The organism is Pedococcus sp. P2_F6 (assembly GCF_056403675.1).
This window is the reverse complement of the sequence record NZ_JBFUEZ010000002.1, coordinates 56795-510575: the sequence shown is the minus strand read 5'-3', so window position 1 is coordinate 510575 and position 453781 is coordinate 56795. Positions and strand designations below refer to the sequence as shown.

Sequence of the window (453781 nt, the reverse complement as noted above, 5' to 3'; positions counted from 1 at the left end):
GCACGTCCTCGAAGGCAGGCGTCAGCCTGGCCCGGAACACCTCACCTGTCACCCCGTCGATCGCCGCCGCGACGACCGACCGTGCGTGCACATCCAGTCCCACACTCGTACGCTCAGAAAACACCGGGGCCTCCCACACATGTCGGATAGGCCGGGCAAGGGCACTTGTCCAGCAACCCACGAATCTGTGCGCGTGAGGCCCCGGCCCGCAACCACTCAGCCGCAAGCGGTCACGGCATACCGTCTAGCTCAGTCTCGGTCGAGGGCCAGGTCCTCGGGGGTGTGCAGCCGCACCATGGTGCGAGAGGTGTGCCGGGGGATGCGACCCGGAGTCGCGAGGGACACGACGACCGCGGTGGCGAAGGAGATCGGGATCGTCCAGGCTGCCGGCTGGCCGAGCAGCGCCCCGGTCCAGCCCGGGACCGGGCCGGCGAAGATCGTGATGGCCACCGCGACGGCAGCCAGGGTCCCGCCGACCACGAGGCCGGCTGCTGCTCCCACGGTGCTGAGGCCGCGCCACCAGGATCCCAGCACCAGGAGGGGGCAGAACGTGGACGCGGCCACCGCGAACGCCAGGCTCACCATGGTCGCGAGGCCGACCGGCTCGATCAGTCTCGACGCGGCATACGGGACGATGACCGACAGCACCGTCGCGAGCCGGAAGCCCTGTGCCACGGTGAAGTCGTCGCCGGTCATCCGACCGAGCCGCCTGCGCAGCAGGTCCTGGTCGATCACCCCGGCCACCGACATGGTCAGACCTGACGCCGTCGACAGGAACGCGGCGAAGGCGCCCCCTGCAAGCACCGCCGAGAGCACCTCACCGAGCCCGTCGGGGACGATCGCCCCGGGCAGCCGCAGGACGAGGGTGTCGGCGGCCGTGCCCACCGGCAGCTCGGGGATGTAGACGCGGCCGAGGATGCCGTAGAGGGGCGGGAAGAGGTAGAAGGCGCCGAGGAGGGCGACCACAGTCAGGGTGGTGCGTCGTGCAGCCTTGCCGTCGGGATTCGTGTAGAACCGCACCAGCACGTGCGGCAGACCCATGGTGCCGAGGGCGAGTGCCAGCAGCAGGCTGTAGGTCGCGTAGACCGGATGGCCTTGTCCTGCAAGGCCGTTCAGTGGCTCGGCCCAGGCGGTCTTCTCGGCGATGGCGGGGGAGGGCGCGCCATCGCCCAGCCATACACCGAGCAGGACGAAGGCCGGGACGGCGATGGCGGTCAGCTTGATCCAGTACTGGACGGCCTGCACGAGGGTGATCGACCGCATACCCCCTGCCGCCACGTTGGCCACCACGACGACGGCGACGACCAGGCCGCCGACCCAGGTGGGGGCACCGGTGACCGTCGCCAGGGCCAGCCCCGCGCCCTGGAGCTGGGGTAGGAGGTAGAGCCAGCCGATCGCCACGACGAGCACGGAGCAGAGCTTGCGGATCACGGTGCTCTCGAGCCGGGCCTCGGCGAAGTCGGGCAGCGTGTAGGCGCCCGAGCGGCGCAACGGTGCGGCGACGAGGACGAGGAGGACGACGTAGCCGACGGTGTATCCGACGGGGAACCACAGCATGTCCAGGCCATTGGTGTAGACCAACCCGGCGATGCCGAGAAAGCTTGCCGCGGAAAGGTATTCACCACCGATGGCACTGGCGTTGCGGTAGGGGGTCACGGTGCGTCCGGCGACGTAGAAGTCGCTCGTCGTTCTCGACAGGCGCAGACCGAACGCGCCGATCGCCAGCGTCACGGTGCAGATGAGGACGATGGCGACGACCCCGTAGGCCGGGTTCACGACGCCTCCTCTGCCCGGTGGTCGGCGTCCATCAGCGACGCCGGACGACGTGGGAGAACTCCGCCTCGATCCGTTCGGACGCCCGCACGTAGTAGCGCGCTACGATGATCGCCACCGGGTAGACGACGAACGCGAGGACCAACCAGGGCAGTGGGACGCGGCCCAGGGCCATCGTGCGGGTCGCCGGCACCAGCAGGAACACCAGGGGCAGGCCGCCGAGTCCGACGGCCCCGAACGCCAGCACCCTCAGGGCTAGGCGCAGCTGGGCGGACATCAGGCCGGCCATGTAGACCTCCCCCAGCGTGCTCTGTTCGTCGATGTCACGGGTGAGCGGTCGCAGGTCCCGCCGCGTCGGTGCGTCGCGACGGGTGCTGGTGACCCGGACCCGGACGGGCGCCGGACCGTGGGGCTGCGCCGGCGCGGCGTCCGGTCCCTGGTCGCCGGGTCCGGTCACGACGTGACGCGCGGGGTGGCCCTGAGCAGGCGGTCGCGCAGCTCGCGGGTGTGTCGTCGGCTGACCTGGAGCTCCGCGCCCTCGAGGACGACGCTGCAGCGACCGTGCTCCATCCGAACTTCCCTGATGTGGGCCAGCGACACGAGGGTGCTGCGGTGAATGCGCACGAATCCTGCTGCCGCCCAACGCTCTTCGAGCGTGCTGAGTGGGATGCGCACCAGGTGGGACCCGGCTTCGGTGTGCAGCCTGGCGTAGTCGCCCTGCGCCTGGGCGTAGCGGATCTGGCTCCTGGTGATGAACCTGGTGACCCCGCCGAGCTCGACGGCGATCGTCTCGTCCTCAGGGGCGGCCGCGGTAGCGGTCCCGGACCCGGGGTCGGCGGCCGCCACGACGCGACGCACTGCCTCCGCGAGGCGATCGGCCCGGACCGGCTTCATGACGTAGTCCGTCGCGTCGATGGCGAACGCGTCGACGGCGTGCTGGTCGTGGGCCGTGACGAAGACGACCTGGGGCCGCTCCACGAACCTCGCGATGACCCGCGCGAGCTCCATGCCGTCGAGCCCGGGCATGGAGATGTCGGAGAAGACGACGTCGATGTTGCCGCCGTCGAGCGAACGCAGCGCGTCGGCCCCGCTCGAGGCCGTCATGACCTCGGCGATGCGGTGGTCCTGGCGCAGCAGCCAGCTGAGCTCCTCGAGCGCAGGGGCTTCGTCGTCCACGACGAGCGCGCGCAGCGCTGCGCCCGCGGGGCCGACGGTGGCGTCCTGCGGGCGGCGGGGCTCCGGGTCGGCGGAGGGCGCGCCAGCCATGGGGGAGAGCCTACGACGTGGGATGGACCCCGGGGGCGTACTTGGGCACCCGGAATGTGACCTTCGTCCCGGCTCCGGGCGCGGTCTCGACCACGAGGCCGAAGTCGTCGCCGTAGACCTGCCGCAGGCGCGCATCGACGTTGCCCAGCCCGACGTTGTCGCCCTCCGCCCCGCCGTCGAGCACGCTCCTGATCGCCTGCGGGTCCGAGCCCACCCCGTCGTCCTCGATGGTGATGACGGCCTCGGCGCCCTCGTCGCTCGCGGAGATGCTGACGTGGCCACCGCCCTCCTTCGAGGCCAGCCCGTGCCGGACCGCGTTCTCGACGAGGGGCTGGATCGCCAGGTAGGGCACCGTCACGGGCAGCACCTCCGGGGCGATCAACAACGAGATCCGCAGCCGGTCGCCGAACCTCGCCTGCTCGAGCACGAGGTACCGCTCCACGTTGCGCAGCTCCTCGGCCAGCGTGGTGAACGCACCTCCCCGGCGCAGGGCGTACCGCGTGAAGTCGGCGAACTCGAGCAACAGCTCACGGGCGCGCTCGGGGTCGGTCCGTACGAAGGAGGCGATGGCCGCCAGTGAGTTGTAGATGAAGTGGGGGCTGATCTGGGCGCGCAGCGCGCGCAGCTCGGCCTCCATCGTGCGGGTGCGCTGGTGGCCGAGGTCGGCGAGCTCGGCTTGCGTGGCCATCCACCCCGCGACCTCCTCCGTCGCCCGGGCGAGACCGGCCGAGGCGTGCGGACCGTATGCCGCGATGGCGGCGACCACGCGTTCACCGGTGACCACGGGCGCGATCACGGCCGTCCTGGCGGGGCAGTCGGGGTCGGGGCACTGCACCTGGCCGGCCCGCAGGACGATGGTTCGCCCGGTGCGGAGCACCTCCTCCGCGTGTCCTGGTGCGTCGGCGGCGTGGTGCTCCGGCGCTCCGTCCCAGGCCAGCAGCCCGCTCGCATCGCAGACGGCCACCCCCGGGGACCCCAGGAGCTCGCGCAGGTGCTTGGCGGCCTTGGTCGTGCCCTCGGCCGTCAGGCCGTCCTGCAGGTGGCGGGCTGCCATCGAGGCGGTGTGGAGCGTGGCGTGCGTGGCGTGGTCGACCTCGGAGACGAAACCCCGGGCGGCGTTGCGGCCATGACGCACCAGCCGCACCAGGGCGTAGACCAGCACCATGGCGCCCGCGACAAAGATCGCGGTGGGGAGGTTGAAGCTGCCCGACACATCGCGCACTCTAGGCGGAGTCGTGGCCTCCGAGCCGGATCGCGGGCCTGAGCGCCATCGCGAGCGCAGGGCCTCATCACGAGCGCAGGGCCTGATCGCGGGCTCGGAGCGGATCGGCCAACGCCTAGGCTGCTCCCCGTGGTCGACGTCATCGCTTCGCTTCGCCCCCTCGCCGACCTGCCCGGGGTCCCGGAGAAGATCGCAGCCGCCCGCGAGGCGTGTGAGCGGCTGCGCTGGCACGAGGCGCTGCGACGCCGCATCCCCGAGGCTGCGGCCGAGTCGCGGGTGCGAGGTGCCCAGGCCAGCGCGGCGCTGGAGGGCGCGACGGTGCCGCTCGACCTGGTGCGTGACGTCATGCGCGGCGCAGCCCAGTGGCCGCTCGAGCCCGACCCTGTCGAACGCGTGGCCCGCGGAGCGGTGACCGCCACCGCCGAGAGCGAGCACGTGCGGAGCCTGGTCGCCAGCGCCCCCCTCCAGGCCCTTGCGAGGCTGCACGTCGCCGCAGCCTCGGGCCTCCTCCCGGACCACCAGCTGGGTCGGCCCCGGATCGAGGGGGAGTCCAGCGCGGAGCTCCTCGACCTCGGGGCGGCCCCGGGTGCGAGCGAGCTGCGTGACCGGCTCGAGCTCCTGGTCGGTGTGATGACGGCAGGTTCCGCAGTGCCGGCCCTGGTCGTCGCGGCGCTGGCCCACGCGGAGATCGCGACCCTGCGCCCCTTCGTTCGCGGCAACGGCGTCGTGGCGCGGGCCGTCGAGCGCGCCCTGGTGCAGGCCACCGGGCTCGACCCCACCGGGGTCGTCGTCACCGAAGCTGGGCACGCCACCCAAGGCGGGCCGGCCTATCTCGGCGCGCTCGCGGCATACGGAACCGGCAGTCCGGAGGGGCTGGGACTGTGGATCGGGCACTGCGCCGACGCCATCGTGGCGGGCGCGGCGCAAGGCGAACAGATCTGCGACGCGGTGCGTGCGGGGCGGCTCACCTGACCCGTTCGTGGGGACACGCGCGGCACCCACGGACAGGTGAGGCATTGGATTTCCTGCGTCGCCCGGACGTATTGGATTTCCTGCTTCGCCCGGACGTATTGGATTTCCTGCTTCGCCCGGAAGTCAAGGCTTTCCTTTGCCCCGGAGCGGGGGTACACATGGAGGCAAGTCGACGGTCGTGAGGCCGACGACCACCGTGACTCCATCGGGCACCCACGCGCGGGCAGTCCACTGGTGGACCGATCGTGACGGGCTTGTCCCGGTGCGACAACTACAGAATGCACGCCTGGTAACCCGTGGCGGATCACGGTGCGATGGCACCCCGCTGCGCGGGGTGCCATCCTTCGGTTCGTGGCGGTTTGCGCGCGATGGGCGTCTGTCGCTGCGACGCGACGCCAAAACTCGCCCCGAAACGCGCCGGATCGAGTTGCGGTTGAAGGGTAAATGGTCCACCATGAAGACGTCCGCTCCCCCTTGTGGGTAGAGCGGATCGGCGCACCGGCTCCTCCCCCCCGGAGCTTGGCGCGTCGACGGCCCCGGTTGTCCCCCCGACCGGGGCCGTCCCCTTTCCTCCTTCAATGCAGCCTCCTGCAATGAAGCCTGCTGCAAGGCAGCCTCTTCCAACCCTGCCTCGTGCAAGGCTTCTGAGGTGCGCCGGAACGGCGCCGTGGTGGCTGCGCTCGTCCACAGCGGCGACAGGCCTGGCGGATGGGTCCACAGGACGCCACGTGGTGGTGGCTCCGGTGAATGCGCAGGCCCAGGCTGACGGGCATGGACCACAGGGTGATGGGCGTGATCGGCGCGTCAGGCGGGCTGGGGGTGTCGACCCTGGCTGTCGCGCTCGCGGTGCGCGCCGGTCCGCGCGTGGGCGCCACGGTGGCCATCGACGGAGCGCCCGACGGCGGTGCCCTGGATGTGACGGCCTGCCTCGAGCACCTGCCCGGCCTGCGCTGGCCAGACCTGGCGGCAGCGCAGGGTGCACTCGACGGAGCAGCGCTGCTGCGGGCCCTGCCCAGTGAGGCGACGACCAGAGTCCTTTCCGGTGGTTACCCAGGGCTGAGCGATGACGTGGTGGGCGCCGCGGTGGCGGCCCTGGCGCGGGTCTGTGGTGTGGCCGTGGTCGACCTCGGCTGCTCCCTGTGGCTGGCGAACCGGTGCACGGAGCTGGTGGTTGTGGTGGGTACGTCCTCGCGCCACCTCGCGGACGCGATGACCTTGGCCGAGGTGGTCCACGAGCTCGGTCGTCCTGCGGTCCTCGTCGTGAGGACGGGTCGAGGCGACCCGGTCGGCCCCGAGGAGGTGGCGGTCCACCTCGACCTGCCCCTGGTGGGGACGCTTCGCGATGACTCGCGGATCGCGGCCGACGCGGACCGCGGTCGTACTCCGGGCAGTCGTTCCTCGGGGGTGCTGTCGGCCCTGGCCGACTCACTGTTGGGAGCCGGGGCGCCGGACGCCCGGTCCGAGCACCCGGTGGGCGCGTGAGGACGGTGGGCCGATGAGCCAGGAGGCTCTGATCGTGGACCGGATCCGCCGTGGCCAAGGACCAGACTCGGCTGCGGTGACCGATGTCGCCGCGGCCGACGTTGCCCGACTCGGCGACGGGGGCGTGGAGTCCGCGCGCAGCGTGCTGGCCTCCGAGGTCCTTGGACTCGGCCCCCTGGAGGCCTGTGTCGCCGACCCCGACGTCACGGACGTCCTCGTCAACGGTGACGGCTCGGTGTGGCTCGATCGGGGGAGGGGTGGCGTGCAACGGGCCGATGTCGACCTCGAACCGTCGGCAGCGCGACGGTTGGCCGTGCGGCTCGCGGGGCTTGCCGGGCGACGACTGGACGAGAGCCAGCCGTGGGTGGACGGCCTGTTGCCCAGCGGCATCCGGCTGCACGCGATCCTCCCGCCGCTGGTCGACGGCGGCCCCCACGTGAGCCTGCGGGTGCCTCGTGCTTCCGGGGTCGGGCTGGGGGCACTGCGGGCTCGGTGCATGTTCGATGGTGCGGTCGAGGAGCTGCTGCGCGGCCTGGTGCTCGGCCGCTGCTCCTTCGTCGTCAGCGGTGGGACCGGGTGCGGCAAGACCACCCTGCTCGCGGCCATGTTGGCCGAGGTGCCCGAGGCGGAGCGGATCGTCGTCGTGGAGGACGTCCGCGAGCTGGCCGTGGCCCATCCTCACGTCGTGCGGCTCCAGGGTCGTGGACCCAACATCGAGGGTCAGGGCGCGGTGGGGCTCGTCGACCTCGTCCGGCAGGCCCTTCGCATGCGACCCGACCGGCTCGTGGTGGGTGAGGTGCGCGGGGCTGAGGTGCGCGAGATGCTCGCGGCCCTCAACACCGGCCACGAGGGCGGCTGCGGCACCCTGCACGCGAACGCGCCTGCGGACGTGCCACGCCGCTTCGATGCACTCGGTGCGCTCGCGGCGATGCCGAGGGACGCCGTGCAGACCCAGCTCTCCAGCGCGGTGCAAGCGGTGGTCCACGTCGAACGCGGGGTGAGAGGGCGGCGGGTCGCCTCCCTGTCGGTGATCAGGTGGACCGGCGACGAGACGGTCTGCGACCTCGCGCTGGATGTCGCTTCCGGACGCCAGGGCCCCGGATGGGCCCGGCTGGCCACCCTGACCGGAGGACGGGTGTGAGGATCGCCCTGATGGCCGGACTGCTGGTCGCCGCCGCGACCTTGTGGCCCGTCTCCCGCAGTCATCTGCCCATGCGGGAGGGCGGCCAGGGAGGCGACGAGATCCGACCCGCCGGCGTCGCTCGCAGCCGCGGATGGCGCCGTGGGTCTCGTCGAGTGGCCTTCGACGCGGCTCTCGCCGAGCTCGTCGCGGCCGTCGCTGCCCCTCTGCGTGCCGGGGTCGTTCCAGCGGTTGCTCTGGCTGCGGCCGAGCCGAGCTGCGCCGACGACCCCGTGCTCGCCCGCCTGGTGCGAGACCTCGTCGAGGCGACGCGGGCGGGCGCGCCGGCGGCCGAGGTGTGGCTGCGTCACGCCCAATCCCAGGGCAGCGCCGATCTGCAGTTCGTGGGGCGAGCCTGGGCTCTCAGCGAACGGACCGGGGCGCCGCTGGCCGAGGCGCTCGACTCGTGTGAGGGAGTCCTGCGGGCGCGGGAGCGCGGACGACAGCGGCTCGCCAGCGCCGCCGCAGGCCCGCGAGCCTCGATGGCCGTGTTGTGCCTGCTCCCCGCGAGCGGTCCCCTCGTCGGTGCAGCGGTCGGGGTGGATCCTGGCGCACTCTATTTCTCGTCGCCCGCCGCGACAGGCAGTCTCGTGCTCGGGCTGTCCCTGGCCGCCGGGGCCTGGTGGTGGAGTCGCCGGATCCTCCGTCGGGCGACATGACGCTGCTCGCCCTGCTCCTGGTCGGGCTGGCCACGGCCTTGTGGCCGAGCCGGTCTGGGCAAGGAGGGCTTGGACGGCAAGGAGGGCTTGGACGGCAAGGAGGGCTTGGACCGCAAGGAGGGCCGGGAGGGGATCGGCACCATGCGTCGACGGGCATCGTGGCTTGGCCGACCGTCGCCTTCTTCCGCGACCGGAGACCCACCCGACGGCGCCACCTCGCGTCGTCGGACGAAGTGGCCGATGCGCTGGTCCTCATCAGCCTGGCCCTTCGCGCTGGCCTCCCGCTGGTCGAGGCCCTGCACCAGGTCCAGGCGGCGTCGACCGGTCGGGTGCGCGGCGAGCTGGCGGCGGTCGTCGCAGCACTGCGTTGGGGACGTCCTGCCCGCGAAGCGTGGTCCTACGCGGGACCGGGCTGGCGGCCGGCTGCGCTGGCGACCCACATGTCCGAACAGACGGGGGCGGCCCCGGCAGCACTCATCGACAGGGCGGCTGCACGGCTTCGCGAGGAGCGCGAACGCGAGCGCGAGCGGGCGGCGGCTCGCGCCGGAGTGCTGCTCGTGCTGCCCCTGGGGCTGGGTTTCCTGCCGGCCTTCGCCTGCACGGCAGTCGTCCCCGTCGTCCTGAACCTCGCCTCGGGTGTCCTGTCGGGAGCATCGTGATCCGCCATCGCCTCGGATACGGGGCCTGCGTGGCCGGGACTGTCCACAGGCGTACCCGCCCTGGCTTCGCGTGCACAGGCCTGAGATGCAGTGCTGGCGGGGGGTGCGCAGACGCGCTGAACTCGGCTGGAACAGGGCGCAGTGCCCGACCTACCACCAAGGAGTCAGCGTGAAATGCAAACTGGTTCAACGAGTTTCGACGCTTCGTCAGCACACCGAAGCAGGCATGACCACGGCGGAGTATGCCGTCGGCACGCTCGCCGCGTGCGCCTTTGCCGCCGTCCTGCTCGCCGTCGTGCGGTCGGGGGCCGTCAAGTCCGCCCTGGCGTCCGTGATCGCCACCGCGCTCGGGTCGGCGGGCTAGGACGCGAGGGCGGGATGGCGACGGCCGAGTTCGCCTGCGCCATCCCCGCCCTGGTCCTCGTGCTCGTCGTGGCCTTGTCGGCGATCACCACCGTGACCGACCAGGTGCGCTGTGTTGACGCCGCGCGCGCCACGGCGCGAGCCCTCGCTCGCGGAGACGATGATGCGGTAGCCCTCGAGGTGGGGCACCGGCTCGCGCCTCCGCGGGCCGCCTTCTCCGTGACGCGCTCCGACCGGGATGTCTGGGTCGTGGTTCGGGGAGCTCCGTCCCCAGGACTGCGGTGGCTGGGGTCAGGGGCGTCCCCGACGGGTCAGGCGGTGGCTGCGCGCGAGGACGTCGACTCCAGTGATGCCCTGCTCGGGTCGGAGGCCCTGCCATGAGCTGGCGTGGGTTCGGCCGAGGTGAGCTCGGCCGGCGTGGGTTCGGCCGGCACGGTCGCGGGGAGATCGGCGGGGTGACGGTGGTCATCGTGGCGGCCGTGGGGGTGGCCTTCGTCCTGATCGTGGGCGCGCTGGCCCTGTCGAGCGCGGTCGTCGCCACCCACCGTGCGCGGTCCGCCGCCGACCTCGGCGCCTTGGCGGCGGCGCAGGCGTTGCAGGCTGGGGCAGATCCACGGGCGGCCTGCGCCGCCGGGGCCTCGGTCACGGCGAGGAACGGCGCGCGGCCTCAGGGGTGCTTCGTGGCGGGGGACGGTTCGGTCACGGTGAGGGCCAGGGTGACAGCGGGCTTCTCGCTGCCGGGACTGGTGGCCGGGACCACGACGGCGACGGCCCGTGCTGGGCCGTCGCCGTGATGGTGCTCGCGGTCAGTCGCGGTCAGTCGCGGGGCGCGGGGTCGCGACCCATGATCTTGTCGGCCACCGTGCGGTGGCCCGGGTGCGCCGAGTCGTCCGCCGCGGCGGGCCTGTCGTTCGAGGTCTCGTCGTCCGCCCGCTCGGTCCGGTCGTCGGTCCGCTCGCCGGCCGTGTCGGGAGTGCCAGCGGTCTGGGCATCGGACACGTGCGCGTCGTGTGAGTCACCGGCAACCGTGTCGCCGCTGTCCCGCTCGAGCACCTGGGTGGAGTCGGCGGACCTGGTCCCGGTACTGGTCCCGGTGGCGGCCCCGGTCTCGGTCTCGGTCCCGGTATGGGACTGGGTCCGCCCGTCAGGAGTCACGCTGTCCGGCTCGGCATCGGACGAGTGGCGGCCAGTCGTGGCGTCGGTGTCGGTCGTCCCCGCGCCTGCGTAGGTCGCGGTGGGTGCAGCGTCCGCGTCGCGGGCACCGCGCGGCCCACCAGCCCCAGTGGCGGCGGCCCCGACACCAGCAGCTCCCGCCGCGCCCGCACCTGCAGCAGCCGTCCGCGAGGCGAACTCCTGCTCGACCTTGCGGCGCTCGTCTGCACGCACCCGCTCCTCGCTGGCCTTCTCGCGGGAGGCGAACTCCTCTTCACGCGAGGCCAGCTCGCTGTCGCGCTCGCGGTCATGGTCGGCCAGGCGGGTCTGGAACTCCTCGTCCCGGATGCGGTCCCGCTCGGCGAGGGCGCTCTGGTGGGTCTCCTCGGCGCGGGCCCGCTCGTCGGCGCGAATGCTTTCCTCGAGCTTGGCCTGACGCTCGGCGTCCTTGGCCTCACGGATTGGACGGCGCCTGCGCTTGATGCTTCCCCGGATCATCGCCAGGCCGAGGACGAGGAGGAGCATCGCCACGGCGCCGGTGGCGAGCATGGCCAGCGGGGTCATTCCCCAGTGGTAGCCGGAGAGCTCCATGTCCACCGGCGAGGTGAGCGAGTCGGTCGCCAGGAAGAGCACGACACCCGCGGCGAGGGCGAGCAGAACAAGGATCAGTCCGAACACGATCACGGGTCGAAACCTCCGACACATCAAGGGTGCGTGGTGCACCGTCCGAAGGGTGCGGGGGCACCCTTCGCTTCGACCCTAGCCGCTGGCCTGCGGGTTTGCCCCTTTCGTCACGTCCGTTCCTTGCCGAGGGCGGACGCGGCCGGCAGCTGGACCTGGCGTCGATCGGACCCCCGTGGCGCGTGGGCCAGCACCGCCCGCAACAGTGCCACGGCCCCGGCCTTGTCGAGCGGTTCGTTGCCGTTGCCACACTTCGGCGACTGCACGCAGGCGGGGCAGCCGCTCTCGCAGCGGCAAGAGCGGACCGTCTCGAGAGTCGAGTCGAGCCAGAGCTCGAAGGAGTCGAACGCGCGCTCGGCGAAGCCTGCACCCCCGGGGTGCCCGTCATAGACCATGATCGTCGGCAGCCCGGTATCAGGATGCAGGGCGGTGGACACGCCCCCGATGTCCCACCGGTCGCAGGTCGCCACCAGAGGCAGCATGCCGATCCCCGCGTGCTCGGCAGCATGGGCGGCACCAGGGATGTCAGGCTCACCCACGCCGGCCGCCTCGAGCCACTCGACCGGCATGGTCCACCACACCGCGCGGGTGCTGAGGGTGCGCTGCGGCAGGTCGAGGGGGTGGGTCCCGATCACCTCGCCGCTGGCCAGCCGCCGCAGGAAGGACGTCACCTGCGTGTGCACCTGCACCGTCCCGAACGACACCCGCACCGGCCCCCAGTCCACGCTGCGCTGCGCACTGACGATGTCGAACGCGCTCACCGACTGCGCGAACGTGCTCCAGCCGGGGTCGCCCCTCACGACGGTCGCCGTCCCGTGGTCGAGGTCGAGGTCGGTCACGACATAGCTGTCGCCCTGGTGCACGTGCACCGCCCCCGTGTGCACCTGCGTGTGCGCCGACGCCTCGTCGATGGTGCCCAGCACCCGGCCGGTGCGCTGGTCGACGATCCCCACGACCTCGCCGGCTCCCCGCAGCGACACGTGGTCGGAGGCCCGGTCGGTGCGTGCCCAGTACCAGCCGCTCGGTCGCCGACGGAGGATCCCGCGCGCCACCAGGGCGTCCACGAGCCCGCGTGCCTGGTCGCCGAACATCGCGAGGTCCGCCTCCCGCAAGGGCAGCTCGGCCGCCGCGGCGGCGAGGTGCGGCCCGAGGACGTGCGGGTTGTCGGGGTCGAGGACAGTGGCCTCCACCGGTTGTCCGAAGACCACGTCGGGATGGTGCACGACATAGGTGTCGAGCGGGTCGTCGGCTGCGACGTAGATCGCCAGCGACCGGGTCCCGGCCCTCCCGGCGCGCCCGGCCTGCTGCCACAACGACGCTCGCGTGCCGGGCCACCCGGCGAGCAGCACGGCGTCGAGTCCGCTGATGTCGATCCCCAGCTCCAACGCGTTGGTCGCCGCGAGTCCCACGATCGCCCCCGAGCGCAGCGATCGCTCGAGCGCGCGGCGCTCCTCCGGCAGATAACCGCCCCGGTATGCCGCGACGGCACCTCCCAGCGCGGGCTCCACCTCCATCAGCGTCCGGCGGGCGCTGGTCGCCAGGGCCTCCACCCCGGCGCGGGACTTGGCGAAGGCCACCGTCTGCACCCGCCCGGAGACCAGGCTCGCGAGCAGGTCGGCCGCCTCGGAGGTGGCCGACCGGCGACCCGCACCCTCTCCGAGGAGTCCCGGTTCCCACAGGGCGAAGGTCATCGCCTCACGAGGTGAGCCGTCCTCCGTGACGGGCGCGACCGGCATACCGACGAGGCGCGAGGCGTGGGCCGCCGGGTCGCGCACCGTCGCCGAGGCGAGCACGAAGGTGGGATAGGAGCCGTAGCGTGCGCACACACGGCGCAGACGACGCAGCAACGCCGCGAGATGGGAGCCGAAGACTCCCCGGTAGGTGTGGCACTCGTCGATGACGACGTAGCGCAGCGCCCGCAGGAACGGCGCCCACCGCTCGTGCAGGGGTAGCAGGGAGTGGTGCACGAGGTCGGGGTTGGTCAGCACGAAGTGGGCGTGGTCGCGGATCCAGCGACGCTCCTCGGTCGCGGTGTCACCGTCATAGGTCGCGGCCCGCACCCCTGGCACGGCCATCGCCTGCACCCGGGCGAGCTGGTCGGCCGCGAGGGCCTTGGTGGGGGACAGGTAGAGCGCTGTCGCTCCGCGACCCGACGGCGCCAGCGCCCCTTCCACCACGGCGGACAGCACGGGTAGGAGGTAGCCGAGACTCTTGCCCGACGCCGTGCCCGTCGCCATGACCACGTGCGACCCGTCGTGGGCCAGGTCGGCGGCCTCCCGCTGGTGGGACCAGAGGGAGGTGACCCCGGCGTCGGCGCACGCGGCATACACACTGGGGTCGACCCATGTGGGCCAGTCAGCGAGCGATGCGGCCCGCGCGGGCACCTCGTGCACGTGCAGCAGCCGCTCGGCTCGCACTCCCGACGCGAGGCCGGCCAGCACCGACTGGGGGTCGAACGGAGCACGGCTCGTCCCGGCGGAATCGGGTGCGGTGGGACCAGAGGTGGACATTGCCGCTACCGTAATCCCGAGGGCAGACGGTGCACCCGTCTGCTCACCAGTGATGGCACCAGCGATGGCAACAGAAGGGGTGAGCGTGGACCTGTCGGTCTCCAGCAGCGAACAGGGCGCCGTGACGATCGTCCACGTGGCGGGCGAGATCGACGTATACACCGCTCCGCTGCTCCGCGAAGTGCTCGACAAGCAGGTGGCTGCGGGTCGCACCGACCTCGTCGTCGACCTCGAGAAGGTCACCTTCATGGACTCCACGGGCCTCGGCGTGCTCGTCGGCAGGCTCAAGCTCGTGCGTGGTCAGAACGGCACCCTGCGCATCGTCAGTGCCCAGGAGCGGATCCTCAAGGTCTTCAAGATCACCGGTCTGGACAAGGTCTTCCACATCTACCCCACGGTCGACGAGGCCTCCGAGGCGTCGAACGTCTGACGAAGTCGGCGTGATGAATTCTCTGTGACCCTGCTCACGCGGCGTCACATACCCTGTGACGTGCATTACCCTCGCCTGCAACGTCCCCTCTGTGGTGCGCCGTCGTGGCGTGCCCTTGGGCGGTCCTGAATGATTCCCCATCGAGGAGGATGGAATGTCGCGCCTTGCGCCTGCCGCCACCGCTGCTGACCTGCAGCTTGACGGCACCAATCTCACCCTGGTCTTCGCCGTGCTCGCCATTGCGATCATCGCGCTGGTCATGGGTGTGTTCTTCCGCCAGCAGGTTCTGGCGGCCGACCCCGGCACCGAGAAGATGCAGGAAATCGGCGCTGCCGTGGAAGAAGGCGCCCAGGCGTACCTCGCCCGCCAGTTCAAGACCCTGAGCGTCTTCATCGTCCTGGTCTTCGGCCTGCTGCTCCTGCTTCCCGCCGACACCTCCGAGGTTCGATGGGGTCGGTCCGCGTTCTTCGTCGTCGGCGCACTGTTCTCCGCCGCCATCGGCTACCTCGGCATGAGCCTGGCCGTCAAGGCCAACGTCCGGGTCGCGTCCGCCGCCCGCGGCGGCGACCGCGACTCGGGTATGCGGATCGCCTTCCGTACCGGTGGCACCGTCGGCATGGCGACCGTGGGCCTCGGCCTGCTCGGCGCCTCCGTCGTGGTCCTGCTCTACCAGGGCGACGCCCCCAAGGTGCTCGAGGGCTTCGGCTTCGGCGCCGCCCTGCTCGCCATGTTCATGCGTGTCGGCGGTGGCATCTTCACCAAGGCCGCCGACGTCGGCGCCGACCTCGTCGGCAAGGTCGAGGCCGGCATCCCCGAGGACGACCCGCGCAACGCCGCGACGATCGCCGACAACGTGGGCGACAACGTCGGCGACTGCGCCGGCATGGCCGCCGACCTGTTCGAGTCGTATGCCGTGATGCTGGTGGCCGCGCTCATCCTGGGTTCCGCCGCCTTCGGCACCTACGGCCTGGTCTTCCCGCTGATCGTGCCCGCAATCGGTGCGGTCACCGCCCTCATCGGCGTCTTCATCACGCGGGTCAAGCCCGGCGAAAACGCCCTCTCGGCGATCAACCGCGGGTTCTACATCTCGGCCGTCATCGCCGCCGTGCTCTCCGGCGTGGCCGCCTACGTCTACCTGCCCGACACGTTCAAGGGGCTCGGCTCCGCCGACGAGACGATTGCCGCTCTCACCGGCGACCCGCGCCGCTCGGCGGTTCTCGCCGTGATCATCGGCATCGTGCTGGCCGCGGTCATCCTGTGGCTCACGGGCTACTTCACGGGCACCGACAAGCGCCCCACCAAGGACGTCGCCCGCACCTCCCTCACCGGCGCGGCCACGGTCGTCCTGTCGGGCATCGGCGTCGGCCTGGAGTCGGCCGTCTACACCGCGGTCATCATCGGCGCGGCCGTCTACGCAGCGTTCCTGCTCGGCGGTGGCTCGGTCGTCCTGTCGCTGTTCCTCATCGCGCTGGCCGGCTGTGGTCTGCTGACCACGGTGGGCGTCATCGTGGCGATGGACACCTTCGGACCGGTCTCCGACAACGCCCAGGGCATCGCCGAGATGTCCGGCGACGTCGACGGCGAGGGCGCGCAGATCCTCACGGACCTCGACGCAGTGGGCAACACCACCAAGGCGATCACCAAGGGCATCGCGATCGCGACCGCCGTGCTGGCGGCCACCGCGCTCTTCGGCTCCTACTCCGACGCCTGGAAGGCCAAGTTCGAGCCCATCTTCACGGCCCTTCAGCAGAAGACCCAGACCGACCTGATGGCCAAGGTCCAGAGTGGCGCCCTGACCCAGGAGGCCGCGCAGGCGCAGTTCTCCTCGACCCTCCAGAAGGCCGCCGCGCCGTTCGACCTGCAGATCGTCACCCCGAGCGTGCTGGTCGGGCTGCTGCTCGGCGCGGCCGTCGTGTTCCTGTTCTCCGGACTGGCCATCAACGCGGTGACCCGCGCCGCCGGCGCCATCGTCTTCGAGGTGCGCCGCCAGTTCCGCGAGCACCCCGGGATCATGGACTACACCGAGAAGCCCGAGTACGGCCGCGTGGTCGACATCTGCACCAAGGACTCGCTGCGTGAGCTCGCGACGCCGGGTCTGCTCGCCGCCCTCACCCCGGTCGCCGTCGGCTTCGGCCTCGGCATCGGGCCGCTGGCCGGCTTCCTCGCCGGTGCGATCGGCACCGGCTGCCTGATGGCCGTGTTCCTCGCCAACTCCGGTGGGTCGTGGGACAACGCGAAGAAGATCGTCGAGGACGGCACCCACGGTGGCAAGGGCAGCGACGCCCACGCGGCCACCGTCATCGGTGACACCGTCGGTGACCCGTTCAAGGACACCGCCGGTCCGGCCATCAACCCGCTGATCAAGGTCATGAACCTCGTCTCGGTGCTCATCGCCCCGGCGGTCGTCACCCTCTCGATCGGCGACGACAAGAACAACGTGGTCCGCTACGGCATCGCTGCCGCCGCGATCATCATCGTCATCGCCGCGGTCGCCGTGTCCAAGGCACGCGACCTGGCGATCGGTGGCGACGGAGACGGTGAGGCTGCCGCGAGGTTCGACGCAGCCGCGCCCGACTCGGGCGAGGCCGAGACCGCTCCCGGCAAGGCAGTCGACGACGCCACCGACGCTGCCGACGCTGCCGACTCGGTCGAGGAGCCGGCGAAGCGCTAGCTCCACGGCATACCCACGCCTGCTGGAACGGACGGGCCGGCTCACCCACCTGGGTGAGCCGGCCCTTTCCGTCACCCCGGAAAATCGGCCACTCGCCCGGAAGCAGCCGGGGTATGCCGCGTGCTCACGACCGCGCGTAGGGTCGCGCCATGGACCCGCAGCGCTCGTTCCACATCTCGCAGGTCACCACCGACGACCTGGTCGACCTGCTGCCCCTGATGCGGGCGTACTGCACGTTCTACGAGAGCAACCCGGCCGACGAGGACCTGCGCGCGATGGCCGCCGCCTTCCTCGACGAGGGTGCGGGCGGCACCCAGCTGATCGCTCGCGAGGGCTCGGGTCAGGCGCTCGGCCACGCCACGATGCTCTGGACCTGGGACACCACCCTCGCCCAGCCGCTGGCGGTGATGGAGGACCTGTTCGTCACGGAGCACGCCCGTGGTCGGGGAGTGGGTGCGGGGCTCATCGAGGCGTGTCGTCGGCTCGCAGCCGACCGCGGGGCGGGCTGGCTGGCGTGGGAGACCGCGCCGGACAACGAGACCGCCCAACGGCTCTACGACGGGCTGGGGGCCCAGCGCGACACCTGGTACGCCTATCGCCTGCCGACGGACCGGCCCGCATCCTAGGCTGGGGCCATGCAGAGTCCGCTCTTTGACCAGGCCAACCTCGAAGTCCAGGCGCAGCAGCGGTTCGCGCTGCAGAACCCCCAGATGCTGCGGGTCCACCTCGGTGGCGACGTCCTCGCCGTCAAGGGAGCGATGGTGTCCTACCAGGGGCAGATCCGCTTCGACCACGAGAAGGCAGGCAGCGTCGGCAAGCTCTTCAAGAAGGTCGTGACCGGCGAGGACGTCTCGCTGATGCGGGTCTCGGGGGAGGGCGACGTCTTCTTCGCGTCCGAGGCGGGCTTCGTCTTCCTCATCGACCTCACCGGCGACGCGTTGTCGGTCAACGCCCGCAACCTGCTGGCCTTCGACTCCACCATCGAGTGGGACATCAAGCGGGTGCAGGGTGCCGGGATGCTCAGCGGCGGGCTGTTCAACACCACCCTCCACGGCACCGGGACGGTCGCGATCCACACGGTCGGGCAACCGGTGATCCTCGACTGCAGCCAGCAGCCCACCTACGTCGACGTGCAGGCCTGTGTGGGTTGGTCGGCCAACCTGGTGCCTCAGGTGGTGTCGAGCATGAACGTGCGTTCGATGCTGCGCGGTGGTTCGGGCGAGGCCTTCCAGTACGCCTTCTCCGGGCCGGGCTTCGTCGTGGTCCAACCAAGCGAGTGGACGCCGCCCGCGGCCCAGGGCGGTGGCGGCGGAGGCGGGTTCAACCTCGGCGGCCTGCTCGACGGATGACCACCCCCACACCGCGCGCCGACGCCGAGCTGGTCGCCCGCCTGCGGGCCGACCTGGTCGCCGCGGCATACACGGTCGAGGCGGTCGGTGAACTGCTGGGACCACTCGCGGCAGCGGCCCTCGCCCGGGAGCAGGTGCTGCCCGCGCAGCGGGTCACCGTCGACGTCGGCACCCCGCTCGCGACCCTGGTGCGCCTCTTCGCGCTGGGAGACGCCGTCGACAGCGAGGAGGCGGCGGCCGCTCTCCCCACCCTGGGGTTGTCCGGTGCGACGGCGCTGCGCCTGGTGGCACCGCAGGGGCCGGGCGTCGTCTCGACGTGCGACCTGCGGCCCTACGGCGACGACGACCACGCGTGGTGGATCGCCTCCGACCTCACCGAGCTGCAGACCCGGGCGCCCCTGCGCGAAGACCACGTCCTCGGGATCGGCGGTGCATCGACGACGCTGGCGTCCTGGACGCCGCGGCCGGCTGTCGAGCGAGCCCTCGACCTCGGCACGGGATGCGGGGTCCAGGCCCTGCATCTCGGCGCACACGCCAAACAGGTCACGGTCACCGACATCTCCACGCGGGCGCTGGACTACGCCCGGTTCAACGCACTGCTCAACGAGTGCGAGTGGGAAGTCGTCGAGGGTTCGATGCTGGATCCCGTTGCAGGACAACGCTTTGGGCTCATCGTCAGCAACCCGCCGTTCGTCATCACGCCGCGGACTCCAGACGTCCCGCTGTTCGAGTACCGCGACGGCGGCCAGGCCGGCGATGCGGTCGTCGCCGACCTCGTGCGCTCCATCGGGGCCCATCTCGAACGCGGTGGGGTGGCGCAGTTCCTCGGCAACTGGGAGGTCGTCGGTGAGGCCGACTGGCGCGACCGGGTGCGCGGCTGGGTTGCCGGCACCGGACTCGATGCCTGGATCGTCCAGCGCGACGTGCAGGACCCGGCGCAGTACGCCGAGACCTGGTCCCGCGACGGGGGTCACCACAGCGCCACGACCGAGTTCGCGACGATGTATGCCGCGTGGCTCGACGACTTCGCGTCGCGCGGCGTGAGTGCGATCGGTTTCGGGGTGATCACCCTGCAGCGGCCACTGGAGGAGCGGAGTCCCTTCGTCGAGCTGACCGAGGCGACCGGTCCGGTGGCCGCACCCATGGGTCCGCACGTCCTCTCCGGACTGCGGGCCCGCACCTGGCTGGCCGAGCACACTGACGACGAGGTCCTGGCCGTCGCGTGGCGTTGCGCCGACGACGTGACCGAGGAGCGGCACGGCCGGCCCGGTGCCGAGGACCCGTCGGTGATCCTGCTGCGCCAGGGTGGCGGGCTGCGCCGGGCGGTCCGGCTCGACACGGTGGGGGCGGCGCTGGTCAGCGTGTGCGACGGGACGCTGCCTGCCGACGCTGCCGTGGCGGCGATCGCCGAGCTGCTCGGCTCCGACGTGGGCGAGGTGCGCGCCTCGGCGGTCCCGCTGCTGCGCGAGCTCGTCGCCGACGGCCTGCTCGTCTGACGACGGCCCGCTTCCGGGACTGGCGGGGGCTCGCGAGTGAGTGACCTCTGGGACATTCGTCATGGGCGGGGCCGTTTGTGCAGGTGGGAAACCCTGTTGTGAGTGAGTGCTCACTCACTCATACTGATCCTCATGTCACCACGCGCCCCCGCGATGGCCCCCGAGGACCGCCGGGCCTCGATCATCTCCGCCACGATCCCGCTGTTGCGGGACAAGGGCCGGGGGATCAGCACCCGCGAGATCGCCAAGGCCGCGGGGATCGCCGAGGGCACGATCTTCCGGGTGTTCGAGAGCAAGGACGAGATCATCCACGCGTGCGTCCACGAGGCGTTCGACACGGCCGCCGTGAAGGCCGAGCTGGCCGCCGTGGACCGCGACCTGCCCCTGCGCGAACGCCTCGCCGCCGCGGTCACCGTCATGCAGAAGCACCTGCAGGGCATCTTCGCCCTGATGAGCGTCCTGCAGTCGTCCGGCCAACCGCTGCACCGCCCGATGGACGCGAAGGCGCTGCGGCGCCGCCAGGAGGGGACCGCCGAGCTCGACGAGGCCTTCACCTCCCTCATCGGTGACGATGTCGCCCTGCTGCGCATCCCGGTCAAGAACTTCATCGGCTACCTGCGGATGCTGACGCTCTCCAGCGTCCACCCGATGCTCGATGGCCAGGACTCCACGGCGGCCGAGCTCGTCGACGTCGTCCTCGAGGGCGCTCTCGCCCGCCCGACCACCGCGACCACGTCGCCCACCTCCAGGGGGAAGAAGTAGTGCTGATCCGGATCATTCGTGACTACCTGAAGCCCTACCAGGGCCTGGTCGCCTTCCTCGTGGGGCTCCAGCTGGTCGGCACCATGGCCTCGCTCTACCTGCCCAGCCTCAACGGCCGGATCATCGACGAGGGCGTCGCCAAGGGCGACACCGGCTACATCGTCAGGACCGGCGGATGGATGCTCGCCGTCTCGTTGGTGCAGATCGTCGCCACCGTCGCCGCGACCTACCTGGGGGCGAGGTCCGCCGCGGGTCTCGGCCGCGACCTGCGCGCCGGGATCTTCGCGAGGGTGGGCGACTTCTCCGCCCAGGAGGTGTCGCGGTTCGGCGCCCCGACGCTCATCTCGCGCAACACCAACGATGTCACCCAGGTGCAGACGGTCGTCTTCATGGGTGCGGCGATGATGGTGTCGGCTCCCATCATGATGGTCGGCGGCATCATCATGGCGCTGCGCGAGGACGTCGGGCTGTCGTGGCTGGTCGCCGTCGCCGTGCCGGCCCTGGCGCTGTCCGTGGCGCTGGTGATCCGCAGGATGATCCCGAACTTCCGCCTCATGCAGGAGTCGGTCGACTGGGTGAACCGCGTCCTGCGCGAACAGATCACCGGGATCCGGGTGGTCCGGGCGTTCGTCCGCGAGGACCACGAGCGGGCCCGGTTCGCCGAGGCCAACACGCAGTACACGGGGACGGCGCTCGCGGTCGGTCGGCTGATGGCGCTGGTCTTCCCGATCGTGATGCTGATCTTCAACGCCTCGACCGTGGCTGTCCTGTGGTTCGGGTCGCACCGGGTCGAGAACGGCCAGATGCAGATCGGCGAGCTGACCGCCTTCATGAGCTATCTGATGCAGATCCTCATGTCGGTCATGATGGCGACGTTCATGTCGATGATGATCCCCCGCGCTGCGGTCTCGGCGGGACGCATCACGGAGGTGCTCCACACCGACTCGACCGTCGTCCAGCCCTCCAGGCCGATCGCGATCCCCCGCACGGGAACGAGTGTCGAGCTCCGCGACGTCGAGTTCTGCTACCCCGGCGCGGATGTGCCTGTCCTGCAAGGCGTCTCGTTGACCGCCGAACCAGGGCGGACGACCGCCATCATCGGCAGCACCGGCTCCGGCAAGTCGACCCTCCTGTCCCTGATCCCCAGGCTCTACGACGTCACCGGCGGGTCCGTCCGCCTCGGCGGGGTCGACGTCCGGGACGCGACGCTCGAGGACGTCTGGTCGCGGATCGGACTGGTGCCGCAGAAGCCCTATCTCTTCACCGGTACGGTCGCCTCCAACCTGCGCTACGGCGACTCCGACGCCACGGACGACGAGCTGTGGGAGGCGTTGCGCATCGCCCAGGCGGACGACTTCGTGCGGGCCATGCCCGAGGGCCTGAACGCGCAGATCGCCCAGGGCGGCACGAACGTCTCGGGTGGGCAGCGCCAGCGGCTGGCGATCGCGCGGGCGCTGGTCTCCCGGCCCGAGGTGTTCCTGTTCGACGACAGCTTCTCCGCCCTCGACCTGTCCACCGACGCCAGGCTGCGGTCGGCGCTCAAGCCGGTTACCCGGCACACGGCGGTGATCGTGGTGGCACAACGGGTCTCGACCATCATCGACGCCGACCACATCGTCGTCCTGGACGACGGCTTGGTGGTCGGCGCAGGCCGCCACGACGAACTGCTCGAGACGTGCCCGACGTATGTCGAGATCGTCGAGTCGCAGCGATCTGCAGAGGAGGTGGCGGCATGAGCTCGGAGGGTGTGAAGACCGAGGAGGAGAAGGCTGCGGAGGCGCGGCGCGGTCCGGTGGCGAACGCCGCCCAGCGGCGGGGGCCGATGTCGATCGGCCTGCCGTCGGAGAAGTCTCGCAACTTCGGCCCCTCGGCCAAGCGACTGCTGTCCCTGCTCCGCCCCGAGCGGGCAGCCCTGTATGCCGTGTTGGCGCTGGCCGTGTGCAGCGTCGCCCTGAACGCCGTGGGGCCCAAGATCCTCGGCAAGGCGACCGACCTGATCTTCGCGGGGGTGGTCGGGAAGTCGTTGCCGCCCACCGCTACTCGCAACCAGGTCGTCGAGGCGTTGCGCGCGCGCGGCGACGACACCTTTGCCGACATGGTCGCCAGGATGCCCCACCTCGTGCCCGGTTCGGGGATCGACTTCGGTGCGGTCGGTCGGGTCCTGCTGTTCGTGCTCGCGCTCTATGCCGTGGCCAGCGTGCTGTCGTGGGCGAGTGGCTGGATCCTCACCGGCGCCGTCAACCGCACGATCTTCATCCTGCGTCGCGACGTGGAGGACAAGCTCAACCGGCTGCCGTTGCAGTACTTCGACGCGCAGCCGCGCGGTGAGCTGCTCAGCCGCGTCACCAACGACATCGACAACGTGGCGCAGAGCCTGCAGCAGACGATGAGCCAGCTGCTGACGTCGCTTCTCACGGTGGTCGCGATGGTCGGGATGATGCTCTACATCTCGCCGCTGCTCGCCCTGATCGCGCTCGTCACCATTCCCGTCTCGATGTTCGTCACGGCCACGATCGGCAAGCGCTCACAGAAGCACTTCGTGCAGCAGTGGAAGAGCACCGGTGAGCTGAATGCGATCGTCGAGGAGACGTTCACGGGGCACCAGCTGGTCAAGGTCTTCGGCCGGCAGGACGAGGTGCGCGCCGCCTTCCGGACCAAGAACGACGACCTGTTCGACGCCGGCTTCGGCGCGCAGTTCATCAGCGGCATCATCATGCCGACGATGATGTTCATCGGGAACCTCAACTACGTCGTGATCGCGGTGGTCGGCGGGCTCCGCGTGGCGAGCGGGTCGATGAGCCTCGGTGACGTGCAGGCGTTCATCCAGTACTCGAGGCAGTTCACCCAGCCGCTGACCCAGGTGGCGTCGATGGCGAACCTGCTCCAGTCCGGGGTGGCTTCTGCCGAAAGGGTTTTCGACGTCCTGGACGCTCCCGAGCAGCGCCCCGACGCAGCGGAGCCGACGACTCTGGAGGACCCGCACGGACGGGTGCAGTTCGAGGACGTGTCGTTCTCCTACGACCCGGCCAACCCCCTCATCGAGCACCTCGACCTCACCGTCGAGCCCGGTCAGACGGTGGCCATCGTCGGGCCGACCGGGGCCGGCAAGACCACCTTGGTCAACCTCATCATGCGGTTCTACGAGCTGGACTCCGGCCGGATCACACTCGACGGGGTGGACATCACCGACCTGACGCGGCACAACCTGCGCAACGAGATCGGCATGGTCCTGCAGGACACCTGGCTGTTCGGCGGCACCATCCGCGAGAACATCGCCTACGGCCGGCCCGGCGCCAGCGAGGAAGAGGTGCTGGCCGCCGCCACGGCGACCTACGTCGACCGGTTCGTGCACTCCTTCCCCGACGGCTACGACACGGTGCTGGACGCCGAGGGCGGCAACATCAGCGCGGGCGAGAAGCAGCTCATCACCATCGCGCGGGCGTTCCTGTCCGACCCGGCGCTGCTCATCCTCGACGAGGCGACCAGCTCGGTCGACACGCGCACCGAGCTGCTCGTGCAGAAGGCGATGTCGGCCCTGCGGCACGACCGCACCAGCTTCGTGATCGCGCACCGGCTCTCCACCATCCGCGACGCCGACGTGATCCTCGTGATGCGCGACGGCCAGATCGTCGAACAGGGTTCACACGACGAGCTGCTCGCCCGGGGTGGCGCCTACGCGGAGCTGTATGCCGCGCAGTTCAGCGGTGCGGCCGTGGACGTCGACACGGGCGAGGCCCCCGCGCCGGACCTGGCGGGCGCCAAGGTCTGAGCCAGCCCTGGCTGGTGGCGGCGTGCGCCCGGGTGCCGATTCGCGGCATACGCCCTAGGTTGGGCTGACCTCCGTCGACGCACCGCCCAGGAGCCGCTGATGTCCTTCCTCGCCCCTCTCGCCGTCCCGGCTGCCGACACCCTCATCGACGCCAACTGGCTGGACTACTCGCTGGTCGCGATCTACTTCGCGTTCGTCCTGGGGATCGGCGTCATCGCCCGGCGCTCGGTGTCGGACTCCATCGACTTCTTCCTGTCGGGTCGCTCCCTGCCTGCGTGGGTCACCGGTCTGGCGTTCATCTCTGCCAACCTCGGCGCCGTCGAGATCATGGGGATGTCGGCCAACGGCGCCAAGTACGGTCTGCCGACGGTGCACTACTTCTGGGTCGGTGCCATCCCGGCCATGCTGTTCCTCGGCGTCGTGATGATGCCCTTCTACTACGGCTCCAAGGTGCGGTCGGTCCCCGAGTTCATGTTCCGGCGGTTCGGCACCGGGGCCCACCTGGTCAACGCCATCAGCTTCGCCGTCGCCCAGCTGCTCATCGCCGGGGTGAACCTGTTCCTGCTCGGCTCGATCGTGCACGCGCTGCTCGGCTGGCCGCTATGGGTCGCGTTGATCGTCGCGGCGCTGATCGTGCTCTCCTACATCACCCTCGGCGGTCTGTCGGCCGCGATCTACAACGAGGTCCTGCAGTTCTTCGTCATCGTGGCGTCGCTGCTGCCGCTGACGCTGATCGGGTTGCACCGCGTCGGCGGGTACGGCGGGCTCAAGGACAAGCTGACCGCCTTTGCGGAGGCTGCGCCCGCGTCGGCCAAGGTCCCGCCTGCCGCCCAGCAGCTCGAGTCCTGGCCGGGGCAGGCGTTGTCCGGCTTCGACTCGGGGTTCCTGTCCGTCATCGGGATCGTCTTCGGCCTCGGCTTCGTGCTGTCCTTCGGCTACTGGACGACGAACTTCGTCGAGGTCCAGCGCGCGATGGCCTCGAAGTCCATCTCGGCCGCTCGCAAGACGCCGATCATCGGCGCCTTCCCCAAGATGTTCGTGCCCTTCATCGTGATCCTCCCCGGCATGGTCGCGGCCGTGCTGGTGAAGGAGATCATGGACCTGAAGAACGGCGGCACCCCTGCCGGTGGGGCCAGTGGCGAGGGGGTGAAGTACAACGACGCGTTGCTGCTGCTGATGCGCGACGTCCTGCCGAACGGCCTGCTGGGACTGGCGATCGCGGGCCTGCTCGCGGCATTCATGGCCGGCATGGCAGCCAACATCTCGGCCTTCAACACCGTCTTCAGCTACGACCTGTGGCAGCGCTACATCCGCAAGGACCACAGCGACGACTACTACCTGCGGATCGGCCGGCTGGCCACCGTGGGGGCGACCGTCGTCGCGATCTTCACCGCGTCGATCGCCGGCAGCTTCTCCAACGTCATGGACTATCTGCAGACGCTCTTCGGCTTCTTCAACGCCCCGCTGTTCGCGACGTTCATCCTCGGCATGTTCTGGAAACGGATGACGGCCACCGCCGGTTGGGTCGGCCTCGTCAGCGGCACCCTGTCGGCCGTCGTGGTCGCCTTCCTCTCCGAGGACGCCTTCGGGTCGGCGAGCCTCGGCGTGATCCACCTGGCGGGTCAGGGAGCCAGCTTCGTCGCGGCCTCGGCTGCCTTCGTCGTCGACATCATCGTCAGCGTGCTCGTGACGATGGTGACGAAGTCGACCCCTGCGTCGGAGCTCAAGGGCCTGGTCTACTCGGAGACACCCCGGGAGGACCTCGTCGACCCCGAGGAGGCTTCGCTGCCCTGGTTCCAGCGGACCCTGCCCTTGGCCGGGATCGCCCTGGTCATGGTCCTCGTCCTCAACTTCGCCTTCTGAGAGGAGTAGTCATGACCGACAAGAAGTCCGACCCCACGGCCAAGGCATCGGGTGGCCACGCGGCTGGTGCCTTCGACATCCGCAACATCATCGGTGCACTGCTGGGCATCTACGGTGTGCTGCTCCTCCTGGCCGGGTTCTTCATGGACACGGCGGAGGCCAAGACCGGAGGGGTCAACGCCAACCTGTGGACCGGGCTCGCGCTCGCTGTCGCCTCAGCGGTGTTCCTCGTCTGGGCCCGCCTCAAGCCGATCATCGTGCCGGAGCACGTCGAACCGGTCGAGGACGACCCGACCCGTCCAGCTCCGCGACGCCGCCCCGGCGGCCACTGAGCCCCACCGCCCGACGGTGAGGGTATAACCGGTGCACACCACCCGGCATACCCGGCTGCATGTGTCGTGGATCAGTGGGTCTCGTGGACCGGTTGGCGACGCAGGGCCTGGCTGCCGGTGAAGGCGAGGACCGCCGCGGCGGCCACGCCCAGTGCGCCGCCGCTCACCCACATCAGTCGGGGGCTGAGCTCGAACAACGCCCCGGCAAGCGGTGGCGCGATGACCGTGCCGCCGATCGAGGCCGCGCCGTAGAGGCTCTGGTAGCGGCCGTGCATGCCGTCGGGCGCACGGTCCGACGCGTGGGCGGTGGCGGTCGGCTTGTAGAGCATCTCGCCGGCGGTCACCACGGCGACGGCGACGAGCACCACCGCGATGCCCGGTGAGGGCGCCACCACGACCCAGCCCACGCCGACCAGTAGGAACCCCAGCGCGATCAGTCGCTCCGGCGCGCGCTCGCGCAGGCGGTGCGCCAGCCACGGCTCGAACACCACGATGAGCGCGCAGTTGAGCGAGATGGTCGTGCCGTAGATCCACGGGGCCGCACCGAGCGCGTCGAGCTGCCAGGGGACGGCGGAGTAGGCGAACCGGTAGGCGGTGTCGGCGGCCACGACGGTCAGCAGGAGCAGGACGAAGCGCGGGTCCTGGCGCAGCGCGGAGAGCAGGCGGGTCGGCGTGCCCTCCGGCAGGGGGATGCGCGCGGCCGTCGGCACGACGAACAGCACGACGCCCAGCATCAGCAGGCTCGCCACGGCGTCGATGACGAAGATCGCGCCGAAGTGGTGCACGGCCAACAGCCCGCCGAGCGGTGGGCCGAGGACGGTGCCGGCGTTGTTGACCGCTCGCATCGACGCAGTGGCCTGGCGGCGGTGCTGGGTGGGCAGGGCGCTCGTGACGAGGGCGAACGACACGGGTCGGCCCACGCCTCCGAGCGCGCCCATGAGCGCCAGCACCACTGGCAGGGCAGCGGTGGGAGTCAGGGGGACGAGCAGGCAGCCGACGGCCGAGGCCAGCGATGCGAGGGCGAGAGTCCGGCGCAGCCCGAAGCGGTCGCCGACCGAGCCGCCGGCGAGGTTGCCGGCGATCATCCCCAGACCCCAGACGGCCGCGATCGACCCGGCGGCGCCCTCGCTCAGGCCGCGGTCGGACACCAGGTAGAGCGGGATGAAGACCCACGCCATCGAACCCAGTGCGTTGACGAAGCGGCCGACGAGGAGCCACTGGACCCAGCCCGGGAGCTCCTTCACGCAGGAGTCCCCACCGGGAGCACCCTCACCACATGGCCTCGAGGTCGGGGTGTCCGAGGGCGGGCGGGTCGTAGGTCGGCTGGTAGAGCGTCATCGTCCCGGCGCCGGGAACCTTGAGCTGGATGGTCGAGCCCCACTGCTGCTCGGTGACCTCGCCCTCGAACTCGGCGCCCCGCCCACGCAGCTCCGCCACGGTGGCGGCGAGGTCGTCGCAGATGAGCGAGAGGTCGAAGCGCTGGTCCGTGCCGCCGGACTGTCCGCCGTGCTCCCACGACGCCGGGTGAACCCCGAGCTCGCTCGGGCCGGAGGCGAAGATGAGCCATCCGCCGCCGGTGTCGGTTGCGGGGAACTGCAGGACGTCACGGAAGAACGCACGAGCCGCGTCGGGATCCTCGGCGTAGACGAGGGTGTGCAGTGCGGTGATCATGAGTCCACGGTAGAAGCCCGGCGGCGCTCCAGCCCGTCGAGGAGGACGTCGAGCCCGAACTCGAACTCGCTCTGGTCGTCGCACCAGCCCAGGGTCGAGCCAGGGTCGTCGTGCGCGACCTCGCCGAGCATCTCGACGAGGTGGGGGATCTGCACCGCCATGGCCGCGAGCAGCTCCTCCGACGCGCCGTCCGCGGCAGCGTCGCCGGGGTCGAACAGCTCCTGCGAGAACCCGATGACCCTGCTGCCGAGGGCGTGCAGGGAGTGGTGCGTCAGGTCGTTGCTGAACCCGCCGGCCCGCAGGATCGCCACGACGCCGTCGAAGTACCGGACGATGTCGAGGCTCATCGTCGTGCGCGTCTCCAGGACGCCGGGCGCCCAGCGGTGGCGCAGCATGACCTCGCGGGCGGCGAGGGCTCGCGCTCGCAGTGCGCCACGCCAGTCGGTCGCCGGGTCGGGGGAGTCGAGGGACGCCACGGCCGCCACGATCTCGGTGGCCACCTGCTCCACCATCGCGTCGAGCAGGGCCTCCTTGCCGGCGACGTGGTTGTAGAGCGACATGGCCTCGACGCCGAGCTCCTGCCCGATCCGGCGCATCGACACGGCCGCGATGCCCTCGGAGTCCGCCACGTCCACCGCGGCACGCATGACGCGCTCGCGGCTGAGCGGCGTGCGAGGGGCGTTCTTCGCAGCGTCGCGCGTGTCGCTCTCGACGGTGTCGGTCACGGGTCCTCCCGATCGGCGTGCTTCTCGTCACGAATGCTAGCCGTCAGCCATTGACAGACTTACGGCGTAGGGCTAACTTACACCGTATATTTACACCGTAAGTATCCATCACGAGGTGGGGAGCCACGATGAACGACCTCGACCACACCACCACCTCGGCGCGCGAGCAGGAGGCGACCGGGACGGCATACCGCGAGAGCTCCGGGCCGACGCCCACGACGATGCGAGCGGCTGTCCACGAGCGGTATGGACGGCCGGAGGACGTGGTCGCGGTGCGCACCGTGCCCGTTCCGTCGGTCGGTGCCGACGACGTGCTCGTGCGGGTCGGAGCGGCCTCGGTCAACGCGCTCGACTGGCACTACGTCACCGGGCTGCCGATGTTCGCCCGCCCCAGCCTCGGGCTGCGCCGGCCGAAGCGGCAGGTTCCCGGCGCCGACGTCGCCGGGGTGGTCGAGGCGGTGGGCGCGGCAGTCACGCGCTTCCAGCCGGGCGACCGGGTCTTCGGGGAGGTGTCCGGTGGCGGCTTTGCGGAGTTCGTGGTGGCGCCGGCGGACTGGCTGGTGCCGGTTCCCGACGGCGTCGGGATCGATCAGGCCGCCACCGTCGGCGTGGCCGCGGAGACCGCCCTGCAGGGCCTGCGCGACTGGGGCGGCCTCCGACCCGGCCAGCGGGTCCTGGTCAACGGTGCGTCCGGTGGGGTGGGCAGCTTCGCCGTCCAGCTGGCCAAGGCCCTGGGCGCCTCGCACGTGACGGCGGTGTGCAGCACCGGCAACGTCGAGGCGGCGCGTCGCGGCGGGGCCGACCGAGTCGTGGACTACACGAAGGAGGACGTGCGTTCGCTGGGGGAGACGTTCGACCTGTTCTTCGACAACGCGGGGAGCCTGACCCTGCGCGAGAGCCGGCGCCTGGTGTCACCGGGTGGCAGCTACGTGATGGTCACCTCGCCCAAGTCGAAGTGGGTGCGCCCCCTGCCGCGGATGCTCAGCGTGCCGGTCTACTTCGCCTTCGGCAGCCGGCGCGCCCCTGCCTTCAAGGTCGCCTCCCGCAACCGCGCCGACCTCGAGCTCCTCATCGACCTCGTGGCCCGCGGGCAGGTGAGTCCCGTGATGGACCGGCGGTGGGCGCTCGCGGACGCCGCCGAGGCCTTGCGCCTCCAGGGCGAGTTCCACTCGCGCGGCAAGTCCCTCGTGATCCCCTGACCGGGCCGAGCGGTCAGGCGAACTGCCAGGACCGCTTGCTCAGGCCGAACCAGAAGCCGTCGATGACGCTCTCGTTCTCGAGGCTGCCGGACTCGTATGCCGCGCCGAGACTCACGTACAAGGGCGCCCAGTGCTCGGTGCGCGGGTGGGCCTCACGGGCGGCAGGAGCCTTCTGCATGAAGTCGAGGATCGCGTCGACGTCCTGGCGCTCGAGCGCCTCGGCGGCCCAGTTGTCGAACTCGGCGGAGGCGGCCGGCGGGGTTCCGTCAGGGCCGGCAGCCGGGTTGAACCAGCGCAGGTTGTGGGTGGTGAACCCGGACCCGACGATCAGCGTGCCCTCGTCACGCAGTGGCGCGAGCTTGCGGCCCAGGTCGAACAACGCCCGGGGGTCCAGGGTCGGCATCGACATCTGCAGCACCGGGATGTCGGCCTCGGGATACATCTCCACGAGCGGGACGTAGGCGCCGTGGTCGAGGCCGCGGGTCTCGTCCCGGTGGACGGGGGTGTCGCCGGAGTGCATGAGCTTGGTGACGTCGGCCGCGAGCTGAGGTGCGCCGGGCGCGGCATACGTGACCTCGTAGTAGTGGCGCGGGAAGCCGTAGAAGTCGTAGACGAGGGGGACGTCGCCGGAGGTGGCGGACAGCGACAGCGGCGCTTCCTCCCAGTGGGCCGACACCATGAGGATGTTGGTCGGCTTGCTGAACCTCGTCGACCAGGTCGCGAGCTGGTCGGTCCACACCGGGTCGTCGGCCAATGGGGGCGCGCCGTGGCTGAGGTACAGCACGGGCTGGCGGCTGGCGGTCGCGGACTGGCTCATGGCTGCAGCATACAACGACTAAGGTTGAACATTCAACTAACTCTCCCCATCGTGAGTGAGCCCGCTCCACCGTGAGCGACGACGACCAGCCACGCCTCGCGAAATGCGGACGAGGCGTGGCGGATTTGACCCTCTCGGATACCGTCATCCGCGATGCCGTGTCCATGCAGCGACGAATCCGCTGCACACGGGTCAGGAACTGAGGTTGAACCATGAGTGAGGGGCGCAAGCTCGTCATCGTCGAGTCGCCGGCCAAGGCGAAGACGATCGGCGGCTACCTGGGCAAGGACTGGGACGTCGAGGCGTCGGTCGGCCACATCCGCGACATCCCGACCCCGTCGGAGATGCCCGCCGACATGAAGAAGGGCCCCTTCGGCCGGTTCGGCGTGGACGTCGACAACGGCTTCGAGGCCTACTACGTCGTCGACGCCGACAAGAAGAAGAAGGTTTCCGAGCTCAAGCGACTGCTCAAGGGCGCCGATGAGCTCTACCTCGCCACTGATGAGGACCGCGAGGGCGAGGCCATCGCGTGGCACCTGCTCGAGGTGCTCCAGCCCAAGGTCCCGGTCAAGCGCATGGTCTTCCACGAGATCACCAAGGAAGCCATCCAGCGCGCCGCCAACAGCACCCGCGACCTCGACGTCGCCATGGTCGACGCCCAGGAGACCCGGCGCATCCTCGACCGCCTCTACGGCTACGAGGTCAGCCCGGTCCTGTGGCGCAAGGTCAAGGCCGGCCTGTCCGCCGGCCGCGTCCAGTCGGTCGCCACCCGCATGGTGGTCGAGCGCGAGCGCGACCGGATGGCGTTCGTCCGTGCGTCCTACTGGGACGTCGAGGGGGACTTCACCCCGGACGGCACGTCCAACCAGTTCGGAGCCCGCCTCAGCGCGGTCGACGGTGCGCGCGTGGCCACGGGTCGCGACTTCGCCGACGACGGGTCCCTCAAGGCCAAGGGGGTCGTCCACCTCGATGAGGAGACCGCGAACTCCATTGCGCGACAGGTGATCTCGGCCCAGGTCAAGGTCACCAGCGTCCAGGAGAAGCCGTACACCCGGCGCCCCTCCGCACCCTTCACGACCAGCACCCTCCAGCAGGAGGCCTCGCGCAAGCTGCGCCTGTCCTCCAAGAACGCCATGCGCGTCGCCCAGCGGCTCTACGAGAACGGCTACATCACCTACATGCGCACCGACAGCACCACGCTGTCGGAGGCCGCCCTCACCGCGGCCCGCCAACAGGCGCGGGACCTGTATGGCGCCGAGTACGTCCCGGACGCCCCTCGCCGCTACGAGAAGAAGGTCAAGAACGCCCAGGAGGCGCACGAGGCCATCCGTCCCGCCGGTGACCGGTTCCGCACCCCGGCGCAGGTCGCCGGCGAGCTCCGCGGCGACGAGTTCGCCCTCTACGAGCTGATCTGGAAGCGCACCGTCGCCTCCCAGATGGCCGACGCCCGCGGGTCCACCGCGACGGTCAAGCTCGGGGGGACCCTCGAGGACGGCCACGTCGTGGAGTTCAGCGCCTCGGGCACGGTCATCACCTTCCGCGGGTTCCTCGCGGCCTACGAAGAGGGTCGTGACGAGGAGCAGATCAGCAGGGCTCAGGAGGCCGACGAGGAGCGTCGCCTGCCCAAGCTCAGCGAAGGCGTGGCGATCACCACGCTGCGCGCCGAGGCCGACGGGCACGAGACGTCCCCGCCCCCGCGCTACACCGAGGCAACGCTGGTGAAGGCCATGGAGGAGAAGGGGATCGGTCGACCCTCCACCTACGCCTCGACCGTGGGCACCATCCAGGACCGTGGCTACGTCAACACCCGCGGAAACGCCCTCATCCCGACCTGGCTGGCCTTCGCCGTGACCCGGTTGCTCGAGGAGCACTTCACCGAGCTGGTGGACTACGACTTCACCGCCTCGATGGAGGAGGACCTCGACCGCATCGCTGGTGGCGACGAGCAGCGCGCACGATGGCTGCACCGGTTCTACTTCGGTGGTGACGGCCTCGGTGTCCCGGCGGTCGGCGGCAGTGGCGGCGGCCTCGTCGGTGGTTCCGGGCAGGGCCTCAAGCACCTGGTCGAGGACCTCGGCGAGATCGACGCGCGTGCGATCTCCACCATCGAGATCGGCGAGGGCATCGTCGTGCGGGTCGGACGCTACGGGCCGTACGTCGAGGAGACCGTGCCCCAGGGCGTCGACCTGTCGACCGGTGAGATGAGCGACGATGCGGCGACCACCCCGCGCCGCGCCACCATCAACGACGACATCGCTCCCGACGAGATGACGCCGGCCAAGGCACGCGAGCTGCTCGAGCAGTCCGCCGACGACGGCAAGGTCCTGGGTCAGGACCCCACCAACGGCCGCGACATCGTCGCCAAGGCCGGTCGCTACGGTCCCTACGTCACCGAGGTGCTGGACGAGGAGACCGCAGCCCTCAAGGGCAAGGCCAAGGTCAAGCCGCGCACCGCCAGCCTGTTCAAGGACATGGACCTCGCGACCCTCGACCTCGACACCGCGCTCAAGCTGCTCAGCCTGCCCCGGGTCGTGGGGATCTCCAAGGAGGAGGACGGCACCGAGGTCGAGATCACGGCGCAGAACGGCCGCTACGGCCCCTACCTCAAGAAGGACACCGACTCCCGCTCGCTGGCCACCGAGCAGCAGCTCTTCGACATCACCCTCGAGGAGGCGCTGGCGATCTACGCCCAGCCCAAGCAGCGGGGTCGCGCGTCCACGGCTCCCCTCAAGGAGCTCGGCAGCGACCCGGTGTCGGGCAGGCTGATGGTGGTCAAGGATGGCCGCTTCGGGCCCTACGTCACCGACGGCGAGACCAACTCGACGCTGCGCAAGGGTGACGACCCCGAGTCGATCACCCCCGAGCGCGGTGCGGAGCTGCTGGCCGAGAAGCGCGCCAAGGGGCCGACCACCCGCAAGCGGGCCGCGAAGAAGACGACCAAGAAGGCTGCCACGAAGAAGACGGCTGCCAAGAAGTCGACCGCCACGAAGTCAGCGGCCAAGAAGGCCTAGGGCCCATGCCGATCGAGCAGACCACCGCCCGAAAGCTGGACCAGCGCCTGGCGCGCGAACAGTCCGACAGGCGGCTGCCGTCCGTGTGTGCTGGCCTGGTGCGCGGTGGCGAGCTGGCGTGGTCGGGCGCCGTGGGCACGCTGTCGGGTCGCGCCGACGGTGAGCCCGCCACCGCGGACACGCAGTACCGCATCGGCTCGATCACCAAGACGTTCGTCGGCGTCGAGGTGCTGCGCCTGCGTGACGAGGGACGGTTCGAGCTCAACGACGCGATCAGCGGCCACCTCGCCGAGACGGCCGACACCGCCTTCGGCGGCGTCACGATCGCCCAGCTGCTCTCGCACACGTCTGGCCTGCAGGCCGAGACCTCGGGACCGTGGTGGGAGCGGACGCCGGGTGGCAGCTGGTCCGACCTGGTGGCCAGCCGACCGGCCCTGCGGTTCCGTCCGGGTGCGCGGTTCCACTACTCCAACGTCGGGTATGCCGTGCTCGGCGAGCTCGTGGCGCGGCTCCGCGGCATGCCGTGGGGTGACGTCGTCCGCACGAATCTCCTTGACCCGCTTGGCATGTCTCGCACCTCCATGCGTCCCGTCGCACCCGCGGCGCCCGGCTGGGCGGTCCACCCGCTCGCCGACCTGCTGCACGTCGAGCCTGAGCACGACGCGGGCTCGATGGCCCCTGCCGGGCAGCTCTGGTCGACCGTGACGGACCTCAGTCGCTGGGCCACGTTCCTGGCCGGTGACACCGCCGGCCTCCTGAGCCCGCAGACCCTCGACGAGATGTGCCTGCCCATCGCCGTCAACGACAACCCGGGCCAGGCCTGGACGGGCGCGCACGGTCTGGGTTGGCAGGTCTGGAACCTCGACGGCGTCCGGTATGCCGGTCACGGCGGTTCGATGCCCGGCTTCCTGGCCGGCCTCCGCGTCAACCGCGACACCGGCGACGGCTGCGTGGTCTTCGCGAACGCCACGTCGGGGATGGCCCTCGGCAACGACCTGTTGGACCTGCTCGTCGACCACGAGCCCCTGCCGGTCAAGCCCTGGTCCGCCGACGCGGACCAGGCCTCCGGGCTGGAACTGGTCGGTGACTGGTACTGGGGCACCACGGCATACGACCTGCGCCTGTCGGCCGACGGGCACCTCGTCCTGGGGGAGCCGGGCGCCAACCGCGGCTCCCGGTTCCGGCCCACGGAGACCGGGTGGGTGGGCCTCGACGGCTACCACGAGGGTGAGCCGCTCGTGGTCGTCCGCGGCGCGGACGGCCGGCCCAGCCACCTCGACCTGGGGTCGTTCCGCTTCAGCCGGACGCCCTACGACCCGGCGGCCGACATCCCCGGCGACATCCACCCCGACCGCTGGCACTGACGTACCCAACCAGAGGAAAACGGGTGAAATCGTGACACGCGCCTGATGTGTGCGGAGGACATGTTCTGTCAGGGTTGTGTGGCGAACCCGGCCATATCAGGCGTCACGGCGCGCGCCTAGGGTTCTGCAGAACGCGACGGCTCCGCACCGTCGCACCGAGCCGCACGAGGAGGTGCCGGTGCCCCGCGACGCCACCACGGACACGGATGGAGCCCTGCTCCAGACCCGCGCCCTGACCAAGGAGTTCCGCGGTTTCCGCGCTGTCTCCGACGTGAGCCTCAGCGTCACCGAAGGCACTGTCCACGCCCTCGTCGGGCCCAACGGTGCGGGCAAGACCACGCTGTTCAACCTGCTCACCGGCTTCCTCGCGCCGACCTCGGGGCAGATCCTCTTCCGCGGCGACGACATCACCGGCCGCCAGCCCGAGCAGATCGCCCACCTCGGCATCGCGCGCTCGTTCCAGATCACCAGCCTGTTCGACCAGATGAGCGCCGTCGACCACGTCGAGCTCGCCCTCGCGTCGCCCACCGGGCTCGGCTACCGGTTCTGGCGGTCGTCCTCGCAGATGCGCCAGTTCCGCGACCGCGCCATGGACCTGCTCGGGCAGGTCGGCCTGGCCGACCGCTCCGGTGCCGCCGCGGGGTCACTGGCATACGGGCAGAAGCGGGCCCTCGAGCTCGCCCTGGCCCTGGCCCTGGATCCCCAGCTGCTGCTGCTCGACGAGCCGACAGCCGGGATGGGCCTCGAGGACGTCGATCGCACCATCGCCCTCGTCAAGCAGGTCGCCGAGGGACGGACCGTCGTCCTCGTCGACCACAACATGCACGTGGTGGGGTCGTTGGCCGACACGGTGACGGTGCTGCAGGCCGGGCAGGTGCTGGCCGAGGGCAGCTACGACCAGGTGCGCCACGACGAGCGCGTCATCACCGCCTACCTCGGACAGGCAGGGTGACCCCGATGGCTGGTGAGGTCCTCGAGATCGACGGGCTGTCGGCGTGGTACGGCGAGGCTCGCGTGCTCTCCGACGTCGACCTGCGCGTGGCCCCGGGAGAGGTCGTGACCCTCGTGGGCCGCAACGGCGCAGGGAAGACCACGTTGCTGCGCTCCGTGATGGGTCTGCACCGGCAGGTCGAGGGCACCGTCTCGTGGGCCGGCCAGGCGCTCGGCAGGTCCAGCGCCGACAAGCGGGCCAAGGCCGGCATCGGCTGGGTGCCCGACGACCGGGGCATCTATGCCACGTTGTCGGTGCAGGAGAACCTGCTGCTGCCGCCGATCACCAGCAAGGCAGACGCCTGGAGCCTCGAGCAGGTCTACGAGCAGTTCCCCGTGCTCCAGGAGCGGCGGGACTTCCCCGGCACCAAGCTGTCCGGTGGCGAGCAACAGATGCTGGCCATCGCCCGAGTGCTGCGCACCGGCTCCCGCCTGCTCCTGCTGGACGAGCCGTCCGAGGGCCTGGCGCCCGTGATCGTCCAGCAGATCGGCGACATCATCCGCCAGATCAAGGACCAGGGCGTCTCCGTGCTCCTCGTCGAGCAGAACGTCACGTTCGCCTCGACGGTCGCCGACCGCCACTACCTGCTGGCCCAGGGACGGGTCGTGGAGTCGCTCGACAACGACTCGTTCCAGTCCCGCACCTCCGAGCTGCTCGAGTACCTCGGCATGTGAGCTCCGCTCCCACCAACCGCACCGCCCCACCCGCTCCCACCACCCGCTCCCACCAGCAAGAGACAGACACCCGTACAAGGACCCCAGGAGGGGAACATGCAGCGCACCAAGACCAGACAGTCCATGGCCTTCATGGCCATCGCTGTCACCGGCAGCCTCGTTCTCGCCGCCTGTGGCGGGGCCGGCGGCCCCAGCTCCGCCGGCGGAAAGATCAGTGACGACAAGGTCGTCATCGGTCTGCTCAACGACCAGTCCGGCGTCTACAAGGACCTGTCCGGCCCCAACTCCAAGATCGCGATCCAGATGGCGGTCGACGACTACAAGGCCAAGTACGGCGACAAGGCGGTGGCCAAGAACATCGAGATCGTCGCGGCTGACCACCAGAACAAGCCCGACATCGCCAACACCAAGGCCCAGGAGATGTACGACCGCGACAAGGCCGACATCATCCTCGACGTGCCGACCTCGTCGGCGGCGCTCGCCGTCGCCACCCAGGCCAAGGCGAAGAAGAAGCTGTTCATCGACATCGGCGCCGGCAGCACTGCCCTGACTGGCAAGTCCTGCAACAAGTACACGTTCCACTGGGCCTACGACACGGCCATGCTGGCCCGCGGCACCGGCAGCGCGGTCGTCGAAGGTGGCGGCAAGAACTGGTCGATCGTCTACCCCGACTACGCCTTCGGCCAGGACATGACCAAGTCGTTCACTGCTTCCGTCAAGGGGGCGGGTGGGACCGTGCAGCAGTCGATCGCGACGCCGTTCCCGAACGAGAACTTCGCCACCTTCATCACCAAGGCGGCATCGTCCAAGCCCGATGTCGTCGGGATCATGGCCGCCGGTGGAGACCTGGTGAACTTCGTCAAGCAGTACAACCAAGCCGGCATGCAGGAGAAGGCGCAGCTGGCCGTCGGCCTGATGTTCATCACCGACATCCACTCCCTCGGTGTCGACGCGTTCAAGAACACGACGTTCACGGACGCCTGGTACTGGAACTTCGACGCCAAGAACAAGGCCTGGGCCGACAAGTTCAAGACCAAGACCAACACCCGTCCCTCGTTCGCGCACGCGGGCAACTACTCCGCGGCCCTCAACTACCTCGAGGCGATCCAGGCGGCGGGGACCGACAGCTCCGACGCCGTCGTGAAGCAGCTCGAGGGCAAGAAGATCGACGACCTGTTCCTGCGCAACGGCGAGGTCCGGGCCGCGGACCACAACGTGATCCACGACTCCTACCTCGTGAAGGTCAAGAGCAAGGACCAGGTCAAGGAGGACTGGGACTACGAGGAGGTCGTCAAGACCATCCCCGCGGCCGACGCCTACGGGCCCGCCTCCACCGAGTGCACGATGTGACCCTCGGTCACCACGACTGAGTCACCACAGCGGGAGGTATGCCGCCCGCTCGTCTCGAGCGGGCGGCATACCTCCTCCCCACCCCGACAACCACGGGAAGACGCGCATGAGTGCCTTCATCCAGTACACGCTCCAGGGCCTGGCCCTCGGCGGCTTCTACGCGCTGGCCGCGCTCGGACTGGCCGTGATCTTCGGTGTCCTCGGGGTGGTCAACTTCAGCCACGGCGCCTGCTACATGCTCGGCGCGGTGGGGGCCGCCGTCCTGCTCGACTCGACCGGTCTGGGCTTCTGGTGGGCACTGCCGATCATGACGATCGCGATGTTCCTGTTCGGCGTGCTCATGGAACGCCTGCTGGTCCAGTGGCTGCTGCGGCTCGACCCGCTCTACAACTTCCTGCTGACCTTCGGCCTGACCCTGCTGCTGGTCGACGTGGTCAAGAAGAAGTACGGCGTGTCGGGGCTGCCCTACCCGCTCCCTGCCGGCCTCGGGGGACGGATCACCATGGGTGCGGTCTCGCTGTCGACCTACCAGGTGTTCGCGGCGGTCTTCTCGATCGTCGTCTGCCTCGGCGTCTGGCTGGTCCTGACCAAGACCCGCGTGGGCATGATCGTGCGCGCCTCAACAGAGGATGCCGAGCGGTCGCGAGCCCTCGGCATCAACGTGAGTCGTTGGGTGACACCGGTATTCGGGTTCGGCATCGCCCTGGCGGGCCTCGCCGGTGTGCTGCGCGCCCCCACGGGCTCGGTGAATGCCGACATGGGCAGCTTCTTCATCATCATCCTGTTCGCAGTCGTCGTGATCGGCGGGCTCGGCTCGATCCTGGGCGCCGTCGTGGCCGGCTTCCTGGTGGGTCTCGTCGAGGCCTACGGCCAGGGGTATGCCGGCCGGTTCAGCCAGGTCTTCATCTTCATGCTCATGGCGGTGGTGGTGCTGGTCCGGCCCTCGGGCCTGTTCGGCCGCGAGGAGGCTGCGTCATGAGTGCCCAGCTCGAGAACAAGGTCGACGTCGAGCTGCCCGCCGGGCCGGTGGTGGCCGCTCAACGCCCCCTCGTGCGCTGGGTGATGCTGGGCGTCGGGCTGCTGGTGACGCTCGCCCTGCCGTGGTTCATCTACCCGCCCGTGGCGATGGACATCGCGGCCTGGGCGCTGTTCGCGATCTCGGTCGACCTGTTGCTGGGCTACACCGGCCTGCTGTCGTTCGGCCACGCCGCGTTCTGGGGCACGTCGGCATACACGACGGGCCTGATCGCCAGCCATGTCGGGTTGCCCTTCCCCGTTGCGATCCTGGGCGGCGCCGTCGTGGCGATGGTGCTGGCCGTGCCGATCGGCTATCTGTCGGTCAAGCGGACCGGCATCTACTTCGCGATGGTGACCCTGGCGTTCGCGCAGATGATCTACTTCATCGCCAACCAGTGGCGCTCGGTGACCGGTGGCGAGAACGGCCTGCAGGGGATCCCCAAGAACCTCGGCCCGCTGACCGACACCATCAACGCCGACTCGTTCTACTTCTACTACGCGGCGCTGCCGATCATCCTGCTCGGCGTCTTCATCGCCTGGCGCACGGTCAACAGCCCGTTCGGCCGGGTGCTCGTCGCGATCCGGGACAACCCGGCGCGGGCCAGGGCGCTGGGCTACGACGTGGAGCGCTACAAGATCATGGCGTTCGTGCTGTCGGCCGGGCTCGCGGGTCTGGCGGGCGGGGTGTTCTCGATCAGCCACGGGTTCGCCTCGCTCCAGGAGCTGATCTGGACCACGTCCGGCAAGGTCGTGCTCATCACCGTGCTCGGCGGGATCGGCACGCTGTGGGGCGCAGTGGTCGGCGCCGCCCTGGTCGTCACCCTCGAGGACCAGCTGGCGTCGTCGGGCTTCAACGGCATCGGGATCGTCACCGGCGCGATCTTCGTCATCATCGTGCTGGCGTTCCGCCACGGCATCTGGGGCACCGCTCGCAACGGCCTGAGCTCCTGGCTCCGCAAGCGCCGCCACGCCAGGGACTCCTGACCCCGCCCCCGCGCAGGGGGACTTGACCCTCACGCGGCGTGAGGCGTCACAGTGGTGCGCATGACCGATCGCACGACCAAGGCGCAGCCACTCACGGTGGGGCAGGTGGCCGAGCAGCTCGACGTGACGGTGCGCACGTTGCACCACTACGACGAGATCGGGCTCCTGCGGCCGAGCGAGCGATCGTCGGCGGGCTACCGGCTCTACACGGCTGACGACCTCACGCGCCTGCAGCACGTGGTGGTCTACCGCCGCCTGGGGTTCGCCCTCGAGGAGATCGCGCTCCTCCTGGACCACCCCGAGAGCGTCGAGCAGCACCTGCGTCGCCAACGCGCGGCGGTCCAGCAACGGCTCGACGAGATGAGCGACCTCGTCACGGCCATCGACCGAGCACTGGAGAGAGAGATGAACGACGAACACGCCACGGCAGAGGACCTGAAGGAGCTCTTCGGCGAAGGCTTCGAGGACGCCCAGGCCGAAGCGGAGCAACGTTGGGGCGACAGCGACGCGTGGCAGCAGTCGCAGCGGCGCACGAAGAGCTACACCAAGGCCGACTGGGAGGCGGTCAAGGCCGAGAGCGACGCCCTGCACAAGGGGTTCACCGACGCGATGGACGCGGGGGAGCCGCCAACGAGCGTGGCGGCGATGGACGCCGCCGAGGCCCACCGGCTCAACATCAACGAGCGCTTCTACGACTGCCCGCCGCAGTTCCACCGCAACCTGGCCGATATGTACACCAGCGACCCACGGTTCACGGCGACGTACGACGAGATCCGGCCGGGGATGGCGCACTACGTCCGTGACGCGATCTACGCCAACGCCGACCGGCAGGAGCAGCCCACCGCCTGAGCCGGTTGTTGGGGCGGGATTTCAGGTGCAGCAACGCCGACCCTGCTGGCTACCCTCGGACGATGAGCAGGTCGGCAGTGGACTTCAGCACCGTGCCCTGGCCGGTACGCACCCGCCGTGCCTCCCTGCGACCGGTCAGCGCTGATGACGTCGACGGGGTGCTCAGGCACCGGTCGCTTCCAGAGGTGGCCGAGTTCATCAGCCGTGGGCCGCTCGACCGCGCCGAGGTGGCCGAGCGCATCGCCGGCGACATGGCGCGGAGCCAGCCGGGCCACCCGGAGCCGCTCCTCGGCCTCGTCATCGAGGTGGAGGGCGCGGTGGTGGGCGACGCGATGATCCGGCTCGAACCCGACGACAACGGCATGTGGGTGGCGGTCCTCGGCTACACGGTCCACCCCGACTGGGCCGGGCGGGGGCTGGCGACCGAGGTCGCCGAGGCGCTGGTCCGCCTGTGCTTCGCCCACGTGGGGGTGGCGATGGTCCAGGCCGACGTGTTCGTCCCGCACCGCGCCTCGCAACGGGTGCTGGAGAAGGTCGGGCTGCGGCGCGTGGCCGAAAGGCGCGCGGGCAGTGACGGCGACGGGCGCCCCCGGATGGACGACTACGTGTATGCCGTGACCGCGGCAGAGTGGGCCGCGTCCAGCTCGTCGTCGCGGCCGGCAGCGGACGAGGACCGAGCGCGCCGATGAGGTACTACGACCATCGCCCAATACCGCGCGACCACGACGCGGCCGCACTGTGGATCCGTCACAATCCAGTACGGAAGGATCCGCCATGAAGCGCACGACCATCACCCTGGCCGCCCTGCTGGCCGCCCTCGTCCCTGCCGCGGTCGGGCTCTGGGGGAACGCGTCGTTCTCGCAGGCCGTGCCGGTGCGCGTCCCTGCGAGCGCACAGGTGGTCACGCCGACGACCGGGGCCACCACGGCTGACGACCGCGGTGGCGACACCCCGCGCGACCAGCGCACCGAGCCTGGCGACGACCGCGACGACCGCTCGGCCACCTCTACCGGGACCGCCACCTCGAGCGGGACGCGGACGACCGAGGCCGGCGACGACCGCGGTGGCGACATCCCGCGCGACCAGCGCACCGAGCCAGGCGACGACCGCGACTCCGGTTCGGGTGGGTCGGGTTCGGGCTCGAGCTCGGTCGACAACTCTGGTCCGGGGTCCGCCTCCAGCGGTTCCGGTTCCTCCGGTTCCTCCGGCTCCGGTTCCTCCGGCTCCGGTTCCTCCGGCAGCAGCGGTTCCGGCTCCGGCTCCAGCGGTTCGGGCCAGTCCGGCTCCGGCCCCTCCGGTTCCGACGACGGTGGTTCGGACGACCACGGCGGCCACGGAAGCGACGACTGAGTGGACCAACGCACCTCTTCGGTCGCCCCGACGCAGCCCCTGCGCGTCGAGGCGACCGATGCTGCTCCCTGGGTGACGGTCTCCCGCCGCAGCGACACCGCGGCGGCGCAGTCGCCGGTCAGCCCGCGCAGGGTCCTCACCCAGGTCGTGGGCGGCCTCGCGGTGGTGCTGTTGGTCGTCGGGCTCCTGGGGTCGTGGGCCGCCCAGCGACTCGCCGAGCGCGAGGCGGTCACCGACGCCGCCACCATTGCCGACGTCCTCGCCGAGGCCGTCATCACCCCCTCGCTGACCGACGCCCTGGCGGACGGCGACCCCGCCGCCGTGGCCGCCATGGACGCCGCCATCCGTGAGCGGGTGCTGGGTCCTCGCATCATGCGGGTGAAGCTCTGGTCTCCCGAGGGCAAGGTCCTCTATGCGGACGAGCCCCAGCTGGTGGGTCGCACCTTCGCGCTCAGCGAGGACCAACGGGTGGCCCTCTCGCAGCCGCAGACCAAGGCCGAGGTGTCGGAGCTGGACTCGACCGAGAACGAGTTCGAGACCGGCGGGCGCGCCCTGGAGGTCTACCGACCCGTATGGACTCCCAGTGGGCGTGAGCTCCTCTTCGAGACCTACTCGCCGTATGACTCCGTCAGGCAGCGCAGCAGCCAGCTCTGGCGCGGGTTCGCCGGGGTGACCGTCAGCAGCCTGCTGCTGCTCGTGGTCCTGACGGCTCCGATCCTCTGGCGGCTGCTGCGTCGCCTCAGTGAGGCGCAGCGCCACCGCGAGCGGTTGCTCGAACGCACTCTGGAGGCGTCCGACGCCGAACGTCGCCGGATCGCCGGCACCCTGCACGACGGCCCGGTCCAGGACCTCGTGGGATCGGCGTTCGTCGCCGCGGGTTCGGCTGCCAAGGCCGAGTCGTCCGGGCAGCCGCGGATGGCCGACGACCTCCGAGGCCTGGCCGCCTCGGTGCGTGGCAACATCCGGACGCTCCGGACGCTCCTGGTCGACATCTACCCGCCGAGCCTCGCCAGCGCCGGGCTGGCCACGGCACTGGTCGACCTGGCCCAGTCCGGCGCCGCCCGTGGCCTGACGGTGCACGTCGATGTCGAAGGGGCCGACGACCTCGGGCTGACCCAGGACCAGGAACGACTCGTCCACCGGGTTGCCCAGGAGTGCCTGCGCAACAGCGCCAAGCACGCAGCCCCGGGCACCGCGACGATCCGGCTCGGCCGTGAGGACGGCTCGGTCGTGCTCGACGTGCTCGACGACGGGCCCGGCTTCGAGACGTCCAGGCTCGAGGCCCCTGACCAGGGGCACTTCGGGCTGCGCGTGCTGGCCGACCTCGCGAGCGACGCCGGCGCGGTGCTCCAGGTGGCGTCGCGCCCCGGTGCCGGGACGCACTGGCGGCTCGTGGTGCAACCGGAGCAGACCCCGTGATCCGGGTCGTGGTGGTCGACGACCACGCGATGGTGCGCACTGGGCTCGCGGCTCTCCTCGAGGCCAGTGACGACCTCACGGTGGTGGGCCAGGCTGCCGACGGTCGCGCGGCCAGGGAAGTCGCCGTCGAGACGCTTCCGGACGTCGTGCTCATGGATCTGTCGATGCCCGTCATGGACGGTGTTGCCGCGACCCGGGAGGTGTTGGCGGCGGTCCCCGACGCGAAGGTCGTCGTCCTGACGTCGTTCTCCGACCGGCGACGGGTGAGTGAGGCGCTCGACGCGGGGGCGGTGGGCTACCAGCTGAAGGACTGCGAACCAGCCGATCTCCTCGCGGCGGTCCGTGCCGCCGCGGCCGGTCACGCCCCCCTGGACCCCCGGGTTGCCAAGGTCCTGCTACCGGCGCCGGGGGCGCGTCCGGCGGACGGGCTGAGCCGTCGCGAACAGCAGGTGCTCCGCCTGGTCGCCGACGGCCTCGCGAACAAGCAGGTCGCGCGAGCCCTGGGCATCACCGAGCGCACGGTGAAGGCCCACCTGGGACGCGTGTTCCGCCAGATCGGCGTGCTCGATCGCACGAGCGCCGCCCTCTGGGCGCGCGAGCACCTCGACGACGAGGGCTGACGGGGGGCCACCCATCCCGAGCACGAGGTATGCCGCGTGGTCACCCGGCCGCGCGGCATACCTCCGCGGGCGGGGTGTGTCCCCCCGCTGGCCTAGGCTCGGCCCGTGACCGACGGACTCTTCATCGCCTTCGAGGGCGGCGACGGCGCGGGCAAGTCCACCCAGGTGGCCCTGCTCCGCGAGGCCCTCGAGACCGCCGGGCGCACGGTGACGGTCACCCGCCAGCCCGGTGGCACCGACCTGGGCCGGGAGATCCGCGACCTGGTGCTGCACGGCGCCCATGTGGCGCCACGGGCCGAGGCGCTGCTGTTCGCGGCGGACAAGGCCCACCACGTCGACCAGCTCATCCGGCCGGCACTCGACCGTGGCGAGGTGGTGCTGACCGACCGCTACACCGACTCGGCCGTGGCCTACCAGGGCGCGGGGCGAGACCTCGGGGCGGAGGAGATCCACGACCTCAACATGTGGGCGGTCGACCACCTGGTGCCCGACCTGACCGTCGTCGTCGACGTGTCGGCCGAGGAGGGTCGCCGCCGCCGTGGCGACGTCCACGACCGGCTCGAGGCCGAGGCGGACGCCTTCCACCAGGCGATCCGCGCGCACTACCTGGCCATGGCACAGGGCAACCCCGAGCGCTACCTCGTCGTCGACGGGACGCTGGCCCCCGACGCGATCCATGCCCAGGTCGTGGAGCGGCTCCAGACGATGGGAGCACTGCCGTGACCGTGTGGCGCGACGTCATCGGGCAGGCCACGGCGGTCGCGACCCTGCAGCGGGCGGTCACCGACCCCAGCGCCATGACGCACGCCTGGCTGCTCACCGGGCCACCCGGGTCCGGGCGATCGGTGGCGGCCCGGGCGTTCGCCGCCGCGCTCGAGTGCCCCCAGCACGGCTGCGGCGAGTGCCGCGAGTGCCGCACAGCGGTCGACGGCACCCATGCCGACGTGGATGTCATTGCCACTGAAGGACTTTCGATCAAGGTGGAGCAGGCTCGCGAGCTCGCTGCGATGTCGGCGCTACGGCCGTCGGTCGGCCCGTGGCGGGTCATCATCGTCGAGGACGCCGACCGTCTGACCGAGCGCGCCGCCGACGCCCTGCTCAAGGCGATCGAGGAGCCAGTGGCCCGCACGGTGTGGATCCTGTGCGCTCCCTCGCTGGAGGACGTCGTCATCACCATCCGCTCGCGCTCGCGGCACGTCCGGTTGCGCACCCCGCCTGCCGAGGCGGTCGCCGAGCTGCTGCACCGCCGCGACGGCGTCGAGATGCCGATGGCGATGTATGCCGCGCGGGCGGCACAGAGCCACGTGGGGCTCGCCCGGCGGCTGGCCCGCGACGAGGGCGCGCGGATCAGGCGCCGCGACGTGATCAGCCTGGCGGGGCGGATCCACGGCGTCGGAGACGCGATCGGTGCTGCCGCCGACCTCGCCTCGATCGCCGACGAGGAGTCCAGCGCGGCTGCGGCGGAGCGCGACTCGGCGGAGCGGCAGCGGCTGATGGAGGTGCTGGGAGCGGACCCGTCGGCCCGCACGCAGCCACCCCACATCCGCAGCCAGCTCTCCGGCCTCGAGAAGGAGCAGAAGGCGCGGGCCACCCGGCACTCGCGCGACGTCCTCGACCGGTCGCTCGTCGACCTGTTGTCGGTCTATCGCGACGCCCTCATCCTGCACAGCGGAGCAGCCCTCGGGCTGGTCAACCAGGACAGCCTGCCCATCGTCCAGGGGGTGGCCCGCTCGATGAGCGCCGAGCAGCTGCTCCAGGCGATGGACGCCATCGGCACGGCCCGCGAGCGGATCGGCCTCAACGTTGCCCCGCTGCTGGCGCTGGAGGCCATGGCCATCTCGCTCCGGGTGCCGCGGTGAGTCGGCCCCAGCTGCTCGGGATACGGTCGACTGCATGAAGGTGAAGGCGCAGGTCCTGGTGGGTGCTGCTGCCGCGCTGGCCGTCGGCCTGTCCGGCTGCTCGGTGCTGGGCGGCGGTTCCAGCGAGGCGTCCACACCGGTGCCGAAGGCCGCGCGCACCGCCCCGCCCGGGTCGGAGGCGCTCGCGAAGTTCTACGGGCAGACACTGGCCTGGAAGAAGTGCGGTCCCGGGCAGTGCGCCGGGCTGACCGTTCCCCTGGACTACGCCCAGCCGGACGGCGAGACGATCACCATCCGGGTGCTGCGGGTGCGCGCCACCAAGAAGGGGCAACGGCTGGGGTCCCTGGTGGTCAACCCGGGCGGGCCCGGGGGGTCCGGTATCGACTACGCCGCCGCCGCGGACACCATCGTGGGCAAGCCGGTGCGCCAGCGGTTCGACATCGTGGGCTTCGACCCTCGCGGGGTCCAGCGGAGCAGCCCGGTGGACTGCCTGGGCGATGCCGAGATGGACGACTTCCTGGCACAGGACCCCACCCCCGACGACCCCGCCGAGGTGCAGACCTACCTCGCGTCGATGAAGGACCTCGGCGACAGCTGCCTCGCCCGGACCGGGCCGCTGCTCGGTCACATCTCCACGGTGGACACCGCCAAGGACATGGACATCCTGAGGTCGGCCCTCGGTGACGTGAAGCTCAACTACCTCGGCAAGTCCTACGGCACGCAGCTGGGCGCTGTGTACGCAGGGCTGTTCCCGTCGCTGGTCGGCCGGTTCGTCCTCGACGGTGTCCTCCCTCCCGACCTGACCTGGGAGGAGTCGGCCGTCGGTCAGGCGGAGGGCTTCGAGCGCGCGGCGCACGCCTGGGCGAGGTACTGCGTCGCCAAGGGCACCTGCCCCCTGGGCGACAGCGAGTCCGCGGTCATGACAGGTATGGGGGACCTGCTCGCCCGGCTCGACGCGTCACCGGTCCCCATGCGGGACGGACGTGAGTCCCAGCTCACCGAGGGGTGGGCCACCCTCGGCGTCGCCCAGGCGATGTACGACCCACGGTCGTGGAAGGCGCTCACCGAGGCGCTGCGCCAGGTCGTGGCCAAGGACGACGGCACCAAGCTGATGCTGATCTCCGACCAGTACGCGCGACGCACCGCCAAGGGCAGGTACGTCGAGAACCTGCTCGAGGCCTTCTACTCCATCAGCTGCCTCGACAACCCCGGCAGCCCCGACCCCGCGTACTACGAGGGCATCGTCGCGAAGGCGAGAGTCAAGGCCCCCGTCTTCGGCCCGGCCCTCGCCTGGGGCGCGGCGATCTGCACCCAGTGGCCGGTCAAGACGGGCCAGGTGCCCCACAAGATCAGCGCCGAGGGCAGCGGACCCATCGTCGTGATCGGCACGACCCGTGACCCGGCGACGCCGTACGAATGGGCTGTGCGCGAGCGCGACCAGCTCGCGAACGCGCGGCTGCTGACGTTCGACGGTGACGGGCACACCGCCTACACGCGGTCCAACAAGTGCATCGACAACGCGGTCAACAACTACTACACGAAGGGCAAGGTCCCGGCCGACAACACCAGGTGCTGACCCGGCATACCGACGGCAACTGTCAGCGGAAGGCGTAGACCACGGTGACGGTCACGCCGACCTTCTCACTGCCGACCTGGATCGGGACCGGCGACGACGAGTCCTTGGCGACCGCGGCGGAGCGCATGTCGTAGTTGACCGGGGGAGGGTCTGCCACGGTCTCGGTGATGCTCACGACGGCGCCGAGGCCGCGGCCGGAGGCCTTGGCGTACTGCTCGGCCTTGGTCTTCGCGTTCGCGACCGCCTGGTCGCGGGCGGCGGTGAGGAGCTTGCCGTTGTCCTCGAGGTCGAGGCTGATTCCGTTGACCTGCACCGCATTTCCCCCGGCGGTGACCGCTGCGGTGATGGCGTTGCCGGCCTTGCCGAGGTTCCGGAGGGTGGCGGTGACGCCTTCGCTGACGACGTAGCCCTTGATGACCGGGGTGCCGTTCACGGGGTAGGAGTACTCGGGCTGGACCTGCAGGTTGGACGTCTGGATATCCTTGCCGGCAACGCCGTTGCGGGTGAGCGAGGACTGGACGCGGGCGGTGAGGGAGTTGGCGGCGTCAAGCGCCTTGCCGACGGTGGCCCCACGGGTCTGGACACTGAGGTCGAGGCGCAGGGTGTCCGGCTTGCCGGCGACCTGGGCCGTGCCGGTGACGGTGATGCCGGGACTGCCGACAGCGGTGCCGGTGGTGCCGGGGCTGGTCGGGCTGGGGTAGGTGACGAGGGTCGCGGCGGAGGCTTCGCGACCGGAGTGGGAGCCGACCCAGAAGGCGCCTCCCAGCAACACCGCGGCCGCGACGGCGACCGCTCCACGGGACATCGGCTGGGTGCTCATGGCGATGGGACGGTATGCCGCGTGGCCGGGTTCCGCGCGCGGCTCGGGTGGGTTCGGCAGGCCGGTCGGCGATCACCCCAGGAGGCGCTGTCGGGCGGTCGTTCGGCCGGTTCGGAAATCTGCTGGGTCATCCGTATACTCATCGTCCGTGCCTTCGGGCACCCGCCTCCTTAGCTCAGTCGGCCAGAGCGATTCACTCGTAATGAATAGGTCATCGGTTCGATTCCGATAGGAGGCTCAGCGGCACCACCCAGAAGAAGGCCCCCGTGACTCCGGTCCCGGGGGTCTTTTCTGTTCGGTGAACGTCCGGTGAACAGGGCCACCATGCCCGTGACCACCTCCGCCGCATGGCGTTGTCGGGGCATGAGCATCACACGCAGACACCTCCTCGCGGGCGCGGGCGCCGCGTTGGGCGGGGCCGCACTCGGCCTGCCCGACAACGCATCCGCGGCTGCGGCCGCCACGGTCCTGCCCGACCCGAACCGCAGCGGCATCGAGCACGTGGTCGTCGTCATGATGGAGAACCGGTCGTTCGACCACTACCTCGGGTGGCTGCCGGGGGCGCGTGGCAAGCAGGCCGGACTGACCTTCACCGACCGCTACGGCGTGCCGCACAACACCCACCACCTGACCGACTACCAGGGGTGCGCGCACCCCGACCCCGACCACTCCTTCGAAGGTGGTCGCGTCGAGTACAACAACGGCCGCTGCGACGGCTGGCTCAAGGCGGGCGACAACGACACGTTCGCCATCGGCTACTACACCGACGCCGACCTCGCGTTCTACGGCCAGGCAGCACGCGACTGGACCGTGTGTGACAACTACTTCTCCGCCATCCTCGCCGAGACCTACCCGAACCGGTTCTACCAGCACGCCGCCCAGACCGATCGCATCCACAACTCGACCGACGTCGCGACGATGCCGACCATCTGGGACCGACTCGCCGAGGCCGGAGTGAAGGGCACGTACTACTTCTACGACACCCCGTTCACCGCCCTCTGGGGCAGCAAGTACCTCGACATCTCCAAGCCCTATCCGCAGTTCCTGGCCGATGCGGCAGCCGGGACCCTGCCGGCCGTGAGTTTCGTCGACCCGAAGTTCCTCGACGAGGGCACGGGTTCCAGCGCCGACGACCACCCCCACGCCGACATCCGCGCGGGCCAGCACTTCCTCGACCAGGTCTACGACGCGGTCACCTCCGGCCCCGGCTGGGACAAGACCGTGTTGGTCGTCAACTACGACGAGTGGGGCGGCTTCTACGACCATGTCGCCCCCACCAGCGCACCCGACGCGCACCCCGAATGGGGCATGCGCGGCTTCCGGGTGCCGTGCCTGGTCGTCTCCCCACGTGCCCGCCGCGGCCACGTCGCCAAGGACGTCTACGACCACACCTCTGTCCTGAAGATGATCGAGTGGCGATGGGGACTGCCTGCACTGACCCCGCGTGACGCTGCTGCCCGCAACCTCGCCGAGGTGCTCGACTTCACCAACGCCCCGAACACCGACGTCCCGCGATACGCCGTCCCCCCGTTCGTCGGCACGCCGTGCCCGCCGGCAGGAACGGCCGACTACGAGGACTGGCACGCGCTCAAGGACCTTGCCAACACCCATGGATGGAGCCTGTGATGACCCGCCCCCGCACCTTCGGCCACCGCCCGTCGCGGGCTATTCGTCCCCGAGCTGCTGGCACCCGCCTCGCCGCCGCCGTGACTGCCGTACTCGTCGGCATCGTTGCCACGACAGCGATCTCGCTGGGCGCGTCAGCCGCGCCCGCGCGCGCACCCAGGCCCGCGGCATACCTGCCTGCGGTCAAGCACGTCTTCGTCATCAACCTCGAGAACAAGGGGTATGACGAGACCTGGGGTCCCGGGTCGGCGGCGCCTTATCTGTCGCAGACGTTGCGGGCGCAGGGGAACCTGCTCACCCAGTACTACGGCACCGCGCACAACAGCCTGCCGAACTACATCGCGCAGGTCAGCGGGCAGGGGCCCAATCCGCAGACGCAGGGCGACTGCCAGGTGTTCAGCGACTTCGCCGGCGCGGGCACAGCGGCACCCGGTCAGTACATCGGGGACGGGTGCGTCTACCCCAGGACCGTGCCCACCCTGCAGGGCCAGCTCGACGCCGCCGGTCTGACCTGGCGCGGGTACATGGAGGACATGGGCACTCCTTGCCGACACCCCGCGGTGGGCGCCCCCGACGACACCCAGAAGGCGGAGGTCGGCGACCAGTACGCGGCGCGCCACAACCCGTTCGTGTACTTCCACTCCGTCATCGACGACCCGGCCTACTGCGCCGCCCACGTCGTCGACGCCGGAGCGCTCGACTCCGACCTTGCCGCGACGGCGACCACGCCGAACCTGACCTACATCACGCCCAACCTGTGTCACGACGGGCACGACACGCCCTGCGTCGACGGGCAGCCCGGCGGCTTGGCCTCAGCCGACGCGTGGCTAAAGGCGACCGTGCCGAGCATCCTCAACGCCCCCGCGTTCAAGACGGATGGCCTCCTGCTTATCACGTTCGACGAGTCCGACGGTCCCCAGAGCGATGCCACCGCGTGCTGTGGCGAGGGGCCCGGGCCGAACAGCCCGCTGCCCGGCATCACCGGGATGGGCGGCGGTCGCGTTGGCGCCCTCGCCCTGTCACCGTTCGTGCGCCCCGGCAGCCTCAGCAGCACGCCGTACAACCACTACTCGATGCTCGCGAGCATCGAGGACCTGTTCGGCCAGGCCCGCCTCGGCTATGCGGCACAGAGCGGCCTCAACCGGTTCGGGCTCGACGTCTACAACCGCTGACCGTTCGCCTTCATCGCCGAACGCGTTTGGGGGCAAGCAAGTACGCTCACGGGATGAGCCGGATCTTCTCCGTCAGTGTCTCCTCGGTGTACCCGCACTACGTGACCAAGGTGGAGAAGAAGGGCCGGACCAACGCCGAGCTGGATCAGGTGATCGAGTGGCTGACCGGCTTCGACGAGTCGGAGCTCAAGGGACGGCTGGCCGACGGGACGACGTTCGAGGAGTTCTTCGCCCAGGCACGGCTGAACCCGCGGGCCTCGTCGATCACCGGCGTGGTGTGTGGGGTGCGCGTCGAACAGATCGACGATCCGTTGATGCAGAAGATCCGCTACCTCGACAAGCTCGTGGACGAGCTCGCCAAGGGCAAGGCGATGGACAAGATCCTGCGGAGCTGAAGGGTGCCCTCAGGAAATCGTCCCTGAGCAGTGTCGGATCGGGGCCCACGCGTTCGTAGTAGGGGTGAGGAGGTGCCGTTCCGGTGAGCGTGGATGACGTAGCGCCGGCGATCACCCGGGCCCACCACGAGGAGTGGGCGCGGGTCGTCGCCTCGCTCACGAGGCGCTTCGGCGACCTCGACATCGCCGAGGAGGCGGCGGCCGAGGCGTTCGCCACGGCGGTCGAGCGGTGGCCGGCACACGGCATACCTCCCAATCCGGGCGCGTGGCTGACCACCACCGCGAACCACAAGGCCATCGACCGGATCCGGCGCGAGAACAAGCGGGACGGCAAGCAGAAGGAGGCCCAGTTGGTGTACGACGACGACCCGCCGGAGCCTCTCGGAGCCATCGACGACGATCGGCTGCGACTGCTCTTCACGTGCTGCCACCCGGCGCTCGCGATGGAGTCGCGCGTCGCGCTGACCCTGCGGATGGTCGGCGGCCTGACCGTGCCCGAGATCGCCCGGGCCTTCCTCGTGCAGGAGACCACCATGGGGCAGCGGATCACCCGCGCCAAGGCCAAGATCAAGGCGGCCCGCATCCCGTACCGGGTGCCGTCCGCGGACGACCTGCCCGCCCGGGTCTCAGGCGTCCTGGCCGTCCTGTTCCTCGTCTTCAACGAGGGCTACCTGGCGACCGGTCCTGACACCGATCCCCTCCGTCACGACCTGACCGCCGAGGCGATCCGGCTCACCCGCCTGATCCGGGCCCTGCTGCCGCAGGACGGTGAGGTGGCCGGGCTGCTGGCGCTGATGCTCCTCATCGAGGCCCGCCGCACCGCCCGCGTGTCCCCGACCGGCGAGCTGGTCACCCTCGACGAGCAGGACCGTGGGCGCTGGGACGCGGCGCTGGTCGCCGAGGGTCATCGGCTGGTGCGCGAGCGGCTGGCCACGGGCGTGGCTCCGGGGCGGTACCAGCTCCTCGCAGCGGTCAACGCCGTGCACACCTCCGCCCGCGACGTGCGCGACACCGACTGGTCCCAGGTCGTCGCACTCTACGACCAGCTCGTCCGCCTCGACCCCTCACCGGTCGTCGCCCTCAACCGCGCCATCGCGGTAGCCGAGCTCGACGGGCCGGACGTGGCGTTGGCCCTCGTCGACCGCCTGGAGGGAGCGTTGTCGGGCTACCACGCCTACCACGCGACGCGGGCCGACCTGCTGCGTCGGCTGGGCCGCAGCCAAGAGTCCCGCGCCGCCTACGACGCCGCGCTCGAGCTGGCCGGCAACACGGCCGAGACCGCCTACCTCACCCGCCGCCGCGACCAGCTCGCCTAGTGGCACTGGCGCGTATGCCGTGGGCGTGCTTTCCCAGTGGTGGCTTGGTTCCGCGCGTCCTACCATCGACCATGGTCCGAATCGGCCGCAGGCAGCAGGAACCGCGAGACGCCAACGACGAGGACCCCGTGGTCCGCCAGTACCGCTTCCTCTTGCGGGAAGCCTCGCCTGACGCGGTGGAGGTGGCGCACACCGAAGCGCTTTCCCGGCTCGGCGAGGACAACCGCCGGGTCATCCTGACGGCCGTCCAGCGTGGGCTGGTCGCGGGTCAGCGGCTCCAACCGGGCGACGCCGCCCAGATCGCGCACCTCATCGTGCTCGGGGAGCGGCGCTCGCCGAACGCCTTCCTGTCGTCCTGCGAGCCGGCAACCTTGCTGGCTCTCTCACAGGCCGTGATCCACACCGAGGCCTGCTTCGGGCTGTTCGGGAGGTATGCCGCCTGGGACGGCGCCGACCCGGAGCCCGAGGAGGAGGGGGCTTGGGCCGAGGCCGGCTTCAATCCCGACAGCGGCCGCTGGAACCTCGCGAGGCAGAACCACCTGAACGCCGACAATGGTGCCGGCATGGGCTTCGGCGGAGGCGGAGCCGGAGGAGGGGGCGATGGCGGCGGGGGAGGCTGACGGCCGGCCCGGGCCCGTCAGGCCGAGTCCTGGGCGTCCTCGGCTGCGCCGCTCTCGAGGCTGAGCAGGATGTCGAGCAGGCAGCGGACCGGCTCCTCGCGGGCGAAGGCGGGATCGGCCAGCCCGGCGATGATGTACTCCGCCACGCGCACCAGCTTGGTGTTGTGCTGGTTGGAGTAGGTGCGCAGCATCTCGAAGGCCGCGTCCTCCCCGATGCCGAAGCTGAGCATGAGGGCACCCTTGGCCTGCTCGATCGCGGCGCGGTGCTCGGTCGAGGCCAGCACTGCTTCCGCGGCTCCCTCACGGAGGGACTGGGTGATGTCGACGATGAACCCCGACAGTCGTTTGACCTCCCCGCCGGCATCCTCGCTCTGGCCCACCAGGACCAGGCGTCGGGTGCGGCCGGCCGGGTCGACGAGCCGGTACTCCAGGGAGAACGGGCGCGCGCGGGTCAGCACCTCATGGAACCGTTCCAGGACAACGGTTCGGTCCTGCTCGACGACGCGTTCGAGCATCAGGTCCGTTGTCGGGTCCTGCCCGAGCAGGATGCCGTACAGCTCCCGGAGATCGGTTGAGCAGGTCCACCGGTCTGCGGTGGCGTCGTACTCGAAGAACAGTGCAGGTTCGTCCGTCAGGGACGCGAGAAATGACATCAGACCCTCCATCGCCAGAGACCGCCGTGGGACAGCAACCACGAGTTCAGAGAGGCCACTTCTTGACCTTCGGCCAAATAATACGAATGGCCGCTCGCGCGTCAAGCCCATCTCGGCGGAAGTCTCGAGCGACACCTTCGCGGGGTGTCTAGGGCAGCCATAGCTCGATGTGATGACGCTCGAAAGGCGTACTCCGCACGCATGTGAATGACGTACGACCCCGGCGTCGGGTCGCCCTAGTGTCGGGAGATGGTCGACCGCCCCGACGACTCGGAGATGACGGACGCAGTGCTGCGCTCGGAGATCGAGCTCTTGGCTGACCTGATGGCGGCCGTCTGTGAGTTTCCCGGGCGGCTCACGGACACCCAGATCGATGCTGTCCTCGGTCTGACCCCTCCCGTTCGGCGGGCCGACGAGGACGCTGGCGGTACGCCACCAGCCCACATGGCGTCGTGAAGGTCGTCGACACCCCTACTCTGACCACGTGCCCTCCTTCGACCGCGTCGTCCTGATCTTCAACCCACACAGCACCGGAGAGGCCAAGGAGCTGGCCGAGGAACTGCGTGAGGACCTCGCCGAGCGCGTGCCGACGCTTGCCGTCGAGCTGCTTCCCACCCAGCACGCGGGCCACGCCGTCGAGCTGTCGCGGGAGGCCGCAGAGGTGGGGGCGCCACTGGTCGTGTCCGTCAGCGGTGACGGCGGCTACAACGAGGTCGTCAACGGCGTCATGCAAGCCGACAACGACCGTGCCTTCGCGGCGGTGCTGGCAGCAGGAAACGCCAACGACCACCGCCGCACGACCAAGGAGCGTCCGATCGCCGAGGCCATCGCCGATGGCTCCGTGAGCCGGATCGACCTCCTCCGCTTCACGGCGGGGGGCGCGGCCGACGAGGTGGTGCGCTACGCGCACTCGTACATCGGCCTGGGCCTGACACCCGTGGTTGCGGTCGACCTCGAAAAGGGAGGCAAGGGTTCGTTGCGCGAGATGGTCACCGTCGTGCGGACGTTCGCGAAGTTCCGCCCGTTCGAGATCGAGATCGAGGACGGCACCCGCCAACAGTTCGACAGCCTCGTCTTCGCCAACATCGCGCAGATGGCGAAGGTTGCCACGCTGGCCGAAGACGAGGGCAAGCCCGACGACGGACTGTTCGAGGTCATCACCCTCCGGCACACGTCGAAGCTGCGGATCCTCGCGATGGCCATCAAGGCGAGCACCATCGGCCTGGGCAAGCAGCCCAGCGTTCGCAGCTACTCGTTCACGACGGTGACCCCGCTACCGCTGCAGATCGACGGCGAGGTCGTCGACCTGCCGGCGGGAGCGACGGTGCAGGTGGACATCCTGACCAAGGTCCTGCAGACCGTCCTGTGAGCGAGGCCACGACCCAAGGGTCGAGCCCCATCGTGGTCTTCGTCCCCGGACTGGGTCTGGACCGCAGATCCTGGCAGCGGGTCCGCCACGAGCTGCGCGGGCAGAGCACCGTCGTCCTGCTGCCCTCCATGGGGCAACCCGTGCCGCGCGGCACCGGGGTTTCAGTCGAACTTCAGGCCGAGCGCCTTCTGCACAGACTGCCGAGAGGTGCGTCGACCATCCTGGTAGGTCACTCGGCCAGCTGCCCCGTCGTGGTCGAAGCGGCCCGCCACACTGACGACGTCGTGGGACTCGTCCTCGCGGGCGCGGTGACCGATCCCGCGGCCCACACCTGGCCGAGGATGCTGGCCCAATGGGGCCGCACCGCCATTCACGAACGCCCGGGTGAAGCCCGTGTGCTCGCCCCGCAGTACCGGCATACCGGGATCCTCAGCATGCTCCGGGGGATGGATTCGCTGCGACGCTTTCGCACGGACCACGCACTGAGCGGGCTGGATCTGCCGGTGGAGGTCGTGCGCGGGGACAAGGACCGAATCGCCTCGCACGAGTGGTCATCGGTTCTGCGGCGCGCGTCCAACGGAGGTCTGAGCACAATTCACGGCGCCGCTCACATGGTTCCCCTGACCCATCCCGCCGCCGTCGTGGCTGCCGTCGACCGAGTGCGCCTGGCCGCCGAGCGGCCGTCCGCCCGGCTTCCGTAGGCGTCGCCCGCCGAGCCGTGTTTGCCCGCGGCCCTGGGGGGGTAGGTGCTGAACAGACAGTCGTGGCCGAGCTTTCCGTCGCGAGCTGATTCGCCGCATCGCGAGAGGGAGTCATGTCGAAGAAGAACACGACGAAGCTTGGTTCGACCCGGGCCGGCGCGGGGAAGGCGAAGGCTTCTGCGGCGGGGCAGCCTGCCACGCAGCCCGCCGCGATCCTCGGTTCCGGGGGAGAGGTGCACCAGCCGGTCCAGGGCGGTCAGGTACTCACCACGGCCCAAGGCGCTCCGCTGTCCGACGACCAGAACAGCCTGCGTGCCGGCCAACGCGGACCGACCCTGTTGGAAGACTTCGCCATGCGGGAGAAGATCTTCCACTTCGATCACGAGCGCATCCCCGAGCGCGTCGTGCACGCCCGCGGCTACGGCGCTCACGGCACCTTCGAGACCACCGCCGACCTGTCAGAGCTCACCAGGGCAGCCATCTTCTCGACCGTCGGCAGGAAGACCGAGGCGTTTGTTCGCTTCTCGACAGTGGCCGGCGCCAAGGGATCCTTCGACCTCGCGCGCGACGTACGTGGGTTCGCGGTGAAGCTCTACACGACCGAGGGCAACTGGGACATCGTCGGCAACAACATCCCGGTGTTCTTCATCCAGGACGCCATCAAGTTCCCCGACCTCGTGCATGCGGTCAAGGAGTCCCCTGACCGGGCGTTCCCCCAGGCGCAGTCGGCTCACGACAGCTTCTGGGACTTCGTGTCCTTCACGCCCGAGGCGATCCACATGACCGTGTGGCAGATGTCGGACCGGGCGATCCCGCGGTCGTTCCGCTTCATGGAGGGGTTCGGGGTCCACACGTTCCGCTTCGTGAACGCCGACGGGGTGTCGACCTTCGTGAAGTTCCACTGGCGACCGCTCCAGGGCCTGCAGTCGGTCGTGTGGAACGAAGCGGTCAAGATCAACGGTGCCGACCCTGACTTCCACCGGCGTGACCTCTGGAACGCGATCACCAGCGGGGACCTGCCGCAGTGGGACCTTGCCGTGCAGGTGTTCGACGAGTCGTTCGCCGAGGAGTTCGACTTTGACGTGCTGGACGCGACCAAGCTGATCCCGGAGGAGCTGGTGCCGCTGCAGGTCGTCGGACGGCTGACGCTGGACCGGGTTGTGGACAACGACTTCGCCGAGACCGAGCAGGTCGCCTTCCACACGGGGAACGTCCCGCCGGGCATCGACTTCTCCAACGACCCGCTGCTCCAAGGGCGCAACTTCTCCTATCTCGACACCCAGCTCTCCCGCCTGGGCACGCCCAACTTCACGCAGCTGCCGATCAACGCACCTCGGTGCCCGGTGGCACACTTCCAGCGCGACGGCAAGATGCAGTACGAGGTGCCGACGGGCCGAGTCAACTACGAGCCCAACGGTTTCGGCGCCGCCGAGCGCGGACCTCGAGCGGACGCGGCAGCGGGCTTCCAGAGCCATGAGGAGCCGCTCGAGGGCACCAAGGTGCGGGTGCGTTCGGCCACCTTCTCCGACCACTACAGCCAGGCCCGACAGTTCTTCATCAGCCAGACGCCGGTCGAGCAGGACCACATCGTGAAGGCCTACACGTTCGAGCTGAGCAAGTGCGAGATCCCGCAGGTGCGGACGCGCATGCTGGCTCACCTGCTCAACGTGCACGAGGACTTGGCGACTGGCGTGGCAGGCGGCCTTGGTATGCCGTTGCCCGAGGCAGAGTACCGCCGATGGCTCGACCTCCCGCCTTCGGACGCGCTCAGCATCCTCAAGAGGGGTCCGGGCAGCTTCGCCGGCCGCAAGCTGGGAGTGCTCGTCACCGACGGCACCGATGCCGCGGTGCTCACGGCACTGGCGGACGCGTTCGCCGAGGCTGGCGCCGTCCTGGAGACGATCGCCCCCGTCGTGGGTGGGGTGACCCTCAGCGACGGCTCGGTGCTGCTGGCCGACCAGATGATCGACGGTGGACCCTCCGTGCTCTACGACGCGGTGGTGCTGCTGCCGGGCGCCAAGGCCGTCCCGGCGTTGGCCGTCCGCAGCACCGCCAAGGACTTCGTCTCGGACGCCTTCGCCCACCACAAGTTCGTCGGGTACAACGCCGCCTCACGCCCGCTCCTGGAGGCGGCCGGGGTGGCCGACCTGCTCGATGCCGGGTGTGTGAAGGTCACCAAGTCGACTGCGACCACGTTCGTGAAGAAGTGCGGCGCGCTGCGTTACTGGGAGCGCGATGTCCAGCCCTGACGGGCGCTGCTCACTGCCCGCTGACGCGTTCGCGGCGTTTGCCCTCGGCGATGTACGCCAGCCGGCGCAGGGCCTCGACATTGCGCGGGCCGATGGCGAGCTGCCGCAACGGGCGGGGCAGCAAGGTGCCGGGCCCTGACACGGCGTCCTCGGCCATGGCCACAGTGCACGACTCGTCGCTGCCGGGGATGATCGTGAGTACGACCTTCGCCTCACCCACGGGCCAACCGCGGGCCTTGAGGACGAGCTCGCTGGGCTCGCTGGAACTCAGGACGTGCGTCGTGTCACTCAGAACCGTGGGCCACACCCCGAAGGAGTGGTGGATGCGCGCGTCTTCGGCCGGCCATTCGGGGTCGACGCCCCTCACTCTTGACGCGCCGACGACCCAGGTGGCGTAGAACCAGCCGTCGGCGAGCACGTCCCAGACGGCTTGCGCAGGAGCATCGATGTCTCGGGTGACGGTGATGACGCCTGTGGTCGGGAGTTCCATGGTCAGCTCTTCCTCCAGTCGGGCGGGTGGACGCTGCAACGGCAACGGTAGCGCCGTCGGCGGCTGCGAGACGGGTGTGGGACGGGGCGGCGCGTATCTGGCGGCTGACGCCTTCGAGGGCCGGACATGACGCGAGTGTCAGTGGCTGGCCGGCTTCCCCACGCTGGGATGGTGGCGCGCAGCCGCCCCGCGAACCACAGATCCCGCGTCATGTGGCTGCCGACCGGAGTCTTCATCTGTGTGGACAGGAACCAGATGGACCTACAGGTCCACGCCTAGCCAAGGAAGAACAAGCCCCTACGGAGCTCCACCCGGGCTCCACCGAAGGAGCAAGTCATGTTGAAGACCAAACTTGTCGGAACCGGCACGGCCATTCTCTTGGCCGGGGCAGTTGGACTCGTCCCGGCTGCCGCCTCTGCGAGTGCGGCGCCCACAGCGAAGGCCGTGGCTCCCACCGCACAAGCCGCAGCCACGACCCTGCCCGTGACGGGCACCTTGCCCAACGGCACGGCGTTCACGGGTCAGCTGAGCAACCTGACGACCTCGGTCGTCAATGGTGTCGTCCAGCTCTCCGGGACCATCACCGGCACCGGACTGCCCGCGGGCGGGACGACCTTCACGGCACCGCTGCAGGACGTTGCGGTGACGCAGGGCTGCAGCATCCTGACCCTTGACCTCGGCCCGCTCCACCTCGACCTGCTGGGTCTGGTCATCGACCTCGCCCCGGTGTCGTTGGACGTCACGGCGGTCCCCGGTGCGGGCAACCTCCTGGGCAACCTGCTGTGCGCCGTTGCCGGCCTGCTGGACGGGCCGGGCAACGCTCTCGGTGGCATCGCAGCGCTGCTCAACCGTCTGCTGACAGGTCTCGGCCTCTGAGCCGCGTGAGCGACTGACGTGGCAGTGGCGTCCCTGCGCCGCCCCTCACCGCAGGGGCGCCGCTGCCACCCCCCAAAGCCCGGCGACAGCGCCCGACGCAATTGGAGCTCGTGATGACCGTGATCGCCTTCAGACCTCGTCCCCGGCGTGGTGCGCGTCCCCCGGACGGCGACGGCACGCCCATCAGTGGGACGTTCCGATCTCCGCGGGGACGTTCAGGGGCCATGACCGGGTCGCTGCGGCTCCAGCGACTGGTCATCGTGCCGCGCGGTGCCTTCATCACCGGGGTCTTCACGGGTCAGCTCCGTGAGCCGGACGGAACCCTGGTCGGAGTGGACAGCCGTCGCGCCACCGCCCCGGTCGACCTGGTGCGTGACGACAGCGGCCTACGACCCGTGGTCCGACCACTGCAGCTCGACCTGATGGGGATCACCGTCCACGTCGAGCGTTTCACGATCGAACCTTCGCTTGCCTTTCCTCGCGGGGAGAGCAGCACCGGAGGGAGGGCACGCACCACCCGCACGAGTCGGGCTCGCGTGGAACCGCTGTGAAGGCCGTCGCGCTGGCTGCGCCGGGTCTGGTGCTCGGGCTGCTGCACGTTCTCCAGAAGCTGGAGTCGTGGACCGTGGAGGACAGCGCGCCAGCTGTTTCCCGCAGACCGCCCCCGGCACCGTTTCCGCACCCAACGGCCCTCGAAACCAAGGACCACTGACCAGCGAGGGCGCTCCACCTGCTGATGGTGACGGGGCCAGCCGCGCGGCGCCGGGATGCGAGGTTCCTCTCCCGGCGCCACGCGGTGTCCACCCGCTCTCGGTCACGGCACGGGGCGTCCTGCCTGTCGCCGCTGGACGCCAACTGTGCAGGTCAGAGGGGTGGAAATGCTCGGTGCGGCGTAGTGTCGCACCCGTGAGCACGGCCGGGGCGGCCGACGAGCCGAGGGAGCCAACAGGGGCGGCAGATGTCGCGGCCCTGATCCCCATGCTGCGCCGGATCGTCGCAGCCCGGGTCGGCCAGCACCCCGCGGCGGAGGACCTGGTCCAGGAGACGCTGCTCCGGGTGCTGGCGGCCGAGAACCGGATCGAGCCCGGCATGATCGAGCCATACGCGATCGCCACGGTCCGCAACGTCATGGCCACCATGTGGCGCAACGACGACCGAGAAGTCCGCAACAGGCACCGGGTGCTCGACCCGAGCGAGCCGGAGGAGGCCGAAGAGGTCGTCGTCGCCTCGGAGGAACAGTCCGCCATCAACGAGGCGCTTCGCCGGCTGACCGACCGCGAACGAGAGGTCCTGCTGGCGCATGAGGTGAGTGGTCGCGCCACCCAGTCGCTGGCGGAGGAGACCGGAAGCACGGCCGGTGCTGTGGCCGCCCAGCTGAAGCGGACCCGAGCCCGGTTGCGGGTCGAGTACCTGCTCGCGCTGGAGCGGGCCGAGCCCCCCACAGACAGATGCAGGCCTGTGCTGCTGGCCCTCTCCAGCGCGGACCGACGACGACAGCGTGAGGTCGATGCTGCTCGACACCTGCTCGAGTGCGAGCTCTGCGCCCGGCTCAGCGAACCACTGCTCGGCAGGGGGCCGGTGCGGGACGACGAGGTGCACGTGCCAATCAGCGCGGACCCGGACATCGTCACGGTGCGTCAAGCCGCTCGCGAGCTGGCGGTGCGCGCCGGCTTCAGGGGCACAGACCTGACGCTGCTCGCCACGGCCGTGTCGGAGGTGGCCCGCAACATCGTCCGGTTCGCCTCACCCGGGGAGGTGACGATCGAGCTGCTCGAACGTCCACGTCCCGGCATCCGGGTCGTCGCCCGGGACACCGGACCCGGCATACCGGACGTCGAGAAGGCCATGGAAGACGGCTACAGCACCTACAGCGGACTCGGCCTCGGGCTTCCCGGAGCCAGACGGCTGATGGACGAGTTCACCATCGTCTCCGAGGCGGAGCACGGCACCACTGTGAGCATGACCAAATGGTTCGACAAGAAGGGATGAGCATGAACGCCCAGAACACGGAGGACCCGACGGAGCACGAGCCGTCCCTGTCCGGCAACCAGCTGCTTCCCCAGCTGGTGGCCCACCTGAGGGAACATCGCGCGAAGCTCCGCAACGAGTGGGCGTCCCGCATCCGCGATGCCCACCTGCTCGAGGCCATGACCCCGCAGGAGATGATCGCCGAGACCACGTCGGTCTATGACAACTACGTGGAGGTGCTCGAGACCGGCAGTGTGGAAGCGTTGCAGCACTATGCCCGCGACCTGTCGGAGCGGATCATCCCGCGGGGGGTCGAGACGCATGAGGTGGTCGGCATCGTGTTGCTGCTGAGGGATGTCCTGGCGCGGTCGCTCTTCGAGAAGTACCAGCGGGACTTCGCCCTACTCAACCAGATCCTCGACGCGTACGAACCGGCGGCGAACCGTATCGCCAACACCGTGGCCGTCAGCTTCGTCGACGAGCGTGAGCGCGTCATCCGCCAGCAGCAGGACGCCATCAAGGAGCTGTCGACCCCGGTGCTGCCCGTTCGGGAGAGGCTCCTCATCCTGCCGATCATCGGCGTTTTGGACAGCGAACGGGCCAGGCAGCTCACCGAGCAGCTGCTGAGCGGCATACGCACCCATCGCGCCAAGGTGGTCGTCATCGACATCACGGGGGCCCCGGACGTCGACGAGACCGTCGCGAACCACCTGGTGCAGACGGTAGACGCCTCGCGGCTGATGGGTGCCAGCGTCATCATCACCGGCCTGTCGCCCACGATTGCGCAAACCCTCGTCACGATCGGCGTGGACCTGAGCAAGATGAACACCATCGGCGACCTCCAGGGCGGCCTCGAGGAGGCCGAGCGGCTGCTCGGCTACGCGGTGACGCGCAAGGCGGTGACTGACGGCTCGTGAACTCCGGACCGGCCCTCGTCTCCATACTGCGTCAGGGTGACACCCTCGTCGCGTCGGTCCACACTGCCCTGGACGACTCGGAGATGGTCCGGTTCCAGGACGACCTCGTCCGCCAGATCGGTGAGCACCGCGCGCGTGGCGTCATCATCGACGTGGCAGCACTGGACGTGATCGACAGCTTCGGGTCGCGCACGCTGCAGTCGATCGCCGACATCGCCCGCCTGCGCGGCGCGGCCACCGTCATCGTCGGCATCCAGCCCGAGGTCGCGTACGCCATGGTGCGCCTGGGTATGGGGATGGGTGAGGTCCCGACGGCGCTGGATCTGGAGGAGGGCCTCGACTACCTCACGAGGATCCGTGGACAGGGGAACAGGCATGAGTGACGTCGAGGACCTGACCCTCGACTACCGTGCCGCGTTCCAGCGCTACCTGCCCCAGCGCAGTGAGGCGGCGCTGACGCTGGGCTACCAGCTGGGGCGCCAGGCGATCGTCCGGGGGGTGAGTCTTCTCGACCTGGTCCACGTCCACCACCTCGTCCTCGCCGAGGTCCTCGAAGACAGCCCGGAAAATGACGTGCGCGGGGTCACGGCTGCCGCCTCCGAGTTCCTGCTGGAGGTGCTCTCGACGTTCGACATGGCACACCGGAGCCTGAGCTCCGCGACATCGAAAGCCGTGCAGGGCAGGGGCAACGGATGACATCCCGCTACCGAATCATCATGGCCCTCACGTCCCTGGCCACAGTGTCGGGCTGCGCGGGCCAGGGGAACGTCGAGGCCGCCACCGTGAAGGCAGCGGCCAGCACGTTCGTCCGGTCCGTGAGCACCGCGCCCGCGACGGCCTGCGGGCTGCTGGCCCCCGAGACCCTTCGAGCCCTCGAGGAGTCCGACGGCCCTTGCGCGGAGGCCTTGCCGTCCTCCGCGGAGGAGAAGGGCTCCACCTCGGTGGAGTCCGTGCAGGTCTACGGCAAGGACGCTGTGGTGCACCTGTCGACGGACACGATCTTCCTCGCCCGGTTCAAGCAGGGATGGCGCGTGACCGCCGCGGGCTGCAGCCGGCAGCAAGACGGCCGGCCGTATGACTGCAAGGTCAAGGGAGCCTGACGTGCGTGCATGGTTCGCCGGGTACCTGCTGTTCATCGGACTGGGACTCACCTTCTGCTTCGCCATGGGGGTGACCCACCGATGAGGACGTGGCTTCGTGAGAACAGCCTCACCCTGGCCTTCTCGGTGCTACTCCTGGTTGCCCTCGTCGGTCAATCACTCACCGGGGAGGCCTCGTACAACGAGGCGGCGATGGACGCCGGGCTACCCACACTCACCTTGCGGGAGTACGTCACCTCGTCGCAGTTCGCGGTGGACGTTGCAGAGAACTGGCAGTCGGAGTACCTGCAGTTCCTGCTCTACATCCTCCTGACGGTGTGGCTCCTGCAGAAGGGGTCCCCGGAGTCCAAGCCCCTCGACCACGCCGGTCGTGGGTCGGACAAGGACCAGAAGGTCGGACGCTATGCGGACGTGGGGTCGCCCACGTGGGCCAAGGTCGGGGGTTGGCGGACCAGCCTGTACTCACGCTCCCTCGGACTGGCGATGGGGGCGGTCTTCCTCGGGTCGTGGACGGCGCAGCTGGTCGCCGGTCGCAGTGCCTACAACGCCGAGCAGCTGCAGGACCTCCAGGATCCGCTGACGTGGAATGGCTACCTGCACGCTCCGGACTTCTGGAATCGCACCTTCCAGAACTGGCAGTCGGAGTTCCTCGCCGTCGGCAGCATGGTGGTGTTCAGCATCTACCTGCGGGAGCGCGGGTCGCCGGAGTCCAAGCCGGTCGGGAGCGCCCACAGCAGCACGGGAGTCGAGGGCTAGGCGCCCTGCCCTCCGGAGCCGCGGCAGCTACGCGCCGGGCGAGGCTTCCGGTCGGGCACTCCGGAGGGCGTCGTGCAGTGCGGCGAGGTCGGGGAAGGTGAGCTCGGCTCCGGCGTCGTGCAGCTCGGGCGCACTGGTCCCCCCGGTCGCGACCCCCACCCCGGAGGCCCCGACGCGGGTCGCGGCCTCCATGTCCCAGACGGAGTCACCGACCACCATCAGGTCCTCGGGCTCGAGGTCCGCTCGCGTCATGACGGACTCGAGCAGGTCCTTGCTGGGCTTCGAGCTCGCCACGTCGTCGCCCGTGACGATCAGGTCGAAGTCGGGCTGGTCCAGGACCTCGAGCATCGCCCACAGGTCCCGTTCCCCGCCGGACGTGGCGAGCGCCACCGTCAGCCCGGCGTCCCGACACCACTGCAGGAGTGAACCGGCGCCCGGAAGCGGGTGCAGACGGTCGTGCCACGTGCCGAACAGTGCATCGTGGGCAGCCGTGATGGCGCTGTCCTGGCTCCGGTTCCGCCGGTCACCGAGCACGTGGTCGAGCAGGTTGTCGGCCCCCATCCCCACCGCGTGGTGCACCATCGCCATGGGCCGGTCGTGACCGAACTGCTGCATCGCCTCCCACCAGCTGATCGTGTGGACGTAAGTCGAGTCGACCAGGGTGCCGTCGAGGTCGAAGACGATCCCGCTGACGCGGGTGAGCACGTCAGACATGCTTCCTTCCCCGCATCGCCCGCCCTGCGAGGACCGTCCCGCCCGCGGCGCCGAGGGCGAGGACCGCCGTGACCTCCTTGGGGCGGTGGGAGAGCTCCTGCTGCCAACTGCGGCCCTTCGCCCGGTCGTCGAAGGAACCGTGGGCGCCGAAGTCCCGGCCGCCGGGACCGTCCGCCGCGTCCCACAGGTTGGCTGGGTCGGCTGGGTCCCGGGGTTCGTCGGTCTGCTGGGCGTTGTATGCCGTCCGAGCCAGGTAGCGATCGAGCAGGCCGGGCGCGACGGCGTTGGCGACCAGGGTGCCGACGGTGGAGGCGCCGACCCAGTACTCCCGCCGACGGGGGTGGTCGGCTGCGTAGACGACCGCACGCGCAGCGACCTCGGGCTGGTAGATCGGCGGGACGGGCTGGGCACGTCGAGGGAGCTTCGACAACACCCAGCCGAACTGAGGTGTGTTGAGGGCCGGCATCTGGACCATCGTGACGCGGACGTTGCTGCCATCGTGCAGCAGCTCGCAGCGGAGCGACTCGTGGAAACCCTGGACGGCGTGCCGTGCACCGCAGTACGCGGTCTGGAGCGGGATTCCCCGATAGGCCAGCGCTGACCCCACGTGGACGATCGTTCCGCGGTTGCGCGCCCGCATCCGGGGAAGGGCCGACATCGTGCAGTACACGTAGCCGAGGTAGCTCACCTCGGTGGCGCGGCGGAACTCGTCGGCGGTGACCTGGCTGAACGGCGCGAACACGGAGGTGAACGCCGCGTTGACCCACACGTCGATCGGACCGAGCTCGTCCTCGATCCGGGCCACGGCGCTCTCGACCGCCTCTGCGTCGGCGACATCCACGGGCACCGAGAGGGCCTTGACCCCAGCCTGCTGTGCCTCCCGGACGGCAGCCTCGAGCCCCGAGCTGCCTCTCGCGATGAGAGCGACGTCGTCGCCTCGCCGCGCGAACTCACGGACGCAGGCGCGTCCCACGCCTCCACTCGCACCCGTCACGACCACCACTCGTTTCATCGGACTGCTCCTCTCCTTCGTTGGTCCTTCCCGATGCGGTCAGGCGATCCGCTCGTCGCCTTCGCGAATAACCTGCAGCCACCTGCACCCGTAGCCGTCGAGGTCGACCTCGACCGTCGGAGCGCCCGAGCCGTCTCCGACCGGCTCGAGGCGGTAGTCCGCGAGCAGGTCGGTCAGGTGGACGATCGGCGGCAGGTCGTCGCCGGCGATCGTGGCCAGCGAGAGCGGCACGCGACAGGCCTCCGAGCCGAGGTTGTGGACCGCGATGGTGGCCCAGGGGTCTACGCGGGCGACGTGCGCCAGGACGGCGTCGAACGGCTGCTCGAGCGGGTGGAACCGACCCCATCCGAGCTCGGGCGACTGGCGGTAGCGGCGGATCAGCTGGGCCACGAAGGTCCACAGCGAGTCGGGGTCGTTGCGCTGGGAGGCCACGTTGACGTGGTCGGGTCCGTAGGCGCCCTCCGTGACGGGCCGCGGCAGCCGGCCCTTCGCCGCACGGGAGAAGCCGCCGTTCTTGGCCGCGCTCCACTGCATCGGCGTCCGCACGGCATACCGGCCCGGCACGTCGAGGTTCTCGCCCATGCCGATCTCTTCGCCGTAGAAGAGAACCGGGCTGCCGGGCAGCGAGAACATGAGGGAGTAGGCCAGCCGGATGCGGCGGGGGTCGCCGTCGAGCATCGTCGGCAGCCGGCGGCGCAGGCCGCGCCCGTAGAGCTGCATTGCGGGGTCGGGTCCGAAGGCGTCGAAGACCTCCTGGCGCTCCTCGTCGGTGAGCTTGTCGAGGGTGAGCTCGTCATGGTTGCGGAGGAAGTTCACCCACTGGCTCTCCTCGTCGGCCTCCGGCCTGCCCTGCAACGCCTTGCCCAACGGCCGTGCGTCGCCGCGCGCGAGGGACAGCCAGGTCGCCTGCATGCCGATGAAGTCGAACTGCATGGTGAGCTCGTCCCCGTCCGCTCCGCCGAAGAAGGCCGTCTGCTCTGCGCGCGGCACGTTGACCTCTCCGAGGAGGACGACGTCGCTACCCCGCCGCCCGCAGAACGCCTTGACGTGGCGCAGGGTCTCGTGGGGGTCCCACTCGAACTTCTGGTCCTTCTTGGGCACGGTGTCCCGCGCGAAGAGGAACGGCACCGCGTCGATGCGGAAACCCGAGACGCCCAGCTCGAGCCACAGACCCATGACTTTGACGATCTCGTCGCGGACCTTGGGATTGGCGGTGTTGAGGTCAGGCTGGGTCTTGTAGAAGTTGTGCAGGTACCACTCGTCGGTGCGGGGGTCCTTCTCCCAGATGCTGTCCTCCTTGTCGGGGAAGACGACCATCGCCGACGTGTCCGGTGGGGCCGTCGAGCGCCACACGTAGTAGTCCCTGTACGGGTTGTCGGTGCCCTTGCGGGCCTGCACGAACCACGGATGGTGGTCCGACGTGTGGTTCATGACGAAGTCGAGGATGACCCGGATGCCGCGCGACCGCGCGGTCCGGACCAGCTCGACGAAGTCACCCAGGTCGCCCAGCCGGGGGTCGACGCCCAGGAAGTCGGTGATGTCGTACCCGTCGTCCACGTCGCGCGTCGGGTAGAGCGGCATGAGCCACAGGCACGTGACGCCGAGGTCGGCCAGGTAGTCGATCCGGCGCGCCATGCCCGCCAGGTCGCCCTGCCCGTCCCCGTCGGCATCGAGGAAGGTCTGGACGTCGGCGCAGTAGAACACCGCGGTCTTCCACCACAGGTCGGCCGTCTTGGACATCTGCATGTGTCCTCACTACCACCGTTGGCCCGAGCCAGCCACCGCGAAAGCGCTGGTCAGGAGGCCGCGCCGATCTCCCGACCCCCAAAGATCGTCCGGCCGGGTTCTTGGCGATCCCGAGCCGCGGCAGGCGCTCGCTGTCATCATGTCGGCATGACACAGGGGTCTGGCATCGAGGCGCGGCTCGACTACCGCCTGACCGGACTTGCCCGCGTGACGGCCGAGCTCATCCGGGCGGCCAGCGCAGAGGACGTCACCAGGATCGTGGTCGAACACAGCTCCGAAGCCGTGGGAGCGACCATGGCCTCGCTCAGCCTGAAGGACGGGCCCGACACGATCCGGCTCATGGGGCTGCGGGGTGGGGACGAGGGAGATGCCGAGGCCTTCGCGACCTACCCCTTGTCGATGCCGAGCCCGGCGGCTGACGTCATCGTCTCGGGTCGTCGCATCCTGTTGTCCGGTCGTGAGGCGATCCTCGATGCCTATCCGGACACCCCGCGGATAGATCGCGGCGACCGCTCGGTGCTGGTCCTGCCGTTGAACACCGCGAACGACACCCTCGGGGCGATCGGGCTGTCCTTCCCCGGACGACGCAGGTTCGAGCCCACGGAGCTCGACTGCCTCGACATCCTGGCCGACACCTGCGCCCAGGCGTTGCAGCGCGTGCAGGCCGAGCAGGAGGCAGCCGACCGCCAGACCAAGCTGACCTTCCTCGCCGAGGCCTCGGCCGAGCTCGCGAGCAGCCTCGACTACGAGTCCACCCTGGCGCGGGTGGCCCAGCTCGCAGTGCCGACCTTCGCCGACTGGTGTGCGATCGACCTGGTCAAGGACAACCGGCTGCGCCGGCTCGCCGTGGCCCATGTCGACCCGGCCAAGGTGGCGTACGCGCACGAGCTCGCGGAGCGGTACCCCAGCGACCCGAACTCCGCCAGCGGTCCGTGGCAGGTGATGAGGACAGGGCGCAGCGAGCTCATCGCGGAGATCACCGACGAGATGCTCGTCGCCGGGGCCCGGGACGAGGAGCACCTCCGGATCGCGCGAGAGCTGGCGTTGTACAGCGCGGTGACCGTCCCCCTCGTCGCGCGCGGACGAACCCTCGGCGTCATCACGTGGGTGAGCGCGGAGTCCAAGCACCGCTACACGGAGGGCGACCTCGTGTTCGCCGAGGACATCGCGCGCAGGGCGGCCGTCTCGATCGACAACTCCGAGCTGCACAGCGAGACCCTGGCGGTCGCCACCCGGCTGCAGCACGCCGTCCTCCCGGTCGGGCTGCCGGTGATCGAGGGCTGCGATGTCGCGGCGCGCTACCTGCCGTCTGGCCGTACCGAGGTGGGGGGCGACTTCTACGACGTGGTCGCCCTCACGGACGGGCGGGTGGCGGTCTTCGTCGGAGACGTGATGGGGCGTGGGGTCGAGGCCGCCGCGTCGATGGCGCAGATGCGGGCATCGGTGCGCGCCTACATCGCCGCGGACCCGCTCCCGGACGTGGTGCTGACCAAGCTCGACCTGATGCTCGCTGCCTACGGTGACGAGCAGTTCGTCACGCTGGCCTACCTGCTGGTCGATCCGGGACGGAACGACCTGCTGGTCGCGAACGCCGGACATCCGGCGCCGATCCTCCTGCGAGCAGACAATTCCGTCGAGCAGTTTCCCAGTGCCGACGGTGGGCCCTTGGCCATCGGAGAGGGACGACGTCGTCGCCATCGGATGTGGTTCGGTCCCGGCGACACCGTCCTGCTCTTCACCGACGGGTTGATCGAGCGGCGCACCGAGGACATCGACGTCGGTCGAGAACGACTCACGGCTGCCCTCGCCGGCCTCACGGACCCGGACCTGTTCCGCGGCCTGTGCGGCACCATCGCCGCGGTCGCGGACGAGACGCATGACGACGACGTGGCTGCGGTCGCCCTGCGTCGGCACGCCGCGGTGCCGACGGCGCGAACCCTCGAGAACGCCGCCGCCGGCGCCGAGGACCTCGAGCCCGCGCCCTGACGACCGCGCGCCCTGACGACTTCCAGGCGCCCTGCGACTGTCAGGCGCCCTGCGACTGTCAGGCGCTCTTGCGACGCAGGTAGGCCCAGGCCAGGAGCGCGCAGGCCAGGCCGTTGGCCATTCCCACCAGGATGTCGGTCAGGTGGTGCATGCCTCGGTAGAGGCGGGCCCACGCCACCAGCACAGGGATGACGAGGCACACCGCCGTCACGGCCCGGCGCAGCACGGGTGACTCGATCCGCTGGGCCAGGAGCGCGAAGCTGACGTAGAGCGCGGTGGCCGCACCGACGTGACCGCTCGGGTAGCTCGAGGTCGGCGGAGCCGGGTCGAGGTGGGCCACGTGGGGCCGGGGCCGGCCCACGACGGCCGTGGCGATCACGAAGACGGTGGCCTGGAGGGAGATCGCGATGGCCGGTATGACGGCCACCCACCACTGCCGCGTGCCCCACCAGAGGAGGCCGACGGCGATCACGCACACCCCGATGACGATCTCGGTGTTGCCGATGTGGGACCACACCAGCGTCACGTCGTCCCACCGCGGGGTGCGCACGCCCTGGGCGTCCTTGCTGATGCCCTCCTCGGAGGGCAGGCCGCCGAGAGGTCCCTTGATCAACAGCCCGATGCCCACGATGGCAGCCCAGAGGGCAACTGCCGGGGCGACGGCGCGGACGAACGCGTCCCGGACCGCGGAGCCGACTGGAGGCGACGAGCGATCGTCGGTGTAGCGCGTCAAGAAGGCCATGGTGTCCTACTCCGGTGGGGGTGCACAGCTTGACGAGCCTAGCGCCCAAAGCCTCGGCCACGGGTCGCTGACCTGCGCAGATGCTGAGCCGGCAGGTGGGACACCGGAGTCGCGCTGCTCCGTCAGTCCCGAAGCCCAGCCAGGGCGCGGACCGCGGCGAGGCCTTCGGGGCTGCCCGGCCAGTGCCGCTCGAGCGCCTCCGCCCCTGCGCGCCGGGTGACCGAGCGCAGTACCAGGGCCACGAGGATGGCGTCGTCGGCATAGCCGATGACGGGGAGGAAGTCCGGCACGACGTCGACCGGGCTCGCGAGGTAGGCGAGCAGCAGCCACAGGCGCACTCGCGCGGCACGCGGCACCGTGGCGTCCACGGCCAGGCGTCGCAGCAGGCGAAGGAGGTCGGGCAGCAACCGCAACGCCTCCCGCAACCGCAGGTCGTCCGGACGGGCCCACCACAGTGCCACCACCAGGACGACCCAGAGCAGCACCAGGCCGCCACCGACGGTTGCGGCCAGCGACCACCACGCGGGCGCGCCGTCGGCCAGGTCGATCCGCGGGAGGGGCATCCCGTCAGTCTCGCCCATGCCCAGGCCGCGTATACCGGCGACACCGCAGGCACGCTGGTTCGCCCCTCCGGGGTGGTCTAGTCCGTTCGGTCAGAACTACGCAGGCCAAACGTGCCAACCGCCGTTGGATACCTATCCCTGCCCCCTGTGGGCGCACGTATGTTGCCGTTCGCCCAAGTTTTCGTCGTGAGGAAGGTGGCTCCGTGTCCAGACTGCAGTCGGCGGCTGGCCGTGTCCCCCAACGCTGGTCGTTCGGTCAGTGGCCCCTCCGTCGCAAACTGGCAGCCGCCATCGTTCTTCCCGTGCTGCTGGCCTTCGTCTTCGGTGGCCTCCGCGTCAAGAACGACTTCGACTCCTCTCGCAAGCTCTCGCGGGCCGCGGACACCGTCCTCGTCATCCGCCCCGTTGTCGAGTACAACCTCGCAGTCCAGCGGCTGGCTGCTGCCGAGAGCGTCGGCGGCGGCGGCGTCATCGCCGCCATCACGAAGTACGAGTCCGCGGCGGCGAACCTCCGCATCGCCATCAAGGTCCCCGGCGTCCCTGACTCGGTGAAGGAGAGCGCCACGACGGCGCTGTCGCTCGGGCAGGCAGTGCGTACGGCCAAGACGCAGAACGGCTTCTCCGACACCGTCATCGACAAGTCGGGCAACACCGCCACCCTGATGTCCTCGGCGGTCTCCGACCTCGGCCTCAGCGACGACTCGGCCTCCGCCAAGCTCGTCGTGGCCCTCCAGGACGCCATCGCCGCCCAGCGCGCCATGACCGGCGAACAGGTCAACCTCGCCAACACTGACGACGCAGCCGCCAACCTGCGCGCCGTCGGTCAGGTCGGCGCCGAGACCGCAGCCCTGACGCGACTCATGTCGGCCTCGACGGGCGAGCAGGTCGGACAGGTCCGCCAGCTCCTCAACGAGAACGGCCGCCGTGGCTACACCCTCCAGCAGGCGTCGCCCGACAAGGCCCAGATCCAGGGGCTCGGAACGGTCATCGAGTCCAGCAACGCCGGCTACACCAAGCTCATGGACGGGCAGCTGACCGCGCTCGAGACCAACCTCCGCCAGCGCGCGGCAGAGCACCGCACCGCAGCGATCCTCAACGCCATCATCGTGATCGCTGCGCTGACGGCCGCCCTGGCCCTGGTCGTGGCCCTCATCCGCTCGCTCCTCCTCCCGATCCGCGCCGTGCGCCAGGGCGCCCTGGAGGTTGCCAACAAGCGGCTGCCGGAAGCGGTCACCGCCATGCGTGACGGCACCGAGCTCCCCGCCTTCGAACCGATCCCGGTCCACACGACCGAGGAGATGGGTCAGCTCGCTCGCGCCGTGGACGACCTCCACACCCAGGCCCGCACCCTCGCCGGCGAGCAGGCCCGCCTGCGTGTTCAGGTCGGCCACATGTTCGAGACGCTGTCGCGCCGGAGCACGTCCCTCATCGACCAGCAGCTCAGCCTCATCGAGCGCCTCGAGAGCGACGAGGAAGACCCCAAGCGGCTGCAGAGCCTCTTCCGCCTCGACCACCTCGCCGCCCGTATGCGCCGCAACAGCGACTCGCTGCTGGTGCTCGCCGGCACGTCCACCCGTCGTGGCGTGTCCGGGTCGGTCTCGGTCTCCGACGCAGTCCGTGCGGCCGTGTCCGAGGTGGAGAACTACGAGCGCATCGACATCGGTGACACCTCGAACGACCACGTCCTGGGTGCGGTCGGCTCCGACCTCATCCACCTGGTCGCCGAGGTCGTGGACAACGCCCTCTCCTACTCGCCGCCCACCTCCCGTGTGGCGATCCGTGGTGCCCGCACGCCCGAAGGCGGCCTCCTCATCGAGGTCTCCGACCGTGGCCTCGGTATGCCGCCCAAGGAGCTTGCTGCCCTCAACGACCAGCTCGCGCACGGTGGCGACATCACCGCCGACACCGCCCGTCGCATGGGCCTGTTCGTGGTCGGAAGCCTCGCGAAGCGGCACGGCATCGCGGTGCGGCTGCGCCGCAACGGCGACGACAAGCAGGGCATCACGGTGTCCGTGCACCTGCCCGCGGCCCTGCTCGCCGACAGCAGCCGGGGCGAGCGCCCGGCGCGCCCGGCCGCTGCTCCAGCCGTTCCTGAGGCGCCGGCAGCCTCCTCCCTCGGAGCCCCGCCCGCGTCGGCTGTCGGCGGCACCACCAAGTCCGGCCTGCCCACCCGCGTGCGCGGCGCCAGCGGCGCCACGCCGAGCCCGGTGCCGGGTGCAGCCAAGAAGGTGCTGCCCACCCGCACGCCGGGGGCCCACGGCCCCTCGGCCGCGAACGGCATACAGACCCCCGCCAAGCCCGTCATCGACGGTGCCGACGCGGCGGTGGAGGAGAAGGCGCCCACCAACGGCCACGCCGCCCCGGAGAAGGGTGTCAACGGCTCGTCCGACAAGCCCGCCGTCAACGGCGCGACCGTCGCGCCGACGGACGACACCCCGGCCACGCAGGTTCCTGCCGAGGCTGCGACGGCCGCTGTCGCCGACCCCCAGGTCTCCGACCCCGAGGTCACCGAGGCCCCCACCCAGAGCCAGGACGCTCCGGCGGCAGAGGCAGCCACCGGGCCCCAGCTCTCGGCGTCCGGACTTCCGGTCCGCAAGCCACGGGCCACCGGGATCACCGAGTACCGCGAGTTCGAGGACGCCCCGTCCGCGCCCGAGGAGGAAGCACCGACCAAGCCCGGTGCCAAGTCGAGTGCCCCCGCCGCCAAGTCGGGCCGGCTCAGCTGGCTTCCCGGCCGCGCGAAGGCGGCCGCCGAAGCCGCCCGGATCGAGGCGGAGGTCGACGAGCCCCGTCAGATGCCCTCCAACCTGTCCGCCTGGCTCGAGCACCGCGCCAAGATCGTCGAGGCCGGCAAGGCCCGTGAGCTCGGGGCCGAGGACCCGGCAACCGACGGCGAGACCGCAGCGCACACCGACATCGCCGCCCAGGACAACTCGATCGACTCGATCGACTCGATCCACTCACCTGAGTCGAACGGCTCGTCGGTCAGCAGCGACTCGATGGACTCGCACGACTCGACCACCGAGATGCACGTGCCCGAGGAGTGGGTGGCCGAGGTCGCCCTTGTCGAGGCCGCCGATGCCGGGTCCGACCAGGTCCCGGAGCAGCACTCCGAGCAGGACTCTGACGACGCTCCCGTCGGAGAGGCCGGAGGCGAGCTGGTTGCTGACGGCGCACCCGAGGCCGTTGCCGACGCGCCGGCGGAGGCTTCCGCCGAGGTGTCGGCGCCGGTCGACAGCCTCGATGTCGTCCAGGCCCCTGTCACCGGGCCGGAAGGTGCCACGCCGCTGCCGACCCGCGTCCCGGGGGCGACGTCCGCGCTTGCCACCCAGGACCCCACGGCTGGCGCACCCAGCTCACGGCCGGCGATGCGGGCGCACAACACGTCCTTCTTCGGCGCCCGTCGGGCCCGCGACGCGGCCGTGGTGCCGGAGCGCGAGGAGACCGTCGTCAGCGCGGAGGCCGCGACCACCGAGTCCGTGCCCGAGGCCGTGACCGAGCCGGTCGCCGTTGTCGAGCAGGAGACCGAGGTCGTCGCGTTCCAGGAGCCGGTGGTCGAGGCAGTCGCCGACGTCGAGCAGGAGACCGAGGTCGTCGCGTTCCAGGAGCCGGTGGTCGAGGCAGTCGCCGACGCTCCCGAACAGCGCGTCGACGAGGGCGTCGAGACGGCAGCCGAGGAGACCACCGAGCTGGTTGCGGTGGCGCCCGAGGACGTCGAGGAGCCGGCGAGCGCGCCTCGCAGCGGGAACCTCAACGACACCCCCATCTTCCGAGCGATGATGTCGCGCTGGCTGACCGACGACTCGTCGGTGCCCGCATCGGCATCGTGGTCGACCAACGAGGCTGACCAGGCGTGGTCAGCCGCCGCACGGATCGAGGAGACCCAACCCCTGGAAGAGTCCGCAGCCGGCCTCCCCATGCGACGCCCGGGCAGCTACCTGATCCCCGGCGCCGTCGACGAGGCCGACGAGAAGCCCGCTGCCCCCGCAGCATCGCGACGCGATCCCGAATCGATCCGCCGCAACCTCAACCGCCACAAGAACGGCGTGAGCTCCGCTCGCACCGAGGCACAAGATGGAACACACCGAGAGGAAGCCGATGTACACCACTGACGCCATGGCCCAGCCCAAGGGCGAGTACGACTGGCTCGTGGCCAAGTTCACGACGGAGACCCCTGGCGTTTCACACGCCATCCTGGTGTCCGCCGACGGGCTTCCCATGGCCGCCAGCGAGCAGCTGCCCGTCGATCGCGCCGAGCAGATGGCAGCCGTGGCCTCGGGCATGGCCAGCCTCGCCTCGGGCGCGGCCCGCCTCTTCCAGGGCGGCACGGTCCTGCAGTCCGTCATCGAGATGGAGCTGGGCTACCTGCTCCTCATGAGCGTCGGGGACGGCTCGCACCTGGCAGCACTCACCAGCACCGACTCTGACATCGGTCAGGTCGGCTACGAGATGGCGGTCCTGGTCGACCGCGTCGGCAAGATGATCGACGCGTCTGCCCGGACCCCGATGTCGGGCTAGACCCATGGCGCCAGACGGACGCGAAGTGTCGGCAGGCCCTCGCCTGGTCCGGCCGTACGCACTGACGTCCGGACGCACCGAGTCCGTGGTCGACCTTCCCATCGAGGCCACGTTCGAGGTGCTTCCCTCCGGACGCACCACGACCTGGCCCGAGGGCGACCTCTCGGGGCGGATCATCGACCTGTGCGCAGCCAAGGAGTCGGTGGCCGAGGTCTCGGCAAAGCTGCACATCCCACTCGGCGTCGCCCGGGTGCTCCTGGGTGACCTGGTCACCGCCGGGCACCTCAAGACGCGAACGACCATCTCCGAAAACACGACATCCGACGAACGACGTGAACTGATTGAAAGGACACTCAGTGGACTACGCGCCCTCTAGCCGCAACAGCGCCTCGACGAAGATTGTCGTGGCCGGCGGGTTCGGCGTCGGCAAGACCACCTTCGTTGGTGCCGTCTCCGAGATCGATCCCCTGCGCACCGAGGCTCTTGTCACCAACGAGTCCGAAGGCCAGGACGACATCTCCAAGGTGCAGCAGAAGCACACCACCACCGTGGCGATGGACTTCGGTCGCATCACCTTGGCCGAGAACCTCGTTCTCTACCTGTTCGGCACTCCTGGCCAGCGCCGGTTCTGGTTCATGTGGGACGACCTGGTCAAGGGCGCCATCGGTGCCGTCGTTCTGGTCGACGTCCGTCGCCTCGACGACAGCTTCGCCGCCGTCGACTACTTCGAGGCCAAGGGCCTGCCGTTCATCGTCGCGCTCAACCAGTTCGACGGTTCGCAGGAGTTCGGTCCCGACGAGATCCGCGAGGCTCTCGCCATCCCGTCGCACATCCCCGTCATCGCGGTCGATGCCCGCGACCGCGAGTCCGCCAAGCGGGCCCTCGTTCGCATCACCGAGTTCGCGCTGACCCAGCTCACGGGTGTCTCCGCCTCGGCCTGACCCCGGCCCGTCACCGCACGGGCCTGCTGACCGCGACGCCGGGTGCCACTTCGACGAGGTGGCACCCGGCTCGGTCATGTCTAACGGCCGGTCAGGACTCCCGCGAGCCGCTCGACGTCCTCGGGGCCTTCGAGGTCGGGCAAGCCCACGAAGACGGTCCGGACGCCGCGTTGCGCCAACGTGAGGAGGCGCTCGTGGTGCAGGGCCGCTTCGCCCGCGTGGTGACGTGACGCGTAGGTCGTGGCCGGCGTGCGACCTCGCAGCCGCTCGACCCGGCGCCAGGTGTCCTCACGGTCGAGGCCGACGACAGGGAGGTCCAGCACGGTCACGGCCACCTCGTCGGCATCGCGCCCGACCCTGTCGCAGTGCCTGCGCAGGACGGCGAGCTTGCGTTCCAGCGTCGGCAGGTTGCTGGGGAGGTTGCAGGCGTCCGCGAGCTCCGCCGCGATGCGCAGCGTCCGCTGCTCGCCGCCGCCGCCCACGATGATCTGTGGTTGCCCCACAGGCCGCGGGTATGCCGTGGTCTCGGGCAACGTGACCCGTCTGCCCTGGTGTGCCTTGGTGCCCTTGCCCCACAGGGCGCGGATCGTCTCGATCGAGGCCTCGAGCTGGTCGAGCCGTTCTGCCGGCGGGGGAAAGGGCAGCCCGAACGCGAGGTGCTCGCGCTCCCACCAGCCGGCCCCGAGTCCGACGAAGGCGCGACCACCGGAGAGCACATCAAGCGTGGCAACGGTTTTCGCGATGATGCCGGGAGCGCGGAAGGTCACCGGCGAGACGAGGGTGCCGAGTCGCAGGTTCGTGTCCAGGCCGGCGAGCATGCCCAGCGTCACCCACGGCTCGGGGATCGGCTCCCAGGCCCGGTCCACCTGGGGGATCTGGATCAGGTGGTCCATGAGGGCGATCCCGCTGAAGCCGAAGTGGTCCGCCGCCAGGGCTACCGAACGCAGCCAGCCGGCCGGGTCCGCACCCCAGGGAAAACGTGACACCTGGATCACGACGTCGAGCCCGAGGTCACCCGCCCCGGTCGTCGACGCCGCGGTCACCTGTCCGGCGGACGCCGGCCGAGCGGCCGCCGCGTCCTCCGGCGTTGTGGTGGTCCCCGACATCCGGTCGGCCGCCGACGACGTCTCGCTGACGGTCCGGACCACGTCCCACCCCTCGTCGGCGAGGGCCTCGCGGACGCGCCCGAACGTCGCGAGCTGTCGGCCCAGTACGGCCGCGGGAACGGGTCGGTCGCGCTGGGAGTTGCGCGCGCGGCATACGGCGGGGGTTGTCTCGAAAAGCACTGCGACGCAAGGAAGTCCAGCCGCCCGGCCTTGCTCGCGCAGGCGGTCGCGGAGGTCCGGGTCCAGCCCGAGGGTGTCGACGACGACGGTCAGTCCGCGGCGAGCCCGCGCCGCCACGACCTGGTGCAGGACCGCGAACGCGTCGGCCGATGCGTCGAGGTCGTGCTCACCACTGCCGACCACCGCGCGCAGGGCGTCCGACGACACGACCTCCTGCTGCCGGTAGTGCTGCGCAGCCCAGGTCGACTTGCCCGCACCGCTCGGGCCGACGAGCACGACCAGCGCAGGGTCGGGCAGCGGGGGCGCTGTGGTCAGCCGTCTGCCCTCGGCGCGTGGCTGACCAGCCCGACGAGGTTGCCCTCGCTGTCGCGGATGAAGGCCATCCACTCGTCGCTGCCGGCGGGCCCGAGGGTGTCGTCGGTGTGGCTGAAGATGACGTGCGGCTCGGCCTCGACCACGACCCCGTCGGCGCGCAGCTCCTCGATGCGGGTGGGGACGTCGTCGACGGCGAGGTACAGCAGGGCCGAGCTCGCACCCTCCTCGAGGAGGAGCCGGGTGTCGCCGAGCCCGAAGAACAGCAGTCCGGGCGGGTCGAACCTGGCCAGTGGTGGCGACCCGAGCAGCCGTTCGTAGAAGGCGGCCGCTCGGTCGAGGTCCTCAGCGTGCTGGGCCACCTGTGCCAGTCCGGTGCCACCTGTCATCGCACCCACCTCCTGGGCGTGAATCTACTGCTGGAGCGTGCGTCGCCGCTCGAGGATGACCGCGGCGACCTCCTGCGGATGGGTCTCTGGCAGCCAGTGCCCGGCGTCGAGCTCGGTGAAGGTATAGTCGGCGGCCACGTGGCTCCGGGTGCGCTCGGCGGCCGCCCGGCCCAGCGCCGGGTCGTGCCGGCCCCAGACGTAGGCCGTGGGCGTCGAGATCCGGTGTGAGGTGGTCGCATCGTGAGGGGCGCTGCGGCGCAACGGAATTGCGCGATACCACGCCAACCCGCCACTGGCCATGCCCGGCCGACGGAACCGCGCGGCATACCTGTGAACGTGCTGCTCGGGCAGGCCGGAACGGCGCAGGGCGGCAGGCAGGCGACGACGCAGGACCAGCTCGGGCAGGGCGGGGAGCTGGAAGGCGGCCATGTACCAGCTGCGCCGGGCCTGGTCCGCGTGGCGCAGCGCCCAGGCGATGGCCCGGTGGTGCGGCGTGGAGACCGCGGTGAGGCTCAGCAGCCGTTCGGGGTGACGCTCGGCGAAGGCCCAGGCGACCGAGCCACCCCAGTCGTGGCCCACGAGGTGCACCCGGGTCTCGCCGAGCGCGTCGACGAGGGCCAGCACGTCGGACACGAGCTCGCTCATGCGATAGGCATCGCGACCCCGGGGGAGCGCGCCCGGCGAGTAGCCCCGCTGGTCGAACGTCACCACGCGCAGGCCGTCGGCGGCGAGCAGCGGGGCCACCTGCGACCACGTGTGCCGGTCCTGGGGCCAGCCGTGCAGCAGGACCACGACCTCGTCGCCGGCGCCGCTGTCCGCGACGTCGAACACCAGGCCGTCCCGGGTGAAACGCTCCATGGGGCGAACCTACCGGGGTGCCTGGCGAGGGCGGACGTGGTGGGCAGCGGCCCGGCGGGGGCGAGCATGATGAGTGGTGTGCCGACCTTCCACTTCCACCACCGGTGGCGCCTGCCCGCCGCTCCCGGGCGCGTCTTCGACGCACTCGCGGACGTGGAGCGGTACGCGCTGTGGTGGCCGCAGGTCCGCTCCGCCGAACGCATCGACGACCACTCCGGGCGCACCGACATCCGCAGCTTCCTGCCCTACACGCTGCACCTGGTGCTGCGACGGGAGGTCGAGGACCCGTCGACCGGTCACTTGCGGGTCGAGGTCAGCGGTGACCTCGAGGGCTGGTGCGAGTGGCGGGTCCGGGCTGGTGACGACGGCGCCACGATCGCCGACTTCGACCAGGAGGCCGTCGTCACCCCCGTGCTGCTGGCGCGGACCGCGCGCGTGACCGGGCCGTTGCTGCGCGCCAACCACGGCTGGATGATGAGGTCGGGGCGAGCCGGGCTGGCGGACTACCTGGCTTGACCCGCGGTGCCCGTGAAGTCGGGCTTGGGGGACACTGGGGCCGTGACCAGACCCGCCACCCAGTTCGCACTCGGCGGGCGGCGGGCGTGGATCGTGTATGCCGCGTCCGTGTCGGTCTACGTGCTGGCCGTCTTCCACCGCAGCTCGCTCGGGGTGGCGGGGCTGCTGGCCAGTGAGCGCTTCGACATCGCGGCCACGCAGCTGTCCGTGTTCACCATGGTGCAGCTGCTCGTCTATGCGGCCATGCAGATCCCCGTCGGCGCGCTGCTCGACCGGTTCGGGCCCAAGAGGCTGCTGCTCACGGGCGTGACGATGATGACCGTCGCGCAGCTGGGGTTCGCCTTCGCCGACTCCTTCGTGGTGGGCATCGCGGCCAGGGTGTTCGTCGGGATCGGCGACGCGATGATCTTCATCCCCCTGCTGCGCCTGGTGGCCCTGTGGTTCCCGCCGCTGCGCATCCCGATGGTCTCCCAGCTCACCGGGCTCCTCGGCCAGCTGGGGGCCCTCGTGGCGGCGACTCCCCTCGTCTACGCCCTCCACACCTGGGGCTGGACGCCGTCCTACGCGGGTGCCGCGCTCTTCGGCGTCGTCCTGGCGGCGATCGTCCTGGTGGTCGTGCGGGACTCGCCAAACCCCGACCACGAGCTCGACCAGATCAAGGTCCGGGCGCTGGCCCGCAGCGTGCGCGCCGCCTGGCGCACCCCCGGCACCCGGCTCGGCCTGTGGTCGCACTTCTCCGCCCAGTTCGGCGCGACGGTGTTCGCCCTCCTGTGGGGCTACCCGTTCCTCGTGGCCGGGCAGGGGCTCTCGCCGAAGGCGGCGGGCATCCTGCTCATGCTGATGACCGTGACGACAGTTGTCACCAGTCCCCTCATCGGTGGGTTCGTCACGAAGTACCCGTTCTCGCGCTCGACCCTGATCCTCGGGATCGTCTTCTCGATCATGACGGTCTGGGCGGTCGTGCTGCTGTGGCCCGGGCGGGCGCCGCTGCCCCTGCTGGTGCTGCTCGTCGTCATCACGGCGGTCGGTGGTCCCGGCTCGCTGGTCGGCTTCGACCTGGCCCGGACGTTCAACCCGCCCACGCGGCTCGGGAGTGCCACGGGGATCGTGAACGTCGGCGGCTTCCTCGCCTCGCTGTCGACCGTGACGCTGATCGGCATCATCCTCGACAGGGTGGCGCCCGGTGGGCCGAGCACCTACGACGTCGACACCTTCCGCGCCGCGATGTCGGTGCAGTACCTCGTCTGGGGTGCCGGTGTCGTGCAGATCCTCCGTTACCGCCGCAAGACCCGCCGGGCCCTGAAGGAAGGCGATCCCGAGGCCTACGCCGCCCTGCGAGCCGGCGAGGCCATCACGCCCTGATCTCGCCGACTTCTGGAGCGGGGCGAGATCGCCGCTCAGGGCCTCTCACCTGCGAAAATGCGGATTTCGTTACCGATTCGTGACCGTTGTCGGACAGGTGATCGAAGGAGCGTCGCTGCCTGCTGAAAGACATCCGTGTAACTCCCCGAACTACAGGGGTGTCATTCGCCGTACCGGCGCGTAAGGCGTGGGATTTGTGTGACTGGAGTGTTCCGAGTGAAAACCCGGCTCTAGTCTCGTGCGGCTGTCACAACCAGACCGGTCCCCCGACTCGAGAGGCATCCCCCGTGCCGAACGCCCGCCCCGCACGTCGCGCGCTGCGCTCCGGCGCGACCCTGTCGATCGTGGGGATCCTGGCCGTCAGCACGGGGCTGTCCGCCTCCGCCAACCCGGGCCCGGTCTACCCGTCCAAGTCCCAGGTCGACAAGGCGAAGTCGGCTGTCGCCAGCACCTCCGGCAAGGTCTCGAGCCTTGACGCGCAGTACGCGACGGCCAGCGCCCGGCTGAGCCAGGTGCAGGAGAGCGCGGCGGCAGCGGCCGAGGCCTACAACGGGGCCCGCTACCAGCTCGACAAGCGCACGGCCGAGACAGCGGCAGCCAAGAAGCGTGCAGCCCAGGCCCAGGAGATCGCCGACGCCGCGGGACTGCAGGTGCGTCGCTACGCGGCCAGTGTCTACCAGCAGGGCGGCAACCTCGGTGAGCTCGACGCCTACCTGTCGAGCACCGGACCGCAGGACCTGCTGGACCGCGCCACCGCCCTCGAGGCCGTCAGCGACGCCCGGACGCGCACCCTGCAGCGGGCAGCCGCCTCCTCGATCGTCGCCGACACCATGCGCCAGCAGGCCGCCAGCGCCGAAGCGGCGCAGGCCAAGGCGGCAGCGGCCGCCCAGGCGGCTCGCAACGCTGCGCAGGCCCAGGCCGACCAGGCCCAGGCCGCAGCAGCCCAGATCCAGCACCAGCAGCAGGCGCTCACCGTGCAGCTGGCCAGCCTCCGCAAGACCTCGGTGACCCTCGAGAAGCAGCGCCAGGACGGTCTGGCCGCGGCAGCCGTCGCCCGCGCCGCCGCGGCCGAGGCGGCCAGGCAGGCTCGCCTTGCCGCCGAGCGGGCCAAGGCCGCCCGCACTGCTGCCGCACGGAAGGCGCCCCAGCAGGCAGCGGCCCGTGCCGCGGCCGAAGCGGCTCGCCAGAAGGCCGCTGCCGAAGCCGCCGAGCAGGCTGCTCGCGACGCCGCCCAGCACAACCAGCCGAAGCCCAGGCAGCAGCCCGACAACCCGCCCCCGCCGCCGCCGTCCACCAACGGTGGGGTCTCCGCGGTCATCGCGTACGCGCGCGCGCAGATCGGCAAGCCCTACGAGTGGGGTGGCGACGGCCCGAACACGTTCGACTGCTCCGGTCTCACGATGCGCGCCTGGCAGCGAGCCGGGGTCGGCCTCTCGCACTACACCGGTGCGCAGTGGGAGGAGACCTCACGGGTCGCCATCAGCGACCTGCGCGCCGGTGACCTCGTCTTCTTCGGCAGCTCCGGCCCGACCAGCCACCACGTGGGTCTCTACGTCGGCGACGGCCAGATGATCGAGGCTCCCTACACCGGCGCCGACGTCCGCTACGCCTCCATCTACCGGTCGGACCTCGTGTCCTACGGCGGCCGTCCCTAGCTCCTGTATGCCGGGTGCTCGCCTCCGCGCGCGGGTTCAGTCGGTGGGGGGCTTGGCCTCGGACATCGGCTCGGCGGACACGTCGGGCATGCGCCACCGAGCGGTCGTCATGCCGGCGTCCTTGGCGCGCTGGATCGCCTCGCGCACCACCTTCTCGGCTTCCTCACGGCCGGCCCAGTGGGCGCCTTCGACGGACTTGCCGGGCTCGAGGTCCTTGTAGGTCTCGAAGAAGTGCTGGATCTCGAGGCGGTCGAAGCTGCTGACCTGCTCGAGCTCGGTGATGTGCGCCTGGCGCGGGTCGCCCGCGGGCACACAGAGGATCTTGTCGTCGCCGCCCGCCTCGTCGCGCATGTGGAACATGCCGATCGGGCGCACGCGCACGAGGCAACCGGGGAAGGTCGGCTCCTCGAGGAGCACGAGGGCGTCGAGGGGGTCGCTGTCCTCGCCGAGGCTGTCCTCGACGTAGCCGTAGTCGGCCGGGTAGCGGGTGGAGGTGAACAGCAGGCGGTCGAGCCGGATCCGGCCCGTCTCGTGGTCGACCTCGTACTTGTTGCGGTGCCCCTGCGGGATCTCGATGGTGACGTCGAACTCCACGACGATGTCCCTTCCGTTGTGCGCATGCCTGAGACTTGGTGCGCGCGCCTATGACCTAGGCTCGCGGCTAAGTGTTCCGTATGACGCAAGTCCAGCGCCTGAGGGGGTCGAGTGCGTCGCATCCTCGCCGCCCTGCTGGCCGTGGTGGTGCTGGGGGTGGCCTACGCAGCGCTCGACGTGTTCGACATCGTGCCCGGGATCCTGACGCGTGACCAGCCCCGGGTCGCCCCGACGACCACCACCCCGACCGGCACGGCGACGCCGACGACCGCCGCGGTCCCGACCATCGACGCCGCCGCGCAACCGCTCCAGCCCGCGTCCGCCAGTGCTCCGATCCCGGACCCCGCCGCGCTGGCGAAGGCGCTCGCGACCGTCGTCTCCGACCCGGCGCTGCGTCCCGGGCCGGGCATCGTGGTTCGTGACGCGTTCACGGGCCAGACCCTGCTGACCAAGGACGCGACGAGGGCCCGGGTGCCCGCGTCCACGGCCAAGCTGCTGACGGCGCTGGCGGTCGACACGACGCTCGACCCCCTGTCCACCCTCCCCACGACCGTGGTGCAGGGCACCACGCCCGACGAGATCGTCCTGGTCGCGGGCGGCGACACGATGCTGGCCAGGGGCAAGGGAACGCCCACCGCCGTCGAGGGTCGCGCCGGGCTGGCGGACCTGGCGGATCAGGTCGCCTCGGCGCTGCAGGCCGCAGGGAAGACCCAGGTCAGTCTCCGGCTGGACACGACCTACGCCAAGGGTCCGCGCTGGGCGCCGGGCTGGAACCAGGCGGACGTGAACGCCGGCTACACCGGAGGGGTCTCGATGCTGGGCCTGGCAGGCCAGCGGGCCGTGCCGTTCAAGCCGGCACCACGCAACCCCGAGGCCGCCACGGGCGCCGCCTTCGTGGCCGCCCTGGCCAAGGTCGGCATCACGGCGACCCTCGCCCCGGAGGCCACCTGGTCCACCAAGGTGCCCGAGGGCGCCACCGAGCTGGGGCGGGTGGAGTCGGCCCCGATCGGCGACCTCCTCGCCCTCGCCCTCGACGACAGCGACAACGCGCTCACCGAGGGGCTCGCGCGAATGGCAGCCGTGAAGGCCGGGGACCCTGCGACCTTCGCGGCCGCCGTCTTGTTCGTGACGACGACGGTGCAGGCCCGGGGTGTCGACCTGACGGGGGTGGTCCTCAAGGACACCAGCGGGCTCACCTCGGGTCAGGCGATCCCTCCGCAGGTGCTCTCCGACGTGCTGCAGCTCGGAGCCGACGGTTCGGTCCCCGCCATGCAGGACACCATCGCGCGGCTGCCCGTGGCGGGCCTGTCGGGCACCCTGGCGACCCGGTTCCACGCGAGGAACACGCGCGCCGTCGCCGGCCTGGCCCGCGCCAAGACCGGCACGCTCACCGGCGTGAGCGCCATGGCCGGCACCGTCATCGACGCCGACGGGCGCGTGCTGTCCTTCGTCGTCCAGGCCGACGGGCTCCCCGGGGGCCCCGGAACGCTGAACGCCCGGGCCGCGTTGGACCGCTTCGTGGCGGTGCTCGCGACCTGCGGGTGTCCCTGACCTACCGTGAGGGGATGACCGTGTCCGAGGCAGCAGCTCCGAAGACCACCCGCTACGTCGACTGGCAGTTCGCCAAGACCACCGGGACGCGGCTGGTGCCCGCCGGACCCAAGGTGACGGTGGCCGAGGCTGCCGAGGTCGTCGCGTCGGTGCGGGCGGCGGCTCACCGAGCTCAGCAACCCGTCGCCGAGACCGCTCGGCTGCACGCCCCCGGCGACGCCCCCGGGCCCGTCGTCGTCGACCGCCGCACCTGGATCTCGCTCAACGCGGACTCGATGTCGGCGCTCATGGACCCCGTCTTCGGCAAGCTCGTCGACAGCCAGAAGACCGCCCCGAACCAGACCATGCAGGCCATCGGCGGCAAGGTCACCGGCGGCGAGGCCGGGGCGCTGCTGGCCTTCGTGTCGAGCAAGGTCCTCGGTCAGTACGACCTGGCACCGGGTGGCACGCCACAGCTGATGCTCGTGGCCCCCAACCTCGTCCAGGTCGAGCGCGAGCTCGGCCTCGACCCGGCCGACTTCCGGCTCTGGGTCTGCATGCACGAGGAGACCCACCGCGTGCAGTTCACGGCGGTGCCCTGGCTGCGCGACCACATGGTCGAGCGCGTCCGCACCCTGGCGTCCGACCTGGTCCCCGACCCCGAGTCGCTGCAGGAGACGCTCTCGCGCCTCACCAAGCAGCTGCCCGACGCACTCAAGAGCGGCGGCGCCGGCCTCACCGACCTGATCGCCACGCCGGAGCAGCGCGCCGAGCTCGCCGGCGTCACGGCGGTCATGTCGCTGCTCGAGGGGCACGCCGACGTCGTCATGGACGAGGTCGGCCCCCAGATCATCCCCTCCGTGGCCCACATCCGCAGCAAGTTCAACGAGCGCCGCAAGGGCGTCGGCGCCTTCGACCGGGTGCTGCGCCGGCTGCTGGGGCTCGAGGCCAAGATGCGGCAGTACCGCGACGGCGCGATCTTCGTCCGCGAGGTCACCGCGGCCGTCGGCACCGACGGCTTCAACCGCATCTGGGAGTCCCCCGAGACGCTCCCGCTGCCGGCCGAGATCGCCACGCCCTCGGCCTGGGTGTCCCGGGTCCACGGCTGACCGGTGGCCGCACACCCTCGCACTGTGCTCCCGGAGGTCTGACGTGACCGGCCCCCACCCGGCCAGCGCGGCCATCCGCGTCGCTGTGCGCGTGACCCTGGCCGAGTGCCGGCCCGGCGACCTGGTCCTCGTCGCGTGCAGCGGGGGAGCGGACTCGCTCGCGCTCGCGGCGGCGGTCGCCTTCGAGGCGCCGAAGCTGGCTGTCCGGGGCGGTGCGGTCGTCGTCGACCACGGGCTCTCGGCCGAGTCCGCGGACGTTGCCCGCCGGGCGGCCGAGCAGTGCGAGGCCCTCGGGCTGGCGCCGGTGAGCAGGGCCGTGGTCGAGGTCGTCCAGGGCCCCGACGGCCTCGAGTCCGCCGCTCGCGACGCCCGCTACGCCGCCTTCGACACAGCCGCCGAGCGGCACGGCGCGCGCCTCGTTCTCCTGGGCCACACCCTCGACGACCAGGCGGAGCAGGTCCTGCTCGGCCTCACGCGGGGTGCGGGCGCCAGGTCCCTCGCCGGTATGCCGCGGGCTCGCGACCGCTTCCGGCGTCCCCTCCTGGGGGTCACCAGGGCACAGACCCGATCCTCGTGCGCCGCCGAGGGCCTCACCCGGTGGGACGACCCGATGAACGACGACCCGGCCTTCACCCGGGTCCGCGCCCGCCGGGCCCTCCTGGACCTCGAGCGCGACCTCGGCCCCGGTGTCGCAGCCGCCCTCGCACGCACTGCGGACCTTCTGCGTCAGGACGCCGACCACCTCGACGACCTCGCCGACGCGGCCGTCGTGGCGCTGGGGGCCGGGCCCTGGAGGACCGGGGACCTGGCCGCCCTGCCGCGGGCCGTGCGCACCCGGGTCTGGCGCCGCCTCGCGGTCGCGGCCGGTGCGCCGGCCGGGCAGGTGAGCACCCGGCATACGGAGGCGTGTGACGCCCTCCTCACGCAGTGGCACGGACAGGGTCCGGTGAGCCTGCCCGGCCCGCTGCAGGCGACCCGATCTGGCGGTCGGGTATCCATCGCCCCACCTGCTCGGGTTGAATAGCCCCGCACCCGCCGACAACTGAGGGAGTTTGAGCCGTGGACGCTGCCCATATGGGAGCCGATCTCGAGAAGGTCCTCATCACCGAGGAGGAGATCCACGCCAGGCTCGACGAGCTCGCCACCGAGATCTGGGCCGAGTACGAAGGCAAGGACCTGCTCCTCGTCGGCGTCCTCAAGGGCGCCGTCATGGTGATGGCAGACCTGTCCCGCGCGCTGCCCGGCACGGCCCCGGTCGACTGGATGGCCGTGTCGTCCTACGGCTCGGGCACGAAGTCCTCGGGTGTGGTCCGGATCCTCAAGGACCTCGACACCGACATCACCGGCAAGCACGTCCTCATCGTCGAGGACATCGTCGACTCCGGGCTGACGCTCTCGTGGATCAAGGCCAACCTGGAGTCCCGCTCGCCGGCCTCGGTGGAGATCTGCACGCTGCTCCGCAAGCCCGAGGCCGCGAAGGTCGAGATCGACGTGAAGTGGGTGGGCTTCGACATCCCCAACGAGTTCGTCGTGGGGTACGGCCTCGACTACGCCGAGAACTACCGCAACCTGCGCGAGGTGGGCACGCTCGCCCCCCACGTCTACGCCTGAGGCGTACTCGGAACACTGGGCCGATCCGGGTCGTTGTCCAGCACGAGCCACCGGAGCACTGCGTAGTACCGTCGTGGTAGAGCCGAGCCCAGGCCGGGCAACGGCACCCAGCGTCAGCGAGCAGGAGGAACGGGGCGGCCAGCCCCGCTACACACATGGATTTCAAGCGCATCCTTCGGGCCCCGTTGTTCTGGGTCGTTGCCGTCATCGCGATCACGTTGATGGTCTTCAGCCTCAGCGACGCCGGTGGCTACACGCGGATCGACACCTCCGCCGCACAGCAGCTCATCACCGAGAAGAAGGTGGAGCGCGCCGTCGTCACGAACAACGAGGTGGTCGACCTCGACCTCAAGAAGGGTGTGACCTACTCCGACGGCAAGAACGTCAAGAACGCCACGAAGGTCCGCACGCAGTACGTCGAGGCCGCCGGTCCGTCGTTCATCAAGCTCCTCGAGGACAACACCCCTCCCGGGCGGATCAACCAGGTCATCAAGGACACCAACCCGCTGCTGTCGCTGCTGGGCTCGCTGTTGCCGATCATCATCCTGCTCGGCCTCTTCTGGTTCCTCATGAACCAGATGCAGGGTGGCGGTTCGCGCGTCATGCAGTTCGGCAAGTCCAAGGCCAAGCTCGCCAGCAAGGACACGCCCAAGGTCACCTTCGCGGACGTTGCGGGGGCCGACGAGGCGGTCGAGGAGCTCCACGAGATCAAGGAGTTTCTGGCCGAGCCGGCGAAGTTCCTGGCGGTGGGTGCCAAGATCCCCAAGGGCGTCCTGCTCTACGGCCCTCCCGGCACGGGCAAGACCCTGCTCGCCCGGGCCGTTGCCGGTGAGGCCGGGGTGCCGTTCTACTCGATCTCGGGTTCGGACTTCGTCGAGATGTTCGTCGGTGTCGGTGCGAGCCGGGTCCGCGACCTGTTCGAGCAGGCCAAGGCCAACGCCCCGGCGATCGTCTTCGTCGACGAGATCGACGCCGTAGGCCGGCACCGTGGTGCGGGCCTCGGCGGTGGCCACGACGAGCGTGAGCAGACCCTCAACCAGCTGCTGGTGGAGATGGACGGCTTCGACGTCAAGACCAACGTCATCCTCATCGCGGCGACCAACCGCCCCGACATCCTCGACCCGGCCCTGCTGCGCCCCGGCCGCTTCGACCGCCAGATCGCGGTCGAGGCTCCCGACATGATCGGGCGGCACCGCATCCTCGAGGTGCACTCGCAGGGCAAGCCGATGGCCACCGGCGTCGACCTGCTCGCGGTCGCCCGCCGGACGCCCGGCTTCACAGGTGCCGACCTCGCCAACGTGCTCAACGAGGCGGCCCTGCTGACGGCTCGCAGCGACGGCAAGCTCATCGACGACGCCGCGCTGGACGAGGCCATCGACCGGGTCATCGCCGGCCCCCAGAAGCGCACCCGGATCATGTCCGCCAAGGAGCGCAAGATCACGGCCTACCACGAGGGCGGGCACGCGATCGTGGCAGCAGCCATGAACCACCTCGACCCGGTGACCAAGGTGACGATCCTGCCCCGCGGCCGGGCGCTCGGCTACACGATGGTGATGCCGACCGACGACAAGTACTCCACGACGCGCAACGAGATCCTCGACCAGCTGTCCTATGCGATGGGTGGCCGGGTGGCCGAGGAGGTCGTCTTCCACGACCCCACGACCGGTGCCTCGAACGACATCGAGAAGGCCACCGGTATGGCCCGCAAGATGGTCACCGAGTACGGCATGAGCGAGCGCGTCGGCGCCATCAAGCTCGGCCAGTCGCAGGGCGAGGTCTTCCTCGGCCGCGACATGGGTCACCAGCGGGACTACTCCGAAGAGGTCGCCAGCATCGTCGACGAAGAGGTGCGCAAGCTCATCGACGCCGCCCACGACGAGGCCTGGCACGTCATCAACGACAACCGCGACATCCTCGACCGGCTGGTCCTGGACCTGCTCGAGCACGAGACGCTGAACGCCAAGGAGCTCGCGGCCATCTTCGAGCCGATCCGCAAGCGCCCCGTGCGCCCGACCTGGCTCTCCAGCGAGACCCGGTTCCTCTCCGACCAGCCGCCCGTCCTGACCCCGGCCGAGAAGGCCGCCCAGAACGGCTCGGCCCCCGCCCTGGAGTCCGCGGGCACCAACCGCCAGACCGCCGAGGCGATCGACAAGGCGGCCGAGGCCGGCGCGGTGAAGGCCCACGAGGAGCACCCGCCCACCCAGGTGATCGAGGTCCCCGAGGGTGGCCAGGTCGATCCGAATGGCCACTGAGGCCAAGCCTCACGTGGTCGACCAGCCGCGTGCGGAGGCTGCCGTGCGTGAGCTGTTGATCGCCATCGGCGAGGATCCCGACCGCGAGGGACTGGTCGAGACCCCGGCGAGGGTGGCGCGGGCGTACGGCGAGTTCTTCGCCGGGCTGGCTCTCGACCCCGCGGAGGTCCTCGCCAAGACGTTCCAGATCGAGCACGACGAGATGATCCTGGTGCGCGACATCGAGGTCTACTCGATGTGCGAGCACCACCTCGTGCCCTTCCACGGCGTGGCCCACGTCGGCTACATCCCGGCCAAAGACGGCCGCGTGACCGGACTGTCCAAGCTGGCCCGGCTCGTCGAGATGTACGCCCGGCGACCGCAGGTGCAGGAGCGGTTGACGACTCAGGTCGCCGACTCGCTCGTCACCCACCTCGGCGCCCAGGGCGTCATCGTCATCGTCGAGTGCGAGCACCTCTGCATGTCGATGCGCGGCATCCGCAAGCCGGGGTCGCGGACGATCACCTCGGCCGTGCGGGGCCAGCTGCGCGACGCGGCCACCCGTGCCGAAGCCATGGCGCTACTTCTGGGGGGCAAGCGGTGACCGGACGCGAACTCGCGCGCCCCACCACCCCTGCCAAGCCCAACAGCCGGCTCCCCGGCATGCTCGCGGCGTCCAAGGCGCCCCGACTGCTCGGCAACCTCACCTACCTCGTCGGCACGCTGGACCTGCTGACCGGCCTGCTGCACTCCTGGCGGGTCCACCTCCAGGGGCTCACCGAGGTGCTGCCCGGTGCCCTCTCCGATGCGGCAGCGGCGGCGACGGTGGTGTCCGGGATCTTCCTCATCGTGCTGGGGCACTCGCTCAAGCGTCGCAAGCGGCGCGCCTGGCGGGCGGCGGTCGGACTACTCGCCCTGTCGGTGGTCCTGCACGCCATCAAGACCGAACCCGCCTCTGCAGTCATCTCCCTCGTCGGTCTCGGGCTGCTCGTGCGGTACCGCACCGAGTTCCGCGCCCTCGGTGACCCGACGACGCGGTGGCGCGCAGTTCGCGCCTTCGTGGTGCTGCTCGTCGTGTCCGTGCTGGCCGGCGGCCTGGTCATCTGGCTCAACCGGCGCGACATCGTGGGCGGCTTCCCGGGGCCGGGGGAGCTCGTGCAGGAGCTGGGCCTGGGCATGGTCGGGGCCAACGGGCCCCTGACGTTCACGCAGGACAGGTCCGCCGACATCGTCGGGTCGCTGCTGCTCGGGCTGGGGCTGATGACGCTGCTGACGCCGGTCTACCTCGCGCTGCGTCCCGCCGAGCCCGTGCCGTCCCTGACCGATGACGACGAAGCCCGCCTCCGTGCCCTCGTCGACCGGCACGGCGACTCCCTGGCCTACTTCAACACCCGGCGCGACAAGTCGGTGATCTGGTCGTCGTCCGGCAAGGCGGCGATCGCCTACCGCGTGGTGTCCGGCGTGATGCTGGCCAGCGGTGACCCCGTGGGCGACCCCGAGGCCTGGCCCGGTGCGATGCACGCCTTCCTCGCGGAGGCAGCTGCGCATGCGTGGACGCCCGCCGTGCTGGGCTGCTCCGAGCACGCCGGCACGATCTGGGTGCGCGAGACCGGCTACACGGCGCTGGAGCTCGGCGACGAAGCCGTCGTCGACGCCTCGACCTTCACCCTCGAGGGCCGCCCGATGCGCAACGTGCGACAGATGGTGGGCCGGGTCGCGCGGGCCGGGTATGCCGTGGACGTCTGCCGCGTCCGTGACGTCACCACCGACGTGCGTGACCACGCCATGGCGGACGCCTCCGCATGGCGGTCCAGCGCCACCGAGCGCGGGTTCTCGATGGCGCTCGGCAGGTTGCTCGACGAGGGCGACCCCGAGTGCGTGTTCGTGGCCGCACGGCAGGATGGGGTCGTGCGAGCCTTCCTGCAGTTCGTCCCCTGGGGTCCCGACGGGATGTCCCTCGACGTCATGCGGCGTGACTCGAGCGCCGACGCGGGGGTCAACGAGCTGATGATCACCGAGGCGCTCGCGGCGGCGCCGGGTCTGGGCGTGCGACGGGTCTCGCTGAACTTCGCGGCGTTCCGCTCCGTGCTGGAGCGCGGTGGCAAGCTGGGTGCCGGGCCGATCCTCAAGTCCTGGCGGCGGGTGCTGCTGTTCGCGTCGCGGTGGCTGCAGATCGAGAGCCTCTACCGGTTCAACGCCAAGTTCCAGCCGCAGTGGCAGCCACGGTTCCTCGTCTACCCCTCGGGATCGGACCTGCCGCGGGTCGGTCTGGCTGCTCTGGAGGCCGAGGCCTTCCTCACCTGGCCGACGCTCGGCCGGCTCGGCGGTGGGGCGTGAGCACTCCGGCTGGGAACGTCTCGTGGCCGCTGCGACGGGCCGACGGGCTCCCGGTCGTGATGGGCGTGGTCAACGTGACCCCCGACTCGTTCAGCGACGGCGGCCAGTGGTTCGAGCCGTCCGCGGCCGTCGAGCACGGTCGTGAGCTGGTCTCCCAGGGTGCCGACATCCTCGATGTCGGCGGGGAGTCGACGCGACCGGGTGCCGAGCGTCCGTCGGTGGCCGAGGAGAAGCGCCGGGTGCTCCCGGTCGTCGCCGCCCTCGCCGCGGCGGGCGCCGTCGTGTCGGTCGACACCATGCGCGCGGAGGTCGCGGCCGAGGCGCTCGCGGCCGGGGCGGCCATCGTCAACGACGTGAGCGGGGGGATGGCCGACCCGGAGATGGCCGGCGTCGTCGCGTCGGCAGGGGTGCCGTTCGTCGCGATGCACTGGCGTGGGCACAGCGTCGACATGCAGTCCCGGGCGGTCTACGACGACGTGGTGGCAGACGTGGTGGCCGAGCTGTCCCAGCGGGCAGGGGAGCTCGCGGCTGCAGGGATCGGGGCCGACCGGATCGTGCTCGATCCCGGCTTCGGGTTCGCCAAGCTGACCGGGCACAACTGGTCGCTCCTGCGCGGGCTCGACCGGCTGGTCGAGCTCGGCCACCCGGTCCTGGTCGGCACCTCCCGCAAGACGTTCCTGGGCCGGATCGGCGTGTCCGCGGGGGCTGAGCCGCGGCCACCACTGGATCGCGACGTGGCCACGGCCGCGACGTCCGTGCATGCCGCGCAGCTGGGGGCGTGGGGCGTGCGCGTCCACCACGTCCCCTCGACCCTCGACGCCATGCGGGTCGCCCGCGCCATCCGGGACGCCCAGTGACGCCGGCAACAGCAACAGGGGTGCATCAGTGACGGATCAAATTGTCCTCAAAGGGATTTCGGCCAAGGGCTACCACGGCGTCCTCGACTTCGAGAAGCGTGACGGACAGACCTTCGTCGTGGATGTGACCCTGCACGTCGACCTCGGGCCCGCGGGCACGAGCGACGACCTGGCCGACACGGTCAACTACGCCGAGGTCGCGGGCGACGTCGTGGCGCTCATCGAGGGCGACTCCCTCGACCTGATCGAGGCCCTCGCGTCCCGCATCGCCGACCGCGTCCTCGCACGGCCCCTCGTCGAGGCGGTCGAGGTCGTCGTCCACAAGCCCGAAGCCCCCGTGGGACACCCGTTCACCGACGTGCAGGTGCGGGTCACCCGAGAGCGCCAGTCGCACGTCGTGATCGCGATGGGCTCCAACGTCGGCGACTCCCTGGAGACCCTGCACGACGCCGCCATCGCGCTCTACGGGCTGATCGACATCATCGAGGTGTCCCCGGTCGTCGAGACCGATCCGGTGGGTGGTCCCGACCAGCCGGCATACCTCAACGCCGTGGTGACGGGGACGACCCACCTCGCGCCGTCATCGCTCCTGGCCGGGCTGCACGACATCGAGCGGGCGCACGGCCGCACCCGTGAGGTCCACTGGGGCCCGAGGACCCTGGACCTCGACCTGGTCCAGTACGGCGACCCGGTGTTCGACACCGACATCGTGATGGACAGCCCGACACTCACCCTGCCGCACCCGCGGGCGCACGAGCGCGGCTTCGTGCTCGTGCCGTGGCTCCAGGCCGACTCGGAGGCGGTGCTGCGCGTGGGCGGCCAGGTCCGGCGGGTGGCCGACCTGGTCAGCGGGATGGACGTGTCCGGCGTGCGCCCGGGGCCCGACATCGACCTGCTGGAGGGGCCGTGGTGAACCAGGGCCACGGCCTGCGCTGGGCGCAGCTCGGCGCGATCGCCCTCGTCGTCGGGCTGCTGTCGTGGCTGGGCTGGAGGCTCTACCTCAACGCCGGCCACCTGCTGGGACCGGCGTCCTGGGTCTCCGCCGTCATGCTCGTCGCCATGGCGGTCCTGGTCATCGGGGCCGGGCTGCCGGTGCGCCGCTTCCTGCGCGGCGAGGCCCGCAAGTCGCTCAGCCCGATCCGGGCGGCCCGCACACTGGTGCTCGCCCAGGCCGCCGCGCTCACCGGTTCAGGCGTGCTGGGGTGGTATGCCGCGCAGGCGGCTCACGCGGTGGCGGACGTGGACCTGCCCGGCTACCGCGACCTGCTCTGGCGGCTGCTGTCGCTGTGCGCGGCGTCGTTGGTGCTCACGACCGCCGGGATGCTGACCCAGCGGATGTGCCGGGTCGACCCGCCCGGAGACGCGGACCGCGACTCCCGCACCTGACCACCGGCAACCGCCGTTGTGCGTGGACGGGGGGCGCGGGGGACGCGGGCGCCGCGGGCAGGGTGGGAGGGGGTTACTTGTCGACGTCGCCCACGACGAAGAACATCGAGCCGAGGATCGCCACCATGTCGGCGATCAGGTTGCCGGGCAGCACCTCGGCGAGCACGGCGACGTTGTTGAACGACGCCGAACGGAGCTTCAGCCGCCACGGTGTCTTCTCCCCGCGCGAGACGAGGTAGTAGCCGTTGAAGCCGAGCGGGTTCTCGGTCGCGGTGTACAGGTCGCCCTCGGGGACCTTGAGCACCTTGGGCAGCTTGACGTTGACCGGGCCCTGGGGCAGCGACCTAAGGCGGTCCAGACACGCCTCCGCGAGGTCGAGGCTCACGTGCACCTGCTCGAGGAGCACCTCGAGCCGGGCCAGGCAGTCGCCGGCCGTGCGCGTCACCACGCGACCGGGGCCGCCTTCGGCGAACAGCTCGGCGTAGGCGAGGTAGGGCTCGTCGCGCCGCAGGTCCATGTCGACGCCGGCAGCGCGCGCGATGGGACCCGAGACCCCATACGCCGCAATCACTTCCGGCGACACCACGCCTACTCCGCGGGTGCGGGCCTCCAGGATCTCGTTGCCCACGATGAGCGACTCGATGTCTGGCAGCCGCCCACGAACTGCTGACACGGCATACGCGACGCGGTCGAGCCAGCCGGCTGGGAGGTCCTCCTTGAGCCCACCCACCCGGTTGAACATGTAGTGCATCCGCCCGCCCGACGCCTCCTCCATGACCGCCTGGAGCTCCTCGCGCTCGCGGAAGGCGTAGAAGATCGGCGTGATGGCGCCGAGCTCGAGCGGGTAGGAGCCGAGGAACATCAGGTGGTTCAGCACCCGGTTGAGCTCGGCCAGCAGGGTGCGGGCCCACACCGCCCGCTCGGGCACCTCCATGCCGAGCATCCGCTCGACGCCCAGCACCACGCCGAGCTCGGAGGAGAAGGCCGACAGCCAGTCGTGGCGGTTGGCCAGGACGATGATCTGCCGGTAGTCGCGGACCTCGAAGAGCTTCTCCGCGCCGCGGTGCATGTACCCGACGATCGGTTCCGCCGACACGATGCGCTCGCCGTCGACGACGATGCGCAGCCGCAGCACGCCGTGCGTTGCCGGGTGCTGCGGGCCGATGTTGAGGACCATGTCCGCCGTGGCCAGGCCGCCGGCACCCATGCCGACGGTGAGCTCGCGTCGGCCTTCCGTCGTGGTCACGGCGCCAGTCTGCCGTATGCCGCGTGGTCGCCGCGGTGCACGGGCGTCAGGTCAGGCGGTGACGCAGGTCAGCCGGGGCAGCCGGGGATGTTCTGCATCGAGGTGGCGTAGCCCTTGGCGTCGAGCTGGACGAGCACGGTGTTCTCGCGGTCCGCCAGCCCCGTGAGGCCGGACGGCGGCACGGACTTGATCTGCAGCGGCTGGTCGGCGGCGATGCAGTGGCTGTAGAGGATCCGAGCCCCGGCAGCCACCGGGATCGTGTAGGTCAGCTTGGTGTTCTGGTTCGTGTAGGGGACCGCCCCCTTGAACGGGCCCGTGGGGACGCCGTTCTTCGCCAGCTTGGCATCGTCCAGCTTGTTCCACGTCACGCGGTCCAGCTCGATGACGGCTGTGCCGGCAACGGAGCTCACCTTGGTCACGAGGCCGAAGTCGAAGGCGCGGCCCTTCACGTCCGACTTGGGGGCCTTGGGCGTGGCCGGTGTCTTGTCAGCCGGAGGCGTCGCGGTCACGGTCGGCGTCACCGTCACCGTGACGTCGCCGCCGGTGCGAGGAGAGTCGGACCCACACGCGGACAGCAGAGCACCAGCCACGGAGGCGGCCAGGATCGCGGCGGTGGTCGCGCGCAGGTGGTGCTGGTGCTTCATGGGGACAGGGGTCCTTTCGAGTGACAGCAACAGTCAAGTTTGCCCTCGAAGCAGCGCCTGACAAAACCGGGCAACCTGCGGCAGGCTGCTCCTGTGCCCGCCCAGCCCCCTGTCGACGCCGCCGACTTCCTCGATCTGGGCGACCCCGCAGTCGTCGCGGACCCCTACCCGCACCTCGCCGCACTGCGTGCCGTTGCACCGCTGGCCTGGCACAGCGGCCTGGGTGTCTGGCTCGCGAGTGGGCACGCCGAAGCCGGCGCCGTCCTGCGCGACCGACGACTGGGCCGGGTCTTCGCGCCGCGCACGCCGGACGCCGACTGGGACACCTTCAACTGGCTGCACGCCGACTCGATCCTCGACAGCGAGCCGCCGAAGCACACCCGCCTGCGCCGCCTGGTTGCCGGCGCGTTCGGGCGAGGGCACGTGCAGCGGCTGGCGCCCCGCATCCAGGAGCTGGCCGAAGGGCTGCTCGCGGAGCTGCCCGACGGCGAGTTCGACGTCATCGAGCTCTACGCCGAGCCGTTGCCCGTCCTCGTGATCGCCGAGCTCCTCGGCGTCCCCGAGGCCGACCGGCACCACCTGCGCCCGTGGTCCCAGGCCATCGTCCGCATGTACGAGGTGGGCCGGACGCCGGCGGACGAGAAGGCGGCGCGCGAGGCCTGCGGTGCGTTCGCGGCATACGTCGAGGAGCTTGCGGCGCACCGCGCCGAGGCGCCGGGCGACGACCTGCTCACCGACCTCGTCACCGCTCGTGACGGGTCGGACCGGCTGTCGGCGCACGAGCTCGTGGCCACGGCGGTGCTGCTGCTCAACGCGGGTCACGAGGCGAGTGTCAACGGGTTCGGCAACGGGCTGCACTCGTGGCTGACCGCCGCCGACCATGCTGCAGTGGACGTCGCCGACGATGCGGCCGTGTCACGCCTCGTCGAGGAGTTCCTGCGCCACGACTCCCCCCTGCACCTGTTCGAGCGAACCGCCAAGGAACCAGCCGAGGTGGCAGGGGTGGCGTTCGAGCCCGGTGACAAGGTGGCGGCGCTGCTCGGTGCGGCCAACCGCGATCCCGCGGTGTTCGCCGAGCCCGACCGCTTCGACCCGACGCGTGACCCCAACCCGCACCTGGCGTTCGGGGCCGGGATCCACTTCTGCATCGGTGCGCCACTGGCGCGGCTGGAGCTCGAGATCTCGGTGCGCACCATGCTCGCCCGCTTCCCGGACCTCGTGGTCGTCGAGGCGCGACGTCGCCCGACGTTCGTGCTGCGCGGTTTCGAGCGACTGGTCGTCAGCCCACGCGCTTGACCGCCCACAGGAAGTCGCCGAAGCCACCGGCCGCGGTCAGGGCCGCCGCCGCTGACGAGGCGGCCAGCCCCTGCAGGTAGGCCTGCGGGTCGCGTCCCGCGAGCTCCACGGGTGGGTGCCGTCCGTCCACCCCCAGCCCGCGCAGCGCCGTGCGCTGGTCGAGCAGCTCGTCGTGGTCGAGGGTGTCCATGGCCACGTGGGCGGTCAGGTCGCACGTCCCGTCGGGGACGGCCGGGACCAGCTGACCGCGCCGGTATGCCGCGAGCGTGCCCGCCCGGGGACGGTCACCGCCGCGGTGGCCGTAGTCCACGGCCACGAGGACGCCGCGGTCGACCCGGCTGACGAGCTCGGCCCACGCCTGGTCGCGGGGGAGCCCGACTTCGACCCGGTCGCCGCTCTCCGTTGCCTCCCAGTGTGTTTCGGCCCATGCGAGGTCGTCGCCGTCAACCGTCGCACCGAGCGTCTCCTCACCGCTGTGGACGTCCACCTGAACCAGCCGAAGCACTCCGTCATCGTCCACCTCGGCCACGGGACACGGCACGACGTCGAGCCACTCGTGGGCGAAGACGAGCGCGCGGTCGAGGTCGCGCAGCTCCACCGGCAGTGTTGGACCCCCGGGCGAGACCTGCCACTCGACGGACGGGGGGAGAGCCTCGGGTCTCGCCACGACGTCGACCCCGGTGAGGCGCAGTGCAGGGTCCGCGGCCTGCACCTGGGTGAGGAGCTCGCCGCGGCCGGCGCCGACGTCGACCACGTGGGTGAGGCCGTTCTCCCGCGCCAGGCGTGCCACGGCGCCGGCGAGGACCTCCCCCAGGGCGCCGTGCGTGGCCGTCGTGAAGTGACCCGCCGGCCCCGGAGCGGCGCGGTAGAAGCCATCGGGACCGTAGAGGGCGCCCTGCCAGGCCGCCTGCCAGTCGAGGAGGGTCACCCAGCCAACCTATGCCGACCCAGGTTGGTCGGCACTCGCGCAATCAACGCAGGAGCGCTGCGTCGGGTGCAGAACCCGCGAGATAGGTTGGACAGGTGACTTCGGCCGACGAGCGTCCAGCGCGACTCGACGTCGGCGTCGTCGGGACCGGTCGCGTCGGTGCCGTCCTGGGGGCGGCGCTCCAGCGGGTCGGCCATCGCGTGGTCGCGGTCTCGGGCGTCAGCGAGGAGTCCCGCAGCCGCGCCGCCCAGCTCCTGCCCGGCATACCCGTCGTCTCCCCGGAGGACGTGGTGCGGCGATCCGAGCTCGTCCTCCTCGCGGTCCCTGACGACGCGCTGGCCGACCTCGTCGCCGGGCTGGCCGCGACCCGGACGTGGCAGGCGGGCCAGCTCGTCGCGCACACGTCGGGTCGACACGGGCTCGAGGTCTACACCCCGGCCCTCGAGCAGCACGTCCTCGGGCTGGCGCTGCACCCGGCCATGACGTTCACGGGCACTGGACTCGACCTCGAACGCCTCGTGGAGTGCTGTTTCGGCGTGACCGCTCCCGAGCCGCTCCGCCCGGTCGCCGAGGCGCTGGTCCTCGAGATCGGCGCCGAACCCGTCTGGATCGAGGAGTCGGCCCGGCCGCTCTACCACGCAGCCCTGGCGCACGGGGCCAACCACCTCGTCACCCTCATCGCCCAGTCACTGCAGGCGCTGCGGGCAGCAGGCGTCGAGACGCCGTCCCGGGTGCTCGGCCCCTTGGTGTCCGCCGCACTCGACAACGCGTTGCGCGCGGGTGACGCTGCCCTCACCGGGCCCGTCGCGCGCGGCGATGCGGGTACCGTTGCCGAGCACCTGCGACAACTCCAGAGCCTCAGCCCTGACATCAGACCCACCTACCTGGCCCTCGCGCGGGCCACCGCCGAACGAGCCCTGGCCAGCGGTCGGCTCAAGCCACACGTGGCCGAACCCCTGTTGGACATCCTCGCGACCGACCAGGAGCGATAAGTGAGCGAACACTCCGGTATGCCGTCCGCCTCCGCGGCCACGGCACTCACCGACCCGAGGCCTCTCGGGGGTGGCGAACCCGTGGTGGCGCGGACCCGCGACGAGCTGCGCGCGGCCAGGCGCACCCTCACCAACGGCGACGTCGCGGTGGTCATGACCATGGGCGCCCTCCACGAGGGGCACGCGACGCTCATCGAGACGGCTCGGCAGGCTGCCGCCCACGTGGTCGTCACGATCTTCCTGAACCCCCTTCAGTTCGGGCCGCGCGAGGACCTGTCGCGCTATCCCCGGACCTTCGACGACGACATGGAGATCTGCCGTCGGGCAGGGGTGGACCTGGTCTTCGCCCCGACGCCGGACGTCATCTACCAGGACGGCGACCCCGCCGTGCGCATCTCGGCGGGGCCGTTGGGCAACGTGCTCGAGGGGCAGGCCCGCCCCGGCCACTTCGACGGCATGCTGACGGTCGTCGCCAAGCTGCTGCACCTGACCCGCGCGGACTCCGCCTACTTCGGGCAGAAGGACGCCCAGCAGCTCCTGCTGATCCGGCGGATGGTGCGCGACCTCGACTTCCCGGTGAAGGTCGTCTCGGTGCCCACCGTGCGTGAGTCCGACGGGCTGGCGATGAGCAGCCGCAACACCTACCTCACCGACTCCGACCGCGAGACCGCGCTGTGCCTGTCGCAGGCCCTGCGTGCCGGTGCGGCGGCGGCGGCCGAGGGACCGTCGGCTATCCGGCGGGCCGCCCGCACCGTGCTGGTCCGCGAGCCGTTGGCGCTGATCGACTACCTCGTCCTCGTGCACCCTTCGACGCTGGAGGACGTGCCGGAGTGGTACCGGGGCGAGGCCCTCCTTGCGGTCGCCGGCCGCGTCGGCACCACGAGGCTGATCGACAACCTGCCCATCTCGGTGGGACCCGGCGGAGGGGCTCTCGAGGTCTTCTCCGACGTCGACTCCGCCGGCAGCTGACACCCAAGGCAACCACCCCACGCAGTAACCGAGGAACGAGCACATGCAGCGCTTCATGCTCTACGCCAAGATCCACCGGGCCACGGTGACCCAGGCGGACCTGCACTACGTCGGGTCGCTCACGATCGACCGCGACCTCATGGATGCCGCCGGCCTGCTGCCGGGGGAGCAGGTCGACGTGGTCGACGTCGACAACGGCAACCGCCTGACGACCTACGCGATCGAGGGGGAGCGGGGGTCCGGCATCGTCTGCATCAACGGTGCGGCGGCTCGGCTCATCTCACCCGGCGACACGGTCATCATCATCGCGTACGCCGCCATGGACGACCAGGAGGCGAGGACCTTCGAGCCGGAGGTCGTCTTCGTCGACAAGGACAACAAGATCGTCGAGATCGGCCACGACGGCGGGGACGTGCCCGAGGGCTTCGGACTGAAGACCTCGGCCGTGACGCGGCGCCACCATGACTGACGCCCCCGTCGCCGGCCGCGCCGCGACCGACCAGCCCGGACCGACCATCCCGCGCCGGCTGGTCGCGGGCCTGCCCGGGTGGACGACGTCGGCGGACGTCATCGTGGTGGGTTCGGGCATCGCCGGCCTCACGACCGCCCTGCGGCTGCGGCAGCGCGTGGACCGCGTGCTGCTGGTCACCAAGACGGTGCTCAACGAGGGGTCCACCCAGTGGGCCCAGGGCGGCATCGCAGCGGCCCTCGACCCGGGGGACTCCCCCGAGGAGCACCTGCACGACACCCTGGTGGCGGGGTGCGGGGTCTGCGACGTCCCCGCGGTGACGGCCCTGGTCCACGAGGGTCCCGCGCGCGTCCACGAGCTGGTCGCCCTCGGCGCCGAGTTCGACCTCGACGACGCGGGAGGGCTCAAGCTCACCCGCGAGGGCGGCCACCACAAGGACCGGATCGCCCATGCCGGCGGCGACGCCACGGGCAAGGAGATCTCCCGGGCCCTGATCGCCGCCCTGCACCGCGTCAAGGACGACCCAGGCATCGAGGTCATCGAGCACGCCCTGGTCGTGGACCTGTTGCAGGACACGGAGTCCCGCGTCTGTGGCGTGACGCTGCACGTCATCGGCGAGGGGCAGATGGACGGCGTCGGAGCAGCCCGGTCCCGTGCGGTGGTGCTCGCCACCGGCGGGCTGGGACAGGTCTACTCCGCGACGACCAACCCGTCGGTCGCCACGGGCGACGGCATGGCGGCGGCGCTGCGCGCCGGTGCCGTCATGGCCGACGTCGAGTTCGTGCAGTTCCACCCCACGGTGCTGTGGCTGGGGCCGGGCTCCAGCGGTCAGCAGCCGCTCATCTCCGAGGCTGTGCGCGGTGAGGGGGCCTTCCTCGTCGACCGCGACGGAGAGCGGTTCATGCAGGGACGTCACCCGCTGGCCGACCTCGCGCCACGCGACGTGGTCTCGCGGGCCATCGTCGACCGGATGCAGGAGACGGGGGAGGACCACGTCTACCTCGACGCCCGCCACCTCGGCAAGGAGTTCCTCGAGGAGCGCTTTCCCTCCATCGTGGCGCGCTGTCGCGAGCTCGGCTTCGACCCCGCGACCGAGCTGCTGCCGGTCGCCCCGGCGCAGCACTACGCCAGCGGCGGCGTGCGCACCGACCTCGTCGGACGCTCGTCCCTCGACGGCCTCTACGCCTGCGGCGAGGTGTCCTGCACGGGGGTCCACGGTGCCAACCGGCTCGCGTCCAACTCACTCCTGGAGGGTCTGGTCTTCGCCCACCGCATCGCTGACGACATCAGCGAACGGCTGGCGCGGGGGGAGCTCCCCCAGGCCGTCCCGGCCGCGCCCAGTGGTGAGGGCGCGCTGCTCGACGGCTCGGCCAGGGTGCAGGTCCAGGCCGCGATGACGGCCGGGTCAGGCGCGGTGCGGTCGGCCGCCTCGCTCGCGAGCACCGCGCTCGCCCTCCACGACCTCGCGCTGGCCGCCACGTCCACCGAGTCCGGTCCGCAGTCGTGGGAGACCACCAACCTGCTCCACATCGGCCAGGTCCTGACGCTGGCGGCCTCCTTGCGCGAGGAGACCCGCGGTGGTCACGTCCGCAGCGACCATCCCGACCAGGTCGATCCCCGCTGGCGCGGCCACACCCTGGTCCTCCGAGGCGCCGACGGCACGCTCTCCACCACTTTCGAACCCGTTCCCGAACAGGACCTCGCATGACCGGCGCACCCTCGGCCGACCCTGTCGACCTCGCAGACCTGCGGTTCCCCGAGGCCGACGCCCTGGCCGTCATCCGCACCGCCCTCGACGAGGACCTCGGTGGGCCGGACGGCGTCGACGTCACGACGACGGCCACCATCCCGGTCGAGCAGGTGAGCACGGCGCACGTCGTGGTGCGCGAGGACGGCGCGCTGGCCGGCATACCCCTCATTGCGATGGTCTTCGACGAGGTGGCCAGGCGGATGGGCGCCGAGCCGCTGCGCATCACCACGAAGCACCGCGACGGCGACCTCGTCGGCAAGGGCGACGTGGTCGCCACGCTGGCCGGGTCGACCCAGGTGACCCTGGTCGGCGAACGAACCATGCTCAACCTCGTGTGCCGCCTCTCCGGCATCGCCACGAACACCCACGCCTGGGCGCAGCGGCTCGAAGGCACCGGTGCCACGGTCCTCGACACCCGCAAGACCACCCCAGGGCTGCGCGCCCTCGAGAAGTACGCGGTCCGCGCGGGTGGCGGCACCAACAAGCGCATGGGCCTGTTCGACGTGGCCATGATCAAGGACAACCACAAGCTCGCCGCCGGCTCGCTCAGCAAGGCGTATGCCGCGGTGCTGGCGAAGTTCCCCGACGTGCCGATCCAGGTGGAGGTCACCACGACGGAGGAGGCCCTCGAGTCGGTCGAGGTCGGCGCACGCTTCCTGTTGTGCGACAACATGTCTCCACAGCGGCTGCGCGAAACGGTGCAGGCCGTGCGTGCGACCGGTGAGGCCGTCGAGCTCGAAGCCACGGGAGGGCTCACGCTCCAGGTGGCGCGCGAGTACGCCGAGACCGGTGTCGACTACCTCAGTGTCGGCGGGCTGACCCACTCCTCCCCGATCCTCGATCTCGCCCTCGACCTCGCGGACTGACCTCGCCCCGCCCGCCGCTTCCAACAGAGGCCGCCGCGGTCCGCCCTGCGAGGCACCGTGTGCCGGTCGGTACCCTTTGCGGGTGAGCCAGACCCCCAGCGCGACCGACGCCACTGACGTGGCGACCCAGCCCGACGCCGACCTCCCCGAGCAGATGAAGGTGCGTCGCGAGAAGCGGGACCGGTTGCTGGCCGAGGGCAAGCAGGCCTTCCCGGTGCAGGTGCCGCGCACGCACACCCTCGGTGAGGTCCGTGAGCAGTGGGGGCACCTCGAGACCGGCGAGGAGACCCAGGACGTCGTCGGTGTCGCCGGGCGCGTCATCTTCATCCGCAACACCGGCAAGCTCGCCTTCGCGACGCTCCAGGAGGGCGTCGGCACCCGCCTGCAGGTCATGCTCAGCCTGGCGGAGGTCGGCGAGGACGCCCTGGCCGACTGGAAGTCGACCGTCGACCTCGGCGACCACGTGTTCGTCGAGGGCAGGGTGATCTCCTCGCGCCGCGGCGAGCTGTCGGTGATGGCCACCCGGTGGGAGATGGCGTCCAAGGCGCTGCGTCCGCTGCCGGTGCTGCACAAGGACCTGTCGGAGGAGTCGCGCGTGCGCCAGCGCTACGCCGACCTGATCGTCCGGCAGGAGGCCCGCGACATGGTGCGCACCAAGGCTCGCGCGCTGTCCGCGATCCGCGGTGTCCTCGACACCCAGGGCTACCTCGAGGTCGAGACGCCGATCATCCAGCTCGTCCACGGCGGCGCGGCGGCTCGTCCGTTCCGCACCCACATGAACGCGTTCGACCAGGAGATGACCCTGCGCATCGCCCTGGAGCTCAACCTCAAGAAGGCCGTGGTCGGGGGAGTCGACCGGGTCTACGAGATGGGCCGCATCTTCCGCAACGAGGGCGTCGACGCCACCCACAGCCCAGAGTTCACGATGCTCGAGGCCTACCAGGCCTACGGTGACCAGACGAGCATCGCCGCCCTCATGCGCGACGTCTTCCTCGGCGTCGCCGACGCGCTCGGCTCGCGCCAGGTCGAGACCGCGGCCGGCACCGTCGACCTCGACGGCGAGTGGCGCTGGCTGCCTGTCTACGAGGGCGTTTCCGAGGCGGTGGGTGAGACGGTCACCATCGACACCGACGTCGACACCCTGCGTGGGTATGCCGCGAAGCACGACGTGGCCATCGACCCGGCCTGGGACAAGGACAAGGTGTTCCTCGAGCTGCTCGGTGAGCTCGTCGAGCCGGGGCTGCTCCAGCCGACGTTCCTGTGCGACTACCCCGCGATCGCACAGCCGTTGGCCCGCCCGCACCGCAGCGAGCCGGGGCTGATCGAGGCCTGGGACCTCATCATCGCTGGGGTCGAACGCGGGACGGGCTTCTCGGAGCTCGTCGATCCGGTGGTCCAGCGCGAGGTGCTCACGGCCCAGTCGGTCAAGGCTGCCGGGGGCGACCCCGAGGCCATGCAGCTCGACGAGGACTTCCTTCGGGCCCTGGAGTACGGCGCACCCCCGATGGGCGGACTCGGCTTCGGCGTGGACCGCCTCGTGATGCTGTTCACCGACGCCAGCATCCGCGAGACGATCCTGTTCCCGCACCTCAAGCCGGAGGTTTCCCGATGAGCGGCATCTGGCCCTACATCGCCGCGCTGATTCCCTCGGCCGGTGTGGGATTCCTCTTCTGGCTGGTCATCAAGAACATGATCGAGGGCGACCGCAAGGAGCGTTTGGCGCATTCCCAATGGGAGGCGGCGCACGCCGGGGACGAGAGTGCGAAGGACAATTCAGGGCATTCTGCGAATGGCGAGAAGATTTCCTGAGGGGCCTTTCTGACGGGCATTTGAGAATGAACTGGCGTGGCCACTATCTTTGGCCTCCCGCCCCATTCATTTTTGCCGAGAGGAAACTCCATGGCCCAGCGCGTGAGCATTGTGCTCGAGGACGACATCGACGGTTCGGTTGCAGACGAGACGGTGACCTTCGCCCTCGACGGGGTCACCTACGAGATCGACCTCAACGGCAAGAACGCCGCTGCCCTGCGTGATGCGCTGGCGCCCTATGTCGGCCATGCACGGCGCTCGGCGGGCCGCCGCACCGCGGGTCGACCTGCTGCCGGCGGCCGAGGCACCGGCAAGCGCGACCTCGGTGACGTGCGCGAGTGGGCGCGGTCCAACGGGCACAAGGTCAGCGATCGCGGCCGCATTTCCGCCGAGGTCCAGGCCGCCTACGACAAGGCGCACTGACGCTGGATATCCGCCGCGTCCCAGAAGGCACTCCGGACCTTTTCTGGGACTGGCGGGCAATTCTTGCTGGTCAGCGCAGGGGTGAGGATCCATTACGTGAATGGCGTCAGCGGCTGACGATCTCGACGAACCACCAGTACGCCACCGTCGTCCCGGCCTCCATGCCGTCGGCTTTTGTTCTTCAGTGGACTCTCGAGGTGGCCGCGGAAGTCGGGGTGCATGCCGCCCGGCACCATTCAGGGGTCCTGCACCCCGAGGACTCCGGCCTCAGTTTCGCCCTGCAACCGACGCAGCTCTACCCCGTCGCAGCCCAGTTCCGTGCCCCCACGGTCACCGAGGCGGGCCTCGACGACCGGCTGGAAGCTGCCCGGGCGGCATACCGGGTGGCGGGGCTCGAGCTGGCGCTGGGCTATCGGTCCGACGCCAAGCTGGGTGAGCACACCAGGCGGGCGATGGTCGACGACGTCTGGGCGATGACCCTGGCGCGAGCCAGCGGCCAGCGACCTCCCCGGCGCGGCTCGTGCTGCTTCATCTACGTGCTGCCCGGCGTGCACGAGTGCTCCGGCTGCCCCCGGCTCGCGACTGCGGCCGGCCGCGGACAGACCGGCGGTCGGCTGCGCGGCTAGCTGAGCAGATCGGCGAGCAGGTCCCCCTCGGACTCGAGCCGGTCGAGCACCTCGTCGAACATCAGCTGCTCGAACTTCGCGCCGTCGGCTCCGGCTTCGACCTCGTCCCACGACCGGGGCGCCGCGACCGTCGGCGTCTCCTTGCCGCGCAGGGAGTAGGGGCAGATGGTCGTCTTGGCTGCGACGTTCTGGCTCCAGTCGAGGAAGATCTTGCCGGGTCGCAGCGACTTGGTCATCTTCCAGACGATCAGGTCGGGGTGCTTCTTGGTGAGCTCCTGGGCCAGCTGCATGGCGAGATCGCGGGTCTGGTCGGAGGTGAGGTCGCCCGGCAGCCCGGCATAGAGCTGCATCCCCTTGCTGCCGCTGGTGACCGGAAAGAGGTCCAGGCCCAGCGCGCCGAGCCGGTCGCGCACCATGATCGCGACCTGCGCGCACTCACGCAGGCCCGCGGGCGACCCCGGGTCGAGGTCGATGACCAACCGGTCGGGGTGCGCCCGCTCGCCGCCGACGACCCGCCACTGGGGGATGTGCAGCTCGATGGAGTTGAGGTTGACCAGGTAGGTCAGCTGGGCCAGGTCCTCGACCATCGGGTAGGTCACCGTGTCGACCGTGACCCGGGGCAGCCATGGCGGGGCCCCCGACGGCAGGTTCTTCTCGAAGAAGCTCTGGTCGCCGGTCCCGTGCGGCCAGCGCACCCGCGTCAGCGCCCGGTCGGCCAGATGCGGCAGGATCACGTCGGCGACCTGCGCGTAGTAGTTGAGCACCTCCCCCTTGGTGGTCTCGGTCGAGGGGAAGAGCAGCTTGTCGAGGCTGGTCAGCTTGAGCCTGCGGCCGCCCACCTCGACGCGCGTTGTCTGGGGGACGTAGCGCTCAGGCATCGTCCATCTCCTGCAGGTCCTCGGGCGTGAGGTCGGTGCGGATGCCGAGGTATGCCGGCTGGCGCAGCCTGCCGTCGCGCGTCACCTCGAGGGTGCGAGCCTCCACCACCACCGCAGGGTCGACCCACGTCGCCCCGACGCTGTCGATGCGGGGTACCTCGTCGCTGAAGGGCGAGTCCGGGCGGGTGTGAGGGGCGAGGGCCTCGGCGAGCTGGGTGGCCGCGCGTCCGGCGATGCCGCTGCCCATCCGCCCGGCGAACCGCCATCCTCCGTTGCCGTCGGGGACCCCGAGCAGGACCGCCCCGAGCCGCCCGGAGTCGTTGGTCTTCTCCGCTCGCCAGCCGCCCACGACGGCGGACAGGGTTGCCCGGTGGGGTGACTTGAGCCAGTCGGCCGAGCGGCGGCCCGGGAGGTAGGGCGCAGTGAGGCGCTTGCTCACCACGCCTTCCAGACCCTGCTCGAGGGTCGCTGCGTAGAGCTCCTGACCGTCCTCGTAGACCGGTGGGACCTGCCAGTGCCGACCCGAGAGGTCGAGGCGTTCCAGCAGCTCGCGCCGAGCCGACAGCGGCTGGGCGGTGAGGTCGGACCCGTAGAGCCGCAGCAGGTCGAAGATCATGAACGTCACCGGTCTGACTGCGGCCAGGCGCTCGGCCTTGCGGCGGTCGCGCACGTGCATCCGGTCGGCCAACGCCCCGAACGACGGGCGACCCCCCTCGAGGGCGACGACCTCGCCGTCCAGCAGCATGTCGTCGTAGGAGGCCGCGAGGTCGGCCAGCTCCGGGTAGCTGGCCGTCACGTCGTTGCCGATGCGCGAGGTCAGGGTGAGCACGCCGTCGCGCACGTCCGCGAGCACGCGCATGCCATCCCACTTCACCTCGTGGATCCAGTCGTCCCCGTCGGGGATGCTGGTGGCGGGACTGGCCAGCATGGGGCGCATGGGGCCATCCTGACGCATAGGCTGGTTTCCACGCGCGAGGCCCGAGGCGCCTCGTCAGGGATGGGTGCCTGTCCGCGGGCAGGCAGACGGAAGGACGACAAGCATGCGAGCGATCTGGAAGGGCGCGGTGTCCTTCGGCCTGGTGAACGTGCCGATCCGTCTCTACTCCGCCACCGAGAACCACGACGTGCAGTTCCGGCAGGTGCACCGCGAGGACGGTGGCCGGATCAAGTACCAGCGCATCTGCAGCATCGACGGCGAGATCGTGTCCTACGACGACATCGCCAAGGGGTACGAGACCGAGGACGGCGAGATGGTGGTCCTCACCGACGAGGACTTCAAGGACCTGCCGGCCACGAGCAGCAAGGAGATCTCGGTCGAGAAATTCGTCCCCGCCGAGCAGATCGACCCGATGCTCTACGACAAGTCGTACTACCTCGAGCCCGACAAGGCCTCCACCAAGCCGTACATCCTGCTGCGGGACGCCCTCGAGAAGGAGAACCGGGTCGCAGTCGTGACGGTCTCCATCCGCACCCGGATGACGATGGCGGTGCTGCGCGTCCACGAGGGCGTGATCCTGATGCAGACCATGTTGTGGCCCGACGAGATCCGCAAGCCCGACTTCGCCTCCCTCGACGACGACGCCAAGGCGACCAAGCAGGAGCTGGCGATGGCCGACCTGCTGATCGAGCAGCTCGCGGGGGACTACCAGCCCGATGACTACGAGGACGACTACGCCGCGGCCCTGCAGTCGCTCGTCAAGGCCAAGGTCGAAGGCGGCGAGGTGCAGTTCGCACCCGAGTCCAAGGACGAGTCGGGCGAGGTCGTCGACCTGCTCGCCGCCCTCAAGAAGTCCGTCGACAAGGCCAAGGCGTCGCGTGGGGAGTCCACCTCCGAGACGAAGAAGCCGGCCACCAAGACCGCCGCGAAGAAGACAGCGACCAAGAAGGCCGCGAAGAAGGCCAGCTGAGGCCGACCTCCGACCTAGGCGTTCTCCTTGCGGAAGGTCGAGGTGCCCCACCAGAGCGCGATGGCGAACAGGCCCACCGCCCAGAGGGAGCCCCAGAGCATCGCGTTCGTCCCGAAGTCGCCGAGGAACGAACCACGCACGGCATCGGTGATCCACCGGAACGGCATGAAGTCGCTGGTGCGCTGGAGCCAGTCCGGTCCGAGCGTCATCGGCAGGAGGATGCCCGACAGGAGCAGGACCGGCATCATCACGACGTTGATGACCGGTGCCATGACGTCCTCGCTCTTGGTGGTCAGTGCCAGGGCGTTGGAGGCCGCCGCGCACGCGCCGCCGACGAGCAGGGTGAGCGCGACGCCGAGGACGACCCCTCGCAGGGGCGCCGCCATGCCGACCCAGTAACCGAGCCCGACCAGCACGAGTGCCTGGACGAACAGCTGGAGCAGGTCACGCCACAGCCGTCCCATGAGCAGGGCCGTCCGGCTGGCCGGCGTCACCCGCTCGGCCTCGATGACGCCGTCACGCCACTCCGAGATCAGCCCGAAGCCCGCGAAGAAGGCGCCGAACATGCCGAGCTGGATCAGCATGCCGGGCACGAAGAAGGTCCAGCTGTTCGCGTAGCCCATCTGAGCGGCCATCGGCTTGAGCAGCGGTCCGAACAGGAACAGGTAGAGGATCGGCTGCATCAGGCCGATGAGCACCCAGGCAGGGTTGCGCAGGTTCATCCGGAGCTGGCGGCGGAAGACGATGAAGGACTCACGCAGGAACTGCATGTCACTTCTCCTTCGAGGTCGGGTCGGCCGGCGTGGTGGCCTCTGCGTCGCGCAGCGAGCGGCCGGTGAGGGTGAGGAACACGTCGTCGAGGGTGGGGCGCAGGACCTCGATCGACTCGAGGTCGATGTCGGCGCCGCGCAGGTCGGCCAGCAGGCCGGGTACCGCCTTGCCGGCGCGCTGCACGCGGCCGCGCACGTGGTTGCCGTCGATCTCGACGGCGTCGCGGCCGTCGCTGCCGGACTCGGCGATCGCATCGAGTCGCTTGGCCGCCTCGGCCACCAGGTCGGGGTCCGCAACTTCCAGGTCGACGAGGTCGCCGGAGACCTGGGCCTTGAGGTTGTCGCTGGTGTCGGCGGCAATGATCTTGCCGTGGTCGATCACGATGATCCGGTCGCTCAGGGCGTCGGCCTCGTCGAGGTAGTGGGTGGTGAGGAAGACCGTCGCACCGCGTCGCTTGCGCAGGTCGGCGATGTGGGTCCAGAGGTTGGCCCGGGCCTGCGGGTCGAGGCCTGTCGTCGGCTCGTCGAGGAAGACGAGCGTCGGCTCGTGGATCAGCCCCATGACGATGTCGAGGCGGCGGCGCTGGCCACCCGACATGGTCTTCGGCTGGCGCCCCCACAGTCCCTCGAGGTCGAGCTGGCCGAACAGCTCCTGGCCCCGACGGCGCGCGTCGGCGCCCGACATGCCGTAGAGCATGCCGTGGTCGACGACCTCGTCACCGGCGCGGGCGAACTGCCCCGTGGCCCCGCTCTGCGAGACGTAACCGATCGACCGTCGGACCTTCTCGGACTCCTTGACGACGTCGAAGCCGGCCACCGTGGCCGTGCCCGCCGTGGGCCTCAGCAAGGTGGTCAGCATGCGCAGCGTCGTGGTCTTGCCGGCGCCGTTCGGCCCGAGGAACCCGACGACCTCGCCCTCGGCCACATCGAGGTCGACGCCGTCGACAGCACGTACCTCGCCCTTCTTCCTGCCCTCGCGCGTCTGGAAGGTCTGCACCAGACCTCGTGCGTGGATCATCCCCAACTCCCTCTGACGGACCGTCCCCTTGGCGGCTGGGTCGCCGTTTGTTCAAACTTGAATATCGCTAGTGTTCAACATTGAATACTCTGGCGTCAAGCCGATATCTACCGCCCGCGCCACCAAGGTAGACCCGGCTGCTGACAGCAATTCATCGCTCGCGGGAGATGAGCTCCACGTAGCGCTGCCGGTCGCTGGCCATCTGCCAGCCCGGGTCGTCCGCGGGGGCCTGCCAGTCCACCGGCTCACCCCGCAGGGCGAAGTCGCCGCGGTCGATGCGGGCGATGAGGGTGACCAGCCACTCACGCTCGGTCTGGCCCATGCCCATCCAGAGGTCGGCCAACGCGAGGACGTGCGGGGGGACAGCCCCGGCCGGCCGCTCCTGGGCCAGCTGTTCGCGGACGTTGGCGTCGAGGTTGGCCAGCCTGGTCTGCAGGGCCTCGCGGACCGCGGTGCGGCTCATCAGCGGCATCAGGGCCATCCCCGTGTGGAACGGCAGGGGGGACAGGAGGTCCGGGCGCTCCACGGCTGCGCGCCACAGCTTCTCGAACTCACGTCGGCCCAGGGGAGTGCTCGTGTAGACGGCCACCTCGCGACTGCCGTCGACCAGGTCGTGACGCTCGAGGTTGCCCTGTCGCGCCAAGGTGGCCAGGCCCGAGTAGATCGAGCCCGGGTTGACGTGGGCCCAGTCCTCGACCTGCCAGGACAGCAGCTCGCGGCGCAGCTGGTACCCGTTGACCGGCTCGAACAGCATGACGGCGCCGAGGAGCAGCAGTCTGGTCTCGGTGGCCGCCATGCGGTGCAGTGTAGGAGGCGGGGCCACAGTGGATCAGGTCATCACGGTCAGGTCATCACGGAGCGGGACGTCATGGCGCAGGCCATGATGGGCCCATGCCCGAAGGCCACACCCTGTTCGCGCTCGCACGCGACCTCGACGCGGCATACAGGGGGACGCAGCCGACGGTGAGCAGCCCGCAGGGAAGGTTCGCGGCCGGCGCCGCGCTGCTGTCCGGCCGCACCTTCGTCCACGCGACCTCGTGGGGCAAGCACCTCTTCGCCGAGTTCGAGGAGGACGCCTGGCTGCACGTGCACCTCGGCCTCATCGGCACCTTCACCATCGACGACCGCCCGTATGCCGGGGAGGTGCCGATCGTGGGCCAGGTCCGGTTGCGGTTGGCGACCGACGAGCACGTCGCCGACCTCCGCGGTCCCAACCTGTGCGCCGTGACAACCCCCGACCAGGTGGAGGCAGTGATGGCCCGCCTCGGCCCGGATCCCCTTCACCCAGAACCGGATCCGGAGATCGCCTGGCGCAAGATCTCCCGCAGCAGCAAGGCGATCGCCGAGCTGCTGATGGACCAGTCCGTCCTGGCGGGCATCGGCAACGTCTATCGCAGCGAGGTGCTGTTCCGTCAGCGGGTCGACCCCTTCCGGCCGGGCAAGGAGATCCGTCGCACGACGTGGGACGCAATCTGGCTCGACCTCGTCGACCTGCTGCCGCTGGGGGTCGTCACCGGCAAGATCGTGACCGTGGCCGAGCAGGTCGAGCAGATCCGGGCTGAGCTCGCAGCGGGGGAGGTCGACCGGCTGACGGAGCGGACGTCCTACGTCTACCGCCGTCAGGGCGAGCCGTGCCGGGTCTGCGGTTCACGGATCCGCACCCAGGTGGTGGCGGGCCGCAACCTGTTCTGGTGCGGTCGCTGCCAGCGCCGTCGCTGACTCCCGAACGACCGAGGTCGGCACCGCCGAACCCGTCACTGGGGGTGGGCGGTCCAGCGTCCGGCGAGCCAGAGCCCGAGCAGCAGCAGGAGCGCCGCCAGGCCGGCAAAGGCGACACTGATCTCGACGTTGCGCTCCTGCAGGTCGACGTGCTTGGGCAGGTCGTTCAGGACTCCCTGCAGCTGGTCGGCGTCGCTCGCCTTGAAGTACTCGCCACCGGTTGTCCGGGCGACCGCCTGCAGTGCGTCCTCGTCGACGACGAGGAAGTTGCGCCCTCCCGGCCCCAGGCCGCCGCCGAAGCCACCGGGCGGCCCGTCGAACAGCCCTCCTCCGAGCTGGTCGCGGGTGCAGACCATCTGGGTCGGCTCGGTGGTGCCGAAGCCGATCGGGTAGACGCGCACCCCACGGGCCGCCGCCTGCACGGCCGCGTCCTGCGGTGTCACCCCGCGCGTGTTGGCGCCGTCGGTCAGCAGGACGACGATCTCCGGCACGGTCTTGGTCCCCTTGGGTGGCGTCGCGCCGGGAGTGCCGGTGGGGTCCGGAGTCGGGGTCAGGGCGTCCGGTCCGTCGGCGCCGGTGTCCCCCGTGTCGACCGGCGCCACATCGGGGTTGATCTCGGCGATCGCGTCGATCGACTTGAGGATGGCCGCGCCGATGGTGGTGCCGCGGCCGGTGGTCAGTCCGTCGACGGCGTGCAGGAGGTCGTCGTGGTTGGTGGTCGGCGCGACCGCCACCTGGGCGAACCCGGAGAAGACGACCAGGCCGATCCGGGTGCGGTTGTCCTGCTTGCCGATGAAGTCGCGGACCGCTTCCTGAGCTGCCGCAAGGCGATTCGGGCTGACATCGGTCGCGCACATCGATCCCGACACGTCGACGGCGAGGATGACGGCAGAGCTCGAGATCGGCACCTGCGCCCGCACCTGGGGTCGTCCCGCGGCAAGGCCGAGGAGGGCGAGGCTGCCCAGCACCAGGGCGAGCGGCACGTGTCGTCGCCACATCCGCTGGCGGGGCAGGACCGCCCGGATCAGGGCGACGTTGGAGAACCGGACGGCCGCCCGGCGGCGTCGCCGCAGCTGCCACAGGTATGCCGCGACGAGCAGTGGGACGGCGAGGAGCCCGAGCAGGGCGACGGGGAGCGCGAAGGACACGGTCACACCACCCTTCCCGAGCGGACGACCGAGGCGCCCGCCCCGAGCAGGAGGAGGACGGCTGCCGCGGCGGCGAACCAGGACGTGATCTCACGACGTTCGGTCCGGGCGGTCCAGGTCAGGTCGATGGAGCTGTAGACCTTGCTCAGGGCGGCGGTGTCGCTCGCGGCGTAGTAGGTGCCGTCGGTGGTGTCGGCGATCTGCTTGAGGGTGGCCTCGTCGAGTCGCGTCGAGATCTGGAAGCCGTCGACCTCGAGCACCGTGCCCTGCGGGCTGCCCAGCCCGATCGGGAAGATCCGCACGCCTGCGGTGGAGGCGAGCTCGGCCAGGACGAGCGGGTCGGGATCGGTCGTGTTCTCGCCGTCGGACAGCAGCACCACGGCAGCCGAGCCGTAGTAGCCGAGCTCGTCACCCCCGGCCGTGCCGTCCTGGCCCGTCTCGTCGACGCTGATCGGCTTGCCCGCTATCGCGCTGATGGCCGAGACGATGCCGCGCCCGAGTGCCGTGCCACCCTGAGGGGCCAGCCGGTCGATGGCGGCCAGCACCTCCTTGCGGTCGTTGGTCGGCTGTTGCGAGATGACGGCCGAGTCCCCGAAGGCGACGACGCCCAGCCTGATCGACGACGGCTGCTTGGCCACGAAGGTGCGGGCCGCGGCCTTGGCCGCGTCCAGCCGGGTCGGTGCGAGATCCTTGGCTGCCATGCTCGTCGACACGTCGAAGGCCAGGATGACGGTGCCCTCGCGTCGCGGCTCGGCCACCGTCGCCGAAGGACGGGCCAGCGAGGCGAGCAGCAGCGTCAGGGCGGCGAGCAGCAGCAGGGGCGCGACGTGACGCCACCGGTCGGGGCCACCGGGACTGGCGGCTACCAGCCCCTCGGCCGCCAGCTGTGCGCGACGCTCGTCGCGACGGCGCAGCTGGGCCCGGTACGCGATCACCAGGACCGGGACCGCGAGCAGGGACAGCAGGAGCACCGGCCACTCGAAGGTCATCTCCGCCTCCGCCTGCGGAGCTCGGAGATGCGGGCCAGCGCCCTGACCAGGTCGTCGTCCGTGGCGACGGGGTAGGTCTCGGTGCCGGACCGTCGTGCTGCCGCAACCAGGGCGTCCTGCCTCTCCCTGGCCGCTACGGCCAGCCGCCCACGGAACACCGGGTCGTTGGTGTCGACGAAGATCTGTTCGCCCGTCTCGGCGTCCTCGACGTAGACCATCCCGACCGCCGGGAGCTCGGACTCCCTCGGGTCAACCACCTGGATGGCCACCACGTCGTGGCGTCGCGCCAGCAGCGACAGCGGCTGTTCCCAGCCCGGTTGAGTGATGAAGTCGGAGACGATGACCAGCAGCGAGCGCCGGCGAGCCAGCCCTAGTGCCGCGCGCAGCAGGCGGGACAGGTCGGTGGTGTCCTTCGACCGGGTGCCCGGCGGCGGGCGCAACAGGGCCTGGCTGATGCGGAGCACCTGGTTGCGACCGTGCCCCGGAGGAATCGTCTCGATGCTCCCGTCGAACAACGCCGCCCCGATGCGGTTGCCACCGCGGGCCAGGATGTGCGCGAGCGTCGTGGCGATCTCGGCCAGCACCAGCGACTTCTGGCGGTCCACCGGCCCGAAGCCCATCGACGCCGACCGGTCCAGCAGGAGCCAGGCCGTGACCTCCCGGTCCTCCACGTACTCGCGCACGTACGGGGTGTCCATCCGGGCGGTGACGTTCCAGTCGATGTGCCGCAGGTCGTCACCGGGCTCGTACTCGCGCAGGTCGGTGAAGTCCACGCCCGTCCCCCGGAAAAGGGTCCGGTAGTCACCCTGGAGCCGCCCGTCGAGCCGGCGCACGACGCGCCACTCGAGCCGCCGGAGCAGTCGCTCCGCGGTCAACGGCCCCGCGGCGGACGGCCCGGGAACCGGGGGCCCTTGGCTCAGCGGGGTCCGGCGGCCCATGGCGCCTCGGAAGTGGACTGGGTCTGCTGGCGGCGCTCGCGCAGGGGCACGTCGGGCATCGTCACCGCATCCAGGATCGGGCCGAGGAGGTCGTCAGCCGCAATGCCCTCGGCCAGCGCCTCGTAGGACAGCACCAGCCGGTGGCGCATCACGTCGCGCGCCAGGTCGCGCACGTCCTGGGGCCGCGCGAAGTCGCGACCCCGGAGGAAGGCCAGTGCCTTGCCCGCGAGCACCAGGTTGATCGACGCACGCGGGCTGGCACCGAACGACAGGTAGCGGGCCAGGTCGGGCAGGCCGACCACCCCGGGTGAGCGGGTCGCGCCGACCAGCCGCACGGCATACTCGATCACGGCGGGATCGACGTAGACCGCGTCGGTCCGCTTCTGGAACTCCACCAGCTGTCCCGGTTCGAGCACTCGCTGAGCCGCCTCGAAGGTCGTCGTCATCCTCTCGACCACGACGAACTCCTCTGAGGCAGTGGGATATCCGACGAGCGCCTTGAGCATGAACCGGTCGACCTGCGCCTCCGGGAGCGCGTAGGTGCCTTCGGACTCGATGGGGTTCTGGGTCGCCATGACGAGGAAGGGGTCGGGCGCCTTGAACGTCTCCCGGCCGATGGTGACCTGGCGCTCCTGCATGACCTCGAGCAGCGCGCTCTGCACCTTGGCCGGGGCGCGGTTGATCTCGTCGGCCAGCACGAGGTTGGCGAAGACGGGGCCCAGCGAGACCTGGAACTCGCCGTCCTTCTGGTTGTAGATGCGGGTGCCGATGACGTCGGCGGGCACGAGGTCGGGCGTGAACTGGATCCGCTGGAACTCGCCGCCGATGGCCTGGGCGAGCGTCTTGATCGCCATCGTCTTGGCCAGCCCCGGGACGCCCTCGACGAGCAGGTGACCGCGGGCCAGCAGCGCGACGAGCATGCGTTCGAGGAGGACGTCCTGGCCGACGATGGTCTTCTTGACCTCGTAGAGCGCCTGCTCGAGCGGGTGCTGCCGGCCGAGCTCGGGGTGGGGATCCATGCGCTCTCCTCGGGTGCGATCTGTTGCTTTCGTTGCGCTGGTGCGGCGGGGTGAAGCGGGCTACTGCGGCGGGCTGCCGGCGACACCCCCGGCGGTGGCGATGGGGACGGCGAAACCGATGCCGACGAAGAAGTTCTGTTGCGAGGGGTTGGCCAGTCCGGTGACGATGCCGACGACCTGACCCGCCTTGTTGAGCAGGGGGCCGCCCGAGTTGCCGGGGTTCACGGCGGCGTCGAACTGGATGAGCCCCTTGAGCGTCTCGTCGGAGTCGACCTCGATCGTCCGGTCGAGCGCAGACACCACACCGGCGGACAGGGATCCCTTGAGGCCCAAGGGATGGCCGAGCGCGAACACGGGGTCGCCGACCTGTGCACCGCCACCCAGGACGGCGGGGACCACGACCTGGGGGAGCTCCTCCGGCGTGAGGACCGCGATGTCGGTCGCGGGGTCCTGCTCCTTGACGCTCGCGCTCGACTCCGTGCCGTCGGAGAACGTCACCTCGATGCTCTTCGCCCCCTTGACCACGTGCAGCGCGGTCAGCACCGCCCCCGCGGCGCTGATGACGACCCCAGCGCCGGTACCCCGCTCCGCACCGCTGCTGCCGGTGCGCTGCGTGGCGATCGTGACCAGTGACGGCAACGCCACCCGGTATGCCGCGGCCGCGTCAGGAGGCGCCTTGGCGGCCTCCTCCTTGGCCTTGGCGAGGCCGTCCTGGACGGCCTTGTCCACGTCTCTGCCCGTGATCGGCGCGGTGTCGGTGCCCCACGTCGCCGCGAGCACGGCCACCGAGAGCAGGGCCAGCACCACGATCGCGGCCACCAGCCACCGCCGCGGCGGCAGCCGCCTGCGAACGCGCGACGGGGTTTCGTCGACCACCTCCCGAGGTGGCTCGACGACCAGAGGCGAGCCCACCCGGTCCACCTTTCGCAGCGTACGTCCGATCCCGGCTCGGCGATACTGAAGCCGGGGATTCACGGCCAACTCTCAGGTTGGCGGCACGGGCTCGTCGGCGCAGGCTGGTGACGGCGGCATACCTCGCATGCCGTTGCGGCCGTAGATTGCCGGACATGGACAACGTCGTCTCCACCGTGGCGGAACTGCGCGCGCTCCAGCTGGACCGGATGCGCTGGAGCCTGGCCCACGCCTACGGCAACGTGCCGCACTACCGGGCCGCGTTCGACGCGGCGGGGGTGCGCCCCGACGACCTGCGCGACCTGGCCGACCTGGCGCGGTTCCCGTTCACGGCCAAGGCGGACCTGCGCGACAACTACCCGTTCGGGATGTTCGCGGTGCCGCGCGAACAGGTCGTGCGCGTCCACGCCTCGAGTGGCACGAGGGGCAAGCCGACCGTGGTGGGCTACACGCGCGACGACATCGACATGTGGGCCGAGGTGATGGCGCGGTCGATAGAAGCCGCCGGGGGCCGCCCGGGCGACCTGCTCCACGTCGTCTACGGCTACGGGCTGTTCACCGGTGGGCTGGGTGCGCACTACGGCGCCGAGCGGCTCGGCTGCACCGTCGTGCCCGTCAGCGGTGGCATGACGCAGCGACAGGTCCAGCTCATCCAGGACTTCAGGCCACGGATCGTCATGGTCACGCCGTCCTACTTCCTCGCCATCCTCGACGAGATGGAGGCGCAGGGGATCGACCCCAGGCAGACCTCGCTCGAGATCGGGATCTTCGGCGCCGAGCCCTGGACGGAGCAGATGCGCGAGGAGGTCCAGCGACGCAGCAACATCCGGGCCGTCGACATCTACGGCCTGTCCGAGGTCATCGGGCCGGGGGTGTCGCAGGAGTCCGGGCTGACCCAGGACGGCCTGCACATCTGGGAGGACCACTTCTATCCCGAGGTCGTCGACCCGGTGACCGGCGAGGTGCTGCCCGACGGCGAGGAGGGGGAGCTCGTCTTCACGTCGCTGACCAAGCAGGCGATGCCGGTCGTGCGCTATCGGACCAGGGACCTGACCACCTTGCTGCCGGGGACGGCCTACCCCCAGTTCCGGCGGATGGCCAAGATCACCGGACGCAGCGACGACATGATGATCGTGCGCGGCGTCAACGTGTTCCCTTCGCAGATCGAGGAGCACCTGCTCACCGTCGAGGGCCTGACGCCGCACTACCTGTGCGTGCTGACCCGGCCCGGTCGGATGGACGAGCTCACGGTGCAGGTCGAGGCGGCGTCCGAGGCCTCCACGGGGGAGGACCGTGCCCGGATGGCCCGCGACCTCACGAAGCGGGTCAAGGACCGGGTCGGCGTGACGATCCGGGTCGACGTGCTCGCACCGCATGCCCTCGAGCGCTCGCTCGGCAAGGCGAGGCGGATCAGCGACCAGCGCCCGCACTGAGGGTCGGGGGGCGGCGTTCGCCGACGGCGAACAGTCCTTCCCGACCTCCCGTAATCGTGTAATCATCATTACATGGCAACGAAGACAACAGCGGAGGCGTGGCTGGCCGGCCGCCTCCCGACCGACTGGTTCACCGGCCCGGTCGAGGTCACCCGCGACCGCGACGAGCTCATCATCATCGGCACCCTCGCAGAACCCACCATGGACGACGGCGTCGACGACACCGACCGCACCATCGCCGCGCGGGGCCGGATCAAGTCCTTCCGCGAGGACACCCGGGAGCGACGCATCGAGATCGCCCGCGAGCTCGAGCACCTGAGCGGCCGCAAGGTCTCGTGGGGTGTGCGGGTGGGCGAGACCGAGGCGCTGTTCACCCATCTCGCGGCTCCCGTCATGACGCGGTTGAGGCAGCCCGAGCGCCAGGTGCTCGACACCCTCGTCGAGGCAGGGGTGGCCAAGAGCCGCTCCGAGGCGCTCGCCTGGTGCGTCAAGCTCGTGGCCGACAAGTCCGACAGCTGGCTCGGCGAGCTGCGCGAGGCGATGGCCCACGTCGACGAGGTGCGCAAGAAGGGCCCCACCGCCTGAGCGCGCTTCCCAGGTGAGGTGTGCCGGGGAGCGGGCTTCGCGGCATACCGAGCGGTTTGCGTCCGCCCACGGCGAACATGAGCGGAGGGCGCTCAGGGCGGGGAACAGCGGAGGAACGCCCCGCGTTCCCCCAACGAGTCGTGTCAGAGGAACTGTTTCGTCCCGATCGGGTATCGGTGGACGAAAGGCGTACGCCGGGACCTCACAGCACGGATAGCATCGAGGTGATCTCGATAGGCAGGAGCAGAAGATGTTTGAAAGGTTCACCGACCGGGCCCGTCGGGTGGTCGTGCTTGCGCAGGAGGAAGCGCGCATGCTCAACCACAACTACATCGGCACGGAGCACATCCTGCTCGGTCTCATCCACGAGGGTGAAGGCGTCGCCTCCAAGGCTCTGGAGAGCCTCGGCATTTCGCTGGAGTCGGTCCGCGAGCAGGTGCAGGAGATCATCGGCCAGGGGCAGCAGGCCCCGAGCGGCCACATTCCCTTCACGCCCCGGGCGAAGAAGGTCCTCGAGCTGAGCCTTCGCGAGGCGCTGCAGCTCGGCCACAACTACATCGGCACCGAGCACATCCTGCTCGGCCTGATCCGCGAGGGCGAGGGCGTCGCCGCCCAGGTCCTCGTCAAGCTGGGCGCCGACCTGAACCGCGTGCGCCAGCAGGTGATCCAGCTCATCTCCGGCTACCAGGGCAAGGAAGGTGGCTCCGGCGCCGGCCTCTCGGGCAGCGTGCAGCAGGAGGGGACTCCTGCCGGTTCGCTCGTGCTCGACCAGTTCGGCCGCAACCTCACGATGGCTGCCCGCGAGGGCAAGCTCGACCCGGTCATCGGGCGTGAGAAGGAGATCGAGCGGGTCATGCAGGTGCTGTCCCGCCGCACCAAGAACAACCCCGTCCTCATCGGCGAGCCCGGCGTCGGCAAGACCGCCGTCGTCGAGGGCCTGGCGCAGGACATCGTCAAGGGCGAGGTGCCCGAGACCCTCAAGGACAAGCAGCTCTACACCCTCGACCTCGGCGCGCTCGTCGCCGGCAGCCGCTACCGCGGTGACTTCGAGGAGCGGCTGAAGAAGGTCCTCAAGGAGATCCGCACCCGCGGCGACATCATCCTGTTCATCGACGAGATCCACACCCTGGTGGGTGCGGGTGCCGCCGAGGGCGCGATCGACGCCGCCAGCATCCTCAAGCCGATGCTGGCCCGCGGTGAGCTCCAGACCATCGGGGCCACCACGCTCGACGAGTACCGCAAGCACATCGAGAAGGACTCGGCGCTCGAGCGCCGGTTCCAGCCGATCCAGGTCGCCGAGCCGACGCTCAGCCACGCGATCGAGATCCTCAAGGGCCTGCGCGACCGCTACGAGGCCCACCACCGGGTGTCCATCACCGACGGTGCCCTCGTGTCTGCCGCCAACCTCGCCGACCGCTACATCAACGACCGGTTCCTCCCGGACAAGGCGATCGACCTCATCGACGAGGCGGGCGCGCGGTTGCGCATCCGCCGGATGACGGCTCCGCCGGACCTGCGCGAGTTCGACGAGAAGATCGCGGCCGTGCGGCTGGAGAAGGAGTCGGCCATCGACGGCCAGGACTTCGAGAAGGCCGCCCACCTGCGTGACGACGAGAAGAAGCTGCTGCAGGCCAAGGCCGAGCGCGAGACGCAGTGGAAGTCCGGCGACATGGACGTCGTGGCCGAGGTCGACGAGGAGCTCATCGCCGAGGTCCTGGCTGCCAGCACCGGCATCCCGGTCTTCAAGCTCACCGAGGAGGAGTCGAGCCGGCTGCTCCACATGGAGGACGAGCTGCACAAGCGCGTCGTCGGCATGGACGACGCCATCAAGGCGATGTCCCAGGCGATCCGTCGCACCCGCGCCGGTCTGAAGGACCCGCGTCGTCCCGGTGGCTCGTTCATCTTCGCCGGTCCCACCGGTGTCGGTAAGACCGAGCTCGCCAAGACGCTCGCCGAGTTCCTGTTCGGTGACGAGGACAGCCTCATCCAGCTCGACATGTCGGAGTTCTCCGAGAAGCACACTGTCTCAAGGCTTTTCGGTTCGCCTCCCGGCTACGTCGGCTACGAAGAGGGTGGCCAGCTCACCGAGAAGGTGCGCCGCAAGCCGTTCTCCGTGGTGCTGTTCGACGAGGTCGAGAAGGCTCACCCCGACATCTTCAACACCCTGTTGCAGGTGCTCGAGGACGGCCGCCTCACCGACTCCCAGGGCCGGATGGTCGACTTCAAGAACACCGTCATCATCATGACGACCAACCTCGGCACCCGCGACATCACCAAGGGCTCGCTCGGCTTCTCCGCCGGCGCGGACACCCAGAGTGGCTACGACCGGATGAAGAACAAGGTCACCGACGAGCTCAAGCAGCACTTCCGCCCCGAGTTCCTGAACCGCGTGGACGACATCATCGTGTTCCCCCAGCTCACGCGGGACGAGATCGTGGCCATCGTCGACCTCGAGATCGCCAAGCTGGACAAGCGGCTCAAGGACAAGGACATGGGCATCGAGCTCACCATCGAGGCCAAGAACGTGTTGGCCGCGAAGGGCTACGACCCCGTGCTCGGTGCGCGACCGCTGCGTCGCACGATCCAGCGCGAGATCGAGGACGTCCTGTCCGAGAAGATCCTCTACGGCGAGCTCAAGGCGGGCGAACTCGTGCTCGTCGGCGCCGAGGGCGAGGGCAAGAGCGGCACCTTCACCTTCGTCGGCACGCCGCACCCCGGCAGCATCGAGCTGCCGGTCGTGCAGACGGTGGCAGACTCCGCCGACGCCAGCTGAGGGGCGCCAGACCCAGACACAAGCCGAGGTATGCCGCGTGGTCACCACGCGGCATACCTCGGCTTTGTCATGGGCGAGTTCACGAAGCTGCGCGCAGAACGCTTACTCTGGAGCGCGTGTCTCATTCCCCCCTGCCTCGCCGTTCGGTCCTCGTCGGTCTCCTCGCCGCACCCCTGACCCTCGCCGCCTGCTCGAAGGACAAGCCCGCCGCTGGTCCCTCCAGCACCACGACGACCCCCGCGTCGACGCCGCCCCCAGCGCGGGTCACGGGCAAGCTGCCGGCTGACCTGCTCGCGACGATGACCGCCCTCTATCTCGGCGGCAAGCCGGCCACCGGTGGGTCGACCATCGCGGCCGCCCTCGCGAAGCGGACGCCGCGCTCCACCCCGGTCGCGGTGACCGGCACCACCGGCACGTGGCACGGTGCGCCCATCGCCACGGTCGTGCAGGGCAAGGACGTCACCCTGCTCGTCAAGGCCAAGGCCGGCTGGACCGTCGTGGGTGGCTGGTGGCCCTCGCTCAAGGTCGCGCGGCCGGCGTTCCCCACCATGCGGGTCCTCGCCATCGGGTCGGACGCCCGCAACCCACAGCCTGTGACCAAGTGTCGGGCCGACGCCCTCCACATCATCGGGGTGAACGCGACGAAGGGTGTCGGTGGCATCGTCGGCATCCCCCGCGACTCCTGGGTCCCGCTGCCCGGAGGTGGCAGCGGCAAGATCAACGCTGCCCTCGTCTTCGGTGGTGTCAACGGACAGGTCAGGACGGTCTCCCGTGCCTCGGGGGTGCAGATCGACGGCTACGTCATCACCGGGTTCAAGGGCTTCCGCGGGATGGTCAGGAGCCTGGGCGGAATCGTCTTCGTGGCGGCCAAGGCGCTGAAGAGCGTTGACGGCCTGGCGATCGTCAAGCCCGGGAGCAACAAGCTCGACGCCACGCACGCACTCGCCCTCGCCAGGGAGCGCAAGCACCTGCCCAACGGCGACTTCGGCCGCTCCGCCAACCAGGGCGCGATCATCCGGGCCGGCATGGTGATGGCCCAGAAGGCCGGCCCCGGCGCGTTGGCGGGGCTCCTGTCCAAGATGGGTCCCCACCTGAGCACCGACCTGAGCGTGTCCGAGGTGCTCAACCTGTCGGCCAGCCTCTACCTGTCCAACGCGGCCAAGGTCCCCAACACGGTGGTGCCCGGCGCGATCGGCACCCGGGAAGGCCAGTCGGTCGTCCTGCTGGGTTCCCCTGCCAGGAAGATCTTCGCCGACATGAAGAACGGCCGTCTCGGTGGCTGAGCCCGAGTCGGCTGAGCCGGGGCCCGTTGGGTCGGCCGACCCTGAGCCGGCGCCCCCCGTTCGGGACGCCGCGTCGGTCACCGTCCGGGCGGCGCGCACCAGCGACATCCGGACGATCCGGGAGATCGTGCGACCGCACTCCGACTCGCGGGTGCTCGTGTCGAAGGACGCGGTGACCTACTACGAGGCGCTCCAGCAGTTCCGGGTCGCCGAGCTCGATGGCGTGGTCGTCGGGTGTGGCGCCCTGCACGTGATGTGGGAGGACCTCGCCGAGATCCGGACCCTGGCGGTCCGGCCCGAGGCCAAGGGCCGCGGGGTGGGTTCGATGCTGCTGGACGCGCTGATGGCCGATGCCCGCGAGCTCGGGGTGCAGCGGCTCTTCTGCCTCACCTTCGAGGTCGACTTCTTCACCCGGCACGGCTTCGAGGTGATCGAGGGCCAGGCCGTCGATCCCGAGGTCTATGCGGAGCTGGTCCGGTCCTACGACGAGGGCGTCGCGGAGTTCCTGGACCTCGAGCGGGTCAAGCCCAACACGTTGGGCAACACCAGGATGCTCCGCACCCTCTGAGCTCTCTGCGCGTTTGCATCGATCCGGGGCGGGGGGCCTCCCTGCTGGCCTAAGGTGTCCGCACGGACCAGCGACCCAGGGGGGACACCGTGTTCAAGAGTGCTGAGGAGAGGGAAGCCGAGCGCCAGCAGCGCGAGGCGGAGCAGGCGCGGCTGGCTGCCGCTCAGGACCAGCAGCGCCACGAGGAGGAGGCCGAGCGCCAGCGGCAGGCCTACCTCGCCTCACCCGTCGGGGCAGCCACTGCGGCCCGAGATGCCGGCGAGCAGTTCTTCGAGCTTCAGCTCCACGTGCGGAACCAGCAGGGTCAAGTGTCGTTCGGTGCAGTGAAGACGTCGGGCTCCATGACGAGCTCGGCCTCGACCCTGGCCGAGGTCGAGGCCGTCGGGTGGCACCTCGAGCACGCGAGCTACTACTTCGCGGTCACGGGTCAGAGCAGCGCCGAGCGCGTCTTCGGCTCGGGGGAGAACACCGCGGTGACCGGCGTGACGGTGGGTGCCTACCTCTTCCGCCGGACCGCAGTCGCGGACTCGATGTAACCGCGCCGGGGACGCCCAGCTGCATCTACCTCGAGTGACGCGGCGCGCTCACCTCGAATCAGGCAGGGGGGCCGGGTGGGCTCGGTGGTGGCGGCTCATCCTGATCCGCACCGAGGCGGCGAGGACGAGCAGCAGGAGACCGGAGATCACCCCGAACCCGAGGCGGGGGATCAGCGGCAGCGCGATGCCGATCCCGCCACCGATGACCCACGCGATCTGCAGCACGGTCTCGGACCAGGCGAACACCCTGGTGCGCACCGACTCCTCGATGTCACGTTGCACCACGGCGTCGCTGCTCAGCTTGATGAGCTGGGCACCGAGTCCCGCCACCAGGCCGAGGACGAGCAGGGTGGTCAGGGAGTAGAACAGTGCCGCGGCCAGGGCGACTGCCACGTCGGCGATCAGGGCCACCGCGATGATCAGGTCCGGTCGCAGCCGGCGCAGGGCGTTGCCGATGACCGTGCCCAGGGCGTTGCCGGCGCCGGCTGCCCCCACGACGAGGGCCAGCACGAACGTGCCGCTGTGTCCTGGCAGCGGGTGCTCGCGCATGAGGAAGGCCATGAACAGCGTGAGGAACCCGGTGAGGAGTCGGGCGCCCACCGCGCTGCACAGCGCGGTCAGCACCGGGACCGGCAGGGCCGCCACCCGTGCCCGCAGCCGCTCGAACAACCCGAGCCTGCGGCCGTCGCGCCGGCCCACTGGCACCGGGCCGGAGTCCTCGATGTCCTGCTCGCCACTGCTGGAGTCCACCCGCGACGGCAGCCGGATGGCCAGCACGGTGCCCGCGACGTAGATGAGGAAGGCCAGCCGCAGGGACCACTCGGGTCCCACGCGCGCTGCCGCACCGGCCAGCGCTCCACCGACAGCCATCCCGGCCACCCCTGCCAGGGCGTTGCGGGAGTTGGCATTGACCAGGCTGAACCCGGGCGGCAGCAGTCGCGGCACCGCCGAGGCCCGCGTCACGCCGTAGGCCTTCGAGGCGACCAGGCATCCCAGGGCCGCAGGGAACAGCCAAGGCGAGTCGTTGGCGACGGCGCCCGCCAGCACCCAGCAGAGGAACGCCCGCAGGGCGAGGGTGGTGCCGATCGCCCAGCGGCGGCCGTGCCGGAACCGGTCGAGGAGCGGCCCGATGAAGGGCGCGAGCAGGGCGAAGGGAGCCATCGTGAGGACGAGGAACTGGGCCACCTGGCCGCGTGCCTCGTCGGTGGGGATCGCGAAGATCGTGCCGGCGAGGGAGACGGTGAGCGCGGCGTCGCCCATGAGGTTGACGAAGTGCAGCTCCACCAGCCTCGCGAGGCCGCTCTCGCCCGCACCGGCCGAGTGCGTGTAGGCCCGCGCCCGACGGGCACCGGCCTTGCTGCCCCGACCAGCCAGCCTGGCCCCCGCCACGGTGCCCCGGCCGACGACCCGGCCGGTGCGTGAGGCGCCGATGCGCAGTGCGTGGGCAGCTCGCCTGCCGGCGGTCGGCCCGGCGGTCGGCCCGGCGGTCGGCCCTTCGGTGGGCCCGCCGCTCGGCCCTGACGCGGAGCCGCCACCGACATCGCGTCCCCGGCCCTCGTCCTCGTCGCTGGGTGACATCGAGGTCTCAGCTCGCCTCGCGCGATGCGGGCAGCTGGTAGCGACCGCCCGCGAGCGGCTCGACCAGACCGTCCGCGACCAGTGAGTCGAGGCACCTCTCGCGTTGGATCTCGTTGTCGGACAACGCCTCCAGCGTGGCGCGCTGCACAGGCGTGTCGCTCGCGCGCAGCACCGCGAGCAGCGCGCCACGCAGCTGGCGGTCAGTGCCCTCCCAGGCCTGGCCCTTGCGGGCCGGACCTGAGTATGCCGGCCGGCCGGCGACCTGCCAGGCGCACAGGTCCGCCACGGGACAGTCCGAGCACCGCGGCGACCGGGCGCTGCAGACGAGTGCTCCGAGCTCCATGACCGCGACGCTCCACGTGCGGGCCTCGGCGGCATCGACCGGCACGAGGCCGGCAGCAACGGTGAGCTCGGCCCTGGTCGGTGACGGCGCGGCATACTCCTCGCCTGCCACGACGCGGGCCAGCACGCGGCGCACGTTGGTGTCGACGACCGTGGTCCGCTCGCCGAACGCGAAGGTGGCGACGGCGGCGGCGGTGTAGGTGCCGACCCCGGGGAGGGCGAGGAGCTCGGCCTCGGTCGAGGGGACGGCTCCCGCATGGTGCTCGGTCATCGCCACGGCGGCGGCGTGCAGCCGCAGGGCCCGGCGGGGGTAACCCAGTCGGCCCCACGCGCGGACCGCCTCACCAGGCGGGTCGGCCGCCAGGTCGCCCGGCGTGGGCCACCGCGCCAGCCACTCGCGCCAGACCGGCTCGACGCGGACCACGGGGGTCTGCTGGAGCATGATCTCGGAGACGAAGATGCCCCAGGGAGTGGCGTCCGGACGGCGCCACGGGAGGTCGCGGGCGGACACGGCGTACCACTCCAGCACCCGGTGGTGCAGGTGCTCAGGAGCGGTGCGGGTGCTCACACGTAGCGTTCGAGGATGCTCGACTCGGCCAGCCGGGACAGGCCCTCGCGGACGGCGCGGGCCCGGCCCTCGCCGACTCCCTCGACGTCCATGAGCTCCTCGAGGTTGGCGGCCAGCAGCTTCTGCAGGCTGCCGAAGTGCTCGACCAGCCGGTCGACGATCGCGCCGGGGAGGCGGGGCACCTTGGTGAGCAGGCGGTAGCCGCACGGGCTCACCGCCGAGTCGAGGGAGTCGCCGCCGACCGCGAACCCGACGGCCTTGGCCCCGGCGGACAGGTCGAGCAGCTCGGTGGAGGTGAGCTCCTCGAGGGCGGCCATCGCCTCGTCGAGCGTCAGGTCGGTCTTGGTGACGGGGAGGTAGTCGCGGACGACGAGCTCGCGGTCGTTGCCGAGGCCGCCGGTGAGCTCCTCGAGCTGCAGGGTGAGCAGGCGCCCGTCGACGCCGAGCTCGACGACGTAGCCGGAGATCTCGTCGCGGATCCGCCGCACCATCTCGAGGCGCTGGAGCACGCTGGCGACGTCGCGGACGGTGACGAGGTCCTCGATCTCGAGGGCCGAGAGGGTGCCGGTGACCTCGTCGAGGCGCGACTTGTAGCGCTCGAGGGTCTGGAGTGCCTGGTTGGCGCGGGACAGGATCGCGCTGGAGTCCTCGAGCACGTGGCGGCGGCCGTCGACGTAGATCGCGACGATCCGCATCGACTGGCTCACCGAGATGACGGGGTAGCCGGTCTGCTTGGCGACCCGCTCGGCGGTGCGGTGACGCGTGCCCGACTCGCTCGTCTCGATCGAGGGGTCGGGGACCAGCTGAGTGGCGGCCCGAAGGATGCGCGAGGCCTCACGGTCGAGCACGATCCCGCCGTCCATCTTGGCCAGCTCACGCAGGCGGGTGGCGGAGAACTCGACGTCGAGCGGGAAGCCGCCGGTGGACAGCTGCTCCACGGTCCGGTCGTGGCCGAGGACGATCAGGGCACCGGTGCGCCCCCTCAGGATGCGCTCGAGCCCGTCACGCAGCTCGGTGCCGGGTGCCACGGCGGCGAGGGTGGCGCGCAGCACCTCGTCCTCGCGAAGATCCACTGGTCAAACCCCTTTGGTGCCGCTGGCGTCGGTCTGGCGCGAGTCTAACTGTGCACGGGCTGCAGCGCCGCGCGCACCGCGGTCCGAATGTCGTCGCACTCGATCACCTGCATGCCCTCGGGTGTCGGGGCCGTGCCGAGGACGCCCGAGGGGACGTAGGCGGTGCGGAACCCCAGTCGTCCCGCCTCCGCCAACCGACGGGGTATGCCGGTCACCGGCCTGATCTCGCCCGCGAGCCCGAGCTCACCGAAGGCGATGGCGTTGTCGGGCAGCGGCTGGTCCTTGACCGCGCTGGCCACCGCGAGGGCGATCGCCAGGTCGGAGGCGGGCTCGGTGAGCCGCACACCGCCCACCGTGGAGAGGTAGACGTCGGCGTTGCCGATGGGCGCCTGGGCTCGCTTGGCCAGGACGGCGATGATCATCGCGACCCGGGCCGAGTCCAACCCGCTGGTGGCGCGCCGCGGCGTGGGGATCTCGCTCTTGGCGACCAGCGCCTGGACCTCGGTCATCAGCGGCCGGCGACCCTCGAGGGTCACGGTCACACAGGTGCCGGGCACGCTGAGGGTGCCCCGCGACAGGAAGAGCCCACTGGGGTCGGCCAGCCCCACGATGCCGACGTCGGAAAGGTCGAAGCAGCCGACCTCGTCGGTGGGGCCGTAGCGGTTCTTGACCGCCCGCACGAGCCGCAGGCGGGAGTGCCGGTCACCCTCGAACTGCACGACCACGTCGACGAGGTGCTCGAGGACGCGGGGGCCGGCGATGGACCCGTCCTTGGTCACGTGGCCGACCAGGAGGGTGGCGATCCCGCGCGACTTGGCCACCTGGATCAGGGAGGCCGCGACCTCACGGACCTGGGTGACGTTGCCGGCCGACCCCTCGACGTCGCCGCTGGAGATCGTCTGCACCGAGTCGACGATCACGAGGTCGGGCTGCACCGCGTCGATCTGGCCGAGCACGGTCGCGAGATCGGTCTCCGACGCCAGGAACAACGAGGAGGCCATCGCCTCGATCCGCTCGGCCCGCATCCGCACCTGGGCCGCGGACTCCTCGCCGGTGACGTAGAGGACGGTGCGGCCGTTGCCGGACCTGGCCGCGCGGGCGGCCACGTCGAGCAGCAGCGTGGACTTGCCGATGCCGGGCTCGCCCGCCACGAGCACCACCGCCCCGGGCACGAGCCCGCCGCCGAGCACCCGGTCGAACTCACTGACGCCGGTGCTGACCGCCTCGGCTCGACGGGCGTCGACCTGACCGATGGGCACGGCGGGCCGCTCCACGCGGGCGGCAGCGGTGGTGCGCACGGTGACGGCGCCGATCTCGCTGACGCTGCCCCAGGACTGGCACTCGCCGCAGCGGCCGACCCACTTGACGGCGGTCCAGCCGCACTCGGAGCAGCGGAAACCGCTCGACCTGGTCGTCGTCTTCGCTGCCATGGTCGACAACCTACGGCGCGGCACCGACAGGCCGGCGGACCGGCCGCGCGACCTGCCGGAGCCCAGTGGTTCAGTGCCCTTCGGCGACCTTCTTGAGGCCGTCGAGCATGCCCTGCCAGTTCTGCGAGAACTGCTCGGCCTGCTTGGCGCTGTCGCAGCCGTCCTGGGTGAGCTGGACCGTCGTGCCCTCACCGTCCGGCGACAGCTCGTAGCGCACGCGGTGGTAGTTCTCGGGGATGTCCTCGTCCCCGGTCATCGGGCTGTAGTGGGTGACCTCGAGCAGCCGTCCGGGCTCGGCCTGCAGCACCTCGCCCTTGTCCTGGTAGGGCTTGCCCTCCCACTCCCCGGTCCAGGTGATCGGGCTGCCGGGCTGCCAGTCGCTGGCGACCTCGCTGCCCATCATGTACTCGGCGACGAGCTTGGGTTCGGTCATCGCCTGCCAGACCCTGTCGGGGTCGGCGTCGATGGTGGTGCTGGCCGTGGCCACGTGGTCGGTCATGGTGCCTCCTGGGGGGGCCGGGGTGTCCGGTTCCATCCACCTTGTCCCCCGACGGTGCCCGTGTCCAGACCTCGGGCGTCACCCGGGTGGCCGCCGACACCACCGCGTCAGTAGTGGCGCCACCACAGGCTGACGGCGTAGTCGACCCCGGTGCCCTCGTGCTCCGCGAGGATGCCCTCCGCTGCCGTCTCGGGGAACTCGATCCGCACCACCGACTCGAACTCCTCGCGCGAGTCGAACTCCCAGTCGATCACCAGCCGCTCGCGTGACCATCCCTGGCGGGCCCAGAAACGTTCCACCGCAACGGGATCGTAGGAGGGGTTGGCCCGCGTGAACCACCTGCCGAAGGTCGAGCGGGTGGCGTCGTTGTCGATCACGTATGCCGTGCCGCCGGGTCGCAGGACCCGCTCCAGCTCCTGCAGGCCGGGTTCACAGCCGGCGCCGAAGAAGTAGGCCCACCGGGCATGGGCGATGTCCATGGAGGCATCGGCCAGCGGCAGGGACTGGGCGACACCCTCGACGACCCGCACGTCCGGCATACCTGAGATGCGTTGCTCCGCAAGGGAAACCAATGGAGGGTGCGGCTCCACGCCGACCACGCTCGCGCAGCCGAGCGAGGCGAACCGGGGCAGGTGGAACCCGGTCCCGCAGCCCACGTCGACGAGGTCCGCGCCGGCGAACGGGTGCAGCGACGCCATCGCGGCCTCGATGAGCCCGGCGCGGTCGACGCCGAGGTTCTCGACCTCGTAGACGTCGGGGGAGTCCCAGATGTTGGGGCTGCGCGTCGGCTCGGGCGGCGACCCGGGCGGCTCCGGCGTCGAGCTCATCGGGACTTGCGGGCCTCTTGCGCGGCCAGCGTCGCGGGATGCACCAGGAGGGGAAGCATCTTGCGTGAGTAGGCGTTTCGGGCAGCCTTCACGCTCGCGAGGTGCGCCTCGCAACGGATCTCGAGCTCGGCGTAGGCGTCCTCACCCATCAGCTCGACCAGCTCAGCGCGGTTGCTGCGGAACACCGGCTCCCGGCCGACGTGGGCCTCGGGGTTGCTCGAGCAGTACCAGTCGAGGTCGTGGCCACCGGGCCCCCAGCCGCGGCGGTCGTACTCGGTGATGGTGACCTCCTGCCAGCTCGACCCGTCAGGCATCTCCACCTTGCGGTAGGTGCGGCGGATCGGTAGCTGCCAGCAGACGTCCGGCTTGACGGTGTGCGGCTCCTTGCCGGTGAGCACCGCGTGCTGGTGCAGCGCGCAGCCGGCACCGGCGGGGAACCCCGGCCGGTTGAGGAAGATGCAGGCGCCGTCGACGACCTTGGTCTTGAGGGCGTCGTCCTCCTTCTCGGTCCAGGCGCCGAGCTTGGTGGAGCCGGGGTGCAGCTGCCACTCGTCCTCGCCGAGCTCCTTGACAGCCTTCTTGACCCGCTTGACGTCGTCGTCGTCGGTGAAGTGGGCGCCCAGGGTGCAGCACCCGTCGTCGGGTCGGCCGGCGTAGATCCCCTGGCAGCCGTTGCCGAAGATGCACGTCCAGCTCGACGTCAGCCAGGTCAGGTCGCAGCGGAACCGCTGGCCCGTGTCGGCGGGATCGGTGAACTCCACCCAGATGCGGGCGGTGTCGAGCGGGGTCTCAGGCACATTCGCAACCTTACGTCGCGCAGTGCGCCGCACTCGGCGTGGCCCGCATGCCGGTCGTGCCCGAGAGGCGGCAGACCGCCGCCCGAGAGGCGGCAGACCGCCTCCTCGGGAGGCGCCGGACCGCCTCCCGGGCGCGGGCCTTCAGCCGATCGGTGCGGGCACCGGACCGGAGGGGTCGAACTGCAGGGGCACTGGCGCCGGCTGCCGACGCGGCGTCGTGATGCCCTTCTCGGTGCGGCCGTCGACCTCCAGCTTGCCGCCGACGAGCGACACCGTGACGTGCGCCGCGGTGGCGCCCGGGGTGTCGACCGCGTCCACGGTCACCGACAGCCCGCCCTCGACGACCGTGCCCCGCCCCACGAAGCCGACCTCACCGGTCGGCCGCGCCACGGTGACGGCCAGGCCGTCTCCGTCGGGCCGGGTCAGCACCACCCAGCGGACGAAGGTCGTGCCCATCGACTCGTTGACGCCGAGCAGCGCGCCGGCGATGCCGGGCGCCGACGCGAGCGACTCCGGGTCCTTGCCTGCGAGCACCACGTGCGTGCGGTCCCCACAGCTGAACGCACCCACTGGCGCGGCGCCCTCGGGCACCAGCGACCGCCAGGGCAGGTCCGCGGTGGCGGCCTTCCGCGCGACGGGGAGCTCGACCGGCTGGACGCGGGTCTTGAGCCGCGCCGTCACCGGCAGCACCGGCGCGGTCTCACCGGGGAGCTGTTGTCGGGGGTCGGCCGGGTCGACGGCCGCTCCCACCCGGTGGGCCAGCAGGCGTGCCGAGGCGCTCGCGCGAGTGCTGGCGTGCGGCCAGTCAGCGAGCTCGCTCGCCGTCCGCAGTCGCCGCACGTCACTGCGAGCGCCCAGGTTGGTGAGGCCTGCGGACGCCGCCGCGACGAGCTGGCCGTCCTCGGCCTGGTCGACCACCTTGCGCAGGGCGCGCAGCGAGGTCGGCGAGTGCACCTGTGCCAGGCCCTTGGCCGCGGCGACGCGCACCTGCGGTTCGTGATGGTCCGAGACCACCTTGGCCAGGGCGTTGGTGGCCCGGCGCCCGGCGACCTTCTCCGGGCCGGCGGCGGCCGCCTCGGACAGGATGGCGATCGCTGCCCCAGGGGTCAGTGTGGTGGGTTTGCCGGCGAGGGCCGCGATGGCCCCCGACACGGTGCGGTCCTTGCGGGACCCGATGATGACTGACATGTCGCCTCCTAGCAGGGGTTCTTCATGCGGCAGTGGTCCCGCATGTTGTCGGCTTCGGACGTGGTGATGACGCCCCCGTTGGGGATCGTCGGGTTCATCAGTGCCGTGGAGCTGTTGCGGTGGCTGAGGCCCAGGTAGTGGCCCAGCTCGTGCGCGGTGGCGAAGTCGGAGACCCCGCCCCCCGCGTTCATCTCGACGACGCTGCCGTCCATCCCCTTGGCGTTCTTGTCGCACGGACCGTCGACCCGGGACAGGCCGGCGGTGCTGCCGACGTACATCCGGACGAAGAACAGGTCCAGCGCGTCGTTGGGCACGGTCCACTCGTCGGTGAGCGTCTCGGCCTCCCCGTCGGAGTTGATGACGTCCCGCCCGTTGGCGTCGCCGGTCGAGATGACGAAGTGCTGGATCCGCCCGACCCCCATCGACCGGCCGGCACCGGCATACAGGTCCCGGGTCTTGGCGACGGCGCGGTCGATCTCCACCGCGTCGTTGAAGGTGAACTGGTCGGACCCGACCTCGATGCAGTTCACGTGGACGAACTTGCTCCCGAGCCGGTCCAGCTGGGTCTTCAGCGACACGGGGACCGAGTTGGTCAGCTGCCCCATGAAGTCACGGCGGACCGAGAGTGGCGACGTCGCGATGCCGATGCAGGCGGCGCGTTGGCGAAGGCTGGCCACGGGTCAGCCCTCGAGCTTCTTGATTCTGGCGTCGAGGTGCTTGATGAGGTCGCTGTAGCGGGCCAGCGTGTCCTCGAGGCTGAGGTGGCCGAACGGGCTCTTCACCGTCAGCGTGCCGTTGACGACGACCGCCCCGTTGATCTTCAGGGGTCCGTTGATGGTCACCCCGCCCGGGTAGTCGTGCGCCCAGTTGATGGTCAGGCCGTCGTCGAAGTCGTGCACGAGTGCCCGTCGCCACGGCGTGGAGCTCTTGCGCCGCGCCGCGTGGTCGAGCACCACGTCGGCCTGGTGACAGGTCAGCCGGAACCCCTCGACCGTGACGCCACCGGGGTAGTCCGAGTCCCAGTTCAGCGTCATGCCGTCCTTGAAGTCGTGCACGATCGCGCGGCGCTGCCCAGCACCGGTGGAGCGACGGCTCGGCGCGTCGATGACGACATCGGCGGCGGTCGTCTTGAAGACGTCCCCCTGGGCCGTCGTGGTGTTCCCGTCCAGACGCAGGTCTGCATCCATGCTTGTTCCCCCCTGTTCGACAAGGCCCCGACGGCCCCGTCCCCGCAGGCAAGGAGGCTCGGGAAGGACTTCGTGATACCTCTGCGGTGAACCGTCCCAGTGGCCGGCCACCTCAGCCGATACCGTGCAGCCATGCGCCTCGGGGTCATCGACGTCGGCTCCAACACCGTCCACCTGCTCGTCGTCGACGCCCATCGCGGGGCCCAGCCCCTCCCCGCCACCTCGCACAAGATCGAGCTGCGGCTCTCTGAACACGTGACCGACGGCGGTGACATCGCCGAGTCGGGCGAGGCCGCGCTCATCGAGTTCATCGGCGAGTGCCTCACGGTTGCGGAGGACCAGGGCGTGGAGGAGGTGATGGCCTTCGTCACGAGTGCGATTCGTGAGGCTCCGAACGGCGAGGAGGTGCTGTCCCGCGTGCGCGCGAGGACCGGGGTGGAGCTCCAGGTGCTCTCCGGTGAGGACGAGGCGCGGCTGACCTTCCTGGCCGCACGTCGGTGGTTCGGCTGGTCGAGCGGCACGCTCCTGGTGGTCGACATCGGTGGCGGGTCGCTCGAGCTCGCCGCCGGCATGGACGAGGACCCCGACGCCGCCGTCTCCCTCCCCCTCGGGGCCGGGCGGCTGACCCGCGACCTCCTCCCCGGTGACCCGCCGACGGCGGAGGTGGTCAGGGAGGCGCGCCGGGCCATCCGGCTGCGCATGGCCGCGGCCATGCGGCCCCTGGCCAAGGCCGGGACCGCCGACCGTGCCGTCGGCACCTCCAAGACGATGCGTTCGCTCGCCCGCGTCACCGGCGCGGCGCCGAGCAGTGACGGTCCGTATGCCGCGCGCAGCCTCGAGCGCAGCGCGCTCGCCTCGCTCGTCGCCGACCTGGGCGGGATGACCGCACACCAGCGGGAGCGGCTGTCGGGCGTCTCGGCCAGTCGCTCGCCACAGCTGCTCGCCGGTGCCCTCGTGGCCGAGGCGGCGATGGACCTGCTCGGCCTGGAGCGCCTCGAGATCTGCCCCTGGGCGCTGCGCGAGGGGGTCATCCTGAGCCGACTCGACGCGATGCGCTGACCCGCGCTGGGTAGGCTCGGTGCATGGCCCAAGCCGTGTCGATCCCAGGAGCCACGGTGGCCCTCTCGACCGCGTCGGTCTACCCGGACACCTGCGCGTCGGCCTTCGCCACGGCGGCCCGGCTCGGCTACGACGCCGTCGAGGTGATGGTCTGGACCGACCCCGTCTCGCAGGAGGCCGGCGCGCTCGCGGCGCTGTCCCGGCTCCACGGCATACCCGTCGTGTCGGTGCACGCACCCACGCTCCTGCTCACCCAGCGCATCTGGGGACCCGACCCGTGGACCAAGGTGGACAACTCGATCGCCCTGGCCCAGGAGGTGGGGGCGTCCACGGTGGTGCTGCACCCACCCTTCCGGTGGCAGAAGGAGTACGCCGGCGAGTTCGTCGAGGGGGTGGCGCTGCGCGAGCACGAGACCGGCGTCGCACTGGCCGTCGAGAACATGTTTCCCTGGCGCGCCCGGCAGCGGGAGTTCGAGGCCTACCTGCCGCACTGGGACCCGGTGCCCCAGGCCTACGACAACGTGACCCTCGACCTCTCGCACACGTCGACGGCGGGCTCCGACGCCATGGCCATGGCCGCGGCGCTCGGGCCCCGGCTCGCCCACGTCCACCTCGCCGACGGCCTGGGCTCCCTCAAGGACGAGCACCTCGTCCCCGGGCGCGGCACCCAGCCCTGTGCGGAGTTCCTCGAAATGCTTGCGGTGCAACAGTTCTCGGGATCGGTCGTCGTCGAGGTGGGGACCCGCAAGCTCACCCAGGAGCAGCGGGAGGTCGACCTCGCCGAGTCCCTGGCGTTCGCCCGGCTGCACCTCGCGACCGCGACGACGGTCGGCGCGTCATGAGCCCCCGTGGACGCCGCCCCGGAGGTGTGGACACGCGCCAGGCCATCGTCGAGGCCGCCCGGGTCGACTTCGCCGACCAGGGCTACGACGGCACCTCGCTGCGTGGCATCGCCCGCCGGGCTGCGGTCGACCCGGCCCTGGTGCACCACTACTTCGGCGGCAAGGCGCAGCTGTTCGCGGCCGTGATGGACATCCCGGCCGACCCGGCGGCGCTGATCAGCGCCGTGGTCGAGGGGCCACGGGACCAGGTGGGCGAGGCGCTGGTGCGGACCTTCCTCGCGGTCTGGGACTCCGAGGACGGGAGGCAGCGCTTCCAGGCCCTGATGCGGGCGGCGGTCAGCCACGAGGAGGCGACCCGGATGCTGCGCGAGTTCCTGACCCGCGAGGTCTTCGGCAGGGTGCTGCGGGCGATGGCAGCCGACGGCGACCGGCCGGCCGACCTCGAGCTGCGCGCCGGTCTGGCGGCGTCCCAGATGGTCGGGCTGGCGATGATGCGCTACATCGTGGAGTTCCCGGCGGTGGTGGACGCCGAGCACGACGAGCTGGCCGCCCTGGTCGGGCCCACGATCCAGCGCTACCTCGCCCCGTAGGGCGACCCCGCGGCATACCGGAGGACGACCAGGCTCGGCAGGTGCGCGGGTTTGGTCGTGCTCGCGCCTGTCGCCCCGCCCCCGACCATGGTCGTCCGGCGACGGCTGACAAAGGTCTTGTCCGGGCGAAGGAGCAGGGCTATATTCATCGCATGATGAATATAGCCATCGAGATCACGAACCTCCGCGTGGTGCGCGGCGGTCGTGAGGTGTTGCCCGACCTGACCATGTCGGTCCCGGCCGGGCAGGTGGTCGGACTGCTGGGGCCCAGTGGCAGCGGCAAGTCGACCCTGATCCGGGCGGTCGTGGGGGTCCAGGTCGTCGAGTCCGGCGACGTCACGGTGCTCGGGGAGCCCGCGGGCTCGCCGTCGCTGCGCAACCGGATCGGCTACGTCACCCAGACGCCGAGCGTCTACGACGACCTGTCCGTGCGGGCCAACGTCCGCTACTTCGCCAATATCCTCGGGGCGGCCCCGTCGGCAGCCGACGAGGCCATCGAGGCCGTCGACCTCACGAGCCACGCCGACTCCCTGGTCGGTCGCCTGTCCGGTGGGCAGCGGTCGCGCGTGTCGCTCGCGGCCGCGCTCGTCGGCGACCCCGAGCTGCTGGTCCTCGACGAACCCACGGTCGGCCTCGACCCGGTGCTTCGGCGCGACCTTTGGGAGCTGTTCAAACGCCTTGCGGGCCAAGGGCGTTCGCTGCTGGTGTCGAGCCACGTGATGGACGAGGCGAGTCGCTGCGACCGCCTGCTCCTGCTGCGTGAGGGCCGCATCATGGCCGACGACACCCTGCCCGAGCTGCTCGCCCGCACCGGCGCCGACGACGCCGAGCACGCCTTCCTGTCCCTGATCGACCGCGCCGAGGAGACTGCCCGATGAACGCCCACCGCACCCTCGTCACGGCCGGCCGGGTCCTGGCCCAGCTGCGTGCCGACCACCGGACCATCGGGCTGATGCTCGTCGTCCCCTGCGTGCTGATCGGCCTGCTGGCCTGGATCTTCAACGGCACCCCGGTCTTCGACGGCCTCGGGGCACCATTGCTCGGTGTGTTCCCGTTCGTGGTGATGTTCATCGTCACGAGCGTCGCGACCCTCCGTGAGCGGACGTCGGGGACCCTCGAGCGGCTGCTCACCACGCCGATGGGCAAGGGGGACTTCATGTTCGGCTACGCCCTCGCCTTCGGGGTGATGGCGGTCCTGCAGGCCCTGATCGCGACGGCCTTCGCGGTCTACGTGTGCGGCCTCGACGTCGCCGGTCCCGCGTGGCAGCTCGTGGTGGTGGCCGTCCTCGACGCCCTGCTGGGGACCGCGCTGGGCCTGCTCGCGAGCGGTTTCGCGCGCACCGAGTTCCAGGCGGTGCAGTTCATGCCGGCGTTCGTGCTGCCGCAGTTCCTGCTGTGCGGACTGCTCGTGGCCCGCGACGGGCTGCCCGACGTCCTGCGCTGGCTCTCCGACGTGCTGCCCCTGTCGTATGCCGTGGACGCCATGAAGTCGGTGACGTCCAGTCCCACCCCGGGCGCCGACGTGACCGCGGACGCTGCCGTCATCGGCCTGTGGGTGCTGGTCGCGCTGGTCCTCGGCAGCCTCACCCTGCGTCGCCGCACCGCCTGAGGCGGGCGCGGCACCCCGCGGCGCGGCATACCTGCTGGTTGGCGGTTAGCCTTGTCGGCGGCCGCGACCTCCGCGGCACCCGGTCGGAAGGACTCACGTGGACGCCAGTGACCTGCTGCGCAACAGCCTGCTCCAGCTCTCCAAGAGCGGCGCTGTGCGACAGACGATCGAGAAGGCGCCGGTGAGCCGCAGCGTGGTCAAGCGGTTCGTCCCCGGCGACCGCACGCAGGACGCCGTCAGCGCGACCGCCGAGCTGCGCGCCACCAACCGGCTCGCGACGATCGACTACCTGGGCGAGGACACCGCCGACCTCACCCAGGCGATCCGCACCCGTGACCACTACATCGAGCTGCTCGAGGCGCTCGCGGACGCCGACCTGTCGCAGCACGGCATGGGCGAGGTCAGCCTCAAGCTGTCCGCGCTGGGCCAGTACCTCCCCGGCGACGGTCACAAGATCGCCCTCGACCATGCCCGCGAGATCTGCCAGGCGGCGGCGAACGCCGGCACGACGGTGACCCTCGACATGGAGGACCACACGACGACCGACGCCACGCTGGAGTCCTTGCGCGAGCTGCGCCAGGACTTCCCGTGGGTCGGCGCGGTGATCCAGTCCTACCTGCACCGCAGCGAGGCGGACTGCCGCGACCTGGCCCACGAGGGCAGCCGCGTGCGGCTGTGCAAGGGTGCCTACAAGGAGCCCGAATCCGTTGCGTACCAGAGCAGCTCGGACGTCGACCAGAACTACGTGCGCTGCCTCAAGATCCTGATGGCGGGCGACGGCTACCCGATGGTGGCCAGCCACGACCCGCGGCTGGTCGAGATCGCCGGCGCGCTGGCCTCGCACCACCACCGCGACGCCGACAGCTACGAGTACCAGATGCTCTACGGGATCCGGCCCGAGGAGCAGAAGCGGATCGCCGACCGGGGCAACCAGATGCGGGTCTACATCCCCTATGGCGAGGAGTGGTACGGCTACCTCATGCGCCGGATGGCCGAGCGTCCCGCCAACACGGTGTTCTTCCTGCGCGGTCTCGCCACCAAGAACTGAGGCGCACACACCTCCCGCGACTGGAAGACTGCCGCCATGGGAACTGTCGCAATCCTCGGTGCCGGTGTGATGGGCGAGACGCTGCTGTCCGGGCTGATCCGGTCTGGTCGCAGCGCTGACGAGCTCGTCGTGACTGCTCGTCGGCCGGACCGGGCCGACCAGCTGGCCGAGCAGTACGGCGTGCGTGCCATGTCGAACATCGCGGCGGCAGAGGCCGCCGACACCCTGGTCCTGGTCGTCAAGCCGCAGGACATGGGCGGGCTCGTCGAGGAGATCCGCGACCACGTCTCGCCCGGAAACCTCGTGGTCAGCCTCGCCGCGGGCATCCCCACGGCCTACCTCGAGCACCGGCTCCCGGCGGGGGTCGCCGTCGTCCGGGTCATGCCGAACACCCCGGCCCTGGTCGACCAGGGGATGGCTGCCGTGAGCCCCGGTCGCAGTGCTGACGCGGCCCACCTCGAGGAGGCCTCCGAGCTGCTGCGCTCGTGCGGTCGCGTCGTCCAGGTCGCCGAGAAGCACCAGGACGCCGTCACCGCGATCAGCGGCAGCGGACCGGCGTACATCTTCTACGTCGTCGAGGCGATGATCGAGGCGGGCGTGGTGCTGGGGCTGCCCCGGCCGACCGCCACGGAGCTCGTCGTCCAGACGCTGTTCGGTGCGGCGACGATGATGCGCGAGACCGGCCAGCACCCCACCGTCCTGCGCGAGCAGGTCACCTCGCCCGGTGGCACGACGGCCGCCGCGCTGCGCCAGCTCGACGACCACAAGGTGCGGGCCGCCTTCATCACGGCCATGGAGGCCGCCGCCAACCGCTCGCACGAGCTCGCCTCGGGCAACGACTGAGGGCTGCCCCACCCACCCCAGCCGGCCGGGCGCGACCGTCTGCGTGCTCGGGGAACTCCCAGTCGGCTCTGGGTGAACACCCAGCAACCCACCTGACCGAACACGCGTGGATCATGCGAGAGTGGGTCCATGAGCGACATCACCGTGCGGTCACTGGGTGAGGACGAGTGGGAGCAGTACCGATCGGTGCGGCTCAGCGCGCTCGAGGAGTCGCCCGACGCCTTCGTGGCGAGCGCCGACGAGGAACGCGGCTACGAGGAAGACTTCTGGCGCCGCAGGATGCGCCGCTCCCAGCGACTGATCGCCGAGCAGGACGGGGCGCCGGTGGGGGTGGCCAGCGTCGGCCAAGCCCGCCAGGAGGGCGAGAAGGACAACGAGAAGATCGCTGAGCTGTTCGGTCTGTGGGTGGCTCCGACTGCCCGAGGCACGGGTGTGGCGACCCAGCTGGTGCAGGCCGGCGCCGACGCCGCGCGCCAGCAGGGTCGCAGCCACCTCGCCTACTGGGTGGGGGTGGACAACGGCCGCGCGGTCGCCTTCGCCAGCGGCTTCGGCTTCCGCCCGACCGACAGCCGCCGACCGATGCGCGTCAAGGGTGACGACGCCGCGGAGGACGAGGTCGCCATGGTGCTTCCCCTCGGCGAGGACCGCGGCGTCCCCAACCTCTGACCGCCAGGTATGCCGCGTGGCCGGCCACGCGGCATACCTCGCCTGGCGGGGGAGGAACGGCTGGCTAGGGGCGTGCGGCGAGGCGGTCGAGCAGGTCGGTCGGGCCGCTGACGATCAACGTGTCGTGGGCCGTCACCTTGGTCTCGGGCACGGCATACGTGAAGTCGCTGCCGGGCGCCTTCACGCCCACGATGGTCACGCCGTACTTGCTGCGGATCGCGCTCTGCTTCAACGTGAAACCGATGGCTTCCTGCGGCGGCTTCATCTTGACGATGGCAAAGCCGTCGTCGAACTCGATGTAGTCCATCAGCTTGCCGTTGAGCAGGTGCGCAACGCGGCGGCCGCTGTCGACCTCGGGGGAGATGACGTGGTGGACGCCGATGCGCTCGAGGATGCGGGCGTGCTCGGGGGAGAGCGCCTTGGCCCAGATGGTGGGGATGCCGGCGTCCACGAGGTTCATCGCGCACAGCACCGAGGCCTCGACCGACGAGCCGATGCCGACGACCGCGATCTGGAAGCTGCGGGCCTTGAGGTTGGCGACCGACTGCGGCTGGGCCGCGTCGGCCTGGACGATGCGACCCACCTTGCCCAGGAACGACTCGGCGAGGTGAGGGTCGCGCTCGACGCCGACGACGTGGTGCCCGAGCTTCGTCAGCTCGATCGCGACCGCACTGCCGAACCGGCCGAGGCCGATGACGAGGACGTCGTCTTCGTAGAGCTTCTTCGCCACTGCGGTCCTCCGCGGCATCGGGGATGGTGAGACCTCCCACGCTAGCGCGTCCCTGCAGGTGGGACCGTGCTGTCCGCGATGACCCCTCGCCCGGTAGCGTCGGCCCATGCCCTCACAGGTGCGGGTGGTCTGGGATCCCGGCTTCACCGCCTACAACTTCGGACCGGGTCATCCCATGAACCCGGTCCGTCTCGACCTGACGGCCCGGCTCTGCGACGCCCTCGGCGTCTTCGATCCCGACGACGTAGAGGTCTTCTCCCCGGACGTGCCGGGCGACGACGTCCTGGCGACCGTGCACACGGCCGACTACGTGGCGGCGGTCAGGGCGGCGTCGGCAGACCCGTCGTCGGCCGATCCGGCCTACGGCCTCGGCACCGAGGACGACCCGGCCTTCCCCGGCATGCACGACGCGAGTGCCCGGGTGGTCGAGGGCACCCGCCAGGTGTGCGCCGACGTCTGGGAGGGACGCACCCAGCACGGCGTCAACTTCTGTGGCGGGCTGCACCACGCGATGGCCGGAAACGCCGCGGGGTTCTGCATCTACAACGACATCGCCGTCGGCATCCAGTGGCTGCTCGACCACGGTGCCCAGCGAGTCGCCTACGTCGACATCGACGTGCACCACGGCGACGGCGTCGAGCGCATCTTCTGGGACGACCCCCGGGTGCTGACGATCTCGCTGCACGAGTCCGGCCGGGCCCTGTTTCCCGGCACCGGCTTCGCGGGCGACATCGGGGGCCCGAAGGCGCAGGGCGAGTCGGTCAACATCGCGCTGCCGCCTGGCACGGGCGACTCCGCCTGGCTGCGTGCGCTGCACTCCACGGCGCTGCCCCTGGTGCGGGCGTTCAAGCCGGATGTCCTGGTCACCCAGCACGGCTGCGACACCCACGCCCAGGACCCGTTGGCCCACCTGGCCATGTCGGTCGATGCCCAGCGGGGGGCGGCGGAGTCGCTGCACCGGCTCTCCCACGAGGTCTGCGACGGGCGCTGGGTCGCCCTGGGTGGCGGCGGCTACGAGCTCGTGCACGTCGTGCCGAGGACGTGGACGCACCTGACCGCCATCGCTGCGCACCGCCCGATCCCGTTGACCGAGCAGGTGCCGCAGGACTGGCTCGACCACGTGCGCCAGGCCTTCGGCCGCGAGGGTCCCCGCCGGATGGGCGACTTGGACCCGGCCGACGGTCCGATCTGGCACCAGCCCTGGGACATGGGCTACAACCCCCACGACGAGGTGGACCGGGCCATCATGGCGACGCGTGAGTCGGTGTTCGGGCTGCACGGCCTGGACGTCTGGTTCGACTGACCGGGGTCGCCGGCGGAGTGACACCTCTGTGATTCACAGGACCTTGGCGGCGTGTCGACTGGACAAGTCGAAAGAGTTTTCCCCGTTGGCTTCCCCACGAGTCACATCAGCCCCTACAGTTCCTTCTGCACGAGCGTAGAGGTCCGCCGGACGGGAAGCCGGCGATGCGCGCGTGTAGAAGATCGAGGTAATCATGTCCAACGAGCGACAGCTCGCCGAGGTGCGGTTCCTGACCGTTGCCGAGGTGGCCTCGATCATGCGCGTGTCGAAGATGACGGTGTACCGCATGGTGCACGCTGGAGAGCTTCCCGCCATTCGCGTGGGACGGTCCTTCCGGGTTCCGGAGGACGCCGTGCACAAGTACCTGCGCACGTCCTACGTCGACACCGCCTGATTGGTGCTGACCGCACGACGACWGGGTGGGCCGGGACGAGAAGTCCCGGCCCACCCTGTCCGTTGACGCGGGCGGAGCAGCGGTCAGCGGTTGTCGACCGCGGTGACGTCCACCTTCACGTTCGCCCCGGTGTAGAGCTGGGTCACCAGGTAGACCGAGCCGGGCGGGATGACCGCCGACTCGTCAGCAGCCGACGTCGCCGCAGAGCCCGTCAGCTGGCAGGCGCTGTCCAGGAAGTACAGGTCCAGGTCGTGGCCCACCGTGGCGTCGGCGTCGCTGGTGCCCTTGACCGAGACCGAGTGCAGCCCGTCGGAGAACCCGAGCGGGAACTTCGTGACCCAGCCGTCGGCACCCTGGCTGGCCGGCGGGAACGTGCACGCGGTGTTCATCTCGGTGCCGGTCACGCCGAACACGTTCTGCAGACCGGTCGGGTCGCCCGCAGCCGGGTTGGGCGCGACGATCGTGCCCGAGTCGGTGTAGGCCGGGTCAGGCGTGACCGAGCCGTTGGCGACGGTCGCCCCGGCCCCGAAGACCTCGATGTCCGCCACCTGGGCCGACGTCGACGTGTTGCCCTGCACCGAGTCGATGAAGAACCGGACGTAGCCCGCCTTCACCGGCTTCGCCAGTGAGAACGTCGCGAAGTTGAGGTCCGGCGCGGTGGGCCGCGGCGCGGCATACGCGAAGCCACCGGTGCGGGCCGTGGTCCAGCTGACCCCGTCCGTCGACGTCTGGACCGTGAAGTCCTTCAGGGCGACGAAACGTGAGGCGTTGGTGGCCTTGAACGCGCTGACGCGCAGGCTGCTGACCGTGGCCGGAGCCGCGAGCTTCACCGTCACCCGCTGGTCCGGGCCTGCGTTGTATGCCGTGGCGCCGGGCTTCGTGGACCACACCGACGCGGCGGTGTCGTCGAAGGCGAACTTGGCGGGGGCTCCGTCGTCCTCACTGGAGACGTTGACGATCTGCGCACCTGCGGCCGTGGAGGCCAGGTTGGGGGCGAGCTTGATCGTCCTGGCCGTGTTGCGTCCTGCCGTCACGGCGAAGGCGTCGATGGTCTGGACGCCGAACCCCGGTGCCTGGATGGTCAGCGGGTAGGTGCCTGCGAGCGCCTTGACACTGGCGCCGCCCGCGGAGCCGGTGCGGACGAGCGGGGTGACCCTGGCCTCGAACCGACCGAGGATCACCTTGGCGTTGTTGATCGGCTGACCCGTGGTCGCGTTGACGAGCGTCAGCGCGACCGTGCCGTTCTTGGCCGCTGAAGGGTGGTCGAAGGCGGGGGTGGGGTCGGTGTCGTCACCGGTGTTCGAGTGGGCACCGGCGCCCGCACCGCGCTTGGCGAAGACCGACCAGATGAGGTCGGTGTTGTCACCGTGGTAGCGGTCGAGGTCGGCGGAGAGGATGCCGTCACGGGCGTCGAGGAAGCTCGGGTCCGGTGCGGTCAGCGGCATTCCGTCGGTGACCAGGCGGGCGGCGACCTCGGCTCCCTGGGTGGCGCCGTAGCGAGCCACCAGGGCCTTGCGCAGGTCCCACAGGGTCGCGGTCCAGATCTCGCCGTCGGCGTGCACCTCCGGACCGGTCAGGTCGTAGCCGATGTCCCCGAACGTGGTCGGGTTCTGGTCGTAGTTCCAGTTGCGGATGCCCCGCGTGGGGTTGCCGGTGACGTAGTCGCCGACGATCGGCTGGGTGAGCAGCCCGGTCTTGAAGCCGTGGTTGAGGGCGTACCAGTCCGACCAGCCCTCACCCATCGACCCCGCCTGCTGCGAGCCGAGCGCGCTGCCGCCCGCGACGTAACGGGTCGAGAGGCCGTGGGTGTACTCGTGCTGGATCACGCTCATGTCGAACGAGCCGTCGCGGTAGGGCCCCTCGAAGGCGTCGTCGATGGGTTCCCACAGGAACATGCCGCTCCACGGGGGGATGCCGTCGTCGAGGGTGAGCATGTAGGCGTTGTCGCGGCCCGTGTAGGTCGGGTTGCCACCGGACGCGGCACCGGCCTGGACCAGCCCGCGGACCGGGTCACCGCCGTTGCCGCCGTTGCTCCCGTTGTCGAGCTGGAAGTTTCCGGCGGTCTCGGTGAACCCGAGGTCGTAGTACTCGTCGTGGATCCTGTTGTGCTGGAAGAACAAGTTGGTCGCAGCGGGGTTCAGGTCCTCGGCGTAGGACGGGGGGACCGTCTGCCCCTTGGTGGCCGCCCACTGGTTCGTGTAGGTGTAGCTGAAGTTCCCGGTCGGGGCGACCGGGCGCGGGGCGTTGTCCACCGGCCCGATGAAGTTGGACCAGTTGGCGTAGGTGTCGGCGTTGTTGCCGTAGGTCGTGACGCCGGTGCCGAGCAGCCCGGTCGGGTCGACCCAGCCCTTCGGCGACTGCGTCGTCGGCCCGAACGACTGCTGCCGTGGCTGGCCGCCCTTGGCCGCGCCCGGGTAGTTGTCGTAGACCGTTCCCTGCGGGTCGCCCTCGAAGTCGACGACGGAGGTCCGGTAGAGGGTGCGCCCGGTGGTGCCGTCGACGACGACCTCCCAGGCCTCCTGCGGGCTCTTGATGAAATACACCTTGTATGCCGCGACAGGGCCGGCCTTGGTCCCGAAGGTCACCTTCTTGACGTACGACGGTCCGCCGAAGGGTCCGGCCGCGTAGGTGGTGTAGCCGGCCTGGGTGCCGCTCGCCTTGGGGGCGTAGGACACGTCTGGTGCGAGGCCACCGGCAACCTTCAGCAGCGCGGCTGCCTCGCCGAGCGCCCAGCCGCCGGTGAGGTTCGCACCCGGGGTGGGGTCGCCGGCATACGAGAGGACTCTGCCGTCCTTGGTGACGGCGACGTTGAGCCGCCCTCCGCGCGCAGCAGCGACGCCGTCGGCGGTCTGGACGAAGTCCACGACGTGCGTGCCGGTGGTGGGCAGGGCGTGGTCGCGCACCACGGCGAGCGAGTCGACCTGGGCGGTCGTGAGCCCGAAGGCCGCGGCGTTGGTGCGCAGCCAGCCACGGGCGACGTCCACGGCGGTGCCGGTGGTCGCCGACGTGAGGTAACCGTCAGTGCGCACCGAGCGAAGCGTGCCGAACCGCTCGTCCCAGGTGGCACGAGTGCCGCTGCCGGCCTTGGCGAGCAGGGCGGACGCGGCGTTGCGGGCCGACGTCGTGGGCACGACGGCGTCCTTCACCGCCCGGGTGTCCAGGGTCCTGCCGAGCGCGTCGACGGTGTCGCCGAGCGCGGGGAGGACCGGTGCACCGGGAAGGGCGGCGGACGCGGTGGACAGGGGGAGGGCGGTGGCCGCCGCGGTCAGCAGGCACACCCCGATTCCCAGTGGTCTGACAGAGGGGTGCCTGCGGGACATGGTCGACGTCTCCTGCGCTCTGCGGGCCCTCGTTGGCCCGGGTGGCCTGACAACGAGGGCTCCCCACGAGTGGTTACTGGCTGGTCATGTCGGGCTGACGCCCTCGTGGTGGCGGATCCCCGCCACGTGCGCCTCGGGGGCCTTGCCTGGACGTGGGTTTGGGTTGCAGGGTCGCGGGCCGCTAGAGTGACGTCCACAGTTCGGCGTGGTGCGTTGGTTCGTTGCCCCGTCCGGCAACACCGACCACGATCAAGAGGACACCATGGGCTCTGTCATCAAGAAGCGCCGCAAGCGCATGGCGAAGAAGAAGCACCGCAAGCTCCTTCGCAAGACGCGCCACCAGCGTCGCAACAAGAAGTGATCGAGGGCCCCCGCTGAGCGGGGGCCTTTTGTCTTGAGCGGGGGTATGAGTGCGGCAGTCCGAAAGTGTGACGAGGCACGCGTCCACGGAAGGCGCACTCCCGTCGGCCGGGGCACGGCTCTCGGTAGGGTTGGCACGGGTCGCGAGCCTCGCGACCATCGGACCCCGCGGGAGGGATCGTGGCTGAGGTCGTCCTCGTGACGGGTGTCTCCCGCTACCTCGGCGGGCAGTTCGCCAGGGCCCTGACCCAGGACCCCACCGTCAAGCGCGTCATCGGCGTCGACGTCATCCCCCCGCCGGGGGACATCGGCCGGGCCGAGTTCGTCCGCGCTGACATCCGGAACCCGATGATCGGCAAGATCATCGCGCAGTCCGAGGTCGACACCGTCGTGCACATGAACGTCATCGCGACGCCGACCGGCGCCGGTGGCCGCACGTCGATGAAGGAGATCAACGTCATCGGCACGATGCAGCTCCTCGCTGCGTGCCAGAAGGCGTCCAGCATCAAGCGTCTCGTCGTGAAGTCGTCCGCGGCCATCTACGGTTCCAGCCCGCGCGACCCTGCGATGTTCACCGAGGACATGGGCCCGAAGTCGTTGCCCAGAGCGGGATTCGGCAAGGACTCGGTCGAGGTCGAGGGCTACGTCCGCGGCTTCTCGCGTCGCCGTCCCGACGTCGAGATCTCCATGCTGCGCTTCGCCAACATCATCGGTCGGGGCATCCGCACGTCCCTGACCGACTACTTCGCCCTGCCCGTCGTGCCGGTGCCCTTCGGCTACGACGCCCGCCTGCAGTTCGTGCACGAGAGCGACGCGATCGGCTCGCTGCTGCTCGCCACCACGGGCCCGAGCACGGGCATCACCAACATCGCCGGGGACGGGGTCATCACCGTGAGCCAGGCGGCGGGCATGGCCGGCCGGCCGATCATCCCCGTGCCGATGCCCGCTGCGGGCATCTTCGGAAACCTCGTGAAGCGGTCCGGGCTCGCCGACTTCAGCAGCGACCAGATCCAGTTCCTCGCCTTCGGTCGCGGGTTGGACACCCGACGGATGCGTGAGGTGCTGGGGTACGAGCCGGACTACACCACGCGGGCTGCCTTCGCCGACTATGCGCAGGGGGTCGGCTCGGCGATCCCGGGGGCCGGGATGTTCGGGTCGGCCGTCACCGGCGCCGCGGAGAGTGCCGCCGGCGCGATCAGCCACGTGTGGGCTGCAGGGAGGAACGACTGATGGCCTCGACGCCCAAGAAGCCGGCGAAACCCACCGCGCGCAAGGGCGCCCTCGCAGCGGGCGCCGCCAGGGCATCCGGGGAACGCGCCAAGCGCCGCAGCACGCCCCTGCTCGCGTCGACCACCCCGGCTGCCCCCGCAGCTGCCGCTCCCACGACAGCTCCCGCTCCCGCACGCGCATCTGCGTCGGCATCGGCCGCCTCGGCGACCACCCCCTCGACGGCCAGTGGCAAACATCGCCCGAGCCCGGTGGCCAAGGCGGTGCCAAGCCGCAAGGCGGTGTCCCGTTCCGGCGCCCGCACGACCCAGCCCAGCAAGGCCGCCAAGCCCGCCCGGCCACCTCGGGAGGTGACGGGTGCGGCCACGTCAGGAGAGCGGCATACCCCTGACGCCAAGGTGCGCACCCTCAAGGCGGTGACGGACGAGACCGTCGTGCCGGTTGACGTGCCGGAACCGGCGACCTCTCGCAGCATCGCGCCGGGAGTCGAGGAGCTGCTGACTGCGGGCATCGCTGCGGTCCGGGTTGCCTCGGAGGCGGCGGGGATCTCGTCGGACGACGTCGAGCGCCACATCGCCTCGTTGCTGTCGTTCGTGCGGCGTCGGGTGACGGGCGACTACACCGTCGACGAGTTCGGCTTCGACGAGGACTTCACCAGACACTTCTACCTGCCGATCCTGCGGCCGCTCTACCGGTCGTGGTTCCGCGTCGAGGTCCGCGGGATCGAGAACATCCCGACCGTTGGCGGCGGCCTGGTCGTCGCCAACCACTCCGGCACGGTCGCCATGGACTCGCTGATGACCCAGGTGGCCGTCCACGACGAGCACCCTGCGCACCGTCACCTGCGGATGCTGGGTGCCGACCTGGTCTTCCAGACCCCCGTCGTCGGCCAGGTCGCGCGCAAGTCGGGCTCGACGCTGGCCGCGAACCCCGACGCCGAGCGGCTGCTGTCGAGCGGCGAGCTGTGCGGGGTCTGGCCCGAGGGCTTCAAGGGAGTCGGCAAGCCGTTCAGCGAGCGCTACAAGCTGCAGCGGTTCGGGCGGGGCGGCTTCGTCTCCGCTGCGCTCAAGACGGGCGCGCCCATCATCCCGTGCTCGATCGTCGGCGCCGAGGAGATCTACCCGATCATCGGCAACATGAAGACCGTTGCGCGGCTGCTGGGGGCGCCCTACGCGCCGATCACGCCCACCTGGCCCTTGCTCGGCCCGCTCGGGCTGATCCCGTTGCCCAGCAAGTGGATCATCGAGTTCGGCGCACCCGTGGAGACCGCAGACCTGGGGCCGAACGCCGCCGACGACCCCATGCTCGTCTTCGACCTCACCGACCAGGTGCGCGAGACCATCCAGCAGACGCTCTACTCCCTGCTCATGCAGCGCCGTTCCGTCTTCTTCTGACGGGAGCTGGCCCCACGGGGCTGGATCAGGCAGCGTGACTGAGGGCAGCGTGACTCAGGGCAGCGTGACTGAGGGCAGCGTGACCGTGACGCCGGGCAGGGTGACCGGGCCGAGGGTGCTGCTCGGGACCGCGACACTGCCGCCTCCGGTGCCGAGCGACACCGAGGGGAGCGGCACGGTGGCGCTGGCGGAGGGCACTCCCGGCACCGAAGCACTGACGGTCGGCAGGCGCACGCTCGCGCCGCCCGTCGACAGGCTGGCGCTGCCGCCACCGCCTCCGACGACCGCTCCGGAGCCGCTCGAGCCGCCGGGCAGCACGCCGCCCGCCGGTGCCGTCACGGCGGTGCTGGGCACGGTGATGCCACCGGACGCGCCGCTGGTCGGTGACGCGGAGGGACCCGAGGTGGTCGTGGCGCCGGGCAGCGAACCCGGGCCGATCGTCGAGGCGAGGTCTGAGCTGCAGGAGCTGCCGCAGGCAGCGATCCGTCGCGAGGTGCTCTCCTGCGTGTCGCGCAGCAGGGCCTCGAGCCGCCCGAGCGTCAGCAGCGATGGGGCGGGCACCTCGGCCTTCAGGGCGTCGACCTGAGGGAGGGCCCGCTCCGTGAAGTCGCGCATGGCGAGCAGGGACTGGGGGTTGCCGGTCGCGGCATAGGAGGTGTCGAGCGCCTGCCGCCCCTTGCGCACGGTGTCGATGGCACCCTCGAGCGCGACGTCGACGTCCGTGGGGTCCTCGCGGTCGGCCTCGGCCAGCTGACGGGCATCGGAGATGTGTCCCTGGGCCTGGGACAGGTAGGTCTGGCCGCGGTCGAAGTCGTTGTCGGCGAGCCGGACGGCCACGCCGTCGAGCCAGCCCTTCACGGGGTACAGCGCGTCACCGGGCACCGCGCTGCGGGAGACCGCGCCCACGATGCCGCCGACGAGCAGCGCCGAGGCGGCGGCGCCGGCGACCAGGCGGGGCAGGCCACGACCCACCAGGACCACGACGGGGGTGTTGCGGGAGGCGGCACGACGGGCGGCCGCGGCCTTGGCGGCGACCGGGCTGGGCGCGGGCATCCGTGCGGCCTCGGCCATCAGCCGCTCGCGCAGCGTGGTGACGAAGGCGGTGTCCGGAGCCGGGATGGTCGGGACGAGGTCCACGAGGTGGCGGCTGGTCTCGACGAGCTCGACGAGGTGGGCATCGGTGATCCGCTCGCCTTCGAGGGCGCGCTGGAAACGGTCTGCCGAACGGTTCAGTACTGGCATGTCGGCTTCTCCCTCCCCAGCCCTGCGGTGTCCCCGGTCATGATGTCCCGGTCATGTGGTCGGTGAGCGTGTTGTCACCGAACGTGTGTCGTGCTGAGAACGAGGTGCGATGCCGGAAGTTACGCGTCGCCACGTAGCGAAACCTGCGGGTCTCAGATGTCGACATCGGCGAGCTCCCGGTGCAGGGCGCGCACGGCGCGCAGCTGGAGCTGCTTCACTGCGCCCTCGGACTTGCCGAGGACCTTGGCGGTCTCCGCGAGGGTCAGTCCCTGCAGGAACCGGAGCACCACGCACTCGGCCTGCTCGGGCTTGAGACCCTTGACGGCGGCGAGCAGGCGCTGGTCGCGCAGCCGGTCCAGCACCTCCTGGTCGGGGGCGTCCACGCGACGGTCGGCGTCGAGCATGTCGGCGGTGGTGACCTCCATGCGGAAGCGAGCCGACTTGGCGTTGTCGGTGATCAGGTTCCGCGCGATGGTGATGAACCAGGCCGCGATGTCGCGGCCCTGCCAGGAGAAGGAGTCCATCCGGCGCAGTGCACGCAGGAAGGTCTCCGAGGTGATGTCCTCGGCCAGCTGCTTGCCTCCCACCCGCACGTAGACATAGCGGTAGACGACGTCGACGTAGCGTTCGTAGAGCATCCCGAACGCCTCGGCGTCGCCACGCTGGGCCAGCTCGACCAGCGCGGAGATGCGTTCGAAGTCCTGGGGCGCCTCACCCGGCCCGAAGCCGGCGCGCGCAGCCGAACCGCCGCCTGAACCTTCGTGGCCACCTCCCGACAGGGTGCCGGCCGTGCCGGCCTCGCCGGCGAGGCTCAGCAGCACTCGCAGGGTGCCGAGGAAGTCCGCCGTGGCCGCTCCCATGCCGTGGTCGCCCACCGTGGCGTAACCGAAGGCCGGGCGGCTCGTTGCCCAGAGCGGACCCTGGTCTCCGGCCCAGTGGGCAGCACGAGGGACCGCGAGTCGTCTCGCGGCGCTGCGTGGTGCACGAATCCGGATCGGGGCCTCCTTGATCGGACAGTTTCCCCGATATCTGCCAGATTGTCAGGAGACCTGCGACACATCTCGGTATGCCGCGGTGTCCAGCGAGCCCCGTGGGGCGGGTGAGGCGCCCGCTACCGCGAGCGGCGGCGGGAAGCGGCCGTTGGGCCCACGCGGCATACGCTCGGGGTGTGTCCGCAACCCCCACGCCCGCCGAGGTGCGCATCACCCTGGTCAGCAAACCGGGGTGCCACCTGTGCGATGAGGCGCGGGCCGTCATCGAGCGCGTGGCCGCCGACCTCGGGGTGGGTTGGGTGGAGCTGTCGATCGAGGACGACCCGGCACTCAACGAGCAGTACTGGGAGCAGATCCCCGTCACCTTCGTGGACGGGGGCCAGCACGACTACTGGCGGGTCGACGAGACCCGGCTGAGGAGCGCGCTCACGAGCACGAAGTGACGTGGATCACGCGGGTCCTGAGACGGACGCTTGTGACTTTGTGCATCCGTTCACAAAAGCGTAATCTGGCCGGGCTCCCATCCGCTCCAGCCAGGCGCGGACTGCCCGTGATGAGAAGGAGCCGGAAGAGACTGTGTCTGCCGACCCGAGCGCCCGTCGGGGTATTCCCGACGCCACGGTCGCACGGCTACCCGAGTACCTCCGAGCCCTGACCGGCTTCGCGGAGCGCGGGATCACGTCGGTGTCCTCCGAGGAGCTGGCCTCCGCCGCGGGCGTCCGCAGTGCAAAACTCCGCAAGGACCTGTCCCACCTCGGGTCCTACGGCGTGCGCGGGGTCGGCTACGAGGTCGACCACCTCGCCTACCAGATCTCCCGCGAGCTCGGCCTCACCCAGGACTGGCCGGTCGCCATCATCGGGATGGGAAACCTGGGCCACGCGCTCGCGGCCTACAGCGGCTTCGCCACGCGCGGGTTCCGCGTCGTCGCCCTGCTCGACCAGGACTCCGCCCTGCTGGGGCAGGAGATAGCCGGGATCACCGTGCAGCCGATGGGCGCCCTCGCGTCGCTGGTGGCCGACCAGGGCCTGGCGATCGGCGTCATCGCGACGCCCGCCGCGTCGGCGCAGGACGTGGCGGACCAGCTCGTGGCAGTCGGGGTGCGCTCGATCCTCAACTTCGCCCCGTGCGTGCTCGTCGTGCCCGACGACGTCGACGTCCGCAAGGTCGACCTCTCGACCGAGCTGCAGATCCTCGCCTTCCACGAGCAGCGCAGGGCGCTGGCCGCCGAGGGCGCGCTCGACCAGGTCTCGGCCGGCTCGCTCGACCACGTGGCCCAGGCGGTCAGCCGATGAGCCTGGTCATCCTGGGCCTGTCCCACCACACCGCGCCGCTGCCCCTCCTCGAGGCGATGTCGCTCGACGCCGACCGCCGCCGCGCGCTCTCCGCCGGCCTCACCGGCCGCGAGAACCTCTCCGAGGCGATCGTCGTGTCCACGTGCAACCGCACCGAGGTCTATGCCGAGTCGATGACCTTCCACGGTGCGGTCACCGACATCTCGGACGCGCTCACCGAGGTCACCGGCGTGGGTCGCGACGAGCTGCGCGAGCACCTCTACGTGCACTACGAGGACCGCGCGATCGCGCACGCGTTCACGGTCGCCTGTGGCCTGGACTCGATGGCGGTCGGTGAGGCCCAGATCCTCGGCCAGATGCGCTCTGCCCTGCGCGAGTCGCAGAAGTACGGCCACGCCGGCCCCGCCCTCAACACCCTCTTCCAGCAGGCCCTGCGCGTCGGCAAGCGCGCCCACACCGAGACCGGGATCGACGCCGTGAGCGTCTCCCTCGTCGAGGCCGGCCTGGCCCGCGCGGAACGCGAGCTCGGGTCCCTGGCCGGGCTCAAGGTCCTCGTCGTGGGCGCCGGAGGCATGAGCTCGCTGGCCGCCACGACCGTCTCGCGCCGCGGCGCCGCTGGGCTCACGATCGTCAACCGGACGCTGGCCAAGGCGCTTCGGCTCGCCGAGCGCACCGGCGGCACGGCTCGCCCCCTCGACGACCTGGCGGCTGCCCTGGCCGGCGCCGACGTCGTCATCTCCTGCACCGGGTCGACCGGCGTGGTCGTCGACCTCGCCACCGCCGGCGATGCCCAGGTGGCCCGCGCCGGGCGCCCGCAGGCCTACGTCGACCTCGCCCTTCCCCACGACGTCGCCCCCGAGGTCGCCTCCCTGAGTGGGGTCACCCTCGCCGGGCTGGGTGCGCTGGGGGAGGAGCTCTCCGGAGGCCAGACCCCGCCCCAGGTGCGCGAGGTGGCGGACCTCGTCATCGGTGAGGTCGCGGCATACCTCACCTCGCGGGCGGCGGAGACCGTCGCACCGACCGTGGCGGCGCTGCGGTCGCACGCCGCCGACGTCGTCGCGGGCGAGCTCAACCGGCTCGACCAGCGGCTCCCCGACCTCGACGACGTCGCCCGGGCAGAGGTCCAGCTCGCCGTCCACCGCATCGTCGAGAAGCTGCTGCACACCCCGACGGTCCGCATGAAGGAACGCGCCGTGGGCGGTGAGGGCGCCGACTACGCGCAGGCCCTGCGTGAGCTGTTCGACCTGCGTCCCGGCGAGGCCGTCATCGCGTCCGTGCCCCCGCCAGAGCGTGGAGGTATGCCGTGAGCGCACCTGCCGCCGCACCCCTCGCCCTGCGTCTGGGCACCCGACGCAGCCCCCTGGCCACGACCCAGTCCACCGGGGTGGCCGACCTGCTGCGCGCCCGGGGTCATGCGGTCGAGCTCGTGGAGATCGTCACCGAGGGAGACACGTCGACCGCCTCGCTCGCCTCGATCGGCGGGACCGGGGTGTTCGCGGCCGCCCTTCGCCGCGCCCTGCTCGCGGGTGAGGTCGACCTCGCTGTGCACTCGCTCAAGGACCTGCCGACCACGCCCGAGCCCGGTCTGGTCGTGGCAGCCCTCCCGGTCCGTGAGGACCCGCGCGACGTGCTGGTCTCCTCGGGCGGTCGCACCCTCGGTGAGCTCGGCGAGGGCGCGGTCGTCGGCACCGGCTCGCCGCGGCGCGTGGCCCAGCTCGCGGCCCTCGGGCTCGGGCTGTCGTTCAAGGACATCCGCGGCAACGTCGACACCCGCATCGGGCTGGTCAGGGACGGCGCCCTCGACGCCGTCGTGCTGGCTCGCGCGGGTCTGGCCAGGCTCGGGCGGCTCGATGAGGTCGCCGAGGCGATCGACCCCCTCCAGATGCTGCCCGCCCCCGGCCAGGGTGCACTCGCCGTGGAGTGCCGGGCCGACGACGACATCACCCGCGCCGCGCTGGAGGTCCTCGACGACCCCGACACCCGCGCGTGCGTGACGGCCGAGCGTGCTGTCCTCGCGGCCCTCGAGGCCGGCTGCTCGGCACCGGTCGGAGCGCTGGCCGAGATCGTCGAGGGTGAGGACGGGCTCGAGCTGTCCCTGCGTGCCTTCGTCGGTGCCGTCGACGGGTCGTTCGACCTGCGCCGGTCCCTCGTGGGCGGCGTCGACGACGGCGAGGCCCTCGGCCGCCGGCTCGCCGCCGTGCTGCTCGAGGACGGCGCCGACCTGTTGCAGGGACCCGAGGACCGCCCCCCTGCCCGACCGGTGCCGCCCGGCACGGGTCCCTCGAGCGCCGTCACCGACGGACTGACACCAGACCCAGCCGAGGCGAACGGACCAGCTCCGCTCGCCGCCCCCGACCGCCACCCAGAACACGACAGCACGGAGCGTGCACTGTGAGCCCCACGCGCTCGACCCAGCCCACCACCCACCAGACCCCTCGTCAGAGCCGGGTCCCGGGACGCGTCGCCTTCGTCGGCGCCGGCCCCGGCGACTCCGGACTCATGACCGTGCGGTCCCTGGAGTTCCTCGCCGCAGCCGACGTGGTCGTCATCGACCAGGTGGCTCGTGAGGACGTCGTTGCCCGCTACTGCCGTGCGGACGTCGAGATCATCGACGCCGGCCACGGCGAGCACGGGCAGCCACTGACCCACGCCATGAGGGCCAAGCTCGTCGTCAAGGCCGCCAAGTCCGCCACCGGCGGCTTGGTCGTCCGGCTCATGGACGGCGACCCGGGCACCTTCAACGGCCTCGCGGAGGAAGCCCTCGCCTGCCAGAAGGCCGGCATCGGCTTCGACATCGTCCCCGGGGTCAGCGCGGTCTCGGCCGTCCCGGCCTACGCGGGCATCCCGCTGACGTCGAGCAGCTCGCCGGCCGTGCACGTGATCTCCGCCAACGACCGGCACGTCGACTGGTCGGCCTCGGTGGCCGACTCGGTCACCGTGGTCCTGCTCGGCCAGCCCGAGGACCTCGGTGTCGCGCTGGGCAAGCTGCTGGGGGCGGGTCGGTCAGCCGACAGCCCGGTAGCCCTCACCGAGCGCGGCACGACGATCCGTCAGGCCACCCGCGTCACGACCCTGGGTGAGGTCGCCAAGGTCATGAAGACCCTGGAGTTCCCCGCCCTCGCGGTGGTCGGCACGACCGTGGCTCTCCGCGAGAACCTGTCCTGGTTCGAGACCAAGCCGCTGTTCGGCTGGAACGTCCTGGTGCCCCGCACCAAGGAGCAGTCCGGCTCGACCATCGCCCGGCTCGAGTCCTTCGGTGCGACCGCCGAGGTCGTCCCCACGATCTCGGTCGAGCCGCCGCGCACGCCCCAGCAGATGGAGCGTGCGGTCAAGGGCCTGGTCACCGGTCGCTACGAGTGGATCGGGTTCACCTCGGTCAACGCCGTGAAGGCCGTGCGGGAGAAGTTCGAGGAGTTCGGGCTCGACGCACGGGCCTTCGCCGGGCTCAAGATCGCTGCGGTCGGTGGCGTGACCGCCGCGGCGCTGCGCGAGTGGGGCATCGTGCCCGACCTCGTGCCGTCCGGCGAGATGTCCGCCAACGGGCTGCTCGAGGAGTGGCCGCCGTTCGACGAGGTGCTCGACCCCATCAACCGGGTCTTCCTCCCGCGCGCCGACATCGCCACCGACACCCTCGTCGCAGGCCTCCAGGAGATGGGCTGGGAGGTGGACGACGTCACGGCATACCGCACGGTGCGCGCCGCTCCGCCGGCCGCCCACATCCGTGAGGCCATCAAGGGCGGGCAGTTCGACGCAGCGGTGTTCACGTCGTCCTCGACGGTGCGCAACCTGGTCGGCATCGCCGGCAAGCCGCACCCGTCAACGGTCATCGCGTGCATCGGTCCGGCCACGGCCAAGACGGCCGAGGAGCACGGCTTGCGGGTCGACGTCCTCGCGCCCGAGGCGTCGTCCGACTCGCTCGTCGACGCGCTGGCCGACTACGGCCTGGGGCTGGCAACCGCTGCCGCGGAGGCGGGCGAGCCCGTGGTGCGTCCCAGCGCCAAGAAGTCGGCGTCACGCCGCCGGGCGAAGTAGCCGTCCCGCATGACTGACCACTCGCAGCCGGTGGGGCCGGTGATCCGGCCCCGTCGGCTGCGGCAGTCGGTGGCCATGCGCCGGCTCGTCGCCGAGACGAGGCTGGACCCGGCCGAGCTGGTGCTGCCCGTGTTCGTGCGCGAGGGCATCGACGAGCCGCAGCCGATCTCGGCGATGCCGGGCGTCGTCCAGCACACGCTGGACTCGCTGGTGGTCGCCGCACGTGAGGCGGCGGACGCGGGGCTGGGCGGGCTCATGCTCTTCGGCGTGCCGACGGCCAAGGACGCCGTGGGTTCCGGCGCCGACGACCCGGACGGCATCCTCAACGTGGCGCTCCGAGCCGTCGCCGACGCCGTCGGTGACCGGCTCGTCGTGATGGCCGACCTGTGCCTCGACGAGTTCACCGACCACGGCCACTGCGGGGTCCTGTCCGAGGACGGACGGGTCGACAACGACGCCACGCTCGAGCGGTATGCCGCGATGGGCCTCGCGCAGGCCCGCGCCGGCGCCCACGTGCTCGGGCTCTCGGGGATGATGGACGGCCAGGTCGCCCACGTCCGTGCGGCGCTCGATGCCGAGGGCTACACCGACACCGTTCTCCTGGCGTATGCCGTGAAGTACACCTCGGCTCTGTACGGCCCGTTCCGCGAGGCCGTGCAGTCCTCGCTCGAGGGTGACCGGGCGACCTACCAGCAGGACCCGGCCAACGCGACCGAGGCCCTGCGCGAGCTCGAGCTCGACATCGTCGAGGGCGCCGACATCGTCATGGTGAAGCCGGCCGGGCCGCACCTCGACATCGTGGCAGCCGCTGCGGCGGTGTCGACCGTGCCGGTGGCGGCCTACCAGATCTCGGGGGAGTACTCGATGATCCAGGCGGCCGCGGCCAACGGCTGGATCGACCGCGACCGGGCGATGATGGAGTCGCTGCTGACCATCCGGCGCGCCGGGGCCCAGGTCATCCTCACCTACTTCGCGGTCGACGCCGCCCGCCTCCTGCGCCCCTGAGGGGCCCGGACATGACGAACGGGCCGGTTCCCCCGAACCGGCCCGTCGTCAGTCTGTGTGTGAAGCGCTGGGTCAGGCAGCCTTGGTGAGCTGGATGTCCAGGTTGAGCTTGACCTTCTCGGAGACGAGCACGCCGCCACCCTCGAGGGCGACGTTCCAGCCGAGGTCCCAGTCCTTGCGGTTGATGTCGGCGCTGGCCTCGAAGCCGGCCTTCTCGTTGCCCCACGGGTCGGTGGCCAGACCGGTGAACTCCAGGTCGAAGGTGACCGGCTTGGTGACGCCCTTGATGGTCAGGTCGCCGGTGAGCGAGTCGGGGGTGACCTCGGTCGAGGTGAAGCTCATGGTGGGGTTGGCCTCGGCGTCGAAGAAGTCGCCGGACTTGAGGTGGGTGTCGCGGTCGGCGGAGCCGGTGTCGACGGAGGCGATCTGGGCCACGGCGGTCACCTGCGAGTCGGTGATGTCGTCGCCGACCTTGACGGTGCCCTCGAACTCCTTGAACTGGCCGCGGACCTTCGTGACCATGAGGTGACGGGCGACGAAGCCGATCTCGCTGTGCGAGGCGTCGACGGTCCAGGTGCCGGCGGGGAGGTCGTTGATGCTTGCCATGGGGGTCTCCTGTGGTGGGGGGTGCGACCGGGCAGTTCCCGAGCGCTTCATCTCTTCGAACATAGCAGACCTCATTTATATTTCAACTATCGCTTGGGATGCCATACTCACGCTCATGAGCACTCCCACCGGTGAGCCGCAGTGGCTCAGCGACGACGAACAGCGGGCTTGGCGTGCCTACCTGCGGGGGAGCCGCCTGATCGAGGAGGCCCTCGACCAGGACCTCCAGTCGCACGGCGTCCAGCTGACGGAGTACGAGATCATCTCGATGCTCTCCGAGAGCCCCGGCCGGCGACTGCGCATGTCGAGCCTGGCCGACCTCGTCGTGCAGTCGCGCAGCCGCCTGACGCACACGGCCTCGCGCCTCGAGAAGCGTGGCTGGGTGGTGCGAGAGTCCTGCCTCGACGACAGGCGCGGGGTGGAGCTGGTGCTCACGGACGCAGGGTGGCAGGCCGTCCAGGACATGGCGCGAGTGCACGTCGCAAGCGTCAGGCGCTCGGTCATCGACCCTGTCCCGGCGCCGCTGTTCAAGGCCCTGGGCGAGGCGATGGACGCGATCCGGACGGCTCTGGCGCCGGGCGGCGACGAGGGTGACCACCCCGCGGTGGCCCGCGAAGCCGTGGCGCACGAGGTCCACACCCAGGCGGAGGCCCGCCGGGTGGGCAGCGCCTGACCCCCAGGGGCGCAAGCGCTCAGGTACGGCTGGGACACTGGCACCATGACGGCATACCCCTTCGACGCACCGGCCTCGCAGGCGCTCCTCGAGCGGGCCCTGGCGGTGACGCCCGGAGGCGTGAACTCGCCGGTCCGCGCGTTCCGGGCCGTGGGCGGGACGCCGAGGTTCATGGTGTCCGGCCAAGGCCCCTACCTCACCGACGCCGACGGCCGTGAGTACGTCGACCTGGTCTGCTCGTGGGGGCCGATGATCCTCGGCCACGGCCACCCGGAGGTCCAGCGGGCGGTCACCGAGGCGGCGGCCAAGGGCTTCTCCTTCGGCACCCCGTCGGAGAACGAGGTAGCCCTCGGCGAGGAGATCGTCCGGCGGGTGGCTCCGGTCGAGCAGGTGCGCCTGGTGTCGAGTGGCACCGAGGCGACGATGAGCGCCATCCGACTTGCGCGCGGCTACACCGGGCGCTCCCTCGTCGTGAAGTTCGCCGGCTGCTACCACGGGCACGTCGACTCCCTCCTGGCGCAGGCCGGCTCGGGCGTCGCCACGTTCGCGTTGCCGGACTCGGCCGGGGTGCCCAAGGAGATGGCCGCCGAGACGATCGTGCTGCCGTTCAACGACCTCGACGCCGTCGAAGCCGCCTTCGCCGAGCGTGGCGCCGAGATCGCGGCCCTGATCACCGAGGCGTCCCCCGGCAACATGGGCGTCGTCCCGCCCGCGCCCGGCTTCACGGAGGGGCTGCGTCGCATCACCGCCGCCCACGGTGCGCTGCTCATCTCCGACGAGGTGATGACGGGCTTCCGGTGCAGCGAGGCCGGGTGGTTCGGCCTCGAGGCAGGAGAGCAGGGGTATGCCGCGGGCGCACCCGACCTGTTCACCTTCGGCAAGGTCATGGGGGGCGGCTTCCCTGCCGCCGCCTTCGGCGGACGGGCCGACGTGATGGGGCTGCTCGCACCCGTCGGGCCGGTCTACCAGGCGGGCACCCTCTCCGGTAACCCCGTGGCGACCGCCGCCGGGCTGGCCACCCTCCAGCAGTGCACCCCGGCCCTCTACGCCCGCCTCGGCGAGGTGGCTGACGCGCTCACGACGGGGCTCCACGAGCATCTCGGTGCCGCAGGTGTCCCGCACGTCATCCAGCGGGCCGGCAGCATGTTCAGCGTCTTCTTCCGTGACGGCCAGGTCAGCAACTACGACGAGGCGCGGGCCCAGCACGTCCCGGCGTTCGCGGCGTTCTTCCACTCGATGCTGAGCCAGGGGGTCTACCTGCCGCCGAGCGCCTTCGAGTCCTGGTTCGTCAGCGGGGCCCACGACGACCGGGCCGTCGACCGGGTGCTGGCGGCGATCCCGGCAGCGGCGTCGGCTGCCGCCGAGGCGTTTGCGACAATCGACTCGTGACCAGCGCAACCGACCACACCGTGGTGCACCTGATGCGCCACGGGGAGGTGCACAACCCCGATGGCGTCCTCTACGGACGGCTCGACGGCTACCACCTGTCCGACCTCGGTCACGAGATGGCGCGCACCGTGGCTGACCACCTGGCCGACCACGACGTCACCCACGTCGTCGCGTCCTCCCTGCTGCGCGCGCAGGAGACGGCCGCGCCGGTCGCCGAGGCGCACGGCATACCGGTCACCACGGACGACCGCGTGATCGAGGGCGGCAACGCGTTCGAGGGTGAGCGCGTCGGCGAGATGAAGCCGCTGGACTTCCTCCGCCCCGCCCACTGGTCCAAGCTGGTCAACCCGCTGCGTCCGTCGTGGGGTGAGCCCTACGCCGAGATCGCCGAGCGCATGTCCGCCGCCATCGCCGACGCCAGGGCCGCCGCGCGCGGCCACGAGGCCGTCATCGTGTCGCACCAGCTGCCGATCTGGACCGCCCGCAACGCGGTGATGGGCAAGCGGTTGTGGCACGACCCACGCAAGCGTGAGTGCCGCCTCGCCTCCCTCACCACCCTCACCTACGTCGGTGACAACCTCGAGTCGATCACCTACTCCGAGCCCGCCGCGTCGCTGCTCGCCCAGTCCCACGGCGGCACCGGATGACACGTCCCGCCATGCCGCGTGCGGCTGTGCTGCTCGCGGTGCCCCTGCTCGTCGTGTCGCTGTCCGCATGCACGGATGACCCGAACTCCATTGCGGCGCAAGCGAAGTCGGGCAACCAGCAGGGCTACGTCTCCCAGGATGGTGCGTTCGAGACGATCCCTGCCGCCAAGCGCCAGAAGCCGGTCGCCCTCACCGGCACGACCCTCGACAACCAGCCGTGGTCGTCCCAGGACGTCGTGGGCAAGGTCGCGGTGCTCAACGTCTGGGCCTCCTGGTGCCCGCCCTGCCAGAGCGAGGCCCCGGAGCTGAGGAAGGCAGCCGAGCAGATCGCCGCCGCCGACAAGCCGGTTGCCTTCATGGGCATCAACTACCGCGACAACGCCGACTCGGGTCGGTCGACGGCGAAACGGTGGGGCATTCCCTTCCCGTCGCTCGACGACCCGGCGGGCCTGACGATCCTCGCGCTGCAAGGCAAGGTGACGGCACCGCCCACCACCCTCGTGCTCGACCGCACCGGACGCATCGCCGCTCGCGTCAGCGGTGAGGTGAAGGCGTCGACCCTCACCGGGCTGGTCGACGACGTCCTGGCCGAGCAGTAGAACCCCCTGACTGATGACGGACGACTGATGACTGCCGACGCGGCGAACGCAGTGACCTCCGGCGCCCTGCCGGTGGCGATGGCGGTCGCCCTCCTGGCCGGCCTGGTGTCGTTCGCCTCTCCCTGCGTGCTGCCCCTCGTGCCGGGGTTCCTCGGCTACGTCACCGGCCTGTCCGACGAGTCGCTGGCGGAGCGCAAGCGGCACCGGATGGTGCTTGGTGCCCTGCTGTTCGTCCTCGGGTTCACGGTGGTGTTCATGGCGACCACCGTGGTCATCGCCGGGATCGGCGCCACCCTGATCCGGCACCGTGAGGTGCTGGAGCGGGTCGGTGGCGTGCTCGTCATCCTCATGGCCCTGGTGTTCATCGGTGCGGGCTCCCAGCGCGAGCTCAAGCTGCACCGCCGTCCCGCCTCCGGGCTCGCGGGAGCGCCCCTGCTCGGTGCCGTCTTCGGCCTGGGGTGGGCGCCCTGCACCGGTCCCACCCTGGGCGCCGTGCAGGTGCTCGCCGCCGCCACCGACAACCAGTCGGCGGTGACCCGGGGGGTCATCCTGGCGGTGGTCTACTCGCTGGGTCTGGGCCTTCCCTTCCTTCTCATCGCCGCCGGGTACGAACGCTTCGGGCGGGTGTCCGCCTTCCTGCGCACGCGGCAGCGCGGCATCCAGCTCTTTGGTGGTGCCCTGTTGTTCGTCGTCGGGATCCTGCTCGTGACCGGACTCTGGGAGTCGATCACCCGCCACGTGCAGACCACGCTGGTCGCCGGGTTCCGGACGGTGATCTGAGGTGACCGACCCCATCACCCAGCCACAGCTGGGCCTGGTCGGCTGGCTGCGCTGGATGTGGCGGCAGATCACGAGCATGCGCACGGCGCTGTTCCTGCTGCTGCTGCTCGCGATCGCGGCCCTCCCCGGATCCATCTGGCCACAACGCAGCATCGACGCCGCGCGCACGGCGCAGTACATCGCCGACCACCCCGACGCGGGACCCTGGCTCGACAAGCTCGGCTTCTTCGAGGTCTACGCGTCCCCGTGGTTCGCCGCCATCTACCTGCTGCTGTTCATCTCGCTCGTCGGGTGCGTCCTGCCCCGCAGCAAGGTGCACTGGAAGGCCATGACGTCCTCGCCGCCCAAGGCGCCGGCCCGGCCCGCCCGGCTGCCGGCCGGCGGCACGGTCGAGGTTGCGGGCCCGCCCGAGGTGGTCATCGACGCGGCACGGGAGGTGTTGCGCGGCAAGCGGTTCCGCACCGTCAACCATGACGGGGAATCGGTCAGCGCCGAGAAGGGCTACCTGAAGGAGACGGGCAACCTCGTCTTCCACCTGGCGCTGATCTTCGTCATCATCGGCGTCGCGATCGGGCACCTGTTCGGCTGGAAGGGCGACGTGATCGTCCCGGTCGGGGAGTCGTTCGCCAACACGCTCGGGAACTACGACACCTTCAGCCCCGGTCCCCTGGTCGACCCGGCCAGCCTGTCGCCGTTCCAGCTCACGGTCGACAAGCTGGACGCGACCTTCGAGGAGACCGTCACCGGTCGCGGACAGTTCGGCCAGCCACGGGACTTCACCGCGCACGTCACGACCAAGGCGACTCCCGGTGCGGCCGCAAAGAAGTCGACGATCAAGGTCAACCACCCGCTGGAGATGGACGGCGCCGGGGTCTTCCTCCTGGGCAACGGGTACGCCCCCGTCGTGACGGTCCGCGACGCGAAGGGCACCAGCATCTACCACGGCGCCACGCCGTTCCTGGCGAGGGACAACAACTACACGTCCGTCGGGGTCATCAAGGTGACCGGGGCCCAGCCCAACCAGCTCGGCTTCTCCGGGCTGTTCCTGCCCACGGCCGTCATCGACAAGGAGAGCGGCCCGATCTCGGTCTTCCCCGATGCGAAGAAGCCGGCCCTGGCCCTGACCGCCTACGAGGGTGACCTGCTGCCCGGCGGACGTCCCCAGTCGGTCTACGTCCTCGACATCGCCGAGCTCACCCAGCTCGAGAACGACAAGGGTGACCCGCTGCGCATCTGGCTGGAGCCGGGGCAGACCTATCAGCTCCCCGGCGGGCGCGGCAGCATCAGCTTCGACGGGGTCGAGCGGTTCGCCGGGCTGTCGATCCGTCACGACCCCGGCAAGTTCGTCACCCTGGCTGCCGCCCTGCTCGCCCTGGCCGGCCTGATCGCCTCCCTGGTGGTCCGGCGCCGACGCGTGTTCGTGCGGGTTTCCCCCGCCGCCGTGCCGGGTCGTACCGTGGTAGCCGTCGGCGGCCTCGCCAAGGGCGACGACGACGGGCTCCAGGACGTGGTCGAGGAGTTCCTTGCCGCCATCGAACGACGATTGGGCACCAGCACATGACGAACGAAAACCTGGCCGGTTACGCCAACCTGAGCCTCTACTCGGCGATGGCTGTCTTCACGATCGCCATGGTGTGCCACGCCATCTACCTCGCAGCGCTGCTCCCCGCCCGAGACCGTGGCCGCGAGGGCGTCTCAGCCCTCGTGGCCGACCGCGACAGTGAGCTGGTGACGGCCGGTGCCGGCACCAGCGGTGGTGCCGGCGCCCCCGCCGCGCCCACGCGGCATACCGAGGCGGAGCTGTCCCGCCGGGCGCTCACCGCAGCGGGCATCGCCTCCACGACCACCTGGCTGGGCGGCTTCCTGCTCGTCCTCTCGGTGCTGCTGCGCGGCCTCGCCGTGCACCGCTGGCCGCTCGGCAACATGTTCGAGTTCGCCGTGATGGGTTCGATGTTCACCGTGCTCGCGTACTCGATCTGGTCCACGCGACGCGACCTGCGCTGGCTGGGGCTGTTCATCACCGGGCCGGTGCTGCTGATCCTGGGGATGGCCGTGGCGGTCTGGTACACCGAGGCCGCCGAGCTCATGCCGTCACTGCGCAGCTACTGGCTGGTCATCCACGTCACGGTCGCCACGCTCGCCACGGCGGTCTTCACCATCGGGGCGGCGCTCACCGCCGTCTACCTGCTCAAGGACGCGTTCGAGCGGTCCGGCCGACGCAGCGTCCTGGACCGGTTCCCGGAGACCGGGTCCATCGAGCGCACGGCCTACAGCCTGCACATCGTGGCCTTCCCGCTGTGGACCTTCACCCTCATCGCCGGCGCCATCTGGGCCCGTCAGGCGTGGGCGTCTTACTGGAACTGGGATCCCAAGGAGGTCTGGACGTTCGTGATCTTCGTCGTCTACGCGGCCTACCTCCACTCGCGGGCCACCAGCGGGATCTCCCGCCAGACGGCGTCCTACATCGCCCTGGCCGGATATGCCTGCATCATCGTCAACTTCGCCGTCGTGAACGTCTTCTTCGTCGGCCAGCACTCCTACTCAGGGCTCTAAGGACTGACCAGGTCATGCTCCGCTACTCCGTCCTTCGCCTGCTCCTCTTCTTCGGCGTGCTGTCGCTGCTGTGGCTGCTCGGGCTCCGCGACCAGGACCAGCAGTGGATGCTGCTCGTCCTCAGTGCCCTGATCTCGATGGTGCTGTCGTTCTTCGTGCTCGCCCGGTTCCGCGAGGAGGGCACGGCGGCGATCGCCGACCGCCTGCAACGTCGCGTCGAGGCCAAGCAGGCGGGCAAGCCTGCCGTTCACGGGGCCGACGAGGAGGCCGAGGACGCCGAGGACGAGCGCGGACCGGCCGAGTACCGCTAGCGCGACTCGCTAGTGGCTGGCGGCGATCCCGACAGCCAGCAGCGCGGCATACCCGATCTCGAAGAAGCCGGTCGCGGCGAGGACCGGAACGAGGTCGCGTCCCGTGGCGCCGGACAGCAGGGACTTGAGCGGCTTGCCGACGATGCCGAAGGCGAGCAGGCCCAGGAAGGCCCACGGGTAGTCGCGGGCGACCGCCACCAGCGCCACCGCGGCGACGACGAGCAGCCCGACATAGAGGGCGCGGGTGCCGCGGTCACCCAGCCGGACCGCCAGCGTCAGCTTGCCGCTCTCGCGGTCGGTGGGGATGTCGCGCAGGTTGTTGGCGACCAGGATGGCCGTGGCGATGGCCCCAACCCCGACGGCGCACGCCAGGCCCGTCCAGGTGACCCGGTGGGCCTGCGTGTAGAGCGTGCCCAGGGTGGCCATCAGGCCGAAGAAGAGGAAGACGTAGAGCTCGCCGAGGCCGCGGTAGCCGTAGGGGTTGTCGCCACCGGTGTACTTCCAGGCGGCGACCACGGCCAGGGCTCCCAGCGGGATCATGATCCAGGTCTCGGTGATGGCCACCAGGGCCAGTCCCACCAGGGCGGCAGCGCCGAAGAACGAGAAGGCCATCAGCTTGACGTTGCTCGGATCCGCGAGGTGCTGTCCGACCAGCCTGACCGGACCGACCCGCTCGCCGTCGGTGCCGCGGATGCCGTCCGAGTAGTCGTTCGCGTAGTTGACCCCCACCTGGAGGCCCAGGGAGACGAGGACGGCGAGCAGTGCCAGACCGAAGCTGGCCTTGTCGAGCGGGATGGCTGCGGCAGTACCCGCGACGACGGGGGCGATGGCGGCAGGGAGGGTGCGCGGGCGGGCGCCGGCGATCCACTGGTTCAGGGTGGCCATTCGGGTGGTGTTCTCACTCAGGTCGTGCGGGCAGGGCGGTGGGGCGGGCAGGTCGTGCGGGCAGGGCGGTGGTGCGGGCGGAGCCGTACGGCGGGTGCTGCTCAGAGCCTACGGAGGAAGTCCGGGTCGTCGTCGGGGCCACGCGGGGGCGGCGGCCGGTGAGATGGCCCACGCCCACTCGGCCCACCACCCGTGGTGCCACGCTGCGGTCGTCCGGCGATGAACCAGGCGATCGACCCCACGACCGGGAAGAGCAGGATCAGCAGCAGCCACAAGAGCTTGGGCAGGCCCCTGACCTGCGCATCGTCGGTCTGGATGCAGTCGACGACGGCGTAGACGGTCACCGCGATCGTCAGCAGCCAGGGCAGCAGCCGGATCATCTCCCCATGGTGTCACGCGTGGTCGGCGAAGCGTGCGGCGACCGCCGACCGGTCCGGTTTGCCCGGCCCCCGCAGGGGTAACGCCGTCAACACCAGGAGTCGTCGGGGCAGCGCCTGCGCCGGGAGTATGCCGCGGAGCAGCTCTCGCAGCTCCTCCACCGTGGGTGCGGGGGAGCCACCGAGGGCGTCGGGGGCATGGGGGGCGTGGGGGGCGTCGGGGGCCTCGGTGGCCGCAAGGACGACGGCGGCGCTGACGACCTGACCCCAGTGGTCGTCGGGGGTGCCCACGACGAGGGCCTCCGCGATGGTGGGCAGGGCAGTCAGCGCGTCCTCGACGAGGCGGGGCGCGACCTTGAGCCCGCCGGTGGTGATGACGTCGTCGACGCGTCCGTCGAACTGCCACCGGGCGTCGGCATCCGCACCGACCGCGGCACCCGCGGGCAGGCCCTTGTCTCCGAAATGCCCCAGGTCGTCGGTGCGGAACCACCTGCGCCCAGCGGAGTCGGTGCTGAAGGCTGCCGCAGTGAGGTCCGGACGGCCGAGGTAGCCGGTCGCCAGGGTGGCGCCCCCGAGGTGGAGCCGACCGTCGTCGTCGACGCGGACCTCCGTGCCCGAGAGCGGGACTCCGTCGTAGACACAGCCGCCGGCGGTCTCGCTCATGCCGTACGTCGTGACGACGGGGATCCGTGCCTCGCGAGCCCGACTCAGCAGTGCCGGTGGGCAGGCGGCGCCGCCGACCAGCACGGCGTCGAACCCGGCGAGCCCAGCGGTGGCACGCTCGTCCTCGAGCAGTCGGACCAGCTGGGTGGGCACGAGGGAGGTGTAGCGGCGGCTCCCACCGAACGTCGCGGACGCCTGCGTGAACGCGTGGGCGGTGAAACCCTCGGACAGGTCCACGAACCCGGGCTCGGTGCCCGCTGCGAGGCATCGCAGCAGCACCTGCACTCCCGCGATGTGGTGGGCCGGCATCGCGAGCAGCCAGGCACCGGGCCCGCCGAGTCGTTCGTGCGTTGCGGCGGCGCTCGCGGCGAGGGCGGTTGCCGGGAGCATTGCGAGCTTGGGAGTGCCGGTGGATCCCGACGTCCCGACGACGAGTGCGGTCCCTGCATCGGGGACGGCGCCCTCGGGGACCGGTGGCGGGGGGCCGTCCACGGCATGGGGGAGGACGGCGAACTCGCCGTCCAGGGCCCGGCGGAGCGTCGGCAGGACTGACGCAGCGGCTCGGCCGGCGGGGATGGCCAGCGGTCGCAGCGACGTCACCCGGTCAGGTTAGCCGCCGGGTGGACGCGCCCGACGCGCGGCGGGACGATGGACCACGGGAGGTGCCATGGACGCCGACTTCGCGGCATACATCGATCGGGTGCGGGCTCACCGCGGGGAGCTGCGCGACTCGGTCGTCGCCGTCGACGAGGCGCTGGCCTCGCCCATCGCCCGGGGAGGTGCGTGGCGCGAACGGGTCCGGGCGGCGCTCGCCGAGCTGTCCCACGACTTCCGGGACCACGTCGACCTGACCGAACGGCCCGGTGGGATCTACGACGGGGTGCGACGCGGGGCGCCCCGCCTGATGAGGGCGGTCGACCGGTTGACCGGTGAGCACGCGAGCTATGCCGAGGCGATCGCGGGTTACCTCGCAGTCCTCGAGCACGGTGGCACGATCGCCGACCTGCCGGCCTTCCGCGAGGAGGTCACCACGCTGATGGGGCAGCTGGTGCGGCACCGCCAGCGCGGGGCGGACCTCGTGTACGAGGCGTTCGAGGTCGACCTCGGCGGCTCCGGCTGACGGCTCCCCGACTTGTTGCGCGCTGGTGGTCACGGAGAGGGGTTTCGGGGGGTCCGGTGACCACGAGCCGGCAACACGTGCCATGGCTCCCCGACTTGTTGCGCGCCGGTGGTCACGGAGAGCGGTTCCGGGGGGTCCGGTGACTACGAGCCGGCAACACGTGCCATGGCTCCCCGACTTGTTGCGCGCCGGTGGTCACGGAAAGGGGTTTCGGGGGTCCGGTGACCACGAGCCGGCAACACGTGCGAGCGGGTCGGCCCGCTCAGCTCAGAAGTACCAGGGGAAGGGTGACCAGTCCGCGTCCCGCTTCTCCAGGAACTGGTCGCGCCCCTCGACTGCCTCGTCGGTCATGTAGGCGAGCCGGGTCGCCTCCCCGGCGAAGACCTGCTGTCCCATCAACCCGTCGTCGAGCAGGTTGAACGCGAACTTGAGCATTCGCTGCGCCTGCGGGCTCTTGCCCATGATCTCGCGCGCCACCTGCAGGGCGTCGGCCTCGAGCAACGCGTGGTCGGAGACGAGGTTGACCGCGCCCATCCGGTGCATGTCGTCGGCGGTGTAGGTGCGACCGAGGAAGAAGATCTCGCGGGCGAACTTCTGGCCGACCATCTTGGCGAGGTAGGCCGAGCCGTAGCCGCCGTCGAACGAGCCCACGTCGGCGTCGGTCTGCTTGAACCGGGCGTGCTCGCGGCTGGCCATGGTCAGGTCGCAGACGACGTGCAGCGAGTGCCCGCCGCCCGCCGCCCAGCCGTTGACCAGCGCGATGACGACCTTGGGCATCGTGCGGATCAGCCGCTGCACCTCGAGGATGTGCAGCCGTCCGCCCTCCGCCTTGACCCTGCGCTCGTCGACCGTCTCGGCGGTGTCGCCCTGTGCGTACTGGTAGCCCGAGCGACCCCGGATCCGCTGGTCGCCGCCGGAGCAGAACCCCCACTGGCCCTCGCTGCCCGTCCCCTCGGGCCCTGGGCCGTTGCCGGTGAGGAGCACGACGCCGACATCGGGCGTGCGACGTGCGTGGTCGAGAGCCTGGTAGAGCTCGTCGACGGTGTGCGGCCGGAACGCGTTCAGCACCTCGGGCCGGTCGAACGCGATCCGGACGGCCCCCACTCCACGCGCCCGGTGGTAGGTGATGTCGGTGAACTCGAACCCCTCCACCACGTCCCACGCGTCCGGGTCGAAGGTCTGGCTCACCACAGGCTGCTCGCTCACCTGCGCGAGCCTAGCCGCGCACACGACGAGGTATGCCGCGTGGTCGCCACGCGGCATACCTCACCCTTGTGACGGCTTGCCGAGGATCGTGACGTGCAGGCCGGCGAATCGTTCAAAGCCCTTGTCGAAGGTGACGAAGTGCGCGCCGAGCTCGATCGCCTGGGCCGCCAGCCACGCATCAGGAACGTCGTTGCCGCGCAGCTCCAAGGCGGTGACCAGCCCAACGAAGCGTTGCCAGGCGGCAGCGCCCGACTCCACGCGCTCGGCCATGGGCGCGGATCGGATGCGCTCGCAGAAGGCCAGTGCCTTCTCGGTCGACGCAGGCTGGGTCTTGATGCGCCGGTTGGTGCAGATGCGCATTGTCGCCGTCAGGGTGTCGTCGATCACGCCGACGGGCTCGCTACCCGTCAGCGCTCGGACCAGGGCCTGGTTCGCCACCGAGTGGCTTGCGGCGTCGAGGTCCATCGCGGTCACGAAGACGTTGACGTCGAAGATGATCACAGTCGGTCGTTGTCGCCCAACGCGTCGGCCAGGGCTTCCTTGTCGAGGATGTCGACGAGGAAGCCGCCGCCGTGATAACTGGGCAGGGTGAAGTCCCGCCGGCGTCGTTCCTCCGCCTCGGTATGCCGCGCGAGCATCTCGCGCAGGGCCTCCTCGAGGACGCTGCTGACGGTGCGGTCGGTCCGGGCCGCCATGACCTTTGCCTCCCTCAACAAGGCTTCGTCGATCGTGATGGTGGTACGCACTGCATCAGTGCATCACGTCATGCATCATGATGCAAAGGCGATGAAGGCCTGCCCGGGCGACCCTGTGGACAAGTCGTCTGCAGTGTCACCAGGGGCTGTCAGGGTGATCCCAGAGCGGTGGCCCGGGTTGGGCCGCACCGGCAGAGGGGGGCAGGAGATGGGTCAGGTTGAGGGCGCCAACCAGTGGGAGGGCGTAAACCAGTGGGAGGGCGCAGGCCAGTGGGACGGTGCAGATCAGTGGGACGGCGCAGGTCAGTGGGGAGACGAGGCAGCAGTGCTGCCGTTCGGCCGAGTGGGCAGGGACGAGCGCCGGTACGAGGACCTGTTGGCTGATGACAGCTTCGACGACGACGACGACGGCTTCGGTCGGGGATGCGGGCGTGATCTCGGTCAGCTGACGATGGTCGTCATGATGGACGACAAGGTCGTGGCACCGTTCGCCGACCCGTCGAGGGAAGTGGCTACGAGTGCGCCGCCCTCGAGCTCGGACGTGGCGCGACTCGACCTGCGCCACCGCCCGCGGTGATCCACGTGCCGATCCAACCGCGACACGAGCTGGCGAGGACCTGGCTGCGTTCCCTGGTCGGCGGTGCGGAGGAGCTGGATGCCCTGACCAGGGAGCCCCTACCCGACGAGCCGCTCGACCTGGGTCTGGTACCGGCGGACCTGCGAGATCGAGTGGCCGCGATCGCCGCGCGCACCGACGCCGTGGCGAAGTCGTTGATCGGCGTCGAGGGCCGCACCGCCTGTCGACGTCTCCTGGCCCGTGCGGTGGCCGCTGAGCCAGCCTTGCTGCGCGGGTACGACCGCGACGACATCGCGGCAGGTGCCGTGATCCACGCGGTGGCCATGGCCAACGACCTGCTCGGCCCCGGCCGCGCCCTCACGTCGACCGCACTGTGGACGCACATGGGGCTGAGGTCGTCTCCCCACGACAGGGCACGCAGGTTCGCCCACGCGGTGTCCGGCCCGGACGGTGTGGACGTGCGGCTTGGCCACCCGCACCGTGCACCGGACGTGTGGCGACTGGGGAGTGCCGACCTGTTGGTCGGCAGGTTCAGGAACTTCCTGATGGTGCAGCGTGCCCTGGCTGACCTCGAGGCGGTTCGTCCACGCGAAGGCTGAGCGGGCCCTGGCCACGGGGGCTCAGGCGGCGAGGGCGTCCTCGATGTCCTTGGCGATGGCCTCGGGCTTGGTGCTCGAGCCGTAGCGCTTGAGAACGGCGCCGTCACGGCCGACGAGGAACTTGGTGAAGTTCCACTTGATCTTGGCGCCCATCAGGCCACGCTTCTCCGACTTCAGCCAGTCGTACAGCGGGTGCGCCTCGGCGCCGTTCACCTGGACCTTGGCGAACATCGGGAAGGTCACTCCGTAGTTGCGCTGGCAGAACTCGCCGATCTGGTCCTCGTGACCGGGCTCCTGGCCGCCGAACTGGTTGCACGGGAACCCGAGCACGACCAGGCCCTGCTCGGAGTACGCCGCGTACAGCTCCTCGAGACCGGCGAACTGCGGCGTGTAGCCGCACTCGCTCGCCGTGTTCACGACCAGGGCCACCTGGCCGGCATAGGTCGACAGCGGCTGGTCCTCGCCGGACAGGGTGGTTGCGGAGAAATCGGACAGGGTCGGCACGGGTGCCCTCTCGTCGGACGGCTTCTGGGCACCGTCGATGAACGTTTGTGGATGGGGATTCGTAGCAGAAGGGCGGGCGGATTCCCGTCTCGCCCCCTTTTTCAGGAGGTCTGCATGAACACACTCAAGCAGTGGGGCGTCATCGCGTCGGCCGTGGGGCTCGGTGCCGTCGGCATCCTCGGAGCTGGCGCGGTCGCCTCTGCAGGCGACGGCAGCCACAAGTCGTTCACGGTCACCGAGCGGCTCAGCGGCTACCACGAGACACCGCTCGCCCTGTCGACCAGCGGGTCGGGGTCGATCCGGCTGCGGATCAACCCCGACGCTGGCACCATCGACTACCGGGTGCGGTACGCCAACCTCGAGGGCACCGTCACGCAGTCGCACATCCACTTCGGTTCCCCGTCCCAGACGGGCGGGGTCAGCGTCTTCCTCTGCAGCAACGTGGGCGCTCCTCCCGGAATCGTCACGCCCGCATGCCCTACGACCAACCCGGGCGAAGTGAGCGGGACGTTGCGGGCCGCTGACGTGATCGGCCCGAGCGGGCAGGGCATCGTGGCGGGAGAGTTCGCCGAGCTGCTTGCGGCGATCCGGGCCGACTCGACCTACGCCAACGTCCACAGCACGAAGTACCCCGGGGGCGAGATCCGCAACCAGCTCACCCCGCACGACCACTGACCGCAGGGGTCGCGCCCGGCCCGCCGCCGGCGGTCCGGGCGCGTCTGCTGCAATGGGCACATGACCGTGCCCCGGGTGCCCTCGCCGCCTCCGATGCCGCTGCCGCCGCTCGAAGAGCTGCTCGCGGGGATGCGCGTGGTCTCGATCCCGATGCGGGTGCGCTTCCGTGGTGTCACGGTGCGGGAGTCCGCACTGCTGCACGGCCCGGCGGGCTGGGGCGAGTTCTCGCCCTTCCTGGAGTACGCCGCGGACGAGTCGTCCAGGTGGCTGTCGGCCGCCGTCGAGGCGGGCTGGGGCCAGTGGCCGTCACCGAGGCGCGACAGCATCCCCGTCAACGCGACCGTGCCCGCCGTGGCCGCCGACCAGGTCGTGGGCGTCCTCGCCCGGTTCGACGGCGCGACGACGGCGAAGGTCAAGGTCGCCGAGCACGGCCAGAGCATCGAGGACGACGTATGCCGCGTGGCCGCGGTTCGCGACGCGATGGGACCTGGCGGCCGGATCCGGGTGGACGCCAACGGCGGGTGGTCCGTGGCCGAGGCGACGGACGCGCTGCGCCGGCTCGCGGCGTACGGGCTGGAGTATGCAGAGCAGCCGTGCGCGGAGGTGAGTGAGCTGCGAGAGCTGCGGCTGGCGCTGGCACGCAACGGGATCGACGTCCTCGTCGCCGCCGATGAGTCGATCCGCAAGGCGGAGGACCCTGCGCGGGTGGCGCGCGAGGAGGCCGCCGACCTCGTGGTCGTCAAGGTGGCCCCGCTGGGGGGCGTCCAGCGCGCCCTGGAGGTGGTCGCGGACTGTGGACTCCCGGCCGTCGTGTCCTCGGCGCTCGACACGTCGGTCGGGATGGCCGCGGGGGTCGCGCTGGCGGCCGCGCTGCCCGACCTGCCCTTCGCGTGCGGTCTGAGCACCGTTGCGCTGCTGGAAGGGGACGTGTGCGCAGACCCCTTGGTGCCCCGCGGAGGTTCCCTGCCAGTGGGCCGGGTCGCGCCGGACGAGGCCCTGCTGACCCGGTGGGCGGCGACGGCCGAGCGGGAGCACTGGTGGCGCGAGCGGGTCGAGGCAGCGTACGCCCACCTCGTTGCACCACGACGAGCACTCGGGCCCGGGGCGGGCATAGGGTCGGGTCCGTGAACATCGTCTTCGTCGAGCCGGGGTTCCCCGCCAACCAGCGCCGCTTCGCCCTCGCCCTGGCCTCCGTGGGGGCCAATGTCATCGGCATCGGGGAGTCCGACGAGTACACCCACGACGACGAGCTCCGCAGCGCGATGAGCGGCTACTACAAGGTCGGATCCGTCACCGACCTGAAGGCGATGGTCGAGGCGGTGCGGTTCATCCAGTCCAAGGTGTGGGTCGACGGCCTCGAAGCGACCGTCGAGGCGCACACCATGGTCGCCGCGCAGGTCCGCGAGGCCACCGGCGTCCCGGGCACCTCAGTCCGCACCACGTGGCTCTGCCGCGACAAGCCGTCGATGAAGCAGGCGCTGCGCGAGGCAGGGGTGCCGACGGCTGCCTCGGCGGCCGTCGACCACGCCCACGAGGCCTGGGCCTTCGCCGAGCGCGTCGGCTACCCGCTCATCCTCAAGCCGCGCGACGGAGCCGGCGCCAAGGACACGATGCGGGTCGACAACGACACCGAGCTGGCGCACGCGCTGACCGAGTTCGGGTCGCACGGTGCCGCGTCCATCGCGATCGAGGAGTTCGTCGAGGGCCACGAGGGCTTCTACGACACCATCGCCAAGGACGGCCGGGTGGTCCACGACTGGACCACGCACTACTACCCGAACGTCCTGGAGGCGATGCGCAGCCGCTGGATCTCGCCCCAGTTCGCCACGACGAACCGGATGTCCGACTCACCCTTCTACGCAGAGGTCGCGGCGATGGGCGCCCGTGTCATCGAGGCCCTCGGCATCGGGACGAGCGCCACCCACATGGAGTGGTTCCACGGCCCGAAGGGGCTCAAGTTCTCCGAGATCGGGTGCCGCCCGCCCGGCGTGGGGTGCTGGGACCTCTACTCCGCGAGCAACGACGTCGACGTCTACCGCGAGTGGGCCCACATCATCACCCACGGCGTCCCGGAGCAGCCCATGAGGCGTCCTTACTCCGCCGGGATCATCGCGCTGCGTCCCGAGGCCGACGGCCACATCACCGGCTACACCGGCATCGACGAGATCCAGTCCCGACACGGCCAGTGGATCATCGACGGCCACTTCCCTCCGCAGGGTCACCACACCCAGCCCGTCGAGGCCGGCTACATGGCCAACGCCTATGTGCGCATGCGCCACCCCGACTACGACACCCTCCGCAGCATGCTCGACGACGTGGGCCAGACCGTCCACGTCCACGCAGGCTGACCGCCCTCCCCTGATGCGCACCGTCCTCCTCGGGCCGCAACGGTTCATGACCACGGCCGGCACCGCCCTACGTTCCCTCGGTGTCGAGGGACCCGTGGCGACGATCAACGCGGGCTGGGAGGAGCGCGAGGACGACGCCGACGAGATCGACACCGTCCTCGGGGGCGACACCCGCCACCTGCGTCTCTACCACCGCAGCCTCGACGTCATCACCAAGGACGAGGCGTTCGGCTCCGCGGCGCTGGCCTTCCGCGACCGCCACGACGCCCTCCTCTCGCTCTACCGCCTACGCCTCCAGAACGCCATGGACGGGGTGTATGCCGTGCAGCGACGCACGGGCGAAGGCGAGGGCCGCGTCCGCGGCGAGGCCACGGCCTACGCGGCGCTCGACGACTCGATCGAGGTGGTGCGCCACGTCGACCAGTGGTACGCCGCACAGCTCAAGGCGCTGTACACCGAGCTCGACGAGGCGGCGCCCATCGACGCCAGCGGGGTGATCGGCTGGCACCGCGGCGAGCTCGCCGATCTGCTCCGCCAGTCGGCCGCGGTCGTGCTCACCGGCGGACACGTCGGCACCCTGCTGCGGACCTTGCGGCTCTTCGCGATCCGCCTGCCCGACGAGGTGCCGGTGATCGCGTGGTCGGCCGGCGCGATGGCGTTGACCGAGCGGGTCGTGCTCTTCCACGACCACGGTCCCGAGGGCAACACCGAGGCCGAGGTCTTCGACCGCGGCCTGGGTCGGGTGCGGGGGATCGTCGCACTGCCGCACGCCCGCCGCCGGCTGCGCCTCGACGACCGGGACCGGTGCGCCGTCATGGCTCGGCGGTTCACCGACCAGCACTGTGTGCTGCTCGACGACGGGACAGCCCTCGAGCTCACGGAGTCCGGTGGGCTGCCCCTGGGTGCGCGGATCCTGGGCATCGACGGAGCGGTCCACGAGCTGGGCGGCGCGAATGGTTCGCCGGCGACCGGCACGCAGGTCATGGACGGCAGGGGGGCCGGCTCGTGAGCGAGGGACGGCTGGCGGTCAACAGGCTGCGCGAGCGCCTGCCGGTGGACGGCGCTGTGATCGACCGGTTCATCGCCCGGCACGGGGCGCCGATCATCGAGAACGAGCGGGCGACCTTCCTCTTCCGCGGCGAGGCCGACGAGGTGAGGGTCCGGCACCGGGTCGTGGGGCTGCCCGACCCGTTGGTCATGAAGCGGCTGCCCGACACCGACCTCTGGGCGGTCACGACGGTCCTGCCCAGCGGCTCGCGGGTGGAGTACCAGCTCGAGACCCGCAACGGCGAGCACTACGCGACGTTCAACGACCCGCTGAACCAGCGGCTGGCTCACTCCCCGATGGGATCGAGCTCGGTGTGTGCGGCCACGGGCTACGAGGTGCCGGACTGGGTGCACCACGACCCCGAGGCCAGACCGGGCGAGATCATCGAGGACACGTTGCAGTCGAAGGCGCTGCGCCGCGAGCAGCACGTCAAGCTCTACCTGCCGGCTCGGTACAACCCTGCTCTTCGCTACCCGCTGCTCGTCGTCCACGACGGCACCGACTACCTCGACTACGCCGCGATGAAGACCGTGCTGGACAACCTCATCCACCGGCTCGACGTCGCACCGCTGATCGTTGCCTTCGTGCCACCCCGGGACCGGCTGCGGGAGTACCCCAACCACGCGCCGCATGCGCGCTTCATCGCCCGCGAGCTCCTCCCGATGCTGGCCGAACGGCTCCCGCTCATCGACGACCCGCACGCTCGAGCCCTGATGGGATCGAGCTTCGGCGGCATCGCGTCGCTGTCCACCGCGGTGCGCTATCCGGGCGTGTTCGGGTCACTGTTCCTGCAGTCCGCGTCACTGGTGTTCACCGACATCGGCACCGACCACGGCGGCGGGCCGGCGTTCGACCCCGTCGTGAAGTTCGTCAACCGCTACCGGGCCAAGCCCACCGCACCCGTCGAGCGGCTGTTCATGAGCTGCGGCATCTACGAGCCGCTCATCACGCCCAACCGGTCCATGGTGCCGGTGTTCCGTGGCGCGGGCATGACCGTCAAGTACGTCGAGGCGCGGGACGGCCACAACTGGGAGGACTGGCGGGATCGGCTGCGCGACGGGCTGTCCTGGCTGTTCCCCGGACCCCAGAAGTTCGTGTACGAGTAGATGCACTCCACCTCACTCCCCACCCCCTGGAGGACGGCATGAAGGTCACCGAACGCTGGCATTCGGAGCGGATGGGGCGCGACATCACCCTGGTCCGCTGGGGCCACTACGGCGTGCCCGTGCTGCTGTTCCCGACCGCCGGCGGAGACGCCGAGGAGGTGGAGCGTCACCACCTGGTCGGGACGCTCGCCCCGCTGATCGAGGCCGGCCGGATCAAGGTCTACTCGTGCGACAGTGCGGCCGGTCAGGCGCTGCAGCGCAACGAGGGGTCGCCAGAGCACCGGATGTGGCTGTTCAACCAGTACCACCAGGCCGTCGCCGAGGAGGTCGTGCCCGCCATCCACGCCGACAGCTCCCCCCAGGCCGTGGTCGTGGCCGGCGCCTCCATCGGCGCGTTCAACTCCTACGCCATGATCTGCCGCTACCCCCACCTGTTCGCCGCGGCCGTCTGCATGAGCGGCACCTTCCGGGTGGAGAAGTTCATCGGCGGCGACACCACCCAGGACTGGTACTTCGCGTCGCCGCTGCAGTTCCTCCCCGGGCTCGAGGGCCCGGCGCTGGAGATGCTGCGCCGTCGCTACGTCGTCCTCGCCTCGGGTAGTGGGCGCTGGGAGGACGTCGGAGAGTCCTGGGCGGCCGGGGATGCGTTGGGCCGCAAGGGAGTTCCCAATCGAGTCGACGACTGGGGCGACCGCTACGACCACGACTGGCCGACCTGGTGGGAGATGCTCCCGCTCTACCTCGACGACCTGGTGCCGTGAGCGAAGCGTCTCCGGCTGGCGCTCCGGTGGGCGCCTCCCTCGCCGCGAGGCTCGCGGCCGCCGTCGACGCAGGTATGCCGCGGGTCCGCGAGGACCTCGCGCGCCTGGTTGCGTTGCGTTCCGTGGCGAACCCGGCGATCGAGCCCGAGAGCGAGTGCCGGGCCGCAGCCGCGCTGGTCGCTGACCTCTTCGCCGAAGCCGGCGTGGACGGCATACGCGCGCACGAGACACCGGACGGGTCGCTGGCCGTGGTCGGGCGCTCGGCCGGGCCCGCCGGTTCTCCGCGAGTGCTGCTGTACTCGCACTACGACGTCGTTCCGGTCGGTGACCCGGCCGCCTGGCAGACCCCGCCGTGGGAGCTCACCGAGCTCGATGGGCGTTGGTATGGAAGGGGATCAGCCGACTGCAAGGGCAATCTCATGGCCAGCGTGCTGGCCCTGCGGGCCCTTCGCGAGGTGCTCGGCGAGTGGCCGGTCGAGGTGGCCGTCGTCTGCGAGGGGTCCGAGGAGCAGTCGAGTGGGGGGATGGAGGGGCTCGCCCGGGCCCACCCCGAGCTCGTGCAGTGCGATGCCCTGCTGCTCGCAGACACCGGCAACGTCGAGGCCGGCCTCCCGACCCTCACGACCTCGTTGCGCGGCACCGGCAGCGTCCTGATGACGGTGCGCACGATGCGGCACGCGGCGCACTCCGGCATGTTCGGCGGCGCCGCGCCAGACGCCCTCCAGGCCCTGCTCACCTCTCTGGCCAGCCTGCGCGACGCGAGCGGCGAGACGACGATCGACGGGCTCGACCACGACGGACTGTGGGACGGGGCGCCCTTTGACACCAACAGGTTTCGCGGCGACGCAGGACTCCTCGACGGTGTCGAGCCGTTGACGGGCACGGGCTCCGTGGCCGACCTCCTGTGGGCGCGACCGGCAGCCACCGTGCTGGCCATCGACTGCCCTCCCATCTCGCAGGTGACGGCCGCAGCCCAGGGCGAGGCGCGGGCCGTGGTCAACCTCCGGGTGCCCGCCGACACCGATGCGGCTGCCGCCCAGCAGCTGCTCATCGCGCACCTGCGGGCACACACACCCTTCGGGGCACAGGTGGAGATCAAGCCGGTCTCGCTGGGGCACGGGTTCCGCGCGCGGACCGACGGACCGGCATACACGGCCATGCGGCGGGCGATGCGGACGGCGTTCGGCCGCGACGCGGTCACCACCGGGCAAGGTGGATCGATCCCGCTCGCGACCGCCCTGGCCGAGCTCGTTCCCGACGCCGAGATCATGCTGCTCGGGGTGGAGGAGCCGGAGTCCCGGATCCACTCGCCCGGCGAGAGCGTCGACCCCGAGGAGCTGCGGCGGACCGCGCTCACCCAGGCGTTGTTCCTCGCCGACCTCGGTGGGCTGCTCGAGCCTGGGGACGAACCTGGGGACGAGCCTGAGCGCGAGGCTGTGGGGCCGGCTCCGCGCGAGGCTGTGGCGGAGGCGGTGGGGCCGGCTCCGCTCAGTGATGGGGCCGCTGCGGACTGATTTGTCCACATGCCTCGACCTCGAAGGCGACCGGCCCACAGGGTTCGAAGAGCGCGCTGCGCACGATTCGTCCGCGCGGCACCGTGGTCGCATGATCGGAAACCCGCACGAGATCAGGGCCATGGCGACGCGGCTGCACGCCGACGCGGACCGGCTTCGTCACCTCGCCGTGAGGGTGGGGCGCACGCGCGACCTCGCCTGGCGGTCGAGGGCGGCGACGCTGTTCCGCGAGCGCGTTGGCGAGCGTACGCACGCGCTACAACGCTCGGCGCAGCATCTGGACGAGGCGGCCGGACGGGTTCAGGCCCATGCCGACGGTGTCGAAGCCGCCCGGGCGGAGGTGCTCCGCGTCGCAGCGCTCGGGGCCGACTTTGCCCGCGCCGCCGGTGAGGCTGCTACGCGGGCCGCGGGCCGCGCATGAGCCGCGACCTCCTCCACGTCCGCGGTGGTTCCGCGGGGACCTCCGTCGGGTTGGACTCGCTGGACGCCGCTGCCGCTGCCCTCGCCGACGTGGCGGGGGACGTGGCTCTCGTGGCCTGTCGAGCCGTCGCTGCAGCGGCAGATCCCGACCTGGTCGCAGGGTCCCTGCTCAGCCCCAGCACGGGGGTGCGGGCCGACGCGGCGCTCGCGGAGGCGGTCGGGCCGCGCGGCCTCCTGGGCGACGTCGCGTCGATGGTCTCGCTCTCCTCCGCCGTGATGGCTGCTTCCGCGTCCTACCGTCGGGCAGAGGCGGAGGCGGCCAGGGCTGTCGAGCTCGCCCAGGACACCGTGATGCTGGTCGTGGGCGAGCTGGCCCCTCAGCTCCTCGTCGGGGTGCTTGCCCTCGACGCGCTCGGCGTCGACGTGGCGGGTCTGCTGGACCGGGCCGTGTTCGACGAGCCGGCCATCGCGGATCTGGCCGGGGGAGCGGAGGGGCTCGTGGTGGGACTTCGGTCCAACCCGCTGACCGCCCCCTTCGTGCCCGCGGGCCCGCGCGCTGACGGGCTCGCCTCCGGGGCAGACGGCCCCGCGGGTGGCCGTTCCGAGCCTGACGGTTCCGAGCGTGTCGGTTCCGAGCAGGACCACGAGGCGGACCTGGACTACGAGGTGGCTCTGCGCCTGCTCGCGGACTCAGCTGCCCTGTGGGGGTTGCTGTCCGACGGTGGTCGCGCGCGGGTCACCGCAGAAGCCCGGCCGCGCCCCGGAGCCCGCGTCCCTCGCACCCTCCGGGACCTGGCGGTGGACCAACGCAACGTGGGCGACGGCGAGGACTACGCCGGGCACGTTCGGGTGATCGAGGTCCCGCAGCCCCAAGGCTCTGCCTGGATCGTCGAGATCAGTGGCACCCAGGTGTGGGATCCCACGGCCGGCGCCAACCCGTTCGACGTCACGACCGACGTCCGTTCGATGGCCCAGGACGCGACGGTTCTCGCCGACGGTGTCCACCGGGCACTGGAGCAGGCGCAGGCCGCATCGGCGGCGACGGCCACCGGGACGGGCGGTCGCGAGCGGAGCGATGGACCGGTCATGCTCGTCGGGCACAGCCTCGGCGGGATCGCCGCGGCCGGGCTCGCCTCGTCGCCACGGTTCACCGAGGCCCACCCGGTGACCCACGTCGTGACGATGGGTGCACCCGTGGGACGGATGCCCGTGCCGGCCGACATCGCCGTCCTCTCCCTCGAACACTCGCAGGACGCCGTGCCTCGCCTTGACGGTGCGCCCAACCCCGATCGCTCGACGTGGGTCACCGTGTCGCGCGACCTGGGCGCCACTGACTCGGGTCGGGCGGACCCGGCGCCGGCAGAGCGCGACCGGACGCAGCTGGACAGGGCTGAGCTGGACCGGGCTGAGCTGGACCGGGCGAGCGAGGCCCACGACGCCCGGTTGTATGCCGCCACCGCAGCGCTCGTCGACGACTCCACCGATCCGTCGGTGTCCACCTGGCGGGCCGGCAGCGCACGCTTCTTCGCCGGTGACGCGCATGGCGATCCGGTCGTCCGCGACTACGCGATCGAGCGGGTCGTGCCATGAGGCGCGGTCCGGCCGGACAGCGGGTGGCACAATCCGACCCGTGAACCCGTCCACCGCGCTCGCGACGGTCCTGGTGGACGAGCTGGTCCGACAAGGGGTCCGCCACGCCGTGCTCTGCCCGGGCTCCCGCTCGGCTCCCTTGGCCTATGCCTTGCGCGAGGCCGAGCGCGCCGGCCTGATCGAGCTGCACGTGCGCGTCGACGAGCGGTCGGCAGGCTTCGTGGCGTTGGGACTGGCCAAGCTCACCCGGGTGCCGGCGGTCGTCGTGACCACCTCGGGCACGGCGGTCGCGAACCTCCACCCCGCCGTCCTCGAGGCGCACCACGGGGTCGTCCCGCTTGTCGTTCTCTCGGCCGACCGGCCGGTCGAGCTGCGCGGCACTGGTGCCAACCAGACCACCGTGCAGCCGGGCATCTTCGCCGGGGCCGTCCGCTGGTCCGTGGACGCCGCCGCCCCGCGGCGCGCCCCAGGCGAGGTCGCGCGCTGGCGGCGGATCGCTGCCGACGCCGTTCGGCATGCCACCGGCGCCACCGACGTCGGCGAGCCGGGACCGGTCCACGTCAACGTCCAGCTGCGCGAACCGCTGGTCCCGACCGGCGACGAGGGACCTTGGCCGGAGTCCCTGGATGGCGTGCTGCCCGAAGCTGCCGACGACTTCATGGCGGCGACGCCGACAGCGACTCCGACGGCGACTGCGCCCTCGACCTCCACGCCGACCGCCACGCCGTCCGCCACGCCGTCCTCCGGGGTGCCCGGGCCGGACGCGGCGTACGACGTCGCGCGCCAGCCTGCACGGACCCTGGTCGTGGTGGGCGACCTCCCTGAGCCCGACCAGTTCGACCGCGCCGTCCGTTGGGCGACGGCCAGGGGCTGGCCGGTCCTCGCCGAACCGTTCGGCACCCACCCGCGGGGCGACGCGCTGCCGCACGGCCCGCTGGTCCTGTCCGACCCGCGATGGCTCGACGAGCACGCCCCGGACCGCGTGATCGCGGTCGGACGGCTGACCCTGTCGCGGCCGGTCGCGGCTCTCCTGCGCCGACCCGGCGTCCGGGTGGAGGCCGTGGGTGCCCACGCCTGGATCATGTCGCGTCCCGATGTCCAGGTCGTCCACCCGGTCTCGGTGTTCGAGGCGCCCGTCGCGACGGTCGCGCTCGTCGCTCCCACTGACGACCTAGACGACCTCGACGGCGAAGCCGGCGACGAGGCGTGGAGCGACGCGTGGCGCTCAGCGGGCAAGCGTGTGGCCAGCGCCCTGGCCGGCGAGAAGTCGCCCTGGCCCAGTGGCGCGGCCGTGGCCAACGCAGTCATGGAGGGTCTACCGGCTGGCGCCACCCTCTTCCTCGGCTCGTCGAACACCGCTCGCGACGTCGACCTCGCGGCCCCCCGGTCCGGATCGCTGCGTGTGGTGGCCAGTCGCGGGCTCGCGGGCATCGACGGCTGCGTGTCCACCGCGAGCGGCCTGGCCCTGGCCGACGGGACGCCGACCTACGCCCTGATGGGTGACCTGACGTTCCTCCACGACGCCAACGGGTTGCTCGTCGGACCACTGGAGCGTCGACCGGACCTCACCGTGGTCGTCACGAACGACGACGGGGGCGGCATCTTCACCCTCCTCGAGCCGGGCGAGCCGGCGCGGGCCGCCGAGTTCGAGCGACTCTTCGGCACTCCGACGGGCACCGACCTGGCCGCACTGTGCGCAGCGCACCACGTCAGGCACCAGCAGGTCTCGACCCGTGACGAGCTCGTCACGGCCCTCGGAGCACGGCCGTCTGGTCTCACCGTCCTCGAGGTGAGGGTCGACCGCGACGGCCACCGCGACCTCCATGCCCGGCTGCGCGAGCGCGCCGCCGCCGCCATCGCGACCTGAGCTCTCGGCGCGGTTCGGGCCTACCGCAGCTCCTTCAGCCGACCGCCCAAGGCCAATCGCGACAGGAGTGGCGCGGATCGACTCCGCCGAGGGGGATCAGGGGCGATCTGTGCCACTTCTGCCACGAGTCACCGTGGTCGGATCACGAATCATCGTGGTCAGATCCGGTGAGGATACGGGGCGCAGGTACGGTCAGGGCCACGTGCGGCACGTGGCGCTCAGGGGTGGCGGCGCAGCGGCATACCGCGGGCGATGAGGTCCTCGCGGAGGTGGTCGGGACCCGTGAAGTGCACCGCGTCCATCCCGGTCTCGGCCGCGGCGACGACGTTGGCGAGGCTGTCGTCGATGAAGATGCAGTCGTCGAGGCCGACGCGGTGGCTGACGCGTTCCTCCAGGACCTCGAAGATCTCGGGGTCGGGCTTGGCCACGCCCTCCTCGCCCGACACGACGATGTCCTCGAACAGCTCGAGGAAGTCGAACCGGTCCAGGGCCACCGGGAACAGGTCGGCGGACCAGTTCGTCAGCGCGAACAGGGGCACCTCGGCCGCGTGCAGCTCGCGCAGGATCTGCACGCTGCCTGCGATCTCGCCGACGAGCGAGGCGCCGAAGTGCGCGCGGTAGGCGACGATCTCCTCGGCGTAGTGCGGGTGTGACGCCAGCGCGACCTGCTCCGCCTCGTCGAGCCCGCGCCCGGCGTCGTTGGCGTGGTTCCAGGCGGCGAAGTCGAAGTCATGGTCCGCCACGAAGGCGCGAGCCCTCTCGGCACCGACCGCTACCTCGACGGCACGCACCGGGTCCCAGGAGATCAGGACGTTGCCCAGGTCGAAGACGACGGCATCGGCAGGTCGCGGCACGAGGTCGTCGGACATGGTCACTCGGCGGTGAGGGCGTCGCGCATCGGGACGAGCTTGGCGTCGGACTCGGCGACCTCGGACTCCGGGTCCGAACCGGCGACGATCCCGCAGCCGGCGAACAGCCGCATGGCCGAGGCGTCCTCGCGCTCGAAGGCACCGCACCGCAGGGCGATACCCCATTCCCCGTCGCCGGTGGCGTCCATCCAGCCGACCGGACCGGCATAGCGTCCGCGGTCCATCTCCTCGAGCTCGCTGATGAGCGCGTCGGCAGCGGCCGAGGGCGTGCCGCAGACGGCGGCGCTCGGGTGCAGCGACGCGGCGAGGGTCAGCGACGTTGCGTGGTCGGCGAGCACACCGGCGACATCGGTCGCCAGGTGCATGACGTTCGACAGGTGGAGGACGAACGGCGCCTCGGGCACGTTCATCGACGAGCAGTGCGGGCGCAGGGCGTCGGCGACGGACCGGACGGCGTACTCGTGCTCCTCGAGGTCCTTGCTCGAGCGCGCCAGCGACGCCGCCAGGGCGAGGTCGTGCTCGTCGTCACCGGTGCGGCGGATGGTCCCGGCGAGGACCCGCGACGTGACCAGGCCCTTCTCGAGGCGAACGAGCATCTCGGGCGTCGCGCCCACGAGCCCGTCGACGGCAAAGACCCAGGTCGTGTCGTAGCGCTCGGCCAGCCGGGTCAGCAGCCAGCGCGGGTCGATCGGCGCCTCGGCGCTGACCCTGAGGTCACGCGCCAGGACCACCTTGTCGAGGCTGCCGCCGGTGATGCGCTCGACCGCGCGCTCCACGGCGCCGGCCCACTGCGCCGGAGGCAGCGCACCGTCCGCGAACGCCACCCCGGACGGCTCACGAGGCTGTGACTGCTGGGGTATGACGGGCGTGGGCAGCTCGTCGCCGGTCCCGATGGTGGTCACCCACCATCGACCGTCCCGCGCACCGACGACGACCTCGGGGACGACGAGGGTGGCGCCGGACGGTGAGCCCGCGGCATACGAGATGGACCCGAAGGCGACCGGTCCCGTGCCGGGCAGGGCGACGTCGTTGCGCACGACCGCGCCGTCGACGACGTCGCGCCACCACGCCTCGGCCCGCTCGAACCGGTCGGGACCGACAGCGGTGAACTCCAGCGCGCGACCCCACCCGACCAGACCCTCACCGCGGCGCACCCAGCTGAACAGCTCGGTCGGGTCGACGCGGTCGGGCAGGAGGGAGAGCAGCATGCCGGGGTCGTGCAGTGCCACGGTTCGGGCGACCACGGGCGAGCCGTGGGGTCGGCTCGCAGGCTGGGGCGTGGGAAGGCTGGTCATGTCGGGGAAAGCCTACGGCGCACCCACCTCCACCCGGCGGGAGGTGGGCGTGAGCCCGCGCGCGATGGGCGACAGCAGCCGCGGGGAGAGGGCGCCGGGCCGGATGGGAGGATGGCGACCATGACCCGCGCCAGCCTCGACAAGGATCCCCGCGACGTCGCCGCGATGTTCGACGACGTGGCCGGCAAGTACGACCTCACCAACGACGTCCTCTCCCTGGGCCAGGACCGGCTGTGGCGACGGGCAGTCCTCAAGGCGGTGGCCGCCCAGCCCGGCGAGACCGTGCTGGACATCGCCGCGGGCACGGGCACGAGCAGCGAGCCGTTCGCCGACCACGGTGTCAACGTCGTGCCGGCCGACTTCTCCCTCGGCATGCTGAGGGTGGGCAACCGGCGGCGTCCGGACCTGGGCTTCACGGCGGCCGACGCGATGCGGCTTCCCTTCGCGGGCAACAGCTTCGACGCGGTGACGATGTCGTTCGGCCTGCGCAACGTCTCAGGGGTCGAGGGGGCGCTGGCGGAGTTCCTGCGGGTGACCAGGCCCGGTGGCAGGCTCGTGGTCTGCGAGTTCAGCCAGCCGGTCAACGGCGCGTTCCGCAAGGTATACAGCGAGTACCTCATGCGGTCGCTGCCCCCCATCGCGCGCAAGGTCAGCAGCAACCCCGAGTCCTACGTCTACCTGGCCGAGTCGATCCAGGCCTGGCCCGCGCAGCGCGAGCTGGGGGAGCGCATCGCCGCGGCCGGTTGGAGCGAGGTCGGCTGGCGCAACCTGACGGGCGGCATCGTCGCGCTGCACCGAGCGACGAAGCCGGCGTGACGGGCGAGGGGTAAGGGTCGCCTTACTGGTGACCGGACGGCGGGTCGGGAATAGACTCCGCAGTTGAAGTTCGTGAAGACGTTCACAAGCGGGTGAGGCAGGCGTGACAGACACCATCAGCGAGGCCGCCGGAGGCATCTCTGCGAGCGGGGCTCCCACGGAGACGGCCGACGTCATCGTCGTCGGTGCCGGTCCTGCGGGGTCGGCCACCGCGGCATACCTCGCCATGGCGGGGCTCGACGTCCTCGTCCTCGAGAAGACGAGCTTCCCCCGCGAGAAGGTGTGTGGCGACGGGCTCACCCCCCGCGCGGTCAAGGAGCTCATCACCCTCGGCATCCCCACGCCCGAGGACGACGGCTGGATCAAGAACCACGGCCTGCGGATCATCGGCGGCGGCATGCGGCTGTCCCTGCCCTGGCCCGACCTCGCGAGCTTCCCGCCCTACGGCCTGGTCCGCACGCGGCAGGACTTCGACGACATCCTCGCCAAGCACGCGGTGAAGCACGGCGCGCGGCTGCGCGAGTCCACGAACGTGACCGGTCCCATTCTCGACTCCAAGGGCGCGATCGTGGGCGTGACCGCCAAGGCGGTCGACGAGAAGGGCCGGTCGACCGGCCCCGAGCTCCGGTATGCCGCGCCGCTGGTCGTCGCTGCGGATGGCAACTCCTCGAGGTTGTCCCTGTCGATGGGCCGCGAGAAGCGCGAGGACCGTCCGATGGGCGTGGCCGTACGCACCTACTACACGAGCCCCCGCCACGACGACGACTACCTCGAGTCCTGGCTCGAGCTGTGGTCCACCGACGACAACGGCAAGAAGGTGCTGCTGCCCGGGTACGGCTGGATCTTCGGCGTCGGCGACGGGACCTCCAACGTCGGCCTCGGGATCCTCAACACCTCCAGCGCCTTCGGCAAGACCGACTACAAGGACGTCATGCGTCGCTGGGTCGCGACAATGCCCGAGGACTGGACCTACAACGACGAGACGATGGTCGGCCCGATCCGTGGCGCGGCGCTGCCCATGGGCTTCAACCGGCAGCCGCACTACGACAACGGGCTGCTGCTCGTCGGTGACGCGGGCGGCATGGTCAACCCGTTCAACGGCGAGGGCATCGCCTACGCGATGGAGTCCGGGCGCCTGGCCGCCGAGGTGATCGCGCAGGCGTTCGCGCGCGGCACCGACGCCCAGCGCGAGCGCGTCCTCCAGTCCTACCCCAAGGTCATGGCTGACGCGCTGGGCGGCTACTACACGCTCGGCCGCTACTTCGCGAAGATGATCGGCAACCCCGAGATCATGCGTCTGGCCACCAAGTACGGGCTGCCCCGCACCACCTTGATGAAGTTCCTCCTGAAGGTGATGGCCAACCTCGCCGAGCCGCACGGCGGCGACGCGAGCGACCGCCTGATCACCGCCCTGTCCAAGATGGCGCCGGACGCATGACCCGGCGTGCATTCTCTGGCGGCGCCCCTAGGATTGGGCCGCACCGCAAGGATGTGACCGGTGCCACAGTCGGCAGGGACGACGACGGCAGCACCCACGGCAGTAGCAACCACAGAAAGGGAGTGGCACGGCGATGAGCAACCCCTACGTCCCGTTGCTTTTCCTGTTGGCCATCGGTGGCGGCTTCGCCGTCTTCTCGGTCGGCGCCGCGGCCGTCTCGGGCCCCAAGCGCTACAACCGCGCCAAGCTGGACGCCTACGAGTGCGGCATCGAGCCGACCCCCCACGCCGTCGGCGGTGGACGCGTGCCGATCAAGTACTACCTGACCGCAATGCTCTTCATCATCTTCGACATCGAGTCGGTGTTCCTCTACCCGTTCGCGGTGGCCTTCAACCAGCTCGGCCTGTTCGCGCTCGTGGAGATGGTGCTGTTCATCCTGACCGTGTTCGTGGCCTACGCGTACGTGTGGCGCCGCGGCGGCCTCGAGTGGGACTGACGAGGGACTAGGACCAACCAATGGGAATCGAAGAGAAGCTGCCCGCCGGCTTCCTGCTGACCACTGTCGAGCAGGTCGCCGGCTACATGCGCAAGAGCTCGGTCTGGCCGGCCACGTTCGGCCTCGCCTGCTGCGCCATCGAGATGATGGCCGTCGGCACGCCCGACTACGACATCGCCCGGTTCGGGATGGAGCGGTTCTCCGCGACGCCGCGCCAGGCCGACCTGATGATCGTCGCCGGTCGCGTGAGCCAGAAGATGGCACCCGTGGTCCGCCAGGTCTACGACCAGATGCCCGAGCCCAAGTGGGTCATCTCGATGGGCGTCTGCGCGAGCTCCGGCGGCATGTTCAACAACTACGCGATCGTGCAGGGCGTCGACCACATCATCCCCGTCGACGTCTACCTGCCCGGCTGTCCTCCCCGCCCCGAGATGCTGCTCAACGCGATCATCACGCTGCACGAGCAGATCCAGGGCTCCAAGCTCGGCGTCAACCGCGTGGCCGCGGCGCGTGCTGCTGAGGCGGCTGCGCTGTCCGCGACGCCGACCCACCAGATGACCGGCCTGCTCGCCCAGGGCGCCGGCAGCGGCCACACCCACGCGCACGGCCACCTGCACGGGACCGACGTGACGCAGGGCGGTGTCGCATGAGCGAAGAGAAGAAGGACGCTCCCGACCAGCCGGCCCCCGAAGCGGCTGCGGCCACGATCGGCGTCCAGCCCGGCGAGGTCGTCGACCGCGCGGACGACGAGCGCCTGCCTGCGGCCCCCGGTACCACTCCCGATCCCGTCGTCGTCGGCGAGCGCCGCGGCATGTTCGGCGCGACCGACACCGGTGACACCACCGGCTACGGCGGCATGGTCAGCCCGATCCGGTTTCCCGGTGCGGCGGTCCGTCCCTACGGCAGCTACTTCGACACCATCGCCGACCAGCTCGAGCGTGGCCTGAACGGCGGCACCGCCTCCTATGCCGAGGCCGTCGAGCGGGTCGTCGTCGACCGCGGCGAGATGACCCTCTTCATCCGACGCGAGCACCTGCCGGCCGTCGCCCGCTCCCTGCGCGACGACCCGTCGCTGCGCTTCGAGATGTGCACGGGCGTCTCCGGCGTGCACTACCCGAGCGAGTCCGGCCGCGAGCTGCACGCCGTCTACCACTTCCTGTCCATCACCCACGGCGGTCGCCGGGTCCGCGTCGAGGTCACCGCACCCGACGACGACCCGCACATCCCGTCGATCGTCGAGATCTACCCGGCGAACGACTGGCACGAGCGCGAGACCTGGGACATGTTCGGCATCGAGTTCGACGGTCACCCGTCACTCACCCGCATCCTCATGCCCGACGACTGGCCGGGCCACCCGCAGCGGAAGGACTACCCCCTCGGCGGTATCCCCGTCGAGTACAAGGGCGCCACCGTCCCCCCGCCGGACCAGCGGAGGTCTTACAGCTGATGACTGCCAACTCACTCAAGGACAAGGACATCTACGCGACCTCGGGCGCCGACGCGGCGGCCTCAGCGGGTGCGCACGTCTTCAACGCCACCGGTGGCGACTGGGACCAGCTGGTCGACGAGGCCGCTGCCCTCCACGAGGAGCGGATCGTCGTCAACATGGGGCCGCAGCACCCGTCGACGCACGGCGTGCTCCGCCTCATCCTCGAGCTCGACGGCGAGACGGTGACCGAGACCCGCGCGGGGATCGGCTACCTGCACACCGGCATCGAGAAGAACATGGAGTTCCGCACCTGGACCCAGGGCGTGACGTTCTGCACCCGCATGGACTACCTCACGCCGTTCTTCAACGAGGCCGTGTTCTGCCTCGGGGTCGAGAAGCTGCTCGGCATCACCGACCAGATCCCCGAGCGCGCCAGCGTCATCCGGGTCCTCATGATGGAGCTCAACCGGATCACCTCCCACCTCGTCGCCCTGGCGACCGGTGGCATGGAGATGGGTGCCACCACCGTCATGACGGTCGGGTTCCGCGAGCGCGAGCGGATCCTGTCGATCTTCGAGATGGTCACCGGCCTGCGCATGAACAACGCGTTCATCCGTCCCGGCGGTGTCGCCCAGGACCTGCCGCCTGGCGCCATCGACAAGGTGCGCGACACGATTCCGTTGGTGCGCAAGGGACTTGGCGAGCTCGAGCTCCTGCTCAACGAGAACCCCATCCTCAAGGGCCGCACCGTCGACGTCGGCTACCTCGACCTCTCGGGCTGCATGGCGCTGGGCATCACCGGCCCGATGCTGCGCTCGACCGGTCTGCCCCACGACCTGCGCAAGCTGGACCCCTACTGCGGCTACGAGACCTACGACTTCGAGGTCATCACGCGCACGGAGTCCGACGCCTACGCCCGGCTGCGGATCCGCATCGACGAGATGTACGAGTCCCTCAAGATCGCCGAGCAGTGCATCGACCGGCTCCAGTCCGAGGCCGGCCCGGTCATGGTCGAGGACAAGAAGATCGCCTGGCCCGCACAGCTGGCCATCGGCGGCGACGGCATGGGCAACAGCCTCGACCACATCCGCGAGATCATGGGCACCTCGATGGAGTCCCTCATCCACCACTTCAAGCTGGTGACCGAGGGCTTCCGGGTCCCCCCGGGCCAGGCGTATGCCGCGGTGGAGAGCCCCAAGGGCGAGCTCGGCTGCCACGTGGTGTCCGACGGCGGCACGCGCCCCTACCGTGCGCACTTCCGCGACCCGTCGTTCAACAACCTTCAGGCCACGGCCGTGATGTGCGAAGGCAGCCAGATCGCCGACGTCATCGTCGCCGTCGCCTCGATCGACCCCGTCATGGGAGGCGTGGACCGCTGATGGAGCACTACGGGATCCAGACGGCGGCAGGGCACCTGACCGTCGCTCCAGAGTCCAAGGAGCCGTATGCCGCCGACGTGCTGGCCGGTCTCCACGAGGACGCTGCGCTGGTCGTCGCGAAGTACCCGCAGAAGCGTTCGGCGCTGCTGCCGCTGCTGCACCTCGTGCAGTCGGTCGACGGCTACGTCACGGGTCGGGGCATCGACTTCTGCGCCGAGGTCCTCGACCTGAGCACCGCCGAGGTCTCGGGTGTCGCGACGTTCTACACGCAGTACAAGCGGCACCCCAACGGCGAGTACACCGTCGGCATCTGCACCAACACCCTCTGCGCGATCATGGGCGGCGACCAGATCTGGGACGAGGTCTCCGAGCACCTCGGCATCGGTCATGACGAGACGACGCCGGACGGCAAGGTCACCCTCGAGCGGGTCGAGTGCAACGCGGCCTGCGACTTCGCCCCGGTGGTGATGGCCAACTGGGAGTTCTTCGACAACCAGACTCCCGAGTCGACCAAGCAGCTGGTGGACGACCTGCGCTCCGGCAAGGACGTCAAGCCCAGCCGCGGCCCCGACAAGGTGTGTTCCTTCAAGCAGGTCTCGCGCGTCCTCGCCGGTTTCCACGACGGCCTCGCGGATGAGGGCGTGGGCGCCGGCCCCGCATCGCTGGAGGGCCTGAGGATCGCCAACGAGCGCGGCTGGACCGCGCCGGACGGCGACGCCGGCGAGGCCGGCGAGACGCCCAAGGAGGAGCACGCCCCCGAGGCGACGTCCGACGAGGTGGCGCCGGGACGGCATACCTCCACCGACTCGACGGCCAACGAGCCCGACGAGGTGGTCGACGACAAGCCGGCCACCCTCTTCGACGAGACCACCAAGGCAGATGGAAAGGACGAGGCATGAGCACCACGCTGACCCCGATCCTCACGAAGTTCTGGGACGACCCCCAGTCGTGGACGCTGGAGACCTACGAGCGCAACGAGGGCTACCAGGCGCTGAAGAAGGCGCTGGGCATGAAGCCCGCCGACCTCGTCCAGATGACCAAGGACTCCGGGCTGCGCGGCCGTGGTGGCGCAGGCTTCCCGACCGGCATGAAGTGGGGCTTCCTGCCCCCGCCGGACGGCGGCCCCCGCTACCTCGTGGTCAACGCCGACGAGTCCGAGCCGGGCACCTGCAAGGACATCCCGCTGATGATGGCGGCGCCGCAGTTCCTCATCGAGGGTGTGGCGATCACGTCGTTCGCGATCGGCTGCAACCACGCCTTCATCTACCTGCGCGGCGAGGTCGTGCACGTCTACCGCCGCCTGCTGCGCGCGGTGGAGGAGGCGTATGCCGCGGGCTACCTCGGCAAGAACATCCAGGGTTCGGGGTTCGACCTCGACGTGACCGTGCACGCCGGTGCCGGTGCCTACATCTGTGGCGAGGAGACTGCGCTGCTCGACAGCCTCGAGGGGCGTCGCGGCCAACCGCGCCTCAAGCCGCCGTTCCCGGCCGTGGCGGGTCTCTACGCCCGCCCGACCGTGGTCAACAACGTCGAGTCGATCGCCTCGGTGCCGCCGATCCTGCTCCATGGCGCGGACTGGTTCTCGGGCATGGGCACGGAGAAGTCGCAGGGCTTCGGCATCTTCAGCCTCTCCGGCCACGTCAAGCGTCCCGGCCAGTACGAAGCACCGCTCGGCATCACGCTGCGCGAGCTGCTCGACCTGGCCGGTGGCATGCGCGACCCCAACAAGAAGCTCAAGTTCTGGACGCCGGGTGGTTCGTCCACGCCGTTGTTCACCGACGAGCACCTCGACACCCCGCTCGACTTCGAGTCAGTGGCCGCCGCCGGCTCGATGCTCGGCACCAGGGCCCTGCAGATCTTCGACGAGACGACCTGCGTGGTCCGGGCGGTCGACCGCTGGACCGACTTCTACAAGCACGAGTCCTGTGGCAAGTGCACCCCGTGCCGTGAGGGCACCTGGTGGCTCAAGCAGATCCTCGGCCGGCTCGAGCACGGACAGGGGTCCGAGGAGGACCTCGAGAAGCTGCTCGACATCTGTGACAACATCCTCGGCCGCAGCTTCTGCGCCCTGGGTGACGGCGCGACCAGCCCGATCACCAGCAGCATCCAGTACTTCCGCGAGGAGTACCTCGCCCACCTGACGCACGGCGGCTGCCCGTTCGACCCACGAGACTCCACCCTGTTCGCAAAGGATGCGGTGTCCGCATGAGCGTGACCACGAGCCCCAGCGCCGGCGGCAACGCCGTCAGCACCGGGGGCAACGCCTCGGCACCCCCGGCCGCCGACCTGGTGACCCTCACCATCGACGGTGTCTCGGTGTCGGTCCCCAAGAACACGCTGGTGATCCGGGCCGCCGAGGAGGTCGGCGTCGAGATCCCGCGGTTCTGCGACCACCCGCTCCTCGAGCCGGTCGGCGCCTGCCGCCAGTGCCTCGTCGACATCGCCACCCCCGGCCCGGACGGCACCCTGCGACCGATGCCCAAGCCGCAGGCCTCCTGCACCATCACGGCCACCGAGGGCATGGAGGTCAAGACCCAGATGACCTCCCCGGTCGCCGACAAGGCGCAGCAGGGCGTGATGGAGCTGCTGCTCATCAACCACCCGCTCGACTGCCCGGTCTGCGACAAGGGTGGCGAGTGTCCCCTGCAGAACCAGGCCATGAGCAACGGTCGCGCGAAGTCCCGTTTCGAGGACGTCAAGCGCACCTATCCCAAGCCGATCAACATCTCCTCGCAGGTGCTGCTCGACCGCGAACGCTGTGTCCTGTGCGCCCGCTGCACCCGCTTCTCCGACCAGATCGCGGGTGACCCGTTCATCGCCCTGGTCGAACGCGGTGCCCTCCAGCAGGTCGGCATCTACCAGGAGCAGCCGTTCGAGTCCTACTTCTCGGGCAACACCGTCCAGATCTGCCCCGTGGGCGCGCTGACCGGTGCTGCCTACCGCTTCCGCAGCCGCCCGTTCGACCTGATGTCGACCAAGAGCGTCTGTGAGCACTGCGCGTCCGGCTGCTCGATCCGCACCGACCACCGCCGCGGCGCGGTGCTGCGGCGGATGGCCATCAACGACGTGGCTGTCAACGAGGAGTGGAACTGCGACAAGGGTCGCTGGGCCTTCCAGTACGCCAGCACCGGCGATCGGTTCGACTACCCGATGGTGCGTGACCAGGACGGCGAGCTCCAGGTCGCCTCGTGGCCCGAGGCGCTGGCCGCCGCTGCCGCAGGACTGCGCGCCTCCAAGGGTGTCGGGGTGCTGACCGGTGGACGCGTGTCCGTCGAGGACGCCTACGCCTACGGCAAGTTCGCCCGGGCCGTGCTCGCGACCAACGACATCGACTTCCGCGCCCGCCCGCACTCGGCGGAGGAGGCCGACTTCCTCGCGTCCACGGTGGTCGCCACCGGTCCGGATGGCGACGCGGTCACCTACGCCGACCTCGAGGCCGCCAAGACCGTCGTCCTGGTCGGCTTCGAGCCCGAGGAGGAGAGCCCGATCGTCTTCCTGCGGCTGCGCAAGGCAGTGCGCCGCACCAAGACGGCCGTGTATGCCGTGGCGCCCTTCGAGACGCGCGGCCTCACCAAGCTGAACGGCACCCTCATCCCGGCCGCACCGGGCACCGAGGCCGAGGTGCTGCGTGCCCTGGCCGACGGGGTCACCGGTGACGGGGCAGCCGCACGCGCGGCCCAGGCCCTCGAGCAGCCGGGCGCCATCGTGATCGTGGGCGAGCGCCTCGCCACCGTCCCCGGCGCACTGTCAGCGGCAGCCGCGCTGGCCACGTCGGACAACGTCCGCCTGGCCTGGGTGCCGCGTCGGGCCGGTGAGCGCGGCGCGCTCGAGGCCGGCGCGTTGCCGACCATGCTGCCCGGCGGCCGCCTGGTCGCCGACGCAGCCGCTCGTGAGCGGGTCGCCGAACTGTGGGACGTCGTCGGCCTCCCGGACGTGCCCGGCCGCGACGGTGCCGGCATCCTCCGAGCCGCCACGACCGGCTCGGTCAACGCCTTGGTCGTCGGTGGCGTGGATGCAGCCGACCTGGCCAGCCCGCACACCGAGGAAGCCCTCGCCAAGACCTTCGTGGTCTCGCTCGACTTCCGGCCCTCGTCGGTGACCGCCGTGGCCGACGTCGTGCTCCCGGTCGCTCCGCACGCGGAGAAGGGCGGGACGTTCGTCGACTGGGAGGGACGTCCGCGGGCCTTCGAGGCTGCGCTGGACAGCGCCGCCCAGTCCGACTTCCGCGTCCTGGACATGCTCGCCTCCGAGATGGGTGCCTTCCTGGGCACCCGCACGCTCGGGGAGATCCGCCGCGAGATGACGGCACTCGGCCCGGCGACGGGCGAGCGCGCCGCTGCCCCGTCGGTGCAGGTCGGCGACCTGCCGAGTGCAGGGGCGGGCGAGCTCGTGCTGGCGACCTGGCACCACCTGCTCGACCGTGGTTCGCTGCAGGACGGCGAGCCGTTCCTCGCAGGCACGGCTGCCAAGGCGTTCGCCCGCGTGTCCGCCGCGACCGCCGAGTCCTTCGACCTCGTCGACGGCGACACGGTCACCGTGTCCACCGCCGCCGGCTCGGTGTCGGCGCCGGTCGCGGTCACCGCAGGCATGGTCGACCACGTCGTCTGGCTGCCGACCAACTCCGACGGCTCCACCGTCCGTGCCGCCCTGGGGGCGGTCGCCGGTGACGTCGTGACCCTCACGAAGGGAGGCGCCCAGTGAGCACCCTGACGTATGCCGCGGACGCCGTCGCCGGCATACCGCACCTCGCGGTCGGGCTCGGGGCCTCGGCGCCCTTCGCCGACAACCCGAGCGCGGACTTCAGCGACACCCCGTGGTGGCTGCACCTGGTGAAGGCGCTGCTCGTCTTCGTCTTCCTGCTGGTCAACACCCTCGTCGTCATCTGGTTCGAGCGCCGCGTGATCGGCCGGATGCAGCAGCGTCCGGGCCCCAACCGCACCGGGCCGTTCGGCCTGCTGCAGACCCTCGCCGACGGCGTGAAGCTGGCCCTCAAGGAGGACCTCACGCCCAAGAACGCCGACAAGGTCGTCTTCGCGCTGGCCCCCGCCATCGCGGGTGCGATGGCCTTCGTGTCGTTCGCGATCATCCCCATGGGGCCGACCGTCTCGATGTTCGGTCACCGGACTCCGTTGCAGCTGACCGACATCCCCGTTGCCGTGCTGCTGGTGCTCGCGGTGGCCGGTGTCGGGGTCTACGGCATCGTGCTGGCCGGCTGGTCCTCGGGCTCGACCTACCCGCTGCTCGGTGGGCTGCGCTCCACCGCCCAGGTCATCTCCTACGAGATCGCCATGGGCCTGTCCCTCGTCGCGGTGTTCCTCTACAGCGGGTCGATGTCGACCTCGCAGATCGTCGGCGCGCAGAAGAGCCTCTGGTACATCCTGCCGCTGGTGCCCAGCTTCCTGGTCTACGTCGTCACCATGGTCGGCGAGACCAACCGTCTGCCGTTCGACCTCGCCGAGGGCGAGGGCGAGCTGACCGGTGGCTTCCACACCGAGTACTCGTCGCTGAAGTTCGCCATGTTCTTCCTCGGTGAGTACGTCAACATGTTCACCGTCTCGGCCCTGGCCACGACGATGTTCCTCGGTGGCTGGATGGCCCCTCCCGGCATCGCGGCCATCAACGACGGCATGTTCAACCACGGCTGGTGGGGCCTGCTCTGGTTCGTCATCAAGCTCTGGCTCTTCATGTTCTTCTTCGTCTGGCTGCGCGGCTCGCTGCCCCGTGTCCGCTACGACCAGTTCATGCGGTTCGGCTGGAAGTTCCTCATCCCCGTCACGCTCACCTGGGTGGTGGTCGCTTCGTTCATGAAGGCCAGCCAGCTCGGCTTCATCCACGGGCCGAGCGTCACCTTCCGCGGCCGGGAGTTCCCCGTCCTCAGCATCGCCTTCGTCGTCATCCTCGCCGGGGCGGTCCTGGTCATCGCCTGGCTGCGTGACAACCGCAAGATCGAACAGGACGCCATCCGCAACATGCCCCCGCCGGAGGAGATCGACCCCTTCGCCGGCGGCTACCCGGTGCCCCCGCTGCCCGGGCAGCGGCTCAAGGAGCCGTCGCTCGCGATCGGCGAGCGCGCCACCGACAAGGAGGAGGCCACTCGTGGCTGACGACCAGAAGAAGCCCGGGTTCCTCGCGGACCTCTTCGCTCCCGTCGGCGGGTTCGGCGTCACGTTCGCCACGATGTTCCGCAAGCTGGAGACCGAGGAGTACCCCGAGGAGAAGCGGCCGACCCAGCCGCGGTTCCACGGACGTCACCAGCTCAACCGGCACGCCGACGGGCTCGAGAAGTGCGTCGGGTGCGAGCTGTGCGCCTGGGCCTGCCCGGCTGACGCGATCCTCGTCGAAGGCGCCTCGAACGACGACTCCGAAGGCGGCTCCGGCCGGTTCTCCCCCGGTGAGCGTTACGGCCGCGTCTACCAGATCAACTACCTGCGCTGCATCTTCTGCGGGCTGTGCATCGAGGCCTGCCCGACCCGGGCGCTGACGATGACCAACTTCTACGAGCTGGCCGACAACAACCGTGCCGACCTCATCTTCACCAAGGAGCAGCTGCTCGCGCCGCTCTCCGAGGGCATGCTCCCGGCTCCGCACCCGATGGTCGAGGGCCTCGAGGAGCGCGACTACTACCTGGGCAAGGTGGCCCGCGCCACGCCCGACCAGGAGGAGTGGGCGGCAGCACACGCCGCCGAGGGTGGTGAGTCCGCATGACCAGCCTCGGTGAGCAGATCATGTTCTGGGTCCTCGCGCCGATCAGCGTGCTCGGCGCACTCGGCCTGATCTTTGCCAAGAAGGCCGTCCACGCCGCGCTCGGCATGGCTCTGGTGATGATCAACCTCGGCATCTTCTACATCGCGGAGGAGGCTGAGTTCCTCGGCATCATCCAGATCTTCGTCTACACCGGCGCGGTCATGATGCTGTTCCTCTTCGTGCTGATGCTCGTCGGCGTCGACTCCTCGGACTCCCTCGTCGAGACCCTCAAGGGCCAGAAGTGGGCGAGCCTCCTGCTCGCGTTCGGACTGGCCGGCCTGCTCTTCACCGCCATCGGCCGGGCCGAGTTCGGACCGATGAAGGGCTTGTCGGGCATCAACGACAGCACGGGCAACGTCTCGGGCGTCGCGGACCTGATCTTCGGCAAGTACGTCTGGACGTTCGAGATCACGTCGGCCCTGCTCATAACGGCCGCCCTGGGCGCCATGGTGCTGGCCCACCGCGAGCGCATCGGCACCAAGCCCAGCCAGCGCGCGTGGTCCGAGCGCCGCGTCCTCGAGAACCGCAACGTCGCAGGCCTTCCTGCTCCGGGTGTCTACGCCCGCAGCAACGCGGTCGACACCCCGGCGCTGCTGCCCGACGGGTCGCCGAGCGAGCTGTCCGTGTCGCGGGTGCTCACCGCCCGTGAGCAGAACGTCGCGCCTGCACGCCACATCGAGTTCGAACACGACACGGAGCACGAGATCGAGGAGGGCTCGCAGCGATGAACCTCGTCAACTACATCTACCTCGCGACCCTACTGTTCGCGATCGGTGGTGCGGCAGTCCTCATGCGGCGCAACGCCATCATCGTGTTCATGGGTGTCGAGCTGATGCTCAACTCGACCAACCTGATGTTCGTGACGTTCTCCCGGATGCGCGGCAACCTCGACGGCCAGGTGATCGCCCTGTTCGTCATGGTGGTCGCCGCTGCCGAGGTCGTCGTGGGCCTGGCCATCATCATGGCCATCTTCCGTGCCCGCCGGTCGGCCTCGGTCGACGACGCCAACCTGCTGAAGCTGTAGAAGGAGCCACCAGGTGACCTCCCTCGCCCACCTCGCCGCCGCTGATGGGGCCGCAACAGCGGCCACCGGCGTCACGGCATACGCCTGGCTCTTGGTAGCCCTCCCGCTGCTCGGTGCTGCCGTGCTGCTGTTCGGTGGCCGCGCCACCGACAAGTGGGGGCCGCTGTTCGCCGTCGCGATGTCGTGGGCGGCCTTCGTCGTCGGCCTCGTCGTCTGGATCTCGATGCTCGGTCGCGGCGCCGAGGAGCGTGCCGCGCACCTGCACCTGTTCAACTGGGTGCCGGCGGGGTCGTTCAACCTCGACGCAGGGATGCTCGTCGACCAGCTGTCGGTGACCTTCGTGCTGCTGGTGACCTTCGTCGGGTCGCTGATCCACGTGTACTCGCTCGGCTACATGGATCACGACCCCGACAAGCGCCGGTTCTTCGCCTACCTCAACCTGTTCGTGGCCGCGATGCTGCTGCTGGTGCTGGCCGACTCCTACCTGCTGCTCTACGTCGGCTGGGAAGGCGTGGGTCTGGCGTCCTACCTGCTCATCGGGTTCTGGAACCACAACCCCACCTACGCCACCGCCGCCAACAAGGCGTTCGTCGTCAACCGCGTCGGTGACTTCGGCCTGTCCGTCGGGATCATGGTCATGTTCGCGGCCTTCGGCACGGTCACCTTCGCGGGCGTCCAGGAGGCCGCCAAGGGCGGTGCGGGCGAGGGTGTGCTCACGGCGATCGGCCTGCTGCTGCTGCTCGGTGCCTGCGGCAAGTCGGCTCAGTTCCCGCTGCAGAGCTGGCTCGGCGACGCGATGGCCGGCCCGACCCCGGTGTCCGCGCTGATCCACGCGGCGACCATGGTCACCGCCGGCGTCTACCTCGTGGTGCGCAGCAGCTTCATCTTCGACAACGCGCCCAACGCCCAGCTGGCGGTCGTCGCCGTGGGTGCCGTGACGCTGATCTTCGGAGCCATCGTCGGCTGCGCCAAGGACGACATCAAGAAGGCACTGGCTGCTTCGACCATGTCGCAGATCGGCTACATGATGCTCGCCGCCGGCCTCGGCCCGGTCGGCTACGCCTTCGCGATCTTCCACCTGCTGACCCACGGCTTCTTCAAGGCCGGCATGTTCCTCGGCGCAGGCTCGGTCATGCACGGCATGAACGACCAGGTCGACATGCGCCGCTTCGGTGGGTTGTCCGGCGCCATGAAGATCACCTGGCTGACCTTCGGGCTCGGCTGGCTCGCGATCCTCGGCGTGCCGCCGTTCTCGGGCTTCTGGTCCAAGGACAAGATCATCGAGGCGGCCTTCATCGGCGAGGGCTGGCGGCCGTGGGTGTTCGGCGGTGCCGCTCTCATCGGTGCCGGCATCACGGCCTTCTACATGTCCCGCCTGTTCTTCATGACCTTCCACGGCAAGAAGCGCTGGACCGACGACGTGCACCCCCACGAGTCGCCCCTCACCATGACCGTCCCGATGATCGTGCTCGCGGTGGGCTCGGCCCTGCTCGGCCTCGTCCTGTCGATCGGCGGGACGTTCACCTCCTGGCTCGAGCCGGTGGTGGGGGCACACGAGGGGGAGGAGCCGGTCCTGCCGGTGTGGCTGCTCATGACGCTGACCCTGCTGCTGGTCGCCGGCGGCATCGCCCTCGCGTGGATGCGCTACTGGCGCGACGAGGTGCCGCACGCCCAGCCCGCGGGCTCGCTCGTCACCCGTGCCGCGCGCCGTGACCTCTACCAGGACGACGTCAACGAAGGAGTCTTCATGCGACCCGGTGTCCACCTGACCCGGGCGCTGGTCTTCGCCGACAACCGCGGCGTCGACGGCGCGGTCGGTGGTCTGGCCGCCCTCGTCGGTGGCACGTCCAGCCGCCTGCGTCGCCTCCAGAACGGCTTTGCACGCTCGTACGCCCTGACGATGCTCGCCGGCGTCGTCGTGATCCTCGGTGCCATGTGGGTGATCCAGTGATGACGAACTTCCCCTGGCTGACCGTGATCGGGCTGATCCCGCTCATCGGTGCTGCCGTCGTGGCCGGGCTCCCGGCCGGGCTGACCGACCGGGCCAAGCACGTCGCCCTGGGCTTCTCGCTGGTCACGCTGGTGTTCGGCATCGCCGCCGCGCTCCAGTTCGACAACGGTTCGGGCGCGCAGTTCCAGCTCACCGAGCAGCACGAGTGGATCCCGCAGTTCGGGGTGTCCTACGCGCTGGGCGTCGACGGCATCGCGCTCGTCATGATCCTGATGGCCCTGGTGCTGACCCCCGTCTGCATCCTGGCCGCCTGGGACGACGTGCCCGAGGGCGGCAAACGCGAGAAGAACTACTTCGCGCTGATGCTGGTGCTGGCCACGTTCATGGTCGGCGTCTTCGCCGCCACCGACGTCTTCCTCTTCTACGTCTTCTTCGAGGCGATGCTCATCCCGGTGTACTTCCTGATCGGCTCCTTCGGGGGATCGCGCAGGCAGTATGCCGCGGTCAAGTTCCTGCTCTTCTCACTCGCGGGTGGGCTGGTCATGCTGGTGGGCGTCATCGCGCTCTACCACTACGGGCCGGGTGGGTCCGACGGCTTCCTCGTGTCCAAGCTCACCGGCCTGTCGCTGGGTGCGACGCCGGAGCGGCTGATGTTCGTGGCGTTCTTCATCGCGTTCGCCGTCAAGGCTCCGATGTGGCCCGTTCACACCTGGCTGCCCGACGCCGCCACCGAGGCGCGCCCCGCGACAGCAGTGCTGCTCGTCGGCGTGCTCGACAAGGTCGGCACCTACGGGATGATCCGGTTCTGCCTCCAGCTGTTCCCTGAGGCGTCCAAGTGGGCGACCCCGGTGGTGCTGACGCTGGCGGTCATCTCGATCCTCTACGGTGCGCTGCTGGCGATCGGCCAGACCGACATCATGCGACTGATCGCCTACACCTCGATCAGCCACTTCGGCTTCATCGTCCTGGGCATCTTCGCCCTGACGAAGACGGGCGGGGCGGGTTCCACGCTCTACATGCTCAACCACGGCTTCTCGACGGCGGCCCTGTTCCTCATCGGAGCCATGCTGGTCGCCCGTCGGGGCAGCAAGCGGATCCCCGACTTCGGTGGCTGGCAACGGATCACGCCCGGACTGGCCGGTGTCTTCCTGGTGGCCGGCCTGTCGGGCCTGGCCCTGCCCGGACTGAGCTCGTTCATCTCCGAGATCATGGTGCTCGTCGGGACGTTCCAGCGTTACCCGGTGCCCGCGGTCATCGCGACGGCAGGCATCGTGCTGGCGGCGCTCTACATCCTGCTCATGTACAAGCGGATGATGACCGGTCCCAGGCCGGAGCTCGATGCGCCGGTCCGCGACATCACGGTGCGGGAGAAGCTCGTCGTGGCCCCACTCATCGCGGCGTTCCTGGTGCTCGGGTTCTACCCCAAGCCCGCCCTCGACATGCTCAACCCGGCGGTGACCGCCACGTTGAAGCACGTCGGCGTGACCGACCCGAACCCCACCTCCGCTGCTGACGGGAGCACGAAGTAATGCCCGCCATGACGGTCCTGTCCCCGCCGATGCTCACGTCCGCCTTCAAGGCTGCCGACGTCGACTACGGCGCCATCGCCCCGATGCTCATCGTGGTCGCGGGAGCCATGATCGGCGTGCTCGTCGAGGCCTTCGCCCCGCGTCGGCTGCGGCACGCGATCCAGGTCAGCCTGGCCCTCGTGACGCTCGTCGCGGCCTTCGTCGTCCTCGTGGCGGTGTCGACCCAGGCGAGCCACCGCGGGGGCACGCTGGCCCAGGCGGTCATCATCGACGGCCCCGCGCTGTTCCTCCAGGGCGCGATCCTGGCGATGGCTGCCCTCGGCATCCTCACGATGGCCGAGAAGTTCGGCGGCCAGGGTGCGGATGCGTTCACCCCCATGGGTGCGGCCGTCCCCGGGTCGCCCCACGAGGCAGCAGCACTGCGCGCCGGGCTGGCGACCAGCGAGGTCTTTCCGCTGACCCTGTTCTCGGTCGTCGGCATGCTGCTGTTCCCTGCCGCGGGCGACCTCCTGACGATGTTCGTGGCGCTCGAGGTCCTGTCCCTCCCGCTCTACCTGCTGTGCGGGTTGGCCCGTCGTCGCCGGCTCCTGTCGCAGGAGGCCTCGCTCAAGTACTTCCTGCTCGGCGCCTTCAGCTCCGCGTTCTTCCTCTTCGGTGCGGCACTGCTCTACGGCTACGCCGGATCGCTCTACCTCGCCGACATCGCGACGGCGGTCAGCGCGGCCAACGGAGCGCTCGAGGGCCTGCTGCTGCCCGGGGTGCTCCTCGTCCTGATCGGCCTGCTGTTCAAGGTCGGCGCGGTGCCGTTCCACTCGTGGACCCCCGACGTCTACCAGGGTGCCCCCACCCCGGTGACCGGCTTCATGGCGGCGTGCACCAAGGTCGCCGCCTTCGGCGCGATCCTGCGCGTCGTCTACGTGGGCATCGAGGCCAACCGCTGGGACTGGCGTGGTGGGGTCATCGCCGTCGCCGCCCTGACGATGGTCGTGGGTGCGGTCCTGTCGGTCACCCAGACCGACGTCAAGCGGCTGCTCGCCTACTCCTCCATCGCGCACGCGGGCTTCATCCTCGTCGCCGTGCTGTCCTTCGACCGCACCGGCGTCTCGGGCACGATGTTCTACCTCGTCGCCTACGGCTTCATGACGATCGCCGGTTTCGCCGTGGTGTCCCTCGTGCGCCAGGGCGGCTCCGAGGCCTCCCACCTCTCGCAGTGGGCGGGTCTGGGTCGCAACCACCCCGTGGTCGCCGGGGTCTTCGCCTTCCTGCTGCTGGCGTTCGCGGGGATCCCCCTGACCTCCGGCTTCGCCGCGAAGTATGCCGCCTTCTCGCCGGCGATCAGCTTCGGCGGGCGTTCGGGGGTGGCCCTGGTCATCATCGGTGTCCTGTGCAGCGTGATCACGGCGTTCGTCTACGTCCGCCTGATCGTGCTCATGTACTTCACCGACCCGCCGGCAGGTGAGGCAGTGGTCGCCGAGACGGCCTCCCCGTTCACCACGATCGCGATCACGATCGGCACGCTCGTGACGCTCGCCCTCGGGGTGCTCCCGTCGCAGGCCCTCGACCTCGCCGAGCGGTCGTCGCAGTTCTTGGTGAAATGACACAACCTCGCCGGGCGAGCTCGACTCCTCCCGTCATCGTCCTGCCCGGCACGTCGGAACGGCTTTCAGCGCGCCTGCAGGTCGGTCTCGACGAGGTCGACGCGCTGTTGCGCCGCGAGGTCGACCACGACGACGACTTCATCGCCGAGGCGAACACCCACCTCATCGAGGCCGGGGGCAAGCGGTTCCGTCCGCTGCTGACCCTGCTGGCCTCCGAGCTGGGGACCGGCATCAACGCGGACGTCGTCGCCGCGGCGGCCGGGGTAGAGCTGACCCACGTCGCTTCGCTGTGCCACGACGACGTCATGGACGAGGCCGAGGTCCGTCGCGGCGCCCCCAGCGCCAATGCGAAGTACGGCAACTCCACCGCGATCCTCGTCGGCGACATGCTCTTCGGCACCGCGTCGTCGATCATCGCCGACCTCGGCGCCGTCGCGGTGAAGATCCAGGCCGAGACCTTCGTGCGCCTGTGCGCCGGACAGATCCGGGACGACCGCCCCAGCCCCAGCGGGCAGGACCCCGTCGACTACTACCTCGGGGTGCTGGCCGACAAGACCGGCGTCCTGATCGCGACGGCCGCACGCTACGGCGCGATGTTCTCGGGGTGTGACGAGCAGACCGTCGAGATCATGCGCGAGTACGGCGAACGGCTCGGCATGGCCTTCCAGCTCGCCGACGACCTCATCGACGTTTCGTCGGAGGCCGAGGACCTGGGCAAGACCCCCGGCACGGACCTGCGCGAAGGCAAGCGGACCCTTCCGGTGCTCTATGCCCTCGCCTCGACAGACCCCGCGGACGACCGGCTCCGCGAGCTGGTGCGGACCGAGCTGCGCGACCAGGCGCTGCTCGACGAGGCGCTCGGGCTGTTGCGCGTGCACCCGGCCATGGAGCAGGCCCGCGAACACACCGCCGCCGTGGCCAGAGCCGCCCAGGACGTCCTCGACCCGTTGCCCGACAGCGAGGCCAAGGCGGCGCTGCGGGCCCTGGCGACGAGCGTCGTCTCCCGCGTCGGCTGAGGTATGCCGCGGACCTGAGTCCGCGGCATACCTCCTTGCCGAGGTGGTCAGGCGCGGTGGATCTGGATGACTGCCGGGCGGGGCTGGCCCCCGCCGAGGTAGGGGAACTGGCTGCGCGGCACGGCGGGTGAGGCGCCGGTCGTCTCACCCGGGTGCTGGATGGCGGCCAGCACCGTCTGCTGGTCCCAGGTGACCAGTGGTCCGCAGCACTCGGAGTAGGCCGGCACCGACAGGAACTGCTGCAGGTGACCCTGGTGCGGGCCCGACAGCGGGAAGAGGTACATGCCGTCGCAGGCGCCGAGGGCGTTGCCGTCCGTGGCGATCCACATGTTGCCGTCGTGGTCGAAGGCGATGTTGTCGGGGCAGGAGATGGGCGAGACCTCGGACCGGTCGTAGCCGTTGAAGTAGGTCGTCGGGTCGTTCGGGTCACCGGCGATGAGCACGATCTTCCAGGTGAAGGTGGTCGTCGTGTCGTCGCCCAGGGCCGGCGTGATCTCGATGATGTGGCCGTGCTTGTTGTTGGCGCGCGGGTTGGCCTCGTCGATCTGGCTCGGCTGGCGGCTGGTGTTGTTGGTGCACACGACGTAGGTGCGGCCGTTGACCAGGTTGGGCTCGACGTCCTCGGGCCGGTCCATCTTCGTGGGGCCCACCTTGTCTGCGGCGAGCCGCGTCCAGATGAGCACCTCCTCGGCGGTGAACCCGGCGACCTGGCTCTGGTTGTCGACGACCAGGGGCAGCCACTGGCCGGAGCCGTCGCTGATGCCGTCCTCGAAACCGTCCCCGGTGAACTTCGCGACGTAGAGGTCGCCCGAGGACAGCAGCGTCAGGTTGTGCGCCCGTGCCTTGGGGGAGCTGCCGGGGCGGAACCGGCCGTGCGAGACGAACTTGTAGAGGTAGTCGAACCGCTCGTCGTCGCCCAGGTAGGCGACCACGCGGCCGTCGGGAGCAACGGTGACGTTGGCTCCCTCGTGCTTGAGCCGGCCGAGCGCGGTGTGCTTGACCGGGGTGGAGGACGGATCCGACGGGTCGAGCTCGACGATCCAGCCAAACCTGTTGACCTCATTGGGTTCCTGGGTCGCATCGAAACGGCTGTCCACCCGCTCCCAGCCGCGCCCCTTGGAACCCGTGAGGCCGTAGCGCTTGTAGGCGTCTGCCTGGTCGGCCGGGGCAGCTGCCGCGGAGAAGTAGCCGTTGAAGTTCTCCTCGCCGGACAGGACGGTTCCCCACGGGGTGAGGCCTCCCGAGCAGTTGCCGAACGTGCCGAGCACCCTGGTGCCGGAGACGTCCTTGCTGGTCCGGAGGAGCCGGTGGCCGGCAGCAGGGCCGTCGAAGTGGAACGGCGTGGTGGCGGTGACGCGACGGTTCGCCGCGGCGCCCTTCACGTGGCTCCACGGTGCGGTGGCGTTCGTGCGGCGCAGCTCGACGACCGACATCCCGTGCGCGGCCATGGTGATGCGGATCTGTTCGGGGGTGAGGGAGGCAGACCCGGTGTAGCCCCGGAACATGAGCTCGTCGTTGGTGTACTCGTTGTTGCACACCAGGGTCGCGTGGTTCTCGTCGCGGCCGCGAACCAACGTCGTGTAGTCGTTGTTGTAGCCGAACTGCCCCTCCTGCGCGGCCGCGCTCTGGTCCTCGAAGTCGAAGTCGGGAGCATCGGCCAGGATCGGGTCGCCCCACGCGATGATGGTCGACCACTCGAAGCCGTCGGGGATGACGACCTTGTCGGTGCCCGCCGGCTGGGGCGCGATGGCCGTGAAACCGAAGGGGGACTTGGTGCCGCCGGCGGTGGACGGCGCCGCGGGAGTCGACGCGGGCGCGGCGGCGGCGGACTGCACTCCGGCCAGGGTGCCGAGGCCGACGACCGCTGCGATCACGCCACTGCCCTTGAGGACCGCTCGCCGGGAGGCTCCGGCCGCGACGAGGTCGCCGAAGTAGCCGTTGCGGGTCTCGTTCGGGACGGGCTTGCTGCACGCGTCGTCGCACTTGAAGTGGCAGGTCATCGCGCTGCGGCCGCCCTGGTGGACAGTCAGGAGGGGGAGGGTGGTGCGCTCGGGCGAAACTGCTGACATTGAGGGTTCCTCCGGGTCTCGGGTCGCGCACGGGGCGCGGGCTCGCGCGGGAGGCGCGGTCACCGGCAAACCTAGGAACACGCGGCCGACTGTCGGGGGCGCGCAGGTGAAGGTCCGGTGACTTCCGGTGAACAGGAGGTACGCCGTCGATAGGGTCGCGTGTGTGACCCTCCTGTGGGACGCGGCGACCGCGGCCGTGCAACCTCCGTTCGCCGTCGTCGACCTCGACGCCTTCGACGCCAACGCGTCCGACCTCGTGCGGCGTGCTGCGGGCACGCCGATCCGCGTGGCGTCCAAGTCGGTGCGTTGTCGAAGCCTCTTGTCCCGGGCGCTGGCGCAGCCCGGCTTCGCCGGTGTGATGGCGTATGCCGTGCCGGAAGCCCGCTGGCTGGTCGCCGCAGGCTTCGAGGACGTCTTCGTGGCCTATCCCAGCGTCGACCGCGCGGCCCTCGCGGCGGTGGCATCCGACGAGCGGGAGGCTGCGCAGGTCACCGTGACCGCGGACTCGCTCGAGCACGTGGACTTCCTCGCCGGGCTCGACCGGCCGCACGGGCTGCGGGTGGCCCTCGACGTCGACGCCTCGCTCCGGGTCGGGCGCGTGCACCTCGGTGTCCGGCGGTCGCCCTTGCGGGAGCCCTCTGACGCCGTTGCCGTGGCGCGAGCCGCTGCGACTGCTGGCCTTTCGGTGGTCGGGCTGATGTTCTACGACGCCCAGATCGCGGGGCTGCCCGACTCCTCGCCTGTCGTGCGGCTCGTGAAGAAGCGCTCGGCCGAGTCCCTCCTCCAACGCCGCGGCGAGGTCGTCGCTGCCGTGCGCGAAGTGGCGGACCTCGAGTTCGTCAACGGTGGCGGCACCGGGTCGCTGCACATCACGGGCCAGGACCCTGCGGTGACCGAGCTCGCGGCCGGGTCAGGGTTGTACGGCCCGACCTTGTTCGACGGCTACGACGACTTCACCCCGCGACCCGCGGCGGCCTTCGCCCTCCCCGTCGTGCGACACCCCGGCGCGGGGTTCGTCACGGCGTTCGGCGGCGGCTACGTGGCGTCGGGGCCGCCGGGGTGGGCGCGGGTGCCCTCGCCGTTCGGCCGTCGGGGCGTCAAGCTGGTCAGGTCAGAGGGCGTTGGTGAGGTGCAGACCCCCTTGCAGGGCAACGGAGTTCGTGGCCTCAAGCTGGGCGACCGGGTGTGGTTCCGGTATGCCAAGGCAGGGGAGATGTGTGAGCGGTTCGACGCCCTCCACCTGGTGAGGGGGGACCAGCTGGTCGAGACGGTCCCGACCTACCGCGGTGAGGGAAAGAACTTCGGATGACGGCCTGGACCAACTGGGCCGGCAACCAGACGAGCAACCCGGCGGAGGTTGCCACCCCTCGACGTCCGGACGAGGTGTCGGCGGCGATCCTGCGGGCGCAGGCACGCGGCATACCGGTGAGGGCGGTGGGGGCGGGGCACTCGTTCACGGCCGTTGCGGCCACGGACGGCCTCCAGCTGCGCCTCGACCTGCTGAGCGGGATCACCCACGTGGACCGGGATCGCCGCCGGGTCCGGGTGCTCGCAGGGACTCCTCTGCACGTCCTGAACCCGGCGCTGCAGGCGCTCGGGCTGGCGCTCCCCAACCTCGGCGACATCGACCGGCAGTCGATCGCGGGGGCGATCTCGACGGGTACGCACGGCACCGGCCTGCGACTGCAGGGCATCGCCGCGGCGGTCTCGGGGCTGGTGCTGGCGCTGGCCGACGGTTCGTTGCTGGAGTGCTCGATCGAGGTCGAGCCAGAGGTGTTCCAGGCTGCGCGGGTGGGCCTGGGGGCCCTGGGGGTGATCACCGAGGTGGAGCTCCAGTGCGTGCCGGCCTTTCGCTTGCACGCCAAGGAGTTCGGCGCCCACCTGTTCGAGGTCCTGGAACGCATCGAGGAGGACGTCGAGCGCCACGACCACGTCGACATGCACTGGTTCCCGTTGACCGACCGGGTCCTCGTCAAGCACAACGACCGCATCGACGACGACCACCCTGGCAGCCCCCTGCCGCGGTGGCGCGCGGTCCTGGACGACGACTTGCTCTCCAACCGCCTCTTCGAGCTCACCAACCGCGGCGCGAGGCGCTGGCCGGGGATCGTCCCGCGGCTCAACGCGGTGAGCGCGCGACTGCTCGGCGCACGTGAGTACACCGACGACTCGTGGCGCGTCTTCGTCGCCGAGCGTACGGTGCGCTTCAGGGAGAGCGAGTATGCCGTGCCCCGGGCCGCCGTCGCGGATGTCGTTGTGGCCGTGCGCAACTGGCTCGAGAAGCACAGGGCGCCACTGACCTTTCCGTTGGAGATCCGGTTCATCGGCGCCGACGACATCTGGTTGTCGACCGCTTACGAGCGGGAGAACGCCTACCTCGCGATCCACCAGTACCACCGGATGGACGACTACGGTGCCTTCGCCGTATTCGAGGCGATCGTGGCCGAGCATGCCGGTCGCCCCCACTGGGGCAAGCTGCACACCCTCGACGCCGACCGGCTGGCGGAGCTCTATCCGCGGTTCGGTGACTTCCTCGCGGTGCGAGACCGCCTGGACCCGCAGCGCCTGTTCGCCAACGCACACCTGGACCACGTCCTGGGGAGGTGAGCACCCGGCATACCGCGGGATCGCAAAGGGGCAAAGGCGACTAAGGGGAAACCCCGAGGTGAGGGTGTCTCCGCGCGCGTAGCGTTGGCCCATGACGGGCCACCGCGTCCTCCTGGTCGACGACCACGCCCAGTTCCGGGCGTCGGCGAGTGCGTGGCTGAGTCGTGAGGGGTTCACGGTCGTGGGGGCCGCCGCCAGCAGCGCAGAGGCCTTGGAACAGGCCCGGGAGCTGGACCCCGAGGTGGTTCTGCTCGACCTCAACCTGCCCGACTCCGAGGCTGGTCTGAGGCTCGCGGGCGCCTTGGCCGAGGCCAACCCCCGCCGAATCCTGATCATCATCTCGAGCGACGCCGATGCGGCCTCCGATCCCCGGGTCGTCGCAGCGCCAGTGGCGGGCTTCATCGCCAAGCAGGACCTGGCATGCGACGCGATCACGGCCTTGCTGGGCTGACCGCACCGCTCGTCGCGAGCGGTGTGGCCGGCGTGGTCGCCCTGGCGGGATGGCTGGCGCCGGGAGTCGCCCAAGCGCCGCAGCCGTTGTTCGGCGATCGTTTCGCCGGGTGGGCCCTCCTCGCCGCCGGGGCCGGTGCTGCCTGGCGTGGTCGGCTGCGGGTGGCCTGGCTTCTGCTGGCAGCCGGTGTTTTGTGGGTCGTCGTCGGGCTCGCGGGTCTGCTCCCGACTCCCCTCGAGGGACCGGTCCTGCGCCTCGGCCTCCTGCCCGGAGGCCTCGTGGTCGCGGCTGCCCTCCTCGGACTGTCGACCGCCGCGAGGCTCTCGACTGCCGCCACGCACGTGCCCTCTCGTTGGGTGCGCTGGGCGCCGGGACTGGTGCTGCTGCCGGCCTGCGTGGCGGCCCTCGGCTACGGCCGGTGGGCGCACACGGCCACCGGCGCGGCGGGGGTGGCCTTCGTCCTGCTCGCCCTTCGTCAGCGCACAGCCCCTCACGGCACAGACCTTCGTCACGGCGCACTCGTGCGTCGTCCCGGGCAGGACGCCCTCCGGGGCGCCGCCGTCATCGCCATGGGGGTCGCCGGCGCCCTGGCTTTGGCGGGTCTGGTGACCGCTGGGGTGGGGGGTGCCGCAGCGGCAACGGCAAGCACCCTGCTCGAGGGAGCGCTGGGGCTCGGAGCGCTCGTGGTGGCCGCCGGTCCGGAGCCGCGGGAGTGGCGACCAGGTCAGGAAGGGGAGGCGCCACACGGCCTGGAGGACGCCCTGGCCAGGACGTTGGGGTGGGACCAGGTGCAGGTGGCCTTTCCGTTGGCCGGCGCCTCCGTGGACTCCGGTGGTTCGCCGACGACTCCGCCCGCCGACGGTGAGGAGGTGGTGGACCCTGACGGCCGGCTGGTGGCCGTCCTCGCCCCCGGACTCGGCGGTGACCCCGGTGTCGCCGACTCGGTCCGGGAGGTGCTCCGGCTGGCCCGACGTGGCGCCCTGCTGCAGGCCGAGCTCAGGGACCGGGCCACCGAGCTCGCCGCCTCGAGGGAGCGGTTGGTGCGGGCGGCGGAGGCGGAGCGGGAGCGATTCGTGGCCAGCCTGGCTCGGGGACCGGTCGCGCGGATGGACCAGGTGGTTGCCGCCCTGGAGGGGTGTGGGCGATCCGTACCCGAGCTGCCCGATGCGCCGTCAGGGCTGTCTGCGCGTGCGGCCGGCGCGCGCGACGAGCTGCTGCGGGTCGCCCGCGGTGTCGACCCGGTGGGCGCGGAAAGCCTGGAGGATGCGCTGACCGGACTCGTCGCGCGCAGCGGCACCGGTGCGCGGCTGGCCTGCGACCTGCCGCATGGCTGGCGGCCGCGGGCCTCGGTGGCCCGGGCTGCCTGGTTCACGTGCGCCGAGGGACTGGCCAATGCGACCAAGCACGCTCCGGGTGCCGCGGTCGTCATCAGCGCCCGGCTCAGCGGTGACCAGCTCTGGTTGCTGGTCCGCGACGACGGGCCGGGTGGAGTCGACGTGGGCGGTCACGGGCTGGGCGGCCTGGTGGAGCGCGCGACTGCCCTGGGGGGAACCCTCACCGCGCGGTCTGGAGCGAGCGGCGGCTCGGAGCTCGAGCTGCGGCTGCCCGTCACGTCGAACGGATCGGGTCCGACGTCGCATGACCGGCGATCGGACCGTGACGGGCCGGCGCGCGCAACGCGCCGCGCCCAGTCGGGAGTCGTCGCACTGCTAGGTCTGTGCGTTGCCCTGGTGCTGTCGGCGTGCGCGGGTCCGCCCGCCCGCAGCGGGCGCGATGCCGACCCGGTCCTGCTGCGGACCATGTACGGCAACGGACCCGGCGGGATCGGCGCCGACGTGCTCGAGGAGCTGGTCCGGGCCTCCGCCGGCTCGTCGCTGGTGCTGGGCGCGGGGACGCAGCTTCCCTCGGCCGCCCAGTCAGAGGACGAGGAAGGCGGCACGCTGGCCGCCCTCCGGGCGGGGCGGGCGGACCTCAGCGTGATCCGGGCCGACCGTCTCGTCGGGGCCGGGGTTGCGTCACTGACACCGCTCCAGCTCCCGCTGCTCGTCGAGGCCCCGGAACACGCGGCTCGCGTCGCCGCGGATCCGGTCGCCGCGGCCCTGATGGCCGACCTTGACCGCATCGGGCTCGTCGGGCTCGCGCTGGTGCCGGGTGGCGCGCGGCATCCGTTCACGCACGGCGCCAAGGCGTTCCGCACTCCGCCCGACTACCGCGGGGAGGTCGTGAACACCCGCGTCGGCCCCGGGGTCGAGGCCATGGTCACGACCCTGGGCGCCAGGACCGACCACAGCGTGGGTGAGGTCCGGACCCGGAAGGTGGAGAAGCGCGCGGTGACGGGGATCGAGACGTCGCTGCAACAGGTGGGAGCAGTGACCCTCCCCGCCGTGCTCACCTCGAACCTCACGCTCTACACCAAGTTCGACGTCGTGGTCATGCGTCGTAGCGCGCACGCCGCCCTCTCCGCCGAGCAACGGCGACGGCTCGGCGCGGTCGTGCGCGACGGCATACGTGCTGGGGTGGCGCGACGGGACACCGAGGCGCGTGGCCTGCAGCGCTGGTGCAACACACCCTCGGCGGCGTCCGTACAGCTCACGCCGGCCGAGCTCGAGGCTTTCGGTGCCGCGCTCGCGCCCGTCGTCGCCGCGGCCCGTCGGGACGCCACGGTCGCGAAGCTGGTGGACCGGATCGTGGCCCTCCGAGGATCGGAACCCGCACCGGTGGGGGCCACCTGCGACAACCTCCATACTGCCGGCACCGACGTCTACTCCCTTGCGCCGCAAGGGCCTCAGACCCTGCTCGACGGCACCTGGCGGGTCGACGCCGACATCGCGGTCCTCCGGGCGGCGGGAGTTTCGGACGCCGAAGCCGTCAGCAACGCCGGGGTGTGGACCTTCGTGGTCCGCAACGGTCAGGTGGCCGTCGACCAGCCCCATGGCGCCGACTGCACCGCCGTGTTCGTCACCGCGGGTGAGAAGGTCACCCTGCACTTCGGGGTCGACGGCAACACCGAGTGCTACGGCTTGATGGCCGGCACCTACCACCGTGACGGAGACGTCGTGTCGTTCACGTGGCTGGCCGAGAGGTTCTACGACGTCGCGCTCGACCAGGCATTCTTCGCCGGAGGGATGCACCGTGTCACCCCGTAGCGGCACCGACCACGGGTCCAACCGCTCGGCTGGTCGACCCTGGCCAGCCCTCGCCGGACGTGGCTGATGGCTGACTTCGCGATGACCGTGGGACTGGGCGTGGCCGTCGTGGTGGTCGGCGCTCTCGGCCTCGTGGTCGGACGACAGCGGCGCCGGTATGCCGTCCTCGTCGTGGGTGGCGTTGCCCTCGTTGCGTTTTCGGCGGTCGACGACCCCACGACGGCCCTGCGGGCGCGTGACCTCGGCATCGCCCTGGGCCCGATGGCGGGGCTGTTGGGGGCGTCTGCCGTGCTCGTGCCGCGGCGGGGCGCGTGGGTCGCCCTGTCGGGGGCCCTGCTCGCTGGACCCGTGCGCGCGCTCGTCTACGACCCCTTCCTGCAGCTGGGCTGTGTCGACTGCCGTCCCAGCGAAGTCGTCCTCGCACCACACCCGGTCGTGGCGGAATGGTTGTCGGCCGTCGGTCCGGTGCTGGGGGTCGTTGCCCTGGGGGTCCACGCCGCGAGACCAGACCTGGCCGGAAGGTGGGCCGGGGGACGGGCCGGGAGGTGGGCCGGAGCGTGGGCCAGGAGGTGGCAGAGGGGATCGGCGGCGGGAAGCGCCCTCGTGGCCGCGGGCCTGGTTGCCGCCCTCGTGAGCGCCGAAGTCGGGGGCGCCATGGCCCTCGTGGCAGCCACCGGGGTGGTCGCCGTGGAGGACTATCGCGGCGCGATCGCCCAGCGGCGGCTCAGGGGCCTCGTGGACACCCTTCGCTCAGGGCGCCCCTTTGCGGACGTCCTTCGCGAGGCGTGGGGCGACGACGACGTCGAGGTGTCCTACTGGGTGCCCGACGAGGGTGGCTGGGTCACGCCGGCGGGGGTGGCCCGGCGCCCGCCGACCCCGGGAGCGACGCGGTTGCGCTGGGCCGGCGCGGTCACCGCAGCCGTCGAACAGGGTTCGCGCGATGCCCTCCCCGACCTCGAGCACGCACTCGACGTGCCCGCTCGGCTCACCCTGGACAACGAGCGGCTGTCCGCGGCGCTGGCAGCGCGCGTCCGCCGGGTGTCGAGGTCCCGCTCGCTGGTGGTCGAGCTGGGCGACCGCGAGCGCCGCCGCCTCGAGCGGGACCTTCACGACGGAGTCCAGCAACAGCTCCTCGCCCTCGGCCTCGATCTGCGCGGCGCGCTCGCGGACCTGCCGCCCGGGCATCCCGAACGGCCCGTCCTCGAGAGCTGCCTGGGTCAGGCCAAGCAGGCGCTGGAGGACCTGCGTGAGCTGTCGCACGGGCTGTACCCCCCGCTGCTGGCCACCAGCGGGCTGGGCCCCGCGCTGCGCAGCCTGGCCCGCCGGTCGGCTGTGCCGCTCGTGGTCGGCACCAGGCCTGAGGGGCTTCCCCACGGACGCCTCCCAGCGCCGGTCGAGCGTGCCGCGTATGCCGTGGTGTCCGACTCGGTCTCACGGGGGGATCCCGCGGGGGTCACCGTGGAGGTCGAGGTGACTTTCGCAGGGGCGGTGGAGGTGGCCGGCGAAGCGCGGGTTGGTGCCACCGCGATGACGCTGCGCGTCGCGGGGGGTCCCCCGGACCTCGCCGGGGTGCTCCCCGACATGGTGGAGGCGCTCGGTGGACGGGTCGGCCATGCTGACGGGGTGCTGACCGTGGTGCTGCCGTGCGCGTCGTAGTCGTCGAGGACCAGCTGCTGACACGCGAGGGGATCGTGCGCACCCTCGAGCGTGCGGGCGTCGACGTGGTGGCCGAGGTGGGTGACCTCGAGGGGCTGATGGCCGTCGTGGCGGTGGACCGGCCGGACGTGGCCCTGCTCGACATCCGGTTGCCCCCGACGTTCACCGACGAGGGACTTCGGGCCGCTGCCACGATCCGTTCGCTGTACCCCTCGACGGGGGTGCTCGTCCTGTCCCAGCACGTCGAGGTGGAGTTCGTCCTGCCTCTGCTCGAGGGTGCGTCCGGAGGCGTGGGCTACCTCCTCAAGGACCGGGTGCTCGAGGCGAGCACCCTGGTCGACGCCCTGAGGCGCATCGCCGCCGGCGAGTGCGTCGTCGACCCCTCGATCGTCGCCGACCTGTTGCCGGGCGGGCCGGACCAAGGGCCGAGCGGGCTCACGGATCGTGAGCGCGAGGTCCTCGGCCTGATTGCCGAGGGGATGACCAACGCTGGCATCGCCCGACGACTCGACATCAGTGAACGCACCGTCGAGGTGCACGCCCAGCACGTCTTCGCCAAGCTGCAGCTGCCCGACGACCAGTTCGCCAACCGTCGGGTCTTGTCTGCGCTCGCCTGGCTCGGCTCGGGCGACAGCAGCCGTCGCCGGCTCGGGTGACACCAGCCGTCGCTAGCCTCGGGTGATGACGCCAGAATCCGCCGAGACCTCTCCGTTCGTCGCCGACGAGAAGGCCGTCCTCCTGGCGGCGCTGCAGAGCCATCGCGACGTGATGGTGTGGAAGCTGGAGGGCCTGTCGGACCAGGACATCCGCCGACCCATGGTGCCCAGCGGCACCAACCTCGTGGGGCTGGTCAAGCACCTCGCCAACGCCGAGTACGGCTGGTTCTGCGAGACGTTCGGGCGTCCCGCCGAGCCGCTCACCGACATCTCCGACGACCCCGAGGCCGACATGCGGGCCGCTCAGGGCGAGGCCACCGACGAGATCGTGGCCTTCTACCGACGGGCCTGGGCGGCAGCGGACGCCGCGATCCACGAGCTGTCGCTCGACCACACCGGCACGGCCTACACCGGTCGGACGGTGAGCCTGCGCTGGGTGCTCGTGCACATGATCGAGGACACCGTCCGCCATGCCGGTCACGCCGACATCCTGCGCGAGCTGATCGACGGCGGCACCGGCCACCACGTGCCGCGCTGACCCTGCACCCCTGCGGCAATTTCGTCGAGGGGGTTGACAGCAGCGTGATCGCGACTTAGGTTCACCCTAAATTTAGTATCAAACAAAGGGTGAGCCACAGATGTCTCCGACCGGACCAGTTGCCGCACGTGGCAACCTCGTGCGTGCCGCCGTCCTCGGCCTCCTCGGCACCCGTGGTCCCTCGTCCCGTGCCGACATCGCCCGGGTGCTGGGGGTCAGCCCGGCGACCGTGACCCAGACGATCAAGGAGCTCCTCGCCCGCGAGCTCGTGACCGAGCTCGAGTCGGTGCCGAGCCAGGGCGGTCGTCCGGCCACGCTCCTGGGACTGGTGCGCAGTGCCGGCGGTGCCATCGGAGCCAAGGTCACCCCGAACCACGTCGCGCTGGTGTCCATCGACCTCGACGGCACGGTGCGTTCCTCCAGGGCGGTGCCCTTCGACGCCGCCCGACCGGCCGCGCTGGACGCCTTGGCGGACATCCTGCGCGAGGCAGTGGCGCAGCACGAGGGTCGACTGCTCGGGGTCGGCGTCGGGTTGCCCGGCGCGGTCGACTCCCAGGCATCGGGCATCGTCGACGCCCCCACGCTCGGATGGGACCGGGCGCCGGTGGGTCCTCGACTGCGGGAGGCGCTCGGAGTGCCCGTCCTCGTGGACAACGACGTGAACACGCTCGCGGCGGCGGAGAGCGTCTACGGGATCGGGCGGTCACACGAGTCCTACCTCGTCGTGACGATCGGTTTCGGGGTCGGGCTCGGCATCGTCCAGCAGGGATCGGTCAGCCGGGGGGCCCACGGTGGAGCCGGCGAGATCGGCCACATCCCCGTGACCGTCGACGGCCCGGTGTGCGGCTGCGGAAACACCGGCTGCCTCGAGGCGCACATCGGCGAGTCCGGTCTGGTCGCCGCTGCCACGGAGCGCGGTGTGATCCACGCCGGCGACACCATCAAGGACCTCGTCCGCGAGGCCCGCGGAGGCAACGCCGATGCCCTTGCCGTCTATCGCGAGGCGGGCCGGATGCTCGGCAGCGCGCTCGCCGGCGTCGTGAACGTCCTCGATCCCGAGCTGGTCCTCCTCATGGGCGAGGGCATGACCGAGTGGGAGTTCTGGGAGAACGGTTTCGAGGACTCCTTCCGCGCCTGCCTGATGCCGACTCGTCGCGGAATCCGTTGTGCCGTCGAGTCCTGGACCGAGGACCAGTGGGCGGTCGGCGCCGCATCGCTCGTCCTCGCAGCACCATTCGACGCCGAGACGGCCGGGGCGCAGGGCGAGCTGGTGCGCGAGCGCATGCAGACGGCTGCCGTGGGCGGTGTCTCGTGACCGGCCGGGCCCGGTGGCGCAACCTGGGCTGGGTCGTCTTCTTCCTCGCGCCGAGCGCCATCCCCCTCGTTCTGTTCACCGCGACCCCGATGGCCTCGTCGATCTGGGTCAGCCTGCACGAGTGGAACCTCATTTCCCCGATGCGCTGGGTGGGCCTCGACAACTACCGCGGCCTCCTGACCGACCCCGGCACGCGCAGCGTCTTCCTGCACACGTTGATCTACTGCGCCGGCTACCTGCCGCTGGTGTTCACCGGCGGACTGGCGCTCGCCCTCGCGCTCAACCAGAAGCTCGCGGGACGGTCGTTCTTCCGCGCGGCCTACTTCCTGCCCGTCGTGACGAGCTGGGTGGTCGTGGCGCTGGTCTGGAAGTGGCTGCTCAACCCCACCAACGGCCTGGTCAACACGCTGCTCGGAGCCGTCGGCGCGCCGCAGCCCGGGTGGTGGACCGACCCGAACTGGGCGCTGCCCGCCGTCATCCTCTCCTCGGCGTGGAAGGACCTGGGCTTCGTCATGGTCATCATGCTGGCCGGGCTGCAGGCGATCCCCCAGGACGTCCTCGAGGCGGCCTGGGCGGACGGCGCCAACTCGTGGCAGCGCTTCTGGCGGATCACCCTGCCGTTGCTGTCCCCGTCGACGTTCTTCGTCGTGGTCATCTCGCTGATCAACGGTTTCCAGGTCTTCGACCAGGTCTACGTCATGACGGGCGGGGGCCCGTCCGGGTCGAGCCAGGTCGTCGTCGGCCAGGTCTACGACCTCACCTTCCGCTATGGCCGGGCCGGCGAGGCGAGCGCGCTCTCGTGGATCCTGTTCGCGGTCATCCTGCTCATCACCGTGGTCCAGATCCGCGGCCAGCGACGGTGGGTGAACTATGCCTGACACGCTGACGCCGTTGGCCCCGCCTGCCACCCAGGTCACCGCGCCTTCGCGACCGCGCCGACCGCTGTCGGCCTGGACCGTCCTTCGGTATGCCGCGGTGCTGGCCGGCGCGGTCGTCATGCTCTTCCCGTTCCTGTGGACCGTCGTCACCTCGATCACGCCGGAGGGAAGTCTCGCCGGCGGGCCCAAGCTGTTCGTCGAGAACCCGACGCTGGCGGCATACCGGACGCTCCTGGACGCCCTGCCGATGTGGCGCATCGTCGCCAACTCGCTGTGGGTCGCGGTGGTGTCGACGCTCCTGCAGCTCGTGACCGGGTCGATGGCGGCCTATGGCTTCGCGCGGCTCAAGTTCCGCGGCAAGGGCGTCGTCTTCGCGCTGTACCTCGCCACGCTGATGGTGCCGATGCAGGTCCTGGTCGTGCCGCTGTTCATCGAGATGAAGTCGCTCAACCTGCAGGACACCTACATGGCGCTGCTCGCGCCGTCGATCGCCTCGGCGTTCGGGGTCTTCCTACTGCGGCAGGCAGTGGAGTCCGTGCCGCGTGAGCTCGACGAGGCAGCCACGATCGACGGTGCCGGACACCTGCGCATCTTCGTCACGATCATCCTGCCGCTCATCCGACCCGCGCTGGCGACGGTCGCCGTGTTCGCCTTCATGGGCAGCTGGAACAGCTTCCTGTGGCCCCTGGTCGTCATCCGCTCTCCCGAGTTCATGACCCTGCCGCTCGGGCTGGCGACCCTGCAGGGCCAGTTCACGACGCAGTGGGACGTCGTCATGGCTGGCTCGGTCTTCTCCATCCTCCCCATCGCCGTGGTCTACCTCCTGGCCCAGCGGCACATCATCGCCGGCGTCGCGCACACCGGCATCAAGTAGTCACCCGCACCCCCAAGCAGTCCCGACCGCGCGCCAACCGGAACGCGGCAGGCCCGAAAGGAAACACCATGAGGAACATCGCCAGGCGCAGCGTCGCGCCTGTCATCGCTGCCGGTCTGGTGCTGGCGCTCGGCGCCTGCGCGCAGGGGTCGGCCACCAAGTCGGTCGACGCCGCGGCGTCCGGTGGGAAGACCACCATCCGCTACATGAACTTCTCCGCCAACGGCGGACACGAGAAGGACCTCGACGCGATCAAGGCAGCCTTCGAGAAGGCCAACCCCGACATCACCGTGCAGATCGAGACCACCCCCTACGACGCCTACTTCACCAAGCTTCAGACCGCCGTGGCGGGCGGGACGGCGGGCGACGCCTTCGAGCTCAACTACGAGAACTTCGTGACGTACTCCTCCAACGGCTCGCTCGCGGAGCTCAAGGGCGTCAAGGGCGCGGCGTACAAGAAGTCCCTGCTCGACGCGTTCAGCGCGGACGGCAAGCAGTACGGGCTGCCGGAGTCGTTCTCCAACGTCGTCCTGTTCTACAACAAGGACCTCTTCAAGGCGGCCGGGGTTGCCGAGCCCACGTCGTCGTGGACCTGGGCTGACGAGCAGGCCGCGGCCAAGAAGCTGACCAACAAGGCCAAGGGTGTCTGGGGCGACTACCAGCCGGTGTCCTTCTTCGAGTTCTACAAGGCGCTGGCGCAGTCCGGTGGCGAGTTCCTCTCTGCTGACAAGAAGTCCGCGACCTTCAACTCGGACGCCGGCAAGCAGGCCGCGACCTTCCTGGTCGCCAAGTCGGGCACCACGATGCCGACCGAGGCCCAGGGCGCCGGCACGCCCGACTTCGACTCGAAGCTGTTCAAGGACGGCAAGCTGGCGATGTGGCACTCGGGGATCTGGATGTTCTCCGGCATGGCCGATGCCAAGTTCGCCTGGGACATCGCCGTCGAGCCGGGCAACACCACCAAGGCCTCCGCGATGTTCACCAACGGGGCAGTCGTCTCGGCCAAGAGCAAGAACCAGGCCGCGGCCCAGAAGTGGGTCACCTTCCTGACGTCGTCCGACGACATGGTCTCGGCACGTCTCGCGACCAGCTGGGAGCTGCCGCCGGTCGCAGACCAGGCCAAGCTGTCGAGCTACCTCGATGCAGGCAAGCCGGCCAACCGCAAGGCGGTCTTCGACTCGCTCGAGGCCACCGCGCTCCCGCCCGTCATCGAGCGGCAGCAGGAGATGCAGGACGCGGTCAACAAGGAGCTCACCGCGGCCGCTGCCGGGCGCAAGGACGTGTCTGCGGCGCTGGCCGACGCCCAGAAAGCCGTCGACGCGCTGCTCAAGTAGCCCGTCCGTCGCTGCCGGGGCCTCGGCCCCCTACGAGGTCCCGGCAGCTCCTCGACCACGAGAGACCCATGACTCTTCTCCACGACACCGCTGCGCCCCCGGCGCCCGGTGAGCGCACTCGCCTGCAGGACCTGGCACGCCACAGCCACGCCGTCATCACGGCGCACCAGGACGGGGGCGGCGCCTATCCGGCTTCGCCGACCTTCTCCGCCTATCGCGGCTATGCGTGGTTGCGTGACGGATCCTTTACGGCCGAAGGAATCTCGCGCTTCGGCGACGTCGCCTCCGCCGAGGCGTTCCACGACTGGGTATGCCGGGTGCTCGCCGGCCGTCGTGGCCAGGTGGACGACCTGCTCGTGCTCAAGGCCTCCGGCGCCGCAGTCCCGCTGGACCGGATGCTGCCCACGCGGTTCACCTTCGCGGGCAAGGACGGGTCGGACCCCTGGTGGGACTTCCAGACCGACGGCTACGGCATGTGGCTCTGGTCGGTGGTCACGCACGCTCAGCGGCACGGGCGCGACCTGGGTCGGTGGCTCCCCGGCATCGAGGTCGCCCTCGACTTCACCGCTGCGTTCTGGGACCTCCCCTGCTACGACTGGTGGGAGGAGCACGTCGAGCACCGACACACCTCGACCTTGGGAGCCATCCACGGCGGCCTCGTTGCGATCGCCGACTCGGACGTCCTCGACCCGGACCGCGCCGTGGCGGCGCGCGAAACGGCCGCGCAGGCACGGGCCCTCATCCTGGGCGAGGGCGTCGTCGACGGCCACCTGTCGAAGTGGCTCGGCTCGGCCGCGGTCGACGGGTCGCTGCCGGCCTGCATAGTGCCGTTCGGGGTCGTCGCAGTCGACGACCCGATCGCTGTCGCGACCATCGCGGCAGTCGGGACCGACCTCGACGTCGACGGCGGCGTCCACCGGTTCCGCGCCGACGTGTTCTACGGCGGCGGGCAGTGGCTCCTGCTCAGTGCCCTGCTCGGCTGGAACAAGGCCAGCGCCGGAGACCTCGCCGGCGCCTGGCGGCACCTGCGGTGGATCGCCGACCACGCCACCGCCGAGGGCGACCTCCCCGAACAGGTCCCTGACGACCTGCGGCACCCGGACGCTCGCCAGGAGTGGCTCGACCGCTGGGGCCCGGTCGCGACCCCCCTGCTGTGGTCGCACGGCATGTACCTGATCCTCGCCGACGAGCTCGGCCTCCTCGAAGGGCTCCACCCGTGACCACCTCAGATCCGCTGCTCACGCACCGACCCCACGGGATCGAGCACCCCTATGCGACCTCACTCGACCAGCGCATCCCCGTGCTTCCGGAGACCGGCCAGAGCGTTCTCCTCGGCGTCGTCGCCGATCCCCGCATCGTCAGCGTCACCTGTGAGTGGCGGGACGCGACCGGTCACGTCACGAGCCTGCCGCTGACCCCACGCCGCGCTGACGCAGCCTCGGCCGCGGCGCTTGCGGGCGGCGAGGGACACCTGGCCGAAGCCCAGGCCGCGTCGCTGGGAGGCGACGGCGGGTGGGCAGTGCAGAGCCCGCCCGTCGAGGACGACGCGGGCTACACCTACCGCTTCACGGCGGTGGGTGACGAAGCCGTTGCCACTGACTGGTTCGAGGTGCGGCCGGCCCACTGGACCCGCACGCTTCCCGACGGGTTCGAGGCGAGGTTCTCCGGCGGCGGCACGCGACTGGTCGCCGACTCGGTCGAGTGGCTGGTCACCACCACCGGCGTGCATCGGGCCAGGTTCGCCCTGGCGCTGGCCCCAGGCGACCACGTCGTCGGGTTCGGCGAGCGGTTCGACCACCTCGACCAGCAGGGCCGTCGCCTCGACGCCGTCGTCTTCGAGCAGTACAAGTCGCAGGGTGCTCATGGGCGCACCTACCTGCCCATGCCCTTCGCGCACGTGGTCGGGACGGATGGCGGGGGATGGGGCTTCCACCTCCGCACCACCCGTCGCTCCTGGTACGACGTCGGGGCGAGTGCGCAGGACGAGCTGCGCGTCGAGGTCGAGGCGGGGGGCGGCCCCGTGGCCCAGGTCGACCTGGGCACCTATGACGGGTCGCCGACCGAGGTGCTGTCGGCCTTCCTGGACGAGGTGGGTCGAGCCGAGGAGCTCCCCGACTGGGTCTTCCGGCTCTGGGCCTCCGGCAACGAGTGGAACACCCAGGAGCTCGTCATGGCGCGGATGGACACGCATCGCGAGCTCGACATCCCGGTCGGTGCCGTGGTGATCGAGGCGTGGAGCGACGAGGAGGGGATCATGATCCCCCGCGATGCGACGTACGACGTTCGTCCCGACGGGACACCCTTCGCAGCAACGGATTTCACCTACCCGGAGGGTGGTGCGTGGTCGGATCCCAAGGCGATGGTGGACGAGCTCCACAGCCGGGACGTCAAGGTGCTGCTCTGGCAGATCCCCCTGCTCAAGACGGCGCGCTCCGAGGAGGGCCTGCACGAGCAGGTGCTCGCGGAGGGGGCCGCGATGGTCGACGGCGGGCACGCGGTGCGCGAAGCCGACGGCACGGCATACCTCAACCGGGGCTGGTGGTTCCCCCAGTCGCTGATGCCGGACCTGTCGACCCAGCGCACCCGCGACTGGTGGACCGCGAAGCGGGACTACCTCGTCGAGGGACTGGGGATCGACGGGTTCAAGACCGATGGCGGCGAGCACGCCTGGGGCCACGACCTCGAGTACGCCGACGGGCGCCGGGGCGACGAGGGCAACAACCTGTATCCGGTGCACTACGCCAAGGCTTTCGGCGACCTCCTGCGCAAGCACGGCAAGGCGCCGGTGACGTTCTCGCGCAGCGGGTTCACCGGAGCGCAGGCGCACGGCGTGTTCTGGGCGGGCGACGAGGACTCGACGTGGGAGGCCTTCGGCAACTCCATCACCGCAGGACTCACGGCCGCATCGTGCGGGATCGTCTACTGGGGCTGGGACCTCGCAGGCTTCTCCGGACCGGTGCCCGATGCCGAGCTCTACCTGCGGGCAGCGGGCGCGTCGACGTTCATGCCGATCATGCAGTACCACTCCGAGTTCAACCACCACCAGCTCCCGCTGCGCGACCGCACTCCCTGGCACGTCGCCGACGTGACCGGTGACGAGCGCGTCGTGCCGGTCTTCCGCCGTTTCGCCAAGCTCCGGGAACGCCTGGTCTCCTACCTCGCGGCGCAGGCCGCAGTGACGGTCGCGAGGGACCGGCCGCTGATGCGCCCGCTGTTCTTCGACCACCCTGACGACTCGTACGTCTGGCAGCACCCGCGCCAGTGGATGCTCGGGGCCGACCTGTTGGTCAACCCCGTGACCGCGCCCGGGCACGACTCCTGGGCGACCTGCCTCCCCGAGGGTGACTGGGTCGACGTGTGGACGGGTGGGGCGGTCAGCGGCGGCCAGGTCGTCGACCGAGCAGTGCCGATCGACGTCGTCCCCGTCTATGCGCGGGCTCAGGCGTGGGCCGGTGGCCTTGCCGACGTCTTCACCGACTGACGGCCCCTCGCTCGCGAGGTCGACTCCTCGTCGGGGGGGGGCGCTCAGGGAAGTACGGCCTCGACGTCCGGGCGGCCGCGGCCCGGGAGGTTGCGCAGCGAGTCAAAACTCAGCACTGCCAACGCAATCCAGACGATGCCGAAGCCGATCCAGCGGGTGCCGGACATGTGCTCGTCGAGGAGCAGCACCCCGCAGAGGAGCTGGAGCACCGGCGTGATGAACTGCAGCAGCCCGATCGTGACCAACGGCACCCGGCGTGCGGCGGCGGCGAAGAGCAGCAGCGGCGTGGCCGTCGCGACACCGGCCGCGACGAGCAGCGTGGTGTGCCAGCCGCCGTCGGTCGTGAAGGTGGTGTCTCCCCGGGCAGTGAGCACCACCAGCATCACCGCGGCGACCGGGCCGAGCACCGCCGTCTCGGCGGCGAGGGAGTGCATGGCCTCCAGGGACGCGCCGATCTTCTTCTTCACCAAGCCATAGAGCCCGAACGACATCGCGAGGCTGACGGCGACGACCGGAACCGAGCCCGCGGCGATGCTCAGGTAGATGCCGGCGATCGCCCCGATGGCGACGGCCACCCACTGCAGGGGGCGCAGCCGTTCGCGCAGGACGACGACGCCCAGCGCCACTGTGACGATCGGGTTGAGGAAGTAGCCCAGCGCGGCCTCGGTCGTCCTGCCGCCCAGCACCGCCGCCACGTAGATCACCCAGTTCGCGGCGATGAGCAGCGCGGCCGCCGTGACGCCAAGACCCAGCCGAGGTCGCTGCCACAGCTGCCGGGTCCAGCCGAGGTCGCGCCGCACGACCAGCACCAGGGCGCAGAGCAGCAGCGTCCACAGGATGCGGTGCGACAGGATCTCCCAGGCGCCGGCGGGTTTCAGCGCCGCGAAGTAGAGGGGAAAGATCCCCCAGATGGCATAGGCGAGCAGGCCGTATGCCGCGCCGCGCTGTTCGTCGTCCCGCGGCACCTCAGGCGGTGGCAGGGCAGGGAGAAGTCGAGAGAGCGCGACACGCTGGCGCCGCAGCCGCTTCGCCAGCGTGTCGCGCCCACTCGACTGCCGGTTGAACCGGCCGGGTCGTCACGCCACGGTCCAGGTGTCTCGGCCGTGGATGAGCTGGTCGATGTCGGCGTCGGTGGGGCGGCCGCCCGCGGTGTCGATCGCGGCGTCCACCTGGGCCCGGACGAGGTCGTCGTAGGTCGGCCGGTTGACGCTGCGGAAGATGCCCATCGGGACGTGCGTCATCTGGGGGGAGTCGAGCCGCGAGAGCGCGAAGGCCTGGGTGGGGTCGGCCGCGCCGGCGTCGTGCACGACCACGTCACGGCCCGAGGACTCCGCCCGCGGCACGAACTCCATCGCGCCGCCCTCGCCGCGGACCAGCACCTGCCGGTCGTCCTCGGGTCCGACGGCCACGGGCTCGCCGTCGACCAGGTGGACGATGCGGGCCTCCTGCTCGGAGCGGTCCTTGATCAGGTCGAAGGCGCCGTCGTTGAAGATCGGGCAGTTCTGGTAGATCTCGACGAGGGAGGTGCCGCGGTGCTCGGCTGCCGCGCGCAGGATCCCGGTGAGGTGCTTGCGGTCCGTGTCGGTCGTCCGAGCGACGAAGCTGGCCTCGGCTCCCAGTGCCAGTGACACCGGGTTGAAGGGGTGGTCGACCGAACCCATCGGGGTGGACTTGGTGATCTTGCCGACCTCGGAGGTGGGCGAGTACTGCCCCTTGGTCAGTCCATAGATCTGGTTGTTGAACAACAGGATCGTGAGGTTGACGTTGCGGCGCAGCGCGTGGATGAGGTGGTTGCCACCGATCGACAGGGCGTCGCCGTCGCCGGTCACGACCCACACCGACAGGTCCGGACGGCTCGTCGCGAGCCCGGTGGCGATCGCGGGGGCGCGGCCGTGGATCGAGTGCAGGCCGTAGGTGTCGAGGTAGTAGGGGAAGCGTGACGAGCAGCCGATCCCGGAGACGAACACGGTGTTCTCGCGCTTGAGGCCGAGCTCGGGCAGGAAGCCCTGCACGGCGGCGAGGATCGCGTAGTCGCCGCAGCCCGGGCACCAGCGCACCTCCTGGTCGGAGGTGAACTCCTTCTTCGTCTGCTTGGGGTCGTCGTCGGCGAGGCGCGGCACACCGGCGGTGCCGCTGCGGACGCCGATGGACGGCATACCGAGTTCGGTGGTCATGCGTGTCCTCCCTTGACAGCCACCGTGTCGGGGGCTGGGTGATCGTCGCCGGAGGCGAGCGACACGATGGCGTCGGCGAGCTCGACAGTGGTGAACGGCAGGCCGCGCACCTGGGTGAAGGAGTGCACGTCGACGAGGAACTTGGCGCGCAGCAGCAGGGCGAGCTGGCCCATGTTCATCTCGGGGACAAGGACCTTGTCATAGCGCCGCAGCACCTCGCCGGTGTTGGCCGGGAACGGGTTGAGGTGCCGCAGGTGGGCGGTGGCGACGTCGGTGCCGGAGTTGCGGACGTTGCGGGCCGCAGCGGCGATCGGGCCGTAGGTCGAGCCCCAGCCGAGGACGAGCACCCGTGCCTCGCCGCTCGGGTCGTCGACCTCGAGGTCGCCGATGGTGTCGGCGATGCGTTCGACCTTGGCGGCCCGCAGCCGGGTCATCAGGTCGTGGTTATCGGGGTCGTAGGAGATGTTGCCGGTGATGTTGGCCTTCTCGATGCCCCCGATGCGGTGCTCGAGACCGGGAGTGCCGGGGACCGCCCACGGCCGGGCGAGGGTCGCCTCGTCGCGCAGGAACGGGTGGAAGACCGGCTGACCCGAGTCGTCGGTGTCGTTGGGCTCCGTGGCGAACTCGACGGTCAGGTCGGGGAGCTCGGCCACCGAGGGGATCGACCACGGCTCGGAACCGTTGGCGAGGTAGCCGTCGGACAGCAGGAAGACCGGGGTGCGGTAGGCCGTCGCGATGCGCACCGCCTCGACGGCTGCGTCGAAGCAGTCCGCCGGCGACTTCGGGGCGATGATCGGCACCGGCGACTCGCCGTTGCGGCCGAACATCGCCTGAAGCAGGTCGGACTGCTCGGTCTTGGTCGGCAGACCCGTCGAGGGGCCGCCGCGCTGCACGTCGACGATGACGAGGGGGAGCTCGAGCGAGACGCCCAGGCCGATGGTCTCGGACTTGAGGGCGACGCCGGGTCCGGAGGTCGTGGTGACGCCGATGGCGCCGCCGAACGAGGCGCCGAGGGCGGCTCCGATGCCGGCGATCTCGTCCTCGGCCTGCAGGGTCGTCACGCCGTAGCGCTTGAGCCCCGACAGGGTGTGCAGGATGTCGGAGGCGGGGGTGATGGGGTAGGACCCGAGCACGAGCGGGATGCCGGCGCGGTGAGCGGCGGTCACCAGCCCGAGCGCGAGGGCGGCGTTGCCGGTGATGTTGCGGTAGGTGCCAGGAGCCATCTTGGCCGGCGCGATCTCGTAGGACACCACGAAGTCCTCGGTGGTCTCGCCATAGTTCAGACCGGCCCTCAGGGCAGCGAGGTTGGCGGCCAGGATGTCGGGCTTGGAGCCGAACTTCTTCTCCAGGAACGACTCGGTGCCGGTGGTCGGGCGGTGGTACATCCACGACAGCAGCCCGAGCGCGAACATGTTCTTGGCGCGCTCCTTGTCCTTGCGGGACAGGGTCTCGAACGCCGCGAGGGCCTCCACGGTGATCGACGTCAGGGCCACGGGGTGCACGTGCCAGGACTCGAGGCTGCCGTCCTCGAGGGGGTTGGCCGCGTAACCCACCTTGGCGAGGTTGCGCTTGGAGAACTCGTCGGTGTTGGCGATGATCGTCGCGCCGCGGGGCAGGTCGCGCAGGTTGGCCTTGAGCGCCGCGGGGTTCATGGCGACGAGCACGTCAGGGGCGTCGCCGGGGGTGAGCACGTCGTGGTCGGCGAAGTGCAGCTGGAAGCTGGAGACGCCGGGAAGGGTGCCCTGGGGCGCCCTGATCTCCGCCGGGAAGTTGGGGAGGGTGGACAGGTCGTTGCCCAGCGCGGCGGTCTCCGATGTGAAGCGGTCCCCCGTGAGCTGCATGCCGTCGCCCGAGTCACCCGCAAACCGGATCACGACCCGATCGAGGCGCTTGACCGACTTGCTGCTCGACTGTGTCTGCGTCACTACGTGTTTCCGCCACCTGTTCATCTGCTGTTTCTTGCGCGTCGCGCTCCTCCTGCGGACGTTCTTCCATGGTATGACTGCCGCCGTCGCCGCATGCGGGCAACCCGCATTTCGGACACCCGGGCATGTCGTTATTGGCGGCGGGCATCTGCCGGGGCGTCAGAGCTGGCGGTTCCAGTCGGCCCACAGGGCCGCCAGGGTCGAGTCGTGCGCCTGGGTGACAAGCTGCCTGCTCACCGCTCCCGGTTCGTGCAGCCGGTATGCCGCGTGGCCGGCAGGGGTCTCGGGTCGCCATCCGACGGCGGTCACCGAGTCGACCACCCGCGCGGTGCCGAGCGCCCCGGGTCCCAGCCCCGCTCGCACCCCGAGGTGCTCCACGAGGGCCGGCCCGCCGGCATATGTCATGGTGGTGTGGCAGTCGAGGCGACCACCCTCCTGGCCGCTGCGTCCCAGTGAGACCTGGTCGTGCAGCAGGAGTCGGCCTCCCTCGGCGACGTCCACGTGCAGGCTGCGCGTGACCTCGGCACCATCCGCCACGACCAGCGGTTGGCAGGCCCAGGTGAGGGTGGCTCCCGCGTGGACTCGCAGGGAAACGTCGATGACGCAGCCCAGGCCACGACCGTGGTAGGCCACGGTGCCGGCGACGTCGCGCAGGTCGAGCCGCAGGCCGGGGCCCACATCGACGCAGAGGCGCAGCGCGTCGCCGCCGAGGAGGGTGGCGGTGGTGGCGATGAGGGCGACCTCGGCGCCGGATGCGTCGTGCCGGACGACGCGGGGGGTCAGCAGGCCGGCGGCCAGCACCAGCCGGCTGCGCTCCTGACCGGGCCAGAGCTCGACCCTGGCGGTGTTGACCTCAGTGTGCGTGGACACCCTCACCGCCGTCGTGGGGGTGGGCGTGGGCGTCGTCGCCGTGCACCTGTTCGAGGTGGCTGTGGGGCGCCATGGGGCCGGGGTCGACGGGGACATGCCGGCCGCCGCGATGGGAGGCGAGCATGGCCAGCACCCACCGGCGCAGCTCGGCCACCGATGCGGCGTCCGTGCGGGACAGGCCGATGACAGGGCGTCCGTCGCGGGCGTCCCGGCCCTCGCGCTGCATCAGGTCGGCGTCGACTCCGACGTGCGGCGCCAGGTCGGTCTTGTTGACCACGAGCAGGTCGGCCCGCGAGATGCCGGGACCGCCCTTGCGGACGACGTCGCCGCCGCCGGCAACGTCGAGCACGAAGATCTGGGCGTCGACCAGGGCAGGCGAGAAGGTCGCCGTGAGGTTGTCCCCGCCGGACTCGACCAGGACGAGGTCCAGCGGAGCGAAGTCGGCTTCGAGGTCCTCCACGGCGAGGAGGTTGGCCGTCACGTCGTCCCGGATCGCGGTGTGGGGGCATGCGCCGGTCTCGACGGCGCGGATCCGGTCGGGGTCGAGGACGCCGGCGGCCCGCAGCATGCGGGCGTCCTCGTCGGTGTAGATGTCGTTGGTGACGACGCCCAGCTCGAGCTCTGAGCCGAGCTCGCGGCAGACCATGGCGATGAGCGAGGACTTGCCGGTGCCGACCGGCCCGGCGACGCCGAGTCGGAACGCGCGCGTGGTGGCACGCGTGGTCTCGCGGGTGGTCTCTGAGGTCGTCTCCCGGGTGGTCTCAGGCACTGAACAGCCTCCGTGGGTGGGTGGGGTGGGCGTGCTGCCACTGCTCCAGGAGCGGCGCCGACGGCGCGGGTATGCCGTCCGGCTCGGTGAGGTGCGCGACCGCGCCGACGACCTCCTCGATCTCGGGCCCGGCGTGCAGCAGCCACTCCGTCGTCTCGACGGGGTCGAGCGGGCAGAGCTTCAGGGCGGCCGCGCACAGCGACTGCACGTCGTCATAGGCGACCAGCCGGGCGGTCCGGGCGCCGTCCAGGCCCGCGGCGGCAGCCATCGAGCCCACGGCCACCGGTCGCGCGGGGGCAGGCATCGTCGCCAAGGCGGAGGCGGTCGCGGTGCCGGGCCAGAGCCGCTGCGCCAGGCGGCGTTGTCCCCGGCCGACGGCGACCGAGGCGGCACGCATCACCTCGCTGGGGTTGCGGGCAGCCCAGGCGAGCTGGACGTCGTCGAGGGGCAAGCCGGCCAGGGTGTGGTGGCGCGCGACGACGGCCGTCGCCGCGTCGACGAGCACGACGGTGCGCAGCCTGGTGGAGATGAGTCCGGGGACGTCGCGCGGCTCGAGCCCGCCGAGGAGCGCGGGCTCGAGCCCGGAGGACTGGGTGTGAGCGCCGACAGGGAGGCGTCCGTCGGCCAGCAGCATCGCGGCGAACTCGGGGTGGGGGAGCATCGACAGTCGAGTCTCAGAAGAGTGAATAGCGTTGGGCGAGTGGGAGCTCCGTCGCGGGGGCGGGTTCGACGAGGACACCGTCGATGCGGATCGCGAATGACTCGGGGTCGACCTCGATGACCGGGAGCGTGTCGTTGTTGATCATGTCCGCCTTGGTGACCTCCCGGGTGGGACGCACCGGGGTGAGGGTGCGTCGCAGGCCGAGCCGCTGGCCCAGTCCGTCCTGGAGCGCGGCGGGGGCGACGAACGCCAGGGAGTGGTCGGCACCGGCTCCGCCCTCGCCGACCAGCGCGGGGCGCATGAGGACCGGCTGGGGCGTGGGGATCGACGCGTTCGGGTCGCCGAGTGCGGCATACACGATCGCTCCTCCCTTGAGGACGACGTCGGGGCGCCACCCGAAGAACTTCGGGTCCCAGAGGACGAGGTCGGCGAGCTTGCCCGCTTCGATCGAGCCGACCTCGTGGTCGATGCCGTGGGCGATGGCCGGGTTGATCGTGTACTTGGCCACGTAGCGACGGGCCCGCTCGTTGTCGGCGGGCATGGTGCCGCCCAGTGGGCCGAGGCGTGCCTTCATGACGTGGGCCACCTGCCAGGTGCGGGTGACGACCTCGCCGATCCTCCCCATCGCCTGGGCATCCGAGCTCGTCATCGACAGCGCGCCGAGGTCGTGCAGGATGTCTTCTGCCGCAATGGTGCTGGCCCGGATCCTGCTCTCTGCGAAGGCGAGGTCCTCCGGCACGGACGGGTTGAGGTGGTGGCAGACCATCAACATGTCGAGGTGCTCGGCGACGGTGTTGACGGTGTGGGGGAGCGTCGGGTTGGTCGAGCCGGGCAGCACGTTGGCGTGACCGGCGATGGTGATGATGTCGGGGGCGTGGCCACCGCCGGCGCCCTCGGTGTGGAACGCGTGGATGCTCCGCCCACCGATCGCTCGCAGGGTCGACTCGACGAAGCCAGCCTCGTTGAGGCTGTCGCTGTGCAGCGCCACCTGAAGGCCGTACTCGTCCGCCGCGCGCAGGGCCGCGTCGATGGCGGCCGGGGTGCTGCCCCAGTCCTCGTGCACCTTGTATGCCGCCGCTCCGCCCAGCGCCTGCTCGCGCAGCCCCTCGGCGCTGACGGTGTTGCCCTTGCCCATGAGTAGCAGGTTGACCGGGAGGTGGTCGAGCCCTCGAAGGACTGACTGGAGGTGCCACGGTCCGGGCGTGACGGTCGTGGCCTTGGAACCCTCGGAGGGTCCCGTGCCGCCGCCGCCGAGGGTGGTGATCCCTGCGGCGAGCGCCTCGTGCACCTGGCTGGTCGACAGGAAGTGGACGTGCAGGTCGACCCCGCCGGCCGTGAGGATCCGGCCCTCGCCGGAGATCACGTCGGTGCCGGGCCCGATCTCCAGGTCGGGGTGCACGCCGTCCGCGATGTCAGGGTTGCCACTGCGGCCGAGCGCGACGATGCGGCCGTGGCGGATGCCGACGTCGGCGCGGATGACTCCCCAGTGGTCGAGCACGACCGCGTTGGTGATGACGGTGTCCAGCGCCCCGCCGGCGCTCGTGCGGGTGCCCTGGGCCATCGACTCCCGGATGGACTTGCCGCCACCGAACACTGCTTCCTCGCCCCCGAATGTGAGGTCGTCCTCGATCTCGACCCACAGGTCGGTGTCGCCGAGACGCACCTGGTCGCCGGTGGTGGGGCCGTAGATCGCCGCGTAGCGATCCCGGTCGAGGTCAGCCATCGAGCTCACCGTCCGGCCCGCGCTCGCCGACGCGCTGTCCTGGCACCTGCAGGCCCGGGACCCGGCGTCGTCCACGGAGCGCCACCGCGGCGACCTCTCGGCTGACGCCCGGCTCGAACCGGACGGACGTCCCGCTCGGGATGTCGAGACGGAAGCCGTGCGCCGCCGCCCGGTCGAAGTCCAGCGCGGTGTTGCTGTCGGGCAGGTGCAGGTGCGAGCCGATCTGCACGGGACGGTCGCCCGTGTTCACGATGACGAGGGTGAGCCGCTCGCCGTCGGTGCGGTCGGCATTGATGGTCACGGTGCCCGGCTTGACCCTGATTGCACCGGGTCCAGAACTGTTGCTGCTCAACGGAGTTCCGTCCTCTCAGGCGATAGGGTGGTGGAGGGTGACGAGCTTGCGACCATCGGGGAAGGTCGCCTCGACCTGCACATCGCTGACCATCTCGGCGACTCCCTCCATGACCTGGTCGCGGTGCAGGACATCGCGACCCTGCTCCATCAGGTCGGCGACGGTCGAGCCTTCGCGAGCGCGCTCGATGACCCAGGTGGACAGCAGCGCCACGGCCTCGGGGTGGTTGAGCTTCACGCCGCGCGAGAGCCGGTCACGGGCGACCATCCCGGCCACCGCAAGCAGGAGCTTCTCGGTGTCCGCGGGGGACAGGTGCATGCGGCCTCCTTGGCGGGTGCTGGCCCAGTAGACCAAGGCAGTGTTTCGCGGGCGTTTCAACAGCGCCACCCGGGGCTCACACCGACCCGTCGCGTCGAGCACTTTCGCTGGACTAGCGTGCCCAAGGTGTCGCCCGGCCTTGTCGTCCTGCCCAGCCCGCTGCTGGGTCCGGCGACCTATGCGCCCCTCGCTGCGGCACTGACGGCTCGCGCGATGGCGACCACCGTCGCCGAGCTCCCGGACCGCGACTTCTCCCCGTCAGAGGTGCTGTCGTTCTTCCGCTCGCAGGTCGCGGACCAGGGCGCGACGGTGGTCGTCGCGCACAGCAATGCCGGGTACTTCGCGCCGGCCGCGGCGTTGGATCGTGGCGTGCCGACCATCTTCATGGATGCTGCCCTGCCTGCCGTGGGTGAGTCCGAGACCCGCCTGGCGCCTCCAGCCTTTGCAGAGTTCATCGGCTCCCTGCCGCTCCGCGACGGACTGCTGCCGCCGTGGCCCCTCTGGTGGGACCGCGCCGACGTCGCTGCGCTCTTCCCCGACGACGACTGGCTCGACCTGGCGATCCGCGAGGCGCCACGCCTGTCGCCCGCCTACTTCACGACGCCCCTCCAGGTGCCACGCGGCTGGGAGGTGCGGCCGGCGGCATACCTTGCCTTCGGTGACACGTATGCCGCCGAGCTGGCCTTCGCGCGCGGCGCGGGGTGGGTGGTCCGTCAGGAGGTTGGTCACCACCTGGCGCACCTCGCCGAGCCCGACCGCGTCGCCGACGTCGTCGTCGAGCTCTGCGCCGCGCTGCACGTCGGCGCCTGAGCCGGGTGCCAGTAGAAAGGGGTGTGGCGGTCAGGCCGCGCGGAATCCGTGGCGGTCAAGCGGCCACGTCGTGTGGGTGCGGCCATCCGGGGCGGTCCACGTGCAGACGCCGAGCGGGTCCATCTCTACCCGCCACCCGGCATGGTGCTTGAACCCGTGATGGGTGGCACAGAGGGACTGCAGGTTGGGGACGGAGGTGGGGCCGTCGGGGTGACGGATGACGTGGTCGAGCTGGCACCGCTTGGCCGCGGTGGCGCACCCAGGGAAGCGGCAGGTGCCGTCCCGTGAGCGGACAGCGCGCGCCGTCGCCGCGCCGGGTCGGGAGGTGGTCGGGTCCTGCCATCGAACGGCTCCGGTGACGGAGTCGCTGCGGGCCAGTCGCAGGACGACGTCTGGGTCGCTCAGCACGGCGACCACGTCGGACGGGAGCAGCGAGCCGAGCACTGGTACCTCGGTGTGCGAGGACACGAACCACAGGCGGTCCTCGTGGTCGTGCAGGACGCCGTCGTCCAGCTGCTCGCAGCCGCCAAGGTCGTGGTACCAGCCGGACACCTGGGTGAGCTCGACTGCTGTGTCGGTGCCCGCGGAGCCGAGCGCGGCCGGGTCGCGACCGTCGTCGGCGCGGTCAGCAGCGTCGGGGATCGGCGACTGGACGTCTGTGGCGTGGATTCCGGTTGAGTCGGGGGCGTCCTCGCGGACGCCCAAGCACGCCGTCGATACGGGAGGCGCGACGAAGCCCGGCCGCTCGCAGTCAATCGGTGCGACCAGCTCGATCGTGGTGCTGATCGTCGCGTTGGCCTCGATGAGGTCGGACAGTGCGTCGGCGCGAGCGGCGCCCATCCGCAGACCCGGCTCAGCCCGTGCGTACTCCGCGGCGAGCCCGTCCACAGCACTCCACAGCCGGAGCGCGGTCGGGGTCGGCAGGTCGACCACCAGTCGGGTCATGCCGGCACAGTCACCCGGACGGATGCTGACGGCACGCCGAGCCCTGGCCCGCTCGGCTGCTTGTGCCGCCTCCTCTCGGTTGCACCGTTCGGCGCTGCGACGCGCTCGACGCCTGAGAGCGGCGCAGGAGAGCTGGGTCGCGCCACCCTCCAGCACCCGGGCCTCGAACTCGTGCAACCGGTCGGTCGGTGCGGCCAGGGACTCCGACACGACCGCATCCACGCGGTAGGGCTCGAGGTCGCCGGACCACGCCAGCGCCTGGATCTGGGGCAGGGAGCAGACGACGCGACGGGCGTGGCTGATGCGGGTCGACATGGTGCGCGGTGAGACATGGAGGAGGGCGGCCAGCGAGCCAGCGGCGACCGCGTGGCCCGACAGGTGGTGGGGGCGCATCCCCACGGCCACGCCATCGGCCACGTCGCGCTCGGACTGCTCGTCGCACCGTCGGGCGACCGTCTCCATGGCCGAACGCTGTCGCGCCGTCGCGGCGCTCACGACGCGCTGGGTGGCGACCGTCAACGCCTCGGCCTGCGCCAGAGACATGCCCTCGATCTCATCGTCGGTGAGGGTGAAGAGCGCGCTCGCGAGGACGGCCGGGTCGGTCGCCTCCACGGTGCGGGCATCTTCGAACATGTGTTCGATCCTATGGGAAGCCACTGACAACGGCTGGACGTGCGCGCGTTCCCCATTCGCGGGAAGCCAGGGAGGGTTTCGAAGGACTGCGGGTTTCAGGCTGTGAGGGTTACGGTCGGTGGATGGATCGACCCGTGCTCGACGACGCGCTGAAGGACCGAGAGGCCATTCTGCGAGCGTTCCTCACGGCGGACGGGAGGCTCTCGAGGATCCCCACGAAGATCCGCAAACGGCTGGTGGTGCTCAACGAGCTGGCCCAGCAGTTCGATATCGGTGAGACCTATGACGAAACCCAGGTCAACAACATCCTGCGCAGCTGGCACGACGACGTCGCCGCCCTGCGTCGCTACCTCGTCGAGGAGGGCTTCCTCGAGCGCCGCGACGGTCTCTACTGGCGTGCCGGTGGGACGGTCGGAGAAGTCGTCGGGACCTAGCAGCGGCCATCCTCCCCGGCCGTCCAGTGGCCGCTGTCCACCCCGTGACCACCCTCTGGTTTCGCCGGGTGCCACCGCCTCCGCCCTGCCACACTCTGGTCATGCTGAGGCTGGATGACCTGTGGGTCTGGGACTCCTGGATCGCTGACGACGGCGACCTCTACCACCTGTTCTTCCTCCAGGCGCCGCGCGCGCTGGGGGACCCGGGCAAGCGGCATACCTCGGCGCGGGTGGGGCACGCCACCTCCGCGGACCTCGTGAGCTGGACCGACCTCGGGGAGTGCTTCGGACCTGACCAGAGCGGCGCGGGTCGGTTCGACGACCTCGCCATCTGGACCGGCTCCGTGCTCCACGACGGGGAGCGGTGGCGGATGTTCTACACCGGGGTGTCGACGACCGGCCACCACGTCTACGACCAGCGGATCGGCTCGGCCGTGTCCGACGACCTGCAGCACTGGCAACGGGGCGGCCCCGACCCCGTCGTGCGCGTGGACGGTCGCTGGTACAAGACGCTGGCCAACACGCCGGCCCCCACCGAAGGGCCCGATCTGGAGGGGGCGAGCGAGACCTGGCGCGACCCGCTCGTCTTCGCCGACCCCGCAGGCGACGGCTGGCACCTGCTGGTCACCGCGCGGGCCAGGGACGCGGCGCGCAACGACGACGGGGTCATCGCCCACGCCACCAGCACCGACCTCGAGACCTGGGCCCTCGGCGAGCCGCTGTGCGCGCCCGGAGCCGGCTTCGGACAGCTGGAAGTGCTGCAGAACAAGCAGATCGACGGCCGGTGGGTGCTCGTCTTCACCTGCCACCCGCAGGAGATGACACCCGAGCGGATCGAGCGGACCGGCAGCTACTGCACCTGGTCGGTGCCCGGTCCCGGACCGCTCGGCCCGTGGGACATCGACGCCGCCCGTCCGTTCGCCGCGGAGCCCGACCTGTTCGCCGCGCCTCTGGTGCAGCAGCGCGACGGGTCGTGGGTGCTCGTCGGGTTCCACAACCTCGAACCGCAAGGGCTCGACGGGTTCGAGATCAGCGACCCCATCCCGGTCACCCTCGACGCCGACGGCTACCTCGTCGCCCGCTGACGCACCCTCCGACCTCCACCGCCGTGGTGCCGGAACCCGGGGCGGGTCAGTCTCCGGTGCGGCCGTCGGCGAGCTCGCGGAGGATGTCCAGGTGTCCGTTGTGCCGGGCGTTCTCCTCGACGAGGTGCAGCAGCACCCACCGCAGGGTCGGGCGCTCCCCGCTCCTGAACGGTGTGGCCGAGAGGTCGTCGAGGTCGAGCCCGGCGACGATCGCATCGGTGCGGACTGCCTGCGCGGCATACTCCTCCAACGTCTGCGCGAGGGGGGTGGTGGCGCCGAGGCTGAACTCCCGGTCCGGCTCCTCGTCGGTCCAGGGCCCGAGGTCCGGTCCACCGACGAACCTGTTCTCGATCCACGAGTGCTCCACCCAGCGCATGTGGTTGACGACCCCGCCCAGCGTCATCAGCGGTGAGGTCGGCAGGGGCGCGCTCCCGACGTGCTCGTCGGCGAGGCCGTGGCACTTCTCGGCTGCGGTGTCCCGGGTGTACTGGAGCATCGCCAGCAGCGTCGAGCGCTCGTCCCAGGCGTTGGGGGTGTCGGTTCGCGTCATGGTCCGAACCCTGTCGCACCGGCCGGCCGCGCGCCACCGCTTAGTTCAGGTTGAACCCGTGCTCCGGTGACGGCGGCACGACCCCGAGCATCGCGGCCAGCTGCCGTTCGCGCCGGACCAGCTGGAGGCCGAGTCGCAGCCGCGTCTCGGTGTCGTCGGCGGCGAGGAGCTGCTGCCGTTCCCCGAGGTCGAGCCCCACCGCCCCACCCACGGCATACGAGAGTTCGGCGGCGTCGGAGGGCCACGTGGGCTCGTCGGCGCCCACGGTGTGGGCGTACTCGTGCAGCGCCTGCCGCAGCCGCGCGGCGAGCCCCGCGACCTCCTCGGCGTCGCCGGTGTTCTCCTCAAGCATGGTCACCTCGCCCATCAGGTATGCCGTGCCGGCACCTGGCACGAGCGCCTCCAGGTGGAAGCGCTGGATGCCAGTGCTGAGGACGAGGTAGCGACCGTCTCCGACCGGGGCGGCGTTCGTCAGCCGGGCCAGGCAGCCCACCTCGTGCAGGTCGTGCACCGAGTCGGGCCCGACCTCGTGACCCTGGCGGATCGCCACGACGCCGAACTCGGGAGCCTCCATGACGTTCACCAGGTCGCTGAGCAGCTCGAGGTAGCGCGGCTCGAAGACCTGGAGCGGCAGCGCGGCGCCCGGCACCAGGACCGTGCCGAGCGGAAAGAGCGGGACCCGCGCCATGTCGTCACGGTAGGTGCCCACGACCCGGCGCAACACCCCCTCATGGAGGTGGGCCACTAGGCTGCCAACCGTGTCGCCCTACGTCGTCATCGCCGCGGTGGTCGCTGTCGGCCTGCTGCTGTTCGTGGCCGCGATGGGCGCCCGGGCGCTGCTGGCTCCGAAGGCGCCGACCCGGGCCAAGCTGACGACCTACGAGTCCGGAGTCGATCCGGTGGGTCGGGACTGGGCCCAGACGCAGGTGCGCTACTTCGTCTACGCGTTCCTCTACGTCATCTTCGCCGTCGACGCCGTCTACCTGTTCCCCTGGGCCCTCGTCGCCCGCAGCAACCTCGGTGCGGTGTCGCTGCTCGAGATCGCGGTGTTCATCGGGGTCCTGCTGGTCGGACTCGTCCACGCAGCGCGGCGCGGTCTGCTGAGGTGGCTCTGATGACGACGACGCAGCCCGTCCCCCTGCCGATGCCCCGGGTCGGTCCCGCCACCGACCTGGCACCCCAGCCGATCCGCGTGGTCCTCAACTGGGGCCGCCGCTACTCGCTGTGGGTCTTCAACTTCGGCCTCGCGTGCTGTGCGATCGAGTTCATCGCCGCCTCGATGGCCCGGCACGACTTCATCCGGCTCGGGGTGATCCCGTTCGCCCCCGGCCCGCGACAGGCCGACCTGATGGTCGTGTCGGGCACCGTGACCGACAAGATGGCTCCGGCCGTGCGACGGCTCTACGACCAGATGCCCGAACCCAAGTACGTCATCTCGTTCGGAGCCTGCTCCAACTCCGGCGGACCCTACTGGGACTCCTACTCGGTCACCAAGGGCGTCGACACCATCATCCCCGTCGACGTCTACGTCCCTGGCTGCCCGCCCCGGCCCGAGGCTCTCCTGCAGGGCATCCTCAAGCTGCAGGAGAAGATCGCAGCCGAGACGTTGTCCACCAAGGGAATTCGCGCGAAGTATGCCGGGCACCGCCTCGCGTCCGCAGGCGAGGTCAAGCGACCGTTGGTGCAGCCACCGACCAAGGACGTCTCATGAGCGGCCCTCGCGCCGTGAGCGACCCGACCGGTGTGGTGGATCCGAGCGCCCTCGAGCGCGCCGAGGTCGACCCGCCTGACTGGGTGGCGACGATCACAGCGGCCCGCGACGCTGGCTACACCTTCTTCGACTGGCTCACCGCGGTCGACCAGAGCGACGACGAGGCGGCACCCGGTCTCGACGTGGTGTGCCACCTCATGGACGGGTCCACGCCAAGGGCGTTGCGGCGCAAGCTGTTCCGCACCCGCGTCCCCAGCGGTGCCAGCCTCGACAGCCTGACGGGAGTGTTCCGCGGGGTCGCGTGGCACGAGCGCGAGACGCACGAGATGTTCGGCCTCGACTTCGAGGGGTTCGACGACGGCACCGGTCTGGGGCTGCGCCCGCTCCTGCTCCCCGACGGGTTCGAGGGCACGCCGCTGCGCAAGTCCTTCGTGCTCGCGGCTCGAGCCTCCAAGCCGTGGCCCGGAGCCAAGGAGCCGGGCGAGTCCGAGCACGCCAGGCCGACCGGGCGACGCCGGGTGTCAGCGCCCGGTGTCCCGGACCCCGAGTGGGGGCCGCGATGAACGACGCCGTCGAGGTGACCCTGCGGGCGGTGGGGGTGCTGGCTGCCTTCCTCGTGCTGCCCCTCCTGGTGGGCCAGACCGAACACAAGGTGATGGCGCACATGCAGGGCCGGCTCGGCCCGATGTATGCCGGTGGGTTCCACGGGTGGGCGCAGCTGGTGGCCGACGGGGTCAAGTTCGTGCAGAAGGAGGACATCACCCCTGCGGCTGCCGACAAGAGGATCTTCCGGTTCGCTCCCGCGGTGGCGCTGGTGCCCTATCTCGTTGCGCTGGCAGCGATTCCGCTCAGCCCCGACTTGGTCGCCGCGGACCTCCCCGCGTCGGCCGTGTTCGTCCTGGCGGTGACCGCGGTGGGCATCCTCGGCACGCTCATGGCCGGCTGGGCCAGCGCCAACAAGTACTCGCTGCTCGGTGCGATGCGTGCCGCGGCGCAGCTGCTCTCCTACGAGCTGCCGATGGTGCTGGCGGTCGCCAGCGTCTGCCTGGCGGCCGGCTCGTTGTCCCTCTCCGGGATCGCTGCGGCCTGGTCTCCCTGGTGGCTGGTCTTCCAGCTGCCGGGAGCCATCGTGTTCCTCGTGTCGGCCGTCGCGGAGCTCCAGCGACCGCCGTTCGACATGCCGGTGGCCGACTCCGAGATCGTCTTCGGCGCCTACACCGAGTACACCGGGCTGCGGTTCGCGTTCTTCCTGCTGAGCGAGTACGCCGGGATCGTCGTCATGTCGCTCCTCTTCGCCGTGCTCTACCTCGGTGGCTGGCAGGGGCTGTTCAGCGACCAGCTCGGGTGGCTGTGGACCCTGCTCAAGGGGTTCTGCATCGCGGTCCTCGTCATCTGGCTCCGGGTCGCGTGGCCCCGGCTGCGCGAGGACCAGCTCCAGCGACTGGCGTGGCTGGTCCTGGTGCCCCTCGCCCTGGCCCAGCTGGCCCTCACCGGTGTCTGGGTGGTGGCCACCGCATGAGCGAGCAGGAGAAGAAGCCGGGAGGCATCGGCATACCGGGCATCCTCAAGGGGTTGGCCACCACCGCCCGCACCATGTCGAGGCCGACCCATACCGCCGAGTACCCCGACGCGCAGCCGCACCTGCCGCCCCGGAGCCGTGGCGTCATCGCGCTGCTGGAGGAGAACTGCACCTCCTGCATGCTGTGCGCCCGCGAGTGCCCCGACTGGTGCATCTACATCGACTCGCACAAGGAGACGATCCCCGCCACCACGCCTGGTGGGCGCGAGCGCCAGCGGAACGTCCTCGACCGGTTCGCCATCGACTTCAGCCTCTGCATGTACTGCGGCATCTGCATCGAGGTCTGCCCGTTCGACGCGCTGCACTGGAGTCCCGAGTTCGAGTACGCCGAGCTGGACATCCGCGACCTGCTGCACGAGAAGGACCGCCTCGGCCAGTGGATGCCCACCGTGCCCCCACCCTCGGCCCTGGACGAGCACTCGGCCGAGCCGGCCGAGATCGGAGCCACCACCCGACCCGGACGGCTGGTGCGCACGGCGCCGGCGCGTCCCGCTCCCGCGCGCGTCACGCCGACCGGGCAGGAGGCGCAGCCAGCCCCGAAGTCAAGCCCGGAGCCGGCCCCGAAGCCAAGTCCGGAGCCAGCCCCCGAGACGGCACCGGAGACCGGGGAATGACGGCTCTGGACGTGGCCTTCGCCGCGGTCGGGCTGATCACGGCGGCCAGCGGTTTGCTCGCCGTGACGACGCGCCACGTCGTCCATGCCGCCCTGTGGCTGGTGGTCTGCCTCGGAGCCCTTGCCGGCTGCTACCTCGTCCTGGGGGCGGAGCTGGTGGCACTGGTGCAGCTCCTGGTCTATGTCGGCGCGATCGTCGTGCTCGTGCTGTTCGCCCTCATGCTCACCCGCGCGCCGATCGGGCCCAACAGCGAGATCAGCACCAGCCGCCTGCACCGGGTGCTCGCGGCGGCGCTGGGTGCCGGCGTCACGGCCCTGCTGGCCGCCGCCCTCCTCCCCATCGCGGGCCCCGCCGTGGAACGGCACGAAACCTCGACCACCCGGGTCGCAGAACAGCTCTTCGGCACCTGGCTCTGGCCCTTCGAAGTCCTCTCACTGCTACTCCTCGTCGCCCTCATCGCGGCCATGGCGGTGTCGCGGATGACCCGCCCCGACCCTGCCGCTGACCCGCTCGGCTCCGACCTCGCGGCCAGGGAGTCGGCATGATCCATCTCGCCGGGCCGTACCTGCTCTGCGCCGTGCTCGCCGGCATCGGGGCCTACGGCGTGCTGGCGCGACGGAACGCCGTGCTCGTCCTGATCGGGGTCGAGCTCATCCTCAACGCGGCCAACGTGCTGCTCGTCTCGGTCGCCGCCGCGGGTGCTGACCGCTGGGCCGCAGGCAACGTGCTCACGCTGTTCGTCATCACGATCGCTGCCGCAGAGGTCGTCGTGGCGCTCGCGGTGGTCCTCGCGGTCTACCGGCTGCGGGGCGACGTCGACCTGAGCGACCCCACCCTCAGCGACGCCACGGTCAGCGACCCCACGGTGAGCGAGGCTCCCCGATGAGCGCCGCTGCCGCCCGGTTCGTCGTCCTCATCCCTGCCGTCGCCGCATTCCTCGGGCTCCTGCTGGCCCGTCACACCGACCCACGGCCGGCCCGCTTCGTCGCCGTCGGCACCTCCCTGCTCGCGGTCCTCGCGGCCCTCCTCCAGGTCGTCGCCGTGCACGGCTCGTCGAGGGTTACCATCGCCCGCACCATCCCCGCCCTCGACGCGGGCGAGCTGCGAATTCCCTTGCAGCTGCAGGCGACTACCGCGACTGCCCTCATCGCCCTGGTCGTCGCGATCGTCGGCTGGGCGGTGCAGGCCTTCGCCGGCTGGTACCTGCGCGAGGATGACCGCTACGGCATCTTCGCCGCCACGGTCTCGCTGTTCACAGCAGGCATGCTCCTCGTCGTGCAGTCCGCCGACCTCGTGCTCACCCTGGTGGGCTGGGAGGTGATGGGTTGGTGCTCCTACCTGCTCATCGGGCACTGGAGCCGCAAGGAGTCCGCCCGCCGGGCCGCGCTCAAGGCCTTCCTCGTCACCCGCCTCGCAGATGTCGGCTTCGTGCTCGGGGTGGTGATCCTCGCCGCAGGGGCCGGCTCCACGGCATACCCGCAGGTGCTCCAGGCCTGGGCCGCCACGGACTGCCCGGACGCCGCCGCATGTGCAGCGCCCAACGCGACCCTGCGCACGGCGGCCATGGTGCTGCTCGTCATCGGCATCCTCGGCAAGTCCGGCATGGTCCCGTTCCACGACTGGCTCCCCGACGCCATGGAAGGCCCGACCCCCGCGTCCGCCCTGATCCACGCGGCGACCATGGTTGCCGCCGGCACGTTCGTCCTCGCGCAGCTGTTCGACGTCCTCGCGGCCAGTGACGGTGCACGCTGGGTCCTCGCGCTGAGCACCGCCGTGACGATGGTGTATGCCGCGGGGCTGGCGTTCGGGCAGAGCGACCTCAAGCGGCTGCTCGCCTACTCGACCCTCAGCCAGGTCGCCCTCATGCTCTCGGCGCTGGCGGTCGCCCCCGTCGACGAGGGACCGGGCGCCGGAGTGCTTCACCTCTACTCGCACGCGTTCTTCAAGGCGCTGCTCTTCCTCGCGATCGGCTGGCTGAGCGTGACCGTCGGCGGCACCGCGGCCGCGACGATGCGCGGTGGTCTGCGCGGACACCTGTTCATCAGGCCGGCGATGTTCGTCGGGCTGATGGCGCTGGCCGGGGTGCCTCCGCTCGTCGGCTTCGTCTCCAAGGAGCACGTGCTCGCGGCAGCCGAGGCAGGCGCGGCCGACGGCCAGGCGCGGGCCTGGATCGTCCTGCTCGCAGGCCTGCTGACCGTGGTCCTCACCGCTGCCTACTGCATGCGCGCGTGGATCGTCCTCGACGACCTGGCCGCCGCGGACATCGAACGTCACGAGGCCGACACCGCCAGCTTCCCCGTGACTGCGGCGGTGACGGTCCTGGCCATCCTGACCGTTGCCGGCGGGCTGGTCGCCTTCACCCCTCTGATCGACCTCGGCGGCCACATCGGGTGGCTGGTGGCGCTGCTGAGCATCCTGCTGATCGTCGGCGCCGGCCTGGCCGTGCGTTCACTGGCCCACGGTGCGGATCCCGCTGTGCGGATCGTCGGGGCACGGATCCCGTCGTTCGACGACGGTTTCGGGGTCGATCGCCTCTACGTCGACTACGTGGCGCGACCAGTCGTCGCCCTTGCGCACCTCGTCGTCTTCCTCGACCGCGAGGTCGTCGACGCCTACGTGCGCGGTGCGGCAGCCGCGACCCGGTTCGGTGGCGCGGGTGGCCAGCGGGCCCACCAGGCCGAACGCGCGGCGTCCGGGCTGGCCTGGGTCGTGGCCGGTGTCGTCGCCGTCGCCCTCGCGGGGGTGGCGCTGTGGTGACCGGAAGGCGTGGTGGAGGAGAGACCGCGGTGGAGGCGAGACCGTGGTGATCCTGTTGAGCCTCGTGGTCCCGGCGGCGGTGGCCGTCTGGCTGCTCACCGGTGGCCGCGCCGTCTCCCACCGTTCAGCCAACTTGCTCGCCAGCGCCGCGAGCGTGGTCACGCTGGCCGCCGTCATCGTCGCCGTGATCGCGCGTCCGACGGTCGACCGCGCGTGGGTGCCCTCACTCGGACTGCGCTGGCAGCTCGCTGTCGACGGGATCAGCGCGCCGCTGCTGCTGCTCACCGCTGTCCTGGGGGTGGGCGTGGTGCTGCACACCCTCGACCGACCTCCGCTGGGCGGGACCACCGCCGCCTTCCACGCCTGCCTGCTCCTCGTCGAGTTCGGAGCCCTGGCGACGTTCTACGCCCGCGACGCGGTCCTGTTCTTCGTGGCCTTCGAACTGGTCCTCGTGCCGATGTGGGTGCTGATCACCAGGTTCGGCGACCCCCACGATGCTGACGCCCGCGCCGACGCCGGTGGCCGGTTCGTCCTCTACACCGCGTTCGGCTCGACGCTGATGCTCGTCGGGATCCTGGCGCTCGTCGCCAAGGCGGGCACGTCCGACCTCGACGTCATCGCCCAGGGTGGCGGCCACGGCATACCCGTCGGCACCCAGACCCTGGTCGCGGCGCTGCTCGTGGCGGGGCTCGCGGTGAAGGTGCCGGTCTTCCCGGTGCACACGTGGCTCCCACCGGCACACACCACGGCTCCCACGGCCGGGTCGGTCCTGCTGGCGGCGGTGCTGCTGAAGATGGGCACCTACGGCCTGGTGCGGCTGCCGCTCGCCTCGGTCCCCGACGGATTCGCGAGGGTGGCGCCGGTGCTGGCCGTCCTCGGTGCCGTCGGCATCATCTGGGGAGGCTTGGCCTGCCTCGTCGAGCGCGACCTCAAACGGCTGATCGCCTACTCCTCGGTCGCGCACATGGGTTTCGTCGTCCTCGGCCTGTCCAGCGGCACGCGCACCGGACTCCAGGCGGCGTTGTTCGCCAACGTCGCCCACGGTGTCATCTCGGCCCTGCTGTTCGTCGTCGTCGGCGGCCTCAAGGAGCGGTGGGGCAACGCCGATCTCGAGACCGCCCGGGCCGCCTTGCGCGAGGTCACCCCGCGGCTCGGGTTCGCCCTCATCGTGGGCCTCGCCGCATCCCTCGGCCTGCCTGGCCTGGCAGGTTTTTGGGGCGAGTTCCTCAGTGTGTATGCCGCGTGGTCGCCGGCCGCCGACCGTCCCGAAGGGCTGTTCCGCACTCTGGCCGTCGTCGCCGCCGTCGGCACCGTCCTGGCTGCCGCCTACGCGCTGCGGGTGGCCCGCGCCGTCTGGGCGGGGGAGCGCACGACGCCCCCTATCGAGGACAGCCGCGACAGCGAGTGGGACGTCATCGCCGTCCTCGTCCTCGGGGTGTTGCTGCTCGGCATCGCACCCGGACCCCTGTTGGCCATGACCAGCGGTGCGGTCTCCACGATCATCGGGGCCGCACCATGATCGCCGCGATCGCGCCTACGGCGGTGGCCGCTCTGCCCACGGCGGTGCCCGCGGCGGTGCTGGCCACGACCGGCCTGGTGAGCTTCGACTGGGCGGTCCTCGGGCCGGTGCTCGTCCCCGCCATCGGTGCGGTGGCCGTGCTGGTCCTGGACGTCATCGCCCCGCGCCTGGTCCGGTTGCACGCCGCGATGGGCGTGTTCGCCCTCGCCGCCGGCTTCGCCCTGGCCGTCCCGGGCGCCCTGCGCTCCGGCGACGACCCGCTCCGATCGCTCTGCCTGCCGGCGCCCGACGGTGCCTGCCTCTTCGAAGCCGGTCCCCTCGCCAGCGCCCTGCAGCTCGGCGCCCTCGGGGCGGCGCTCGTGGTGCTGCTGCTGAGCTGGCCGGGCACCGATCCTCGAGAGGACCTGCGGGGTGGTCCGGCTGTCCTCGTGTCCCTCGTCCTGGCGGCCACGGCGGGCGCCGCAGGGGTCGCCGCGGCCCACGACCTCGGATCCTGGCTGGTCTGCCTCGAGCTCGCCACCTTGCCCCCCATCGCCCTGGTCGCCCTTCGTGGCGACGCCCCCGCGGGCCGCGGCGCGCTCGCGCTGCTCACCACGTCCCTGGTGTCGTTCGCGATGGTGGTGCTCGGCGCCGCCCTGTGGCTGGTGTCGACCGGCGAGGCGGTGTTCGCCCCTGGTGCCGCCGCCGATGCGCTGTCCGAGCCGGACCGGCGAGTGGTGCTGCTCCTCGCGGCCCTCCTGCTGCTCTCAGGGGTGGGCTTCAAGCTCAGCCTCGTGCCCTTCCACGTCTGGACACCGCAGGCCTATGCCGGCGCCACCGAACCCGTCGCGGCCTTCCTCGCGGCCACCTCCAAGGTGGCGGCGCTGGCCGCCCTGCTCGTCGTCGTCCAGGCCCTGGTGGGGGCCGGAGCGCCCGTCATCGTGGGCATCGGCCTCCTCGCAGCGGTGTCCATGACGCTCGGCAACGTCCTCGCCCTCGTGCAGGACGACCCGGTGCGGCTGCTGGCCTGGTCCACGGTCGCCCAGGCAGGGTGGGTGGTGCTGCCACTGTCGGCCCTCAACGGCAGGGCAACGGCCGCCTCAGGTGGCTATCTGCTGGCCTACGTCATCGCCACCCTCGTCGCCTTCGTCGTGGTGCACGTCGTGACGTCGACCCCGCGCCTCCGTGGCGCCGCGGACCTCGGACGCACGCTCACGGCATACACCGGCTTGTTGCGGGCCCACCCGCTGCTGGGCGGGGCGCTGGGACTGGCCCTGCTCTCTCTCGCCGGGCTCCCGCCGGGCGTGGTCGGGCTCATCGCCAAGGTGGTCGCCCTGCGCCCCGTGGTCGGGGCGGGGCAGTGGGCGCTGGCCGTGGTCGCCGTGCTCAACGCGGTGATCGGCGTCGCGGTCTACCTGCGCTGGTTCGCCGTGCTGCTGCGCGACCCCGAGGAGGGTCCCGCACGGCCCGTCATCCGCACCATCCCGCGTCCCGCGCTCGCCGCCCTGGTGCTGGCCGGACTCGCGCTCGTGGCCACCAGCGTGATGCCCCAGCTGCTGTTCGGCCTGCTCGGCTGAGCGGCTGGATGACGGGCAGGCTGAGGGGCAGGATGACGCGCTGCCGGACGGGCCGGACGGCGCTGGATCGGGAACGCGAGCACGGAAGGGAGCGTTGAGGCAGGCATGCACAACCATTTCAACGGGCTCAAGACGGCAGCCCTCTTCGGCGGCATCTTCGCCCTCCTCCTGGCCATCGGCGGCGTCATCGCCAGCTCCACCGGCAGCCCCGCCTTCATCTGGCTGTTCGCCCTCTTGGGCGTCGGCATGACCGCCTACGGCTACTGGAACTCCGACAAGCTCGCGATCAAGGCGATGCACGCCTATCCGGTCAGTGAGGCCCAGGCGCCCGCGATGTACCGGATCGTGCGCGAGCTCTCCACCGCCGCCGGCAAGCCGATGCCCAAGCTCTACATCAGCCCCACCGCGGCGCCCAACGCCTTCGCCACCGGCCGCAACCCCGAGAACGCCGCCGTGTGCTGCACCGAGGGCATCCTCGGGCTGCTCGACGAGCGTGAGCTGCGCGGGGTCCTCGGACACGAGCTCATGCACGTGTACAACCGCGACATCCTCACCGGCTCGGTGGCTGCCGCGGTCGCCGGTGTCATCACGTCTGTGGCCCAGATGCTCATGTTCGCGGGCATGTTCGGGGGTGGCGGCAACGACGAGGACCGTCCCAACCCGATCGCCATGCTGGCCATGGCCCTGCTCGCGCCGTTCGCCGCGGCGATGATCCAGATGGCGATCAGCCGCACCCGCGAGTACGACGCGGACGAGGACGGCGCCAAGCTCACCGGCGACCCACTGGCGCTCGCGTCCGCCCTGCGCAAGCTCGAGACCGGGGTGGCCAAAGCCCCGCTGCAGCCGACCCCGGCCATCCAGAACTCGAGCCACATGATGATCGCCAACCCGTTCCGCCCCCAGGACGTGTCGCGCTTCTTCTCGACCCACCCCCCGATGACCGAGCGGATCGCCCGGCTCGAGGCCCAGGCCTACGGCTTCCGCCAACGCTGAGACGGGCCCTCCGCGTGCTCGGGAACGGGGTCTGGACGACCTCCTCCCGAGACTCGCGGAGGGCTGGGAATGAAAGTCGGCGCGATAGGCGTTACGATGGTCAGCAGTTGCAGTTCCTCGTGTGAGTGGGCCCGCCAAGCGCGGGCCTTTTCCGTAAGCGGTGTATTCCGTGTCGTGGTGATGTCGCAGCTGGTGGTCCGCATCCGCGGCCACATCGGCCAATTAGGAAAAGAGTTATCCCATGGCACAGGGAACAGTGAAGTGGTTCAACGCTGAGAAGGGCTTCGGCTTCATCGAGCAGGACGGCGGCGGCGCCGACGTCTTCGTGCACTACAGCGCGATCGAGTCCGGCGGCTACCGCTCGCTCGACGAGGCGCAGCGCGTGGAGTTCGACATCACGCAGGGCCCGAAGGGTCCCCAGGCGGAGAAGGTCACGGTCATCTGACCTGCCCCACCCTCTGAACAAGATCGAAGCCCCCGGCCATCTCGGCCGGGGGCTTCGGCGTTCTCCCAGGAGCGCAGCGAGGTATGCCGCGCGGCCGAGCCGGCCACGCGGCATACCAACGGTGTTGGTCTGTGCAGGGTCAGAGGCCGAGGGCCACCATCGCGCGCTTGGCCATCGCCGCCTCGCCGAGGGCGTTCGGGTGCACCGGCACGGTGTTGGTCCCGAACAGGATCGGCTCGACCCACCGCGTGCCGATCGGCTGGCACGCGTCGCGGCCGGTCGCCGACATGTCGACGAAGGTGGTGCCGGTCTCGGCGGCGGCTCGCCTGACCACCGCGTTCACGTGCGCCTGGATGTTGTAGACGTAGGGAACGTCGCCGTAGGCGATCGGCATCTGGGCGAAGCACCCCCGGGTGGGCGGAAGGATCGTGGGGTAGCCCAGGATCGCGACCTCGGCGTTCGGGGACTTGGCGTGGATGTCCCGCAGGGCCTTCTTCACAGCCGGGTAGGTCCTGGTCTCGATCAGGTCGTCGTAGTAGCTGCCGAACCAGTTCTTGCACGGGCTGCCGAAGCCGAGGGTCAACATGCCCTTGGTCCCGCAGGACACGATCGCGCCGAGGAAGACCTGGCTGTCGTTGCCACCGATGGTGAGGGTGACCAGGTCGGTGTCGGACCTCAGGGCGTTGAGCTGCGCCGGCACGCCGAGGTACTGCGAGGTGTAGAAGTGCCGGGTCTCGGCAGCCGAGCAGGTGACGTCCCTGAGGGATGCTCCCGTCGCCGACGCGATGAGGCGGGGATAGTTCTTGGTCGTGCGGATGCACAGCGGCGACGCCGAGAGGTCCTTGGGCAAGATGCCGGCCCCGGCGGAGTAGCTGTCCCCGAGAGCTACGTAGCGCAGTGGGTCGGTGATGCTGGAGGTGGCCGCGCTCGCTGGTGTGGCGGTGGCGACGACGGTGAGAGCGGTGGCAAGAGCGGCAGCCCCTGCCAGTCCCCGGCTCAAGGTAGGACGCATCGAGACAACTCCTTTGTTGTTACTGTTGGTAGGTTACTTTTGGGTAGGACCCTGGCGACGCCGCGCAAACCGGCAAGCAGTGCGGCTGGTTGAATCGGTCCCATGCCTTCCCTCACCCGGGCCGATGCCCGAGAGCGTTCTGCCCTCATCGACGTGACGCGGATGGAGGTCGATCTAGACCTCGACCGCGGTGAGGAAAGCTTCGAGTCGCGAGTTCGGATCTCGTTCTCCTGCAACACCCCCGGGCGCTCCACCTTCCTCGACGTCCATCCCTTGGAGCTGCGGTCGCTGACGCTCAACGGCACCCCTGTCGATGGTGAAGGCCTCCGGGACGGGCGCATCGAGCTCGCGGGTCTCGCGGCCGAGAACGTCCTCGAGGTAGAGACGCTGATGGCCTACAGCCGTGACGGTCAGGGGCTGCACCGTGCGGTCGACCCCGCCGACGGGGAGCACTACGTCTACGGCCACCTCTTCCTCGACGCAGGTCCGCGGGTGTTTGCCTGCTTCGACCAGCCCGACCTGAAGGCGCCCTATGTCGTCAAGGTCAGCGCCCCCGAGACGTGGATCGTGCTGGGCAACGGCGCGGCTACGCGGGTGGGGCCGGGGAGGTGGGAGCTGGCCGAAACCCAACCACTGGCAACGTATTTCGTGACGATCTGCGCCGGTCCCTACGCCTCCGTGCGCGACGAGCACGACGGCATACCGCTCGGGGTCCATGCGCGGGCCTCGCTCAAGGAGCACCTGGAGCGAGAGGCGCCGCAGATGCTCGAGGTGACCAGGGCGAGCTTCGACTACTACCACTCGTTGTTCGGGATCCGCTATCCCTTCGGGGAGTACCACCAGGTGTTCGTGCCGGAGTTCAACGCCGGAGCCATGGAGAACCCGGGCTGCGTGACGTTCCGCGACACGATGATCTTCAGGGGGGCTGCCGCGCGCGACGAGGTGCTGTCCCGCACCAACACCATCACGCACGAGATGGCACACATGTGGTTCGGCGACCTCGTCACCATGCGGTGGTGGGACGACCTCTGGCTCAACGAGTCATTCGCCGAGTACATGTCGCACCGCACCTGCGTGGACGCCACGGAGTTCACCGATGCCTGGATCGACTCGACGATGGCCCGCAAGGGCTGGGGGTATGCCGCGGAGCGCACCCCCTCGACGCACCCCGTCGCCGGGTCTGCCGCGTTGGACACCCAGGCGGCACTGCAGGACTTCGACGGGATCTCGTACGCCAAGGGAGCAGCCACGCTGCGCCAGCTGATCGCCTACATCGGTGACGACGCCTTCATCGCCGGGGTGTCGGCCTACCTGCGCGAGCACTCGTTCGGCAACGGGACGCTCGCCGACTTCCTGGGCTTCATGGAGCGGGCGTCCGGTCAGTCGCTCACCGCCTGGACCGAGGCCTGGCTGCTCACGGCCGGCCTCGACGTGATCTCGGTGGACCCGGTGACCGGGGTCGTCGACAGGGACGTGCCACCACGGTTTCCGGCGGACCGGCCGCACACGCTGGACGTCGCAGGGTTCACCGAGGGCGCCGAGGTGTTCCGGGTCCCGGTGACGGTGACGCAGGACCGCACCAGTGTCGAGGCGCTGCGCGAGGTGCCGGCCGCTGACCTGGTCGTGCCGAATGCCTCCGACCTCACGTGGGCCACGGTGACCCTCGACCCGGCTTCGGTTGCCGCCGTGCCGACCGCCCTGGCGTCGGTGCCCGACACCCAGGCCCGGGCCGTCGTCTGGATCGCCCTCCTCGACGGGGTCTGCCTCGGCACCGTCGACCCACGGGTGCTCGTCCGGACCTTCGGCAACGCCTGGCCGGCCGAGGACAACGACTCGGTGCTGAGCCGGACGTCGCTCGCGCTGTCGGCCCGCTTCATCCCGACCTTCCTGCCGCCCGAGGAGCACGCCTGGGCCGAGCAGGTGGTTGCCGAGGCGGCCGGGCAGCTGCTGCGGTCGGCCGAGGCGGGCTCCACCCATGCCCTGGTGGCGGCCCGGACGGTGGCGCGGTCCTCGGCCGACGAGTCCCTCCTGCGTGCCTGGGCCGCGGGCAAGGACCGACCTGCGGGCCTGGAGGAGGACTCGGACTTCGGCTGGATCGCGGTGCGCAACCTCGCCTCCCGTGGCCTGGTCGACCGCGCCTTCGTCGAAGCCCGGCACGCCGACGACGACACGCTCCAGGGCCGGCTCAACGCGCTGTTCGCCAGCGCCTCGATGCCGTGGGCCGACGCGAAGGCCTGGGCCTGGGAGGAGCTGACGACCAACCGGTCTCGCTCCAACTACGAGCTCAACGCGCTGGCGCAGGGGTTCTGGCTCGCCGACGACCTCGACCTCGTGCGGCCCTATGCGGAGCGCTACTTCACCGAGGTCCCAGCCATGACCGCGTGGGTGGGGGAGGACGCGATCGCCCGGGTCGCGACGCTGGCCTACCCCGCGCGGATCGTGGAGGAGGCGACGGCCGAGCTGAGTGCTGCGGCGGTGGCGAGCGGCGGCCTCAGCGTCGGGGTGCGGCGCAGCGTGGTGGACGCGGAGTCCGAGCTCCGCGAGGCGTTGCGCTCGCGGGCCACGTTCGGCTGAGCTGGGCCGCGCGCCATCGAGAGTGCACGACACGCTGACCGACTCGTCGTCGGCCCAGCGTGTCGTGCGCTCTCGACCCACGAGCAGGTATGCCGCCGGCCCCGACCGGCCGGGCGGTGGGCAGGTAAGGAGTTGGTCTAGAACCCGTCGCCATGATCTCGGTCGCTGCTATGTTCCGCCGGATTGGCAGTCACAGACCGGCGGAAGGCAAGCGGCTCATGCGCGCAGCACTCGGGCGGGTCGGGGGGATCGTGCTGGCGGCTGCGCTGGCCACCGGGGTCCTTGCCGCACCCGCGCAAGCAGAACCATCGACCATCACGGGGACCATCACCGCGGCAGCCACGGGGGAGAACCTGCAGGGGTGCGTGAGCGTCTACGACCTCGGCTACTCCTTCATCGCCTCGGGCTGCACCGACGACAGCGGTCAGTGGACCGCCGAGGGAGTGGAGACGGGGGTCGGCTACAAGGTCGAGGCCTACGCGTTCGACTCGCTCTACAAGGGACAGTGGAGCGGCGGGGCGAGCACGTTCGAGGACGCCGCCGTCGTCGAGGCTCCCACCCACCTCGACTTCCCGCTCGAGTACTCCCGCGAGGTCGGCGACTCGACCCTGTCCGGGACGATCACCGCCGAGGACACCGGCGCCCCGCTCCAGGCGTGTGTGACGCTGGCCGACGAGGCCGACGGCTACGTCGCCTCCACGTGCGCGGGGGAGGACGGCACCTGGGCGGTGGGCGGCCTGGTCGCCGGCGCCGGCTACAAGGTCGAGTTCGAGGCCTATGACGACGTGCACGTGGGCGAGTGGGCTAACGACGCCACGTCCTACGCGGACGCGGACCTCATCACCGCGCCAGCCACCGTGGATGCAGCCCTGGCCACCGGCGGGCACCTGCTGGGGACGCTCACCCGGGCGGACGGGCAGCCCGCAGAGGGGGCGAGCGTGGGCATCTCGAGCTCCACCGACGACGGAACCATCGCTGCGTTCGCCTCGACCGACCAGGACGGCGCCTGGAGCGCGCTGGTGCGGCCCGGCGAGTACGTCGTCAACTTCGACGCGTGGCCCGCGAACCAGTACGCCTTCGGGAAGACGTCCCGCGACGACGCGGCGCGCTTCACCGTCGCGGCGGGCGACTCCGTGCGGGTCGATGACCAGTTCCTCGCCGCGGCCACGGTCCAGGGCACAGTGACCAGCGACGCGACGGGTGGCCCCGTGGAGGGCGCGTGTGTCGCGGTGCTCACGCCGACCCAGGACCCGGACAACACGATGCAGGCGGGCGAGGGCTGCACGGGACCCGATGGCACGTACTCGATCGACATCTCGGAGCCGGGCGAGTACATCGCCGCCGTCTCCGACCCCGAGGGGCGGTACGCGGGCGAGTACAGCGGCAACACCCAGGCCATCGGCTCCGCGCAGACCTTTGCCGTGGACAGGGGTGCCCCGGCGACCGTCAACGCCTCGCTCGCGAAGGGCGCTGTCCTGACGGGCCTCGCCGTCGACGCCAAGTCCGGCGCTCCGGTCCGCGACGCCTGCCCGGGTGCGTACTCCGGCCATGCGGGAAGGTACGTCCAGTTCTCCGTCCCGGTGTGCAGTGGCGCCGACGGCCGCTGGACCATCAAGGGTCTCCCGGCGGGTGACTTCGCCGTGGTCCTGAGCGTGTACACCCAGCCACGCACCTACAGCGACACGTGGGCCTTCAAGGCGACCTCGCAGGCAACAGCCGACCTCATCACGGTCGGCGCGGGCCAGGTCAAGAAGGTCCGCAACGTCCAGCTCAAGCCGGGCGGGCGCATCTCGGGCCGGATCACCGACTACCAGGGGCAGCCGGTCGAGGGTGCCTACGTCAGCATCGACGGCGGCTACAGCGGTCGGGCCGGAGGGCCGAACGGACCGACGTACGCCCAGACCGGTGCTGACGGCCGCTACACGATCTACGGCGTCCCTGCGGGCGACCACACGGTCTTCGCGGAGCCCAGCCAGTGGGGTGGGCTCGCGCCCCTGTGGTCCGGCAACGCCGACCGCCGCGAGGACGCAGTCCCGCTGCGGGTCAAGGCGACGAGGACGTCGTCCTACGACGCCGTCCTGCAGCCCGGCGCCCGCATCACCGGAAGTGTCGTCACGGCCGACGGCCAGCCCACGACCGACTACTGGGTGGGCATCATCCGCACCACGTCGGGCGACTACATCGGTGACTTCGACGTCTACAACGGGAACACGTTCAGCTCGACGTCCCTGCCCCCGGGCGACTTCACCCTGGCGTTGACCCGGTACACCGAGGAAGGCCAGGGCGAGACGGTCTGGTACGACTCGGCCACCTCCGAGGCCGACGCCACCACGGTGTCGCTCGGCCGCGGCGAGCAGCGGGAGATCACGATCCACCTCCCCTGAGTTCACCACCCGTGGCAGGTATGCCGCCGTCCCCGGCTCGGGGACGGCGGCATACCTCTGCGTGGGGGTTGGTGGGCCGGCCGCACGGATTCCGTCGCACAGACCCCGCGCAAATGAGGGATTCAGGGGCGTCGGTGCAGGTCAGAGGGTTGATTGCCCGAGGCGCAAGGGCGCACCGCGGCTGTTTCGGGGCTACCATCAGAGGTGGCGAGGGCTTTTGCGATGTCAGTTGACGTTCACCTCCGTCTGCGGAGGTATGAATGGACACGCCAGGATGAACCGACTCGAAGAGGGTGACACGCTCGGCGGTCGCTACGTGCTCGGTGCACGGATCGCGTCCGGTGGCATGGCGGACGTCTGGGCCGGCACCGACACGGTGCTGCAGCGCACCGTGGCCGTGAAGGTCATGCGACCGGACACCGGTCACGAGGAGCTCTTCGCCCTCCGGTTCCGTGACGAGGCCGTGCACTCGGCGGCTTTGCTGCACACCAACATCGCGACCCTGTTCGACTACGGCGAGGACGACGGCCTGGCCTTCCTCGTCATGGAGCTCGTCAAGGGTGAGCCGCTGTCCCTGCTCCTGAAGCGCCGCGCACCCCTCGACCCGGCAGAGGTGCGCTCCCTGGTCGGACAGGCTGCCCTCGCCCTGGGCGTGGCCCACGAGGCCCGGGTGATCCACCGTGACGTGAAGCCGGCCAACATCCTCGTGCGTCCCGACGGACTCGTGAAGCTGACGGACTTCGGCATCGCGCGAGCCCTCGACGCCGCGGGCCACACCCGGGCTGGGGAGATGCTCGGCACGCCGGACTACCTCAGCCCGGAGCAGGCAATGGGCGAGGCCGCGACCGGGGCCAGCGACCTCTATGCCCTCGGGGTGGTCGCGCACGAGATGCTTTCGGGGAGTAGGCCGTTCGACAGGGGAACCCCCGTCGCGACGGCCCTCAGCCACGTCAACGAACCACCCCCGCCGCTGCCCGATGGTGTCCCCGAGGACCTCGCGTCACTCGTGAGGGACTGCCTGGCGAAGAATCCCGCGGAGCGTCCCGCGAACGCTCGTGAGGTCGCCTCCCGGGTCGGCATCGGCGACCACGAGATGGCCGGGCTGGCGCTGGGTCTGGCCAGCGCCCTCGACAGCTGGACGGAGGACGACTCGCCCGACACCGACGGCTCGGTGATCCGGTTCCCCGACCTCGGTGGTCCGACGATGGCCCTGCAGGCCGAGCCCGGCAGCGCCTAGCTCCCGCGCCGAGGCGCCCACAGCAGACAGGTATGCCGCCGTCCCCGGCTCGGGGACGGCGGCATACCTCTGCCTGGCGGCGGGTGAGCCGCCGCGAGCTCAGCGGGCAGTGAGTCGCCGCGGGCTCAGCGGTAGTTGGTGAACTGGATCGCGAAGTCCAGGTCGTCCTTGCTCTTGAGCAGTGCCTGCACGGCCTGGAGGTCGTCGCGAGACTTGCTGGTGACGCGCAGCTCGTCGCCCTGGATCTGGGACTTGACCGACTTGGGGCCCTCGTCGCGGATGATCTTGCCGACCTTCTTGGCGTTCTCCTGGGAGATGCCCTCCTGCAGGCCGAGCTCGAGTCGGTACTCCTTGCCGGAGAGCTGGGGGCCGCGCTCCGGGACGTCGAGGTGCTTGAGCGAGACCTTGCGCTTGACCAGCCACGTCTGGAAGACGTCGAGCACGGCGTTGGCGCGCTCCTCGGTGTTCGCCTTGATGATCACCTTGTCCTCGCCGCTGGCCTCGATGGAGGCGCCGACGTTCTTGAAGTCGTAGCGCGTCGCCACCTCACGCGAGGCGCTGTTGAGGGCGTTGGCGACCTCCTGGTGGTCGATCTTGCTGACGATGTCGAACGAGCTGTCGGCCATGGTGGCGTGTCCTTCCTGGGCGTCACGCGGCAGGCGCCGGGTGGGGGCGCCTACCGGTTTCGGCATTCGTGGGTGTCCTTGCTATCCTTCCACGCGCACCACGGCAGGTTGCCCGAGCGGCCAATGGGAGTGGACTGTAAATCCATCGCGAAAGCTTCGAAGGTTCGAATCCTTCACCTGCCACCCAGTGCTCAAGAAGGCCCCTGACCAGCGGAAACGCAGGTTTGGGGCCTTCTTCGTCGCCCCATCTCGTGTCCGGCTGACAGCGGCCCTGAACGGTGTTCTACGGGTGCCAGTGGGGAACTGGTGGGGAAATTCGGGCCCTGGCCCTTGGCGTTCACGGAGTCTCCCTGGACACAAGGGCCGACTGGATCCGTCGACGCGCCGCCTCGTCCTGTCCCGAGATGCATGTGGCGTAGACGCGGAGAAGCACGTTCACGCTGTGGCCTGCCCACTCGGCGACCTGAGTTGCCGGGACACCAGCGTTCAGCCAAAGGGAGACTGCTGCGTGGCGCAGGTCGTAGGGACGCTTGGCGAGTGGCGAGTTGTACTCATCCTCGGTGAGCGCCTTGCGGCGGGCTCGGTCCCAGACCCGGTACACGATGGCCATCGACTGGGGATTCGAGAATGGTGGTGCGACGGGCACGCCGGCCCTGCCTGTGCGGGTGACGAAGAGGCGACCCGCAGGTCCAGGTGGGAACTGCTCGAGGTGTCGGCTCAGGATCTCAACGAGCTCGGGCACTGCTGGAACGAGCCGGGTCGCGCGCCGGGCTCGGTGCTTGAGCTGCCGGTCCTCCGTTGGTCGCCCGCTATCGGTCCACTCAGCCCCCGTCGTCTGCGTCGAGCCGACGAGGTGGAGCGTGCCCCAGCCAGGTGGGCTGCCCTTGAGATCCAGGTCCTTCTGCGTGAGATGCCGGACCTCCGCGGGCCTGAGCGCGGCGTAGTAGATGCACGCGAAGAATGCTTCCAGCGAGGGATAGATGCGCCTCCCTTCTGTGAGCAGGGCGCGTGCCTGGTCCGGATTGACGACGACGCGGCGGTCGATGACGTCGGTGTGGGCTGGCGCCTTCCACTTCACCTTGTCCATGGGATTCCCCGTCAGAGCACCGATCTCAACGCCGAACTCGAGAGCGCTGTAGAGCGCCGAACGCTTTCGTGCGACTGTGCTGGACGACGCCGCGGTGCCATCCAGCCTGAGTGCAAGAGCATCCAGCACAGGCCTTAGTCGCGAAGGTTCGGCGAGCTCCTCGAGGGTGGGCGATCGGCGCCGAGCCCAGGCGATCACCTCGGCGAAAGCCTCCGGCGGGCAAGCGGTGGCGGCGTCCTTCCGTCTTGCTCCGGAGTTGAAGGCCCAACTGAACAGCGCCTTTCGCAGAAGTGCCCTGTCAGGTCCACCGGCAGGCAGCGCGGCACAGGTGGCTGTGACGAGGCCGTCCGCCAGCCCACGCCGGTGTTGGGGAGAAGCGTGTGCCCACTTCATGTCTACGAAGGCGCACGCGTGTTCAAACCAATTGGGGCTGGTGGACGCCTCGGCTGCGCTGACCGGAAGGCCCGTGTTCTGGTCAAAGGGTTCCGCGTTGCGCAGGCCGACCAACAGGGTGGCCCTGAACGACTCTGCGGACTTCACCGTGCCGAAGGTCTGCTGGAACGTCCGTCCGTGGACGTGCCAGCGGACCGTGTGAGTCGTCTTGAGTTTGCCCTTGTAGGTGCGAACGCCCCACACCTGAACCTCGAAGGTCTTCGTAGAGCTCATAGGTCAGGCCGACTGCTCTAGCGACTCGAGCCAGCGGTCGAAGTCGCTGCGTTTGATCCGCAGGTCGCCGTTGGGGAGCTTGAGACATGGCGGCGCCTTGTGGGCGGCTCGCCAGTCGTAGAACGTTGATCGCGCAACTCCCAGTTCGTCGCAGACGTCCCTGACTGTCAGATGGATCCGTTCCACGCGCTTCGCCTCAGACATGGGCGCCCCTTCTCAGCTACCGGCTATGAATAGACAACGCGGCGACCGGGGCACCATGTGCAGCCGACGCCGACAAGCGGGCTCTTCAATGTCAGCGGGCCGGCCGAGAGTGCAAAGGGACTGCTGAAGGTGTGGTGCGTCGACAGCTGACGACTTGTCGCAGATCAGGTCCTGGGGAAGACATGAAGCGTCTTCATCATCAGGGTGATGAAAGCGATAGTGATGAAGAAGCGAATGTGGACGAAGAGGCAGCAGTAGCGGCTTAGCCGTTCGACTTCGCTGCGCGCTCCAGTCGGTCGAGGGCCTCGACGGCGTTCTCGACAGACATCGCGGAGTCGTCGTTGCGGCAATAGGTGAGCATCTTGCGCAGCCGTGTGCGGTCTTTCTTCATCAACTCAGTCTCCCGGAAGTCGCGAGCCGAGACGAGGTTGGCCAGGACAACGAAGTCGGTGCAGTGGCGCGTGCTAGCCCGGTCCGAGGCGATCTCGGTACGGGCCGCGGCCTTGCCGACGAGGGCTCCGACAAGGTTCGGGCGCAGGACGGTGCCGGTACGGCCCATGGCCCGAACGATGACTGGCTCGCTGCGATCTAGGGCCTGCGTCGTGCCGGGCGCTGAGATGGTCGGGGCTCCTCCGGCGCCGATGCGGGACGCTGCGCGTTCGCCGACGCCTTCGGGGATCAGTACATCGATCTGGGCCTGGTCGCGGCGCCAGCGGTGCTGGATGCCGTCACCGGAGATATCGGGGGTGAAGCCCATATCGCGCAGCGCGCCAGTAGAGGTCACGAGCATCGTTGGGGAGGCCCTGATGTTGACGACCGTGTCGACGTCGTTGGTCGGACGCGTTGGCGAGACACCGCGTTCGGCGCAGTGCAAGTGCACCAGTTGACCGCCGATGAGGGCCCAGTTGGAGTCAACGCGCTCGTAGAGGTCCATGAGGGCATGCCAAGACTGCGTCTGGGCTTCGTTCATGGCGGGCAGTTCGACGGGGTCAGCCACGGTCTTCTCCGACGACGCGGGCTCCAGGGGCGACGAACCGGGCGTGCAGGTCGGCGACCGAGCGGATGGCTTCGCTCTTCTCGCGGATGCCGTCGTGCTCGGCGAGGTCGGCAGCGAGCGCGAGCGGGGAGCGGGCGACGTCGTCGAGGGCGACAAGTGCCCGGCTCATGGCGTCGGCGTGCACGACATGGAGAATTACGTTGGCTCGGGACCGGGAAGCGGGGGAGAGCAGGTAGTCGTCGACGAGGGCTTTGACGTCGTCGGCAGACACGTAGCCTTCGGCGACAGCACCGACGGACATGTTCGAGTCGGGAAGCGAGACACCGGACAGGTGGACGCGCTCGTCGTCGCGGACGTCCGGCAGGTCGCGCGGGGAAGCCAGGAAGAGGGCGCGCTCGGCCCGGTTACGCAGAGCGTGTCCGAGATGGGCTGCGGCGTCCTCGAGCTCGGCGGAGGAGGCGAGGGCGAGCAGGCGCGCTAGCCGCGACCGGGCGCGGGACCTGGCCGAGGGGCTTAGTTTTGAGGCGGCCCGGTCACCGGCAGCCACAGCGAGCAGGTCCCATGCTGACTTTGACGAAAGCGGACGCCCAGGCCCGGCGTGGTGCTTGAGGCGACGCAGGTCGTTCATCTCGACGGCCCACTGGTTCCCAACCTTCTCTGCAGGCAGGGAGCCTTCCCGGATTCGCTGATGGATGCGCTGCGGGTGGACGCCGAGCACCTCGGCGGCTTCGGCCACACTCAGATGCGCATCGGACATGTCGCCACTTCCCTATAAGTTCTTAGAGGTTTGCAGCAACCCTATAAGGATTTATAGGTTTCCTGCAAGCATCGAGGAGCAATGCGCCGCGGGGCCGTATGTCTGTCGACAATGGGCGCCTCGCCACGGGACCGACCGGAGGCGCCGTCCGACCAGCATGACCCGGGTAGGCCGAAATTGAGGACCGGGCTCTGTCACGACAGCCCAACTCGAAGTCCGACGACGCGTGTGTGGTCCTACCCCGGGCAGCCGGGGAGCCTTCCTCGACTCGCCCCTCGGCCCAAGCTGGCCAATCCCGTTCCTCACCGGTGACCCATCGATACGCCCTTCCGGCCCTGCCTCACGTCCCGACGCCCAGACTCCATGCCCCGCCTGTCTCCCGTCATGCCCGCCCCAACCGCACTCGCCCCGCAGCCACGCCCAGCCGACCACCCTGATCCAGCCCTCATTCTCGTGCCACACGTCAGGCACCAAAGGTGGGCCGGTGGGCCAATGGTGCCCCGTCGTGGTCGTTGCCTTGGCGTGACGATGTCGATGCGGCGGATGACGTTGGGGGCGGGGTTCCGGTACCTGATGTCTTCGGTCGCGCGCGGCGATCGGGAGGGTCCGACGGCGGATCCGTTGACGGGCTACTACACGCAGGAGGGCACTCCGCCGGGCCGGTTCCTCGGGTCCGGGCTGGCTGACTTGGACGGCGGGAGGGGTGTCGCGGCCGGGTCGGTCGTGACCGAGGAGCACCTGTGGCGGATGCTCGGGATGTTGCAGGACCCGGTCACTGGTCAACCGCTGGGGCGTTCCCCAGCGGCGGACCGCCCCGCTTGCCCCGATGCAGGAAGGCCGCGCCCTGTGTCGCGGACGGTGGCCGGGTTCGATCTGACCTTCTCCGCCCCGAAGAGCGTGAGCGTGGCGTGGGCGATGGCCGATGCGCCTACCCGGCAGCGGATATACGCGGCGCACCAGCGGGCGTTGGAGTTCGTCCTCGGCTACGCGGAGCGGGAGGTGTTCACCACCCGCACCGGTCGCGGTGGGGTGGTCAGCGAAGCCGTCCGCGGCGTCGTCGCGGCCGGGTTTGACCACTGGGACTCCCGCGCCGGGGACCCGCAGCTGCACACCCACGTGGTGGTGCTGAACCGGGTCCAGGCCGCCACGGACGGGGCGTGGCGCACCCTGGACTCGCGGGCGTTGTTCAAGGCGAACGTCGCATTGTCGGAGCTGTACAACGGCGCCCTGATGGACCTGCTCACCGCCGACCTTGGGTGGGGTTGGGAAGCCCAGGCCCGGGCACGGTCCACGTCTCCGACGTGGGAGGTGGCCGGGGTTGCTAAGGCGTTGCGGGAGGCGTTCTCCCAGCGTTCGACCGCGATCAACGCCGCAGCCCGCGACCTGATCGCGGGCTTCGCCGCCAGCCACGGGCGGCAACCGACCGCGGCCGAGGTGATCCGGCTGCGTCAGCAGGCCACCCTGCAAACGCGACCCGCCAAGGAGCTGCTACCCCTGGCCGACCTGGTCCGCGGCTGGCGACACCGGGCGGAGCCGCACCTAGGCCAGGAGCCGCAGGCATGGGTGGCAGGGCTGGCGAACCGGTGCAACCTCCCGGCCCTGAGCGCGGCCGACCTCGAGGACGGGATGCTCAAGGACACCGCCACCGTGGTGGTGGATGCCGTGGCCGCCAGGCGGGCGACGTTCACCCGCTCCAACGTGCTGGCTGAGGCTTTGCGGCAGCTGCACGGGGTCCGCTTCACCACCCCGCACGAGCGCGCCCACGCGGCCGAACGGGTCACCGCCATGGCGCTGGATGCCTCGGTGCAGCTCACCCCGCCAGAGGTCGGACGCGTCCCCGCGACGCTGCAGCGTCCCGATGGCAGCACGCGGTTGCGGGCCCGTGACGCGACCATCTACAGCACGACCGGGGTGCTGGCGGCGGAGGAACATCTCCTCGCCGCCGGGCGAGCTACTGACGGACCCCAGGTACCGGCAGTGGTGGCCGCCACTGCGGCCGGTGCGCCGTTGCCAGGACGGACGGATGGTCGCCGGCTCACCGCCGAACAGGCCGATGCGGTATGCCGGGTCGTCACCTCCGGGCGCGCTCTCGACGTGCTGGTGGGTGCGGCTGGGACCGGGAAGTCGACCACCATGGCCGGGGTGCGGGTCGCGTGGGAGGTGACCTTCGGGCGGGGGAGCGTGGTCGGGCTCGCCCCCTCCGCGGCAGCCGCCGAGGTCCTCGCGGACGCGGTCGGGGTGCCGACGGAGAACACCGCCAAATGGCTCACCGAACAAGGTCGACAGGACCAGCGGTTGGCCGAACTTGCCTCCCTGCAAGGCAAGCTGCGCGGCGCCAGCCCGTCACTGCGGACCCGCGCCCTGACCCGCCGCGCCCGCCAGGTGAAGGCGGAGCTGGACCGGTGGCGCCTGCGCCATCGGCAGCTGGTCATCGTCGACGAAGCGTCCATGGCCGGCACCCTCGAACTCGACACCCTCACCACCAAAGCCCGCGAGGTCGGGGCGAAGGTGCTGCTCGTCGGGGACCCGGCCCAGCTGTCTCCGGTCGCCGCCGGCGGCGCCTTCCGGCTCCTGGTCACCGACCGCGACGATGCCCCCGAGCTGGTGGACGTGCGCCGGTTCCGGCGCGAATGGGAACGCAAAGCCAGCCTGGCCATCCGCGACGGCCAACCCACCGCCACCCACCCCTACCTCCAGCATGGGCGCGTCCAGGACGGTGACCGAGACACCATGATCGAAGCCATCTACCAGGCCTGGCGCGAAGATGTTCGAGCCGGCCGAACCTCCCTGATGGTGGCTGCCGACGCCGCCACGGTGGCCGAGCTCAACGCCCGCGCCCGCGCCGACCTGGTCGCAACAGGTCAAGTCATTGACCATGGAGTGTCGGTCGCGGACGGGACCACGATCGGGACGGGTGACGTCGTGGTCACCCGACTCAACCAGCGCGACCTACACGCCACCGGCGGGTGGGTCAAGAACGGCGACCAATGGACGGTCACCGCCGTCCACGACGACGGGTCGCTCACCGTCCACCGCACTCGGAAGCGAGGCACGGCGACCCGTTTGCCGGCTGACTACGTGGGCGAGCATGTCGAGCTCGGGTACGCCACCACCGCCCACCGAGCCCAAGGCCGAACCGTCGACACCTGCCACGCCTACGTCAGCGCCGCGACCGTACGCGAACCGCTCTACGTGATGGCCACCCGAGGCCGCGAGGCCAACCGGCTCTACGTCGACACCAGCCACGACCCGGACACCGACACCGCACACCACCTTGGCGACCCGGTCCCGGCCGACGAAGTCCTCAAGAAGGTGCTCGCCACGACCGGTGCGGAGCTCTCAGCAACCCAAACCCGCGACCACGAGGCCACCGCGGCCAGCACGCCCGCGCGGTTGGACGCCGAAGGTGTCGCCATCCAGCGCCACCGCCGCCACCAGCGCTACACCAACCTGCTGCTCGCCGCCGGCCTCCCATCCGAACACATTGATGCAGCCAAGGCGGCCGACCGCTGGCGTCCGCTGCTCGACCAAATGCGCCGAGCCGAACAGCTGGGCCTCGACCTGCAGGCCGCTCTTCCAGCCGTACCACAGATGGCACGTACTGACTCGCTAGCGCGCTTCGAGGCCGGGATACGGGCTTTGTGTGACCTTCGCCAAGGCAGCGGCGGATCGCAGACTGCATTGGTCATTGGTCCAGCGCCCATCTGGAACACGGACCGCCACCTGGCCTAGAGCGGTGAGCATCTGCATGTCGCCACGCGCGCAGCTGGGGCCACGAGACCCAAGGAGCCTGTGTGCTGCTGGATGTAAGCCCTCGGCGGACCGCAGACTAGCGATTTCAGGCAGAGATGAATGTGCAGGTCAGAGACCCGTTTCGATGGAGCGTCCATACAGGTTCTATCTCACAATGCCGCTTGGTCACCGCAGCTCAGTCCCTCCACCTGAAACTCGGAGGGCGTGCCGCCTCCGCGCTGGTCAGAGCACCGCCGGTTGCCCGAGGTGCCCACGTCAGACCGGGCACCAGTCCTGCAAGGACGGTCTCGCCCGCGAAGTTGTCCCTCGGCCCTGCCCCTTTTGGACCGCTAGACGCCGACCGGGGCCAAGACGATGTCGAAGCGCGTGCGCGACCAGCTGCCGTTCACAGGACGGCCATCGGGGGTCGGCGTTCCGGCTGGTTGCTCCACGAAGTCCTTCACGAGCGAGTCCTTCACGCCGAAGACGCTGTCCCTTTCAAGGAGCTTGTCATCCGCGACGAATATGTGCGTGACGAGCTCGCGATAACCGGGGGCCCTCACGAGGAAGTGCAAGTGTGATGCCCTGTAGGGCGATCGTCCAACGGCGTCCAGCAACTTACCGACCGGGCCGTCGTGAGGAATGGGGTATGGGGTGGGAGTGATTCCCCAAAAGGAGAAGGCTCCGTCATGGTCTGCGTGCAGGTGCGCCCGCGCAGCCGTTCGCTCATCGGAGTACTGAACGTCGTACATCCCGTGCTCGTCAGCCTCCCACACCTCCACTAAGGCGTTGGGCAGGACTCGGCCGCTCGTGTCTTTGACCGTGCCTTCAACCCAGCACGGCTGTCCGCCTGCGCCGAATGAGATATCGCCACCGAGCGGGATCTCGGGTGAACCTTCCACAAAGAATGGTCCCCACACCGTGGCTTCGGTCGCGTTCCGGTAGGCCTCGTTGTTGACCGTGATGGTTTGCATGGAGGCGCCTAGGACGTCGGAGAGCAAGATGAACTCCTGCCGACGCTCGTTGGTGATGTTGCCTGCTGCCGTAAGGAACTCCATGGCGATTGCCCACTCAGCCTCGGTCAACCGTGACTCCCTTATGAACGAGTGGAGATGGCGCGTGAGCGAAACCATGAGCTGTTGTAGACGTTCGCTCTGGCAGTGGTCGAAGGATCTCACCACTCGCTCAACGAGTTCCCGTTCGCGCTCGGTCTGCTCAGCGCTGACATTGCTCGCTGCATGGATCGGGTTGTCTGAGGTCATGCGGACTCCTCTCCTGCCCACGCTGCCCTAAGCAGGGCGGTCAGGTTCTCGCTTGTGACGGGCGTTGGATTGCTACTCGGGATGGCTGCCATGAGCGGGCCGACAGCTTGAGCGATCCCCTCCTCAGGCATGCCGTAGTCGCGCAAGGCACGCGGTGCGTTCAGCGTCCGACGTAGTGACTCGAGACCACCAGTGGCCGTGTCTGAGGCCAGGGCGCGAGCGATGCGGCGCTCCGCCCCTACATCGTTTGGGACGTTGAAGGCCAGGACGTGCGGCAGCACGATCGCGTGCGTCTGGGCATGTGGAAGATTGAACATCCCCCCGAGCACGTGACAGATCTTGTGGTGCATACCCGAGCCAGCGCAGGAAAAGGAAGTCGCCGCAAGGTAGGCACCGTAGAGCGCTTGCTCAATACCGCGCACTGAGCCTGGCTGATGCGCGAGGGTGGTCAACCCATCAACCAAAGCAGCGAGGCCTTCACCTGCTAGGACTTTGTCTAGAGGGTCCACACGTGGTCCCCACATGGCGTCGACGCAGTGAGCTATAGCGTTTAGCCCAGATGCCACCGCCATCTGTCCAGGTAAACCGGTCAGGAGACTGGCGTCATAAACGACCGCAGTAGGAAGTACCCGAGGGTCGACGCCGGTTGTCTTTCGTGCCCCCTCAGTCATGCCCCACACGTTCGTGGCCTCCGAACCCGCGTACGTCGTCGGGACGGCAACGATCGGGAGACCTGTGGCTAGTGCAACCGCCTTCGCGAGCCCCGTCGTCGAACCGCCGCCCACTGACACCAGCACGTCGATGCCATGGCTGGCGGCGACGGAGCGGGCTCGCTTGGCGACCTCTACGGGAACGTGCATAGCCACTTCCCGATGACGTACTGCCACGGGGATCCGCTCGACGATCGGATCGGCTAGAACGGCCTCGCGATCGGAGGCAATCACCATTGCCTTTGAGGCGCCGAGCGCCTCCACCTCCGCCGCTACAGCGCTCGCTGCCTCGTCGGTGGCAAAGACGATGCGCTGCGCGAGAGACTCGTGGGCAAATTTCACGTTTAGAACCTCGTTGCTTCCGCCTTGGCACGCTAGCGGGAGCCTCTTGGGACGCTAGCCAGGATCGATGAAAGCGCGGCTGTACGCCCCGCCTCAAGGGCGCCCACCTACCTTGCTCCGAGGTTGGAGAGATCCGCGCCCTGCCCCGACCGACTCCCGCCGCAAGATCCCACGGCTGGCGACCGTCGAGAGGTACTACGTTGATGCCGCCTTCATAGGGAAGACAGGTCACTCGGTTGTCCCGCCGCTAGTTGCAGCCGCGGGACCAAGCTGAGAAAGTCCAGGTCCGCCCAGCCGGCTGCCACACACTCGTCAAGCAACTCCGCAAGCCGTGCAGCGAACGGCAGCTCCACGCCAGTCGCCTTGGCTCGGTCCAGCGCTAGCGCCACGTCCTTCCGCATGTCCTTTGTGGAGAAGGTCGGTTGGTAGTCATGTGCAGCGAGCGCGGAAAGCTTGTATCCGCTATACGTGGAGCCCAACACAGATCCGGCGAGTGCCTGAGCAAAGGTGTCGCGGTCGACTCCGCTGGCCTCAAGCAGGACGACAGATTCTCCGAGCAGCTCCATCGTTCCGGCCAGCACTGCGTTGATCCCGATCTTGACGAGTTTGGCGTTGGCCACAGGCATCCCCAGGTCGACGGTGCTGGCAGCGAATAGCGAAAGAACCTCACGCGCCTTGGCCTGAGCCTCGGCGGGCCCACTCATCAACACGCTCGCCTTGCCCGCCATCAGTACACCAGGGGTGCCACTCACCGCCGCAGAGACCACTCGTTCAACTCCCACAGCCTCTGCGAGCGACACCATGACCGACGGGTCGATGGTCGAGGCCTCGACCAGAACAGCGTCACGTTGAAGCGCACCGCCGATCCCCATCATGACATCCGTGACCGCAGCGCCATTGCTGAGCAGGCTTATTACGACATCGGCTTCATGCACGGCCTCCTCAGGGCTCGTGCAGGCGGTTACCCTCTCGGCCATGAGCGCCTTAGCGCGCTCAGGCGAGCGGTTCCAGACCCTAACTTCCGCCTTGGCTTCGGCGAGCACACGTACGACCGCAGCACCCATCTTTCCGGCACCAATCACAGCCACCGCCTGAGGCCCCTCAAAAGTATTCACTAGCTGACTCTCCTTCATCGGTCCCTGCCGTCGATTGCCGTCGTTCAGACCATTCGTCGGGTCTCGGCGGTCTGCAGGCCGAGGATGAACTCGGCGTGCGTCTCGAACCCCGCCTCGGACAAAACGCCGTGGGCGCAGATCGTGTTGAGGTCGCGCAACAGCTTGCCCAGCAGGGAGTCCGCCACGATTGACATGGCACCCGTGTGTCGGAAACAGCGGGTCACGACCTCAACCGACGTCTTCGCCGCGTAGGACGCCGCCGTCTGCATCCGGTCCAGTTCGCGCAACTCGGCGCGATTCCCTCCGTCCAGGTGGACACGCACGTCCGACAGCGTCTCAATGCAGAGGCTGCGGGCAGCTCGGACGCGAACGTCCAACTCGCCTAGCTCGCGTTGAAACCACGTCGCCTCAGCCAGCGAGGAGGAGCGCTGGAGGTTGATGCGGCTGCCGCGGCGCAAGTTGGGCGCCAGCTCGATAAGCGTGTCCAATGCTCGGCGCGCCGCGCCAAGAACCATTCCCGGGTGCATCTGCAGGAGAAACGGCGTCAGTCCCAGTCGCGCCAGCGGAGTGTCGAAGCGTTCGCCAGGTCCGAGTGGGTCGTAGATCATGTCATCGGGAACAAACACGTCGGTCACGGCGAAACTGCTGCTTCCGGTTCCTCGCATGCCGAGAACTCGCCAGTCGTCCAAGATTGTGATCTGGTCGCGGGGGATCACCGCCGCCCGACGTACCGGCTGGCCGTCCTCGCCATCGATTAGGAAGGTGGCGCTAGCGAAGTCGGCGTGGTGAAGCCCGCTGACGAAGTCCCACTTGCCGGAAAGCACATAACCGCCATCCGCGCGCGTGGCCGGCCCAGGCTTGAGCGACATGGCCTTCAATGCCAGCTTGTCAGCGAAGAGCCGCTCGGCCGGTTCGGGTCGAAGCATTGTCGCAAGTTCACCTGCACCTTCCAGCAGGATCGTGGCGGTCCACGCTGTCGCAGGGTCGATGTACCCGACCTTCTCAATGATCTCGAAGGCCGTCACTGGGTCCACCACGTTTCCGCCCAGGTCGTCCGGAGTCATGATCCCCAGCACGCCAGCCCGCTGTAGCGCGTCGAAAGCGGTATCGCTCATGCGGTTGAGAGCCTCAGACTCAATTGCACCGGCTGTAAGGTCATCCCTGACATCCTCCAGTGCAGCCAGAGCGCTAGTGCGACGCGCCTCTCGGTCGGCTGGCCACTGCACTGCCGCGTTCGTGATCGTCATGGACGTAGCCCCTTTTGCGTTGGGTAGGTGGATCGTTGAGTTCAATGCTCGCGGGTGCGCCCGGCAAAATACATCCCGAGAACTGGGCATTTCACCGGCAAGCCGGCCGCTGACGTACACGACGCCCCGAGTGCCACCCCGCGACCAAACTCCTCCGCAGGGACATGCTTCGGCAGTGGACCCTTGGGTTGTCACGCTTTGAAGCGACCTGGCGAATGTCGACCCAACCAACACACGCCCCCCGAGCCCGACGTGGGCACGTGGTGGGACTTCGATGCCCCGGTTGCGCGATCGGCTGAGGTCGCCACCGGGCGAGTTCGGACGCCACGGCCCGACCGGCCAGGCCGCAAAGAGATCAGGCGCCGGAATAGCTGAGGCTCAGGATCTGCGGGCTGACGGTTGAGGCACAGGTGCTCAAGCCTGACATGCTATGGAATTGATCCCCAAAGCCGTTGCCTACCAAGGCGAGCCGGGCGCGAAGTCCGACATCGCGTGTCGCAATGTCTACCCCGACTGGGAGCAGTTGCCCTGGCGACGTTCGAGGACGTCTTCGCCACCGTGCAGCTTTCGTCCCGTGCGGTAGGGGATGAACTTCCCGCCGTAGAAAACGGACTCAACCGGAAAACTCGTCTGGCCGCCATGCGATGAAACGATCGACGCGAGGAACCTCTCGAGGCCCGGTGCCTCGCGAATTCTGGCCACTGCGACGCACCCTCGCTCGACAGGCAGCGCATGGCAGACTCAAACGAATCCGTGGCGGATGGCATAGGCCGTGGCCTCGGCACGCCCTGTGGCAGAGATCTTTCGATAGATGTTGCTGATGTGCCGCCCCACGGTCTCAATGCTGATGTACAGCTCTGCCGCCACTGACTTGCTTGTCGCGCCCGAGGCAATGAGACGCAAGACGTCGAACTCGCGATTTGTCAGCCCGTCAGGGTTCGGCGAGCTACGTGCGCGACTTGCCCCTGGCTGCTCGGAGAGCATGCCCGGGAGTTCTTTCAGGAGGTCGTCCACGCTCATATGGGCTCCTAACCACCAAGCCGAAAGATAGGCCTCCTGAGACACACCGGACTGGACCTCGGTCAGGTCGGCTGGCCGCGCAGGGAACTCCGTCCAGTTCCGCAGTCCGAGCGACGCCCGAACACTGGAGGCCATGCCAACCAGGCGGCACGCGTATGGCTGCTCGCCCAACTGCATGAAAGCCAGAGCCAGTCCCTCCAGACACCAGATGTACCTCGGCCGAGCTCCAATATCCACCGCCAGAGTGAGGCTTTCCGTGAATCGCGCGGCAGCGTCGGCCGGTCGTGCCCGGGTCAATTCCACCTCCGCCAGCAGGTTGAGGAAGATCGAGGCGTTCCAAGCGTCTCCAACGTCCCGCGCCAAACGAAGACCCTCAGTAAGGATGGTGGCGGCCTGCGCGTCGTGACCGTCCTCGAGGAGCATTCGACCCAGTTGCTGTAGGGGGACGTTCGTGTAGGACAAGTCGCCGAGCCCGCGAAACATCTCGATCGCCTCGTCCAGCGTCACACGAGCCAGATCACGGAGCTCTGGGCTCCCAGCTGCCGTAGCACCCATGAGACTGCGAGCACGTGCGGCCCACCAACGGTCTTCAAGGTCGTCCAAGACTGATATTGCTTCCTCAAACATCGGCATCGCGGGCGTCGTGCCCTCCGACTCGACAACAGACAGAGCCAGGTCCGGAAGGACCCGGGCCCGAGCGCGGCGGTCGCCAAGGCGCTCCCACTCATCCACGCAGTACTGAAGGTCCTCGCGGGCTTGCGCGGAGGAACGTGCGGCTATTGTCAAAGCCGCCCTTGTTTCGACCAAGCGAACTCGTTGCAGGCTGTCCGAATCTCCGATGGCTTGGACCACTTCGGCCACCGTCTCTAGACCCTCTTCAAGAAGGCCACGTCTGAGCCAGTAGTTGCGCAGGACGGTTGCGAGCTGCGCTGCCCGCGCGTCCTTGATATCAATCAGGAAACGCAAGGCAGCCCGAACGTCTTCAATGGCGAGATCCACGCGCCTCATCCAGAGACCCGACTCAGGCCCCGACAACTCATGCCCGTTGGCTACACGCTGGAGAAAGTGAGCAGCGTGCGCCTCACGAGCCGTTCGTAGGATCTGTTCGTCGCTGGTAATAAGCAACGCATCGCGTGTTGCTGGTGGAACTTGGTACGTCATCGTGACGTCCGTGCCCGGATCGGAGGTCACAAGTAGGAGGGAGTGACGAACGAGGCTCCCCAGCGTCGGCAAGACTTGCGCGTCGGCGAGACCGAGAGCGCCAACGAGCACAGCTTCCGCGCCCGACAACTCGATCTGCCCGTCAAACACGGCCAAGGCCCTGAGGGCCTGCGCATTGGGCTCGGCAAGGAGATTAAGGCTGTCCTCAGTCACCCGAATCAGACTTCGTTGCCGCAAAGGTAGGTCGCTTGGCCCATCGAGAAGGGGAAGGACGCCCTTGTCGACTTGCACCCTGAGGGTGGACATGTTCATGCCCCCGAGTTGGTTGGCAGCCGCAAGGAGCGCGAGTGGGAGACCACCCACCCTCTGGCAGATCGCGGCAACGGCACGAGAATCCGGGGGTGAAATCGGGTCGGAGAACCGCCCCGCGTGATGAAGGAACAGTTCCTGAGCTGCCGGGATCTCGCCCGTGGGCGGTTCGGAGACCTGGGATCGCCAAGGGAGAGCGCTCAATGCATATTGGAAGTCAACAGATAGCTCAGTGGCCACTCGACTGGTCGCCAGGACCTTGGCCTGCGGCCGTCTAGATCGGACGGCGCCCGCGAACAGAGCGCACTCATTGCGGTGTCGTTCGACGCCATTGAGCGTCAGGAGGCTTGGCTCGCCTTGAGGCAGGCTCTCCAGCGCACGCTCGATCCCGGCTCGTGCGTCCTCGGCGGTCGCATCATCGCCCAGATCATGTTTCGCGACCGTACTTCCCCGATACGCGAACTGATCGGACACTAGTGTGGCAACAGTCGACTTGCCTACCCCACCCGACCCCACGATGGTCACCCACCCAACTTCCGGCCGGTCGAGAAGATCCACGATTGCCGCTACGTCCTCCGCGCGACCGACGACAGGGGGGTCGAGGCCTCGATTCGGAAGTCCTGTCCCAGACTCGGCGGACTCGTGCATGGGAACATTGTCCATCCAGACGCCATGAGCGCAGAAGGTGGCCGCAATCGTGGGGTTCGGGAAGACACTAGGGATGCGGGGGATGCCCATCACGGCGGCGATCCACCAATCTGCCGCGTCAACACATCACTAACCCGTTTCAGTTGCGTGAGGCACGGATCGAACGCGTCGTCTTCCAGCGTGGGGTTACCGTGAACAGTGACCACGAGGACAACGGATCCACTCGCATCAAACACGGGTGCCGACACAGCTCCCTGAGCCCCGAGGGTTTGCGCAGACCCCGCCATACGGGGGTAGTGCTCCGCGTAAACCCGCAATTGCGCCTCAAGCGATCGATCCAGGCCGGCTGAAGGACCTGCGCTCGCGATCTTCCGGACAGTGGCCTCTATTGTTCGCAGGCTGGCATGGTCCGGAGTTGCGATCCACCCACGGGACCGTGTCTTCTCAAGAACCCCCGCATATTGGTCTCCCACCTCGGATCCGAACATCGCCGCGCATGTCTGAAGCCAGCGACGTCTTTGCGCATCATCCGACCAAGCCACGAAAAGGAGATCCATAGGCGGCAAGAGCGGCAGGCGCATGCCCACCTTGCTGTTTGCCAAGCCAGCACCCTTGCCGGCCACCCATGCCACCTGGATCACGCGATCATCGACCGCGGCACTCGCGTAGGACTCCACTCCGAACCGGCTGGACATCGACTCGAGATGGGGGCGCGCAAGTTCGGCAAGCCGCAGATGGGCCGCGAGTCCATGCTCCGAATCGGCAACGAGGGACATAGGCGTGAAGCCTCCATAACCACCCCGAAAGAACATCAACGGTGGCCCGATGGTGTCGATGGAAAGGCTCTCGACAGCGCCAAGCACCATCAGATGGTCGCCAGCTTCATGAATTCGCTCGAGTTTGCAGTCCACCCAGGCTAGAACTCCATCAAGGATCGGAGATCCGAGACGGGACAAGCGCCACGAAATGCCGACAAACTTGTCGGGTTCGCGGGAGGCGAACTTTCGGCAGTACTCCTCTTGATCTCTGGAGAGGACGTTCACGCAGAAGAGCCCGCTTTCCGCAATCTTGCTGAAAGAGCTGGAGCCGTTCATCGGAAAGAAGGCCACCAAGGGAGGGTCCATGGAGACCGATGTGAACGAGCCGATCGTCATCCCTGTTGGATGGCCAGAGTCCGGATCCATTGTGGTCACGACACAGACCCCAGTGGGGTAATGGCCCATCACCGTTCGAAACTGTGCCCCGGTTGGGGCAGCATCGGTTGCCACCACGGCAGGGGTAGGACTGTTCACAACTGTTCCTCCTTCGGTAGCAGGGATAAGTGCAATCAATGATGCGGCCGCGATTCATTCGCTCGCATCACAGGAAATCGGTAAATCTCGGCCTCCGACAAGGTGGTCCGGTCGCGCGCAATTGGGCGGCGGGAAACGCAGCGCATTGCAGCACCGATGGGGCGCATAAGGCCCAGGCGCGCGTTCCTCAGACCTGGAATGGCCTACCGCGACGGGGGAGTCCCCTTGAGACGCCGCACCGTTCGACTAAGGCTGGCGCCCCGTGAGGGGCTCGAAGACCTTCCGCTGACTGGCGGCCGATCAGAGTCCAAACAGACGAGCCGCGTTCCCATGAGCTATAAGCTCGCGATCAGCGTCGCTTATCGGCGCAGACTCGAGGAAGTCCACGTGCTTCTTGCAGTCTCCGAACGGGTAGTCGACCGAGAACAATACTCGCTCCGGACCGAACACCTCAAGCGCACAGCGAAACGGGGGCAACGTGGTATATCCACAGATAGTCACATTCACGTGGCTGCGCACGGTGTCGGCCACTCCGGCAAGGCCGGCACGGAATCTTCCCAACTCGTTGTCCGCACGCATGAGTGAGAATGGCAAGTTCTCCCCCATGTGACCAACGACCATCTGCAGACCTGGGTGGCGGTCGAAGACACCTCCCACAACCATCCGAAGAATGTGGAGGCCGGTCTCCGCGTGCCATCCCCAACCGCCCGTCGACAACGTGGCGGCCATCGCCGGGTCCAGTCCGCCGAAATACTCTCGGAAGACAGCCTCGGGCGGGTATGTGGGGTGGAGATAGATCGGCACATCAAGCTCCTCGATGGCGGCCAGCATCGGGTCGAAGGACGGGTCGTCGAGGAACTTGCCCTGGGTATGACCGTTGATGACAAAGCCCCGCATTCCCAGTTCGCGGACCGCGCGATAGGCCTCGTCGGCCGCAGCCAGCGGATCGGGCGTGGGCAGACTCGCGAGAGCCTGGAATCGGGACGGATCCTGCTCCACCAATTTTGCGACACGGTCATTGAGGCGCTCTGCTAGTGGTCCCGCTTCGGCAGGGGAAGCGTGCTGAGCCCCAGGCGTGACCACGGACAACACCTGCATGGCGATGCCAGCCTCATCCATCAGCCGCACCCTGTCACCATGGACGTCGTCGAGCACGCCGCGTGCATGGGAAACTCCGAATTCGGCGGTGGCCGTGTTCCCGACTTCCTCCCAAAACTCGTCGGGCAGAACATGCTCTTCAAGCGCAATGTACTTCATCAAAATCCTTTCAAAATGCTTCTTCTCAGGAGGGCCGACTAGTGGCTCCGGACCAGTTTCAGAATGTGACTCCGCAGGCGCGCAAACTCAGGATTTTCTTTCGACGCCACCTGGTCGCGGGGTCGGGGTATGTCGACGACGACGACCTCTGCCACACTCGATGGACTTCCCATCACCAGCGCCACACGGTCAGCGAGATAGACGGCCTCGTCGATGTCGTGCGTTACCAAGACAATGGTCATGCCCAGGCTGCGGTGAACGTCGAGGATCAGGTCCTCCAGCTCCGCCCGAGTCTGCGCATCCACAGATGCGAAGGGTTCGTCCATTAGGAGCAGCGAGGGTTCACAGGCGATCGCTCGTGCGATCGCCGCACGCTGCTGCATGCCGCCAGACAGCTGCCATGGATACATGTCGAAACAGTTGGCCAGGCCCACTGCGGCGAGGGCGCGGCGGGCGCGCTCGCTCCGCTGGTGCTGGGTGATGCTCCGATCGTTCCTGAGAGGCAGTTGCACGTTGGCGCCCACTGTCATCCAAGGCATGAGCGATCGGCTGTAGTCCTGAAAGACCACAGCCAGATGCTCGGGCGGGGAGTCGACCCGCTTTCCCTCGAAGTAGATAGCACCACTCGTGGGCTTGAGAAGCCCACACATCGATTTGAGGAGAGTCGTCTTGCCTGCCCCGGAATGCCCAACAACACACACGAACTCGCCGGGGTTGACGGCCAGGGAGACTTCCTTTAGAACCTCTTTCGCAGTTGGACCCTCGCCGTACGTCTTTGCAACGCGGTCCAAGACGAGGACCCCGGCCTGTGCAACGACTGGAAGGATGGGACCGCTGTTCTTGACGTCTGTCATTTCGCCGCCGTTCTGCTATTGGATGCTCTATATCCGATGTGCCAAGCAAGAATCCGTCGCTCGACAAGTCGACTGGCGAGGTTGAGCGTGTACCCGAGCAAGCCGAGGAGAATGAGGGCCGCCCACATGTTCGCTGTTTGGAAGGTCTGGGCGGCCAGCAGCTCTTGATATCCGATGCCATTCGTCGACGCCATAAATTCGCTGGCGACGATAAGAGTTACTCCCAGTGGTAGCGCGAGTCGGAGTCCAGCAACTATCTGCGGTGACGCCGAGGGCAGCAGTACGCGCAGAAGATAGTCCCTCCTTCGGAGGTGGAGCGTGGAGGCCGTGTCGCGGGCCACGAGGTCCAACGATCGGACGCCGTCGATGGTGCTGAGAAAGATCGGCCAGAACGTGCCGACCGCAATGATCGCGACCTTGAGATGGTCCCCAGGACCAAAGATGAGCAGGGTCACTGGGAGGAGGGCGACTCCCGGGGTGGCACGGATCCAGTCGAAGATGATCTTGAGAGAGTCGTAGAGCGCTGGGAAGATTCCGAAAATCGTACCCAGCGAAATCCCCACGGTGGCGGCGATCGCAAGCCCTAGGACAAGGTGCTCGAGACTGGGCACGATGTCGCTGCGGAAGTTCTCGAACAGCCAGAGATCGTGGAAGGCCGCGATGATCTGCGACAGTGGGGGAAATGCAACGCTGGTGCTCTTTGCGCTGAGGAACCACCACGCGAGAACGAGGCCGACGGGCAGCCACATCTCCGCGCCGATCCGAAGCTTCTTCTTCATGGCTCCACCGTTCGTTGACTCGGGTGCCACTTCAACGTTCGCCTCTCCACCAGGGCAACCAGCCCGTTGACGCCGAGACCGGCCAAACCGATCAACAGGACATAGGCCCACATCAGCGGTAGCGCAGCCGAGGACAACGCGATCGAGATGCTGTTTCCGATACCCGGGGCCCCAGCCAGTAGTTCGGCGGAGGCCACCATCAGCAGCGCTACGACGCAGCTGATCCGCAGACCGGTGACTACGTACGGCCAGGCTGAGGGGAGAACCAGGTACCGCAGCCTGCGTAGTGGGGTAATTTGATAAACCGCGAAGGTGTCGGATGAGACCTTGTCCACATCGCGAACTCCGTACGAGGTCTGCACCAGGACCGGCCAGATAGCCGCCGCGCAGCCGACGATCACACACATCAGCTGGTTCGCTGTGAAGACGAGGGTGAGTAGCGGCAGCATTGCGATCGCCGGCACGCTCTGAAGAAAATCGATAAGTAGCCGGGTGAGACGATGGGCCCAGTTGGAGCTCCCTATGAGGAGGCCGAGCCCCGTTCCCACACTCACCGAGATCGCCACCGCGAGCGCCCACGCGCTGGCGGTGAGGGCCATGTCATTCCAGAACGCGCGCGACACAAGCAGGCGAGCCGCTTCGCCGAGTACTGCGGCTGCCGATGGGACGGCCTCCTGTGCAAGAAGTCCAAGAATGCTTGCCAACTGCCACACCAAGAAGACCGCAGCCAACACACCAATTCGGCGGATTCGGCGCCTATTCAGGCCGCTCATGGTCATCACTTCCTCGCTCCAGGTATGACGGCGCTTGCTCAGTCACGGAGTGACCAGCACCTTGCCGATGTCGGGGGCCTTGTCGAGGAATCCGTACTTAACCGTCAGGTCGATCCAGGTCTGCACGCCCTGAGGGTCCAGCGAACTGTCGAACGGTGGTGTCACCACAACCGGAATAAGTGCCTTCGGAATCGGGCTGAACTTGGGAAGGACCTGCTTGGCGAGCGTGGGGTCCTTGGTGATGTCGTCGGTAGCGCGCTTGACCGAGCTAAGAAACTTCTGGACAGTTGCCCGGTTCTTCTGAATGAAGGCCGTGTTGCACGCGATCCCCGCCAGCATGCTGCCAGGTGCTGCAACCGTGGACGGTTGGAAGAGTTCCACTGCTCCGGCCGCCTTGATTGGGCCATCGAAGGGGCTAACTGTGCTGACCGCCGCCACCTGCCCACGCTCGAGGGCCGTCTTCATGTTGGGGAAGGGAATCTGGATCACCTTGATGGACTTGCTATCGCCCCCGAGCCGATCGATTGCCGCACGGAGGGAGATCTCGCCACCACCGCCCAACGAACCCACGCCGATCGTCTTGCCGTTCAGGTCCTTCGCGCTCTTGATTCCGCTGGTCTTGGTGATGAGTAGCGGGCCAAGGCCCTCCACAGGGTGGTCAGGGGTCCGACTGACCTGGGCGACGAGGGCAACGGGAAGCCCGCGCCCTGCCGCTTGGATTGTGGCCGTCGGAGTAGCGACGGCGCAATCAAACTGTCCTGACGCGAGAGACGTCACGACGGCACCTTCGCTTGCGCCGACAGTGGTCGTGACCGACAAGCCAGAATCGCTAAAATAGCCACGGTCTGCCGCGACATAGACCGGCGCGCTGGGAATGATGGGCAGTGTCGCGACCTTCAGGGAGGTCGACGACGCGGACTGTGTTCCTGCGTCAGAGCTACCCCCACATGCCGTGGTCGCTGCAGCAACGGCTGCTACGACGCCGACAACAGCAGCACGGCGGCGATTGATCTTCACGTTGACATCCTTTGGGGAGAAGGGACCCTGCTTCGGCCGCGACTAGCGCCCGGTACGACAGGCGCTCGTGGACCACGATTCGCGTTCAACTCAGCGTAGGACGGACGCAGGCATCGGGAACTCACAGGAATTCGGGAAAAACAGGCCCGGGCTCTGTAGCCAGTTGTGGGGATGGACAAGGGGCGCAAATGCCATCCACACTGCGTCTGGCTACGTGGCGCAGCCGAAGCACGGCACCAGCAACACACCGCCGACCCTCCTCGGCACCACGCGCCTCTCGTGGATGAGCCGCGGGGCAAAGCCGGGTTAGCCCGCTACGCATGGACGGCTCAGCCATGGCGAGGCCCAGGGGCCTCGATGCGACTCGTGAAGTGACATCCATAGTATTCACGAGTATGCATTGACTTGCACATAAGTGAAAACTTCTTCGTCATCGGGCTGCGCGTGAGGTGTTCACCACCCGGACCGGTCGTGGCGGGTAGTCAGTGAACCGGTCCGTGGTGTGGTCGCGGCGGGGTTTGATCACTGGGACTCCCGCGTGCGTGACCCGCAGCTGCACACCAGCAGACTCCGATCCCACTGAAACCGGACATCGTCACGTCGAGTAGGTCCACGCTGGGGGACTGGTCGAGCAGCATTTCGATTGCCTGTCGTCCGTCCTCAACCTGTACCGATGCAAGCGCAGCCCGACTACAGCCACGGACACCAGTGTGCGAACGCCCGCGTCATCGTCGGCGATCGTCGCAAGAGACCGGTTTGGGGAACCCTGCATCCCAGCCGCTGCCTGTTCGCACGTCATTGAGCCGGCGCATGTGCCACTAGGGACAACGGCATGTTCAGCCCTTGGCAATTGGGGGTACCTCCGTGGACGCAGTCTGCTCGCGGGAGCGGCGGACCCGTGCGGATCGCTGTCGGTCATGTGGTGTCGAATGCGGGCTGCTTCTCCCCGAGGGTCTCGCGCAGCCAGGCCCGCTCGGCGCGACTGGTGGCGCGGGCGGTGAGCAGCATCCCCCGCCGGTAGGGGTCAGCGATCTCCTCGGCACGCAGGGGCCGCTCGTTGTCGTAGAAGAAGCTCGCCGGTTCTTCCAGGAACTCCAACCGTCTGCGCAGCACCGCGTGCTGTTCGGCCACGGCGGGCAGGAGGGAGAGGAATGCCAGGACGACGTAGAACCGGGTGAAGTCGGTGATCTCGTGGTCGGCGGGCTTGCGCAGGCGCTGAAGCATTTCGGTCCGTCCGGCCGCGGTCAGGCTGAGCATGTATCGGGCCGCCCCCGCGGTTGGGTCGGAGCGCCGTTCGATCAAGCCAGCCCTGGTCAGGCGATTGATCGCTGGATACAGGCTGCCGTCACTGACCGGCCGCGTGTAGCCGGTCAGCTGTGAGGTGCGGCGGCGCAGCTCGTGTCCAGGCAGGAGTCCCTCGGCCAGGAAGCCGAGTATCGCGAGTTCCAGCATGAGTCCATCTTCGCACGCGACATCGAATCGATGTTACGCTCGAGTTGCCCACCCAAACGTCTCCGGAGAGGCACAGCAAGATGCCATCGCAGTCCACCGAGTCAGTGATGAACCGCTTCGTCGAGTTCATCAACACGGGGAACGAGGATCTCGCCCGCGAGGTCATTTCTGCGGACGCGGTGTTCCATGCGCCCAGTCACCCGGAACCACTGCATGGGCCCGATGGGTACATGGAAGTCCTCGGGATGATGCGCGGCGCCTTCCCCGACATCCAGTGGACGCTGGAGGAGACGGTCACCGAAGACGACACCGTGGCCGCGCGGTTCACCATGCGGGGAACCCACGAGGGTGAATTCTTCGGGATCCCGGCGAGCGGCAACAAGATCTCGGTGCAGGCCATGAACTTCTACTACCTGGCCGACGGCCGGATCGTCGGCGAACGAGGCCAGCCCGATCTCCTTGGGGCGATGCAGCAGATCGGTGCCCTGCCGGCGCCCTGATCCTCGTAGCGCCGAGCCTTCTGCCGCGCGGGATTGCCGCTGCCGGGGTGCCGTTCCTCGCGGTGGCAGAGGGCGAAGGCCTTCACCCGACTGGGGCCGACCGGCGCGGGTACACCGCAAGAGGCGACCTACCGGCTCCCCCATGGGATGGGTGGCTCGTTTTGGTGGTCCCGCAATCGGGTCCACATCTGGTCTGGATCGGCGGAGAAGGCGGAGATCTACTCGCCGAGTCTGACTCGTCGGCCTCACCGACGGCGAGAGCCCGCCGCTCGTCGCCTCCCTGACGGCGAGGCGCGATCCTAATCGGTGGCAAGGCGTTCGTCCTGCGCCGGCACTTCATCAAGTAAGTGCTTGCGGCGGATCCGCGAGAAGAGATCGGTAGCCTCCGACGCGCACTGCAGGGCATGCGCTCCCTGGCCGGTAACACTCTGGGTATTGCCATTGGTGCGGGAGACCTTCCAGGCGGCTCGGCACACCCCCTGGAACACCCTCCTGACCAGCCGAGACCACGCCAAGCGGGCGACCCGCACAATCAGCGCCTGTCGGACCCAATATTTGGACTCAGCCGGGCGACCTCCATTGGCACGCGGTGGTCAGCTGTTCATTGGTTACTCCAGCTGGGACGCTGACCAGCGTCTTGTGAGTCCGCAGGGAGAAGCCACGATCGGTGCCGACCGAACCAATGCGCACGGTCAGTACACCTAGCCACGATGTGGAAGCGCCATGTTCAGCGGTTCCCTGAGGAGTTCATCGACCCTGACTCGAAACTGAGACGGCATATCGACGAGGTCGGGGGAGTACAGCCACTGAACCTGCAGTCCGTCCAGCAGGGCTGTCAGCTCTATCGCGACGCGCTCGACGTCAACTTCTTCGCGCATCTGGTTGCTGGACTGAAGGGCTTCGAGGGCATCTCGAAGCCACCCGCGGACAGTGGAGTACCGGGCGACGAAGTAGGCATGCGCTGGGTGCTCTGGGTGTGTGGCCTCCGCCGCGAGGACGGCGAAGAGGTTGACGATTCCGGGTTGTGACGCGTTGCGCTCGACCAGGCGAACCATTCGTTGCAAGAAGTCGCGCGGATTCCCACGCGGGTCGAGGGTGCCGTGGAAGATCTGCCCACGGTTCAGCTCGTCGCGACGTTGCAGCACAGCCTCGAGCAAGGCTTCCTTGGTCTGGAAGTGGTGTAGCAGCCCCGCGCGAGTCACACCGCAGTCCTCCGCGATCTGGGCGATGGTCGTGTTCCAGTAGCCGATCTTCCCGAAGGCTTCGAAGGCAGCCACCATGATCGCCTCGCGCCGCGCGATGCCTGGTGCGTAATGCCGGGGCCGTCCGCTGCCCATCCGACCTCCCAGGTTTTTGGTCTTCCCGTGCGCCGTGATCCTTTCACGCCGTGCGGCCGCGGCCCGTTGCGCGGTGGCTGACAGATTCTCAAAATGAAAACCTACACATGCGTTAGTTTTCATGTTAGCGTACGGGCATCGCACTGAAGCGGTGCGTGAAATGGAGACCAACGATGTTCACCTCTTCACAAGGACTTCCATGGCAGCCGACGACTGCGTAGTCGGATGCCAGAAGGTGGCCAAGCGCTTCGGTCACGTCGAGGCGTTGCGCAATGCCAACGTGATCGTCCCCGCGGGCAAGGTTGTCGCCCTCGTCGGCGACAACGGCGCAGGAAAGTCAACGCTGATGAAGACGCTGCTCGGCATCAACAAGCCCGATCACGGCGACGTCATCATCAACAACGAACCGGTTCGACTACACAGCATTCGAGACGCACAGGCCCTCGGCCTCGAGGCGGTCCATCAGGACCTCGCGCTCGCGCCTCACCTGTCGGTCGTGGAAAACATGTTCCTCGGACACGAACTGACCGGGCCGGCCTTTGGCACACTCTCAAGACGCGAGATGACAGAACGTGCCGATGTCGCCCTGTCCGAGCTGGGCATCAAGCTACCGTCGCTGACCGTCTCGGTGCGTGAGCTCTCCGGTGGACAGCGGCAGGCCGTCGCCGTAGCCCGCGCAGTCATGTGGGCTCGTGTCGCCGTGCTGATGGACGAGCCCACCGCCGCACTGGGCGCACGCCAGTCCGAAATCATCGCCGAGCTCATGCGGACGGTAGCCGCCCGGGGCCTCGGAGTACTGGTGATCTCCCACGACTTGCCGCGCATCCTCAAGGCCGCCGACACCATCACCGTTCTTTGGCGCGGGGAGACCGTCCTCGACGCCCCAGCCGACGGACTCACCGTGCCCGACCTGGTCGCCACCATGGTCGGCTACCGAAAGGAGGACGTCGCATGAGCGCGAACACCGCCACCGCTGCGACAACGGCGGATGACCGCGCACGAGCGCAGACATCCCGCGTTGCCACCTGGCTGCGCACCCGCGCAGCCTGGATCCTGCTGCTGGACGTCGCGCTCGTGGCGATCTTCACGGCGTTGTCGCCCGACAACGTGTTCTGGTCCCAAGCGAACGCCGAAGCACTCATGCTCAGCATCTCTCAGACACTCCTGCTAGCGCTCGGCTTGGCCATGATGCTCGGCGCCGGGATCTTCGATCTGTCCTTGGGCGCGAACCTCGTGCTGTCGTCGGTGATCGGCGCTCAGGTGATGCACAACTTCCAAAGCACTCCTGGTGCGGCATCGTCCTACGACTCACCCTGGCTCGCCATCGTCGTGGGTCTGGCCGCCGCAGTCGTTACCGGCATGCTCTTCGGGCTGATCAACGGTCTGCTCATTGCTGTCGGCGGAATCAACTCACTGATCGCGACGCTGGGAACGCTGGGTATCGGCACCGGAACGGCGCTACTGCTCAGCGGAGGAACCGACATCGGCGCCCTGCCCGTCGCGCTGCAGACCGATATCGGACTGCGCACCCTGGGCCCGGTGCCCGTGCCTGCCATCGCAGCCATCCTGACGCTCGCGGCCCTGTGGGCGGTTGTCCGGTTCACTCGCTTCGGAATGCGCGTCCGCGCCATCGGATCGGCCCGAACCTCAGCCGAGCGCGCGGGGATCCGTGTCCGCGGGTACCTGATCACACTGACTGTTCTAGGCGGGGGCCTCGCGGGAATCGCCGGCTTCATCGACCTGTCCAGGTTTGGCTCCACGTCGATCGCCGGACACAGCAACGACGCGCTCGGGGCAGTTACCGCTGCCGTCATTGGCGGGACGCTGCTTGAGGGCGGGTACATCTCGGTCGTTGGAACCTTGTGGGGCGCCGCTTTGGCCGTGATCTTGCAAGCCGGCCTGGTCATCCTCGGCGTCTCTGCCTTCTGGCAGCTGATCGTCGTCGGCAGCGTCCTACTCCTTGCCGTTCTCCTCGACCGCGTCGCCACGCTCCGACGTAACCGCTCCGCTGTCTGATTCGCCCACCCCCTCTCACACCACATTTGGAGACTCTCATGAACAACCTTCACACCTGGCGGCGTGCCGGCGTCGTCGCGGCCGTCGCGACCCTCGGGCTCACCGTCAGTGCCTGCGCCGGCAGCGACGACGCAGGGTCCGGATCCACCAGCGCCGCCAAGAGCATTCGCTTGGCAGCCGTTCTGCCCAATACCTCAGACCCGTTCTTCGCATCGATCTCGTGTGGGGCGCTGGACAAGGCGAAGGAGCTCGGCGTCGAGCTGAAGACGTACAACTCGACGACCCCAGACGCCAACACCATGTCGTCCAACTTCCAGACCGCGCTCCTTGGGTCGCCCAACGGCGTGCTCGTGAGCCCGTTCAACAACAACCAGTTCATCGCCCAGTACAAGCAGCAGATGGCCAAGGGCGTGCCGGTCGTCACTCAGTCCAGCACGGACCCGCAGAGCGAGTTCAAGGCGATCTTCAGCGACACGGACACGGCCCCACTGGCCGCGGACGTTGCTGACCTGATCCCGCAGGGCGCTGGCAGCATGGTCTTCCTGGGAGGGGCCCCCGGCATCCCGCCCTTGGAACAGCGCACGAAGCCTTTCGTGGAAGCTGTGGCCAAGCAGCGTTCGGACCTGAAGGCACTCCCAACGGACTACAGCGGCTTTGACGTCAACAAGACGACGACCACCGTCTCTTCTCTGATCCTTGCTCACTCGGACCTCAAGCTTGTCATCGCCGCGGACGGCCCGGATGCCCTGGGGGCCGCGGCCGCCATCAAGCAGGCCGACAAGGCCGGCAAGATCGCCCTCATCGCCTTCGATGCGGTCCCGGGTGAGGTTGACGCGCTGCGCGCTGGCACGATCACCGCGCTGGTGGCGCAGAACCCCACCGACATCGGAGCCAAGTCCGTTCAGGCCCTCGTTGACTACCTGAAGGCGCACCCGAACGGCGGTCCGGTCACCCCGGCCGGCAAGGAGGCCGTCGCGAACCAGGTGATTACGTCCAAGAACGTGGACGACCCGGCTACGAAGCCTTTCTTGTACCGCGCCGGCTGCTGATCGCAGGGCGGCGGCGCGACCGCGCCGCCGCCCTCAGCTTGACGAAGGGACCCGCAATGCCTGAGCCCGCTCGCACGCTGCTCTCGAGGGACGAATTCGACCGGTTGCGCAGTAGCTTGCGGGTCTCCACGGCCCGGCGGCCGGACCCCTCGACCATCGTCGCCGCTGCCGGCTTGGTCCGTCATGGCCTGGTGGTGGCTGCAGGTGAGGGACCAGCCGCCCCGGGGGAAACTTCGGACGGCCCGGGAGGACCCTACCGATTGGTCCAATGGGTCGACGAGGCTGATGCGTGGCACTCGGTCAATGACCGAATCGAGCTCGACCTCCATGGCTCGGCGTCAATGACTCACATCGACGCCTTTTCGCACTTCGCTTGGCTCGCCGACGGCGATGGCAACGGTGGCGAGGAGGGGAAAGGGTTGGCGCCCTCAACCTCGGAGGCTGCCAACGCCGCGCACACCGATGCCGGTCAGGTCTTGACTAGCGGAGCCATCGTTGCGCGCGGCGTGCTGGTGGACGTGCCTGGACTGGTTGGCTCACCCGTGCCACCAGGGCACGTCGTTACACCTCTCGACATCGCCGGTGCGCTAGAACGGCAGAACGTCCAGGTCCGGCGCGGTGATGCTCTGTGGTTGCGGTTCGGGCGGACTCGACAGCGGTTCTCCGACGACAGTCTGGGTCACGAGCCCGAGGCCGGGCTCAGCATCGCGTGCGCGACGTGGTTGGCCAGCGTGGAGCCGTCGGTGGTTGTCACCGACTTCGGCATGGACGGAACACCTTCAGAGGTCGAAGGGATCCCAGTGCCGTGGCATGTGCTGCTCTTGACGAGTCTGCGAGTGCCCTTGGTGGACATGGCGAACCTCACCCCGATCGCCCAAGCATGTGAGACGCAGTCGACGTGGGAGTTCATGTCCGTCGTTGTCCCCCTTCCGCTTCCTGGGGCTACCGGCTCACCCGTCAACCCGATCGCGATCTTCTAGCTCCCACAACGCGAAACGACTCGTGCAAAGGCACGTCACAGGCAACGGCCGGGCTGGGAACCGGCCGCCGCGCCAACACCGCCACACAACCACCCGGTGGGACCTACTGTTCCGCCCCTCTCCCGATTGGTCGATCACACGACATGACTGCTCGCACTTCTTCCTCCATGACGCACCGCCCCGTCGACGTTGGTGAAGCACCTTTCAACCTCGACGTCGATGACCGTTTCTGGGTCGAGCAGACCCTCGACGGGATGACACTCGAGCAGAAGGTCGGTCAACTGCTGTGCCTTTACCTGCGCACGGACGACGTTCCGACTTGGTGGGGACAGTTGCAGGGCGACGGGATCGAACCGGGTGGTGTGCTGATGCTGCCCCGCCCGACAGACAAGGCGCGTGACGACGTCAGTAGCTTGCAGGTGCGTAGCCCGATCCCATTACTCGTGGCAGCCAACCTCGAGTCCGGTGCCGTCAACTTCCTCACCGACGCTGAAGCGTTCGCGAACCCCATGCAGCTCGCGGCCACTGGCGACGTCACCGCTGTTGAGCTCTTGGCCACGCACTGCGCGCGCATCGCCTACGACGTGGGCATCAACTGGGCCTTTGCGCCTGTGGTTGATGTTGCGGTCAACCCGGCCAACCCCATAACCAACACTCGCACCTTCGGTGAGGACGTTGAGACGGTTGCGACGTTCGGCTCCGCCTACATCCGAGCGTTGGAGCAGCGTTCGATCGTGACGTCGCCCAAGCACTTTCCCGGCGACGGTGTCGACGGACGTGATCAGCACCTCGTCACGTCCAACAACGATCTGGACGTCGATGCCTGGCAGGCGACTTTCGGTGACGTGTACCGTGCCGTGATCGCCGCCGGAGCCCGCACGATCATGGTCGGGCACATCCGCCAGCCGGCACTGAGCCGGTCCCTGCGACCCGGCATAGAGCCCCACCAGCTCATGCCCGCCTCGCTGGCGCCGGAACTGCTGGGCGACGTGCTGCGCGACCAACTGGGGTTCAACGGGCTGATCGTGTCCGACAACACCGTGATGACCGGATTCACTTCGGTCATGACGCGCCGAGAGGCGCTGCCCACCGCCCTGAATGCCGGCATCGACATGCTCTTGGGGAACCTGTCAGTGGTCGAGGATTTCGAGATCCTTCTCCACGCCGCCCGCTCGGGCGCTGTGCCGGCCGAACGTCTCGACGACTCGGTGCGGCGAGTACTGGCCACGAAGGCGTCCGCCGGTCTCCACCGGCCAGCGACGCGTGACCCAGGCCATCTGGGCTCGAGCGAGGTCGATGCCGTCGCGCGAGATGATGTCGCGCGCCGATCCGTCACCTTGGTCAAGGACACGCAGGAACTGCTGCCCCTTAACCCCGCCGTGCACCGCCGGGTCTTGGTGTTCGTTCTCGGTGACGAACCCACGTTCTACGACCCCAGCGGCCCATTCGCGCCGCGGTTCGTCGAGGGCCTGCGCGAGCGTGGCCTCACGGTGGATGTGGTGAAAGTGCCGTCAGAGCATGGGGACCCGGCTGCAGCTGAGCACCTCAACGAGCGCTATGACCTGTGTCTGTACTTCGCGAATCTTCGATTCACTGGCAACAGCAACAGCCTCAGGATCGCCTGGACGCCGTGGCAGGGCCACGACGCGCCGAGGCATGTTGCCAGCCTTCCCACGGCGCTCGTCTCGATCGCTGACCCGTACGTTTTGCAGGACGTGCCCATGATTCGCACGGCAATCAATGGGTACACCCCGACCCCTTCCACGGTCGATGCGGCCCTGGCTGTGCTCTTCGGTGAACAGCCCGCGCAAGGGCAAAGCCCGGTGGATCCATTCGTCGGACACTGGGACGCAGCACTGTGAGCGGCGATCGGACACCGGTGACGGTGGCTGAGATCCGTGGATGGTTGTTCGACCTCGACGGAGTCCTGACTCCCACGGCCGACGTCCACATGCGGGCGTGGGCAGCAGTCTTCGATCCGTACCTGGCCGCTGCGGGCGTGGCCGAGTACACGGATGCCGACTACTACTCGTTCATCGACGGCAGGCCCAGATACGACGGCGTACGCGCCCTACTGGAGAGTCGCGGCATACACATTCCCGAGGGGGACCCATCGGACGCGAGCAACGTGGAGACCGTGTGCGGCTTGGGGAACCGCAAGAATGACGCGTTCCATCTCGTTCTGCGCAGCGGCGGCGTCGTTCCCTATCCGGGCAGTGTCGCCTTCCTAGACGCAGTGGTGAAACGAGGCTGCCAGGTTGCTGTCGTTTCCAGCTCGAAGAACGCCCCTGAGGTGCTCGCAGCTGCGGGCCTTGCGGACTGGTTTGAAGTCGTCGTCGACGGAGGATACGCCGCGGGTGAGCGGCTGCCAGGCAAGCCCGCCCCGGACACGTTCATCAGAGCGGCTTCACTTCTTGGGCTCCTCCCAGGTCAGGCAGCGGTGGTGGAGGACGCCGCATCCGGAGTGCGCGCTGGTCGTGCCGGCCTGTTCGGGCTCATCGTCGGGCTGGACCGCGGCGTCGGAGCCGCCACCTTGGCTGCCGAAGGCGCTGACACTGTCGTGACCGAACTGGACCAGCTCCTCGACTCCCTCCGTTCAGCTCCATCGCCCTGACTGGCGCACGACGCCCCAGGCCAAGCGCATCGGCCATGGCGCGATCCCGCAGGGTGGACACGCTGAAGTAGTCCGTGCGAGCGGGGCGCGTTCCTGCGTCTGTCTGTCGTGCTCAGGCGTGGGTCGGTGCGCCTCCGGGCTGGTTCGCACCACTTCCGGTGCGGTCGACGACTGTCGCCGATGTGGCGAGCACAACCTGGTCCACGGTGACGCCGGGAGCAAGCTCGACCAGTTCGAACCTGTCGTCGATCACGTCGAGAACAGCCAGGTCAGTGACGACGCGTTTCACCACATTCCGACCGGTCAACGGCAGGGTGCAGCGTGCCACCAGTTTCGCCTGGCCGGTGCGAGTGGAGTGCTCCATCAACACGATCACTCGTCCAGCGCCGCTCACCAGGTCCATGGCTCCGCCCATGCCTTTGACCGTTGCGCCGGGCACCATCCAGTTTGCTAGGTCCCCGTTGCTGGCTACCTGCATGCCGCCAAGAACAGCCACATCAATGTGGCCTCCTCGAATCATTGCGAAGCTGAGCGCGGAGTCGAAGTAGGCGGCGCCTGGCCGGACGGTGACGGTCTGCTTGCCGGCGTTGATCAGGTCTGGGTCGACGCCCTCGTCGTACGGGAAGGGTCCGACGCCCAAGATGCCGTTTTCTGCGTGCAGGGTCGCCGTGGAGTCATCGGGCAAGTGAGCCGGTATCAGTGTGGGTAGACCGATGCCGAGGTTGACGTATTCACCGTCGCCCAGCTCGACTGCCGCGCGCGCTGCCATTTCGTCACGGGACCACGGCATATCAGCTCTCCTGCGTCATGGGTGATGGACGGTGGCGGGTGGTGCGCTTCTCGATCTCCTTGCGCGCGGCCTGCTCGGCGGTGAGGGCAACGACACGTTGCACGAAAACCCCTGGTAGATGAACGTTGTCGGGGTCGAGCTCGCCGACCTCTACCACTCGCTCGGCTTCGACGATGGTGACTCGTCCGGCCATGGCGGCGTTGGGGTTGAAGTTGCGTGCCGACGCGTGGAAGACGCAGTTGCCGGCCCGGTCTGCCACGGCCGCACGCACGAGGGCGAAGTCGGTAACGATGGACTCCTCCAGGACCATGGGTCTGCCGTGGAACGTGCGCACCTCCTTGGGCGGGGACGCGACGGCGACCGAGCCGTCGGGTCCGTAGCGCCAAGGAAGGCCCCCGTCGGCCACTAAGGTGCCCACACCCGTGGGTGTGTAGAAGGCGCCGAGTCCTGCCCCACCAGCCCGGAGTCGTTCGGCCAGCGTTCCTTGTGGGGTGAGTTCGACGTGCAGCTCTCCGGCGAGGAACTGGCGAGCGAACTCCTTGTTCTCACCGACGTATGAAGCGATAACGCGTGAGATCCGGCCGCGTTCCAGCAGGAGCCCAAGCCCCGCACCATCGACACCGCAGTTGTTGGAGACGACGGTCAGATCGGTGACGTTTCCGTGCACGAGTGCCTCGATGAGAAACCAAGGAATGCCGGCCAGGCCAAACCCCCCGACGGCGAGACTGGAAGCGTCGGGGATGTCGGATACTGCGTCGGCTGCAGAACTGACAACCTTGTCCAGGCTCATGCGGCGTCCACATTCTCGAAGACGGCGGCAATCCCTTGACCGCCGCCTATGCACATCGTCTCGAGTGCGAATCGTCCCCCGCGGCGCCGCAGTTCGTATGCCAGCGTCGCCAGGATGCGTGCTCCTGTGGCACCGACCGGGTGTCCTAAGGAGATTCCGGACCCGTTCGGGTTGAGCCGGTTGTCTTGCGCGTCGATTCTCCACTCGCCCAGGCACGCCAGCACTTGGGCTGCGAATGCTTCGTTGAGCTCGATCAGGTCCATGTCGGCGAGGCTCAGGCCCGCCCGGGTCAGGGCCGCTGCAGTTGCCGGCACTGGACCGACACCCATCGTCTCCGGTGCGACCCCGGCGACAGCCCACGAGCGCAGCGCGAGGATGGGTTGAAGTGCCCGGCGTTTGGCCTCGGTGCGGGTGGTGACGATGCAAAGGGCGGCTCCGTCGTTCTGGCCGCTGGAGTTGCCGGCGGTGACGGTGGAGCCCGGGTCGACCGTGCGGCGCACGGGCGGGAGGGCGGCCAGGGTGTCCATCGTCGTGTCGGCCCGTGGATGCTCGTCCTGGTCGATGACCAGGTCGGGCTTGCCGCGGGTGCCGGCTACTACGACGGGGACGAGCTCGTCGGCGAATCGGCCTGCTGCGTGGGCGGCGATGGCTCGCTGGTGGGAACGGTGGGCGACCTCGTCCTGTGCGCGACGGCTGATCGCATGTTCGCGACGTAGGTTCTCTGCGGTCTCGATCATTCCATCGCGTATGGGGTGGTGCTGCCCGCCCGCGGTCTCGCGGGCCCGTGCCAGGCGGTCGGCGAGCTGGACGTTGCCGCTGCGGATCCCGGTGCGTAGTCCGAGGGCGTAGTGCTCCACCTGGGACATGGACTCGACGCCTCCGGCGACAACCAGTCGGGCCGCTCCGGTGGACACCATGCCTGCGGCGTAGAGGACCGCTTGCAGGCCGGACCCGCATCGACGGTCCACCTGCACTCCCGGCACGGATGTGCCCAGGCCGGCGTCGAGTGCAGCGACGCGTCCGATCGCGGGGGCTTCACCGTTGGGGTAGCCCTGCCCGAGGATGACGTCGTCGACGTCGCCATCGGACAGGTTCGCGCGGTGCGCCAGTTCTCGCAGGAGCCCGGCCACGAGGTCGGCCGCGGTCAGAGCCGCCAGCGTGCCTCCGAACCGGCCCACCGGAGTGCGCATCGGGTGGCAGATCACAATGTCCATGCCTTCGAAGGTACGCAGTCGGCTCAGAAGAGAGAAGTACCTATTCGAGCGTTATTAGAACTGTGCGAGTATGAGTAGATGGAACTTCGTCTGATGCGCTACTTCGTTGCGGTTGCTGAGGAATTGCATTTCGGGCGGGCTGCGGCTCGGCTGCACATGGCGCAACCTCCGCTGTCGCAGCAGATCCGGCTGCTGGAGGCGGGCCTCGGGGTGGAGCTCTTGAGGCGTACGACGCGCAAGGTTGAGCTGACGGCTGCAGGGGTGGCCTACCTGGACCGGGTGCGTTCTGTGCTGTGGGAGGTCGAGGACGCCGCGAGGGAGGTGCGGCGAGTGGCGGCCGGCACGGAGGGCAGGTTGGTCGTGGGTTGTGTGGGGTCCGCGACGTACAGCCTGTTGCCAGCCCTGGCGCGCAGGCTGCGAGAGGAGCTGCCGCGCGTTGACTTCAGCTTTCGCGGCGAGATGCTCGCACCGGCGCAGGTTGAGGCGCTGGTCGCAAGAAACATCGACCTGGCCCTTCTGAGACCACCAGTTGACAGCTCTGAGATCGAGCTGCGGACGCTGCGCCACGACAAGCTGATCGTGGCGCTGCCGGAGGGGCATCGGCTCAGTGCGCGCAAGCGTGTCAAAGTCAGTGACCTCAGGGATGAGGACTTCATCATGCACGCGGGCCAGGGACGTTCAGTGATGAGCGGTGTCGTCGCAAGCCTGTGTCAGGATGCCGGCTTCGTGCCCCGCGTGAGGCAGGAGGTGGCCGAGACCTCAACGATGGTCACGTTTGTCGCTGCCGGGCTGGGGGTTGCCCTCGTCCCTGAGCCAGTGTCTGCTCTCGGCGTGCCCGGGGCGACGTTCAGGCCGCTGACGCCACGGTCTGCGGTTGAGCTCTGTATGGCGACGCGGGCAGGTGAGCGCGCCCCGCATGTGGCGCGGGCCGCCGAAGTCCTCACGCAGATGACGGGCGGCGCGCTCGAGCCGTAGCGGCAGTTCTTGCTGCGTTCTTGTCCCCTAGTCTGGCCGTGCCATGGAAGCCATTGCCGATGGGTCTGGGTCGAGGGCCGCCAGGGTGACGGTGGTCAGGCTCCACGAGACGAGCCCAGGTCGAGACGAATACGGTCGATGGTCTGCTGCAGTTCGGACTCGATGCGTGCCAGTTCCGAATTGTCAGCGATGCGGGCGGGTAGCGCCACTGCGATGACCAGCGGGATGGACTCTCCCGGGGGGAATACCGGGGCGGCGATGGACGCCACGCCGGGGATAACCCCGCCGGACGTGACGGCGGCACCGCGACGCTTGACTTCGGACCGGATCCGGTCGAGTTCTGCCGCGTTCGGCGGGCGTCCCGTGTCTGTCGACATCTGACTTTCCAGGACTGGCCTCGTGAGGGAGTCGGGCAGGTAGGCCAGGTAGACGCGGCCGACCGAGGACGTCAAGAGTGGCAGTGTTGCGCCGACGCGTACCGTGATCGGCAGAGCGTAGGACCCATAGTCCCAGCGAACCAGAATCGGTCCGTGGTCACCCCACACGGCGAGGTTGACGGCGTGGGAGGTTCGGTCGCGCAGGTCAGGAAGATGTTCAGACACGAGGCCGACCTCGTCGAGGCGACGCAGAGACTCGACACCGATTCGGCGCATCGCCGGACCAAGGTCGTATAGCCCGGATCTGTGGGACTGCACGACCATGCCCGTGCGGACCAGGCTCACGAGGTAGCGGTGGACCTTGCTCGCGCCCATGTTGGCGGCATGGGCAATCTGGGTGAGGCTCATTGGACCGAGGCCAGCTTCAATGGTCTCAACGATCGACATGGCCAGTTCGACGGACTGGATGCCCTGCTGCTGGCCTTTTGGAGGTGCCTCTTGCGGCTGAGGCACGTCGTTCGGTTGCACAGTGGACGAGTCTATCGGTGGATCAGGTGCGGGAATGCGAGGTTGTCAGGGGGGTCCGGGGTGAGCACGAAGTCAAAATTGCACCGCCAAGTGGTGTCGTGGTCCGCGCGCTCGTAGTTGGTCACCAAGGACTCCTTGACCCCGAAGACAGCGTCGGAGCGGAGGTAGTCGTCACCTGCTGCGAATGTATGCGTGACGAGTCGTTCGTAGTTCACGGCGGTGATGAGGAAGTGCACGTGCGCTGGCCGGTACGGGTGGCGGCCGAGCGCACCGAGGAGTTGACCGACGGGGCCATCGTCGGGAATGGGGTATGACGTTGGCTTGATTCCGCGGAAGGAGTAAGCGCCGTCGGCACCGGTGATGAACCTGCCGCGGTTGTTCCACTGCGGCTGGATGTCGGGCTGTTGGACGTCGTAGTAGCCGTCAGCGTTGTCTGACCACACGTCCACACATGCGCCTGCGATAGGGGAGCCCGTGAGGTCCAGAACGCGTCCGGTGAACAGGCAGCTCTCACCCTTGCCGTCGAAGGTGATGTTCTCACCCATGCTGCGGATGGGTGCGTCGGTGACATGGAACGGGCCGAACACGGTGCTGTCGGTCGCGCCCTTAGGGCGGTGGTGGTTGATCGCGTCCACGAGCATCGAGAGTCCGAGCACATCGGAGAGCAAGATGAACTCCTGCCTTTCGTGGTTGCACAACTGTCCCGTGCTGGTGAGGAATGCGATTGCGTGCTCCCACTCAGCCTCGGTCAAGGCCACCTCCTTCGCGAACGCGTGAAGGTGCTGGATGAGGCTTGTCATGATCTGTGCCATGCGTGGGTTGGCGTCGGGGCCTGTGCGTCCCAGGACTTCCTCGGCTGAGCGCTCCTCGGTGAAGAACGTCATGACTTGCCTGCGTCCGAGGCGCTTGAGCCGGGCCGGTGCCCCGCCCACGCATCTTGAAGTAAGGAGCGAATGCCGTGACGTTCCAGGGGTCGGGGAGTCCAGTACGGGGAGGTGAGGGCAAGGTCTGCCACACGGTCGAGGTCGGCTTCCGTCACGCCCAGGTCAGCAAGCCGTTGCGGGGCACCGACGACGCTGGAGAAGTCATAGAGGCTCGTCCCGAGCGGGCTTCCGAAAAGTTCACGTGCCGGGGCGAGTTGTTCCGCGGCTGCCTCAGCGACAAAAGCCATGGTGTGCGGCAAGAGGATTGCATGGGTGGGGGCATGGGGCAGGTCGAGACTTCCACCGAGGGTGTGGCACAGCTTGTGGTGGATGGACATGCCTACGCCTCCGAGCACGGTGCCGCACAGCCACGCCCCGTAAAGGGCCGTATCACGGGCGTGCTGGTCGCTCGGGTCGCGGTGGAGTGCAGGCAGTGCTTCCCGGAAGGCCCGGAGACCCTCCGTGGCTAGCACGGCGAAGAGTGGACTGCCGTCGCGTGCGTAAAGACCCTCGAGAGCGTGCGCCATCGCGTTCAGGCCGCTGGTCACCGTGAGGGCTTCGGGCAGGGTGTCGGTCAGGGATGGGTCGTATATGACGACCTCGGGCAGGATCTCCGGGCCGCTGCGAGTGGTCTTCACCCCATGTTGGGTCTCGCCTAGAACCGGGGTGACCTCTGAGCCCGCATAGGTGGTGGGGACCACGATCTGGGGCACTCCCGTGCGGCTGGCGATTGCCTTCCCAAGCCCTGTGGTGGATCCCCCGCCTAGGGCAACGATTCCGTCTGCGCCGGATGCGCGCAATGTGGTGACGGCCTCGTCGGTCACGGCGACTGGAGTGTGCATGGTCGCGTTGCTGAAGACGCCTGCAGACAGGTCGCCCAGGGAGGCAGCCAGCGCGGCGCCGTGCTCGGCCTGTTCGGGGGTCGTGAGAACCAGCGCGCGGTGTACCCCGGCTCGTGCGACCTCCTCGGGGATCTGTGCCAGGGAGCCGCGCCCGAACACGATGCGGGCCGGCCCTGTCGTGTGGGTGAACCCGTGGAGTGCGGATTGGGGTGCCGGTTCGGCGTTCATCGGTCGAGGCCGAAGAGCGAGGCTGCGTTGGTTCGCCCGATCTTGGTGCGGTCCGCCTCTGAAAGTGAGGCTGCGTCGAACCAGTTGGCTGCGTGGTCGATGTTCTCGAAGGGCCAGTCGGTCGAGAACATGATGCGGTCGGCACCGAGCTCGAGGATCGCGTCGATGAGCGACTGGGTGCGGAAGTTGCCCGACGTGGTGATGTGGAAGTTCTCGGTGAAGTAGTCGACGAAGCGTCGCTTGGCCGGGTAGGTGGGTGGAAGGTCGACCCAGGCATTGCGGTTGTCCATGCGCCACAGCATTGCCGGGATGCCCTCGCCCATGTGGCCAATGACGATTTGAAGCGAGGGGTGGTCGTCGAACAGGCCACTGGCCATGAGTCGCAGCGCATGGACGGCCGTCTCCTGCGCGAAAGCCCAGGTGGGGCCGAGCAGCCAGGGATGGTTGTCGTAGATTCGGGCGTCCTGTGCGAGCGGGTTGCGTGGGTGGAGATAGAACGGGACGTCGAGCCGTGCAACCTCGGCCCAGAATGGGCGGTACTGGGGTAGGTCGTAGTAGAGCGGCTCCTGTCCGTTGCCATGTTGGTCGTCTTGGGAGAACCCGTTGACGAGGGCGCCGACGAAACCGAGGTCTGTGACGCACCTGTGCAGTTCCTGGGCGGCGGCGTCGGGGTCCTGGAGGGGCAGCGCGGCGAAGGCTCGGAACCGATCCGGACGTTTGGCGCACTCTTCGGCGAGGGCGTCGTTGGCGCGTTTGGCGATTTCGATGGCGCGCCGGCGGTCTGGGATCGCTTGGACGGCAGGTGCGTTCAGGGACAGGATCATTGTATCGATGCCATGTTCGTCCATGAGTTCCAGGCGACGTCCCTGGACGTCCAGGAGTCGGTTCTGCAGTTCGTCCCAGTAGGTGCCGGGTACGAAGCCGGCGGAGTCCTGGAGTGTCTCGGGAATCGCCCAGTGCTCTTCGAGCGCGATTTTGCCTTTCATGATGTTCTCCTTGTCTGCGGGGGTGTCAGGCGGAGGTGCGGAGCTGGCCGAGCAGCTCTTTGATCAGCGCGCCTAGCTCCTCTGCGTTACCCGCCAGGGCGTAGATGTAGCTGTCCGGACGCACAATTGCCGCGACGCAGCCTGTGCTGGCAAACCAGCGGGTGTAGGTTCCGCCGGTGTCGGACAGGTCGGCGGGTTCGAACATGGACTCGATCCCGAAGGTGACTTCGCGCCCACCGAGCGAGCCGAAGGCCGCGCGAAGGTCGTCGGGGATGGCTGCCAGAGAGAGGGCGCTGTTGGCAACAACAAGCCACCCTGTGCCAACCACGTCGTCGAAGAGGGCGGTGCGTTCGGCTGACGAGACAATGCCCTGGGGGAGCATGTCTCCGCCACTGACTATGAGTCCGCCGCGCAGGGCCGGGTACACGAGCTTGTCCGGCTTCATGTTCGCTTGGCGTGCGGCGATCATCTGGGCGTCGCGAAGTTCGGCTTGTTCGACGTCCCGCATCGTCTGGACCCGACCGAGCTCGATGGCCTTTTCAGTGATGAAGCGGACGTGCGGTTCGCGTTCCACCTGGTATGTGTCGAGCAGGTCGTCGGGTCCGCCGCCGGCCACGACCATCTGAAGCTTCCAGGCCAGGTTTCTGGCGTCGCGAATGCCAGACACCATTCCCTGTGCGAGGAAGGGGGGCATCTGGTGGGCTGCGTCTCCGGCGAGCAGGACCCTGTGTTGCCGCCACTGCTGAGCAATGCTGGAGCGGAAGGTGTAGTTCGCGGTGCGGATCAAGTTGGCGTCGGCGGGGGTGAGGTAGTCCCCGACGCGCTCCCAGACCCGGTCGGTCCGGATCGCCTCCTCGGCCGAGGTGTCGGCCTCCAGCCGGAACGAGAACCGATGGTGGCCGGGCCCGATGTTCACGATGGCGATTGGTTCGGCGGGGTTGCAGACCTGACGGAAAGTGGGCAGCCCGGGGACGTCGTGCCGGAGCTGGAAGTCGCACACGAGCCAGTTTTCGAAGAACCCGTAGTCGTCGAGGCCGACGCCAATCACGTTGCGCACTGTGCTGTTGCCGCCGTCGCATCCGATCACGTAACGGGCGCGGACCTCTTGTTCGTTGCCGTGTGCGTCACGGCTCGTCACGGTGACGTAATCGGGATGCTGGTCGATGCCAGTCACCTGAGTGCCACGGCGGACCTCGACGGTGGGGAGGGTCTCAACGAGTTCGTGCAGCACGGTCTCGATGTGCGGTTGGTACATCATGTACTGAGCGGGCCAGCCACAGCGGCCGGGGTTGTCGAATTCGATGTCGAGCAGTACATCTTCACGGCCGTTCACCCAGACGTAGCCCCGCTGCACGTTCGTGCCAGCCAGCATCTTCTCGGCTACGCCCAGTTTCTGGAATGTCCGCATGGTCTCGTCGTCAAAGGCCGCGGCCCGCGGCAGGTTGTAGAGGCCCTCATACCTCTCCATGGCCAGGACGCTGATGCCTTGTTGCCCAAGCAGGGCTGAGAGGCTCATTCCGGTGGGGCCATATCCGACGACGACAACATCGACGCCTTCTGCGGTAATGGTCATTTCAGGTCTCCTGGTCTTTGCTCACGAGGGCGTGAAGGGTCATGCCTTGAGCCCTGCTTCCTTCGCTTCGTGCCGTCGGGTCGCGCCGTTCGACCTGGTGATTTGGGGGACGCATGCTGCCAGGACGGCTCCGATGACGCCGGGGATGGCAAACAGGTAGAAGTTCCACGACACATCAAGGGATGAGGTCAGGATGGCGCCGCCCATGGTTGGGCCCGTTATGGCGCCGACACGGCCGATGGACAGGGCCCACCCGATGCCGGGACCGCGAAGGTGGTCAGGGTAGCGAGTGACGATGAAGGCGTTGGTGAGGACCTGTGAACCGATGAAGCCCAGACCGCTGACGAACATGAGGACGAAGAGCAAGGGGAGCGGCGGTTTCAGGGCCATCAGGAGGAGGGCGGCGGCGCCGGCGAGGAATGAGGTCACGACGACGGGCTTGATGCCAAGCCGTCCAGCGAGGCGCCCTCCGGCGACCATGCCGACGGCGGCGCCAACCCACATCGCCGCGGCTTGGAGCAGGGAGGAGCCAAGGGAGTAGCCAGCCGCTTGCATGATGGTGGGCAGCCACGTGCTGATGCCGAATACGAGCAACAGACCGCAGAAGGAGATGGCCCAGAAGAGCAGCGTCGGCAGCCATACACCGCTGCCGAACAGCGAGCGCAGACCGCCGAGGTCACCGCGCTGGGTCGGGAGCACAGTGGTGGATGGGGTGTAGGGGCTCTCGGGAAGTGCCCGCACGGCGAGCGGGAGAAGGACGATGGCGGGAAGGGCGCCGGCAGCGTAGATCCACCGCCATGACGCCTCGGGCAGCAGAAAGGCTGCGAGCAGGGCTGACAGGAGGGCGCCTCCTGCATATCCGGCCATCATCGCGCCCACGTTTCGGGTGCGTCGTTCGGGAGCGGAGATGTCCGCGATGTATGCGGTCAGGGTGGGCAGGACGATGCCGACGCCGAGGCCGACGACGGTACGGGCGAGGCCAAAAAGGCCGAAGGTGTGTGCGAGGGCGCAGGCCAGCATGCCGACCGAAAAGAGTCCGGCTCCGCTGAGCAGGAGCCGTCGGCTTCCTACCCTGCGGATGAGCAGGGCGCAGAGGGCGGCCCCGATGAGCATGCCGATGGCGAGTAGGGATCCGACATGGCCGGCTGACTGCTTAGTGACGTTCAGATCGGACTTGAGAAGGGAGGGGATGGTGACGCCATATGAGGCGAGGTCATAGCCCTCCAGGGCAGCAAACGCGCCGGCGATGAGCAGAACGGGGAGCTCCCGGCGGGATCCGGCGCCATTGCCGGACACGGTGACAGACATGGTGATTCTCCTGGCGAAGAGAGTGGGCTGAGTGGTGTTGAGGACGCTCGAGTTTGGTGCTGGCAATCAAGATAGATTTCACCTATACAGAAGTCAATGCACAATAGTGAAAGATTTGGTCGGACGCTTGAAGTCCGACCCGGCACCTACAGGACTCAGGGTGCAGCCGGATGGGAGCCAATGGGCGCAAAATCTTGGGTGGCCGGGCGAGCGATTCGAGTCCAGATCTCCATTCCAGGGAATAGTCTTCCCCGGAAGAAAGTTGCCCTCCCCATGAGAGAGAACCTGCCCATCTTCGAAGCCCTCGTGCGGGTCGAGACGCGCTTGTGGAATCAGCTCGACAGGTCCCTGAGCGACGGACACGGACTCTCCCTTGCCTCGCTGCTCACGTTGCGCGTGCTGCAGGCCGCGCCGGGCAGCCGGGTCCAAGATCTGGCCGACGAGATCGACATCTCACCCGGTGGAGCGAGCAAGCTCGTTGATCGCCTGGTCTCCGCAGAGCTCGTGGAGCGGACCGCGGACAACGCCGATCGAAGAGTGAGCCGTCTGCGCCTCACGAAGCGCGGACGCCGAGCCGTGAAGGAGGGCTCCACGATGAGCGAGGAGTGGCTGTCGGCGCGGTTCGAGCAAGCCATCGGGTCGCAGGGAGCCGGGGAGCTCGCAGTCCTGCTCGGGTCGCTTGGTTCGCCCTCCGCCGCGCAGGATGGTGCCGCGTGAACGCCGCCCCCGACACCATGCGTGCAGTGGTCCTCTCAGCTCCAGGGGGTGTCGACGCCCTGCGCGTGCAACGCATTGCGGTCCCACAGCCAAGAGCTGGTTGGGTGCTCATCCGGGTGCGAGCAGTTGGAGTCAACCGTTCCGAGTTGCACACCCGACTCGGGCTCGCCGAAGGAGTCACCTTCCCGCGCGTCCTCGGCATCGAGGCAACCGGTGAGGTGGTCGCCTGCCCCGACAGTGAGTTTGCTGTCGGGCAGCAGGTGATGACGATGATGGGCGGGATGGGCCGCACCTTTGACGGCGGATATGCCGAGTACACCTGCGTGCCGGTCGGCCAGGTGGTCCCTTTCCGCAGCGAGCTACCCTGGGAGCTCTTGGGGGCAGTCCCGGAGATGCTCCAGACGGCATACGGGAGCCTGACCACTGGACTGGACGTCCAGCCCGGGCAAACCCTGCTGGTGCGTGGTGGCACCTCCTCGGTCGGGATGGCGGCCGCCGTGCTCGCGAAGCGCATGGGGCTCACCGTCGTGTCGACGACCCGTTCCCCGTCGAAGGCGGAGCGCCTGCGCGAGCTCGGCGTGGACCACGTTGTCATCGACGACGGAGAGATCGCCCCCCAGGTGCGGCAGCTCCTGCCCGACGGGGTCGACGCGGCCCTCGAGCTCGTCGGCGCCCCCACTCTTCGAGACACGTTGCGGACCCTGAAGGTGCACGGGGTGGCGTGCTTCACCGGGATGCTGAGCAACTCATGGGTCGTCGAGAGTTTCTATCCGATCGACTACCTGCCTTCAGGCGTCAGACTCACCGCCTACTCAGGCGAAGCCGCCGACCTCCCACCAGAGGTCCTGCAGGACTTCCTAGCCGCAGCCGCCGACGACCACCACCTCATCCCACTGGATCGAGTGTTCCCCCTCGACCAGATCGGCGATGCCCATGCCTACATGGAACAGAACCGCGCCACAGGCAAGATCGTCGTGGTCCCATGAGGTCACGCCATCACCCACGAACATGGCAAGCCCTCACCTTCACGGCTGGCCCATGGGACAACCTCGGCATTCTGATTCTGGCCGCGACTGAGCGTGAGCACTCAAGCCAGGTCACCGGAGGCCTTGCGCACAAGGGAATCAAAGCGACGGAAGGCCGGTGCGTCACGCGGAATCTCGAACGCCCATCATGACCTCATCGATCCGCGACCGCTGCGAGCTGCACTACCTTCCGTCAGTCGCCGACCATGGCCCTGAGCGCGCTGCCTACGACGAGTCCGGAGACCTGATCCGCCAGGAGCTGCCCGGAGAGCTTGTCCCACCATCGGCCGCGACGAGGTCGGCCAACCGATCCGGCGGTCGTACTCCGGTACTGCGGCAGTCCTGAGGGGTCAGCCGCCATTCGCGGCGGTGTGGGACATCCATCCTGGGCGGAGCGCCTCAGGCTAAGCCCGTGCCCTAACAGTCCGGGTGTGCACGAAAGACGCCGGCCGGCGTCGAGTGTCCGTGGGGAAATCGCGGCGAAATTTGCTGGCGAGCCGAGAAGCGGCAGGCGGGCGGGCGGCATACGTCGGCCTGTAAATCCATCGCTAAAGCTTCGAAGGTTCGAATCCTTCACCTGCCACCACGTGCCCAGAGGGCGCCTGACCCGCGGAAACGCGGATCAGGCGCCCTCTGTGCGGGGTAGGGGTATCCAATCGAGGTGGACTCCCAGACCGCTGCGATTGCGAGCCGCAGTCCTTGTCTTGCTCGCCGCGGACTCGGATGCCCGAGGGCTACGAGCGGGGGGCGGTGATGGATTGGCGAAGTTGAATCGGCATGTCAATGAGCTGGATTCCCCGGGGGGCATCGGGATCCAGGACCTGTGTCATCGCGCGTCGACCCATCTCTTCATAGGGGAGCTTTGCGGTGGTGAGGCCCGGTCGCATGTAGGAGGCGAGTTCGTCGTCGTCGAAAGAGGCGATGGACACATCGTCGGGAACGGTCGCGCCATCTTCCGTCAGCGCCTGGTGCGCGCCGAAGGCGACGCGATCATTGAGACAGATCAGGGCGGTGACCTTCACTCCCGAATCGAGGATGCTCCTGGTGGCGTCGTACCCATTCCAGGGCTCCCACACTTCGAATTCGGCCGTGACGGCAGGCGCAACCCCTGCCTCGTCGAGTGCTTGGTAGATGCCTGCGAACCGGCTGCCGATGGTGGCCGAGATGGTGGGGCTGGCGATGGCCTTCGGGGCGTATCCGACGATCCCAATTCCGTGGCGGTGGCCGGCGTCCAGCAGCTGCCGGGTCACCCGGTAGCCCGCCTGTTGCTCCGCCGGTAGGACGGCTGAGTGAGCACTGGTGCTGGTGGCGTTTGCAGTGACCGCGCGGAGGCCTTCGGGAAGGTCCGGCAGCTCAAGCAGCCGTGCGGTGAGCGAGCCGAAGACGATTCCATCGACCTGGCGGTCGATCATGAACTCCAGGGCCTTCTCCAGCTGGAGGGGGTGGTTTCCCGTCTCCGCGATCAGCACCCCGTGGTCGCGCTCGTCGGCAACGTCGAGCAGCCCCCGGATCATGGCCGAGGCGAACCGCGTGATGGTCACTTCGTCGGAGATGAAGCCGACCGTGTGCGTCTTGCCCATCCTCAGGGACCGCGCGGCGGGGTTGGGCCGGTAGTTCAGCTCGCGCGCCGCCGCCTGGATCCGCTCCATGGCATCCGCGGACAGCCGCGACCCGGGACGGTTGTTGAGCACCAGGCTGACAGCGGTTTTTGACATCCCGGACTTGGCTGCGACATCAGCGAGGGTGACGCGCTTGGTCATCCGCTACTCCCTCCTGGCTGTGACGCGCTCGGCCACGTAGGGCTGATCCTATCCACAGGGACCAGTACTCAGTCACGAAGTTGCACTTGAAAAGGTTTTAGCAAGCCCTTGTGGTGTCATCTCGACGCTGCTAGCCTGCAGTCTGCTGAATCAATTTAGCACTAGAAGGACCCTCCCACCCCAGGGGTCCCTCGGCAGCCCCAACGACGAGGCCGTGGCCCGCACTTTCGTCGCTGAGGCCCGGCCTTGAAACGTCGGTCATCACACGATGGAGTCGGCACGACCGTGCGCACGGGCACTGACCCAGACAACCAACGGAGCCCGTCATCCCGGCTCTGCACATCCCTATCTGCACATCCTCATCTGCACCTGGACCCCTCGGAGGACTTCCGTGAAGCTCAACCCAACCCAACGCATCGTCGTCGGCCTGCTTGTCGCCGCCCTACCCCTGTCACTCACCGCCTGCGCCAAGGGCGGCAGCTCCAGCGGTGGCGGCAACGGCGAACTCGCCATGTGGACCCACAACGCCGGAAACAAGGAAGAGCTCGCCGCGATCACCAAGATCGTCGACGACTACAACGCCAGCCAGACCAAGTACAAGGTGAAGATCCAGGCCTTCCCACAGGACTCCTACAACCAGTCCGTCGTCGCCGCGGCCGCGTCGAAGAAGCTGCCCTGCATCCTGGACATCGACGGCCCCAACGTCCCCAACTGGGCCTGGGCCGGCTACCTCGCCCCCCTCGAAGGCCTGGACAGCACGCTCTCCAAGTTCCTGCCCAGCGTGCTCGGCAAGTACAACGGCAAGACCTACTCCTACGGGTACTACGACGTGGCCCTCGTGATGGTCACCCGCAAGACGATCCTCGAGAAGAACGGCATCCGGGTCCCCACCATCGACCAGCCTTGGACCAAGGACGAGTTCACGGCCGCACTTCAGAAGCTCAAGGCGTCCGGGAAGTACCAGAACCCCCTCGACATCGCGACCAGCTTCACCGGTGAGTGGTGGCCGTACGCCTACTCGCCGATGCTGCAGAGCTTCGGCGGTGACCTCGTCAACCGGACCGACTACAAGTCGGCGGACGGGACCCTGAACGGTGACAAGGCGGTTGAGTGGGCCAAGTGGTTCCGCGGCCTGGTCACCGACGGACTGGTGCCCCTCAAGTCAGGCGCCGACCCGGCCAAGGACTTCGTCAACGGCAAGACCGCCATCCTCTACAACGGCACCTGGACAGCGACGGACACCCGCAATGCATTCGGCGCTGACACCCTGTTCCTGCCGCCGCCGGACCTCGGCAACGGCCCCAAGATCGGGGGCGGCTCGTGGCAGTGGGGCGTTTCGACCGGCTGCGCCGAGAAGGCCGGCGCGCAGGACTACATGAAGTTCGCCGCCCAGGACAAGTACGTCGCGTCGGTGGCGGCGGGAACCAAGAACATCCCGGCGACGGATGCGGCCGCCGCCACCGTGCCCGGCTACCAGGCTGGTGGTGAGAACGACGTCTTCCGTCAGTACGCCAAGAAGTTCGCGGTGCTGCGTCCCATCACCCCCGGCTACCCGTTCATCGCGACGGAGTTCACCAAGACTGCCCAGGACATCCTGACCGGTGCCGACCCCAAGAAGGCGCTCGACCAGGCCGTCAAGGACATCGACGCCAACCAGAAGGGCAACGGCTACTTCAAGTGAGGCCGTGACAGGACCCGGTATGCCGCGGCGAGTGTTCCACCCGCGGCATACCGACCTGACGACCTGACCTCACAACCTCGGCCTGACATCAAACCGAACGTGCGTGACCCGTTGTGCACATCAAAGGAGACGGACAATGACGACCATCTCGACGCCTCGAGCCGACAAGCGCGGGAAGCCGGCCGCGACCGGCAAGCGCGGGAGGCCAACGGCGACCGGCAAGCCTCGACGGCCCGGGCAGGCGACCGGCACCGCAGTGCTCATGCTGCTGCCCGCTGCTGTCCTGTTGATCACCTTCCTGCTGATCCCGATCGGCCTCACCTTCATCCTCGCCTTCACCGACGCGAGACTGATCTCTCCCAGGCCCGCCCAGTTCACCGGCCTGGACAACCTCACCCGGCTCTTCGGCGATGAGACCTTCTGGAAGTCGCTGCGCAACACGATCATCTTCGCCATCGTCATCGTGCCGTTGCAGTCCGCCTGCGCCCTCGGGCTGGCCTTGCTGGTCAACGTCAAGATGCGCGGAGTCAACTTCTTCCGGACCGTGTACTTCCTTCCGGTCGTCACCTCCATGGTGGTCGTGTCGATGCTGTGGCTGTTCCTCTACCAGAAGAACGGCCTCATCAACCAAGCACTGTCGAACTTCGGGATCGCCGGGCCGGACTGGCTGGGCGACCCGCACACCGCGCTCATCGCCATCATCCTCATGTCCGCCTGGCAGGCCATGGGCTTCCACATGGTCATCTGGCTCTCCGGCCTCCAGACGATCCCGGGCGACCTGTACGAGGCCGCCGACCTGGACGGCGCCGGAACGTGGCAGAAGTTCCGCTACGTGACCTGGCCGGGACTTCGGGCAACCCGGACCTTCATCCTGATCACCATCACCATCTCGGCGTTCTCGCTGTTCACCCAGGTCAACATCATGACCGAAGGAGGACCCTTGGACTCGACCTCCACGCTGGTGCTCATGGCGGTCCGGACCGGGTTCCAGCAGCAACAGACGGGCTATGCCTCCGCGATCTCGCTGGCCTTCTTCGTGCTCGTCCTCGCAGTCACTCTTGTCAACCGTTACCTCACTCGTGAGAAGGCCTGACCATGACCACCCTGCCCCACGTCGCCGAGACGGCGGCCCCCGCAACCCACCGCCCCGACCAGGGCCCCAGCCGGATCAGCGTCGCCCTGGGCGTTCTCCTTCGGGCGGCCCTGTGCCTGGTGTTCGGTTTGCCCCTGGTGTTCATGATCATCTCCAGCTTCAAACCCGACACCCAAATCTTCGCCGACCTCACCGGCCCGAAGGCGTTCCTGCCCGTCGGTGACCTGTCCTTGGACAACTACACGGGAGTCTTCAACAGGGTCCCGTTCGCTCAGTTCATGATGAACTCGATCCTCATCACGGTCGTCACCGTGGTGCTCGGGCTCATCGTCAACTCGATGGCGGCCTTCTCACTCGCCCGGATCAAGTTCCGCGGCGGATCCTTCGTCCTCGGGATCATCCTCGCGACCCTCATCGTGCCGTTCGAGACCCTGGCCCTGCCCTTGCTGTGGTGGTCCAACAAGCTGCCCTTCTTCGGACCGGGCGGCTTCAGCCAAGGATGGTTGGACACCTACCAGGTGCAGATCGTCCCGTTCATCGCCAACGCATTCTCGATGTTCCTCTTCTACCAGTACTTCGACAGCATCCCCAAGGAGCTGGACGAGGCTGCCATGGTCGACGGGGCGAGCTGGTTCCGCATCTACCGCAGCATCATCATGCCGCTGTCAGGCCCCGCCATCGCCACGGTCGCGATCCTGACGTTCCTGCCGATGTGGAACCAGTACCTGTGGCCGCTGATGTCCGTTCAGTCCGAGGAACTTCGCCCGGTGATGGTCGGCATCGGCTACTTCAAACAGCTCAACGTCGCCTGGGGCCAGATCATGGCGTACGCGACCATGATCACCGTCCCGGTGCTGATCCTGTTCATCGCCTTCCAGCGATCGTTCATCAACTCGATCGCATCCTCCGGCGTCAAGGGCTGAGAGCTTGGTGCTCCAACTTCCCGGGACAAGCGGGTGGTGCTTCTGGCTCGACGACGACGGCCAGAAGCACCACACGTCCTTCCTCAGCGCCCGCGTCAGCTGCGCAAGCCACACCTTCTTTCGCGCCCGTTCCAACTCACTATCCAGCGGAGTCAGCCCATGAGCCACGCAAAGAATGGGCGACCAGCCTTTCACTTCACACCCCGACAGGGTTGGCTCAACGACCCCCATGGAGTCGTCTTCCACGACGGGAGATACCACCTGTTCCACCAAGCCCTTCCCGAGCGGGTGTCATGGAGTCCCGAGATCAGCTGGGGGCACGCCACAAGCCTCGACCTGATGAACTGGGTCCCGGAGGCGACCGCGCTCGAGCCTGCCCCCGATGAGACCGGATGTTGGACGGGAACCCTCTGCCTCCGCCCGGACGGGCAGCCGCTGATCCTGTACACCTCGGCCCGGGAACCACATCTTGATCTTGCGGACGTGCGAGCCGCATCTCCCGCAGACTCCACGTGGCAAACGTGGACGAACGGGGAACGCGTCGCCCTTCCTCTCGATGTGAAGACGCGCAAGCGGATCACCGTCTTCCGTGACCCGTCAGTGCGGCGAGAGAATGATCGTTGGCGAATGGTGGTGGGCGCTGGATATGAAGACGGGCGCCCCGCAGTCCTCAGCTGGGTGTCCAAGGACCTGACCACCTGGGCCTTCGATGGCGAGCTCGCGGTCGGAGTCCTCAGAAACGACGGACCCTGGCTCGGCACTGCGTGGGAATGTCCCCACCTGGTCAGGGTGGACGGGCATGACGTCCTCTTCGTCGGCTCCTGGAAGGACGGCATCACCGGCGAAGTACTCGCTGCCGTCGGAGAGCTTCAGGACGGCCGGTTCGAGAGCACCGAATGGACGCAGATTACGCACGGGGGAGGCCACTACGCCGCGACAGCGTTCCTCGACGCCGACAACCTCCCGTGCGCCATCTTCTGGATCCGGGGAGTAGCCGACCTGGACGCCGGCTGGTCGGGCGCCCTCAGCATCCCCTACCGGCTCTCGGTCGTCGACGGTGCGCTGCACCTTCGACCGCACCCCAACGCGATGAACGCATTCCCAACCAACGGCGCCGACCCGAACGTCCAGCTGCTCGAGGTTGACGAGATCGACGGCTTCCACCACAACGGCATCGACGTGACGTCCGGTCGCGACGAGCTCGTGGTCAGCATCGGCTCGACACACCTGCGCATCCCATCAGTGCGCGGCAGGCCTGCCGAGAACCTGACCGTCATCGTCGACGGTCCTGTTCTGGAGGTCTGCACGGGGACCTCAATCGCCGGAGCGCAACTGCCCGTGCCGGCAGCCGCGCCCGTGTCCCCGACCAACCCTGGCGGCCTATCGTGACACCGCAGATAGACCCTCAGGCTGGTACCGAGCCACTACAGCCAGCCTCGGACGAGGGCTGCGCCGTGGCGCGAGCGCGACCCGAAGACCACCACGCACCTGGTCCGCCGACGGTCAAGGATGTGGCGCGAATCGCTGGAGTCAGCACTGCGACGGTCTCGCGGGTCGTGAATCAAAACACCCACGTCAGCGAAGCCGCCCGGACTGCTGTGCTTCACGCGATCACGGCGCTCGGGTACGAACGCAACGAGGCGGCAGCGTCGATCCGGCGCACCCGTGCCTAGCGACTCCCAGTCCGCCGCGAACTCGGCTCTGTGCATGGGGATGTTCGTTCGGCGGCAGCGAAACAACGAAGGAGACATTGGTGTTTCGACTCCCGGACTCATGGGTGTGGGACTTCTGGCTCGTCGACGACGGCCAGAAGTACCACATGTTCTTCCTCTTCGCCTCGAGGGCGTTGCAGGATCCAGACGCCAGGCATGACCGAGCCTCCATCGGGCATGCAGTGTCGGAGGACCTCCGCAGCTGGATACGAGTTGAGGATGCGCTCGTGCGCAGCGACGCACCAGCATTCGATGACCTCGCCACCTGGACCGGGTCGGTCGTCAGGCATCCAGACGGTCGGTGGTTCATGTTCTACACCGGCGCCACCCGCGCCCCCGCCAGCAGCAACATCCAAACCATCGGCTTCGCCACCAGTACCGATCTGATCCACTGGGACAAGGGCACGGGTCCCGTCCTGGCAACAGATGACCGATGGTACGAGAAGCTTGCCGCCGGGCGTTGGCACGACGAGGCATTCCGCGACCCCTGGGTGTTTCCGGACCCGGAGGGTTGCGGATGGCACATGCTGATCACGGCTCGGGCGGTCTCCGGTCCGCCGGACAACTTCGATCGAGGCGTCATCGGCCACGGTTGGTCCGCGGACCTCACAGGGTGGGAGCTGCGTGGCCCGCTCACAGAGCCGGGCCAGGGCTTCGGCCAACTAGAAGTCCTCAACCTCCTGGACTTCGATGGCGCTCACTTCGTCACGTTCAGCTGCTTGGCACAGGACGCCGCACAGTGGCGCCGCGCGACGGGCACCACGGGGGGAGTGTGGGCAGCAAGGGCCGAAACACCGTTGGGTCCGTACGACATCGAAGGTGCACAGTTGCTGACCACCGATGAGCTGTACGTCGGCCGGTTCATTCGCGACCGAACCTCCGGCGACATGATGTTCCTCGCGTTCATCAACCGAGTCGACGATGTCTTCATCGGCACCGTCACTGACCCGATGAAGTGCGTGCTGCAGGACGGACGCATTTGGTTCGTCGACAGCTACGGCGCCCATCACGAGAAGCACCCACCGCCAACGGGCTCCTAGCCAACAGCCCTGGTGGCGGAATGCCGCACGCCGATGGGGCGGTCGAGGACCATGCCGATGCCGGCCAGGTTGAGACCGGCGTCCAGCAGGTCCGCGATCCGGCGCAGCCGGTCCACGTCGTTCGCGCTGTACCGGCGGGTGCCGCCTTTGGTGCGTTCCGGTCGGAGAAGCCCGCGCGCCTCGTAGAGGTGAAGGGTCTGCACACCCAGGCCGACCAGCTCGGCGGCTACGGAGATGCCGAACACGCCGCGGCCACTGTCGGGAGCGGGCAAGGTGACGGGTTGCGCCTCCTTCCTCGAGAATTCATGGAGTTCCCCCTTGCATCAGTATGGCCTTGGTGCTACATAAAACCTATAGCGAATGCCATAGATCCGCGATTTCTGTGGCGACGCTCGCAGCATCAGGCAAGAACGACGGAGGTGAAGACGATGCTGATGCGCACCGACCCTTTCCGTGAGCTCGACCGGCTCACCCAACAGGCGCTGGGCACGATGGCGCGGCCCTCGGCGATGCCGCTGGACGCATGGCGGGACGGAGACGTCTTCCATGTCGAGTTCGACCTGCCAGGCGTCAGTCACGACTCGATCGACATCGACGTTGAGCGAAACGTGGTCACCGTCAGGGCCGAACGGCCGGCGCGGGCCAGTGACGCAGAGCTGATCGCCGCGGAACGTCCCCGAGGGGTGTTCAGCCGGCAACTGGTCCTGGGGGACACCCTGGAGACTGAGCGCATCGAGGCCAGCTATGACGCCGGAGTGCTCACGTTGAAGATTCCGGTTGCTGAGCAGGCCAAGCCGCGCAAGATCGAGATCAGCAGCCGGAACGAAGGCCAGCAGGCCATCACCGCCTGACCCTGGGTGGTGAGGCACATGCTCGCCGTTGTTGCTGCCCAGGCCGACGCCTCCGCCATGCAAAGCGCCGTGCGCGGTGTGGACGAGGAGTTCCTCGAGCTGATCTGCGCGGACGAAGAGCTGCTGCGGGCCGAGTTCGACGCGATCATCGACCAAGAATGGTTGAGCCGTCCCCCTCCGGCTGACCCACCCGCCGCGTCACCTGGACCCGGCCCTGGACCGCGGCGGCATCGGCCGCCGGCCGGTGGCGTGGCGTCCCCGCGTCGACCACACCACCCCGGTGCCGACGGGTGGAGCCGGCAACGCTCGCCCCCGCGGCTCAGCCGCAACCACGATCTGAGACCGAACGAAAAGGATCGACGAAGGTAGGTGATCGCCCGACACCCAGCACCCCACAGGATGAAGCATGCGAACAGACTCTCGCCTGGGCCGCGTTCGTGCCATCGCGCCCGACGCAGGCTGCGCGACGCCCACGCCTTGACGGCGTACCCGTTCGCGGCCCAGGCGAGGCCCATCAGCGACACCCACAACCCCACGATGGTGTCGCCAACCGTGCTACAGCGACGGGACCGCCCATCAATGATCTGAACCTTCCGGCGCAGCCATGACCGTTGACCGCACCGACCCCTACGCCGTCTTGGGCCTGACCCCGAAGGCCACCCAAGGCCAGATCCGGCGCGCGTACCTCACCCTCTTGCGCCGGCATCACCCCGACACCCGCGTGCGGGGCAACCCCGCCGACAACGCAGCCTCAGACAGGACACTGCAGCAGGCCAACGCCGCATACGGATCCTGGGCGACCCGGCCCGCCGAGCCGACCTCGACCACCCCCCAAGCCCGCCCCAGACCAGCACCGCAACCCGGGTTCGCCGCGGAATGCCCTTCGCACGCAGCGCACCTGACCAGCCACCCATCCAGGCCGGTCCCGTGCGCTGGCATGATCGCCGCCGATAGGTGGGCATTCGAGCAAGGCCCTCGGCCCAGCCCGCGCCGCCCAGTCCGTCGTCGTCGCGGGCGAAGGACGGCGGACCAGAACAGCCTCCCGCGCCCGACAGGGACGTGTCGGGCCCGGTGCGGTGAAGCGGCACGTGGGTGGGCGGCATACGTCGGTCTGAATATCCATCGCGAAAGCTTCGAAGGTTCGAATCCTTTCACCTGCCACCACGTGCCCAGAGGGCGCCTGACCCCCGAAACGCGAGCCTGGCGCCTCTGTCTGTACCCGCTAGGGGTATGTCGTGAAGGAGACCTGCGGCCTTGTCGCGGCGTCAACCAGGGCAACGTCGCCTAGGGTCGGGGAAACGGGTCCGACCCCGTAGAGGGATGGAGCCATGTGCCACTACTGCGGGTGTCGAGAGATGCCTCTGATCCGGGACTACATCGCCGAGCACGAGCGGGCGACCAACCTCGGTGGCGATGCGGTGCGCGCCATCGACCGCGGTGAGCTGGCCGTGGCGAGTGAGCTTCTACGCGTGATGGGCGCCGAGCTGCGGTCCCACTGGCAGGGCGAGGAGAACGGCCTGTTCGCGGTGATGGGTCGCGACCCCCTGGCGGCGGAGCACATCGGTCCATTGGTGCGGGAGCACCGCGAGCTGGCGGACCTGCTTGTCACCGTGGACCTGGCTGACCCGGCCGACCAGGAACGCATCCGGACTGCGGTCTCCGAGCTGCACGAACACATCGCGAAGGAAGAGGACGGCCTCTTCCCTGCATCACTCATCGCGCTGGGAGGCGCCGAGTGGGACGCCTCGATGCTGGCGTGGCAGGAGGCTCACCCGGGTCAGAGCATGATCGGGCAGTGATGCCGGGTTGGTGAAGGGCCAGCCGCCCGACCTTGGGGCAGTGCGCAGGCAGGCGGCCAGGTGTCAGCCGTTCTTCTTGCCGACGCTCAGGAGGATCGCGGAGTCTTCGTCGGCCTCGAGGGCGTGCCTGGCATCGGGCACGACCAGCAGGTCCCCCGTTGACCCGCTCCACGAAGTGTCCCCGGAGATGAGCCTGACGTGCCCGTGCAGGACCTGGACCGTCGCGTTGCCCGGATTCTCGTGCTCGTCGAGGGCGCTGCCGGCGCGGAGTGCGATGAGGGTCTGGCGAAGGACATGGTCGTGACCTCCGAACACGGTTTGCGCACTCCGTCCGCTGGTCGCCGTCCGGGCGAGCTCGAGGTGGTGTCGCGTCAGGTCGTTGAGGGACTCGTTCTGCATCGGGCTCATCTCCAGGGTTGTGGTTCAGGTCTGGCCGGGGCGGAGCGCCCTCAGCCGACGCGGTCCCAGCCGCGACGAGGCCGGTGGCTGCCGAGCTGGGTGTCGTCGCGACTGCGGTAGACGATGTAGGGGCGGGTCAGGTAGCCGACCGGCGCGCTGAACACGTGCACCAGCCTGGTGAAGGGCCACAGGGCGAACAGCCCGAAGGCGACGAGCGCGTGCAGCTGGAATCCCAGCGGCGCGTCCGCCATCAGGGAGGCGTCGGGGTGGAACGCGAGGAACGAGCGGTACCAGACGGATACGCCCTCGCGGTAGTTGTACTCGCCGCCGATCGTCATGATCGAGCCGGCGATGGTGTTCCACATGCCCAGCATGATCACGACGCCCAGGAAGGCGTACATGACCTTGTCCATGCGCGTGGTGGCGGAGAAGACGGGGCCGACGGTGCGTCTGCGGTAGATCAGGATCGCCATGCCGACCACGGCCATCACGCCGGCCAGCAGGCCTCCCGTGACGGCCACCACGTGGTAGGCGTGCTGGCTGACGCCGGCCCAGTTCGTCCACGACTGCGGCACCAGCAGGCCGATGATGTGGCCGCCGACGACGCCGAGCATCCCGAAGTGGAAGAGCGGGCTGCCAATGCGCAGCAGGCTGTTCTCGTAGAGCTGGGACGATCGCGTGGTCCACCCGAACTTGTCGTAGCGGTAGCGCCACAGGTGACCGACCACGAAGGTCGTCAGGCACAGGTAGGGGAGGATGACGAAGAGGAACTCGTTCATGTGCGGGCTCCCGGGAACGACGGCATGGGCAGGGCGATGGATGCCGTGGCACGGGTGTCCGCGCCGGGGCTGAACTGCGGGTTGGCGAACGGGGCGAGCCCGACCTCTTCCTCGGGTGGCCCCTCGGCAGCGAGCCGCCGGACGGCATCGCGCTCGTCGCCACGCAGGGGCGGCAACGTGGCGGTGACTGCATCGATCAGGTGCGCCCACGCCGAGCCCATGTCCCGCAGCGAGAGTCGCAGCAGCTCGAGGCCGGCCCGGTGGTCGAGCATCAGGTCGCGGCCGATGTCCTGGTCGACGGTGGCGGCGAACTCGAGCACGACACAGAGGTGGTCGGGCAGCTCCCCGTCGTCGAGCTCGAACCCGGCGCGGAGGTACGACTGCTTGAACCGGAGCAGTGCCATCCCGCGCTTGCGGGTGTCCCCGTGGGCGAAGTAGGTCAGGAACAGGTTGCAGCGGCGCCGGGTGTCGAACGTCTCGACGTAGTCCGACTGGAGCTCCGGCAGCGGAGTGGACTCGAGGTGGTCAAGGAAGGCCCGGATGGAGCCCCCTACCGCCGGCGTCAGCTGCTGCGAGGCGGACCTCAGCAGGTCGGCGCGGGCGAGGAGGAACTCGTCCGGGTAGTCGAGGAGCAGGGAGACCGACTGCCACACGATGGTGAGCTGGTCGGGGGGCAGGGTCGGTCTTTGACGGCGGCTGCTCATGAGTCGGAGCCCGTTGGTGGGAACATCCCCGGCGGGGAGCCCTTGCCATCCCAGTTGAGGAGGTTGACACGGCCCTTGGTGTTGCTCGGTCCGGCCAGCGAGTCGGAGGTCTGCCGGTCCTGCAGCATCTGGAAGTTCTCGACCGCGATCGGCGTCGGGATTCCGGACCCCTCGCCGAACAGGTCCTGCTGTCCGCCGCCGTAGTCCGACACGGAGCACTCCGTGGACAGCTCCTCCAGGGAGTGGGCCTGCTCGGCGTGCGCCGGCGGGATGACGTAGCGCTCGTCGTACTTCGCGATCGCGAGGAGGCGGTACATGTCGTACATCTCCTCCTCGCTCATCCCCACAGCAGCCGGGATCGAGGGGTCGGGGTCGCGGCCCATGTTGATGTCGCGCATGTAGCAGCGCATCGCGGCGAGCTTCTTGAGGACGGCGTCAACGGGTTCGACGTCGCCGGCCGTGAAGAGCTCGGCGAGGTACTCGATGGGGATCCGGAGGGCGTCGATCGCGGCGAAGAGGTTGCCCTTGTCCTCGGCGTCCTCCCCGGTCTCTGCGACGACGTCGACGACGGGGGACAGGGGTGGGATGTACCAGACCATGGGCATGGTGCGGTACTCCGGGTGGAGCGGCAGTGCGACCTTGAAGGTGTTGATCAGGGCGTAGATCGGTGAGCGCTGTGCCGCGTCGATCCAGTCGCGGGCGATGCCGGCCTTCTCCGCCTCACGCATCACCTCGGGGTCGAACGGGTCGAGGAACACGTCGCGCTGGGCCTCGTAGAGCCCCTGGTCGTCAGTGGTCGAGGCCGCCGCGAGGACCTTGTCGGCGTCGTAGAGCATCAGGCCGATGTAGCGCAGCCGACCCACGCAGGTCTCGGCGCACACGGTTGGCAGGCCGACCTCGATACGCGGGAAGCAGAACGTGCACTTCTCGGCCTTGCCGGTGCGGTGGTTGAAGTAGATCTTCTTGTAGGGGCAGCCCGAGACGCACTTGCGCCAGCCGCGGCACTTGTCCTGGTCAACCAGGACGATGCCGTCCTCCTCGCGCTTGTAGATCGCGCCACTGGGACAGGACGCGGCGCACGACGGGTTGAGGCAGTGCTCACAGATCCGGGGCAGGTAGAACATGAAGGTCTGCTCGAACTCGAACTTCACCTTGTCGGCGATCTTCTTCAGCATGGGGTCGCGGTGCGCGGTCTCGGTGGAGCCGCCGAGGTCGTCGTCCCAGTTGGCCGACCACTCGATCTTCATGTTCTTGCCGCTGATCAGCGACTTGGGTCGTGCGACCGGAGTGTGCTCCTGGGCGGGCGCGTCGGTGAGGGTGGAGTAGTCGTACGTCCACGGTTCGTAGTACTCGCCGATCGAGGGCAGGATCGGGTTGGAGAAGATCGTCATCAGGTTCTTGAGGCGTCCGCCTGCCTTGAGCTTCATGCGGCCGCTCTTGGTGAGCTCCCAGCCGCCCTTCCACTTCTCCTGGTCCTCGTAGGTGCGCGGGTAGCCGAGCCCTGGCCGAGTCTCGACGTTGTTGAACCAGATGTACTCGGTGCCCGAGCGATTGGTCCATGCCTGCTTGCAGGTCACCGAGCAGGTGTGGCACCCGATGCACTTGTCGAGGTTCATCACCATCGCCATCTGGGCCATGACCTTCATCAGTACGTCACGTCCTGGCTGCGCTTGCGGATGATGGTGACCTCGTCACGTTGGTTGCCGGTGGGGCCGAGATAGTTGAATGCAAAGGTCAGCTGGGCGTACCCCCCGATCAGGTGGGACGGCTTCACGAGCAGCCGGGTCAGTGAGTTGTGGATTCCTCCGCGCTTGCCGGACGTCTCCGCCAGCGGTACGTCGATCAGCCGGTCCTGGGCGTGGTACATGTACACCGTTCCCTCCGGCATCCGGTGCGAGACGATCGCCCGGGCCACGACGACGCCGTTGCGGTTGACCGCCTCGATCCAGTCGTTGTCCTTGATGCCGACCTTGGTCGCGTCGCGGTCGCTCATCCAGATGTTCTGGCCGCCGCGCGAGAGCGAGAGCATGAACAGGTTGTCCTGGTACTCCGAGTGGATCGACCACTTGTTGTGTGGGGTCAGGTACCGCACGGTCAGCCCTTCGACCTGGCCGGCCGAACCGTCCGACACGGTGCCCAGCGCGGGCTCCGCGAACAGCGCCGCCATGTTGAGCGGGGGCCGGTAGACGGGAAGACCCTCGCCGAGCTCGGTCATCCAGTCGTGGTCGAGGTAGAAGTGCATCCGCCCGGTCAGGGTGTGCCAGGGCTTCTTGCGCTCCACGTTGATCGTGAAGGGTGAGTAGCGCCGCCCGCCGGTCTCCGAACCAGACCACTCCGGCGAGGTGATCACCGGCACGGGCGGACCCTGGGTGTCGGCGAAGGTGATCTGCTTGCCCTCGTGCTCCTCGGCCAGATCGGCCAGTCGCACGCCGGTGCGCTTCTCGAGGGTCTTGAAGCCTTGGGTCGCCAGGTGCCCGTTGGTGGTCCCGGACATCGCGAGGATCGCCTCGCACACGTTGACGTCCTTCTTCAGTGACGGCCGGCCGTCGGCCACGCCGCCTCGGACCGCCCCGTTCTTGGCCCGGAGGTAGTCGACCTGCTGACTGAGCGCGAACGTGACGCCCTTGGTGGTCGCGCCGAGCTTGTCCACCAGGGGGCCGAGTGCGTTCATCTTCTGTGCGACTGCGCCGTAGTCACGCTCGACCTCGACGAGCTTGGGCATCGTGACACCGGGGATCGGCTCGCACTCGCCCTTCTTCCAGTCGCGCACGACCCCGTGCGGGTTGGCCATCGCGTCGGGGGTGTCGTGGGTGAGCGGCACGGCGACCACGTCCTTGCGGACACCGAGGTGCGTGGCGGCGAGCTCGCTGAACTTCTCGGCGATCGTCTGCCACGCATCCCAGTCGGTGCGGGTCTGCCACGGCGGGGCGATGGCGGGGTTGAAGGAGTGCACGAAAGGGTGCATGTCGGTGGTGTTGAGGTCGTGCTTCTCGTACCAGGTGGCGGCGGGGAGGACGACGTCGGAGAAGATCGTGGTGCTGGTCTGGCGGAAGTCGATCGTCATGAGCAGGTCGAGCTTTCCCTCCGGTGCCTCGTCCCTCCACTTCACATCGACGGGTCGTTGCCCCTCAGGTGTCTCGGTGGCTCGCACCGAGGAGTCGGTGCCGAGCAGGTGCTTGAGGAAGTACTCGTTGCCCTTGCCGGACGAGCCGAGGAGGTTGGCCCGCCAGATCGACAGGATCCTCGGGTAGTTGCTGGGCGCGTCGGGGTCCTCGCCGGCAAAGTCCAGCTCGCCGGACTTGAGCTGTTCGACGACGTACTCGCCGATCGGCTTCCCCGCGGCAGCCGCGTCGTCGCTGAGGTCGAGCGGGTTGCGGTCGAAGGTGGGATAGGACGGCATCCAGCCCATCCGGGCGCTCTGGGCGATGACGTCGGCAGTGGACTTGCCCGCGAGCTGGCCCTTGCCCGTGGTCGCCGAGAGGGTGTCGGCGCCGAACTGGTCGTAGCGGAACTGGTTGGTGTGCAGGTACCAGTACGCCGTTTGGATCATGTTGCGCGGCGGCCGGTTCCAGTCGAGTGCGTTGGCGATCTGGGTGTAGCCGGTGATCGGGCGGACCTTCTCCTGACCGACGTAGTGGGCCCAGCCGCCGCCGTTGACGCCTTGGCAACCGGTGAGGTTGGTGAGGGTGAGGAAGGCGCGGTAGATCGTGTCGGAGTGGAACCAGTGGTTGGTGCCGGCGCCCATGACGATCATGGACCGGCCCTTGGACTCCTCGGCGTTCTGGGCGAACTCGCGCCCGATCCGAGCGGCGGTGGCGGCCGGCACTCCCGTGATGGCCTCTTGCCAGGCGGGCGTGTACGGCGACTGTGCGTCGTCGTAACCCCTGTTGTCACCGGTCGGCCAGACTCCCGGAAGGGCCTGACCCTCGTGCGACCGGCCAACCCCGTACTGCGCGAGGAGCAGGTCGTAGACGGTGGTGACCAGGTGACCCTCGACGCGGCGCACGGGTATGCCCCGAGGGAGGTCGGCGGCCGCGCCGTCAGGGGTGTCGAAACGCGGCATACGGACGACGACGGACTCAGTCGCGGTGTCCAGGAGGGAAAGAACCGGGTCGACGTCGCCGAGCTCGAGGTTCCAGCTGCCCACCCCTGCCTCGCCGTACCGGTGGCCCAGCGACCCGTTCGGGATGACGGGCTTGCCGGTGGCTGAGTCGATGAGCACGGTCTTGAAGGCGGCGTTCTCGACGTCGGCGTGGTCCGGCAGGTCGGCGGCGGTGAGGAACTTGCCCGCCGTGAACTCACCGTCGGCGGTCTCCTCGAGCCGGACCAGGTGGGGCAGGTCGGTGTAGGTCTTCACGTACTCGGTGAAGTAGGGCGTCTGTCGGTCGACGAAGAACTCCTTCAGCACGACGTGGCCCATCGCCATCGCGAGGGCGGCGTCGGTACCCGGCTTGGCAGCCAGCCACTCGTCGGCGAACTTCACGTTGTCGGCGTAGTCGGGGGCTACAGCGATGACCTTCTGGCCGCGGTAGCGGGCCTCGGTCATCCAGTGGGCGTCCGGGGTGCGGGTGACGGGGAGGTTGGAGCCCCACATGATCAGGTAGCCCGCGTTCCACCAGTCACCGGACTCAGGGACGTCGGTCTGGTCGCCGAAGACCTGCGGGGAGGCGACGGGGAGGTCGGCGTACCAGTCGTAGAAGCTCAGCATGGAGCCGCCGATGAGGTTCACGAACCTGGCGCCGGAGGCGTGCGAGACCATCGACATCGCCGGGATGGGCGAGAATCCGGCGACGCGGTCGGGCCCGTACTTCTTGATCGTGTGGACGTGCGCAGCGGCGACGATCTCGCTGGCTTCCTCCCAGGTGGCGCGGACCAGGCCGCCCTTGCCGCGCGCCGACTTGTAGGCCTTGGCCCGCAACGGGTTCTCGACGATGTGCTCCCAGGCTTTCACCGGGTCCCCGTCGTGCTGGGACTTGGCCTCGCGGAACATCTGGAGCAGGACGCCGCGCACATACGGGTAGCGAACTCGAGTGGGGGAGTAGGTGTACCAGGAGAACGCCGCGCCACGGGGGCAGCCGCGGGGCTCGTACTCGGGGGAGTCCGGGCCGACCGAGGGATAGTCGGTCTGCTGGGTCTCCCAGGTGATGATCCCGTCCTTGACGTAGACCTTCCACGAGCAGGAGCCGGTGCAGTTCACCCCGTGGGTGGACCGCACGACCTTGTCGTGGCTCCAGCGGTCGCGGTAGAAGTCGTCGGCTTCGCGCCCTCCGACCTGCGAGATGGTCCGGAGGTCGTCCGAGACGGTTCCCTTGGTGAAGAACCTCCGGGTGCGGACCAGGGCCTCCGTGAGGGAGCCGTCCATCCCGATGTCGGACGTGGACTTCTTGTGCGAGGGGGTCAACGAGCTTCCTGTCCTTGGGCGGCGGTTCGGCGGACGACCGTGACGGTGAGGAGCAGTGCCAGCGCGGCGGTGACGCTGAGCATCCACAGCCCGATGGCGTAGGAGTCGGTGCGGCCGTAGACGTAGCCCATGATCAGTGGCGGCACGAAACCGCCCAGACCTCCCGCTGCGCCGACGAGTCCGGTCACGCCCCCGACCCGAGAGGGCTCAGTGACCTTGGCGATGAGGGCGAACGTGGCGCCGCTTCCGGAGCCGAGCGCGGCGGCCATCGCGAGGAACGCGACGGTGCCGATGCCGTGCAATGGTGGTGTGCCGGCGGAGATGGCGGCGCCCACGACGACGACGCCGAACCCCGTGGCCAGCACAGGGATCGAACCCACCTTGTCGGCGAGCCAGCCGCCGACGGGGCGCAGGATGACCGCGATGAGCACGAAGCCGGCCATCCGGTTGGCCGCGCTTTCCGGGGTGAGGTGGTGGGCGGTCTTGAGGTATGCCGGGAGGTAGACCGAGAAGGCGACGTACCCACCGAAGGCCACCGCGTAGAGAAGGCACGCCTGCCACGTGATCGGGAGCCGGGCGTTGGCAGAGATCCGCGAGGCCAGTGAGGTGGTGGGCACCACTCGGTCGGGTGCGTCCCGAAGGATCAGCCAGGCGGCGAGGGAGTAGCCGGCCAGCACCACCGCGGTGATGAGGAAGGGTGCCTTTGCGCCCAGGTGGTCGGTGAGCTTGACGGTGGTCAGTGCGCTGATCGCGGTACCGCCCATGCCGGCGCCGAAGATGCCGACCGCGAGACCGCGCTTCTCTGGCGGGAACCACGCGTTCACGAACGGGACGCCCACGGCGAAGGCGGTGCCGGCGATGCCGAGGAAGAAGCCGCCCAGGATGAGCAGGGCGTAGGAGTCGAGGGCGAAGAAGGCGATGAAGAGGGTCGGGATGATGGTCACGCCTGAGACGATCGGGAACATGACCCGTCCGCCGTACCGGTCGGTCAGCCCGCCCACGATGATGCGGCCGAGGGAGCCCACCACGACGGGGACAGCGACGAGGAGGGCGACGTCGGACTCGGTCAGGGTGCCGAGGGACCCGGTGGCCCGGAACAGTGGTCCGAGTGGGCTGATCAGGGCCCAGGCCCAAAAGTTCACCGCGAAGCCGAGGGTGGCCATCGCCAGCATCAGCCAGGGCGATCTGGTTGCCGCTCGGGGCTGATGGTCCGAGGTCAACGGGGTGGTGGTCATCGGGGTGGTCACAGTCGTGCTCTGACGACGGAGCTGTTGACGACGGGCGTTGCGGTGGCCTGTTCGGCCATGGCTGGTCTCCTTCTCGGCCCACCGGCGGTGGTGGGGCGGCGCGGAAACAAGCACAGTGGCTTCGGTGCATGTGTATCAGGGCCAAAGGTCCTGCTCGTCGGAGATGCCCGGTCGGCTCTTCGAGCCTGTCGGGACGCTGCTCCCGGGTGGTGCCACACGGTGTCTCCTCTGCCAAGCGGTGCAGCAGCTGAAGTCACCGGGTCCAGGGCGACGACGAGTTGGACCTGTCCCGACCATAGCCCTTGCCGAGCCGACTGGCGCCGACTCGTGCGGTGCCGAATCCTTCGGACCGCGGCGATGCGGTCGCGCGGCCTTCATCACCGGCTCGAACGACCCGGTCGAACACGGCGAGGTGGTCGCGGACCATGCGGTCGGATGAGAAGCGCGTGATCGCCTCTTGGTGGCACTCCTGCCGGTCGAGCTGCGAGACGTTCGCCACCGCGGAGACTGCGGCCTCGACGTCGGTGACGAGGTACCCGGTCCGGCCGTCTCGGAGTAGTTCGGGCATCGAGCCGAGGGGTGTGGCGATGACTGGTGTGCCCGTGGCCAGCGACTCAACCACGGAGAGGCCAAAGGGCTCCGCGAAGTCGATGAGGTGCAGCAGGGCGAGTGCGCCGCCCAGAAGGGCGTCACGCTGGCTGGGCCCTACCGGGCCGATGTAGGTCACCGCCATCCCGTCCACGTGCGGCGCGACGGCCTCGGCGAAGTAGTCCTCGTCCTGGACGATTCCCGCGATGACCAGTGGCAGCCCTGCGCGGCGAGCCACCTCGATGGACAGGTGGGTGCCCTTGTCGGGGTGGATGCGGCCGAGGAACAGCAGGTAGCTGCCCGGTTCGGGGACGAAGGTGAACGCCGTCATGTCGATGCCGTGGTGGATCGTGGCGGCGTAGTGCAGGTCGGGGTGCCGGTCGGCGTCGCTGATGGCTACGTAGTGGGCGACGTCGTCGTACTCCCGGTAGACGGGGAGGATGCGGGGCGAGGAGAACCCGTGGATCGTCGTCACGACGGGGGTACGCACCAGGCGGCTGTAGGTCAGCGGCATGAAGTCGAAGTGGTTTGCGATGACGTCGAACTCGTCGGCCCGCTCGAACACGGCTGCGTTGTGCAGCCCTTCCCAGGCCTTGGCATCGAGGCCGGGGGACTCCTCGTAGCCGTGCGGTGCCGTGGCGTGCAGTCGAGCGGAGGTCGTCGAGTCTGCCGTCGCAAACAGGGTGACGTCGTGACCCTGCTCGACGAACCCCTCGGTGAGGGTCGAGGCGATCTGTTCCCACGGTCCGTAGCCGACAGGGGGCAGGCTGTGGGCGATCGAGGCGATGACGCCGATCCTCATGGAGCTCCGTCCGTCGGTGCGCGGCACGTGCCGACGTGGTCGCGGCTACGGCGAGGCTGCGGGCGGTACGGGGCGTCGTCATCACCCTAGTCGTCGTGGAGCGCCCCACCCCGCCCACGAGGGTCCCGAGGGATGATTGTCCCGGGGGCGGGAGCCCGCAGGGTGCTACCGTCGAAGTCTCGCCGTCTCGTCAGGAAACGAGACGCATCGCGACAAAGATGTCTCGACTGGCCTGCGTGTGACCACGCCGCGTAGGCCCCAGCGCACCGTGCGTGCAGGTCGCCGCCCCTGTGGGTGGCTGTGCTCCACGTCGGCTGTCGACGCGGGGCGACCAAAGGAAGGCTCGCCATGTCCGTGTCATACGGAGTCCTCAGCACCTACCCCCCGACTCCCTGTGGGCTGGCGACCTTCAGCCGGTCCCTCGCGGAGTCCCTCGCCGGTCAAGGCGGTGGCGATGGCGCCGTCGGAGTCGTGCAGGTCGTGGATGTCCAGGAGCCGGTCCCGCTGCCTGAGGTGGTCCACCAGTGGGTGCGTGGCAGTGCGGGCGGCGCGGAGGCCGCCGCCGCCGTCCTCGACCGCTTCGACGTCGTCGTGGTGCAGCACGAGTACGGCATCTTCGGCGGCCAGGACGGGATCGACGTCCTGGGCGTCACCCGTCAGCTGGTCGCGCCCATGGTCCTGGTCGTCCACACCGTCCTCGTCGCGCCGTCGAACCGGCAGCGCGAGATCGTGCGGGAGCTCGCCGAGCGCAGCGCGGTCGTCGTGACCATGACCCGTACCGCCCGAGACCGGCTGGTCGCGCACTACGGCCTCGACGTTGACCGGATCCGCGTCGTGCCCCATGGAGCGCCCCCGGGCGTGCTGCCGGCCCACGCGCACCTTCCCCGGCCGGCCGACCGCCGCCCCGTCGTCCTCACCTGGGGCCTGCTCGGCGAAGGCAAGGGCATCGAGTGGGGCATCGAGGCGCTCGCCCAGCTACGTGACCTCGCGCCGCTCTACCGCGTCGTCGGCCAGACGCATCCCAAGATCATCGAGCACGAGGGGGAGCGCTACCGCGACGCCCTCGTCGAACGGGCCCGCGTCTTCGGGGTCGGCGACCTCGTCGAGTTCGACGCGCGATACCTCACCGCGGACGCGCTGGGCCTCGCCGTGGCAGCCGCGGATGTCGTGCTGCTCCCCTACGACTCCACGGAGCAGGTGACCTCGGGGGTCCTCGCCGAGGCCGTCGCAGCAGGCAGGCCGGTGGTGTCCACCGCCTTTCCCCACGCCGTAGAACTGCTTGGTCGCGGTGCCGGGTTGCTCGTCGAACGGCAAGACCCGGGCGCCATCGCCCGGGGACTGCGGAGGGTGCTGACCGAGCCGGGGCTCGCTGCCGCGATGTCGGCCCAGGCCGAGCGGATCGCGCCTCAGATGCGTTGGCCTGCAGTCGCCCAGCAGTACGACGCCCTCGCCCGCGAGGTCATCGCCTCATCCGCCCCGGTGAGGGTCTGACATGACGACCTTCACCACGTCGTCACTGGCAACCGACGCCCCCGCCGTGCCCTTGACGCTGGCACCGGTCTCCTTCCGGCACCTCCACCACCTCTCCGACGACGTCGGACTGTTCGAACACGCCGAGCTGACCGTCCCCCGCCGCGAGCACGGCTACTGCCTCGACGACGTCGCTCGCGCCTTCATCGTCACGGTCCGTCAGCCCGACCACACGGTCGAGCTCGCCGCGCTCGCATCGACCTACCTGAACTTCGTGCTCGACGCCCAAGGTGAGAGCGGGAAGTTCCGCAACCGCCGGGCCGTCGACGGATCGTGGTCCGATGAGCCGACGGTCGAGGACTGCTGGGGGCGTGCCCTCTGGGCGCTGGGCACCGGCGTTGCCCGGGCCCCCGAGGTCGTCGACTGGCGGGTTACTCAAGCTTTCAGCGCAGGAGCCGCCCTCCGCTCACCATGGCCGAGGTCCATGGCGTTCGCCGGTCTGGGGGCGGCCGAGGTCCTCACCGTGCGACCACGAGACGACGTGGCCAAGGCGTTGCTGGCAGATGCCGCAACCCTCATCGCGCGCCCCGACCCCCTCTTCGGGATGACGGAAACCATTGTGGCCGGCTGGCACTGGCCGGAGTCACGGCTCAGCTACGCCAACGCGGCCCTCGCCGAGACCCTGGTCGCCGCAGGCTCGCTGCTCGGGGTGTGGAAGTGGCTGACGGAGGGGCTACGGATGTTGAGCTGGCTGCTCGACACCGAAACGGCCGGAGGCCACCTGTCGGTTTCACCGGCCGGCGGGTGGGGCCTCGGCGAAACCCGACCCCAGTTCGACCAGCAGCCGATCGAGGTCGCGGCGCTCGCGGACGCTTGCGCGCGGGCCTTCGACGTCACGGCGGACCCGCGCTGGAGCGCTGCCGTCTCCCGGTGCTCCGCCTGGTTCCAGGGGGCGAATGACTCCCGCACCTCCCTGCACGACCCCATCAGCGGGGGTGGCTGCGACGGCCTCGAACCAGGCGGTCGCAACGAGAACCAGGGCGCCGAGTCGACCATCGCGATGATCTCGACGTTCCAGCAGGCGCAGCGGCTCGGGGTGACCAACGGCCCGGGTTTCCCGCTCGCTTTCGCGTCGTCGTCGGCGGCGTCGTGACCGCGGTGAGCGGCCGGCATACCGAAGTGCGCGTGGCACCTGACGACCACGCCTGGGTGCACCGGGCCGCCCTCGCCCTTCGGCCGGACCCGAGCCGGGTGCTGGGGCGGCTGTTCCTCCCCGGCCAGGAGCTGCTGACCACCGGCAAGTCGCGGGCCGACGCGGTCATTGCCCGGGTTCTGTCGCTCGACGAGGACGAAGCCGCGCGGGTGCTCGCCGACACGGTTGCCGGGTTCGCGCACCGACATCACGACCTGGTCGCGATGTTCCGCGAGCACTTCGACCTCGTTGCCCACCGGATCGACGGTGCCGGCGACCTCTCCACCACCCGGCGGAACCTCCTCGGCGCCTACTTCACCCAGGAGTACGCGCTCGAGGCAGCCGCCCTGTTCAACCCTTCGCTCGTCGCACACCCAGACCAGAGCGGGCTCGCGGACGGGGAGCTGCGGTTCGTCATGAGCCTGCGCGCCGTCGGTGAGGGTCACATCTCGAGCATCGAGTTCCGTACCGGTGTCCTCGGCTCTTCTGGCCTTGGCGCTGCTGACGGTGCTGGCGGCGCTCGCGAGGTGCGTCTCGACGAGCCAGACCCACACCCCGACACAGGCGTCGTGACCCCCGGCACGATGTCGAGCAACCGCAGAGCGGCCCCACTTCCAGCGGCTACGGTCGAAGCGCCACCCGACGCGACGTATCGCCTGCGCTTCGACGCCGAGCGACCCCTTTCCTCACGCGTGGTGTTCCCCACGGTCCCGGTCGAGGCGAACGGCGTCGAGGACGCACGCTTCGTCCGCTTCACCGACGACGGGCGGGTGACCTACCACGCCACATACACCGCCTACGACGGCTCGAACGTCGCGCCACGACTGCTCACGACCGAGGACTTCGTGACCTTCGAGAGCCGGCATCAGGTGGGGCCGTCCGCCCGCGACAAGGGGATGGCCCTCTTCCCGCGGCGGGTGGGCGGAGACTACCTCGCGCTGACCCGCTGGGACCGCGAGACGCTGGGGCTTACGCGGTCGAAGGATGCCGTCACGTGGGCAGCATCGACGACCCTCATCCGTCCCGAGCGGCCATGGGAGCTCGTGCAGCTCGGCCAGTGCGGTTCGCCGATCGAGACAGAGGCCGGCTGGCTGGTGATCACCCACGGCGTCGGACCAATGCGCACCTACGGGCTCGGCGCCATGTTGCTTGACCGCGAGGACCCCTCGCGGGTCCTGGGTTCGCTCGCCAAGCCCATGCTGACCGCCACGGAGCACGAGCGTGACGGATACGTTCCCAACGTCGTCTACTCCTGCGGCGGCCTCGTCCACGACGGACAGCTGGTGCTGCCATACGGCTGCAGCGATGCCGAGGTGCGGTTTGCATTCGTGGACCTCGAGCCCCTGCTCGAGCTTCTGCAGCAAGCGGGGCCGTAGATTCGGACCGTTGGGGGCGCCGCCGCTGTTCTTGATGTCGAGGGATTGTCAGGAGCACGACACGACGGAGGCCCTTCTCGGCCCGGCGGCCTTCACCCCCAGCCATGCCATGAGGACACCGGTTGCCACTGCGATGAGTCGGTCGCCCTCGATGGGGGCGGATCCGCTGCGGTTGTCGTCCATGGTGCGCCCGGAAGTCGGTGGGTACTGAAGGGTCGAAACCCTGCGGTCAATGCGGGGCGAAGACGCGTCCCCCCGCCCGCAGGGAGGGCGGGGGGACGCGCACGCTCACGCTCCCACCGATGCGCCGCGGCGTACATGCCCAGAAGTGGTCATTGTGGGTTGGTCGGCGAGGGCGCATGCTGTCCGGTGGGAAGAGGTATCCACGCCGGAGGGGATCTGGGCGTGGATATCTCGCTGTGGGCAGCTCCCGTCGGACAGTGGCGGAGTTGCTTTGGTGTGCGCTCTTGTTCTCGGGCGAGATACCGCCTCTCGGACGCGGCCCGGTCGAGCCGCGTGATGCCGAAGGGTGAAGAGGTGGATGCTGCCCCGCGCCGTCAGATGGGGCGACGACGCCCGAGCCAGTGAGGGTGCTGTCGGAGGGGTGCCCTCGGCTCAGATGAAGGTGGGTGGGGTGAGTGGGTCCAGTCGGCCCAGGCCTTCGGGCGCGGTCTGCACGACGTCCGTTCAGCTCGGCCAGCCACGAGCTCCTCTGCAGCCACTGCGCCCCAGACCGTTCCGCAAGGAGCCGTCCTGGCCTACCGTCGAGACCAGGAGCCGTCGTTGCGGAGATGCCATGAGGGAAGCCTGGGAGCTTGTCACCGCGGGACCCGAGGATGCGGACCAGTCGGTCCTGCTCATACCGGGCGGAGCCAACGCGGCCCGCTCGTTCGATCTGGTGATGGCCGAGCCGGCGCTGTCCGGCGTTCGCCTGGTCGCCACCACGCTGCCGGGAATGGCCGGCGCCCCGCTGGTCGGGGATGTGTCCATCCCCGGACTGGCCCGCCTGGTCGGTGAACTGGCCAAAGCACAGCGCTGTGACGTGATCGTCGGCTTCTCCCACGGCGCCACGGTCGCGCTGGAGGCGCACCTGTCCGGTCACTTCCGCGGCCCGGTCGTCCTCCTAGGCATCAGCCTGACAACTGAGGACGAGGCCAGGTTCTTCCGCGCCGTCGTCCGGACATCGCAGAAGGTGGGCAGCTGGCCAATGGCCACCATGCTCCGGCTCCTGCCCCTCATGGCCAGATCTGCCAAGACACCCCAGCCACACAAGCGAGAGCTGATCGAGGACCTCAAGCAGAACAAGGCCGGAGACTCGGTCCGGACCAGCCGCGAGTACCTCGACTACATCGCCGCGGACAACGACTACGCCACCAGGCTGGCCGCGTCCGGCATACCGGCGTGGGTGGTTCACGCCGAGAAGGGGGACGGTGGTCTCACCGATGCCGAGCGCGCCACCCTCCAGGCGGCTGCGCACGTGACCCTGGTGACAATCCCTGGTGCGGTGTTCCTCCTCCCGGACGAGGCTCCTCAACAGACCGCTGTAGTGATCGCTGCCGCCCTGGCGCAGGCGACCTGACTCGATCATCGTCGGCCGGCGGGGGTCACGCAGAGGCGCACCCGGGAGGGTGCAGATGCTCGACCGCTGCATGCGGTTCTCGACACAGCGATCCTTGCCACAGTCACGGCCACCACGGCGGCAGTGATGCTCGCCGGCCGCCGCGGGCACCGCCTCCGCCCACGAATCCGGTTCCAGCTCAACAGTGATCGGCCACGTGTACGAGGGCACGAACGCCGCCACCGGGAATGCGGTCGCCGTGTGCGACCGACACGTGGACGGCTCTCTGCACGCAGCCGGGAGCACAGCGACCGGATGACAACAGCAGTCCGCGCGGCCCGCTCAGCGTGCCGCCACCTCGGTGCCCACCCGAGCGCCGCGATGGGTGCGCTGACCCGCGGAGACTGACCTGCCGCTGTCGTGGTCGGGGTTCACGTCGGGCCTACGCCAACACCAACACAGCGGCTGAGACGAGGGTTGCCATCAGGACGGCCCTGTCGAAGTGGGCTTGGCTCAGGCGCCGGGCGGTCCGAAGTCCAACCCAGGTGCCCAGCAACACCGCCGGAGCAAGGACGAGGGATCGCACCAGGGTTGCCCCCGAGAACAGGCCAAGACCGGCGCTGAACGGCACCTTGCACACGTTGATCAAGAGGAAGAACACCGCGTTGGTCCCCAGGAAGCGTCGCTTGTCGACCCCTCTCGCCACCAGGTAGAGGGTCATGACCGCCCCTGCCGCATTCGCCGTCATGGTGGTGAAGCCCGCAGCCAGGCCGGTCGACAGGCTGGCCCACCTGGACGACGCGTGTGTCGCGAACTCTCGTTCCGCGCGATGGATCACCAGCTGCAGCAAGCCGAGGACAAAGAGCATCACTCCGATGCCGTGACGAAGGACGGCGTCGTCCACAGCGCTGAGGAACAGGGACCCGAGCACCAGTCCCGGCAAGACGGCGGGGATCAGTGTCCGCAGGAGCCGCAGGTCGGCAGCGTGGCGGTAGTGCCACACGGCCACGCAGTCACCCACGAGCAGCAGCAGGAGCAGGGCTGCAGTCGACTCCCGCGTCGGGAGCGAGAAGGCGAACAACGCGACGGCGATCGTGGCCACGCCACCGATGGACGTCTTGGCGAACCCGACCAACAGGGCTGCCACGACCATGAGCGTCCAGCTCAATGCCACCGCTCACTCCCGCAGAGTCGATTTCGACGCGTGCGGCGCTGCCCCTCCGGCGACGCCCCGAGGTGCGCCGGGACAGGGTGGCGACATGACATCTCTGGAACTTACAGACGCGCGCGATCCGGTGCGCGCGAGTCCGGCCCAGGAGACGCGGACCCGCCATGACTCACGCCGGCCGGCGTCGATGATCAGTGGGCAAATGCAGGTGCCGAAGGCCGTGACGGTCGGACCCCCACGCCGATGACCTGCGCGGAGACGGGTGTCCGACCGCATCAGCAGGGCCCGCATCGCTGCTGTACTTCCGAGCTGTACAAGGAACGACCGCGCACCTCCGGAGCTGCGGGCTCAGGAGGTGCGCGGGGAGGGGTGCGTTCAGCGCAGGAAGGCGTAGCGGCGCACGATCGGCAGCTGCTCCCACTGCTGGCCGAACCCGAGCGCCTTGCCGGCGCCGAGCAACATGAGCGCCACGAGGGTCATGGCGTAGATGAGGTGGTCATCCATGAAGAGGTTGTTCTCGGGGGGCAGGACCGCGGTCCACATCAGGACCAGGAGCAGGGCTCCGGCGAAGGCGGCGAACCGCATGGCCACGCCAGCCATGAGGGCCACACCGATGCCGAGCAGGCCGAGCATGAACAGCCAGTCTGCCCACGCTGCGCCGGCGATGCCGTGGTAGAAGTCGGCGAACGGTCCGGTCGCCGCATTCTTCAGGAAGCCCATGGTCGGGTGTCCGCCGTTGATCCAAGCACCCTTGGTGGGCGTCCCGTGGCCGAGTCCGAAGACCTTGTCCAGGAAGGCCCAGAGGAAGACCCAGCCGAGGCTGAGGCGGATGGCGCCCAGGACGTAGGGCAGGACTTGCGAGCTGACCGTCGTGTCGGCGTTGGCCACCAGCGGTTGGCTCGTGGTGCCGCGCTCCTGATCGGTCTGCGATCGGCTGATGGTGCTCATGGTGGCTCTCCCAACTGGGGCCGCTCGCCGCTGACTGCGGTGTGCTGACAGCCCCACTCTGCGACCATCGGAAGCCGCGCAGCAGGGTCGTAGGTCCCGACATCCGGGTGCCACGGGTCCTTCGTCGGGTGATCGCCTTGGGCGTGGAAGACCAAAGCCGCAGCTGCCGGTGGGCTTCTTCGGCGGGAGCTGTCTGGTTTGGTCAGCGCCGGCTCAGACGCGTTCTCGCACGGGAGGCACAGGCAGGTGCAGGCCGTGGCGTTCGCGGCCCCCGCCGTGGCGCTCGTTGGTGTGGCTGTCCTCAGGGGTCTCCGCGTGGACCACCGCGACCGGGCAGCGCGCTGCGCGCAGGGCCGCCTGCGACACGGACCCCTTGAGCCACCCCGACACCGTGCCGCGTCCGCGGGTGCCGACCACGAGCAGTGCGGCGTTCTCGCTCAGCCGTCCGAGTTCGGCGGCGGGGTGACCCTGGGCGACGTGGCGTCTCACATCGACGTCGGGGTACTGCTCGCCAAACCCGGCCAGGGCTTCGGCGGCAACGGAACGCTCCTGCTCCTCGAGCTGTGCCCCGTCGATCGACCACGTCAAGGAGGCCGAAGCTCCCTCAAAACCGTCGACCAGCCAGGTGTGCACGGCGGTGAGCCCGACACCGCGAGAGGAGGCCTGAGCGAAGGCAAAGGCCAAGGCCGCCTGTGACGTCTCGGACCCGTCTACGCCAACCACCACCCGCGCGTCGGTGATGGTGTGGGAGGCGGCTTCCTGCACGACGATGACAGGAGCGTGGGCATGGGCGCAGACATGAGTTGAGACCGAGCCGAACAGGATGCCTTTGACTGCACCAAGTCCGCGGGCCCCTACGACGACCATCTCGGCGTCGCTGGAGGCCTCGACCAGGATCATGCCGGGAAGTCCGAGGCGGATGATCGTTTGGACTGCCAGACCCGGATGAGCAGTCCGGGCTCGCTCGGCGCAGGCGGCTACCGCCCGCTCGGCGACGTTCTTGAACGTCTCGTCCAGGCCGGTGATCGCCGTACCGCCGGGTGCTCCGGCGCGCATTGCGGGGTAGGGCGGCGGTGAGTAGGCGTGCACGACCACGAGGGGAACTGCGCGTCGCGCGGCTTCAGCGGCGGCCCAATCCAGGGCAAGGTCACTCGTGCCGGACAGATCGACTCCGACGAGGATGGGGCGGGAGATGGGATTCATGGTGCACTCCTGATTCTGGGGGCGTTGACCTTCAACCTGCCCTCGCGGCCGATGCGGGCACAGGGCCATACGTCCCCGTGCCGCGGCGTGTTCGCAGGTGGTGCTGTGTGGATACTGCACACGTTCGGCACCCCAGGGGCCTGCCGATGCTCGTCAGCGACGATCGTGACCGTCCCCGCCAAAGCCTTCCCTGCGGGACCTTCTACTTCCGAGGCGAGTCCACGGTCAACGCATGTTGCCGGTGTGGCCCAGGCTGAACAAGCCGGGCTGCGGCCAGACGCACAGGCCGTGTGGTCCGGAGTCGACGGCGATCGTGTGCAGGAGCCTGCCCGTGCTGGTGTCGAAGACGTAGACCACGGCGTCGTAGCGCCCTGCGAGCCACAGCTGCGACCCGTCGGCCGTCACCCCGCCCATGTCCGGCGACCCGCCCCCGGGAATCCTCCACACGGCCGCGGTCGCGAGCGTGACGGCGTCGAGGACCGTGATCGTGCCCGCGTCGCGGTTGGATACGTAGACCTGCCTGCCGTCGCGCGAAGGGTACAAGCCGTGCGCGCCCAGCCCGGTGTGGATGAACCGCGCGACCTTGAGGGTGCGGGCATCGACCACCCACACGCCGTTGCGCAGCATGTCAGCCACGAGGAAGTGCTGGCCGTCAGGGGCGAGCCGGACGTCCTGGGGCATTGAGCTGGCACCGGGGCGCAACCCGTTCTTGGGGCTGCCCGGCATCGCCATCGCCTCGCCAGGTGACGTGGCTCCGGGCGTCTTCACGGTGTTGAGGTCGATGACCTGCCGGACCCTGGTCGCCGCCTTGTCGATGACGACGAGCTTGCCGCTGAACTCGCAGCTCGCCACGAGGAACGACAAGTCGGCCGAGTAGTCGGCGTGATTGATGCCGGCGCACGGCACCGCGAGCGAGCGTTGGAGCCTCATGGTGTGGGCGTCGCGGACGTCGATGCGGTGCAGCCGTTCTGCCATGACGAGCGCGTGCTTCCCGTCCGGGGTGAAGTACAGGTTGTAGGGGTCCGCGACGTGCACCGGTCGGCCCGCCCTCCCCGTCACCGGACTGACCGGGGTCAGGCTGTTGCCCTGGTCCGCGTTGACCCACAACGTCTTCAGGTCCCACGACGGCACCACGTGTTGCGGCTCCCGCGGCGTGCGGAACCGTCCGACGACCCGGTACGTGCGGGGGTCGATCAGCTGCACCGTGTTGCTCAACGTGTTCGGAACGTAGACCATCGGCCGCGCAGCGAGGGCCGCCGGACCGAGCGCCCCGGCGCCGGCCGCGGCATACACATTGGGTAGAGCTGCGGCAGGGGGCGTCCCGCCGTTGGCATCGGCCGGGGCGGTTGCCCTGGGGGCCGCGCCTGTGGCGCGAGACGACGAGACGGTGGCCCCCACGAGGGATGACGAGGTATGCCGCGTGGCTGGGCGGGAGGCGCAGGCCGCCACCCCTGTGACGATGACCAACGCCAGGGTCAGGGCGCTGCTGATCAGGGTGACGCGGTTGGCCATGGATCGGAGGGCCCGAGGTGGGGGTCCCACCGCAGCCTCGGCTCGCATCATGCGTCACGCAGCAGGGTCGACAGGGTGACGGCGTGAAGGCCCTTGGTGCGCAAGCCGGTCAGGATGGCGGGAAGCGCGTCCACCGTGCCGCGGTGGCCGAAGTGCAGGCTCACGATCGAGCCCGGGCGCACGGACCTGAGCGTGCGGTCCCGAACGGCTGTGGCGCCGGGGTCTCGAAAGTCCTCGGGGTCCACGTCGTAGGAGACGCAGCGGTGGTACCCCGCTGCGGCTGCGGCAGCGCGGATGGTGGCGGTGCTGTGCTGGGTTCCGGACGGGCGGAACCACCAGCCGGCGCTGCCCACCGCTGCCTCCAGGGCCTGGGCTCCGCGCACGGCCTCAGCCACAGCCTGCGCCCGGGTCAGTTGCTTCATCTGCTGGTGGCTCCACGTGTGGTTGCCGAGCTCGTGCCCGGCCGACACGATCTCGGCGCCGAGGTGCGGGTTCTGGTCCAGCCAGGTGCCAACGGCGAACACCGTCACGGCGGCATCGGCACGGGCGCAGGCGCTGAGGATCTCGCGGGCCATCCCGACGGGCCCCTGGCCGTGGAAGGTGAGGGCCACCTGGCGGCCGGTGGTAGGTCCGTGGGTGATGTCAGGTCCGGATGTCATGGCCAGGCGCGGCGGTCCATCGCGGTGAGGAGCCGAACCGGCGGTGTGGGAGGTGTTTCCCGCAGCGCGGGAGGGCGATCCGCTCGACGGCGGCTGCTGGCTCGGGCCCTGCGCGTCCTGGCTCGGCACCCTGGCGGAGGGCGGGCTGGTACCTGGCGCAAGGCTGCAGCCTGCCAGCGCGACGCCCGAGATTCCCGTCAGGCCCGCCGACAGGATGGCACGTCGGGTGAGGACAGGCGCGCGGTCACGCGCCACCTCGAGGTCTGGGCGCGGCTCCACAGACCACGACGCTACGTCTGCGGCCTTAGAGGATCCTGAGGAGTCGCAGAGCTGTGTCCTCACCGAGCGGAGGAGGTCGCAGCGGTGCCCCCACTCGCGCGAGAGGGGGCACCGCTTCGGTCGACGTCGTCGGACTTCCCCTTGAAAGCGGGACGTCGCCGGGATGGCCTAGGACCTGAGCCACGCTGTTGGACCCGGACGGTGGCCATCGACCGTGACCTGCGGGTCCGGGCAGGTGACATTCAATGGTAGGGGCGGCGGGGGCCAATGCAAGCCATGCCCGCCTCAGCTGAGTGGACGTGCAGAGCTCCGAGGGCCCGGCGATCCGGGGACCCGACACGGACCCGACACGGACCCGACACGGACCCGACACGGACCCGGACCGAGACGAGCCCAGGGCGCGACCAGGTGGTCCGGTCGTGCAGTAGGTCGACCTCAGGACCGCTGCAGCCGGTCCAGAGCGTCGCGGAGGGCCTCCACGGCCTCGTCCTGCCGGTCGTCAGGCACCCAACGCAGGACCACCTTCGGAGCCGCGTCGGCCCCGGCCGACTCGAAGGTCAGCGGCCAGCTGGACTGGTGCGGCCAGTCCGCACGCAGTCGTTCCTCCGCCTGGTCCACCGTGAGCGGGCCCGTGAGGGTGACGTGGACGTCGTGCGCCACTCCGGCGGTCGTGCGACGTTGGTTGGTGACGCGCTCGACCTCGGTGACGGTGACTGGCGGCTGTGCATCGCTCATGGCCGCCCCGTACCCACGCCCGCCGATTTCATTCGTCCTTGGCACGCCCACGCGTCGACCTGCGGGCGCTGACGAGGGGCGGAAGCAGGCCTCCCGCCCCTCGACCCAGTTGCCCCCGCCGAGCTACTGGGTGGCGCGCACGTTCTCCACTGAGGACTGGGCCTGGGTCCTGACGTCCTCGGCGGTGGACCTTCCCTCCTGGGCGACGTTGTCCTTGGCCTCCATCGCGGTGTCCTTCACGCTCTGAGCCGCTTGCTTCGCGGGCTCCTTGAGCTCCTGCGCGGTGTCCTGCGCCACGCTCTTGGCCTCTTCGACGACGGGCTGCGCCTTGTCCTTGAGCGCGCTGGCGGCCTGCTTCTCCTTCTCGGAGGCCGGCAGCATCGAGCCGACCAGCCACCCGGCACCGAGGGCGATCAGCCCTGCCGCGAGGGGGTTGCCCTGCGTCTTGCTGCGAGCCTTGTCGGCAGCGGCCCCCGGCGCGTCGGCGACCGTGGACGCGGCGTCGGAACCTGTGGCGCGCAGGTCGTCGGCCGTGCCCATCACCCGGTCCTTGACCGAGGTCGCGACACCAGCCACCTTGTCGGCCTGACGGCGTGCGACGTTGGAGGGGCTGACCGTCTCTGTGAGCGCGTTGACATCGTTGCTCAACCGGCCCCGGGTGTCCTCGATGTCCCGGCGGATCTCATCTGGGGTGTTCGTCATCGCTTGTCCTCGTTCCCTTTGAGCGCGTCGGGGATCTCCCGCGCCGTCTCTGTCGTCTGCGGAATTCCCTTGACCTGCTTGAGCTCACGTCGTCCGGTGGCGGCCAGTACCGCAGCCACGAGTGCCCAGATGGCCGCCACGACCAGGGCCGACCAGGCGCGCCCGGTCGCGTTGCCGAGCCCCCACCACAGGGCGACCGACAGGAAGAGCAGCACGAAGTGACCGGCGACACCGGCGCCACCGAGCATTCCGGCACCCTTGCCGGCCTGAGTGGCCGACTGGCGCAGCTCGGCCTTGGCGAGCTCCGTCTCCTGGCGGATGAGCGTCGACAGGTCGCGGCTGATGTCGGCGAACAGCTCGCCGACATTGCTGAGCGACCGTGTCGGCGTCTCGTCGAGCCGGGGGTCCTGGCTCATCGGGGGAGCCCGCTCGCGTCGGCCCCGCTCCCACTGATCGGCGCGGTCCCGCCGTGAACGCCTCCTGCGTCGCTGGGCGTGTCGCTGACGGGATGGCTGCCGGTGGCGGTGCTGGTCCCGCTGGCAGAGCCGTACGCGGAGTAGCCAGCAGTGCTGTGATCCACCGGCGCAGGGGCGGCGCCCGCACCACCCGTTGGGCCAGCCGTGTCGGATCGGTCCTGGTGGTCCGCGACCAGGCCGCGGCTCAGACGGCCCCCGACCAACCCGACGAGGGCGGCCGTGGCGAGGAATGTGCCGGGACGCTGCCGGGCGAACTGCTTCACCTCCGAGACCAGCGAGCCCGGGTCCCGCTGGTCGAGCCAGCCGGCGACATCGCCGATGCGCTGCGAGGCCTGATGGGCCAGGTCGCTGGCGACGCCCTGCTGGTCCGAACCCTGAGCCATGCTGGACAGCTCCTGGCTGAGCGACCGCAGGCCTTCGGCGACCTTGGTCTGCTGCTGGGCGCTCTGGTCGATCAGCTGGTTGCGGGTCTGCTGCCACAGCTCCTTGGCCTGCTGGCTGGTCTCCTGCGCCACGTTCTTGGCTTCCTCCTTGCCGACCTCGGCCACGTGGCGGGCGCCTTCCTTGGCCTGCTCGCCCGTGGCGCGTGCCTCGTCCTTGGCGACCTCTTTCGTGTCGGTGGAGCCCGGGGTCGCCGTGCCGCCGCCCGTGCCGCCGTCCATGCCGCCGCCCGTGCCGCCATCCCTGCCAGCACCACCAGCGCTCGGGGTGGTGGAACTCGTGCTGATGGGGCTGTCGGTGCCGTGGCTGTCGGTGCCGTAGGTGTCGGTGCCGGCGGCGGGGGAGGTCTCGACCGCGCCGAGCTCGCGTGTGGCGTCGTCGCCCTGCGTGCGGGCTGTTCCGTAGGTCTCGCTCATGTCCATTCCTGTCCTGTCAACGAGTGCTGGACCGGCGGTATGTCCACCGCCGCTACGGGGGGCTTACCCGCGTCTGACCTGCCCAAACGTCGCAATGTGGCTATTTCCGACGGGGTGCCGGGCCGCCCTGGAGGAGCCCGAGCAGAGCGCGGGCGTCGTGGGGTGCGTGTCCGCGGGCGTCGTTGTCGAAGTACACGTGCACATCCAGCCCGGCGTGCGCCCACCGCCGGATGCGACGACCCCACGACTCCAGAGCGTCGCGTGAGTACCCGCTGCGGTAGAGCTCGGTGTCCCCGTGCAGCCGGACGTAGACCAGGTCGGAGGTGACGACCTCGAACTGAGGCCAGGTGCCGGCACTGTCGGAGATCACCATGGCGATGTCGTTGCGCTGCAGCACTTCTCGAGCGCGTGATGAGTGAAAGCTCTCGTGGCGCGGCTCGAGGGCGTGCCGAAGCGGTGCGCGGACGAGGGGTGTCGTGAGGGCGCGGTCCGCCCCCACCTTCTCGTCGTGTCTCGATGCCAGGTCGGCCGCGGCCTCGGTCGTCCGCGGCAACAGGTCGAAGAAGGCTTGCAGGCGCTCTTCGTCGAACGCCAGGCGGGCAGGCAGCTGCCACAGCACGGGGCCGAGCTTGTCGCCCAGGGCGAGCACCCCGGAGGCGAAGAAGTTCGCGAGCGGGGTCTCCACGTCCACCAGGCGGCGCATGTGGGTGATGAAGCGACCGCCCTTGACGGCGAACACGAAGCCGTCCGGCGCCTGCGCTGCCCAGGCGGCATAGCTGCTGGGTCGCTGCAGCGAGTAGAAGGAGCCGTTGACCTCGACCGCCGTCAGCTCCCTGGAGAGGTGGCTGAGCTCGTCACGCTGGCGCAGGCCGGCCGGGTAGAAGTCCCCGCGCCATGACGGGTAACGCCAGCCGGAGGTGCCCACGCGGATCTCGCCCGGTCGAGGACCTGGCTCGCCCAGGTGGGAAGAGGTGACGCGTGGCGTCATACCGCTGGATGCATGTGGTTCTCGGGCGCACTCGCGAGATGCAGGCAAGCCCTGCCCCTAACCACCTGACCGAGACGGCGGCGCCTGGCCGTCGCTCGCACTCGTCGGGTCCGCGGCGCGGCTGCGCGCCTGGTCGACAGTCCACTGCGTGTCACAGACCATGCACCGGAACGCAGGGTGCAGGCGCGAGTCCTTGGAACCAGCCGGCCCTGGCAGCATCACGGTCGTCGCCCTGTCGCTTCCGCACTGCGGGCACACGTGCGTGCCCATCTACCGGCCGCCCGCCGTGCAGGTATGCCGTACGAGCACCCCGACTCTCACCGTGTCACCGTTCGCGGACATACAGTCTCCAACCCTTTCGCGGACCTACTGTCCCAACGCTTCGCGGACCAATTGTCCTCCGTCAACGACTGGTTACCCAAGGACTGGGTACCCAGGACGGACGGCGGACAAACGCACGGCGGTGACTCGAATGGGTCGGGCGGTTTGGCGCGGCCGGCAAGTGGGTACGGCACGTCGCGAGCGCAACACCGAGTTGTGCCGCGTCACCGAGGAGGCAGTCCATGGGCAAGCCCGACAGCGCCGGCACCGCTACGAGTCCCCAAGGCGATCAGGGCTCGGGTGCCCCGGCATCCACCGACGCTCAGGACGGAGGCCCCGGGTCCCACACCGAGGACCAGACCGGTGGCACCGCCAACGACCCCGCGAGCGGGGGCATCCCCGAGGATGCCGAGAGCGAGGACGGCACTCCCGCCAGCTGAGCTCCCACGGCGCGAGGCGAGGCCTGCTGTTGCGCTTGCTCGGGTGCGGTGGTTGTCTGGGGCAAAGACAACCGGTCCAGCAGTGGTGCCTTGTCCCCAACTCGAACTCGAGGGGATGCACCGTGTCAGCACCGCTTGTCCTTACTTCCCATACCGCTTCGTTCGCCGAGCCGGCATCGACCGTTCAGGACCACGAGCGCGCCGAAGCGCTCCTCGCCGAGGTCCAGGACTGTTCGGACCCCGAGCGGCGGGACGAGCTGCGACGCCAAGCCGTCGTCCTCACCCTGGACCTCGCCGACGGGGTCGCACGCCGCTTCAGGGGCCGGGGGATGGACGTCGAGGACCTCGTCCAGGTGGGTCGGGTGGCCCTGCTGAAGGCTGCCCACGCCTACCGGTGCGGCTACGGGAGCAGCTTCGCGGCATACGCCGTCCCCACGATCGCCGGCGAGATCAAACGACACTTCCGCGACAACGCCTGGGCGGTCCGGCCGCCACGGCGGCTGCAAGAGCTGCGCGCCGAGCTCGTCCGCGAAGAGGATCACCTGCGGCACCTGCTGCTCCGCGAGCCGACCGAGGCAGAGCTCGCCCAGAGCCTCGGGCTGCCCAGCTCCGACGTGCGTGATGCCCACGCCTGTTCACGGGCCTATCGCGCCGTGTCCCTCGACCTGCCGCCGGGGGCTGGGGTGCCGGACGTGGTCGACGACGAGCCCGGCGTCGATGACCTCATCGCCGACCGGGACCTGCTCGCGCGGGCGCTCGAGGGCCTGAGTGACCGCGAGCGGCTCATCCTGAGGCTGCGGTTCGTCGAGGAACAGACCCAGTCGCAAATCGGGGTCGTGCTCGGTGTCAGCCAGATGCAGGTCTCCCGGCTCCTTGCCGTCATCCTCGGAAAGCTTCGCAGCGACCTGCTGGCACCTGCTGCATGAACCCAACCCGGTGGACGGCTGCCGCCGGGACAAGCGTGGAGGAGGACAGGCATGAAGATCGGCTACTTCCTGTCGTGTGAGGAGTACGGTCCCCAAGAGCTCGTCGAGCAGGCTGTGCTCGCGGAGAAGTCGGGTTTCACGCGGCTCTGGATCAGCGACCACTACCACCCCTGGAACGACGAGCAGGGACAGAGCCCCTTCGTCTGGTCGGTGATCGGTGCGATCTCGCAGGCCTGCTCCCTGCCGGTCACCACAGCTGTCACGTGCCCCACCGTTCGGGTGCACCCGGCCGTGGTTGCGCAGGCTGCGGCGACCTCGGCCGTGATGCTCGTTGGGCGTTTCGTCCTCGGGGTCGGCTCGGGCGAGGCGCTCAACGAGCACGTGCTCGGGCAACCGTGGCCGCACGCCGAACGGCGGCTGGAGATGTTGGAGGAGGCCGTCGAGGTGATGCGTGCCCTGTGGACCGGTGAGGTGGTCTCGCACGAGGGACGGCACTACACGGTCGACACCGCACGGATCTACACCCTCCCTGAGCAACCCCCGCCGGTCTACGTCTCCGCCTTCGGGCCCAAGGCGTTGGAAGTGGCGGCGCGCATCGGTGACGGGTTCATCACCACCAAGCCGGACGGTGATGCGGTGGCTGAGTTCCGACGGCTCAAGGGCGACGACCAGGCGCCGGCCATGGCCGGCTTCAAGGTGGCGTATGCCGCGACGGCCGAGGAGGGGCGCGACCATGCTCATCGGTTGTGGGCCAACTCCGGGCTACCGGGCGAGCTCGCTCAGGTGCTTCCTTCCCCGCAGCACTTCGAACAAGCGGCGACCCTGGTGACGAAGGAGTCGACAGGGGAGTCGGTCGTGTGTGGGAGTGACGCGGGGGAGCACCGCGCAGCGTTCGACCCGTTCGAGAAGGCGGGTTTCGACGAGGTGTACGTGGCGAACATGGGCCCCCTGTGGAGGGAGATGATCGCGTTCTACGGTGAGGAGGTGCTCCCCAAGCTGTCGTGACGGGTTGAGTCGGTGTGGGCAAGAGGAGGACTGATGCAGACATGAGTGACGGCTGGGCACTGGGCATCGCCTGGTGGCTCTTCCTGGCCATGCTGGCCGCCCTGGTGTTCACGATCCTGCGCAGACGCCCGTGATGCGGGCGGCACGGACCCTGCTGGCCCTCGGCTCGGCACTCATCGTGGGCGGTTGCATCGCTCCCGCCCTGGACCGGGGCGCCTTCGAGCAGAACGCCAAGAGCGCCCTGGAGTCGGCGGCGAGTGAGACCTCGACCGCGCAGATCGCAGTGGACGTCCTGCTGTCCGGCAAGGCCACGAACGCCTACGCCGACACCGTGGTGACCGACAGCGAGAACGCCATGGGGGGCATCGAGACGAGCTTCGGTGTCGTCGACCCGCCCACCCCGACCCAGGACGAGCTGCGCGACCAAGTGCTCACCCTGCTCGGCGACGCCGACGACGCCTTGGCCCATGCCCGGATTGCGATCCGTCGCGGCGACGTCTCCTCGCTGACGGACGCCCGCAAGGAGCTTGACGACGTCAGCTCCCACCTGGAGTCAGCCAGGGCAGACCTCAAGTGAACGGGGACGAGTCTTCGTGAAGAAGGTCTTCGCGGTCGCGCTGGGCATCCTGACCGCCATCGGCGGGTTCGTCGACATCGGCGACCTGATCACCAACGCCCTCGTCGGGTCCCGGTTCGGGCTGTCCCTGGTCTGGGTGGTCCTCGTCGGGGTGGTCGGCATCTGCGTCTTCGCGGAGATGAGCGGTCGGGTCGCCGCGGTCAGCGGACGCGGGACGTTCGACCTGATCCGCGAGCGACTCGGTCCGCGGGTCGGGCTGACCAACCTGGTCGCGTCCATGCTGGTCACGTTCCTGACCCTGGCCGCCGAGATAGGCGGGGTCGCGCTGGCCATGGAGCTGGCAACCAGCGTGAACCGGTTCCTGTGGATGCCCGTGGCCGGCGCCGCGGTGTGGTTGGTGCTGTGGCGGGTGAAGTTCGCCGTTCTCGAGAACGCCTTCGGGCTGGCAGGCCTGTCCCTCGTCGTGTTCGCTGTCGCGGTGTGGAAGCTCGGCCCTGACTGGAGCTCGCTGGCCCAGCACGCGTTCAACCCGACGGTGCCGCCGAACGAGTCGCACACGGTGTACTTCTACTACGCAATCGCCTTGTTCGGCGCCGCCATGACCCCCTACGAAGTGTTCTTCTTCAGCTCCGGCGGGGTCGAGGAGAAGTGGACGGCGAAGGACCTGGGCACCATGAGGGCCAACGTGTTCATCGGGTTCCCACTGGGCGGCATCCTGTCGGTGGCGATCGCCGCCTGCACCTCCCTGGTGTTCCTGCCGCACGGCATCAGCGTCGACACCCTGGGACAGACAGGACTGCCAGTGGTCCTCGCCGTCGGAAAGCTCGGACTCGCGTTCCTGCTGCTGGGATTCTTCGCCGCCACCTTCGGCGCTGCGTGCGAGACCGGCCTGTCCGTCGGCTACAGCGTCGCCCAGTACCTGGGTTGGCAGTGGGGCAAGTACGTGGCACCCCTTCGTGCCGCCCGCTTCCACACGGTCCTGCTGCTGTCGTGCATCGGCGGTGTGGCCCTGCTCCTGACCACGGTCGACCCCATCATGCTCACGGAGTACTCAGTGGTCTTCAGTGCCATCGCCCTGCCCCTGACGTACTTTCCGATCCTGGTTGTCGCCAACGACCGCACCTACATGGGCAGCCATGCCAACGGGCGGCTGGCGAACTCCTTGGGCATGGTCTACCTGGTCCTGGTCATCGTGGCCTCGGTGGCCGCCATTCCCCTGATGGTCCTGACAAAGGCGGGGCAATGATGCCAAGGACATCTCGGGCCGACAGCATCGACGTGACCCTCAGGGTGATGGACCACCAGCTCGTCGGCCCCAGCGGTGCGCTCCTGGGAAACGTCGACAACCTCGTCGTGCGTCAGGAGAAGGACGAGCTGTTCATCGTGGGGGTGCTCAGTGGGCCGGGTGGGTTCGGGCCACGCCAGCCGGGGCTGCTCGGGCGGTGGATCGTCGCCGTGTGGAAACGCCTCAACCCGCGCGAGGACCCCAGCCCGCTCATGGTGCCCATGTCCCACCTGCGCAGCATCGGCTCGGCGATCACCGTGAGTGACTATGCAGAGGGCGTCCTTCAGGGCGCCGCAGGGCTCGAGCAATGGCTACGTCGCCACGTCATCTCGGCCATCCCCGGGGCGACAGCCGGCGACGACCGGCTGTCCGGGACGACCGTGGGCCAACCAGTCGACCACGACGAGCTCACGCCACCCAAGGGCTCCCACCTGGTGAGTGACCTGCTCGGAGCAGAGGTCGTCGATGACACCGGTGGGTCCCTGGGTGCGGTTCTGGAGCTTCGCGGGCTGCCCTTCGAGCAGACCGGCCTCGAGGTCGGCCGGCTGCGCGTGACCAGCATCGTGTTCGGGCCGCGGGCTCTCGGTGGCGAGCTGGGCTACACCACCCTGACCGACCAGGGCCCATGGCTGCTCGCACGCTCCTTCGGCTGGTGGCACCGTGACGACCGCGAGGCCACCTGGGATGACGTCGCCCACATCGACTGGGCCGAGCAACGGGTCACGCTCCGGGCAGGCCAGAACTGGCGACATCCACACGCTGCGGAGCCAGGCGGCTAGCAGTGTGTGGACGTCGCGTTCAGGTTCGGGTCAACGGCTGCGCTCCGTTCAGGACTGCAGCGCCGCCAGGGCCTGCTCCTTGGCTGCGGTGAAGCGGTCGCCGAGGTCTGACAGCTCCTGGTTGGAGGCGCTCGCGGCGAAGGCAGGCAGGATCTCCTGCTCCTCCTCCTCCACGTGGTGGCGCACCTCTCCGATCATGGCTGCGATCAGCCCGTCCACGCCCGGCGCCTCGGGGTCCGCCGCCAGGAGCTGCTGGAGGGTCTGCTCCACGTGGTGGTGTTCGGCGAGACCGTCGTCCACGTCCGTGCCTTCGTCCGGGACGGTCGCCTTGATGGCCGGGTACACCACCTGCTCCTCGGCCTTGGAGTGCGGGATCAGCAGCTCGGCGACCTGCTGGAGCAAGCCGGGTATGTCCGCGGGTTCGGCCTTCTCGAGCTGCTTGAACACCGACTCGAGCGTCTTGTGGTCGTCCTTGATGAGCGTGATGACACCGGGCATGAAAACTCCATCCGTCGAGGCGGCTTGCGATGAGCGTGCCCCTGCTGCTTACCCAGTCGACGGACAAGTACACCCTCAACCGGCGCCCGGGTTCACCCGGTTGGAGAATGGCGCCGGCGATGGCCGAACTCGAGGTGGCGTGTGCCGCGACGGCGGTCAGTACCAGTGTCGGCGGCCGCCGATGGCGCGGCCGGTCGAGCCGAGCAGCAGGAGCACCAGCCCGATGACCGCCAGGATGACGCCGATGGTGATGAGGACGGGGATATCGGCCAAGTAGCCGATGACGACCAGGATGAGGCCGAGGATGATCATGGGTACCTCCTTCGTCCCGTGCCGCCAAGATACTGCCCGGACCGAGCGCCTTTCAAACGTCCGGGACCGGCTGGTGCGGCCTGGGGCGCGGTCGCCCACAGGGCGGGTGGCACAATCCGAGGCGTGAACCCGTCGCCTGCCTCCGTCATGGTGCTGGCCGACCCTGTCGAGGGAGCGTCCTCATGAGCTCGGCACCTCGGACGGCCCCTCGTCTGGAGGACGTCGCGCGCGTTGCCGGGGTGTCGCACCAGACGGTCTCACGGGTCGTGAACGGGTCCGCGCGCGTGGCGCCGGCCACCCGCGCCCGGGTGCTCGAGGCGGTCGCCGAGCTCGGATACCGCGGCAACAGCGCGGCCAAGGCGCTCGCCACCCAGAAGAGCGGTGTGGTCGGGGTCGTCGTGGCGGGGCTTGGCTTCTTCGGCCCGTCCAGCACCGTGGTGGGCCTGGAGCTGGCGGCTCGCGCCGAGGGCTACGGCATGGTGCTCGCCTCCCTGCCCGAGGTGACCCAGCAGGCAACCCAGGATGCCCTCGACCACCTGGTCGGCGAGTCGGTCGAGGCCATCGTGCTGATCGCTCCTGTCGACACCGGCCTCGACCTGGGTGTCCGGTCGCGGCTGCCGGTTCCCGTCGTGGTCCTGGACGCGAACCCCGTGCGCGCGCGCCTGTCGGTTGGGGTGGACCACGAGGCCGGGGCACGGTTGGCCACCCAGCACCTGATCGACCTCGGGCACCGCCACATCGCCCACCTCAGTGGTCCGGCGGACTGGTACCAGGCCGAAGCCCGCACGCTCGGCTGGCGCGGCGCGCTGGAGGAGGCCGGGCTGGCGACCCCCGAACCCCTGGTGGGGGACTGGACCGCCTCGAGTGGTTACCGCCTCGGGCGTCAGCTGGCCGCGCAGTCGGAGGTGACGGGCATCTTCGTCGCCAACGACCAGATGTCCATCGGCGTGCTGCGCGCCCTGGCCGAGGCCGGTCGCACGGTGCCCGGCGACGTCAGCATCGTCGGTTTCGACGACCTTCCGGAGTCCGAGTACTTCACGCCGCCGCTCACGACGGTCCGGCAGAACTTCGTGGCCCTGGGTCGCGGGGCCATGGGCCTGCTCACCTCGGCGATCCGTGGCGAGCTGGAGGAGGGCACCGTCACCGTGCCGCCCAAGCTCGTGGTGCGTGCCTCGACCGGCCGTCCTCCCGGCTGAGTCGAGCACGGTCGGAGGTTTCTTGGCGCGAGGTCTTGACAAGCAAAGTGTTAGCGCTAACATTTGCTGTTAGCGCTAACACGAACCTGTGGCGGGCGCACTGGCTCACTGGCGAACCAACAGCACGAGGAGCGTTCGATGACGAACGAGGACAGCGACGACAGCTACGTCGTCGGCGTCGACTTCGGGACCCTGTCCGGCCGTGCGGTGGTGGTACGCGTCAGCGACGGGGCCGAGCTGGGCAGCGCGGTGTCGGTCTACCCGCACGCTGTCATCGACGAGGCACTCCCGGGGACGGGCGAGCGGCTCCCTCCTGAGTGGGCGCTCCAGGTCCCGACGGACTACGTCCACGTGCTGCGCACCGCGGTTCCCGAAGCTGTCCGCGCCGCGGGGATCGCCCCCGAACGGGTCGTCGGCATCGGGACCGACTTCACGGCGTGCACGATGGTGCCCACGCTCGCGGACGGCACCCCGCTGAGCGAGACCGCCGGCTTCGCCTCCTCGCCCCACGCCTACGTCAAGCTGTGGCGCCACCACGCGGCCCAGGGACAGGCCGATCGCATCAACGCCCTCGCCGCCGAGCGCGCCGAGCCGTGGCTGGGTCGCTACGGCGGCCTCATCTCCTCGGAGTGGGAGTTCGCCAAGGGCCTGCAGATCCTCGAGGAGGCCCCCGAGGTGTATGCCGCCATGGCCCACTTCGTGGAGCTTGCGGACTGGATCGTGTGGCAGCTGTGCGGCGAGTACGTGCGCAACGCCTGCACGGCCGGATACAAGGGGATCTACCAGGACGGGGAGTACCCGAGCCGCGACTTCCTCGCCGCTCTGAACCCGGGCTTCGCCGGCTTCGTCGACGACAAGCTCGCCCACCGCATCGGACAGCTGGGTGACCCTGCCGGGCGGCTGACGGCGCAGGCGGCTGCCTGGACCGGGCTGCCGGAGGGCATCGTGGTGGCGGTCGGCAACGTCGACGCGCACGTCTCGGCACCCGCTGCGCAGGCGGTCGAGCCGGGCCAGCTCGTCGCGATCATGGGCACGTCGACCTGCCACGTTCTCAGCAGCACCGTCCTGCGCGACGTCCCCGGGATGTGCGGTGTCGTCGACGGGGGCATCATCCCGGGGCTCTGGGGGTACGAAGCCGGTCAGTCGGGAGTGGGTGACATCTTCGGCTGGTTCGTGAGCTCGTGCGTTCCGCCGGCGTACCACGAGGCGGCCGCCCGGGCAGGGGTCTCCGTTCACGAGCACCTCACCGCGCTGGCAGAGGCCCAGCCGATCGGTGGGCACGGCCTGGTCGCGCTCGACTGGCACAGCGGCAACCGGTCGACCCTGGTGGACCACGAGCTGTCCGGTCTCGTCGTCGGACAGACCCTCGCGACCACGCCTGAGGACACCTACCGCGCACTGCTCGAGTCCACCGCGTTCGGCGCCCGGGTCATCGTCGAGGCCTTCGAGGGGTCCGGCGTGCCGGTCACGGAGTTCGTCGTCGCGGGTGGCCTGCTGCGCAACCCGCTGCTGATGCAGATCTATGCGGACGTCCTCAACCTCCCCCTGTCCGCGGTCCGGTCGGAGCAGGGCCCGGCGCTCGGCTCGGCCATCCACGCGGCCGTGGCGGCGGGGGCCTACCCCGACATCCGCAAGGCCGCGCAGGCGATGGGCGGCCGCACGGTCGCTGCCTTCGTCCCGGTCCCGGAGAACGTGGCCGCCTACGACGAGCTGTATGCCGAGTACGTCGCGCTCCACGACCACTTCGGACGGGGCGGCAACGACGTCATGCGCCGGCTCAAGGCGATCCGCCGCAAGGCCCTGGCATGAACGCCCTCGCCCTCCCGGCAGTCCGCGAAGCCGTGGACCAGCTGCGCGCCTCCGTCGCCGACCTGCACAGCGAGCTCACGCGCAACGCCCTCGTCGCCTGGACCGCGGGCAACGTCTCCGCGCGGGTGCCGGGCGAGGAGCTCCTCGTCATCAAGCCGTCCGGGGTCGCCTACGACCAGCTGAGCGCTGACGCGATGGTCGTGACCGACTTCGAGGGTCGACTGGTCGAGGGGTCGCACGCTCCGTCGTCCGACACGGCCGCGCACGCCTACGTCTACGCCCACCTCCCCGAGGTCGGAGGAGTCGTGCACACGCACTCCACCTACGCCACGGCCTGGTGCGCCCGGCGCGAGTCGATCCCCTGCGTGCTCACGATGATCGCCGACGAGTTCGGCGGGGACATCCCCGTGGGCCCGTTCGCCCTGATCGGGGACGACTCGATCGGCCGGGGCCTGGTCCAGACCTTGGCGAGCAGCAGGTCCAAGGCGGTCCTCATGGGCGGGCACGGCCCCTTCACCGTGGGGCCCGACGCCCGCGCGGCCGTCAAGACGGCCGTGATGCTCGAGGACGTCGCCCGCACCGTGCACGTCGCCAGCCAGCTCGGGAACCCCTGGCGGCTGGACCAGGCAGACATCGACCGGCTCTACGACCGCTACCAGAACGTATACGGGCAGAAGGGAACTCCCGCCTCATGACCACTCAGCCGAAGATCTGGTTCCTCACGGGCAGCCAGGGCCTCTATGGCGAGGACGTCTTGCGCCAGGTCGCCGCACAGTCCGCGGTGATCTCCGATGCCCTCCAGTCCGCGGGGACCCTCACCGCCGAGGTCGTGGCCAAGCCGATCCTGACCGATGCCGCGTCCATCCGCCGCGTGATGCTCGATGCCAACGGTGACGACGACGTGGTGGGAGTCATCGCGTGGATGCACACCTTCTCCCCGGCGAAGATGTGGATCTCCGGGCTCGATGCCCTTGCGAAACCGCTGCTGCACCTGCACACGCAAGCGGGGCGGGACCTACCGTGGGCCACGATCGACATGGACTTCATGAACCTCAACCAGGCCGCCCACGGCGACCGGGAGTTCGGTTACATCCAGACCAGGGTCGGGGTCACGCGCAAGACGGTGACCGGACACGTCAGCGATCCCACCACCGTCGAACGCATCGCGACGTGGGCCCGTGCCGCGGTCGCCCGGGCCTCCCTGCGCACGCTCCGGGTCGTGCGCTTCGGCGACAACATGCGCGACGTCGCCGTCACGGACGGCGACAAGGTCGAGGCCGAGCTGCGCCTCGGCGTCTCGGTCAACACCTACGGCGTCAACGACCTGGTGGCCGTCGTGGACCAGGTGGCCGACGCCGACATCGACACGCTCGTGAAGGAGTACGAGGACCTGTATGCCGTGGCAGCGGACCTGCGCTCGGACGGCGGGCGTCACGAGTCCCTGCGCTACGGAGCACGGATCGAGCTAGGGCTGAGGACGTTCCTGGAGGAGGGCGGCTACGGCGCCTTCACCACCAACTTCGAGGACCTCGGCGGGCTGCGCCAGCTGCCCGGGCTGGCGGTTCAGCGCCTCATGGCCGACGGCTACGGCTTCGGTGGCGAGGGGGACTGGAAGACCGCGGTCATGCTCCGCACCCTCAAGGTGATGGCGCGGGGACTGCCCGGCGGCACCTCGTTCATGGAGGACTACACGTACCACCTTGAGCCGGGCCGCGAGCTGATCCTCGGCGCGCACATGCTCGAGGTCTGTCCCTCGATCGCGGCCGAACGGCCGAGCCTCGAGATCCACCCGCTCGGCATCGGAGGTCGCGAGGACCCGGTGCGGCTGGTGTTCACCGCCGCTGCAGGGGAAGGCATCGTGGTCGGCATCTCCGACCTGGGCGACCGGTTCCGGCTGACTGCCAACGAGATCGACGTCGTGCCACCGATGGCCGAGCTTCCCAACCTCCCGGTCGCGCGAGCGGTCTGGAGCCCGCGTCCTGACCTGCGCACATCCACCGAGTCCTGGCTGGTCGCTGGGGGTCCGCACCACACGGTGCTGTCAACCGCCCTGACGGCCGAGCACCTGCACGACTTCGCCGAGATGACGGGCCTCGAGCTGGCCCTCATCGACGCCCACACGACCACCCGCGGCTTCGTTCGCGAGCTGCGGTGGAACACCGCTTACCACCGGCTGGCCCAAGGCCTGTGAGGCGCCGCGCCGTTGGCGCACAACTGAATACCCGAACACCCGTCAGTACCTCAGCCGGCACCTTCGCAGGTTGACATCCATGGAATGGAGCACACAGTGCGCAGAATCATCGCGGCAGCTGCCGTCGGCCTCCTCGCAGTCGGCCTGAGCGCCTGCGGTCGCCAGACGGACAACGCCTCGTCCGGCAGCAGCGGCGCTGCCAACGTCAAGGGCACCATCGGGGTGGCCATGCCGACCAAGACGTCCGAGCGGTGGATCAAGGACGGTGACTACATCAAGCAGCAGCTCGAGGCCGCCGGCTACAAGGTGAACCTCCAGTACGCCAACGACGACATCCCGACCCAGGTCACCCAGGTCAACGACATGGTGACCAAGCAGAACCAGGTCCTGGTGATCGCCTCCATCGACGGCACTGCCCTGAAGGGTGCCCTCAAGGAGGCCAAGGACGCGGGCATCCCCGTGATCGCCTACGACCGCCTGCTTCGTGACACCGACGCCGTCGACTACTACACGACCTTCGACAACCTGAAGGTGGGCAAGCTGCAGGCCGAGTCCCTGCTCGCCGGCCTCGCGGCCAGCGGCGCTCCCAAGCCGTGGAACGTCGAGCTCTTCGCCGGGTCCCCGGACGACAACAACGCCACGTTCTTCTTCAACGGGGCCATGGAGGTCCTGCAGCCGAAGATCGACGCCGGCGACATCAAGATCGCGTCCGGTGAGACCAACTTCAAGACCGTGGCGACCCTGCGGTGGGACGCGGCGGTGGCGAAGAAGCGCATGGAGAACGTGCTGACGAAGTCGTACTCCAAGGCTGACGTCAACGGCGTGCTGTCGCCCTACGACGGTCTGTCCCGTGGCATCCTCGCCGCGCTCAAGGGCAGCGGTTACGGCACCGGTGGCAAGAAGCTGCCGGTCGTCACCGGCCAGGACGCCGAGCTCGAGTCGGTCAAGTCGATCCTCGCCGACGAGCAGTACTCGACGGTCTTCAAGAACACGCGTGACCTGGCCCAGGCCACCGTCACGATGATCACCGAGATCGCCGGCAAGAAGACCGTGACGGTCAACGACACGGAGTCCTACGACAACGGCGTCAAGAAGGTCCCGACCCAGCTCCTCGAGCCGGTCGCCGCCGACAAGTCCAACGTCAAGGACATCCTGCTCAAGGCGAAGTACTACACCGAGGCCGACTTCTCCTAGTCGCCCCACCAGCTCCGTGGCGGCGGACGGATCACCGTCCGCCGCCACGGACACCACACAGGGGCAGTTGCCCTGCACCCTGCACGAACCTCACGAAGACCCGAAACCCAACGGGACCCAGAAGACCCACGGAGGCTGAGCGGATGTCCACCCCGATCCTCACGATGCGCGACATCACCAAGGAGTTCCCGGGCGTCAAGGCGCTCTCGGACGTGAACCTGTCGGTGCAGCGCGGCGAGATCCACAGCATCTGTGGTGAGAACGGTGCCGGGAAGTCGACCCTCATGAAGGTCCTCTCCGGTGTCTACCCGCACGGCACCTACCTCGGCGACATCGTCTTCGAGGGCAGCGAGATGCAGTTCAAGGGGATTCGCGACAGCGAGTCCGCGGGCATCGTCATCATCCACCAGGAGCTCGCGCTCATCCCGGAGCTGTCGATCGTGGAGAACCTCTTCCTCGGCAACGAGCAGGGCAAGGCAGGCGTCATCAACTGGCCGGTCGCGCGACAGCGTGCCCTCGACCTGCTCGCGCGGGTGGGCCTGGACGAGGACCCGAACAGCCAGGTCAAGAACATCGGCATCGGCAAGCAGCAGCTCGTCGAGATCGCCAAGGCGCTGGCCAAGGACGTCAAGCTGCTGATCCTCGACGAGCCGACGGCCGCCCTCAACGACACCGACAGCCGACACCTCCTGGACCTCCTCCTGGGCCTCAAGGCCAAGGGCATCACCTCGATCATGATCAGCCACAAGCTGGGCGAGATCGAGGAGGTGTCCGACTCGATCACGATCATCCGGGACGGCCGCACCATCGAGACGCTGGACATCACCAAGGGTGAGGTGAACGAGGACCGGATCATCCGCGGCATGGTCGGCCGCGACCTGGACCGCCGGTTCCCCCCGCACGAGCCGACAATCGGTGAGGTGCTCCTGGAGATCCGGGACTGGACCGTCGGCCACCCCCATGACGCCTCCCGGCTCGTCGTCAAGAACGCCAACCTCAGCATCCGCCGGGGCGAGATCGTCGGCCTCGCGGGTCTGATGGGCGCAGGTCGCACCGAGCTGGCCCGCAGCGTCTTCGGTGAGTCCTACGGCCACAAGGTCGGCGGCCAGCTGGTCAAGGACGGCCGGTCGCTCAAGGCGAACACCGTCCAGAAGGCGATCGACGCCGGGCTGGCCTACGTCACCGAGGACCGCAAGAGCCTGGGCCTGAACCTGCTGGACACGATCAAGGTGTCCATCACGGCTGCCGGGCTCCGGAAGATCCGGCGGCGTGGCGTCGTCGACGAGCGCGAGGAGGTCCTCGCCGCAGAGCGCTACCGCAAGAGCATGAACATCAAGACCCCGAGCATCGAGGAGGGCGTCGCCAAGCTCTCCGGCGGCAACCAGCAGAAGGTCGTCCTCGGCAAGTGGATGTTCACCGAGCCGGACGTGCTCATCCTCGACGAGCCCACCCGGGGCATCGACGTCGGCGCCAAGTACGAGATCTACGAGATCATCAACCGCCTCGCCGACAGCGGACGCGGCGTGCTCGTGATCTCCTCCGAGCTGCCCGAGCTGCTCGGGCTGTGCGACCGCATCTACACGCTCAGCGCCGGTGTCATCACGGCCGACGTCCCCCGCGCCCAAGCAGACCAGGAAATCCTCATGCGTTACATGACCCAGCGAAAGGCAGACTGACATGGCGACCGACATCGCCCCCGCGCCCACGGCCCCCGCGCCGCCGCCCACCCAGTCACTGGTGAGCGAGATGCGCAAGGCCCTCAGCGGCAACATCCGCCAGTACGGGATGATGATCGCGCTGCTGCTGCTGGTGCTCATGTTCCAGGTGCTCACCGACGGCCTGTTCCTCCAGCCTCGCAACGTCACGTCGCTACTGGTGCAGAACGGCTACATCCTCATCCTCGCCATCGGCATGGTCATGGTGATCATCGCCGGCCACATCGACCTGTCGGTCGGCTCGGTGAGCGCCTTCGTCGGTGCCACCGTGGCTCTGTCGATGGCCAAGCTCGACCTGCCCTGGCCGGCCGCCATCCTCCTCGGACTGGCGCTGGGCATCCTGGTCGGGATCTGGCAGGGCTTCTGGGTCGCCTACGTGGGCATCCCCGCCTTCATCGTGACCCTGGCCGGCATGTTGCTCTTCCGCGGCCTGGACCTGATGATCCTCAACGCCGAGTCCATCCCGGTGCCGGAGAGCTTCCAGAAGATCGCCAACGGCTACCTGCCCGAGGTGGGGCCGGTGACCGGCTACCACAACCCCACGCTCGTCCTGACGCTGCTGGCCGTCGCCGTGATCGTCTACCTCGAGCTGCGGCGGCGGTCCGACCTTCGCCGCTACGGCATGGACGTGCCCCGGTTGACCCTGAGCGTGATCAAGCTCGTCGTCATCTGCGGGCTGCTGCTCGGCTTCGGCCTCCTGCTGGCGTCCTACAAGGGAGTGCCGGTCGTCGGCCTGATCCTCGGTGGCCTCGTCGTCCTCTACACGTTCATCACCCAGCGCACCGTTCTCGGTCGTCACATCTACGCGGTCGGTGGCAACTCCAACGCGGCTCGCCTCTCCGGCGTGGACACGCGACGCATCGACCTGTTCGTCATGGTCAACATGGGCTTCCTGGCCGCGGTCGCGGGCATGGTGTTCACGGCATACCTCAACGCCGCGAACCCCAAGGACGGCGTCAACTTCGAGCTCGACGCGATCGCGGCCGTCTTCGTCGGCGGCGCGGCGGTGGCCGGCGGCGTCGGCACAGTGACGGGGTCGATGATCGGCGGCCTCGTCATGGGCGTGCTCAACCTGGGCCTGGCCAACATGAGCGTGGACAGCAACTTCGTCCAGATCATCAAGGGCCTCGTACTCCTCGGCGCCGTGGCGTTCGACGTGTACTCCAAGAGCCAGGGCAAGCCGAGCTTCATCGGGATGATCCTCAGGGGTGTGCAACGTGGTCGAGGAGGCGACGGTCCGAGCGGCCCCACCGGGGGCACCGGTCCCTCGACTCCGGTTTCCGAGGGGGAGGAGGGCGCCGGCTTCCGCAACGCCAGTCGCTCGCACACCGGCATCGCGGAGCGTGGAGCCGCGCAGAGCGCCCAACCCTCGACCGGGTAGCGCGCTGGCCGGGTGACCGGGTAGCCAGGTTTCGAGGAGTACCTCGCCGGTCAGGCGAGGTACTCCTCGTCGCTGACGTGCTCGAGCCAGGTCGTGCTGGTGGCAGGGTCGTCGGCCTGGTCGAGCATGGCGAGGTGTTCCATGAAGGAGTCGGGTGCGGCGCCGTGCCAGTGTTCCTGGCCCGAGGGGCAGTAGAGCGTCTGCCCGGCATGGGCCTCGACCTTGTCGCTGCCGCGGGACTGGACCCACGCGATGCCCTGGGTGACGTGAAGGGTCTGGCCTCGGGCGTGTGAGTGCCAGGCGGTGCGGGCGCCCGGGGCGAAGCGGACCTTGGCGACGAACATCGACTGTCCGTCCTCGCGCGGGTGGGCGATGGGGTCGAGCCACACGTCGCCGGTGAACTGCTCGGGCGGGTTCTTGGTCGTGGGTGTCCGGGGGTCGATCTGCATGGTGGCTCCTGTCAGGCCTCGGGGATGGCGCGGCCGAAGGTCTCGCGGGTGATGGCCTCGGGCTCGGGGCCGCCGCGGACTCCGGTGTCGAGCCCGTCGATCGCGGCGAGCTCGTCAACCGTGAGCTCGAAGTCGAAGATGTCGAAGTTCTCCGCGATGCGCGAGGGCGTCACGGACTTGGGGATCGCCTGCCGTCCCTCCTGCAGGTGCCAGCGCAGCATCACCTGGGCCGGGGACTTGTCGTGTGCCTCGGCGATCGAGGCGATGGTGCGGTCCTGCAACGTGGAGCCGTGTGAGCCGTCGCGGTAGAACGTGATGCCGCCGATGGGCGACCAGGCCTGCGACAGGATGCCGTGCGCCGAGTTGGCGGCGAGGACGTCCGGCTGGCGGAAGTAGGGGTGGACCTCGACCTGGTTGACGGCGGGCACCACGGTGGTCTCCTGGAGGAGCCGTTCGAGGTGGTCGGGCATGAAGTTGCTGACGCCGATCGCACGGACCGAGCCGTCCGCGAGGAGCGTCTCCAGCGCCCGGTACGCCTCGATCGTGAGGTCGAACTCGCCCGGCAGGGCCTGGTGGAGGATGAACAGGTCGAGCTGTTCGAGGCCGAGCTTGCCGGCACTCTTGTCGAACGCGTGCAGGGTGGCGTCGTAGCCGTAGTCGCTGATCCACACCTTGGTCTCGACGAAGAGCTCGTCGCGGGGCACGTGGGAGCGGCGGATCGCCTCACCGACTTCGCGCTCGTTGCCGTAGGCGGCGGCGGTGTCGATGTGGCGGTAGCCCGTGTCGAGGGCAGCACTGACGGCGGACAGGGTCTCGTCGGGCGGGGTCTGGAAGACACCAAAGCCGAGGACGGGCATCGCGAGGCCGTTGTGGAGGGTGACCGTGGGAGTCGTCATGCCTTCCACGCTAAGCAGGTTGCGGGCGTCCCGGGAGTCCCTGTCGAGACGGGTACCGGCAGTGCCTCCCTGGAACGTCGCCTCGCCAGGTTGGCTGCCTGGCGCTGTGCCGGTATGACCAGAGCCAGGATCACCAGCAGGGCAGCGGCCATAAGGAAAGTGCTGCCCGTCAGGGCGAGACCAACCCGGTCCGCCACGGCGGCGGGACCCCCACGGTGGTTCCCCGCGTGGGCCGAGACGGTGACGAGCACGCCCAGGCCGAGCGCCATCCCGAGCTGGTGCGCCGTGTTGACGACCCCGGAGGCCGCACCCGCGTCCGCGGTGTCGACGCCTGCGATCCCCGAGCTGGTGAGGGGCGCGAAAGCCAGTCCCTGGCCCACCCCGATGAGGACCATGGGGGCCGCTACGGTCACGAGGTAGTGGCCCACGGACCCGGCGTGACTCAGCCAGGCCATCCCGACGAGTGTCGTCGCCGTGCCGGCGGCGAGCAGGACGGAGGTGGGCGCGACCCGGCTGAGCCGAGGGATGGCCAGTGCGACGGCGAAGTTGACCACCGTCATCGGGAGGAAGCCGAGGCCCGCCTGCAGCGGGGTGAAACCGAACCCGTCCTGCATCAGCTGGGTGGTGAAGTAGAAGAAGCCGATCATGGCGCCCAGATACAGCATCCGCGCGGCATACGCCCCGCTGCGCTCGCGGCTGGCGAACAGCCGCAGGGCCAGGATCGGGTGCGGCACCCGTCGCTCGTTGACCACCAACGCCACCAGAAGGACGACGGCCACGGCGAACGCCACGAGGACCCGAGGGGACCCCCAACCGGAGTCGGCGGACTCGATCGTCCCGAACACCAGCGCACCCACACCAAGCGTCGCGCAGACTGCGCCGGTGACGTCGAAACGTCCCGGCCGACGTGGCGTCTCGACGAGCACAGCGCGGGCGCCGATGACCATGGCGACCGCGATGGGGACGTTGACGAGGAACGCCGCCCGCCACGAGACGAGGTCTGTCAGCGCACCCCCCACCAACAGGCCGAGGCTCGCCCCGATGCCCGCCGTCGCGGCATACCAGGCCACCGCCTTGGCGCGGGCCTCGCCGTCGAAGTAGGCGGTGACCAGGGCCAGGGAGGTCGGCGCGACGATTGCGGCGCCGATGCCCTGCAGGGCACGCGCGGAGACGATCCACCACCCCGTCGGCGCGAGGCCGATCAGCGCGGACGCGACACCGAAGACAACCAGCCCCGAGACGAACAGCCGCCGTCGGCCCAGGATGTCTCCCGCTCGGGCGCCGAGGAGGAGCAGACCACCGAACACCAACGTGTACGCGTCCTGGACCCACGACAGCTCCGTGGCCGACAGATCGAGGTCGGCCCGGATGCTCGGCAGTCCGGTGAACACGACCGAGTTGTCGAGCAGGATCATGAAGTAGCTGATCAGGATGATCGCCAGGATGGGCCCGCGCCGGACGTCCGTGGGTGTGCGCGGCGCACGCCTCATGGCCGCACCATCACCTTGAGCGCCTGCCGGGCATCCATCGCCTGGTATGCCGCGGGCGTGTCGTCGAGCGCGACCGTGCGGTCGAAGACGCGGCCGGGCTGCACGCTGCCGTCGAGGACGGCAGGCAGGAGGTGCTCGATGTACGCCCTCACCGGGGCCGGGCCGCCGGTGAGGGTGACGTTGGGGCCGAAGAGGGTGCCGAAGCCGACCGGTGCCTCTTCGTACTGCGGCACGCCGACCCGGCTGATCACCCCACCCGGCCGCACGATCCCGAGCGCCTGCTCGTAGGCGGGCAGGTGCCCCACGGCCTCGAGCACGATCGGGCTGCCGCCGTCGGTGAGGTCACGGACCTCCGCGATCCCTTCGGCACCGCGGGCGGCGACCACGTCGGTGGCGCCGAACTCGCCGCCGAGGTCGGTCCGCTGCTGGTGCCGTCCCATCAGGACGACTCGATCCGCACCCAGCTGCTTGGCGGACAGGACCGCGAGGAGGCCGACCGCGCCGTCCCCGATCACGGTGACGGTGCTGCCCGGGGTCACGCCGCCCCGGACGGCGGCGTGCCAGCCGGTACCGTACACGTCGGAGAGGGTGAGCAGGGACGCGAGCATCGCTTCGCCGGTCTCGGGCGTCATGTCAGGGACGGCGACGAGCGTTCCGTCGGCGAGGGGTACCCTGACCGCCTCCGCCTGGCCGCCGGCTGTCCCGAGCCGGGCGTCGTTCCAGAACCCCCCGTTGACGCAAGAGGTCTGCAGGCCGGCGCGGCAGAACTCGCAGACGCCGCACGAGACCGCGAAGGGAGCGATCACGAAGTCGCCGGGACGGACGGTGGCGACGTCGGTCCCGGTCTCCTCGACCACGCCGACGAACTCGTGCCCGATGGACGCTCCCCGGGTCGTGGGGGCCAGCGAGTGGTAGGGGTGCAGGTCGCTGCCGCAGACGCAGGCGCGGGTCACTCGCACCAGCGCGTCAGTGGGCTGTTGGATCGTCGGGTCGGGGGCGTCGATGACGCGGATGTCGCCCGCGCCGAAGATGTGCGTTGCTCTCATGTCCACCAGTGCACGCGACTCCGGCGGGATGCGGGAGTCCCGCTCGTTCCGGGTACCGGCAGTGCCTCCCACCGGTGCGGGAACGCACCTACCGTGGAGCCATGGCATCAATGGACCTGCGCAACGAGATCCGGGAGTTCCTGCGCTCGCGCCGGGCTCGGATCACCCCCGAGGAGGCTGGCCTGCCTGCCTACGGGGGCAACCGCCGTGTGAAGGGGCTGCGCCGCGAAGAGGTCGCCATGCTCGCCGGGGTCTCGGTCGACTACTACGTTCGGATGGAGCGTGGCAGCCTCGGTGGCGCGTCCGAGAGCGTCCTCGACGCGTTGGCCAACGCCCTTCACCTCGAGGAGGCCGAGCGCGACCACCTCTACTCGCTCGCCCGGGAGTCCGGTGCCGGGTCGGCCCGCCGCCGCAGGAGCGCCACGCCCACGGTGCGACCCGCGGTCCAGCAGGTGCTGGACGCCGTCACCGACGCGCCGGCCTGGGTTCGCAACGGCCGGCACGACATCCTCGCGATGAACGACCTCGCGCGAGCGCTCTACGCCCCGGTCCTGGCCGATCCCCGCCGCCCGGCCAACACGACGCGGTTCGTCTACCTGCACCCCGAAGAAGCGCGTGAGCTGTTCGTCGACTACGACCAGATCGCCCGCGACGCGGCGGCCATGCTCCGGCTCGAGGCGGGCCGCAACCCCCACGACAAGGCGCTCATCGAGCTGGTCGGCGAGCTCTCCACCCGCAGCGAGCTGTTCCGCCAACGCTGGGCATCCCAGGACGTGCGCTACCACCGCAGCGGCCGCAAGAGGCTCCGTCACCCGGTCGTCGGCCAGCTGGACCTCGACTTCGAGGCGATGGAGCTCCCCTCCGAGCCGGGCCTGCAGCTCAACATCTACACGGCCGCCGAGGGAACGCCCACGTCCGACGCCCTCAAGCTCCTCGCGTCCTGGGCCGCCACCCACGAGCCCGACCGCGTGCAACCATCCGCAGTCGGACCCGAGCGTTCCTGAGGACGTCCACGGCCTTGCCCTGAGCCGGACGGGCGCTTGCGGATGCCCGCCGCCATCCTCAGGGCTACAGTCGCGGCATGGGCGATCCTGCGCCGACCGGAGCGACGACACCCGACCACGTGGTGGTCATGGGCGTGTCGGGTTCGGGCAAGTCGACTGTGGCGAAAGGGATTTCGACCGTCACCGGGTGGGAGTTCGCTGAGGGAGATGCCTTCCACTCGGACGCCAACGTCGCCAAGATGAGGGCCGGGGACCCGCTGACCGACGAGGACCGCTGGCCGTGGCTCGAAGCGATCGGGGCCTGGATCAGCTCCAAGGAACAGGCCGGGGAGTCCGCGGTCATCACCTGCTCGGCGCTGAGACGCGCCTACCGCGACGTGCTGTGCAAGGACCGGCCGCATGTGCGGTTCCTCCATGTCACGGCGCACACCGATGTCATCCGGGACCGGATGGAACACCGCCCGGGCCACTACATGCCCGCCTCGCTGCTGCCCAGCCAGCTTGCCACGCTCGAGCCGTTGCAGCCCGACGAGCCCGGGGTCGCCATCACCAATGAGGGGACGGCTGCCGTGGTCCTGGACCGCGCGCTGTCTGCCCTGGGCCTCAGGAAGGAACACCAATGACCGCGTCCTTGCAGCATGCCCTGTCCGGAACCATCTCCCTCGCGGCGGCCGACGAGCCGTATGCCGGTGACGGCGTGCTCGTCGTCGCGTGCGTCGTGGGCATCCTGGCGGTGGTGCTCCTCATCACCGTGGCAAAGCTCCACCCGTTCCTCTCGCTGATGCTCGGGTCGGCGGTGCTCGGCGCCATCGCCACCATGCCCCCGGCCGACATCGTCGCCAGCTTCATCAAGGGCTTCGGCAACACCACGGGCTCCGTCGGCGTGCTCATCGCGCTGGGCGCGATGATCGGCAAGATGCTCGAGGACTCCGGGGGCGCGAGCAAGATCGTCACCACCATGATCGCCCGGGTCGGACGCAACGGGCTGCCGTGGATGATGGCCGCCATCGCGGCCATCCTCGGCCTGCCGCTGTTCTTCGAGGTCGGCGTCGTCCTCCTGGTCCCGGTGGTGGTCATGGTCGCCCGACGCACCGGCCTGTCGCTCATGCACGTGGGCATTCCGGCGCTGGCCGGCCTGTCCGTGCTGCACGGGCTCGTGCCGCCGCACCCGGGGCCACTGACGGCGATCGGACTCCTCAAGGCCGACCTGAGCCTGACGCTGCTGTTCGGCATCATCATCGCGATCCCCACCGTCGTGGTCGCCGGGCCGGTGCTGGCGCGCTTCGTGCACAACTGGGTGCCCAAGCACGCCACCGATCTTGCGTATGCCGGCGCGGGAGCACCGGGCGGAGGCGCCGGGACGCCACTCGAGCGAGCGGCCGAGGTGCACGACGAGCGTGCCGGCGACCGTACCGACGAGCGCGTGGGCGTGCGGGTCGACGACCGGGGCGACCGAACCGGTGGGACGCAGTCGACGCAGGCCATGCAGCCGGGGCGCCGTCAGGTGCCGTTCTCCTCGGCCCTGATCGCCATCACCCTGCCCGTCCTGCTGATGCTCATCGACGCGATCGCCAAGCTCGTGGTCACCGACGAGGAGTCCGGCTTCCGGAAGGTGACCGACTTCCTGGGCACCCCAGTCGTCGCCCTGCTCATCGCCGTGATCTTCTGCTACTTCGCCCTCGGCCTGGCCACCGGCATGAACCGGTCCCAGGTCAGCGACTCCTTCGGTGCGAGCCTGCCCGGCATCGCCGGGATCATCCTCATCGTGGCCGCCGGCGGTGGCTTCAAGCAGACCCTCGTGGACGCCGGCGTCGGCGACGTCATCAAGAACTGGGCAGAAGGCGTCAACATCTCGGTCCTCCTGCTCGGCTGGCTGGTCGCCGTCCTCATCAGGCTGGGCACCGGCTCCGCGACGGTCGCCACCATCACCGCGGCGGGCATCGTCGGACCGCTGGGCGCGAGCCTGAGCGCGAACCACCTCGCGCTGCTCGTCCTGGCGATCGGCTGCGGCTCCCTCTTCTTCAGCCACGTCAACGACGCAGGCTTCTGGCTGGTCAAGGAGTACTTCGGCCTGACCGTCGGAGAGACCATCAAGTCGTGGTCGGTGATGGAGACCGTGATCTCCGTCGTAGGCTTCGCCCTGGTCATGCTGATGAGCGTCATCGTCTAGCGCGCCCGTCGAACCACCGTGGGACGCCGTCGGCGGCCCAGTCAGAGCCGTCGTTAGCCGTCCTTAGCCGTTCCGAAACCGGGGGTCGCTGGTGCGAGTCGTGGTCATCGGCGCGGGCGGTTATGTCGGCAGTCGGCTGGTGCCGGCGCTCCTCGCGCAGGGCCACGCGGTCACGGCGACCTTCACTGATGCCTCGTCGGCGGGTCGCTTCTGGTGGTCGGACGAGGTCGACGTCGTCGAGGTGGACGTCCTCGACCGGCCCTCCGTGCGGGCGGCGTGCAAAGGTGCCCAGGCGCTCTACTACCTCGTCCACGGGCTCGGCGGTGACGACTTCGCCACCAGTGACCGCGAGGGCGCCTACAACGCGGCGCACGCCGCCGTCCGCGCGGACCTGGAGCGCATCGTCTACCTCGGGGGACTGGTCCCGGACGTGCCGGACCGCGAGCTGTCGCCACACCTGAGGTCCCGGCTCGAGGTCGAGCAGGTGCTCACCGACTCGGGGGTGCCGACCCTGGCGCTCCGTGCGGCGATGATCGTCGGCAGCGGTTCCACGTCGTTCGAGATCATGCGCCAGATGAGCGAGCGCCTGCCTGTCCAGGTGCTGCCGAGATGGATGGACAGCCAGGTCGAACCCGTGGCGGTCACCGATGTCCTCATCGCCCTGGTCGGCGCGCTCTCCGCCCCGCCGCGCAGCCGGGCCTTCGACCTCGGCAGCGGGGAGCGGATGGCGTATGCCGCGTTGCTGCGGCTCTACGCCGACCGCGCCGGTCTGCGGCGGGTCCAGGTGAGCGTGCCCGGGCTGCCGACCGGCCTGGTGTCCAGGCTCGCCCCGATCCTGACCCGGGCCCCGGCTTCGACCGTGCAGTCGCTCGTCGAGAGCCTGCGCCACGACATGGTCTGCGGACGGCAGGACTTCGTGGTGCAGCTGATGCCCAGGGGGCACTCGCTCACCCCTGTGGCCGACGCCCTCGACCGCGCCCTCGCCGTGCCCGACGCGGCAGTGCCAGACCGGCAGCGTGACGTCATCGGACCGCTGACGTCGGACGCGACCTGGGTCGGCTCGGTGGCCGGCTGACTCAGGAGCGGCGCAGCCTGAGCTGTCGCTCGAGGTTGTGCGCGAACCCGACGCCCATCGCCGCGATCACTGCCTGCATCGAGGCCTGGACGGCCGGCTTGGCCAGCCTCGGGAAGGGCAGGTCGACGTCGACGCCGAGCTCGATGGACAGCCGGGTGCCCTCGCCGCTGTCGGCCAGGACGTAGACACCCTTGACGCCGGCGCGCTCGTCGCCCTTGGGCGCATGGGTGTAGCTGATGCGCTCCTCGGGCGTGAACTCCATGCGCTCGGTGAAGGAGAGCCCGACGCTCTTGCCGAGGACCTCGATGGGAGCGAGCTTCCACAGCCAGGTCTCGCCGTGGTCCTCGATCGAGCGGACCATCGGCGTCAGCTTCGCCACCAGCTTCGCATCGGTCAGGACGGCCCACACGGCGTCCCGGGGATGGGGTACGACGGCAGTGGACCGCTTGGAGGCTGAGAAGACCGACATGCCCTGAGTCTGGTCCATGGTTCCGCCGGTGGCCCGCCGGGATGCGAACGGCCCCGCCGCGCCAGACTGGTGCCATGGTCGAGCGGAACTGGGCGGGCAACATCACCTACGGGGCGCAGCGGGTAGCGCGACCAACCAGTGTCGCGGAGCTCCAGGACCTGGTGGCCGGGGCTGCGCGGATCCGGGCCCTGGGGTCCCGGCACTCGTTCACCGGGCTGACCGACACCGACGGCATCCTCGTGGAGCTCTCGCAGCTGCCGCAGGTGCTGGAGGTCGACGAGGCAGCCGGCACCGCCACCGTCTGCGCGGCCCAGGACTACGGCACCGTGGCCGCTGCCATCGAGGCGCGCGGCTGGGCGCTGGGCAACCTCGCGTCGTTGCCGCACATCAGCGTCGCGGGGGCCGTCGCGACGGACACCCACGGCTCTGGCGACGAGCTCAGCTCTCTGGCCGCCGCGGTGGCGGCCGTCGAGCTGGTAGGTCCCGACGGCGAGCTGCGGACGGTCGCGCGCGGCGACGCCGGCTTCGAGGGCAGTGTCGTGGCCCTCGGCGCCCTGGGCATCGTCACCCGGCTGACGCTCGACGTCGAACCCAGCTACTCGATGCGCCAGGACGTCTACACCGAGATGCCTTGGCACGTGGTCGAATCCGAGCTCGACGCAATCACGAGCGCCGCCGACAGTGTCAGCCTGTTCACCCGACTGGATGATCGCGGTGTCCTCCAGGTCTGGTGCAAGAGCCGGTCGGCCCAGGCCCGCGACGACCTGTTGGGGTCGCCGCGGGCCACGGAGCCGCTGCACATGCTCGACGGCGCCCCGACCGACTCCGTCACCGACCAGAGCGGCGTGGCCGGCGCGTGGCTCGACCGCCTGCCACACTTCCGCCGCGAGTTCACCCCCAGCCGGGGTGAGGAGCTGCAGAGCGAGTACCTCGTCGACCGGTCCGCGGCGTTGGACACCCTGGCAGCCCTGCGGCGACTCCAGCCACTGCTCGCCCCGGTCCTGCAGAGCGTCGAGATCCGCACCGTTGCCGCGGACGACCTGTGGCTCAGCAGCTCCTACGGGCGGCCTACGGTGGGGTTCCACTTCACCTGGCAGCTCGACGAAGCAGGGGTGTATGCCGTGCTGCCGGCCATCGAGGCCGCCCTGCTGCCGTTGGGTGCTCGGCCGCACTGGGGCAAGTGCTTCGTGGCGACCGCCGACGACCTTGCTGCGCTCTACCCGCGCTGGGATGACTTCCGGCAGCTGCGGGCCGGCGCCGACCCCGAGGGCAAGTTCGGCAACGCGTTCCTCGACAAGGTGGTCGGCTGAGCGGCGACCCTGTGAGAGTCTGACCAGCGTGAGCGACACCGCGCCGGTGACCCCCCGCCGGGGTCGTCCGGGCTACGACCAGGAGACGGTGCTGCGCCGCGCGATCGAGCTCTTCAACGAGCAGGGCTACGACGGCACCAGCATGGGTGACCTCGCCCGCGAGCTCGGCTTCACCAAGTCCGCCATCTACCACCACGTCCCGAGCAAGACCCACCTGCTGTCCCTCGCCCTCGACGAGGCCCTGGACGGGCTCACCCAGGTCATCGAGGAGGCGAGCAGCGACGCTGCCGGCCGCACGGCATACGAACGGCTGCGTCAGGCGGTGCACAAGAGCGTCGAGGTGCTGGTCGAGCACCAGCCGGCCGTCACGCTCCTGCTGCGCGTGCGCGGCAACAGCGAGGTGGAGCTTGCCGCGCTCGGCCGCCGCCGTGAGATCGACGCGCGCCTTGCCGCGCTGGTCAAGGAAGCCATCGACGAGGGTTCGCTGCGCACCGACGTGGCTCCGGCGCTGGTCAGCCGGCTGCTCTTCGGCATGGTGAACTCGCTGGTCGAGTGGCACCGCGCTGGTGGCGGGGTCGATGGGGCGCAGCTGTCCGAGGCGATCACGACCATCGCCTTCGACGGCTTGGCGATCAGGCCGCCTCACCAGTCGTAGAAGCCGCGCCCGCTCTTGCGACCCAGCTCGCCCGCCGCCACCTTGTCGCGCAGGAGCTGAGGAGGTTCGAACCGGGGCCCGAGCTCGCGCGCCAGGTGTTCGGCGATGGCCAGCCGGACGTCGAGGCCGACGATGTCGGTGGTCCTGAGCGGTCCGACGGGGTGCCGGTAACCCAGCGTCATCGCGGTGTCGATGTCCTCGGCGGACGCCACGCCCTCCTGCACCATCCGCATCGCCTCGAGCGCGATGGCCACCCCGAGGCGACTGCTCGCGAAGCCCGGTGAGTCCTTGACCGTGATCGCCGTCTTGCCCAGCGCCGCCACCCAACCGCGAGCCTGCTCCACGAGGGCGTATGCCGTGTGCTCGCCGACCACGACCTCGACCAGGTCGCTGGCGGGGACGGGGTTGAAGAAGTGCAGGCCGATGAACCGCTCGGGCGCCCGCAGCCCCGAGGCGATGGTGTCGATCGACAGCGAGCTCGTGTTGGTGGCCAGGACCGCTTCGGGTGCGACCCGCTCGACCCGCTGGAAGACGGCCAGCTTGAGGGCGGCGTCCTCCGGGACGGCCTCGACGACCAGCTCGACGTCGCCGAGGTGAGCGGTGTCGCTGGTGGCGGTGAGGCGCGCCGCGGCTGCGTCGACGTCAGCGAGCAGGCCACGTTCGGCGGCCTTGCCCAGACTGGTGACGACCCGCTCCCGCGCGGCCTGGGCCGTCGGCTCGTCGCTCTCGACGACCACGACCGTGCAGCCCGCCGCGAGGAAGGTGTGCGCGATCCCGGCGCCCATGCGGCCGCCGCCGTAGACGCCGACACGCGTCGGCAGCGAGCCTTCGTGGCTCGTCATGGGCGCTCGAGGAGCAGGGCGCTGCCCTGGCCGACGCCGACGCACATGGTGGCCAGGCCTCGCCGGGCGTTCGCCCGCTCGAGTCTGCCCAGCAGGGTGACGACGATGCGGGTGCCGGAGCAGCCGAGCGGGTGGCCGAGGGCGATCGCGCCGCCGTCGGCGTTGACCAGGTCCTCGTGCAGCCCGAGGTCGCGGATGCAGGCGAGGGACTGGGAGGCGAAGGCCTCGTTGAGCTCGACGGCCTCGAGGTCCTCGACGGTCCAGCCAGCGCGGTTCAGGGCCTTGCGCGTCGCGGGGACGGGGCCGATGCCCATGATCTCGGGAGCCACTCCGGCGCTCGCGGCAGCGACGATCCGCGCTCGCGGGGTGAGGCCGTGCTCGGCGATGAACCGCTCGCTCGCCACCACCACCGCGGCTGCACCGTCGTTGAGGCCACTGGAGTTTCCGGCCGTCACCAGCCCGTGGGGACCGTGCAAGGGGCGCAGGGCGGCGAGGCGCTCGAGGCTCGTGTCGGCCCGAGGTCCCTCGTCGGTCGTGAACTCGCCGTCACGCAGTGGCACGGCGACGGTCTCGGCCTCGAAGCGGCCGTTCTTGATCGCGTCGAGCGCACGCTCGTGCGACCGAAGGGCAAAGGCGTCGAGCTCCTCACGCGTCAGGTTCCACTGCTGCGCAACGCGTTCGGCGGTCTGCGGCATGGTCAACGTCGTGTCGGCGTCGAACCGCGGGTTGGTGAAGCGCCACCCGATCGAGGTGTCGAAGGTCGCGCCGGGTCGGGCGAACGCCTTCGTGGGCTTCTCGGTGACCCAGGGTGCCCGGGTCATCGACTCGACGCCGCCGGCCACGACGAGGTCGGCGTCGCCCGCGGCGATCATCTGGCGCGCAGTGGCGATGGCGGTCAGGCCCGAGGCGCAGAGCCGGTTGACGGTGAAGCCCGGCACCGACTGGGGGAGCCCCGCGAGCAGGACCGCCATCCGTGCGACGTTGCGGTTGTCCTCACCGGCTTGGTTGGCCGCGCCGAACACCACCTCGTCGATGAGCTCCGGGTCGACACCGGCGCGCGTGACGGCTTCGCGGACCACGAGGGCCGCGAGGTCGTCGGCGCGCACGGAAGCCAGCCCACCGGCATACCGGCCGATGGGGGTGCGCACGCCGTCCACGATGAAGGCTTCGGTCACGCTCTGCTCCTTGGTTCTGGGGGACGGTCAGGCGTCGAAGTCGACGGTCACGGTGTCGCTGACAGGGTAGGACTGGCACGTGAGGACGAAGCCCTCGGCGACCTCTGCCTTCTCCAGGGCGTAGTTGCGCCGCATGTCGACGTCGCCCTCGCGGACCAGGGCCCGACAGGTGCCGCAGACGCCGCCCTTGCAGGCGAATGGCAGGTCGGTGCGGGAGGCCTGGGCGGCGTCGAGGATCGACTGGCTCCGTGGCATGGGCGTGGTCGAGCTGAGCCCGTCGAGCACGACGGTGACGTCGCTGGTCTCTCCCTCGACGACGGCGTCGGCACGGTGGAGCTCCGGTGGGGGCTCGTCGACGTAGAAGAGCTCGAAGTGCACGCGGTCCTCGGCGACGCCGACCTCGGCGAGCACCTCGCGGGCGGCACCGATCATGGCGAACGGCCCGCAGAGCCACACGTCGTCGATGTCGTCCACCGGCACCAGCACGGCGAGCAGCCTGCGCAGCCGGTCGGCGTCGATGCGGCCGGAGAACAGCTCGACGTCGCGGGGTTCGCGGGAGAGCACGTGGATGAGCTGAAGCCTTGCGCCGTAACGGTTCTTGAGGTCGGCGAGCTCCTCGGCGAACATCACCGAGCCGGTGGTGCGGTTGCCGTAGATCAGGGTGACCTCGGCCGCCGGGTTGCTCAGCATGGTGCTGGCGATCGACAGCATCGGCGTGATGCCCGAACCGGCAGCGATGCACAGGTGACGTCCGCCGGTGGCAGGGTCGGCCCGGAAGCTCCCCGACGGTGTCTGCACCTCGATCTCGGTCCCTGGCCGCACCTCGCGGACCAGCCAGCGCGAGAAAAGCCCGTCGGGGATCTCGCGCACGCCGATGCGCGGGCGCTCGCCGACGGCGGCGCAGATCGAGTAGGTGCGGCGGTGCTCCTGCCCGTCGATGGTGCGCCGCAGCGTCAGCGACTGCCCCGCGACGAAGTCGTATGCCGCGGCAAGCTCGGCCGGGACGTCGAAGCTCACCGCCACGGCATCGTCAGTCAGCTGCTCGACGGAGTGGACGGTCAGGGTGTGGAAGGTGGGCGCGGTGCGCTTGGTCTTCGGGAGCAGCAACGAGCCGGTGGCGGCGGTCACTCAGATCTCCTTCACGTGCTCGAACGGCTCGAGGCAGGTCGAGCACCGGTACAGCGCCTTGCAGGCCGTCGGCCCGAACTCGGAGGTCAGCTCGACGGCGCCGGATCCGCACTGGGGGCAGTGGAGCGCGCGTCGGATCGGCTTGAGGGACAAGGCGATCGGTCCAGAGCGGGCCGGCACGGGGCCGGGGGCTGACAGGCCGTGGTCGACGAGCGCCTGCCGGCCACGATCGGTGATCCAGTCGCTCGACCAGGCGGGGGAGAGGGACACCCGGATCGTCACGTCCGCAAAGCCGGACTCACGGAGCACGCGGACGAGGTCGTCACGCATGGTGGCCATCGCGGGGCACCCGGTGTAGGTCGGCGTGATCGCCACCGTCACGGCTCCGGTGTCCGACACCTCGACGGAGCGCAGTACCCCGAGGTCATCGAGGGTCAGCATCGGCATCTCGGGGTCGGTCACGGTGCGGGCCACGGCGTGCGCGCGCTTCCGCAGCTCCCGGTTCGATGCAGACGCGCCTAGATCGCCGGGCGCGTCCAGGTCGAACCGCCGAGAGGTCTGGGTGGTCGATGTCATGGTCACCACTGACCCATCGGGTGGGCTCGGGCGACGACCTGCATCTCGCCGACGATCCGGCTCAGGGCCTCGGTGTGCATGCCGTCGCGCCCCTGTCGGCCCTGGACCGCTGCGAGCGGCGCCCTGGTCGGCTGCTCGATGCCGCTGAGGGCGAACACCTGCGCGAGGACGACGGCCACGTCGTCGGCGACCGTCGCCGGGTCGACGCCGACGCCGGCGGCCGCAACCCGCGCCTCGACGTCGTGCGTCCGGAACAGCTCTGCGTGCAGCGGCCACACCGCGTCGAGGGCGTCCTCGAGCCGCCGCCGGGACTCCTGCGTGCCACGCGCCAGCGTGAGGAACCAGCGCCCGGCGTAGTCGCGGTGGTAGGTCAGCTCCTTGACGCCCTTGGCCGCGACCGCTGCAAGCACGTGGTCGCGGCTGTCGACGAGCTGCTCGAAGATCGCGATGCGCGCGCTGGAGTGCAGCAGCAGCTTGACGATCGTCACGGCGAAGTCGCCGTTGTCGAGCTCGACGAGGCGCACGTTGCGGAACTGCCCCGCGTCGCGGAAGAAGGCCAAGGCGTCCTCGGGCGGGACAGGCGACCCGTCGGGCAGCGTGGGCACGAGCGAGGGGTCGGCCGCGGCCGCGCGGGCGAGGAGCAGCCGGGCCTGGCCGAGCAGGTCGAGCGCGATGTTGGACAGCGCGATGTCGTCCTCGAGGTCGGGCGCGCGGCTGCACCACTCGGAGAGCCGCTGCGAGGCGATCAGCGCATCGTCGGCGAGCATCACGCAGTAGGCACCGAGGTCCGCGGCCTCCACGCCGTCGGGCATCGTCGTGTCGACCCCGGCGAGCGGGTCCTCGAAGTCGGTGCCGAACGCCCAGTGCGACGGGTCGCCCCCGAGGAGACCGTCGTAGACCGACCCGTGAGCGTCGTTGGGGTCGGGCGCCGGGTGGGACGGCTGGTGGACGACGTCGTCGGCCACCGACTGGAGGGCGTCGAGCCCGTCGGGCAGCGCGCTCTCGGGCGACACGTTGTGGTCAGGCATGGGTCAGCAGCTCACATGTGGGGGACGTTGTCGGGGATCTCGTAGAACGTCGGGTGCCGGTAGACCTTGTCGCCGCTCGGAGCGAACATCGGGTCCTTCTCGTCCGGGCTCGAGGCGGCGATGTCCTGCGACTTCACGACCCAGATGCTCACACCCTCGTTGCGACGGGTGTAGACGTCGCGGGCGTGCCGCAGCGCCATCTGGTCGTCGGCCGCGTGCAGCGACCCCACGTGGACGTGGTTCAGCCCGCGCTTCCCGCGGACGAAGACCTCGTACAGCGGCCACTCGGCGCGCACCCGCTCGTCGGGGGACAGTGCGTCGCTCATGCCGTGCCTTCCTCGGAAAGCTGCTGAGCGGCATACGCGGTCGCTGCCTCGCGGACCCAGGCGCCGTCCTCGTGCGCGGCCCGTCGGTGGGCGATGCGCTGGGTGTTGCACGGGCCGTTGCCCTTGACGACCTGCATGAACTCGTCCCAGTCCGGCTGGCCGAAGTCGTGGGCCTGGCGCCCTTCGTTCCAGCGCAGCTCGGGGTCGGGGAAGGTCACGCCGAGCACCTTCGCCTGCGGCACGGACATGTCGACGAACCGCTGGCGCAGGTCGTCGTTGGTGTTCCGCTTGATGCCCCACGCCATCGACTGGGCCGAGTTGGGGGACTCGTCGTCGGGCGGGCCGAACATCATCAGCGCCGGCCACCAGAACCGGTTGACCGACTCCTGCACCATCGCGCGTTGTTCGTCGGTGCCGCGCATCATCGTCATGAGCAGCTCGAAGCCCTGCCGCTGGTGGAAGGACTCCTCCTTGCAGATGCGGATCATCGCGCGGCCGTAGGGCCCGAACGACGTCCGGCACAGCGGCACCTGGTTGCAGATCGCGGCGCCGTCGACGAGCCACCCGATGGTGCCGACGTCGGCGTAGGACAGGGTCGGGTAGTTGAAGATCGAGGAGTACTTCTGGCGGCCCTCGATGAGCATCTCGGTGAGCTGGCCGCGGCTGACGCCGAGCGTCTCGCAAGCCGAGTAGAGGTAGAGCCCGTGGCCGGCCTCGTCCTGGACCTTGGCGAGCAGGATCGCCTTGCGGCGCAGCGAGGGCGCGCGGCCGATCCAGTTGCCCTCCGGCTGCATGCCGATGATCTCGGAGTGCGCGTGCTGGGCGACCTGGCGGATGAGCGTCTTGCGGTATCCCTCGGGCATCCAGTCGCGGGGTTCGATGCGGTCGTTGTGGCTGATCGTCGCCTCGAACCCGGCCAGGAGGTCGGCCTCGCCACCCGGCGTGGCCGGGGCAGTGGTGGTGTCCGTCATGCAACCCTCCGCGGTGGGGCCAATAACTGACCGAACGGTCTGTAATAGTGTCTCAGGTGCCGTCGGGTGTTGGCAAGCAAGCAGGTGGCAACCACGGTATGCCGCGTGCCGACGCATCGCATTACTCGCGCGTCACCCGTGATCGGTGGCAGGCTCGGCACCGTTCCGCAGTCCGTCGTCGCTGGGAGGCCCACCCGATGTTCTCGCGCATCGCCATCGTCAACCGCGGCGAGGCCGCCATGCGGCTCATCCACGCGGTGCGCGACCTCAACGCGCAGGCGGGGGCTGACGGGCACCGCATCGAGACCATCGCCCTGCACACCGAGGGCGAGAAGCGGGCCATGTTCGTCCGCGAGGCCGACCACGCCTACAACCTCGGACCGGCAGCCAACCGCCCCTACCTCGACTACGCCGTCCTCGAGAAGGCGCTGGCCGAGACCCGAGCGGATGCCGCCTGGGTCGGCTGGGGCTTCGTCGCCGAGGACCCGAACTTCGCCGAGGTCTGCGCCGGGATCGGCGTCACCTTCATCGGCCCGAGTCCCGAGGCGATGCGCAAGCTCGGGGACAAGATCGGCTCCAAGATCATCGCCGAGGAGGTCGGCGTCCCGGTGGCCCCGTGGAGCGGCGGCGGCGTCGACACCCTGGAGGACGCGAAGGCGGCGGCCGCCCGGATCGGCTACCCCCTCATGCTCAAGGCGACCGCCGGCGGTGGCGGACGGGGCATCCGAATGGTCGCCTCCGACGCCGACCTCACCGACGCCTACGAGCGCACGCGCGACGAGGCCCAGCGCGCGTTCGGCTCCGGCGTCGTGTTCCTCGAACGGCTGGTGACCGGCGCCCGCCACGTCGAGGTGCAGGTCATCGCCGACGGGCAGGGCACCGCCTGGGCCATCGGCGTCCGCGACTGCTCTGTGCAGCGACGCAACCAGAAGGTCATCGAGGAGTCCGCGTCGCCCGTCCTCGCCCCCGAGCAGGTGGCAGAGGTGAAGGCCAGTGCCGAGCGCCTCGCCGTCGCAGTGGGGTATGCCGGGGCCGGCACGGTCGAGTTCCTCTACCACCCGGGCGACAAGTTCTTTGCCTTCCTCGAGGTCAACACCCGCCTCCAGGTCGAGCACCCGATCACCGAGGTCACCACCGACACCGACCTGGTCAAGCTCCAGATCCACGTGGCCGCCGGCGGCCGGCTCGAGGGTGAGCGCCCGCGCGAAGAGGGCCACGCCGTGGAGGCGCGCCTCAACGCCGAGGACCCCGACCGTGACTTCGCCCCGTCGCCGGGTCGGATCGCCCTGCTGCAGCTCCCCAGCGGCCCCGGCATCCGGGTGGACACCGGTGTGGGAGAAGGGGACTCGATCCCCGCCGACTTCGACTCGATGATCGCCAAGATCATCGCGGTCGGGCGTGACCGTGACGAGGCGTTGGCCCGGTTGCGTCGCGCCATGGGCGAGACCACTGTCGTCATCGAGGGGGGTTCGACCAACAAGAGCTTCATCCTCGACCTGCTCGACCAGCCGGAGATCATCGACGGCAGCGCCGACACGGGATGGATCGACCGGGTCCGGGCCGAGGGCCGGCTGGTCTCGCACCGCCACTCGGGCGTGGCCCTCGTCGCCGCGGGTATCGAGGGCTACGAGGACGAGGAGGAGGTCGAGCGCACCCGCCTGCTCGAGACCTCCCGGGGTGGGCGGCCCCAGGTGCAGCACCGCACCGGACGGGCCATCGACCTCAAGCTGCGCGGCACGGCCTACAAGGTCACGGTGTGGCGGATCGGGCCGCACAAGTTCCGTGTGGCCCTCGCCGCCGGCGCCGTCGAGCAGACCGTCGATGCCGACCTCGACCGTCTCGACGAGTACACCAGCCGCCTCACGATCTCCGGGCGCACGCATCGACTCATCACCGCCACCCATGGCCCGGTCCAGCTCGTGGAGGTCGACGGGGTCACGCACCGCGTCAGCCGGGACGAGGGCGGCGTGCTGCGCTCGCCGGCTCCGGCGCTCGTCGTCGCCACCCCTGTCGCCGTCGGCGCCGAGGTCGCGGCAGGCGCGCCGGTGCTCGTGCTCGAGTCGATGAAGATGGAGACCGTCCTGCCCGCGCCGTTCGCCGGCCGGGTCAAGGAGCTCCTGGTGTCGGCGGGCAGCCAGGTCGAGACCGGCACGCCCCTGGTCCGGCTGGAACCGGTGGGTGACGCTGACGAGGCGGCCGAGGCCGGCGACGCCGACGAGGCCGTGGACCTCGACCTGCCCGAAGACTCCACCACGGGCGACGGTGCTGCCGCCTCCGCGGATCACGCCCGGTCCGCCCTGGCCGCGATGCTCCTCGGTTACGACCTCGACCAGCGCGACGAGGGCAGCACCCTGGCGACCTACCTCGCCGCCCGCGACGAGCTGACTGCGCAGGGTGTTTCGCAGGTCTGTGCCGAGGTCGCCGTGCTCGAGGTGTTCGCCGACTTCGCCGAGCTGAGCCGCAACCGGCCGGCCGGCGAGGAGACCCATGTCGAGAACCGGGTGCACAGCCCCCGCGAGCACTTCCACACCTACCTCCAGAGCCTCGACCCCGATCGCGGGGCGCTGCCCGAGCAGTTCCGCGCCAAGCTGTCGAACGTCGTGCGGCACTACGGCATCGACAGCCTGGACCGCACCGCCGAGCTGGAGCAGGCGGTCTTCCGGGTCTTCCTCTCGCAGCAGCGGTCAGCCCCTGATGTCGCGCTCGCGACGTCACTGCTGCAGCGCTGGATGGTCGAGCCCTGTCCCGAAGCCCCTCTCGACAGTGCCGCCCGAGAGGTCCTCGACCGGCTCGTCGTCGCGACCCAGCTGCGCTTCCCGGTCGTTGGCGACCTCGCCCGCAGCGTGCGGTTCCGCTGGTTCGACCAGCCCCTGGTCGACGCCGACCGGGCCAGCATCCTCGGTGGCGTCAGCGACGAGCTGACCGCCCTGGAGGCAATGCCCGAGAGCGAGGAGCGCGCCCGTCGGATCGACGCCCTCGCCGCCATCCCCGAGCAGATCGTGCAGTTCCTCGCGGAGCGGCTGGACCGGGGCGTGCCTCGGCGCGAGCCGATGCTGGCCGTCCTCATCAAGCGTCACTACCGCGACCACGACCTGACCGCTCTGCGCGAGATCTCAGTTGGCACAAGGCCTTTCGCGATCGCCGACTACACGCTCGACGGTCGGCCCACGCACCTGGTCACCAGTGTCGGCCGGGTCGACGAGCTCACGGCTGACGGCGAGCTCGCCGAGGCCGTGTCGGCCCAGCTCGACGAGAGCGCCGCGGGCTCCGACGGCGTGGTCGACCTCTACCTGTCGTGGCCCGACGAGCCGGAGTCGCCCGAGGACGCCTCCGACCGCCTGGGTGACTTCCTCGCCGGTATGCCGTTCGCGCAGCGGGTGCGCCGCGTGGCCGTCGCCGTCTGCCCCGGTGCCGGACGACCGGTGGCGTACTTCACCTTCCGTCCCGACGGCGAGGGCGCCATGGTCGAGGACCGGCTCGTGCGCGGGGTGCACCCCATGGTCGGGCGGCGCCTCAACCTCTGGCGGCTTCGCGACTTCGACGTGACCCGTCTCGAAGCCCCCGAGGACGTCCTGCTCTACCTGTGCACCGCCCCGGGCAACGAGGCCGACCAGCGCCTCGTCGCGCTGGCACAGGTCCGTCAGCTCGTCGTCGTCCGCGACGAGCAGGGCCGGGTGACGGCCCTGCCCCACGCCGAGCGCGCCATCGCCAACTGCCTCGAGGCCATCCGCCGGGCGCGGTCGGCTCGTGGAGCGGCCGGTGCCCGGCTCGACATGAACCACGTGTGGGTCCACATCTGGCCACCCATCGAGGCGGACCTCAACCAGCTGACCGCCCTCCAGGCCCGGATCGCCCCGTTGACCGCCGGTGCAGGCATCGAGGAGGTCCTGGTCCAGGGCCGGATCGCGACGCCCGACGGTGCCAGCGCGCCTCTCGCGGCACGGTTCCACTACCAGCCCGGGTCGGGCGTCGTGACCTCCGTCGAGGAGCCGCCGACCACCCGCCTCAAGCCGCTGGACGACTACGCGCAGAAGGTCGTGCGTGCCCGTCGTCGTGGGGTCGTCTACCCCTACGAGCTGCAGGCCATGATCGCCGGACCCGGTGGGACCGCCACCGAGTACGACCTGGACGACGCCGGAGTGCTCGTCCCCGTCGACCGGCCCTACGGCCTCAACAAGGCGGGCATCATCGCGGGTGTCATCACCACGCCCACCGAGCGCTATCCCGAGGGAATGACCCGGGTGCTGCTCTGCGGCGACCCGCTCAAGGCCCTCGGTGCAGTCTCCGAGGCCGAGTGCGCGCGTGTCATCGCGGCCCTCGACCTGGCCGAGCGGATGGAGGTGCCGGTCGAGTGGTTCGCCCTGTCCGCCGGCGCCAGGATCTCGATGGACTCCGGCACGGAGAACATGGACTGGGTCGCCAAGGCCCTCAAGCGGATCATCGAGTTCACCCAGGACGGTGGCGAGATCAACATCGTCGTCGCCGGGATCAACGTCGGCGCCCAGCCCTACTGGAACGCCGAGGCGACGATGCTCATGCACACCAAGGGCATCCTCGTGATGACCCCGGACAGCGCCATGGTGCTGACCGGCAAGCAGTCGCTCGACTTCTCCGGCGGGGTGTCGGCCGAGGACAACTTCGGCATCGGCGGCTACGACCGGGTCATGGGGCCGAACGGCCAGGCGCAGTACTGGGCGCGCGACCTCGCCGGCGCCTACGGCGTCCTGATGGCCCACTACGACCACACCTACGTGCACCCGGGTGAGGCCGGGCCACGTCGCGCGAAGTCCAGCGACGACGTCGCCCGGGACGTCACGGCATACCCGCACGTCATGCCGGACTCCGGCTTCACGACGGTGGGCGACATCTTCTCGGCGGCCACGAACCCGGACCGCAAGAAGGCCTTCGACATCCGCATCCTGATGGCGGCGGTGGCCGACCAGGACCACGCGACGCTCGAGCGCTGGGCCGGCATGGCCGACGCAGAGACCTCGGTCGTGCAGGACGCCCACCTTGGCGGGATCCCCGTCTGCCTCATCGGCATCGAGTCCAAAACCGTTGCGCGACGGGGCTTCCCGCCCACCGACGGACCCGACACCTACACCGCGGGCACCCTCTTCCCGCGCTCGTCCAAGAAGACCGCGCGGGCGATCAACGCCGCGAGCGGCAACCGTCCCGTCGTCGTGCTCGCCAACCTGTCCGGCTTCGACGGGTCGCCCGAGTCGATGCGCAGCCTGCAGCTCGAGTACGGCGCGGAGATCGGCCGGGCCATCGTCAACTTCGAGGGTCCGATCGTGTTCTGCGTCGTGAGCCGCTACCACGGTGGGGCGTTCGTCGTGTTCTCCAAGGCGCTCAACCCGAACATGACCGTCCTGGCCGTCGAAGGGTCGTTCGCGTCGGTCATCGGCGGCGCGCCCGCAGCAGCCGTCGTCTTCTCCCGCGACGTCGACGCCCGCACCGCAGCGGACCCGCGGGTCAAGGACCTCGAGGCACGGCTCGGCGAGGCATGGGGCGCCGAGCGCGCCCGACTGTCCACCGAGCTCGCCGAGCTGCGCACCGCGGTGCGCAGCGAGAAGCTCGGCGAGGTCGCCTCGGAGTTCGACGGCGTGCACAGCATCCACCGCGCCGTCAGCGTGGGATCGGTCGATGCCGTCATCGACCCGCACGAGCTGCGGCCCCGCATCATCGCCGCGATCGAGGCAGGGCTGGCGCGCAGCAGCTGACCGGCCTGACGCATGCCGCGACCCGGCTGTGGGTACGAGACGGGTGAACACCCCTCTAACCGCAGGAGGAACGATGAGTGAGCAGAACCGTGACCTCGCGTCGATGGACGAGGGTGACGTCGACCGCCACCGGGTCGTGCAGTCGGTGATCCAGGAGGTGATCGACGCACTCGCCCCTGGTGCGGAGGGCCGCGACCCGCTCGACGTGCAGGCCGACCTGACCGCCGGTCTCGCCGCGAGGGGGATCGGGGAGCAGCCGCCACGCTGGGTCGAGACCGTCGCGGAGCGACTCTCCGTCGGTCACCGCTACGTCGAGGACGTACGCCAGGCCGAGCCCCCCGTCTGACGTGCGCCCGCGCCCTCCGGCGCTCCGGTGCGGTCCCGTGGCAGTCTGGCCGGGTGAAACCCGCAGGGCTGCTCCTCGCTGCCGGGGGAGGCCGCCGCATGGGCACCCCCAAGGCGGTGCTCGGGGACCCCACCGGTGGCACGTTCGTCGAGCGGGGCGTTCGGGTGCTGCGCGACGGAGGCTGCGCGCCGGTCGTCGTCGTGGTGGGCGCGGAGGGCGAGCGCGCGGAAGCACTGGCGACCGCGGCGGGAGCGGACCTGGTCGTCGAGGCCGCCGACTGGGCACAGGGCCAGAGTGCCTCGCTGCGCCGCGGCATCGACGCCCTCCACTCCACGGACGCCGAGGTGGCCTGCGTCCTGCTCGTCGACCTCCCCGACGTGGGCGCCGACGTCGTCGCGACGGTGCTCACCGCCGCAGGTGACGCGCCGAGCGCCCTGGCGCGCGCGGCATACCGAGGAGTGCCCGGGCACCCGGTGGTGATCGGGCGCGACCACTGGACCGCGATCGCCGACACCGCCACGGGCGACCACGGCGCCCGTGACTACCTCGCCACCCACCCCCACGCGGTCGTCGAGGTCGGTCACCTCGCGTCGGGGCACGACGTCGACACCCCTGACGACCTGTGACCGGGGTTGCCCCTTCAATTAGTCGCCAGCATGGGTGATGCTGTGGACATGGAGCCACGCGAGGCCTTTGAGTCCGCGGGGGAGCTGACGCAGGGGCTTGCCGACACGGGATACCTCGCCGACGACGCCCTCGCCACGGTTGCCTGGCTCGCGCTGCGACTCCAGCGCCCGCTGCTGCTCGAGGGCGAGCCCGGCACCGGCAAGACCGCGCTCGCGGAGGGCATCGCGGCAGCGCTCGACCTGCCGCTGATCCGGCTGCAGTGCTACGAGGGCATCGACGCGACCCAGGCGCTCTATGACTGGGACTTCCCCCGCCAGATCCTGCACCTGCGAGCCGTCGAGGCCGTGGCGGCGGGTGGGCAGGACCTGGCCGAGGTCGAGGCGCAGCTGTTCGACCAGCGGTTCCTCCTCGCCCGGCCGGTGCTGCGTGCCCTGCGCGAGTCGCCGGTCGTCCTGCTCGTGGACGAGATCGACCGGGCCGATGACGAGTTCGAGGCGTTCCTGCTCGAGGTGCTCTCGACGTGGCAGGTGACCATCCCCGAGCTGGGGACCGTGACGGCCGCGACGCCGCCGATCGTGGTCCTCACCTCCAACCGCACCCGCGAGCTCCACGATGCGCTCAAGCGTCGGTGCCTCTACCACTGGATCGACCACCCCAGCCTCGAGCGCGAACTGGAGATCGTGAGGACGCGCGCTCCGGAAGTCTCACAATCCCTTGCCGCGCAAGTGGTTTCGACTGTCCACCGGTTGCGCGATGAGCAAGACCTGATCAAGCCTCCCGGCGTCGCGGAGACCCTCGACTGGGCTCGCGCGCTGCAGGAGCTGGGTGCGTCCGACCTCGATTTCGACACCGCGTCGGCGAGCCTTGGCGTCGCCGTGAAGTACCGCGAGGACGCCGAGAAGGTCCGCGCGGCGCTCGACCGGATCCTGGCCCGATGACGGCCTCGCCGACGCCGGTCCCGCCGATGGCTGCCCCGTCGCCTGCCGCACCCGCTCACGCCGCGGACGAGATCCTCCTGGGCTTCGCCCGGGCGGTGAGGGCCGCGGGCGTCAACGTCACGGCCGACCGCGAGCGCACCTACCTCGACGCGGTGGCGGCCGTCGGGATGGACGACGAGTCCGGCGCCTACTGGGCCGGGCGCGCCACCCTGTGTGCCTCACCGGCCGACCTCGAGCGCTACGACCAGGTGTATGCCGCGTGGTTCGGCCTCGAGCGTGCCACGCGGCGCGCGCGGCGCGACACGTCCCACACCGTCGCCCACGCCCCCCTCGACGCGGGGCAGGGGCAGGGTGAGGACCCGGAGTCGCCACAGGACCTCGTGCGCGCGTCGGCCAGCGCCCTGGAGGTGCTCCGCCACCGCGACGTGGCCTCCCTCAGCAACGCCGACCGCGCGCGGCTCGCGGCCATGTTCGCGGCCCTGCGGCCACGCGCGCCGCGCCGTCCGGCCCACCGGCACACCCCGTCGCGGAGGGGCGGCGTCGATGCCCGCCGGACGCTGAGGGAACAGCTGAGACGGATGGGGGAGCCGGGCCCGATCGCGTGGCGGCACAAGGGAGCCCGCCCTCGCCGGGTGGTCCTGCTCGTGGATGTGTCCGGTTCGATGAGCGCCTACGCCGACGCCCTGCTGCGGCTGGCACACACCTACGCCGCCAGCGGTCTGCCGGTCGAGGTGTTCACCCTCGGCACGCGGCTGACGCACGTCACGCGCCCGCTCCGACAGCGCGACCCAGAGCGGGCGATCGTCGCCTGCGGTGCCTGCGTCCCCGACTGGTCGGGCGGCACCAGGCTGGCCGAGGGGATCGGAGCCTTCCTCGACAGGTGGGGGCGACGAGGGATGGCCCGGGGCGCGGTGGTCGTGCTCTTCAGCGACGGCTGGGAACGCGACGAGCCCGCGGCGCTCGGCGAGCAGATGCGCCGGCTGAGTGCGCTGGCCCACCGGGTCGTGTGGGTCAACCCGCATCGCGGCAAGCCGGGCTACGAGCCCGTCCAGCAGGGCATCGTCGCTGCGCTCCCGCACGTCGACGACTTCGTGGCAGGTCACTCGATGGCGACGTTCGAGGAGCTCGTGGAGGTGGTTGCGCGTGCGTGAGGTGCTCCCCGAGCTGCTCCGCTGGTGGCGGGCCGGTGCCACGGTCGGTGTGGGCACCGTGGTCGCCACGTGGCGCTCGGCGCCCCGCCCGGCGGGAGCCGCCATGCTCGTGGGCCCCGGGGGCGAGGCCGTCGGGTCGGTCAGCGGCGGGTGCGTCGAGGGCGCTGTCTACGAGCTCGCCGAGGGTGTGGTCGCCGACGGCGTGCCGGTCCTGCAGCGCTACGGCGTCACTGACGACGACGCGTATGCCGTGGGGCTGACCTGTGGAGGGATCCTCGACGTCTTCGTCGAGCAGGTGAGCCGCGAGACCTTCCCCGAGCTGGGAGCGGTGGCCGGGGACATCGAGGCGGGTCGCCCCGTCGCCGTGGCGACGGTCATCCAGCACCCCGACCCGGCGTGGCTCGGGCGCCGGCTGGTCGTCCGTCCGGAGTCCGATCCCCCTGGACCCGCGGGAGTCAACGGCGCCGCCGGGGACACGGGGACGCTGGGGTCGTCGCGAGCCGACGACGCGGTCACCGACGACGCGCGCGGCTTGCTGGCCTCCGGTCGCACCGAGACCCTCACCTACGGCCCGGACGGGGAGCGCCGCGGCGAGGGCATGCGGGTCTTCGTCTCCTCCTTCGCACCCAGGCCCCGGATGCTGGTCTTCGGAGCCATCGACTTCGCCGCGGCGGTGGCGCACCAGGGCCACTTCCTCGGCTACCAGGTCACGGTCTGTGACGCCCGACCGGTCTTCGCCACGGCGTCGCGGTTCCCGTCCGCCGACGAGGTCGTCGTGGACTGGCCGCACCGCTACCTCGCGGCGGAGCGGGACGCCGGCCGGATCGACGCCCGCACGGTGATCTGCGTGCTGACCCACGACCCGAAGTTCGACGTGCCGGTCCTCGAGCTCGCCCTGCGCCTGCCCGAGGTGGGCTACGTCGGGGCGATGGGATCGCGCCGCACCCACGACGACCGGATGGGACGGCTGCGGGAGGCCGGCCTCACGGAGGACGAGCTGGCCAGGCTCTCGAGCCCGGTCGGTCTCGACCTCGGGGCGCGCACTCCCGAGGAGACGGCCGTGAGCATCGCGGCGGAGATCATCGCGCTCCAGTGGGGAGGCCGAGGAGATCGGCTGGGCCACCGCGAGGGGCCGATCCACCACCATGCGACGGGGTTGGTGGGGGCATCCACCGGAATGGAGGAGGTCACCGGAAACCACCCGGATTGACCGTTGCCAGCACTTGTCCTGACGACAAGTATCCGAAGTGCGGCGGCGGCCGCGCCCAGCGTTTGTCACAGGTGTTCCGTCAGAGGTGTTTCGTCACAGAGAGGTGAGCGAATGACCCGCATCAGCGTCACGGTCGACGGAGTCGACTACTCGGACGAGGTGGAGCCGCGGACGCTCCTCGTCCACTACCTGAGGGAACAGCTGGGCAAGACCGGCACGGTGGTCGGGTGCGACACCAGCAACTGCGGGGCCTGCACCGTGCACCTCGACGGGCGCAGCGTGAAGTCGTGCAACGTGCTCGCGGTCCAGGCCGACGGCCACGACGTGACCACCATCGAGGGGCTTTCCACGAACGGCGAGCTGCACCCGATGCAGGAGGCGTTCCACCAGTGCCACGCGCTGCAGTGCGGCTACTGCACCCCCGGGATGATCATGCAGGCCATCGACGTGCTCAACGAGAACCCGAACGCCACCGAGCAGGAGATCCGGGTCGGGCTCGAGGGCAACCTGTGCCGCTGCACGGGCTACGTCAACATCGTCAAGGCGGTGCAGCAGGCCGCGGGGGCCTCCGCCGCTGGGGGCTCGGGCCCGGACGGAGGCCAGGCATGACCGCCGTCGAGACGCGTCCGGCCGCCGAGATCGGCAGCCGGCGCCTGCGCAAGGAGGACCAGCGCCTCATCACCGGTCGCACCCGCTGGACCGACAACATCGTCCTGCCGGGCATGCTCCACGCCGCCATGGTCCGCAGCCCCCACGCCCACGCCATGATCAGGGGCATCGACACGGCAGCGGCCCGCAAGGCTCCCGGGGTGATGGCGGTCGTCACCGGAGCGGACGTCAAGGACGGTCAGGGCGCCGTGGCCAACGCGTGGCCCATCACCACCGACCAGAAGGCGCCCGCCCACCTGCCGATCGTGGTCGACCACGTCGCCTGCGCCGGCGAGATCGTGGCCGTCGTCGTGGCACGCACCGCGGCCCAGGCCCGCGACGCCGCGGAGCTCGTGGACGTTGACTACGACGAGCTCCCAGCGGTACTCGACGCCAAGGAGGCGGTCGAGGACGCGGTGCTCGCCCACCCGGACCTCGGCACCAACAAGTCGGCACTGTGGCGGCTCGACTCCGCCGACCAGGGCAGTGGCACCTCCGTCGACGACGAGATCGCCAAGGCTCGCGCCGACGGCATCGTCATCGAGCGGGAGATCCGCCAGCAACGACTGATCCCGGCCTTCATGGAGCCCCGGTCGACCGTGGTCGACCCCACGGGTGAACAGATCACGGTGTGGACCTCGACCCAGGTCCCGCACATCCTGCGGTTCCTCATCGCTGCCACGACCGGCATACCGGAGTCGAAGGTGAGGGTCATCGCACCCGACGTCGGCGGCGGGTTCGGCGGCAAGCTGCAGACGACGGCCGAGGAGTTCGCGACGCTGGCCGCCGCCCGCCACGTCGGCAAGCCCGTCAAGTACACCGAGACCCGGTCGGAGTCGCTCGTCTCCGGCCACCACGGCCGCGACCAGTACCAGACGCTCACCCTCGCGGCGACCAAGGACGGCACGGTCACGGCCCTGAAGGTCGACCTCATCGCCAACCTCGGCGCGTACGTCGGTCTGGTCGGAGGCGGTGTCCCCGTGCTCGGCGCGTGGATGTACAACGCCATCTACAAGTTCCGTGCCTACCGGTTCACGGTGCAGACGGTGCTCACCAACACCACCTGGGTGGACGCCTACCGCGGCGCCGGCCGTCCCGAGGCCACCTACGCCATCGAACGGCTGATGGACGACCTGGCGGCGGAGGTGGGGGTCGACCCCCTGCAGATCCGCGAGCAGAACTGGATCAAGAGCGACGAGTTCCCGTTCACCTCGGTGGCGGGCATGACGTACGACTCGGGCAACTACGAGGCAGCGACGGCCCGCGCCGTCGAGCTCTTCGACTACGAAGGGCTGCGGCGTGAGCAGCGCGAACGCCGGGAGCGCAAGGACCCGGTCCAGCTCGGGATCGGCGTCTCCACCTTCACCGAGATGTGCGGCCTCGCACCCTCACGGATCCTCGGCGCCCTCAACTACGGCGCCGGCGGGTGGGAGCACGCCTCGATCCGGATGCTGGCGACCGGCAAGGTCGAGGTCATCACCGGCACCTCACCCCACGGCCAGGGCCACGAGACGGCGTGGAGCCAGATCGCGGCGGATCGCCTCGGGGTGCCCTTCGAGGACATCGAGGTGCTGCACGGCGACACCCAGATTTCACCCCGTGGGCTCGACACCTACGGCTCGCGGTCGCTCGTCGTGGGCGGCGAGGCGGTCGTGCGTGCCGCCGACAAGGTCGTCGAGAAGGCCAAGGTCGTCGCCGCCCACCTGTTGGAGGCGAGCGTCGACGACCTGGAGTTCTCCTCGGGCCGGTTCACCGTCCGCGGCACGGACAACGGCATCGGCATCACGGAGGTGGCGACCGCCCAGTTCACGTCGCACAACCTGCCGCCCGGTGTCGAGTCCGGCATCGACGCCGACGCCACCTTCGACCCCGACGACTTCTCGTTCCCCCACGGCACGCACCTGTGCGCCATGGAGGTCGACACCGAGACCGGCCAGGTCACCATGCGCAAGTACGTCAGCGTCGACGACGTCGGGCAGATCATCAACCCGCTCATCGTCGAGGGCCAGGTGCACGGTGGCGTGCTCCAAGGCATCGCGCAAGCGCTGTGGGAGGAGGCCGTCTTCGACGACCAGGGGACCTTGGTCACGGGGTCGTTCGTCGACTACACCCTCCCGACGGCCGCCGACACGATCAGCTTCGTCTCGGAGAACACCACCTCCCCGTCGACGACGAACACGCTCGGCACCAAGGGTGTCGGCGAGGCGGGCTGCATCGCCTCCACACCCGCAGTCGTCAATGCCATCGTCGATGCGCTGCGACCGTTGGGCATCAGCGACATCCAGATGCCGTGCACCCCGGAGCGCGTTTGGAGGGCCATCCAGTCGGCCGGATCCAACCAGTCCGAGGCCACCACGGACCAGGCGCAGCCGCACTTTGACGCGGATGCGCCCAACCAGGACGCCGGCCCGACCGGTGCCTCGACGAACGGAGCAGACCAGTGATCCCCGCATCGTTCGACTACGTGGCACCCACGTCCGTGGCCGACGCCCTGGCGGCCCTCGCCGAGGCCGGCGACGACGCCAAGGTGCTGGCCGGTGGCCAGAGCCTCCTGCCCATCCTTCGGATGCGCCTCAACGCCCCGGAGAAGGTCATCGACCTCGGCCGGATCGAGGAGCTCAAGGGGGTCACCGAGGACGGTGACCACCTCGTCATCGGTGCCATGACCACGTATGCCGACGTGCTGGCGAGCGATCTCGTCCGCCAGCACGCGGGGCTGCTCACCGACGCCATCGCCGAGGTGGCCGACCCGCAGATCCGCCACCGGGGCACGGTCGGCGGAGCGCTCGTCCACGCCGACCCGGCTGGTGACGTGGGTGCTCCGGCGCTCGCGCTCGACACCGAGTTCGTCATCGCCGGCAGTGGCGGCGAACGCACCGTGGCCGCCGGCGACTTCTTCCAGGACCTGTTCGAGACGGCCGTGGGGGAGGGCGAGCTGCTCACCGCCATCCGGATCCCCAAGCACACCGGGTGGGGCCACCGCTACGAGAAGTTCGTGCGGGTGTCGCACCAGTGGTCCATCGTCGCCGTGGCGGCGACGGTGCGCGTCGACGGCGGCACGATCGCCGAGGCGCGCATCGGACTGACCAACATGGGGTCCACGCCGCTGCGCGCCACGACGGTGGAGCAGGCGTTGGTGGGCAAGGCGGCCACCGACGAGGCGGTTCGGGACGCGTGCGCCGCCGCTGCCGACGGCACCAACCCGCCGTCCGACCTCAACGGCGACAGCGACTACCGCAAGCACCTCGCGACGGTGCTCACCCGACGGGCCGTCCTGTCGGCAGCGGGAGGCTGAGCCCGTGGAGCTGAGCCACTCCTTCACCGTGCCTGCCACGGTCGACCGGACCTGGGCGACCTTCATGGACCTGCCCCTGGTCGGCGGCTGCTTCCCCGGCGCCACGGTCACGGAGGTGACCGAGGAAGGCTTTGCGGGCACGGTGAAGGTCAAGCTCGGCCCGATCGCGTTGGTCTACTCCGGCACGGGCGCCTTCGTCGAGCGTGACGACGGCGCCCACCGGGCGGTCATCGAGGCCAAGGGCAAGGACAAGCGGGGCAACGGCACGGCGGGTGCCACCGTGACCATCCAGCTCACCGACGTCGGGGACGGGTCGACCCGCGCCGACGTCCAGACCGACCTCGCCGTGACCGGCAAGCCCGCGCAGTTCGGCCGCGGCGTCATGCAGGACGTGTCGGACAAGCTGCTCGGCCAGTTCATCGGCTGCATCGAGGGCAAGATCGGCGAGGTCCCGCCCGTGGGGGACCCCACTGAGGTCCCGCCCGTGGGGGAGCCCTCTGGCGAGCCCGAGCCCGAGCCGGAAGCCCCGATGGCCCCCGAGCCGCAGGTATCTCACCCCATTGGAACGAAACCTGCACCCGCGAGCACGGACGACGCGCTCGACCTCGGGAGCGCGGTCCTGCCGGTGCTCCTCAGGTCCTACGGCAAGCAGATAGCCATCGGCGTCGTCGTGGTGGTGGCCGTGATCGTGATCTGGCGGGCGATGAGCGGTTAGGGGTCCGGCCGCCTCCCCGCCAAACGGACGATGACCGGATCAGCCGGTCATGCGGACCTGAGGTGCCCTACCCTGAAAGTGACCGGCCGCATGGCAAGGTGGCCGCACCCGCAGAGCCGCGGTCACACGGCATACCGCACGCACAGGAGCGCCCACGATGAGCCAGCAGACCGTCGTCGTCCTGAACGGACCGAACCTCAACCTGCTCGGCGAGCGCGAGCCCGAGGTCTACGGCTCCGACACCCTGGCCGAGATCGAGGCGCTGTGCCGCAAGGCGGCGGGCCTGGCCGGCCTCGACGTGGACTTCCGGCAGAGCAACCACGAGGGTGCCCTGATCGACGCCGTCCACGAGGTCCGCAAGAGCGCGGTCGGCATCGTCATCAACGCCGGCGCCTACACCCACACCTCGATCGCCCTGCGTGACGCGCTCGCCGCGGTGAGCATCCCCGTCTTCGAGGTGCACCTCAGCAACGTGCACAAGCGGGAGGAGTTCCGGCACCACTCCTACCTGTCCGCCGTCTCCGACGGTGTCATCTGCGGCTGCGGCCCCAGCGGCTACGCCTACGCGATCGCCCGGATCTCCGAGCTCATCGACGACCGCCACTGAGCCCTGGTCGACGGCAGTCGCCGAGCCCGACCGCCACTGAGCGGCAGCTGGCGGCCGCGGGCCGTCGGCCTGCCAGACTGGCGCGCATGACCCCGCCGTCTGCGCTCGACCCGATGGACCTCGCCGGCATCGACGACCTGCTCACCGACGAGGAGAAGGCGATCCGCGGCACCGTCCGCGCCTTCCTCGACAAGCGTGTCGAGCCGTTCGTCGCGGACTGGTTCGAACGCGGTGAGATCGACGACGTCCGCGGACTGACCCGAGAGCTCGGCTCGCTCGGGCTGCTCGGCATGCACCTCGAGGGGTACGGCTGCGCCGGGATGAGCGCTGTGGACTACGGCCTGGCCTGCCTCGAGCTGGAAGCCACCGACTCCGGCGTGCGCAGCCTGGTCTCGGTGCAGGGGTCGCTCGCGATGTTCGCGATCCACCGCTGGGGCACGGAGGAGCACAAGCAGGAGTGGCTGCCACGGATGGCGGCCGGTGAGGCGATCGGCTGCTTCGGCCTGACCGAGCCCGACCACGGCTCCGACCCCGCCTCGATGCGCACCCGCGCCCGTCGGGACGGCGACGACTGGGTGCTCGACGGCTCGAAGCTGTGGATCACCAACGGCTCGATCGCCGACGTCGCGGTGGTCTGGGCCCAGGTCGACGAGTCCGGGGACGGCAACAGCGTCATCCGGGGCTTCGTGGTGCCCACCGACACCCCCGGGTTCTCGGCCCCCGAGATCAAGCACAAGCTGTCGCTGCGCGCCTCGGTGACCAGCGAGCTCGTCCTCGACGGGGTCCGGCTACCCGCCGACGCGGTGTTCCCCGACGTGACCGGCCTCAAGGGGCCACTGGCCTGCCTGTCGGAGGCGCGCTACGGCATCGTCTGGGGCTCCCTCGGCGCCGCTCGGTCGAGCCTCGACACGGCCCGCCGCTACTCGATGGAGCGGCACCAGTTCGGTCGCCCGCTGGCCGGCTTCCAGCTGACCCAGCAGAAGCTCGCCGACATGGCCCTGGAGCTCGTCAAGGGCCAGCTGCTCGCCCTGCACCTGGGGCGTCGCAAGGACGCCGGCACGCTGCGCCCCGAGCAGGTCAGCCTCGGCAAGCTCAACAACATCCGGGAAGCCCTCGACATCTGCCGCACCTCCCGAACCATCCTGGGCGCCAACGGAATCAGCCTCGAGTTCCCGATCATCCGGCACATGAACAACCTCGAGTCGGTCCTCACCTACGAGGGCACCGTGGAGATGCACACCCTCGTCATCGGGCAGGCGATGACCGGCCAGCAGGCCTTCCGCTAGACCCCGGTGGACCGGTGTGGGGAAAGCCGTCGCACGGGGCCGGCCACGCGGCATACCCTCGATTTTCGGTGGAGGCTCAAGACCGTGTAGTCTCACCGTCGCACTTCCGCGCGGCTCTCACGAGCCCCGGGTGGGCAGGCCCCCTTAGCTCAGTCGGTAGAGCGTTTCCATGGTAAGGAAAAGGTCGTCGGTTCGATTCCGACAGGGGGCTCTGGGAACGGCGTCGTGAGGCGCACACCCCATGGCGGGGTAGCTCAGCTGGTTAGAGCGCACGACTCATAATCGTGAGGTCGCGGGATCGAGCCCCGCTCCCGCTACAACCGCGATTTCAGGATTACCCCTGGATTCGCGTATTCTGATGCGTCGTCGCGCCTTCATCGGTGCGCTCCTCATCATTCTGTTTGAACCAAGACAGACCACCAGTCAGTTCCGAGAGCAGGTTGCCCCGTGGCTAGCAAGAGCACCGATGTCCGCCCCAAGATCACCTTGGCGTGCGTGGATTGCAAGGAGCGCAACTACATCACCAAGAAGAACCGTCGGAACAACCCCGACCGCCTGGAGATGAAGAAGTTCTGCCCCCGCGACGGCAAGCACACGGTCCACCGCGAGACCCGCTGACCTGACGCGCCTCGACGGCCGCCCCGGACTTCGGTCCCAGGGCGGCTTTGTCGTGTCCCCGGTGGGCGGCCTGGTCGCGTCGTCGTCGGGCACGAATAGAGTGGTCGCCATGGCCGTCAACGCAGACTTCGCAGGGCGCAGCTACCCGCCCAGTGGCCCGTATGCCGTGGACGCGGCGACCATCGCGGCGTTCGCCTCGGCGGTGGGTTCGACCGATCCCGTGCACACCTCGAGCGAGGCAGCCCGGGCCGCCGGCTACCGCGACGTGATCGCGCCGCCCACCTTTGCCGTCACCCTCGCGCAGCAGTGCGACGCGGTGTTCGTCCAGGATCCCGAGGCGGGCATCGACTACACCCGGGTGGTGCACGGCGAGCAGCGCTTCGTCCACCACCGACCCATCACGGCGGGCGACTCCGTGCTCGGCATCCTGACGGTCGACTCGGTCCGCGAGGCAGGGGGCCACGCGATGGTCACCACGCGCACCGAGCTGGCGACGCGGGACGGTGAGGCGCTGTGCACCTCCACGTCCACCATCGTCATCCGGGGAGGGGAGTGATCGTGGGCGCACGCACCCTGGCCGAGGCGACCGTCGGCGACACCATCGGGCCGCTGACGCTCACCGTCGCGCGCGAGACCCTCGTGGCCTACGCCGACGCCTCCGGCGACCAGAACCCCATCCACCAGGACGAGGCCTTCGCCAAGTCCGTCGGTCTGCCCGACGTCATCGCCCACGGCATGTGGACGATGGGGGCCGTCGGCTCGGTCGTCGAGGAGTGGGCCGGCGACGGAGGCCGGGTCGTCGAGTTCGGCACCCGCTTCACCAAGCCGGTCGTCGTCCCTCAGGCCGGTGGCGAGGTCGAGGTCACCGGGGTCGTCAAAGCAGTGGACGAGGACACCCGGCGTGCCACGGTCGAGCTCACCGCGACGAGCGAGGGCGCCAAGGTGCTCGGCCGGTGCATCGCCGTCGTCCAGCTCGACTGACCGGCCCTCGATGCACGACGAGCACGACGTCCCCCTGGCGTCCCTGACGACCATGCGGGTCGGCGGTCCCGCTGCCCGGCTCGTCACCGCCCAGACCATCGACGACGTCGTCGACGCCGTCCGCGAGGTCGACGACGCCGACGAGCCGCTGCTGGTCATCGGCGGCGGTTCGAACCTCGTCGTCGCCGACGCCGGCTTCGCCGGCAGCGTGGTGCGACTGGCCACCGACGGCGTCACCGTCGAGTCCGCCGACCTGTGCGGCGGGGTGATGGTGCGCGTGGCTGCCGGTGTGGTGTGGGACGACTTCGTCGAGCGAGCCGTTGCCGAGGGCTGGTCGGGCGTGGAGGCGCTGTCCGGGATCCCCGGGTCGAGCGGCGCCACCCCGGTCCAGAACGTCGGCGCCTACGGCCAGGAGGTCGCCCAGACCATCGCGTCGGTCAGGGTCTACGACCGCGCCCAGCAGCAGGTGCGCACCCTGGCGGCCGCGGACTGCGCCTTCACCTACCGACACTCCGCCTTCAAGGCCACCACGCGCTACGTGGTGCTCGACGTCCTCTTCCAGCTCATCCCCAGCGAGCTCAGCCAGCCGATCGGGTATGCCGACCTGGCCCGTCAGCTCGGTGTGTCACCGGGGGAGCGGGTGCCACTGACGGACGCGCGCGAGGCAGTCCTGGCGCAGCGGCGGCTGCGGGGCATGGTCCTGGACGCCGACGACCACGACACCTGGTCCTGCGGGTCCTTCTTCACCAACCCGGTCTTGTCGGCCCAGCGGTTCGCAGCCCTGGCGACCCGGGCAGCGTCCCGGCTCGGACCAGAGGCGTCGGCGCCCCCTCGCTTCTCGGACTCGGACGGCGGGGTCAAGACCTCGGCGGCCTGGCTGATCGACAAGGCCGGCTTCAGCAAGGGCTTCGCACTGCCCGGCAGCGGGGCCGCCCTGTCGACCAAGCACACCCTGGCCATCACCAACCGTGGTGAGGCCACGGCATACGACGTCGCGGCCCTGGCGCGGCACCTCCAGCAAGGCGTCCACGACGCGTTCGGGGTCACCCTGGTCAACGAGCCGGTGTTCGTGGGCCACGAGCTGTAGCGAGTTTGCAGGATCCGCCGCGTCCTGACCCGGCGGATCCTGCAAACTCACAGCAGTCAGGCAGTCAGGCAGTCGGGGCCGCGAGCCAGGCGTCGATGTCGTCCAGCGCCGCCTTCTGCACCGCCGTCGGCGCGCTCGACGCGGTCACCGAGCCCCGGGCCAGCTCGGCCAGCTCGTCATCGGTGAAGCCGAGGGCGGTGCGCGCCAGCTCGTACTGGTCGGCCAGTCGGGAGTCGAACAGCAGCGGGTCGTCGGCGCCCAACGCCACTGGTATGCCGTGCTCCACGATCATGCGGAGCGGCACCTGCGCGGGGCTGTCGTAGACCCCCAACGCGATGTTGCTGCGCGGGCAGACCTCCAGGGCGACCCCGGACTCCGCGACGAGGTCGAGCACCCTCGGGTCCTCCACGCTGCGGACGCCGTGGCCGATCCGGTCGGGGTGGATGGCCTCGAGTGTCGCCTCGACCGCCGCCGGGCCGAGGAGCTCCCCTGCGTGCGGCACCAGGGCCAGTCCGGCGCGCCGGGCGATCTCGAAGGCCGGCGCGAAGTCGGACGTCTGACCGCGCCGCTCGTCGTTGCTGAGTCCGAAACCCACGACGGTGCCCGCCCCCTCGCCGGCGTGGTGCGCCGCGAGGCGGGCCAGCGTCCTGGCGTCGAGCGGGTGGCGGATCCGACTCGCTGCCACCACGACCGCCACCTGAGTGGACTCCTCGCGGGAGGCGGCCGCCGCCTCGTCGAGGACGATCTCGAGGGCTGGGGTGATGCCACCGACGAAGGGCGCGTACGACGTCGGGTCGACCTGGATCTCGAGCCAGCGCGAGCCCTCGGCAGCATCGTCCTGCGCTGCCTCACGCACGATCCGGCGCAGGTCGGACTCGTCGCGCACACACGCGCGAGCAGCGTCGTACAGGCGCTGGAACCGGAACCAGCCGCGCTCGTCCCGTCCGCTCAGCTGCGGCGGGTACCCGGTCGTCAGGGCTTCGGGCAGGTGGAGGGCGTGCTTCTGCGCGAGGTCGCGCACCGTCTCCACGCGCATCGAACCGGTGAAGTGCAGGTGCAGGTGCGCCTTCGGGAGGGCGGTCACCGGGCGCATGCGGAGCAGTCTGGCAGGGCTAGTCCTCCACGATGTGCATGGCTGCCTCTTCCGGGCTCTGCAGATCGCCACTGGGGCTCGACTCGTCGCCGACGAGCTCACTCTCCTCGTCCGGACGGTCCCCCTCGTCGGGATCGGTCAGCTGTCCGACGCTCGCGTCCCCCACGGCGTCGTCGCCGAGGTAGTCGTCCTCCGCCGCGATGGAGTCGGGGTCCGCGCCACCCACGCGGGCTTCGGCGTCGAGGCCGCCCTCGTCGTCCGGGGCGCCGTAGGCGGAGTCCGGGTCCGGCACCTCCTGCCGGATGCGCTGCTCGATGGTCTCCTCCTGGCCCTGCTCGGAGGCCGTCGTGCCCCACTCGGTCGCGCGCGGCTGGAGGTCGGGCGGTGAGGACGGTTCGTTGTCGCCCTCGCTGGAGTCGAGCAGCTGGTCCTGACCGCTGCCGGCGTCCACGCCGTCGTCCAGGCTGACACTGCCCAGGTCGTCCTCGAAGCTTTCCGTTCCCGGCTGATCGCTCATGTCCCCACCCTGCGACAGCGCGGCCGGCACCGCAAGGCGGTGGGTGGGGGCCTCAGCGGACGACGGCCGGTGACCAGGCCTTCGCGATCAGCAGCCGCGGCGCCCCGGTGCCGTCTGCGGGCACCACCCAGACGTTGGTCTCGGCGGCGTGGGTGCCCTCACCCGGCAACCCGTAGAGGATCTGGTGGTCGTCCAGCCACTCGACCTGGTCGTCGACGCTGTGCTGCTCGGTCAGCGCGACCTCCGTGCCCGTCGCGATGTCCATCACCGCCAGGCGCCAGTCACCGGGACCGCGGGTGCCGAGCTTCTTGTAGGCCACCTTGGTCCCGTCCGGGGACAGGGAGGGGCACTCTGCGTCCGAGCGGAGGGTCTGGACGGTCCTGGTCGAGAGCCGACCCGAGGCGAGCCAGGTCGTCTTCCCGAACTTCACCGTGACGTAGAAGGCGTCGTCGTCGCTCGCGAACGTCACGCCCCAGTAGTTGCGGTCGGACGGGGCGATGGCCTTGCCCTGGTGGACCAGCCGGAAGTTCTCGAGGTCGTAGCTGCGGTCGGTGCCGATCTGGGAGACGACCGTGCGGGTGGAGAAGCTGGCAGAGGCGTAGGAGTCGCCCGACACGAAGCTCGTCGTCGCGGCCAGCGACGCGTCGTCGGACAACCGAGCCCGACTGGGTATGCCGGTGAGCGGCAGATCCTGCACCGGCCCCTCGGCGTCGACGAAGGTCTTGGCCGTGTAGGTCGTGACGATGCCTGCGTCGGAGGCCAGGCAGAGGGTGCGGGTGCGGGCGACGAAGACCCGGTCGCAAGAGGTCGCCGTGACGGCACGTGGACCTGAGGGATCGGTGAGCGGAACCATCGCCACGCGACCGTAGACCGGCCCGATCGCGGTGTTGCGGAACACGATGCGTGGGCTGCTGGCCACCTGGGCCAACGACACCGTGCTCTGTGGGGTGGCGCTGCGAACAGCCTCCTGCTGCGTGGCCCGCGACAGCACGAGGTAGGCGGTCGTCCCGCCGACCAGGAGCACACCGACGGCGACCAGGGCGACGACGCGCTGTCGCAGGCTCATGCCGCCACCAGCTCCTGCGCGGTCCGGTCGACGTCGCGGAGCAACCACCACGCGACGGCCACCGCCACGACCAAGGCTGCCGCCACGGCATACACGGCGGTCGAACGACCCAGCCCCGTCCAGAGGGCACCGAAGACCAGGGAGGACGCGAACCGGGCCAGTGCCACGACGGTCTGGGCCGTCGCGATGCCGCTGGCTCGCATCGGCGCGGGCACGAGCGTGGAGGTCAGCGCGGCCAGCACACCGTCCGTGCACGCGTAGAACCCGCCGAGCAGGAGCAGACAGGCGACGGTCAGCCCCAGCCCCCCGGTCGGCAGGGCTGCGCACAGGTAGGCGCCGACGAGCAGGAGGTGGCCGCCGACGAGCACCTTGGCCCGACCGAGCCGGTCGGACAGGCGGCCGAAGGGAACGGCCAGCGACAGGTAGGCGAGGTTCGTGCCCACGAACAGGAGGGGGAACCACGTGCCGGCGAAGTCGTCCCGCTGCTGCAACGAGAGGTAGAGGAAGCCGTCGCTGATCGTGAGCACCCCCAGCACCGCGGACGCCGCCACGACGCGACCGAACCGAGGGTCGGCCAGGCTGCGCCAGGACGGTGCGACGGGCGGTGCGGCCGCCCGTCGCGCGGCCCGTCGGGGTCGCACGTCGGGAACCATCAGGCCCAGGAGCGCCAGCCCGAACAACGCCGCGGCCAGCGAGGCGATGAAGACCGCGCGGTAGTCGCCGGGCACGAGCCAGAGGATCGAGAACGCCATGAGCGGTCCGATCGCCGCCCCGGTCGTGTCCAGCGCCCGGTGCACGCCGAACGCGCGGCCCAACGACGGCTCAGGGGTCGACGCGGCGATGATCGCGTCTCGCGGTGCGGTGCGAAGACCCTTGCCGAGCCGGTCCACCGTGATCACGGCGGTGACGGCGGCCAGCCCCTGCGCCGGGATGAGCAGGGCCTTGGTGACGGCCGAGAGCCCGTAGCCCAGGAAGGCGATCCACTTGGGCCGGTCCGCCCGGTCCGACAGCCATCCACCGAGGATCCGGACCAGCGCGCTGACCCCTTGGTAGAGCCCGTCGACGAAGCCGTACGCCAGTGGCGAGAGGCCGAGGACGGCGGTCAGGTAGAGCGGCAGCACCGCCGACAGCGACTCCGACGAGATGTCGGTGAGCAGGCTGACGAAGCCGAGCAGGATGACGGTCGACCCCACTCGGCGCCCTGTCGTGGACGTGCGCGTGGACGGGCTCGTGGGCCCGCTCGTGAGCCCGCTCTCGGGCGCGGCAGCGGGGCGTTCGGTGCCGGCCGCGTCCCGCGGCCGGTCGCTGAGATACACGCGCGCCCCCTCGGCGCCGGAGTCGGCCCGGCCAGTTCCGCCAATTCTAGGTATGCCGTGCGGGCACCGCCGGAGCTTTTGCGTGATTCACAGGCGGCGCCCAGCCATCACCCCTCGCCGCGCACCTTCTCCACGGAGGCGAGCAGGACACAGGTGGCCACGGCCTCCATGGCTTCGCTGACCTGCTCCAGCGGGGGAAAGGTCGGGGCGAGGCGGATGTTGCGGTCGCGGGGGTCGGTCCCGTGGGGGAACGAGGCACCGGCGGGCGTGAGGGCGATCCCGGCCTCCTTGGCCAGCTGCACCACTCGGGAGGCGGTGCCGTCGAGCACGTCGAGGCTGACGAAGTAGCCACCTGTCGGCCTGGTCCAGGTCGCGACGCCCAGGCCGCCAAGCCGCTCGGTCAGGATCCGCTCGACCTCGGCGAACTTCGGGGCGATGACCTCGCGGTGTTTGGCCATATGGTCGCGGACGCCCTGCGGTGAGCCGAAGAACTGCGCGTGCCGCAGCTGGTTGACCTTGTCGGGTCCGATCGCGCCCTTGCCCAGGTGGCCGGTGTACCACTTCACGGTCTCGACCGACCCGGCCAGGAACGCGACACCGGCGCCGGCCAGGGTGATCTTGGAGGTCGAGGCGAACATGATCGGCCGGTGCGGGTGTCCGGCGGCGGCAGCCAGGGTGAGGATGTCGGCGCTCTTGGCCTCGTCCTCGGTGAGGTGGTGGAACGCGTAGGCGTTGTCCCAGAAGATCTTGAAGTCGGGTGCGGCCGTCTCCATCGCGGCCAGTCGGGCGGCGATCTCCTGGGTGACGACCGACCCGGTCGGGTTGGCGTAGGTCGGCACCAGCCACATGCCCTTGATGCTCGGGTCGCTCGCCGCCAACGTCGCCACGGCTTCGACGTCGGGCCCGTCCTCGTGCATGGGCACGGTCACCATGTCGATGCCGAACCACTCGAGCAGGGTGAAGTGGCGGTCGTACCCGGGCACGGGGCAGATGAAGGTGACTTTCTCCTCCTGGCTCCAGGGGCGCTTGCTGTCGACGGCACCGTGCAGCCACAGGTCGACCAGCACGTCGCGCATCATCACCAGGCTGGAGTTGCCGCCGGCCACGACCTGCTCGGGCTCCACCCACAGCAGCTCGGCGAACATCTCGCGCAGCTCCTTGATCCCCTCGAGCCCGCCATAGTTGCGGGTGTCGACGCCGCTCGCGTCCTTGACGCCCTTGGGCAGGCTGAGCAGGTCGTCGGCCAGGTCGAGCTGGGCCGCGGCGGGCTTGCCACGCGTGAGGTCCAGTGACAGGCCGCGCGCCTTCAGCGCGGCATACGCCTCCTGCTGTTCGGCGGCGAAGGCCTCGAGCTCCTGCGGTGAACGCTCGGCGAGGGGGGTGGTGGCGGTGGCGGTCTGCTCGGTCACGCCTCCCATGCTCCCAGAGCCCCGGTATGCCGCGAAGGCACCGTCCGCAGCCCGGTCACCGCGGGCGCGGCGGGGTGCCGCACCCGGGTCGGGGCGCTGGGGGTCGGGGCGCCAGGCGGGTCGGGAACGTGGGCAGGTGAGCGGAGGACAGATGGGCAGTGGGTACCGATGCCCGGGAGGCACTCCCGACCGGACTCTTGGAGGGCGGCGGCACGAGGCCGTTGCACCTCACGAGAAGAAGGAACAGTCCAATGAAGCGTTTTCTGATCGAGCGCCAGGTCCAGGGTGCAAGTGAGCTCACGCACGAGCAGCTCGCCGAGATCTCCCGGACGTCCAACGCGGCCGTGGAGTCGTTGGGAGTGCCCTACACCTGGGTGACCAGCTACGTCGCGGGCGACAAGATCTACTGCGTCCACGAGGCCGAGGACGCCGAGACCATCCGCGAGCACGCCCGCCGGGGCGGGTTTCCGTGCGAGGTGGTCGCCGAGGTCGTGGCCGAGTTCGGGTCGCACACCGCGGCCGAGCTCGAACGCGAACGAGCGGGGGCGACGGCATGATCGACGCCCAGATGCATGTCTTCCTCAACGACGTGGCCGACGGAGGCCGGAGGGGGGCAATGCGGCCGGTCGGCCCGCGCAGCGCCCGCCGGATCGTCCTCGACGTCCGTCGCCGGCGCCGGGCCGAATCCCGGTGACCCACCTCGCCGTCGTCGGTCGCCCTGACCGTCGCGGCACCGCCACCGGGGACGGAACGGCCACCCAGCCCGCCCGTCCCCGGTCGGCGTCTCCCGGCGCCCACAGGCCCACCACCCCGAGTCGCCCGGCCGGCTCGGAGGGCTTTCGGGACGCAACCGGCGGCTCGTACCCTGTCGGGGTGGAGCTCGTGGAGCGGGAGCCGCAGCTGGAGCATCTGCGTGCGGCCCTGGAGCGCAGCCGCACCCAAGGGTGCGTGGTCGCCGTGGCCGGGGAGGCTGGCGCCGGCAAGTCCGCCCTCGTCAGGGTGGCGACAACAGGACAACGGTGGACCCGGGTCGCGCGGGGGCTCTGCGATCCCCTGGAGACCCCGCGACCGCTCGGGCCGCTGCGTGACGTGCTGGCCGACCTCGGGGTCGAGGTGGGGGCGGACCCGGGATCACCGGTGCCGCTGGCCGAACGGCTGCTCGGCGCGGTGGCGGGTGAGCCGACCACCCTCGTCATCGAGGACGCCCAGTGGGTGGACGAGGCGTCGGTCGAGGTGCTGCGCTTCGTGGCCCGACGCGTGGAAACCCTGCCCCTCGTCGTCCTCCTCACCTACCGTGACGCCGAGGTCGGACCCGACCATGCCCTCCGTCCGCTGCTCGGTGACATCGCCCGGCTCGACGCCGGCAGCACCATCACGTTGAAGGGTCTGTCGATCGGCGCCATCCGCGCAGTCCTCGAGGGCACGGGGATCGACCCGCCGTCGGTGCTCGCGCTGACCGGCGGCAACCCCTTCTTCGTCACCGAGATCGCCCGGCACCCGGGGGAGGAGCTGCCCACGTCGGTCCGCGACGCCGTGCTCGCCAGCACGAGCGCGGTCGGCGGCGCCGACCTGGAGGTGCTCCAGGTGATCGCCACGGCCCCCGACTCCCTCGACGACCGCGTGCTGCCCAGGCTGGCCATCGACATGCCCCAGCTGCGCAGGCTCGAGGCCACGGGTCTCCTGGAACGGTCACGTCGCGGCGTCGGATACCGCCACGAGCTGGCACGCAGGGCCGTCGAGGACTCCATCGCGCCCGGGGTGGCCGCCCGGCTGCACGCGCGGGTGCTCGATGCACTGGAGGCCGTGGGCGCCGATGCGGCCGTGCTGGCCCACCACGCCCATGCGGCAGGTGACTCCGAGCGGACGCGCGCCTACGCCGACCGGGCAGCCGCTGAGGCTGCGCAGGCTGGGTCGCACCGCGAGGCCGTCTCGTTCCTGGAGCTGGCTCGTGCAGCCCCCGGAGGCGACCAGGCCCAGCGGGCCGCGCTGCTGGAGCGGCTCAGCTTCCAGCAGTACATGGTGAGCCGGCTGTCCGAAGCCGTCTCCTCGATCACCGAGGCCGCCCGCCTGTGGGCGGAGGCCCGCGACGACGACGGAGTCGCGGCAGCGCACAGCAGGCGCGCCCTCATCGAGTACTACTCGGCCCGGAGGTCCGCGGCCGAGCACCACGTCGAGCTGGCCCTGGGACACCGCGACGCCCCGGCATACGGGGCAGCGCTGTCCCTGGAGATGCTGCTGGCGTTCCGTCGCAACGACGCCGACGCCACCGCGGAGGGCAGGGCGGTCACCCGCTCGCTGGCGCAGGAGCGGTCGGACGACGAGCTCTTGGTGCGATCGGAGATCCTCGGCACCGCCGGCGACCTCCTGATGGGCGACGACCTCGCCGCGCGCGACCGGCTGCTCACGCTGGTCCATGACGCGGCCGCGCGGCTCTTCGACGAGACGGCCTCGACCGGGTGGTCCCAGCTGGTCGCCATCGACGTGGAGCAGCGACGGTTCCGCGACGCCGAGAGGCTGCTGGAGCAGTCCATCCCCTTCACCGTCGACCGTGACATCCCGATCTGCGAGCAGTGGCAGACCGGCGTGCGGTCGCGACTGCAGTTCGAGCGCGGTCGGTGGGAGGCCGGCCTCGAGGACGCGCGGACTGTGCTCGACGGCGGGGCGCCGATCGCCAGCCTGTGGCCGCACCTGGTGGCGGGCCTGGTGGCCCTGCGTCGCGGCGAGGCCGCGCGGGAGGGCGAGGACCACCTGGGGCAGGCGCGCATCCTCGCCGAGCAGATGCACGAGCCCCTGGCGCTGCTGGCTGTCATGGCGGCCGAGGCCGAGCGGGCCTGGCTGCTGGACACGCACGGACCGGCGCCGGTCGACGCCGACGCCGTGGTGCACGAGGCCGGCGCCCTGCTGCGTGAGGTGGGCAGGCTGCCCGGGGTGCAGTGGTCCACCGGGCGCCTCGCCGTGTGGCTGCACCGGCTGGACCCCGACGCCGTCGGCGACGCACTGGCCGGAGCCGTGGTCGCGGAGCCGAGTGCGTTGGAGCTGGACGGGAGGTACGAGGAGGCGGCGGAGCAGTGGCGGGCCCTGGGAGCGCCCTACGAGTCCGCGCTGGCGCGGATCGGGTCGACCGACGAGCAGGTGGCGGTCGGTGCCCTCACCGACCTCGAGACGATGGGTGCGTGGGCAGCCGCCGACCGGGCCCGTGGCGTGCTGCGCGAGCGCGGCCTGTCCAGGGTGCCCGCCCGTCGCCGCGCGACCACCGTCGCCAACCCGTCCGGGCTGACCTCCCGCCAGCTCGACGTCGCCCGACTGGTGGCGCTGGGGCTCACGAACGCCGAGCTCGCGGACAAGCTGTACATCTCCCCGCGCACTGCCGACCACCACGTCTCCGCCGTGCTCACGAAGCTGGGGCTGGGGACCCGGCGCGACGTCGTGCGGCGAGCCTCGGAGCTGGGCCTGGTCTAGAGGTGCCGGCACGGCGTCGGCGGCGCGCCGCGGGCGGGTGACAGGAGTCGCGCTCGCGGGCCTCACCGGCGAGTTCGCGTTCGGCAGCGGGCCTCACGTATGCTTTCTCCTCGGTTGACATTGGCCATGCTTCTGGCATGCCCGCGAACGGGTCAGGTCAGCCTCCCGGAACCCACCGCCCCCGCGGAGAGTTCCGTAGGGCAGTGGCTCAATTGGTAGAGCTCCGGTCTCCAAAACCGGCGGTTGGGGGTTCGAGTCCCTCCTGCCCTGCGTAGCAGGACCTGTGACCGGACCCGGTCACGGCATACATGAGTGAAAGCAGAGGCATCGTGACGGACGTGAGCGCGGACACCCGCGGCTCTGGTCGCACCGGCCGCAAGAGTGACAAGGGCGGCAACCCGATTTCGCGGTTCTTCCGCTCGATGTCCCTCTTCGTCAGCCAGATCCTCGACGAGCTCCGCAAGGTCGTCCGGCCGACGCGGTCCGAACTGGTCAACTACACGATCGTCGTGATCGTGTTCGTGACGTTCGTGATGGCGTTGGTCGCGTCCGTGGACTTCGGCTTCACCAAGCTCGTGCTGTGGGTCTTCGGCGGCTGACCGCCGTCCTGCCACAGACACCCCGGGGTCACCCGGCGAATACCAGAAGGAAGTAGGTCATCAGCGTGTCCGACCAGTGGACCACCGAGAACGCCGAGCCCGAGACCGATGAGGTCGCGGCTGACGGTGCTGCCGCAGAGGACGCCGACCCCCAGTCCGACCTGGAGGTCGAGCGCGACGAGACCGACGCCGCCGACAGCGAGGCCCACCAGCCGCAGGTGTCGAGCCTGACGTTCTCCGGAGACGCAGCCTCCGACGACGCAGCCTCCGACGACGCAGCCGCCGACGACGCCACCGAGGGCGACTCGGCTGACGACTCCGACGCCCTGACCGAGGACCTCGACGCCCCGCCGGCCGACCCCGTGCAGGAGTTCAAGGACGCTCTCGCCGCCAAGTTCGGCGACTGGTACGTCGTGCACTCCTACGCCGGCTACGAGAACCGCGTGAAGGCCAACCTCGAGAACCGCACGACCTCCCTCAACATGGAGGACTTCATCTTCGAGGCCGAGGTGCCCATGGAAGAGGTCACCGAGATCAAGAACGGCCAGAAGAAGCTCGTGCGCCGCGTCCGGATGCCCGGATACGTGCTCGTCCGCATGGACCTCACCGACGAGTCGTGGGGCGCCGTGCGCCACACGCCCGGCGTCACCGGCTTCGTCGGCAACGCCCACCAGCCGGTGCCGCTGAGCCTCGACGAGGTCTTCACCATGCTCGCTCCGGCCGACCTGGAGAGCCCGGCGACTGCCGGCGCCGCCGGGGGTGGCGCGGGCAAGGCCAAGGAAGCCGCGGTCGTCGACTTCGAGGTCGGCGAGTCCGTCACCGTCATGGAGGGGCCGTTCGAGACCCTTCCCGCGACGATCTCCGAGATCAACCCCGACACCCAGAAGCTCAAGGTGCTCGTCTCCATCTTCGGCCGGGAGACCCCGGTCGAGCTGTCGTTCAACCAGGTCGCCAAGATCTGAGCGCACGACAGCACCTGTTCCCGGCATCCCGGGAGCATGCAACCGGGTCATCGCCCACGGCGTAGGCCCACCACAACAGAAGGAACACAGCAATGCCTCCCAAGAGCAAGAAGATCTCCGGCTTCATCAAGCTGCAGATCCAGGCCGGCGCGGCCACGCCCGCCCCGCCCGTCGGCCCGGCCCTCGGCCAGCACGGCGTCAACATCATGGAGTTCGTCAAGGCGTACAACGCTGCGACCGAGTCCCAGCGCGGCAACGTCATCCCCGTGGAGATCACGGTCTACGAAGACCGTTCCTTCACCTTCATCACCAAGACGCCGCCGGCCGCCGAGCTGATCAAGAAGGCCGCGGGTGTGCCCAAGGGCTCCGGCGAGCCGCACAAGACCAAGGTCGCCAAGCTGTCGGCCGACCAGGTCCGCGCCATCGCCGAGCAGAAGATGGAAGACCTGAACGCCAACGACATCGACCAGGCGATGAAGATCATCGCCGGCACCGCCCGCTCGATGGGCATCGACACCACCCTCTGATCTACACCCCCCGACGTCACCTAACCTTTGCTAGCAAGGGTTAGGTGACGCTGGACAGGTTGCAACCTGTCCACCAACCAGCAACCTTTGCTAGCAAAGGTTGCAGGAAACCCACTCGGTATGCCGCCCACGCGGCATACCGGGGCACGTGGCAGGACCGCGCTGGTCCGTACAGACCACAACTCCACCGAAACACCCAGGCAGCACCATTGAAAGACCAAGGAGCAGAAATGAAGCGCAGCAAGGCTTACCGCGAGGCCGCGGACAAGATCGACGCGACCAAGAGCTACGCCCCCCTCGAGGCCGTCCGCCTCGCCAAGGCGTCCGCCAAGGCCAAGTACGACGAGACGGTCGAGGTCGCGATGCGGCTCGGCGTCGACCCCCGCAAGGCCGACCAGATGGTCCGTGGCACCGTCAACCTGCCGCACGGCACGGGCAAGACCGCCCGCGTCCTCGTGTTCGCCAACGGCGACAAGGCCGAGGCCGCCCGTGAGGCCGGCGCCGACTTCGTCGGTTCCGACGAGCTGCTCGAGAAGGTTGCCGGCGGCTGGCTCGACTTCGACTCGGTCGTCGCGACGCCGGACATGATGGGCAAGGTCGGTCGTCTCGGCAAGGTCCTGGGCCCGCGTGGTCTCATGCCCAACCCGAAGACCGGCACGGTCACGATGGACACGGCCAAGGCCGTGACCGACATCAAGGGCGGCAAGATCGAGTTCCGTGTCGACAAGCACGCGAACCTCCACTTCATCATCGGCAAGGCCTCCTTCGACGAGAAGTCGCTGGTCGAGAACTACGCGACCGCGCTGGACGAGATCCTGCGCCTGAAGCCGTCCTCCTCCAAGGGCCGCTACATCGAGAAGGCCACCCTGTCGACGACGATGGGCCCCGGCATCCCGCTGGACTACACCCGCACCCGCAACCTGCTGGTCGAGGACGAGGCCACCGCCTGAGTCCCAGCCTCGCCGCAGTCCTGCCGAGAGCCCGCCACCCGCACCGGGGGCGGGCTCTCGTCTGCCCGAATCCCGGCGCCGGGCGTGGCTGTCGGGGTAGCGTGGACGCAGCCGTCGGGGACGTGCCCCACGTGCCCGTCCTGGGGGATTCTTGTGAAGACCATCTCGTGCGCCGCCCTCGCCCTTGCCGCGACCCTGGCGCTCGGCGCCTGCGGCAGCACCACGCCTGCCGTGTCGAACGCCGGCGCGACACCCTCGACCAGCTCGACCACGGCGTCGAGCTCTGCCTCCGCTGCCGGTCTCGCGGTCGGCACGACGGTCGACGGGGGCGACCTCGGTACTCGCATGCTCGCCGCGATGGTGAAGGCCGGCTCCGGCACGATGACCATGAACGTCGGCGCCGGGGGCACGGCCAGCGGTTCCTTCATCATGAGGAAGGGCACGATGCGCCAGCGGATGGTCATGGCGCTCGAGGGCGTCCGGATGGAGATCGTGTCGATCGACGGCGTGCTCTACATCAAGGGCCTCCCCGGTTCGACCAAGCCCTGGGTGAAGATCGACCCCAAGGCCAAGGACCCGTCCAGCCAGCTGTTCTCCGGGATGCTGGGCCAGATGGGCAGTCCCCGCCAGTTCGCCGACGCGATGGTCGGCGCGGAGGCCACGGTCGTGAGCTCGTCGGCCACCGGGACGACCTACGAGGTGTCGATCGACCCGGCCAAGCTCCTCGGCGAAGCCGGCCAGGGCGCGGTGCCGTCGATGGCCCCGGTCACCACCCGCTACGTCCTGGACGCCAAGGACAGGCCCGTCTCGATGACCGTCGAGGTCGAGGGACAGACCGTCGGCGGCACGTTCGGCGGCTGGGGGAAGCCGGTCACCATCACCGCACCACCCGCCAGTCAGGTGGGCACCTTCAAGGTCCCGTGAGCCGACGGGTCGACCGGGCGGTGCCCGGGGGCGCCGGGAGACAGCGATTTGGTCGGGGGCCCGCCCACCCGTACTCTGGACCCTGACCAAAGACCGCTCGGTTGTCGCGTGCCACCGCAATAGGCAGCACGTGACCGAAGGTTCCACTCCGGTGGGCGTCCAGCGCAGGCCACGATTCACCCGCAGTGCCGGCTCCCAGAGCCTGCCCGCGTGCGAGCCCCGTGCCCTGTGCATGGGGCTCTTTCCGTGTGGCCTCCAGCTCCGGCCGGTCGAACACACGGAAGGGAGGCCCCATGGCCAAGGCTGACAAGGCTGCCGCCATCGCCGAGCTGTCGGACAAGTTCCGCAACTCCGGCGCGGCCGTGCTGACCGAGTACCGCGGGCTTTCGGTGAAGCAGATCACCGATCTCCGCAACTCGTTGCGCGGAAACGCCACCTTCGCCGTCGTGAAGAACACGCTCACCGAGCTTGCTGCCAAGGACGCCGGAGTCACGGCGTTCGACGGCCAGCTCGTCGGACCGTCCGCCATCGCATTCGTCGATGGCGACCCGGTCGAGGCCGCCAAGGGCCTGCGTGACTTCGCCAAGGCGAACCCCCTCCTCGTGATCAAGGGCGGCGTCCTCGACGGCAAGGCCCTGACTCCCGCGGAGATCACGAAGCTCGCGGACCTCGAGTCCCGCGAGGTTCTCCTGGCCAAGCTGGCCGGTGCCCTTCAGGCGTCGCTCAGCCAGGCTGTCTACCTCTTCGCCGCACCGCTGTCGCAGACCGCTCGGGTCGTCGACGCGCTGCGCGCCAAGGTCGAGGCCGAGGGCCCGGTGGCTGCTGCCGCCGCTCCCGCCGCCGAGGCCGAGGTTGCCGAGGCTGACGACAACACCGCCGAGGCTCCCGCAGCCGACGCGTCCGCCGAGGCCCCCGTGGCCGAGGCAACCGCAGACGTCGCCGAGGGTGGCGACGAGAGCTGACCCGGTCGGGGCAACCCCGCACCGAGCCCGCTCACACACCAAGACGCCACTCACGGCATACCAAGAATTAGAAAGGACGCCCATCATGGCGAAGCTCTCCACCGACGAGCTCCTTGAGGCCTTCAAGGAAATGACCCTCATCGAGCTCTCTGAGTTCGTGAAGCAGTTCGAGGACACCTTCAACGTCACCGCTGCTGCCCCCGTGGCCGTTGCCGCGGCCGGCGCCCCGGCCGGTGGCGACACCGCTGCCGCCGAGGAGCAGGACGAGTTCGACGTCGTCCTCGAGGCTGCTGGCGACAAGAAGATCCAGGTCATCAAGGAGGTCCGCGCGCTGACCTCCCTCGGCCTGAAGGAAGCCAAGGACCTCGTCGACGGCGCCCCCAAGCCCGTCCTCGAGAAGGTTGACAAGGCTGCGGCCGACAAGGCCAAGGAGGCCCTCGAGGCCGCCGGCGCCACCGTCACCCTCAAGTGATCTGAGCTCCCCTCGGGGAGCACCAGCACTGCTGCGAAGCGGGTCCGACCACCAGGTCGGGCCCGCTTCCGCATGTCCGCCCGGCAGGCCGCGTCACGCCCGGCCCTCTCTCGAGTCTCAAGGTCAGACGACACGGTCTTGGACAGGGGGTATGGCATGTACGGGATCAGACGCACGGTCGGGGTGGTCGCTGGAGTGGTGGCGCTTTCCACGGTAGGGGTGATGTCAGCACAGGCCTGGACCTGGGCCAGCTCGTCCAACCCCATCGTGATGAGTGGGGGAGGCGGATACGGCACGCTCGGGCTCTCGGGCACCAAGGTGACCCTCACCAGCACCCTGCGGGACACCAAAGTCGGTGACGGTCGCGTTTACGCGAAGGTGTGGGGCAACAACGCGCGCGGGACCGCATTCACCCTGTCCTCAGGACAGCGCAGTGACGGTGAGTCCAGCTACGCAAAGATGTTGGACAAGTCCATCAACGTGCCGTACGGCACGGTGGTCGGGAACTACTCCTACCAGGTGCGGACATGCCGGTCGGTGACGCTGAGCGATCCCTGCTCGGATGACTATCGTCGCTACCCCTAGCCGGTCCGTCATGCAGGTGCAGGACGTCACACACGCCTACGGGCGGGAGACCGCCCTCAGCGAGGTCTCGTTCACTCTGGGGCGTGGCGTGACGGCCCTGCTGGGGGTCAACGGCGCAGGCAAGTCCACGCTCCTGTCGTGCGCCGCGGGCATCCTCGAACCCACCTCCGGATCGGTCGCTGTCGGCGGGAGGGACCTCTATGCGCGGGCGACCCGACGCGAGGCCCTCCCGCTCGTGGCGCTGATGCCTCAAGGGGCGAGCTTCCCGGGTCGGCTGACGCCCCGGGAAGTGGTGTCGTACCTCGCGTGGCTCAAGGGCCTGCCCACGAGAGAGGCCCAGTCGCGTGCCGACGAATGCCTGGAGGCTGTGGGCCTCGCCGACGTCGCCGCTCGCCGACTGTCGACCCTCTCTGGAGGCATGGTTCGCCGGGTGGCCTTCGCCCAGGCCCTTGCATCAGAGCCGGAGGTCCTTCTCCTGGACGAGCCGACCACGGGTCTCGATCCGGCTCAGCGAAGGTCCATGGTCGAGCTGATCAGGGGGCTTGAATCGACGGTGCTCCTGAGCAGCCATGTCGTGGAAGACGTTGCCGACCTCGCAGGCGACGTCCTGGTGATCCACGCCGGTCGACTTCGCTTCTCCGGCACGGTCGCGGACCTCGCGGACCTCGCCCCGGCCGGGTCTCGGCGCAGCGCGATCGAGTCGGGCTTCTTCCGCGTCATCGAGGAGCCGGTCCCGGCGTGAACGGCATCGCACTGTGGATCCGTCGCGGTGCGGGGGCTCCGGTGGCCGTGGCCCTGGCGGGCTTCACCCTCACCACTGTCTTCAGCCAAGGCCACTGGCAGGTCGAGTGGGACTGGGGCACGAGACTGTCGGCCGCCAGCGTGATCATCGCCTGCCCGCTGGTTGCCGCCGCCGCGGCCCACGACACCGCGAGACGGTATCGACCGACCGTGGCCGAGCTGGCCAAGGCCTCGGCGCGGCGCGGGAGCCAGGCGCTGGCGCCCGCGCTCGCCGTGGCCCTCTGCGCTGGTGCCGCGTACGTGCTGACCTGGCTGGCTGTGGCCGTCGCTGTGCTCCGCCGCGGCGGAGTCGGTCCGACGGACTACTGGGTGTATGCCGAGGTGCTCCTCCCGATCCTTGTCTCGTCCTTGGTGGGGGCATGCGTCGGCCTCGTGGTCGACGGCTTCCTGGCCGCGCCGGCGGCCGTGCTGGCAGTGCTGGCCACCCTCGTCATCGCGGCACCGTTTGGCCGCGGCCCGTTCGAGGCGGTCACCACGTACGGGACGTTGACTGGCCTGCAGCGGACACCGTCCCGGGCCGCGCTGTCGCTCGCCGGACTGCTGGTCCTGGGCGGTGGTCTGGTTCTCGCCTCCAGCTGGCTGACCGCGGTGCGTCGACCGAGTAGCTTCCTGTGGGTTCTCCTCGCCCCTGTCGTCGCCGTGGCTGTGGTCCTGCCTGCCGCGTGGCCGTTGGACAGCCAGGTCTACGAGGTCTCCACGGAACAGGTGCGGTGCGTTGGCCGGCACCCTGCGGTGTGTGGACCCACATCTCGACTGCCGCTGCTCGAGCCCGTCCAGAGGTCTCTGGCCGACAGCTACCACACGCTGGACGGGACTCAGTTCGTCGCTCCCCAACGCTTCACCGTCGCTCGACTCGACCAGTACGCGAAGCTGGGATCCGCGGCCCCGCTGGACTTCGACCCCGCGAACCTGACGGCGCAGGGCTACTCTCCCCAGGCGACCTCACGCGCGCTGGCCCGGCCACACCAGTGTGCCGAGCTCTACTCCGCGAAGGAGGCTGGCCCCCTCCTCGATGCGCAGGACGTCGTCCAAGGCTGGTTGGTCGCAGTACTCGTCGGACAAACCCCACCCAAGCCGGTTCCCTCGGACGTCACCTCAGCCTTCGAGGCGATCCTGTCGTGCCACGTCATGCGCGGCGACCTCACGTGATCGGAACATTCGCGAAGGCGCACCGAGCGAAAGCTGCGGGGCTGGGAGTCGCGTGCACGGCCCTCGCAGCGGTGGCGGCGGGGAGTCATGTGGTGTCGGCGCTGAGGCAGCCCCTCCCACTGGTTTGGCCGTTGGCCGCGCTCCAAGTGGCGTTCGCGGTGGTGCCACTCGGAGGCGCGTTCGGGGCGCTCGCGGGCGGTGCGGTGCGCGCACGGCAGGTCCGTGCCTGGAGTCTGGGCCTGACCACGACATTGCTTGGTTTGACGGCCATGGTTGGCCACGCCTTCTACGCGAACGCCGCCTTCCTCACGTGGTTCGTGCTGTTGGCAGCGGGCGGGGTCGTCGCGCCCACAATCACAGTCAACCAGGGGCCGGCCGTGGTGCTGGGGCTTGGCCTGGTCTCCGTCGGCCTCGAGTTCATGACCGCTCTGGCTCCGATCAGCCGGACCGTCGGGAGACTCCCCCTCGCCGCCGCGCTAGCACTGTATGCCGCGTGTGCGATCGCTTTCGTCGTCCTGACCCCACGCCATCGCTGACTCCAAACCACCCAGTCGGGCCCGCTTTCGCATGCCAGAAAAAGCGCCCGTATGCCGCGTGTGCACCGGCTGCCGTGGCATACCGGGGCGTAACTTCGGCTTGCCCGCCTCGTTGAGCCCTGCGAACCGGGGCCCGCCATGTGTGGCGGGCGTGGACATTCACGACGAGGTGGAGCTGTGGGCGTTGAGATCAGGGTCGAAGGCCTGACCAAGCGATTTGGGTCGCAGGTGATCTGGAACGACGTCTCGCTGACCCTCCCCGCGGGGGAGATCTCCGTGATGCTCGGGCCGTCGGGTACCGGCAAGTCGGTCTTCCTCAAGACGCTGGTCGGCCTGCTGAAGCCGGAGGCGGGCGCGATCTGGATCCAGGACCGCGACCTGACCCAGATGCGCGAGCGCGAGCTCTACGAGGTGCGCAAACTGTTCGGGGTGCTGTTCCAGGACGGCGCGCTGTTCGGCTCGATGAACCTCTACGACAACGTGGCGTTCCCCCTGCGTGAGCACACCAAGAAGTCCGAGTCGGACATCCGCACCATCGTCCTCGAGAAGATGGACCTGGTCGGCCTGACCGGCGCTGAGTCCAAGCTGCCCGGCGAGATCTCGGGTGGCATGCGCAAGAGGGCCGGCCTGGCCCGCGCGCTGGTGCTCGACCCCGAGATCCTGCTGATCGACGAGCCGGACTCCGGTCTGGACCCGGTCCGCACGTCCTACATCAACCAGCTGTTCATCGACCTCAACGCGCAGATCGACGCGACCTTCCTGATCGTCACCCACGACATCAACTCGACGCGCACGGTGCCCGACAACATCGGGCTGCTGTACCACAAGCACCTCGCCATGTTCGGGCCGCGCGAGATGCTGCTGAGCTCGGAGGAGCCGGTGGTGCGCCAGTTCCTGAACGCCCAGACGATCGGCCCCATCGGCATGTCCGAGGAGAAGGACGCCGACGAGCTCGCGGCCGAGGCGAAGTCCGGCCAGGAGCTGCCGCCGCTGCCGCCCATCCCGCTCCAGCTCGGCACCAGCGACGGCACCCCCCGCCGCGGCGAGCGTCCGGCGGGGGACTGGTGCCGCGCGAACGGCATCACGCCGCCCCCCGGGTCGTTCCAGTCGCACAACGCCGGCGTTCCCGGTGTCCGCCACACCGAGCCCACTCAGTCTGCTGAGGCGGCGATCTAGATGGGCAATCCAGCTATTGGTGCACTGCGCCAGAGCGGATCGCTCTTCGCGCTCGTCCTCGACGTCGGACGGTCCCTGCCGAAGCGGCCGTTCCAGACCAAGGAGTTCATCCAGCAGTGCTGGTTCATCGCCTCGGTGACGATCGTCCCGACGGCCCTGGTCTCCATCCCCTTCGGTGCGGTCATCGCCCTCCAGCTCGGCACCCTGACCCGCCAGCTCGGCGCCCAGTCCTTCACCGGGGCGGCCTCGGTGCTCGCCGTCATCCGTGAGGCCTCACCCATCGTCACGGCCCTGCTGATCGCCGGTGCCGGCGGGTCGGCGATCTGCGCAGACCTCGGCTCGCGCAAGATCCGCGAGGAGATCGACGCGATGGAGGTCCTCGGGATCAGCCCCATCCAGCGCCTCGTCGTGCCCCGGGTGCTGGCTGCCATGGTCGTCGCGCTGCTGCTCAACGGGCTGGTGTCGGTCGTCGGCGTCGCGGGTGGCTACTTCTTCAACGTCATCATCCAGGGCGGCACCCCCGGCGCCTACATCGCCTCGTTCACCGCGCTCGCCCAGCTGGCGGACCTGTGGACCAGCGAGATCAAGGCCCTCATCTTCGGCTTCATCGCCGCGGTCGTGGCCTCGTACAAGGGCCTCACCGCGGGCGGCGGCCCCAAGGGCGTCGGCGACGCAGTGAACCAGAGCGTGGTCATCACCTTCATGTTCCTGTTCGTCGTGAACTTCGTCGCCAGCGCCGTGTACTTCCAAGTCGTCCCCCAGAAGATCTGAAGGAGGTGCAGTCCCAGTGAGCAAAGTCCTGGACCTCGCGGGTCGGCCTGTCGAGGCGCTCGACAGCCTCGGTGAGCAGATGCGGTTCTACGTCCGCTCGCTCGCCTGGAGCCCGCGCACCCTGCGCCGCTACAAGAAGGAGATCCTGCGGCTGCTGGCGGAGGTCTCGCTCGGTTCGGGTGCCCTCGCCGTCATCGCAGGCACCGTGGGGGTCATCGCCTTCCTCGCCTTCTTCACCGGCAGCCAGGTCGGTCTCCAGGGCTACTCCTCGCTCAACCAGCTCGGGACCGGTGCCCTCACCGGCTTCGTCTCCGCCTACCTCAACACCCGCGAGATCGCCCCGCTGGTCGCGGGGCTGGCGCTCGCGGCGACGGTCGGGTGTGGTTTCACCGCCCAGCTCGGTGCGATGCGCATCTCCGAGGAGGTCGACGCACTCGAGGTCATGGGAATCCCCTCGCTGCCGTTCCTCGTGACGACCCGGATGATCGCCGGCTTCGTGGCGGTCGTCCCGCTCTACGTCCTGGGCCTGCTCTCGTCCTACGGCGCGACCCGCTTCATCGTCGTGCACTACTTCGGGCAGTCGGCCGGCACGTACGACCACTACTTCCACCTGTTCCTGCCGCCGATCGACGTCCTCTTCTCGTTCCTCAAGGTGATGGTGTTCGCGGTCGTGATCATCCTCATCCACTGCTACTACGGCTACAACGCGTCCGGAGGTCCGGCAGGCGTGGGCGTGGCCGTCGGCAAGGCCGTGCGGACCTCCATCGTCGCCATCAACATCGTGGACTTCTTCTTCTCCCTGGCGGTGTGGGGCGCCACGACGACCGTACGGATCGCGGGTTAGCGCATGGCTGACTCATCGAGCGGTTTCATGTCACGCCTGGGCAACCGTGCCTACGGGGTCGGCTTCATCGTCATCGTGGGCCTGCTCATCGGTCTGTCGGTGGCGTCGTTCCAGAAGCGGTTCACCCCCGTGGTGATGGTCAACCTGATGACCGACCGGATCGGGTCCCAGCTGCAGACGGCGTCCGACGTCAAGATCCGTGGGTTGATCGTCGGTGAGGTGCGGTCGATCGAGACCACCGGCAACGGCGCGACGCTCAAGCTGGCCCTGAAGCCGGAGATGGTCGACCTGATCCCGGCCAACGTGTCGGCGCGCCTGCTCCCGAAGACGTTGTTCGGTGAGCGGTACGTCGACCTGGTGACGCCGACGACCGGTGCCGTGGGGCGGCACATCGCCAAGGGCGACACCATCGGTCAGGACCGCACCTCGGTGGCGATCGAGCTCGAGAAGGTCTTCGACGACCTGTTGCCGTTGCTGCGCACCGTGCAGCCGGAGAAGCTGGCGATGACGTTGAACGCGCTGGCGTCGGCGCTGGACGGGCGGGGAACCCGCCTCGGCCAGAACCTGGTCCTGGTCGACAGCTACTTCAAGGAGATCAACCCCAAGCTGCCCGTGATCAAGGCGGACATCAGCGGGCTGGCCGACCTTGCCTCCACGTATGCCGTGGCGGCGCCGGATCTCGTCCGCGCGGCGACGGCGTTGATCACCACGAGCACGACGATCGTGGCCAAGAAGGACGAGCTGGCCGGCTTCCTGGCGGGGACGGCGGGCTTCGCGAACACGACCGCGGACTTCCTGGACGCCAATGGCCAGCGGATCATCCAGGTGGGTCGGGTGCAGCGACCGACCGTCGAGGTGCTGGCGAAGTACTCACCGCAGTACCCCTGTGTCGCCACGGCGATGGTCAACTGGCTGCCGCGGATCGACCAGGCCTGGCGGGACAAGACCTTCCACATCACGGTCGAGGTCACCCAGCAGCGCCAGGGCTACAAGCCCGGCGAGGAACCCCGGTGGGGCGAGAGGCGTGCCCCGAGCTGCCAGGGCCTGCCGGGCCGCGTCGGCACCCAGGCGAACCCCTGGAAGGGCAACCACTTCAGTGACGGCATCAACCACTCGGGCTCGGGGGCGGCGGGCAGTGCGTTGCCGTCGATGTTCTCCGGGCTGTCGGGGCAGAGCATCGCTGAGGCCGACTCCGGTCTGGCCGGCACCGAGCAGGAACAGGCCGTCGTGGCCGCTCTCCTGTCGCGAGACGGTCGCCCCTCAGCCATCACGACGCTCCTCGCGGGCCCGATGCTGCGCGGAACGGTGGTGAACCAGCAGTGAGCACCCGATCCAGCCTGGTGAAGTTCCTGATCTTCGTGGCGGCGACGCTGTTCGCCACGGGCACCCTCGCGGCCACCATCTCCAACACCCAGTTCGGTGACAAGGCGACCTATCGCGGCATGTTCAACGACGTGACCGGCCTCGCTCCGGGCCAGGAGGTGCGGATCGCCGGCGTGCGCGTGGGTGAGGTGAAGTCCATCAAGGTCGCCAGCGACCGCGTGCACGCGGACGTCGAGTTCAACGTGCTGAAGACCAGCGTCCTCACGCAAGGGACCAAGGCGACCATCAAGTACCGCAACCTCATCGGTGAGCGCTACATCGCCCTCACCCAGGACGTCGGCAGTGCCACGCCCCTGAAGGACGGGGCCACGATCGGACTCGACCACACCCAGTCCGCGCTGGACCTCACGGTCTTGTTCAACGGCTTCAAGCCGTTGTTCGCTGCCCTGTCGCCCAAGGACGTCAACGAGCTGTCGGCCAACATCATCAGCGTCCTCCAGGGTGAGGGCGGCAACATCAACTCGCTGCTGTCCAAGACGGCCTCGCTGACCTCGACCCTCGCGGACCGCGACGAGGTCATCGGTCGGACCATCTCCAACCTCAATGCGGTGCTCGGCACCGTGGATGCCCACGACTCCGCCCTCAAGGCGCTGATCGACCAGCTCCAGCGCTTCATCTCCGGCCTGGCCGCCGACCGCACGACGATCGGTGCCTCGTTGACCAACATCAACTCCCTGACGGCGGAGACTGCCGACCTGCTGAAGGTCACCCGTCCCTCGATCAAGGCGGACATCAGCAACCTCCGTGCGCTCACCACGAACCTCAACAAGCCGTCGAACACCGCCGTTTTCGAGAAGTTCCTGGCGACCTCGCCGGGCAAGATCAACACGATCACGCGGACCGCGACCTACGGCTCCTGGTTCAACTTCTACATGTGCGACTTCAGCGGGACGATCGTCGTGCCGTCGCCGACCAAGGGTGCCCCGGCCATCAAGATCCCGGTCGACAAGCCGGCTGGGCTCTCCGCAGCGAGGTGCTCGTCATGAGTACCCCCTTCCGCGAGCGCAACCCCGTCCCGATCGGCGCTGCCGGGCTGGCGTCCATCGCGCTGGTGCTGTTCCTCGCGTTCAACGTCCAGAGCATCCCGTTCCTCGGGGGCGGCGACCACTACCGCGCTTCGTTCAGCGAGGCGGGCGGCCTGATCAAGGGCGACGACGTGCGGATCGCCGGGGTCAAGGTCGGCAAGGTGGAGAAGGTCGACCTCGCGGGCAACCACGTGGTCGTCGACTTCAAGGTCACCGAACCGGCAGCCTTCGGCACCCGGACCGGTGCCAGCATCCGGATGCGGACCTTGCTGGGTTCGAAGTTCCTCGCCCTGGAGCCCGCCGGTGGTGGCCAGCTCAAGGCGGACAGCGAGATCCCGCTGGAGCGGACCATCTCGTCCTACGACATCGTCAACGCGTTCAGCGACCTCGCGACCACGTCCGAGGAGATCGACACCGACCTGCTGGCGAAGTCGCTGACCACCCTGGCGACCGAGTTCAAGGACAGCCCGCCCGACGTCAAGGCGGCTCTGGACGGCCTCAGCAGGTTGTCCAACACCATCGCCGCGCGCGACGACGAGCTCAAGCGGTTGCTCGCCTCCGCCAACAGCGTCTCGGGCACCGTCGCCGAGCGCAACAAGGCCGTGGAGTCGATCATCAAGAACGCCGACCTCCTGATGGTCGAGCTCAATGCCCGTCGCGAGGCGATCCACACGCTGTTCACCAACACCTCTGCGATGGCCCAGCAGCTCACCGGGCTGGTCCGGGACAACCGCTCGGAGCTCAAGCCCGCCCTCGACCAGCTGACCAAGGTCCTCGCGGTGCTGCAGAAGCACGAGAAGGACCTCGGGGACACGATCGCCGCGATGGGCCCGTTCACGCGGCTCTTCGCCAACGTCCTCGGCAACGGCCGGTGGTTCGACACCTACATCCAGAACCTCACGACCCCCGTCTCCCCGGGAGGCAACTGATGAAGCGCCTGCCCGCCCTGCGACTGCCGTCGCTGCCCGCCACGCCCCGGCTCGGCCTGATCCCCAAGGTCGTCGCTGCGCTCGTCGTGGTAGCCCTCGTCGCCGGCGCGTACGCCTTCTGGCCGCGGCAGGACAGCATCCACGTGACCGGTGAGTTCAGCCGCGCGGTCGGCCTGTTCCCCGGGTCCGACGTGCGCATCCTCGGCGTCCAGGTCGGCAAGGTCACCGAGGTGACTCCGAAGGGCGACAAGGTCGAGGTCAAGTTCGAGTTCGACCGCAAGTACCGGGTGCCCGCGGACGCCAAGGCCGCGGTGGTGGCCCCCTCCTTGGTGAGCGACCGCTACGTGCAGCTGCTCCCGGCATACACCGCTGGTCCGGTGATGAAGGACAACGCCCAGATCGGCCTGGACCGCACGGCGGTTCCCGTCGAGCTGGACCGCATCTCCTCGAGCCTGGACGACCTCCTGGTGGCCCTCGGTCCCACGGGTGCCAACAAGGACGGCGCCTTCGCCGACGTGCTCGACACCGGCGCCAAGAACCTCGGCGGACAGGGCCAGAAGCTGCACGACACGAACCGCGACCTCAGCCTGGCGCTCGAGGCTCTGTCCGGTGGCCGCAACGACCTGTTCGGCACCGTGAAGAACCTCCAGACCTTCACGACCATGCTCGCCACCAACGACAGCCAGGTCCGCAGGCTCAACAGCGACCTCGCCAACGTCTCGCAGCAGCTCGACGGGGAGCGCGACGACCTCGCCGCCGCCCTGAAGAACCTCGCTGTCGCGCTGAGCGAGATCAGCTCGTTCGTCCACGACAACCGGGCGGGCCTGACCACCAACCTCAAGCAGCTGGCGTCGGTGACCGGCACGGTGGCCAAGCAGCGGGATGCCCTGGCCGAGACCCTCACGAACGCCCCGGTGGCGATCAGCAACCTGCAGAACGCCTACAACCCCGACACCGGCACGCTCGACACCCGGGCCAACGTGAACGAGAACCTCACCGTGCAGAACATGCTGTGCTCCCTCATCGTCCAGGGCGGTCAGCCGGCTTCGCTGTGCAAGACCGTCAGCGGGGCCCTCAAGCCGATCCAGTCGCTGCTCGACCAGCTCGCGGGACAAGGCGTGAAACTGCCGGTCAACCTCCTGTCCGCCGTGCCGCAGGCCCAGGCCGGAGCGTCGTCGGGATCGCCCGCGACCACCCCCGGCCAGGGCGGGGCCGTCGTGACGATGCGCGGTGCGGACCCGACCCTGGGCGGCCTGCTGGGAGGGACCCGATGAACGACCACCAGCCACAGACCACCAAGCCACAGACCACCAAGCCACGGACCACGGGTATGCCGCGTGGCCGGCGCGCCGTGTCCGGGCTCGTCGTGGGCGCGGTCCTCCTCGGCGTCACCGGCTGCCAGGGCGCCTTCGACCTGCCGCTGCCCGGCGGAGCAGCCAACCGCGGTGACATCTTCCGCGTGACGGCCGAGTTCGCCGACGTCCTCGACCTCGTCCCGCAGTCGTCGGTCAAGGTCGACCAGGTGACGGTGGGCTCGGTGGAGAAGATCGAGCTCAACGGCTGGACGGCTCGGGTGACGCTGCGCCTGCCCAAGAACGTCAAGCTGCCCGACAACGCCGTGGCGGAGCTCAAGCAGACCTCGCTGCTGGGGGAGAAGTACGTCCAGCTGTCCGCGCCGACCGGTGCGGCCCCCGAGGGCCGGCTCGGCGACGGCGACAACATCCCGCTCGCCCGCACCGGCCGCAACCCGGAGGTCGAGGAGGTGCTCAGCGCGATGTCGCTGCTGCTCAACGGTGGTGGCGTCGCCCAGCTCAAGGTCATCGAGACCGAGCTCAACAACGCCGCGCGGGGCAACCAGGCGCAGATCAAGGACGTCATCAAGCAGCTCGACACCTTCATCGGCGGCCTCGACAGCCAGAAGTCCGAGATCGTCCGCGCCATCGACAACATCGACGCGCTCGCCGCCAAGCTCGCAGCCCAGAAGGAGGACATCGGCAGGGCCCTCGAGGCGCTGCCCAAGGGCCTCGAGGTGCTCGCCGACCAGCGCCAGCAGCTCGTGCAGATGCTCCAGGCGCTCAGCAGGCTCGGGGCGGTCGGGACCCAGGTCATCCAGCAGAGCAAGGCCGACACCGCCGCCAACCTCCAGGCCCTCGCGCCGATCCTGGCCCAGCTCACCAAGGCCGGGGACAACCTGCCGAAGTCGCTGCAGCTGCTGCTGACCTACCCCTTCTCGGACGCGACGACCGGGGCCATGAAGGGCGACTACACCAACATGTCCGCCGACCTGGACCTCAACTTCGCGCACCTCGCCGGCAACCTGGGGATCCCGACGACTCCGCCCCCCGGCGGCCCGACGGGCGGGCCCACCGGGCTGCCCAGCCTGCCGCTGCCGACGCCCAGCATCCCGAGTGTGCCGATCACCCCGGGCGGCAGCTCGACCTCGGGCGCGTGCGTCCCGGGCGTGATCTGCGTCGGTGCCCGCGACCAGCAGTCCGGCTCGTCGGGCTCGGACGGTTCGTGGCGCTCGCTCTACGGAGGTGCCGCATGATCCGCCGCTCGGTGCAGGTCCAGCTGTTCGCGTTCCTGCTGATCACCCTCGTCACCGTCTCGGTCCTCTCGGCCCGCTACGTCGGGCTCTACGACCAGGTGGCCGGTGGTCAGTACCACGTCGCGGCCGACTTCGAGCAGTCCGGCGGCATCTTCGTCGGCTCCGAGGTCACCTACCGCGGCGTCACCGTCGGCCGGGTCGACAACCTGAAGCTGTCCAGGGACGGTGTGATCGTCGACGCGAAAATCCAACGGGGAGTAGTGATTCCGAAGGACACCAAGGTCGTCGTGGAGAACCGCTCCGCGGTCGGCGAGCAGTACCTCGACTTCCAGCCGCGCACCGACAAGGGCGCCTCGCTGAGGAACGGCGACACCATCCCGCGCAAGGACACGGTCTTCCCGCTGCGGGTCGACACGCTGCTGCTCGACCTCGACGGGACCGTCAACTCGGTCGACAAGCAGGACCTGCGCACCGTGGTCGACGAGCTCGGCAAGGGGTTCGCCGACGGGGGACAGGACCTCCAGCGACTGATCGACAGCGGTGACAAGCTGACGAGGTCGGCCACGGAGGCGCTGCCCGAGACGGTCAAGCTGATCGACGACGGCCGCATCGTGCTCGACACGCAGCGCGAGACCTCGGGCGACATCAAGGTCTTCGCCAAGAACTTCGCGGACCTGTCCGAGACCCTCAAGGCCTCTGACGGCGACCTGCGCCTGATCCTCGACCGCGGCGTCGTCGCGTCCAAGGAGCTCGAGTCCCTGATCAGGGACAACCAGGGCAACCTCGCCGCGCTGCTGGCCAACCTGATCACCGTCGGCCAGGTGACCACGGCACGGGTCGACGGGATCCAGCAGCTCCTCGTCACCTACCCCGATGTCGTGGCCGGCGGCTTCACGGTCGTCCCCGGCGACGGCACCGCCCACTTCGGACTGGCCATGGCGCACGACCCGCCGGTCTGCACGCAGGGCTACCAGGGCACGGTGCGGCGCACGCCCAACCAGACCAGCAACACCAAGGCGAACACCTCGGCACGCTGCACAGCCCCCCGCGGGTCGGCGGCCAGCGTTCGCGGCGCCCAGAACGCCCCGGGTCCGCACTCGAGCACGAACTCCACCGTCCCGTTCGCTTTCGGCAACCAGCCCGTATCCCCGGGCATGGCTGCCTCGTTGAGCCTGACAACACCACAGGTATCGGTGCCACTGCCTCCCTCGGGGGCCGAGAGCGGCGACGCCTCGTGGTTGTGGATCATGAAGGAGGCTGCTCGATGAGCACGATCACCACCCACGCCGGGAGGGCGGTGGAGGCGGACGAGGACGTGTCACCCCCCGACGCGCTCGCTGCCGACACAGATCACCAGACAGCCCGTGACCGGGCCAGGGCTCTACGCATCACCCCGACCATGGTGTGGGTCGTGGTCGCCATCGCGCTGATCGCGAGCCTCGCGCTCGGGGCCACCCGCGGACGCGACTGGTATGCCGCGCGGCAGACGTCGGCGGCCAACGCCGACGCCGTGGCAGCGGCCAAGCAGCTGGCCATCAACTTCGTCACGGTCGACTACACCAAGGTCGACGCGGACATGGCCCGGGTGAAGGCCGGCGCCACGGGGGACTTCCTCAAGAGCTACTCGACCTCGGCCGACCAGCTCAGCAAGGTCCTCGTCGCCAACAAGACGGTCTCCTCGGTGCAGCGCACCGAGGCCGCCCTGGTCTCCGGTGACAAGGACTCCGCCGTCGCGCTCGTGGGCGTGGTCGCCCCGACCAAGAACACCGCCGTTCCGAACGGCGAGACCAAGACCTACCGGATGCGGCTCGACCTGCGCCTGGTCGGCGACGAGTGGAAGGTGGAGAACCTTGAGTTCGTCGGTTGATACCAAGGTGAAGGCCCGCCCCCGGGTGGCCGGAGAGCGGTCCCGGGCACGCGCCCCCCAGCAGCCCCTCGTCGACCCTGGCGCAGGCGCGCCGGGGGCAGGTGACCAGACGAGCCCCACGCGGAGCTGGCCCCGGCTCCCGAAGCTGCCCACGCGGCATACCTGGACGTCGTCACGGCCTGCGGCCGACGGCCGGCGACGCTGGATCGCTCCGCTCGTGGCCCTCGTCGCCGTGCTGGCCGTGCTCGGGACCGTCGTGGGCGTCAGCCTGCGCGACGCCGGCGCCCAGGCCGCCACCAACCGGGCGGCGGCCAGCCAGGCCCGCACCTCGATCGAGCAGATGCTCAGCTACAGCTACAAGACCATCGACGCGCAGTCGGCACAGATCGAGGGCCTGCTCACCGGGTCGTTCAAGGGCGAGTTCACAGCCGCCATGGACAAGGACATCAAGCCGCTCGCGGTCAAGAACCAGACCGTCGTGCAGGCCAAGGTGTCCGACGTCGGGGTGATGAGCTCCTCGCCCACGACCGTCAAGGTGCTGGCGTTCGTCAACCAGGCCCGCATCGGCACCGACCAGCAGGACCCCGTGGTCGACCAGAACCGGGTCATCGCGACGATGACCCAGGTCGGCGACCGCTGGCTGATCAGCAAGGTCGAAGCCTTCTAAGGGCCTACCACCCCTTCGGAGATCCGGCGCGGCGACGCCTCCCGGACGCCTCCCGGATCCTCCTGACCTGCGGCGATGCATCCCCCCTTCGGGTGCGTCGCCGCAGGTCGTTCGGCGCCACACGGGGCGAATGTCTTGACGTAGGGGGTTTCGCGCGTCATCCTCGTCTGCGTCGGATCAGCCCGTGGCTTGTGGCCCGGGCCTGACCCCCGTCAACGGTCGTGGCGTGAGCCCGCTGGACACGGTTGGACGAGGCTGCCCTCTTTCGTGTATGCTCTTCCTTTGCGCTGCCCTCTTTCTTCGATCCCGCCTCAGACCTCAGCCTTTCGTCGTGCCCTGCGGCACGAATTCCTGGCCCTGTCTCCTGCGTGGTCGGCACCGGCGGTCAGCGCTGCACCGGTTTCGAACCATCAGATTTAAGACAAGGCCCGTGGAAGGACCCCTCCTTGGCTGCCTCGCGCAACGCGACTCAGACTGTGTCCACCGCACGGACGGTTTCAGGCCGTCTGTCCTTCGCAAAGATCCGCGAACCCCTCGAGGTCCCCGACCTCCTGGCGCTGCAAACGGAAAGCTTCGACTGGCTGCTCGGTAACGAGCGCTGGCAGGCCCGTGTCGCAGAGGCCAAGGCCGCCGGCCGTGGGGATGTGCCGGATCGCTCCGGCCTCGAGGAGATCTTCGAAGAGATCTCCCCGATCGAGGACTTCAGCGGCTCCATGTCGCTGTCGTTCCGCGACCACCGCTTCGAGGAGGTCAAGTACTCCATCGAGGACTGCAAGGAGCGCGACCAGACCTACTCCGCGCCCCTGTTCGTCACCGCGGAGTTCATGAACACCACGACTGGCGAGATCAAGAGCCAGACGGTCTTCATGGGTGACTTCCCGCTCATGACCGAGCGCGGCACCTTCGTGATCAACGGCACCGAGCGTGTCGTCGTCTCCCAGCTGGTCCGCAGCCCGGGCGTCTACTTCGAGCGCACGCCCGACAAGACGTCCGACAAGGACATCTACACCGCCAAGGTCATCCCGAGCCGTGGTGCCTGGCTGGAGTTCGAGATCGACAAGCGCGACATGGTGGGCGTCCGCGTCGACCGCAAGCGCAAGCAGTCGGTCACCGTCCTCCTCAAGGCCCTGGGCATGACCGAGGCCGACATCCTCGAGGAGTTCGGCGAGTTCGAGTCGATGCGCCTCACCCTGGAGAAGGACCACACGGCCGGCCAGGACGACGCGCTGCTCGACATCTACCGCAAGCTGCGCCCGGGCGAACCGCCGACCCGCGAGGCTGCCCAGACCCTGCTGGACAACCTCTACTTCAACCCCAAGCGCTACGACCTGGCCAAGGTCGGCCGCTACAAGATCGACCGCAAGCTGGGCGTCGCCGCCGAGCTCAGCGCCTCGGTCCTGTCCGTCGACGACATCGTCGCCACGATCAAGTACATCGTCTCGCTGCACGCCGGTGAGTCGACGCTCGCCGGCAAGAACGGCGACGAGGTGCCGGTCGAGGTCGACGACATCGACCACTTCGGCAACCGTCGTCTGCGCAACGTGGGCGAGCTCATCCAGAACCAGGTCCGCACCGGGCTGTCCCGCATGGAGCGCGTCGTCCGCGAGCGCATGACCACGCAGGACGTCGAGGCGATCACCCCGCAGACCCTGATCAACATCCGCCCCGTGGTGGCGTCGATCAAGGAGTTCTTCGGCACCTCCCAGCTGTCGCAGTTCATGGACCAGAACAACCCGCTCGCGGGCCTGACGCACAAGCGGCGTCTGTCGGCCCTCGGCCCGGGTGGTCTGTCCCGCGACCGCGCCGGCATGGAGGTCCGTGACGTCCACCCGTCGCACTACGGCCGCATGTGCCCGATCGAGACCCCTGAGGGCCCGAACATCGGCCTGATCGGCTCGCTCGCGTCCTACGGTCGGATCAACCCGTTCGGGTTCATCGAGACGCCCTACCGCAAGGTCGTCAAGGGCAAGGTCACCGACAAGGTGGACTACCTGTCCGCCGACGAGGAGGACCGCCACGTCATCGCGCAGGCCAACGCCGTCATCAACGCCGAGGGCCTGTTCACCGAGGACCGCGTCCTGGTGCGCACCAAGGGCGGCGAGATCGACTACATCCCCGGTGCCGACGTCGACTACATGGACGTCTCCCCGCGCCAGATGGTGTCGGCCGCGACCGCGCTGATCCCGTTCCTCGAGCACGACGACGCCAACCGTGCGCTCATGGGTTCCAACATGCAGCGCCAGGCGGTGCCGCTGGTCAAGTCCGAGGCTCCGCTGGTCGGCACCGGCATGGAGTACCGCGCCGCCCTCGACTCGGGCGACGTCGTCCGGGCCGAGACCGCTGGTGTGGTCACCGAGGTGTCCGCCGACCTCGTCACCGTCGCAGGTGACGACGGCTCGACGCGCACCTACCGGATCGCCAAGTTCGCGCGCTCCAACCAGGGCACGTCCTACAACCAGGTCGTCGTCGTCAACGAGGGCGACCGGGTCGAGGCCGGCGGCGTCATCGCCGACGGTCCCGCGACCGACGGTGGCGAGATGGCCCTGGGCCGCAACCTGCTCGTGGCGTTCATGCCGTGGGAGGGCCACAACTACGAGGACGCGATCATCCTCAGCCAGCGTCTGGTGCAGGACGACGTCCTCTCCTCGATCCACATCGAGGAGCACGAGGTCGACGCCCGCGACACCAAGCTCGGCCCCGAGGAGATCACCCGGGACATCCCGAACGTCTCCGAGGAGGTCCTGGCCGACCTCGACGAGCGCGGCATCATCCGCATCGGCGCCGAGGTCCGCGACGGCGACCTGCTCGTCGGCAAGGTCACGCCCAAGGGTGAGACCGAGCTGACGCCGGAGGAGCGCCTGCTGCGCGCCATCTTCGGTGAGAAGGCTCGCGAGGTCCGCGACACGTCGCTCAAGGTGCCCCACGGCGAGACCGGCACGGTCATCGGCGTCAAGGTGTTCGACAAGGACGAAGGCGACGACCTGCCCCCGGGCGTCAACCAGCTCGTCCGCGTCTACGTCGCCAACAAGCGCAAGATCACCGATGGAGACAAGCTCGCCGGCCGTCACGGCAACAAGGGCGTCATCTCCAAGATCCTGCCCGTCGAGGACATGCCGTTCCTCGAGGACGGCACCCCTGTGGACGTCGTGCTCAACCCGCTCGGTGTCCCCGGTCGTATGAACGTCGGCCAGATCCTCGAGCTGCACCTCGGCTGGGCCGCCTCCCGCGGTTGGGAGATCGCGGGCAACCCGGACTGGGCCAAGCTCATCCCCGAGGACGCGCGCTCGGCCCCGGCCGGCACCCGTGTCGCCTCGCCGGTGTTCGACGGTGTGCGCGAGGACGAGATCGTGGGTCTGCTGGACTCCACGACCAAGACCCGCGACGACGTGCGGCTCATCGACGGCTCCGGCAAGTCCCGGCTCTTCGACGGTCGCTCCGGCGAGCCGTTCCCCGAGCCGGTGTCCGTGGGCTACATGTACATCCTCAAGCTGCACCACCTCGTGGACGACAAGATCCACGCCCGCAGCACCGGCCCCTACAGCATGATCACGCAGCAGCCGCTGGGTGGTAAGGCTCAGTTCGGTGGCCAGCGCTTCGGTGAGATGGAGGTGTGGGCACTCGAGGCCTACGGCGCGGCCTACGCGCTGCAGGAGCTGCTCACGATCAAGTCCGACGACGTCCAGGGCCGCGTGAAGGTCTACGAGGCGATCGTCAAGGGCGACAACATCCCGGAGCCCGGCATCCCCGAGTCCTTCAAGGTGCTCATCAAGGAGATGCAGTCGCTGTGCCTGAACGTCGAGGTGCTCAACAGCGAGGGCACCTCCATCGAGCTGAAGGAGTCCGACGAGGACGTCTTCCGCGCGGCGGAGGAGCTCGGCATCGACCTGTCCCGGCGCGAGCCCAGTTCGGTCGAAGAGGTCTAAGGCGCGGGTATGCCGCGTGGACGCCCTGGGCGGGCACGCGGCATACCAGCCCTCCTCACGACCCACCCTTTGAGTTTTAGCTAGAGACACGGAAGAAGGAACCACGTGCTCGACGTCAACTTCTTTGACGAACTGCGCATCGGCCTGGCCACTGCTGACGACATCCGTCAGTGGAGCCACGGCGAGGTGAAGAAGCCCGAGACGATCAACTACCGCACCCTCAAGCCTGAGAAGGAGGGCCTGTTCTGCGAGCGCATCTTCGGCCCCACCCGGGACTGGGAGTGCAACTGCGGCAAGTACAAGCGGGTCCGCTTCAAGGGCATCATCTGTGAGCGCTGCGGCGTCGAGGTCACTCGTGCCAAGGTGCGTCGTGAGCGGATGGGCCACATCGAGCTCGCCGCCCCCGTCACCCACATCTGGTACTTCAAGGGCGTCCCGTCGCGCCTGGGCTACCTGCTCGACCTCGCCCCGAAGGACCTCGAGAAGGTCATCTACTTCGCGGCCTACATGATCACCTCGGTCGACGAGGAGCAGCGCCACAAGGACCTGCCCTCGCTCGAGGCCCAGATCGAGGTGGAGAAGAAGGAGTACGAGAACAAGCGTGACTCCGAGGTCGACACCCGGGCCAAGCGGCTCGAGTCCGACATCGCCGAGCTCGAGGCCGAGGGTGCCAAGGCTGACGCCCGCCGCAAGGTGCGCGAGTCCGCCGAGCGCGAGATGAACCAGATCCGCAAGCGCGCCGACATGCAGATCGAGCGCATCGAGCAGGTCTGGGACCGGTTCAAGAACCTCAAGGTCCAGGACCTCGAGGGCGACGAGATCCTCTACCGCGAGATGCGTGACCGCTTCGGTCTGTACTTCGAGGGTGGCATGGGCGCCGCCGCGATCCAGAAGCGCCTGCAGGACTTCGACCTCCAGGCCGAGTCCGAGCTGCTACGCGAGATCATCGCCACCGGCAAGGGCCAGAAGAAGACCCGTGCCCTCAAGCGGCTCAAGGTCGTCACCGCCTTCCAGGCCACGACGAACAAGCCGTCCGGCATGGTCCTGGACGCCGTCCCGGTCATCCCGCCGGACCTGCGCCCGATGGTGCAGCTCGACGGTGGCCGCTTCGCGACCTCCGACCTCAACGACCTCTACCGTCGCGTGATCAACCGCAACAACCGGCTCAAGCGTCTGCTCGACCTCGGTGCGCCGGAGATCATCGTCAACAACGAGAAGCGGATGCTCCAGGAGGCTGTCGACAGCCTCTTCGACAACGGCCGTCGTGGTCGCCCGGTCACGGGTCCCGGCAACCGTCCGCTCAAGTCGCTGTCCGACATGCTCAAGGGCAAGCAGGGCCGGTTCCGCCAGAACCTGCTCGGCAAGCGCGTCGACTACTCCGGCCGTTCGGTCATCGTCGTCGGCCCGCAGCTCAAGCTGCACCAGTGCGGTCTGCCCAAGCAGATGGCCCTCGAGCTGTTCAAGCCGTTCGTGATGAAGCGCCTGGTCGACCTCGACCACGCGCAGAACATCAAGTCGGCCAAGCGCATGGTCGAGCGCGCCCGTCCGGTCGTGTGGGACGTCCTCGAAGAGGTCATCACGGAGCACCCCGTGCTCCTCAACCGCGCGCCCACCCTGCACCGCCTCGGCATCCAGGCCTTCGAGCCTCAGCTCGTCGAGGGCAAGGCCATCCAGATCCACCCGCTCGTCTGCTCGGCCTTCAACGCCGACTTCGACGGTGACCAGATGGCTGTGCACGTGCCCCTGAGCACCGAGGCGCAGGCCGAGGCCCGCATCCTCATGCTCTCGAGCAACAACATCCTCAAGCCGGCCGACGGCCGTCCGGTGACCATGCCCACCCAGGACATGATCATCGGGCTCTACCACCTCACGTCCGAGGTGGAGAACGGCAAGGGCTCCGGCCGCGCGTTCTCGTCGGTCTCCGAGGCCCGCATGGCGTTCGACGCCGGCGAGCTCGAGCTCGGCAGCATCGTCAAGATCCGCCTGCTCGACGTCGTCCCGATCCCGGGCACGGAGCTCGCCGAGGGCACCGAGGTCAACGAGCAGGGCCAGGTGGCCTCGCTCACCATCGAGACCAGCCTCGGTCGCGCGCTGTTCAACCAGACGCTGCCGGTGGACTACCCGTTCGTGGACGCGGTCGTCGACAAGAAGCGTCTGTCGACCATCGTCAACGACCTGGCCGAGCGCTACACCAAGGTGCAGGTCGCTGCGAGCCTCGACGCGCTCAAGGAGTACGGCTTCCACTGGGCGACCCGCTCGGGCACCACGGTGGCCATCTCCGACGTCGTGACCCCGCCGCGCAAGCTCGAGATCCTCGAGGGCTACGAGGTCAAGGCCACCAAGGTCCAGGTGCAGTACGAGCGTGGTCTGATCACGGACGACGAGCGCCGTCAGGAGCTCATCGAGATCTGGACCCAGGCCACCAACGAGGTCGCCAAGGAGATGGAGGCCAACCTCCCGAAGACCAACACCATCTACAAGATGGTGTCCTCGGGTGCGCGTGGTAACTGGATGCAGCTGCGGCAGATCGCCGGTATGCGTGGTCTGGTGTCCAACCCGAAGGGCGACATCATCCCGCGACCGATCCGCGCGAACTTCCGCGAGGGCCTGTCCGTGCTCGAGTTCTTCATCTCCACGCACGGTTCCCGTAAGGGTCTTGCCGACACCGCGCTTCGTACCGCCGACTCGGGTTACCTGACCCGTCGCCTGGTGGACGTCTCGCAGGACGTCATCATCCGCGAGGACGACTGTGGGACCGAGCGTGGCCTGACCATGCCGATCGCGCAGAAGACCACCTCCGGCGCCCTGGTCGAGCACGACGACGTGGAGACCTCGGTCTACGCCCGCACGCTCGCCGCCGACGTCGAGAAGGACGGTTCCGTCCTGGCCGAGGCCGGTATCGACCTCGGTGACGTCGTCATCGACGCGCTCGTCGCCGCCGGCGTCGAGCAGGTCAAGGTCCGGTCGGTGCTCACCTGTGAGTCCCACGTCGGCACCTGCGCCGCCTGCTACGGCCGGTCACTCGCGACCGGCAAGCTCGTGGACATCGGCGAGGCCGTCGGCATCATCGCGGCCCAGTCCATCGGTGAGCCCGGCACCCAGCTGACGATGCGTACCTTCCACACCGGTGGTGTGGCTGGTGACGACATCACGCAGGGTCTGCCCCGTGTCGTCGAGCTGTTCGAGGCCCGCACCCCCAAGGGTGTGGCCCCGATCGCCGAGGCGTCCGGTCGGGTCAGCATCGAGGACACCGACAAGACCCGTCGCATCATGCTCACCCCGGACGACGGCTCCGAGGAGCACGCCTACCCGGTGAGCAAGCGCGCGCGTCTGCTGATCGCCGACGGCGACCATGTCGAGGTCGGCCACCGCATGACGCAGGGTTCGATCGACCCCAAGCAGGTCCTTCGCATCCTCGGCCCGCGGGCGGTCCAGATGCACCTCGTCGACGAGGTGCAGCACGTCTACCGCCAGCAGGGTGTGTCGATCCACGACAAGCACATCGAGGTCATCGTCCGCCAGATGCTGCGCCGGATCACGATCATCGAGTCCGCCGATGCCGACCTGCTCCCCGGTGAGCTGGCCGAGCGTGGTCGGTTCGAGACCGAGAACCGTCGCGTCGTCGCCGAAGGTGGCCGCCCGGCCTCGGGTCGCCCCGAGCTCATGGGTATCACCAAGGCGTCGCTGGCCACGGACTCCTGGCTCTCGGCCGCCTCCTTCCAGGAGACGACCCGCGTGCTGACCGAGGCCGCGATGAACGCCAAGTCGGACCCGTTGCTGGGTCTGAAGGAGAACGTCATCCTCGGAAAGCTCATCCCGGCCGGCACGGGTCTCCCGCGCTACCGGAACGTCAAGGTCGAGGCCACGGAAGAGGCCAAGGCTGCGATGTACTCGATGCCCAGCTACGAGTACGACTACCCGGTGTTCGGTCCCGGCTCCGGCGAGGCCATCCGCCTCGACGACGCCGAGCTCGGCCTGGACTGAGCCTCCGGCTCCGCCCGCTGAGGGCGGGTATGCCGCGTGGTCACCACGCGGCATACCCGCCCTTTCGCATTGTCGGTGCGCGACTTGTTGCCCGCTGGTGGTCACCGAGCCGGCGATTCGGTGGTCCCGTGACGATCTGCGCGCACCAAGTCGGCACCTCGGCGACTTGGTGCCGGCTGGTGGTCACCGAGGCGGCGATTCGGGGGTCCGGTGACGATCTGCCCGCACCAAGTCGCAGCACGTCGGGCCGGCGGCGCTTGGTGTAACCGATTTGGACCGCCACCACGCAGGCGGTATCTTTGAACACTGTGTCTGAGGTCTGCCTCAGTCATGCGCTGGAGTCGGTGCCGACCAGACAGCAAGATGTCGGCCGCTGGACCAGCACCCCTCTCGCCGGGCACTCCGCAATCGATCCGCACTGGGTCGCGCGTGGAGGGTGCAGGGGAGAGCGCCAAGCACGACACACCCGAGTGCGGGGGTCGGGCGAGGCACCACACCAAGGAGTGCCCGAGGGTTGCGAGACGCAGCCCGACGACACAGAACATCAACTACGTACGGAGAACAGGTTGCCTACGATCAACCAGCTTGTGCGCAAGGGGCGTCAGGACAAGGTCACCAAGACCAAGACTCCTGCCCTCAAGGGCTCGCCCCAGCGCCGTGGTGTGTGCACGCGTGTGTACACCACCACCCCCAAGAAGCCGAACTCTGCCCTGCGGAAGGTCGCCCGCGTGCGCCTCACCAGCGGCATCGAGGTCACGGCCTACATCCCGGGCGTCGGCCACAACCTGCAGGAGCACTCGATCGTGCTCGTGCGTGGTGGTCGTGTGAAGGACCTCCCCGGCGTGCGTTACAAGATCGTCCGCGGCTCGCTCGACACCCAGGGTGTCAAGAACCGCAAGCAGGCCCGCTCCCGTTACGGCGCGAAGATGGAGAAGAAGTAATGCCTCGCAAGGGACCCGCGCCCAAGCGCCCCCTCGTCGTCGACCCGGTCCACAACTCCCCGTTGGTGACCCAGCTGGTCAACAAGATCCTCCTCGATGGCAAGAAGTCCATCGCCGAGACGATCGTCTACGGCGCCCTCGAGGGCGTCAAGGAGAAGACCGGCTCCGACCCCGTCGTGACCCTCAAGCGCGCGCTGGACAACATCCGTCCGACGCTCGAGGTCAAGTCCCGCCGTGTCGGTGGCGCCACCTACCAGGTGCCGATCGAGGTCAAGCCCAACCGCGCGACCACCCTGGCCCTGCGCTGGATGGTCGGCTACTCGCGTCAGCGTCGTGAGAAGACCATGACCGAGCGCCTCATGAACGAGATCCTCGACGCGTCCAACGGCCTCGGTGCCGCGGTGAAGCGTCGTGAGGACACCCACAAGATGGCCGAGTCCAACAAGGCCTTCGCGCACTACCGCTGGTAACAGCGTCCGGTATGCCGCGGGCGCAACACACGCCCGCGGCATACCGGAGGTGCGTGGTCGAGGCCCCGCCCCCACGCACCACAACGAACTTTTTCTAACGAGCGAGATGAGACGATCACATTGGCACTCGACGTCCTGACGGACCTGACCAAGGTCCGCAACATCGGGATCATGGCGCACATCGACGCCGGCAAGACGACGACGACTGAGCGCATCCTCTTCTACACCGGTGTCAACCACAAGATCGGTGAGACCCACGACGGTGCGTCGACGACCGACTGGATGGAGCAGGAGAAGGAGCGCGGCATCACGATCACGTCTGCCGCCGTGACCTCCTTCTGGGAGGGCACCCAGATCAACATCATCGACACCCCCGGTCACGTGGACTTCACGGTCGAGGTGGAGCGCTCGCTGCGCGTCCTCGACGGTGCCGTCGCCGTGTTCGACGGCAAGGAGGGCGTCGAGCCCCAGTCCGAGACCGTGTGGCGTCAGGCCGACAAGTACGACGTCCCCCGCATCGCGTTCGTCAACAAGATGGACAAGCTCGGCGCGGACTTCTACTTCACCGTCGACACCATCAAGGACCGCCTCGGCGCGGAGCCCCTCGTGCTCCAGCTGCCGATCGGCTCCGAGAGCGAGTTCGTCGGCGTCGTCGACCTCATCTACCGTCGTGCCCTCGTGTGGCCCGGTGACTCCAAGGGTGACGTCACCATGGGTGCCAAGTACGAGATCCAGGAGATCCCGGCCGACATGCTCGAGAAGGTCGAGGAGTACCGCCACGCCCTCGTCGAGCGCGTTGCCGAGTCCGACGACGTCCTCATGGAGAAGTACCTCGGTGGCGAGGAGCTGACGCCCGAGGAGATCAAGGGCGCCATCCGCAAGCTCACGGTCAACTCCGAGCTCTACCCGATCCTGTGCGGCTCTGCCTTCAAGAACCGCGGTGTGCAGCCGATGCTCGACGCCGTCGTCGACTACCTGCCTTCGCCGCTCGACGTCCCCCCGATGGTCGGCCACAAGCCGAACCACGAGGAGATCGAGATGACGCGCAAGCCCGACACGAGCGAGCCGTTCTCGGCGCTGGCGTTCAAGGTCGCCACGCACCCGTTCTTCGGCACGCTGACCTTCATCCGGGTCTACTCCGGCCAGATCTCCGCCGGCTCCGCGGTCGTCAACACGACCAAGGGCCGCAAGGAGCGCATCGGCAAGCTCTTCCAGATGCACGCCAACAAGGAGAACCCCGTGGAGGAGGCCCTCGCGGGTCACATCTACGCGGCGATCGGCCTCAAGGACACCACCACCGGTGACACGTTGAGCGACCCGAATGAGCAGATCGTGCTCGAGTCGATGACGTTCCCGGACCCGGTCATCCAGGTGGCCATCGAGCCCAAGACCAAGGGTGACCAGGAGAAGCTCTCCACGGCCATCCAGAAGCTCTCCGCCGAGGACCCGACCTTCCAGGTCCACCACGACGAGGAGACCGGCCAGACGATCATCGCCGGCATGGGCGAGCTCCACCTGGACATCCTCGTGGACCGCATGAAGCGCGAGTTCAAGGTCGAGGCCAACGTCGGCAAGCCGCAGGTGGCCTACCGCGAGACGATCCGTCGCACCGTGGAGAAGCTCGACTTCACCCACAAGAAGCAGACGGGTGGCTCCGGCCAGTTCGCCAAGATCCAGATCAGCATCGAGCCCCTCGACACCGCCGAGTCGGGCGAGATGTACGAGTTCGTGAACAAGGTCACCGGTGGCCGCGTTCCGCGCGAGTACATCCCGTCGGTCGACGCCGGCATCCAGGACGCCATGCAGTACGGCGTGCTCGCCGGCTACCCGCTGGTCGGCATCAAGGCGACGCTGCTCGATGGCGCCTACCACGACGTCGACTCCTCCGAGATGGCGTTCAAGATCGCCGGTTCCATGGCGCTCAAGGAGGCCGTCCGCAAGGCCGACCCCGTGCTCCTCGAGCCGATGATGGCCGTCGAGGTGCGTACGCCCGAGGACTACATGGGCGACGTCATCGGTGACATCAACTCCCGCCGTGGCCAGATCCAGGCCATGGAGGACATCAGTGGTGCCAAGGTCGTCCGCGGCCTGGTCCCCCTGTCGGAGATGTTCGGCTACGTCGGTGACCTGCGGTCCAAGACCCAGGGTCGGGCGAACTACTCGATGGAGTTTGACTCCTACGCCGAGGTCCCCAAGGCTGTTGCCGAGGAGATCATCAAGAAGACGCGTGGTGAGTGACCGGTAGCATTACCGGTCGCACTCCACGCAACGAACCACCAGAGCTCCACAACCCCCAATCCGCGCCACGTCCCATCTGGGCAAAAGGCGTTTCACCAAGAAGAGTCCTGAGGAGGACATCAAGTGGCGAAGGCAAAGTTCGAGCGGACTAAGCCGCACGTCAACATCGGCACCATTGGTCACATCGACCACGGTAAGACGACGCTGACGGCTGCGATTTCCAAGGTCCTGCACGACAAGTACCCGGACCTGAACCCGCAGTTCGCGTTCGACGACATCGACAAGGCACCCGAAGAGAAGCAGCGCGGTATCACGATCTCGATCGCGCACATCGAGTACCAGACGGAGAGCCGTCACTACGCCCACGTCGACTGCCCCGGTCACGCTGACTACGTGAAGAACATGATCACGGGTGCGGCGCAGATGGACGGTGCGATCCTCGTGGTTGCGGCGACCGACGGCCCGATGCCGCAGACGAAGGAGCACGTCCTCCTGGCCCGCCAGGTCGGCGTTCCCTACATCGTCGTGGCGCTCAACAAGGCCGACATGGTCGACGACGAGGAGATCCTCGAGCTCGTCGAGATGGAGGTCCGCGAGCTGCTGTCCGACTACGAGTTCCCGGGCGACGACCTGCCGGTCGTCAAGGTCTCGGCGCTCAAGGCGCTCGAGGGCGACGCCGAGTGGGGCAACTCCGTCCTGGAGCTCATGGACGCCGTGGACAACCACATCCCGATCCCCGAGCGTGACGTCGACAAGCCGTTCCTCATGCCCGTCGAGGACGTGTTCACGATCACCGGTCGTGGCACCGTCGTCACCGGTCGTATCGAGCGCGGCATCCTCAACGTCAACGCTGAGGTCGAGATCGTCGGCATCCACCCCGGCCCGCCGGCCAAGACCACGGTCACCGGCATCGAGATGTTCCGCAAGCTGCTCGACGAGGGTCGTGCGGGCGAGAACGTCGGCCTGCTTCTTCGTGGCACCAAGCGCGAGGACGTCGAGCGCGGCCAGGTCATCGTCAAGCCGGGCTCGATCACCCCGCACACGGACTTCGAGGCCAACGTCTACATCCTGTCCAAGGATGAGGGCGGCCGTCACACGCCGTTCTACGACAACTACCGCCCGCAGTTCTACTTCCGCACCACCGACGTGACCGGCGTCGTGCACCTCCCCGAGGGCACCGAGATGGTCATGCCCGGTGACAACACGGAGATGAACGTCGAGCTCATCCAGCCGATCGCCATGGAGGAGGGCCTGCGCTTCGCCATTCGCGAGGGCGGCCGTACCGTCGGCGCCGGCCGCGTCACCAAGATCACCAAGTAACACTCGGCGACTTCGCCACCGGTGATCTGACGCACCAGCACCACAGGAGGGCCCCGCAGCTTCGGCTGCGGGGCCCTTCGCTGTCCCGTATGCCGCGCGGGCCTGCGACGTGTTGCCGCCAGGTCGTCACGGGGTGGCGATTCCCGGGTGTTGGTGACCACGAGCCGGCAACAGGTGGGGGCCTCTGGCGACGTGTTGCCGCCAGGTCGTCACGGAGTGGCGATCTCCGGGGTTTGGTGACGACCAGCCGGCAACAGGTGGGGGCGTCTTGCGACGTGTTGCCGCCAGGTCGTCACGGGGCGGCGATTTCCGGGGTTGGTGACCACCAGCCGGCAACAGGTGGGCGGGGGTCAGCCGTGGGCCGCTGCGAACTCGGCGGCGGTCAGCTCGTAGACGACCTCGCCCAGCTCGGCACCGGGCAGCGGCTCGTCCCATTCCCTGATGTCGGTGCGGACGTGGCGCAGGCCGAGCCGTTCGAGGACCGCCCGGGAGCGGACGTTCACTGCCATCGTCTCGGCCCAGATCCGGTCGAGCCCGACGGTGACGAAGCCGTGCTCCATCAAGCGGGTGGCGCCCTCGGTGGCCAGCCCTCGCCCCCAGGCTCGCCTGCGCAGCCGGTAGCCCAGCTCGGCAGCCTCGCTCGTCAACCCGTCGTCCGGGGTGAGGCAGAACCACCCGACGAACTCCTCGTCCTCGAAGGCGGACCAGTAGCCCAGCCCCAGCGCGTCGTGCGCGGGTTCGGTGCGGTGCGGCATCCAGACCTCGATGACCTCCTGTGGCCCGGTGGCCCTCCCGGTCAGGAACTCCATCACGTCGGGGTCGCCGTCGAGCTCGACCAGCAGGTCGCTGTCGTCCGCCTTCAGTGGACGCAGCTGGAGCCGCGGCGTCGTCAGGTGCGGCCTGGACATCAGGAGGGCGTCTGCAACAGCTCGGGTCCGATCTGCGCCACCGAGCCGACACCCGACAGCCCCATCGTCAGGTCCAGCTCGGCCACGATGTTGGCCAGCACGTCCCTGACACCGTCCCGCCCACCGAGGGCCAGGCCGTAGAGGTAGGGCCGGCCGATCGCGACGGCGTCGGCGCCCAGCGCGATGGCCTTGACGACGTCGCTGCCGGTGCGGACACCGCTGTCCAGGATCACCGCGAGGTCGGGTCCGAGGGCTGCGCGCACCGACGGCAGGGCGTCGAGGGAGGCGATCGCGCCGTCGACCTGCCGTCCGCCGTGGTTGCTGACCACGACCCCGCTGGCACCCGCTTCCACGGCCCGTGTCGCGTCGTCAGGGTGCAGGACACCCTTGACCAGGAACGGGAGGTCCGTGCGGTCGCGCAGGGTGGCGAGCTGCTCCCAGGTGAGCCCGGGGTTCGAGTAGATGTCGAGGAACGTCTCGACCGCAGCCCGGGGCGTGGGGGAGCGGAGGTTGGCCCGCAGGTCGCCGGGGTGCTCGCGGCTGATCGACAACAGCGACCGGAGCGCGCCCACCGTCACCTTGACGTCGTCCTTGGCGCGCACGGCTGCCTCAGCCGCGGCCGCCTTCGCCGCGATCCGGTCGCGGACCACCTGCTGGAAGCGCGGGTCGGAGGTGTACTGCGCGATGCCGATGCCCTGGGAGAACGGCAGGGACCCGAGGTTCAGGTCCTGGGGGCGCCACCCCAGCATCGTCGTGTCGAGGGTGACCACGATCGCCTCGGCGCCGCTCGCGGCGGCGCGGGCGAGGAAGCTGTCGACGAGCGGTTCGTCGGTGGACCAGTAGAGCTGGAACCATCGCGGCGCCGACCCCATGGCTGCCGCGACGTCCTCCATCGGGGAACACCCCTGGTTGGACAGGATGTACGGCAGGCCGAGCTCAGCCGCCGCCGAGCCGATCTCGAGGTCGCTGTCGCGGTGGACCAACCCGGCCGCACCCACGGGGGCGAGCAGCACCGGTGCGGGAAGCCGTCGGCCGAGGATCTCGGTGGACAGGTCGCGCTGGGCGTTGCCGGGCAGCAGGCGGGGCACGATCCGGACGCGCTCGAAGGCGGCGCGGTTCGCCCGCATGGTCGCGCCCTCGCCCGCCCCGCCCGCGACATAGGCCCAGGCCCGTGGTGACATCGTCGCTGCCGCACGTCGCTCGAGCTCGGCGAAGTCGGTCGGCACCGTGGGGCGGTGGCCCAGCACTCCCGCGCGGTAGATCAGGCCCTGCCTGGCCCTGCCTGGACCTTCGGGCGGCGTCGTCATGGCCCCGATCCTGCCAGCGGGACCACCCCGCTGGGGGTGAACGACACCGGTGAGCACCCGGCATACCCGGGAGGGGGCAGAGCGGCGCGACGCGCCATCGGAGCGGGTATGCCGCGTGGCCCGGCCTCGATTTGGTAGGTCACCGTCGCCTCTGGCACACTGGACCGGTTGCTTGACGCGCGCCGTTGACCCATGTCGACGCCGCCACCCCCGGTGACACACCTCGAACCGTGCATTGATGCGCGGGGCGACACTCCAGGGAAGCGCAAGCCCCGGCTCTGCCGGTCAATCCGAACCGCACGACTGCGTGAAAACGCGTGTCGTCCGGCCGCGAAGCGGGTGCGACACACCCGACCGCGGGGGTCGGAGATGGCCAAGAGCCGGCCAAGCTAGATGTTCGGCGAGAGAGAGACGTAACGGAGATGGCGGGACAGAAGATCCGCATCCGCTTGAAGTCGTATGACCACGAGGTCATCGACAACTCGGCGCGCAAGATTGTCGACACGGTGACCCGTGCTGGCGCGACGGTAGTCGGCCCTGTGCCGCTGCCCACGGAGAAGAACGTCTTCGTGGTCATCCGTTCGCCCCACAAGTACAAGGACAGCCGCGAGCACTTCGAGATGCGCACCCACAAGCGCTTGATCGACATCATCGACCCGACGCCGAAGGCCGTCGACTCGCTGATGCGTCTCGACCTGCCGGCAGACGTCAACATCGAGATCAAGCTCTGAGGCTGGCGAAATGACCACCACTGCTACCAAGACCGTGAAGGGCGTACTGGGCAAGAAGCTCGGTATGACCCAGGTGTGGGATGCCGACAACCGGCTCATCCCCGTCACCGTCATCGAAGCGGGCCCCTGCGTCGTCACGCAGGTCCGCGCCGCTGCGAAGGACGGCTACGACGCCGTCCAGATCGCGTTCGGCGCCATCGACCCCCGCAAGGTGACCAAGCCCCTGACCGGGCACTTCGAGAAGGCCGGCGTGACCCCGCGTCGCCACCTCGTGGAGCTCCGTACCGCTGACGCCGCCGAGTACACGCTCGGCCAGGAAGTCACGGTCGAGACCTTCGAGGCCGGCCAGGCGATCGACGTCACCGGGACCACCAAGGGCAAGGGCTTTGCCGGCGTCATGAAGCGTCACGGCTTCCACGGCGTCAGCTCCTCCCACGGTTCCCACAAGAACCACCGCAAGCCTGGCTCGATCGGTGGCTGCGCCACCCCGGGTCGCGTGTTCAAGGGCATGCGCATGGCCGGCCGGATGGGCGGCGAGCGCCAGACCACCCAGAACCTCACGATCCACGCCGTGGACGTGGAGCGGGGCCTGCTGCTGATCAAGGGTGCCGTTCCCGGCCCCCGCAACGGCACCGTCCTCGTCCGCACGGCCGCGAAGGGAGCCTGAGCCAGATGGCAACCAAGACCGTCGCTGCTGACCTGCCCGCCGAGATCTTCGACGTCCAGGTCAACGTTCCGCTGATCCACCAGGTCGTCGTGGCCCAGCTGGCCGCCGCGCGTCAGGGCACGCACTCCACCAAGACCCGCGGCGAAGTCCGCGGTGGTGGCCGCAAGCCCTACCGCCAGAAGGGCACCGGCCGCGCCCGTCAGGGCTCGACCCGCGCCCCGCAGTTCGCAGGCGGTGGCGTCGTCCACGGCCCGCAGCCGCGTGACTACGCCCAGCGGACCCCCAAGAAGATGAAGGCCGCCGCCCTGCGCGGTGCCCTCTCCGACCGGGCCCGCAACGACCGGGTGCACGTCGTCGAGTCCCTCGTGACCGGCACTGCGCCGTCCACCAAGGACGCGCTCGCGCTGCTCGCCGGCCTGACCGACCGTCCCAACCTGCTCGTCGTGCTCGACCGCAGCGATGTCGTGTCGCTGAAGTCGGTCCGCAACCTCGACGGCGTGCACGTGCTCGCCGCCGACCAGCTCAACACGTACGACGTGCTGTGCGCGGACGATGTCGTCTTCACCACCGCTGCCCTGGAGGCGTTCGTCTCCAAGGCGCAGCCGGTCGGCGGCGTCATCGAGGTCGAGATCGTCGACGACGCACCTGCCAAGGCCGACAAGCCGGCCAAGGCTGCCAAGACCGAGAAGTCCGAGGCCAAGGCGGACAAGCCTGCCAAGGCGGAGAAGCCGGCCAAGGCCGACAAGCCCGCCAAGGCCGAGAAGCCCGCCAAGGCCGAGAAGGCCGCGACGCTGGTGGACGCTCCCGAGGACACCGACGGTGGCTACGGCGCCGACTCGGCTGTCGCCCTCGAGGACGGCTCCGCGCCGGAGGGCTTCGAGGTCAAGGGCAACAAGGACTCGATGAAGTTCCACGTCCCCGGCTCCCGCTGGTACGACGCGACCGTCGCCGAGGTCTGGTTCCGCACTGCGGATGCCGCCGCGGCTGCAGGTTTCGTCCCCGCCGGTGGCGCTGCTGCCCAGGAGACCACTGACGTGGCTGAGGAGGAGACCAAGTGAGCACCCAGTCTGCTCTGTACGGCAAGGACCCCCGCGACATCCTGATCGCGCCGGTCGTTTCCGAGAAGTCGTACTCGCTGCTCGACCAGGGCAAGTACACCTTCATCGTCGACCCGCGGGCGAACAAGACGGAGATCAAGATCGCCGTCGAGCGCGTCTTCAACGTCAAGGTTGACTCCGTCCACACCCTCAACCGTGTCGGCAAGACCCGCCGCACCCGGTTCGGCCTCGGCAAGCGCAAGGACACCAAGCGTGCGATCGTCACCCTCCGCGAGGGCTCGATCGACATCTTCGGTGCCGGCGCCTGACGGAATCGCTGAAGAGACGTAAGGGATTACGAAACATGGGTATCCGTAAGTACAAGCCGACCACGCCTGGCCGCCGAGGCTCCAGCGTCGCCGACTTCGTCGAGGTCACGCGCTCCACGCCTGAGAAGTCGCTGGTGCGCCCCCTGACGAAGTCCGGTGGACGCAACAGCAACGGCCGCATCACCACCCGTCACATCGGTGGTGGACACAAGCGCGCCTACCGCGTCATCGACTTCCGTCGCCATGACAAGGACGGCGTGCCGGCCAAGGTCGCTCACATCGAGTACGACCCCAACCGCACGGCGCGCATCGCGCTGCTGCACTACGCCGACGGTGAGAAGCGCTACATCCTGGCCCCCAAGGGCCTGGAGCAGGGCGCCAACATCGAGAACGGCCCCTCGGCCGACATCAAGCCCGGCAACAGCCTGCCGCTGCGCAACATCCCGACCGGTACGGTCATCCACGCCGTCGAGCTCAAGCCCGGTGGCGGTGCGAAGATCGCCCGCTCCGCTGGTGTGCGCGTGCAGCTCGTCGCCAAGGACGGTCCCTACGCCCAGCTGCGTATGCCGTCCGGTGAGATCCGCAACGTCGACCTGCGCTGCCGCGCCACGGTCGGCGAGGTCGGCAACGCCGAGCAGTCCAACATCAACTGGGGCAAGGCCGGCCGCATGAGGTGGAAGGGCAAGCGCCCGACCGTCCGTGGTGTCGCCATGAACCCGGTCGACCACCCGCACGGTGGTGGTGAGGGTAAGACGTCCGGTGGTCGTCACCCCGTCAGCCCGTGGGGTCAGGCCGAGGGCCGCACCCGCCGCCCCGGCAAGCCGAGCGACAAGATGATCGTTCGCCGCCGTCGTACTGGCAAGAAGCGCTGAGAAGGAGCCTGAGAAACCATGCCTCGTAGCTTGAAGAAGGGCCCTTTCATCGACGGCCACCTTCAGAAGAAGGTCGACGTCCAGAACGAAGCGGGCACCAAGAACGTCATCAAGACCTGGTCGCGTCGGTCGGTCGTGAGCCCCGACATGCTGGGTCACACCCTCGCCGTGCACGACGGTCGCAAGCACGTCCCGGTGTTCGTCACCGAGTCGATGGTCGGCCACAAGCTCGGTGAGTTCGCACCGACCCGCACGTTCAAGGGTCACGTGAAGGACGACAAGAAGGGGCGTCGTCGCTGATGGCTGCCCCGACCGAGAACAAGGACAACGTGATGGAAGCCAAGGCGAGTGCGCGGCACGTCCGCGTCACGCCCCAGAAGGCCCGCCGCATGGTGGACCTGATCCGCGGCAAGCAGGCCACTGAGGCCATCGCTGTGCTCCGGTTCGCGCCGCAGTACGCCTCCGACCCGGTGCAGAAGGTGCTCGAGAGCGCCATCGCCAACCTCCGGGTCAAGGCGGACAAGGCCTCTGAGGCCTTCGACGAGACCAACCTGGTCATCAGCGAGGCGTTCGTCGACGAGGGTCCGACCATGAAGCGGTTCCGCCCGCGGGCCCAGGGCCGCGCGGCACGCATCAACAAGCGGACCAGCCACATCACCGTGGTCGTCACGCCGAAGACCACCAAGGGAGGCACCCGCTAATGGGTCAGAAGGTCAACCCGCACGGCTTCCGCCTCGGTATCACCACCGAGCACAAGAGCCGCTGGTTCGCTGACTCCACCAAGGAGGGTCAGCGGTACCGCGACTACGTCAAGGAAGACGTCGCCATCCGCAAGCTCATGTCCGAGGGCATGGAGCGGGCCGGCATCTCCCGCGTCGAGATCGAGCGCACCCGTGACCGCGTCCGTGTGGACATCCACACCGCGCGTCCCGGCATCGTCATCGGTCGTCGTGGCGCCGAGGCCGACCGCATCCGTGGCGAGCTCGAGAAGCTCACCGGCAAGCAGGTCCAGCTGAACATCCTCGAGGTCAAGAACCCCGAGGTGGACAGCCAGCTCGTCGCGCAGGGCATCGCCGAGCAGCTCTCTGCTCGTGTGTCGTTCCGTCGTGCGATGCGCAAGGGCATGCAGTCCGCCACCCGCGCCGGCGCCAAGGGCATCCGTGTCCAGGTCTCCGGTCGCCTCGGCGGCGCCGAGATGTCTCGCACCGAGTTCTACCGCGAGGGTCGCGTTCCGCTGCACACCCTGCGTGCGCAGATCGACTACGGCTTCTACGAGGCCCGCACCACGTTCGGTCGCATCGGCGTCAAGGTGTGGATCTACAAGGGCGACGTCACCGCTCGCGAGCTGGCTCAGCAGCAGGCTGCTGCGCCGCGTCCGAGCCGTGGCCCGCGTCGTGACGGCGCAGACCGTCCGGCCCGCGCTCGTCGCGAGCGTCCGGAGGCCGCCACCGAGACCGCTGCTGAGGCTCCCGCCGCTGAGGCGACCGCAGCCGCAGCCAGCACTGAGGGAGAGCAGTCCTGACATGTTGATTCCTCGTCGAGTCAAGCACCGCAAGCAGCACCACCCGGGTCGTTCGGGCGCTGCCAAGGGTGGCACCAAGATCGCGTTCGGCGACTATGGCATCCAGGCCCTCGAGCCCGCCTACGTCACCAACCGTCAGATCGAGTCCGCTCGTATTGCGATGACGCGTTACATGAAGCGTGGCGGAAAGGTGTGGATCAACATCTACCCCGACCGCCCGCTGACCAAGAAGCCTGCTGAGACCCGCATGGGTTCCGGTAAGGGCTCCCCCGAGTGGTGGATCGCCAACGTCAAGCCTGGTCGCGTGATGTTCGAGGTGAACGGTGTGTCCGAAGAGGTCGCCCGTGAAGCCATGCGTCTGGCGATGCACAAGCTCCCCATGAAGTGCCGCTTCGTTCGGCGTGAGGGTGGTGACATCTGATGGCAGTCGGATCCAAGGACCTGGTGTCCGAGAACCTTCGTGGTCTCGACGACGACCACCTTGTGGACGAGCTCCGCAAGGCCAAGGAGGAGCTGTTCAACCTCCGGTTCCAGTCGGCCACCGGCCAGCTGGACAACCACGGCCGCCTGCGCGCCGTCCGCAAGGACATCGCCCGCATCTACACCGAGCTGCGTGAGCGCGAGCTCGGCATCGGGCAGAGCCCGAGTGTCGAAGCCAAGGAGGAGTCGGCATGACCAAGGACGTGAAGGATGAGGCAGTGACGGCGCAAGACCGCAACTACCGCAAGACCCGTCAGGGCTACGTGGTGAGCGACAAGATGGACAAGACCGTCGTGGTCGAGGTCGAGGACCGCGTCAAGCACGCTCTCTACGGCAAGGTCCTGCGACGCTCGAGCAAGGTCAAGGCCCACGACGAGGACAACGCCGCCGGTATCGGTGACCGCGTCTCGATCATGGAGACCCGTCCGCTCTCGGCCACCAAGCGCTGGCGCGTGGTGGAGATCCTCGAGAAGGCCAAGTAGTACCAACCTCAGCATCCGCCGCCCACGCGGCATACCGGAGAAACAACGCCAGGTATGCCGCGGGGGCACGGACAACAAGCCCCCCACAGTTCGGCAAGGCTCACCGTGCGTGAGAACCAGCTCGACGACAGGAGTTAGACAGTGATCCAGCAGGAGTCGCGACTGCGCGTCGCCGACAACACTGGTGCCAAGGAAATCCTTTGCATCCGTGTTCTCGGTGGCTCGGGTCGTCGTTACGCCGGCATCGGTGACGTCATCGTCGCCGCCGTCAAGGACGCCATTCCCGGCGGCAACGTCAAGAAGGGCGACGTCGTCAAGGCCGTCATCGTGCGCACCACCAAGGAGCGCCGTCGCGGCGACGGGTCGTACATCAAGTTCGACGAGAACGCCGCCGTCATCCTCAAGGCCGACGGGGACCCCCGTGGCACCCGCATCTTCGGCCCGGTGGGCCGCGAGCTGCGTGAGAAGAAGTTCATGAAGATCATCTCGTTGGCGCCGGAGGTGCTCTGACCCATGGCTGACAAGAAGAAGATGAAGATCAAGAAGGGTGACACCGTCAAGGTGCTCACCGGCAAGGATCGCAACAGCATCGGCAAGGTCATCGCCGTGTACCCCGAGACCGAGCGCGTGCTCGTCGAGGGCGTCAACCGGGTGACCCGCCACACCAAGGCCGGTCAGTCCGCCCGCGGTACCCGTACCGGTGGCCTGGTCGTCCAGGAAGCCGCGATCCACGTGAGCAACGTGGCCGTCGTGGACCCCGATGACAAGAAGCTCGCGACCCGGATCAAGACCCGCGTCGAGACCGTCGAGCGTGGCGGCCGCACCAAGACCGTCCGCACCCGTGTCGCGGTGCGCTCGGGCAAGGACCTGTGAGAGACATGACCGAAACAGAAACCAAGCCTCAGACCGAAGTTTCCGCAGCGGTCACGCCGCGCCTCAAGCAGCGCTACGCGGACGAGATCAAGGGCGGGCTGTTCACGCAGTTCGGCTACGAGAACGTCATGCAGGTGCCCGGCGTGGTCAAGGTCGTCGTCAACATGGGTGTTGGTGACGCCGCCAAGGACGCCAAGCTCATCGAGGGCGCGATCAGGGACTTGTCCGCCATCACCGGCCAGAAGCCGCTGGTGACCAAGGCCCGCAAGTCCATCGCGCAGTTCAAGCTGCGCGAGGGCATGCCGATCGGTGCGCACACCACGCTGCGCGGCGACCGGATGTGGGAGTTCCTCGACCGTCTCGTGTCGGTGGCCCTGCCCCGTATCCGTGACTTCCGCGGCCTGTCGCCCAAGCAGTTCGACGGCAACGGCAACTACACCTTCGGTCTCACCGAGCAGTCGATGTTCCACGAGATCGACCAGGACCGGATCGACCGCGTGCGTGGCATGGACATCACCGTGGTGACCACCGCCACCAATGACGACGAGGGCCGCGCACTGCTCAAGGCGCTCGGCTTCCCCTTCAAGGAGAACTGACATGGCGAAGACCGCCCTGGTCAACAAGGCCAACAAGAAGCCGAAGTTCAAGGTGCGCGGCTACACCCGTTGTCAGCGCTGCGGCCGACCGCACTCGGTCTACCGCAAGTTCGGGCTGTGCCGCATCTGCCTTCGCGAGATGGCTCACCGCGGCGAGCTGCCCGGCGTCACCAAGAGCTCCTGGTAATACCCACCGATTTCATCCTTACATCGCAGGTCGCTGCATCCGCAGTGAAACCACGGTGAGAGAGGGCCGGAGAAGCCCATGACCATGACTGACCCGATTGCGGACATGTTGACCCGCGTCAGGAACGCCAACTCGGCGCACCACGACGATGTCTCCATGCCGTTTTCCAAGCTGAAGTCCCACATTGCCGAGATCCTCCAGGCGGAGGGCTACATCGCCGCCTGGAAGGTCGAGGACGCCGAGGTCGGCAAGACGCTGACCATCGAGCTCAAGTACGGCCCCAACCGCGAGCGGTCCATCGCTGGCGTGCGCCGTGTCTCCAAGCCCGGTCTGCGCGTCTACGCCAAGTCGACGAACCTGCCCAAGGTTCTCGGCGGTCTCGGTGTGGCCATCCTTTCCACCTCGTCTGGTCTCCTCACGGACCGCCAGGCCAAAGCCAAGGGTGTGGGCGGGGAAGTCCTCGCCTACGTCTGGTAAGGGGATTCGACATGTCGCGTATCGGACGACTCCCGGTCTCCATCCCGAGCGGTGTCGAGGTCACCATCGACGGCCAGTCCGTCAAGGTGAAGGGCCCCAAGGGCGAGCTCAGCCACGTCGTGGCCGAGCCGATCACCGTCGAGAAGGGTGACGCGGACCTCGAGGTCAAGCGCCCCAACGACGAGCGCCAGTCGCGTGCCCTGCACGGCCTGACCCGGTCGCTCATCAACAACATGGTGCTCGGTGTGACCGAGGGCTATGAGAAGAAGATGGAGATCCACGGCACGGGTTACCGCGTGGCCAACAAGGGCGGGGACCTCGAGTTCGCGCTGGGCTACAGCCACTCGATCACCGTCAAGGCCCCTGAGGGCATCTCCTTCGCCGTCGAGAACCCGACCCGCTTCGCGGTCCAGGGCATCGACAAGCAGCTCGTTGGCGAGGTTGCTGCAAACATCCGCAAGCTGCGCAAGCCCGACCCGTACAAGGGCAAGGGCGTTCGCTATGCGGGCGAGCACATCCGTCGCAAGGTCGGAAAGGCCGGTAAGTAAGCCATGGCAATGATCGTCAAGCGCGCCAAGGGCAAGTCCGCTGCACGCGGACGTCGCCACCTGCGCCTGCGCAAGAAGGTGACCGGCACGACGGTTCGTCCGCGCCTGGTCGTGTCGCGGTCCTCGCGCCACGTCTTCGTGCAGATCGTCGACGACACCCTCGGCAAGACCGTGGCGTCGGCCTCCACCATGGAGGCGGACCTGCGTTCGTTCGAGGGTGACAAGACCGCCAAGGCCCGCAAGGTGGGCGAGCTGCTCGCCGAGCGCGCCAAGAGCGCCGGTGTCGAGGCTGTCGTCTTCGACCGTGGTGGCAACAAGTACCACGGCCGCGTCGCTGCCATCGCCGAGGGCGCCCGCGAGGGTGGACTGGCCCTGTGAGCACCGTGACCGCAACTGTTATTGAGATGAGGAACATCTGATGCCCGGACCCCAGCGTCGAGGCACTGGTGCCGCTGCTGGCGGCGACGCAGCTCGTGGTGAGCGCGGCGACCGCCGCGGTGGCCGCGACAACCGTCGTGACGGCGGCCGTGACCAGGCCGAGAAGAGCGCCTACGTCGAGCGCGTCGTGACCATCAACCGCGTGTCCAAGGTCGTCAAGGGTGGACGTCGCTTCAGCTTCACCGCCCTCGTGGTCGTGGGCGACGGCGACGGCACCGTCGGCGTCGGCTACGGCAAGGCCAAGGAAGTTCCCGCGGCGATCGCCAAGGGTGTCGAGGAGGCCAAGAAGGAGTTCTTCAAGGTCCCCCGCATCCAGGGCACCATCCCGCACCCCGTGCAGGGTGAGGCCGCTGCCGGTGTCGTCATGCTCCGTCCCGCCGCCCCCGGTACCGGTGTCATCGCCGGTGGTCCGGTGCGTGCGGTGCTCGAGTGCGCCGGCATCCACGACGTGCTGAGCAAGTCGCTCGGCTCCGACAACGCCATCAACGTCGTCCACGCGACGGTCGCGGCCCTGCGGGGTCTCGAGCGTCCGGAGGAAGTGGCTGCCCGCCGCGGCCTCCCGGTCGACCGCGTGGCCCCGGCCGCGATGCTGCGCGCCCAGGCTGCTGGCCGCGAAGCCGCCAAGGCAGGTGCCTGATGCGTCTCAAGGTGACCCAGACCCGTTCCGAGATCGGTGGCAAGCAGAACCAGCGTGACACGCTGCGCAGCCTCGGTCTGAAGCGCATTGGCGACGTCGTCGTCAAGGAGGACCGTCCCGAGATCCGCGGGATGGTCAAGACGGTGACGCACCTCGTTGCCGTCGAGGAGGTTGACTGACCATGGCAGAGAAGAAGGCCGTCAAGGCCGCTGCCGCGCCCGAGGGCACGACCCTCAAGGTGCACCACCTGCGTCCGGCCCCCGGCGCCAAGACCGCGAAGACCCGTGTGGGTCGCGGTGAGGGCTCCAAGGGCAAGACCGCCGGTCGTGGCACCAAGGGCACCAAGGCCCGCTACCAGGTTCCGGAGCGCTTCGAAGGTGGCGCCATGCCGCTGCACATGCGTCTCCCGAAGCTGCGTGGCTTCAAGAACCCGTTCCGCGTGGAGTTCCAGGTCGTGAACCTGGACAAGCTGTCCGCCCTCTTCCCCGAGGGTGGCGATGTGACCATCGCCGACCTCGTGGCCAAGGGTGCGGTCCGCGACAACTCCCCGGTCAAGGTGCTCGGCACCGGCGAGATCACCGTCAAGGTCAACGTGACCGCTGACAAGTTCTCGGCGACCGCCAAGGAGAAGATCGAAGCCGCCGGCGGCTCGGTCACCTCCGCCTGACCACGCAACGACGACAGGGTATGCCGCGGGCTCACCGCTCAAGGTGAGCACGCGGCATACCCCGTTTGCTGTCCCGCCCAAAGTCTCGGGGTAGCCTTCCTAGGATTGCCTGACCGTCATCATCGCGAGGCCGAACCGGCCCGCGTCACCAGGAGGACCTGTGCTCACCGCCTTCACCCGTGCGTTCAAGACGCCGGACCTGCGCAGGAAGCTGCTGTTCACCCTCGCGATCGTCATCATCTTCCGGCTCGGCTCGCACGTGCCGGTTCCCGGCGTGAGCTACAAGGCCGTCCAGGCCTGCATCAAGGGTGCGGACTCGACCACCGGTGTGCTCGGCCTCGCCAACCTGTTCAGTGGCGGCGCGCTCCTGCAGCTGTCGATCTTCGCGCTCGGGATCATGCCGTACATCACGGCGAGCATCATCGTGCAGCTCCTCACCGTGGTCATCCCGCGGTTCGAGGCCCTCAAGAAGGAGGGCCAGCAGGGCCAGACGAAGATGACGCAGTACACGCGCTACCTGACGATCGGCCTGGCGGTCCTGCAGTCCTCGACGCTCATCACGTTCGCCCAGAACCCCTCGGCACTGTTCGGCCCGAACTGCACGAGCATCCTGCCCGACGAGTCGATCGTGACCCTGGTCATCATGGTGCTCACCCTGACCGCCGGCACCGGCGTCGTCATGTGGCTCGGCGAGCTGGTCACCGACAAGGGCATCGGCAACGGCATGTCGCTGCTGATCTTCACCTCGATCGCCAGCTCGTTCCCGTCCTCGCTGTGGGCGATCCAGCAGAAGGACGGCCGCTGGGACATCTTCATCGGCGTCATCCTGCTGGGGTTCCTGATCATCGCGCTGGTCGTGTTCGTCGAGCAGAGCCAGCGGCGCATCCCCGTGCAGTACGCCAAGCGCCAGGTCGGCCGCCAGATGTACGGCGGCACCTCGACCTACATCCCGCTCAAGGTCAACATGGCCGGCGTCATCCCCGTGATCTTCGCCTCGTCCCTGCTCGCCCTGCCCTCTTTGCTGGCACAGTTCAACCGGTCGACCACCGGTGACCAAGCCGGCTGGGTGACCTGGATCGACCAGCACCTCGTGCGGGGCGACCACCCGATCTACATGCTCGCCTACATCGTGCTGATCTTGTTCTTCACGTTCTTCTACGTGTCGATCACGTTCAACCCGGTCGAGGTGGCTGACAACATGAAGCGCTACGGCGGCTTCATCCCAGGTATCCGCGCCGGGCGACCCACGGCCGAGTACCTCGACTACGTGCTCACCCGCATCACGGTTCCAGGGGCCATCTACCTCGGCCTCGTCTCGCTGATCCCGCTCATCGCACTGGTACTCGTCGGGGCCAACCAGAACTTCCCGTTCGGTGGCACCTCCATCCTCATCATCGTCGGCGTCGGCCTCGAGACGGTGAAGCAGATCGAGTCGCAGCTGCAGCAGCGCCATTACGAAGGGTTCCTCCGCTGATGCGCCTCATCATCCTCGGCCCACCGGGTGCCGGTAAGGGCACCCAGGCCGCCAAGATCGCCGCGAGCCTGGGCATCCCCGCGATCTCCACGGGTGACATCTTCCGCGCCAACATCAAGAACGAGACTCCGCTGGGCGTCCAGGTCAAGGAGGTGCTCGCGTCCGGTGGCTACGTCACCGACGAGATCACCAACGCCGTCGTCCGCGACCGGCTCTTCGAGGATGACGCGGAGCAGGGCTTCCTGCTCGACGGCTTCCCGCGCACCGCGGCGCAGGTCGAGACCCTCGACGCGATCCTGGCCGAGCACGGCCACGCGCTCGAGGCCGTCCTCGAGCTGACCGTCGACGACGAGGCCGTGGTCCAGCGACTGCTGAAGCGGGCCCAGATCGAGGGTCGCGAGGACGACACCGAAGAGGTCATCCGCGAACGGCAGGCGATCTACCGTCGCGAGACCGCTCCGCTCACCGACGTCTACGCCGCTCGTGGCCTGCTTGTGCAGGTCGACGGGATGGGTTCGGTCGACGACGTCTTCACCCGCATCTCCGACGCCCTCGAAGGGGTTGCTCGATCCTGATGTTCGGCCGGTCCCGCATCGAGACCAAGACCCCAGACCAGATCCTGCGGATGCGCAAGGCTGGCCTGGTGGTCGGTCAGACCCTGCAGCTGATGGCCCAGACGGTCCGTCCGGGGATGACGACCAAGCAGCTCGACGAGCTCGCGGAGGAGCACATCCGCGGGTGTGGGGCGACCCCGTCGTTCCTCGGCTACCACGGCTTCACCGGCTCGCTCTGCACGTCGGTCAACGACGAGGTGGTGCACGGGATCCCCGGGTCGCGGGTGCTGGCCGAGGGTGACCTCATCTCCATCGACTGCGGCGCCATCGTGGACGGCTGGCACGGTGACGCGGCCATCTCCGTGATCGTGGGAGGCCGCGACGCCGGGCGTCCCGAGGACCTCGCGCTCATCGACGCCACCGAGGACTCCATGTGGGCCGGCATCGCCGCGCTGTCCGTGGGGGAGTCGCTGTATGCCGTGGGTGCCGGTGTCGAGGACAGCATCGTCGCCTCGGGCGAGCGCGACGGCCACGACTACGGGATCGTCGAGGAGTACGTCGGCCACGGCATCGGCACCGAGATGCACATGGACCCGCAGGTGCCGAACTACCGCGTCCGCGACAAGGGCCCCACGGTGCGCTCGGGGGTGACGGTGGCGATCGAGCCGATGGTGACGCTCGGGTCCGCCGAGACCCGGGTGCTCAAGGACGACTGGACGGTCGTGACCACCGACTCCTCCCGTGCCGCGCACTGGGAGAACACCGTGGCGGTCACCGACGACGGGCTGTGGGTGCTCACCGCCCTCGACGGTGGCAAAGAGCGGCTGGAAGCCGCGGGCGCGGCATACGCACCCCTGGGCTGACCCTCCTGCGGGCGGCGGTCCGGAGCACGATTTCGTGCTCAGCGCGTCCTGGCGTAGACTCGTCTGTCGGTGCGCGACCTCGCGCGCCGTATTCGTGTGCGCGCCCCAGCAGGGGGTACCACGCAACAGATTGTGGAGGATATGGCCAAGAAGGACGGTGTCATCGAGATCGAGGGCACGATCGTCGAGGCTCTCCCGAACGCGATGTTCCGGGTCGAGCTCACGAACGGTCACAAGGTTCTCGCTCACATCTCGGGCAAGATGCGCCAGCACTACATCCGGATCCTCCCCGAGGACCGCGTGGTGGTGGAGCTCAGCCCGTACGACCTGACCCGTGGCCGGATCGTCTTCCGCTACCGCTAGACGCACCACCCGTTAGACCTGCTGGACCATCCGGACCGGCAGTGCCAGATCGAGGCGAAGCAGAGGCTATGAAGGTTCAGCCGAGCGTCAAGAAGATCTGCGACAAGTGCAAGGTGATCCGCCGTCACGGCCGGGTCATGGTGATCTGCGAGAACCTGCGCCACAAGCAGCGCCAGGGCTGACCAGAAGTACCGCGAGGCCCCGAAACGGGTCTCGCCCCAGCACGACTCGCATCTCTTCGAGAAGCGCAGACAAGTGAATTGACCGCAGTACCCGGCCCCTGGAGGCAGCGTCGTCGACGCAGCCCAGGACGTCACCCCCGGCCCGGAGGCCGGGGACCGGTGCCCCGAGGAAAGCTTCGGGACCAAGCCCGGAACGGTACTGCTCCAGACCTCCGGTGAAACAAAGGAAACACACAAGATGGCACGTCTTGTTGGTGTTGATCTCCCACGCGAGAAGCGCGTCGAGATCGCTCTCACCTACATCTTCGGAGTGGGTCGTACCCGCTCCCAGCAGGCGCTGGCTGCCACGGGTGTCAACCCGAACACCCGCGTCCGCGACCTGACCGACACCGAGCTGGTCCAGCTCCGTGACTTCCTCGAGGCGAACGTCAAGATCGAGGGTGACCTCCGTCGCGAGATCGCCGCCGACATCCGCCGCAAGGTCGAGATCGGTTCCTACGAGGGCATCCGCCACCGCCGCGGCCTGCCCGTGCGTGGACAGCGCACCAAGACCAACGCGCGCACCCGCAAGGGCCCCAAGCGCACCGTCGCCGGCAAGAAGAAGGTTGGTAAGTAATGCCTCCCAAGGCTCGCACTGCCGGCGCCAAGAAGGTGCGCCGCAAGGAAAAGAAGAACATCGCCCACGGGCACGCTCACATCAAGAGCACCTTCAACAACACCATCATCTCGATCACGGACCCCACCGGCGCCGTCATTGCCTGGGCCTCCGCCGGCCAGGTCGGCTTCAAGGGTTCGCGCAAGTCCACCCCGTTCGCTGCGCAGATGGCCGCCGAGGCTGCCGCCCGCCGCGCGATGGAGCACGGCATGCGCAAGGTCGATGTCTTCGTCAAGGGTCCGGGTTCTGGCCGCGAGACCGCCATCCGCTCCCTGACCGCGACCGGCCTCGAGGTCGGTGCGATCAGCGACGTCACCCCCTCGCCGCACAACGGTGTCCGCCCGCCCAAGCGCCGCCGCGTCTGAGCCGTCGGTAAAGAACAGGGAGATAGAGAAAACTCATGGCTCGTTACACCGGCCCCATCACCAAGAAGTCGCGTCGCCTCAAGGTCGACCTCGTCGGCGGCGACAAGAACTTCGAGCTCCGTCCCTTCCCGCCCGGCCAGCACGGCCGTCGCCGGATGCAGGAGAAGGAGTACCTCACCCAGCTGCAGGAGAAGCAGAAGGCTCGCTTCACCTACGGCGTCATGGAGAAGCAGTTCCGCGGTTACTACAAGGAGGCCTCACGGCGTTCTGGTAAGACCGGTGAGACCCTGCTGCAGATCCTCGAGTCCCGCCTGGACAACGTGGTCTACCGCGCCGGCCTGGCCCGCACCCGTCGTGCGGCTCGCCAGCTCGTCACGCACGGTCACTTCGAGGTCAACGGCGTGCGCGTGGACGTTCCGTCCTACCGCGTCGAGCAGTACGACATCATCACCGTTCGCAAGCAGTCCGTGAACACCTTCCCGATCGAGCTGGCTCGCCAGACGTTCGGTGAGCGCCCCACCCCGGCCTGGCTCCAGGTCGTCCCGGGCACGCTGCAGATCATGATCCACCAGCTCCCGGAGCGTGCGCAGATCGACACGATCCTCACCGAGCAGCTGATCGTCGAGCTCTACTCCAAGAACTGACGGCATGGGGTATGCCGCGTGGGCGACCACGCGGCATACCTCGCCTTCGGCTGTGGTCGCAGACAGAGGCAACCACGGCAGCCGGTCGGACCGGCACATCATCGGCGTCATATAGCGGTCGCCGACGAGGAAGGAAATACCCGTGCTCATTGCACAGCGCCCATCCCTCAGCGAAGACGTGGTTGCAGACAACCGCAGCCGCTTCGTCATCGAGCCCCTCGAGCCCGGCTTCGGCTACACGCTCGGCAACTCCATGCGCCGCACGCTCCTGTCGAGCATCCCCGGCGCAGCCGTGACCAGCATCCGCATCGACGGCGTGCTGCACGAGTTCTCCACGATCCCCGGGGTCAAGGAAGACGTCACCGAGATCATCCTCAACATCAAGGGCCTGGTCGTCTCCTCGGAGCACGACGAGCCGGTCGTCATGTACCTGCGCAAGCAGGGTGCGGGCGCCGTCACCGCCGCGGACATCGCGCCGCCGGCCGGGGTCGAGGTGCACAACCCCGACCTGCACATCGCCACGCTCAACGGCAAGGGCAAGATCGAGATGGAGCTGACCGTCGAGCGCGGTCGCGGCTACGTCTCGGCCAACCAGAACAAGTCCGGTGACCAGGAGATCGGCCGCATCCCGGTCGACTCCATCTACTCGCCCGTACTGGCCGTGACCTACAAGGTCGAGGCCACCCGTGTCGAGCAGCGCACCGACTTCGACAAGCTCATCGTCGACGTCGAGACCAAGAACTCGATGGCCCCGCGTGACGCCATGGCTTCGGCCGGCAAGACCCTGGTCGAGCTGTTCGGGCTGGCCCGTGAGCTCAACGTCGAGGCCGAGGGCATCGACATGGGCCCGTCCCCGACCGACGCCGCCCTGGCCGCCGACCTCGCGCTGCCGATCGAGGACCTCGACCTCACCGTCCGGTCCTACAACTGCCTCAAGCGTGAGGGCATCCACACCGTGGGTGAGCTCGTGGGTCGCAGCGAGGCGGACCTGCTCGACATCCGCAACTTCGGTGCGAAGTCGATCGACGAGGTCAAGGCCAAGCTCGTCGGCATGGGTCTGGCGCTCAAGGACAGCCCGCCCGGGTTCGACCCGAGCGCGATCGCTGACAACTACGGCGACTACGACGACGACTTCGCTGACGACGGCCGTTCGCTGGCCGAAGACGAGCAGCTCTGACCAACCGCCGCTGAGGGGCGGGCGGGAGACCATCCGCCCCTCGCACACCAAGGAGAACCTGAACCATGCCTACCCCCACCAAGGGTCCCCGTCTCGGCGGCGGTCCGGCCCACGAGCGACTGATCCTGGCCAACCTGGCGCAGTCGCTGTTCGAGCACGACTCGATCACCACCACCGAGGCCAAGGCCAAGCGCCTGCGCCCGCTGGCCGAGCGTCTCGTGACGTTCGCCAAGCGCGGTGACCTGCACGCCCGTCGTCGCGTCCTGTCGGTCATCTCCGACAAGGGTGTCGTGCACCGTCTCTTCACCGAGATCGCGCCCGACATGGCCGAGCGTCCCGGCGGATACACCCGCATCACCAAGATTGGCGCCCGCAAGGGTGACAACGCCCCCATGGCCGTGATCGAGCTCGTCCGCGAGCCGATGGCCAAGAAGGCGACCGTCAAGGAGGCGGAGGCCGCCACCAAGCGCTCCGCCAAGCAGGCCGAGGCCAAGGAGGCTGCTGCCGAGACCAAGGCTGCGGAGGACGAGGCCAAGGCCGAGGCCGAGGAGACCACCGAGGCGACCGAGACCACCGAGGCTTCGGCCAAGGAGGTCCCGGCCGGCGCCGTCGCCGCCAACGAGGACGGCTCGTCCCCCGACGCGGAGTACACCGTCAAGGGCAACGCCGACTCCGGCAAGTACCACGAGGCCGACGGTCAGTGGTTCGACCAGACGGTGGCCGAGTTCTGGTTCAAGTCTGCTGCCGACGCAGAGGCCGCTGGCTTCACCAAGGCCGGCGCCTGACCTACGCACGACAGGCACCACACGGCATACCGACAGGGCCGTTCACCCCACGCGGGGTGGACGGCCCTGTCGCCTGTCCGGTCTCCGACTTGTTGCTGAGTGGCGGTCACGGAGGGGCTGTTTCGGGGGTCCGGTGACGTGCGTCCGGCAACAAGTGCGGGCGTCCTGCGACTTGTTGCCAGACGGCGGTCACGGAGGGGCTGTTTTGGGGGTCTGGTGACGTGCGTCTGGCAACAAGTGCGGGCGTCCTGTGACTTGTTGCTGGGTGGCGGTCACGGAGGGGCTGTTTCGGGGGTCTGGTGACGTGCGTGTGGCAACAAGTGCGGGCGTCCTGCGCGTCAGGCCGCCCGTCGACCGCGTCAGGTATGCCGGGGGGCCGGCTCTGCGCGGAAGGCGCCGGCGAGCGGGAGGATGGCCAGGATCAGGACCATCGGCACGGCGAAGCCCGGTCGCAGGGAGTCGGAGCCGACGACTCCGGTGAGGACCGCGCCGAGCAGGCCGCCGACGTAGTTGAACTGGTTGAACCGGGCGATGACCGCGTCCACCCTCGCGCGGCGCGCCTCGGGGTCGAGCCCACCGCCGCCGACGACTGCCGCCGCGGAGAAGGACAGGGGAGCGATCACCGCCACCGAGCCGCCGAGCACGGTGAAGCCCAGCACGGCGACGGGCCACGACGGCGAGAAGACGATGACGGCCAGCGCCGCGCAGGCGACGAGTGCACCGATCCGCAGCAGCGGCACCGCCCCGACCCTGGCCACCGCGGCGTCGCCCGCGAGCCTAGTGCCAAGGCTCGCCACGAGATAGGGAAGGGTCGCGAGGGGGAGCAACCAGTCGGGGGCATCGTGCACCGACTTGAGGAAGACCGGCCCCCACGTGGTGGCTGCCGTGTCGACCATGTAGAAGAGGACCATCGCGGCGCCGAGCAGGGCTATCTTGCGCCAGGGCACCTCGAGGGCGGGGCTGTCCGAGGCGGTGGCGGGGGCGTCGGCACTCGCGGGCAGCAGGGGTGCCGCGAGCAGTCCGAGGGCGAGCACACAGAGCGGCAGCAGGCCGGCGACCAGTCCGAGCCGGGTCACGGCGATCGTGACGAGCGTTGCGACGATCCCGCCTGCGGTCCAGGCGCCGTGGAAGGACGGCAGGATGGTGCGGCCGTAGCGGTGCTCCACCGCCACCGCCTGCATGTTGGAGGCCGCGTCGACCGCTCCCAGCCCCAGGCCGTAGACCGCCAGGCCCGCCACGAAGACGGCACGCTGCGGCGCCACGGCGACAGCACCCAGGCCCACTGCCTGCAGGGCGAACCCGGCCCGCAGCGTGCCGGCGCTGCCCATGCGGGTGGCCGCCAGCTCGGCGAGGGCGGACCCAGCGCCGGCGAGCAGCACCACCATGAGCAGCAGGCCCGAGACGAACAGCTCCGAGAGGTCCCAGATGGTCTGGAACCTCGGCAGCCGCGTCGTCAGCGAGATGAACAGCAGGCCCTGCACGGCAAAGGCGGCGGCGACCGCTGCGCGGTGTCGGGGCAGCGTGGCGGTGGTCGGCGGCGGGGCGGTGGCACTCCTCACCCGGCCACTCTGGCAGACGTCAGGTCAGGCGGGGGCCAACCCTCGCGCGTGGCTAGGCTTTGACGTATGGACGAGCAGCAGGGGGAGCCGACGACTGCGCCCCTGCGGATCCGGCTCGACTTCGGCTACGACGGCACCGACTTCTCCGGGTGGGCGGCCCAGCCGGGCCTGCGCACCGTGGAAGGCGTGCTGTCCGCTGCCCTGAGCACCATCCTGCGCGCCGAGGAGCCGGTGCGGCTGACCGTCGCTGGGCGCACGGATGCCGGGGTCCACGCGCGCGGTCAGGTGGCACACCTCGACCCGCAGCCGGCCGGCTGGGCGCTGTTGCCAGGTCGCTCGACCCGCACTCCCGAGGAGGCGGCGTTGAGCCGGCTGCGCGGCATACTCCCGACCGACATCGGCATGCGGGCCGTGGCCGTCGCCGCCGAGGGTTTCGACGCGCGGTTCTCGGCGCTGCAGAGGCGGTACCTCTACCGACTGGCGGACCGACCGGAGCTGGCGGACCCGCTTCGTCGCCGCGACACGGTTGTCACCAAGCGCACCCTCGACGTCGACGCCATGCACGCGGCGGCACAGAAGCTGTTGGGGCTGAACGACTTCGGGGCGTTCTGCAAGAGGCGGGAAGGCGCGACCACGGTGCGGACCCTGCTCGACTACTCGTGGCGGCGAGCCGAGGACGGCACGCTCGAGGCGACGGTGGTGGCTGACGCGTTCTGCCACTCCATGGTGCGCTCACTGGTGGGGGCCGTGGTGCCGGTGGGCGAGGGGCGCCGCCCGGTGGACTGGCCGGCCGAGGTGATGCGGGCGGCGGTCCGGGACGCCGCTGTCGTGGTGATGCCGCCGCACGGTCTCTCGCTCGAGGAGGTCGTCTACCCCGACGACCCGGGGCTGGCTGTCCGCGCCAGGGAGTCGCGGGTCAGGCGAACCCTCGGCTGACCCGACACCTGGGCTTGGCTCAGGCGTCCTCGGGCAGCGGCGGCCCGACCACCTCGAGTCCGTACTTCGGCCCGACGGCGTTCCAGCGCGGGATCTCCTCCGCCATGGGTCGCCCGTCAGCGCCAGGCAGGCGGAGCTCGCCGGCCGGCAGGCCGACCTCGTCGTAGAGCCCGAAGAGGTGACCGGGGTCGGCCAGCCCGAGGAAGCGCACCGGCCGGTCGCCCGTGACGCGGAAAGCGTGGGGGAGCATCGGCGGCAACCAGATGAAGTCACCCTCGGTCAGGTGGAAGACCTCGTCCCCCGCGCGGTAGGTCATGCTGCCGTCCAGGAGGTAGAACGCCTCCGCCTCACGGTGGTGGCGGTGCAGGGGTGTCGCGATGCCCGGAGGCTGGGTGACCAGGGCAACGCCGAGCTTGCCCCCGGACTCCTGCGCCGTCAGCAGGTGCTCGAAGAGCGAGCCCATGGCCCAGGTGCCGCGCGCAGATCCCTGGCGCCGGAAGACCGCCCGGGGTTGTGGCATGGCCTCGTCGTCGCGCTCGGCGGCGGTGGCGGTGGCGGTAGCGGTGGCGGTGGGGGCCGTGGCGGGCGTCGACTTCTCGGTCATGGGGTTCCTCCCGAATATTCATCCGAAACGGATTCGGGCGAATATTGGTAAGGTATGCCCTATGAGCGACTCCGTCAAGCCTCGGCGCTACACCTCGCCCGTCCGCGCCGAGCGGGCTGCCCGCACCCGCCGCGACGTACTGGCGGCGGCGCGAGACCTGTTGTCGGACAACGGGTATGCCGCCACGACGGTGGCTCAGATCGCTGCACGGGCAGGGGTGTCGGTCGACACCGTGTACGCCAGCGTCGGGCGCAAGCCCGAGCTGATGGTGGCGGTGATCGACATGGTGCTGGGTTCCTCCGACGAGCCGATCCCGGCAGAGCAGCGCGACTACGTCCGCGCGGTGCGGGCTGCGCCGTCGGGCCGGGCCAAGATCGCCGTGTATGCCGCGTCGCTCGGTCGGCTGATGCCGCGGACGGCGCCGCTCATCGACGCCTTGCGTCGCGCGGGCGACGCCGACGAGAAGTGCGCGCAGGCGTGGGCCCGGCTCGTGGAGCGGAGGGCAGCGAACATGCTGCTCTTCGCCGCGGACCTCCGGTCGACCGGTCACCTGCGGGCCGACCTGACCGACCGCGAGGTCGCCGACATCGTCTGGTCGACCAACGGGCCGGAGTACTGGCTGCTCCTGGACTCACGCGGCTGGTCGGCGCAGCGCTACGCCGCCCACCTTGACGACCTGTGGTGTCGGATGCTGCTCACCGGCGACCCCTGAGGGGCCCTGTCGCGTGCGGTTCGCCGGGTGAGGGTGAGGGTGCGGGGGCGAGCCAGCCACGCGGGAGCAGGCCGGCTCGCCCCGGGGCTCAGGGAGCCAGGGACGCGTAGCCGCGTGAGTCGTGGATCGCCAGACCGGCGAAGGTGGGCGACGTCGAGAAGGCCGCCGTGACCGCAGCCAGCTGGACCTCCATCTGGGTGCGGGTCATCCCGGCGAAGGTCTGCTTGACCTCGGTGGGGTCGACGCCCAGGACGTTCGTCTCCTGGCCGAT

Annotated in this window: 443 protein-coding genes and 5 tRNA genes (1 of these 448 only partly in view); 304 read left to right on the top strand and 144 right to left on the bottom strand. The window is 69.5% G+C overall.

From position 1 onward, the window contains the following. Window positions 1–249: 249 nt before the first annotated feature. The 4 genes from AC1DWP_RS07865 to AC1DWP_RS07850 are packed head-to-tail and all read right to left on the bottom strand — an operon-like array spanning window position 250 to window position 4252. The gene (locus AC1DWP_RS07865; RefSeq protein ID WP_477613900.1) at window positions 250–1776 is read right to left on the bottom strand and encodes a sodium/solute symporter; all 1527 of its coding nucleotides are present in this window, start codon (window positions 1774–1776) and stop codon (window positions 250–252) included. Between the two features lie 31 nt (window positions 1777–1807). Next, a complete protein-coding gene (locus AC1DWP_RS07860) occupies window positions 1808–2230 on the bottom strand; it encodes a hypothetical protein (protein ID WP_477613899.1) in 423 nt (140 codons plus the stop codon). Then, window positions 2227–3039: a LytR/AlgR family response regulator transcription factor gene (locus AC1DWP_RS07855; RefSeq protein WP_477613898.1), complete on the bottom strand. Its 813-nt coding sequence runs from the start codon at window positions 3037–3039 to the stop codon at window positions 2227–2229. The genes AC1DWP_RS07860 and AC1DWP_RS07855 overlap by 4 nt, the downstream gene beginning before the upstream one ends. A gap of 10 nt (window positions 3040–3049) precedes the next feature. Next, window positions 3050–4252, bottom strand: coding sequence for a sensor histidine kinase (locus tag AC1DWP_RS07850; protein WP_477613897.1), 1203 nt, complete (start codon window positions 4250–4252; stop codon window positions 3050–3052). Between the two features lie 138 nt (window positions 4253–4390). On the opposite strand from AC1DWP_RS07850, the gene AC1DWP_RS07845 reads away from it, so the two are divergent. The 8 genes from AC1DWP_RS07845 (at window position 4391) to AC1DWP_RS07810 (ending at window position 10370) form a co-directional block, all read left to right on the top strand. Continuing rightward, entirely contained in the window at window positions 4391–5233 is an 843-nt protein-coding gene (locus AC1DWP_RS07845) for a Fic family protein (RefSeq protein ID WP_477613896.1), read from the top strand. Between the two features lie 771 nt (window positions 5234–6004). Beyond that, window positions 6005–6715, top strand: a complete 711-nt coding sequence (locus AC1DWP_RS07840) for a CpaE-like family protein (protein ID WP_477613895.1) — start codon at window positions 6005–6007, stop codon at window positions 6713–6715. A gap of 13 nt (window positions 6716–6728) precedes the next feature. After that, window positions 6729–7856, top strand: a complete 1128-nt coding sequence (locus tag AC1DWP_RS07835; RefSeq protein WP_477613894.1) for a TadA family conjugal transfer-associated ATPase — start codon at window positions 6729–6731, stop codon at window positions 7854–7856. Continuing rightward, window positions 7853–8554 carry a type II secretion system F family protein gene (locus AC1DWP_RS07830; RefSeq protein ID WP_477613893.1) on the top strand — a complete coding sequence of 234 codons (702 nt, stop codon included), beginning with the start codon at window positions 7853–7855 and terminating at the stop codon, window positions 8552–8554. The genes AC1DWP_RS07835 and AC1DWP_RS07830 overlap by 4 nt, the downstream gene beginning before the upstream one ends. Window positions 8555–8712: 158 nt before the next feature. Further along, window positions 8713–9213: a type II secretion system F family protein gene (locus AC1DWP_RS07825; RefSeq protein WP_477613892.1), complete on the top strand. Its 501-nt coding sequence runs from the start codon at window positions 8713–8715 to the stop codon at window positions 9211–9213. A gap of 85 nt (window positions 9214–9298) precedes the next feature. Continuing rightward, window positions 9299–9577: a DUF4244 domain-containing protein gene (locus AC1DWP_RS07820; protein ID WP_477613891.1), complete on the top strand. Its 279-nt coding sequence runs from the start codon at window positions 9299–9301 to the stop codon at window positions 9575–9577. Window positions 9578–9591: 14 nt separating this feature from the next. After that, entirely contained in the window at window positions 9592–9957 is a 366-nt protein-coding gene (locus AC1DWP_RS07815; RefSeq protein WP_477613890.1) for a TadE family type IV pilus minor pilin, read from the top strand. Next, window positions 9954–10370 (top strand): Rv3654c family TadE-like protein, encoded by a 417-nt coding sequence (locus AC1DWP_RS07810; RefSeq protein WP_477613889.1) that lies wholly within the window; start codon window positions 9954–9956, stop codon window positions 10368–10370. The genes AC1DWP_RS07815 and AC1DWP_RS07810 overlap by 4 nt, the downstream gene beginning before the upstream one ends. A gap of 22 nt (window positions 10371–10392) precedes the next feature. Here AC1DWP_RS07810 and AC1DWP_RS07805 read toward each other — a convergent pair whose 3' ends face one another. Continuing rightward, window positions 10393–11412, bottom strand: a complete 1020-nt coding sequence (locus tag AC1DWP_RS07805) for a hypothetical protein (protein WP_477613888.1) — start codon at window positions 11410–11412, stop codon at window positions 10393–10395. A gap of 107 nt (window positions 11413–11519) precedes the next feature. Continuing rightward, complete coding sequence (locus AC1DWP_RS07800; protein WP_477613887.1) at window positions 11520–13919, bottom strand: DEAD/DEAH box helicase; 2400 nt, start codon at window positions 13917–13919, stop codon at window positions 11520–11522. Window positions 13920–14004: 85 nt separating this feature from the next. Here AC1DWP_RS07800 and AC1DWP_RS07795 point away from each other — a divergent pair, with 85 nt between their 5' ends. The 10 genes from AC1DWP_RS07795 (at window position 14005) to AC1DWP_RS07750 (ending at window position 26591) form a co-directional block, all read left to right on the top strand. After that, window positions 14005–14349, top strand: coding sequence for an anti-sigma factor antagonist (locus AC1DWP_RS07795; RefSeq protein WP_477613886.1), 345 nt, complete (start codon window positions 14005–14007; stop codon window positions 14347–14349). A 154-nt stretch (window positions 14350–14503) separates the two neighbouring features. Further along, the gene (locus tag AC1DWP_RS07790; protein WP_477613885.1) at window positions 14504–17020 is read left to right on the top strand and encodes a sodium-translocating pyrophosphatase; all 2517 of its coding nucleotides are present in this window, start codon (window positions 14504–14506) and stop codon (window positions 17018–17020) included. A gap of 149 nt (window positions 17021–17169) precedes the next feature. Continuing rightward, complete coding sequence (locus AC1DWP_RS07785) at window positions 17170–17646, top strand: GNAT family N-acetyltransferase (protein WP_477613884.1); 477 nt, start codon at window positions 17170–17172, stop codon at window positions 17644–17646. Window positions 17647–17655: 9 nt separating this feature from the next. Then, on the top strand, window positions 17656–18369 hold the full coding sequence (locus tag AC1DWP_RS07780; protein ID WP_477613883.1) for an AIM24 family protein: 714 nt from the start codon (window positions 17656–17658) through the stop codon (window positions 18367–18369). Beyond that, entirely contained in the window at window positions 18366–19865 is a 1500-nt protein-coding gene (locus AC1DWP_RS07775) for a DUF7059 domain-containing protein (protein WP_477613882.1), read from the top strand. The genes AC1DWP_RS07780 and AC1DWP_RS07775 overlap by 4 nt, the downstream gene beginning before the upstream one ends. Before the next feature lie 132 nt (window positions 19866–19997). Then, window positions 19998–20627, top strand: a complete 630-nt coding sequence (locus AC1DWP_RS07770) for a TetR/AcrR family transcriptional regulator (protein WP_477613881.1) — start codon at window positions 19998–20000, stop codon at window positions 20625–20627. Then, window positions 20627–22363, top strand: coding sequence for an ABC transporter ATP-binding protein (locus AC1DWP_RS07765; RefSeq protein ID WP_477613880.1), 1737 nt, complete (start codon window positions 20627–20629; stop codon window positions 22361–22363). Before AC1DWP_RS07770 ends, AC1DWP_RS07765 begins: the two co-directional genes overlap by 1 nt. Beyond that, complete coding sequence (locus AC1DWP_RS07760; protein WP_477613879.1) at window positions 22360–24396, top strand: ABC transporter ATP-binding protein; 2037 nt, start codon at window positions 22360–22362, stop codon at window positions 24394–24396. Before AC1DWP_RS07765 ends, AC1DWP_RS07760 begins: the two co-directional genes overlap by 4 nt. Before the next feature lie 99 nt (window positions 24397–24495). Then, window positions 24496–26259 (top strand): sodium:solute symporter family protein, encoded by a 1764-nt coding sequence (locus AC1DWP_RS07755; protein WP_477613878.1) that lies wholly within the window; start codon window positions 24496–24498, stop codon window positions 26257–26259. An 11-nt stretch (window positions 26260–26270) separates the two neighbouring features. Next, a complete protein-coding gene (locus AC1DWP_RS07750) occupies window positions 26271–26591 on the top strand; it encodes a hypothetical protein (RefSeq protein ID WP_477613877.1) in 321 nt (106 codons plus the stop codon). A gap of 71 nt (window positions 26592–26662) precedes the next feature. Here AC1DWP_RS07750 and AC1DWP_RS07745 read toward each other — a convergent pair whose 3' ends face one another. The 3 genes from AC1DWP_RS07745 to AC1DWP_RS07735 are packed head-to-tail and all read right to left on the bottom strand — an operon-like array spanning window position 26663 to window position 28987. Then, a complete protein-coding gene (locus tag AC1DWP_RS07745) occupies window positions 26663–27835 on the bottom strand; it encodes an MFS transporter (protein ID WP_477613876.1) in 1173 nt (390 codons plus the stop codon). 25 nt (window positions 27836–27860) lie between these two features. Beyond that, window positions 27861–28262, bottom strand: a complete 402-nt coding sequence (locus tag AC1DWP_RS07740; RefSeq protein WP_477613875.1) for a VOC family protein — start codon at window positions 28260–28262, stop codon at window positions 27861–27863. Beyond that, the gene (locus AC1DWP_RS07735; protein ID WP_477613874.1) at window positions 28259–28987 is read right to left on the bottom strand and encodes a TetR/AcrR family transcriptional regulator; all 729 of its coding nucleotides are present in this window, start codon (window positions 28985–28987) and stop codon (window positions 28259–28261) included. The genes AC1DWP_RS07740 and AC1DWP_RS07735 overlap by 4 nt, the downstream gene beginning before the upstream one ends. Window positions 28988–29115: 128 nt before the next feature. Between AC1DWP_RS07735 and AC1DWP_RS07730 the strand changes: the two genes are divergently transcribed. Next, window positions 29116–30186 carry an NAD(P)-dependent alcohol dehydrogenase gene (locus AC1DWP_RS07730; protein ID WP_477613873.1) on the top strand — a complete coding sequence of 357 codons (1071 nt, stop codon included), beginning with the start codon at window positions 29116–29118 and terminating at the stop codon, window positions 30184–30186. Between the two features lie 13 nt (window positions 30187–30199). Here AC1DWP_RS07730 and AC1DWP_RS07725 read toward each other — a convergent pair whose 3' ends face one another. Continuing rightward, the gene (locus AC1DWP_RS07725; RefSeq protein ID WP_477613872.1) at window positions 30200–31003 is read right to left on the bottom strand and encodes a dioxygenase family protein; all 804 of its coding nucleotides are present in this window, start codon (window positions 31001–31003) and stop codon (window positions 30200–30202) included. 212 nt (window positions 31004–31215) lie between these two features. On the opposite strand from AC1DWP_RS07725, the gene topA reads away from it, so the two are divergent. From topA to AC1DWP_RS07650, 15 genes are all read left to right on the top strand, one after another. Next, window positions 31216–34014: a type I DNA topoisomerase gene (gene topA / locus AC1DWP_RS07720; RefSeq protein WP_477613871.1), complete on the top strand. Its 2799-nt coding sequence runs from the start codon at window positions 31216–31218 to the stop codon at window positions 34012–34014. A gap of 5 nt (window positions 34015–34019) precedes the next feature. Then, on the top strand, window positions 34020–35378 hold the full coding sequence (locus AC1DWP_RS07715) for a serine hydrolase domain-containing protein (protein WP_477613870.1): 1359 nt from the start codon (window positions 34020–34022) through the stop codon (window positions 35376–35378). A gap of 178 nt (window positions 35379–35556) precedes the next feature. Next, on the top strand, window positions 35557–36330 hold the full coding sequence (locus tag AC1DWP_RS07710; protein ID WP_477613869.1) for an ABC transporter ATP-binding protein: 774 nt from the start codon (window positions 35557–35559) through the stop codon (window positions 36328–36330). Window positions 36331–36335: 5 nt separating this feature from the next. Beyond that, on the top strand, window positions 36336–37043 hold the full coding sequence (locus AC1DWP_RS07705) for an ABC transporter ATP-binding protein (protein WP_477613868.1): 708 nt from the start codon (window positions 36336–36338) through the stop codon (window positions 37041–37043). A 96-nt stretch (window positions 37044–37139) separates the two neighbouring features. Then, entirely contained in the window at window positions 37140–38393 is a 1254-nt protein-coding gene (locus tag AC1DWP_RS07700; RefSeq protein ID WP_477613867.1) for an ABC transporter substrate-binding protein, read from the top strand. Between the two features lie 106 nt (window positions 38394–38499). Next, on the top strand, window positions 38500–39372 hold the full coding sequence (locus AC1DWP_RS07695; RefSeq protein ID WP_477613866.1) for a branched-chain amino acid ABC transporter permease: 873 nt from the start codon (window positions 38500–38502) through the stop codon (window positions 39370–39372). After that, window positions 39369–40394, top strand: a complete 1026-nt coding sequence (locus AC1DWP_RS07690) for a branched-chain amino acid ABC transporter permease (protein WP_477613865.1) — start codon at window positions 39369–39371, stop codon at window positions 40392–40394. The genes AC1DWP_RS07695 and AC1DWP_RS07690 overlap by 4 nt, the downstream gene beginning before the upstream one ends. A gap of 60 nt (window positions 40395–40454) precedes the next feature. After that, on the top strand, window positions 40455–41243 hold the full coding sequence (locus AC1DWP_RS07685) for a MerR family transcriptional regulator (protein WP_477613864.1): 789 nt from the start codon (window positions 40455–40457) through the stop codon (window positions 41241–41243). A 62-nt stretch (window positions 41244–41305) separates the two neighbouring features. Beyond that, entirely contained in the window at window positions 41306–41932 is a 627-nt protein-coding gene (locus AC1DWP_RS07680) for a GNAT family N-acetyltransferase (protein WP_477613863.1), read from the top strand. 85 nt (window positions 41933–42017) lie between these two features. Then, window positions 42018–42593, top strand: a complete 576-nt coding sequence (locus tag AC1DWP_RS07675; RefSeq protein ID WP_477613862.1) for a hypothetical protein — start codon at window positions 42018–42020, stop codon at window positions 42591–42593. Beyond that, window positions 42594–44012: a sensor histidine kinase gene (locus AC1DWP_RS07670; protein ID WP_477613861.1), complete on the top strand. Its 1419-nt coding sequence runs from the start codon at window positions 42594–42596 to the stop codon at window positions 44010–44012. Then, window positions 44009–44632 (top strand): response regulator, encoded by a 624-nt coding sequence (locus AC1DWP_RS07665; RefSeq protein WP_477613860.1) that lies wholly within the window; start codon window positions 44009–44011, stop codon window positions 44630–44632. The genes AC1DWP_RS07670 and AC1DWP_RS07665 overlap by 4 nt, the downstream gene beginning before the upstream one ends. 105 nt (window positions 44633–44737) lie before the next feature. Continuing rightward, window positions 44738–45355 (top strand): dTMP kinase, encoded by a 618-nt coding sequence (tmk, locus tag AC1DWP_RS07660; RefSeq protein WP_477613859.1) that lies wholly within the window; start codon window positions 44738–44740, stop codon window positions 45353–45355. After that, entirely contained in the window at window positions 45352–46491 is a 1140-nt protein-coding gene (locus tag AC1DWP_RS07655) for a DNA polymerase III subunit delta' (RefSeq protein ID WP_477613858.1), read from the top strand. The genes tmk and AC1DWP_RS07655 overlap by 4 nt, the downstream gene beginning before the upstream one ends. 34 nt (window positions 46492–46525) lie before the next feature. Further along, complete coding sequence (locus tag AC1DWP_RS07650) at window positions 46526–48067, top strand: alpha/beta hydrolase (RefSeq protein WP_477613857.1); 1542 nt, start codon at window positions 46526–46528, stop codon at window positions 48065–48067. Window positions 48068–48089: 22 nt separating this feature from the next. Here AC1DWP_RS07650 and AC1DWP_RS07645 read toward each other — a convergent pair whose 3' ends face one another. After that, window positions 48090–48887, bottom strand: coding sequence for an SIMPL domain-containing protein (locus tag AC1DWP_RS07645; protein WP_477613856.1), 798 nt, complete (start codon window positions 48885–48887; stop codon window positions 48090–48092). 164 nt (window positions 48888–49051) lie between these two features. Here AC1DWP_RS07645 and AC1DWP_RS07640 point away from each other — a divergent pair. The 6 genes from AC1DWP_RS07640 to AC1DWP_RS07615 all read left to right on the top strand — a co-directional run bounded on the left by AC1DWP_RS07640 (window position 49052) and on the right by AC1DWP_RS07615 (window position 54016). Continuing rightward, window positions 49052–49125, top strand: a tRNA-Thr gene (locus AC1DWP_RS07640). A 125-nt stretch (window positions 49126–49250) separates the two neighbouring features. Beyond that, window positions 49251–50513 carry an alkaline phosphatase family protein gene (locus AC1DWP_RS07635; RefSeq protein ID WP_477613855.1) on the top strand — a complete coding sequence of 421 codons (1263 nt, stop codon included), beginning with the start codon at window positions 49251–49253 and terminating at the stop codon, window positions 50511–50513. Next, on the top strand, window positions 50513–51685 hold the full coding sequence (locus AC1DWP_RS07630; protein ID WP_477613854.1) for an alkaline phosphatase family protein: 1173 nt from the start codon (window positions 50513–50515) through the stop codon (window positions 51683–51685). Before AC1DWP_RS07635 ends, AC1DWP_RS07630 begins: the two co-directional genes overlap by 1 nt. Window positions 51686–51738: 53 nt before the next feature. Next, the gene (locus AC1DWP_RS07625; RefSeq protein WP_477613853.1) at window positions 51739–52080 is read left to right on the top strand and encodes a DUF2200 domain-containing protein; all 342 of its coding nucleotides are present in this window, start codon (window positions 51739–51741) and stop codon (window positions 52078–52080) included. A gap of 83 nt (window positions 52081–52163) precedes the next feature. Then, window positions 52164–53396 carry an RNA polymerase sigma factor gene (locus AC1DWP_RS07620; RefSeq protein WP_477613852.1) on the top strand — a complete coding sequence of 411 codons (1233 nt, stop codon included), beginning with the start codon at window positions 52164–52166 and terminating at the stop codon, window positions 53394–53396. Between the two features lie 71 nt (window positions 53397–53467). Then, complete coding sequence (locus AC1DWP_RS07615) at window positions 53468–54016, top strand: hypothetical protein (RefSeq protein WP_477613851.1); 549 nt, start codon at window positions 53468–53470, stop codon at window positions 54014–54016. Between the two features lie 17 nt (window positions 54017–54033). On the opposite strand, the gene AC1DWP_RS07610 is transcribed toward AC1DWP_RS07615, so the two are convergent. Continuing rightward, on the bottom strand, window positions 54034–54669 hold the full coding sequence (locus AC1DWP_RS07610) for an ANTAR domain-containing protein (protein WP_477613850.1): 636 nt from the start codon (window positions 54667–54669) through the stop codon (window positions 54034–54036). A gap of 249 nt (window positions 54670–54918) precedes the next feature. Between AC1DWP_RS07610 and AC1DWP_RS07605 the strand changes: the two genes are divergently transcribed. The 4 genes from AC1DWP_RS07605 (at window position 54919) to AC1DWP_RS07590 (ending at window position 58988) form a co-directional block, all read left to right on the top strand. Beyond that, window positions 54919–55125 (top strand): hypothetical protein, encoded by a 207-nt coding sequence (locus tag AC1DWP_RS07605; protein WP_477613849.1) that lies wholly within the window; start codon window positions 54919–54921, stop codon window positions 55123–55125. A gap of 28 nt (window positions 55126–55153) precedes the next feature. Then, a complete protein-coding gene (locus AC1DWP_RS07600; RefSeq protein WP_477613848.1) occupies window positions 55154–56038 on the top strand; it encodes a diacylglycerol/lipid kinase family protein in 885 nt (294 codons plus the stop codon). Then, complete coding sequence (locus AC1DWP_RS07595; RefSeq protein ID WP_477613847.1) at window positions 56035–56739, top strand: alpha/beta fold hydrolase; 705 nt, start codon at window positions 56035–56037, stop codon at window positions 56737–56739. Before AC1DWP_RS07600 ends, AC1DWP_RS07595 begins: the two co-directional genes overlap by 4 nt. Before the next feature lie 113 nt (window positions 56740–56852). After that, window positions 56853–58988 carry a catalase gene (locus AC1DWP_RS07590; RefSeq protein WP_477613846.1) on the top strand — a complete coding sequence of 712 codons (2136 nt, stop codon included), beginning with the start codon at window positions 56853–56855 and terminating at the stop codon, window positions 58986–58988. A 10-nt stretch (window positions 58989–58998) separates the two neighbouring features. On the opposite strand, the gene AC1DWP_RS07585 is transcribed toward AC1DWP_RS07590, so the two are convergent. Continuing rightward, window positions 58999–59478: an SRPBCC family protein gene (locus tag AC1DWP_RS07585; protein WP_477613845.1), complete on the bottom strand. Its 480-nt coding sequence runs from the start codon at window positions 59476–59478 to the stop codon at window positions 58999–59001. A 336-nt stretch (window positions 59479–59814) separates the two neighbouring features. Between AC1DWP_RS07585 and AC1DWP_RS07580 the strand changes: the two genes are divergently transcribed. From AC1DWP_RS07580 to AC1DWP_RS07545, 8 genes are all read left to right on the top strand, one after another. Beyond that, the gene (locus AC1DWP_RS07580; protein WP_477613844.1) at window positions 59815–60354 is read left to right on the top strand and encodes an ABC transporter substrate-binding protein; all 540 of its coding nucleotides are present in this window, start codon (window positions 59815–59817) and stop codon (window positions 60352–60354) included. Between the two features lie 224 nt (window positions 60355–60578). After that, entirely contained in the window at window positions 60579–60905 is a 327-nt protein-coding gene (locus AC1DWP_RS07575) for a hypothetical protein (protein WP_477613843.1), read from the top strand. A gap of 355 nt (window positions 60906–61260) precedes the next feature. Continuing rightward, on the top strand, window positions 61261–62343 hold the full coding sequence (locus tag AC1DWP_RS07570) for a sigma-70 family RNA polymerase sigma factor (protein WP_477613842.1): 1083 nt from the start codon (window positions 61261–61263) through the stop codon (window positions 62341–62343). A gap of 2 nt (window positions 62344–62345) precedes the next feature. Further along, on the top strand, window positions 62346–63239 hold the full coding sequence (locus AC1DWP_RS07565; protein WP_477613841.1) for an STAS domain-containing protein: 894 nt from the start codon (window positions 62346–62348) through the stop codon (window positions 63237–63239). Then, window positions 63236–63622, top strand: coding sequence for an STAS domain-containing protein (locus AC1DWP_RS07560; protein WP_477613840.1), 387 nt, complete (start codon window positions 63236–63238; stop codon window positions 63620–63622). Before AC1DWP_RS07565 ends, AC1DWP_RS07560 begins: the two co-directional genes overlap by 4 nt. Continuing rightward, the gene (locus tag AC1DWP_RS07555; RefSeq protein ID WP_477613839.1) at window positions 63615–63935 is read left to right on the top strand and encodes a phosphatase RsbU N-terminal domain-containing protein; all 321 of its coding nucleotides are present in this window, start codon (window positions 63615–63617) and stop codon (window positions 63933–63935) included. The genes AC1DWP_RS07560 and AC1DWP_RS07555 overlap by 8 nt, the downstream gene beginning before the upstream one ends. Then, on the top strand, window positions 63932–64339 hold the full coding sequence (locus AC1DWP_RS07550) for a hypothetical protein (RefSeq protein WP_477613838.1): 408 nt from the start codon (window positions 63932–63934) through the stop codon (window positions 64337–64339). The genes AC1DWP_RS07555 and AC1DWP_RS07550 overlap by 4 nt, the downstream gene beginning before the upstream one ends. 81 nt (window positions 64340–64420) lie before the next feature. Continuing rightward, window positions 64421–65095 (top strand): DUF6766 family protein, encoded by a 675-nt coding sequence (locus AC1DWP_RS07545; RefSeq protein WP_477613837.1) that lies wholly within the window; start codon window positions 64421–64423, stop codon window positions 65093–65095. 27 nt (window positions 65096–65122) lie between these two features. Here the strand turns inward: AC1DWP_RS07545 and AC1DWP_RS07540 are convergent, their stop codons facing one another. Genes AC1DWP_RS07540 through AC1DWP_RS07530 form a run of 3 tightly spaced genes read right to left on the bottom strand, consistent with a single transcriptional unit; the run spans window position 65123 to window position 68567 of the window. After that, window positions 65123–65809, bottom strand: coding sequence for an HAD family hydrolase (locus AC1DWP_RS07540; protein ID WP_477613836.1), 687 nt, complete (start codon window positions 65807–65809; stop codon window positions 65123–65125). Continuing rightward, the gene (locus AC1DWP_RS07535; protein WP_477613835.1) at window positions 65802–66821 is read right to left on the bottom strand and encodes an SDR family oxidoreductase; all 1020 of its coding nucleotides are present in this window, start codon (window positions 66819–66821) and stop codon (window positions 65802–65804) included. The genes AC1DWP_RS07540 and AC1DWP_RS07535 overlap by 8 nt, the downstream gene beginning before the upstream one ends. A 39-nt stretch (window positions 66822–66860) precedes the next feature. Further along, window positions 66861–68567, bottom strand: a complete 1707-nt coding sequence (locus AC1DWP_RS07530) for an alpha-amylase family protein (RefSeq protein ID WP_477613834.1) — start codon at window positions 68565–68567, stop codon at window positions 66861–66863. A gap of 147 nt (window positions 68568–68714) precedes the next feature. On the opposite strand from AC1DWP_RS07530, the gene AC1DWP_RS07525 reads away from it, so the two are divergent. Then, window positions 68715–70553, top strand: a complete 1839-nt coding sequence (locus AC1DWP_RS07525; RefSeq protein ID WP_477613833.1) for a GAF domain-containing SpoIIE family protein phosphatase — start codon at window positions 68715–68717, stop codon at window positions 70551–70553. 58 nt (window positions 70554–70611) lie between these two features. On the opposite strand, the gene AC1DWP_RS07520 is transcribed toward AC1DWP_RS07525, so the two are convergent. Further along, on the bottom strand, window positions 70612–71295 hold the full coding sequence (locus AC1DWP_RS07520) for a phosphatase PAP2 family protein (protein WP_477613832.1): 684 nt from the start codon (window positions 71293–71295) through the stop codon (window positions 70612–70614). 122 nt (window positions 71296–71417) lie between these two features. Further along, a complete protein-coding gene (locus AC1DWP_RS07515; RefSeq protein WP_477613831.1) occupies window positions 71418–71876 on the bottom strand; it encodes a YkvA family protein in 459 nt (152 codons plus the stop codon). 284 nt (window positions 71877–72160) lie between these two features. On the opposite strand from AC1DWP_RS07515, the gene AC1DWP_RS07510 reads away from it, so the two are divergent. Genes AC1DWP_RS07510 through AC1DWP_RS07495 form a run of 4 tightly spaced genes read left to right on the top strand, consistent with a single transcriptional unit; the run spans window position 72161 to window position 77317 of the window. Further along, a complete protein-coding gene (locus AC1DWP_RS07510) occupies window positions 72161–75970 on the top strand; it encodes an ATP-binding protein (RefSeq protein WP_477613830.1) in 3810 nt (1269 codons plus the stop codon). After that, on the top strand, window positions 75957–76376 hold the full coding sequence (locus AC1DWP_RS07505; RefSeq protein WP_477613829.1) for a roadblock/LC7 domain-containing protein: 420 nt from the start codon (window positions 75957–75959) through the stop codon (window positions 76374–76376). The genes AC1DWP_RS07510 and AC1DWP_RS07505 overlap by 14 nt, the downstream gene beginning before the upstream one ends. Window positions 76377–76401: 25 nt before the next feature. Continuing rightward, window positions 76402–76752 carry a DUF742 domain-containing protein gene (locus AC1DWP_RS07500; protein ID WP_477613828.1) on the top strand — a complete coding sequence of 117 codons (351 nt, stop codon included), beginning with the start codon at window positions 76402–76404 and terminating at the stop codon, window positions 76750–76752. A gap of 28 nt (window positions 76753–76780) precedes the next feature. Beyond that, window positions 76781–77317 carry a GTP-binding protein gene (locus AC1DWP_RS07495; RefSeq protein ID WP_477613827.1) on the top strand — a complete coding sequence of 179 codons (537 nt, stop codon included), beginning with the start codon at window positions 76781–76783 and terminating at the stop codon, window positions 77315–77317. Between the two features lie 80 nt (window positions 77318–77397). Here the strand turns inward: AC1DWP_RS07495 and AC1DWP_RS07490 are convergent, their stop codons facing one another. From AC1DWP_RS07490 to AC1DWP_RS07480, 3 genes are read right to left on the bottom strand one after another with little or no spacing between them, the layout of a single operon-like run. Then, window positions 77398–78879: an LLM class flavin-dependent oxidoreductase gene (locus AC1DWP_RS07490; protein WP_477613826.1), complete on the bottom strand. Its 1482-nt coding sequence runs from the start codon at window positions 78877–78879 to the stop codon at window positions 77398–77400. A 35-nt stretch (window positions 78880–78914) separates the two neighbouring features. Then, window positions 78915–79304, bottom strand: coding sequence for a VOC family protein (locus AC1DWP_RS07485; RefSeq protein WP_477613825.1), 390 nt, complete (start codon window positions 79302–79304; stop codon window positions 78915–78917). A 24-nt stretch (window positions 79305–79328) separates the two neighbouring features. Next, window positions 79329–80162 carry an alpha/beta fold hydrolase gene (locus AC1DWP_RS07480; RefSeq protein WP_477613824.1) on the bottom strand — a complete coding sequence of 278 codons (834 nt, stop codon included), beginning with the start codon at window positions 80160–80162 and terminating at the stop codon, window positions 79329–79331. A 78-nt stretch (window positions 80163–80240) separates the two neighbouring features. On the opposite strand from AC1DWP_RS07480, the gene AC1DWP_RS07475 reads away from it, so the two are divergent. From AC1DWP_RS07475 to AC1DWP_RS07465, 3 genes are all read left to right on the top strand, one after another. Further along, window positions 80241–80678, top strand: a complete 438-nt coding sequence (locus tag AC1DWP_RS07475; protein ID WP_477613823.1) for an SRPBCC family protein — start codon at window positions 80241–80243, stop codon at window positions 80676–80678. Between the two features lie 42 nt (window positions 80679–80720). Then, entirely contained in the window at window positions 80721–82040 is a 1320-nt protein-coding gene (locus AC1DWP_RS07470) for an MFS transporter (protein WP_477613822.1), read from the top strand. A 287-nt stretch (window positions 82041–82327) separates the two neighbouring features. Continuing rightward, on the top strand, window positions 82328–83695 hold the full coding sequence (locus tag AC1DWP_RS07465) for a C40 family peptidase (RefSeq protein ID WP_477613821.1): 1368 nt from the start codon (window positions 82328–82330) through the stop codon (window positions 83693–83695). A gap of 36 nt (window positions 83696–83731) precedes the next feature. Here AC1DWP_RS07465 and AC1DWP_RS07460 read toward each other — a convergent pair whose 3' ends face one another. Beyond that, window positions 83732–84289, bottom strand: a complete 558-nt coding sequence (locus AC1DWP_RS07460) for an inorganic diphosphatase (RefSeq protein WP_477613820.1) — start codon at window positions 84287–84289, stop codon at window positions 83732–83734. 111 nt (window positions 84290–84400) lie between these two features. On the opposite strand from AC1DWP_RS07460, the gene dacB reads away from it, so the two are divergent. The 10 genes from dacB to AC1DWP_RS07410 all read left to right on the top strand — a co-directional run bounded on the left by dacB (window position 84401) and on the right by AC1DWP_RS07410 (window position 95350). After that, on the top strand, window positions 84401–85840 hold the full coding sequence (gene dacB / locus AC1DWP_RS07455) for a D-alanyl-D-alanine carboxypeptidase/D-alanyl-D-alanine endopeptidase (RefSeq protein WP_477613819.1): 1440 nt from the start codon (window positions 84401–84403) through the stop codon (window positions 85838–85840). Window positions 85841–85854: 14 nt separating this feature from the next. Next, entirely contained in the window at window positions 85855–86928 is a 1074-nt protein-coding gene (locus tag AC1DWP_RS07450; protein WP_477613818.1) for a zinc-dependent metalloprotease, read from the top strand. Window positions 86929–86971: 43 nt separating this feature from the next. Continuing rightward, window positions 86972–87952: a tRNA lysidine(34) synthetase TilS gene (tilS, locus tag AC1DWP_RS07445; protein WP_477613817.1), complete on the top strand. Its 981-nt coding sequence runs from the start codon at window positions 86972–86974 to the stop codon at window positions 87950–87952. A 35-nt stretch (window positions 87953–87987) separates the two neighbouring features. Next, on the top strand, window positions 87988–88539 hold the full coding sequence (hpt, locus tag AC1DWP_RS07440) for a hypoxanthine phosphoribosyltransferase (RefSeq protein ID WP_477613816.1): 552 nt from the start codon (window positions 87988–87990) through the stop codon (window positions 88537–88539). 155 nt (window positions 88540–88694) lie between these two features. Then, window positions 88695–90791 carry an ATP-dependent zinc metalloprotease FtsH gene (gene ftsH / locus AC1DWP_RS07435; protein WP_477613815.1) on the top strand — a complete coding sequence of 699 codons (2097 nt, stop codon included), beginning with the start codon at window positions 88695–88697 and terminating at the stop codon, window positions 90789–90791. Next, complete coding sequence (gene folE / locus AC1DWP_RS07430; protein ID WP_477613814.1) at window positions 90781–91374, top strand: GTP cyclohydrolase I FolE; 594 nt, start codon at window positions 90781–90783, stop codon at window positions 91372–91374. Before ftsH ends, folE begins: the two co-directional genes overlap by 11 nt. Next, entirely contained in the window at window positions 91371–93107 is a 1737-nt protein-coding gene (locus AC1DWP_RS07425; protein WP_477613813.1) for a phosphatidylglycerol lysyltransferase domain-containing protein, read from the top strand. The genes folE and AC1DWP_RS07425 overlap by 4 nt, the downstream gene beginning before the upstream one ends. Before the next feature lie 59 nt (window positions 93108–93166). Next, on the top strand, window positions 93167–93964 hold the full coding sequence (gene folP / locus AC1DWP_RS07420; RefSeq protein ID WP_477613916.1) for a dihydropteroate synthase: 798 nt from the start codon (window positions 93167–93169) through the stop codon (window positions 93962–93964). Between the two features lie 28 nt (window positions 93965–93992). Then, window positions 93993–94877: a 2-amino-4-hydroxy-6-hydroxymethyldihydropteridine diphosphokinase gene (folK, locus tag AC1DWP_RS07415; RefSeq protein WP_477613812.1), complete on the top strand. Its 885-nt coding sequence runs from the start codon at window positions 93993–93995 to the stop codon at window positions 94875–94877. Further along, a complete protein-coding gene (locus tag AC1DWP_RS07410; protein WP_477613811.1) occupies window positions 94874–95350 on the top strand; it encodes a DUF3180 domain-containing protein in 477 nt (158 codons plus the stop codon). Before folK ends, AC1DWP_RS07410 begins: the two co-directional genes overlap by 4 nt. A gap of 73 nt (window positions 95351–95423) precedes the next feature. On the opposite strand, the gene AC1DWP_RS07405 is transcribed toward AC1DWP_RS07410, so the two are convergent. Together AC1DWP_RS07405 and AC1DWP_RS07400 are read right to left on the bottom strand one after the other, a co-directional pair. Next, a complete protein-coding gene (locus AC1DWP_RS07405) occupies window positions 95424–96557 on the bottom strand; it encodes an NADH-quinone oxidoreductase subunit D (protein WP_477613915.1) in 1134 nt (377 codons plus the stop codon). A gap of 107 nt (window positions 96558–96664) precedes the next feature. Further along, window positions 96665–97240 carry a hypothetical protein gene (locus AC1DWP_RS07400; protein WP_477613810.1) on the bottom strand — a complete coding sequence of 192 codons (576 nt, stop codon included), beginning with the start codon at window positions 97238–97240 and terminating at the stop codon, window positions 96665–96667. 93 nt (window positions 97241–97333) lie between these two features. On the opposite strand from AC1DWP_RS07400, the gene AC1DWP_RS07395 reads away from it, so the two are divergent. Continuing rightward, the gene (locus AC1DWP_RS07395) at window positions 97334–98536 is read left to right on the top strand and encodes a cytochrome P450 (protein ID WP_477613809.1); all 1203 of its coding nucleotides are present in this window, start codon (window positions 97334–97336) and stop codon (window positions 98534–98536) included. Here AC1DWP_RS07395 and AC1DWP_RS07390 read toward each other — a convergent pair. Beyond that, on the bottom strand, window positions 98520–99464 hold the full coding sequence (locus tag AC1DWP_RS07390; RefSeq protein WP_477613808.1) for an SAM-dependent methyltransferase: 945 nt from the start codon (window positions 99462–99464) through the stop codon (window positions 98520–98522). The genes AC1DWP_RS07395 and AC1DWP_RS07390 overlap by 17 nt on opposite strands. A 95-nt stretch (window positions 99465–99559) precedes the next feature. On the opposite strand from AC1DWP_RS07390, the gene AC1DWP_RS07385 reads away from it, so the two are divergent. From AC1DWP_RS07385 to AC1DWP_RS07345, 9 genes are all read left to right on the top strand, one after another. Next, window positions 99560–100456, top strand: coding sequence for a Rossmann-like and DUF2520 domain-containing protein (locus AC1DWP_RS07385; protein ID WP_477613807.1), 897 nt, complete (start codon window positions 99560–99562; stop codon window positions 100454–100456). Window positions 100457–100474: 18 nt separating this feature from the next. Beyond that, a complete protein-coding gene (gene panC / locus AC1DWP_RS07380) occupies window positions 100475–101425 on the top strand; it encodes a pantoate--beta-alanine ligase (RefSeq protein ID WP_477613914.1) in 951 nt (316 codons plus the stop codon). Window positions 101426–101468: 43 nt separating this feature from the next. Beyond that, window positions 101469–101894 carry an aspartate 1-decarboxylase gene (gene panD, locus AC1DWP_RS07375; RefSeq protein ID WP_477613806.1) on the top strand — a complete coding sequence of 142 codons (426 nt, stop codon included), beginning with the start codon at window positions 101469–101471 and terminating at the stop codon, window positions 101892–101894. After that, window positions 101887–103602 (top strand): L-aspartate oxidase, encoded by a 1716-nt coding sequence (locus AC1DWP_RS07370; RefSeq protein WP_477613805.1) that lies wholly within the window; start codon window positions 101887–101889, stop codon window positions 103600–103602. Before panD ends, AC1DWP_RS07370 begins: the two co-directional genes overlap by 8 nt. Further along, window positions 103599–104510, top strand: a complete 912-nt coding sequence (nadC, locus tag AC1DWP_RS07365) for a carboxylating nicotinate-nucleotide diphosphorylase (protein WP_477613804.1) — start codon at window positions 103599–103601, stop codon at window positions 104508–104510. The genes AC1DWP_RS07370 and nadC overlap by 4 nt, the downstream gene beginning before the upstream one ends. Window positions 104511–104664: 154 nt before the next feature. Then, a complete protein-coding gene (gene lysS, locus AC1DWP_RS07360) occupies window positions 104665–106122 on the top strand; it encodes a lysine--tRNA ligase (protein ID WP_477613913.1) in 1458 nt (485 codons plus the stop codon). Continuing rightward, the gene (locus AC1DWP_RS07355) at window positions 106119–106319 is read left to right on the top strand and encodes a hypothetical protein (protein WP_477613803.1); all 201 of its coding nucleotides are present in this window, start codon (window positions 106119–106121) and stop codon (window positions 106317–106319) included. Before lysS ends, AC1DWP_RS07355 begins: the two co-directional genes overlap by 4 nt. 90 nt (window positions 106320–106409) lie before the next feature. Next, window positions 106410–106742 carry a histone-like nucleoid-structuring protein Lsr2 gene (locus AC1DWP_RS07350; protein WP_477613802.1) on the top strand — a complete coding sequence of 111 codons (333 nt, stop codon included), beginning with the start codon at window positions 106410–106412 and terminating at the stop codon, window positions 106740–106742. 197 nt (window positions 106743–106939) lie between these two features. Next, on the top strand, window positions 106940–107368 hold the full coding sequence (locus tag AC1DWP_RS07345; RefSeq protein ID WP_477613801.1) for a (2Fe-2S)-binding protein: 429 nt from the start codon (window positions 106940–106942) through the stop codon (window positions 107366–107368). Here AC1DWP_RS07345 and ligD (AC1DWP_RS07340) read toward each other — a convergent pair. Beyond that, window positions 107365–108246 carry a non-homologous end-joining DNA ligase gene (ligD, locus tag AC1DWP_RS07340; RefSeq protein WP_477613800.1) on the bottom strand — a complete coding sequence of 294 codons (882 nt, stop codon included), beginning with the start codon at window positions 108244–108246 and terminating at the stop codon, window positions 107365–107367. The two genes, AC1DWP_RS07345 and ligD (AC1DWP_RS07340), sit on opposite strands and share 4 nt — an antisense overlap. Further along, a complete protein-coding gene (ligD, locus tag AC1DWP_RS07335) occupies window positions 108239–109183 on the bottom strand; it encodes a non-homologous end-joining DNA ligase (RefSeq protein WP_477613799.1) in 945 nt (314 codons plus the stop codon). The genes ligD (AC1DWP_RS07340) and ligD (AC1DWP_RS07335) overlap by 8 nt, the downstream gene beginning before the upstream one ends. A gap of 103 nt (window positions 109184–109286) precedes the next feature. Here ligD (AC1DWP_RS07335) and ku point away from each other — a divergent pair, with 103 nt between their 5' ends. Then, window positions 109287–110153 (top strand): non-homologous end joining protein Ku, encoded by an 867-nt coding sequence (ku, locus tag AC1DWP_RS07330; RefSeq protein ID WP_477613798.1) that lies wholly within the window; start codon window positions 109287–109289, stop codon window positions 110151–110153. Window positions 110154–110167: 14 nt separating this feature from the next. Here ku and AC1DWP_RS07325 read toward each other — a convergent pair whose 3' ends face one another. From AC1DWP_RS07325 to AC1DWP_RS07315, 3 genes are all read right to left on the bottom strand, one after another. Then, window positions 110168–110923 (bottom strand): ABC transporter permease, encoded by a 756-nt coding sequence (locus AC1DWP_RS07325; protein WP_477613797.1) that lies wholly within the window; start codon window positions 110921–110923, stop codon window positions 110168–110170. Between the two features lies 1 nt (window position 110924). Next, window positions 110925–111941, bottom strand: coding sequence for an ATP-binding cassette domain-containing protein (locus tag AC1DWP_RS07320; RefSeq protein ID WP_477613796.1), 1017 nt, complete (start codon window positions 111939–111941; stop codon window positions 110925–110927). 151 nt (window positions 111942–112092) lie between these two features. Beyond that, window positions 112093–112737, bottom strand: a complete 645-nt coding sequence (locus AC1DWP_RS07315) for a PadR family transcriptional regulator (protein ID WP_477613795.1) — start codon at window positions 112735–112737, stop codon at window positions 112093–112095. Window positions 112738–112832: 95 nt separating this feature from the next. Here AC1DWP_RS07315 and AC1DWP_RS07310 point away from each other — a divergent pair, with 95 nt between their 5' ends. After that, window positions 112833–113660, top strand: a complete 828-nt coding sequence (locus AC1DWP_RS07310; protein ID WP_477613794.1) for an Fpg/Nei family DNA glycosylase — start codon at window positions 112833–112835, stop codon at window positions 113658–113660. A gap of 35 nt (window positions 113661–113695) precedes the next feature. On the opposite strand, the gene AC1DWP_RS07305 is transcribed toward AC1DWP_RS07310, so the two are convergent. The 5 genes from AC1DWP_RS07305 to AC1DWP_RS07285 are packed head-to-tail and all read right to left on the bottom strand — an operon-like array spanning window position 113696 to window position 118666. Then, on the bottom strand, window positions 113696–114814 hold the full coding sequence (locus AC1DWP_RS07305) for a vWA domain-containing protein (RefSeq protein WP_477613793.1): 1119 nt from the start codon (window positions 114812–114814) through the stop codon (window positions 113696–113698). After that, window positions 114811–115797, bottom strand: coding sequence for a VWA domain-containing protein (locus AC1DWP_RS07300; protein ID WP_477613792.1), 987 nt, complete (start codon window positions 115795–115797; stop codon window positions 114811–114813). The genes AC1DWP_RS07305 and AC1DWP_RS07300 overlap by 4 nt, the downstream gene beginning before the upstream one ends. Next, complete coding sequence (locus tag AC1DWP_RS07295; protein WP_477613791.1) at window positions 115794–116735, bottom strand: DUF58 domain-containing protein; 942 nt, start codon at window positions 116733–116735, stop codon at window positions 115794–115796. Before AC1DWP_RS07295 ends, AC1DWP_RS07300 begins: the two co-directional genes overlap by 4 nt. Continuing rightward, on the bottom strand, window positions 116714–117754 hold the full coding sequence (locus AC1DWP_RS07290) for an AAA family ATPase (RefSeq protein ID WP_477613790.1): 1041 nt from the start codon (window positions 117752–117754) through the stop codon (window positions 116714–116716). Before AC1DWP_RS07290 ends, AC1DWP_RS07295 begins: the two co-directional genes overlap by 22 nt. A 60-nt stretch (window positions 117755–117814) precedes the next feature. After that, window positions 117815–118666: a S1C family serine protease gene (locus tag AC1DWP_RS07285; RefSeq protein ID WP_477613789.1), complete on the bottom strand. Its 852-nt coding sequence runs from the start codon at window positions 118664–118666 to the stop codon at window positions 117815–117817. A 155-nt stretch (window positions 118667–118821) separates the two neighbouring features. On the opposite strand from AC1DWP_RS07285, the gene paaK reads away from it, so the two are divergent. The 6 genes from paaK to AC1DWP_RS07255 all read left to right on the top strand — a co-directional run bounded on the left by paaK (window position 118822) and on the right by AC1DWP_RS07255 (window position 125844). Beyond that, a complete protein-coding gene (gene paaK, locus AC1DWP_RS07280) occupies window positions 118822–120099 on the top strand; it encodes a phenylacetate--CoA ligase PaaK (protein WP_477613788.1) in 1278 nt (425 codons plus the stop codon). A gap of 72 nt (window positions 120100–120171) precedes the next feature. After that, a complete protein-coding gene (locus tag AC1DWP_RS07275; protein WP_477613787.1) occupies window positions 120172–120684 on the top strand; it encodes a hypothetical protein in 513 nt (170 codons plus the stop codon). Between the two features lie 250 nt (window positions 120685–120934). Beyond that, complete coding sequence (locus AC1DWP_RS07270; RefSeq protein ID WP_477613786.1) at window positions 120935–123457, top strand: ATP-dependent Clp protease ATP-binding subunit; 2523 nt, start codon at window positions 120935–120937, stop codon at window positions 123455–123457. Between the two features lie 116 nt (window positions 123458–123573). After that, window positions 123574–124740: an LCP family protein gene (locus AC1DWP_RS07265; RefSeq protein ID WP_477613785.1), complete on the top strand. Its 1167-nt coding sequence runs from the start codon at window positions 123574–123576 to the stop codon at window positions 124738–124740. After that, complete coding sequence (locus tag AC1DWP_RS07260; RefSeq protein ID WP_477613784.1) at window positions 124733–125308, top strand: amino-acid N-acetyltransferase; 576 nt, start codon at window positions 124733–124735, stop codon at window positions 125306–125308. The genes AC1DWP_RS07265 and AC1DWP_RS07260 overlap by 8 nt, the downstream gene beginning before the upstream one ends. Before the next feature lie 89 nt (window positions 125309–125397). Continuing rightward, window positions 125398–125844, top strand: a complete 447-nt coding sequence (locus AC1DWP_RS07255) for a hypothetical protein (protein ID WP_477613783.1) — start codon at window positions 125398–125400, stop codon at window positions 125842–125844. A 48-nt stretch (window positions 125845–125892) separates the two neighbouring features. Here the strand turns inward: AC1DWP_RS07255 and AC1DWP_RS07250 are convergent, their stop codons facing one another. The 10 genes from AC1DWP_RS07250 to AC1DWP_RS07205 all read right to left on the bottom strand — a co-directional run bounded on the left by AC1DWP_RS07250 (window position 125893) and on the right by AC1DWP_RS07205 (window position 135333). Further along, window positions 125893–127422 carry an MFS transporter gene (locus AC1DWP_RS07250; RefSeq protein ID WP_477613782.1) on the bottom strand — a complete coding sequence of 510 codons (1530 nt, stop codon included), beginning with the start codon at window positions 127420–127422 and terminating at the stop codon, window positions 125893–125895. Window positions 127423–127429: 7 nt separating this feature from the next. Further along, window positions 127430–128332, bottom strand: a complete 903-nt coding sequence (locus AC1DWP_RS07245) for an HhH-GPD family protein (RefSeq protein ID WP_477613781.1) — start codon at window positions 128330–128332, stop codon at window positions 127430–127432. Beyond that, window positions 128329–129405: a DNA integrity scanning diadenylate cyclase DisA gene (disA, locus tag AC1DWP_RS07240; protein WP_477613780.1), complete on the bottom strand. Its 1077-nt coding sequence runs from the start codon at window positions 129403–129405 to the stop codon at window positions 128329–128331. Before disA ends, AC1DWP_RS07245 begins: the two co-directional genes overlap by 4 nt. Window positions 129406–129449: 44 nt before the next feature. Further along, a complete protein-coding gene (gene radA / locus AC1DWP_RS07235) occupies window positions 129450–130835 on the bottom strand; it encodes a DNA repair protein RadA (protein WP_477613779.1) in 1386 nt (461 codons plus the stop codon). Window positions 130836–130905: 70 nt separating this feature from the next. After that, complete coding sequence (locus AC1DWP_RS07230) at window positions 130906–131334, bottom strand: SRPBCC family protein (protein WP_477613778.1); 429 nt, start codon at window positions 131332–131334, stop codon at window positions 130906–130908. 107 nt (window positions 131335–131441) lie between these two features. After that, window positions 131442–132161, bottom strand: a complete 720-nt coding sequence (locus AC1DWP_RS07225; RefSeq protein WP_477613777.1) for a class I SAM-dependent methyltransferase — start codon at window positions 132159–132161, stop codon at window positions 131442–131444. Then, a complete protein-coding gene (locus tag AC1DWP_RS07220) occupies window positions 132158–132958 on the bottom strand; it encodes a DUF3109 family protein (RefSeq protein ID WP_477613776.1) in 801 nt (266 codons plus the stop codon). The genes AC1DWP_RS07225 and AC1DWP_RS07220 overlap by 4 nt, the downstream gene beginning before the upstream one ends. A 141-nt stretch (window positions 132959–133099) precedes the next feature. Further along, a complete protein-coding gene (locus AC1DWP_RS07215) occupies window positions 133100–134146 on the bottom strand; it encodes a HEAT repeat domain-containing protein (RefSeq protein WP_477613775.1) in 1047 nt (348 codons plus the stop codon). Between the two features lie 8 nt (window positions 134147–134154). Next, window positions 134155–134823, bottom strand: a complete 669-nt coding sequence (locus AC1DWP_RS07210; RefSeq protein ID WP_477613774.1) for a matrixin family metalloprotease — start codon at window positions 134821–134823, stop codon at window positions 134155–134157. Window positions 134824–134826: 3 nt separating this feature from the next. After that, window positions 134827–135333 carry a hypothetical protein gene (locus AC1DWP_RS07205; protein ID WP_477613773.1) on the bottom strand — a complete coding sequence of 169 codons (507 nt, stop codon included), beginning with the start codon at window positions 135331–135333 and terminating at the stop codon, window positions 134827–134829. Window positions 135334–135465: 132 nt separating this feature from the next. Here AC1DWP_RS07205 and AC1DWP_RS07200 point away from each other — a divergent pair, with 132 nt between their 5' ends. The 8 genes from AC1DWP_RS07200 (at window position 135466) to AC1DWP_RS07165 (ending at window position 141990) form a co-directional block, all read left to right on the top strand. Continuing rightward, window positions 135466–136392: a Ppx/GppA family phosphatase gene (locus AC1DWP_RS07200; protein WP_477613772.1), complete on the top strand. Its 927-nt coding sequence runs from the start codon at window positions 135466–135468 to the stop codon at window positions 136390–136392. A gap of 23 nt (window positions 136393–136415) precedes the next feature. After that, on the top strand, window positions 136416–137234 hold the full coding sequence (locus tag AC1DWP_RS07195; protein ID WP_477613771.1) for a sugar phosphate isomerase/epimerase family protein: 819 nt from the start codon (window positions 136416–136418) through the stop codon (window positions 137232–137234). After that, window positions 137231–137824 carry a TetR/AcrR family transcriptional regulator gene (locus tag AC1DWP_RS07190; RefSeq protein WP_477613770.1) on the top strand — a complete coding sequence of 198 codons (594 nt, stop codon included), beginning with the start codon at window positions 137231–137233 and terminating at the stop codon, window positions 137822–137824. The genes AC1DWP_RS07195 and AC1DWP_RS07190 overlap by 4 nt, the downstream gene beginning before the upstream one ends. A gap of 152 nt (window positions 137825–137976) precedes the next feature. Further along, window positions 137977–138702, top strand: coding sequence for an ABC transporter ATP-binding protein (locus AC1DWP_RS07185; protein ID WP_477613769.1), 726 nt, complete (start codon window positions 137977–137979; stop codon window positions 138700–138702). After that, window positions 138699–139433 (top strand): ABC transporter permease, encoded by a 735-nt coding sequence (locus tag AC1DWP_RS07180; protein WP_477613768.1) that lies wholly within the window; start codon window positions 138699–138701, stop codon window positions 139431–139433. Before AC1DWP_RS07185 ends, AC1DWP_RS07180 begins: the two co-directional genes overlap by 4 nt. A gap of 97 nt (window positions 139434–139530) precedes the next feature. After that, the gene (locus AC1DWP_RS07175; protein WP_477613767.1) at window positions 139531–140481 is read left to right on the top strand and encodes a proline dehydrogenase family protein; all 951 of its coding nucleotides are present in this window, start codon (window positions 139531–139533) and stop codon (window positions 140479–140481) included. A gap of 36 nt (window positions 140482–140517) precedes the next feature. Then, window positions 140518–141324, top strand: a complete 807-nt coding sequence (gene proC / locus AC1DWP_RS07170; protein ID WP_477613766.1) for a pyrroline-5-carboxylate reductase — start codon at window positions 140518–140520, stop codon at window positions 141322–141324. Between the two features lie 129 nt (window positions 141325–141453). Further along, entirely contained in the window at window positions 141454–141990 is a 537-nt protein-coding gene (locus tag AC1DWP_RS07165; RefSeq protein ID WP_477613765.1) for an N-acetyltransferase family protein, read from the top strand. A 64-nt stretch (window positions 141991–142054) separates the two neighbouring features. On the opposite strand, the gene AC1DWP_RS07160 is transcribed toward AC1DWP_RS07165, so the two are convergent. Continuing rightward, complete coding sequence (locus AC1DWP_RS07160; protein WP_477613764.1) at window positions 142055–142738, bottom strand: potassium channel family protein; 684 nt, start codon at window positions 142736–142738, stop codon at window positions 142055–142057. 88 nt (window positions 142739–142826) lie between these two features. Here AC1DWP_RS07160 and AC1DWP_RS07155 point away from each other — a divergent pair, with 88 nt between their 5' ends. Both AC1DWP_RS07155 and AC1DWP_RS07150 read left to right on the top strand, forming a co-directional pair. Then, the gene (locus AC1DWP_RS07155; protein WP_477613763.1) at window positions 142827–144023 is read left to right on the top strand and encodes an acetoin utilization protein AcuC; all 1197 of its coding nucleotides are present in this window, start codon (window positions 142827–142829) and stop codon (window positions 144021–144023) included. A gap of 193 nt (window positions 144024–144216) precedes the next feature. Further along, a complete protein-coding gene (locus AC1DWP_RS07150) occupies window positions 144217–144417 on the top strand; it encodes a helix-turn-helix domain-containing protein (protein WP_056915613.1) in 201 nt (66 codons plus the stop codon). Window positions 144418–144500: 83 nt separating this feature from the next. Here AC1DWP_RS07150 and AC1DWP_RS07145 read toward each other — a convergent pair whose 3' ends face one another. Beyond that, complete coding sequence (locus tag AC1DWP_RS07145) at window positions 144501–147737, bottom strand: M36 family metallopeptidase (RefSeq protein ID WP_477613762.1); 3237 nt, start codon at window positions 147735–147737, stop codon at window positions 144501–144503. Between the two features lie 262 nt (window positions 147738–147999). Here AC1DWP_RS07145 and AC1DWP_RS07140 point away from each other — a divergent pair, with 262 nt between their 5' ends. From AC1DWP_RS07140 to AC1DWP_RS07130, 3 genes are all read left to right on the top strand, one after another. Continuing rightward, window positions 148000–148098: a 30S ribosomal protein bS22 gene (locus AC1DWP_RS07140; protein WP_003792170.1), complete on the top strand. Its 99-nt coding sequence runs from the start codon at window positions 148000–148002 to the stop codon at window positions 148096–148098. Window positions 148099–148277: 179 nt separating this feature from the next. Further along, window positions 148278–149327: an NAD-dependent epimerase/dehydratase family protein gene (locus AC1DWP_RS07135; RefSeq protein ID WP_477613761.1), complete on the top strand. Its 1050-nt coding sequence runs from the start codon at window positions 148278–148280 to the stop codon at window positions 149325–149327. Next, complete coding sequence (locus AC1DWP_RS07130) at window positions 149327–150718, top strand: lysophospholipid acyltransferase family protein (RefSeq protein ID WP_477613760.1); 1392 nt, start codon at window positions 149327–149329, stop codon at window positions 150716–150718. The genes AC1DWP_RS07135 and AC1DWP_RS07130 overlap by 1 nt, the downstream gene beginning before the upstream one ends. Window positions 150719–150772: 54 nt before the next feature. Here AC1DWP_RS07130 and AC1DWP_RS07125 read toward each other — a convergent pair whose 3' ends face one another. Further along, complete coding sequence (locus AC1DWP_RS07125) at window positions 150773–151960, bottom strand: DUF5667 domain-containing protein (protein ID WP_477613759.1); 1188 nt, start codon at window positions 151958–151960, stop codon at window positions 150773–150775. Between the two features lie 152 nt (window positions 151961–152112). Next, the gene (locus tag AC1DWP_RS07120; RefSeq protein ID WP_477613758.1) at window positions 152113–152820 is read right to left on the bottom strand and encodes a sigma-70 family RNA polymerase sigma factor; all 708 of its coding nucleotides are present in this window, start codon (window positions 152818–152820) and stop codon (window positions 152113–152115) included. Window positions 152821–153128: 308 nt separating this feature from the next. Here AC1DWP_RS07120 and AC1DWP_RS07115 point away from each other — a divergent pair, with 308 nt between their 5' ends. The 6 genes from AC1DWP_RS07115 to hemB all read left to right on the top strand — a co-directional run bounded on the left by AC1DWP_RS07115 (window position 153129) and on the right by hemB (window position 159282). Then, the gene (locus tag AC1DWP_RS07115) at window positions 153129–153395 is read left to right on the top strand and encodes a glutaredoxin family protein (protein ID WP_477613757.1); all 267 of its coding nucleotides are present in this window, start codon (window positions 153129–153131) and stop codon (window positions 153393–153395) included. Window positions 153396–153528: 133 nt separating this feature from the next. Continuing rightward, window positions 153529–154245: a redox-sensing transcriptional repressor Rex gene (locus AC1DWP_RS07110; RefSeq protein ID WP_477613756.1), complete on the top strand. Its 717-nt coding sequence runs from the start codon at window positions 153529–153531 to the stop codon at window positions 154243–154245. Then, on the top strand, window positions 154242–155552 hold the full coding sequence (locus AC1DWP_RS07105) for a glutamyl-tRNA reductase (RefSeq protein ID WP_477613755.1): 1311 nt from the start codon (window positions 154242–154244) through the stop codon (window positions 155550–155552). The genes AC1DWP_RS07110 and AC1DWP_RS07105 overlap by 4 nt, the downstream gene beginning before the upstream one ends. Continuing rightward, the gene (hemC, locus tag AC1DWP_RS07100) at window positions 155549–156640 is read left to right on the top strand and encodes a hydroxymethylbilane synthase (RefSeq protein ID WP_477613754.1); all 1092 of its coding nucleotides are present in this window, start codon (window positions 155549–155551) and stop codon (window positions 156638–156640) included. Before AC1DWP_RS07105 ends, hemC begins: the two co-directional genes overlap by 4 nt. Further along, window positions 156637–158277 carry a bifunctional uroporphyrinogen-III C-methyltransferase/uroporphyrinogen-III synthase gene (locus AC1DWP_RS07095; RefSeq protein ID WP_477613753.1) on the top strand — a complete coding sequence of 547 codons (1641 nt, stop codon included), beginning with the start codon at window positions 156637–156639 and terminating at the stop codon, window positions 158275–158277. Before hemC ends, AC1DWP_RS07095 begins: the two co-directional genes overlap by 4 nt. 9 nt (window positions 158278–158286) lie before the next feature. Beyond that, complete coding sequence (gene hemB, locus AC1DWP_RS07090; protein ID WP_477613752.1) at window positions 158287–159282, top strand: porphobilinogen synthase; 996 nt, start codon at window positions 158287–158289, stop codon at window positions 159280–159282. A gap of 72 nt (window positions 159283–159354) precedes the next feature. Here hemB and AC1DWP_RS07085 read toward each other — a convergent pair whose 3' ends face one another. Beyond that, the gene (locus AC1DWP_RS07085) at window positions 159355–159888 is read right to left on the bottom strand and encodes a YceI family protein (RefSeq protein WP_477613751.1); all 534 of its coding nucleotides are present in this window, start codon (window positions 159886–159888) and stop codon (window positions 159355–159357) included. 115 nt (window positions 159889–160003) lie between these two features. Between AC1DWP_RS07085 and AC1DWP_RS07080 the strand changes: the two genes are divergently transcribed. Genes AC1DWP_RS07080 through AC1DWP_RS07045 form a run of 8 tightly spaced genes read left to right on the top strand, consistent with a single transcriptional unit; the run spans window position 160004 to window position 166840 of the window. After that, window positions 160004–160561 (top strand): MarR family winged helix-turn-helix transcriptional regulator, encoded by a 558-nt coding sequence (locus AC1DWP_RS07080; protein WP_477613750.1) that lies wholly within the window; start codon window positions 160004–160006, stop codon window positions 160559–160561. Window positions 160562–160606: 45 nt separating this feature from the next. Beyond that, entirely contained in the window at window positions 160607–161950 is a 1344-nt protein-coding gene (gene hemL, locus AC1DWP_RS07075; protein WP_477613749.1) for a glutamate-1-semialdehyde 2,1-aminomutase, read from the top strand. A 32-nt stretch (window positions 161951–161982) separates the two neighbouring features. Then, window positions 161983–162597, top strand: coding sequence for a histidine phosphatase family protein (locus AC1DWP_RS07070; protein ID WP_477613912.1), 615 nt, complete (start codon window positions 161983–161985; stop codon window positions 162595–162597). Window positions 162598–162608: 11 nt separating this feature from the next. Continuing rightward, window positions 162609–163196 (top strand): TlpA family protein disulfide reductase, encoded by a 588-nt coding sequence (locus tag AC1DWP_RS07065; protein WP_477613748.1) that lies wholly within the window; start codon window positions 162609–162611, stop codon window positions 163194–163196. 27 nt (window positions 163197–163223) lie between these two features. Further along, window positions 163224–163976: a cytochrome c biogenesis CcdA family protein gene (locus tag AC1DWP_RS07060; RefSeq protein WP_477613747.1), complete on the top strand. Its 753-nt coding sequence runs from the start codon at window positions 163224–163226 to the stop codon at window positions 163974–163976. A 1-nt stretch (window position 163977) separates the two neighbouring features. Continuing rightward, entirely contained in the window at window positions 163978–165537 is a 1560-nt protein-coding gene (resB, locus tag AC1DWP_RS07055) for a cytochrome c biogenesis protein ResB (RefSeq protein WP_477613746.1), read from the top strand. Further along, window positions 165534–166529 (top strand): c-type cytochrome biogenesis protein CcsB, encoded by a 996-nt coding sequence (gene ccsB / locus AC1DWP_RS07050; protein ID WP_477613745.1) that lies wholly within the window; start codon window positions 165534–165536, stop codon window positions 166527–166529. The genes resB and ccsB overlap by 4 nt, the downstream gene beginning before the upstream one ends. A 14-nt stretch (window positions 166530–166543) precedes the next feature. Continuing rightward, window positions 166544–166840, top strand: a complete 297-nt coding sequence (locus AC1DWP_RS07045) for a DUF4229 domain-containing protein (protein WP_477613744.1) — start codon at window positions 166544–166546, stop codon at window positions 166838–166840. Window positions 166841–166849: 9 nt separating this feature from the next. Here the strand turns inward: AC1DWP_RS07045 and AC1DWP_RS07040 are convergent, their stop codons facing one another. The 3 genes from AC1DWP_RS07040 to menE form a co-directional block, all read right to left on the bottom strand. Continuing rightward, complete coding sequence (locus AC1DWP_RS07040; protein ID WP_477613743.1) at window positions 166850–167725, bottom strand: 1,4-dihydroxy-2-naphthoate polyprenyltransferase; 876 nt, start codon at window positions 167723–167725, stop codon at window positions 166850–166852. A 101-nt stretch (window positions 167726–167826) separates the two neighbouring features. Further along, window positions 167827–168105, bottom strand: a complete 279-nt coding sequence (locus tag AC1DWP_RS07035) for a PLDc N-terminal domain-containing protein (protein WP_477613742.1) — start codon at window positions 168103–168105, stop codon at window positions 167827–167829. A gap of 12 nt (window positions 168106–168117) precedes the next feature. Beyond that, window positions 168118–169365: an o-succinylbenzoate--CoA ligase gene (gene menE, locus AC1DWP_RS07030; RefSeq protein WP_477613741.1), complete on the bottom strand. Its 1248-nt coding sequence runs from the start codon at window positions 169363–169365 to the stop codon at window positions 168118–168120. 67 nt (window positions 169366–169432) lie between these two features. On the opposite strand from menE, the gene AC1DWP_RS07025 reads away from it, so the two are divergent. Further along, entirely contained in the window at window positions 169433–169885 is a 453-nt protein-coding gene (locus tag AC1DWP_RS07025) for a hypothetical protein (RefSeq protein WP_477613740.1), read from the top strand. A 267-nt stretch (window positions 169886–170152) separates the two neighbouring features. On the opposite strand, the gene AC1DWP_RS07020 is transcribed toward AC1DWP_RS07025, so the two are convergent. From AC1DWP_RS07020 to AC1DWP_RS07010, 3 genes are read right to left on the bottom strand one after another with little or no spacing between them, the layout of a single operon-like run. Next, window positions 170153–171148 carry a 1,4-dihydroxy-2-naphthoyl-CoA synthase gene (locus AC1DWP_RS07020; protein WP_477613739.1) on the bottom strand — a complete coding sequence of 332 codons (996 nt, stop codon included), beginning with the start codon at window positions 171146–171148 and terminating at the stop codon, window positions 170153–170155. A 3-nt stretch (window positions 171149–171151) separates the two neighbouring features. Next, on the bottom strand, window positions 171152–171592 hold the full coding sequence (locus tag AC1DWP_RS07015) for a TA system VapC family ribonuclease toxin (RefSeq protein ID WP_477613738.1): 441 nt from the start codon (window positions 171590–171592) through the stop codon (window positions 171152–171154). Beyond that, window positions 171589–171837: a type II toxin-antitoxin system VapB family antitoxin gene (locus tag AC1DWP_RS07010; RefSeq protein ID WP_477613737.1), complete on the bottom strand. Its 249-nt coding sequence runs from the start codon at window positions 171835–171837 to the stop codon at window positions 171589–171591. Before AC1DWP_RS07010 ends, AC1DWP_RS07015 begins: the two co-directional genes overlap by 4 nt. Before the next feature lie 157 nt (window positions 171838–171994). Here AC1DWP_RS07010 and AC1DWP_RS07005 point away from each other — a divergent pair, with 157 nt between their 5' ends. Both AC1DWP_RS07005 and AC1DWP_RS07000 read left to right on the top strand, forming a co-directional pair. Continuing rightward, window positions 171995–172363, top strand: coding sequence for a hypothetical protein (locus AC1DWP_RS07005; RefSeq protein WP_477613736.1), 369 nt, complete (start codon window positions 171995–171997; stop codon window positions 172361–172363). Window positions 172364–172368: 5 nt separating this feature from the next. Beyond that, window positions 172369–172962, top strand: a complete 594-nt coding sequence (locus AC1DWP_RS07000; protein ID WP_477613735.1) for a hypothetical protein — start codon at window positions 172369–172371, stop codon at window positions 172960–172962. 21 nt (window positions 172963–172983) lie between these two features. Here the strand turns inward: AC1DWP_RS07000 and AC1DWP_RS06995 are convergent, their stop codons facing one another. Further along, complete coding sequence (locus AC1DWP_RS06995) at window positions 172984–173466, bottom strand: glutathione peroxidase (protein WP_477613734.1); 483 nt, start codon at window positions 173464–173466, stop codon at window positions 172984–172986. A gap of 114 nt (window positions 173467–173580) precedes the next feature. Here AC1DWP_RS06995 and AC1DWP_RS06990 point away from each other — a divergent pair, with 114 nt between their 5' ends. The 10 genes from AC1DWP_RS06990 to menD all read left to right on the top strand — a co-directional run bounded on the left by AC1DWP_RS06990 (window position 173581) and on the right by menD (window position 184795). Continuing rightward, window positions 173581–174141, top strand: a complete 561-nt coding sequence (locus AC1DWP_RS06990; RefSeq protein WP_477613733.1) for a CHRD domain-containing protein — start codon at window positions 173581–173583, stop codon at window positions 174139–174141. Between the two features lie 60 nt (window positions 174142–174201). After that, window positions 174202–175269, top strand: a complete 1068-nt coding sequence (locus tag AC1DWP_RS06985; RefSeq protein WP_477613732.1) for an o-succinylbenzoate synthase — start codon at window positions 174202–174204, stop codon at window positions 175267–175269. After that, the gene (locus tag AC1DWP_RS06980) at window positions 175266–176489 is read left to right on the top strand and encodes an ATP-grasp domain-containing protein (RefSeq protein WP_477613731.1); all 1224 of its coding nucleotides are present in this window, start codon (window positions 175266–175268) and stop codon (window positions 176487–176489) included. Before AC1DWP_RS06985 ends, AC1DWP_RS06980 begins: the two co-directional genes overlap by 4 nt. A 13-nt stretch (window positions 176490–176502) precedes the next feature. Next, window positions 176503–177498, top strand: a complete 996-nt coding sequence (locus AC1DWP_RS06975) for a type 1 glutamine amidotransferase family protein (RefSeq protein ID WP_477613730.1) — start codon at window positions 176503–176505, stop codon at window positions 177496–177498. Beyond that, the gene (locus AC1DWP_RS06970; protein ID WP_477613729.1) at window positions 177495–178643 is read left to right on the top strand and encodes an alpha/beta hydrolase; all 1149 of its coding nucleotides are present in this window, start codon (window positions 177495–177497) and stop codon (window positions 178641–178643) included. The genes AC1DWP_RS06975 and AC1DWP_RS06970 overlap by 4 nt, the downstream gene beginning before the upstream one ends. A 38-nt stretch (window positions 178644–178681) precedes the next feature. Next, window positions 178682–179404 carry an esterase family protein gene (locus tag AC1DWP_RS06965; RefSeq protein ID WP_477613728.1) on the top strand — a complete coding sequence of 241 codons (723 nt, stop codon included), beginning with the start codon at window positions 178682–178684 and terminating at the stop codon, window positions 179402–179404. Further along, window positions 179401–180918: a M20/M25/M40 family metallo-hydrolase gene (locus tag AC1DWP_RS06960; protein WP_477613727.1), complete on the top strand. Its 1518-nt coding sequence runs from the start codon at window positions 179401–179403 to the stop codon at window positions 180916–180918. Before AC1DWP_RS06965 ends, AC1DWP_RS06960 begins: the two co-directional genes overlap by 4 nt. Before the next feature lie 91 nt (window positions 180919–181009). Continuing rightward, window positions 181010–181339 (top strand): hypothetical protein, encoded by a 330-nt coding sequence (locus tag AC1DWP_RS06955; protein WP_477613726.1) that lies wholly within the window; start codon window positions 181010–181012, stop codon window positions 181337–181339. Continuing rightward, entirely contained in the window at window positions 181336–182928 is a 1593-nt protein-coding gene (locus tag AC1DWP_RS06950; protein ID WP_477613725.1) for a PGAP1-like alpha/beta domain-containing protein, read from the top strand. The genes AC1DWP_RS06955 and AC1DWP_RS06950 overlap by 4 nt, the downstream gene beginning before the upstream one ends. A gap of 40 nt (window positions 182929–182968) precedes the next feature. Then, a complete protein-coding gene (gene menD / locus AC1DWP_RS06945) occupies window positions 182969–184795 on the top strand; it encodes a 2-succinyl-5-enolpyruvyl-6-hydroxy-3-cyclohexene-1-carboxylic-acid synthase (RefSeq protein WP_477613724.1) in 1827 nt (608 codons plus the stop codon). Between the two features lie 218 nt (window positions 184796–185013). Here menD and AC1DWP_RS06940 read toward each other — a convergent pair whose 3' ends face one another. Together AC1DWP_RS06940 and AC1DWP_RS06935 are read right to left on the bottom strand one after the other, a co-directional pair. Next, window positions 185014–185664 (bottom strand): HAD family hydrolase, encoded by a 651-nt coding sequence (locus tag AC1DWP_RS06940; RefSeq protein ID WP_477613723.1) that lies wholly within the window; start codon window positions 185662–185664, stop codon window positions 185014–185016. Window positions 185665–185666: 2 nt separating this feature from the next. Beyond that, window positions 185667–186959 carry an isochorismate synthase gene (locus AC1DWP_RS06935; RefSeq protein ID WP_477613722.1) on the bottom strand — a complete coding sequence of 431 codons (1293 nt, stop codon included), beginning with the start codon at window positions 186957–186959 and terminating at the stop codon, window positions 185667–185669. A 120-nt stretch (window positions 186960–187079) separates the two neighbouring features. On the opposite strand from AC1DWP_RS06935, the gene AC1DWP_RS06930 reads away from it, so the two are divergent. From AC1DWP_RS06930 to AC1DWP_RS06850, 17 genes are all read left to right on the top strand, one after another. Beyond that, a complete protein-coding gene (locus AC1DWP_RS06930; RefSeq protein ID WP_477613721.1) occupies window positions 187080–187775 on the top strand; it encodes a demethylmenaquinone methyltransferase in 696 nt (231 codons plus the stop codon). 103 nt (window positions 187776–187878) lie between these two features. Then, entirely contained in the window at window positions 187879–189213 is a 1335-nt protein-coding gene (locus AC1DWP_RS06925; RefSeq protein ID WP_477613720.1) for a geranylgeranyl reductase family protein, read from the top strand. Window positions 189214–189346: 133 nt separating this feature from the next. Further along, window positions 189347–189709, top strand: a complete 363-nt coding sequence (locus AC1DWP_RS06920; RefSeq protein WP_477613719.1) for an NADH-quinone oxidoreductase subunit A — start codon at window positions 189347–189349, stop codon at window positions 189707–189709. Between the two features lie 20 nt (window positions 189710–189729). After that, window positions 189730–190359 (top strand): NuoB/complex I 20 kDa subunit family protein, encoded by a 630-nt coding sequence (locus AC1DWP_RS06915; protein ID WP_477613718.1) that lies wholly within the window; start codon window positions 189730–189732, stop codon window positions 190357–190359. Then, window positions 190356–191156 (top strand): NADH-quinone oxidoreductase subunit C, encoded by an 801-nt coding sequence (locus tag AC1DWP_RS06910; RefSeq protein ID WP_477613717.1) that lies wholly within the window; start codon window positions 190356–190358, stop codon window positions 191154–191156. The genes AC1DWP_RS06915 and AC1DWP_RS06910 overlap by 4 nt, the downstream gene beginning before the upstream one ends. Further along, window positions 191156–192517 carry an NADH-quinone oxidoreductase subunit D gene (locus tag AC1DWP_RS06905; protein ID WP_477613716.1) on the top strand — a complete coding sequence of 454 codons (1362 nt, stop codon included), beginning with the start codon at window positions 191156–191158 and terminating at the stop codon, window positions 192515–192517. The genes AC1DWP_RS06910 and AC1DWP_RS06905 overlap by 1 nt, the downstream gene beginning before the upstream one ends. Then, window positions 192517–193416, top strand: a complete 900-nt coding sequence (gene nuoE / locus AC1DWP_RS06900) for an NADH-quinone oxidoreductase subunit NuoE (protein ID WP_477613715.1) — start codon at window positions 192517–192519, stop codon at window positions 193414–193416. Before AC1DWP_RS06905 ends, nuoE begins: the two co-directional genes overlap by 1 nt. Beyond that, window positions 193413–194726 carry an NADH-quinone oxidoreductase subunit NuoF gene (gene nuoF, locus AC1DWP_RS06895; RefSeq protein ID WP_477613714.1) on the top strand — a complete coding sequence of 438 codons (1314 nt, stop codon included), beginning with the start codon at window positions 193413–193415 and terminating at the stop codon, window positions 194724–194726. The genes nuoE and nuoF overlap by 4 nt, the downstream gene beginning before the upstream one ends. Further along, window positions 194723–197218: an NADH-quinone oxidoreductase subunit G gene (locus tag AC1DWP_RS06890; protein WP_477613713.1), complete on the top strand. Its 2496-nt coding sequence runs from the start codon at window positions 194723–194725 to the stop codon at window positions 197216–197218. The genes nuoF and AC1DWP_RS06890 overlap by 4 nt, the downstream gene beginning before the upstream one ends. Before the next feature lie 35 nt (window positions 197219–197253). Continuing rightward, window positions 197254–198621 (top strand): NADH-quinone oxidoreductase subunit NuoH, encoded by a 1368-nt coding sequence (gene nuoH / locus AC1DWP_RS06885; protein WP_477613911.1) that lies wholly within the window; start codon window positions 197254–197256, stop codon window positions 198619–198621. Further along, window positions 198614–199222 carry an NADH-quinone oxidoreductase subunit NuoI gene (nuoI, locus tag AC1DWP_RS06880; protein WP_477613712.1) on the top strand — a complete coding sequence of 203 codons (609 nt, stop codon included), beginning with the start codon at window positions 198614–198616 and terminating at the stop codon, window positions 199220–199222. Before nuoH (AC1DWP_RS06885) ends, nuoI begins: the two co-directional genes overlap by 8 nt. Beyond that, on the top strand, window positions 199219–199989 hold the full coding sequence (locus AC1DWP_RS06875; protein ID WP_477613711.1) for an NADH-quinone oxidoreductase subunit J: 771 nt from the start codon (window positions 199219–199221) through the stop codon (window positions 199987–199989). The genes nuoI and AC1DWP_RS06875 overlap by 4 nt, the downstream gene beginning before the upstream one ends. Beyond that, window positions 199986–200285: an NADH-quinone oxidoreductase subunit NuoK gene (gene nuoK / locus AC1DWP_RS06870; RefSeq protein WP_140741957.1), complete on the top strand. Its 300-nt coding sequence runs from the start codon at window positions 199986–199988 to the stop codon at window positions 200283–200285. Before AC1DWP_RS06875 ends, nuoK (AC1DWP_RS06870) begins: the two co-directional genes overlap by 4 nt. Window positions 200286–200298: 13 nt before the next feature. Next, the gene (gene nuoL / locus AC1DWP_RS06865; protein ID WP_477613710.1) at window positions 200299–202236 is read left to right on the top strand and encodes an NADH-quinone oxidoreductase subunit L; all 1938 of its coding nucleotides are present in this window, start codon (window positions 200299–200301) and stop codon (window positions 202234–202236) included. After that, complete coding sequence (locus AC1DWP_RS06860) at window positions 202236–203765, top strand: NADH-quinone oxidoreductase subunit M (protein WP_477613709.1); 1530 nt, start codon at window positions 202236–202238, stop codon at window positions 203763–203765. Before nuoL ends, AC1DWP_RS06860 begins: the two co-directional genes overlap by 1 nt. Next, window positions 203765–205363 carry an NADH-quinone oxidoreductase subunit NuoN gene (gene nuoN, locus AC1DWP_RS06855; RefSeq protein WP_477613708.1) on the top strand — a complete coding sequence of 533 codons (1599 nt, stop codon included), beginning with the start codon at window positions 203765–203767 and terminating at the stop codon, window positions 205361–205363. Before AC1DWP_RS06860 ends, nuoN begins: the two co-directional genes overlap by 1 nt. Continuing rightward, window positions 205360–206379 (top strand): polyprenyl synthetase family protein, encoded by a 1020-nt coding sequence (locus AC1DWP_RS06850; RefSeq protein ID WP_477613707.1) that lies wholly within the window; start codon window positions 205360–205362, stop codon window positions 206377–206379. The genes nuoN and AC1DWP_RS06850 overlap by 4 nt, the downstream gene beginning before the upstream one ends. Before the next feature lie 47 nt (window positions 206380–206426). Here the strand turns inward: AC1DWP_RS06850 and AC1DWP_RS06845 are convergent, their stop codons facing one another. Beyond that, the gene (locus tag AC1DWP_RS06845; protein ID WP_477613706.1) at window positions 206427–208448 is read right to left on the bottom strand and encodes a PhoX family protein; all 2022 of its coding nucleotides are present in this window, start codon (window positions 208446–208448) and stop codon (window positions 206427–206429) included. Between the two features lie 163 nt (window positions 208449–208611). Here AC1DWP_RS06845 and AC1DWP_RS06840 point away from each other — a divergent pair, with 163 nt between their 5' ends. The 13 genes from AC1DWP_RS06840 (at window position 208612) to AC1DWP_RS06780 (ending at window position 225384) form a co-directional block, all read left to right on the top strand. Beyond that, window positions 208612–209757: an amino acid deaminase/aldolase gene (locus AC1DWP_RS06840; protein WP_477613705.1), complete on the top strand. Its 1146-nt coding sequence runs from the start codon at window positions 208612–208614 to the stop codon at window positions 209755–209757. Continuing rightward, on the top strand, window positions 209754–211055 hold the full coding sequence (locus AC1DWP_RS06835; RefSeq protein ID WP_477613704.1) for a D-arabinono-1,4-lactone oxidase: 1302 nt from the start codon (window positions 209754–209756) through the stop codon (window positions 211053–211055). Before AC1DWP_RS06840 ends, AC1DWP_RS06835 begins: the two co-directional genes overlap by 4 nt. 91 nt (window positions 211056–211146) lie before the next feature. Beyond that, window positions 211147–211506, top strand: coding sequence for a response regulator (locus AC1DWP_RS06830; protein ID WP_477613703.1), 360 nt, complete (start codon window positions 211147–211149; stop codon window positions 211504–211506). After that, the gene (locus AC1DWP_RS06825) at window positions 211476–214652 is read left to right on the top strand and encodes a hypothetical protein (RefSeq protein ID WP_477613702.1); all 3177 of its coding nucleotides are present in this window, start codon (window positions 211476–211478) and stop codon (window positions 214650–214652) included. The genes AC1DWP_RS06830 and AC1DWP_RS06825 overlap by 31 nt, the downstream gene beginning before the upstream one ends. Window positions 214653–214718: 66 nt before the next feature. Beyond that, window positions 214719–216308 (top strand): histidine kinase, encoded by a 1590-nt coding sequence (locus tag AC1DWP_RS06820; protein ID WP_477613701.1) that lies wholly within the window; start codon window positions 214719–214721, stop codon window positions 216306–216308. Beyond that, entirely contained in the window at window positions 216296–216964 is a 669-nt protein-coding gene (locus AC1DWP_RS06815) for a response regulator transcription factor (protein ID WP_477613700.1), read from the top strand. The genes AC1DWP_RS06820 and AC1DWP_RS06815 overlap by 13 nt, the downstream gene beginning before the upstream one ends. A gap of 25 nt (window positions 216965–216989) precedes the next feature. After that, on the top strand, window positions 216990–217502 hold the full coding sequence (locus tag AC1DWP_RS06810; RefSeq protein ID WP_477613699.1) for a DinB family protein: 513 nt from the start codon (window positions 216990–216992) through the stop codon (window positions 217500–217502). Window positions 217503–217602: 100 nt separating this feature from the next. Next, window positions 217603–218817 (top strand): ROK family protein, encoded by a 1215-nt coding sequence (locus AC1DWP_RS06805; protein WP_477613698.1) that lies wholly within the window; start codon window positions 217603–217605, stop codon window positions 218815–218817. After that, on the top strand, window positions 218814–219695 hold the full coding sequence (locus AC1DWP_RS06800) for a carbohydrate ABC transporter permease (RefSeq protein WP_477613697.1): 882 nt from the start codon (window positions 218814–218816) through the stop codon (window positions 219693–219695). Before AC1DWP_RS06805 ends, AC1DWP_RS06800 begins: the two co-directional genes overlap by 4 nt. Next, a complete protein-coding gene (locus tag AC1DWP_RS06795) occupies window positions 219688–220569 on the top strand; it encodes a carbohydrate ABC transporter permease (protein WP_477613696.1) in 882 nt (293 codons plus the stop codon). The genes AC1DWP_RS06800 and AC1DWP_RS06795 overlap by 8 nt, the downstream gene beginning before the upstream one ends. A gap of 68 nt (window positions 220570–220637) precedes the next feature. Next, complete coding sequence (locus AC1DWP_RS06790; protein ID WP_477613695.1) at window positions 220638–221903, top strand: ABC transporter substrate-binding protein; 1266 nt, start codon at window positions 220638–220640, stop codon at window positions 221901–221903. Between the two features lie 68 nt (window positions 221904–221971). Continuing rightward, on the top strand, window positions 221972–223123 hold the full coding sequence (locus tag AC1DWP_RS06785; protein ID WP_477613694.1) for a glycoside hydrolase family 15 protein: 1152 nt from the start codon (window positions 221972–221974) through the stop codon (window positions 223121–223123). Next, window positions 223120–225384, top strand: coding sequence for a glycoside hydrolase family 31 protein (locus tag AC1DWP_RS06780; RefSeq protein ID WP_477613693.1), 2265 nt, complete (start codon window positions 223120–223122; stop codon window positions 225382–225384). The genes AC1DWP_RS06785 and AC1DWP_RS06780 overlap by 4 nt, the downstream gene beginning before the upstream one ends. Before the next feature lie 44 nt (window positions 225385–225428). Here AC1DWP_RS06780 and rarD read toward each other — a convergent pair whose 3' ends face one another. From rarD to AC1DWP_RS06735, 9 genes are all read right to left on the bottom strand, one after another. Then, window positions 225429–226349: an EamA family transporter RarD gene (rarD, locus tag AC1DWP_RS06775; RefSeq protein ID WP_477613692.1), complete on the bottom strand. Its 921-nt coding sequence runs from the start codon at window positions 226347–226349 to the stop codon at window positions 225429–225431. Window positions 226350–226460: 111 nt separating this feature from the next. Continuing rightward, on the bottom strand, window positions 226461–227558 hold the full coding sequence (locus tag AC1DWP_RS06770; protein ID WP_477613691.1) for a 2-oxoacid:ferredoxin oxidoreductase subunit beta: 1098 nt from the start codon (window positions 227556–227558) through the stop codon (window positions 226461–226463). Beyond that, a complete protein-coding gene (locus tag AC1DWP_RS06765) occupies window positions 227555–229483 on the bottom strand; it encodes a 2-oxoacid:acceptor oxidoreductase subunit alpha (protein WP_477613690.1) in 1929 nt (642 codons plus the stop codon). The genes AC1DWP_RS06770 and AC1DWP_RS06765 overlap by 4 nt, the downstream gene beginning before the upstream one ends. Before the next feature lie 159 nt (window positions 229484–229642). Next, on the bottom strand, window positions 229643–230353 hold the full coding sequence (locus tag AC1DWP_RS06760) for an urease accessory protein UreD (protein WP_477613689.1): 711 nt from the start codon (window positions 230351–230353) through the stop codon (window positions 229643–229645). After that, a complete protein-coding gene (gene ureG, locus AC1DWP_RS06755; RefSeq protein ID WP_477613688.1) occupies window positions 230337–231122 on the bottom strand; it encodes an urease accessory protein UreG in 786 nt (261 codons plus the stop codon). The genes AC1DWP_RS06760 and ureG overlap by 17 nt, the downstream gene beginning before the upstream one ends. After that, window positions 231115–231783 carry an urease accessory protein UreF gene (locus AC1DWP_RS06750; RefSeq protein WP_477613687.1) on the bottom strand — a complete coding sequence of 223 codons (669 nt, stop codon included), beginning with the start codon at window positions 231781–231783 and terminating at the stop codon, window positions 231115–231117. The genes ureG and AC1DWP_RS06750 overlap by 8 nt, the downstream gene beginning before the upstream one ends. A gap of 13 nt (window positions 231784–231796) precedes the next feature. Beyond that, on the bottom strand, window positions 231797–233506 hold the full coding sequence (locus AC1DWP_RS06745; protein ID WP_477613686.1) for an urease subunit alpha: 1710 nt from the start codon (window positions 233504–233506) through the stop codon (window positions 231797–231799). Then, window positions 233499–233807, bottom strand: a complete 309-nt coding sequence (ureB, locus tag AC1DWP_RS06740) for an urease subunit beta (protein WP_477613685.1) — start codon at window positions 233805–233807, stop codon at window positions 233499–233501. The genes AC1DWP_RS06745 and ureB overlap by 8 nt, the downstream gene beginning before the upstream one ends. Before the next feature lie 66 nt (window positions 233808–233873). After that, window positions 233874–234176 carry an urease subunit gamma gene (locus AC1DWP_RS06735; RefSeq protein ID WP_477613684.1) on the bottom strand — a complete coding sequence of 101 codons (303 nt, stop codon included), beginning with the start codon at window positions 234174–234176 and terminating at the stop codon, window positions 233874–233876. Window positions 234177–234302: 126 nt separating this feature from the next. Here AC1DWP_RS06735 and AC1DWP_RS06730 point away from each other — a divergent pair, with 126 nt between their 5' ends. After that, entirely contained in the window at window positions 234303–234986 is a 684-nt protein-coding gene (locus tag AC1DWP_RS06730; protein ID WP_477613683.1) for an alpha/beta hydrolase, read from the top strand. A 30-nt stretch (window positions 234987–235016) separates the two neighbouring features. Here the strand turns inward: AC1DWP_RS06730 and AC1DWP_RS06725 are convergent, their stop codons facing one another. Beyond that, window positions 235017–236564 (bottom strand): HNH endonuclease signature motif containing protein, encoded by a 1548-nt coding sequence (locus AC1DWP_RS06725; RefSeq protein ID WP_477613682.1) that lies wholly within the window; start codon window positions 236562–236564, stop codon window positions 235017–235019. Window positions 236565–236686: 122 nt separating this feature from the next. Between AC1DWP_RS06725 and AC1DWP_RS06720 the strand changes: the two genes are divergently transcribed. Both AC1DWP_RS06720 and AC1DWP_RS06715 read left to right on the top strand, forming a co-directional pair. Next, a complete protein-coding gene (locus AC1DWP_RS06720; RefSeq protein ID WP_477613681.1) occupies window positions 236687–236998 on the top strand; it encodes a DUF2087 domain-containing protein in 312 nt (103 codons plus the stop codon). 101 nt (window positions 236999–237099) lie between these two features. Next, on the top strand, window positions 237100–238083 hold the full coding sequence (locus tag AC1DWP_RS06715; RefSeq protein ID WP_477613680.1) for a glycosyl hydrolase: 984 nt from the start codon (window positions 237100–237102) through the stop codon (window positions 238081–238083). Between the two features lie 46 nt (window positions 238084–238129). Here AC1DWP_RS06715 and AC1DWP_RS06710 read toward each other — a convergent pair whose 3' ends face one another. Together AC1DWP_RS06710 and AC1DWP_RS06705 are read right to left on the bottom strand one after the other, a co-directional pair. Further along, the gene (locus AC1DWP_RS06710; RefSeq protein WP_477613679.1) at window positions 238130–238633 is read right to left on the bottom strand and encodes a DinB family protein; all 504 of its coding nucleotides are present in this window, start codon (window positions 238631–238633) and stop codon (window positions 238130–238132) included. Between the two features lie 40 nt (window positions 238634–238673). Then, window positions 238674–239321, bottom strand: coding sequence for an LON peptidase substrate-binding domain-containing protein (locus tag AC1DWP_RS06705; protein ID WP_477613678.1), 648 nt, complete (start codon window positions 239319–239321; stop codon window positions 238674–238676). 70 nt (window positions 239322–239391) lie between these two features. Between AC1DWP_RS06705 and AC1DWP_RS06700 the strand changes: the two genes are divergently transcribed. The 12 genes from AC1DWP_RS06700 (at window position 239392) to AC1DWP_RS06645 (ending at window position 249807) form a co-directional block, all read left to right on the top strand. Continuing rightward, window positions 239392–239748: an NADH-quinone oxidoreductase subunit A gene (locus tag AC1DWP_RS06700; protein ID WP_477613677.1), complete on the top strand. Its 357-nt coding sequence runs from the start codon at window positions 239392–239394 to the stop codon at window positions 239746–239748. Continuing rightward, window positions 239748–240344 (top strand): NADH-quinone oxidoreductase subunit B, encoded by a 597-nt coding sequence (locus tag AC1DWP_RS06695; RefSeq protein ID WP_477613676.1) that lies wholly within the window; start codon window positions 239748–239750, stop codon window positions 240342–240344. Before AC1DWP_RS06700 ends, AC1DWP_RS06695 begins: the two co-directional genes overlap by 1 nt. Next, the gene (locus AC1DWP_RS06690) at window positions 240341–240907 is read left to right on the top strand and encodes an NADH-quinone oxidoreductase subunit C (protein ID WP_477613675.1); all 567 of its coding nucleotides are present in this window, start codon (window positions 240341–240343) and stop codon (window positions 240905–240907) included. The genes AC1DWP_RS06695 and AC1DWP_RS06690 overlap by 4 nt, the downstream gene beginning before the upstream one ends. After that, window positions 240904–241863 carry an NADH-quinone oxidoreductase subunit NuoH gene (gene nuoH / locus AC1DWP_RS06685; protein WP_477613674.1) on the top strand — a complete coding sequence of 320 codons (960 nt, stop codon included), beginning with the start codon at window positions 240904–240906 and terminating at the stop codon, window positions 241861–241863. Before AC1DWP_RS06690 ends, nuoH (AC1DWP_RS06685) begins: the two co-directional genes overlap by 4 nt. Continuing rightward, the gene (locus AC1DWP_RS06680; protein WP_477613673.1) at window positions 241860–242537 is read left to right on the top strand and encodes a NuoI/complex I 23 kDa subunit family protein; all 678 of its coding nucleotides are present in this window, start codon (window positions 241860–241862) and stop codon (window positions 242535–242537) included. Before nuoH (AC1DWP_RS06685) ends, AC1DWP_RS06680 begins: the two co-directional genes overlap by 4 nt. After that, window positions 242534–243082 (top strand): NADH-quinone oxidoreductase subunit J family protein, encoded by a 549-nt coding sequence (locus tag AC1DWP_RS06675; protein WP_477613672.1) that lies wholly within the window; start codon window positions 242534–242536, stop codon window positions 243080–243082. The genes AC1DWP_RS06680 and AC1DWP_RS06675 overlap by 4 nt, the downstream gene beginning before the upstream one ends. Continuing rightward, entirely contained in the window at window positions 243079–243423 is a 345-nt protein-coding gene (nuoK, locus tag AC1DWP_RS06670) for an NADH-quinone oxidoreductase subunit NuoK (protein WP_477613671.1), read from the top strand. The genes AC1DWP_RS06675 and nuoK (AC1DWP_RS06670) overlap by 4 nt, the downstream gene beginning before the upstream one ends. Then, window positions 243420–245294: an NADH-quinone oxidoreductase subunit 5 family protein gene (locus AC1DWP_RS06665; RefSeq protein WP_477613670.1), complete on the top strand. Its 1875-nt coding sequence runs from the start codon at window positions 243420–243422 to the stop codon at window positions 245292–245294. Before nuoK (AC1DWP_RS06670) ends, AC1DWP_RS06665 begins: the two co-directional genes overlap by 4 nt. 46 nt (window positions 245295–245340) lie before the next feature. Next, complete coding sequence (locus AC1DWP_RS06660) at window positions 245341–246813, top strand: complex I subunit 4 family protein (protein WP_477613669.1); 1473 nt, start codon at window positions 245341–245343, stop codon at window positions 246811–246813. Further along, window positions 246810–248369: a proton-conducting transporter transmembrane domain-containing protein gene (locus AC1DWP_RS06655; protein ID WP_477613668.1), complete on the top strand. Its 1560-nt coding sequence runs from the start codon at window positions 246810–246812 to the stop codon at window positions 248367–248369. Before AC1DWP_RS06660 ends, AC1DWP_RS06655 begins: the two co-directional genes overlap by 4 nt. 105 nt (window positions 248370–248474) lie before the next feature. Continuing rightward, complete coding sequence (gene htpX, locus AC1DWP_RS06650; RefSeq protein ID WP_477613667.1) at window positions 248475–249362, top strand: zinc metalloprotease HtpX; 888 nt, start codon at window positions 248475–248477, stop codon at window positions 249360–249362. Between the two features lie 241 nt (window positions 249363–249603). Then, window positions 249604–249807 carry a cold-shock protein gene (locus AC1DWP_RS06645; RefSeq protein WP_056924211.1) on the top strand — a complete coding sequence of 68 codons (204 nt, stop codon included), beginning with the start codon at window positions 249604–249606 and terminating at the stop codon, window positions 249805–249807. A gap of 139 nt (window positions 249808–249946) precedes the next feature. Here the strand turns inward: AC1DWP_RS06645 and AC1DWP_RS06640 are convergent, their stop codons facing one another. Continuing rightward, window positions 249947–250819 carry an SGNH/GDSL hydrolase family protein gene (locus AC1DWP_RS06640; RefSeq protein ID WP_477613666.1) on the bottom strand — a complete coding sequence of 291 codons (873 nt, stop codon included), beginning with the start codon at window positions 250817–250819 and terminating at the stop codon, window positions 249947–249949. A 102-nt stretch (window positions 250820–250921) separates the two neighbouring features. On the opposite strand from AC1DWP_RS06640, the gene pepN reads away from it, so the two are divergent. From pepN to AC1DWP_RS06625, 3 genes are all read left to right on the top strand, one after another. Continuing rightward, window positions 250922–253393, top strand: coding sequence for an aminopeptidase N (gene pepN / locus AC1DWP_RS06635; protein WP_477613665.1), 2472 nt, complete (start codon window positions 250922–250924; stop codon window positions 253391–253393). Between the two features lie 218 nt (window positions 253394–253611). Next, window positions 253612–255777 (top strand): MSCRAMM family protein, encoded by a 2166-nt coding sequence (locus AC1DWP_RS06630; RefSeq protein WP_477613664.1) that lies wholly within the window; start codon window positions 253612–253614, stop codon window positions 255775–255777. A 274-nt stretch (window positions 255778–256051) separates the two neighbouring features. Continuing rightward, window positions 256052–257014 carry a serine/threonine-protein kinase gene (locus AC1DWP_RS06625; RefSeq protein ID WP_477613663.1) on the top strand — a complete coding sequence of 321 codons (963 nt, stop codon included), beginning with the start codon at window positions 256052–256054 and terminating at the stop codon, window positions 257012–257014. Between the two features lie 125 nt (window positions 257015–257139). Here AC1DWP_RS06625 and AC1DWP_RS06620 read toward each other — a convergent pair whose 3' ends face one another. Continuing rightward, window positions 257140–257640: a YajQ family cyclic di-GMP-binding protein gene (locus AC1DWP_RS06620; protein ID WP_477613910.1), complete on the bottom strand. Its 501-nt coding sequence runs from the start codon at window positions 257638–257640 to the stop codon at window positions 257140–257142. A gap of 102 nt (window positions 257641–257742) precedes the next feature. Here AC1DWP_RS06620 and AC1DWP_RS06615 point away from each other — a divergent pair. Then, window positions 257743–257823, top strand: a tRNA-Tyr gene (locus AC1DWP_RS06615). Window positions 257824–257977: 154 nt separating this feature from the next. Here AC1DWP_RS06615 and AC1DWP_RS06610 read toward each other — a convergent pair. From AC1DWP_RS06610 to AC1DWP_RS06595, 4 genes are all read right to left on the bottom strand, one after another. Next, on the bottom strand, window positions 257978–259393 hold the full coding sequence (locus AC1DWP_RS06610) for a tyrosine-type recombinase/integrase (RefSeq protein ID WP_477613662.1): 1416 nt from the start codon (window positions 259391–259393) through the stop codon (window positions 257978–257980). 3 nt (window positions 259394–259396) lie between these two features. After that, window positions 259397–259597, bottom strand: coding sequence for a helix-turn-helix transcriptional regulator (locus tag AC1DWP_RS06605; protein ID WP_477613661.1), 201 nt, complete (start codon window positions 259595–259597; stop codon window positions 259397–259399). A 262-nt stretch (window positions 259598–259859) separates the two neighbouring features. After that, window positions 259860–260594 carry a hypothetical protein gene (locus AC1DWP_RS06600; RefSeq protein ID WP_477613660.1) on the bottom strand — a complete coding sequence of 245 codons (735 nt, stop codon included), beginning with the start codon at window positions 260592–260594 and terminating at the stop codon, window positions 259860–259862. Continuing rightward, window positions 260587–261351, bottom strand: a complete 765-nt coding sequence (locus tag AC1DWP_RS06595; protein ID WP_477613659.1) for a helix-turn-helix domain-containing protein — start codon at window positions 261349–261351, stop codon at window positions 260587–260589. Before AC1DWP_RS06595 ends, AC1DWP_RS06600 begins: the two co-directional genes overlap by 8 nt. 492 nt (window positions 261352–261843) lie before the next feature. Here AC1DWP_RS06595 and mobF point away from each other — a divergent pair, with 492 nt between their 5' ends. After that, the gene (gene mobF, locus AC1DWP_RS06590; RefSeq protein WP_477613658.1) at window positions 261844–265083 is read left to right on the top strand and encodes a MobF family relaxase; all 3240 of its coding nucleotides are present in this window, start codon (window positions 261844–261846) and stop codon (window positions 265081–265083) included. 350 nt (window positions 265084–265433) lie between these two features. Here mobF and AC1DWP_RS06585 read toward each other — a convergent pair whose 3' ends face one another. From AC1DWP_RS06585 to AC1DWP_RS06535, 11 genes are all read right to left on the bottom strand, one after another. Further along, on the bottom strand, window positions 265434–266345 hold the full coding sequence (locus tag AC1DWP_RS06585) for a dioxygenase family protein (protein ID WP_477613657.1): 912 nt from the start codon (window positions 266343–266345) through the stop codon (window positions 265434–265436). Beyond that, window positions 266342–267397, bottom strand: coding sequence for a maleylacetate reductase (locus AC1DWP_RS06580; RefSeq protein WP_477613656.1), 1056 nt, complete (start codon window positions 267395–267397; stop codon window positions 266342–266344). Before AC1DWP_RS06580 ends, AC1DWP_RS06585 begins: the two co-directional genes overlap by 4 nt. Window positions 267398–267609: 212 nt before the next feature. Further along, the gene (locus AC1DWP_RS06575) at window positions 267610–268530 is read right to left on the bottom strand and encodes an NAD(P)-dependent oxidoreductase (RefSeq protein WP_477613655.1); all 921 of its coding nucleotides are present in this window, start codon (window positions 268528–268530) and stop codon (window positions 267610–267612) included. A 26-nt stretch (window positions 268531–268556) separates the two neighbouring features. Further along, on the bottom strand, window positions 268557–269759 hold the full coding sequence (locus AC1DWP_RS06570) for an acyl-CoA dehydrogenase family protein (RefSeq protein ID WP_477613654.1): 1203 nt from the start codon (window positions 269757–269759) through the stop codon (window positions 268557–268559). Window positions 269760–270500: 741 nt separating this feature from the next. Next, the gene (locus AC1DWP_RS06565; protein ID WP_477613653.1) at window positions 270501–272807 is read right to left on the bottom strand and encodes a LuxR C-terminal-related transcriptional regulator; all 2307 of its coding nucleotides are present in this window, start codon (window positions 272805–272807) and stop codon (window positions 270501–270503) included. A 179-nt stretch (window positions 272808–272986) separates the two neighbouring features. Further along, the gene (locus AC1DWP_RS06560; RefSeq protein WP_477613909.1) at window positions 272987–274120 is read right to left on the bottom strand and encodes a flavin reductase; all 1134 of its coding nucleotides are present in this window, start codon (window positions 274118–274120) and stop codon (window positions 272987–272989) included. Between the two features lie 369 nt (window positions 274121–274489). Further along, on the bottom strand, window positions 274490–275446 hold the full coding sequence (locus tag AC1DWP_RS06555; protein WP_477613652.1) for an amidohydrolase family protein: 957 nt from the start codon (window positions 275444–275446) through the stop codon (window positions 274490–274492). Window positions 275447–275484: 38 nt separating this feature from the next. Further along, on the bottom strand, window positions 275485–276300 hold the full coding sequence (locus AC1DWP_RS06550; protein ID WP_477613651.1) for an ABC transporter ATP-binding protein: 816 nt from the start codon (window positions 276298–276300) through the stop codon (window positions 275485–275487). Then, a complete protein-coding gene (locus AC1DWP_RS06545; protein ID WP_477613650.1) occupies window positions 276297–277079 on the bottom strand; it encodes an ABC transporter permease in 783 nt (260 codons plus the stop codon). The genes AC1DWP_RS06550 and AC1DWP_RS06545 overlap by 4 nt, the downstream gene beginning before the upstream one ends. Then, entirely contained in the window at window positions 277076–277852 is a 777-nt protein-coding gene (locus AC1DWP_RS06540; protein ID WP_477613649.1) for an ABC transporter permease, read from the bottom strand. Before AC1DWP_RS06540 ends, AC1DWP_RS06545 begins: the two co-directional genes overlap by 4 nt. 42 nt (window positions 277853–277894) lie before the next feature. Next, window positions 277895–278869 (bottom strand): ABC transporter substrate-binding protein, encoded by a 975-nt coding sequence (locus AC1DWP_RS06535; RefSeq protein WP_477613648.1) that lies wholly within the window; start codon window positions 278867–278869, stop codon window positions 277895–277897. 502 nt (window positions 278870–279371) lie between these two features. On the opposite strand from AC1DWP_RS06535, the gene AC1DWP_RS06530 reads away from it, so the two are divergent. After that, the gene (locus tag AC1DWP_RS06530; RefSeq protein WP_477613908.1) at window positions 279372–279452 is read left to right on the top strand and encodes a hypothetical protein; all 81 of its coding nucleotides are present in this window, start codon (window positions 279372–279374) and stop codon (window positions 279450–279452) included. A gap of 332 nt (window positions 279453–279784) precedes the next feature. Here AC1DWP_RS06530 and AC1DWP_RS06525 read toward each other — a convergent pair whose 3' ends face one another. After that, the gene (locus AC1DWP_RS06525) at window positions 279785–280321 is read right to left on the bottom strand and encodes a PadR family transcriptional regulator (RefSeq protein ID WP_477613647.1); all 537 of its coding nucleotides are present in this window, start codon (window positions 280319–280321) and stop codon (window positions 279785–279787) included. 107 nt (window positions 280322–280428) lie between these two features. Here AC1DWP_RS06525 and AC1DWP_RS06520 point away from each other — a divergent pair, with 107 nt between their 5' ends. Then, entirely contained in the window at window positions 280429–280821 is a 393-nt protein-coding gene (locus tag AC1DWP_RS06520) for an ester cyclase (RefSeq protein ID WP_477613646.1), read from the top strand. A 701-nt stretch (window positions 280822–281522) separates the two neighbouring features. Here AC1DWP_RS06520 and AC1DWP_RS06515 read toward each other — a convergent pair. Continuing rightward, window positions 281523–282281 (bottom strand): TetR/AcrR family transcriptional regulator, encoded by a 759-nt coding sequence (locus AC1DWP_RS06515; protein WP_477613645.1) that lies wholly within the window; start codon window positions 282279–282281, stop codon window positions 281523–281525. A gap of 76 nt (window positions 282282–282357) precedes the next feature. Between AC1DWP_RS06515 and AC1DWP_RS06510 the strand changes: the two genes are divergently transcribed. The 6 genes from AC1DWP_RS06510 to AC1DWP_RS06485 all read left to right on the top strand — a co-directional run bounded on the left by AC1DWP_RS06510 (window position 282358) and on the right by AC1DWP_RS06485 (window position 288817). Next, a complete protein-coding gene (locus tag AC1DWP_RS06510) occupies window positions 282358–283113 on the top strand; it encodes an ATP-binding cassette domain-containing protein (protein ID WP_477613644.1) in 756 nt (251 codons plus the stop codon). Beyond that, the gene (locus AC1DWP_RS06505) at window positions 283110–284174 is read left to right on the top strand and encodes an ABC transporter permease (protein WP_477613643.1); all 1065 of its coding nucleotides are present in this window, start codon (window positions 283110–283112) and stop codon (window positions 284172–284174) included. Before AC1DWP_RS06510 ends, AC1DWP_RS06505 begins: the two co-directional genes overlap by 4 nt. Before the next feature lie 38 nt (window positions 284175–284212). Then, a complete protein-coding gene (locus tag AC1DWP_RS06500; RefSeq protein WP_477613642.1) occupies window positions 284213–285223 on the top strand; it encodes a sugar ABC transporter substrate-binding protein in 1011 nt (336 codons plus the stop codon). Window positions 285224–285483: 260 nt separating this feature from the next. Beyond that, window positions 285484–286203 carry a cyclase family protein gene (locus AC1DWP_RS06495; RefSeq protein WP_477613641.1) on the top strand — a complete coding sequence of 240 codons (720 nt, stop codon included), beginning with the start codon at window positions 285484–285486 and terminating at the stop codon, window positions 286201–286203. A 143-nt stretch (window positions 286204–286346) separates the two neighbouring features. Further along, window positions 286347–288065, top strand: a complete 1719-nt coding sequence (locus tag AC1DWP_RS06490; protein WP_477613640.1) for a glycoside hydrolase family 3 protein — start codon at window positions 286347–286349, stop codon at window positions 288063–288065. A 23-nt stretch (window positions 288066–288088) separates the two neighbouring features. Then, complete coding sequence (locus AC1DWP_RS06485) at window positions 288089–288817, top strand: HAD-IA family hydrolase (protein WP_477613639.1); 729 nt, start codon at window positions 288089–288091, stop codon at window positions 288815–288817. Between the two features lie 112 nt (window positions 288818–288929). Here AC1DWP_RS06485 and AC1DWP_RS06480 read toward each other — a convergent pair whose 3' ends face one another. The 3 genes from AC1DWP_RS06480 to AC1DWP_RS06470 are packed head-to-tail and all read right to left on the bottom strand — an operon-like array spanning window position 288930 to window position 291611. Beyond that, window positions 288930–289607 carry a 3-oxoacid CoA-transferase subunit B gene (locus tag AC1DWP_RS06480; protein ID WP_477613638.1) on the bottom strand — a complete coding sequence of 226 codons (678 nt, stop codon included), beginning with the start codon at window positions 289605–289607 and terminating at the stop codon, window positions 288930–288932. Between the two features lies 1 nt (window position 289608). Next, window positions 289609–290391 carry a CoA transferase subunit A gene (locus AC1DWP_RS06475; protein ID WP_477613907.1) on the bottom strand — a complete coding sequence of 261 codons (783 nt, stop codon included), beginning with the start codon at window positions 290389–290391 and terminating at the stop codon, window positions 289609–289611. Between the two features lie 2 nt (window positions 290392–290393). Beyond that, window positions 290394–291611: an acetyl-CoA C-acetyltransferase gene (locus tag AC1DWP_RS06470; RefSeq protein WP_477613637.1), complete on the bottom strand. Its 1218-nt coding sequence runs from the start codon at window positions 291609–291611 to the stop codon at window positions 290394–290396. A 78-nt stretch (window positions 291612–291689) separates the two neighbouring features. Here AC1DWP_RS06470 and AC1DWP_RS06465 point away from each other — a divergent pair, with 78 nt between their 5' ends. Further along, the gene (locus tag AC1DWP_RS06465; RefSeq protein WP_477613636.1) at window positions 291690–292586 is read left to right on the top strand and encodes a LysR substrate-binding domain-containing protein; all 897 of its coding nucleotides are present in this window, start codon (window positions 291690–291692) and stop codon (window positions 292584–292586) included. Window positions 292587–292681: 95 nt separating this feature from the next. On the opposite strand, the gene AC1DWP_RS06460 is transcribed toward AC1DWP_RS06465, so the two are convergent. The 6 genes from AC1DWP_RS06460 to AC1DWP_RS06435 are packed head-to-tail and all read right to left on the bottom strand — an operon-like array spanning window position 292682 to window position 299351. Continuing rightward, the gene (locus tag AC1DWP_RS06460) at window positions 292682–293491 is read right to left on the bottom strand and encodes an IclR family transcriptional regulator (protein ID WP_477613635.1); all 810 of its coding nucleotides are present in this window, start codon (window positions 293489–293491) and stop codon (window positions 292682–292684) included. An 11-nt stretch (window positions 293492–293502) separates the two neighbouring features. Continuing rightward, the gene (locus AC1DWP_RS06455; protein WP_477613634.1) at window positions 293503–294375 is read right to left on the bottom strand and encodes an intradiol ring-cleavage dioxygenase; all 873 of its coding nucleotides are present in this window, start codon (window positions 294373–294375) and stop codon (window positions 293503–293505) included. Next, entirely contained in the window at window positions 294372–295484 is a 1113-nt protein-coding gene (locus AC1DWP_RS06450) for a maleylacetate reductase (protein WP_477613633.1), read from the bottom strand. Before AC1DWP_RS06450 ends, AC1DWP_RS06455 begins: the two co-directional genes overlap by 4 nt. Next, a complete protein-coding gene (tsdA, locus tag AC1DWP_RS06445) occupies window positions 295481–296470 on the bottom strand; it encodes a gamma-resorcylate decarboxylase (RefSeq protein WP_477613632.1) in 990 nt (329 codons plus the stop codon). Before tsdA ends, AC1DWP_RS06450 begins: the two co-directional genes overlap by 4 nt. A gap of 25 nt (window positions 296471–296495) precedes the next feature. Then, the gene (mhpA, locus tag AC1DWP_RS06440) at window positions 296496–298043 is read right to left on the bottom strand and encodes a bifunctional 3-(3-hydroxy-phenyl)propionate/3-hydroxycinnamic acid hydroxylase MhpA (protein WP_477613631.1); all 1548 of its coding nucleotides are present in this window, start codon (window positions 298041–298043) and stop codon (window positions 296496–296498) included. Between the two features lie 39 nt (window positions 298044–298082). Beyond that, window positions 298083–299351, bottom strand: a complete 1269-nt coding sequence (locus AC1DWP_RS06435; RefSeq protein ID WP_477613630.1) for an MFS transporter — start codon at window positions 299349–299351, stop codon at window positions 298083–298085. Window positions 299352–299624: 273 nt separating this feature from the next. On the opposite strand from AC1DWP_RS06435, the gene AC1DWP_RS06430 reads away from it, so the two are divergent. The 3 genes from AC1DWP_RS06430 to AC1DWP_RS06420 all read left to right on the top strand — a co-directional run bounded on the left by AC1DWP_RS06430 (window position 299625) and on the right by AC1DWP_RS06420 (window position 301439). After that, entirely contained in the window at window positions 299625–300068 is a 444-nt protein-coding gene (locus AC1DWP_RS06430; protein WP_477613629.1) for a MarR family winged helix-turn-helix transcriptional regulator, read from the top strand. Between the two features lie 17 nt (window positions 300069–300085). Continuing rightward, on the top strand, window positions 300086–301054 hold the full coding sequence (locus AC1DWP_RS06425) for a zinc-binding alcohol dehydrogenase family protein (RefSeq protein ID WP_477613906.1): 969 nt from the start codon (window positions 300086–300088) through the stop codon (window positions 301052–301054). A gap of 187 nt (window positions 301055–301241) precedes the next feature. Continuing rightward, window positions 301242–301439 (top strand): hypothetical protein, encoded by a 198-nt coding sequence (locus tag AC1DWP_RS06420; protein ID WP_477613628.1) that lies wholly within the window; start codon window positions 301242–301244, stop codon window positions 301437–301439. Between the two features lie 388 nt (window positions 301440–301827). Here AC1DWP_RS06420 and AC1DWP_RS06415 read toward each other — a convergent pair whose 3' ends face one another. After that, window positions 301828–302853, bottom strand: a complete 1026-nt coding sequence (locus AC1DWP_RS06415; RefSeq protein WP_477613627.1) for a LacI family DNA-binding transcriptional regulator — start codon at window positions 302851–302853, stop codon at window positions 301828–301830. Window positions 302854–303244: 391 nt separating this feature from the next. Here AC1DWP_RS06415 and AC1DWP_RS06410 point away from each other — a divergent pair, with 391 nt between their 5' ends. The 6 genes from AC1DWP_RS06410 (at window position 303245) to AC1DWP_RS06385 (ending at window position 309302) form a co-directional block, all read left to right on the top strand. After that, window positions 303245–304534 carry an ABC transporter substrate-binding protein gene (locus AC1DWP_RS06410; RefSeq protein ID WP_477613626.1) on the top strand — a complete coding sequence of 430 codons (1290 nt, stop codon included), beginning with the start codon at window positions 303245–303247 and terminating at the stop codon, window positions 304532–304534. 136 nt (window positions 304535–304670) lie between these two features. Continuing rightward, window positions 304671–305627, top strand: coding sequence for a carbohydrate ABC transporter permease (locus AC1DWP_RS06405; protein WP_477613625.1), 957 nt, complete (start codon window positions 304671–304673; stop codon window positions 305625–305627). A 2-nt stretch (window positions 305628–305629) separates the two neighbouring features. Further along, window positions 305630–306550, top strand: a complete 921-nt coding sequence (locus AC1DWP_RS06400) for a carbohydrate ABC transporter permease (RefSeq protein ID WP_477613624.1) — start codon at window positions 305630–305632, stop codon at window positions 306548–306550. Window positions 306551–306709: 159 nt separating this feature from the next. Continuing rightward, complete coding sequence (locus tag AC1DWP_RS06395; protein WP_477613623.1) at window positions 306710–307939, top strand: glycoside hydrolase family 32 protein; 1230 nt, start codon at window positions 306710–306712, stop codon at window positions 307937–307939. After that, a complete protein-coding gene (locus AC1DWP_RS06390) occupies window positions 307936–308223 on the top strand; it encodes a LacI family DNA-binding transcriptional regulator (protein ID WP_477613622.1) in 288 nt (95 codons plus the stop codon). The genes AC1DWP_RS06395 and AC1DWP_RS06390 overlap by 4 nt, the downstream gene beginning before the upstream one ends. Before the next feature lie 80 nt (window positions 308224–308303). Next, entirely contained in the window at window positions 308304–309302 is a 999-nt protein-coding gene (locus AC1DWP_RS06385) for a glycosyl hydrolase family 32 (protein ID WP_477613621.1), read from the top strand. On the opposite strand, the gene AC1DWP_RS06380 is transcribed toward AC1DWP_RS06385, so the two are convergent. Then, window positions 309299–309574, bottom strand: a complete 276-nt coding sequence (locus AC1DWP_RS06380) for a MerR family transcriptional regulator (RefSeq protein ID WP_477613620.1) — start codon at window positions 309572–309574, stop codon at window positions 309299–309301. The two genes, AC1DWP_RS06385 and AC1DWP_RS06380, sit on opposite strands and share 4 nt — an antisense overlap. A gap of 156 nt (window positions 309575–309730) precedes the next feature. Between AC1DWP_RS06380 and AC1DWP_RS06375 the strand changes: the two genes are divergently transcribed. From AC1DWP_RS06375 to AC1DWP_RS06365, 3 genes are all read left to right on the top strand, one after another. Continuing rightward, window positions 309731–310153 carry an Hsp20/alpha crystallin family protein gene (locus AC1DWP_RS06375; RefSeq protein WP_477613905.1) on the top strand — a complete coding sequence of 141 codons (423 nt, stop codon included), beginning with the start codon at window positions 309731–309733 and terminating at the stop codon, window positions 310151–310153. A gap of 604 nt (window positions 310154–310757) precedes the next feature. Beyond that, a complete protein-coding gene (locus AC1DWP_RS06370) occupies window positions 310758–311441 on the top strand; it encodes a J domain-containing protein (protein WP_477613619.1) in 684 nt (227 codons plus the stop codon). A gap of 67 nt (window positions 311442–311508) precedes the next feature. After that, window positions 311509–311952, top strand: a complete 444-nt coding sequence (locus tag AC1DWP_RS06365) for a hemerythrin domain-containing protein (protein WP_477613618.1) — start codon at window positions 311509–311511, stop codon at window positions 311950–311952. A gap of 63 nt (window positions 311953–312015) precedes the next feature. On the opposite strand, the gene AC1DWP_RS06360 is transcribed toward AC1DWP_RS06365, so the two are convergent. The 7 genes from AC1DWP_RS06360 to AC1DWP_RS06330 form a co-directional block, all read right to left on the bottom strand. Continuing rightward, window positions 312016–312360, bottom strand: coding sequence for a cupin domain-containing protein (locus AC1DWP_RS06360; RefSeq protein ID WP_477613617.1), 345 nt, complete (start codon window positions 312358–312360; stop codon window positions 312016–312018). A gap of 41 nt (window positions 312361–312401) precedes the next feature. Beyond that, the gene (gene narI, locus AC1DWP_RS06355; protein WP_477613616.1) at window positions 312402–313130 is read right to left on the bottom strand and encodes a respiratory nitrate reductase subunit gamma; all 729 of its coding nucleotides are present in this window, start codon (window positions 313128–313130) and stop codon (window positions 312402–312404) included. Beyond that, complete coding sequence (narJ, locus tag AC1DWP_RS06350; protein ID WP_477613615.1) at window positions 313127–313834, bottom strand: nitrate reductase molybdenum cofactor assembly chaperone; 708 nt, start codon at window positions 313832–313834, stop codon at window positions 313127–313129. The genes narI and narJ overlap by 4 nt, the downstream gene beginning before the upstream one ends. Next, window positions 313831–315480: a nitrate reductase subunit beta gene (gene narH, locus AC1DWP_RS06345; RefSeq protein WP_477613614.1), complete on the bottom strand. Its 1650-nt coding sequence runs from the start codon at window positions 315478–315480 to the stop codon at window positions 313831–313833. Before narH ends, narJ begins: the two co-directional genes overlap by 4 nt. Continuing rightward, window positions 315480–319196 carry a nitrate reductase subunit alpha gene (locus AC1DWP_RS06340; protein WP_477613904.1) on the bottom strand — a complete coding sequence of 1239 codons (3717 nt, stop codon included), beginning with the start codon at window positions 319194–319196 and terminating at the stop codon, window positions 315480–315482. Before AC1DWP_RS06340 ends, narH begins: the two co-directional genes overlap by 1 nt. A gap of 35 nt (window positions 319197–319231) precedes the next feature. Next, window positions 319232–320482, bottom strand: coding sequence for an MFS transporter (locus tag AC1DWP_RS06335; protein WP_477613613.1), 1251 nt, complete (start codon window positions 320480–320482; stop codon window positions 319232–319234). Window positions 320483–320735: 253 nt separating this feature from the next. Next, window positions 320736–321872 (bottom strand): glycosyltransferase family 4 protein, encoded by a 1137-nt coding sequence (locus AC1DWP_RS06330; RefSeq protein WP_477613612.1) that lies wholly within the window; start codon window positions 321870–321872, stop codon window positions 320736–320738. Between the two features lie 348 nt (window positions 321873–322220). On the opposite strand from AC1DWP_RS06330, the gene AC1DWP_RS06325 reads away from it, so the two are divergent. From AC1DWP_RS06325 to AC1DWP_RS06310, 4 genes are all read left to right on the top strand, one after another. Then, entirely contained in the window at window positions 322221–323363 is a 1143-nt protein-coding gene (locus AC1DWP_RS06325) for a glycosyltransferase (RefSeq protein WP_477613611.1), read from the top strand. Window position 323364: 1 nt separating this feature from the next. After that, window positions 323365–324495 (top strand): glycosyltransferase, encoded by a 1131-nt coding sequence (locus tag AC1DWP_RS06320; RefSeq protein ID WP_477613610.1) that lies wholly within the window; start codon window positions 323365–323367, stop codon window positions 324493–324495. A 32-nt stretch (window positions 324496–324527) separates the two neighbouring features. Then, window positions 324528–325910: a glycoside hydrolase family 130 protein gene (locus tag AC1DWP_RS06315; protein WP_477613609.1), complete on the top strand. Its 1383-nt coding sequence runs from the start codon at window positions 324528–324530 to the stop codon at window positions 325908–325910. A gap of 796 nt (window positions 325911–326706) precedes the next feature. Continuing rightward, window positions 326707–327489 (top strand): alpha/beta fold hydrolase, encoded by a 783-nt coding sequence (locus AC1DWP_RS06310; RefSeq protein ID WP_477613608.1) that lies wholly within the window; start codon window positions 326707–326709, stop codon window positions 327487–327489. A 421-nt stretch (window positions 327490–327910) separates the two neighbouring features. On the opposite strand, the gene AC1DWP_RS06305 is transcribed toward AC1DWP_RS06310, so the two are convergent. From AC1DWP_RS06305 to AC1DWP_RS06260, 10 genes are all read right to left on the bottom strand, one after another. Next, a complete protein-coding gene (locus AC1DWP_RS06305) occupies window positions 327911–328621 on the bottom strand; it encodes a sulfite exporter TauE/SafE family protein (RefSeq protein ID WP_477613903.1) in 711 nt (236 codons plus the stop codon). A 390-nt stretch (window positions 328622–329011) separates the two neighbouring features. Next, complete coding sequence (locus AC1DWP_RS06300; RefSeq protein ID WP_477613607.1) at window positions 329012–329584, bottom strand: DoxX family protein; 573 nt, start codon at window positions 329582–329584, stop codon at window positions 329012–329014. A 213-nt stretch (window positions 329585–329797) separates the two neighbouring features. Next, window positions 329798–330787 carry a universal stress protein gene (locus AC1DWP_RS06295; protein ID WP_477613606.1) on the bottom strand — a complete coding sequence of 330 codons (990 nt, stop codon included), beginning with the start codon at window positions 330785–330787 and terminating at the stop codon, window positions 329798–329800. Between the two features lie 225 nt (window positions 330788–331012). After that, window positions 331013–332299: a YVTN family beta-propeller repeat protein gene (locus AC1DWP_RS06290; protein ID WP_477613605.1), complete on the bottom strand. Its 1287-nt coding sequence runs from the start codon at window positions 332297–332299 to the stop codon at window positions 331013–331015. A gap of 47 nt (window positions 332300–332346) precedes the next feature. Further along, on the bottom strand, window positions 332347–332958 hold the full coding sequence (locus tag AC1DWP_RS06285; protein WP_477613604.1) for a polysaccharide deacetylase family protein: 612 nt from the start codon (window positions 332956–332958) through the stop codon (window positions 332347–332349). A gap of 714 nt (window positions 332959–333672) precedes the next feature. Then, window positions 333673–333972, bottom strand: a complete 300-nt coding sequence (locus tag AC1DWP_RS06280; RefSeq protein ID WP_477613603.1) for a hypothetical protein — start codon at window positions 333970–333972, stop codon at window positions 333673–333675. A gap of 123 nt (window positions 333973–334095) precedes the next feature. Next, complete coding sequence (locus tag AC1DWP_RS06275) at window positions 334096–334674, bottom strand: DUF3618 domain-containing protein (RefSeq protein ID WP_477613602.1); 579 nt, start codon at window positions 334672–334674, stop codon at window positions 334096–334098. Next, entirely contained in the window at window positions 334671–335090 is a 420-nt protein-coding gene (locus tag AC1DWP_RS06270; protein WP_477613601.1) for a phage holin family protein, read from the bottom strand. The genes AC1DWP_RS06275 and AC1DWP_RS06270 overlap by 4 nt, the downstream gene beginning before the upstream one ends. Beyond that, window positions 335087–336007 carry a hypothetical protein gene (locus AC1DWP_RS06265; protein WP_477613600.1) on the bottom strand — a complete coding sequence of 307 codons (921 nt, stop codon included), beginning with the start codon at window positions 336005–336007 and terminating at the stop codon, window positions 335087–335089. The genes AC1DWP_RS06270 and AC1DWP_RS06265 overlap by 4 nt, the downstream gene beginning before the upstream one ends. 100 nt (window positions 336008–336107) lie before the next feature. Then, on the bottom strand, window positions 336108–336995 hold the full coding sequence (locus AC1DWP_RS06260; protein WP_477613599.1) for a DUF72 domain-containing protein: 888 nt from the start codon (window positions 336993–336995) through the stop codon (window positions 336108–336110). A 563-nt stretch (window positions 336996–337558) separates the two neighbouring features. On the opposite strand from AC1DWP_RS06260, the gene AC1DWP_RS06255 reads away from it, so the two are divergent. The 6 genes from AC1DWP_RS06255 to AC1DWP_RS06230 all read left to right on the top strand — a co-directional run bounded on the left by AC1DWP_RS06255 (window position 337559) and on the right by AC1DWP_RS06230 (window position 342328). Then, complete coding sequence (locus AC1DWP_RS06255) at window positions 337559–337756, top strand: hypothetical protein (RefSeq protein ID WP_477613598.1); 198 nt, start codon at window positions 337559–337561, stop codon at window positions 337754–337756. 122 nt (window positions 337757–337878) lie between these two features. Beyond that, the gene (locus AC1DWP_RS06250) at window positions 337879–338682 is read left to right on the top strand and encodes a sigma-70 family RNA polymerase sigma factor (protein WP_477613597.1); all 804 of its coding nucleotides are present in this window, start codon (window positions 337879–337881) and stop codon (window positions 338680–338682) included. A gap of 51 nt (window positions 338683–338733) precedes the next feature. Then, window positions 338734–339687: a TIGR03557 family F420-dependent LLM class oxidoreductase gene (locus tag AC1DWP_RS06245; protein WP_477613596.1), complete on the top strand. Its 954-nt coding sequence runs from the start codon at window positions 338734–338736 to the stop codon at window positions 339685–339687. Between the two features lie 133 nt (window positions 339688–339820). Next, a complete protein-coding gene (locus AC1DWP_RS06240) occupies window positions 339821–340264 on the top strand; it encodes a hypothetical protein (protein ID WP_477613595.1) in 444 nt (147 codons plus the stop codon). Between the two features lie 16 nt (window positions 340265–340280). Next, window positions 340281–341510: an NRAMP family divalent metal transporter gene (locus AC1DWP_RS06235; RefSeq protein WP_477613594.1), complete on the top strand. Its 1230-nt coding sequence runs from the start codon at window positions 340281–340283 to the stop codon at window positions 341508–341510. Next, the gene (locus AC1DWP_RS06230) at window positions 341510–342328 is read left to right on the top strand and encodes a hypothetical protein (RefSeq protein WP_477613593.1); all 819 of its coding nucleotides are present in this window, start codon (window positions 341510–341512) and stop codon (window positions 342326–342328) included. The genes AC1DWP_RS06235 and AC1DWP_RS06230 overlap by 1 nt, the downstream gene beginning before the upstream one ends. Window positions 342329–342376: 48 nt before the next feature. Here the strand turns inward: AC1DWP_RS06230 and AC1DWP_RS06225 are convergent, their stop codons facing one another. Together AC1DWP_RS06225 and AC1DWP_RS06220 are read right to left on the bottom strand one after the other, a co-directional pair. Continuing rightward, window positions 342377–342826 carry a hemerythrin domain-containing protein gene (locus AC1DWP_RS06225; protein ID WP_477613592.1) on the bottom strand — a complete coding sequence of 150 codons (450 nt, stop codon included), beginning with the start codon at window positions 342824–342826 and terminating at the stop codon, window positions 342377–342379. A 156-nt stretch (window positions 342827–342982) separates the two neighbouring features. Further along, window positions 342983–343138, bottom strand: coding sequence for a DUF6131 family protein (locus tag AC1DWP_RS06220; protein WP_477613591.1), 156 nt, complete (start codon window positions 343136–343138; stop codon window positions 342983–342985). A gap of 182 nt (window positions 343139–343320) precedes the next feature. Here AC1DWP_RS06220 and AC1DWP_RS06215 point away from each other — a divergent pair, with 182 nt between their 5' ends. From AC1DWP_RS06215 to mmsB, 7 genes are all read left to right on the top strand, one after another. Beyond that, entirely contained in the window at window positions 343321–344334 is a 1014-nt protein-coding gene (locus tag AC1DWP_RS06215) for a LacI family DNA-binding transcriptional regulator (RefSeq protein WP_477613590.1), read from the top strand. 138 nt (window positions 344335–344472) lie between these two features. Continuing rightward, window positions 344473–346143, top strand: a complete 1671-nt coding sequence (araB, locus tag AC1DWP_RS06210) for a ribulokinase (RefSeq protein ID WP_477613589.1) — start codon at window positions 344473–344475, stop codon at window positions 346141–346143. After that, the gene (locus AC1DWP_RS06205; protein ID WP_477613588.1) at window positions 346140–346838 is read left to right on the top strand and encodes an L-ribulose-5-phosphate 4-epimerase; all 699 of its coding nucleotides are present in this window, start codon (window positions 346140–346142) and stop codon (window positions 346836–346838) included. Before araB ends, AC1DWP_RS06205 begins: the two co-directional genes overlap by 4 nt. Beyond that, window positions 346835–348334: an L-arabinose isomerase gene (gene araA / locus AC1DWP_RS06200; RefSeq protein WP_477613587.1), complete on the top strand. Its 1500-nt coding sequence runs from the start codon at window positions 346835–346837 to the stop codon at window positions 348332–348334. Before AC1DWP_RS06205 ends, araA begins: the two co-directional genes overlap by 4 nt. A gap of 96 nt (window positions 348335–348430) precedes the next feature. Continuing rightward, on the top strand, window positions 348431–349528 hold the full coding sequence (gene chvE / locus AC1DWP_RS06195) for a multiple monosaccharide ABC transporter substrate-binding protein (protein WP_477613586.1): 1098 nt from the start codon (window positions 348431–348433) through the stop codon (window positions 349526–349528). Between the two features lie 143 nt (window positions 349529–349671). Further along, complete coding sequence (gene mmsA, locus AC1DWP_RS06190) at window positions 349672–351204, top strand: multiple monosaccharide ABC transporter ATP-binding protein (RefSeq protein WP_477613585.1); 1533 nt, start codon at window positions 349672–349674, stop codon at window positions 351202–351204. A 1-nt stretch (window position 351205) separates the two neighbouring features. After that, window positions 351206–352624: a multiple monosaccharide ABC transporter permease gene (gene mmsB, locus AC1DWP_RS06185; RefSeq protein ID WP_477613584.1), complete on the top strand. Its 1419-nt coding sequence runs from the start codon at window positions 351206–351208 to the stop codon at window positions 352622–352624. Between the two features lie 50 nt (window positions 352625–352674). Here mmsB and AC1DWP_RS06180 read toward each other — a convergent pair whose 3' ends face one another. From AC1DWP_RS06180 to AC1DWP_RS06165, 4 genes are read right to left on the bottom strand one after another with little or no spacing between them, the layout of a single operon-like run. Next, window positions 352675–353073, bottom strand: a complete 399-nt coding sequence (locus AC1DWP_RS06180) for a (R)-mandelonitrile lyase (protein ID WP_477613583.1) — start codon at window positions 353071–353073, stop codon at window positions 352675–352677. An 11-nt stretch (window positions 353074–353084) separates the two neighbouring features. Next, window positions 353085–353969: an aldo/keto reductase gene (locus AC1DWP_RS06175; RefSeq protein ID WP_477613582.1), complete on the bottom strand. Its 885-nt coding sequence runs from the start codon at window positions 353967–353969 to the stop codon at window positions 353085–353087. Further along, window positions 353966–355459, bottom strand: coding sequence for an MFS transporter (locus AC1DWP_RS06170; protein WP_477613581.1), 1494 nt, complete (start codon window positions 355457–355459; stop codon window positions 353966–353968). Before AC1DWP_RS06170 ends, AC1DWP_RS06175 begins: the two co-directional genes overlap by 4 nt. After that, complete coding sequence (locus AC1DWP_RS06165) at window positions 355456–356505, bottom strand: alcohol dehydrogenase catalytic domain-containing protein (RefSeq protein WP_477613580.1); 1050 nt, start codon at window positions 356503–356505, stop codon at window positions 355456–355458. The genes AC1DWP_RS06170 and AC1DWP_RS06165 overlap by 4 nt, the downstream gene beginning before the upstream one ends. A gap of 110 nt (window positions 356506–356615) precedes the next feature. Between AC1DWP_RS06165 and AC1DWP_RS06160 the strand changes: the two genes are divergently transcribed. From AC1DWP_RS06160 to AC1DWP_RS06145, 4 genes are all read left to right on the top strand, one after another. Continuing rightward, the gene (locus tag AC1DWP_RS06160; protein WP_477613902.1) at window positions 356616–357509 is read left to right on the top strand and encodes a helix-turn-helix transcriptional regulator; all 894 of its coding nucleotides are present in this window, start codon (window positions 356616–356618) and stop codon (window positions 357507–357509) included. A gap of 77 nt (window positions 357510–357586) precedes the next feature. Continuing rightward, complete coding sequence (locus AC1DWP_RS06155) at window positions 357587–358132, top strand: gluconokinase (protein WP_477613579.1); 546 nt, start codon at window positions 357587–357589, stop codon at window positions 358130–358132. Next, on the top strand, window positions 358129–359679 hold the full coding sequence (locus tag AC1DWP_RS06150; RefSeq protein WP_477613578.1) for a GntP family permease: 1551 nt from the start codon (window positions 358129–358131) through the stop codon (window positions 359677–359679). Before AC1DWP_RS06155 ends, AC1DWP_RS06150 begins: the two co-directional genes overlap by 4 nt. 91 nt (window positions 359680–359770) lie before the next feature. After that, window positions 359771–360754: an NAD(P)H-binding protein gene (locus AC1DWP_RS06145; protein ID WP_477613577.1), complete on the top strand. Its 984-nt coding sequence runs from the start codon at window positions 359771–359773 to the stop codon at window positions 360752–360754. Between the two features lies 1 nt (window position 360755). Here the strand turns inward: AC1DWP_RS06145 and AC1DWP_RS06140 are convergent, their stop codons facing one another. After that, a complete protein-coding gene (locus AC1DWP_RS06140; RefSeq protein ID WP_477613576.1) occupies window positions 360756–361223 on the bottom strand; it encodes an SRPBCC family protein in 468 nt (155 codons plus the stop codon). 74 nt (window positions 361224–361297) lie between these two features. Between AC1DWP_RS06140 and AC1DWP_RS06135 the strand changes: the two genes are divergently transcribed. After that, complete coding sequence (locus AC1DWP_RS06135) at window positions 361298–362533, top strand: D-arabinono-1,4-lactone oxidase (RefSeq protein WP_477613575.1); 1236 nt, start codon at window positions 361298–361300, stop codon at window positions 362531–362533. 28 nt (window positions 362534–362561) lie between these two features. Beyond that, entirely contained in the window at window positions 362562–363188 is a 627-nt protein-coding gene (locus AC1DWP_RS06130; protein WP_477613574.1) for a TetR/AcrR family transcriptional regulator, read from the top strand. On the opposite strand, the gene AC1DWP_RS06125 is transcribed toward AC1DWP_RS06130, so the two are convergent. From AC1DWP_RS06125 to paaA, 7 genes are read right to left on the bottom strand one after another with little or no spacing between them, the layout of a single operon-like run. After that, window positions 363176–364030: a 3-hydroxyacyl-CoA dehydrogenase family protein gene (locus tag AC1DWP_RS06125; RefSeq protein WP_477613573.1), complete on the bottom strand. Its 855-nt coding sequence runs from the start codon at window positions 364028–364030 to the stop codon at window positions 363176–363178. The two genes, AC1DWP_RS06130 and AC1DWP_RS06125, sit on opposite strands and share 13 nt — an antisense overlap. Then, window positions 364027–365205 (bottom strand): thiolase family protein, encoded by a 1179-nt coding sequence (locus AC1DWP_RS06120; protein ID WP_477613572.1) that lies wholly within the window; start codon window positions 365203–365205, stop codon window positions 364027–364029. The genes AC1DWP_RS06125 and AC1DWP_RS06120 overlap by 4 nt, the downstream gene beginning before the upstream one ends. Window positions 365206–365232: 27 nt before the next feature. Continuing rightward, window positions 365233–366333 (bottom strand): 1,2-phenylacetyl-CoA epoxidase subunit PaaE, encoded by a 1101-nt coding sequence (gene paaE / locus AC1DWP_RS06115; protein WP_477613571.1) that lies wholly within the window; start codon window positions 366331–366333, stop codon window positions 365233–365235. After that, window positions 366334–366909 carry a 1,2-phenylacetyl-CoA epoxidase subunit PaaD gene (gene paaD, locus AC1DWP_RS06110; protein WP_477613570.1) on the bottom strand — a complete coding sequence of 192 codons (576 nt, stop codon included), beginning with the start codon at window positions 366907–366909 and terminating at the stop codon, window positions 366334–366336. Between the two features lie 2 nt (window positions 366910–366911). Continuing rightward, window positions 366912–367937 (bottom strand): 1,2-phenylacetyl-CoA epoxidase subunit PaaC, encoded by a 1026-nt coding sequence (gene paaC, locus AC1DWP_RS06105; protein ID WP_477613569.1) that lies wholly within the window; start codon window positions 367935–367937, stop codon window positions 366912–366914. Window positions 367938–367948: 11 nt separating this feature from the next. Further along, on the bottom strand, window positions 367949–368263 hold the full coding sequence (gene paaB / locus AC1DWP_RS06100) for a 1,2-phenylacetyl-CoA epoxidase subunit PaaB (RefSeq protein ID WP_477613568.1): 315 nt from the start codon (window positions 368261–368263) through the stop codon (window positions 367949–367951). Beyond that, window positions 368260–369234 carry a 1,2-phenylacetyl-CoA epoxidase subunit PaaA gene (paaA, locus tag AC1DWP_RS06095; protein ID WP_477613567.1) on the bottom strand — a complete coding sequence of 325 codons (975 nt, stop codon included), beginning with the start codon at window positions 369232–369234 and terminating at the stop codon, window positions 368260–368262. The genes paaB and paaA overlap by 4 nt, the downstream gene beginning before the upstream one ends. 197 nt (window positions 369235–369431) lie before the next feature. Between paaA and AC1DWP_RS06090 the strand changes: the two genes are divergently transcribed. From AC1DWP_RS06090 to AC1DWP_RS06005, 18 genes are all read left to right on the top strand, one after another. Next, window positions 369432–374957 carry an ATP-binding protein gene (locus tag AC1DWP_RS06090; RefSeq protein ID WP_477613566.1) on the top strand — a complete coding sequence of 1842 codons (5526 nt, stop codon included), beginning with the start codon at window positions 369432–369434 and terminating at the stop codon, window positions 374955–374957. A 73-nt stretch (window positions 374958–375030) separates the two neighbouring features. Then, the gene (locus AC1DWP_RS06085; RefSeq protein WP_477613565.1) at window positions 375031–375303 is read left to right on the top strand and encodes a hypothetical protein; all 273 of its coding nucleotides are present in this window, start codon (window positions 375031–375033) and stop codon (window positions 375301–375303) included. 53 nt (window positions 375304–375356) lie between these two features. Beyond that, on the top strand, window positions 375357–375929 hold the full coding sequence (locus AC1DWP_RS06080) for a nucleotidyltransferase family protein (RefSeq protein ID WP_477613564.1): 573 nt from the start codon (window positions 375357–375359) through the stop codon (window positions 375927–375929). A 48-nt stretch (window positions 375930–375977) separates the two neighbouring features. Continuing rightward, window positions 375978–376868 (top strand): AAA family ATPase, encoded by an 891-nt coding sequence (locus AC1DWP_RS06075; RefSeq protein ID WP_477613563.1) that lies wholly within the window; start codon window positions 375978–375980, stop codon window positions 376866–376868. Beyond that, window positions 376865–378019, top strand: coding sequence for a vWA domain-containing protein (locus AC1DWP_RS06070; protein ID WP_477613562.1), 1155 nt, complete (start codon window positions 376865–376867; stop codon window positions 378017–378019). The genes AC1DWP_RS06075 and AC1DWP_RS06070 overlap by 4 nt, the downstream gene beginning before the upstream one ends. Further along, complete coding sequence (locus AC1DWP_RS06065; RefSeq protein WP_477613561.1) at window positions 378012–379229, top strand: XdhC family protein; 1218 nt, start codon at window positions 378012–378014, stop codon at window positions 379227–379229. The genes AC1DWP_RS06070 and AC1DWP_RS06065 overlap by 8 nt, the downstream gene beginning before the upstream one ends. 111 nt (window positions 379230–379340) lie before the next feature. Continuing rightward, window positions 379341–379838 (top strand): (2Fe-2S)-binding protein, encoded by a 498-nt coding sequence (locus AC1DWP_RS06060; RefSeq protein ID WP_477613560.1) that lies wholly within the window; start codon window positions 379341–379343, stop codon window positions 379836–379838. Beyond that, window positions 379835–382321, top strand: a complete 2487-nt coding sequence (locus AC1DWP_RS06055) for a xanthine dehydrogenase family protein molybdopterin-binding subunit (protein WP_477613559.1) — start codon at window positions 379835–379837, stop codon at window positions 382319–382321. The genes AC1DWP_RS06060 and AC1DWP_RS06055 overlap by 4 nt, the downstream gene beginning before the upstream one ends. Continuing rightward, a complete protein-coding gene (locus tag AC1DWP_RS06050; RefSeq protein WP_477613558.1) occupies window positions 382318–383172 on the top strand; it encodes an FAD binding domain-containing protein in 855 nt (284 codons plus the stop codon). The genes AC1DWP_RS06055 and AC1DWP_RS06050 overlap by 4 nt, the downstream gene beginning before the upstream one ends. A 4-nt stretch (window positions 383173–383176) precedes the next feature. Beyond that, a complete protein-coding gene (locus AC1DWP_RS06045) occupies window positions 383177–383887 on the top strand; it encodes an SRPBCC family protein (RefSeq protein WP_477613557.1) in 711 nt (236 codons plus the stop codon). Between the two features lie 157 nt (window positions 383888–384044). Further along, on the top strand, window positions 384045–384494 hold the full coding sequence (gene aroQ / locus AC1DWP_RS06040) for a type II 3-dehydroquinate dehydratase (RefSeq protein WP_477613556.1): 450 nt from the start codon (window positions 384045–384047) through the stop codon (window positions 384492–384494). 86 nt (window positions 384495–384580) lie between these two features. Beyond that, entirely contained in the window at window positions 384581–385780 is a 1200-nt protein-coding gene (locus AC1DWP_RS06035) for an acyl-CoA dehydrogenase family protein (protein WP_477613555.1), read from the top strand. Window positions 385781–385918: 138 nt separating this feature from the next. After that, a tRNA-Thr gene (locus tag AC1DWP_RS06030) sits at window positions 385919–385991 on the top strand. 32 nt (window positions 385992–386023) lie between these two features. Next, a tRNA-Met gene (locus tag AC1DWP_RS06025) sits at window positions 386024–386097 on the top strand. A 130-nt stretch (window positions 386098–386227) separates the two neighbouring features. Then, complete coding sequence (gene rpmG, locus AC1DWP_RS06020) at window positions 386228–386398, top strand: 50S ribosomal protein L33 (protein WP_270887403.1); 171 nt, start codon at window positions 386228–386230, stop codon at window positions 386396–386398. 109 nt (window positions 386399–386507) lie between these two features. Beyond that, window positions 386508–386954 (top strand): FAS1-like dehydratase domain-containing protein, encoded by a 447-nt coding sequence (locus tag AC1DWP_RS06015; protein WP_477613554.1) that lies wholly within the window; start codon window positions 386508–386510, stop codon window positions 386952–386954. A gap of 2 nt (window positions 386955–386956) precedes the next feature. Continuing rightward, window positions 386957–387379, top strand: a complete 423-nt coding sequence (locus AC1DWP_RS06010) for a MaoC family dehydratase (protein WP_477613553.1) — start codon at window positions 386957–386959, stop codon at window positions 387377–387379. 10 nt (window positions 387380–387389) lie between these two features. Then, a complete protein-coding gene (locus tag AC1DWP_RS06005; protein WP_477613552.1) occupies window positions 387390–388466 on the top strand; it encodes a UDP-N-acetylmuramate dehydrogenase in 1077 nt (358 codons plus the stop codon). Between the two features lie 64 nt (window positions 388467–388530). On the opposite strand, the gene AC1DWP_RS06000 is transcribed toward AC1DWP_RS06005, so the two are convergent. The 5 genes from AC1DWP_RS06000 to AC1DWP_RS05980 all read right to left on the bottom strand — a co-directional run bounded on the left by AC1DWP_RS06000 (window position 388531) and on the right by AC1DWP_RS05980 (window position 393867). Continuing rightward, window positions 388531–389559, bottom strand: a complete 1029-nt coding sequence (locus AC1DWP_RS06000; protein ID WP_477613551.1) for an adenosine deaminase — start codon at window positions 389557–389559, stop codon at window positions 388531–388533. A 19-nt stretch (window positions 389560–389578) separates the two neighbouring features. Then, window positions 389579–390076 carry a DUF5709 domain-containing protein gene (locus AC1DWP_RS05995; RefSeq protein WP_477613550.1) on the bottom strand — a complete coding sequence of 166 codons (498 nt, stop codon included), beginning with the start codon at window positions 390074–390076 and terminating at the stop codon, window positions 389579–389581. Between the two features lie 52 nt (window positions 390077–390128). After that, on the bottom strand, window positions 390129–391142 hold the full coding sequence (locus AC1DWP_RS05990; protein ID WP_477613549.1) for a TolB family protein: 1014 nt from the start codon (window positions 391140–391142) through the stop codon (window positions 390129–390131). Beyond that, window positions 391139–392458: an MFS transporter gene (locus AC1DWP_RS05985; protein ID WP_477613548.1), complete on the bottom strand. Its 1320-nt coding sequence runs from the start codon at window positions 392456–392458 to the stop codon at window positions 391139–391141. Before AC1DWP_RS05985 ends, AC1DWP_RS05990 begins: the two co-directional genes overlap by 4 nt. Before the next feature lie 107 nt (window positions 392459–392565). After that, window positions 392566–393867, bottom strand: a complete 1302-nt coding sequence (locus AC1DWP_RS05980; RefSeq protein WP_477613547.1) for an aspartate aminotransferase type Ic — start codon at window positions 393865–393867, stop codon at window positions 392566–392568. Window positions 393868–394118: 251 nt separating this feature from the next. Between AC1DWP_RS05980 and AC1DWP_RS05975 the strand changes: the two genes are divergently transcribed. The 31 genes from AC1DWP_RS05975 (at window position 394119) to tuf (ending at window position 429879) form a co-directional block, all read left to right on the top strand. Continuing rightward, window positions 394119–394424, top strand: coding sequence for a DUF4242 domain-containing protein (locus tag AC1DWP_RS05975; RefSeq protein WP_477613546.1), 306 nt, complete (start codon window positions 394119–394121; stop codon window positions 394422–394424). A 316-nt stretch (window positions 394425–394740) separates the two neighbouring features. Beyond that, window positions 394741–397326, top strand: a complete 2586-nt coding sequence (locus AC1DWP_RS05970) for an AAA family ATPase (RefSeq protein ID WP_477613545.1) — start codon at window positions 394741–394743, stop codon at window positions 397324–397326. 197 nt (window positions 397327–397523) lie between these two features. Then, window positions 397524–397596: transfer RNA gene (locus AC1DWP_RS05965), tRNA-Trp, on the top strand. A 59-nt stretch (window positions 397597–397655) separates the two neighbouring features. Beyond that, entirely contained in the window at window positions 397656–397925 is a 270-nt protein-coding gene (gene secE, locus AC1DWP_RS05960) for a preprotein translocase subunit SecE (RefSeq protein ID WP_477613544.1), read from the top strand. Window positions 397926–397990: 65 nt separating this feature from the next. Beyond that, a complete protein-coding gene (gene nusG / locus AC1DWP_RS05955) occupies window positions 397991–398887 on the top strand; it encodes a transcription termination/antitermination protein NusG (protein ID WP_477613543.1) in 897 nt (298 codons plus the stop codon). Window positions 398888–398979: 92 nt separating this feature from the next. Further along, window positions 398980–399414, top strand: a complete 435-nt coding sequence (rplK, locus tag AC1DWP_RS05950) for a 50S ribosomal protein L11 (RefSeq protein WP_056924021.1) — start codon at window positions 398980–398982, stop codon at window positions 399412–399414. Between the two features lie 230 nt (window positions 399415–399644). Further along, on the top strand, window positions 399645–400364 hold the full coding sequence (gene rplA / locus AC1DWP_RS05945; RefSeq protein WP_477613542.1) for a 50S ribosomal protein L1: 720 nt from the start codon (window positions 399645–399647) through the stop codon (window positions 400362–400364). A gap of 153 nt (window positions 400365–400517) precedes the next feature. Next, window positions 400518–401288: a hypothetical protein gene (locus AC1DWP_RS05940; protein ID WP_477613541.1), complete on the top strand. Its 771-nt coding sequence runs from the start codon at window positions 400518–400520 to the stop codon at window positions 401286–401288. Window positions 401289–401581: 293 nt separating this feature from the next. Further along, window positions 401582–402250, top strand: coding sequence for a 50S ribosomal protein L10 (gene rplJ / locus AC1DWP_RS05935; protein WP_477613540.1), 669 nt, complete (start codon window positions 401582–401584; stop codon window positions 402248–402250). Window positions 402251–402335: 85 nt separating this feature from the next. Next, window positions 402336–402722 (top strand): 50S ribosomal protein L7/L12, encoded by a 387-nt coding sequence (rplL, locus tag AC1DWP_RS05930; protein WP_477613539.1) that lies wholly within the window; start codon window positions 402336–402338, stop codon window positions 402720–402722. A 222-nt stretch (window positions 402723–402944) separates the two neighbouring features. Continuing rightward, the gene (locus tag AC1DWP_RS05925; RefSeq protein WP_477613538.1) at window positions 402945–403307 is read left to right on the top strand and encodes a hypothetical protein; all 363 of its coding nucleotides are present in this window, start codon (window positions 402945–402947) and stop codon (window positions 403305–403307) included. 10 nt (window positions 403308–403317) lie between these two features. Beyond that, window positions 403318–404049 (top strand): ABC transporter ATP-binding protein, encoded by a 732-nt coding sequence (locus AC1DWP_RS05920; RefSeq protein WP_477613537.1) that lies wholly within the window; start codon window positions 403318–403320, stop codon window positions 404047–404049. Continuing rightward, a complete protein-coding gene (locus AC1DWP_RS05915) occupies window positions 404046–405257 on the top strand; it encodes a hypothetical protein (RefSeq protein WP_477613536.1) in 1212 nt (403 codons plus the stop codon). The genes AC1DWP_RS05920 and AC1DWP_RS05915 overlap by 4 nt, the downstream gene beginning before the upstream one ends. A 146-nt stretch (window positions 405258–405403) precedes the next feature. After that, window positions 405404–405793, top strand: a complete 390-nt coding sequence (locus AC1DWP_RS05910) for a hypothetical protein (RefSeq protein ID WP_477613535.1) — start codon at window positions 405404–405406, stop codon at window positions 405791–405793. A 177-nt stretch (window positions 405794–405970) separates the two neighbouring features. Beyond that, window positions 405971–406969: an ABC transporter ATP-binding protein gene (locus tag AC1DWP_RS05905; RefSeq protein WP_477613534.1), complete on the top strand. Its 999-nt coding sequence runs from the start codon at window positions 405971–405973 to the stop codon at window positions 406967–406969. Next, on the top strand, window positions 406970–407740 hold the full coding sequence (locus AC1DWP_RS05900) for an MlaE family ABC transporter permease (RefSeq protein WP_477613533.1): 771 nt from the start codon (window positions 406970–406972) through the stop codon (window positions 407738–407740). A 16-nt stretch (window positions 407741–407756) separates the two neighbouring features. Then, window positions 407757–408584 carry an MlaE family ABC transporter permease gene (locus tag AC1DWP_RS05895; RefSeq protein WP_477613532.1) on the top strand — a complete coding sequence of 276 codons (828 nt, stop codon included), beginning with the start codon at window positions 407757–407759 and terminating at the stop codon, window positions 408582–408584. A gap of 3 nt (window positions 408585–408587) precedes the next feature. Next, a complete protein-coding gene (locus AC1DWP_RS05890; protein WP_477613531.1) occupies window positions 408588–409907 on the top strand; it encodes an MCE family protein in 1320 nt (439 codons plus the stop codon). Beyond that, complete coding sequence (locus AC1DWP_RS05885) at window positions 409904–410953, top strand: MCE family protein (RefSeq protein WP_477613530.1); 1050 nt, start codon at window positions 409904–409906, stop codon at window positions 410951–410953. The genes AC1DWP_RS05890 and AC1DWP_RS05885 overlap by 4 nt, the downstream gene beginning before the upstream one ends. Further along, window positions 410950–411921: an MCE family protein gene (locus AC1DWP_RS05880; RefSeq protein WP_477613529.1), complete on the top strand. Its 972-nt coding sequence runs from the start codon at window positions 410950–410952 to the stop codon at window positions 411919–411921. Before AC1DWP_RS05885 ends, AC1DWP_RS05880 begins: the two co-directional genes overlap by 4 nt. Then, a complete protein-coding gene (locus AC1DWP_RS05875; protein ID WP_477613528.1) occupies window positions 411921–413195 on the top strand; it encodes an MCE family protein in 1275 nt (424 codons plus the stop codon). Before AC1DWP_RS05880 ends, AC1DWP_RS05875 begins: the two co-directional genes overlap by 1 nt. After that, window positions 413192–414469 carry an MCE family protein gene (locus AC1DWP_RS05870; RefSeq protein WP_477613527.1) on the top strand — a complete coding sequence of 426 codons (1278 nt, stop codon included), beginning with the start codon at window positions 413192–413194 and terminating at the stop codon, window positions 414467–414469. The genes AC1DWP_RS05875 and AC1DWP_RS05870 overlap by 4 nt, the downstream gene beginning before the upstream one ends. Then, entirely contained in the window at window positions 414466–415737 is a 1272-nt protein-coding gene (locus AC1DWP_RS05865; protein ID WP_477613526.1) for an MCE family protein, read from the top strand. Before AC1DWP_RS05870 ends, AC1DWP_RS05865 begins: the two co-directional genes overlap by 4 nt. Then, complete coding sequence (locus tag AC1DWP_RS05860; protein ID WP_477613525.1) at window positions 415734–416336, top strand: hypothetical protein; 603 nt, start codon at window positions 415734–415736, stop codon at window positions 416334–416336. Before AC1DWP_RS05865 ends, AC1DWP_RS05860 begins: the two co-directional genes overlap by 4 nt. Window positions 416337–416343: 7 nt before the next feature. Beyond that, window positions 416344–417003, top strand: a complete 660-nt coding sequence (locus tag AC1DWP_RS05855; protein WP_477613524.1) for a hypothetical protein — start codon at window positions 416344–416346, stop codon at window positions 417001–417003. 446 nt (window positions 417004–417449) lie between these two features. Further along, window positions 417450–420926, top strand: coding sequence for a DNA-directed RNA polymerase subunit beta (gene rpoB / locus AC1DWP_RS05850; RefSeq protein ID WP_477613523.1), 3477 nt, complete (start codon window positions 417450–417452; stop codon window positions 420924–420926). Window positions 420927–421031: 105 nt separating this feature from the next. Next, the gene (locus AC1DWP_RS05845; protein ID WP_477613522.1) at window positions 421032–424910 is read left to right on the top strand and encodes a DNA-directed RNA polymerase subunit beta'; all 3879 of its coding nucleotides are present in this window, start codon (window positions 421032–421034) and stop codon (window positions 424908–424910) included. Between the two features lie 566 nt (window positions 424911–425476). Continuing rightward, on the top strand, window positions 425477–425851 hold the full coding sequence (gene rpsL, locus AC1DWP_RS05840) for a 30S ribosomal protein S12 (protein WP_056883290.1): 375 nt from the start codon (window positions 425477–425479) through the stop codon (window positions 425849–425851). After that, window positions 425851–426321 carry a 30S ribosomal protein S7 gene (gene rpsG, locus AC1DWP_RS05835; RefSeq protein WP_056915473.1) on the top strand — a complete coding sequence of 157 codons (471 nt, stop codon included), beginning with the start codon at window positions 425851–425853 and terminating at the stop codon, window positions 426319–426321. Before rpsL ends, rpsG begins: the two co-directional genes overlap by 1 nt. A gap of 120 nt (window positions 426322–426441) precedes the next feature. Continuing rightward, the gene (gene fusA / locus AC1DWP_RS05830) at window positions 426442–428559 is read left to right on the top strand and encodes an elongation factor G (RefSeq protein ID WP_477613521.1); all 2118 of its coding nucleotides are present in this window, start codon (window positions 426442–426444) and stop codon (window positions 428557–428559) included. 123 nt (window positions 428560–428682) lie between these two features. Then, the gene (tuf, locus tag AC1DWP_RS05825) at window positions 428683–429879 is read left to right on the top strand and encodes an elongation factor Tu (protein WP_477613520.1); all 1197 of its coding nucleotides are present in this window, start codon (window positions 428683–428685) and stop codon (window positions 429877–429879) included. A gap of 350 nt (window positions 429880–430229) precedes the next feature. On the opposite strand, the gene AC1DWP_RS05820 is transcribed toward tuf, so the two are convergent. Genes AC1DWP_RS05820 through AC1DWP_RS05810 form a run of 3 tightly spaced genes read right to left on the bottom strand, consistent with a single transcriptional unit; the run spans window position 430230 to window position 432237 of the window. Continuing rightward, window positions 430230–430787 (bottom strand): GNAT family N-acetyltransferase, encoded by a 558-nt coding sequence (locus tag AC1DWP_RS05820; RefSeq protein ID WP_477613519.1) that lies wholly within the window; start codon window positions 430785–430787, stop codon window positions 430230–430232. Beyond that, the gene (locus AC1DWP_RS05815) at window positions 430787–432094 is read right to left on the bottom strand and encodes an alpha-hydroxy-acid oxidizing protein (RefSeq protein WP_477613518.1); all 1308 of its coding nucleotides are present in this window, start codon (window positions 432092–432094) and stop codon (window positions 430787–430789) included. The genes AC1DWP_RS05820 and AC1DWP_RS05815 overlap by 1 nt, the downstream gene beginning before the upstream one ends. Continuing rightward, window positions 432091–432237: a hypothetical protein gene (locus AC1DWP_RS05810; RefSeq protein ID WP_477613517.1), complete on the bottom strand. Its 147-nt coding sequence runs from the start codon at window positions 432235–432237 to the stop codon at window positions 432091–432093. Before AC1DWP_RS05810 ends, AC1DWP_RS05815 begins: the two co-directional genes overlap by 4 nt. 279 nt (window positions 432238–432516) lie before the next feature. Here AC1DWP_RS05810 and rpsJ point away from each other — a divergent pair, with 279 nt between their 5' ends. The 31 genes from rpsJ to rplQ all read left to right on the top strand — a co-directional run bounded on the left by rpsJ (window position 432517) and on the right by rplQ (window position 449699). After that, window positions 432517–432825: a 30S ribosomal protein S10 gene (gene rpsJ, locus AC1DWP_RS05805; RefSeq protein ID WP_009775966.1), complete on the top strand. Its 309-nt coding sequence runs from the start codon at window positions 432517–432519 to the stop codon at window positions 432823–432825. A gap of 10 nt (window positions 432826–432835) precedes the next feature. Continuing rightward, a complete protein-coding gene (gene rplC, locus AC1DWP_RS05800; protein WP_477613516.1) occupies window positions 432836–433492 on the top strand; it encodes a 50S ribosomal protein L3 in 657 nt (218 codons plus the stop codon). Window positions 433493–433497: 5 nt separating this feature from the next. After that, the gene (rplD, locus tag AC1DWP_RS05795; RefSeq protein WP_477613515.1) at window positions 433498–434550 is read left to right on the top strand and encodes a 50S ribosomal protein L4, sunset domain variant; all 1053 of its coding nucleotides are present in this window, start codon (window positions 433498–433500) and stop codon (window positions 434548–434550) included. Beyond that, window positions 434547–434858 (top strand): 50S ribosomal protein L23, encoded by a 312-nt coding sequence (gene rplW / locus AC1DWP_RS05790; protein WP_477613514.1) that lies wholly within the window; start codon window positions 434547–434549, stop codon window positions 434856–434858. Before rplD ends, rplW begins: the two co-directional genes overlap by 4 nt. 35 nt (window positions 434859–434893) lie before the next feature. Next, window positions 434894–435730 carry a 50S ribosomal protein L2 gene (gene rplB, locus AC1DWP_RS05785; protein WP_056923997.1) on the top strand — a complete coding sequence of 279 codons (837 nt, stop codon included), beginning with the start codon at window positions 434894–434896 and terminating at the stop codon, window positions 435728–435730. 18 nt (window positions 435731–435748) lie between these two features. After that, window positions 435749–436030, top strand: a complete 282-nt coding sequence (gene rpsS / locus AC1DWP_RS05780; protein WP_056923996.1) for a 30S ribosomal protein S19 — start codon at window positions 435749–435751, stop codon at window positions 436028–436030. Between the two features lie 32 nt (window positions 436031–436062). Further along, the gene (rplV, locus tag AC1DWP_RS05775) at window positions 436063–436431 is read left to right on the top strand and encodes a 50S ribosomal protein L22 (RefSeq protein ID WP_477613901.1); all 369 of its coding nucleotides are present in this window, start codon (window positions 436063–436065) and stop codon (window positions 436429–436431) included. Continuing rightward, window positions 436431–437252, top strand: a complete 822-nt coding sequence (rpsC, locus tag AC1DWP_RS05770; protein WP_477613513.1) for a 30S ribosomal protein S3 — start codon at window positions 436431–436433, stop codon at window positions 437250–437252. Before rplV ends, rpsC begins: the two co-directional genes overlap by 1 nt. 1 nt (window position 437253) lies before the next feature. After that, window positions 437254–437673 (top strand): 50S ribosomal protein L16, encoded by a 420-nt coding sequence (rplP, locus tag AC1DWP_RS05765; RefSeq protein ID WP_477613512.1) that lies wholly within the window; start codon window positions 437254–437256, stop codon window positions 437671–437673. Further along, window positions 437673–437927, top strand: a complete 255-nt coding sequence (rpmC, locus tag AC1DWP_RS05760; protein ID WP_477613511.1) for a 50S ribosomal protein L29 — start codon at window positions 437673–437675, stop codon at window positions 437925–437927. Before rplP ends, rpmC begins: the two co-directional genes overlap by 1 nt. After that, window positions 437924–438214, top strand: coding sequence for a 30S ribosomal protein S17 (gene rpsQ / locus AC1DWP_RS05755; RefSeq protein WP_477613510.1), 291 nt, complete (start codon window positions 437924–437926; stop codon window positions 438212–438214). The genes rpmC and rpsQ overlap by 4 nt, the downstream gene beginning before the upstream one ends. Window positions 438215–438355: 141 nt before the next feature. Further along, a complete protein-coding gene (rplN, locus tag AC1DWP_RS05750) occupies window positions 438356–438724 on the top strand; it encodes a 50S ribosomal protein L14 (protein ID WP_056923992.1) in 369 nt (122 codons plus the stop codon). A gap of 3 nt (window positions 438725–438727) precedes the next feature. Beyond that, on the top strand, window positions 438728–439087 hold the full coding sequence (gene rplX, locus AC1DWP_RS05745; RefSeq protein WP_477613509.1) for a 50S ribosomal protein L24: 360 nt from the start codon (window positions 438728–438730) through the stop codon (window positions 439085–439087). Window positions 439088–439092: 5 nt separating this feature from the next. Next, window positions 439093–439683, top strand: a complete 591-nt coding sequence (gene rplE, locus AC1DWP_RS05740) for a 50S ribosomal protein L5 (protein ID WP_477613508.1) — start codon at window positions 439093–439095, stop codon at window positions 439681–439683. Window position 439684: 1 nt separating this feature from the next. Further along, complete coding sequence (locus AC1DWP_RS05735; RefSeq protein ID WP_035902511.1) at window positions 439685–439870, top strand: type Z 30S ribosomal protein S14; 186 nt, start codon at window positions 439685–439687, stop codon at window positions 439868–439870. A gap of 78 nt (window positions 439871–439948) precedes the next feature. Beyond that, window positions 439949–440347, top strand: a complete 399-nt coding sequence (gene rpsH / locus AC1DWP_RS05730) for a 30S ribosomal protein S8 (RefSeq protein WP_477613507.1) — start codon at window positions 439949–439951, stop codon at window positions 440345–440347. Between the two features lie 11 nt (window positions 440348–440358). Further along, window positions 440359–440895, top strand: coding sequence for a 50S ribosomal protein L6 (rplF, locus tag AC1DWP_RS05725; protein ID WP_477613506.1), 537 nt, complete (start codon window positions 440359–440361; stop codon window positions 440893–440895). Between the two features lie 3 nt (window positions 440896–440898). Next, window positions 440899–441273: a 50S ribosomal protein L18 gene (rplR, locus tag AC1DWP_RS05720; RefSeq protein WP_477613505.1), complete on the top strand. Its 375-nt coding sequence runs from the start codon at window positions 440899–440901 to the stop codon at window positions 441271–441273. A 40-nt stretch (window positions 441274–441313) separates the two neighbouring features. Next, window positions 441314–441970, top strand: a complete 657-nt coding sequence (gene rpsE, locus AC1DWP_RS05715) for a 30S ribosomal protein S5 (protein ID WP_477613504.1) — start codon at window positions 441314–441316, stop codon at window positions 441968–441970. After that, window positions 441967–442149, top strand: a complete 183-nt coding sequence (gene rpmD / locus AC1DWP_RS05710) for a 50S ribosomal protein L30 (protein WP_056924254.1) — start codon at window positions 441967–441969, stop codon at window positions 442147–442149. Before rpsE ends, rpmD begins: the two co-directional genes overlap by 4 nt. Window positions 442150–442151: 2 nt before the next feature. Beyond that, window positions 442152–442637, top strand: coding sequence for a 50S ribosomal protein L15 (rplO, locus tag AC1DWP_RS05705; protein WP_477613503.1), 486 nt, complete (start codon window positions 442152–442154; stop codon window positions 442635–442637). Between the two features lie 160 nt (window positions 442638–442797). Continuing rightward, window positions 442798–444111 carry a preprotein translocase subunit SecY gene (gene secY, locus AC1DWP_RS05700; protein ID WP_477613502.1) on the top strand — a complete coding sequence of 438 codons (1314 nt, stop codon included), beginning with the start codon at window positions 442798–442800 and terminating at the stop codon, window positions 444109–444111. Continuing rightward, the gene (locus AC1DWP_RS05695) at window positions 444111–444686 is read left to right on the top strand and encodes an adenylate kinase (protein WP_477613501.1); all 576 of its coding nucleotides are present in this window, start codon (window positions 444111–444113) and stop codon (window positions 444684–444686) included. The genes secY and AC1DWP_RS05695 overlap by 1 nt, the downstream gene beginning before the upstream one ends. Next, on the top strand, window positions 444686–445528 hold the full coding sequence (gene map, locus AC1DWP_RS05690) for a type I methionyl aminopeptidase (RefSeq protein ID WP_477613500.1): 843 nt from the start codon (window positions 444686–444688) through the stop codon (window positions 445526–445528). Before AC1DWP_RS05695 ends, map begins: the two co-directional genes overlap by 1 nt. A gap of 141 nt (window positions 445529–445669) precedes the next feature. Then, entirely contained in the window at window positions 445670–445891 is a 222-nt protein-coding gene (gene infA / locus AC1DWP_RS05685; RefSeq protein ID WP_006946284.1) for a translation initiation factor IF-1, read from the top strand. A gap of 68 nt (window positions 445892–445959) precedes the next feature. Beyond that, window positions 445960–446073, top strand: a complete 114-nt coding sequence (rpmJ, locus tag AC1DWP_RS05680) for a 50S ribosomal protein L36 (protein WP_010148647.1) — start codon at window positions 445960–445962, stop codon at window positions 446071–446073. Window positions 446074–446311: 238 nt separating this feature from the next. After that, window positions 446312–446689 (top strand): 30S ribosomal protein S13, encoded by a 378-nt coding sequence (gene rpsM, locus AC1DWP_RS05675; protein WP_477613499.1) that lies wholly within the window; start codon window positions 446312–446314, stop codon window positions 446687–446689. Continuing rightward, on the top strand, window positions 446689–447093 hold the full coding sequence (rpsK, locus tag AC1DWP_RS05670; RefSeq protein WP_057378146.1) for a 30S ribosomal protein S11: 405 nt from the start codon (window positions 446689–446691) through the stop codon (window positions 447091–447093). Before rpsM ends, rpsK begins: the two co-directional genes overlap by 1 nt. A gap of 35 nt (window positions 447094–447128) precedes the next feature. Next, on the top strand, window positions 447129–447737 hold the full coding sequence (gene rpsD / locus AC1DWP_RS05665) for a 30S ribosomal protein S4 (protein ID WP_477613498.1): 609 nt from the start codon (window positions 447129–447131) through the stop codon (window positions 447735–447737). Between the two features lie 142 nt (window positions 447738–447879). Beyond that, window positions 447880–448914 (top strand): DNA-directed RNA polymerase subunit alpha, encoded by a 1035-nt coding sequence (locus AC1DWP_RS05660; protein WP_477613497.1) that lies wholly within the window; start codon window positions 447880–447882, stop codon window positions 448912–448914. Between the two features lie 65 nt (window positions 448915–448979). Further along, on the top strand, window positions 448980–449699 hold the full coding sequence (rplQ, locus tag AC1DWP_RS05655) for a 50S ribosomal protein L17, sunset domain variant (RefSeq protein WP_477613496.1): 720 nt from the start codon (window positions 448980–448982) through the stop codon (window positions 449697–449699). 359 nt (window positions 449700–450058) lie between these two features. Here rplQ and AC1DWP_RS05650 read toward each other — a convergent pair whose 3' ends face one another. Next, window positions 450059–451258 (bottom strand): MFS transporter, encoded by a 1200-nt coding sequence (locus tag AC1DWP_RS05650; RefSeq protein WP_477613495.1) that lies wholly within the window; start codon window positions 451256–451258, stop codon window positions 450059–450061. A gap of 66 nt (window positions 451259–451324) precedes the next feature. Here AC1DWP_RS05650 and truA point away from each other — a divergent pair, with 66 nt between their 5' ends. Continuing rightward, on the top strand, window positions 451325–452194 hold the full coding sequence (truA, locus tag AC1DWP_RS05645) for a tRNA pseudouridine(38-40) synthase TruA (protein ID WP_477613494.1): 870 nt from the start codon (window positions 451325–451327) through the stop codon (window positions 452192–452194). A gap of 19 nt (window positions 452195–452213) precedes the next feature. On the opposite strand, the gene AC1DWP_RS05640 is transcribed toward truA, so the two are convergent. Then, window positions 452214–452798: a dimethylsulfonioproprionate lyase family protein gene (locus AC1DWP_RS05640; protein ID WP_477613493.1), complete on the bottom strand. Its 585-nt coding sequence runs from the start codon at window positions 452796–452798 to the stop codon at window positions 452214–452216. Window positions 452799–452859: 61 nt separating this feature from the next. Here AC1DWP_RS05640 and AC1DWP_RS05635 point away from each other — a divergent pair, with 61 nt between their 5' ends. Beyond that, window positions 452860–453510, top strand: a complete 651-nt coding sequence (locus AC1DWP_RS05635) for a TetR/AcrR family transcriptional regulator (protein ID WP_477613492.1) — start codon at window positions 452860–452862, stop codon at window positions 453508–453510. An 88-nt stretch (window positions 453511–453598) separates the two neighbouring features. Here the strand turns inward: AC1DWP_RS05635 and AC1DWP_RS05630 are convergent, their stop codons facing one another. Continuing rightward, window positions 453599–453781, bottom strand: the final stretch of a protein-coding gene (locus tag AC1DWP_RS05630; RefSeq protein WP_477613491.1) for a hypothetical protein. 690 nt of this gene lie beyond the right edge of the window; only the last 183 of its 873 coding nucleotides appear in the window; its start codon lies off the right edge, out of view; the stop codon is at window positions 453599–453601.

Excerpts from the sequence above, each read along its gene's own strand:
- AC1DWP_RS07855 (WP_477613898.1), bottom strand. The coding sequence starts at position 3,039 with ATGGCTGGCGCGCCCTCCGCCGACCCGGAGCCCCGCCGCCCGCAGGAC.
- AC1DWP_RS07840 (WP_477613895.1), top strand. The coding sequence starts at position 6,005 with ATGGACCACAGGGTGATGGGCGTGATCGGCGCGTCAGGCGGGCTGGGG.
- AC1DWP_RS07835 (WP_477613894.1), top strand. The coding sequence starts at position 6,729 with ATGAGCCAGGAGGCTCTGATCGTGGACCGGATCCGCCGTGGCCAAGGA.
- AC1DWP_RS07820 (WP_477613891.1), top strand. The coding sequence starts at position 9,299 with ATGCAGTGCTGGCGGGGGGTGCGCAGACGCGCTGAACTCGGCTGGAAC.
- AC1DWP_RS07815 (WP_477613890.1), top strand. The coding sequence starts at position 9,592 with ATGGCGACGGCCGAGTTCGCCTGCGCCATCCCCGCCCTGGTCCTCGTG.
- AC1DWP_RS07810 (WP_477613889.1), top strand. The coding sequence starts at position 9,954 with ATGAGCTGGCGTGGGTTCGGCCGAGGTGAGCTCGGCCGGCGTGGGTTC.
- AC1DWP_RS07800 (WP_477613887.1), bottom strand. The coding sequence starts at position 13,919 with ATGTCCACCTCTGGTCCCACCGCACCCGATTCCGCCGGGACGAGCCGT.
- AC1DWP_RS07790 (WP_477613885.1), top strand. The coding sequence starts at position 14,504 with ATGTCGCGCCTTGCGCCTGCCGCCACCGCTGCTGACCTGCAGCTTGAC.
- AC1DWP_RS07785 (WP_477613884.1), top strand. The coding sequence starts at position 17,170 with ATGGACCCGCAGCGCTCGTTCCACATCTCGCAGGTCACCACCGACGAC.
- AC1DWP_RS07780 (WP_477613883.1), top strand. The coding sequence starts at position 17,656 with ATGCAGAGTCCGCTCTTTGACCAGGCCAACCTCGAAGTCCAGGCGCAG.
- AC1DWP_RS07775 (WP_477613882.1), top strand. The coding sequence starts at position 18,366 with ATGACCACCCCCACACCGCGCGCCGACGCCGAGCTGGTCGCCCGCCTG.
- AC1DWP_RS07770 (WP_477613881.1), top strand. The coding sequence starts at position 19,998 with ATGTCACCACGCGCCCCCGCGATGGCCCCCGAGGACCGCCGGGCCTCG.
- AC1DWP_RS07760 (WP_477613879.1), top strand. The coding sequence starts at position 22,360 with ATGAGCTCGGAGGGTGTGAAGACCGAGGAGGAGAAGGCTGCGGAGGCG.
- AC1DWP_RS07755 (WP_477613878.1), top strand. The coding sequence starts at position 24,496 with ATGTCCTTCCTCGCCCCTCTCGCCGTCCCGGCTGCCGACACCCTCATC.
- AC1DWP_RS07750 (WP_477613877.1), top strand. The coding sequence starts at position 26,271 with ATGACCGACAAGAAGTCCGACCCCACGGCCAAGGCATCGGGTGGCCAC.
- AC1DWP_RS07740 (WP_477613875.1), bottom strand. The coding sequence starts at position 28,262 with ATGATCACCGCACTGCACACCCTCGTCTACGCCGAGGATCCCGACGCG.
- AC1DWP_RS07730 (WP_477613873.1), top strand. The coding sequence starts at position 29,116 with ATGAACGACCTCGACCACACCACCACCTCGGCGCGCGAGCAGGAGGCG.
- AC1DWP_RS07725 (WP_477613872.1), bottom strand. The coding sequence starts at position 31,003 with ATGAGCCAGTCCGCGACCGCCAGCCGCCAGCCCGTGCTGTACCTCAGC.
- topA (WP_477613871.1), top strand. The coding sequence starts at position 31,216 with ATGAGTGAGGGGCGCAAGCTCGTCATCGTCGAGTCGCCGGCCAAGGCG.
- AC1DWP_RS07715 (WP_477613870.1), top strand. The coding sequence starts at position 34,020 with ATGCCGATCGAGCAGACCACCGCCCGAAAGCTGGACCAGCGCCTGGCG.
- AC1DWP_RS07705 (WP_477613868.1), top strand. The coding sequence starts at position 36,336 with ATGGCTGGTGAGGTCCTCGAGATCGACGGGCTGTCGGCGTGGTACGGC.
- AC1DWP_RS07700 (WP_477613867.1), top strand. The coding sequence starts at position 37,140 with ATGCAGCGCACCAAGACCAGACAGTCCATGGCCTTCATGGCCATCGCT.
- AC1DWP_RS07695 (WP_477613866.1), top strand. The coding sequence starts at position 38,500 with ATGAGTGCCTTCATCCAGTACACGCTCCAGGGCCTGGCCCTCGGCGGC.
- AC1DWP_RS07690 (WP_477613865.1), top strand. The coding sequence starts at position 39,369 with ATGAGTGCCCAGCTCGAGAACAAGGTCGACGTCGAGCTGCCCGCCGGG.
- AC1DWP_RS07685 (WP_477613864.1), top strand. The coding sequence starts at position 40,455 with ATGACCGATCGCACGACCAAGGCGCAGCCACTCACGGTGGGGCAGGTG.
- AC1DWP_RS07680 (WP_477613863.1), top strand. The coding sequence starts at position 41,306 with ATGAGCAGGTCGGCAGTGGACTTCAGCACCGTGCCCTGGCCGGTACGC.
- AC1DWP_RS07675 (WP_477613862.1), top strand. The coding sequence starts at position 42,018 with ATGAAGCGCACGACCATCACCCTGGCCGCCCTGCTGGCCGCCCTCGTC.
- AC1DWP_RS07650 (WP_477613857.1), top strand. The coding sequence starts at position 46,526 with ATGAAGGTGAAGGCGCAGGTCCTGGTGGGTGCTGCTGCCGCGCTGGCC.
- AC1DWP_RS07645 (WP_477613856.1), bottom strand. The coding sequence starts at position 48,887 with ATGAGCACCCAGCCGATGTCCCGTGGAGCGGTCGCCGTCGCGGCCGCG.
- AC1DWP_RS07635 (WP_477613855.1), top strand. The coding sequence starts at position 49,251 with ATGAGCATCACACGCAGACACCTCCTCGCGGGCGCGGGCGCCGCGTTG.
- AC1DWP_RS07630 (WP_477613854.1), top strand. The coding sequence starts at position 50,513 with ATGACCCGCCCCCGCACCTTCGGCCACCGCCCGTCGCGGGCTATTCGT.
- AC1DWP_RS07625 (WP_477613853.1), top strand. The coding sequence starts at position 51,739 with ATGAGCCGGATCTTCTCCGTCAGTGTCTCCTCGGTGTACCCGCACTAC.
- AC1DWP_RS07615 (WP_477613851.1), top strand. The coding sequence starts at position 53,468 with ATGGTCCGAATCGGCCGCAGGCAGCAGGAACCGCGAGACGCCAACGAC.
- AC1DWP_RS07610 (WP_477613850.1), bottom strand. The coding sequence starts at position 54,669 with ATGTCATTTCTCGCGTCCCTGACGGACGAACCTGCACTGTTCTTCGAG.
- AC1DWP_RS07605 (WP_477613849.1), top strand. The coding sequence starts at position 54,919 with ATGGTCGACCGCCCCGACGACTCGGAGATGACGGACGCAGTGCTGCGC.
- AC1DWP_RS07590 (WP_477613846.1), top strand. The coding sequence starts at position 56,853 with ATGTCGAAGAAGAACACGACGAAGCTTGGTTCGACCCGGGCCGGCGCG.
- AC1DWP_RS07585 (WP_477613845.1), bottom strand. The coding sequence starts at position 59,478 with ATGGAACTCCCGACCACAGGCGTCATCACCGTCACCCGAGACATCGAT.
- AC1DWP_RS07580 (WP_477613844.1), top strand. The coding sequence starts at position 59,815 with ATGTTGAAGACCAAACTTGTCGGAACCGGCACGGCCATTCTCTTGGCC.
- AC1DWP_RS07575 (WP_477613843.1), top strand. The coding sequence starts at position 60,579 with ATGACCGGGTCGCTGCGGCTCCAGCGACTGGTCATCGTGCCGCGCGGT.
- AC1DWP_RS07565 (WP_477613841.1), top strand. The coding sequence starts at position 62,346 with ATGAACGCCCAGAACACGGAGGACCCGACGGAGCACGAGCCGTCCCTG.
- AC1DWP_RS07555 (WP_477613839.1), top strand. The coding sequence starts at position 63,615 with ATGAGTGACGTCGAGGACCTGACCCTCGACTACCGTGCCGCGTTCCAG.
- AC1DWP_RS07550 (WP_477613838.1), top strand. The coding sequence starts at position 63,932 with ATGACATCCCGCTACCGAATCATCATGGCCCTCACGTCCCTGGCCACA.
- AC1DWP_RS07545 (WP_477613837.1), top strand. The coding sequence starts at position 64,421 with ATGAGGACGTGGCTTCGTGAGAACAGCCTCACCCTGGCCTTCTCGGTG.
- AC1DWP_RS07540 (WP_477613836.1), bottom strand. The coding sequence starts at position 65,809 with ATGTCTGACGTGCTCACCCGCGTCAGCGGGATCGTCTTCGACCTCGAC.
- AC1DWP_RS07535 (WP_477613835.1), bottom strand. The coding sequence starts at position 66,821 with ATGAAACGAGTGGTGGTCGTGACGGGTGCGAGTGGAGGCGTGGGACGC.
- AC1DWP_RS07530 (WP_477613834.1), bottom strand. The coding sequence starts at position 68,567 with ATGCAGATGTCCAAGACGGCCGACCTGTGGTGGAAGACCGCGGTGTTC.
- AC1DWP_RS07525 (WP_477613833.1), top strand. The coding sequence starts at position 68,715 with ATGACACAGGGGTCTGGCATCGAGGCGCGGCTCGACTACCGCCTGACC.
- AC1DWP_RS07520 (WP_477613832.1), bottom strand. The coding sequence starts at position 71,295 with ATGGCCTTCTTGACGCGCTACACCGACGATCGCTCGTCGCCTCCAGTC.
- AC1DWP_RS07515 (WP_477613831.1), bottom strand. The coding sequence starts at position 71,876 with ATGGGCGAGACTGACGGGATGCCCCTCCCGCGGATCGACCTGGCCGAC.
- AC1DWP_RS07505 (WP_477613829.1), top strand. The coding sequence starts at position 75,957 with ATGTACACCACTGACGCCATGGCCCAGCCCAAGGGCGAGTACGACTGG.
- AC1DWP_RS07485 (WP_477613825.1), bottom strand. The coding sequence starts at position 79,304 with ATGACAGGTGGCACCGGACTGGCACAGGTGGCCCAGCACGCTGAGGAC.
- AC1DWP_RS07480 (WP_477613824.1), bottom strand. The coding sequence starts at position 80,162 with ATGGAGCGTTTCACCCGGGACGGCCTGGTGTTCGACGTCGCGGACAGC.
- AC1DWP_RS07450 (WP_477613818.1), top strand. The coding sequence starts at position 85,855 with ATGACCGTGTCCGAGGCAGCAGCTCCGAAGACCACCCGCTACGTCGAC.
- ftsH (WP_477613815.1), top strand. The coding sequence starts at position 88,695 with ATGGATTTCAAGCGCATCCTTCGGGCCCCGTTGTTCTGGGTCGTTGCC.
- folE (WP_477613814.1), top strand. The coding sequence starts at position 90,781 with ATGGCCACTGAGGCCAAGCCTCACGTGGTCGACCAGCCGCGTGCGGAG.
- folP (WP_477613916.1), top strand. The coding sequence starts at position 93,167 with ATGGGCGTGGTCAACGTGACCCCCGACTCGTTCAGCGACGGCGGCCAG.
- AC1DWP_RS07405 (WP_477613915.1), bottom strand. The coding sequence starts at position 96,557 with ATGGGTGCCGGCGGCCTGGCCACGGCGGACATGGTCCTCAACATCGGC.
- AC1DWP_RS07400 (WP_477613810.1), bottom strand. The coding sequence starts at position 97,240 with ATGAAGCACCAGCACCACCTGCGCGCGACCACCGCCGCGATCCTGGCC.
- panC (WP_477613914.1), top strand. The coding sequence starts at position 100,475 with ATGCCGTCCGCCTCCGCGGCCACGGCACTCACCGACCCGAGGCCTCTC.
- panD (WP_477613806.1), top strand. The coding sequence starts at position 101,469 with ATGCAGCGCTTCATGCTCTACGCCAAGATCCACCGGGCCACGGTGACC.
- AC1DWP_RS07370 (WP_477613805.1), top strand. The coding sequence starts at position 101,887 with ATGACTGACGCCCCCGTCGCCGGCCGCGCCGCGACCGACCAGCCCGGA.
- nadC (WP_477613804.1), top strand. The coding sequence starts at position 103,599 with ATGACCGGCGCACCCTCGGCCGACCCTGTCGACCTCGCAGACCTGCGG.
- lysS (WP_477613913.1), top strand. The coding sequence starts at position 104,665 with ATGAAGGTGCGTCGCGAGAAGCGGGACCGGTTGCTGGCCGAGGGCAAG.
- AC1DWP_RS07355 (WP_477613803.1), top strand. The coding sequence starts at position 106,119 with ATGAGCGGCATCTGGCCCTACATCGCCGCGCTGATTCCCTCGGCCGGT.
- AC1DWP_RS07350 (WP_477613802.1), top strand. The coding sequence starts at position 106,410 with ATGGCCCAGCGCGTGAGCATTGTGCTCGAGGACGACATCGACGGTTCG.
- ligD (WP_477613800.1), bottom strand. The coding sequence starts at position 108,246 with ATGCCTGAGCGCTACGTCCCCCAGACAACGCGCGTCGAGGTGGGCGGC.
- ligD (WP_477613799.1), bottom strand. The coding sequence starts at position 109,183 with ATGCGCCCCATGCTGGCCAGTCCCGCCACCAGCATCCCCGACGGGGAC.
- ku (WP_477613798.1), top strand. The coding sequence starts at position 109,287 with ATGCGAGCGATCTGGAAGGGCGCGGTGTCCTTCGGCCTGGTGAACGTG.
- AC1DWP_RS07325 (WP_477613797.1), bottom strand. The coding sequence starts at position 110,923 with ATGCAGTTCCTGCGTGAGTCCTTCATCGTCTTCCGCCGCCAGCTCCGG.
- AC1DWP_RS07320 (WP_477613796.1), bottom strand. The coding sequence starts at position 111,941 with ATGATCCACGCACGAGGTCTGGTGCAGACCTTCCAGACGCGCGAGGGC.
- AC1DWP_RS07315 (WP_477613795.1), bottom strand. The coding sequence starts at position 112,737 with ATGGCGGCCACCGAGACCAGACTGCTGCTCCTCGGCGCCGTCATGCTG.
- AC1DWP_RS07310 (WP_477613794.1), top strand. The coding sequence starts at position 112,833 with ATGCCCGAAGGCCACACCCTGTTCGCGCTCGCACGCGACCTCGACGCG.
- AC1DWP_RS07300 (WP_477613792.1), bottom strand. The coding sequence starts at position 115,797 with ATGACCTTCGAGTGGCCGGTGCTCCTGCTGTCCCTGCTCGCGGTCCCG.
- AC1DWP_RS07295 (WP_477613791.1), bottom strand. The coding sequence starts at position 116,735 with ATGGGCCGCCGGACCCCGCTGAGCCAAGGGCCCCCGGTTCCCGGGCCG.
- AC1DWP_RS07290 (WP_477613790.1), bottom strand. The coding sequence starts at position 117,754 with ATGGATCCCCACCCCGAGCTCGGCCGGCAGCACCCGCTCGAGCAGGCG.
- paaK (WP_477613788.1), top strand. The coding sequence starts at position 118,822 with ATGGACAACGTCGTCTCCACCGTGGCGGAACTGCGCGCGCTCCAGCTG.
- AC1DWP_RS07275 (WP_477613787.1), top strand. The coding sequence starts at position 120,172 with ATGGCAACGAAGACAACAGCGGAGGCGTGGCTGGCCGGCCGCCTCCCG.
- AC1DWP_RS07270 (WP_477613786.1), top strand. The coding sequence starts at position 120,935 with ATGTTTGAAAGGTTCACCGACCGGGCCCGTCGGGTGGTCGTGCTTGCG.
- AC1DWP_RS07250 (WP_477613782.1), bottom strand. The coding sequence starts at position 127,422 with ATGTCACCCAGCGACGAGGACGAGGGCCGGGGACGCGATGTCGGTGGC.
- radA (WP_477613779.1), bottom strand. The coding sequence starts at position 130,835 with ATGGCAGCGAAGACGACGACCAGGTCGAGCGGTTTCCGCTGCTCCGAG.
- AC1DWP_RS07230 (WP_477613778.1), bottom strand. The coding sequence starts at position 131,334 with ATGACCGACCACGTGGCCACGGCCAGCACCACCATCGACGCCGACCCC.
- AC1DWP_RS07225 (WP_477613777.1), bottom strand. The coding sequence starts at position 132,161 with ATGAGCTCGACGCCGGAGCCGCCCGGGTCGCCGCCCGAGCCGACGCGC.
- AC1DWP_RS07215 (WP_477613775.1), bottom strand. The coding sequence starts at position 134,146 with ATGTCAGTCATCATCGGGTCCCGCAAGGACCGCACCGTGTCGGGGGCC.
- AC1DWP_RS07205 (WP_477613773.1), bottom strand. The coding sequence starts at position 135,333 with ATGGATGCAGACCTGCGTCTGGACGGGAACACCACGACGGCCCAGGGG.
- AC1DWP_RS07200 (WP_477613772.1), top strand. The coding sequence starts at position 135,466 with ATGCGCCTCGGGGTCATCGACGTCGGCTCCAACACCGTCCACCTGCTC.
- AC1DWP_RS07195 (WP_477613771.1), top strand. The coding sequence starts at position 136,416 with ATGGCCCAAGCCGTGTCGATCCCAGGAGCCACGGTGGCCCTCTCGACC.
- AC1DWP_RS07190 (WP_477613770.1), top strand. The coding sequence starts at position 137,231 with ATGAGCCCCCGTGGACGCCGCCCCGGAGGTGTGGACACGCGCCAGGCC.
- AC1DWP_RS07185 (WP_477613769.1), top strand. The coding sequence starts at position 137,977 with ATGATGAATATAGCCATCGAGATCACGAACCTCCGCGTGGTGCGCGGC.
- AC1DWP_RS07180 (WP_477613768.1), top strand. The coding sequence starts at position 138,699 with ATGAACGCCCACCGCACCCTCGTCACGGCCGGCCGGGTCCTGGCCCAG.
- proC (WP_477613766.1), top strand. The coding sequence starts at position 140,518 with ATGGGAACTGTCGCAATCCTCGGTGCCGGTGTGATGGGCGAGACGCTG.
- AC1DWP_RS07165 (WP_477613765.1), top strand. The coding sequence starts at position 141,454 with ATGAGCGACATCACCGTGCGGTCACTGGGTGAGGACGAGTGGGAGCAG.
- AC1DWP_RS07160 (WP_477613764.1), bottom strand. The coding sequence starts at position 142,738 with ATGCCGCGGAGGACCGCAGTGGCGAAGAAGCTCTACGAAGACGACGTC.
- AC1DWP_RS07155 (WP_477613763.1), top strand. The coding sequence starts at position 142,827 with ATGCCCTCACAGGTGCGGGTGGTCTGGGATCCCGGCTTCACCGCCTAC.
- AC1DWP_RS07150 (WP_056915613.1), top strand. The coding sequence starts at position 144,217 with ATGTCCAACGAGCGACAGCTCGCCGAGGTGCGGTTCCTGACCGTTGCC.
- AC1DWP_RS07145 (WP_477613762.1), bottom strand. The coding sequence starts at position 147,737 with ATGTCCCGCAGGCACCCCTCTGTCAGACCACTGGGAATCGGGGTGTGC.
- AC1DWP_RS07140 (WP_003792170.1), top strand. The coding sequence starts at position 148,000 with ATGGGCTCTGTCATCAAGAAGCGCCGCAAGCGCATGGCGAAGAAGAAG.
- AC1DWP_RS07130 (WP_477613760.1), top strand. The coding sequence starts at position 149,327 with ATGGCCTCGACGCCCAAGAAGCCGGCGAAACCCACCGCGCGCAAGGGC.
- AC1DWP_RS07125 (WP_477613759.1), bottom strand. The coding sequence starts at position 151,960 with ATGCCAGTACTGAACCGTTCGGCAGACCGTTTCCAGCGCGCCCTCGAA.
- AC1DWP_RS07120 (WP_477613758.1), bottom strand. The coding sequence starts at position 152,820 with ATGGGAGCGGCCACGGCGGACTTCCTCGGCACCCTGCGAGTGCTGCTG.
- AC1DWP_RS07105 (WP_477613755.1), top strand. The coding sequence starts at position 154,242 with ATGAGCCTGGTCATCCTGGGCCTGTCCCACCACACCGCGCCGCTGCCC.
- hemB (WP_477613752.1), top strand. The coding sequence starts at position 158,287 with ATGACTGACCACTCGCAGCCGGTGGGGCCGGTGATCCGGCCCCGTCGG.
- AC1DWP_RS07085 (WP_477613751.1), bottom strand. The coding sequence starts at position 159,888 with ATGGCAAGCATCAACGACCTCCCCGCCGGCACCTGGACCGTCGACGCC.
- AC1DWP_RS07080 (WP_477613750.1), top strand. The coding sequence starts at position 160,004 with ATGAGCACTCCCACCGGTGAGCCGCAGTGGCTCAGCGACGACGAACAG.
- hemL (WP_477613749.1), top strand. The coding sequence starts at position 160,607 with ATGACGGCATACCCCTTCGACGCACCGGCCTCGCAGGCGCTCCTCGAG.
- AC1DWP_RS07070 (WP_477613912.1), top strand. The coding sequence starts at position 161,983 with ATGCGCCACGGGGAGGTGCACAACCCCGATGGCGTCCTCTACGGACGG.
- AC1DWP_RS07065 (WP_477613748.1), top strand. The coding sequence starts at position 162,609 with ATGCCGCGTGCGGCTGTGCTGCTCGCGGTGCCCCTGCTCGTCGTGTCG.
- AC1DWP_RS07060 (WP_477613747.1), top strand. The coding sequence starts at position 163,224 with ATGACTGCCGACGCGGCGAACGCAGTGACCTCCGGCGCCCTGCCGGTG.
- ccsB (WP_477613745.1), top strand. The coding sequence starts at position 165,534 with ATGACGAACGAAAACCTGGCCGGTTACGCCAACCTGAGCCTCTACTCG.
- AC1DWP_RS07045 (WP_477613744.1), top strand. The coding sequence starts at position 166,544 with ATGCTCCGCTACTCCGTCCTTCGCCTGCTCCTCTTCTTCGGCGTGCTG.
- AC1DWP_RS07040 (WP_477613743.1), bottom strand. The coding sequence starts at position 167,725 with ATGGCCACCCTGAACCAGTGGATCGCCGGCGCCCGCCCGCGCACCCTC.
- AC1DWP_RS07035 (WP_477613742.1), bottom strand. The coding sequence starts at position 168,105 with ATGATCCGGCTGCTGCCCTGGCTGCTGACGATCGCGGTGACCGTCTAC.
- AC1DWP_RS07025 (WP_477613740.1), top strand. The coding sequence starts at position 169,433 with ATGGACGCCGACTTCGCGGCATACATCGATCGGGTGCGGGCTCACCGC.
- AC1DWP_RS07020 (WP_477613739.1), bottom strand. The coding sequence starts at position 171,148 with ATGCCGCGTGGCGACCACGCGGCATACCTCGTCGTGTGCGCGGCTAGG.
- AC1DWP_RS07005 (WP_477613736.1), top strand. The coding sequence starts at position 171,995 with ATGGGTCAGGTTGAGGGCGCCAACCAGTGGGAGGGCGTAAACCAGTGG.
- AC1DWP_RS06990 (WP_477613733.1), top strand. The coding sequence starts at position 173,581 with ATGAACACACTCAAGCAGTGGGGCGTCATCGCGTCGGCCGTGGGGCTC.
- AC1DWP_RS06985 (WP_477613732.1), top strand. The coding sequence starts at position 174,202 with ATGACCGTGCCCCGGGTGCCCTCGCCGCCTCCGATGCCGCTGCCGCCG.
- AC1DWP_RS06975 (WP_477613730.1), top strand. The coding sequence starts at position 176,503 with ATGCGCACCGTCCTCCTCGGGCCGCAACGGTTCATGACCACGGCCGGC.
- AC1DWP_RS06965 (WP_477613728.1), top strand. The coding sequence starts at position 178,682 with ATGAAGGTCACCGAACGCTGGCATTCGGAGCGGATGGGGCGCGACATC.
- AC1DWP_RS06955 (WP_477613726.1), top strand. The coding sequence starts at position 181,010 with ATGATCGGAAACCCGCACGAGATCAGGGCCATGGCGACGCGGCTGCAC.
- AC1DWP_RS06950 (WP_477613725.1), top strand. The coding sequence starts at position 181,336 with ATGAGCCGCGACCTCCTCCACGTCCGCGGTGGTTCCGCGGGGACCTCC.
- AC1DWP_RS06940 (WP_477613723.1), bottom strand. The coding sequence starts at position 185,664 with ATGTCCGACGACCTCGTGCCGCGACCTGCCGATGCCGTCGTCTTCGAC.
- AC1DWP_RS06935 (WP_477613722.1), bottom strand. The coding sequence starts at position 186,959 with ATGACCAGCCTTCCCACGCCCCAGCCTGCGAGCCGACCCCACGGCTCG.
- AC1DWP_RS06930 (WP_477613721.1), top strand. The coding sequence starts at position 187,080 with ATGACCCGCGCCAGCCTCGACAAGGATCCCCGCGACGTCGCCGCGATG.
- AC1DWP_RS06920 (WP_477613719.1), top strand. The coding sequence starts at position 189,347 with ATGAGCAACCCCTACGTCCCGTTGCTTTTCCTGTTGGCCATCGGTGGC.
- AC1DWP_RS06915 (WP_477613718.1), top strand. The coding sequence starts at position 189,730 with ATGGGAATCGAAGAGAAGCTGCCCGCCGGCTTCCTGCTGACCACTGTC.
- AC1DWP_RS06910 (WP_477613717.1), top strand. The coding sequence starts at position 190,356 with ATGAGCGAAGAGAAGAAGGACGCTCCCGACCAGCCGGCCCCCGAAGCG.
- AC1DWP_RS06905 (WP_477613716.1), top strand. The coding sequence starts at position 191,156 with ATGACTGCCAACTCACTCAAGGACAAGGACATCTACGCGACCTCGGGC.
- nuoE (WP_477613715.1), top strand. The coding sequence starts at position 192,517 with ATGGAGCACTACGGGATCCAGACGGCGGCAGGGCACCTGACCGTCGCT.
- nuoF (WP_477613714.1), top strand. The coding sequence starts at position 193,413 with ATGAGCACCACGCTGACCCCGATCCTCACGAAGTTCTGGGACGACCCC.
- AC1DWP_RS06890 (WP_477613713.1), top strand. The coding sequence starts at position 194,723 with ATGAGCGTGACCACGAGCCCCAGCGCCGGCGGCAACGCCGTCAGCACC.
- AC1DWP_RS06875 (WP_477613711.1), top strand. The coding sequence starts at position 199,219 with ATGACCAGCCTCGGTGAGCAGATCATGTTCTGGGTCCTCGCGCCGATC.
- nuoK (WP_140741957.1), top strand. The coding sequence starts at position 199,986 with ATGAACCTCGTCAACTACATCTACCTCGCGACCCTACTGTTCGCGATC.
- AC1DWP_RS06860 (WP_477613709.1), top strand. The coding sequence starts at position 202,236 with ATGACGAACTTCCCCTGGCTGACCGTGATCGGGCTGATCCCGCTCATC.
- nuoN (WP_477613708.1), top strand. The coding sequence starts at position 203,765 with ATGCCCGCCATGACGGTCCTGTCCCCGCCGATGCTCACGTCCGCCTTC.
- AC1DWP_RS06850 (WP_477613707.1), top strand. The coding sequence starts at position 205,360 with ATGACACAACCTCGCCGGGCGAGCTCGACTCCTCCCGTCATCGTCCTG.
- AC1DWP_RS06845 (WP_477613706.1), bottom strand. The coding sequence starts at position 208,448 with ATGTCAGCAGTTTCGCCCGAGCGCACCACCCTCCCCCTCCTGACTGTC.
- AC1DWP_RS06835 (WP_477613704.1), top strand. The coding sequence starts at position 209,754 with ATGACGGCCTGGACCAACTGGGCCGGCAACCAGACGAGCAACCCGGCG.
- AC1DWP_RS06830 (WP_477613703.1), top strand. The coding sequence starts at position 211,147 with ATGACGGGCCACCGCGTCCTCCTGGTCGACGACCACGCCCAGTTCCGG.
- AC1DWP_RS06825 (WP_477613702.1), top strand. The coding sequence starts at position 211,476 with ATGCGACGCGATCACGGCCTTGCTGGGCTGACCGCACCGCTCGTCGCG.
- AC1DWP_RS06820 (WP_477613701.1), top strand. The coding sequence starts at position 214,719 with ATGGCTGACTTCGCGATGACCGTGGGACTGGGCGTGGCCGTCGTGGTG.
- AC1DWP_RS06810 (WP_477613699.1), top strand. The coding sequence starts at position 216,990 with ATGACGCCAGAATCCGCCGAGACCTCTCCGTTCGTCGCCGACGAGAAG.
- AC1DWP_RS06805 (WP_477613698.1), top strand. The coding sequence starts at position 217,603 with ATGTCTCCGACCGGACCAGTTGCCGCACGTGGCAACCTCGTGCGTGCC.
- AC1DWP_RS06795 (WP_477613696.1), top strand. The coding sequence starts at position 219,688 with ATGCCTGACACGCTGACGCCGTTGGCCCCGCCTGCCACCCAGGTCACC.
- AC1DWP_RS06790 (WP_477613695.1), top strand. The coding sequence starts at position 220,638 with ATGAGGAACATCGCCAGGCGCAGCGTCGCGCCTGTCATCGCTGCCGGT.
- AC1DWP_RS06785 (WP_477613694.1), top strand. The coding sequence starts at position 221,972 with ATGACTCTTCTCCACGACACCGCTGCGCCCCCGGCGCCCGGTGAGCGC.
- AC1DWP_RS06770 (WP_477613691.1), bottom strand. The coding sequence starts at position 227,558 with ATGACCACCGAACTCGGTATGCCGTCCATCGGCGTCCGCAGCGGCACC.
- AC1DWP_RS06750 (WP_477613687.1), bottom strand. The coding sequence starts at position 231,783 with ATGCTCCCCCACCCCGAGTTCGCCGCGATGCTGCTGGCCGACGGACGC.
- AC1DWP_RS06745 (WP_477613686.1), bottom strand. The coding sequence starts at position 233,506 with ATGGCTGACCTCGACCGGGATCGCTACGCGGCGATCTACGGCCCCACC.
- AC1DWP_RS06735 (WP_477613684.1), bottom strand. The coding sequence starts at position 234,176 with ATGCACCTGTCCCCCGCGGACACCGAGAAGCTCCTGCTTGCGGTGGCC.
- AC1DWP_RS06725 (WP_477613682.1), bottom strand. The coding sequence starts at position 236,564 with ATGTTCGAAGATGCCCGCACCGTGGAGGCGACCGACCCGGCCGTCCTC.
- AC1DWP_RS06720 (WP_477613681.1), top strand. The coding sequence starts at position 236,687 with ATGGATCGACCCGTGCTCGACGACGCGCTGAAGGACCGAGAGGCCATT.
- AC1DWP_RS06715 (WP_477613680.1), top strand. The coding sequence starts at position 237,100 with ATGCTGAGGCTGGATGACCTGTGGGTCTGGGACTCCTGGATCGCTGAC.
- AC1DWP_RS06710 (WP_477613679.1), bottom strand. The coding sequence starts at position 238,633 with ATGACGCGAACCGACACCCCCAACGCCTGGGACGAGCGCTCGACGCTG.
- AC1DWP_RS06705 (WP_477613678.1), bottom strand. The coding sequence starts at position 239,321 with ATGGCGCGGGTCCCGCTCTTTCCGCTCGGCACGGTCCTGGTGCCGGGC.
- AC1DWP_RS06695 (WP_477613676.1), top strand. The coding sequence starts at position 239,748 with ATGACGACGACGCAGCCCGTCCCCCTGCCGATGCCCCGGGTCGGTCCC.
- AC1DWP_RS06690 (WP_477613675.1), top strand. The coding sequence starts at position 240,341 with ATGAGCGGCCCTCGCGCCGTGAGCGACCCGACCGGTGTGGTGGATCCG.
- nuoH (WP_477613674.1), top strand. The coding sequence starts at position 240,904 with ATGAACGACGCCGTCGAGGTGACCCTGCGGGCGGTGGGGGTGCTGGCT.
- AC1DWP_RS06680 (WP_477613673.1), top strand. The coding sequence starts at position 241,860 with ATGAGCGAGCAGGAGAAGAAGCCGGGAGGCATCGGCATACCGGGCATC.
- AC1DWP_RS06675 (WP_477613672.1), top strand. The coding sequence starts at position 242,534 with ATGACGGCTCTGGACGTGGCCTTCGCCGCGGTCGGGCTGATCACGGCG.
- nuoK (WP_477613671.1), top strand. The coding sequence starts at position 243,079 with ATGATCCATCTCGCCGGGCCGTACCTGCTCTGCGCCGTGCTCGCCGGC.
- AC1DWP_RS06665 (WP_477613670.1), top strand. The coding sequence starts at position 243,420 with ATGAGCGCCGCTGCCGCCCGGTTCGTCGTCCTCATCCCTGCCGTCGCC.
- AC1DWP_RS06655 (WP_477613668.1), top strand. The coding sequence starts at position 246,810 with ATGATCGCCGCGATCGCGCCTACGGCGGTGGCCGCTCTGCCCACGGCG.
- htpX (WP_477613667.1), top strand. The coding sequence starts at position 248,475 with ATGCACAACCATTTCAACGGGCTCAAGACGGCAGCCCTCTTCGGCGGC.
- AC1DWP_RS06645 (WP_056924211.1), top strand. The coding sequence starts at position 249,604 with ATGGCACAGGGAACAGTGAAGTGGTTCAACGCTGAGAAGGGCTTCGGC.
- AC1DWP_RS06640 (WP_477613666.1), bottom strand. The coding sequence starts at position 250,819 with ATGCGTCCTACCTTGAGCCGGGGACTGGCAGGGGCTGCCGCTCTTGCC.
- pepN (WP_477613665.1), top strand. The coding sequence starts at position 250,922 with ATGCCTTCCCTCACCCGGGCCGATGCCCGAGAGCGTTCTGCCCTCATC.
- AC1DWP_RS06630 (WP_477613664.1), top strand. The coding sequence starts at position 253,612 with ATGCGCGCAGCACTCGGGCGGGTCGGGGGGATCGTGCTGGCGGCTGCG.
- AC1DWP_RS06625 (WP_477613663.1), top strand. The coding sequence starts at position 256,052 with ATGAACCGACTCGAAGAGGGTGACACGCTCGGCGGTCGCTACGTGCTC.
- AC1DWP_RS06620 (WP_477613910.1), bottom strand. The coding sequence starts at position 257,640 with ATGGCCGACAGCTCGTTCGACATCGTCAGCAAGATCGACCACCAGGAG.
- AC1DWP_RS06610 (WP_477613662.1), bottom strand. The coding sequence starts at position 259,393 with ATGAGCTCTACGAAGACCTTCGAGGTTCAGGTGTGGGGCGTTCGCACC.
- AC1DWP_RS06605 (WP_477613661.1), bottom strand. The coding sequence starts at position 259,597 with ATGTCTGAGGCGAAGCGCGTGGAACGGATCCATCTGACAGTCAGGGAC.
- AC1DWP_RS06595 (WP_477613659.1), bottom strand. The coding sequence starts at position 261,351 with ATGTCCGATGCGCATCTGAGTGTGGCCGAAGCCGCCGAGGTGCTCGGC.
- mobF (WP_477613658.1), top strand. The coding sequence starts at position 261,844 with ATGGTGCCCCGTCGTGGTCGTTGCCTTGGCGTGACGATGTCGATGCGG.
- AC1DWP_RS06585 (WP_477613657.1), bottom strand. The coding sequence starts at position 266,345 with ATGACCTCAGACAACCCGATCCATGCAGCGAGCAATGTCAGCGCTGAG.
- AC1DWP_RS06575 (WP_477613655.1), bottom strand. The coding sequence starts at position 268,530 with ATGAAGGAGAGTCAGCTAGTGAATACTTTTGAGGGGCCTCAGGCGGTG.
- AC1DWP_RS06570 (WP_477613654.1), bottom strand. The coding sequence starts at position 269,759 with ATGACGATCACGAACGCGGCAGTGCAGTGGCCAGCCGACCGAGAGGCG.
- AC1DWP_RS06560 (WP_477613909.1), bottom strand. The coding sequence starts at position 274,120 with ATGGGCCATTACCCCACTGGGGTCTGTGTCGTGACCACAATGGATCCG.
- AC1DWP_RS06555 (WP_477613652.1), bottom strand. The coding sequence starts at position 275,446 with ATGAAGTACATTGCGCTTGAAGAGCATGTTCTGCCCGACGAGTTTTGG.
- AC1DWP_RS06550 (WP_477613651.1), bottom strand. The coding sequence starts at position 276,300 with ATGACAGACGTCAAGAACAGCGGTCCCATCCTTCCAGTCGTTGCACAG.
- AC1DWP_RS06545 (WP_477613650.1), bottom strand. The coding sequence starts at position 277,079 with ATGAAGAAGAAGCTTCGGATCGGCGCGGAGATGTGGCTGCCCGTCGGC.
- AC1DWP_RS06540 (WP_477613649.1), bottom strand. The coding sequence starts at position 277,852 with ATGAGCGGCCTGAATAGGCGCCGAATCCGCCGAATTGGTGTGTTGGCT.
- AC1DWP_RS06525 (WP_477613647.1), bottom strand. The coding sequence starts at position 280,321 with ATGCTGGAACTCGCGATACTCGGCTTCCTGGCCGAGGGACTCCTGCCT.
- AC1DWP_RS06520 (WP_477613646.1), top strand. The coding sequence starts at position 280,429 with ATGAACCGCTTCGTCGAGTTCATCAACACGGGGAACGAGGATCTCGCC.
- AC1DWP_RS06515 (WP_477613645.1), bottom strand. The coding sequence starts at position 282,281 with ATGAAAACTAACGCATGTGTAGGTTTTCATTTTGAGAATCTGTCAGCC.
- AC1DWP_RS06510 (WP_477613644.1), top strand. The coding sequence starts at position 282,358 with ATGGCAGCCGACGACTGCGTAGTCGGATGCCAGAAGGTGGCCAAGCGC.
- AC1DWP_RS06505 (WP_477613643.1), top strand. The coding sequence starts at position 283,110 with ATGAGCGCGAACACCGCCACCGCTGCGACAACGGCGGATGACCGCGCA.
- AC1DWP_RS06500 (WP_477613642.1), top strand. The coding sequence starts at position 284,213 with ATGAACAACCTTCACACCTGGCGGCGTGCCGGCGTCGTCGCGGCCGTC.
- AC1DWP_RS06490 (WP_477613640.1), top strand. The coding sequence starts at position 286,347 with ATGACTGCTCGCACTTCTTCCTCCATGACGCACCGCCCCGTCGACGTT.
- AC1DWP_RS06480 (WP_477613638.1), bottom strand. The coding sequence starts at position 289,607 with ATGCCGTGGTCCCGTGACGAAATGGCAGCGCGCGCGGCAGTCGAGCTG.
- AC1DWP_RS06470 (WP_477613637.1), bottom strand. The coding sequence starts at position 291,611 with ATGGACATTGTGATCTGCCACCCGATGCGCACTCCGGTGGGCCGGTTC.
- AC1DWP_RS06465 (WP_477613636.1), top strand. The coding sequence starts at position 291,690 with ATGGAACTTCGTCTGATGCGCTACTTCGTTGCGGTTGCTGAGGAATTG.
- AC1DWP_RS06455 (WP_477613634.1), bottom strand. The coding sequence starts at position 294,375 with ATGACGTTCTTCACCGAGGAGCGCTCAGCCGAGGAAGTCCTGGGACGC.
- AC1DWP_RS06450 (WP_477613633.1), bottom strand. The coding sequence starts at position 295,484 with ATGAACGCCGAACCGGCACCCCAATCCGCACTCCACGGGTTCACCCAC.
- tsdA (WP_477613632.1), bottom strand. The coding sequence starts at position 296,470 with ATGAAAGGCAAAATCGCGCTCGAAGAGCACTGGGCGATTCCCGAGACA.
- mhpA (WP_477613631.1), bottom strand. The coding sequence starts at position 298,043 with ATGACCATTACCGCAGAAGGCGTCGATGTTGTCGTCGTCGGATATGGC.
- AC1DWP_RS06435 (WP_477613630.1), bottom strand. The coding sequence starts at position 299,351 with ATGTCTGTCACCGTGTCCGGCAATGGCGCCGGATCCCGCCGGGAGCTC.
- AC1DWP_RS06430 (WP_477613629.1), top strand. The coding sequence starts at position 299,625 with ATGAGAGAGAACCTGCCCATCTTCGAAGCCCTCGTGCGGGTCGAGACG.
- AC1DWP_RS06425 (WP_477613906.1), top strand. The coding sequence starts at position 300,086 with ATGCGTGCAGTGGTCCTCTCAGCTCCAGGGGGTGTCGACGCCCTGCGC.
- AC1DWP_RS06420 (WP_477613628.1), top strand. The coding sequence starts at position 301,242 with ATGACCTCATCGATCCGCGACCGCTGCGAGCTGCACTACCTTCCGTCA.
- AC1DWP_RS06415 (WP_477613627.1), bottom strand. The coding sequence starts at position 302,853 with ATGACCAAGCGCGTCACCCTCGCTGATGTCGCAGCCAAGTCCGGGATG.
- AC1DWP_RS06405 (WP_477613625.1), top strand. The coding sequence starts at position 304,671 with ATGACGACCATCTCGACGCCTCGAGCCGACAAGCGCGGGAAGCCGGCC.
- AC1DWP_RS06400 (WP_477613624.1), top strand. The coding sequence starts at position 305,630 with ATGACCACCCTGCCCCACGTCGCCGAGACGGCGGCCCCCGCAACCCAC.
- AC1DWP_RS06395 (WP_477613623.1), top strand. The coding sequence starts at position 306,710 with ATGAGCCACGCAAAGAATGGGCGACCAGCCTTTCACTTCACACCCCGA.
- AC1DWP_RS06375 (WP_477613905.1), top strand. The coding sequence starts at position 309,731 with ATGCTGATGCGCACCGACCCTTTCCGTGAGCTCGACCGGCTCACCCAA.
- AC1DWP_RS06370 (WP_477613619.1), top strand. The coding sequence starts at position 310,758 with ATGACCGTTGACCGCACCGACCCCTACGCCGTCTTGGGCCTGACCCCG.
- AC1DWP_RS06365 (WP_477613618.1), top strand. The coding sequence starts at position 311,509 with ATGCCTCTGATCCGGGACTACATCGCCGAGCACGAGCGGGCGACCAAC.
- AC1DWP_RS06360 (WP_477613617.1), bottom strand. The coding sequence starts at position 312,360 with ATGAGCCCGATGCAGAACGAGTCCCTCAACGACCTGACGCGACACCAC.
- narI (WP_477613616.1), bottom strand. The coding sequence starts at position 313,130 with ATGAACGAGTTCCTCTTCGTCATCCTCCCCTACCTGTGCCTGACGACC.
- narJ (WP_477613615.1), bottom strand. The coding sequence starts at position 313,834 with ATGAGCAGCCGCCGTCAAAGACCGACCCTGCCCCCCGACCAGCTCACC.
- narH (WP_477613614.1), bottom strand. The coding sequence starts at position 315,480 with ATGAAGGTCATGGCCCAGATGGCGATGGTGATGAACCTCGACAAGTGC.
- AC1DWP_RS06340 (WP_477613904.1), bottom strand. The coding sequence starts at position 319,196 with ATGGACGGCTCCCTCACGGAGGCCCTGGTCCGCACCCGGAGGTTCTTC.
- AC1DWP_RS06330 (WP_477613612.1), bottom strand. The coding sequence starts at position 321,872 with ATGAGGATCGGCGTCATCGCCTCGATCGCCCACAGCCTGCCCCCTGTC.
- AC1DWP_RS06325 (WP_477613611.1), top strand. The coding sequence starts at position 322,221 with ATGTCCGTGTCATACGGAGTCCTCAGCACCTACCCCCCGACTCCCTGT.
- AC1DWP_RS06320 (WP_477613610.1), top strand. The coding sequence starts at position 323,365 with ATGACGACCTTCACCACGTCGTCACTGGCAACCGACGCCCCCGCCGTG.
- AC1DWP_RS06310 (WP_477613608.1), top strand. The coding sequence starts at position 326,707 with ATGAGGGAAGCCTGGGAGCTTGTCACCGCGGGACCCGAGGATGCGGAC.
- AC1DWP_RS06305 (WP_477613903.1), bottom strand. The coding sequence starts at position 328,621 with ATGGTCGTGGCAGCCCTGTTGGTCGGGTTCGCCAAGACGTCCATCGGT.
- AC1DWP_RS06300 (WP_477613607.1), bottom strand. The coding sequence starts at position 329,584 with ATGAGCACCATCAGCCGATCGCAGACCGATCAGGAGCGCGGCACCACG.
- AC1DWP_RS06295 (WP_477613606.1), bottom strand. The coding sequence starts at position 330,787 with ATGAATCCCATCTCCCGCCCCATCCTCGTCGGAGTCGATCTGTCCGGC.
- AC1DWP_RS06290 (WP_477613605.1), bottom strand. The coding sequence starts at position 332,299 with ATGGCCAACCGCGTCACCCTGATCAGCAGCGCCCTGACCCTGGCGTTG.
- AC1DWP_RS06285 (WP_477613604.1), bottom strand. The coding sequence starts at position 332,958 with ATGACATCCGGACCTGACATCACCCACGGACCTACCACCGGCCGCCAG.
- AC1DWP_RS06280 (WP_477613603.1), bottom strand. The coding sequence starts at position 333,972 with ATGAGCGATGCACAGCCGCCAGTCACCGTCACCGAGGTCGAGCGCGTC.
- AC1DWP_RS06275 (WP_477613602.1), bottom strand. The coding sequence starts at position 334,674 with ATGACGAACACCCCAGATGAGATCCGCCGGGACATCGAGGACACCCGG.
- AC1DWP_RS06270 (WP_477613601.1), bottom strand. The coding sequence starts at position 335,090 with ATGAGCCAGGACCCCCGGCTCGACGAGACGCCGACACGGTCGCTCAGC.
- AC1DWP_RS06265 (WP_477613600.1), bottom strand. The coding sequence starts at position 336,007 with ATGAGCGAGACCTACGGAACAGCCCGCACGCAGGGCGACGACGCCACA.
- AC1DWP_RS06260 (WP_477613599.1), bottom strand. The coding sequence starts at position 336,995 with ATGACGCCACGCGTCACCTCTTCCCACCTGGGCGAGCCAGGTCCTCGA.
- AC1DWP_RS06255 (WP_477613598.1), top strand. The coding sequence starts at position 337,559 with ATGGGCAAGCCCGACAGCGCCGGCACCGCTACGAGTCCCCAAGGCGAT.
- AC1DWP_RS06245 (WP_477613596.1), top strand. The coding sequence starts at position 338,734 with ATGAAGATCGGCTACTTCCTGTCGTGTGAGGAGTACGGTCCCCAAGAG.
- AC1DWP_RS06240 (WP_477613595.1), top strand. The coding sequence starts at position 339,821 with ATGCGGGCGGCACGGACCCTGCTGGCCCTCGGCTCGGCACTCATCGTG.
- AC1DWP_RS06230 (WP_477613593.1), top strand. The coding sequence starts at position 341,510 with ATGCCAAGGACATCTCGGGCCGACAGCATCGACGTGACCCTCAGGGTG.
- AC1DWP_RS06225 (WP_477613592.1), bottom strand. The coding sequence starts at position 342,826 with ATGCCCGGTGTCATCACGCTCATCAAGGACGACCACAAGACGCTCGAG.
- AC1DWP_RS06220 (WP_477613591.1), bottom strand. The coding sequence starts at position 343,138 with ATGATCATCCTCGGCCTCATCCTGGTCGTCATCGGCTACTTGGCCGAT.
- AC1DWP_RS06215 (WP_477613590.1), top strand. The coding sequence starts at position 343,321 with ATGAGCTCGGCACCTCGGACGGCCCCTCGTCTGGAGGACGTCGCGCGC.
- araB (WP_477613589.1), top strand. The coding sequence starts at position 344,473 with ATGACGAACGAGGACAGCGACGACAGCTACGTCGTCGGCGTCGACTTC.
- AC1DWP_RS06205 (WP_477613588.1), top strand. The coding sequence starts at position 346,140 with ATGAACGCCCTCGCCCTCCCGGCAGTCCGCGAAGCCGTGGACCAGCTG.
- araA (WP_477613587.1), top strand. The coding sequence starts at position 346,835 with ATGACCACTCAGCCGAAGATCTGGTTCCTCACGGGCAGCCAGGGCCTC.
- mmsA (WP_477613585.1), top strand. The coding sequence starts at position 349,672 with ATGTCCACCCCGATCCTCACGATGCGCGACATCACCAAGGAGTTCCCG.
- mmsB (WP_477613584.1), top strand. The coding sequence starts at position 351,206 with ATGGCGACCGACATCGCCCCCGCGCCCACGGCCCCCGCGCCGCCGCCC.
- AC1DWP_RS06180 (WP_477613583.1), bottom strand. The coding sequence starts at position 353,073 with ATGCAGATCGACCCCCGGACACCCACGACCAAGAACCCGCCCGAGCAG.
- AC1DWP_RS06175 (WP_477613582.1), bottom strand. The coding sequence starts at position 353,969 with ATGACGACTCCCACGGTCACCCTCCACAACGGCCTCGCGATGCCCGTC.
- AC1DWP_RS06170 (WP_477613581.1), bottom strand. The coding sequence starts at position 355,459 with ATGAGGCGTGCGCCGCGCACACCCACGGACGTCCGGCGCGGGCCCATC.
- AC1DWP_RS06165 (WP_477613580.1), bottom strand. The coding sequence starts at position 356,505 with ATGAGAGCAACGCACATCTTCGGCGCGGGCGACATCCGCGTCATCGAC.
- AC1DWP_RS06160 (WP_477613902.1), top strand. The coding sequence starts at position 356,616 with ATGGACCTGCGCAACGAGATCCGGGAGTTCCTGCGCTCGCGCCGGGCT.
- AC1DWP_RS06155 (WP_477613579.1), top strand. The coding sequence starts at position 357,587 with ATGGGCGATCCTGCGCCGACCGGAGCGACGACACCCGACCACGTGGTG.
- AC1DWP_RS06150 (WP_477613578.1), top strand. The coding sequence starts at position 358,129 with ATGACCGCGTCCTTGCAGCATGCCCTGTCCGGAACCATCTCCCTCGCG.
- AC1DWP_RS06140 (WP_477613576.1), bottom strand. The coding sequence starts at position 361,223 with ATGTCGGTCTTCTCAGCCTCCAAGCGGTCCACTGCCGTCGTACCCCAT.
- AC1DWP_RS06135 (WP_477613575.1), top strand. The coding sequence starts at position 361,298 with ATGGTCGAGCGGAACTGGGCGGGCAACATCACCTACGGGGCGCAGCGG.
- AC1DWP_RS06125 (WP_477613573.1), bottom strand. The coding sequence starts at position 364,030 with ATGACGAGCCACGAAGGCTCGCTGCCGACGCGTGTCGGCGTCTACGGC.
- paaD (WP_477613570.1), bottom strand. The coding sequence starts at position 366,909 with ATGACATCGACCACCCAGACCTCTCGGCGGTTCGACCTGGACGCGCCC.
- paaC (WP_477613569.1), bottom strand. The coding sequence starts at position 367,937 with ATGCCTGACCACAACGTGTCGCCCGAGAGCGCGCTGCCCGACGGGCTC.
- paaB (WP_477613568.1), bottom strand. The coding sequence starts at position 368,263 with ATGAGCGACGCACTGTCCCCCGACGAGCGGGTGCGCGCCGAGTGGCCG.
- paaA (WP_477613567.1), bottom strand. The coding sequence starts at position 369,234 with ATGACGGACACCACCACTGCCCCGGCCACGCCGGGTGGCGAGGCCGAC.
- AC1DWP_RS06090 (WP_477613566.1), top strand. The coding sequence starts at position 369,432 with ATGTTCTCGCGCATCGCCATCGTCAACCGCGGCGAGGCCGCCATGCGG.
- AC1DWP_RS06085 (WP_477613565.1), top strand. The coding sequence starts at position 375,031 with ATGAGTGAGCAGAACCGTGACCTCGCGTCGATGGACGAGGGTGACGTC.
- AC1DWP_RS06075 (WP_477613563.1), top strand. The coding sequence starts at position 375,978 with ATGGAGCCACGCGAGGCCTTTGAGTCCGCGGGGGAGCTGACGCAGGGG.
- AC1DWP_RS06070 (WP_477613562.1), top strand. The coding sequence starts at position 376,865 with ATGACGGCCTCGCCGACGCCGGTCCCGCCGATGGCTGCCCCGTCGCCT.
- AC1DWP_RS06060 (WP_477613560.1), top strand. The coding sequence starts at position 379,341 with ATGACCCGCATCAGCGTCACGGTCGACGGAGTCGACTACTCGGACGAG.
- AC1DWP_RS06055 (WP_477613559.1), top strand. The coding sequence starts at position 379,835 with ATGACCGCCGTCGAGACGCGTCCGGCCGCCGAGATCGGCAGCCGGCGC.
- aroQ (WP_477613556.1), top strand. The coding sequence starts at position 384,045 with ATGAGCCAGCAGACCGTCGTCGTCCTGAACGGACCGAACCTCAACCTG.
- AC1DWP_RS06035 (WP_477613555.1), top strand. The coding sequence starts at position 384,581 with ATGACCCCGCCGTCTGCGCTCGACCCGATGGACCTCGCCGGCATCGAC.
- AC1DWP_RS06015 (WP_477613554.1), top strand. The coding sequence starts at position 386,508 with ATGGCCGTCAACGCAGACTTCGCAGGGCGCAGCTACCCGCCCAGTGGC.
- AC1DWP_RS06005 (WP_477613552.1), top strand. The coding sequence starts at position 387,390 with ATGCACGACGAGCACGACGTCCCCCTGGCGTCCCTGACGACCATGCGG.
- AC1DWP_RS06000 (WP_477613551.1), bottom strand. The coding sequence starts at position 389,559 with ATGCGCCCGGTGACCGCCCTCCCGAAGGCGCACCTGCACCTGCACTTC.
- AC1DWP_RS05995 (WP_477613550.1), bottom strand. The coding sequence starts at position 390,076 with ATGAGCGATCAGCCGGGAACGGAAAGCTTCGAGGACGACCTGGGCAGT.
- AC1DWP_RS05990 (WP_477613549.1), bottom strand. The coding sequence starts at position 391,142 with ATGAGCCTGCGACAGCGCGTCGTCGCCCTGGTCGCCGTCGGTGTGCTC.
- AC1DWP_RS05975 (WP_477613546.1), top strand. The coding sequence starts at position 394,119 with ATGAAGCGTTTTCTGATCGAGCGCCAGGTCCAGGGTGCAAGTGAGCTC.
- rplK (WP_056924021.1), top strand. The coding sequence starts at position 398,980 with ATGCCTCCCAAGAGCAAGAAGATCTCCGGCTTCATCAAGCTGCAGATC.
- rplA (WP_477613542.1), top strand. The coding sequence starts at position 399,645 with ATGAAGCGCAGCAAGGCTTACCGCGAGGCCGCGGACAAGATCGACGCG.
- rplJ (WP_477613540.1), top strand. The coding sequence starts at position 401,582 with ATGGCCAAGGCTGACAAGGCTGCCGCCATCGCCGAGCTGTCGGACAAG.
- rplL (WP_477613539.1), top strand. The coding sequence starts at position 402,336 with ATGGCGAAGCTCTCCACCGACGAGCTCCTTGAGGCCTTCAAGGAAATG.
- AC1DWP_RS05925 (WP_477613538.1), top strand. The coding sequence starts at position 402,945 with ATGTCAGCACAGGCCTGGACCTGGGCCAGCTCGTCCAACCCCATCGTG.
- AC1DWP_RS05920 (WP_477613537.1), top strand. The coding sequence starts at position 403,318 with ATGCAGGTGCAGGACGTCACACACGCCTACGGGCGGGAGACCGCCCTC.
- AC1DWP_RS05900 (WP_477613533.1), top strand. The coding sequence starts at position 406,970 with ATGGGCAATCCAGCTATTGGTGCACTGCGCCAGAGCGGATCGCTCTTC.
- AC1DWP_RS05890 (WP_477613531.1), top strand. The coding sequence starts at position 408,588 with ATGGCTGACTCATCGAGCGGTTTCATGTCACGCCTGGGCAACCGTGCC.
- AC1DWP_RS05880 (WP_477613529.1), top strand. The coding sequence starts at position 410,950 with ATGAGTACCCCCTTCCGCGAGCGCAACCCCGTCCCGATCGGCGCTGCC.
- AC1DWP_RS05875 (WP_477613528.1), top strand. The coding sequence starts at position 411,921 with ATGAAGCGCCTGCCCGCCCTGCGACTGCCGTCGCTGCCCGCCACGCCC.
- AC1DWP_RS05870 (WP_477613527.1), top strand. The coding sequence starts at position 413,192 with ATGAACGACCACCAGCCACAGACCACCAAGCCACAGACCACCAAGCCA.
- AC1DWP_RS05865 (WP_477613526.1), top strand. The coding sequence starts at position 414,466 with ATGATCCGCCGCTCGGTGCAGGTCCAGCTGTTCGCGTTCCTGCTGATC.
- AC1DWP_RS05860 (WP_477613525.1), top strand. The coding sequence starts at position 415,734 with ATGAGCACGATCACCACCCACGCCGGGAGGGCGGTGGAGGCGGACGAG.
- rpsG (WP_056915473.1), top strand. The coding sequence starts at position 425,851 with ATGCCTCGCAAGGGACCCGCGCCCAAGCGCCCCCTCGTCGTCGACCCG.
- AC1DWP_RS05820 (WP_477613519.1), bottom strand. The coding sequence starts at position 430,787 with ATGTCCAGGCCGCACCTGACGACGCCGCGGCTCCAGCTGCGTCCACTG.
- AC1DWP_RS05815 (WP_477613518.1), bottom strand. The coding sequence starts at position 432,094 with ATGACGACGCCGCCCGAAGGTCCAGGCAGGGCCAGGCAGGGCCTGATC.
- rpsJ (WP_009775966.1), top strand. The coding sequence starts at position 432,517 with ATGGCGGGACAGAAGATCCGCATCCGCTTGAAGTCGTATGACCACGAG.
- rplC (WP_477613516.1), top strand. The coding sequence starts at position 432,836 with ATGACCACCACTGCTACCAAGACCGTGAAGGGCGTACTGGGCAAGAAG.
- rplD (WP_477613515.1), top strand. The coding sequence starts at position 433,498 with ATGGCAACCAAGACCGTCGCTGCTGACCTGCCCGCCGAGATCTTCGAC.
- rplB (WP_056923997.1), top strand. The coding sequence starts at position 434,894 with ATGGGTATCCGTAAGTACAAGCCGACCACGCCTGGCCGCCGAGGCTCC.
- rpsS (WP_056923996.1), top strand. The coding sequence starts at position 435,749 with ATGCCTCGTAGCTTGAAGAAGGGCCCTTTCATCGACGGCCACCTTCAG.
- rplV (WP_477613901.1), top strand. The coding sequence starts at position 436,063 with ATGGAAGCCAAGGCGAGTGCGCGGCACGTCCGCGTCACGCCCCAGAAG.
- rpsC (WP_477613513.1), top strand. The coding sequence starts at position 436,431 with ATGGGTCAGAAGGTCAACCCGCACGGCTTCCGCCTCGGTATCACCACC.
- rplP (WP_477613512.1), top strand. The coding sequence starts at position 437,254 with ATGTTGATTCCTCGTCGAGTCAAGCACCGCAAGCAGCACCACCCGGGT.
- rpmC (WP_477613511.1), top strand. The coding sequence starts at position 437,673 with ATGGCAGTCGGATCCAAGGACCTGGTGTCCGAGAACCTTCGTGGTCTC.
- rpsQ (WP_477613510.1), top strand. The coding sequence starts at position 437,924 with ATGACCAAGGACGTGAAGGATGAGGCAGTGACGGCGCAAGACCGCAAC.
- rplX (WP_477613509.1), top strand. The coding sequence starts at position 438,728 with ATGGCTGACAAGAAGAAGATGAAGATCAAGAAGGGTGACACCGTCAAG.
- rplE (WP_477613508.1), top strand. The coding sequence starts at position 439,093 with ATGACCGAAACAGAAACCAAGCCTCAGACCGAAGTTTCCGCAGCGGTC.
- AC1DWP_RS05735 (WP_035902511.1), top strand. The coding sequence starts at position 439,685 with ATGGCGAAGACCGCCCTGGTCAACAAGGCCAACAAGAAGCCGAAGTTC.
- rpsH (WP_477613507.1), top strand. The coding sequence starts at position 439,949 with ATGACCATGACTGACCCGATTGCGGACATGTTGACCCGCGTCAGGAAC.
- rplF (WP_477613506.1), top strand. The coding sequence starts at position 440,359 with ATGTCGCGTATCGGACGACTCCCGGTCTCCATCCCGAGCGGTGTCGAG.
- rplR (WP_477613505.1), top strand. The coding sequence starts at position 440,899 with ATGGCAATGATCGTCAAGCGCGCCAAGGGCAAGTCCGCTGCACGCGGA.
- rpsE (WP_477613504.1), top strand. The coding sequence starts at position 441,314 with ATGCCCGGACCCCAGCGTCGAGGCACTGGTGCCGCTGCTGGCGGCGAC.
- rplO (WP_477613503.1), top strand. The coding sequence starts at position 442,152 with ATGGCAGAGAAGAAGGCCGTCAAGGCCGCTGCCGCGCCCGAGGGCACG.
- AC1DWP_RS05695 (WP_477613501.1), top strand. The coding sequence starts at position 444,111 with ATGCGCCTCATCATCCTCGGCCCACCGGGTGCCGGTAAGGGCACCCAG.
- map (WP_477613500.1), top strand. The coding sequence starts at position 444,686 with ATGTTCGGCCGGTCCCGCATCGAGACCAAGACCCCAGACCAGATCCTG.
- infA (WP_006946284.1), top strand. The coding sequence starts at position 445,670 with ATGGCCAAGAAGGACGGTGTCATCGAGATCGAGGGCACGATCGTCGAG.
- rpmJ (WP_010148647.1), top strand. The coding sequence starts at position 445,960 with ATGAAGGTTCAGCCGAGCGTCAAGAAGATCTGCGACAAGTGCAAGGTG.
- rpsM (WP_477613499.1), top strand. The coding sequence starts at position 446,312 with ATGGCACGTCTTGTTGGTGTTGATCTCCCACGCGAGAAGCGCGTCGAG.
- rpsK (WP_057378146.1), top strand. The coding sequence starts at position 446,689 with ATGCCTCCCAAGGCTCGCACTGCCGGCGCCAAGAAGGTGCGCCGCAAG.
- rpsD (WP_477613498.1), top strand. The coding sequence starts at position 447,129 with ATGGCTCGTTACACCGGCCCCATCACCAAGAAGTCGCGTCGCCTCAAG.
- rplQ (WP_477613496.1), top strand. The coding sequence starts at position 448,980 with ATGCCTACCCCCACCAAGGGTCCCCGTCTCGGCGGCGGTCCGGCCCAC.
- truA (WP_477613494.1), top strand. The coding sequence starts at position 451,325 with ATGGACGAGCAGCAGGGGGAGCCGACGACTGCGCCCCTGCGGATCCGG.
- AC1DWP_RS05640 (WP_477613493.1), bottom strand. The coding sequence starts at position 452,798 with ATGACCGAGAAGTCGACGCCCGCCACGGCCCCCACCGCCACCGCTACC.
- AC1DWP_RS05635 (WP_477613492.1), top strand. The coding sequence starts at position 452,860 with ATGAGCGACTCCGTCAAGCCTCGGCGCTACACCTCGCCCGTCCGCGCC.